Genomic DNA, 459,122 nt, shown 5'->3' with positions numbered 1-459,122 from the left:
GCGGCGCCGCCTTCACCCCGGACGAGATCGACCACTTCGAGGTCCTGACCTTCTCCGGCAAGAAGCTGGTCCAGGTCGAGGCGTGACCTTCCGGTGCCCCGCGTCCCCCGCGTTTCGGGGGGCGCGGGGCACCGCCTGTTCCCCCGGGGGGCTACCGTCGCGTACGGTGGACGGCTGCCCAGCACGTCAGAAGGGGGCCCGGGTGGCCGCTCAGGTTGTTCAGCAGGAAACGCTCGACTCCGCTCACGATTCCGTCCGCGAGCGGGAGATCGGCGTCGAACAGGAACATCTGGACCGGGTGTACCGGCGTCTCGAGGAGAAGATCCACGAGGCGGAGTTCCTGATGAACGACGCCGCCAAGCGCGGCCAGGTCGGCACCCCCGGCGCACTCGCCGAGCGGGACGCCCAGGTCTTCCGCGCGGGCATCCATCTGAACCGGCTGAACAACGAGTTCGAGGACTTCCTCTTCGGCCGTATCGACCTCCTCCTCGGCAAGGACGGCAAGAAGGGTCCGGACGGCGCGTACACCGCCGTCGAACCCGCCGAGGGCGCGGTACGTCCCGACAACACCGCCGACATCGCCGAGACCCTGCACATCGGCCGCATCGGCGTCCTGGACGCCGAGTACGCGCCGCTGGTCATCGACTGGCGGGCCCCCGCCGCCGCCCCCTTCTACCGCTCGACCCCGGTCGACCCCGGCCGGGTCGTCCGCCGCCGGGTCATCCGCTCCAAGGGCCGCAAGGTGCTCGGCGTCGAGGACGACCTGATGCGCCCCGAACTGAAGGCGCGCCTCGACGGCCACGAGCTGCCCGTCATCGGTGACGGCGCCCTGATGGCCGCGCTCGGCCAGGCCCGCAGCCACTCCATGCGCGACATCGTCGCCTCCATCCAGGCCGAGCAGGACCTGGTGATCCGCGCCCCCGCCGCCTCCGTGACCTACGTCGAGGGCGGGCCCGGCACCGGCAAGACGGCCGTCGCCCTGCACCGCGCCGCCTACCTCCTCTACCAGGACCGGCGCCGCTACGCGGGCGGCATCCTGATCGTCTCCCCGACCCCGCTGCTGGTCGCGTACACCGAGGGCGTCCTGCCCTCGCTCGGCGAGGAGGGCCAGGTCGCCATCCGCGCCATCGGCTCCCTCGTCGACGGCGCGGAGGCCACCCTGTACGACTCCCCGGCCGTGGCCCGCGCCAAGGGCTCGTACCGCATGCTCAAGGTGCTGCGGAAGGCCGCCCGGGGCGCGCTGGAGCGGAGCGACGCGCCCACCCGGTTGCGTGTCGTCGCCTTCGGCCGGCGGCTGGAGCTGGAGGTGGGGGATCTGGACCGCGTCCGCCGCAACGCGCTCGGCGGCACGGCCCCCGTCAACCTGCTGCGCCCCCGCGCCCGCAAGCTCCTCCTCGACGCCCTGTGGGACCGGTCGGGCGCCGCGGGACGGCACACGGACCCCGAACTCGCCGCCGAGCTCCGCTCCTCCTTCGACGAGGACATCACCAGCGAGGACGACTTCATCGCCTTCCTCGACGCCTGGTGGCCCGAGCTGACGCCGCGCGCGGTTCTCACCGCCATGGCCGACGAGCGCCGCCTCGGCCGCTGGGCCCGGCGCATCCTCAACCCCGGTGAGGTCCGCCGGGTCGCCCGCTCCCTCAGGCGGGACGGCCTGTCGGTCCACGACGTCGCCATGCTCGACGAGCTCCAGGCGATCCTCGGCATGCCCGCCCGCCCCCGCAAGAAGCGCGAACTCGACCCGCTCGACCAGCTCACGGGCCTGGAGGAGCTGATGCCGGTGCGCGAGGAGAGCCAGCGCGAGCGCGCCGAGCGGCTGGCCCAGGAACGCACCGAGTACGCGCACGTCATCGTCGACGAGGCGCAGGACCTGACCCCGATGCAGTGGCGCATGGTGGGCCGCCGCGGCCGTCACGCCACCTGGACGGTGGTCGGCGACCCCGCCCAGTCCTCCTGGTCGGACCCCGACGAGGCGGCCGAGGCGCGGGACGAGGCGCTCGGTACCCGGCCCCGCCGCCGCTTCACCCTCACCGTCAACTACCGCAACCCGGCCGAGATCGCCGAACTGGCGGCGAAGGTGCTGGCGCTGGCGATGCCGGGCTCCGAGTCGCCCACCGCGGTCCGCTCCACCGGCGTCGAGCCCCGCTTCGTCACCGCCCAGCGCGACACCCTGGCCCGCACGGTCCGCGCGGAGGCGGCGCGGCTGCTGGACCTCGTCGACGGGACGGTGGGTGTCGTCGTCGCCATGAACCGCCGCGAGGAGGCCGCCCGCTGGCTGGCCGGCCTCGGCGACCGCGTCGTGGCCCTGGGCAGCCTGGAGGCGAAGGGCCTGGAGTACGACGCGACGGTCGTCGTCTCCCCGGCGGAGATCGCGGACGAGTCCCCGGCGGGCCTGCGCGTGCTGTACGTGGCCCTCACCCGCGCGACCCAGCAGCTGACGGTCGTGTCGGCGGACAGGGACGACCCGGACGCGACGGGAGTACCGGACCTGCTGCGGGACTGAGGGGGGCGAACCACCCGCACCCGCCGACGCTCCGTCAACTCCCGGAACGCCGGGGCGCCTGTTAGCCTGGGTGATGGCACCGGCTCGATCCAAGCCCCCGGGCCCAACCTTCGTCGCTCAGAGCGACCACTTGCCGCGAGGCGAGCATGGCGGGTCGGTGCCACTTGAACGACAGCGGTACGCGAAGAGGTCCACGTCCTGTGACGTGGACCTCTTTTCGTTGAGAACAAAACGTTCTCAATCTCACCGGGCTAACGCCTACTCGGTGGTAGGTGCGACGATCGGACGGCAAAACGCACAAACGCAGTAGCGAAAGCAGAGGAAGTCGGCCATGGCAACGGCGCCCAGCGTCTCCTACTCGATGACGGTCCGCCTGGAGGTGCCCGCGAGCGGAACCGCGGTCTCCCAGCTCACCACGGCCGTCGAGTCCAACGGAGGCTCGGTGACCGGCCTCGACGTGACCGCCTCGGGGCACGAGAAGCTCCGCATCGACGTCACCATCGCGGCCACCTCCACCGCGCACGCCGACGAGATCGTCGAGCAGCTGCGCCACATCGAGGGCGTCACGCTGGGCAAGGTCTCCGACCGTACGTTCCTGATGCACCTCGGCGGCAAGATCGAGATGGCGTCGAAGCACCCCATCCGCAACCGTGACGACCTGTCCATGGTCTACACGCCCGGTGTGGCCCGCGTCTGCATGGCGATCGCCGAGAACCCCGAGGACGCCCGCCGCCTCACCATCAAGCGCAACTCCGTTGCGGTCGTGACGGACGGCTCCGCCGTGCTGGGCCTCGGCAACATCGGCCCCAAGGCCGCGCTGCCCGTGATGGAGGGCAAGGCGGCCCTCTTCAAGCGGTTCGCCGGCATCGACGCCTGGCCGATCTGCCTCGACACCCAGGACACCGACGCGATCGTCGAGATCGTCAAGGCGATCGCCCCCGGCTTCGCCGGCATCAACCTGGAGGACATCTCCGCGCCCCGCTGCTTCGAGATCGAGGCCCGGCTGCGCGAGGCCCTCGACATCCCCGTCTTCCACGACGACCAGCACGGCACGGCGATCGTGGTGCTCGCCGCCCTCACCAACGCGCTGCGCGTGGCGGGCAAGGGAATCGGCGACATCCGCGTCGTCATGTCCGGCGCCGGCGCGGCCGGTACGGCCATCCTCAAGCTGCTCATCGCCGCCGGTGTGAAGAACGCCGTCGTCGCCGACATCCACGGGGTCGTGCACTGCGACCGCGAGGACCTGGTCGACGCCGCCGCCGACTCCCCGCTGCGCTGGATCGCCGACAACACCAACCCCGAGGGCCTCACCGGCACGCTCAAGGAGGCTGTGCGCGGCGCGGACGTCTTCATCGGCGTCTCCGCCCCGAACGTCCTCGACGGCGACGACGTGGCCGCCATGGCCGACAACGCGATCGTGTTCGCGCTCGCGAACCCGGACCCCGAGGTCGACCCCGCGGTGGCCCGTCAGACGGCGGCCGTCGTGGCCACCGGCCGCTCCGACTTCCCGAACCAGATCAACAACGTGCTGGTCTTCCCGGGTGTCTTCCGCGGTCTGCTCGACGCCCAGTCCCGCACCGTCAACACGGAGATGATGCTCGCCGCCGCGAAGGCCCTCGCGGACGTCGTCACCGAGGACGAGCTGAACCCGAACTACATCATCCCGAGCGTCTTCAACGACAAGGTCGCGGGAGCGGTCGCCGGGGCGGTCCGCGAGGCCGCGAAGGCGGCCGGCGCGACGGTCTGACCCGGGGCCGCGGGCGGCCCCGCGGCTGCTCCGGCCGACTGTGACGGTCACCACGATGGGCCCGGATCCCGGCGCGTCGCTGGGGTCCGGGCCGTACGTATGCCTAGGGTGGCGGCCAGTCCGCCGCCGTGGCGGGCCCGAGCGGGACCTGCGTGGACATGGCGCTTTTCGTGTGACTCCCATGGGTGTTCGTGTGACTCCCATGGGTGCCGGATTGGCTTTCCCGCCGCAGGTGAGTGCAGGATGCGTCCCTGGGCGCGAGGGTCTGACGACGGACCCGGGTCCGCCTCAACGGCAAGAAGAACACGGGAGTAACAACATGAACCGCAGTGAGCTGGTGGCCGCGCTGGCCGACCGCGCCGAGGTGACCCGCAAGGACGCCGACGCCGTGCTGGCCGCGTTCGCCGACGTCGTCGGTGACATCGTCTCCAAGGGCGACGAGAAGGTCACCATCCCCGGTTTCCTGACCTTCGAGCGCACCCACCGTGCCGCTCGCACCGCGCGCAACCCGCAGACCGGCGACCCGATCCAGATCCCGGCCGGCTACAGCGTGAAGGTCTCCGCGGGCAGCAAGCTCAAGGAAGCCGCCAAGGGCAAGTGACCCCGCCGCCCGTGTGCCGCACGGCGGCGTACGAGGCCCGGTAACGCCAGTGGGGCGGTCTCCCGACACAGGGAGACCGCCCCACAGGCGTTTCTCGGGCAGCGGCTCAGCCCGACGTGCGGCGCGTCAGCCGAGGGCCTTGCCCGGCAGTTCCACCTTCGCGCCGAGCTCCATGAGCTTCTCCATGAAGTTCTCGTAGCCGCGGTTGATCAGGTCGATGCCGTGGACGCGGGACGTGCCCTGGGCCGCGAGGGCGGCGATCAGGTAGGAGAAGCCGCCGCGGAGGTCGGGGATGACCAGGTCGGCGCCCTGGAGCTTCGTCGGGCCCGACACGACCGCCGAGTGCAGGAAGTTCCGCTGGCCGAAGCGGCAGTCGGAGCCGCCGAGGCACTCGCGGTAGAGCTGGATGTGCGCGCCCATCTGGTTCAGCGCGGACGTGAAGCCCAGCCGGGACTCGTACACCGTCTCGTGGATGATCGACAGTCCCGTGGCCTGCGTCAGGGCCACCACCAGCGGCTGCTGCCAGTCGGTCTGGAAACCGGGGTGGACGTCCGTCTCCAGGGCGATCGACTTCAGCTGCCCGCCGGGGTGCCAGAAGCGGATGCCCTCGTCGTCGATCTCGAACGCGCCACCCACCTTCCGGTAGGTGTTCAGGAACGTCATCATCGAGCGCTGCTGGGCGCCCCGGACGTAGATGTCACCCTCCGTGGCCAGCGCGGCGGACGCCCAGGAGGCGGCCTCCAGACGGTCCGGGAGGGCCTTGTGGGTGTAGCCGCCGAGCGAGTCCACACCGGTGATGCGGATCGTGCGGTCGGTGTCCATCGCGATGATGGAGCCCATCTTCTGCAGGACGCAGATGAGGTCCTCGATCTCCGGCTCGATCGCCGCGTTCGACAGCTCCGTCACGCCCTCCGCGAGGACGGCCGTGAGCAGCACCTGCTCGGTCGCGCCGACCGACGGGTACGGCAGCCGGATCTTCGTGCCGCGCAGCCGCCGCGGCGCCTCCAGGTACTGGCCGTCCTCCCGCTTCTCGATCTTCGCGCCGAACTGCCGCAGCACCTCGAAGTGGAAGTCGATCGGCCGGCCGCCGATGTCGCAGCCGCCGAGACCGGGGATGAAGGCGTGGCCGAGCCGGTGCAGCAGCGGACCGCAGAACAGGATCGGGATGCGGGAGGAGCCCGCGTGGGCGTCGATGTCGGCGACGTTCGCGCTCTCCACGTTCGTCGGGTCCATCACCAGCTCACCCGGTTCGTCCCCCGGGCGGACCGTTACGCCATGCAGCTGCAGCAGCCCGCGCACCACCCGCACGTCGCGGATGTCGGGGACGTTGCGCAGCCGGCTCGGACCGCTGCCGAGCAGCGCGGCGACCATGGCCTTCGGTACGAGGTTCTTCGCACCGCGGACACGGATCTCGCCACTGAGCGGGGTGCCGCCGTGTACAAGCAGTACGTCGTCAGAGCCGTTGACGGTCATGAATCTCGCGTTCCGTGATGTAGGGCAGAGGGCTTTACGGCGTGGGGGACCGACCGGTTTCCCGTTGTGCGGGAGCCGTTTCGGCGTGGGCCGGAAGGGCTAGCGTAAACGCCGCCCACCCCCCTTCCGTAAGCCCGAGTGCTTCTCAGCCACGTCATGGGTTCGCCACAACACGAACCGTCCACGGCCGGGCACATGGGGTCACCGGACCGGCCGTGCGCGGGGTCCGCACCGGTGCGCCCTGAGCTGCGCGCACCCCGCTGAGGGGATTGGCTCCCCGCGCGGGGGCAGGATGCGGGATCATGTCTGGCATGACCGAGGTGTCCTCGCTCACAGGGCGGCTGCTCGTGGCCACGCCCGCCCTGGCGGACCCGAACTTCGACCGCGCTGTGGTGCTGCTCCTCGACCACGACGAGGAGGGCTCACTCGGGGTGGTCCTCAACCGCCCCACCCCGGTGGACGTCGGAGACATCCTGGAGGGCTGGGCGGAACTCGCCGGCGAACCCGGGGTCGTCTTCCAGGGCGGACCGGTGTCCCTGGACTCGGCGCTCGGCGTCGCGGTGATACCGGGCGGCGGCCCCGTCGACCGGGCCCCGCTCGGCTGGCGGCGTGTGCACGGCGCGATCGGGCTCGTCGACCTGGAGGCCCCGCCGGAGCTCCTCGCCTCCGCGCTCGGCTCCCTGCGCATCTTCGCCGGGTACGCGGGCTGGGGCCCCGGCCAGTTGGAGGACGAACTGGTCGAGGGCGCGTGGTACGTCGTCGAGTCGGAACCCGGCGACGTGTCGTCCCCCTCGCCCGAACGGCTCTGGCGGGAGGTCCTGCGCCGCCAGCGCAGCGAACTCGCGATGGTGGCCACGTACCCGGACGACCCTTCGCTCAACTGATGCGTGCGAGCCCCAGTACCCTTGGCGGCATGAGCACTCTTGAGCCCGAGCGCGGTACTGGTACGGGGACCCTCGTCGAGCCGACGCCGCAGGTGTCGCACGGCGACGGTGACCACGAGCGCTTCGCCCACTACGTCCAGAAGGACAAGATCATGGCGAGCGCGCTCGACGGCACGCCCGTCGTGGCGTTGTGCGGCAAGGTGTGGGTACCGGGTCGCGACCCGAAGAAGTACCCCGTGTGCCCCATGTGCAAGGAGATCTTCGACTCCCTCGGCGCGGGTGGCGGGGACGACGAGGGCGGCGGCAAGAAGTAACGGCCGGACGTTTGTGACCGCGGTGCCCGGGAGCGGGTACCGCGGTCTTTGCTGCGCCGCCGCGCTGCTGCGCCGGGCGCCCAGCGACTCGGGGGTGTGCGTTCGTTGGCGGATGCGGGTCGGTTGTGGTTTCTCGCGCAGTTCCCCGCGCCCCTGAAGGCAGGCGCCGTCTCTCGGTCACAACTGGTCGAGACCTCTTGTGGTCATGTTCATGACTCCATAGCCTCCGGTGAGTTGTAGAGAGCAAAACGCCTGTTGCAGAGGATGCAACACTCCGCTCCCCCTCCGGAGGACCACGCGCCATGAAGCTCGCCCCCCGACTGCTCGCCCCCGTCGCGGCCCTCGCCCTCGCCGGACTGACCGCCTGCGCCCCCGGGACGTCCGACAACTCCTCGGCCACGAAGGACGACAGAACCGGCACCCTGCGCGTCTGGCTCTTCAGGGAGGTGAGCAACGCGCCGAAGGAGAAGGTCGTCGACAAGGTCGTCGCCGCCTTCGAGAAGGCGCACGAGGGGGCGAAGGCCAAGGTCGAGTACATCCCCGTCGAGACCCGCGCCGAACGTGTGAAGGCCGCCTTCAACGACCCGAAGAGCGCCCCCGACGTCATCGAGTACGGCAACACGGACACGGCCGGCTACGTCAAGGACGGCGGACTCGCCGACGTCACCACCGACTTCAACGGCTGGTCCGACTCCAAGGACTCCGACCCCACCGCCAGGACGTCCGTCACCGTCGACGGCAAGGTCTACGGCGCGCCTTTCTTCGTCGGCGTCCGCGCCCTGTACTACCGCACGGACGTCTTCGAGGAACTCGGCCTGGAACCCCCGAAGACCCTGGACGAGCTGACGACCGCCGCCCAGCGGATCCGCGCGGCCGAGCCCGACCTGTACGGGCTCGTCGTCGGCGGCGCGTACACCTACGGCGCCATGCCGTTCGTCTGGGCCCACGGCGGCGAGATAGCCGAGGGCAAGGGCGGCTCGTACGCCTCCACCATCGACAGCGCGGCCGCCCAGAAGGGCATCGAGGCGTACACCTCGCTGTTCGGCGACGACAACTGCCCCGCCGCCAAGTGCGCCGGCATGGGCGGCAACGACACGGTCACCGCGTTCGCCGCGGGCAAGGCCGGTATGGCCATCGGCGGTGACTTCAGTCACGCCGCCGTGGAGGCCGGGAAGGTCAAGGGCAAGTACGCGGTCGTCCCCCTGCCGGGGGTGAAATCCGGTTCTGTGGCGCCGGCGTTCGCGGGCGGCAACAACATCGGCGTACTGAAGAGCACCACGCGCCGCACGCTCGCCGTCGACCTCATGAAACGGCTGGCGTCCAAGAGGACCCAGGGTGAACTCTTCGACGCGATGGGCTTCCTGCCGACGTACACCGACGTACGGGCCGAGGCGGCGAAGAAGGAGCCGTTCATCGAGCCGTTCGTGAAGACCCTGTCCTCGGGGACCCGGTTCGTGCCGGTCTCCCCGGCGTGGGCCCGGATCGACGCGTCGCTCGTGCTGCCGACGATGTTCCAGGAAATCATCAGCGGCAAGAAGGACGTGAAGGACGCGTCCGAGGACGCGGCGGAGCGGATGAACGACGCCTTCAGCTCCGTCGGGTGACGCCCGTGCCCCCCGGTTCGGGCGGGGGCCCCGCCCGGTGGACGCCCTGGATCTACCTCGCGCCCGCGCTCGTCGTCCTCGGCGGGCTGCTCGTCTACCCCGTCTACCAGCTCGGCCTGATCTCGCTGCTGGAGTACACCCAGGCGCAGGTCAGCGGCGGTGAACCGACCTCCTTCCGGGGGTTCGGGAACTACGCCGAACTGCTCGGCGACACCCAGTTCTGGCGGGTGCTGCTGGCCACCGTCGTCTTCGCGGCGGCCTGTGTGGTGTCCACGCTGGCCGTCGGCTGCGCGCTGGCCGTGCTGCTGACCCGGGTGCGGGCCGTTCCGCGGCTGGCGCTGATGCTGGCCGCGCTGGGCGCGTGGGCGACCCCGGCGGTCACCGGCTCCACGGTGTGGCTGATGCTCTTCGACCCCGACTTCGGGCCCGTCAACCGGGTGCTCGGGCTGGGCGACCACTCATGGACGTACGGGCGGTACAGCGCCTTCCTCCTCGTCCTGCTGGAAGTCGTCTGGTGCTCCTTCCCGTTCGTGATGGTGACGGTCTACGCGGGCATCCGGGCCGTTCCGTCGGAGGTCCTGGAGGCGGCGGCCCTCGACGGTGCCTCGCAGTGGCGGATCTGGCGGTCGGTGCTCGCGCCGATGCTCCGCCCGATCCTCGTCGTCGTCACCATTCAGTCGATCATCTGGGACTTCAAGGTCTTCACCCAGATCTATGTGATGACGGGCGGCGGCGGTATCGCCGGCCAGAACCTCGTCCTGAACGTGTACGCCTACCAAAAGGCATTCGCCGCCTCCGAGTACGGCCTCGGCTCGGCGATCGGCGTGGTGATGCTGGTGATTCTGCTGGCGATCACCCTGGTGTATTTGCGACTGCTCCGCGGACGGGGGGAGGAGCTGTGAATTCGACGGGTTTCCGGCGACGGCCCTGGCGGCTTGCCGCGGAGGCATCCGCCCTGGTCATCGCGGTCGCGGTGGCGTTCCCGCTGTATTGGATGGCGGTGAGCGCCGTCAAACCGGCGGGGGAGATCGAGTCGCCCGGGGCCCGGCCCTGGACGCTCGCGCCGACACTCGATTCCTTCCGCCGGGTCCTCGGGCAGCAGGAATTCGGCCGCTACTTCCTCAACAGCTGTGTCGTCGCCGGGGCCGTGGTTCTCGCCTCCGCGCTGATCGCGTTTCTCGCGGCGACGGCGGTGACGCGATTCCGCTTCCGTTTCCGGACGACCTTGCTGATCATGTTCCTGATCGCCCAGATGGTGCCCGTGGAGGCGCTCACCATCCCCTTGTTCTTCCTGATGCGGGACGCCGGCCAACTCAACACCCTGGGCGCGCTGATCCTGCCCCACATCGCCTTCTCCCTGCCCTTCGCGATCTGGATGCTGCGGGGCTTTGTGAAGGCCGTGCCGGAGTCCCTGGAGGAGGCCGCCCAGCTCGACGGGGCGAGCCGTTCCCGATTCCTGTGGCAGATCCTTTTCCCGCTCGTCCTCCCGGGGCTGGTCGCCACCAGCGTCTTCTCGTTCATCTCGGCCTGGAACGACTTCCTGTTCGCCAAGTCCTTCATCATCAGCGACACCTCCCGCTCGACGCTGCCGATGGCCCTGCTCGTCTTCTACAAGCCGGAAGAGCCCGACTGGGGCGGTGTGATGGCCGCGTCCACGCTGATGACGATTCCGGTGCTCGTCTTCTTCGTACTCGTACAACGACGGCTGGTCTCCGGACTGGGCGGAGCGGTCAAGGAGTGACGTGACTGATCTCGACGGAACGGAACTGATTCCGGCGCCCGGCCGTGTCTGCCGGAACCGGCCCGGCCGCGGCCGCCTGGACGAGGAGACGCGGCTGTTGGCCGGCCCGGGCACCGAGGGCGTCGCGCGCTGGCTGCGGGCGACGGTGGGCGCGGCTACCGGGTACGCCCTCCCGGACGGGGGCGGGTCCGCGTCCAGGCTCGTGCTGGGCGTCGAGCCCGGTCTGCCGCCCGAGGGCTACCGCCTGGTGGTCGACGGCACCGACCACCTGATCCAGGGCGGCAGCGCGGCAGGCGTCTTCTGGGGCGCGCAGACCTTCCGGCAACTGCTCGGTCCCGACGCCCACCGGCGGGCCCCCGTACGGCCGGGCCGGGGCTGGGACCTCCCCGGGGTCACCGTCGAGGACGCTCCCCGCTTCGCCTGGCGCGGCCTCATGCTCGACGTGGCCCGGCACTTCCTGCCCAAGGACCAGGTGCTGCGCTATCTGGATCTCATGGCCGCGCACAAACTCAACGTCCTGCACCTCCACTTGACGGACGACCAGGGCTGGCGCGTCGAGATCGAGCGATACCCGAGGCTGACGGAGGTCGGATCATGGCGGGCCCGCACGAAATTCGGCCATAGGGCGTCCCCCTTGTGGGAGGAGAAGCCGCACGGCGGTCACTACACGCACGACGACATCCGCGAGATCGTCGCCTACGCCGCCGAGCGGCATATCACCGTGGTCCCCGAGATCGACCTCCCGGGACACAGCCAGGCCGCGATCGCCGCGTATCCGGAACTGGGCAACACCGATGTCATCGACACGACCTCCCTCACCGTCTGGGACACCTGGGGCATCAACGAAAACGTACTCGCCCCCACTGACAACACCCTGCGCTTCTACGAGGGGGTCCTGGAGGAAGTCCTGGAACTCTTTCCGTCGGCCTTCGTGCACCTTGGCGGCGACGAGTGCGTCAAGGACCAGTGGAAGCGGTCGGCCACCGCGCAGGAACGCATCCGCGAGTGCGGGCTCACGGACGAGGACGGCCTGCAGTCGTGGTTCGTGCGGCATTTCGACAACTGGCTGACGGCGCGCGGGCGTCGCCTGATCGGATGGGACGAGATCCTTCAGGGCGGCCTCGCGCCGGGTGCGGCCGTGTCGTCCTGGCGGGGCTACGCGGGCGGCGTCACGGCGGCCCGAGCGGGCCACGACGTGGTCATGTGCCCCGAGCAGCACGTGTACCTGGACCACCGTCAGCACGACGGCCCCGACGAGCCGGTGCCGATCGGCTACGTGCGCACCCTGGAGGACGTCTTCCGCTTCGAGCCGGTTCCACCGGAGTTGACGCCCCAGGAGGCGCGGCACGTGCTGGGCACCCAGGCCAACGTGTGGACCGAGGTGATGGAGGACCCCGCGCGCGTGGACTACCAGGCGTTCCCGCGGCTCGCGGCCTTCGCCGAGGTGGCCTGGAGCCGGCTGCCCGCGCCCGCCGAGCGGGACTTCGCCGACTTCGAGCGGCGGATGACCGTCCACTATCGCCGACTTGACGCACTGGGGGTCGGTTATCGGCCGCCCGGCGGCCCCCGTCCGTGGCAGCGGCGACCCGGCGTGCTCGGACGCCCGATCGAGGGGACGCCCCCGAATGTGTGAGACGGCCGCGCCCCCGTACGTCCGCGAGCGGGTGGGCCGAGGCGGCACCGTCACCAGGGACAAGACGCGCCAGAAGCAGCCAAGCGCGTCAATATGCACGCACGGGAGATGTCGTACCAAAACGGACTATCCCCGGTGTGAGGTGGGCGAATGCCTCCTAGCGGACCCCCGCGTTCGGGCCTCGCGAGAATGTGCCAGAGTTGCCACGTCCGCCCTGTCAGCACGTACCGTACGGCAACACAGGCGGACCAGGTGGGGCAGCGGGAAGGGGCAGCCGGTTTGACCACGCACGCACCGCAGGCGGCGCAGGCCGTGACCCTGCCCGGCTCGCTCGACGAGGCCGTGGCGGCCCTCGCCGCCATGCCCTGGGCGGTCCCGGTGGCGGGCGGCACGGACCTCATGACCGCGGTCAACTCCGGGCAGCTCCGGCCCGCCGCGCTGGTCGGGCTGGGCAGGATCAGCGAGATCCGCGGCTGGCAGTACCAGGACGGGCACGCCCTGCTCGGCGCCGGACTGACGCACGCCCGGATGGGGCGCCCGGATTTCGCGGCGCTCATCCCGGCGCTCGCCGCCGCCGCGCGCGCCGCCGGCCCGCCGCAGATCCGCAACGCGGGCACCCTCGGCGGCAACATCGCGACGGCCGCCCCCACGGGGGACGCGCTGCCGGTGCTGGCCGCCCTGGAGGCCACGCTGATCATCGCGGGCCCGGGCGGGGCCCGCCGGGAGATGCCGGTCTCCCACCTGCTGGCCGGCATGGAGATGCTGCGCCCCGGCGAACTGATCGGGTACGTGCGCGTGCCGCTGCTGCACGCCCCCCAGGTCTTCCTCAAGGCCACGGGGCGGACCGGTCCCGGCCGCGCCGCCGCCTCGGTCGCCCTCGTCCTCGACCCCGCCCGGCGCGGGGTGCGGTGCGCGGTCGGCGCCATAGCGCCGATGCCGCTGCGCCCTCTGGACGCCGAGGCGTGGGTCGCCGGACTGATCGACTGGGACGGCGAGCGCACCCTGGTCCCCGAGGCGTTGCAGGCGTTCGGCGAGTACGTCGCCGCCGCCTGCATCCCGGACCCGGCCCCCGAGGTCGACGGCTCCGTGCCACCGCTTCCGCCCGCCGTACTGCACCTGCGGCGCACCGTCGCCGCGCTGGCCCGACGAGCACTGGGGAGGGCGCTGTCGTGACCGACGACCAGCACGGAGAGGGCACCCCGCGGCAGGGGGGCCAGAGCGGCTGGGAGCGACTGCCGCAGGGCGACTACGACGACGGCGCCACCACCTTCGTTCAGCTCCCCGAGGGCGGCATCGACGCGCTGCTCGCCGCCGACAGCCCGCTCGCCGCGCCCGGCCACGGCTATGTGCCGCCGCCGATAGCGGCCAACCCGGCCGGCACCGCCGGGACCGACCCGTCCGGCACGGGTTCCTGGGCCATGCCGGCCGAGGGCGCCCAGTGGCACGACCCGAACGCCGGGCAGCAGCAGCCCCCGGCGCAGGACGGGTTCACGTACAACCCCGGGTCCACCGGGCAGTGGACGTTCGAGGAGCCGGCCGCACAGGAAGGCACCGCACCCGGTCACGACGTGACCGGCGAGTGGTCGATTCCGGTCGCCGGGGGTGACCTTCCGGACGAATCGGGCGAGTTCAGTACCTCGGCCCTGGTCGAGCAGTGGGGCGGCACCCCGCCCGCGACCCTGCCCGGCGGTGCCCCCGCACCCTGGGCGACCGAGCAGATCGGCACCGCCTGGACCGCGCCGCCGCCCGCGGCACGGGTCGAGGAGCGCGCCACCGAGGACCGCCCCGCCGACGAGCGCGCCACCGACGGCCGCGCCACCGACGACCGCGCCATCGAGGAACCCCCGGCCGACGCGCCGGCCGCGGCTCCCACGGAGTCCGCCGACGCCCCCGCGGGCCCCTCCGGCGCTCCCACCGAGGCACCGGCTCCCGAGGCCGTCGAGGAGGCCCCCGAAGCCGCCCAGGAGCCCGCCGGAGACGCCGAGTCGGCCGACGGGGCCGAGGGCGACCCCGAGGGCCCCCAGGAGGCGGAGACGCCCGCCGAGGCGCCCGACGCCGAGATCCCGGGCGCCGAGGAAGAGGGCGCCGCGGAACCGGCCGCCGAACCCACCCCGCCCCCGCACGACGACCACCCCCTCGCCTCGTACGTCCTGCGCGTCAACGGCGCCGACCGGCCCGTCACCGACGCCTGGATCGGCGAGTCGCTGCTCTACGTGCTGCGCGAGCGGCTCGGCCTCGCGGGCGCCAAGGACGGCTGCTCCCAGGGCGAGTGCGGCGCCTGCAACGTCCAGGTCGACGGCCGGCTCGTGGCCTCCTGCCTGGTGCCCGCCGTCACCGCCGCGAGCAGCGAGGTGCGCACCGTCGAGGGTCTCGCCGTCGACGGGCAGCCCTCCGACGTGCAGCGGGCGCTCGCCCGGTGCGGCGCCGTCCAGTGCGGCTTCTGCGTGCCCGGCATGGCGATGACCGTGCACGACCTCCTGGAGGGCAACCCGGCCCCCACCGAGCTGGAGGCCCGCCAGGCGCTCTGCGGCAACCTCTGCCGCTGCTCCGGCTACCGCGGTGTGCTCGCCGCCGTGCGCGAGGTCGTCGCCGAACGCGAGGCCCACGCCACCGGCGAGAACGAGACCGGCGCCGACACCGAAGAGGCCCGCATCCCGCACCAGGCGGGCCCCGGCGCGGGTGGCGTCAACCCGGCGGCGTACGAGGCCCAGGGGGCACCGCCCGCCGCCCCGCACGACCCCGGCCAGTCCTACGGCGGCCAGGGGCTGTCCTTCGGCGACCCGGGCGACACGTACGGCGGTCAGGGGCAGTCGTTCGGCGGCCAGGACGGCACGTACGGGGGCCAGGACCAGACCTTCGGCGGCCAGGACGGCACGTACGGCGGTCAGGGCCAGTCGTTCGGGGGTCACGACGACTCCTACGGCGGTCAGGGCCAGACCTTCGGCGGCCAGGACGGCACATACGGGGGCCAGGGGCAGTCGTTCGGCGACCCGGGCGACACGTACGGCGGTCAGGGGCAGTCGTTCGGGGGTCATGACGACACCTACGGCGGTCAGGGCCGGTCGTTCGATGATCAGGACCAGTCGTTCGGCCAGGACGGAGGCCAGGCGTGAGCAACGAAGCAGCCACCGCGACGCCCGCGGTCGCCGGGAGCGCCGGAAGCGCCGGCGAGGCCGCGCCCGCCCCGGAGCCACTGCCGCACGGGCTCGGCGCGTCCCTTCCGTCCGCCGACGCCCGCGCGAAGTCCGAGGGCACCTTCCCGTACGCGGCCGACCTGTGGGCCGAGGGCCTGCTGTGGGCCGCCGTCCTGCGCTCACCGCACCCGCACGCGCGCATCGTGTCCATCGACACCTCCCACGCGCGCGAGATGCCCGGCGTCCGGGCCGTCGTCACCCACGAGGACGTGCCCGGTACCCCGCTGCACGGGCGCGGCAAGATCGACCGGCCGGTGTTCGCCTCCGACGTCGTACGCCACCACGGCGAGCCCATCGCCGCCGTCGCCGCCGACCACCCGGACACCGCGCGGATGGCCGCCGCCGCCGTCATCGTCGAGTACGAGGTGCTCGAACCGGTTATCGACCCCGAGCAGGCGTTCGAAGCCGAGCCCTTGCACCCCGACGGCAATCTGATCCGGCACATCCCGCTGCGCCACGGCGACCCCAACGCCTCCGGTGAGGTGGTCGTCGAGGGGCAGTACCGCATCGGCCGCCAGGACCCGGCCCCCATCGGCGCCGAGGCCGGCCTCGCCGTGCCCCGCCCCGACGGCGGTGTCGAGCTGTACCTCGGCTCCACCGACCCGCACACCGACCGCGACACCGCCGCCGCCGTCTACGGCCTGGCCCCCGACCGCGTCAAGATCGTCGTCACCGGTGTGCCCGGCGCCACCGCCGACCGCGAGGACCAGGGCTTCCAGCTCCCGCTCGGCCTGCTGGCGCTGAAGACCGGCTGCCCGGTCAAACTGACCGCCACGCGCGAGGAGTCCTTCCTCGGCCACGCGCACCGGCACCCGACGCTCCTGCGCTACCGCCACCACGCGGACGCCGAGGGCAGGCTGGTCAAGGTCGAGGCCCAGATCCTGCTGGACGCGGGCGCGTACGCGGACACCTCCTCCGAGGCCCTGGCGGCGGCCGTGTCGTTCGCCTGCGGCCCGTATGTGATCCCCAACGCCTTCATCGAGGGCTGGGCGGTGCGCACCAACAACCCGCCCTCCGGCCATGTGCGCGGCGAGGGCGCCATGCAGGTCTGCGCCGCGTACGAGGCGCAGATGGACAAGCTCGCCAAGAAGCTGGGCCTCGACCCGGCCGAGCTGCGCATGCGCAACGTGATGTCCACGGGTGACGTGCTGCCCACCGGACAGTCCGTGACCTGCCCGGCCCCCGTCGCCGAACTCCTCGAGGCGGTGCGGGAGTTCCCGCTCCCGGCGCTGCCGAAGGACACCCCCGAGGAGGAGTGGCTGCTGCCGGGCGGCCCCGAGGGCGCGGGCGAGCCGGGCGCGGTCCGCCGCGGCGTCGGCTACGGCCTCGGCATGGTCCACATGCTCGGCGCGGAGGGCGCGGACGAGGTCTCCACGGCCACCGTGAAGGTCCACGACGGCATCGCGACCGTGCTGTGCGCGGCCGTCGACACCGGCCAGGGCTTCTCCACCCTCGCCCGGCAGATCGTCCAGGAGACCCTCGGCATCGACGAGGTGCACATCGCCCAGGTCGACACCGACCAGCCCCCCGCGGGCGCCGGCTGCCGGGGCCGCCACACCTGGGTGTCGGGCGGCGCGGTGGAACGCGCGGCGAAGATGGTCCGCACCCAGCTGCTCCAGCCCCTCGCCCACAAGTTCGGCATGTCCACGGAGCTGCTCCAGATCACCGACGGCAAGATCACGTCGTACGACGGTGTCCTGTCGACGACGGTCGCGGAGGCGCTGGACGGCAAGGAACTGTGGGCCACCGCCCAGTGCCGCCCGCACCCGACCGAGCCGCTGGACGGCGCGGGTCAGGGCGACGCGTTCGTGGGCATGGCCTTCTGCGCGATCCGCGCGGTCGTGGACGTCGACATCGAACTCGGCTCCGTACGGGTCGTGGAGCTGGCGGTCGCCCAGGACGTCGGCCGGATCCTCAACCCCGCGCAGCTCAACGCCCGGATCGAGGCGGGCGTCACCCAGGGCGTCGGCATCGCGCTGACGGAGAACCTGCGCACCCCGCGCGGTCTGATCCGCCACCCCGACCTGACCGGGTACTCCCTGCCCACCGCCCTCGACGCCCCCGACATCCAGATCGTCAAGCTGGTGGAGGAGCGGGACGTGGTGGCCCCCTTCGGCGCGAAGGCGGCCAGCGCCGTACCGGTGGTCACCTCCCCGGCGGCCATCGCCTCGGCGGTACGCGCCGCGACGGGCCGCCCCGTGAACCGCCTGCCGATCCGCCCGCAGGCGGCGGTGGTGACGGGGGCCTGACGGGTCCCCGCACGGCCCCCGGACCGGCCTGACCGGTCCACTGGCCCTACCCCGGCCGGGTGTTCGCGTGTACGGCGGGCGTTGTCAGTGGGGCGGCGTATGGTTCTGGGAGTGGGACGGCAACGGCCGCTGTGCGGCGCGGTGTTGTCCCCTGCCGGGGGTTGGCACGCGAGCCATGTGCTGGGGGAGCCGAGAGCACGATGACGATGGGGACCATGGGCCTGACGGACCTGAACGACCTGAAGGGCCTGACCGTGACCGCCGGACCGGCGACACTGTCGGGACTGGCGCTGGACCTGCCCGCCCTGCTGCTGGACGAGGAGTTCGGCCAGAGCAAGGTGTGGCGCTTCGAGGACTTCGACTTCCCGGCGACGCTCACGCACGAGCCGACCCGTCGTTTCCTGCGCGACATGGGCCTGCCCGAGGAGCACGCCCTCTTCCACCTCGACACGGACATCCCGCTGCCGACCCTCGCCGAGTACTACGCGCACGAGCGCCCCGGGTTCCCGGCCGACCGGCTCCCCGCCGAGGCCGCCCGCCTGATCCGCCTCGGCCACTTCGTCGAGGGCAACAGCGTCGTCCTCGACGGCACGACGGGCGCGGCCCTCAACTGGAGCGAGCCCGAGTCCACGCTCTGCCCCCTCAACGCCGACATCTCCACCCTCGCCTTCACCCTCTGGCTGCTCCAGCGGGAGAAGCGGGAGAAGACGCCCACGGGCTGCTGGGTGGAGAGACTGCGCAACGAGGCCTGCGCGGACGGCTGACCGACCCGACCGCTGCCCCGGCGAGCGGGCGACCTCACCCTGTCCTTACGGACCCGGTCGGCTGCGGACCGAGGTTGTCGAACCACCGGAAGGTGAACGACACGTCGAAGGGCCCCACCGCGAACGGTGGGGCCCTTCGACACCATGCCTGCGCGAGGCGCCGGAGGCCGTGGCGGGATTCGAACCCACGTAACTCGCTTTGCAGGCGAGCCCCTGAACCACTCGGGCACACGGCCGGGTTGGGGCAATCATGGTGCTTCGGTAGAACTTCGGGTGATTGCTCCGAACTCGATGTGTCGACCGTAGGCGGGGGAGGGGGCGGGGCTCAAGGGGTGCGTGGGGGCTGCAACGGGACTGCCATACGCCGTTCATGAAAGGGCGTGGCGTGGGGTGCCCGGGGTGCGTGGGGGAGAAGGGGCGGGGGCGTACGACCAAGGTCGCATCGGGTGTGGGACTCCGGACAGGGGTCAATGTCAGCGATGCCCCTTACTCTGGCGGGCATGGGTGCTCTGAGGCCGCGTGGCACGGGCGTTGCGCAGGATGGTGGACCGGTTGTCGCCGGCGAGCGCGCGGAGGGGGTGTTGGGACGTTCCCACCGGGCGCTCAGCGTCGGCATCGTCTCCGTCGTGCTGCTGATCGCGTTCGAGGCGATGGCGGTCGGGACGGCGATGCCCGTCGTGGCGCGGGATCTGGACGGGGTCTCCGCGTACGGCTTCGTGTTCTCCGCCTACTTCACCACCAGCCTCTTCGGGATGGTGCTGTCCGGGCAGTGGTCCGACCTTCGGGGGCCGCTCGGGCCGCTCACCACCGGGATCGCGGCCTTCGCCGCCGGGTTGCTGGTGTCCGGCACCGCGGGCGCCATGTGGCTGTTCATCCTCGGCCGTGCCGTCCAGGGACTCGGCGGCGGCCTGGTCATCGTCGCGCTGTACGTGGTGGTGGGGCGGGCCTACCCGGAGCGGCTGCGGCCGTCCATCATGGCCGGGTTCGCCGCGAGCTGGATCATCCCGTCCGTCGTCGGCCCCCTCGCCGCCGGCGCGGTCACCGAACAGCTGGGCTGGCGCTGGGTCTTCGTGGGCATCCCCGTCCTGGTCGTCCTGCCGCTGGGGCTGGCACTGCCCCAGATACGGCGCCGGGCGTCGGGCCCGGTCGGCGGCACAGCGACCGGGGCCCCCGCCTTCGACCGCCGCCGTATCCGGCTCGCCCTCGGTATCTCGGTGGGTGCCGGGCTCCTCCAGTACGCCGCCCAGGACCTGCGGTGGCTGTCGGTCGTGCCGGCGGCCGTCGGGGTGGGGCTGCTGGTGCCGGCGGTGCTCGGGCTGCTGCCCAGGGGGACGTACCGGGCGGTGCGGGGACTGCCGTCGGTGGTGCTGCTGCGCGGGGTGGCCGCCGGGTCGTTCATCGCGGCCGAGTCGTTCGTACCGCTGATGCTGGTCACCCAGCGAGGGCTGTCGCCGACGCTCGCCGGGTTCTCGCTCGCCGCGGGCGGCGGGGCGTGGGCGCTGGGGTCGTGGGTGCAGGCGCGGGCGCGCGTGGAGCCGTACCGGGAGCGGCTGATGACGACCGGGATGATGGTGGTCGCGGCGGCGATCGCCGCGGTGCCGAGTGTGCTGATCGAGACGGTGCCGGTGTGGACCGTGGCCGTCGCGTGGACTTTCGGGTGCTTCGGGATGGGCCTCGTCATCTCCTCCACCAGCGTCCTGCTGCTCAAGCTCTCCGCCCCCGAGGAGGCAGGCACCAACTCCGCCTCGCTCCAGATCTCCGACGGCCTGTCCAACGCGCTGCTGCTCGCGGCCGGCGGCGCCGCCTTCGCCGCGCTCGGCGGCGGCGCGGCCGGCCACACGGCCACCACCGCCTCCGGCACCGGCTCCCACCCGGCCGCGTTCGTCGCCGTGTTCCTGCCGATGGCGGCCGTGGCCCTCCTGGGCGCCTGGGTGACGACACGGCTGCGGGAGCGGTGAGGGAACAGGGGGAGGAGGAGGTGAGGAGGGCGAGGGGCGGACCGCTGCCCGTAAAGCGGTGGGGCCGGCGTCCGCTCTCCCTCTAACCTCACCCCCATGACCGAGATCACCCACCGCCTCGACCCCGCCCTCCAACGGGCCCTCGCCGACCAAGGGCCTGTCGTTTGGATCACGCCTGGGCCGCGGGGCTTGGCACGCACGCCTGCCGCGTTGTCGTCGGTTGCCAACGCTCCGCGTTGACGCCCTCCTCCGCCTTGCAGCCGCACGCACCAAGCCCCGCTCACCGGCAGCCGTCAAGGTGCCGCAACCCGAAGCCGGCATGATCCAAACGACAGACCCTCGCCGACGCGCAGGAGCGGGGGCCGGAGGACGTGGTGGGGGAGGCCGTGGAGGCATATGTGCGGGCGCAGGGGGCGCTCGTGCGGGGGCATGCCGAGCGGCTCGCCTCCGCGCACGCCGAGTTGTTGCGGAGGCTGGGGGAATGAGCCGTCATCTGACCGTCGCCGAGGTCACCGCCGTCGCCGAGGTCGCCTTCGGGGGGCGGGCGCCCGAGCAGCGGGAGCCCGGGCTGCTGGAGTCGGCCGTGCACCGGCCGCGCGCCCGGATGTTCGGCACCGCCGCCTACACCGACCTCCACGACCAGGCGGCCGCGCTGCTGCACGCCATTGCCACCAACCACCCCCTGGTCGACGGGAACAAGCGCACGGCCTGGCTCGCCGCGGCCACGTTCCTCGCCGTCAACGGCGTCGACCTCGCGGACGTCGACCAGGACCGGGCGTACGACCTGGTCATCGATGTCGCCTCCGGGGACGAGAGCGACGTCGCGGTGATCGCGGGGCGGCTGAGGTCGCTGTGAGGTGGATCCCATCGCCGGGGGTCGGGGTGTCGTACGCGCGTTGACCCGGTCGCGCCGCCGGTAGGGTGGCCCGGTTGTCATACGTAGCCGAGCCGGCCGAGCCGCCGTGGCAGGGCCGCTCGTCGCTACCCCGCCGAGCCGCCCGACCACAGATCACAGACCGGAGACCGTGACTACCTCCCGCCCGTCGACCACCGCCACCCTCAACGGAGGCCCCTCCGGGCCCGCTTCGATGACCGCCACCTCGAACCACCACCTCTCGCCCGCCTTCCCCGGCCGCGCCCCCTGGGGTACCGCCAGCAAGCTGCGTGCCTGGCAGCAGGGGGCGATGGAGAAGTACATCCAGGAGCAGCCGCGGGACTTCCTCGCGGTCGCGACCCCCGGCGCCGGGAAGACCACCTTCGCGCTGACCCTCGCGTCCTGGCTGCTGCACCACCACGTGGTGCAGCAGGTGACCGTCGTGGCGCCGACCGAGCACCTGAAGAAGCAGTGGGCGGAGGCGGCGGCCCGGATAGGGATCAAGCTGGACCCGGAGTACAGCGCGGGACCGCTCGGCAGGGAGTACGACGGGGTCGCCGTCACCTACGCCGGTGTCGGCGTGCGCCCCATGCTGCACCGCAACCGCAGCGAGCAGCGCAAGACCCTCGTCATCCTCGACGAGATCCACCACGCCGGTGACAGCAAGTCCTGGGGCGAGGCGTGTCTGGAGGCGTTCGAACCGGCCACGCGGCGGCTCGCCCTCACCGGTACGCCCTTCCGGTCCGACACCAACCCCATCCCGTTCGTGACGTACGAGGAGGGGCAGGACGGCATCCGGCGCTCCTCCGCCGACTACACCTACGGCTACGGCAACGCGCTCGCCGACAACGTCGTGCGGCCCGTCATCTTCCTCTCCTACAGCGGCAACATGCGCTGGCGCACCAAGGCCGGCGACGAGATCGCCGCGCGGCTCGGCGAGCCCATGACCAAGGACGCCATCAGCCAGGCATGGCGCACCGCGCTCGATCCGCGCGGCGACTGGATGCCGAGCGTGCTGCGCGCCGCCGACCAGCGGCTCACCGAGGTCAGGAAGGCCATCCCGGACGCGGGTGCCCTCGTCATCGCCTCCGACCAGGACTCGGCGCGCGCCTACGCCAAGCTCATCCGGGAGATCACCGGCCACTCGGCGACCCTCGTGCTGTCCGACGACGCCGGCGCCTCGGACCGCATCGACGAGTTCAGCCACAACACCGACCGGTGGATGGTCGCGGTGCGGATGGTGTCCGAGGGCGTCGACGTGCCGCGGCTCGCGGTCGGGGTGTACGCCACCACCATCTCCACCCCTCTCTTCTTCGCGCAGGCCGTCGGCCGCTTCGTGCGGTCCCGGCGGCGCGGCGAGACCGCGTCCGTGTTCCTGCCGACCGTGCCCGACCTGCTCGGCTTCGCCAACGAGATGGAGCGCGAACGGGACCACGTCCTCGACAAGCCCAAGAAGGGCGGCGAGGAGGACCCGTACGCCGAGGAGGAGAAGCTCCTCGCCGAGGCGGAGCGGCAGCAGGACGAGGACACCGGCGAGCAGGACATGCTGCCGTTCGAGGCGCTGGAGTCGGACGCGGTCTTCGACCGGGTCATGTACAACGGCGCCGAGTTCGGTATGCAGGCCCACCCGGGGAGCGAGGAGGAGCAGGACTACCTCGGGATCCCGGGGCTCCTCGAACCCGACCAGGTGCAGCTGCTGCTCCAGAAGCGGCAGGCCCGGCAGATCGCGCACAGCCGCAAGAAGCCGGACGCGGAGGCCGACCTCGTCGAGCTTCCGGCCGACCGGCGGCCCGTCGTCACCCACAAGGAACTCCTCGAACTGCGCAAGCAGCTCAACAGCATGGTCGGCGCCTACTCCCACCAGAGCGGCAAGCCGCACGGCGTCATCCACACCGAGGTACGGCGTGTGTGCGGCGGACCGCCGAGCGCCGAGGCCACGGCGGGGCAGCTGCGGCAGCGCATCGCCAAGGTCCAGGAGTGGGCCACCCGCATGAAGTGACGGCTGCCCGTGTGAGGGCGGCGGCGTGGGCGGGGTGACGGCTGTCCGTACGGCGCGTGGGAGTTCCCGCGCGCCGGGCGGCGCGCTGTGTGTGCCCTGTGCGGCGCGCCCCTACATTTCGCGACAAATCAAAGTAGTCCGTACCGGTCCTTGACCGGATTCTGGACGGAGTCTTCCGCTCAGCGAACCGGCTCGTCTACTGTCCCGCTACGCAAACGCCCCGTGGCAGCGCCGCCGCGGAGCGCAGCCGTGAAGCGACTCCGCCCGGAAGCCAACCGGGTCCAGCCGATCGGCGGCCTCTGTAGCGCGTCGCCGACGGGACCGGTGACGCATCCCTCGCGAAGGGGGCCGCCGCCCTCACCACGAAGGAGTGGGCGTCGTGACCGCGGAGACCTCTCAGACGCTGGATCGGGGACTGCGTGTCCTCAAACTTCTCGCCGACACCGACCACGGGCTGACCGTCACCGAACTGTCCACCAAGCTCGGGGTCAACCGGACCGTTGTGTACCGCCTGCTCGCCACGCTGGAGCAGCACTCTCTCGTACGGCGTGACCTGGGTGGACGTGCCCGGGTCGGGCTGGGTGTGCTCCGCCTGGGCCGCCAGGTGCATCCGCTGGTACGGGAGGCCGCGCTGCCGGCGCTGCGGTCCCTGGCGGAGGACATAGGCGCCACCGCGCACCTCACCCTCGTCGACGGCACCGAGGCGCTGGCCGTGGCTGTCGTCGAGCCGACGTGGACGGATTATCACGTCGCCTATCGGGCCGGATTCCGGCACGCGCTGGACCGGGGTGCCGCCGGACGCGCGATCCTGTCGGCCCGCCAGCAGCCGGGGGACTGGCCCGGCTACGCGCTCACCCACGGTGAGCTGGAGGCGGGGGCGAGCGGGGCCGCGGCGCCGTTGCTCGGTGTGACCGGGGTCGAGGGCAGCGTCGGCGTCGTCATGCTGGCCGACGCCGTGCCGGAGCGGGTGGGGCCGCGCGTGATGGACGCGGCCCGAGAGGTGGCCGACGCGCTCCGCTGAGCCGGGCTCCCTCTCCGTCCTACGGTCGGCGCCCGCCCTCCAGCGTGTCCAGCCACTCCAGGACCAGCTCGGCGAAGGTCTCCGGCTGTTCCATGACGGCGTAGTGGGCCGTGCCCTCGATGGACGTGGCCCGGCCGGGGCCGGCGACCGTGGTGGTGAGGCGTTCGGCCATGGCGATGAGGTCGGGGGCGTCGAGGGCGCCGTTGATCGCGAGGACCGGGACGGTGACGGCGGCGGCCCGGGCCCAGGTGTCCGTCACCGGGACGTGCCAGTCCGTCTCGCCCAGGGTGTGCTTGGCGACGGTGTCGCGGTTCATCTCCCGCACCCGGCGCACGATCTCGGCGTCCACGTCGTCCGCCGTGCGGTACGGGCCGATGACCGCCTCGGCGGACACGTCCAGCCAGGTCTCGATGTCCCCGGACATCAGCGCGCCGTAGTAGCGGGTGACCGAGTCCTTGGTCCAGGGGTCCGTGAACTCGGGCTCACTGGTGCCGACGTTGCTGACGACGACGCCCCGGACGAGATCCGGGTGCTCCAGCGCGGTGTCGACCGCGATGCCCCCGCCCATCGACATGCCGACCAGCACGGCCGGGCCGGTGTCGAGGTGGCGCAGCAGCGCGGCGAGGTCGTCGGTGAACCGGAACGGCTTGCTCGCGTTGGCGGACGCCCCGTGGCCCCGCGCGTCCGGTGTGATCACCCGGTGGTGGGCCGAGAGCGGCGGGACCAGGTCGCGCCACATCCGGCGATCGGTGAAGCCGCCGTGCAACAGGACCAGAGGGAGGCCCGTGCCGGTGTCTCCATAGGCGAGGGGGCCGTCGTCGGACGCGAACGTGAGGACCTGCGATCCATCTGTCATGACAACTAAGGTGTCATCTTGCGGGTGGAATGGCAACCCAGGTGTCATCCTGGTCGGGTGACGCAGAACGAGAGCGACAGCGCGAGCGACAACGAGGGCGACAACGACACCGGGCAAGCCGCCCACGGCACCGACAGGGACCGGCCGCTCCCGCCCGAGGTCCTGGCCGGCCGGCTGTACGAGGTGTTCGCCGTCCTCGGTCCCCTGTACCGCAGGGTGACCAGGGCCGTGGAGCTGAAGGCGCCGACCGTGGGACTCTCCATCGGCGTCCGGGCCGTACTGGAGCTGCTGCGGGCCAAGGGGCCCCTGACCGTTCCGCAGATGGGGCGCACCCTGGCGGTGAGCCGGCAGTTCGTGCAGCGGATGGTCAACGAGGCGGCGGACGGCGACCTCGTCGAGGCCGTCCCCAATCCGGCCCACCAGCGCTCCTCCCTGATCCGGCTGACGGACGCGGGGCGCGCCGCCATCGACGACCTCATCGCCCGCGAGAGCCGGCTGATGGCGCGGGTCGGGGGTGACATCACCGGCGCGGACATCGACACCTGTGTGCATGTGCTCACGCAGATGCTCGCGGTCTTCGAGGAGGCGGACGGGAAGGCGGTTGGGGCGGCGGACGGGACGGCGGGCGCCGGAACGGCGGGCGGGAAGTCGGGCGGGAAGGCGAGTGGGAAGTCGGGCGGGAAGACGGACGGGAAGTCGGACGGGAAGACGGACGGGAAGGCGGGCGGGAAGTGAGTTCCGGCACCCGGGCACGGTCCGCCGCCCACCGCCCCGTGGCCGGAACCGCGCGTCGCGTTAGATTGACCCCGTGCTCTCTCGCCTCTCCCGTCTTTCGCGTCCCGCCGCCGTAGCCGTCTGTGCCGTGCCCGTCGTGGGACTCCTCACGACGGTCGCGTTCGCGCCGCTGCCGTTCACCATCGCGCAGCCGGGCATGACGGCGAACGTCCTCGGCGAGAACAAGGGCGAGCCGGTGATCACCATCTCCGGCACGGAGACCCGGCGGACCAGCGGCGAACTGCGGATGACGACCATCGTGGCGACGGGCCCCGACGCCGAGGTCGGCCTCGGTGACGTGCTCGACAACTGGTTCCGCACCGACCGGGCCGTCATGCCGCGCGACGCGGTCTACCCGAGCGGCGAGTCCGTGAAGGAGATCGAGGAGTACAACGCGGCCGAGATGAAGGAGTCCCAGGACACGGCCACGGAGGCGGCCCTCGCCTACCTCGGTGAGGACGCCGGCGACGTCAAGGTCACCTTGCGGCTCGCCGACGTCGGCGGCCCCAGCGCCGGTCTGCTCTTCTCCCTCGGCATCGTCGACAAGCTCGACGGCGACGGCAGCGGCGGCGACCTCACCGGCGGCCGTGTCATCGCCGGTACGGGGACGATCGACGGCTCCGGCAAGGTCGGCGCCGTCGGCGGAGTGCCCCTGAAGACCCAGGCCGCCCGGCGCGACGGCGCCACGGTCTTCCTGGTCCCCAAGGCCGAGTGCGCCGACGCGAAGGCCGAGCTGCCGAAGGGGCTCAGACTCGTCCCGGTGACCACCCTGAAGAACGCGGTCAGCTCCCTGGTGGCCCTGAAGACGGGCAAGGGTGCCGTCCCGAGCTGCTGACCCGCACCCGGGCGGGATCCACCGTCGCGGTCGTACGACCGGGCCCGGTGCGCCGCACACCGGGCCCGGCCTGGGGTGTCCGTCGCCGTACTGGAGGGGGCGGTACGCCTCGTACTCGCTGCGGGCGGCCAGCCCGTAGGGCAGGCCGTACGCGAATCCGACCTGTGGGACCTGGGCAATCCGCGCCGGGCCCGTCCGACTGGGCACCACCGGCACCGGCGGAGTCGCCCTGGGCGCGTTCCAGTTCTCCGCGGACGGCGACACCCTGGTCGGGGTGGGCGGCGACCGCGTGCTCCGGCTGTGGGACGGGAGCGACCCGCGAGAACCCAGGTTCGTGTCGAAGCGGCCCACGGGACACACCAAGGCCGTGTACTCCGTCGCCGTGCGCGACGACGGCGTGGCCGCCACCAGCGGCTACGACGACACCGTCCGCCTGTGGGACCTCACCGGCCCGGCGGGCCCGCCACTTCCCCCGCCTCGACTACGCCCCGCCCTGTCCGCGCCGCGCGTGACGAATCCCTCCGCCACCATCCACTCCAGCGCCACCCGGTGCGGATCCTCCCCGCCCACGTCCACCCGGGCGTTCAGCCTCCGGGCCACGTCGTTGTCGAGCTTCGCCGTGACGGGGGCCAGGACGTCGGCGATGCGCGGCCACTTCCTCAGGGTCGCGGAGTTGATCTCGGGGGCCGCGTTGTAGTGCGGGAAGAATTGCCGGTCGTCCTCCATCACCGCGAGCCGCATCGACGCGATGCGCCCGTCGGTGGTGAAGACCTCCCCGTACGCGCAACTCCCCTTCGCCGCCTGGGTGTAGATGATCCCGGTGTCCATCTGGGTGATGTTCCGGGCGGGCAGACTCATGCCGTACGCCTTCTGCAGGCCCGGCAGCCCGTCCGCGCGGTTGGCGAACTCGCCCTCCACGCAGAGGGTGACGGCGTCGGGGTCCCGCGCCGCGAGGGCGGCCACCTCGGAGAGGTTCCTCGTGCGGTACCGGGCGGAGTTGGCACGGTTGACGGCGAGGGCGTACGTGTTGTCCAGGGCGGAGGGCGGCAGCCAGGTCACCCCGTTCCTCAGGTCGGCGTCGCGCACCGTCTCCCACTGCCGGCGCGCATCGGCGATGGGGGCGCTGTTGCCCTGGTACGTGATCCAGGCGGTGCCCGTGTACTCGTACATGGCGTCCGCCTCCCCGCTCCGGACCGCCTCCCGGGCGCCGAAGGACCCCTGGATGCCGGTGCGGTCGATCACCTCCGCGCCGGCCGCCTGGAAGGCGATGCCCGTCATCGCGCCGAGGATCAGGTTCTCGGTGAAGTCCTTGGACGTCACGGTCAGCTCGGCGCCCTCCAGGGGCCGTCCCCGCCCGATGGACCCCGGCCGTACGTCGTCCGCCATGGGGGAGCCGCTGGTCAGGCCACAGCCGGTGACGGCCAGCAGCCCGCAGAGCAGCAGGGCCGTACGCGGCGGCGACACGACCGGCCTCATGGGCCCGCCTCCAGGCCCCGCGGCCGCAGCAGCACCTCCGCGAGCGAGGCGAGCCAGTCCAGCAGCAGGGCCAGCGCCACCGTGAGGACCGAGCCCAGGACGAGGACGGGCATGCGCTGGTTGGTGATGCCGGTGGTGATCAGTACGCCGAGGCCGCCGCCCCCGCCGAACGCGGCGAGGGTGGCCGTGCCGACGTTCAGGACGAGGGCCGTGCGGACGCCCGCCAGGATCAGCGGCACGGCCAGCGGGAGTTCGACACGGGTGAGGACCTCCGCCGGTGACATGCCGATGCCCCGGGCGGCTTCGAGGAGCGTCGGGTCGTTCGCCCGCAGGCCGGCGACCGTGTTCGACAGGACCGGCAGGACGGCGTACGCGATCATGCCGGTCAGCGCCGCCGTCCGTCCGATGCCGAGCCAGATCACCAGCAGCGCCAGCAGCCCGATGGCGGGGGTGGCCTGCCCGGCGTTGGCGACGGCTCGTACGACGGGTGCGGCCGCGCGGAACCTCGGCCGGGTCAGCAGGACGCCCAGCGGGATCGCGAGGACCAGCACGAAGAACGTGGAGACGGCGGTCAGCGCGACGTGCTGCCGCAGGGCCAGCCACACCTGCCCGTTCGCCAGCGCGTTCGCGGAGATCGCGTCCAGCTCCGCCTGCCGGAACCAGAGCCAGGTGCCGAGGAGGACGACCACGAGGAGGCTCGGGAGCAGGGTGAGCTTCTGCCAGGTGAGCTTGAGGAGGCGGGCCTCGTGCGGGGGAGGGGCCCCGTCGGACGATCCGTCCGGCGATCCCTGCGGTGGCGCGGACGGGTGGGGCGACGCGGGTGCGACGGGGGTTCCGGCGGCGGTGGACGAGCCGTCCGCCTCCCTGGCCGCGTCCGGCGGCGCGCTCACCCCGGGCTCCCCACGGCGTCGTCCTCCGGTTCCCCGGCGAGGTCACCGTCCGGCCCCTCGGTGACCCGGCCCTCCGGCCCGGTGGGCCCGGTGGGCTCGGTGCGGGTCGCCTCCAGCTCGCGCTGGTGCTCCCGCGCGTGCCTGCGGTCGGACTCCAGCAGCGCGCGCACGGAGTCGAGCAGGCCCTCCAGGCGGACGGCACCCGCGTACACGCCGTTCGGGCCGGTGACCGCGACCCGGCCCGCGCTATCGGTCAGGACGGCCGCCAGGGCCTCCCGGAGCGTGGCGTCCCTGGTCACCGTCCCGTCGACCGGTGTCCCGGCCTCGGTGAGCGGCCCCTCGGCGTGCGTCAGGTCGTCGCGCCGCAGCCACCGGATGGGCCGTCCGCGCCGGTCCAGCAGCAGCACCTCGTCGGTGGCGCTCGCCCGCAGCCGGCCGCGGATCTGCTGGATCGGCTCGCCCTGGTGTGCCGTCGGACAGCCGGTGACCGGCATGTCCCGCAGGCGGGTGAGGTCGAGCCGTCTCAGCGCGGCCCCGGTGCCGGTGAAACCGGAGACGAACGCGTCGGCGGGATGGGCCAGGATCGCCTCCGGGGTGTCGAACTGGGCGATGCGCGACCGCTCCCTGAGGACCGCGATCCGGTCACCGAGCCGGATCGCCTCGTCGAAGTCGTGGGTGACGAACACGATGGTCCTGCGCAGCTCGCGCTGGAGCCGCAGCAGCTCCTCCTGGAGGTGGTCGCGGGTGATCGGGTCCACCGCGCCGAACGGCTCGTCCATGAGCAGCACGGGCGGATCGGCGGCCAGCGCCCGGGCGACGCCCACCCGCTGCCGCTGGCCCCCGGAGAGCCCTCGCGGATACCGGTCGCGGAACTCGCCGGGGTCGAGCCCGACCAGCTCCAGCATCTCCGCCACCCGGGCCCTGACCCGTGGCCCGGACCAGCCGGCCATGCGCGGCACGAGGGCGATGTTCTGGCCGACCGTCATGTGCGGGAAGAGCCCCGACGACTGGATGGCATAGCCGATCCCGCGGCGCAGCGTGACCGGATCAAGTCCGGTGACGTCCTCACCGTTGATCCGGACGGAACCACTGGACGGCTCGATCAACCTGTTGATCATCTTGAGCGTCGTCGACTTGCCGCACCCCGACGGCCCCACGAACACCACGGTCTCACCGGCGTCGATCCGCATCGTGACGCCGTCGACGGAAGGGTGACGGCTGCCCGGGTAGTGCTTGGTGAGGTTGATCAGCTCAATGGTCGCGCCGGTGTCAGCCACGGATCCCCCTCGGGATCGTCAGCCGCCCGAGCAGCACATACCCGGCGTCGAACAGCAGCGCGAGGACGACGATGCCGAGCGTGCCCGCGAGCACCTGGTTGAGCGCGTTGGCGCTGCCCAGGGAGGCGATACCGCGGAAGATCTCGTTGCCGAGGCCCGGCCCGGAGGCGTACGCGGCGATCGCGGCGACGCCCATCAGCAACTGCGTGGAGACCCGGACACCGGCGAGGATCGGCGGCCAGGCGAGCGGCAGCTCCACCCGCAGCAGCCGGCGGACCGGGGACATCCCGACGCCCTTCGCCGCCTCCACCAGCTCCGGATCGACCCCGCGCAGCCCGACGATCGCGTTCCGCACCACCGGCAGCAGCCCGTACAGCGTCAGCGCGATCACCGTGGGGGCCACGCCCAGCCCCACCACCGGGACCAGCAGGCCGATCATCGCGAGGGAGGGAACGGTGAGCACGGCGGAGGTCGTGGCGGTGGCGAGGCCGGCGGCCCACTCACGCCGATGGGCGGCGACCGCGACCGCCACCCCGACGACCGTCGCCGCGACCACGCACTGGAGGACGGCACTGGCGTGCTGGTAGGCGTCGAACAGCAGCCTCTCGCGGTAGCTGCCCACGTAGTCCCAGAAACTCACCGTACGCACCCCCAGGTCGGCTACGTCGTCGTCTCCCGGTCCTCCGCCGCCTGCTCCACCAACGGGATGATCCGCAGCGGAACGGGGTTCTCCATGACGATCGCCGTGGCGGCCCGGACGATGCCATCAAAACCGACGACCCGGTCGATCACCCGCTGGAGATCCGCGTTCGAACGGGCCACCAGCCGGCACAGCATGTCGCCGCTGCCGGTCGTCGTGTGCAGCTCCAGCACCTCCGGCACGGTCGCCAAGTGCGCCCGTACGTCCGCGCCTTGACCCTGCCGGATCTCCAGCGTCGCGAACGCCGTCACCGGATAGCCGAGCGCCGCCGGGTCCACCTGGGGGCCGAAACCCCGGATGACTCCATTCGACTGAAGCCGGTCCAGCCGCGCCTGCACCGTGCCCCGCGCGACCCCCAGCCGCCGCGACATCTCCAACACCCCGATGCGCGGCTCGCGCGCCAGCAGCACGATCAGCCGCCCGTCCAGATGATCGATCGCCATGAGCACTCCCGAGGTGAGCATCCTGTACAGAACCAGGCCGAGTATGGGGTCTCCACTGTGCAGATTGTCCAGCCAGAACGCGAACTATTGCGCACCTTGCGGGAGTGGAGAGAGCCTGCGGCCATGGCAGCCACCTCTGCGCACACGCACCCCGTCCCTGACACCGCACGGCAGGCAGACCCCTTCCCGGTCAAGGGAATGGACGCTGTCGTCTTCGCCGTGGGCAACGCCAAACAGGCCGCCCACTACTACTCGACCGCCTTCGGCATGCGGCTCGTCGCCTACTCCGGCCCCGAGACCGGCAACCGCGAGACGGCGAGCTACGTCCTGGAGAACGGCTCGGCCCGGTTCGTCCTCACCTCGGTCGTCAAGGCGACCACCACCTGGGGCCACTTCCTCGCCGAGCACGTCGCCGAACACGGCGACGGCGTCATCGACCTCGCCATCGAGGTCCCGGACGCCCGCCGCGCCTACGAGTACGCCATCGAGCACGGCGCCCGCTCCGTCGCCGAGCCCTACGAGGTGAAGGACGAGCACGGCACGGTCGTCCTCGCCGCGATCGCCACGTACGGCACGACCCGGCACACCCTGGTCGAGCGCACCGGCTACGACGGCCCCTACCTGCCCGGTTACGTCGCCGCCGACCCGATCGTCGAGCCGCCCGCCCAGCGCACGTTCCAGGCCATCGACCACTGCGTCGGCAACGTCGAACTCGGCCGCATGAACGAGTGGGTGGAGTTCTACAACCGCGTCATGGGCTTCACGAACATGAAGGAGTTCGTGGGGGACGACATCGCCACCGAGTACAGCGCGCTGATGTCGAAGGTGGTGGCGGACGGCACCCTCAAGGTCAAGTTCCCCATCAACGAGCCCGCCATCGCCAAGAAGAAGTCCCAGATCGACGAGTACCTGGAGTTCTACGGCGGCGCGGGCGTCCAGCACATCGCCCTCAACACGAACGACATCGTGCGGACCGTACGGACGATGCGGGCGGCCGGGGTGGAGTTCCTCAACACACCCGACTCGTACTACGACACGCTCGGCGAGTGGGTCGGCGACACGCGGGTCCCCATCGAGACCCTGCGCGAGCTGAAGATCCTCGCGGACCGGGACGAGGACGGGTACCTGCTGCAGATCTTCACGAAGCCGGTGCAGGACCGGCCGACGGTGTTCTTCGAGATCATCGAGCGGCACGGGTCCATGGGCTTCGGGAAGGGCAACTTCAAGGCGCTGTTCGAGGCGATCGAGAGGGAGCAGGAGAAGCGCGGCAATCTGTAGGCCGGGCGCCTCATAGCTCGGGGGCCACTGTGGTCGTGCGGGTGAGGGTGGTTCGTGGTTTCTCGCGCAGTTCCCCGCGCCCCTGAAGGGAGCGGGCCTGCGGCCCGCCCCTTTATGAAAAGCACGGCGCGCAGCCCCGGTCGCTTTTCAGGGGCGCGGGGAACTGCGCGAGCAACCCCACCCCACCCGGACCCGCCTAGAGATACGGATTGATCCGCCGCGACTCCTCCCCGTGCCGCCGCGCCGACGCCGTCAAGCCCAGCGCCCGCTCGATCTCCGCCCGATGGTGCACGTACGTCGCCGATCGCACCTCACCACCCCGCGCCGGATCCGTCGCCCGCCGCGCGTACTCCAGCGCCTCCTCGTCCGCCCCCGCCCGGTGCAGCGCCCACCCCAGCGCGTCGGCGACCCGCAGCGCCGGCTGCCGGCGCCACTCCGCGCGCAGCAGCCGCATCGCCTTCTCCGGGTCGCCGTGGTCGGACTCCAGCGCGCCCAGCACGAGCGCCTCGTTCACCCCGGCCGCGGCGGACCGCCCGACCAGGTCCCGTACCGCCCCGTACTGCTTCGCCGCCGCCCCCGCCCGCCCCAGCGACTCGTACAGCTCGCCCAGCTCCAGGGCCACTCGGGCCGACGGCCGCCGCGCGAGCGCCGCACGGTACGCCCGTACCCCCTCGGCCGGCCTGCCCAGCGCCGCCAGCACCCGCCCGCGGCCCGCGAGGGCGTCCGCGGCGCCGGCGTCGGCGCGGGTCGCCGCCGTGAAGTAGCGCAACGCGCCGGCCGGTTCGCCCCGCTCCCAGGCGTACTCCCCGGCCCGCGTCCACAGCGCGGCCTCCTCGGCCGGCGTGCCCGCGGACGCCGCCGCGTCGGCCAGCGCGGCGGCCGCGTCCTCACGTCGGCCCTGGTCCCAGTAGACGCGGGCGACCCACACCTGCGCCGCCGGGACCCGGTCGGCCTTCAGCAGCCGCTCCACGGAGCCGCGCACGGCCTTGTAGCGGCCGAGGCCGTCGTACGCGTCGAGGAGCAGCGCGTACGACGTCCAGCGCCCCGGCGACTCCGTCACTGCCCGCTCGCCCCACCTCCGCCCCGCGGGGAAGTCGCGCCGGGCGTTGGCGAGCGCGGTCATGCCGTCGAGCGCGTCGGCGTTGCCGCGCGGGCGCAGCCGCAGCGAGGCGCGCAGGGCCCTCTCCGCCTTCGGGTAGTCGGAGACGCGGCCCGTCCGCCGCGCCCGCTCCACGTACGCCGCGCCCAGCACCGCCCACGCCCCGCTGTCGCGGGGCCGTGCCCGCACCCGCGCCTCCCGGTCGGCGACCAGCACCGCCAGCTCGTCCGACCCGACCGCCACCCCGGCCGCCAGCACCCCGGCCCGCGCCCGCGCCCGCACCTGCGCCACCGTCGGCGCTCGTGCTCCCGCGTGCGCCTCGGCGCCCGGCGCACCCGCCACCCGCGCCCCCCGCCCCGCACCCGCGCCGTTCCGTTCGGCCGCCCCACCGCCGCCCCGCTCCGGCACGACCATCAGGGCCCCGCCCCCGAGCACCAGACAGCCCACGACGACCCAGGCGAGCCCCCGCCTCCGCCACCACGTCACCCGGTCGGCCCTCCCGCCACGCCACCGCGCCGCCCAGCGCGCGTCTCCGTCCGACCACCGTGCCGCCCGTTCCTCGTTCTCAGCACCGCTCATGTTGATCACTGTGCGTCCATGCGACGGTCACATCCCGTACCCGGCGGCCGGCGGCGACGGCCTTCACACCGATGGCCGTGAGTGCGAACCTGTGATCATGAGCCGTATCGAAGCCCCGCGCGACGAAGCGACCGGCAACCTCGTCGACCGACTGCTCGACGGCCTGCCGCCTGAGGCCGTGCTCACCGACCCGGACGTCACGGCGTCGTACGCGAACGACATGGCGAGCTTCTGCGAGGCCGGCGCCCCGGCGGTCGTGGTGCTCCCGCGGACGGTCGAACAGGTGCAGCACGTGATGCGTACCGCCACCGAGCTGCGCGTCCCCGTGGTCCCGCAGGGCGCCCGTACGGGCCTGTCGGGCGGGGCCAACGCCTGCGAGGGCTGCGTCGTGCTGTCCCTCACCAAGATGGACCGGATCCTGGAGATCAACCCCGTGGACCGGATCGCCGTCGTCGAGCCGGGCGTCATCAACGCCGTCCTCTCCCGCGCGGTCGACGAACACGGGCTGTCCTACCCGCCGGACCCCTCCAGCTGGGAGATGTGCACCATCGGCGGCAACATCGGCACGGCCTCCGGCGGCCTGTGCTGCGTGAAGTACGGCGTCACCGCCGAGTACGTCCTCGGCCTGGACGTCGTGCTCGCCGACGGGCGGCTGATGTCGACCGGCAGGCGCACCGCCAAAGGCGTCGCCGGCTACGACCTCACGCGGCTCTTCGTCGGCTCGGAGGGCTCGCTCGGCATCGTCGTCCGCGCGGTCCTCGCCCTCAAGCCGCGGCCGCCCCGGCAGCTGGTGCTGGCCGCGGAGTTCGCGTCGGCGGCCGCCGCGTGCGACGCGGTGTGCCGGATCATGGCCGGCGGGCACGTCCCCTCGCTGCTCGAACTGATGGACCGTACGACGGTGAAGGCCGTCAACGACCTCGGCAACATGGGCCTGCCGGAGACCACCGAGGCGCTGCTGCTCGCCGCCTTCGACACCCCCGAACCCGCGGCCGACCTCGCGGCGGTGGCGGAGCTGTGCGAGGCAGCGGGCGCCACCCAGGTCGTCCCGGCGGACGACACCGCCGAGTCCGAACTGCTGCTCCAGGCACGGCGGATGTCCCTGACCGCGCTGGAGGCCGTCAAGGGCACGACGATGATCGACGACGTGTGCGTGCCGCGCTCCCGGCTCGGCAACATGCTCGACGGCGTGGAGCGGATCGCCGAGAAGTACGACCTGACCATCGGGGTCTGCGCACACGCCGGCGACGGCAACACGCACCCCACCGTCTGCTTCGACGCGACGGACCCCGACGAGTCCCGCCGCGCCCGCGAGTCCTTCGACGAGATCATGGCCCTCGGCCTGGAACTCGGCGGCACCATCACCGGCGAGCACGGCGTGGGCATCCTGAAGAAGGAGTGGCTGGCGCGGGAGATCGGCCCCGTGGGCATGGAGATGCAGCGGGCGGTGAAGGCCGTCTTCGACCCGCTGGGCATCCTCAACCCGGGCAAGCTGTTCTGAGACGGCCGCCTCACCGGGCGAGCAGGTCGGCCAGCCCGTCGTCGATCCGCAGCATCTCGAACTCCGAGCCCGGCGGCACGATCCGCAGCGTGCGCTCCAGCCAGGCCGACACGGCGGCGGCCGGCGCCTCCAACAGGGCCTCCCCGCCCGGGGAGCTGAGGGCCATCAGCACCACACCCCGCCCCGCCACCTTCGTCGGCCACACCCGCACGTCCCCGCTCCCGCACGGCCGGAACACCCCCTCCACCAGCAGCTCCCGCGCGAACGTCCAGTGCACCGGGCGGTCGGAGTTGCTGTGGAAGGTGATGTGGACGGCGTACGGGTCGTCGCTGCGGTAACCCAGCTTGGCCGGTACGGGGATGGTGTGCTCGGGCGACAGGACGAGCCGCAGCTCCAGCTCGCGTTCCACGACGGTGTGCCTCATGGTGGTTCCTTCCTCTCCGGTAGGGGGCCCGGATGCGGGCCCGTACGAGTGAGAGGGGCGCGGGGCCTTCCGCATTACGCGGGTCCGCGAAACTTTTCCGACGACCGCCCGACGACCGGGTGCGAGGAGCGCGCCGACGGGCGTGCGGACGCCCCGCGCGGAGCCCGGCCCTAGCAGATCGCGTGCTCGAAAGGGGCGGGTCCGGCGGCAGCGGTCATGGGACTTGCCCCCGTCTGGTAGATGTGGATGCCCCCTCATCAACCCCCGAGCAGATACGGGACGACGGACATGAGCGCCCCAACCCCGGCCCCCGGCGACGACAGGCCCCGCGAAGGGTATTACCCGGACCCGTCCATTCCTGGATATGTCCGGTACTGGAACGGTGCCGCCTGGGTGCCGGGTACGAGCCGTCCGGCGCCCACCGACGGCGAACCGCTCGCCCCGCCACCCGGCTCCCCGGCCGCCGTGGAGGAGACGGGCCCGCACTTCTTCGACGAGGACCCCGCCCCGGCCGGCGAGCCGGGCGCCTCGGCCGGCCGTCCGTCCGCCGACTCCCTGCACGGCAACCGCCCCGAACCCGCCTCCGCGTGGGGCGCCGACCGGTCCCGCCAGACCGGCTTCGGCGGCGACAAGGACCGCCGGGTCTCCTGGGGTTCACCCCGGCCGGCCGCCCCGGCCGCCCAGGGCCCCGACCCGCGGGTCTCGCTCGTGGCGGACACCGGCGACCCGGCGGGCGAGTCCGGGCGCACGGCGAGCACCGACGGCACGGCGACGATCCCGCCCGCCGACGACGACACCGGCGCCCCCGAGGGCACGGTGGTCTTCCGGCGCCCCGACTCAGGCGCGGCCGGGGGCGCGGAGCCGTCGCGGAACGACGGCACCATGACGTTCCGCAGGAACGCCCCCGGCGTGGGACAGCAGGGAGCCGGCGCGGCCCCCGGTGTCTTCGGCGCGCCGCTGACCAGCGCCCAGGCCGCCGCCCAGCAGGCGCTGGGCCTTTCCCCGCAGGCCTCACCGCAGGCCTCTCCGCAGGCCTCACCGCAGCCGGCGTCCGCGGCGGCACCGGCCGCCCCGCCGACCCCGGTCCCCGCGCCGCCGGTCGCGCCCTTCGGACCGCAGCAGGGCCCGCAGGCCGCCCACGCCCCGCAGGCGCCCGCCGCGTCCTCGCCGGCCGCCGGCACCGCCACCCCCCTCACCCCGACCACCCCGGCGCCCCGGCAGCCGCAGCAACCGTCGGTCGGCGGCTCCTTCGCGCAGACGCCGCAGGTCCCGCAGGGCGGGCAGCCCGCCGCGGGCCTGCCCCAGCAGCCCACCGCGCCAGGCCAGTCGGCCGACACCCCCATGGCCGTCGGGGCCGGCGGCGGACAGCCCTCCTGGGCCCAGCAGGTGCACCGGCTGGCCGGCGGGGAGGACGAGCAGCCGGTCGCCCCCTGGAAGCCGGTGGTGGAGGACCCGTTCCAGGCGGCGGCCCGACGGCAGGCCGAGGCCAGACCCGCCGGGCTCGGCAGGCGACTGGCGGCCCGGCTCCTGGACAGCGCGATCGTCGGTTCCGTCACGGCCGTGGTAGCCGTCCCGTTCGGCACCAAGGCGCTCGACCACATCGACGCGAAGATCGACGCGGCCCGGCTCTCCGGCGAGAAGGTCACCGTCTGGCTGATCGACGGCACGACCTCGGTGTACCTGGGCATCATCCTGGGCGTCCTGTTCGTGGTCAGCGCCCTCTACGAGGTGCTGCCCACCGCCAGATGGGGCCGCACCCTCGGCAAGAAGCTGCTCGGCCTGGAGGTCCGGGACATCGAGGGTCACGAGCCCCCGTCGCTCGGCGGGTCCCTGCGCCGCTGGCTCGCCCACACCGTCCCCGGCCTGCTCGGTATCGGGGTCATCGGCGTTCTGTGGTGCGTCATCGACAAGCCGTGGCGCCAGTGCTGGCACGACAAGGCGGCCCGTACGTTCGTCGCCGGCGGGTAGCCGTACCCCGGACGGCCCTGTGCCGGATGCGGAGCCGGGGGGTTCGCGGTCGACTCGGGCCATGAGCAGTGAACCGCCGCCCCCCGGTCCCGGCCCGTCCCCGGACGACGACCCGTTCAGGAAGCAGCCCCCGCCGGACCAGGGCGGGGGCTCCCCGTACGGCACACCGCCCGGACAGCAGCCGCCGTACGGCAGCCAGCCCCCTCCGTTCGGCAACGAGCCGCCGCCCTACGGAGGCGGCGGACCCCACGGGGGCGGCGGCCCGTACGGCGGCGACCCCTACGGGGGAGGCCCCTTCTCCACCGACCCGCTCATGGGGATGCCCCCGCTCGCCGACAGCGGCAAGCGGGTGCTCGCGCGCCTCATCGACATGATCCTCGTGGGCATCGTGGTGGGACTGCTGGCCTGGGCCTTCAGGATCAGCCAGTACACCGTCGACACGGACGACATCCAGTTCAGCAGGTCCGTGGGGCAGGAAGTGCTCGCCGCGGTCCTCTACATCGCGTACGACACCGTTCTCACGGTCAGGAACGGCCAGACCTTCGGCAAGCGGCTGATGAAGCTGCGGGTGGCGAACCTCAACGACGGGTCCACGCCCTCGACGCAGACCGCGCTGCTGCGCGCGGCGGTGCTGTGGCTCCCCTTCGCCTTCTGCTGTGCCTGTGTCTGGACGGCGGTCGCGGGCGGCTGGAGCTTCTTCGACAAGCCCTACAAGCAGGGTCTGCACGACAAGGCGGCCAAGACGGTGGTGGTCAGCACCGGTTGAGGCGGCGTGAGGCGGCGTGACCGCGGGCGGAAGCGGGACCGGCGGGGCGGCATACCGCCGACGCGTACGGAACGGCGGGTCCGTGGAGCACGGGCCCGCCGTCACGTTTCTGCGCGGTGTTCCGGCCGGTCGCCGAGAAGGTTCAGGAACCCGTCCGCTCGTGCACCGGTTCCCGCTCCCGTACCGGCTCGGGCGCCGCGACGGCCGGGACGTGCGCCGGGGGCCGCGCCTGCACGCGCCGGGTGGCGGCGGTGGCGGCTGTGGCGGCCCTGGCCGAGGCCGGCTTGGACTGCGGCACGGTCAGGGAGACGAGCAGGCCCAGGGCGAGGGCGGAGAGGGCGATCACCGCGATCCCCACGCCGGAAGTCGTCTGTGACAGCAGCAGCATGGCGAGGGTGGACAGGATCACGGTGCAGGAGCCGTAGGCGAGCTGTGCGGTCGTCGGACGAGGCATGGCAATCGTGTCCTCGGGTGGGGGTCCCCCCGTGCCTCTCGCTGAGGGGAGGTTACGGATACGAATCAAAGGTGAAGCAGTGCTGTCGGCTTGGCTTCCGCCGACGTCCGGCACTCCGCCAATCGACTCTATTCGCCAGGGTGCCCGAGGGGAACGACGGGTAAGCGTGACCTGACCCACGGGGGCGGGGGCACGGGGGGCGCACCGAGTCATGGAGTCCGGGAAGCGGACGCATATGCGCGCCGGTCGACGGCCGTACATAACGTCCGCATAACGAACAAGCGCTTCCCCTGGACGTCGTTAGCGCCTTGACCTGTGCAAGTCAAGATCTGTTTTTTCTTTCGAAACTCCAGTCGAATGTCGTCACTTGACTACACGCGTATACCGCGCGCGGACTTCCTCCACGACCAGGACATCTTCTCCGCGCGGACGGGCGCGGGGGAGGACCTCAAGTGACCAGTAGACCCTGGACGTTCAGGGCGGCGGCGATCAGCGTCGCCATGGCGACGGCCGCGGCCACCTTCTCGACCTACGCGATGGCGCAGGACGGGGACGGCAAGTCGGCGGCCGCCGCGAACCGTCATGACCCGGCGGACCACGCCGCGCATGACGACCACGACCTCGAAGGCCCCCTGAGCAGGACGCAGGCGGCGCAGCGCGAGGAAGCTCTGAAGCAAGTCATATCCGGCGACGCCACGGTCAAGAACCGCAATGGCTCGAAGGTCGTGAAGCTCAAGAGCAAGAAGGGCCAGAGCAAGTACGTCGAGCTCGGCCGCGAGAAGACCGACAAGATCTTCACCATCCTGGTCGAGTTCGGCGACAAGATCGACAGCCAGTACGGCGGCACGCCCGGCCCGCTGCACAACAAGATCGCCAAGCCGAACCGGAAGAAGGACAACTCCACGGCCTGGAAGGCGGACTACAACCGCAAGCACTTCCAGGACATGTACTTCGGCACCGGCAAGAAGACCGAGTCGATGAAGAAGTACTACGAGAAGCAGTCCTCGGGCCGCTACTCGGTCGAGGGCACGGTCTCGGACTGGGTCAAGGTGCCCTACAACGAGGCCCGCTACGGCAACAACAAGTGCGGGGACACGAACTGCCCCAGCGTGTGGAACGTCGTCAGTGACGGTCTGACCTCCTGGGTCGCCCAGCAGAAGGCGGCCGGGCGCACCGACGCGCAGATCAAGGCCGACGTCGCCAAGTACGACCAGTGGGACCGCTACGACTTCGACGCCGACGGCAACTTCAACGAGCCCGACGGCTACGTCGACCACTTCCAGATCGTGCACGCCGGTGAGGACGAGTCCGCCGGCGGCGGCGCGCAGGGCGAGGACGCCATCTGGGCCCACCGCTGGTACGCGTTCGGCACCGACGCCGGTTCGACCGGCCCCGCGGACAACAAGCTCGGTGGCGCCAAGATCGGTGACACGGGCATCTGGGTCGGCGACTACACCATCCAGCCGGAGAACGGCGGCCTCGGTGTCTTCGCCCACGAGTACGGCCACGACCTCGGTCTGCCGGACCACTACGACACCACCGGCAACGGCGACAACTCCACGGGTTTCTGGACCCTGATGTCGTCCGGTTCCTGGCTCGGCACCGGCAAGAACGAGATCGGTGACCTGCCCGGCGACATGACCGCCTGGGACAAGCTCCAGCTGGGCTGGCTCAACTTCGACACCGCCAAGGCCGGCAAGCAGTCCACGCACAAGCTCGGCCTCGCCGCGTACAACACGTGGGACAAGCAGGCCCTCGTGGTCGAGCTGCCGGAGAAGCCGGTGACCACCGAGATCGTGCAGCCCTCGCAGGGTGCCACGCAGTGGTGGAGCGGCAGCGGCAACAACCTGAAGAACACGCTGTCCCGGTCGGTCGACCTCACGGGCAAGTCGTCGGCGTCCCTGACCCTCGACGGCTGGTGGGACATCGAGCGCAACTACGACTACCTCTACGCCGAGGTGTCGACGGACGGCGGCGCCAACTGGACGCCGCTGGAGGGCACCGCGAACGGCGAGGCCATCACCCGTGACGGAAGCGACAAGCCCGCGCTGACCGGTTCGGTCACCGAGTACCAGAAGCTCGTCTACCCGCTGAACGCCTACGCGGGCAAGAAGGTCGACCTGCGCTTCCGCTACCAGACGGACGGCGGCCTCGCCCTCAAGGGCTTCGCGGCCGACCAGATCGCGGTCACGGCGGACGGCTCGACCGTCTTCTCCGACAACGCGGAGAGCGCCGACGCCGCCTGGACGGCGAACGGCTTCACCCGCAAGGGCGCGAACTACACGCTGGACTACGCCCAGTACTACATCGCGGAGAACCGCCAGTACGTCTCGTACGACAAGACCCTCAAGGTCGGCCCGTACAACTTCGGCTTCTCGACCACGCGTCCGGACTGGGTGGAGCACTACCCGTACCAGAACGGTCTGCTGATCTGGAAGTGGGACACCTCGCAGGCGGACAACAACACCAGCGTCCACCCGGGTGTCGGTCTGGTCCTCCCGGTCGACTCCCACCCGAAGGCGCTCAAGTGGGCCGACGGCACGGTGATGCGCAACCGCATCCAGTCCTACGACTCGCCGTTCAGCCTGTACCGCACCGACGGCCTGAAGCTGCACAAGGCCGACGTGCTCACCAAGATCCCGTCGTCGAAGGGTGTGTCGACGTTCAACGACCACACCAACACCTACTACGACGTGACGAACCCGACGGGCGGTGTCAAGATCACTGACACCAACACCAAGATCAAGATCGTCAAGGAGGCCAAGGACGGCTCCACGATCTCGCTCCTGGTCGGCCCCGCGGTGAAGTAACCAGTATTTCCGCAGGTCAGACCATGTCCGGCCGCGACCCCCTTGGCGGGTCGCGGCCGGACGTGTTTAGGTGCGTGCTGTGGCCTTCTTATTGACACTGACGCGTACGGGGGTGTGACCTGCATGGCCGCAGGAGGTTTCTGCAAACTGCCGGACGGCAATGTCGTCGTCGCCCTGAACCTGCCGGCACCGGCACCCCGGGACCCCGTCCCGGCCGTTCCGAGCGCCCGGGCGGAGGCGTCCGGACGGGCCCTGCCGACCTCGGTCGGGAGCGCGCTGACCGTGACCTGGGCGGCACCGACCCCGAACGCGGCCGTACCGTCCGTGAGTGGGGGTGCACCCAACGTGACCGGGTCCGTATGGGCCGTGAGCGGTTCCGCGCCGACGGTGACCGGGTCCGCATCCGCCGTGACCGGCCGGCCCGCCCCGACCGCCCCGGCGGACGACGGCTCGGTCCGGGTGCTGGTGCTGGCCGCGAACCGGGCCCGTGCCCTCACCCGGCTGCGCAACCTGGGGCTGCGCGCGATCTACCTCCGGGGCAACGCGGCGCCCCCGACGCCGGACGAGATCACGGCGGTGCTGCACCACCCCGACGGGCTGATATGGCGCACGTCGGCGGTCTGCCCCACGTCCACGACCCCGGAACTCTGGCACCCCATCCGCGCCCTGCTGAGGAGGCCGCGGACGCACGCCTGAGGCCGGCCGGGCGCCCGCCGGGAGCGGAGGCGCGCCCGGGGCGGGCGGCGCTCAGACCACCGGCTTGCCCGTGAGCTCCACGCCCGCCTCGCGCAGCTCCTCCAGCGCCCGCTCGGTCGTCTCCTCGGCGACGCCCGCGGTCAGGTCCAGCAGGACCTGGGTGCGGAAGCCCGCTCTCGCGGCGTCCAGCGCGGTGGCCCGGACGCAGTGGTCGGTGGCGATGCCGACGACGTCGACCTCGTCGATGTCGCGGGCGCGCAGCCACTCGGCCAGGGAGACGCCGTTCTCGTCGGCGCCCTCGAAACCGCTGTACGCGGCGGCGTACGCCCCCTTGTCGAAGACGGCGTCCACCGCGCCGGAGGCGATCGCGGGGGCGAAGTTCGGGTGGAAGCCGACGCCCTCGGTGCCGGCGACACAGTGCGCAGGCCAGGAGTGGACGTAGTCGGGGTTGTCGGCGAAGTGGCCGCCGGGAGCGATGTGGTGGTCACGGGTGGCCACCACATGCCGGTAGCCGGGGCCGGCCGCCTGGCCGATCAGCTCGGTGATGGCGGCGGCCACATCGGCACCGCCGGCCACCGCGAGGCTGCCCCCCTCGCAGAAGTCGTTCTGCACGTCAACGACGATCAAGGCGCGGCGCATGGTGTCGGTGTCCTTCGACTCTTCGACGCTGGGTCGGTGTGGGGTGGGTTTCCTGACGCGGGGAGCGAGCGGGCCCGGCCGATCTCTGCTGGACTACGAACTTCCGAGCCTAGAGACTTCCGGAGGTGTTCGGGAGGGGGCATCCGGCGCTCGCCCGAAGCGCGGACCGGGGCACAGGCCGAGCACGCGGGCGCTGACCGGCTCACACCCGGGTACATCGGGCGCCCCCGCACCCGCCCGCTCCCGGCGTGCGCCCGCTCTCAGACGTACTCCGTCGGGAGGACCGGCTCGCCGCGCGACAGCTGGGTCGCGGACAGCGGCAGCCGCGCGCGGGCCGCCGCGTGGCGGTCGCGTACGACGTCGAGGGGCTCGCGGGCGATCACCCGGCCCTCCCGGATCAGCGGAACCAGGAGCTGGTGCTCCTCCAGCTCCGGCGGAACCGCCCCGGTGCCGACGACCTCGGCCTCGGCGACCCCGTGCTCGTCCATGCGCCGGGCCGCCCACTTGCGGCCCCCGACGGACGTCTTGCCGCCGCTGGACTTCTTCGCCACCGGCACCAGCGGGGCCGTGGGGTCGGCGGACTCCGCCCGCGCCACCAGCTTGTAGACCATCGAGGCGGTCGGGTGCCCGGAGCCGGTCACCAGCTGTGTGCCCACCCCGTACGCGTCCACGGGTGCCGCCGCCAGCGAGGCGATCGCGTACTCGTCCAGGTCGGAGGTGACGATGATCCGCGTGCCGGTCGCCCCCAGCTCGTCCAGCTGCTGCCGCACCCGGTGCGCCACCAGCAGCAGGTCACCGGAGTCGATGCGGACCGCGCCCAGCTCCGGACCGGCGACCTCCACGGCCGTCCGCACGGCCTCGGACACGTCGTACGTGTCGACGAGCAGCGTGGTGTCGCGGCCCAGGGAGTCCACCTGGGCCTGGAAGGCGTCCCGCTCGCGGTCGTGCAGCAGGGTGAAGGCGTGCGCGGAGGTGCCGACCGTCGGGATGCCGTAGCGGAAGCCCGCCGCCAGGTCGGAGGTGGAGGAGAAGCCGCCGACGTACGCCGCGCGCGAGGAGGCCACCGCCGCCAGCTCGTGGGTGCGCCGGGCGCCCATCTCGATCAGCGGGCGCTCCCCGGCGGCGCTGGACATCCGGGAGGCGGCGGCCGCGATCGCCGAGTCGTGGTTGAGGATGGACAGGATCACGGTCTCCAGGAGCACGCACTCCGCGAAGGTGCCCTCGACCCGCATGATCGGCGAGCCGGGGAAGTACACCTCGCCCTCCTGGTAACCCCAGAGGTCACCGCTGAAGCGGTAGCCCGCCAGCCAGTCGAGGGTCTCGGCGTCGACGACGGAGCGCTCGCGCAGGAAGCCGAGGACGCCGGGGTCGAAGCGGAAGTTCTCCACCGCGTCCAGCACCCGGCCCGTCCCGGCCACCACGCCGTACCGCCGCCCCTCCGGCAGCCGCCGCGTGAAGACCTCGAACACCGACCGCCGCTCGGCCGTACCGGCCTTCAGCGCGGCCTGCAGCATCGTGAGTTCGTACTGGTCCGTGAAGAGCGCGGTCGAGGGGACATCCACCGGCAAACCAAGGTCCGCTGTGTTCATGGCAGGGGATCGTACTCCCATCTCGTCAGTCTGACGATTTCTGGGTCCGTTTCTGACGGACCATCCGTCGCACGGGTCCCCGTTTGTGCGGGGACCCCCCTGTGGTGGCAGCATGGGCCGTGTGACGGCAGCCGCACCCATGGAGATCGAGAAGACCGAGTCGGCGGAGGAGGTCTTCGCCGTACCCGAGCCCGACGTGCCGTGGGTGACGATCGTCCACAACGACCCGGTGAACCTCATGAGCTATGTGACCTACGTCTTCCAGGCCTATTTCGGGTACTCGAAGGACAAGGCGACCAAACTCATGCTCGACGTCCACCACAAGGGTCGCGCGGTCGTCTCCAGCGGGACCCGCGAGGAGATGGAGCGCGACGTACAGGCCATGCACGGCTACGGCCTGTGGGCCACGCTCCAGCAGGACCGGAAGTAGCCACGGGCGGCAGCCGCAGGCCGGACGACCCGGCCTGACACAACAGGACCGGAGTGAACGACCAACCCGATGCCAGGAACCTTCGAACCGCTTCCCGGCGGCGGCGCGGCCGTCGCCCTCGACGAGGTCGAGATCTCCATCATCCGCTCGCTCGCGGTCCAGCTGCTGGAGCTGATCGGCCCGGGCCCCGCCGAGGACGCCCCCGACGACCCGCTCGCCGAACTGTTCGCCGAGGGGCCGAGCGAGCCCCCCAAGGACCCCGTGCTCAGGCGTCTCTTCCCGGACGCCTACAGCGACCCCGAGGGCACCCCGACGGCCGACGAGGCCGAGGAGCAGCGGGCGTACTCCTCCGAGTTCCGGCGCTTCACCGAGAACGACCTGCGGGCCGGCAAGCGCGACAACGCCCTCGCGGTGATCCACTCGCTGGACGGGCTGTCGGCGGCCGGTGAGGGCGGCGCCGTCCTCGAGCTGTCGGCGGACGAGTCCCGGCGGTGGCTCGGCTGCCTCAACGACCTGCGCCTCGCCATCGGGGCCCGGCTCGACGTCGTCGACGAGGAGGACACCGACCTCCTCTACCGGCTGCCGGACGAGGACCCGCGCAAGCCGATGGTGATGGCGTACCTGTGGCTGGGCGGACTCCAGGAGACGCTGATCGCCACGCTGATGCCGTGAGCGCCCCGCCGCCGGACGCGTGAGCGGCCCAGTGGCGGGGCGGAGGGCGCCGGTGATGCGGAACTCCGGGTTCCCTCCGGAGCCCCTCCGGGTTGGGTTCGTGTTCGCTCAGAGGACACTCAAATCCGGATAACGATCGTGTCACCACAGCGGTGAGGGATGCCCTCAGGGGTGTTCTTTGTCTGCTTCTTCCTGTGTTGTGCGCCACAGAACACCGCGCCGATCACGATTGCGGCCGTGATAAATCTTCACGACCGCCCGGAGGACACCACCCTTGTCCGCCGGGTGCGCCACCAGCCGACGACCGTCGGCCAGGCACGAGCGAACAGCTCAGCTCCATCACATCCGGGGGGATCGGAACCCGATCCGGGGTCGACGAACGGCTCGGATCGGCCCAGCGTGGAGAAAGGCGCACTACACATGACCTCCGCTCAGGTCGACAACAACGGCAATGACGCCGTGCCCGGCGCGGCATCCGAAGAGGGATACGAGCGCGGGCTCGGCAGCCGCCAGGTCCAGATGATCGCGATCGGCGGCGCCATCGGCGTAGGGCTCTTCCTCAACGCCGGTGCGAACATCGCCAAGGCCGGACCGAGCCTCATCCTGATGTACGCCGTCGCCGGCGTCATCATCTTCTTCATCATGCGGGCGCTCGGCGAGCTGCTCCTGTACCGCCCGGTCTCGGGCTCCTTCGCGGAGTACTCCCGGGAGTTCCTCGGCCCGTTCTTCGGCTATTTCACCGGCTGGACGTACTGGCTGCTGTGGGTCGTCACCGGCATGGCGGAACTGACCGCCGCCGCGATCTACATCAACTACTGGTTCCCGGAGATCCCGCGGTGGGTCTCGGCCCTGGTCTTCCTGGTCGTCCTGTTCGTGGCCAACCTGATCTCGGTGAAGCTGTTCGGCGAGATCGAGTTCTGGTTCTCGATGATCAAGGTGACCGCGATCATCGGCATGATCGTGATCGGCCTCGGTGTCCTCACCTTCGGCTTCAGCGCCGCCGGCGACACCGCCGCCGTCTCCAACCTGTGGGCCTTCGACGGTTTCTTCCCCAAGGGCGTCGGCTCCTCCCTGATGACCCTCCAGGGCGTGATGTTCGCCTACCTCGCCGTCGAGCTGGTCGGCGTCACCGCCGGTGAGTCCGAGAACCCGGAGAAGACCCTCCCCAAGGCGATCAACACCCTGCCCTGGCGTATCGCCCTCTTCTACGTCGGCGCCCTCACCGTCATCCTGTGCGTGGTGAAGTGGACCGAGTTCGCGCCGGGCGTGAGCCCGTTCGTCGCCGCCTTCGCGAAGATCGGCATCCCGGCGGGCGCCGCGATCGTCAACTTCGTGGTCCTGACCGCGGCCCTGTCCTCGTGCAACTCCGGCATGTACTCCACGGGCCGCATGCTGCGCACCCTGGCCGACAGCGGCGAGGCGCCCGGGGCGTTCAACAAGCTGTCCGCCTCCAGGACGCCCGCGCTCGCCATCGGCGTCTCGGTGCTCTTCATGGGCATCGGCGTGGTCCTGAACTACGTCGTCCCGGAGAAGGCGTTCGAGTACGTCGTCTCCGTCGCCACCGGCGCCGGCATCTGGACCTGGCTCATGATCCTGATCAGCCACGTCCGCTACCGCCGCGCGGTCGACGCGGGCCGCCTGCCCGCCTCCTCCTTCCCCGCCCCCGGCGGCGCGACGGGCAGCTGGATCGCCATCGTCTTCCTCCTCTTCGTCACCGGCCTCATCGCCTACGACCACGAGGCCCGCGTCAGCCTCTACGTCATGGCCGGCTGGGCGGCCGCCCTCGGCGTCGGCTGGCTGGTGCTGAAGTCCCGCAACCCCGAGGTCACGGCCCACCGCGACCCGGACCCGGAGAAGGTCGGCTGACGCTCCGCCCGGGAGGCCGACCGGCCTCCTGACCGGCATGTGGGCCGCCGCGTACCAGCCTTCGATACGCGGCGGCCCTCTGCTTATCCTGACGGGCATGCTGACCATCACCCAGGCCCTCGTCGACCAGATCGTCGCCCACGCGCGCAAGGACCACCCGGACGAGGCGTGCGGCGTCGTCGCGGGCCCGGCCGGCTCGGACCGTCCCGAGCGCTTCATCCCGATGCTGAACGCGGCCATGTCGCCCACGTTCTACGAGTTCGACTCGGGCGACCTGCTGAGGCTCTACCGCGAGATGGACGACCGCGACGAGGAGCCGGTGGTCATCTACCACTCCCACACGGCCACCGAGGCATACCCCTCCCGCACCGACATCTCCTACGCCAACGAGCCGGGCGCCCACTACGTCCTCGTCTCCACCGCGGACACCGACGGACTCGGTGACTTCCAGTTCCGCTCGTACCGCATCGTCGAGGGTGAGGTGACGGAGGAGGAAGTCCGAATCGTGGAGGCGTACTGAAAGCTTTCGACGTTACCGTGGCCGGGCAGGCCCCCCACCCCAACTGCCCTCTACGGAGACGGTGTTGACACAGCCGATGGCACGGACGCGACGACTGAACGGACAGCGGCCCACCCTGGAGGACGTCGCACGCGGCTCGGGGGTGTCCAAGTCCACCGTGTCACGGGTGATCAACGGCGAGGGCAAGGTGCGCGCGGAGGTCGTCGAACGCGTCCGGGAGGTCGTCGCCGAACTGGGCTACGTACCGAACTCCGCCGCCCGGCAACTGGTCACCCGCCGCAACAACGCCATCGCGGTCGTCGCCAGCCAACCGCAGAACCGCCTCTTCGTCGACCCCTTCTTCGACCTCCACTTACGCGGCATCCGCAAGGAACTGGTGGCCCACGGCGCCCAGCCGGTCCTGCTGTTCCTGGAGGAAGAGGAGGAGTACCCGCGCGTCGGCGACTTCCTCGGCGGCGGCCATGTCGACGGCGCCCTGCTCTTCTCACTGCGCGCCTGCGACCCGCTGCCCGGCATGATCGAGCGGCTCGGCCTGCCCGCCGTCTTCGGCGGCCGCCCGCTGGTCCGCGGCGGCGAGACCGTACGCGAGTGCGTGTACGTCGACGCCGACAACCGGGGCGGCGCCCGTGAGGCCGTCCGCCATCTGGTCTCCCTCGGCCGTGAGCGCATCGCCACCGTCACCGGCCCCTACGACCAGGAGGCATCGGCGGTGGACCGCCTCGACGGCTACCGGGACGTCCTGCTCGACGGCGCCGACCCCGAACTGATCGAACGCGCCGACTACACCCGGCAGGGCGGCGCCGAGGCCATGGCCGCGCTCCTGGACCGGCGCCCCGACCTCGACGCCGTCTTCGTCGCCTCCGACCTCATGGCCTCCGGCGCCCTCCAGGTCCTGCGCGAGCGCGGACTGCGGGTCCCGGGCGACATCGCCGTGGTCGGCTTCGACGACCTCGCCCCGATCGCCGAGCACACCGACCCGCCGCTGACCACCGTGCACCAGGACATCGAGGGCATGGGCCGGCTGATGGCCCGCCTGCTGTTCAGCCGCACGGAGGAACCGGCCGCACCGGAGCCGGGCACACGGGAACCGGGCACATGGGAGCCGGCCGCCCTGTCGTCCGTGGTCACCCCCACCCGGCTGGTGCCACGGCGCTCGACCTGAACGGTCCGGCTGAGCTGTGCGGTCTCACTCCATGGCCCGAATCCGTCCGGCATATGGGATCACATTCCGGGACCCGGACCGGGAATCGATACGATGAGCCCATGGTTCTTGACGACGTGAGCGAGAAGACGCCGGGCGCACTGCTCGTGGCGCGGCTGCACGTCGACCTGTGCAGGCTTGCCAGCGCCATCTGTTGACGCCGACCTGCCGCCGTACGGCCGTGAGCCGCGGCGCCCTCACCCGTGTGACCCCGCACTCCGCGCTGCCGCGCGCCCACCGACCTGACCACTCCCGACAGGAGCCGCACACCATGGCCATCGAGGTCCGCATCCCCACCATCCTCCGCCAGTACACCGACGGCCAGAAGGCGGTGGAGGGAGCCGGTGACACCCTCGCCGACCTGTTCGCCGACCTCGAGACCCGCCACACGGGCATCCAGGCCCGCATCGTGGACGGCGGTGAGCTGCGCCGCTTCGTCAACGTCTACCTCAACGACGAGGACGTGCGCTTCCTGGAGGGCATCAACACCAAGCTCTCCGACGGCGACAACGTCACGATCCTGCCGGCCGTGGCCGGCGGCATGGCCTGAGGGCCGCTGACCACCCATGCGCTACGACTCCCCGCTGGCCGCGGTGGGCAACACCCCTCTGGTGTGCCTGCCGCGGCTCTCGCCGTCCGAGGACGTCCGGATCTGGGCCAAGCTGGAGGACCGCAACCCCACCGGCTCCGTCAAGGACCGCCCCGCCCTGCACATGATCGAACAGGCGGAGAAGGACGGCCGTCTGACCCCCGGCTGCACGATCCTGGAGCCCACCTCGGGCAACACGGGCATCTCCCTGGCGATGGCGGCCAAGCTCAAGGGCTACCGCATCGTGTGCGTCATGCCCGAGAACACCTCCCAGGAGCGGCGTGACCTGCTCGCCATGTGGGGTGCGGAGATCATCTCCTCCCCGGCCGCCGGCGGCTCCAACACGGCCGTACGCGTCGCCAAGGAGCTCTCCGCCGAGCACCCCGACTGGGTGATGCTCTACCAGTACGGCAACCCGGACAACGCGGGCGCCCACTACGCGACGACCGGCCCGGAGATCCTCGCGGACCTCCCCTCGATCACGCACTTCGTGGCGGGCCTCGGCACCACCGGCACGCTGATGGGCGTGGGCCGCTTCCTGCGCGAGCACAAGCCGGACGTCAAGATCGTCGCCGCCGAGCCGCGCTACGACGACCTCGTCTACGGCCTGCGCAACCTCGACGAGGGGTTCGTGCCGGAGCTGTACGACGCGTCCGTCCTCACCACCCGCTTCTCCGTCGGCTCCGCCGACGCGGTGACCCGCACGAGAGAGCTGCTCCAGCAGGAGGGCATCTTCGCCGGCGTCTCCACGGGAGCGGCGCTGCACGCGGCGATCGGGGTCGGCAGGAAGGCGGTGAAGGCGGGGGAGACCGCGGACATCGTGTTCGTGGTGGCCGACGGAGGCTGGAAGTACCTGTCGACGGGCGTCTACACCGCCGCGACGACGGAGGAGGCCATCGAGACGTTGCAGGGACAGCTCTGGGCCTAGCGCAGGGCACCCAGTAGCTCGGGGTGCGCTGGTCGTCCGGCGGGTGCGGGTGGGTGGGGGTCTCTCGCAGTTCCCCGCGCCCCCGGAGAAGGAGAAGCAGGGACCTGCGGCCCCTGCTTTTCCGATGACGGGCGGGTCGCGTGGGCGCGATCGGCGCGTCATCGGGACAGGTGCCGCACCTGGTCCCACAGGACCGGATCCACCACGCCCGCCTTCCGGCGGAAGTCCCGTACCGGTACGTCCCTCAGCTCCTCCGTCTCCAGGAAGCTGGGGCGGCCCCGCGCGTCGCCGACGGCGCCCGGGGGCAGCGGAATCACGCCGACCCGGGCGTCCCGGTACTTGCTGGTGATCTTGACGACCCGTGCCCGGTCTCCTCGTACCGCGAGCACGAGACAGGGCCGGTCCTTGCCCCCCGGCCCGTCCTCGAAGGGCACGCTCGCCCACCAGATCTCCGACGGCCGGGGCCGCGGCAGCGGCGCCCGCGCGCCGGCCCGCTCACCCGGCCGTCCCGGCGGTCGCGTACGCCCCCTCGGTCCGCTCGTCCGCCGGTCCCGCCGGCCCGGTGGGCGGGACCGGCCCCACCCGTCGACCAGCGTCGCGACGAGCGCCAGCGACACCACCGCCGCGAGCGCCAACCACCAGGACATGTCCATGGGCACGACCGTACCCGCGCACCCCCGCCGACGCCCGCCCTGTCACACTCCCCCACGCCCCCCTGCGCCACCTCACCCCGGCTCACGCGCGGCCCGACGGCCCCACCACCAGCCGAACCGGTGACACCACAGGTGAGTTCGCCCACAACGGCCCCTGGCGGAGGAGCGACCCGTCCTTTTGCGCCTTACGCTCGACGGACCGCACCACCTCGTCGCACCCCCGTCCGTCCCCCGCAAGCCCGCTGACCGCACCCGGTGGTCGGCGCGACCCGCCCGTACGTCACGACCGACTGACACGACTGACACGACTGACCAACACGACTGTCACGACTTCACGCCAGCGCGGAGGTTCCAGCTCTCATGAAGCTCACCGTCGTCGGCTGCTCGGGGTCGTTCCCGTCCGCGGAATCGGCCTGTTCGAGCTACCTCGTAGAGGCCGACGGCTTCCGGCTGCTCCTCGACATGGGCAACGGTGCCCTGGGCGAGCTGCAGCGCCACTGCGGTCTCTACGACCTCGACGCGATCTTTCTCAGCCATCTGCACGCCGACCACTGCATCGACATGTGCGCGTACTTCGTCGCACGCTACTACCGGCACGACGGAGGCCGCTGCGACCCCATCCCGGTCTACGGCCCCGAGGGCACCGAGCAGCGCCTGACCACGGCGTACGCCGACACCCCGTCCGCCTCCTCCATGAGCGAGGTCTTCGACTTCCACACGGTCAAGCCGAGCACCTTCGACATCGGCCCCTTCACCGTCCACACCGAACGGGTCGCCCACCCCGTGGAGGCGTACGGCATCCGCATCGAACACGACGGCCGGATCCTCACGTACTCCGGGGACACCGGTGTCACCGACACCCTGGACGAACTGGCCCGCGACGCCGATCTCTTCCTGTGCGAGGCCGCGTTCACCCACGGCAAGGAGAACATCCCGGACCTGCACCTCAACGGCCGTGAGGCCGGTGAGACGGCCGCCCGCGCCGGCGCCCGCCGCCTCCTGCTCACCCACATCCCGCCGTGGACGGACCCCCGGGTCAACCTCGACGACGCCCGCGCGGTGTACGACGGCCCCGTGGAGCTCGCCGTACCCCGGAAGTCGTACGAGATCTGACACCCTCACGTACGCACGAGAAGGCCCCCGGAGGATCGCGCTGATCCCCGGGGGCCTTCCTGTACCGGCCGCTTGGCCCGCCGCTACTCGGCCGTCGTCATTTGGCCTCCGCCTTCCGCAGCTCGGCCAGCTCCTCGTCGGACTCCCGGCCCGGCGTCGGCAGGTTGAAGCGGATGATCGCGAACCGGAAGACCACGTAGTACACGACACCGAAGCACAGACCCACCAGGAGCAGCAGCCACGGCTTGGTGGCGATGCCGAGGTTGAGCGCGAAGTCGATCGCGCCGGCCGAGAACCCGAAGCCGTCCTTCATGCCGAACGCCCAGGTCAGGGCGAGGGAGAGACCGGTGAGGACGGCGTGCAGCGCGTACAGCACCGGGGCGATGAACATGAACGTGAACTCGATCGGCTCGGTCACGCCGGTGACGAACGAGGTCAGCGCGAGGGAGAACATCATGCCGCCGACGACCTTGCGGCGCTCGGGACGGGCCGTGTGGTAGATCGCGAGGCAGACGGCCGGCAGACCGAACATCATGATCGGGAAGAAGCCGGTCATGAACTGCCCGGCGGTCGGGTCCCCGGCGATGAACCGCGCGATGTCACCGTTCTTGCCCTCGTACGAGCCGGCCTGGAGCCAGGGGAAGGCGTTGAGCAGGTGGTGCATGCCGACCGGGATCAGCGCGCGGTTGGCGACACCGAAGATGCCCGCGCCGACGGCGCCCGAACCGACCAGCCACTCACCGAAGTTGTGCAGACCCGTGCCGAGGACCGGCCAGACGTAGCCGAAGACGATGCCGATGAACAGGCCCGCGAAGGCGGCCAGGATGGGCACCAGACGGCGGCCGCCGAAGAAGCCGGCCCAGTCGGGCAGCTTGGTGCGGTAGAAGCGCTGGTAGAGCAGGGCCACGACCAGGCCCATGACCACACCGCCGAGGACACCGGCGTCGACCGCCTTGTCCACCATGACGACCTTCTTGTCGACGACGGTGGCCACCTGCGGCAGGTTCGGGTCGGTGAAGGTGGCGAGGACCTTCTGGAAGACGAGGTAGCCGACGACCGCGGCGAGCGCGGTCGAGCCGTCCGACTTCTTCGCGAAGCCGATCGCGATGCCGACGGCGAACAGCAGCGCCATGTTGTCGAGGATGGCGCCGCCGCCCGCGGACATGAAGCTCGCGAACTTGGTGATGAAGCCGGGGAACGACTCGCGCCCGAGCATGTCCTCGTTGCCGAGCCGCACCAGCAGCGCGGCGGCCGGCAGGACGGCGACCGGCAGCATCAGGCTGCGCCCGATGCGCTGCAGGACAGCCATGGTGCGGGAGCCCCGGCTCGGGCCCTTGTTGTCTGCGGCCGCGGGAGCGGCGCTGGCCGTGGTCACAACTTCCTCCAGTAGGCAGGGCGCCGCCCGGGGACGGGAGTGTGGGGGAGGGCAGCACGGGAGAGGTCTACACCAGTCAGTGGTGTAGACCTGTTGTAGCACGCTGGGGGTGGGCCTAGGAACCCGCGATTCCCGTTTTACGCCTTCGTGATGTCACGCGGCTTTCGTGCCGCGGCCGCCCGCCGCTCCCCGCTTGGCGAGGACCCGCAGGGTGGTGTAGACCAGTCGCGAACGATCCCGCACGGCAAAGCGGCTCAGATCAGGTATATCAGGGAGAATCGCCATGGCCAGTAAGGCTGAGAAGATCGTCGCCGGGCTCGGCGGCCTCGACAACATCGAAGAGATCGAGGGCTGCATCACCCGGCTGCGCACCGAGGTCAACGACCCCTCCCTCGTGGACGAGGCCGCCCTCAAGGCCGCCGGCGCCCACGGCGTCGTCAAGATGGGCACCGCCGTCCAGGTCGTCATCGGCACCGACGCCGACCCGATCGCCGCGGAGATCGAGGACATGATGTGATCCACCGCTGATCCGGGACCCGCCCACGCCGGTCCCCCTCAGCCCACGCGCAGGGGCCCTCCGTATGCGGGAGCGGCCCCTTCCGCCACTGCGGCTAGGCTCGTCGCCATGTCTCGAATCGACGGCCGCACGCCCGAACAGCTCCGCCCTGTCACCATCGAACGCGGCTGGAGCAAGCACGCCGAGGGCTCCGTCCTCATCTCCTTCGGCGACACCAAGGTCTTCTGCACCGCCTCCGTCACCGAAGGCGTCCCGCGCTGGCGCAAGGGCAGCGGCGAGGGCTGGGTCACCGCCGAGTACTCCATGCTGCCCCGCTCCACCAACACCCGCGGCGACCGCGAGTCCGTACGCGGCAAGATCGGCGGCCGTACCCACGAGATCTCCCGCCTCATCGGCCGCTCCCTGCGCGCCGTCATCGACTACAAGGCGCTCGGCGAGAACACCATCGTCCTCGACTGCGACGTCCTCCAGGCCGACGGCGGCACCCGCACGGCCGCGATCACCGGCGCGTACGTGGCACTGGCCGACGCCGTCGCCTGGGCCCAGCGCAAGAAGCTCGTCAAGGCCGGCCGCCGGCCGCTGACCGGCACCGTCAGCGCCGTCTCCGTGGGCATCGTCGGCGGCGTCCCGCTGCTCGACCTCTGCTACGAGGAGGACGTCAGGGCGGACACCGACATGAACGTCGTCTGCACCGGCGACGGCCGCTTCGTCGAGGTCCAGGGCACCGCCGAGGCCGAACCCTTCGCCCGCGACGAGCTCAACGCGCTGCTCGACCTGGCCGTCGCCGGCTGCACGGACCTGGCCGCCCTCCAGGGCAAGGCGCTCGACTCGGTCCTCTGAAGGTAAAGGGCACCCCAAGAAGACCGGCCGTCGGTCGCAACCACGGCGCATCCGGCGGCGTCCCTAGGAGTACGGGCGCACGGCACACCACCGTGCGCCCGGCCATACCGGCGCAAGCCGTATCCGCACCACCACCGGAGGCCGTCAGGCCTGCAACCAGTAGGAGGACCGTTCCATGGCCGCGAGCCGCCGACGTCGTATGACCGCCATCGCCGGAGCCGTTGCAGCCGTCGCGCTGACCGCCGGCCTCACCACCGGCTGCGACGCCGTGAACAAGGCCCTGGACTGCGTCCAGACCGCCGAGGCCATCGCCAACAGCGTGTCCGACCTCCAGCAGGCCGTCGAGAACGCCTCCAACGACCCGTCGCAGCTGGAGGAGTCGCTCAACTCCATCGACGAGAACCTCAAGGAGATCGGCGACAAGACCGACAACGCCGACGTCAACAAGGCCGTCGACGACCTCCAGAAGGCCGTGGAGAACGTCCAGACCTCCGTCAACAACGGCGACGCGACGCCCGACATCAGCGGCATCACGAACGCGGCGAGCGAACTGACGAAGGTCTGCACCTCGTAGACGGACCGGATGCCGTCGCAGGCGGAACGGATGCCGTCGGCTGCGGGCCGGTGACGGCGACCGGCGTCCGCCGACTGGTGACGAGCGACCGGTGGGCGTGGACGGGGCGGGGGCCGGGATACTGAGGGGCATGACCCGCCTGATCCTCGCCACCCGCAACGCCGGAAAGATCACCGAGCTGAAGGCGATCCTCGCCGACGCAGGTCTGCCCCACGACCTCGTCGGCGCGGACGCCTACCCGGACATCCCCGACGTCAAGGAGACCGGCGTCACCTTCGCCGAGAACGCCCTGCTGAAGGCACACGCCCTCGCACAGGCCACCGGCCTCCCGGCCGTCGCCGACGACTCCGGCCTCTGCGTGGACGTCCTGGGCGGCGCCCCCGGCATCTTCTCCGCCCGCTGGGCCGGCCGGCACGGCGACGACCGCGCCAACCTCGAACTCCTCCTCGCCCAGCTGTCGGACATCGCCGAGGAGCACCGCGGCGCCCACTTCGCCTGCGCCGCCGCCCTCGCCCTGCCGGACGGCACGGAACGCGTCGTGGAAGGCCGGCTGAGGGGCGTCCTGCGCCACACCCCGACCGGCACGAACGGCTTCGGCTACGACCCGATCCTCCAGCCGGAGAACGACACCCGCACCTGCGCCGAACTGACCCCCGACGAAAAGAACGCGATCAGCCACCGAGGCAAGGCGTTCAGGGCGCTGATCCCGGTGCTGAGGGAGCTGCTGGGCTGACGCGACGGCAAAGACCCCGCACCTTTGAATCAAAGGTGCGGGGTCCCTTGTACCTGTGCGCCCGGTCGGATTCGAACCGACAAACACGACCACCTAAAGATCGCCGCTCGGCCGTTGGCGTACGGGCGCCTGTGCCGGGGCCTACTCTACTTGGCTACGGCTTCTGTCGTCGGCCCCCTCTGCACCACGTGCTGGTGACCGCATGGCAGTTGGGGCACAGCAGTCGCAGATTCTCGCGCCGGTCGTCGCTCCAGTCCCCGCTGATGTGGTCGACCTCCAGGGTCATGGGCCTGCCGAACCACTCGGGTCCGACGCCGCACTCTGCGCACTTCTCGGGCTCGCCCACCTCGGCGAGCGCCCTACGCAGCAGGTGCGTTCTCGTCCGGCGGGTGTTGTCATGTCGGACCAGGATGTCCTCTGCGCGCCTGACGGGAGTGGTCCCCGGCCCGCCGCGCTGATGTGCCTGTCCCAGGAAGTGGGAGGTGTCGACGGCCTCCTCGGCCACCCAGCAGCGGAACGCGGCGCGCGCCTTGGAGCTGTAGGGCTCCATCCCCAGGGCGCGAAGCGCATCCGCGACGGAGGAGGCCCCCTCGACCGCTCCGTGCAGTTGGTCGGGGGCCGGTCTGGCGGGCGCCGCCGCTCGGCCCTGGCGGGGCATGTGTGACACGTCGATCCCGAAGTGGTCGAAACGCCGGAAGAGATGGCGGCGCAGCTGCCCATACGGCCGGGTACCGAAGAAGGCGATGACTTCCTCGATGTCGGAACACCGCGCCGCTGCTTCCGCCAACCGCTCCCGGGTGTACCTCGTCCCGGCGCTCATGAGTCCCGGCCTTTGCCACGTCCCCGGTAACTGTCCGTCGTCGAGTGGCAGTTCGGGCACAGGAACCGCAGGTTCTCGAGGCGGTTGTCGCGCCAGTCGCCGTTGATGTGGTCAACCTCCAAGGGGAGCGGCCGCCCTCGCCACACTGCCTCCGTCCCGCACATGGCGCATTGCTCCGGTACGCCTGTGGCCGCCATGGCCCACTTGAGCCGGTCACTGGGGACACGTCGGGCCTGAGCCCTCTCCTGCTCGACGAGCAAGCCTTCTGGCGTTCGGGGGCGCCGGGCCTTTCCGCGCTGTGTCGGCATGCGGAAGTGCGAGGTGTCGATGCCGTACGCCTTGATCCGGCGGCTGATGTGCGTGTGCTGGCCGCCCACGACCTCGACCTCGAGCCGGCGCAGTACCTCGCACATGTTCGTCGAAGCCGACACCGCGGTCTGCAGGACCTCCCGGGTCCATCGAGTTCCCTCCGGCTCGAAGTGCGAGGTCTCGACCCCCAGCTTCCTCATCCGCTCCCGGATGTAGCTCCGGCGTGAGCTCTTCGGGTCCACTCCCAGCTTCGTCAACGCCTCCGACAGCGTGCGAGATGTTCGGGCGGCCTCCTCCAGCCGCTCCTTCGGGTATGCGCTGGTCCCCATCGATCCCCTCCGTCCGGCCACCTGTTCGTGGCCTCGTACGGAGTAACGAACCGCTCATCGGGCAGTCACGACCGATATGCGGAACGGCTCGTACCGGGGGTTTCGGTGCGAGCCGTTCTCGGGCGGTCGGGTCGGGTCAGATGCCCAGGTCCTTGATGATCTTCGCCACGTGGCCGGTGGCCTTGACGTTGTAGAGGGCTCGTTCCACCTTGCCCTCCTCGTCGACGACGACCGTCGAGCGGATGACGCCGGTGACGACCTTGCCGTAGAGCTTCTTCTCGCCGAAGGCGCCGTAGGACTCCAGGACCGTCTTGTCGGGGTCGCCGAGGAGGGTGACCTTGAGGGACTCCTTCTCGCGGAACTTGGCCAGCTTCTCCGGCTTGTCGGGGGAGATGCCGATGACGTCGTACCCGGCGCCGGCCAGCAGGTCCAGGTTGTCGGTGAAGTCGCATGCCTGCTTCGTGCAGCCGGGGGTCAGGGCGGCCGGGTAGAAGTAGACGATGACCTTGCGGCCCTTGTGGTCGGACAGGGACACCTCGTTGCCGTCGGCGTCCGGGAGGGTGAAGGCGGGGGCCACGTCCCCGGGCTGGAGTCGCTCGCTCATCGGACCAGCGTAACGGCGGGGCCTGGCGCCGCGGGTCCCGGTGGAGCTGACAGACTGTCCAAGGACAGTTGATGACGGACAGCGGGAGGCAGCGCGGTGGCGGACACCTCGGACACCAGAACCCCGGCCGAGATCGAGGCGGACATCAAGCGCCGCCGCGACACCCTCGCCGAGACGCTCGACGAGATCGGCGTCCGGGTGCACCCGAAGACCATCGTCGGCGACGCCCGGGCGAAGGTCGTCTCCAACATCGACCACACCCTCGGCAGGGCCTACGTCTCGGTCAACCGGGTGGTCAGCGATGTGAGGGGCCGACTCGTCGACGAGGACGGGGCGCCCCGGCTGGAGCGCATCGTCCCGGTCGCCCTCGTCGTCGTCGGGGTCGTGGGGCTGCTCGCCCTCGGCACTCGACGCCGCAGGGGCTGACGAAGACAGGTAGGTTCGGGGTCGTGAGCGAGAAGAGCCAACACGACAAGTTGCCCATCAGGATGCTGCACGACCGGGTGCTCGTGCGGCAGGACACCGCCGAGGGCGAGCGGCGTTCGGGCGGCGGCATCCTGATCCCCGCGACGGCGGCGGTCGGCCGGCGGCTCGCCTGGGCCGAGGTGGTCGCGGTCGGGCAGAACGTCCGGACGGTCGAGCCGGGCGACCGGGTCCTCTTCGATCCCGAGGACCGGGCCGAGGTCGAGGTCAGGGGTGTCGCGTACGTCCTGATGCGCGAGCGCGACCTGCACGCCGTGGCCGCGGACCGGTTCGAGGGCTCGGAGGACTCCACGGGTCTGTACCTGTAGCCCAACCGGTAGCACGACCGGTAGAGCAGCGATCGCTCGCGGGTGCCCGCGGGCGCATACGGGAGGGGGCTGGTGACCACGGTCACCAGCCCCCTCCCTCTGCTATCGGCCCCGGCGGCCCGCCGTCATGGGATCGTCCCCTCCGACGTGCCGCCCCCGGGGGCGCCGCCGCCGCCGTCGGCCGTGCCTCCGCCGCTGTCGGTGGCCCCGCCCCCGGTGGCGGCCCCGCCGTCCGCGGTGCCTCCGCCCCCGGTGGCCGCGCCGCCGTCGGCGGTTCCGCCCCCGGTCGTGGCTCCGCCGCCGGTGGTCGGTCCGCCGCCGGTCGTCGACGTGTCGCCGCCGCCCGTGGTGGCGCCCCCGTCGGTGGGCTCGCCCGTGGTGCCGCCGTCGGTCTGGCCCGCGGTCTCCTCGCCGCCCGTGGTGCCGCCGTCCTCCTCGTCACCGGTGGCTCCCGGCTCGTCCGGCGGGGTGCTCGGGGGCACCACGACCACGTCCGCGCCCTCCTGCAGCTCCAGGTCGAAGTCCTTGACCTTCTTGCCCTTCAGGGCCGCCTTGGTGAACTGCGCCCAGATCTCCGTGGGCGCCCCACCGCCGTTGATGCGCTGGAGTCCCATCGCGCCGTACAGCGGCTTGTGGGCGCCCGTCTTGGGGTCCTGGCCCATCACGGAGACGACGGTGGCGAGGTCCGGGGTGTAGCCGGCGAACCAGGCCGCCTTGTCCTCCTCGGCCGTACCCGTCTTGCCGGCGGCCGGGTGGCCGGACGCCTGCGCGGCGGTGGCCGTACCGCCCTGGACCACGCTCCGCAGGACGGAGGTGGTGGTGTCGGCGGCCTGACGGCTGACGGCCTGCTGGGGGTCCGTCGAGGGGAGCTTGATCTCCTGGCCGTCCTTGCTGATCCGCTCGATCATCGTGTACGTGCCGTGACGGCCGTGGTTGGCGAGGGTGGCGTACGCCTCCGCCATGTCGAGGACGCTCGCGGTCGCCGTGCCCAGCGCGATGGACGGGTACGGGTTCATGTCGGGGGTGTTCTTCGGCAGGCCCAGGTCGATCGCGGTCTTCTCGACCTTCGCGGGGCCGACGTCCACGGCCATCTGCGCGTACACCGAGTTCACCGACTTGTCGGTGGCCTGGCGGACCGTGATGTTGCCGTAGTCGACGTAGTCCTCGTTCTCGGGGGCGTACGGCTCGCCGGGCCAGCCGACCACCGGGCGCTCGCTGGAGCCGTCGTAGATCGTGTTCGGGGTGATGGCCTGGCCGGACTGGTTGTTGGAGTTGTTCTCCACGGCCGCGGTGAACACGAACGGCTTGAACGTCGAACCGACCTGGAAGTCTCGCCGGGTGGCGTTGTTGACGTACTGCTTGGTGTAGTCGATGCCGCCGTACATCGCGATGACCTTGCCGGTCTTCGGGTCGATGGAGACACCGCCGGCGCGGACGTAGTTGTCGACCTTGCGGTTCTTCTTGTCGAGCTTGTCCATCAGGTTGTCGTCGACGGCCTTGATGAACGCGTTCTGCATCTTGGGCTGGATGGTGGTGGTGATGCGGTAGCCACCGCCGTTCTCCAGCGCCTCCTCGTCGATGATCTTGTGCTCGACGAGGTACGACTTGATGGCCTCGACGAGGTAGCCGCGCTGCCCGGAGAAGGCGGTGGACGTGGTGGTCTGCTTCGGCATGTCGAACTTCATGCCGGTGCGCTCGGACTGCTTGAGCCAGCCCTCCTTGACCATGCCGTCGAGGACGTAGTTCCAGCGGGCGACGGCCGCGGCCTTGTTCTCCGGGTGGGCGACGACGTCGTACATGCTCGGCGCGTTGACGAGCGCGGCGAGGTAGGCGCCCTGCTGGGCGGTGAGTTCGTCGGCGTCGACGCCGTAGTACGCCTGGGCGGCGGCCTGGATGCCGTAGGCGTTGCGGCCGAAGAAGCTGGTGTTGAGGTAGCCCTCCAGGATCTCGTCCTTGGTGACCTCGCGGTCCAGCTTGATCGCGATGAAGAACTCCTTCACCTTGCGGGTGACGGTCTGGTCCTGGGCCAGGTAGTAGTTCTTCACGTACTGCTGGGTGATCGTCGAGCCGGACTGCTTGCCCTTGCCGCTCGCGGTGTTCCAGGCTGCGCGGATCATCGCCTTGGGGTCGATGGCCGGCTCGGAGTAGAAGTCGCGGTCCTCGGCGGCCAGTACGGCGTGCTGGGCGGCCTTGGAGACCTTCGACAGGGGGACGTTCTCGCGGTTGACCTCGCCGTCGCGGGCGATCTGGGTGCCGTCCGCGTACAGGTAGACGTTGCTCTGCTTGGTCGCGAGCTCCTGCGGCTTCGGGATGTGGACCAGGTTGTAGCCCAGCACGAAGGCGCCGATGATCAGCATGGTCACGATCACGAAGCTGCCGAGCACCATGCGCCAGGTCGGGAACAGCCGCCGCCATCCGGTCCGCTTGGGCCGCTTAGGCTTCTTGCCCTTGCCGCCGCCGGCGGGGGTGACATCGGGCACGTCGGCGGGTGCGACAGCGGGAACCACGGCGGTCGCCGCGCCCCCACCGGCCCCCGCGCCGGCCGCGCCTACCGCGCCGGCGGCTCCGGCTGCCGCGAGGCCGCTCGTGACGCCGGCCTTCCCGGCACGCATCCCGCCGGCCGCCGCGCCACCGGTCGCGGCCGAAGCCGTGCCACCGGCTGCCGCCGCCCCGGCCGCCCCCGCCGCCCCGGCGGCCGCCGCGCCGCCGGGCCTGCCGGGCCGCTTGCCGCCGGGCTTCGCGCCCGCGCGCGTGACACCCAGGGTCATGGTCATCTCGGCGTCACCGGCCGCCGCCCGGCCCGATGTGCCGCCGCCCGTGGAGCCGGGCTTGCCGCCGGGCTTCGTCGAGCCGGACTTCTCGGGGCGGGTGATGCTCAGCGGCATGGTCAGCTCGGCGTCGCTCTCCGGAGCACCCGCCCCGCCGGAGGCTCGCCCGGCCGCACCACCGGACGCCGTCCCGGCGCTCGGCGAAGGCGACTTGCCCCCACCGGGCGTGCCGTTCCGCTGCCCGGCCTCACGCCCCTGAGCCCCCGAACCGGAACCCCCGTCGGAGGAGCGCCCCGAGGGGCCGCCCTTCGCGGGGCCGGACGGCCCACCGGTCTGCCGACCGGTCGCGTCACCCGCGGCCGAGGCCGGACGGCCGGACGTCGCATCGGTCGCCGCCGAGCGCTCGCCGCCGGACGCGGAGATCGGCCGACCGCCGGTGCCAGTACCGGTACCGGGCCTGCCGGCGGCCGGAGCTGCCGAGCCGGCGCCGGACCTGTCGCCGCCCGCCGCAGCCCCAGCCCCGTCGCGGCTCGCCGCACCGGGCCGTCCGCCCGATGCCGAGGCCGACCCCGACTGTCCGCCCGATGCCGAGGCCGCACCGGGCCGTCCGCCCGCGACCGAGTCCGTGGCCGAACCTGAGGCCGAACCTGAGGCCGAGCCCGAGCGTCCGCCCGAAGCCGTGCCCGAAGCCGACCGTCCGCCCGAGGCCGCCCCCGGTTCCGGCCGTCCGCCGGACGTCCGGTCGGATGCCCCGCCGGTCGGCCGGTCAGCCGCACCGTCGGCCGGCTGGTTCGGCCGTCCGCCGGAGCGGCGGTCCGCACCGTCGGCCGGGGCCGAGCCCTGGCGGTCGCCGGGCGACGAGCCGGGCCCGGTGCCGGTCGTCGGGGGCTCCGGGGGCGTGCCCGGGCGCGGCTGGGCGGGGTCCCGGGGCGTGCCCGGCGTCCGGCGCTCCGGGTCTCTCGGTGCCCAGCCCGGGCCGTTCCGCTTCGGCTGCGGCTCGTCGCTCATCGTGCTGCCGTGCTCCTGTTTCCGCGTCGTACGTTCATTTCCGTACGGACTCGTACGCTTTGCGCCCGCTCCGGGCAAGTTCTGCACCCCGGAGTGAAGACTCTCGTACCGGCCGATCCGTTCCCGGATCCCGGCACGCGCCTCGTACGCCCCGGGAGCACCACCGCCCGGCCCGAAAACGCCTGGCACACCGCTCCGGCCGCGGACTAGGCTTTCGCGCTTCGGCCCGGATCGGCCTCGGCCTCGGTCCTTCGCCTAACTCTTCGCAGCGGATGGGGGTTTCCTCGTGGGCACTGGGCGGTTGTACGCCGCCGTCGCCGCCGGTGGCTTCAGGCGGTACGCGACGTATCGGGTGGCCACCGCGGCTGGGGTGTTCACCAACACCGTCTTCGGCTTCATCCTCGCATACACCTACATCGCCCTCTGGCAGGAGAAGCCCCACCTCGGTGGCTACGACCAGGCGCAGGCGCTCACCTATGTGTGGGTGGGCCAGGCGATGTTCGCGGTCATGGTGCTGGGAAGCGCCGGTTTCGAGGAGGAGCTGATCGAGCGGATCCGCACGGGTGACATCGCGGTCGACCTGTACCGGCCCGCCGACCTCCAGATGTGGTGGCTCGCCGCCGACCTGGGCCGGGCCCTGTTCCAGCTGCTCGGACGCGGTGCCGTGCCCATGCTGTGCGGTGCCCTCTTCTTCGATCTCGCGCTGCCGTCCAGTGCCCTGCCGTGGCTCGCCTGCCTCGTCGCGGTCGCCCTCGGGGCCCTGGTGAGCTTCGCGATCCGATACATCGTGGCCCTGTGGGCGTTCTGGCTCCTCGACGGTGCCGGAGCGATGCAGATCACCTGGCTCACGGGTGTCTTCTTCTCCGGGATGCTGCTGCCGCTGAACGTCTTCCCCGGCGTCCTCGGTGACCTCGCCCGCCTCCTGCCCTGGTCCGCGCTGCTCCAGGCGCCCGCCGACGTGCTGCTGGGGGAGGCCGACCCGTGGGGCACGTTCGCGTTCCAGGCGGGCTGGGCGGTCGTGCTGCTGGCGGTGGGGCGGCTGATCCAGTCGGCGGCGACGCGGAAGGTGGTGGTCCAGGGTGGCTGACGTCGACGAGCGCCCGATGACGAGGGTCACGGAGGCGGCGGAGGACCCGTTCGGCGCGTACGGCCCGTACCAGCGTCTGCGGGACGGGCTGCGGGCCTACCGCATGATCGCCGCCATGTGGATCCGCTCCACCATGGCCTACCGTGCCTCCTTCGCGATGACGGTCTTCGGCAACTTCGCCGCCACCGCCTTCGACTTCGTCGCGATCCTGCTGATGTTCTCCCAGGTCGACGAGTTGGGAGGCTTCACCCTGCCCGAGATCGCCCTGCTGTACGGCACCTCCGCGGTCGCCTTCGGTCTCGCGGACCTGATGATCGGCTCCATGGACCGGCTCGGGCGCCGGGTCCGCGACGGCACGCTGGACACCCTGCTCGTCCGGCCCGCCCCGGTGCTCGCCCAGGTCGCCGCCGACAAGTTCGCGCTGCGGCGCCTCGGCCGGGTCACCCAGGGCGCCCTGGTCCTCGGCTACGCCCTGGTCACGCTGGACATCGCCTGGACGCCGCTGAAGGTGCTGATGCTGCCGATGATGGTGGTCAGCGGCGGCTTCGTCTTCGCGGCGGTGTTCGTCGGCGGTGCGGCCTTCCAGTTCGTCGCGCAGGACGCCTCCGAGGTGCAGAACGCCTTCACGTACGGCGGCGCCACGCTCCTTCAGTACCCGCCGGCGCTCTTCGCCAAGGACCTGCTGCGCGGTGTGACGTTCGTCCTGCCGCTGGCCTTCGTCAACTGGCTGCCCGGGCTGTACGTCCTGGGCCGCCCCTACCCGCTCGACGTGCCGCACTGGCTGGCGTTCGCGCCGCCGCTGGTGGCGGCGGTCTGCTGCGCGCTCGCGGGCGCGGCGTGGCGGGCGGGACTGCGTTCGTACCGGAGCACGGGGAGTTAGGGACACATGGACGAGCGGTTCATCGAACTCGACCGGGTCGAGAAGGTCTTCGACGTCCGGAAGAAGACCGGGTTCCTGCGGCGGGAGCGGCGTGAGGTGCGGGCCGTGGACTCGATCTCCTTCACCGTGGCGCGCGGCGAGATGGTCGGCTACATCGGCCCGAACGGCGCGGGGAAGTCGACGACGATCAAGATGCTGACGGGGATCCTCACCCCGAGCGGCGGCCGGGTGCGGGTGGCGGGCATCGACCCGTCCCGGGAACGGACGCGTCTGGCCCGCCGGATCGGTGTCGTCTTCGGGCAGCGCACGACCCTCTGGTGGGATCTGCCGCTGATCGACTCCTACCGGCTGATGCACCGTATGTACCGCGTCCCCGACGCCCGTTACCGCGAGAACCTCGACCGCTGCGTCGAACTCCTCGAACTGGGCGACCTGCTGGACGTGCCCGTGCGGCAGCTCTCCCTCGGCCAGCGCATGCGCGGTGACATCGCGGCCGCGCTGCTGCACGACCCCGAGGTGCTGTACCTGGACGAGCCGACGATCGGGCTCGACGTCATCAGCAAGGCGAAGGTCCGCGAGTTCCTGAAGGACCTCAACACCGACCGCGGTACGACCGTGCTGCTCACCACGCACGACCTGCAGGACATCGAGCAGTTGTGCCGCCGGGTGATGGTCATCGACCACGGCCGGCTGATGTACGACGGCCCGCTGACGGGGCTGCACGAGGTGGGGGAGAGCGAGCGGATCCTCGTCGTCGACCTGGAGCGGGAGCTGCCCCCGATCGAGGCGCCGCCCGCCCGTGTCGTACGGGTGGAGGGGCCCCGGCAGTGGCTGGCGTTCCCGGCGTCGGAGTCGGCGGCGCCGCTGGTGGCGCGGGTCGCGTCGGAGTACCCGCTGGTGGACCTGTCGGTGCGGGAGCCGGACATCGAGGCGGTGATCGCCCAGATGTACGCGCAGCAGGCGGAGCGGGTGGGGGAGACGGGGCAGTCGGTCTCGTAGCCGGGGGCCGGGGTTCCTCGTAGGCTGAGGCGTATGACGGACGATCTCCCGGACCTGCCGGCCGCCGCGGACCTCCGTGCCTCCGACGCCGACCGTGAACGGGTCGCCGAGCAGTTGCGGGACGCCCTCGCGGAGGGGCGGCTCGACATGGAGGAGTTCGGGGAGCGGCTGGACGCCACCTACAAGGCGCGCACCTACGGTGAGTTGGCGCCGATCACCCGTGATCTGCCGGGTGCCGGGACGGTGGCGCCGCCGTCGGTCTCCCTGGTGAAGGGGCCTGCGGAGAGCGGCGGTTGGGCCGAGCGGATCGTCGACGGGCCGGGTTCGTCGACGTGGGGTGTGGCGGTCATGTCCGGCTTCGAGCGCAAGGGCCGCTGGACGGTGCCCGAGCGGTTCGACTGCTTCGCGTTCTGGGGCGGCGGTGAACTGGACCTGAGGGACGCGTACTTCGCCGGGCGCGAGGTCACCATCAACTGTGTGGCCGTCATGGGCGGCGTCAACGTGATCGTGCCGCCCGGCGTCGAGGTCGTCGTCCGGGGCATCGGCATCATGGGCGGCTTCGACCACCGCGAGGAGGGCGAGCCGGGCGAGCCCGGCGCCCCTCGCGTGATCATCACGGGTTTCGCCTTCTGGGGCGGTGTCGGCGTCGAACGCAAGCTCCCCAAGGCCGAGCGGCAGCGGCTGAAGGAGGCCCGGCGCCACGAACGGCTGGAACGCCGCCGGGCCCGCCGCGAACTGGGCAGGGGCCACTGAGGCGGCCCGGCCGCCCATGGCCCCGGCGGTCCGTCCGCCCTACAGGTCGGCCGGGACGGCGCCCTTCAGCGCCTTCAGGTCGAAGACCTGCCCCATCCGCTCGTAGCCCTTGTCGCTCGGGTGGAGGTGGTCGCCCGAGTCGTAGTCGGAGCGGAGCCTTCGGGGGTCGTACGGGTCGCGGAGCGCCTTGTCGAAGTCGACGACCGCGTCGTAGACCTTGCCGGAGCGGATGTGGGCGTTGATGGCCTGGCGTACGGTGTCCCGCTGCTCGGTGTAGCCGCGGTGGCCGTGGAACGGCATCAGCGTGGCGCCGACGACGCGCAGACCGCGGGCGTGGGCCTGGCCGACGAGTTGGCGGAGGCCGGCGACGATCGCCTCGGGGTCGGCCTGGCCGGGGTTCTTGAGGATGTCGTTGACGCCGAGGTCGATGACGACGGCCTTGACGCCCGCCCGGCCGAGCACGTCCCGGGGGAAGCGGGACAGGCCGCTGGGGTTGTCGGCGGGGCGGCCCCGGCCGTTGGCGAGGACCTGGTTGCCGCTGATGCCCTGGTTGACGACGGTGTAGCGGGGCACGTCGGAGCCGGCGGCGGCCCGCAGCCGGTCGGACAGGACGTCCGTCCAGCGGCGGTTCTCGCCGACGGTCGAGGTGATCCCGTCGGTCAGGGAGTCGCCGAGCACGACGACGGTGCCCTCGGACTCCCTGCTCAGCACGTCCAGCGCGGTGACGTACCGCCAGTGCATGGTCTGCGTGGTGTACGGCGTACCGGTGACGTCCGCCGCCTGGTCGCCCTCGGCGGTGTACGAGATCTGCCGGGCGTGCGCGTGAAAGGTCGTGGGCCCGGACGGGGTGGGCGAGTAGGTGGTGATCAGGACGTCGCTGTCGTGCGGGATAGCGATCCGTACGGCATCGCTGACCACCTGCTGACCTGCGGCGATGACGACGGTCGTGCGTCCGCCGAAGGTGAGCCGGCGCATGGTGCCGGCCGCCGCGGCCGGGCTGTTCACCGCGGCGGCGACCGCGAGCGAGGCGTGGGTGAGGGTCAGCGGCTGCTGGCCGTAGAGATTGGACAGCGTGACGCGGGCACTCGTACCGGCGGCGGAGGCGTGCACGACGTTGCGCACCGAGCGGCCCGCGAGGCCGGTTGTCTCGGTGCCCGGCTCCGACCCGCTCGGCGAGGCCGACCAGGCGCCCACCCATGCCCCGGTGGAGGCGGGGGCGGCGGGATTGCGTGGGGCGGCGGCGAAGGTCTCCTGGCGGCGGCTGCCGTCGTCGATGCCGGCGCCGACGTAGATGGCGGCCGAGATCGTGAGGATCAGGGCGGCCATGGCCGCCAGCAGCGCGCCGTGCCTTGTGGGGGAATCCCCCACCCCCCCGGCGTGACGCTCGGTCATGCGGTGTGTGGCTCCTCGAACAGTGGAGCCCGAGGCTCCGTGGTGATCACCCCATGATGCGGCATGGGATGGGGGCGGTCAGTGAGAACCCCCATCGGTTCCCCCGCTCGGACAGACGCGGGGAACTCCTGTCGCGTTCCAGGAGTAGAGCGTGCAGTAGGTCACCAAGGGACCGAGAAAGGGACAATGTGCACGGGGGACAGGAACGGATGGAGTGAATGGACCCTAGGAAACCGGAAGAGAACGGCATCCCGGGCCGGCGTTCCCCTCTCGGCGCCTCCGCCGACCGGGTGACGGACACCACGCCGGGCGCGCGGGCGGCGGTGGACGCCGCGGGCGGATCCGGCGCGCCTCGTGTGTCGCATCGCACGATGACCGCGTTCAGCCCCGCCGACGAGGAGAAGCAGCGGGGCGTCCGGCGGATGAAGCTGACGGCCGCCGGTCTGCTGCTGTTCGTGGCGGTGGTGTACGTCCTGGCGAAGTGGGCCTCGAACGAGGGCGCCGGCGCGTGGGCCGACTTTGTCGCGGCGGCCGCGGAGGCGGGCATGGTGGGTGCGCTGGCGGACTGGTTCGCCGTGACCGCCCTGTTCCGGCACCCCCTCGGACTGCCCATCCCGCACACCGCGATCATCCCCCGGAAGAAGGACCAACTGGGCGTCACGCTCGGTGAGTTCGTCGGGGAGAACTTCCTGTCCGAGGACGTCGTACGGCAGCGGCTGCGCGCCGTCGGCATCGGCAGCCGGCTCGGCGCGTGGCTCGCGGAGCCGCAGAACGCCGACCGGGTGACGGCGGAGTTGGCGACCGCGTTGCGCGGCGCCCTCACCGTGCTGCGCGACACCGACGTCCAGGCCGTGGTCGGCGAGGCCGTCACCCGGCGGGCCAACAGCCAGGAGATCGGGCCCGGTATAGGGAAGATGCTGGAGCGGATCGTCGCCGACGGCGGCCATCGTCGGGCCGTGGACCTGATCTGCGCCCGCGCCCAGAACTGGCTGATCCTCCACGACGACCAGGTGATGGACGCGATCGAGGGCGGCGCCCCCGGCTGGACGCCCCGCTTCGTCGACCGGCGGATCGGCGAGCGCGTCTACAAGGAACTGCTCCGTTTCGTCTCGGAGATGCGCGACTCGCCCTCGCACCCGGCGCGTGGCGCCCTGGACCGCTTCCTCACGGACTTCGCCAGGGACCTCCAGTCCGACACCGACACCCGTGCGCGCGTGGAACGTCTGAAGGGCGAGGTGCTCGACCGGGGCGAGGTCCAGGACCTCATCGCCTCCGCGTGGACCGCCGTCCGCTCCATGGTGGTCTCCGCGGCCGAGGACGAGCGCAGCGAACTGCGGCTGCGGGTACGGGCGTCGCTGCTGTCCCTGGGCACGCGCATGGCCACCGAGCCGTCGGCGCAGGCCAAGGTCGACAAGTGGGTCGAGGGCGCGGCCGTGCACGTCGTCACCACCTACCGCAAGGAGATCACCTCCCTGATCACCGACACGGTCGCGGCGTGGGACCCCGAGCACACGACGCGGAAGATCGAGGCCAACATCGGCCGTGACCTGCAGTTCATCCGTATCAACGGCACGGTGGTGGGTTCACTGGCCGGGCTGTTGATCTACACGGTGTCGCGGGCGCTGGGGGCGTGACCCCGCCGGACGGCGGCACCCCGCCCCGCTGGCCGCAGGACCGCTGCCGGCCACCGGGGCGGGGGTGCTCCGGGTCCGCTGTGTGACGTCCGACTCCAGGGCGTAGTCCTTGCTCCGACGGGCACTCGAACGCGGTTCGCTCGAGGAGGAGGGAGCCGCGCAGATGGCCCTAACCGAACGGAAGTCACCCCAGGGGTCCGGCACCATCACCACCGCCGTACCCGCACGCCTGGACCGCCTTCCCTGGTCACGCTGGCACTGGATGGTGGTGATCGGACTCGGTACGGTGTGGATCCTCGACGGCCTGGAGGTCACCGTCGTCGGCAACATCGCCGGCCGGCTCTCCGAGCAGGGCAGCGGTCTGCCGATCAGCTCCGCGCAGGTCACCGGCACGGCGGCGGCCCTGTACGTCGCGGGTGCCTGCGCGGGCGCCCTCTTCTTCGGCCGTCTCACCGACCGCTTCGGCCGCAAGAAGCTGTTCATGGTGACGCTGGCGGTCTATCTCGGCGCCACCGCGCTGACGGCCGTCTCGTTCTCCTCCTGGTGGTTCTTCCTCTTCCGCTTCCTCACCGGCTTCGGCATCGGCGGGGAGTACGCGGCCATCAACTCCGCGATCGACGAACTGATCCCGTCCAAGTACCGGGGCCGCGTCGACATCGTCATCAACGGCAGCTTCTGGCTCGGCGCGATCGGCGGGTCGCTGCTGTCGATCGTCGCCCTGAACACGGACCTCTTCGCGGCGAACGTCGGCTGGCGCCTGACGTTCGCGCTCGGTGTGGTGCTCGGCCTGGTGATCCTGCTGGTCCGCCGGAACGTGCCGGAGAGCCCCCGCTGGCTGCTGATCCACGGCAGGGAGCAGGAGGCGGAACAACTGGTGGCGGACATCGAGGGACAGGTCGAGGCCGAGAAGGGGCGCCCCCTGCCCGCGGCCACCCAGGAGATGACGATCCACCAGCGCAAGAGCGTCGGCTTCGGCACCATCGCCCGGACCGTGTTCTCCCGCTACCGCCGCCGGGCCGTCCTCGGCTTCTCCCTCTTCATCGGGCAGGCGTTCCTCTACAACGCGATCACCTTCGGCTTCGGCGCGATCCTCACCACGTTCTACGACGTCCCGACGTCCGACACCGGCTACTACTTCGCGTTCATCGCCGCCGGCAACTTCCTCGGTCCGCTGCTCCTCGGCAAGTTGTTCGACACGGTCGGCCGCCGGGTGATGATCTCGTCGACGTATCTGCTGTCCGGTGTGCTCCTGTTCGGCACGGCCTGGCTGTTCGACCGGGGCGCGCTGGACGCGGTCACGCTCACGGTGTGCTGGTGCGTGGTGCTGTTCTTCGCGTCGGCCGGGGCGAGCAGCGCGTACCTCACGGTCTCCGAGGTCTTCCCCATGGAGACACGGGCCATGGCCATCGCGTTCTTCTACGCGATCGGCACGGCGGCGGGCGGCATCAGCGGACCGCTCGTCTTCGCGGACCTGACGGAGTCCGGCGTCGTCTCCGACACGGTGCTCGCGTTCCAGATCGGGGCGGGGCTGATGTGCGTGGCCGGGCTGGTGGCGGTGTTCCTCGCGGTGCGGGCGGAGCGGAAATCTTTGGAGGAGGTGGCGCGGCCGCTGTCCGCGGCCGGGTGAGGCGGCCGGGGCGCCCAGTAGCTCGGGGTGCGCGGTTCGTCGGCGAGTGCGGGTGAGTGGGGGTTGTTCGCGCAGTTCCCCGCGCCCCTGGAAAAGCTGGGGCCTGCGGCCCCATGCCTCTCCGATGAAGGGCGGGCCGCAGGCCCGTTCCCTTCAGGGGCGCGGGGAACTGCGCGAGAAACCACCCACGACCCGCACTCGCCGACGAACCGCGCACCCCCGAGCCATGAGGCGCCCCCGGCTCACCCGTAGAAGTACTGCGCCGACTTGCGCTCGAAGTACGACGAGTACACCAGCCCGATCGCCGGCGTCCCCCGGTACGTGCCGACGTACTGCTGCGCGCTGTCCACCACGACCGGCCGGGCCATGCACGCCCACTTGTTGCGCTGCTCGGCCTCCGCCCACCGTACGGCCGCCGGATCCACCCGCTCGCTGACCAGGACGGGAAACGCGGCAACCCCGTTCTGCAGCCCGGCCGGCAGCCCGCCCTTCGTCTTCTTCGCGTACGCCAGCACCTGATCGGTGAACGTCGCGATCGTCGGGATGGTGATCTCCGGGACGGCCGCCGCCACGGTGAACAGGTGGAGCTTCGTCCCCATCCACTTCCACCTGAAGTCCGCCCGCCGCCCGACGAGTACGGGCACACCGGCCCAGTCCTCCCACCAGGTACGGCATTCGTCGGCGGCGAGACGGGCCCCCACGGAGGCGAGGTAGGACTGCGAGGCGGACTGCTGTGGATGCATGGCCGGATCATGCCCCGCCCTGGCCGGATCGCGAAAGGCGGGGTGAGGCCAAGGTCGGGCGACGACAGGCTCTAAGCGCCGGTCGTGGAACCGGGGCGCACGATCATCAGCACTGTCACGGTGGCCCAGAGCAGATTGAACAGGCCGGTGAACATGGCGAGTCGGGCCGTGGACTGCACGGTCACCCCCGACGTCACGGTGGCCTCACCGCCGGCCCCGGCCCCGGCCCCGGCCCCGGCCCCGGCCCCGGCCCCGACTCCGGTTCCGGCCTGCGGCCCGCTCGCCCCCACCCCGTCGAGGATCTCCTCCTGGCGCGGCAGCACCAGCGCGAGCAGCACCATCGCCGCGAGCGCCGTCAGCAGCATCGACACGATCAGCCAGGCGTCGCCGAGCACCCCCATGCTCATCGCCGTGACGAAGCCGAGCACGGGCACCGCGATGCCGACACCGCCGTACACCCGGCAGATCCGGTGCAGCAGTCGCAGCGACGACACCGCCCGCGCGCTGCCGGGCTCGGCCAGCGCCGTGCGGGCGGCCGGCGGGAACATGCTGGCCGCGACGGTGACGGGCCCGACGGCGACGATCGCGGCGAGGACATGGAGGGAGAGCAGGAACTTGGTCACGCAGGGGACGGTAGGGCGCGCGAGGATCAGGGAGTAGTGGCGAGATTGCCATAGCCCAACGGATTCCTGCCAGGGAGGTCGGCGGCCGCCGCCGACGAGTGCCTCGACTGCGAGAGGTTCGCTGTCCTCGCTTGGCGAGAACTCGGAGCCCCCCTACGCTCCCGCCATGCACACCGTGGCCGTACTGGCGCTCGACCAGGTCATCCCGTTCGACCTCTCCGCCCCGATCGACACCTTCGGCTGGGCCCGGCTGCCGGACGGCAGGGAGGCGTACCGGGTGCGGGTGTGCTCGCCGACAGGGGAGGCGGAGGTGCCGGCGGGGCCGTTCACCCTGCGGGCGCCGTACGGGCTGGAGGTGCTGGCGGAGGCCGACACGATCATCCTGCCGGGGACGGCGGACCCCACCGCCCCGCTCCCGCCGGGCGTGACGGAGGCGCTGCACGCGGCGGCGGCCGGCGGGACGCGCATCGCCTCGGTCTGCGTCGGCGCGTTCATCTTCGCGGCCACGGGCCTACTGGACGGGCTGCGCGCCACCACCCACTGGATCGCGGCCCCCGATCTGGCCGCCCGGCACCCGGAGGTGACCGTCGACCCGAACGTCCTCTACGTCGACAACGGCCAGTTCCTGACGTCGGCGGGCGCCGCCGCCGCGCTGGACATGTGTCTGCACATGATCAGGAAGGACTACGGCTCGGCGGTCGCCGCGTTCGCCGCGCGGATGTGCGTCATGCCCCTGGAACGCGAGGGGGGCCAGGCCCAGTTCATCGTCCAGGACCTCCCGCCGGCCCCCGGCGGCGCGACCCTGGAGCCGCTGCTGCGCTGGCTGGAGGCGAACGTGCAGCGGGATCTCACCCTGGACGACATCGCTGCCCACGCGGGCACCAGCGCCCGTACGCTGAACCGCCGCTTCCGGGAGCAGACGGGCACGACACCCCTGCAGTGGCTGCACCGGGCGCGGGTCCGCCGGGCCCAGTACCTCCTGGAGTCCACCGACCACACGGTCGACCGCATCGCCGCCCAGGCGGGCTTCGGCTCCCCGACCGCCTTCCGGGACCGCTTCAAGAGGGTGGTCGGCACGAGTCCGTACGCGTACCGGCGAGCGTTTCGGGGGGAGTGACTGCTTCGGGGGCCTGAGGCTGGAGAGTGACCGCTACGGGGCCTGAGGCTGGAGAGTGACCGCTACGGGGGGCCTGAGGCCGGGGGAGGGGGCGCTAGGGGCGGACGGAGGGCGGTGCGGCCACCGGCGTCCCCGCCGACCGCGGGTCAGCCCCGGCGGTCGGCCACCACCCAGGACGCCAGGGCCATCGCCCCGGCCACCCCGAACACCGCCGGCCAGGCGCCCACCTTCTTCGCCAGCGGATGCGACCCGGCGAACGCGGCGACGTACCCGGCGGTCAGGGCGCCCGCCGCCCTGCCCCCGGCCGCCCGCTGCCACTGCTGGGCCGCGGCCGCCCCGGCGACGGCCAGTACGGCCCCGCCCAGCTGCCGCTTCTTGGTCCAGCGGGCCACCCCGTACCCGCCGATGAGCCCGCTCGCGGCCACCGCCGCCGCAGGAACCTTCGCCATCGCCCGCCTCCTGGCCACTGTCGGTGAACAGCGGCTCCGTTGTCCGTTGTCGTCCCGACGAGGCTAACCCTTCTAGCACCCCGCTCGCCGAATGTGAGTCGAGGCTTGTCAACTTTCCTCTCCGGAGTTATATAAGAAGGCGTAGGAATCACCGGGCATCGCATCCAGCGCCTGATGAGAGGAGTGACCCGTGATGCTCATGCGTACCGACCCGTTCCGTGAGTTCGACCGGCTCGCGCAGCAGGTGTTCGGCTCCAACGACCGACCCGCCGTCATGCCGATGGACGCCTACCGGGCCGGCGACGACTTCATCGTCCACTTCGACCTCCCGGGCGTGGACCCGGAGACCATCGACCTGGACGTCGAGCGCAACGTCCTGAACGTCCGCGCCGAGCGCCGCTCCCCGGCTCCCGAGGGAGCCGAACTGGTCGCCGCCGAGCGCCAGACGGGCACCTTCACCCGCCAGCTCTTCCTCGGTGACACCCTCGACGCCGACCGCGTCGACGCCTCCTACGAGGCCGGCGTTCTCACGCTGCGCATCCCGATCGCGGAGAAGGCCAAGCCGCGCAAGATCCAGATCAGCGGCGGCAGCGAGCGGCGCCAGATCGACCGCTGACCCGCCGCCAGATCGCCCCCCGTCCACGCGGGGCGTCCGGCGCCTGCCGTACCGAGAGGCGCCGGACGCCCCGGGGGTTGAGTCGAGAAGAAGATCCCGCTGGGCGCCCTGCAGAAGGAGTGGCTGCTGACGAAGGGCGAGGCGGCGACGGCGTAACCCGTCTTACCGCTCCTGAGATGTGAAGGGCGCTCTCGGCCGTGGTGTGAACCGCCCGGATGGTGGGGCATCCGGGCGGTCCCCACCCAGAGCCCCCGTGCGTCGCCGACTTCGAGCTGGCGGCCGGAGCGAGTGGGGATCGGGCCAGTCCCTCACCGGCTCCCGAGGCGTTCACTACTGTGAGGCCATGCGTCAGCACGCCACCCGGACGAAACGTTGACCCGCCCCACCCCCGAGACGGTGGAGGAGCAGGCGTCCACGGTCCGCACCCTCCTCCACTACCTCCACCTGCCCCTCGGCTCCAAGCACTACGTACGAGGCATCCTCCCCGCCCCCGAAGGCCGCCCCGCGCTCCGCTTCGCGACGGGCCGCCGCAAGGCCACGCCCCCCGACTTCCGCCTCTACGAGATCCCGCTGACCCAGGCCGGAGGGCCCGCAACCCCGCATCCCGACACCGCGCATCCCGTAACCCGGAACGCCCCGCATCCCGTAACCAGGAACGCCCCGCATCCCGTAACCCCGGATCCCGTAACCCCGGATCCCGTAACCCCACACCACATGCTCGCGCTTCTCCGAGCGGCCCACCGAGGCACCCGCCTCTACTCGTCGAGCCGCATCGAGGAGGCGATGGGCATGACGGTGATCCACCTGGACCCGTCGGAAGACCAGACGGCGAAGGAACCCGCCCCCCACCGCCAACTGTCCCTCCTCACGGCCCTGACCTGCCCCGCGACGGACGACCTGCCCTTCCTGCCCCTGGTCGGCTTCCTCCCCACCGCCCCCGGCACCGTCCGCCTCTACCTGGCCCCGCCCTCGGCGCCGGGCATCGTGGCAGCGGACGTACGCCTCTCCGGCCCCCTGACGGCGATCGAGGCGGTGCTCCCGTCCGTGCTCAGCGAGAAGGAGCGCCGACGGAAGGACAAGCAGGACCCGCACTGCTGGCGTCGAGTGGACTTGAGGGACTGGTAGGGGAGTGGCCCGCTGACAGAGGCCCGGACGGGTCAGACAGGCGGTCGCTCGGTGTGGCGGGCAGCGGGGCGGAGGTCGGCGATGACCCGGAACCGTTCGAGGACGGCCGGCGTGGTGTCGTCCACGGTGAACCCGGGGTCCCCCATGGCGGCACGCATCTCCTCGCCGTGCCAGAACCGCTCGTGGGCCTCACGCCACTGGGCCACGGTGATGTGCCCTTCCCCTTCGTCCACCGCGTGGGCGAGGTCCACGTCCGCCAGCGGGACGACACGCACACCGGTGACCTCGATGACGGCGACGGGCCGCTCGTCCGAGTCCACGACCACGGAACGGTCCCCGACAGCCGGCAAGAGCTCCCCCTCGTGCTCGTAGGCGACCACGAGACCGGTGGTGGAGGTCTTGGCCCCGTCGAGGATGGCGGCGACGAGCCGATCCCGCAGCGGACCGGGAAAGGCGAACTCGGCGGTGGGCATGGAGTCGAGGTCCAAGTGCGCCCCGGCATCCACTCCCGTCACGGCACCACCCTCGCTGGTCGTGTCAGCCTCGGTGGTCGTGTCAGCCTCGGTCGTCGTGTCAGCTTCGGGGGTCGTGTCAGCCATGGTGGTCGTGTCAGCCTCGCTCGTCGCGGCGCGCTCGGACGCGCTGCGAAGGACGCAGAACTCATTGCCCTCGGGATCGGCGAGGACGGCCCAGCCGGCCCCGTCCGCCTTCCGGTGATCGGCGACGAACGTGGCGCCGAGGCCGAGGAGCCGCTGGATCTCCGCTTCCCGCGAGGTCGTGGGCCGCAGGCACAGATGGAGCCGGTTCTTGACGGTCTTGGGCTCCGGCACCTGGTTGAAGTAGAGGATCGGGCCGTCGGCCAGCATCACTTGGGTCTCGTGGTCGCCCGGCCGTACATCGGGATGTACCGGGCAACCGGTCACCGCGCTCCAGAACCGAGCCAATTCGTAGGCGTCCGCGCAGTCGATCGCCACGTTCTCCAGTACCGAGGTCATGCGGGTGAGCCTGGCGGAGCGGGGCCGCGAGCCGCCACCGAATTCAGGGCGGGGCCTGACGCAGTCGCAGGGATGGGTACCGCGCCCCCGCGGACTGAGTAGGAGCACTCACGCCCGGGTGCCGGGGCCGTACGACGATGAGGATCACGTCATCGAAGTACACGTCCGGGAGACCCGCATGCTCAGCCGCCTAGCCGACGTCCTGGTACCGGCCGTAGGACGCCTCACGGTGACCGCCGACGCGGACGCCGTGCTGGCGCCGGGCAGCATCATCGCCGCGAACCACACCTCGCTCGCCGACCCGGCCGTCGTCCTGGCCGCACTGCACCGCCTGGACGTCCACCCGGTGGTGATGGCGGCGGCGGGCCTGTGGCGCATCCCGCTGCTGGGCCGTGCTCTGGCCCGCGAAGGCCACATACCGGTCCACCGCAACGACCCACGAGCGGCCCAGGCCCTGGACCTGGCAGCCGCCGCGCTACGGGAAGGCCGCCTGATCCTCATCTACGCCGAGGGCGGCATCCCGACCCGCAAGGACGCGTCCGAAGCGGCCCCGGCCCCCTTCCGCACGGGCCTCTCCCGCCTGGCCCGACGCACCGGCGCCCCGGTCATCCCGGTAGGCCAGGCAGGAGCCCGCCGCATCACGTCAGGCACCCCGGCCAAACAACTGGCGGGCCTGGCCACGGCCCCCGTCCGCCGCCCCGACCTCCACGTCCACGTGGGCACTCCGCTGAGGCTGACCGGCGAACACCCCGCGAGCACGGAGCAGGCGCACGGCGCGGTAACGGCGGCTTGGCGCACGGCGGCGGGGAGGTTGGGGGAGGCAGCGGCGTTGGTGGCGTAGCTTCGCCGGACCCGCCGTCGTCACGAGAAGAGGAGGGTCGGCTCGGTGAGGATGTCACGCCTCAGCTCGCTCATGCAGGTCAGAGTGATGCCGCCGAAGCGGGCGTGGGCATAGTTCGGACCGAGGGCGGTCACCGCGTCCCGTACCGCCGTCTCGGAAGAGTTTCGATCTTCAGAAAAGTGGCCAGCTCAGGCCAGGTGTCGAAGTCGTAGGTGACACCGTCCAGCCTCCACTCTTCGCGGAGTTCTGTTGAAAGCGGACCTGTCACGGACCGAGCGCCGTGAGCAGCTCCGCGGTCTTGGCCAGGCGGTGATCGACGTCATCACGGACTTCCTTCACTGGCTCCGGGCCCACGGCTGCGACGGGGACGAAGTTCTCGACCGTGCACAGTTGTACTTCGAGGCGGAGCAGTCCGGTAGCGGCCCGGGCCGTCCCTCTTCGGGGACTTCACTCGGTGTGAGTCCGCTATCGCGGACCGAAAGGACGTCGGGAATAGGACACTGGAGCCATGCGCGCAGTACACCCATCCAGTCCCGACGTCTCGGCTCGGATGAGCCGGCAGACAAACCGGGACACCCGTGTCGAAGTGGCGGTTCGGCAGCTCCTCCATGCCTCCGGATACCGCTACCGGATCCACTATCCGGTGCCGGGCATGCGCAGGCGGAAGATCGACATCGCGTTCACGGGTGCCAGGGTGGCTGTCCTCATCGACGGCTGCTTCTGGCACGGCTGCCCGGAACACGCCACCAGTCCCAAGTCGAACGCGGAATGGTGGCGCCGAAAGCTTGATCGCAACATCGAGCGGGACAAGGAGACGAATGCGCAGCTGCTGGCCGAAGGGTGGACGGTCCTGCGCTTTTGGGAACACGAGCCGCCGGACGTTGTCATGCGTCTGGTGGCCGCAGCTGTCGAGCGGGAGAAGACCGGCGGGCGTAAACCACGGCAATAGGGGGCCGATGAGTGAGCTGCGATTCGTCGATGTATGTGCGGGAGCAGGTGGATTGGCCTTGGGCCTGGAACAGGCTGGCTTCAACCTGTACTGCTCCTGGACAAGAAGCCAGTGGCCTGCGAAACACTGCGCATGAACCGACCGGCATGGCACGTACTGGAAACGGATCTGTTGGAATCCCCCCTTCTCGGCACCAGGTGATCTACGGCGTCGATCTGCTGTCGGCCGGCTTCCCCGCGTGAAGTCCATTGCGGCCGTCGCGTGCACTGAGACCGAGGCGGAGCTGCGTTTGCTGGAGGCAACCGTCTATCTGGCGCACGCAGTCCAGCCCCAGGCCCTGCTCATCGAGAACGTCCCGGGGCTGGTGGGCGCGCCCGACTTCGAGCCGATACGCGACTTCATCGGCGCGAAACTCGATCATCTCAGCTATCGGTTTCAGTGGTTCGTCCTGAACGCAGCCGACTTCGGGGAGCCACAAGAGCGGAAGCAAGGGGCGCTCGTCGCACTCAAGAAGTATTACTTCGACGCGTTCCGTCCACCGGAGCCGACAGCGCGCGAGCACTGGTCCGTCGGTCGCGTACTACGCCGGTCAATGGCCATGGGCGGTTGGCGCGATGCCGACCTGTGGGCGGACCAGGCTCTCAGCGTGGCACCTACTCTGGTGGGTGGGTCGGACAGGAGGGGAAACGCGGATCTAAGGCCGACGGGGACGAGGAAGGCATGGGCCCGGATGGGTGTCCATGGCGGCACCGTACCCGGCCCGGACTTCGTCTGGGCCTCTGAGACGGGACGCCACGGCATGGTGAGGATCACAACGGACCAGGCGCCGCTCCTGCGGGATTTCCAGCCTTTTTGGGGATTCGTCGGGAAGAAGACGGCTCGTTATCGTCAGATAGGGCACGCCTCACCGCCGCCTGTGGGCAGGGCGCTCGGTCTCGCGAGCCGAGCCGCACTGAGGGCGCCCTTGCCTCCCTGTCGCCGGCTACACTTCAGCCCCATGAGCAGCCCGGCAACACAAGCGCACCATCTCGATGGTGTCCGCATCTTGGACCTCTTCGCAGGCCCTGGTGGACTCGATGTGGCAGCACACTTCCTGGGCTTCAAGAGCATCGGGATCGAGTGGGACAGGGACGCGTGCGAGACGCGCTACGCGGCGGGGCTGCCGACGATTCACGCCGATGTGAGCGTCATGCGCGAAACCCGCTTCGAGGAGATACCGAAATCGGTCGACGTGCTTGCTGGGGGCCCACCCTGTCAGTCTTTCTCCGTCGCGGGCAAGGGCGCGGGACGGCGAGCGCTGGAGAGGGTGAAGGACTTCATCCACCGCCTTGTGGACGGGGAGGACGAAGCCAAGATCGACGAGGACCTGCACGCCCTTGGCGACTCACGCACCGCCTTAGTCCTGGAGCCTCTCCGCTGGCTTATCAAGGCGATTGAGACAGAGGACCGTGACCCGTACAAGGTGATCGTTCTGGAGCAGGTACCTGCGGTCCTGCCCCTCTGGGAGGTCTACGCGAAGCTTCTGCGTGGCGGCGAAGGGCGGCTGCAGGGCATCAAATACGAGGCGGAATGCTGGGAGTTGAAGACCGAGCAGTTCGGAGTCCCGCAAACGCGCACCCGTGCCGTGCTCGTCGCTCGGCTCCCGGGTCATGGGGCCATCGAACCGCTCGAGGCGACTCACCTCCCCTTCGACCTGCATCGGGGGAAGCGCGACGCCGGTGAGGCGGAGATGCTACCGACCGATTCCCCAGTACTCGGAACCAAGCAGCGCTGGATCTCCATGGCAGAGGCCCTCGACGCGGCGAGTAGGCTGAAGGATTCCCCCGTGGATGTGTCCAGGCTCCGGACGAGAGGCGAAGTGAAGTTCTTCGTCGTGTCGAACTACGGCTCCGGAGGCGACCCGAAGAACCGAGGTAGGCGCCTGTCCTCCGAGCCCGCCTTCACGGTGACTGGGAAGGTCTCGCGAAACAAGATCTACAAGGGTCTCGCGGAATACGAGGCCGGCCGATCCGACCGTTTCACCGTTCCGGAGTCCGGAGTTCTCCAGACTTTCCCGCACAACTTCCCGTGGTCCGGGAAGGCCCAGGCCCAGCAAGTCGGCAATGCCGTACCCCCACGGTTGGGCATGCACGTACTCAGCGTGGCATTGCGCGGGAAAGCCCCTTCGGATGAGGAGTTGGCAGCCGCGAGCACTTGGCCGAGCGTATCCAAGACCACCACGGACGAACTGCGTCACCTCGGGTGCGGTGATCAGAGTCACTGTCCTCCGGAGTCACACAAGGTCACTCGCTATCGCCGGAAGTCCGACCTCTGACCTGCGCATCCGCGAACAGTTCCTCGAAGTGACCGACCAGTCTCTCGACCGCCTCCTCCGGAGCCCGCACTTCCTCTGGGCCTTCGGGCAAATTGTTCCGAGGCGATGGAAGGGATGATTCAGCACCCTCGATCCAGTCGCGCAGCGGCTCCCCATCACGTTCCGCGTCCGGAGCGATGACGTCGTACATCAAGGTCGCCGCAGCAGCGTTGACCGCGGGCGTCAGGGCGTTCACTTCTCGCCCGGTACGCACGATCCCCCGCTCCATCAGCCTGACGAGAGCCAGCGCGGTAGGGCGATGGTCGATGACATCGAGTCGAAGAGCAGAGTTGAGCATGTCCTGGTTGCTGCAGGCCATGACGACGGGGCGGTAGTCCGGGCCGTCGCGGAAGAGTTCTGCCGCCCACCAGAGCCGGGCGAACGCCTGCTTGTAATGCGGACCGAGAAACTTGTCGCGGGCCACGCGCCCGCGCGAACCATCCGCCTTCGGTTCGGGCAGGTGGCGCCACACGACGTAGTCCGGCGCCACACCGAGGGCCAGATACGTCCAAAGCCGCTTCTCAGCCGCTTCACGACGGGTGAGTCGCAGGGTCTCGTGCAGGCGCGGTGCCAGCCAAGCGTCCGCGGCCGTGGGGCGCTCGTCCCGGAACCTGTCCAACGCGTGGTCGATCAGATCCCGAACCCGGTGCAGCCGGAGGCGCACGTCGTCACCCGGGAGAGGCTCGGCAACCTTGTTCAGCGCGATGGAGGGGACGTCCTCGCGTCCCTCGAGCAGCCCTGTGGAGATGTACTCGGCGGCCTGGACATCGGAGATCAGGGCAAGCCGTTCCGGCAAGTGCTCGGGGCGGGAAGTCACGCGTGGATCTCCTGGTCGAGTCGTTCGATGTCGCGGACAGTGGCGGCCAACGCCTTGGGGACCTCGGCGCGACGTGCGGCCGCGTACTGGATACGCGGCTGTAGATCGGCCCAACTCCCCTCTCCTGTACGTCGTATGTGGACCTCTCGGAGAGCGTCCTCCTCCGACCGTCCGGGGACGATGTCCGGGAGCATCTCTCGAAGCACCGCACCTCGCCAGTCGGGCGGGAAGAGCGGAGTACCGTCGTCCTCGATCTCCAGCTCGCCGATGGCGGTGTGGAAGACCGCGGTCCATACGTCGGCGCACATCTGGGCCAGCAGGATCTCGCCGACCACGCTCTCCACCTTTGATCCCTGGCCTTCCACGAGAGCTATGAGGCCCTCAAAGTCCGAATTCAAGCGGACGGTGGGCATTCGCCCCGAGGTGTCCACGATCCAGGGGGCGTCTCGGAAACTCCGCAACCACTCCGCGCCCCGGGCGAAACTCACTGTGCTGACGTCGAGTTGGCGATCACGAAGCGGGGCGTCGGCCGTTGCATCGATCATCCAGTCCCGGTCGGTGGAGGCGATGACCCGACCAGCTATCCCCTCGACTGTGGCCACCACGTGCACAGCGAGGGTCGCGCGGTCCAGGTGGTCGTCCCGGTCGAACTCGATTTCCCCGGTCCAATTCCTGCCGCCCTCCGCATCGGGTTCCAACCGGGCAACGGTGCGTGCGTTGGTGGCCCCCTCCGTCAGAACGGCTACAACCACGATGTCGGACCAGTGGCTCTTCGTCTCGATCTCACGGGCCGGGATGGTTGCCGTCAGGGCGAGCCGTGCAGTCTGCCAGTCGTCGCGCTCGGCCCTGCCGAGTGCGACGACCTGCTCGACAACCGAGTACCCCTTGGTGTCCAACTGCTCGCGGGTGTCGCCGGGACCGCGCAGCCGCACGGCCGTGATCCGTGCCGTAACCGGGCCGGTCAGTCGGGGGTACGGGTAGGCCTTCACGCGGCGCCTCCCTTGTTCTCGTGGAGTTCGACAACGAGACCGGTCAGCGCGGCCCGCACCGGATGCGTGGACACATCGGTGACACCGCGAAAGACGGCACGACGGGTTCCCGGAGCGAAATGCAGGACGCCGTCGGTCAGTTCGCAGTTACTGACAGCCACGAGCTCGGCCCACTTGACCACTGGACGAGGGCCGGATCGCACCTCCAGCTTGGCGACGGGGCTCATGCGCCAGGCTATCTCCCCAGGCGACACCTTGACCTCGGCGGTGATGTGCCATGCGCCGGAGGGGGCGACCACGGCATCCAAATCGTCCAACTTCGGAGGAGTCACTGCCCCTCTGGCTTTGCTGCTGGGCTTGCCCGAAATCTTGAGCCGTTTGCTCACCTTGCTCGTGCCGCTTGGTTTCTTCTCCTTGGGGAGCGCTACGAGTTCGTGCACGGCCTTGTTGGTCTCAGTCGTCAACGCCGCAATCCGCCGATGGGCCGAGGGCGAGTAGCGCATCCTCAACTCCTCGGTCTGCCCCCACTTGTTGTGCTCCGGTGGCTCGGAGGAGCGTAGAAATTCCTCAGCCTCAGCTGCGAACGGCGCGTCATCTCCCGCTGCCCGGCCCGCCAGCAGGACTGCCTGGAACGGGTTGGTCCCCACAGGGAGGCCGGGAACCCAGCTGGTTTTGACCGTCATGCGATTGCCGCGCATCGCGGTTACCTGGTTGATCTTGCCATCGGCGTCCGTGGCCTCGGTGACGAGGAGCACTGCCCGATGCTCGCCAGCCGTACCCGCGAGACCGTCCCTCTCGGGGACCTTCAACGGCACTGTTGTGAGGGCCACTTGGCCTGCCTCGGTGAGGCGGTCCACCGTGGTGCCGCTCAGGAAGGCCTGAAGAGCACGCGAGCGGGCGGGTTGATGCACGTGTGGCTCGACCCGCTCCTCCTCCAGGTATTTCACCCCGTTGCGCAGCGTCCGCACCGATGCCTCCAGCAACGGCCGGCGGTCGCCGCCCGCCGTCATCGCGGCCCAGAAGTTACGTCCGAGCGCGCGAACCAACCGCTGGTGCATGCGCTCCAGGCTGTCCTCGTCGTCACCTACGTCGCCTTCCTGATCCTGCCCCGCCGGAGCGAGGCTGGCCACGTCATGTGCTCCGACGATCAAGAAAGACGTACCAGGATCATCGCCCTCGCGGGTGAGGTGCAGGTTCTCGACCGTCTCTGCGTCAGCCCACCAGGAACGGACGACCTCTGCATTGTCTGCCTCGGCATCCGGTCGACCCAGCCAAGCGGGACCGGCAAACCTCTTGCCGTCCACCTCCCGCCAGGGCAGATCGAGTCGACCGATGAGCCGCCGCTGGGTGCGTCCCTCATGCGGTTCGGACAGCGTGGAGTTCATGAGGACGAGTCCCAGACGGCTCGTCGCCCAGAGCGTGGCCTTCCCGAGGCCGTATGAGCCGCCGGCCGCCACATCCGACTTGCGGCTTTCGAGTTGGCGCCGCACCACGGCGGCGAATCGGCCGTCCTCGTAGTCGTCACCGGTCAGCCCGTTGGCGTTGTAGTCGTCGACGCGAAGAAGGACCAGCCGATCCCGCTCGAACATCTCCCGCAGACCGGCGCTGATGACGCGTCCGACCTTCTGGTCCTGCGCGGCGGCTGCCTCGTAGTGCGGGTGGAGATCGTGCCAGCGGATCGCCGTGCGGAACCGGGCCAGAGTGTCACCGGTCAGTTCGTGCAGGGTGTAACAGACCCTGACCGGGTGGTCGTTTCTCCTGTCGCGCTCGTCCAGACTGTTCTGGGTCGCCTCACGGGCAAGGACCTCCAGATCGGCCTCGAAGGCGAAGGCCGCCGCGTTGCCGAACTCTCGGCCACCATCGTCATGACCAGGGCGGTGGTACCACACGACTGACGTCTCCGCAGGTCCCTCATGCCGTTCCGGACCAACTGTGGAGTGCGGCGCGGTTTCGGTCCCAGCTCCAAGGACCTCCCTCACCCTGACCAAAAGGTCAGGGTGAGGGATTGAACGGTCGTCGAGCCAGGCCTCGACTACTGCTCGCGTTACCCCTAGCCGGTGTGTCAGTTCGCCTTCTTCCATGCCCTTTTCTTGCATGCGCTCGGCCAACCACCGACCGAACTCCGCCCCCTTCGAGGCCACCGTTACCTCTCTCTCGTCGGAACTGCTCTCTGTCTCAGGTACGCCGACGCTTCGGTTCGGAAGCAACTCACCGGCCCCAGCGTCCTCTCGTCTCTCCGCGCACTTGCGAAGCGCTGTCCTCTCAGCGGCCTCTTGAGCGATCTTTCGAGCAGCCTTCAGCCGACGGCGCTCCGAGTCAGGATCGTCGGGGTCCAGTCCCATTTGGATCCTCAACTCATGCAGTGCACGTTTCTCAAGCTGTCGAATACGTTCCCGGGAGACTCTGAAGTGCTTACCGATTTCTTCCAGTGTCCAGGGTTCGCCATCGATGAATCCGTACCGCAATAGAAGAATCGTTCGAGTTCTCTCGGTGAATGCACTCGCATCGAACAGCTGGAAGAGTTCCTCGCGCTCGAATTCTGACCACAGTGCCTGTTCAGGTCCTGGTACCCGCCAAAACCCATCGACGACCAATTCCCCGAGAGACGAATCTTCACCGACAGGTTGCTCAAGCGACAGAAGCACCCGGCGCCCCAACCGCAGGCACTCCGTCACCTTTTCGGGGCTGAGGTCACATGCCAGAGCGAGATCTTCAACGTTGGGGATTCTGCCCTGGGCGAGAAATTCTCGCTCCCTTTTTCGCACCTTCTCCACATCGGTCCAGATGTGGACTGGGAGTCGAATAGCTGCTCCTTCGTCGGCCACGGCGCGAGTGATGCGTTGCCGAATCCACCAGGTGGCATAGGTAGAAAACTTGCACCCCATGGAAACATCAAATTTTTCCACGGCACGGATGAGTCCAATCATGCCGTGCTGTGCAAGATCATCGTACATGGGGCTTCCTTGCCTGTGCCCCAGTCCGTTGAGGATCTTATGAACGAGACGCTGGTTGTGGATGATCATTGCGGATAGGGCCCTGTGCGCTTCGCTGTCTCGCGGAAGCGTCGCCGGGTAGCCATCGGGCAACGGCTCCGACGATCTTCTGTCTCCTCGGAACAGGAGGCAGAGCCCCACTTCCTCTTCGGCGCTCAGCAGACGCCAATGCGGGTTTACTCGCCTCCTGTCGGCCTTGAGAAGTTTCCGAGCGGTACGACGGGCCGCTTCCATGTCGCCGACACGCACCGTCCCTCGAAGGGACTCGAGGTCCGGGACTTCCTCTTCCTCCTCAGGGGCCAGGTCGTCGAGCACTTCGGCGGGGTCAGCCGCGTCTTCCGGGGGCACACTCTGTGTGAAGTGCTGTTCCTCTTCGACGGGTTCGTCTTCCACTTCCGCCGCTGTCATGGCGTCGCAGAAGGCCTGGGTCTCCTGCGGGTCGAGTCGCGCAGCCCTCATCACCTGATCCAGAGCCGTGCGGCGGTCGACCCCTTCGGCTGCGAAGCGACGTATGAGGCCGACGAGCAGATCCCAACCAGCCTTATCCGCCCGCCGGCTGGATGCGCTGTCCTGCTCCGTGGTCATCACGCCCCCGCGCCCGCACTCTGCCTCTGTCCCCGCGTAGTCCATCACTCAGCGGGCCGCCGCTGCCAGCACTTCCTCGCACGACCTGTGCTGCCCTGACGATCCATCACTCGGTAGTTTAAAGACGTGTTGGCGTGACGATGGGGAGAGTTGATGCGGATCATTCCGAGCGAGATCTCGAGCAGCACCACGAGCCAGGCCGAGCGCAGTGTGTTCGCGGCGCTCAAGGCGATCCCCGATGACCAGAGCGTCGCGCTGCACACGGTTCATCTGCCCAAGCACCACAAGAAGCGTGTCGGCGAGATCGACTTCGTCGTCATCATGCCCGACATCCTGCTCTTCATCGAGGTCAAGGGCGGTCGGGTCCTTCACCGTGACGGGAAGTGGTACTACGGTCCTCCTGGTCGCGAGGATGGTCCGAAGGAGAGCCCTTTTTCGCAGGCCAGCGGGGGTATGCACGAGTTCGAGCGGGAGATCGGAGCTCTGGTCGGTGACTTGAGGGACCACGGTGTCCCCAGTGGATACCTGGTGATCACCACAGACGTCGACGTCCGACGCACGACCGAGTTCGAGCCGCAACAGTATCTCGGCTCCACCGCGTACGACGGCGGGCGTGGTCTGGCGCAGGGCATCGAACGAGCCACTCGCTTCTGGCTGACGCGAAACAGGTGGGCCCGCACCCCGGTACCTGCCTCCCTGCGCAAGAAGATGCTCGAGGCCATCCGACCGGACTTTGACCTCGTACCCAATCTGCAGTCCCGACTGACGCATCTCGACGTAGCCTTCGAACGTCTCACCAACGAACAGTTCGACAGGCTGGATGAGCTGGAGTCCAACCCTCGCCTCATCTGGACCGGTGGCGCAGGCACGGGCAAGACGTTCCTCGCCGCCGAGGCGGCCCGGCGTAAGTCCGCCCACGGCAGCGTTCTGTTCACCTGCGCGAGCACCACACTGGCCACTCATGTGGGCCGCATCCTCACCGACGACGCGATCACCGTGTTGCCGTTCGACCGTCTCGACGAGGTTCAGGGCCGTGTCTTCGACCAACTGATCGTGGACGAGGCGCAGGACCTGATGACCTTCGAAAGTCTCGATGCCCTGGAGGCTCTGGTCCCGGGTGGCCTCGCCGAGGGCCGATGGATCTTCATGCTGGACCAGAACAACCAGGTACTGGCCCCGGACGCCTACGATCCCGACGCCTGGGAGTACCTGCGCCCTCTGGGCTCCGTGTACGGACCGATGAAGCGCAACTGCCGCAACACCGTACAGATCGTCGACCAGGTCCGCCTCTACACGGGCGCTGACCTGGGCGTCGCCTCCGCAGGTGAGGGGGAGCCGGTCCGCTTCGCTGAGGTGCACGACGCTCAGGAGGAGGCCACCGTTCTCGACGCCTATGTGAACGAACTCGTGCGGGAGGGCGTCTCGCCGCGGGACATCACGCTGCTGTCCGCCAACGGGGACTGGGGAACGAGCTCGGCGCGTCTGTCACAGCGAGCCTCCAAGATCGAGCGTTTCGCCGATGTGGTCGGGACTGACCGCGCCAAGCACCGGCTCACCTGGTCGTCCGTCTCCGACTTCAAGGGCCACGAGAATCATGTCGTCTGTCTGATCGACCTCGAACCCGAACACCTCGAGGGCCGCCTCGATGCGCTCTATGTCGCCTGGACCAGGGCCCGGGCCCAGCTCTGGGTCGCTTGCCGCCCCGGCACCCGCCGAATACTGAAGGACTTGGGCATTGCCGTACTGCAGCGGGAGGGGCGCCTCAAGTGAACGACTCCGAGTCACAGCTCTCCGAGTACCGTGCCGACTTCGTGGCATACCTTCGCCAGCAGTTGGTCGGTCCGGCCCTTGCCGAGGACGAAACTCTCGTCGATCCGCCTGACCGGCGCTACCTGATGGGCACCTTGTATCCGCGTGGCGCCTCCTTGCTGGAGCACTCGCAGGACGACGGTGAGCAGGATTTCCACGAAACAGAGGCCGGAAATGGAGAGGAGGACAGCTTCGCCGACGATCCCGTGGCCGAAGCGAATGCATGGCTTCCTTCGTCGCTGGGCTTCTCCTTCTTCACCAACGCCCCCCGTCTGGAGGTGACGTGTGGGGCCTCCCGCTACGTGACGTACCGCGAGGGCGGACGTCGTAGTTGGCGAAGGCAACCGCGACTCTCCACGACAAAGACCGTCACTGCCGATCAGCGGGACCCAATCCCTGTTCTGGATGGACACGGGCGTCTCCACGTGCGGTGGCGCCCGTTCGGCGTCGGGCATCTCGTCACGTGTGTTCTGGCCAACGCGCACGACGAAGAGGAGAGCACATACAAGAACCGGGATCTGATGCTCTTTCAGGCCGAGCTTCAGGTAGCGACGCTGGGCGGTAAGGTGCTCGAGTACCCGAGCACCCGTCTCACCAGCCGCGACGAGGAGGAGCAGGAGCTTCGAGTTCAGTACAGGCACATCGTTACCAGGGCCGTGGGGCACGGATGTGCGGTCGAGTGGGACACCGATTCCGACCCGGTCACCACTGTGCGGGCGCAGGTCATGCCTCAGCAGGTGGTCGAGCACATCAAGCCCGACGGGCCCAAGGACCTTCCGGTGCTCAATCTGGCGCACCTGTCAAAGCCAGGACTTGTGGTGGAGGACCTTCGAACCGAATTGCAGGCATTCGTCCTGGGCTATCGCAATTGGTTCGACACCCAGCGGTCGCAGGCGAAGGACTTGCCGCAGTGGGCCGCCGCGCCTGCCGCACGAATCCTCCACCGGATCAAGACCACACTCGACCGCATGACGTCGGGGGTGGAGGCCCTCACCGCGCCAACCCCCGCGGGAGACAAGGCACGCGAAGCCTTCCGCCTGGCCAACCGGGCCATGGCGCTGCAAATGCTGCACAGCCGCTCAGAGCTGGCGGGCAGCCGTCGTCGCAGGAACAGCGAAGTACTCGAACTGTCCGAGCCCGATGACGACTATGCGTGGCACCCGTTTCAGCTCGCCTACTTCCTGCTCGTGGTCGAGGGCCTGATGAATCCTGAGCACGAGGACCGCAAGACGGTCGACCTCATCTGGTTCCCCACAGGAGGAGGCAAGACGGAGGCTTACCTGCTCACCGCCTGCTTCGAGATCCTCTGGCGCCGGCTGCGGTTCGGTGCGGCGGGGGGCGGCACCGCGGTTCTGAGCCGATACACGTTGAGTCTGCTCACCACGCAGCAGTTCCAGCGCACCGCGACGGCTATCTGTGCCCTTGAGTACATCCGGAAGGGACTCGACGGGCCGCTGTCTCACGACCTGGGGCAGGAGTCCATCTCCATCGGACTCTGGGTGGGCAAGGAGACGACGCCGAACAAGATCTCTGCCGCGCAGGACGAGCTCGGTGTCCTGAAGCAGATGAACGAACCCGATGATCGCTTCCTGCTGGAACGTTGTCCGTGGTGCGGCACCGAGATCGTCCCGGAACGGCAGGGGCAGGAAAGGGACTTCGGTATCCGGGCAGATGGCGTCACCACCTCATTCTTCTGTCCGCGCGACACCTGCGTCTTCCACGACCAACTCCCGGTGTCCGTCGTGGACGAACAGATCTACAAGGAGCCTCCGACCTTCGTGCTCGGGACCGTGGACAAGTTCGCACGTCTGGCGTGGGAGCCGGAGGCCGGGAACCTCTTCGGTAAAGATGGCAGGCGTGCGCCGTCGCTGGTGATTCAGGACGAGTTGCACCTGCTGGCCGGCCCGCTGGGAACAACGGTCGGTCTGTACGAATCGGCCGTCCTTGAGCTGTGCGCGTGGGACGGCACCGTGCCGAAGGTCATCGCGTCGACCGCGACGATCCGGCGCTCACAGGACCAGATCCGCAGCCTCTACGGTCGCCCAGCGCAGCTCTTCCCTCCAGCGGGGATCGAAGCCGGTCGCTCCTACTTCGCGTCACCCGACAAGGACAGGCCCGGACGGCTGTACGTGGGCGTCATGGCACAGGGGCATACCGCCTCTACCTCGACCGTTCACGTGGGTGCCGCCGTGTTGCAGGCACCCAAGGAGATCTGTGACGACGACACCCTCCGCGACGCGTATTGGACTGCGGTCGCCTATCACAACAGCCTGCGGGAACTCGGACGAACCGTCACGATCGCGAGAGACGACATCCCCGCGCGTCTCGAGCATCTGACGAAGGACGATACTCGACGGCGCAAGCTGAACGATGACGCGGTGGTCGAGCTGACCAGCAACATTCCGCGTGCCGCTCAGCCACGACTGCTCGAGCGCCTGGGCAAGAGCTTCAAGGACCGCGGCAGTGTCTCCTTTCTCGCCACGACCAACATGCTCTCCGTGGGCGTCGATGTTCCGCGGCTCGGTCTCATGCTCATGAACGGGCAACCCAAGACGACATCGGAGTACATCCAGGCGACCAGCCGCGTCGGTCGCCGTCATGTACCGGGCCTGATCGTCACGCTCTTTCGCTCGACCAAACCACGCGACCGGTCCCATTACGAGTCGTTCGGTGTTTACCACCGCTCGCTCTATCGCCATGTCGAACCCACCAGCGTCACACCATGGTCCATGCCCTCGCGTAAGCGCGCCCTGCACGCCGTGCTCACCATCCTGGTGCGACACGGAATCGGCCTGAACGCCGAGAACAAGGCCGGGGACATCCTCGATCGCACAGCCGAAGTCGCCCGAATCCGTGACCTCGTATTGGACCACGTGCGGCGGGCCGATCCGACGGAGGCGGATGCCGCGGCCGAGCAGTTGGACTCGCTGATCGAAGCCTGGCAGCAGGAGGCTGAGATCGCGCGTAACGAGGGCAGTCGCCTCTACTACCAGCCTCAGGGACGGTTGCACACATCACTCCTCACCGACTTCGGCAAACAAAGCGGCTTGTGGGAGACACCTCAGTCGATGCGCAACGTCGACCGTGAATGCCTCGTCGCAGTGAAAGGAACGTGAGAGCAGTGAAGGATATTCGTCGCAAAATCCGCCGGGCCCAAACCATCGTCCCATTCGGCGTCGGCGGGATCCTCGACCTCCGGGGCGAATCGTTCGTAGCAGCCGATGTCCGAAGCTGGGCGCGCAACGCCGAGCCGGTGGATTCACCACGGCTCGCGAAGAAACTGGGGGTTGAGGGCTTCCGCTCAGCCCCCGTCATCCCCTCCGGGAAGGCCGCCTACGCGACCCGTGTCGGCCCCTCATACGTCCGCTTTCCTAAGTGGCTGTTCTGCCCTCAATGCAGGGAAATGCAGTTCTGGCGCCTGGCTCGAGAGCGTGAGCTACGGGACAAGCAACCGACCTGCGGCCGTTGCACAGGAAAGCCTCAGCTTGCCCCGATGCGCTTCATCCAGGTATGTAGGGCAGGCCATATGGCCGACCTCGACTGGCGTCGATGGGCTCACTCCAAGAGCGAAGAGCATGCTCAACGCCAATGTCAGGTTCAACGACTTCGGTTCGTCGCCAGTCCCGAGTCCTCCGGGCTGGAAGCCCTGCGCGTTGTCTGTGTGGTTTGCCGGGCTGGACGCAATCTGGCAGGGATCAGCCAGAAGAACATTCTCAAGCAGATGCGTTTGCAGTGTCCGGGTACTCACCCTTGGCAATCTGAGACTGATGAGGCGGATTTCTGCGAGGAAACACCGCAGGCGGTGCAGCGCGGTGCCTCCAACGTGTACTTCCCGATTACGCACTCGGCGCTCGACATCCCCGCACCTACTGGTCTGCCCGAGGATGATGAGCTGGGTCAGAGGGTGGTCAATAGCTCTCTATGGCCGGACTTCGTAAGCGCGGTTGGCACACCGATGTCCGATGCTTACAGAGATGTGATTGCCGACCAGTGCCAGGTTTCGAAGGAATTCGTGGAAAATTTGCGACGCCGCCATGTCGCCGAGACTGCGCCAATGCCATCTGTGTCCGCTTCGGACGACGACCTCAGTATCGCCGAATGGGCGGCCTTTTCCGCCCCGGAATCTGTCACCGATTCAAAGACGTTCTCCGTACGCCGGACCCACCTCGGGATCGACCACAACGACCCTGGATCCATGCAGGAGCTGGCGGCGAGTATCTCAGCGGTCGTCGTCGCGGACCGTGTACGCGAAGTGCGTGCGCTCGAGGGATTCACGCGGTACCAACCGAACGCCGGCGACGGTGAAGATGGTGATGGCGGGCGCGTCGTATCGGTCAACACACAGGCCCGGGCCCAATGGCTGCCTGCCATAGAAACCTATGGTGAAGGAATCTTCATCGCCGTGGACGAGGAACGCGTGAGTGCCTGGGAGAGGATTCCATCAGTACGTGACTGGACACGGCGCATCGAGGGTAACCTGGGCGCCTCGTTCAAGGCTGACCGATTGAGAGGAAAATCGGGTCCGGTACTTCTCCCGCGATTCGTGATGCTGCACACGTTGGCCCATCAGTTCATCCGCCAACTGTCGTACGACAGCGGGTACAACGCAGCCTCGCTACGGGAACGCGTTTACGCCCGAAGTCATGCGTTGGGCAGCGAACATCCGCCCCAAGCAGGGGTGTTCATCTACACAGCCGCTGGGGACGCAGAGGGGACGCTGGGTGGACTCGTCCGACAGGGACAACCACCGAACCTCGCTGAGACTCTGATCCGGCTGCTTGAATCGGCGCAGTGGTGCTCGCAGGATCCTCTGTGCGCCGATTCGACCGGTAGGTCTCTGGCCAACCTCAACCGTGCTGCCTGCCATGCCTGTACGCTCCTTCCTGAAACGTGCTGCGAGATCGACAACTCCCTCTTGGACAGAACACTGTTGATTGGTGACGGCGAGGTCCCGGGATTCTTTCGGGGAGTTGTGCAGGCCGCGCTTCAGGAATCGGCCGGAGCCATCGACCTACCATGAAGATCCCTTCCCTCCTGGACCTCGGGATCGAGCAACAGGCAGTGATCGACCTTCCGTTCTACGGAAACCACGTCATCACTGGGGCACCTGGCTCCGGAAAGACAGTTATGGCCGTCTACCGTGCCTGGGCACTGGCGACCGCCGGTCGCGATGTCGTCCTCTTCACGCGCTCCAATCTGCTGCATCAGTACCTCGCTCAAAGAGCTCCGCATCTCACGGAAGCACTGAACGTCACCACCTACCATCTGTGGATCAGGAATTTCTGGCGCCAGCGTTTTCAGGCCGATCCGCCACAGACCGACGAGGATGGTTGGAGCTACGACTGGATCGAGATGCAGCGGGATTGCATCCGGCAAAGGGCCGCGTCGCCCGCGCATCTGGTGATCGACGAGGGGCAGAATCTGCCAGTCGGCTTCTATCAGTTGTGCCGCATTCTTCGTGTGGGTGTCACCGTTTTCGCAGACGAGAACCAACGGATCGACGACGACGAGAGCACCGTTGGTGAGATATGTCGATTCCTCGCCGTTCACGCTGATCCGATCGTGCTGCGAGAGAACCATCGAAACAGTCGACAGATCGCGATGCTGGCGTCCGAGTTCCGCAAGGAAGCCCGGGACGAGATGCCTCTGCCGACACGGGGCGGTAGTACTCCCGCTGTCTTGAAAGTGCTCTCCTCGAGGCACTTTCTTGGGGTAGTTTCCCAGTATTTCAAGGCGCATCCGGAGCGAAGTATCGGCATCATCTGCAGGTCGACCCATTTACTGCGGAGCATCCAAAGCGAACTCACGATTCTCGGGCTTGCCAAGTACACCCAGGCCTATGTTCACGACGATCGTTACCGGAACGCCGTCAGCTTCTCGACGCGACCCGTACGGCTGGTGACCACGGCCAGCATGAAGGGCTTGGAATTCGACAGCGTCTTCGTGCCGGACTTGGACGCGTACACAGAGGACCCGACCAGTGCGGAGGCGCGCCTTCGCTTCTTCGTGCTGTGTACTCGCGCCCGCCAGGATCTCTACTTCGCTCACCGCGGCACCGAAGAGCCCGCCATCCTGTCGAGTATCCCGGAATCCTTGTTGGTCCGGCGCACCGGTTGACCTTGCAGCGCTGGCATTCCAACTGGTGCGCAGGAGTAGAACCACGCCTGCGCACCAGCATTGGTGGTCATGCGCGCTGCTGCATTCACAATCGTTCGTCTACGACGTAGCAGACCTCTGTAAACCCAGGCTCACAACTTTCTCGCTGCACAACTCTCAGTGACTTGAGGGTGAGGCCCGGCAGTCCTGGGCCTGGACGCCCAGGCGCCCCACCATGTGTCTACGTGGCGACAAGCACTCTGATGGTGCCGAGGACTGGCATGGCTGCGGCGGCAAGGAACGCGATGGCGAGCCAAGGCCGATCCACCTCGGGCTTCTGCCATCAGGCACGGCATCCGTGGCACGCCCCGTAGGTCTGGCCCGACCCGCACCAACAAACTGACCCCTTCTGCGGTGGCCACTCCACCGCCAGCCCCCGGGCCGCCAGGGTCGTCGCGTACTGGGGGAGGAGGGTCGCGTCGTCGGGGGAGGCGCCCTCCGACGCGGCGAAGGCCTCGTACGACGGGACCGTGCCCGTCACGATGCCCAGGTTCGGGGTGCCCGATGTCGCCAGTTCTCGCAGGGAGGACTCTATGGTCGCCAGGTGGGCCTCGTGCGACGGGTACTCCGCCAGGAGGCCCGGGTACGCCGTCACCAGTTCCGAGAGTTCCGGGGCCGGCCAGTGCAGGACCGCCACCGGGAACGGGCGGGACAGGGCCTCCCTGTACGTGCCCAACTCCGCGCGCAGGCGGGAGATCTCCGCCTGGAGTTCCGCCGGGTTGTCCGAGCCGAGGGACCAGACCCGTTTCGGGTCGTGCAGCTCGTCCAGGGAGACCGACGACGAGTTCTGGGTGTCCGCCAGGGCGTCCCAGTCGTCGTGGGGCGCCCCCAGCATGCGGCGGACCCGGTGGCGGCCGAAGAGGAGGGGGCGGGTCGCGTACGGGGGCTCCGTCACGTCCGTCAGCAGGAGCCGCGCGGCGGCCGTGAACGTGTCCTGGGCCGCCTCCAGCTCGTCGTGCGCCTCCAGCGCCTCCGCCACGATCACCCACGGCGCCGGGTCCCGCGGAGCGGCTGAGCGGATGCCGTCGATGATCGCCCTCGCCTCGGCCTCGTGGCCGTACTCCCACAGGTTCGACGCCTTCAGGGCCCGTACGAGGTGGGGGTTCTCCAGGGGTGTGGTCGAGGCGAGCAGGCGGTCGTAGAGGGCGGTCGCCGCGGGGCGGTCGCCGGCGAGTTCGCGGTGGGCGGCGGCCTGGACAAGGAGGTGTTCCGCGTCCTCCGGGTAGAGGTCCGCGGTTCGCTCCAGGCGGGCCGCTTCGGCGGGGTGGTCGACGTTCTCGGCAGGCGTGTCGGGGCGCATGGACGACACCGTACTGCCCGGGGAAGGCCCACGGGGTGGTGGTGCGCGGGACTTCCGGCCGGTTGCGGGTGGGGTGCGTGCCGGGGCGTGGCTCTCGCCGTGCCGAGCGGGTGCGACTCTCGCCGCTCCGCACCGCCTCCGGTTCCCGCTCCGGCTCGCACCGCCTCCGGTTCTCGCTCCGGCTCGCACCACCCCGCTCCTCTAGATCGTCACCCCGTCGATCTGCAGCGTCTGTACCGCGCCCGCAGCGAACGGGACCGCCACCGACTTGCCGTTCAGGCGGGTGTCGGAGTAGGCGCGGTAGCGGTCGGTGCCACCCGAGGTGTGGGTGTTCCAGCGGGGGACCAGGCCGTTCGTGCCGCCCGTCACCGTCGTGAAGCGGGAGAGGTCGAACGTCAGGGTCTGGGCGGACGAGGCGGTGTTGATCGCGACGATCACCAGGCGGCGGGCCGCCGCGTCGTACGCCGCCGCCGTGTAGCTGGAGCCCGCGTCCAGGATCGTCATCCCCGGGCGGATGTGACGGCTGAACTGCGCCATCACGTAGTACTTCGTCTCGATCGCGCCCGGCTGGAGCGTGGTCGCGTCGTACTTGATCATGCCCCAGCCCGCCGTCGGGTCCATCACCTGCCAGTAGACCCAGGCCGTGGGGTGCAGCCAGCGGAAGTCGTAGCAGAGGTTGCGGGCGAGGGTCCAACCCGTGCCGTCGCTGTCGCCCGTCTCCGAGTTCCACAGCTTCTTGCCCGACGTCGTCACGACGTCCGTGTAGAGGAGGTCGCGGCGGCCGTTCGCTCCCTGGTAGCCGTGTACGTTCACCTGGCTGACCAGGCCCTTGGTGGTCGCGTTGAAGGAGTTCCAGGTGGAGCGGGCCGTGTCGTAGTTCGTCTCGTCGGACGCGGAGACACGCACCGACTGCAGGCCCCGCTTGTCCAACTCGCTGCGCATGTACGGCAGTACGGCGGCCTGCACCGCCGGGTCCATGTGGCAGCCCTCCTGGGTGCCGGTGGCCGTCCACCACGTGGACGCCGGCTCGTTGAAGGGGTCGACCGTCGCGAAGTTCACCCCCCAGTTGTTCTTCGCGCGCAGCGCCACCGCCGCGAGGTGGGAGGCGTGCTGGCGGTAGTTCCAGGTCTGGAGGTTGTTGCCGCCGCCCGAGGCGCCCGACGGGTTGTGGTTGGCGCACATCCACCACATCGGGGAGTTCGCGAACAGTTCGGTGGTCGCGCCGCGGGCCACCGCCTTGGTCAGCGCCGCCCGCTGGTTCGCGTCCGCCGTCCAGTTCCAGGCCGAGGACGCCGGGTCCTCGTTGTTCCAGTCCTGCCAGTAGCCCTCGATCTGCTTGAAGCGGGGGATGTTCGGCGACGTCACCATCGACTCGCCGTTGACCGTGTTCCAGCTGCAGGCGCCCAGGTTGTAGCGGGCGATGTTCATGCCCAGGCCGGGCAGTGCCGTGCCGTTGTACGTCGTCGTCTTCGTCGTGAACCACAGGTCGGCGAAGTCGTCCCGGGCGCCGAACACGTTCGCCCACCAGGCGAGCGAGGTGCCCCAGCCCTCCCATGTGCCGAACTTGGTCGCCGGGTTGATCGCGACGGTCGCGTCCGCGTGCGCGGTGCCCGTACCGAGGGCGGTGCCCGCGATCGCGCCCCCGGCCGCGGCCAGCAGGGCCCTGCGGCCGACCACCAGGGAGGACGAGGACGAGGACGAGGACGGGGCGGACCGTTCGGGGTGCGGGGCGTTTCTGGGGTTCTGCGGGACGGGTGAGGAAGCGGTCATGTCAGCTCCGGGTTGCGGGTGCCGGGGCGGGGAGACCCCGGGGGAGGTGGAGAGACTCGGAAGGGCCAGGGCGGCCAGGACGGTCGGAAGAGTCCGGTCGGAAGAGTCAGCAGGGCCTGGACGGCCAGGAGGGACAGGAGGGCCATCGGAAGAGTCAGGGGTGAACCATGCGGTTGTCGAGAGTTCTGACAGCGCTTTCTGCGATTTCTTTCAATGGTTGTGAGAAGGGGAGATAAAAGCGGGGCTGGTCACTTCCCGGGGGCCGCCCTATCGTTCCGGCCGTGAGGACACCCCGGGTCGTCCACCACGGCAGCCGGCGCCGCCGCGCCGCGTACGTCCGTGCGCTCCGGGCCGCCGCCGAGCTCGCGGTCACCCTCGGCCTCGTCCTCCTCCTCTTCGTCGCGTACCAGCTGTGGTGGACGAACCGGCAGGCCCAGGAGGGCGCCCGGCGCCAGGTCGAGGCCCTGGAGCGGGAGTGGGCCGCCGGGCCGGACGACGAGCCGGCGCCCCACACCGCCGCGCCCCCGCCGCCCGCCACGGCTGAACCCCCGCCGCCCGCCTCGGCCCCCGTACGACCGTCCGCCCCCGGGCCTGCCCCCTCCGCCCCGCCGCGCCCCGCCCAGGTCTACGCCGTCCTCGCCATCCCCCGCCTCGGCCTGCGCGTACCCGTCGCAGAAGGGGTCGGGCGGGCCGGTGTGCTCGACAAGGGCTACGTCGGCCACTACCCGCGGACCGCGCAGCCCGGGCGGCCCGGCAACCTCGCGCTCGCCGGGCACCGCACCACCCACGGCGAGCCCTTCCGGCACCTCGACCGGCTGGACCGGGGCGACGAGGTCAGGGTCGAGACCCGGGACGCCCGCTACACCTACGTCGTCGACCGGACGCTCCCGCGGACCACGCCCGGCGACGTGGGCGTCCTGCGGGCCGTGCCGCGCAGCGGTGTGCTGCCGTCGTACGGGTACGACACACCCGGCCACTACCTGACGCTCACCACGTGCACCCCCGTCTACACGTCCACCTACCGCCTCGTGGTGTGGGGCAAGCTCCGGTCCGTACGGTTCAGATGACGGCGGGCGCCTTACCCGACGTGCGCCTTACCCGACGTGCGCCTCGCCCCACGTGCGCCTTACCCGACGTGCGCCTCGCCCCACGTGCGCCTTACCCGACGTGCGCCTCGCCCGGCGGGCGCCTTACCCGACGTGCTCCTCACCCGGCGGGCGCCTTACCCGGCGTGCTCCTCGCCCGACGTGCTCCTCACCCAGGTGGCGGCGGGCGCCGGTCACGGCGCTGCCCCGCGCGGCTGCGCTGTGTTGCCGACCTCCGCACCCGGTGCGACGGTGTTCGAGGCGCCACGCCGAGGCAACGGACCGTCACGGGACCGTGCAGTCGCGGGCGAGGGCGCCGCGCGTCGAGGTGCGGCCCGGCCGCACCCCCACGATCTGCGCCTTCGCGGCACCACACCAGCGCTTCCGTGAGCAGACGCGCGTCCACGATCCCTCGGGGGCAGTGCACAGAAAGCGGGAAAACCAATGGCGAACGGCCCCATGGACAGGCGTGGCCACAACGGGCAGCCCCATCGCACCAACGGCTCCGCCGCCCCCCAGGGCGCGGAGTACACCGGCAGGTACGTCGTCCTGCTCGAACCGGGCAACCAGGAGAGCGGACTGAACGCACTGCGTGCCTCCGCCGACATCGCCTCCGTCGAACGCGTCCGCGGAAGCGAGGCGGGCAACGTCTCCGAACTGCTGGAGCGCCCCGACGTCTCCGTGCACTTCGAGGAGCTCGCGGCCGCCGTGGTCGAGGTGCGGCCCGAGCAGCGCCACGCGCTGGTCACCGCGGCCGAGGCCGACCCGGCGATCATCGCCGCCGAGCCGGAGCGCATGGTGTACGCCATGCCGATCACGGCTCCGACCCAGGCGCCGACGGAGTTCTTCCCGGCCTACCGCAGCGACGAGGAGGTCGTCGACCGCCACACGCGGGCCGAGATCGCCGCCGCCCAGGGCCCGGCCGTGGACGAGCAGACCTTCACCTGGGGCCTCCAGGCCATCCGGGCGAACCTGTCCCACCTCACCGGTCGCGGGGTGAAGGTCGCCGTCCTCGACACCGGCGTCGACATCACCCACCCGGACCTGGCCGGGTGCATCGAGGACACCATGTCCTTCGTGGCCGGCGAGGCGGTCGCCGACGGCAACGGCCACGGCACCCACTGCATCGGCACCGTCGCCGGCCCGGCCAAGCCCCAGCACGGCCCGCGCTACGGCGTCGCCTGCGACGCCCGGATCCTCGCCGGCAAGGTCCTCAGCAACCGGGGCAGCGGCGCGGACGGCCAGATCCTGGCGGGCATCGCCTGGGCCATCGCCCGCGGCGCGCGGGTGATCTCCATGTCGCTCGGTGCGCCGGTCCGGCCGGGCGAGCTGTTCCCGCAGACGTACGAGATCCTGGCCCGGCGCGCCCTGGAGCGCGGGACGGTGATCGTCGCCGCGGCCGGCAACGAGAGCAACCGGCCCCCGGTCATCGAGCCCGTCGGCCGCCCCGCCAACTGCCCCTCGATCCTCGCGGTGGCCTCCCTCGACCGGGCGCTCACCCCCTCCTTCTTCTCCAACGGCGGCATCAACGGCCAGGGCGGCGAGATCAACATCGCCGCGCCCGGCAGGGACGTGCGCTCGGCGGCGCCCGGGGGCGGCTACCAGAACCTGAGCGGCACGAGCATGGCCACGCCGCACGTGGCGGGCGTCCTCGCCCTGCTCAGCGAGGCGAACCCCCAGGTGTCCGCGGCCGACCTCGTGGCCCGGCTCAAGGCCGGCGCGTTCCCGCTGGCGCAGCCCGTCCGGGACGTCGGCCACGGTCTGCTCCAGGCCCCGTGAGCGAGTCCGCCGCTTCCGCGCCGGTCGGGGTCGTCCTCGCGGTCGACCCCGACCGGTTCGGGGAGGTCGTCGAGGCCCTGCGGCGGGCCGGGCTGACCGTCACGGGCGAACAGCCCGTCGTCGGCACGCTCTCCGGCACCACCCCGGAGGACCGGATCCCCGCCCTGGAGGCCGTCGACGGTGTCGAGGCCCTCGACCGGGAACGCACCGTCCGGCTGCCCCCACCGGACGCCCCGGCCCAGTGAGGCGGACCCCACGCCCCGGAACCGGCAGCGGTGTCCGGGGCGTCCTGTATAAACGGGAGGGAGTCGTCGTCGTGTCGAAGGGGGAGTGAGCCGTGGTCCGGGCCCTGGCGGCGCTGCGTCCCCTCGCCGTCGTGCTCCTCGTCCTCTTCGAGCTGTCCGTGCTCGACGCCGGCACCCTCTCCGCCGCCGTCGCCTTCGCGGCCACCGCCGCGGCCGGATCGGCCTTCGCCGCCTGCGCGGTCATCGCCTCGCGCTGCGCCCCCGTCGTCCCGCGTACGCGCGTCCGGACGGCGATCAGGGACCGGGAGCGCCGTACGGCGTTCCTCGCCCAACGCGATCCCGACGCCCGCGGCCGTACGCGCCCCCGGGCGCCCGGACGTGCCCTCCTGACGGTCACCGCGTAGGGCACGCCACCTCCTTCTTCCGGACGCGCTTCCTCTCCAGCTTCTGTCGTTCGCGCTTCCACGAACCACCGCCGTGCCCCTCACGCGGGCCGTCGCGCCGAGTTCCCCGTCATCGGACACCCCGGTCACCGGGCTGTTCCGGACCACTCCTGGCACGACGAGACCCCTGGAGGGCTCCCACCCATGTCCGTGTTCGCCGACCTTGTCGCGCGTCTCGCCGATCTGCTCGACCCGCTGTTCCACGCCTCCGCCACGGCCGTCGCGATCGTCCTGTTCACCGCGCTCGTACGACTGCTGGTGCACCCCCTGTCGAGGGCGGCCGCGCGCGGGCAGCGGGCCCGGGTCGCGTTGCAGCCGAAGATCGCGGAGCTGCGGAAGAAGCACGCGAAGAACCCGGAGAAGCTGCAGAAGGCGGTGCTGGAACTGCACGCCGCGGAGAAGGTGTCACCGCTGTCCGGGTGCCTGCCCAGCCTCTTTCAGCTCCCCGCGTTCTTCCTGCTCTACCACCTGTTCTCCAACACGCGGATCGGCGGCGAGGCCAACGAACTCCTGACCCACCGGCTCTTCGCGGCACCGCTCGGCGACCGCTTCGCCGACGCGCTGGGAGCGGGCGGCCTCCTCGGCGCGCAGGGCCTCGTCTACGTGGGGCTGTTCCTGATCGTCACCGGGGTCGCGCTGTTCAACTTCCGCCGTACGAAGCGGATGATGGCGGCGGGGACGGCCGGGATGCCGGCCGCGGCCGACGACCAGGTGCCTGGACTCGCGACGAGCATGGGTGCCGTCAGCAAGGTCATGCCGTTCATGTCCTTCTTCACGCTCCTCACCGTGGCGGTGGTACCGCTGGCGGCCGCGCTGTACGTGGTGACCAGCACGACCTGGAGCGCCATCGAGCGGGCGGCCCTGTATCCCGTGACCCCCGCCGCCCCGGCCCCCACGGGCAGGTAGCGAAACCGTACGCCCGAGTAGCGGTCCACTCCGTGAACCGGGTATTGCGGAGTGGATGGTGACCTTGGACGATCGACCAGTCCTCCGATGGCTGCACCCATCGGTCGGGCGGTCGGCGATCGAGGGAGAGAGTGACCATGAAGCTGCTGCGAGTCGGTACGGCGGGCGCGGAACGGCCCGCGCTGCTCGACGCCGAGGGGGTCCTGCGGGACCTCTCGGCGCTCGTGCCGGACATCGACGGCGAGCTGCTCGCGGACGAGGCGGCGCTCGGCCGGATCCGCGAGGCCGCCGAGGCCGGAGACCTTCCGGAACTGGACGCGGCGGGGCTGCGGGTGGGGCCGCCGCTCGCCCGGATCGGCAAGATCGTCTGCATCGGGCTCAACTACCACGACCACGCCCGCGAGACGGGGTCCGAGCCGCCCGCCGAGCCGGTCGTCTTCTTCAAGGCCGCGGACACCGTCGTCGGGCCGTACGACACGGTGCTGGTGCCCCGGGGGTCGGCCAAGACGGACTGGGAGGTGGAGCTCGCGGTCGTCATCGGCCGTACGGCGCGCTATGTCGAGTCCCGGGAGGACGCGCTCACGCATGTCGCCGGGTACGCCGTCTCCCACGACGTCTCCGAGCGGGAGTTCCAGCTGGAGCGCGGCGGGACCTGGGACAAGGGCAAGAACTGTGAGACGTTCAATCCGCTGGGACCGTGGCTGGTCACGGCGGACGAGGTGCCGGATCCGCAGAAGCTGGGGCTCCGGCTGTGGGTCAACGGTGAGCTGAAGCAGGACGGGACGACCGCCGAGCAGATCTTCTCGGTGAGCGAGGTCGTGCGGTACGTCAGCCAGTTCATGACGCTCTACCCCGGTGACGTCATCAACACCGGGACACCGGCGGGCGTGGCCCTCGGGGAGCCCGATCCCAAGCCGTTCCTGAAGGCCGGGGACGTGGTGGAGCTGGAGATCGAGGGGCTGGGGCGGCAGCGGCAGGAGTTCGGGCAGGCGTAGGCACGGCGAGCAGGATGCCGGACGCCTGAGGGGCGGGGGTGCCGCGGTTGGTCGGCGGCCGCGGGATGTCGTCGCGGCCGGTCGCGTGGTTCCCCGCGCCCCTTCGGGTCAGCTGTCGCCGGACTCGCGCTCCAAGTGCCGTTCCAGTGCCTCCACCACCATGCGATGGTCCTCCAGTTGGGGCAGGCCCGACACCGTCACCGTGCCGATGACGCCCGCGCCCTCGACCGTCAGGGGGAAGGAGCCGCCGTGGGCCGCGTACCGGTCGGGGTCCAGGCGGGACGCGTCCTCGAACGTCGTGCCCTTGGCGCGGAAGCGGGCGCCGACGAGGTAGGAGGAGGCGCCGTAGCGTTCCACGACCCGGCGTTTGCGGTCGATCCAGGCGTCGTTGTCCGGGGTCGAGCCGGGAAGCGCGGCGTGGAAGAGCTGCTGGTGGCCGCGGCGGATGTCGATGGCGACCGGGGCCTCGCACTCACGGGCCGTCTCCACCAGCAGGGAGCCCAGCGCCCACGCGTCCTCGAAGGTGAAGCGGGGCAGGACCAGGCGGCGTTCCTGCGCCTCCAGTTCCTCGATGCCCGGCGTCTCGCCGCCCGGGGTCCGGGTGCCCGGGCCGGCCGGGCTCGGCCTCCCGGTGCTCGGGGTGTGCGTCATGCGAGCCTCACCGCCACTCCCTCGGCCGCCGACCTGCGCGCCGCCTCCAGGACGTCCAGCGCGGCGGCCGCCTCATGGGCGGTGACCGGGTTCTCGCCGGTGCCGCGCAGGGCGGCGGCCACGGCCGCGTAGTACGCGGGGTAGTCGCCGGGGACCGTGGGGACCGGGGTGCCGCCGCCGGTGGCGGGGGACTCGCCGGCGCCGACACGGCCCCACAGCTCCTCGGGCTCCACGCCCCAGGGGGCGCCCGGCGTGGGGCGTGCGCCGTCGCGGAGGTCGGCCTCCTGCGGGTCCAGGCCGTACTTCACATAGCCGGCCTCGGAGCCCAGCACCCGGAAGCGGGGGCCGAGCTGGGGAGTGACGGCGGAGGCGTAGAAGTGGGAGCGGACGCCGCTCGCGTGGGTGACCGCGATGAACGTGTCGTCGTCCGCCTCGGCGCCGGGGCGGCGCAGATCGGACTCGGCGTAGACGAGGGTGGCCGGGCCGAAGAGGGTGAGGGCCTGGTCGACGACATGGCTGCCCAGGTCGTAGAGGAGACCTCCGATCTCTGCGGGGTCGCCGGACTCGCGCCAGCCGCCCTTGAGCTGGGGGCGCCAGCGCTCGAAGCGGGACTCGAAGCGGCGGACCTCGCCCAGTTCGCCGTCTGCGAGCAGCTTGCGGAGGGTCAGGAAGTCGTTGTCCCAGCGGCGGTTCTGGAAGACGGACAGGAGCAGGCCGCGGGCGTCGGCCAGGGCGGCCAGTTCACGCGCCTCGGCCGCCGTGCCGGCGATCGGCTTGTCGACGACGACCGCGAGGCCCGCTTCCAGGGCGGCGGTCGCGAGGGGGACGTGCGTCCTGTTGGGGGACGCGACGACGACCAGGTCCAGCTCGTCCGCCCGGTTCCACAGCTCGTCCGCGGAGGCCGCGAGCCGTACGCCGGGGAACTCGGCGCGGGCCTGCGCCTGCCGCTCCGGGTTCGAGGTGACGACCGTGTCGAGGACGAGGCCCTCGGTCGCGGCGATCAGCGGGGCGTGGAAGACGGAGCCGGCGAGGCCGTAGCCGACCAGGGCCACGCGCAGGGGGGCGGCGGGGGCCGCACCGGGCGCGTCCGGGGCCGAGGGGGCCGTACCGGCGGAGTCCGTGCCGTTCGTGGTGCCTGTCATGCGTCCACTTAAGCAACGCTGTTGCCAAAGTGCAAGCACGGGGGACAATGGGGGGTGTGAACGGCAATGGGAACGGCACCGGCAACCGGAACGGGCGCGCCGCGGGGGCGTCGGGGGTGAATCTCCTGGCGCTGCGCAGCCACAACGGGGCGCTCGTGCTGGACCTGCTGCGGATCGCGGGGGCGGCCGGGATAAGCCGGCTCGAACTGGCCGACCGGACCGGGCTCACCCCGCAGGCCGTCAGCAAGATCGTCGCCCGCCTCCGCGCCGACGGACTCGTCACGGAGGCGGGCTACCGGGCCTCCACCGGCGGCAAGCCGCGCACCGTCCTGCGGCTCGTCCCCGACGCCGGCCACGCGGTGGGGCTCCATCTGGACCGCGACGCGCTGACTGCCGTGGTCTGCGACCTCACCGGCACGGTGGTCGGCGAGCGGCGCGCCCCGCTGCACCTGGGGGCCGGCGCGGACGCCGTCGTCGAGAACGCGGCGCTGGAGGTGGAGGAACTGCTCGCCGAGCGGGACGCCCCCCTCCTCGGTGTCGGTGTGGCCCTGCCTGGTCCCCTCGACCATCTGCACGGCGTGCTCCACCGGGTCACCGGGTTCCCGGAGTGGGAGGGCTTCCCGCTGCGGGCGGCCCTGGCCCGGCGGCTGCGCACCCCCGTGGTCGTCGACAAGGACACCAACGCGGCGGCGCTGCGGCTGGCCGTGGCCCTCGGCACCCACGGGTCCTTCGCGTACATCCACCTCGGCACGGGCCTCGGTGCCGGGCTCGTCATCGGCGGTGCCGTCCACCGGGGGGCGCGGACCCGGGCCGGGGAGTTCGGGCACCAGGTCGTCCAGCTGGACGGGCCGCTGTGCGGCTGCGGGAACCGCGGGTGCATCGAGGCGCTGTGCCTCGCGGCCGTCGCGCGGGGGGACGTGGACGAGGCCGCGCGCGTGCTGGGGACGGGGGCCGCGAACCTCGTAGGGCTCCTCGACATCGAGCTGGTGCTGCTCGGCGGGCGCACGGTCGAGGAGCGGCCCGACGTGTTCGTACGGGGGGTGGGGGCCGTGCTGGACGAGTGGGCCCGGCTCCAGGGGGAGGAGCCGTACGTACCTGTGCGGGTCGCCTCCGGCGGGTCGCTGGGGGTGGCGGAGGGCGCGGCCCAGCTGCTGCTGGCGCCGCTGTTCGGACGGGCGGACGGGTAGGTCCGCCGGGGGGACGGGTAGGTCGGCCGGGCGGACGGGTGGGTGGGCAGGGCTGGCGGGTGGCTGCGCCGGGCCGGCGGGCAGGCGCCTTGCGAGGGTGCGGTGCTGAAGAGCCGGCCGGACGGAGCCCGCCCGTGCCGCCGCCTCCGCTGATCGAGCGGACTTGCCTCCCTCTCCCCGGTGGCCCAGGGCGTGGCTCCCCGCCTGCCCCGGAGGCGCTGGCATGGTCATGTGTTCATGCGACTGTGTACTTGTCTGACCCTGGTGTTCGCCGTCGGAGCCGGCCTCGGCGGTGGGCCGGGAGCGGCGGTCGCTGCCGTGAGGGAGGCCGTCGGCTGCACGGGGGCCGACAGCGAGGAGTTCCCGATCCGAACCCGTATCGACGGGGGGCCGGCCTCCTATGTCGCCGGCGGCGGCTTCGGGACCTGGGCGGTGGAGCTCACCAACACCACCGACCGGTCCTGCGCCGCCATCCACCCGGTGGTCGTACTGGTCGACGACGGGCGGGCGTTGAAGCGGTCGCAGCCGCAACTGGAGTACTTCGAGGACGCCGACGGGACCACGTCCCGGCCGGTCACCTTCGAGGAGACCGACGCGGACGAACTGGTCGGAGTGCTCGACGAGGACGGCGACGGCTTCACCGTGCCCGCCGGCCGCACCCTCACCGTCAAGGTCCGCCTCTCCATCACCTCCGACGCGGCCGTGCCGAACGACGTCGTGGCCAACGCGGCCGTCGTCCAGCGGCGCGGCGCCGACGGCGAGTGGGTCGGGCAGTCGAACGACTACCGGTTCCGCATCACCGACGAGCACGAGCACGAGGACGAGCACGAGCACGAGAAGGAGAAGGAGGACGCGCACGAGAAGGAGAAGGAGGACGAGAGCGAGGGCCGGGGCGAGGGCCGGGACCGGCGGCAGGACGGGGGCGAGTCCCCGGGGGCGCGCGAGAGGGAGCGGCCCGACGGCGACCGCGTCAGCGCGGAGCCCGACCCGGCGCCGGACGCGGGGCCGTACCCCGGGGAACTGGCCGACAGCGGCGCCGGCCACGTCCTGCTGCCGTACGCGGCCGGGGTGTTGGCGCTCGCCGTCGGAGGGGTACTGGCGGCAGGGGTGCGCAGACGTCGGCGGTGAGCGGGCGGGGCGGTCTCAGCGGCCAAGATCGCCCTCCTCTTTTCTGCCACGCCGCCCTAGGGTTGGGAGCCGATCCGCACGTACGGCAGGAGATCGCACATGGCAGAGCGCAAGCCCATCGAGTCGTGGCTCACCGACATGGACGGGGTGCTCATCCACGAGGGCGTGCCGATCCCCGGCGCCGACGCCTTCATCAAGAAGCTGCGCGAATCCGGCCGCCCGTTCCTGGTGCTCACCAACAACTCGATCTACACCCCGCGCGATCTGCACGCCCGGCTCTCCCGCATGGGCCTCGACGTCCCCGTCGACCACATCTGGACCTCGGCCCTCGCCACCGCCCAGTTCCTGGACGACCAGCGGCCCGGCGGCACCGCGTACGTCATCGGCGAGGCCGGTCTGACCACCGCCCTGCACGACATCGGGTACGTCCTCACCGACCACGACCCCGACTACGTGGTCCTCGGCGAGACCCGCACCTACTCCTTCGAGGCCATGACCAAGGCGGTACGGCTGATCAACGCCGGTGCCCGCTTCATCGCCACCAACCCGGACGAGACCGGCCCCTCCACCGAGGGCCCGCTGCCCGCGACCGGCGCCGTGGCCGCGCTGATCACCAAGGCGACCGGCCAGCAGCCGTACTTCGCGGGCAAGCCGAACCCGCTGATGATGCGCACCGGCCTCAACGCGATCGGCGCCCACTCCGAGACCAGCGCCATGATCGGCGACCGTATGGACACGGACGTCCTCGCCGGCATGGAGGCCGGGATGCAGACCTTCCTGGTGCTCACCGGTCTGACCACCCCCGACCAGGTGGAGAAGTTCCCCTACCGGCCGTCGAAGATCGTGAACTCCATCGCGGACCTGGTCGACCGCATCTGACCGGCGGTAAACCCACGGGCACCCGTACGGAGCAGTCACGGGCCCTCCCCGGATGCGGCGCGGCCCCCGGCGGGGGAGGCTCAGGAGTCTGGAGGTTCACCATGGGCTCACTGCGACTCACTCTCTGTGCGGGGGCGGTGGTCGCTGCCGCGCTGACCGCGTCGGCACCCCCGGTCCACGCGGCCGGCTCCGGGGACGTCTCGGTGGTGCCGGCCGAGCCGGCGCCCGGCACCGACATCCAGGTGCGGGCCGAGGGCTGCGGGGGCAAGTCGGGCACCGCCGCCTCGGAGGCGTTCGTCGCGGACGTGCAGCTGACCGTACTGGGCGGCAGGAGGCCCGGCACCCTCTCCGGCGAGACCCGCGTCAGGTCCTCACTGAAAGCCGGGACGTACGGTGTGCGGGTCTCCTGTGACGGCCAGGAGGACAAGGTCAAGGGCACGATCGAGGTCGGCGACGGCAAGCAGGCCCCCGCCGGCCCCTCGGCCCGGCCCACCGGTCGCCCGTCGGCGCCCGCCTCCCCGGTCGCCCCCGTCCGCGCGGGCGGCGGCGGAGCGGCCGCACTGCTGGCGGCGGAGCCGGTGGCCTCCGCCGACGCGGCCGCCTCGGCGGACGGCGTCGGCTCCATGGACGCCCGCAACGCCGGGCCAGGCGCCCGGCAGGCGGTGGTCGGCCTGGTCCTCGCCGGTGTCGCGGCCGCGGTGGTGGTGGTGCGCGGCGCCCGCCGGGGCCGGGGCACGGAGTAAGGGGTCGCCGTGTCCGGTCAGGACCACTCCGACACCGGCGAGCGGGGCGGCGGTACGAGCGCCGGCCGGTTCACCACCGGCGTCGCCTGGGCCGTGCTGCTGCTGGGCCTGTGGCTCTGGGGCCGCGAGGTCACCGACGTACGGCACGGCATATCGGCGCCGACCACGGGTGACGTGGCCGCCGTCGGCCGGCCCGCGCAGGCCGAACTGCCGCCCGCCGTGGAGCCGTTGCGGGGCGCGCGCCCGCAGCGCCTCGACATCCCCGCCATGGGGGTGCAGGCCCCGGTCGTGGCGCGCGGCCTCGACGTCGACGGGGCGATCGACCCGCCCTCCTACGACCAGCCGGGCGTCGTCGGCTGGTACGCCGCCGGCACCCGGCCCGGCGCCACCGGGACCGCGCTGTTCGTGGGACACGTCGACACCGAGACCCGCCCCGCCGTCTTCTACAAGCTCAGCGCCCTCAAGCTCGGCGAGCTGATCCGGGTGGCCCGGGACGACGGCACGGTCGCCGAGTTCACCGTGGACGACGTACAGGTCATCGGCCGCGACGACTTCGACGCCGGACAGGCGTACGGCGTACGGCAGTCGGGCCGCGCCGAACTCCGCCTGGTCACCTGCGGCGGGACCTTCGACCAGAAGAGCCGCACCTACACGGCGAACGTCGTCGTCTCCGCGTACCTCAGCGGCACCCGCCCCTGAACCCGTGCGACGGGGGCCCGTGCGACGGGGCCCGGCGCGTCCTGCCCGGCCGCGGTCGGCGACCCGCTCCCCCGGGAGCCGCCGACCGGGCCGGTCCTCGACCGCGCGCCCGGGCCGCGGGAGTAACCCGGCGCCGCGTGGGAGGGAGAAGCGACTGTAGAACGGATGGACGGGATGGGCCAGAGGTGAGGTGACGTGAGGTCAGATACCGGCGCACGGTCATCCGGGCAGCTCGCGCCCCCGTTCGCACGCGGTTTCCGTCCGACGTGGTCAGGAGACGGCAGCACTCGGTCAAGGCGGCGGCAACCTCGTGGGCGCGGCGGGAAATATGCCAGGATTGGGGCTTTACGACACGGTGCACCCAAGGGGGAGTTGGATGTACGCCAGTAGGGGGGCCGGAGTCCGGGCGTCCGCGGCGGTGGCGGGGGCCACGCTGCTGCTCGCAGGCTGTTTCGGGGGAGACGGCGACAGCGAGGACGACAAGACCAAGGGCTCCGGGATCACCCAGCAGCCAAGCGGAACGGACCCGTTCTGGGTCAACCCGGAGGGGAACGCGGCGGCTCAGGTGGCCGCCTACGAGAAGGCGGGCAAGGACGAGAACGCCGAGCTGATCCGCAGGATCGCCGAGCAGCCCACGGGTGAGTGGATCGGCCCCGAGAGCCCGGAACGGGAGGCCAGGGGCTTCACGGAGGCGGCGAGGAAGGCCGACCGGGACGCCCTCCTCGTCCTCTACAACATCCCGCACCGCGACTGCGGTCAGTACTCGGGCGGCGGCGCTGCCGACGGTGACGCGTACCGGGCGTGGATCGACGGCGTGGCCCGCGGCATCGGGGACCGCCCCGCCACGGTCGTCCTCGAACCCGACGCGGTCCTCCACGTGGTGGACGGCTGCACCCCGGGCGAGTTCCACGAGGAGCGGTACGACCTGCTGAAGGGCGCGATCGAGAAGCTCGGCGCGCTGAAGAACACGAAGGTGTACCTGGACGCCGGGAACGCGGGGTGGAGCGAGGCCGACAAGATCGCCGAACCGCTGAAGTGGGCCGGCGTCGACAAGGCCGACGGCTTCGCCGTCAACGTCTCGAACTTCTACACCACCGAGGACTCCATCGAGTACGGCAGGCAGCTGTCCGCGAAGGTCGGCGGCAAGCCGTTCGTCATCGACACCAGCCGCAACGGCAACGGCCCCTACACCGGGGGCGACAAGGACGAACAGTGGTGCAACCCGCCGGGGCGGGCGCTGGGGGAGACGCCGACGACGAAGACGGCGGATCCGCTGGTGGACGCGTACCTGTGGGTCAAGCGGCCGGGGGAGTCGGACGGGGAGTGCAAGGGCGGGCCGAAGGCGGGGGAGTGGTGGCCGGAGTACGCACTGGCGCTGGCCAGGGCGTCTGACTGAACGCCGGGCGCCTCATAGCTCGGGGGTGCGCGGTTCGTGGGCGGGTGCGGGTGGTGTGTGGTTTCTCGCGCAGTTCCCCGCGCCCCTGAAAAGCGGCCGGGGCTGCGCCCCGTGCTTTTCATGAAGGGGCGGGCCGTAGGCCCGTTCCCTTCAGGGGCGCGGGGAACTGCGCGACCAGCCCCCACGCACCCGCGCCCGAACCACAGAACCCGGCGGAGCCCTACCGCACCTTCACCCACCGCGCCTTGCTCGGTGTCCCCGCCGCGTCCGTCACGAACAGCATGTACCACCCGGACTGCACGAGATTCCGGTTCTTCGGCACGGTCACCGTGACGCTGTCGCCGGACGTCGTGAAGTCCGCCGCGATGGACTTCTGGTCGACATCGGTGACATGCGTCGACGCACTCGGCCGGATCAGCCGCGCCGACTTGATGGACGACGCGTGCCGCGTCCCGAACGTCGCCTTCCCGCCGCGCGCCACCGTCTTCGGCCCGCCCGACAGCGTCGGCCGCCCGTCCCGGTACAGGTACGGCGGCGTGTAGATCTCGATGCGCTGCTCGAACTCCCCCGGCTTGGTGTTGGCCTTGTCGGCGTACAGGGAGTCCGACCCGAAGAAGACCACCCGCCCGTCGGGCAGCAGGATCGACCCGGAGTGGTAGTTGCGGCCGACCAGCGGATCGGCGACCCGCCGCATCTCGCCGGTGCGCGCGTCGTAGATCCGGGACTGGAGGATGTTGGAGTCGCCGCGGCCCCGGTAGTCCTCCGAACCGCCGGAGATGAGGACCGTGTCGTCCGGCAGGATCGAGGACTGCGGATACCGGGTGCCCTTGGCGAGCCGCGGTCCGTCCACGAAGCGCGGGCTGTCGTCCAGCAGGTCGACGATCCGGGTCCGCCGGCTGGACAGCTCCGACTCACCGACCCCGCCGCCGCCGATCACCATGTACTTCTCCTTCTGCGCCGGCGGCAGAAGGACGGTCCCGGCGGTCTCCAGCAGTGTGCCGTCGCTCATGCCGGGGATCTTGGTGAACGTGTTCGTCCTCAGGTCCCACACACCCGGCTGCCGGCCCACGTCGTCCGGGCCGTACCCGGCGTTCGCGCCCGAGTAGAACAGCTTGCCGTTCTGCATCAGGGAGATCGCCGGATACGTCGGGAACTGCCGGACCTCCTTGGTGTACGTCCACTTCCTGGTCTCCGGGTCGTAGATCTCGTTCTTGCCGGGGACCAGCTGGCCGATCTCGTCCAGCCCGGAGAGGCTGAGGACCGTGCCGTCGGTGAGCGTCGTCAGCGTCGGGTACCAGCGGGCCTCGTTCATCGGGTCGACCTTGATGTACCGCTCGGCGACCGGGTCGAACTCGTAGGCGTCCCTGATGCCCTGGAAGTCCTTCTTGTCGAGGGCGAGCTTCTGCGCGATGCCGTAGGTGTTGCGGGCGTCCGCGCCCTTGAGGCCCGCGATCCGGTAGTTGTCCTCGGTGCCGGTCTCGTACCGCTTGCCGCTGCGCTCGGCCTCGACGTAGGCGCGGGCGATGCCCGGCTTGTTGCCGGTGAACTTCCCGGTGTCCGGGTCGAAGGTCTTGGTGGCCTTCTTGATCTCGACCTCGTCCTTCAGGACGAACGTCCTGCCGTTCTCCTTGCCGACGAACTTCGTCCCCGGCCTCAGCTCCACCTTCTTGTCGGGGTTCTCGTTGTGGATGATCATCAGGCCGCCGGCCTTGGTGACATCGCCCTTGAGCTTCTCGTAGCGCTTGGTGCCGCCCGCGATCAGCAGCCGGCCGCTGGACAACTGGGTGTGCCCGGTGCAGAACAGGTCGGCCGGCGTCGGCACACGCTTGATGGTCTGCTTGACCGGGTCCCAGACGCGGGTGTCGAACTTCTTGTCGTCGAAGTTGTCCTGGTCGTTGCCCGAACCCGCGATCAACAGCACCTTGCCGGTGTGCAGGAGCGCGGCGTGGATCGTGTTCTGCCGGTACTCCTTCGGGAACTCCACGATCTGCCAGTGCCCGTTGGCGGCCTTGTACTCAGGTCTGTTGATCTTGTACTGGTGGTACTGCTCGGTGCCGAAGCGGTACACCCACGGCCCGTTCATCCCGGCCAGCGCGAGGACCACCGCCCCGCCGATCGCGAGGCGACGGGCGCGGCGGTGGCCTGCACGGTCCTTCATTCCTTACGTCCCCCAAGTCCGCCCAGGGCGATCTGCATGGTCTGGTCGCTACCCCCGCCGCCCGATCCGGACGCGGCCCAGCTCGGCTTGTGCTGGGGAGCGTGCGGCGCGTGCGGGGCGTGCGGTGCGTGGGGCGGCGCGTGCGGCGTGGGAGCCGCCTCGGGCGGAGCCACCATCGACCCCTGCAGATCGGCCGCGGCGGCGGCCTTCTTCCTGTCCTGGCGCAGCATGTGACGCCAGACGACGATGGGCAGGGCGGTGATCAGCAGGGCGAACGTGGCCCAGATGATCATCGCCGGGTGCGCGTGCCCGTAGACGAGGCCGGCGACGATCGAGCCACCGAAGATCGCGATGAAGTACCAGTGGTACCGGAAGGTGCCGAACCACCGGTCGGGGCTGGCCGAGTCGCCCTTGGGCGTGACGACGAACTTGCTCTTGCGGCGCAGCGCCGAGTCGATCAGCGCCTTGGCGTACAGCGGCGCGGACAGCGCGGACATCACCATGCCGGCCACACCGCCGGAGCCCTCGGGCTCGTGCGGGGAGACGTTGTGCCTGCGGTTCCAGACGTAGAGACCTATCTGGAGCGCCGAGGCGTTCCCGTAGAGCATCAGCCACACCGTCGGGTCGATGTTCACGCCCGACGCGCCGAGGCCCAGGAAGAGGGCGCAACTCAGCGCGGCGAGGATCCAGTTGAGGGCGGACATCGGGTAGAAGATGATCATCATGGTGTAGTTGAAGAGCTTGGTCGGCGGCAGCGAGTACCAGCCCTTCCAGTACTGCTTGAGGATCGTCTCGTACGTCCCGCGCGACCAGCGCATCTGCTGGGTGAAGAAGTCCGTCCAGGCACTGGGCCCCTCGCCCACCGCGAGGACGTCCGGCGTGTACACCGAGCGCCACTTGCGGCCCGTCACCGGGTTCTTGTGGCGGTGGATCTCGAAGCCGGTCGCCATGTCCTCGGTGATCGAGTCGTAGAGCCCGCCGATCTGCTTGAGGGCCTTGATGCGGACGGCGTTCGAGGTGCCGACGAACATCGGGGCGCCGTAGCGGTTGCCGGCGCGCTGGATCAGCGCGTGGAAGAGGAACTGCTGCGACTCGGCGGCCTTGGTGACGAAGTTGTCGTAGTTGCCGTACACCTGGGGGCCGATGACGAAGCCGACGTCCGGGTCGCGGAAGAAGCCGAGCATCCGCTCCAGGTAGTTGGGCAGCGGTACGTGGTCGGTGTCGACGGAGGCGAAGTAGTCGTAGTCGTCGCCGTGGGCGTCGAGCCAGGCGTTGTAGTTGCCGTGCTTGGTCTTGGCGCGGTGCGGGCCTTTGGGCTGGTTCCACTTCGCGATGCCCTTGCGGGAGAAGTGGTGCACGCCGAGGCGCGCGCAGACGGCCTTCACCTCCGGGTCGTCGCCCTCGTCCAGGAGCCACACGTGCAGCAGGCCGCGGTGGCGGAGCCGGACCGCGGCCTCCAGGGTCTTCGTCACCATCTCCAGCGGCTCCTTGCCGGGCACGAAGGAGGTGAGGAAGGCGACCCTGGTGCCGACCTCGGGCACCACCGGGACCGGGTCGCGGGCGACCAGGGTGGCGTGCGCGTTGGACAGCACGTTCATGCAGCGGAAGAACTCGATCAACCCGATCGAGACCAGCATGACCATGTCCAGGGCGGGCAGGAACTCGTGCGCGACGTAGTCGCGCTTGGTCCAGTGCTCGGGCTGGAGCAGCCAGGTGAGCAGGACCAGGGAGAGCAGCGGGGCGGCGGCCAGCATCAGGGCGACCCTCAGGCGGTGCGGCTCCTGGGAGATCAGGGAGCGGTACTGCACCGTGTAGGGCTTGCTCGGATCGGGCTGAGTGAGGGGCCCCGCGAGGCGGCTGTAGTGCTCGTAGTCGTATCTGGGAAGTGTCTTCCTCAGCTTTCGGAAGGTGCCGGTGCGGTGCGACGGAACCTTCGGTTGTGTCGTGTCGGACGGGTCGGAGTTATGCCGGGCGCCCGTCGGCGTCATGAGTCATTCCCCCCGCACACACGTTCGTGTGTGTTCGTCGGTCTTCCGCCCGCTTCGGTCCCCCTCGACCGTTACGGACGCATCAGTGGCGGATCGCCGCCACCATGTGATCTACACCATGGAGACTCAGGACGGCGACCTTCCGGTTCCTTTGCCGCCCTCCTGGGCATCCGTTCGAGAGAGCGCGCATCCTGGCGACGCCGGGAGGCTATGATCCCCATCCCCGGGCGCAAATCGCCCACGGCCTCCCAACTGCCGTGTATCCGCAGCCTCTTACGGCCCAGGGTTCTATGGCGTTCATCTTGATCGCAAGACGCGAAACGCGGTGTTTACCGGTCATACGCGGTGTTTGGGGCATTGGTGGAGGATCGGTGAAACAGGGGCGCTCCACGGGGGCGCGGGGTATGCGAAGAGGCCCCTCGCCGTAGCGAGGGGCCTCTTCGGTGGTGCGCCGCCAGGGACTCGAACCCCGGACCCGCTGATTAAGAGTCAGCTGCTCTAACCAACTGAGCTAGCGGCGCGTGCGGTGAAAGTTTACCGGAGGGGCGGGGGTGCTTCCGACCACCGCGCGGGGCGCGTGCGCCGGGTCGCCGTGCGGGGCGTGTGCCGGGTCACCGCCGGTCGTCATGCGCGGGAGACGTGTAGTTGCGCGCGCTGTTCCGCGCGCCCCCACGGCGCACCGAGCGCCCCCTGTTTTCCGGAGGCGCGGGGGAACCGCCGGGCGGAATCGCGCGGTACGCGGTGTACATCATTTGGACCGTCAGCATGCGACAGCACGTGACACTTGGAAAACTTGACGTCGTGCAGAATCGTGGAATTCTCCGCCCCGCCCGCGAGGGGAACGGCATGAACGCTCCGGCATTCGAGGAAATCGATCCGGGGGCCGCCTGTGAATGCCCCGGCTGTGTTCACTGGCGGCGGGTGATGCCGTACTCGACCATGTACGACCATCCGGGCCACCCCGCCGCCAGGACGGCACGGCGCGCTCTGGTCGTGGCCACGGCGGCTGGTGCCGCGCTCGGCGCCGGGCATGCCGTACCGGCGGTCGCCGCAGCCCACGCCCCCACCTTCCCGGGAGGTGTTCCCGCAGGTGAGGACCCTGAGACCCCCCAGGGGAAGAAGGCGCCGCTGCACGGCCCGGCGGGGCGGCCGGCCGACGGGGAGAAGCCGTCCGGTGAGGTGCGGACGCCGCCGATCACCCGGGCGGAGATCATCCGGCGGGCCAGGACCTGGGTCGCCGCCGAGGTGCCGTACAGCATGACCGAGTACTGGTCGGACGGTTACCGGCAGGACTGTTCCGGATTCGTCTCCATGGCCTGGCATCTGCCCGGAAACGAATGGACGGGCAGCCTGGACAAGTTCGCCGACCGTATTTCCAAGGATCAGCTCCAGCCCGGCGACATGCTTCTCTTCCACAATCCGAGCGATCCGCAGAAGGGCTCGCACGTGGTCGTCTTCGGCGGCTGGACGGACTACACGCACACCTCCTACATCGCCTACGAGTCGACCCGCCCCCACGCCCGCCGCCAGGTCACCCCGTACGGCTACTGGACCGACCCGACCCGCTATGTGCCGTACCGTTACAAGGGCCTGGTCGACGACGGCACGGACGCCCCGGACGAGGGGACGGACGGCCCCGCCGACACCCCGGACTCCTCGGGGAGCGGTGGTACGAAGGGGTCGGCGGGGCCGTCGAGCGGCAACCGGTACCCGGGGGCCGCCTACTTCGGGCCCGGCGCCGACAACCGGTACGTCACCCGGCTGGGGCAGATGCTGGTGGAGCGCGGCGGGGCCCGCTTCTACACCGACGGGCCGGGGCCGCGCTGGTCGGAGGCGGACCGCAGGGCCACCGCGGCGTTCCAGCGGGCGCAGGGCTGGTCCGGGCCGGACGCGGACGGGCTGCCGGGGCCGTTGACCTGGTCATACCTGGTGACCGGGAAGGGCCGGGACATCCCCCCGGCGGGGAGCCCGGGGCCACGGGGCAGACCCGCCGCGCCCCGGCCGCCGGTCACGGCCAAGCCGCCACTCACCCCCCGGCCGCCCGCCGGCTCCGGGACGCCCGCCTCGCACGGCGTGCCCGGCTACCCGGGGCGGGGCGCGTTCCGGCCCGGCGCGTACAACGCGCACGTCACGCTGCTCGGTGAGCGGCTGGTCGAGATCGGGTTCGGCAAGTACTACACCTCGGGTCCGGGGCCGCGCTGGGGTGAGGCGGACCGGCGGAACGTGGAGGCGTTCCAGCGGTCCCAGGGCTGGCGCGGCGGCGCCGCGGACGGCTACCCGGGCCCGGAGACCTGGCGCCGCCTGTTCTCCTGACCCCCGGCCGCGCGCCCGCGGTCCCGCAACCACACCCCGGCTGCGCGCGCCCGCTCCCCGTCCGGCCCCGCAGTCCCGCTCCACGCCCGGCCCCCCAAGTCCCGCAGCTCCCCGCCCGGCCCCGCGTTCTCGGCAGCCGGGACCGCGTCCACCGGCCACCGGGCCCGCTCCACACCCGTACCAGGCCCCGGCCACGGCCCCCGCCCGGCGCCCGGCCCGGCCCGGCCCTGACCCCCGCCATCCCGGCCTCGACATCGACCGCTCGCCGGTCCCGACACCGGCCGCTCGCCCGCCCCGCTCACCGCCGCTCGCCCGGCGCTCGACCGCACGCCCGCACGCCCGCACCACCCCCCGACCCTCATCAGCTCTCACCACGGTTCTTCCTGCGCGGAGGCATGGAGGCACGTATGAGTACGACCACCTCACCCACACCGGAGCCGGAAGGGGTCGCGCGGCCCGCGCGGCTCATCCAGAACGAGACGACCACCGAGATCCCCGTCCACCTTCTGTTCCGGGACGACCCGGCCCCGGTGTCCGTGCCGGTCACCCCCGCGGTCGTGGGCCGGCGGCGGGGCACCGGCGAGCAGCCGAGGGTGCGGCGGGGCCCCGCCTCGGTGAAGCCGCGGCCCGCCGTCGCCGTCGACCCCGACCTGGTCGAGCGGCCCGCGCGGGTGCTGCCCGGCGTGGTGGGTGTGCTGGGCGGGGCCTGCGGGGCGGCCGGATGTGTGCTGACGTCGTGGTGGGCCGGTGTGCTGCCGGACCTGGTCGTACGGGCGTTGGGGCTGCCCGCCGCGGACGCGGGCGGTCTCGGTCCCGCGCAGTGGGCCGCGTACGCCGGTGCCGGTGCCCTGACGCTGTTCGGGTTCGGCGGGCTGGCGCGCGGGAGGACCGGGCGGGCCTGGGTGCTGAACCTGTTCGGGCGGTACCGGGGGACCGTCCGCCGCACGGGGCTGCTCTGGGTGAACCCGCTCGTGCTGCGCCGCCGGGTCGACGTACGGCTGCGGCACTGGCGGAGCGAGCCGGTGCCGGCCGTCGACGCGAACGGCGTCGCGCTGCGGGCCGTCGTCCTGGTCGCCTGGCGGCTGAAGGACACCGCGCGGGCGGTGCTGGGCATCGAGGACCACGAGCGGTACCTGCGTGAGTGCGTGGAGGCGGCGCTCTCCCGTGTGCTCTCCCAACTCCCCGCCGACGTACCGCCGAACGCCCTGGTCAGGGACTCGACCCTGCGCAACACGGAGGCGGTCGGCGAGGCGCTGACCCGGCTGCTGGTCGCGGACACGGCACCGGTCGGCCTGGAGGTGTTCTCCGTGCAGCCGATCCGGATCGAGTACGCGCCCGAGGTCGCCGCGGTGATGCAGCGCCGGCGGATCGCGGCGCTCGACGCCCAGCACCGCGACACCGTGCTCACCTCGGTCGTCGACTCCGTCGAGGACACGGTGACCCGGCTGACGATGCGCGGACTGGTCGAACTCGACGACTACGAGCGCAAGGCGCTGGTGAAGGACCTGACGGTGGCGTTCTACACAGGGCGGCGCGAGGCGACCCCGTGACCCCGTGGACACCGCGCCGGGCAGGGCCATGTCGTTGATATGGACACAGCCAACCCCCGCTCCTACTCTGATGCTTGGTCTAGACCTGGAACATCCCCACAACTCCAGGGAGCGGCAGCATGCGTCCAAGGACCTTCACTCGAAAACGCGCCAAGTGGTACGCCGTCGGCGTCGGTCTCGCCACCACCGGGGCCCTCGTCCTCTCCGGCGGCGGCGCCTCCGGCCACGGCTACACCGATCTCCCCGTCAGCCGGCAGAAGCTCTGTCAGAACGGCACCGTCACGAACTGCGGCGACATCCAGTGGGAGCCGCAGAGCGTGGAGGGCCCGAAGGGCTTCCCGGGCTCAGGGCCGGCTGACGGTCAGATCTGTTCCGCCGGGCACAGCCGGTTCGGGCAGCTCAACTCGCCCACCAGGCCGGGCGGCGGCGCCTGGCCCACGACCAGGGTGACGGGCGGCCAGAACTACACGTTCCGCTGGCAGTTCACCGCCATGCACGCCACCACCGACTTCAAGTACTACGTCACCAAGCCGGGCTGGAACCAGAACCACGCCCTGGCCCGCTCCGACCTCAACCTCACCCCGTTCTTCACCGTCCCCTACAACGGTCAGCGACCCCCGTCCACGCTCTCCCACACCGGACGCCTGCCGTCCGGGCTGAGCGGCCACCACGTGATCCTCGCGGTGTGGACGATCGCCGACACCGGCAACGCGTTCTACGCCTGCTCGGACGTCACCTTCTGACCGGCAGCGCACCGGCCCCGCGAGTTCTGAGCATCGCTTGAGCTGCGCGGGGCCCCCGCACGGGTAGTTTCCCCACGCCGCCGACCAGGGCGGTCACCGAACGCGGGGGGATCACCATGGATCTGTTTCTGTACATCGTTCCCGGCATCATCATGGCCGCCGTCGCCTTCGTGGCCTACCGCGTACTGCGCCGCTGGTCGCAGATCCGGCGGGCCTGGAACAGCGGGCTGACGGCGGAGGGCCGCTGTCTGAAGGCGTTCACCACGGTCAGCAAGGCCATGGGGCAGAGCAGCACCGTGCACACCACGATCCACCACGTGTACGAGTTCACCACCCGGGACGGCCGCCCCATCCGCTTCGAGGAGGAGGACGGCCCGATGACCACCGTCGAGGGCGACTTCGTCACCGTGTACTACACCGAGGGCCCGACCGTGGTGGCCACGGCCCACGAGCCGGGCCGGGTGAAGCAGGCGGCGGCCAGCCTCGGCATCCTCGCCTTCCTCGGCGTGATCTTCGTCTTCTGCGTCGGCTTCATGGTCACCTTCCACCAGATGTCCGCCGACACCACCTTCCCGAGCCCGTGACCGACAAGCGCCTCCCCAACTGACGGACAGTCAACTACGTTGCGTGCGCATGGAGTCCATCAGGCGCACGGTCGCACAGCTCGTCGCCGACCGGTGGGGCGACCACCGGCCGGGGCTGTGGTTCGAGGACGAGGTGCTCACCCATCACGAGGTCGCCGCCGGTGCCGCCGCCCGCGCGGCACTCCTGGCGGACCTGCTGCCGCCCGGCGCCGAGCCGCACCTCGGGGTCCTCCTCGACAACACCCCCGAGTACCCCCTGTGGCTGAGCGCCGCCGCCCTCGCGGGTGCCGCCGTCGCCGGGATCAACCCCACCCGGCGGGGCCCCGAACTGGCCCGCGACATCCTCCACACCGAGTGCCGGGTCCTCGTCACGGAACGCGCCCACCTGCCGCTCCTCGACGGCCTGCACCTGCCCGGCGTACGGATCCTCGTGACGGACACCGAGGAGTACGCCGCCCTGCTGGCCCCCTACGGAGGCGCCGAAGCCGACCCCTCCCGGGCCACCCCCTCCCACCGTCTCCTCCTCTACTTCACCTCCGGCTCCACCGGCGCGCCCAAGGCCGCGCTCTGCTCGCAGGGCCGGCTCGCGGCGGCCGGCCGGGCCCTCGTCGACCGCTTCGACGTGGCGCGGGACGACGTGCACTACGTCTGCATGCCGATGTTCCACGGCAACGCCGTGATCGCCGACTGGGCACCCGCCCTGGTCGCCGGTGCGGGTGTCGCGCTGCGCCGCAGGTTCTCCGCCTCGCGCTTCCTGGACGACGTACGGGCGTACGGCGCCACGTACTTCACCTACGTCGGCCGGGCCGTGAGCTACGTCCTCGCCACCGAGCCCCGCCCCGACGACCGCGACAACCCCCTGCGCACGGGCTTCGGCACGGAGGCGGGGGCCGTGGACGCGGCGGCCTTCGAGCGGCGGTTCGGGGTGCGGCTCGTCGAGGGGTACGGCTCCTCCGAGGGCGGGGCCGCGATCCAGCGGACGCCGGGGACGCCGCCGGGCGCGATCGGCCGGGCGGCACCCGGCGACGACCTCGCCGTGATCGACCCCGAGACGCGAAAGGAGTGCCCGCCGGCCGTCTTCGCCGAGGACGGGCGCCTGCTCAACGGAAGCGACGCGATAGGGGAGTTGGTGAACCGCGGCCCCAACCCGTTCGAGGGCTACTGGCGCAACCCCGAGGCGGACGCGGCCCGCCGTCACGACGGCTGGTACTGGACCGGCGACCTGTTCTACCGCGACACCGGCGGCTTCCTCTACTTCGCGGGCCGCACCGACGACCGCCTCCGCGTCGACAGCGAGAACCTCGCCGCCGCCGTCATCGAGAACATCCTCGCCCGCTACGAGGGCGCCGACGCCGTCGCCGTGTACGCCGTTCCCGACCCGGTCGCCGGGGACCAGGTCATGGCGACCGTCGCGGGCACCTTCGACCCGTACGGCTTCACCGAGTTCCTCTTCGCCCAGCCCGACCTCGGCACCAAGATGACCCCCCGCTTCGTCCGTGTCGTCCCCCGGATGCCCGTCACCGCCACCAACAAGATCCAGCGGGCCGCCCTGCGCCGTGAGGGCTTCCGCTGCCACGACCCCGTCTGGTGGCGGCCCCCTGGCATGTGGGCGTACCGCAGGTTCACGGCGGTGGACCTCGCGGCGCTGGTCGTCGAGTACCGCGCCCGGGGCCGGGAGGAACTGCTGACCAGGTAGAGGGGTGACCGGACCCGCGGACCGGCGTCCGGGCGGGCCCCTGCGGGGGGTAGGGCTGGACCCACCCCCCGAACGCCCCCTGCCCGTATGTCCGTCGGCGGGCGCAGCCGCCTACCGTGACCCCATGATCCGAACGGTCGTACGGGACGCGCCGGGCGCGGTGGCGTACCTGCTGAGCGGTGTGCTGGTGGGTGCGCCCCTGCTGCTGGTGCTCCTCGTCCTCGGCACCCTCGGCCTCGCCCTGGCCCCTCTCCTCGTGGGCCTTCCGCTGCTGGCCCTGCTCGCCCTGTCCGGCGTCCCCGTCGGCGCCCTGGAGCGCCGCCGCCTGCTCCTCGCCCGCACACCCCCGCCGCCCGCCCCGCACGCCACGCCGGCCGAACCGGGGCTCGCCGCGTGGGCCCGGCTGCGGTGCACCGAGCGGGCGACCTGGCGGGAGCTGGCGTACACCCTGCTCCTCGGGTTCGCGCTGTGGCCGCTGGACGCGTTGGCGCTGTGCGCGGCGGTGGCCGTCCCCGGCGCGATGATCGGGGCGCCCGTGCAGCTGGCGTTCTCGGGCGGTGACACCCGTATCGTCAAGCTCTGGCTGATCGACACGCAGGGCCAGGCCCTGCTGTGCGCGGCCGCCGGACTCGTCCTGCTCGTCGCGCTGCTGTGGCCGCTCACCCTGTACGCCCGGGCCCGGGCCGCCGTGGCCCGGCTGCTGCTCGCGCCCGGCGAGGCGGAGGGGGAGCGGCGGCTGGCGGAGGTGACCCGGTCGCGGGCCCGGCTGGTCGCCGCGTTCGAGGCGGAGCGGCGCCGCATCGAACGCGATCTGCACGACGGCGCCCAGCAGCGACTGGTGTCCCTGAGCATGACGCTGGGCCTGGCCCGGCTGGACGCCCCGCCGGAGCTGGCCGGCCGGCTCGCCGCCGCCCACCGGGAGGCCGACCAGGTCCTGGGGGAGCTGCGGGAGTTGATCCACGGCATCCACCCGCAGGTCCTCGCCGACTACGGGCTGCCGGACGCCCTCGCCGACGCGGCCGACCGCTCCGCCGTGCCCGTCACGGTCGACGCCGACCTGCCGCGGTTCGCCGAGCCGGTGGAGTCCGCCGCGTACTTCGCGGTCCGCGAGGCGCTCGCCAACGTGGGCAGGCACAGCGGCGCCCGGCAGGCGTGGATCACCGGCCGCTACGCGGGCGGACGGCTGCGGGTGGAGGTGCGCGACGACGGGCACGGCGGCGCCGACCCCGCGGCCGGCACTGGTCTCACGGGGCTCGCCGACCGGCTGGCCGTCCTCGATGGGACACTGACCGTCCACAGCCCGGCCGGCGGTCCGACCGTCCTGTCCCTGGAGATCCCGTGCCCCACGCGCTGAAGATCGTGCTCGCGGAGGACAGCGTGCTGCTCCGTGAGGGGCTCGTCGGGGTGCTGGCCCGCTTCGGCCACGAGGTCGTCGCGGCGGTCGGCGACGCGGAGGCCCTCAAGCGGGCGGTGGTGTCGTTCGGGCCCGGCCTCGTCGTCACCGACGTCCGGATGCCGCCCGGGCAGAGCGACGAGGGCCTGCGCGCCGCCCTCGAACTGCGTGCCGCGAACCCGTCGCTGCCCGTCCTCGTCCTCAGCCAGTACGTGCAGCGCGCCTACGCCGCCGAACTGCTCGACACCGGGGACGGCACCGGCGTGGGCTATCTCCTCAAGGACCGCATCGGGCAGGTCGAGCAGTTCGCGGAGGCGGTCGAACGGGTCGCGGCCGGCGGCACGGTCGTCGACCCCGAGGTCGTACGACAGCTGCTGCGCAGACGGCGTGATCCCCTGGCCGCGCTGACCCCGCGCGAGCGCGAGGTGCTGGCCCTGGTCGCCGAGGGCAAGTCCAACGCCGCCGTCGCCCGCGACCTGGTCGTCACCGAGGCCGCCGTCGGCAAACACATCGGCAACATCCTCGCCAAGCTCGCCCTGCCCCCGGCCGAGGACACCCACCGCCGGGTGCTGGCCGTGCTGGCGTACCTCCGGGGCTGAGTCCCGCACGGCGGAAGGGGGTGTGGGTGGCGAAGCCCCCACCGCGCGCGGCGAAGCCGCGCAGGAACGACGATGGCGAGGCATGTTCGCGCTTTCTGCGAACGTGCCTCGCCATCGTCATGGTGCGCCGCCAGGGACTCGAACCCCGGACCCGCTGATTAAGAGTCAGCTGCTCTAACCAACTGAGCTAGCGGCGCAGACTCTGTCGCTTTTCGCTTTCGCGGCTGGCGACAGAGAAAATACTACCTGGTCCTGAGGGGTGCCCTCGACCACGTAAACGTGACGTGGATCTCCGGCTCGCGCGGGCGACCGCTAGATCGCCAGCGACAGCAGGACCGGTGCCGCCCCCCGGTTCAGGGTGTGCGCCGCACGGCGGAGCCGGTGCGCGTGCTCCAGGGGCAGTGACAGGGCCAGGCAGCCGACCGAGGAGCCCGCCGTGATGGGGACGGCCGCGCAGACCGTGCCCGGCGCGTACTCCTGGAGGTCGAGGACCGGGACCGTCGGCGACTGTGCGTCGAGTTTGCTCAGCAGCACCCTCTCGTTGGTGATCGTGCGGGACGTGAGCCGGGCCGGCCGGTGCCGGGACAGGTGGTCCCGCCGGGCGTTGAGGTCGAGCTGGCCCAGCAGGCTCTTGCCTATGGCGGTGGCGTGGGCCGCGGAACGGAAGTCCACCCACTGGTGCACGGCGGGTGTGCCCGGCCCCTCGGCGCAGCCGGTGACCTTGATCTCCCCGTCCTCGTAGCGGCTGATGTAGACGGCGGCGCCCACCGAGTCGCGCAGTCGGTCCAGGGTGCGCTGGAGCTGCTCGCTCAGGGCCTGGTCATGGCCCTGGGCGGAGCCCAGCCTGGCGAGTGCGACTCCGGTGACATAGGCGCCGTCGGCGGTCTGCTCCACGTAGCCCTCGCGGCGCAGCATCAGCAGGAGCGCGGTCAACCGCTCACTGCCGACGCCGGTCCGGCGGGCGATCTCGGCGTCGGTGACGCCACCTGCGTGCCGCGCCACTGTCTCCAGGACGCGCAGCGCGTCCTGGGCCGAGTGGTTCGGCGCGGTCGGCTCGTGCTTGAGCGCCACGGTTTCCCCCTGCGCTTCTCGGGCCGTTTTTCGGACAGCTTGCCGTGTCCCACGATACGGCCCAAGGGGCTTACGCGCAGGGGTTGTTCGGCAACAAATCCTGGGGGCCCCGGGCCTCTCAACTGGTGGATCAGCACTCTGGCATATGCCTGAGTCATGGCCCGGCGGCCCCACCTCGGATGTTCCGCCGTGTTCGACCGCTCACGGCACGTAATCAGAGGACTGCGCCGAGGAACTCCCGTGTGCGTTCGTGCTCGGGTTCGCCGAAGATCTTCTCGGGGCTGCCCGACTCGATGACCTGGCCGGAATCGAACATCAGAACCTGATCCGAAATGTCCCGGGCGAAGTTCATCTCGTGGGTCACGCAGAGCATCGTGATGTCCGTGGTGCGGGCGATGTCCCGGAGCAGATCGAGCACACCCGCGACCAGTTCGGGGTCGAGCGCGGACGTCACCTCGTCCAGGAGCAGTACCTGCGGGCGCATCGCCAGGGCGCGGGCGATGGCCACCCGCTGCTGCTGGCCGCCGGAGAGCTGGGTCGGGTAGGAGTCGCACTTGTCGGCGAGCCCGACCATCTCCAGCAGCTCCCGGGCGCGCGCCTCGGCCTCGTCCTTCGACAGGCCGAGGACGGTGACCGGCGCCTCGGTGATGTTGCGCAGCACCTTCATGTTGGGGAACAGGTTGAACTGCTGGAACACCATCCCGATGTTCTTGCGGACCTCGCGGCACTGCTTGTCGCTCGCCGGGAACAGCCGCTGCCCGCCGACGGTGATCGTGCCCTCGTCGGGCTTGGTCAGGGTCATCAGCAGCCGCAGGATCGTCGTCTTGCCGGAGCCGGACGGGCCGATCAGGGTCACGTGCTTGCCGGCGTCGACGGAGAAGTCGAGCCGGTCCAGGACCGTATTGCTGCCGAATCGTTTGGTCACGTTCTCGAAGCGGATCAGCTCGGCGTGGTCCGCGGCACGGTCGGCGCGGGAGCCGGCTTCCTTCAGCAGTGGGGTGTCAGCGGACAAGGCGACGCTCCAGGGTTCGCAGGAGGGCGGAGGCGAGATAGGAGACGACGATGAACGCCACTCCGATGACGGTCAGGGGCTCGGTGAAGCGGAAGGTCTCCTGGGCGTAGAGCCGCGCCTCGCCGAGCATCTCCGGGACGGTGATCACCATGAGGATCGGGGTGTCCTTGAGCATCGAGATCACGTAGTTGCCCAGCGCGGGCACCACCCTGCGGACCGCCTGCGGCAGGATCACCACCGTCCAGGTGCGCCGCGGCGGCAGGTTCAGCGCCGTGGCCGCCTCCCACTGGCCGGCGGGCACCGCCTCGATGCCGGCGCGGTAGACCTGCATCGTGTACGTCGAGTAGTGCAGCCCGATCGCGACGACGCCGGTGGTCAGCGCCGAGAACGTCAGGCCCCACTCGGGCAGCACGTAGAAGAGGAAGAACAGCTGCACCAGCAGCGGGGTGTTCCGGACGAACTCCGTGAAGACACCCACCGGCCAGCTGACCCACCGGGTCGGCGTGCGCGCCAGCAGCGCCCACACCAGCCCGAGCGCGAACGACACCACCGAGCCCAGCGCCAGCGCCTGGAGGGTGACGATCAGGCCGTCCCGGAAGTGCGGGAGGAAGTCGACGACCGCGTTCCAGTCCCAGTTCATCACGCACCACCTCCGGCGCCCGCCGTCTCGGGTACGCGCGCGGGTGCCGCGTCCGCCTTCTTCGCCGGGGCCCTGCCGACGCCGGCCTTCAGCCGCCGCTCCAGCGCCCGCATGGCGCGGGTGAGCAGGAAGGCGATCACGAAGTAGATGAGCAGGATGTACGTGTAGATCTCCACGCTCTCCTGGAGCGCCAGCCGCACCAGGCTGCCGCTGAAGGCGAGGTCGCCCATGCCCATGATCGACACCAGTGCCGTGCCCTTGAGCAGCTCGACCAGCAGGTTGGCGAAGGGCGGGATCATCTCCGGCACCGCCTGGGGCAGCAGGATCAGCCGCATCCGCTGCCACGGGGAGAAGCTGAGCGCGATCCCGCCCTCACGCTGTGCCGGGTCCACGGAGTTCAGGGCGCCGCGCACGATCTCGGCACCGTACGCCCCGTAGGTCAGCCCGAGGGCGAGGACGGCCGCCCACATCGGCACGAGCTGCCAGCCGAAGGCCAGCGGCAGCACGAAGTACACCCAGAAGATCATGATCAGCGCGGAGGTACCGCGGAACACCTCGGTGTAGACGCCCGCGAGGAAGCGGACGATCCACCGGCGGTCGACACGCGCGATCCCCACGGCGAAGGAGACGACCGTGGCCAGCAGCCCGCCGAACACCAGCAGTTGGACGGTGACCCAGACACCGCGCAGGACGAGTTCCCACAGGCCCGACGTCATGCGCGACAGAGCTCCCGCATCGTGAGGTCGGTCATCTCGACCTTCGTGAACCCGAACGGCCGCAGGACCCTGAGCAGCTCACCGCTCTCCTTCATCTTCCGCAGCTCGGCGTTGAAGGCGTCCCGCAGCCTCGTCTCGGTGCGCCGGAACGCGAAGCCCGCGCCGTCCACCCGCGGTTTGCCGTCCACGCGCGCGGCGAAGGGCTTGGTGGCCTCCGTCCTGCGGGACTTCTTGACGACCTCACGGGTGGTCAGGGACGTCCCCGCGAACACGTCGACCCGGCCCGCCTCGACGGCGTTCATGCCCGCGACCTGGTCGGGGACGATCACGATCTCGCTCTCCGGGTAGCCCGCCTCGACCGCGTGCTCGATCTGCGCGTACCCGGAGCCGGTGGCGAACCTGGCCTTGGCGCGGATCACGTCCGCGTAGTCGTTCAGGCCCTTCGGGTTGCCCTTGCGGACCACGAACGCGTCGAGCATCTGGTGGTCCGGCTCGGAGAAGATGACCTGCCCGCAGCGCTCGGGGTTGATGTACATCCCGGCGGACACCACGTCGAACTGCTGGGAGTTCAGGCCGGGTATGAGCGAGCCGAACTCGGTGGGCACGGGCTGGACGCGTTCCACGCCCAGCCGCCGGAAGATGATCCTGGCCACTTCCGGCCCCTCGCCGGTCAGTTCGCCGTTCGTGTCGATGTAGCCGAACGGGATCTCCCCGGCGATACCGAGCCGCGCCACGCCCTGCGCCCGCAGCCGGTCCAGCAGGTCACCCCCCTTCACACCGGAGGCGGAGGCGACCCGGCCGCACCCGGCGGCGCCCAGCGCGCCCGCGGTCGCGAGCGCGGACGCGCCGGTGAGCAGCGCCCGGCGGCTGGGATCACGTGGGGTGCGGGTTCTTCCGGAAGTCTTCGTTGCTGGAGCCATGGGCGCGCGGCTACCCGACCCCATGCGATGTATTCGGGCCACTCGTGGCGCCTTCACGACCCCCGCACACACCGTGCGGGGGCCTCGGACACACCGTGTTGGGGCCTCGGACACACCGTGTTGGGGCCTCGGACACCGGCACGCGCGACGGCTCGGGGCGGGCGTCACCCGGCCGCCGCGGGTGCCCGGTGGCCTACACCTGCACGATCGGTTCCCTGGTGAACAGGGCGCCCAGTTCCGGGGCGTTCACCCGCCGGTCGGCCAGGCGCAGGGCCTCCCAGACGCTGACCTGGGTGGCGGTGAGGACCGGCTTGCCCAGCTCCTTCTCCAGGTCGGGAAGGTGGGAGGCGGTGCGGAGGGCCGTGTCGGGCAGGAGGAGCGCCTGGGCATCGGGGTGGTCGGCGTCCCGGGCGAGGGCGAGGAGGTCGTCGACGGTCCAGGCCCCCACCTCCGCCGCCGTGGCGATGCCGCGCGCGGAGACGACCTCCAGGCCGCCCGCCGTCAGGAAGTCGACGAAGAGCCGGGTCAGGTCGTCCGGGTAGGTCGCGGCGACGGCCACCCGGGCCGCGCGCACCTCCCGCGCCGCGTGGACGAACGCGAAGGACGTGGAGGAGGCGGGCAGTCCCGCCGTACGGGCGAGGGCGCGGATCTGCTCGTGGGCGCCCTCGTAACCGTGGACGAAGCTGCCGCTGGTGGACGCCCAGACGACGGCCTCCGCGCCGGACAGCCGCAGGGCCTCGCAGCCCGCCGCCAGCCGCTCGGGCGCGCCCGACTCCCGCAGGGCGTCCGTCCCGTACGGGGCCTCCCCGATGTCGATGCGCGCGAGGTCGACCCGGATGTCACTGCCCAGGAGCTGCTCTATGCGCGGATAGTCGTCCTCGGCGGAGTGGCCCGGGTGGAGGAGTCCGAGAGCGGTCATGCCCAACCTTCCTGTTCTTCCGGCGGCACCGGCGGTGGCGGTACGGGCCCCGCACCGGACGTCTGCCTGGCCGACTCGTCGAGCAGAGCCTGGTACGGACCCACCGCCCGGGTACCCAGGTGACGCAGTGCCGCCCCTCATCGTCACCTGGTTGGCCGAGACACCGGGGATCAGCCTGGGCCCCCCGGCTCAGACCGGCGTGTGAACGGCTTCCCCGCGAGACCGAACCGAACGCCGCCCTCGCCCTGCATGCGTTGGCCGTGATCCGGGGCCATGAGCATGGGGACCCACTCGACCAGGGCGTGAGGCAGGTCGAGTGCGGCAGCATACGGAGCCACCGCGGCCGCTGTGCCTGTGGGTTGAGACTTCGAACAGTGGTGGAGACTGGACAGATGCGACCTCACGCCCCTGGCGGACTCCTGTTCGTAGCGCTCGGTCTCATCCTCGTCGCCGCCGGCTACGTCTGGAGGGGACGTGTCCTGCGTCCCCTCTCGGCGAAACGGGCCCAGGCAGCCGTGATCCGGGATCGTTCCAGAAACCTGCTGCGCTGCGCGGACATGGCAATCGCCGGAGCGCGTCGACGGGCCGCCGCACACGGCGAACCGGCCATCGTCACGGTCGGAGACGTGACCAGGGTGGCGCGCCAGCACTACGGGTACCTCTTCGTGAAGCGCGAGGAAGCAGCTGCCGCCCTCCGCCAGCGCTATGAGGCTGCCGACTGCCGGGTCGACTGCATGACCGACGCTTTCAACTGATTCTCCCCGGCAAGTGCTCACCTGCCGTCGGCAGCTGCTTCGACCAGCTTCACGAGGGGCGCCAGGATCTGTGGCAGGTCGCTCTCGGAAGTGAGCACCGATTGGTCCTGCCAGGTGCGCTCGGTTCGGGAGTCGATGAAGAGCAGTGAAGTCGCACCCGACTCCCATAGGAACACCATCCCCCTGCGCTCGTCTGATTCCAGCGTGAGGCTCACTGCCGCGGCCTTCGGCCGCCCTCGGGACGGGGTTCCGGGGACGGGTCGCTTCACCGCAGAGCTGATCCCACGTGAGCGAAGCTCGTGTTCGTGTGCGGCATGCCAGTCCATGAGCCACTGAGCGATCCCTGACACCGCGCCCCCACTTGGGCCTCGAACGGGCCGTCGGACTTGATCGTAGGCCCGGCGATCGCCAGATCCCACGGCACGGGGTGCGGGGCCGGCGCCAGGCGGCGAACGGCCGCAGCCCTTCCTCCGGAACGGAGCGCGAGGGGGAGGCGACGGAACGTGATCAAGTGCGTGTTGACGTCGGCGGGTTCGGGTGCGAGCGTGGGCCGTCAGTGCACGTCACACGCATCCCACCAGGCCGGTCGGGCCGCGTCCCCGCGCTCTCCGGGCCAGGCTCCGGCCCCACGACGGACGGTGTCCCCCGCTATGACCGCGACGCGCAGACCGACGCTCCTCGTCCTCGACGCCGAGCCGCGCCCCCGCCTCGGGCGCCTCACCGGACGGGCGACGATCGAGTACACCGACGCCGCGACGCTCCCCGAGCGGCTGCCGCACGCCGATGTCCTGCTCGTGTGGGACTTCACCTCCCGTGCGGTCCAGGACGCCTGGCCGGGAGACGGCCCCCGCCCCCGCTGGGTGCACACGGCCAGCGCCGGCGTCGACCACCTGCTGTGCCCCGAACTCGCCGCCGACGACACGGTGGTGACCAACGCCCGCGGTGTCTTCGACGAGCCCATCGCCGAGTACGTCGCCGCGCTCGTCCTGAGCATGGCGAAGGATTTGCCGCGCAGCTGGGAGCTCCAGGGCCGCCGGGAGTGGCGGCACCGCGAGACCGTGCGGGTCGCGGGAAGCCGTGCCTGTGTGGTCGGGTCGGGGCCCATCGGGCGGGCGATCGTACGGTCCCTGAAGGCGATCGGCGTGCACAGCGCCCTCGTCGGCCGGGTGGCGCGCGCCGGCGTCCACGGCCCCCAGGACCTCGACCGGCTGCTGGCCCGCGCCGACTGGGTGATCGCGGCGGCGCCGCTGACCGAGGAGACCCGCGGCATGTTCGACGCCCGCCGCTTCGGCGTCATGCAGCCCTCCGCCCGCTTCGTCAACGTCGGCCGCGGACAGCTGGTGGTCGAGGACGCGCTCGTCGACGCCCTGCGCAAACGGTGGATCGCGGGCGCCGCGCTGGATGTCTTCGAGCGGGAACCGCTGGCCGCGGACGACCCGCTGTGGGACGTGCCCGGCCTGATCGTCTCGCCCCACATGAGCGGCGACACGGTGGGCTGGCGCGACGAACTGGCGGCGCAGTTCGTGGCGTCGTACGAGCTGTGGGAGGCGGGGAGACCACTGCCGAATGTGGTCGACAAGGGGAGGGGGTATGTGCGGGGGGCTTGAACGGGGGCGCCTGATAGCTCCGGGGTCACTGTTGTAGGGCGACCGCGGGTGGTGTGTGGTTTCTCGCGCGGTTCCCCGCGCCCCTGAAGGGACCGGGCCTGCGGCCCGCCCCTTCACCCTGAAAAGCACGGACGCAGCCCCGGGCGCTTTTCAGGGGCGCGGGGAACTGCGCGAACGGCCACCACGCACCCGCACCCGCCGGAACCACACGCACCCCCGAGCTACTACGCACCCCCGGAATAACCGGAGACCCCCTCCTGTTAACCCCCGGCGTAGCCACCGAGAACCGCCGCGCAACCGCAGGAGGCCCCGCCGTGACCGCAGACGAGATCCGAGGCACGACACACGGCACCGCCCCGGTCCCGCTCTCCGTCCTCGATCTGGTCACGGTCGGCGTCGGCCGCACCGCCACCGACGCCCTGCGCACGAGCGTCACCCTCGCCCGCCAGGCGGAGGACCGCGGCTACCACCGCTACTGGGTCGCGGAACACCACTCCATGCCCGGCGTGGCCTCCTCCTCCCCGGCCGTGATCCTCGCCCACCTCGCGGCCCACACCACCCGCATCCGCCTCGGCTCCGGCGGCGTGATGCTCCCCAACCACGCCCCCCTGGTCATCGCGGAGCAGTTCGGCACCCTGGAGGCCATGGCCCCCGGCCGCGTCGACCTCGGCCTCGGCCGCGCCCCCGGCACGGACGGCGCCACCGCCGCCGCCCTGCGCCGCTCCGCCCGGCTCCACGAGGGCGCCGACGACTTCCCCGAGCAGCTCGCGGAGCTGACCCGGTTCCTGGACGACGACTTCCCCGACGGCCACCCCTACCGCCGTATCCACGCGGTCCCGGGCCCGGTGCAGGGCACCTCGCCCGGCGGTGTGCAGTCCCCGCACCGCCCCCCGATCTGGCTGCTGGGCTCCTCCGGATTCAGTGCCCGCCTGGCCGCCGAACTCGGCCTGCCCTTCGCCTTCGCGCACCACTTCTCCGCGCGGAACACCATCCCGGCCCTCGACCTGTACCGCGAGTCGTTCCGCCCCTCCGCCGTGCTCGACGCCCCGTACGCGCTGATCGGGGTCTCGGCCCTCGCCGCCGACGAGGAGAAGGAGGCCCGCCGCCAGGTCAGGGCCGCCGCCCTGAACATGGTCCGGCTGCGCACCGGCCGGCCCGGCCTCGTCCCGACCCCGGAGGAGGCGGAGGCGTACCGGTTCAGCGCGGTCGAACAGGACTTCATCGACTCCTGGAACGCCGACGTGATCCACGGCACCGTCGACGAGGTCCGCACCCGCCTCGACGACCTCCAGAAGCGCACCGGCGCGGACGAGCTGATGCTCACCACCCACGCCCACAGCCCCGACCTGCGCCTGCGCTCCTACGAACTGATCGCGGACGCCTACGACCTGCCGCGCGTCCCCTCCGCCGAAGGTGCTCGGTAGGCGGCCACGGCCTCGGGGGCCGTACCGCAGGTGCTCGGTAGGCGGCCTCAGCCCTGGGGGCAGGCCGCGGTGCCCAGCAGTTCGCCGATCCGTTCGGGCGACACCGCGCGGGAGTACAGCCAGCCCTGCCCGGTGTCGCAGCCGAGCCTGCGCAGCCGGGACGCCTGCGCGTCGGTCTCCACGCCCTCCGCGGTGACGGTCAGCCCGAGCCGGTGGGCGAGCTGGACGAGGGCCTCGACGATGATCTCGTCGGCGGGGTTGGGCACCCCGTCGTCCCCGGCCCCGCCCTCCTGCGGCGTCTCGTACTGGAAGCCCCGCACGAACGCCCCGTCCAGCTTCAGCACCGACACCGGCAGCCGGCTCAGGTAGGCGAGGTTGGAGTAGCCCGTGCCGAAGTCGTCGATGGCGATACGGACCCCCATGTCGCTGAGGGCCTTCAGGGCCTGCAACGGGCGGCCCGCGGAGCCCATCAGCGCGGACTCGGTGAGTTCGAGCTGGAGCAGGTGCGGGGCGAGGCCCGTCTCGGAGAGGATCTCGGCGACGTCGGCGACGAGGTCGGAGTCCCAGACCTGGCGCACGGCGACATTGACGCTGACGAAGATGGGCGCCCGGCCGGGGTGGTCGAGCTGCCAGCGGCGGGCCTGCCGGCAGGCCGTCGCGAGGATCCAGCGGCCGAGCTGGACGATCGAACCGTCCTCCTCCGCCAGTGAGATGAACCGATTCGGCGTCAACAGGCCGAACTGCGGGTGATGCCAGCGCACCAGCGCCTCCACCCCGCGCACCTCGCCCTGCGCCATCCCCACCAGCGGCTGGTACTCCAGGACGAACTCGCCCCGTCCGACGGCCGCGCGCAGTGTGGACGACAGTGCCTGACGGGTCATCCGGTGGGCGTTGCGCTCCGGATCGAACAGTGTCCAGCGGGACTTGCCGTCGGCCTTCGCCCAGTACAGCGTCGTGTCCGCGGCCTGCATCAGCCCGGTCGCCGTGGTGCTCGCCGACTGCCGCTCCACCACCCCGATCGACGCCGACACCGACAGCCGCTGCCCGGCGAGGTCGAACGGTGCCTGGAGGGTCCTGAGCACGGACTCGGCCAGATCGGCGAGTTGCTCGGTGCCGGTGGAGTCCTCGACCAGCAGGGCGAACTCGTCACCGCCGAGCCGCGCCACCAGCGGGGTCGCGGCCGCGGTGCCCGCCGACCGGGCGTAGGCCGCCGACTCGGCGCACCGGGTGAGCCGTTCGGCGACGGCCGAGAGCAGCCGGTCGCCGACACGGTGGCCGAGGGTGTCGTTGACCGCCTTGAATCCGTCGAGGTCCAGATAGACCAGGCCGATCCGGCCGGTGCCGGACTCCTCGTAGGCGTCCCGCTCCAGGGCGGCGGCCAGCCGTTCGAAGAAGAGGGTGCGATTGGGCAGCCGGGTCACGGGATCGTGCAGCTGCAAGTGCTGGAGTCTGGCCTGAAGTTGACGGTTGGCGCTGATGTCGGTCACCGAGAGCAGGACCGCGCCCTCCTCCTCGGGCAGCGGCGCCACCGACACCTGGACCCACAGGGAGGTCCCGTCGGGCCGTTTGAGCCGGCGTGTGCAGCGCAGCCGCGCCTGCCGTCCGCGCAGCACCTCGCGGTACGCGTGCCAGGTGCGGGTGTCCGCGGCCAGGTCGACCAACTCGGCCGCGACGCGCCCCGCCAGCGGTCCGGCCCCGTTGCCGAGGAGCGTCTCCATCGCCGTGTTCGCGGTGACGACCCGTCCCTCCCGGTCGACGACGGCCATGGCCAGCGGCGCCGCGGAGAAGGCGGAAGGGGTGCTCTCGACCACCGCCTGCGCCGTCGCGTCCGACGTGTCCGCCGCGCCCGCCGGACCCGACGCGGTCGACGCGTCCGGCGCTTCCGTGTGACGCTCCGTAGTCGCTGACCGGACGAGATCTGCCGCGGGCGCCGGCCCTTGGGACGTTCCGCTCACCGTTCGCTCCCGCAGTCCACTCGTTTTTCGTACGGATCTCGATTGTGTAGTCGGAGCGGCCGAACTAAGTGCGAAGGGCGCTCTGGCCGTGTCCGTGCAGGAAAGTGTGCCGATCATAGAGGTTGCCCTCGGGGCCTTCTAGCCACTCTCCAGTCTCCCTGAACAACGACCTGATCTGACAGATCGTTTCTGCCCCGAGCTGAACGGCTTCCCGGAACCGTCGACCGCTTGTGACGTTCCGTGAGTGCACGGGGTGTCGGCCCGAGGGGACTGCACGACCGTCGCTCACCCGTCTGGTGCAGACAAACAGGGCAAAGTACTACTAATTCGGAAAATCTGGACGCGGCGTCCCCAGACTCGCGTTCGGAGGTCCTCGTGCAGCGTCCGCACCTTTGGAAGGGACCTCTCGGGCCGGGCCTCCTCGACGGCCGTGTGCCCACACTGCGCGGCACGGCGGCCATGCTGACCTCGCTGACCGCCCTCGCCGCGACCTCCCTGATCGCGGCTCCCTCGGTCGCCGTCCCCCTGTCCGAGGCGTGCGTCCTGCGCAGGACGCAGGCGCATCACTCGGAGGGCCTCGACACCTGGAACTCCGCCTACCCGCGCCCCACGCGCGACCTCGACGCCGTACTGGTGTTCCTGTCCTTCCCGGACTCCGCTCCCGTCACCAGCCCGGCCCAGCTGACCGCCGATCACTTCCCGGAGACCAGCCAGTTCTTCGCCCGCGCGTCGTACGGAAAGTTCGCCCTCCGTCCGCATCCGCACCGTGAATGGCTGCGGATGCCGCGGCCCTCCACGTCGTACGCCATACAGCGGGACTGGAACGCGCCGCACCGGGCCGCCTATCTGAGGGACGCGCTCGCGACCGCCGACCCGCACATCGATTTCTCCCGCTACGACATCGTGTACTTCATCGCCGACCCGCACGCGCCCGGCGTCGACTCGGACGCGACGAAGGTGGTGAACCTGGACGCTCCGCTGGAGGTCGACGGGACGGGTCTGCGCCGCGTCGTCACGGTGTTCGAGAAGCATCCGCCGGACCGCCTCGTCCTCGCCCATGAGACCGGTCATGTCTTCGACCTGCCCGACCTCTACCGCCGCCCGGTCGACGGCAAGGGCGACTGGGACACCCATGTCGGTGACTGGGACCTCATGGGCAGCCAGTTCGCCCTCGCCCCCGACTTCTTCGCCTGGCACAAGTGGAAGCTGGGGTGGCTCGAACCGCACCAGGTGGCGTGTGTGCGGGGGGCCGGTGTCACCCGTGTGACGTTGGAGGCGGTGGGGGCGGGTCCGGCGCGTACTGCCGAGGGCACGGCGCAGGCCGGGACCGCCGCGGCTGGGTCCGCCGCGGCGGGAGGGGGCGCGGCGGGAGGGGGCGCGGCGGGAGGGGGTGCGGCGGGAGGGAGTGCGGCGGGAGGGGGTGCGGGTGGTAGGGGTGCGGTCGGCGACGGTTCGGGGCCCGCCTCGGACGTCGGTGGTGCGGCCTCGGGGGCGGGTGGCGCGGCGTCCGGGGCCCGCGGTTCCTCCGAGGTGCTCGCGTCGGCCGGCGCGCAGGCGTTCGGTGCCGGCCGGGGTGCGAAGCTGGCGGTCGTCCGTACGGGCTCCGACACCGCCCTCGGCATCGAGGTGCGCGGAGCGGTCGGCAACGACTCCACCGTCTGCGCGGAGGGCGTCCTCGTCTACCGCGTCCGCAGCGGCGCGGAGTCCGGCAACGGCCCCATCGAGGTCCTCGACGCCCACCCGCTCACCGGCGCCTGCTGGAACGAGTCGGTCTATCCGCCCCTCGCCGACGCGCCGGTGCGGGTGGGTGAGACCTTCACGGTGCCGGGGGAGGGCGTCCGCGTCGAGGTGGAGGGCCGTACGCCGTCCGGGGAGTGGACGGTGAAGATCACGACGATGGGCACGCAGGCGGGGTGAGGAGAGGCGGGGTGGGGGCCGGGGGAGGGAAGGCGGTAACGAAGAAGCCCCTCGCTGTCGCGAGGGGCTTCTTCGTGTCGTGCGCCGCCAGGGACTCGAACCCCGGACCCGCTGATTAAGAGTCAGCTGCTCTAACCAACTGAGCTAGCGGCGCCTGCTGACGTCGTAGACCTTAGCACCCTGATCGGCGGGAGGAAAAATCGATATCCGCAGGGTCGCGGAGGTGCTCGCCCGGGCCGCGCGCACGGCCGCCCAGAGCAGAACCTCGGGCCCCGGAAGCCATGGCTGCCGTGTGTCGGGGGCGACGACCCAGCGGGAACCAGGCCGGGCGACGGGGAGGGCCGGGACGGTGGCCGTGTCGCCGGCGGCGTGGCGGGGGAGGGCCGGGACGGTGACCGTGTCGCCGGTGCCGTGGCAGAGGAGCGGCGGGACGGCGCCCGTGCGGCCGGGGGAGCTCCACTCCTCCCACTCCAGCAGGGTGGGCAGCCGGTGGGCGGTGCCTGGGCAGGCGAAGAGGAGCATCCGCCCGCGGTACACGGCGACCGGGCCGGAGCCCGGTCCCTCGGTCCACAGCCGGTCGAGCATCCGCCGCCCGAAGAGCGCGGGGGCGCTGACCACGTCGAACACCGTCCCGCAGGGCAGCACCAGCGGCGTGGCCGGCTGCTCCTCCCGCGGGGCCGCCGAGGGGCGCCGCCGATACGTTCCTGCCGAGGCCAGCCATGCGGCTCCCTCCGCCGTCACGCCCGTGACGTCGACCCGGTCCTGTGGATACCTGCCCGCATCAGCTCCAGCGCTCATACCCCCTGGTCTACCGCCCGTCACCGCCCGATTCCCCAGGGTTGCGGGAATTTCGTACGCGAGGGAGGCAAGTGGGGTATCTTGCCCGCCCGGCATATGCCAGGAGGTGTTTCGGGGCTCGGCGGAAGGGTGAGGCCAGCGGCGCGGCGCCGAGGGGCCCGGTCGTCCGAGCGTCCGGTGGTCCGACGTCTGGCCGGCCGGACGTCCGGCGGGTGGCCTGGTGTCCGGGTGTCCGGCTGGAGGTGTCCGGGTGCCGGGTTTCCGGTCAGAGCGTGGTCCGGGTGGCGGGCTTCCGGTCAGAGCGTGTCCGGCCCGCTCACGTCCCGCCCCCGCTGCAGATCCCGCCCGAAGTCGACCATCTTCTTCGCGTAGTCCTCGGTCCACTCCGCCCGCTCCGCGATGTCCGCCGCGGTCAGACGGTCGAACCGCCGCGGATCGGCCAACTGGGCCGCCGCGATCGCCTGGAACTCCACGGCCCGGTCGGCCGCCGCCCGGAACGCCTGCGCCAGCTCCGTCGCCCGCGACAGCAACGCCCGCGGATCGTCGATCGACTCGAGATCGAAGAAGTGCTCGGGGTCTCCGGCCGCCTCCGCCGGCTCGAAGAGCAGGGGCGCGGGGCGTAGCCGCGGTTCGTGCCGACGCGGCGTGGGCTCCGCCATGTCTTCTCCTCCTCGTACGACGGTGCACGGGGCCTGTCCCCGGGGGTGTCCCCCGGAAGGGCCACCGTCCATTGTCACGTGGCCGCGCAAGTAGGCATAGAAACGAGCCGACCCCGCCCGCGCGCCCCCGTGCCTATGGCTTCCGCCCACGTGGTGTTCCTCCAGCTCGGCCGGCACCCGGTCAGGGGTGGTACGCCACGCGGTGTTCCCCCAGCTCGGCCAGCACCGCGTGGTTCGCCTCCCAGCCGTCGGGGAACTTGACCGTCACGCCGAGTTGGACCGGCTCGGTGGACGGGTGGTCGTCCAAGAGGTCGGTCACTCCCGCGCGGCAGACGACGATGCAGGCGTGCCGGTGGCGGGAGGCGAGGACGCACAGGCGTCCGGTCTCCAGGTGGAAGGCCGTCGCGTCGGGGCGGCCGGAGAGCGGGTGCAGGACCACGGTGACGTCGTACTCCCGGCCCTGGAGCCGGTTCGCGGTGTCGACCACCACGTCGGACACCCCCAGCTCGGCCAGCGCGGAGCGCACCGCGGCGGCCTGGTCGCGGTGGGCCGTGCCGACGGCGATCCGCTCGGCGGTCAGCGGCACCGGCTCCTCGGCCCGCTCGGACGTCGCCGCCCCGCCCCGGTCCAGCAGCCGCCGTACGACCAGCGCGACCGCCCGTACCGCCTCGGGGTCGGTCCGGGGCGTGTGGCGGGCCGGCAGCTCCAGCAGCCCCCACCCCGACTCGGCGGCCTCGTCGATGACCCGGTCCGGGCCGGAGCCGTCGGACGGCACCGCGAAGGCGAGCCTCCGGTCCCCGTGCCCCGTCCCGCTGCGGAACGGCGTGAACGGGTAGAACGCGTCGGAGACGAGCGGCGCGGCCGACGCCGGGAGCCGCCACGACACCGGCAGCCGGTGCTGGGGCAGCTCGGGGTTGTGCGCCAGCAGGGTCGTCACCGCCGAGGCCGACGGGTCGTACGACAGCCCCGCCCACTGCTCGCTGCCCACGATCGAGAACGGGTCCAGCTGCCCGGGGTCGCCCACGAACAGCGCCCGCTCGAACAGCCCCGCCACGGCCAGCAGCGCGTCCGACCGCATCTGGTACGCCTCGTCGACGATCGCGTGCCGCCACGGCTCGACGCCCTTGACGTGGGCCCACTTCGCGGCCGTGGAGATCACCACGTCGAGGCCCGCCAGCTCGGCCGCCTTCGTGGACTTCTTCACGTTCGGCAGGGCGTCGAGCGCCTTGTCGTACGGGTCGGAGTCACTGCTGTGCAGCCGGCCCACCGGCAGCTCGGGGTCCTTCTCCGCGAGCCGGATCACCAGATCGTCCACCTGCGCGTTCGTCTGCGCGATGATCATCAGCGGGCGTCCGGCGGAGGCCAGCTCCAGCGCGGCGCGGACGACGAGCGTGGACTTGCCGGCACCGGGCGGCGAATCGACCACGACCCCGCGGTGCGTGCCGTGCAGGGTGTCGCGCAGGATCGCCTCGGTGGCCCGGCCGGCCGCGGCCCCCGGGTCGAGCACCGCCTCGGCGCTGGTCACAGGACGTCCTCCTCGGTCACCGGGTCCGGCAGCGGTACGGCGGCGGACTCACCCCGCGGCCCGCCGTGCGTCCACGGGGTGTCCTCGGGCTCGGGCAGCTTCGCCCCGCCCCGCTGGTCGTGCTCGAACAGCGTGAAGCAGAGCCGGTCGCCCTTCTCCGGGACCGACCCCACCTCGGGCTCCTTGCCCCGCCCCATCTTGTCCATGATCCGCAGCACGAGCAGCACCCCGCCGCCGTCGCCGCCGTCCTGGGGATCCTCCTCGGCCGCCACGAACTCGGCGGTCTGCGGCTTCCCGCCCAGCGAGCGGTACACCTTCACGCGCTCCCCGAGATGCGGCCGGTCCTGCGTCCGCACGGTGACCAGCGGCCGGGGGCTCGGCCGCCTGCCCTCGCTGTACGCCATCACGACATCCGTGACCTCACCGGCGAACGCCTCCCCGGACAGCCGCCGCCCCGCCATGACCAGCGGGTCGTCGAGGGCCTCCTGGGCGTCGAGCCGGGCCTGCTCCCGCTCCCGCGCGGCCAGTTTGTTCGCGGCGGTGACCGCGTCGTCGATACGGGGCTGCGGGGGCTCCCCGGCGACGATCCGGTCCCGGTGACCGGTGAACGACCAGCGGTCCCGGGTCCACCGGTCGGCCGCGTGGGCGCCCTCCGGCAGGGCGCGCAGCAGATCGAGGCCGTGCCACACGAGGTCCCAGGTGGGCCGGGTGCGGCTCTCGACGAGGGCGCGGATCTCCCGCTCGGCGGCGGTCAGCGCGCCGAGGCGCGCGTCGGCCTCCAGCCCGTCCTCCGCGGCGGCCAGCGCCAGCCGCGCCCGGTCGTACCGCTCGATGGCCGGGGCCAGCAGCTTGTTGTCGAACGCCGGGTCGGTCGCGGGACCGGCGGGCGGGCACAGCAACTGGCCCTCGGCGTCCCGCGCCAGCTCGGCCCGCCGCGCCGCCGCCTCGCCCGACTCGCCCTCCGGCGGGTCGATCCAGGCGAGCAGCGACGCGAGGTGCTGGTCCTCGACGCCGGACTGCCCGGTCGCCCAGTGCCGCGACAGCAGATCGGTCAGGGCGAGCAGCAGCGAGGAGCCGGGCACCCGGGCCCGCTCCCCGAAGTGCGTGAGCCACCGCCCGAGCAGCGGCACCCGCGGTGGCGCCGGGTAGGGCGCCTCCGGGTCCTGCTCGGCGGTGCGCCGGAACCGCGTGGAACGCCCGAGGAGCCGGACGAAGTCGATACCGGTGCGGCTCGGCACGATCAGCTGCGGGGCGTCCGCGCACAGCTCGACCTCGACCTTGACCCGCTTGCCGGTCTCCGGGTCGGTCTCGCTGCGCTCGGCCGCCTCCACGACGTCCGCGAACGCGTCCACGTAGGGCAGCACGACGTCCGCCAGCTCGGCCAGGAACGCGAACCGCAGGTCGCGGTCGCGGGGCTGGGGGACGACCAGCAGCCGGGGCGCGTCCCGGTCGGTGCCGACGAGGGCGCCGAGCGGGGCCCCGGCCTCACCGGCGGTGGTGAGCGGCACGAACACGAGGGGCCGTGCGGACAGATGCCGGTGCAGCACCGTGGCGGCGGGCTGGGCGCGGCCCGAGCTGATGGCTTCGAGCCGGGCGAGGGTGGCGATCAGCGACACACGGCCTCCTCGGCGACCGGGCCGGGCACACCGGCCGCCGCCAGGGCCTCCGCGCGCAGCTCCGCCGCCCGGCGCAGCGCCGCCACCGTCGGGTCGTCGGGGTCGCCCGCGAGGCCGTGGGCCGCCGCCAGGACGTCCTCCACGGTGGTGAGCCCGCCCAACTCGGCCCGCGCCGCGCGTCCCAGGGAGGTCACCGCGCCGTCCGCGCGGGAACGGGCCCGGCAGTGGAAGGCCAGCTCACAGGCGGCGAGGCACTCGGGGGCGTAGGTGGCGGAGAGGGACTCGACGGCGGCCGTCAGCTCGTCACGCGGGAGGTCGGGGGCGAAGCAGGTGCCCTCGGGGAGGGAACCGGCGATGTCCTCGATCCGGGTGAGCCGGGTCAACTGGCGGCGGGTGACCGCCCGTTGCTTGCGGACGTCCACCGCGGCGGCCGTGGGCAGGTTGGTGAAGTCCTTGGGGCACACCAGCAGCACCCGGTGGCGGACCGCGGGCGCGGGGTCGAGCCGGGCGGCCACCTCCTCCAGAGCCAGGACGTAGACCGCGGACTGGCGGGCGGCCGCGCCCACCTTCGCCGGGTCCGCCGAACCGTCCAGCATCGGGAAGGACTTGATCTCGACGACCGTCCAACTGCCGTCCGGGTGGACCACCACCGCGTCCGGTTCCAGGAAGGCGGGGGAGCCGGCGACGTCCAGCGCGACCATGGGGTGGTCGAGCAGTGCCCAGCCGCCCGCGTCGGTGGCCTCCTTCAGGGCCAGTGCCGTACGGGCGGCGCGACCCTCGGGGCCGACGGCGGCGAGGTCCGGGACGGACGCGCCGGCCGGTGGCTCGGCGCCCGGGTCCAGCTTCTCGTGCACGAGTCTCAGCAGCTCCGCGCCGCCGTCCGCCTTCACCCGGGCCTCGAAGGCGTTGCCCCGCATGAAGGCGAACTGGGACTGGCCGAAGGCGGAGGGCGAGCCGAGCGCGTCCGCCAGCACCGCCTTGTTCACCCCGGCGCCGTCCAGCAGGGCACGGCGCTCGCAGCCCGGGTTGGCCGCGAGCGCGGCGAGGGCGCGCGCGTCCAGCGCCTTCGGTGGGACCTCGGGGCCGCGCAGCTCAGCGAGCTGCTGCCGCAGCGCCGTCCCCTGCTTCCGAGGGGGCGGCACCCGGCTCGGGTTCGGTGATCCGCTGCCGTGGAATTCGCTCACCCGGCGAAGTCTGGCATCCGGCACTGACAATCGGGGACAGGGCGCCGTGAGAGGCCACCGTGACGGGGGTGACGGCGTCGTCCGCCGGCCCCTCCCGGCGCGGTCCGCCGTCGCCCTCGCCCCGGACCACGGGGCCGCCGTCCACGGGGCCGGCGTCGGCGCGGTCGCCGCCGGTCGCCGTGGGGCCGAGCGCGGCCCGGCACCGGTCCGCGGTCCGCAGCACCAGCGGCGTCAGCAGCAGCCCCACGCCCATCACGGCGGCGCCCGCCGCCGCGTCGAGGAAGTAGTGGTTCGCGGTGCCCATCACCACGAGCGTGGTGATCAGGGGGTACCCGACGGCCGCGACCCGCACCAGGCGCGAGCCTCCGCCGAAGCGCCACAGGATCACCCCGCACCACAGCGCCCAGCCGACGTGCAGGCTCGGCATCGCCGCGTACTGGTTCGTCATGCCGCCCAGGCCCCGGGGCGCGCTGGCCTCGCCGCCCCACCAGCCCCAGGAGCTGTAGTGCGCCATCGTGTCGACGAAGCCGTACCCCGGGTCGAGCAGCCGCGGCGGGCAGGTCGGGAGCAGGGTGAAGCCGATCAGGCCGATGAACGTGGAGGTCATCAGCCAGGTGCGGGCCGCGCGGTAACGCACGGCGTGGGACCGGAAGAGCCACACGAGGAGCACCGGAGTGACCAGGTAGTGCAGGGACGCGTACCAGAAGTCGGCGGGTATCCCTATCCAGGGCTCCCGGGTGAACAGGCGGTTCAGCGGATGCTCGGCGTTCAGGCTCAGCGCCTTCTCGAACCGCAGGATCGCCAGGCCGTGCTCGACCGCGCTCGACGTGTCACCCCGGGCGAGCAGCCGGCCCGCCGAGTACGCCCCGTACACCAGCAGGATCAGCGGCAGCTCGGTCCACCAGCGGAGCCGCGTGCGTGTGCCTGGCACTGCCTCGGTAACCGGTGCATCGGCCCTCTCGGTGACCGGTGCTTCGGCCGCCTCGGTCTGCGGCATCCGATCGCCCTCCCCCATCTGCGTCCACTGTGTTCATCCGTGCGCCGTGCGCGGGACGTCGTCCCGTGCGCAGGACGCTGTCCAAGACGCTGAGATCGCCCCACGGGTTGCCCCCCGGCAGTGTGAGCGATGATGGACGCATCCGCCTCTTCATTCTCCCTTCCCCCAGAGGACACCCGGAAAGGTTTCGGTTTCTCATGGCACCGCGCATCCTGCTGGCCCGACACGGACAGACGGAATGGTCCCGGCTCGGGAAGCACACCGGCAGGACGGACGTGCCCCTCCTGGAGGAGGGCCGACGCGGCGCCAAGCTGCTCGGGGAGCGTCTCCACCGGGCACCCCTGGACGGGCTGCCCGGTGCCGAGGTCCGTACGAGTCCCCTCTCACGCGCGCGTGAGACCTGCGAACTGGCCGGGTTCGGCGAGCGGGCCACCGCGTGGGACACGCTCATGGAGGTCGACTACGGGGCGTACGAGGGGCTCACCCCCGCCGACATCCAGGCCGTACGGCCCGGCTGGCTCATGTGGCGCGACGGCGTCCCGGACGGGGAGACGCTCCAGCAGCTCACCGCGCGCGCGGACGAGGTGGTGGAGTGGGCGCGCGCCGGGGAACGGGACGTGCTGGTCTTCGCCCACGGTCACATCCTGCGGTCCATAGCCGCCCGCTGGCTCGGCCAGGGCATCGACTTCGCCGCCCGCGTCCGCCTCAACCCGACGTCCCTGTCGGTCCTCGGCTGGGCCTACGGCGACCCGGCGATCGAGTCGTGGAACGACACGGGGCACCTGGCCGGCTAGGCGGTACGCGCGACCCCCGCGTGCCGTTCGAGGAACGCCGACACGCCTGCGGCCCGGCGGTGCGGCAGCAGTACGCGGGCCGTGCCCGCCAGCATCTGCTGGACCCGGGAGGACTGGACCTCGTCCAGCAGGTCGAGGACCCGCATCCCGGCCGCCGCGGCCTCGTCGGGCCGCCCCCCGCGCGCGAGGTCGTCGGCCAGCTCGGCGGTGTAGAGCGCGATGTTGCGGGTGAAGTGCGGGTTCTGCAGCTGTGCGGCACGCCGCGCGTGCCGGGCCGCCCGGGGCCAGTCGCCGAGCGTGGACCAGCACTGCGCCTCCAGTGCCTCCAGCTCGGCCTCCCCGTAGAAGGTCATCCACTCCGGGTCGGCGTCGGACGTCCCCCGCCCGAACAGGGCGTGCGCGCGGGCCAGCGCCTGTTCGCAGCCGGTGCGGTCGGCGAGCCCCGCCCAGCCGCCCGCCTCCCGCAGCGCCAGCAGGGACATCAGCCGCGGGGAACCGAGGGGCCGCGCCACGCGCTGCGCGGCCTGCGCGGCCCGTACCGCCTCGCGCGGGCGGCCCGCGTCCCGCGCGAGGAACGCCGTGTTGCAGAACGCGTGCGCCTCCAGGGCCGGGTCGCCCGACATCCTGGCCGTGGCGAGCGCCTCCGCGTAGTGGGAGCGGGCGTCGTCGAAGCGCCCCGAGTCATGGGCCAGCCAGCCCACCGAGATCGCCAGTTCACCGGCCCCCGAGTACAGCCGGTCGGCGCTGGCCTGCCGTGTGGTCCCCGCGTCGAGCAGCGCGTACGCGGCCCGCAGCGGCGCCGAGGCCCTGCGGTAGAGCCCGTCGGCGCCGTGCCGGTCGTCGAGCAGCCGGATCTTGCGTACGGCCGCTTCGAGGGCCCCCGCCTCCGACGCACCCGCGCGGAGCGTGGCCCGGCCCGTGGCCGAGGCCGTGCCGCCGAGGGCGAAGGGGCCCAAGGAGGCGGCCGCCATCGCGGCGGTACCCCCGGTCATGAACGCGCGACGCTGCACGTCGCTCTCCTCGTGGTCCTGGTACGTGTGGTGCGTGTCCCGCCGGCCGCGCGCACAGCCCGTGTCGCCCCGCGGGTCCTGCATGTCGTACGTCTCTTGCGTGTCATACGGCTCGTATGCCCCTTCCGTCTCACCCCTCGCGTCGAGCGAGGAGCGCGAGCAGCTCTTGGTGCGAGGGGAGGGCGCCACCTCGGTGGAGCGCGCCCCCCGACCGCGTACCTCCGCGCGGGGCGCGAATCCCAGGTCGGTCAGGGTCCGGCCCGGGAACATATGCAGGAACACCCGTTCGTACGCGTAGTTGGGGCAACGGATCTCCCCTGACTCGACCCGTCCGACATAGCGCGCGTCACAGCTGACCCGCTCACCGATCTCACGCGCGGCCCGCCGTACCGCCGCGGCGAACTCACCCGGCGAACGCTGCCCGCGCAGCTGCCGAAAGGCGAGGTTCGGCCGCTGTGGCCGGGGAGACTGGGATGAGGTCACCGAAGACGACGCCATGGTCGGGCCCTCTCTCGCGAACCGTCGAACCGTGCCGGAATCAGGGGAGTTGTCCGCGGCGAGTTGCCCCCGTCCTGGACGGTTGGTTCCTCTGTGTCCGGCGGGGCAAGAACGTACCCGCCCCGCGGATGCCGCGACGCGGGGTTTGGCTACAAACCGGATATCTCATCCTTGATCTGCCATGAACTGCCATCCTTTGCGGCACGGTTGCGCCGTAGCCGTTGACGGGGCCCGCGCGTTGGGCAGCCTGGACCGGGAGCGCCCGAACTCCCGATGCCGTCTGCCGGAGGAGGGGGTTGTACGTGTTGGAGGCCCGGATGGAGAACGTCGAACCCCGTACACCGATGTCGCGGTCGGGCTCCCCGTGCGACCTCGTGACCGTGCCCGCGCGGCAGGGGCTGGAGGCCGTCGACATCCTCCGGCGCGGTGCGCTCGACGTGGTCGGGCCCGTCATGACCGTGGGCCCGGTCCTGCACGACGACACCTGCGACACCCTCGGGTTCCTCGTCCCGCCGGGCACGGCCGACGCGTGGGACGTGCCGGGCAGCACCTGCACGCAGAGCGACGGTCGGGGGGCGGTGCTCGCCCCCGCCGACGGCGCGGACTGGCTGCTGCCGCCCGGGGAGGCGGACCTGGCGACGGATCCGGCGGTGCTGCGGGCGGCGCTGGGGGAGGCGGCGCGGTTGATCGAGGCCGCGGACAACTGCCGCTGAGCGGCACGGTTCGTCCGGGCCGTCACGGGCGTCCCGGACGGGCGGGGAGCACCCTGCCCGGCGCCGCCGTCGATAATGGGCCGTATGGGCAGGTCGAAGAAGGGGCGGGGGCGGGCAGCCGACGTCGTCGTGGAGGCGGTGGACGGCGGACTCGCCGAGTTGGTGCCGGATCCGGACCGGGCGAGGGCCTGGACCCTGCTCGTGGACGGTGCGCCGCAGTCGCACGTCGACCTCGACGATCCCGCGTACCTGTCGTTCGAGTACCAGCGGCGACTCGGCCATGTCATCGACCTCGTCGCCCCGCCCGGACGGCCCGTGCACGCCGTCCACCTCGGCGGGGGCGCCTTCACGCTCGCGCGGTACGTCGCCGCCACCCGGCCCCGGTCCACCCAGCAGATCGTCGAGCGGGACGCGGCGCTCGTCCGGCTCGTACGGCGAGAGCTGCCGCTGGACCCGAACGCGCGCGTGCGGGTGCGGTCGGCGGACGCGCGCGAGGGCCTGGCCAAGGTGCCGGACGGCTGGGCGGATCTGGTGATCGCGGACGTGTTCAGCGGGGCGCGCACCCCGGCCCATCTGACGTCGACGGAGTTCCTCGCGGACGTACGGCGGGTCGTCAAGCCCGGCGGGTGCTACGCCGCCAACGTCGCCGACGGTCCTCCGCTCGCCCATCTGCGCGGCCAGATCGCCACCGCCGCCGCGGTCTTCCCCGAACTCGCCCTGATCGCCGACCCGGCCGTGCTCCGGGGCAAACGATTCGGCAACGCGGTCCTCGTGGCCGCCGGCGGGCCGCTGCCGCTCGCCGAACTCACCCGCCGTGCCGCCTCCGACCCGCACCCAGGCCGTGTCGAACACGGCAGGACGCTCACCGACTTCACCGGCGGGGCGGTGCCCGTGAGCGACGCGGCGGCCGTCGCCTCGCCCGCGCCGCCGCCGTCGGTGTTCCGCTGAACCGACCGGCACGGCACGGCACTCGGGGGTCAGAAGTTCTGCACGTCCACGCGGGGCGCGCTGTCGTGCCAGGTGCAGAACACCGACACCCGGTCCGCACCCGCGGCGAAGTCGACCCGGATCCAGGTCTCCGTCTTCCACACCTGCATCGACCAGCCCGCGCCGGGCGTCGCCGAGACGAGGGTCGCGTACGTCTTCGTCAGCGAGAGGACCACCCGGCCGCCCTCGGTGTCGTACGCCTCGACCTGACCGGAGTCGGCGGACGACCCGTCACCCCGACTCGGGTCGACCCGCGGGGACTTCGCCGGGGCCGGTGAGGTCCCGCCGGTGCCGCTGCCCGCCGAACCGCCCTTCCGCTCCGTCCGGTCTGTCCGATCCGTTCGGGCGGCGCTCGGGGAGGGATCCGGGCGGGCCGTGTCGGAGACCCGGGAGGACTCGTTCCGGCTCTTGTCGTCCTCCCCGTCCTTCCCCTCGGCGGCCGTGATGGGCAGGGCGCGGGGCGGGTCGTAGCCGGTGCCGGCCATCACCGTGTGCACACCCCACCACGACAGCGTGACCGCCGCGCCCGTGGCGAGCAGCCAGGCCAGTACGTGTAGGAGTCCTCTGCGCATCGCGGCCATCCTGCACCAGGAGTCCCACCCGTGTCGTGGGGTCCGGGGTCCGCACAGCCCGTGGAGGGCCTGTGGCGGCCCTGTGCGCGGGGGTGTGGACAAGTTGTCCACAGGCCCCGACCGGGCTCGCTCCGATGGCGTACGGTGCGGCGCATGGCAAGTGTGCTCGTGGTCGAGGACGACCAGTTCGTACGCTCGGCGCTGATCAGGCATCTGACGGACGCCGCACACACCGTGCGCAGCGTCGGTACGGCCCTGGAGGCGCTGCGCGAGGTCGCCCACCACCGTTTCGACCTGGTCATCCTCGACCTGGGGCTGCCCGACCTGGACGGCTCCGAGGCACTGAAGATGCTGCGCGGGATCACCGACGTGCCGGTGATCGTCGCCACCGCGCGGGACGACGAGACGGAGATCGTCCGCCTGCTCAACGCGGGCGCGGACGACTATCTGACCAAGCCGTTCTCCGTCGAGCACCTGTCCGCCCGGATGGCCGCGGTCCTGCGCCGTGCGCGCGGCCCCCTGGGGGAGCCGCCCCCCTCCGCGGTCATCCGCGTCGGCGGTCTCGCCATCGACCCGCTGCGCCGCCAGGCCGAACTGGACGGCGTACGACTCGACCTGACTCGGCGTGAGTTCGACCTCCTCGCCTTCCTCGCCGGCCGGCCCGGTGTCGTCGTCCCCCGCAGGGAGCTCCTCGCCGAGGTGTGGCAGCAGTCGTACGGGGACGACCAGACCATCGACGTCCATCTGTCCTGGCTGCGGAGGAAGTTGGGGGAGACGGCGGCGCGGCCCCGCTATCTGCACACCCTGCGGGGCGTCGGGGTGAAGCTGGAGCCGCCGGGGCCGGCGGTGCTGCCATGAGGTGGGCGCTGGTCAAGGTGTGCGTCGCGGTGACGACGATGGTCGTGGTCGCCTTCGCGGTGCCGCTCGGACTCGTCGTCAAGGAGATGGCCCGCGACCGTGCCTTCTCGGGCGCCGAGCGGGAGGCGGCGGCGATCGCCCCGGCCCTGTCCATCACCGGCGACCGCGAGCAGTTGGAGCGGGTCGTCGCCTCGGCGGGCGCGGACGACGGGCTCGCGGTCCACATCCCGGCGGGCGGTGACGGGACCGCCGCGCTCGACCTCGGCCGGCAGCGCGCCTCCGACCAGGACATCGCCACCGTGCGCGAGCTGGGCCGGGCGTCCACCACCGAGGTGGCGGGCGGGTCCACCCTGCTCCAGCCCACCGCGCTCAGCTCGGGCGAGATAGCGGTCGTCGAGGTGTTCGTCCCCGAGGCCGAGGTGAGCAACGGCGTGGCCACCGCGTGGGCGGTGCTCGCCGGGGTGGGCATCGCCCTCGTGGTCGGCTCCGTGGCGGTGGCCGACCGGCTCGGGGTGCGGATGGTCCGCCCCGCCCGGCGGCTGGTGGACAGCGCCCACGACCTGGGCGAGGGGCAGCTGGGCGCGCGGGTGCCCGAGGAGGGGCCGAAGGAGCTGCGGCTGGCGGCGGTGGCGTTCAACGCGATGGCCGACCAGGTGGTCCAGCTCCTGGCGAACGAACGGGAGCTGGCGGCCGATCTGTCGCACCGGCTGCGGACGCCGCTGACCGTGCTGCGGCTCAACGTGGCCTCGCTCGGCGACGGGCCCGCCGCCGAGCAGACCAGGGCGGCGGTGGAGCAACTGGAGCGCGAGGTCGACACGATCATCCGTACGGCGCGGGAGGCCAAGCCGCAGACCGCGGCGGCGGGGCCGGGCGCCGGGTGCGACGCGGCGGAGGTGGTCCGGGAGCGGATGGCGTTCTGGTCGGCGCTCGCGGAGGACGAGGGCCGCAAGTGGCGGGTGGCCGGGGTCGAGCGGCCCGTGCGCATACCCGTCGCCCGGGCCGACCTCGCCGCCGCGCTCGACGCCCTCCTCGGCAATGTCTTCCGGCACACGGCGGAGGGCACCGCCTTCGCCGTCGACGTGCACAACGGCGAGGACGCCGTGATCGTGCTCGTCTCCGACGCGGGCCCCGGCATAGCCGACCCCGAGGCGGCCATGGCGCGCGGCCGCGGCTCGGGGCACGACGGCTCGACCGGACTCGGCCTCGACATCGTGCGCCGCCTCGCCGAGGAGACGGGCGGCGACGTACGCGTCGGCTCCTCCGTGCTGGGCGGCGCCGAGGTCAGGATCTGGATCCAGCTGGGCGGCCGGGACGGCAGGGGGACGGCGCGGAAGGGGCACCGGGGGGCGATGCGGCGACGCCGTCAGAGCGGGTTGGCGTCCGTCTTCAAGTAGCCGACGCGCTCGTGCGCGGTGCCGGTCGCCGGGGAGCGGGGCACGGCCACCGCACGGCTCGGGTCAGCCGGGTCGCCACGGCCGCGTACATGATGCCCACGGCGAGGGAGGCGAGAAGGGCGAGGGCGGGGAAGTCGTCCTGGAGGTGGGGGTAGACCTGGAAGTGGGTCAGATAGATGTAGAGCGAACTGCCCGCCAGGAGGCCGGCCAAGCGGTTCAGAGGGGCGAGGCTGGGCAGGGTCGGGACCCAGATCAGCAGGGCCAGGCCGGCGATCACCACGGCCGTGCGCAGCTGTTGGTCCGGCTCGAAGAGGCCGGGCGTGGCGAGCAGCAGGACCACGGTCAGGAGCAGGCGCCGCCGGGCCGTGCCGGCGCGGGCCGCCGCCCAGCCCAGGGCGAAGAGCCAGAAGACGACCGTGGGGCCGAGGTGGAAGCGGGCCGGTGCCAGGTCGGCGATGTCGTAACGGCCGAGGAGCCCGACGGCCAGCAGGGCGATCGGGACGCCGAAGGCGTGGCGGCGCTCCAGACGGTCGACCAGGGGGAGGGCCAGCAACAGGGCCAGGGCGACGAGGAAGTAGAGCAGTGCCTCGACGAACCAGTAGTGCCACTCGTGGCGTTCCGTTCCCTGGTCGAGAAGGCTGTTGAGGAGGAAGGCGTTCGCGGGGTCGTAGAGGCCGGTCAGGAGGACCGCCCCGGTGATCCACACCGCGCTCGGCAGGGCGATCCGGGCGATGCTGCGCCACAGGTGCCGCAGCCGCGCCCGGTGTTCGGCGTCGGTGAGGTGGAAGCGGGCGAAGTTGTGCCCGGCGACCCCGATGAGGATGTGGGCGGCGCCCTGGAGGGTGAAGAGCTGGATGTGCGAGCCGACGATCAGGACGATGCCGACGGCGCGCAGGGCGATGCCGGTCTCCACGGTGCGGCGCAGGCCGGCGCGGGTGACGGCCGGCCGCGTCCCGGTCCCGGCGGGGTCCGGGGGTGTTGCCGTCGGTGCCAGGTCGCGGAGAGGGCGGGTGTGCCAGTCGGACGGCAGGGCGCCGAGTACCTCCTCCAGACGCAGGGACATCTCGACGTAGCAGAGGGAATCGCCGCCCAGGCCGACGAAGGTGCTGTCGTCGGTGACGTCGGCGCGGTCGAGTATCTCGGCGTAGAGGGCGCGGAGCCGAGCGGTGGGGGACGGGTCGTGGGCCAGGCGGCGGTCGGCTGAGGGGGGTTCGGCGGCGGGGGTGTGCTCAGGGGCCGCGGCGCTCACCGCGCCGCTGGTGTGCCCGTCGGCCGGTGCGCGCGGAGGCATCGCCGGAGCGGAGGCCGGTGCGGTCGGGCGGGTCAGGTGGCGGACCGCCGTGTAGTCCGGCTTGCCGGTCGGCAGCCGGGGGAGGTCCGCCTCGGGAAGCGCGCGGAGGCGTACCGCTCGGGGCGGGAGGCCGCACGCGGCCGCCGCCAGGCGCCGGAGGCGGGGCTCGTCGGCGGCGGTTCCGGCGGCGGCGACGGCCAACTCGTCGCCGTCACCCGCGCAGTACGCCTTCACGCCGTGCCGTTCCAGCGCGGCCTCGACGCGCTGCGGGTCGATGCGCAGGCCGAGGATCTTCGCGAAGCGGCTGCGGCGGCCGACGATCTCGTACAGGCCGTCGGGAGCCCGCCGGGCCAGGTCGCCGGTGTGGAGTTCGGTGAGGACGCGGCCGAGGGAGAGGTCGGCCGGGCTCTCGGCGTAGCCGAGCATCACATTGGGGCCCGAGTACACCAACTCGCCCACGAGGGGGCGCCCGCCCTCGCCGGTGGCCGGGCCGTGGTCGAAGGCGGCGCCGGCAGCGAGTCGGTCAGCGGCGGCGACTCCGTGGCCGGGGGCGAGTCCATGCCTGTCGCGTGCGTGGTCGTCGCATTCGCATTCGCATTCGCGTTCGCGTTCGCGTTCGTGCTCGTCGCGTGCGTGGTCGTCGCGTTCGCGTTCACGTTCGTCGTGTTCGTGGTCGTCGAGCGGGCGCAGGTGGAAGGAGCCGCCGGGGATCGGGATGCCGACGGCCTCCGGCCGGGTGGCCGCGAGATGGGGCGGCAGGTAGGCCATACGGGCCGTGGCCTCGGTCTGGCCGTACATGACGAAGAGGTCCCAGCCGCGGCGGCGCCCCAACTCGGCGTAGCGGGCGACCCGCTCGGGCGCGAGCCGGCCGCCGGCCTGGGTGATCCGCCGCAGTCGCGGCAGCTCCATCCGGTCGAAGCCGATCCGGTCGAGCAGATCGAAGGTGTACGGCACCCCGGCGAGCGACGTGGCGCCGGTGGCGCGGAACTCGGCCCAGAAGGCGTCCTCCGTGACCGACCGCTCGGTGAGGAGCAGCCCGGCACCGCGCAGCAGATGGCTGTGGATGACGGACAGGCCGTAGCAGTAGTGCATCGGGAGGGTGGTGGCCGCCCGGTCGGTGTCGGTGATGCCGAGGTAGGTGGCGATGGACTCGGCGTTGGCCTGCACGTTCTCGTGCGAGAGCCGTACGAGCTTGGGGGAACCCGTCGAGCCGGAGGTGCTCAGCAGGAGGGCGAGATCCGGGTGGAGGGTGTGGGCGGTGCCGGGGCGGTGCTCGTCGATCGTCCAGGTGCCGTCGGTGCCCGTGCGGGCCACCACGTCGGGCGCGTACGCGGCGGTGAGGGACGCGATGCCGTCGTCGCTGTCGCCGGGGACGAGCAGCACGGGATGACCGACGGAGAGGGCGGCCAGATACGTGACCAGCGCGTCGGCGCGGTTGGCCCCGGCCACCAGCACGAGCCGCCGTACGGGCCCGAGTCGCTCGGCGGCGGCGGCCACGCGCTCGGCGAGGGCGCGGTAGGTGACCGTGCCGGTGGGGGTGTGGAGCGCGACACGGTCGCCGTACGCGGCGAGGTCGCGGGCGAAGGGCACCGAGTGCGGTCGGCCCTGGGACCTCGGGAGCAGGACCGGGGCGGCCGGGGCGGTGCGGACGGGCAGGACGACGGAGGGGGCCCGGAGGGGGCCGGAGGAGTGGATCACGGGGCGCGGCCTTTCGGAGCAGCGTCCGCGGGTAGCACACGCCCCTTGACGCTTAGGCAAGCTTTACCTTATTCATAGCATGTTCACAGTTGGCTAAAAAGCGTCAGTTCGCCACCACCGACCAAGGTCACGGCCCTGGTACATCGGTGAGCCGCGCAGGAAAGGCACACATATGCGACGCCCTCTGGGTGGCCGGATCTTCGCGTTCGTCGCGGCCGGTCTGCTGCTTCCCGCCCTCGCCGCCTGCGGTTCCGGCGGCGACAAGGACGGCGGCGGGGCGGGTGAGGCGGGCGACGCGACCCTCGTCATCTACACCGGTCGCAACGAGAAGCTGGTCAAGCCGATCCTGGACAAGCTGGAGAAGGCCGTGGGCGCCGATGTCGAGGTGCGCTACGGCGACAGCGCCGAACTCGCGGCGCAGATCCTGGAGGAGGGCGACCGCACCAAGGCCGGGCTGTTCTTCTCCCAGGACGCCGGGGCGCTCGGCGCGCTCTCCCGGGAGGGCATGCTCGCGAAGCTGCCGCAGGCCACCCTCGACAAGGTCGACAAGGCGTACCGCGGCGGCGAGGGCGACTGGGTGGGCCTGTCGGGGCGTGTCCGCGTCATCGCGTACAACCCCGACGAGGTGAGCGCGGACGAGGTGCCGGACAGCGTCCACGACGTGGTGAAGCCCGAGTGGAAGGGCAAGGTCGGCTTCGCGCCCACCAACGCCTCCTTCCAGGCGTTCGTCACCGGGATGCGCGTCCTGGAGGGCGACGACGCGGCCCGGAAGTGGCTGGAGGACCTCAAGGCCAACGGGGCCAAGACGTTCAGCAACAACCTCGCCACGCTCGACGCCGTGGAGGCCGGCGAGGTCTCGCTGGGTCTCGTCAACCACTACTACTGGTACGAGCGGGTCGCCGAGAAGGGCGAGGACGGCGTCGACGCCAAGCTGCACTTCCTGCCCGGCAAGGACCCCGGCTCGCTCATCAACGTGGCCGGCGCCGGCGTCCTCGCCGCGAACGAGGACCAGGCCGCCACGGCGCGCAAGGCCGTGGACTACCTGCTGTCCAAGGAGGCGCAGACGTACTTCGCGGACACGACGAAGGAGTACCCGCTGGCCGCGGGCGTCACCAGCTCCGTCGAAGGGCTGCCGCCGTTCGAGTCGCTCCAGTCGCCCGACATCGACCTCGGCAAGCTGGAGTCCCTCCAGGAGACGCTGGCGATGCTCCAGGACGTCGGGCTGGTCTGACCGGCCGTGAAACCGTCGCCGACCGCCCGGCACGCGCCGTCCGCCCCGCACGCGCCGTCCGCCCCGCACGCGCGGGCCACCCCCCGGCTGGGGCAGACGCCGGCCGGTTTCGCCGGACGCGGGGCGGAGCGCAGGCCGCCCCTGGTCCTGCTCGTCCCCGCCTGTGTGGCCGGCCTCTTCGCCCTGCTCCCGCTCGGCTACCTCGCGGTCCGCGCGCTCGAACGCGGCCCCGCCTTCGCCTGGGAGGTCGTCGCCGACGAGCGGACGCTGGACCTCCTCGGGCGCAGCCTGGGCCTGACCGCCGTGGTCGTCGCGGCCTGCGTGGTCCTCGGGGTCTCGCTGGCCTGGCTGACGGTGCGTACGGCGCTGCCCGGCGCCCGCTTCTGGTCGGTCGCCGCGACGTTGCCACTGGCCGTGCCCAGCTATGTGGCGGCCTTCGCGTGGCTGTCCGCCGAACCGGGCCTCGCCGGGTTCGGCGGAGCAGCGCTCTCGCTGACCCTGGTGAGCTTCCCCTATGTACTGCTGCCGGTCGCGGCGGCGCTCAGGGGCATCGACCCGGCGCAGGAGGAGGCCGCGCGCTCCCTCGGGCACGGTCCGCTGCGTACGTTCCTCCGGGTCACGCTGCCGCAGCTGCGTCCGGCGGCGGCGGGCGGGGCGCTGCTGGTGGCGCTGTACGTGCTCTCCGACTTCGGCGCCGTCTCGCTCATGCGGTACGACACCTTCACCCGGGCCATCCACACCTCGTACCGGGCCTCCTTCGACCGCACCCCCGCCGCCGCGCTCAGCGTCGTGCTGGTGCTCATGACGGTGGCCCTGGTCGCCGCCGAGGCGCGGACGCGCGGCCGTGCCGGGCACGCCAGGACCGGCGGCGGCACCGCCCGCCCGGCGGAGCCCGTGGCGCTCGGCCGGTGGAAGCCGCTCGCCCTGCTGTGGTGCGGCGCGGTGGCCGCCGTGGCCGTCACCTTCCCGCTCGGCACCCTCTGCTACTGGCTCGCCGTCGGCTCCTCCGCCACCTGGGACCTCGGCGGCCTCACCGAGACGGCCTGGGCCACGCTCGGCGTCGCCGCGGCGGGCGCCGCCCTCACCACGCTCCTCGCCCTGCCCGTCGGCGTGATCGCCGCCCGGCACCGGGGGCGCGGGGCACGGCTGCTGGAGCAGTCCGCCTACGCCGGGCACGCCCTCCCCGGCATCACGGTCGCCCTGTCGCTGGTCTTCTTCGCCGTCCGCTACGCCTACCCGCTCTACCAGCGACTCCCGCTGCTGGTGTGCGCCTACGCCGTCCTCTTCCTGCCGGTCGCGGTGGCCGCCACCCGCGCCGCCGTGCTCCAGGCCCCGCCCGTCCTGGAGGACGTGGCCCGCTCCCTCGGCCGCCGGCCCTGGCAGGTGCTCCGCGAGATCACCGTCCCGCTGGCCGCGCCGGGCGTCGCCGCCGGAGCCGCGCTGACCTTCGTCGTTTGCATGAAGGAACTCCCGGCGACCCTGCTCCTGCGCCCCACCGGCATGGACACACTCGCCACCCGCCTGTGGACCGAGACCGGCGCGGGCTCCTTCGCGGCGGCCGCCCCGTACGCCGCCGCGCTCATCCTGTTGGCCGCCGTGCCTTCGTACCTGCTGGGGAGGCACCGATCATGAACGAGTCCCACGCGAGCGAGCCGGGCACGGACGTTCCGGACCCGCACCCGTCCACCACCGCCGAACCGCACACGATCGAACAAGAACCGTCACGACCTCGGGGGGACGGGTCTCACGCAAACGAGCCGCACGCAAACACGCCGCAGTCGGACGACCCGCACGGCAACGCGCTCCACGTCGAGGGCCTCACGAAGTCCTACGCGGCCGGTCACGACCCGGTCCTGCGCGATCTGCGGCTCACCGTCCCGGCGGGTGCCCTGGCGGCCGTCCTCGGCCCCTCCGGAGGCGGCAAGACGACCCTGCTCAGGATCGTCGCCGGGTTCCTGCGGGCCGACGCGGGCACCGTCCGGCTCGGCGGACGGACCTTGGCCGGACCCGGCGTCCATGTGCCGCCGGAGCGGCGCCGCATCGGGATCGTGCCCCAGGAGGGCGCCCTCTTCCCGCACTTGAGCGTGGCCCGGAACGTGGCCTTCGGGCTGACCGGGCTGACCCGGGGCGAACGGCGGCACCGCACCGGCGAACTCCTGGAACTCGTCGGCCTCGCCGGATACGGCGACCGGATGCCGCACGAGCTCTCCGGCGGCCAGCAGCAGCGCGTGGCCCTCGCCCGGGCCCTCGCGCCCCGGCCCCAGCTCGTGCTGCTGGACGAGCCGTTCAACGCCCTCGACAGCGCGCTCAGGGCGGGCGTACGGGCCGATGTCCGGGCCGCGCTGCGGGCGACCGGGGCCACGGCCCTTCTCGTCACCCACGATCAGCAGGAGGCCCTCTCCACGGCCGACCTCGTCGCCGTGGTGCGGGACGGCCGGGTCGCGCAGTGCGCCACCCCGCAGGACCTCTACCGCCGCCCGGCCGATGCCTGGGTCGCGGGCTTCGTCGGCGACGCGGTGCTGCTCCCCGCCACGGTCGGCGGTGACGGCACGGCCCGGACGCCGCTCGGCGCCGTCCCCCTCGCCGCTCCGCCCGAGGGGCCGGCCACGGGCACCGTGCTGCTCCGCCCCGAACAGCTCCGGCTCACCGCTCCGGCCGCCGAGGGGGCCGTACGGGGCACGGTCACCGACGTGTGCTTCTACGGCCACGACGCCATGGTCACCGTCGCCGTGGACGGCCACGACACCCCGGTGGGCGTCCGCGTCGCGGGCCCGCTGCCGGTACGGCCGGGAGAGGTGACCGGCGTCCGGGTCACGGGCGAGGCGACGCTGCACACGGAGCGCTGAACGGACCACCTGTGTGACGGGTCTTGTGCGGTCCCCGTACCCCCGATGCATGTATACGCCATCTTGCGGGATGGCCCACCTGTGTGACGGTCACGTTTCGACGATCAGGGATTACGTTTCAACAAAGGGAGACAGGAAGGCTTGACGCGCGACCTGGCATAGGGCTGTTATGGCGACCACCGTGTTCGGTCAAGTTGGTTTCTGGTCGATTTCGATCACTAGCCGACGAGGGCCTCTGTGATGACCGAACCATTGTCCCCAGGGAGCCGTTCATGCACCTCACACCTTCCGGTCTCTCCGTGCCCGGCACGAGCCGCCGCACCCTGCTGCGCGGCATAGGCGGAGCCGCGGCGCTCGGCGCGGGCGTCCCGCTGCTCAGCGCCTGCGGCGGCAGCGGCGGCTCGGCCACTGACTCGAAGACCGTCTCGCTCGGCTCCAACGCCTCGGACGCGGTGCCGAAGAAGGCGTTCGCGGAGATCTACGCCGACTTCGCCAAGAAGTCCGGCATCAAGGTCGACGTGAACACCAAGGACCACAACACGTTCCAGGAGCAGATCAACTCCTACCTGCAGGGCACGCCGGACGACGTGTTCCACTGGTTCGCGGGCTACCGGATGCAGTTCTTCGCGGCGAAGGGGCTGGCCAGCCCGATCGACGACGTCTGGAAGAAGATCGCCGGGAACTTCCCCGAGGCGATGAAGAAGCTGAGCCAGGGCGAGGACGGCAAGTTCTACTTCGTGCCGCTGTACACGTACCCCTGGGCGGTCTTCTACCGCAAGAGCGTCTTCCAGGAGAAGGGCTACGAGGTCCCCACCACGTGGGACCAGCTCGTCGCGCTGTGCAAGAAGATGAAGAAGGACGGCCTGGTCCCGATCGCCTTCGGTGACAAGGACGCCTGGCCGGCGATGGGCACGTTCGACCAGATCAACTTCCGTGCCAACGGCTACGACTTCCACGTCGAGCTGATGGCGGGCAAGGCCTCCTGGACGGACGCCAAGGTCCGCAAGACGTTCGACCTGTGGTCCGAGCTGCTGCCGTACCACCAGGAGGGCGCTGTCGGCCGTACCTGGCAGGACGCGGCGCAGACGCTGGTGTCGAAGAAGGCGGGCATGTACCTGCTGGGCTCCTTCGTGGGCCAGCAGTTCACCAACAAGGCCGACCTGGACGACCTGGACTTCTTCGCCTTCCCGGAGATCGACCCGGCGTACGGCCAGGACACCGTCGAGGCCCCCACCGACGGCTTCATGATGAGCAAGAGCCCGAAGAACAAGGCCGGCGCGGTCAAGCTCCTGGAGTTCCTCGGCACCCCCGAGGCGGAGCAGATCTACCTCAAGGCCGACCCGAACGTGGTGGCCGCCTCCACCAAGGCCGACACCTCCTCGTACACGCCGCTGCAGAAGAAGGCGTACGAGATGATCTCCGGGGCCAAGAGCCTGACGCAGTTCATGGACCGCGACAGCCGCCCGGACTTCACCTCCACGGTGATGCAGCCGTCGCTGCAGAAGTTCATCCGTGACCCCAAGGGCATCGACAGCCTGCTCTCGTCGATCGAGCGCCAGAAGAAGACGATCTTCGCGTCCTGACGGCCGACCGTCCCGACGGCCGCCCCACGACCGCCTCCGCGGTCACGTAGGCGGCCGTCGGGGCGGCTGTCCCCAGGACTGTCCGCCCCCAAGACCGTCCTCACGACTGGATGACCGACAGACATGACGACCTCACCCACCAAGAGCCCGGAAGCGCCCGCGTCGCCTCCGGGCTCCACCCCTGCCGAGAAGACGGCGGCCACCAAGGTGCCCCAGGGGCACAAGCGTCTCCTGACCCGCCGTGACCGCGTCACGCTGGGTCTGATGGCGGGCCTGCCGACGATCCTCCACGTCGCCCTGGTCTGGGTGACCGCTCTCGCCTCGATCCTGCTGGCCTTCACCACCTGGGACGGCATCGGCTTCGACGCCATCAAGTGGGTCGGGCTGCACAACTTCGAGGAGTTGTTCACCAACAACCCGCAGTTCTGGCCCGCGGTCGAGCACAACATCGTGTGGTTCGTGGTGCTGATCCTGATCCCGACACCGCTGGGGCTGTTCCTCGCGGTGCAGCTGGACAAGCAGATCCGCTTCAGCCGCGTCTACCAGACCGCGTTCTTCCTGCCCGTCGTGATGTCGCTCGCGGTCATCGGCTTCGTGTGGCAGCTGATCTACAACCCCGACACGGGTCTGATCAACAGCATCATCGGCGCCAACAAGCCCGGCCACTACATCGACTGGATCGGCGACCCGGACCTCAACCTCTGGGCGATCCTCATCGCCGCGTCCTGGCGCCACACCGGCTACATGATGATCCTCTACCTGGCCGGTCTGAAGAGCGTCGACCCGTCCCTGCGGGAGGCGTCCGCCCTCGACGGCGCCAACGAGTGGCAGACGTTCAAGAACGTCATCTTCCCGACCCTGCGCCCCACCAACACCGTCGTGCTGGTCGTCACCATCATCGAGGCCCTGCGCGCCTTCGACCTCGTCTTCGTCTTCAACAAGGGCGCCGAGGGCACCGAACTGCTGTCGATCCTGGTCACCAACAACATCATCGGTGAGTCCAGCCGTATCGGATACGGCTCGGCCATCGCCGTCGTCCTGCTGGTGATCTCCCTCGCCGTGATCATCCCCTACCTGATCGCGACCTTCCGGAAGGAGCGGCGCGCATGAGCACCACCGTCGCGACCGACGCTGTGAAGCAGCGCACTCCCGTCCGCCCCGCCCGGGTCCTGCTGCACGTCTTCCTCGCCGGTGCGGCGCTCGCCTGGCTCGCGCCCCTGCTGTGGGCGCTCTACGCGGCGATGCGCCCGTACGGCGAGACCAGCGAGAAGGGCTACGTCTCGTGGCCCGACAAGCTGAGCCTCGACAACTTCACGAACGCGTTCACCCAGTCGGACATGACGCACTACTTCGTGAACACGCTGATCATCGCCGTGCCCGCGGTGCTGCTGACGCTGTTCCTGTCGTCGATGGTCGCGTTCTACGTCAGCCGCTTCGACTTCCGCGTCAACCTGTTCCTGCTGCTGGTGTTCACGGCCGGCAACCTGCTCCCGCAGCAGGTCATCATCACCCCGCTGTACCGCCTGTACCTGCTGATCGACCTGCCCGGCATCACGGTCAGCGGCAAGCTCTACGACTCGGCGCTCGGCCTGGTCCTGATCCACGTGGCGTTCCAGTCCGGCTTCTGCGCCTTCGTGCTGAGCAACTACATGCGGTCCCTGCCGCACGAGCTGACCGAGGCCGCGCTCGTCGACGGCGCCTCCGTGTGGCGCCTGTACTGGCAGATCGTGCTGCCCCTGTGCAAGCCCGCGATGGCCGCCCTGGCGACACTGCTGTCCATCTGGATCTACAACGACTTCTTCTGGGCGCTGGTGCTGATCTCCACCGGTGAGAACATGCCGATCACCTCGGCGCTGAACAACCTCTCCGGCCAGTACTTCACCGACCCCAACCTGGTCGCCGCCGGTGCCCTGCTCACCGCCATCCCGACGCTGGTCGTGTACTTCGCGCTCCAGCGCCAGTTCGTCAGCGGTCTGACGCTCGGCGCCAACAAGGGCTGACACCGGCCCCGTTCGAAAGAGAACCAACCGTACCCATGAGCACCCTGAACGTCCCCGGCATCGCGTACGGCGGCGACTACAACCCCGAGCAGTGGCCCGAGGAGGTCTGGCACGAGGACGTACGCCTCATGCGCGAGGCCGGCGTCACCATGGTGAGCGTCAACATCTTCTCGTGGGCGTTCCTGGAGCCCCGCGAGGGCGAGTACGACTTCTCCCGCCTGGACCGCATCCTCGCCCTGCTCCACGAGAACGGCATCGCGGCCGACCTCGCCACCCCGACGGCGGCGCCCCCGGCGTGGTTCTTCCGCGCCCACCCCGAGGCGCTCCCGGTGGACAAGGACGGCCGCACCCTGTCGTACGGCAGCCGCCAGACGTTCTGCCCGTCGAGCCCCGCCTACCGCGAGGCGGCCCTGCGGATGGCCGGCGAACTCGGCCGCCGCTACGCCGACCACCCGGCGGTGGTCATGTGGCACGTCCACAACGAGTACGGCTGCCACAACGGCGAGTGCTACTGCGACACCAGCGCGGCGGCGTTCCGCGTCTGGCTGCGGGAGAAGTACGACGACGACCTGGCGGCGCTCAACGACGCCTGGGGCACGACGTTCTGGAGCCAGTGGTACTACGACTGGGACGAGATCATCCCGCCCCGCGCCACCGGTGCCGTCCCCAACCCGACGCACCAGCTGGACTGGCGCCGCTTCTGCAGCGACGCGCTGCTGTCCCTGCTGAAGGCGGAGCGGGAGGTGCTGCGGGCCGCGGCCCCCGAGGTGCCCGCCACCACCAACTTCATGGTGATGTACAACTTCGACAAACTGGACTACTGGCGCTGGGCCCCCGAGCTGGACATCGTCTCCAACGACCACTACCTCCAGTCCACCGACCCCGAGTCGGAGATCGACATCGCGCTCAGCGGCGACCTGGTCCGCTCGCTCGCGGGCGGCCGCCCGTGGCTGCTGATGGAGCACTCCACCGGCGCGGTCAACTGGCAGCCGGTCAACCGCGCGAAGACGGCGGGCGAACTGCGCCGCAACGCGCTCTCCCACGTGGCGCGCGGCGCCGACGGCATCGCCTACTTCCAGTGGCGGGCCGCGAAGGCGGGCGCCGAGCAGTGGCACTCGGCGATGCTCCCGCACGCGGGCACCGAAAGCCGGATCTGGCGGGACGTCGTCGCGCTGGGCGCGGACCTGAAGGCGCTGGCGGAGGTGCGCGGCAGCACGGGCACGGCCGAGGTGGCCGTCGTCTGGGACTGGGACGCCTGGTGGGCCGTCGAGCTGCCCTCCCAGCCGAGCGGTGAGCTGCGCTTCCAGGACCTGGTGCGGGCCTGGTACGAGCCGCTGTGGCGCTCCGGCGTGGCGGTGGACTTCGTCCGCCCCGACGCGGACCTCTCGGCGTACAAGCTGGTCCTCGCGCCGAGCCTGTACCTCGTGGACGACGAGGGCGCGGCGAACCTCACCGGTTTCGCCGAGCGGGGCGGCACGCTGGCCGTTGGCTTCCACAGCGGGACGGTCGACGAGAACTGCCACATCCGCCTCGGCGGCTACCCGGGGGCGTTCCGCGAGGCGCTGGGCGTCCACACGGACGAGGTGTTCCCGCTGCTGCCGGACGAGTCGGTCGAGCTGGCCGGCCTCGGGGAGGGCGCGCGGGGTGTCCTGTGGTCCGAGCGGGTCGCCCTGCGGGGCGCCGAGCCGGTCGCCACGTACGCCTCCGGGCCGCTGGCCGGGGTCCCGGCGGTGACCCGCCACACGCACGGCACGGGCACGACCTGGTACGTGGCGACCCGCCCCGACGGGACGACCCTGGCGTCCCTGCTGGACCGCATCCGCGAGGAGGCGGGCGTACGCCCGGTCCGCACGACCCCGGCGTCCGTCGAGACGGCCCTGCGCCGCGGCCCGGAGGCGGACTACGTCTTCCTGATCAACCACGGGGAGGCGGAGGCGGAGATCGGGGTGGCCCCGAACGCCGTCGACCTCCTGACGGGCAACCCCGTCCCCACCGGCTCACTGAAGCTGGCGGCGGGGGATGTGGCGGTGGTGCGGGAACCGCGCTGACGGTAGCGACCCGCCCGGGGCGCCCGTACGAGCACTGACTGGCGGAGTCGGTGCCCGTACGGGCGCCCGGCGTGCTCGTCGCCGCGACCGCCGAGCTGCAGGGCCTGACGATGCTCCACTACGACCACGACTTCGAGACGATTGCCTCGGTCACCGGTCAGCCGACGCAGTGGCTCGCGGCGCCGGGCGGTCTCTGAAAGCCCTGGTGAAACGTGACAACCCCGAGGGGCGCGGTGCTCCCCTAATCGCACCGCGCCCCTGGCCCCCGCTCCCCCCGGAGGGCTTCCCCGGCCCTCCGCGTGGTCCGGTGGCTCGTGGCCCCCGGAGGTCGGTGTTACGGCGTGGGCGCGGCCAGGGGCGGGAGGGCGCCCGTCTTCGCGGCCTTGGCGTACCACAGCGCGCTGGACTTGGGGGTGCGGGTGAGCGTCGCGTAGTCGACGTAGACCGCGCCGAAGCGCTTGCCGTAGCCGTAGGCCCACTCGAAGTTGTCCATCAGAGACCACAGGTAGTAGCCGCGCACGTCCGCGCCCTCGGCGATGGCGCGGCGCACGGCGCGCAGATGGCCGTGGAGGTAGGCGATGCGCTCGGGGTCGTGGACGCGGCCGTCGGAGTCCATCTTGTCGTCGTAGGCCGCGCCGTTCTCCGTGATGTACAGCGGCAGCCCGGGCGCCTCCCGGGTGTACCGCATGATCAGCTCGTGCAGCCCGGTCGGGTCGATGGTCCAGCCCATCTCCGTCCGCTCGCCCGGCGTCTGGTGGAACAGCACGTCGTCCGCGCCCGGCCACGGCGAGTGCTCGCTCTCGCCGTGCCCGTCCGCCCGCGGCGCCGCCATGTCCGCCGACGCCGCGCCCACCAGCGTGGGCGTGTAGTAGTTCAACCCCAGCGCGTCCAGCGGCTGGTGGGCCGTCGCCACGTCCCCGTCCCGCACGAACGACCAGTCCGTCAGCTCCGACGTCGCGGCGAACAGCGACTCCGGGTACGCCCCGTGCAGCATCGGCCCGTGGAAGACCCCGTTCGCCAGGTCGTCGATCTTCCGGACCGCCGCCAGGTCCTCCGGGGTGCGGGAGAGCGGCCGGACGACCGACGAGTTCAGGCTCACCGCCACCGAGTTGCGCGCCGGCATCACCGAACGCAGCGCCACCGCGCCGAGACCGTGCGCCAGGTTCAGATGGTGGGCCGCGCGCAGCGACGCCACCGGGTCCGTACGGCCCGGCGCGTGCACCCCGGAGGCGTAGCCCAGGAACGCGCTGCACCACGGCTCGTTCAGTGTGATCCACTGCTCGACGCGGTCACCCAGCGCCTCGCCCACGATCCGCGCGTACTCGGCGAAGCGGTACGCGGTCTCGCGCTCCGGCCAGCCGCCCGCGTCCTCCAGCTCCTGGGGCAGGTCCCAGTGGTAGAGCGTGACGGCGGGCTTGATGTTCTTGGCCAGCAGCTCGTCGACCAGCCGGCGGTAGAAGTCCAGGCCCCGCTGGATCGCCGGGCCCCGGCCCGTCGGCTGCACCCGCGACCAGGAGATCGAGAAGCGGTACGAGCTGAGGCCCAGGTCCGCCATCAGCGCCACGTCGTCGCGGTAGCGGTGGTAGTGGTCGACAGCGATGTCACCGGTCTCGCCACCGGCCGTCTTGCCCGGGGTGTGGCTGAAGGTGTCCCAGATGGAGGGCGTGCGGCCGTCCTCCCGCACCGCCCCCTCGATCTGGTACGCGGACGTCGCCGCGCCCCAGAGGAAGGCGGGAGGAAAGGTCACTGGCGTCGTGGGCTCAGGCATGGAAGCGCTCCCATTGGTGGTCGATCAGACCGACGATTCGGGTGGGGGGAAGGAGGAACAGGGGGGAGGAGGGGGCCGGGGCGGCGGTGACCCGGCCCCACGGTACGAAGGGATCAGGCGGGCGACGCGGGGGTCAGCCCTTCACCGCGCCCTGCATGATGCCCCCGACGATCTGCTTGCCGAAGATCGCGAAGACCAGGAGCAGCGGCAGTGTGCTGAGCAGCGCGCCCGCCATGATCAGGGCCTGGTCGGGGGTGTAGCCCCGGCCGAGACCGGCCACCGCGACCTGCACGGTCGGGTTGCCCAGCTGGGTGAGCACGAGGAACGGCCAGAGGAAGTCGTTCCAGGTCTGCACGAACATCAGCATGCCGAGCACGGCCATCGCGGGCCGCGCGGCGGGGAACACCACGTGCCAGACGACCCGCCAGCTGCTCGCGCCGTCGACGCGGGCCGCCTCGATGATCTCGTCGGGCAGCGCCTGGAGCAGGTACTGCCGCATGAAGAACACACCGAACGCGCTGACCAGCGACGGCAGGATCACCGCCTGGAGCTGGTCGGTCCAGTCGAGCTTGGCGACCATCATGTACAGCGGGATCACCTGGAGCTGCGGCGGCACCATCATCGTGCCGATCACGATCAGCATCAGCGCGCCACGGCCCCGGAACTTCAGCTTGGCGAAGGCGAACCCGGCGATCGTCGACAGGAAGACGATGGTCAGCGAGGAGACGCCCGCCACGATCGTGGTGTTGAGGAACGCCTCGCCCAGATTGGCGTCCTCCCAGGCCACTTCGATCTTGTCGAAGAGGTTCGCGCCGAACCAGAACGGCGGCGGGGTCTCCGCCAGCCGCGCGTTGTCCCGGGAGGCGGCGACCGCCGTCCAGAACAACGGGAAGAGCGACACGACGGTGAACGCGATGAGGATGACGTACGCGAGGGGGCCGGCGTGGTGCTGACCGCCCGCGCGGGCCGCCTTCGGGCCGCGCCTGCGCCTGCCGTTGTCCGGCGGCTCGGGCACCGCGTCGGCGGGGGGCTTGGTGATTGTCGTCGTCACGGCCGGTCTCCTTAACTACTGGCGCGCAGCCGGCGCGAGATGACGTAGTTGATGATTCCGACCACGATGAGGATCAGGAACATCGTCCAGGCGATCGCCGAGGCACGGCCCAGGTGCTGGTTCACCCAGCCCTGCTCGTACAGGTACAGGCCGAGCGTCTGGAACTGGTGCTGGGACCCGCCGGACGCGCCCTTGTTGGCGTCGAACAGCAGGGGTTCGGCGAACAGCTGCGAGGCGCCGATGGTCGAGACGACGCAGGTGAAGAGGATCGTCGGGCGCAGCGAGGGCAGCGTCACATGGAGGAACTGCCTCCAGCGGTTCGCGCCGTCGAGGGCCGCCGACTCGTACAGGTCCTGGGGGATCGCCTGCATCGCGGCCAGGTAGATCAGCGCGTTGTAGCCGGTCCAGCGCCAGATGACGATGGTCGACACGGCGATCTTGGAGTACCAGGTGCCGTTCTGCCAGTCGATCTGGTCGATGCCGAACAGCCCCAGGAACCAGTTGATCATGCCGTAGTCACGGCCGAAGAGCAGCACGAAGACCAGGGTGGCGGCGGCGATCGACGTGGCGTACGGGGCGAGCATGATGACCCGGTAGAAGGTCGAGGCACGGAGCTTGTAGTTGAGGATGTGCGCGATGCCCAGCGCCATCATCAGCTGCGGGACGGTCGAGATGATCCCGATGATCAGCGTGTTCTTCGCGGCGTTCCAGAAGAACTCGTCGTCGAAGATGCGGGTGAAGTTGCGCAGCCCCACCCAGCTCATGTCGGTGGGGGCGGTCAGTTCCACCGCGTGCAGCGAGGCCCAGCCGGTGTAGAGCAGCGGGAACAGGCCGAACGCGACGAACAGCAGGAAGAAGGGCGAGACGAAGGCGTACGGGCTCCAGCGCACGTCCCGCTGCCAGCGGCGGGACAGCCGGGCCCGGCGTCGTTCCTCGGTCGCGGACTCCGCGGGCGGGCGGGCCGGGGCCGCGCCCCCCTTGACGGGGGGCGCGGCGGCGTCGTGCCGTGTGGGCATACCGGTCACTTGTCCAGTGCGTTGTCGATGGTCTTGACGGCGTTCTTCCACGCGTCCGCGGCCGACTTGCCCTGGGTCACGAGGATCACGCCGTTGTCGGTCAGGCCCTGCTGGATGATCTGGTCCTTCGGGCCGATGGTCTGGACGGGGATGTTCTTGGCGGCCTCGGCGAAGATCGTGCCGATCGGCGCGTCACCGGTCATGTCGTTCTTCGCGTCCTTGACCGCGGCCGAGTCGTAGGCGGCCGGGGTGCTGGGGAAGCTGCCCTGTACGGCGAAGAGCTTCGCCTGCTGCTCGGGAGCGGTCAACCAGGCGGCCAGCTTCGCGGCCTCCTCGGCGTTCTTGCCGTTCTTCGGCACGGACAGGAACGATCCGCCCCAGTTGCCGGACTTCGGCGCCTGGGCGATGTCCCACTTGCCGGCCGCGTCGGGCTTCGACTTGCCCTTGATGTAGCCGAGCATCCACGGCGGGCAGGACATCGCGGCGAACTTGCTGTTGGCGATCGTGGTGTCCCAGGCGGGCTGGAACTGCGTCTGGTTGCCGACCAGCCCGTCCTTGGCGGCCTTGGCCGTGAGGTCGAAGGCGTCCTTGACGGCCGGGTTCGTCTTGTAGATGACCTCGCCGGAGGAGTCGTAGAACCGGTCCTTCTCACTGCTGAGGATGGCCTGCAGCAGACCGCCGGGGGAGTCCAGGAACGTGGTGCCCTTGGGCGCCTTCGCCTTGTACTTGTTGCCGGCCTCGACGAGCTTGTCCCAGCTGCCCGCCCACAGCTTGCCGACCTCCGCGCGGTCGGTGGGCAGGCCGGCCTTCTCGAAGAGGTCCTTGCGGTAGCAGATGGCCATCGGGCCGACGTCGGTGCCCAGGGCGACGGTCTGGCCGTCGGAGGTGGTGCCCTGCTGCCACTTCCAGGGCAGGTAGTCGTCCTTCTTGCCGTACTTCGACAGGTCGAGCAGCTTGTCCGACTGGGTGCCGACGATCTCGGCGATGTTGCCGACCTCGACCATCTGGATGTCCTGCAGACCGCTGCCGGTGGTCAGGTGGTTCAGGAGAGCGGGGTAGTAGTTCTCGTTCCGCTCCACCACGGTCTGCTGGATGTCGATGTCCGGGTGGAGCTTCTCGTACTCCTTGTACAGGCCGGACTCCTCGAAGCCCGCGGTGCCGAACAGCCCCAGGGTGATCTTGGTCTTGCCGCCACCACTACCCGACGACGTGTCGTCCTCGTCCTTGCCGTCGTCGGCACAGCCGGCGAGCAGCCCGGCGCCCAGCGCGGCGACGGCCGCGACGACCACCGTCTTGCGCGTAGTGCGGGCGATTCGGGTGCCCCCGCCCGACCGCAGCCGGGAGTGGGGGAGGGTACGTGCTCGCATTGCGTCCTCCTGATGCCCTGACGTGCCGACCCCCCGGCCAACTGCGTTGTTGGGCCCGTCTTTTCACTGCTGCGGCTCGGGCGGGGAACGTGCGGGATGTGTAAGTGCCAGGTACTGTGGGAGCGCTCCCACAAGTGATGTGTTGAAGAGTCGTCGGTTCGTGCGGGGGTGTCAAGACGGTGGGCGCGGAGAGATGTCTTCGGTTATCGGGCTGTTAACTAAGCCGGGGACCGAGGGCCCGGCCTGACCGGAACCGGCGGCCGGCGGGACCGAAGGGCTTTCAGAGGTCGGCGGGACGGGGGAGGCGCACAGGTCGGCGGGACGGGGAGGCGAGCGGGTCGGCGGCGGGCCCGTGTCCGTCCGGAACGGGACCCCGGGTTCAGGATGAGGGGTCGCCGCGCGTCGTAGAAGGAGCGGGACTGTTAGATTCCACGCCAGCGCGGTGTGAACGGGAGGCGACCATGGTGGCAGGCCACGGAGCACGGGGCCGAAGCGGCCGGCGGCCGACCCTGGAAGAGGTCGCCGCCCGGGCCGGTGTCGGCCGCGGCACGGTGTCCCGGGTGATCAACGGCTCGCCACGGGTCAGCGAGGCGACCCGGGCGGCGGTCGAGGCGGCCGTCGCGGAGCTGGGCTACGTCCCGAACACGGCGGCCCGCGCCCTCGCCGCGAACCGCACCGACGCGATCGCGATGGTCGTGCCCGAGCCGGAGACCCGCTTCTTCTCCGAGCCGTACTTCTCCGACATCCTCAAGGGCGTGGGCGCCCAGCTCTCCGACACGGAGATGCAGCTCCTGCTGATCTTCGCGGGCAGCGACCGGGAGCGCCAGAGGCTCGCCCAGTACCTGGCGGCCCACCGGGTCGACGGGGTGCTGCTGGTCTCCGTGCACGCCGACGACCCGTTGCCCGATCTGCTGTCGCAGCTGGAGATCCCGGCGGTGATCAGCGGTCCCCGCTCCGAGCACGAGACGCTGCCCTCGGTCGACTCCGACAACTACGGCGGCGGCCGCTCGGCGGTGGAGCACCTGATCGAACGCGGCCGTTCCCGGATAGCCACGATCACCGGCCGCCTCGACGTCTACGGCGCCCAGCGCCGTATCGACGGCTACCGGGAGGCCCTGGAGGACGCGGGGCGCGAGGTGGACGAGCGGCTGATCGTCCCCGGTGACTTCACGGAGGAGGGCGGCCGCCGGGCGATGTGGGAGCTGCTGGAGCGCTGCCCCGACCTGGACGCGGTCTTCGCCGAGTCCGACGTCATGGCGGCCGGCGCCCGCCAGGTCCTGCGCGAGGCCGGGCGCCGCATACCGGACGACATCGCCATGGTGGGCTACGACGACTCCGCCATCGCCCGCCACATGGACCCGCCCCTGACCAGCGTGCGCCAGCCGATCGAGGAGATGGGCCGCGCCATGATCGATCTGCTCCTCGACGAGATCGCCGACCGCCGTCCGGCGATCTCCCGGGGTCTGGAACGCCGTCAGGTGGTCCTCCCCACCGAACTGGTGGCACGGGCGTCGTCCTGACACGGGCCGGAGTGCCGTCGGGGACGCGGCGCCCGGCTTTCGCGCACGGGGGCGTGCACGGGGCTACAGCCCCGTGCCGCCGGGGCGGATACTGATGGAGCCGGTGCCGGCCGAGCTGGTCGGGAGCTCCGCCTCGTCTGTGCCGCCCCGCTGCTCGCATGGTGCGCTACGAGCGCTTCGGCCTCGGGCGCGCCTGGGTCCACGAGTACGGCAGCGCGGCGGTGGAGCGGGAACCGGAGTGGTTGCTGTCGTACTCGCCCTACCATCACGTCCACCCCGGAGTGCGGTATCCGGCGGTGCCGCTGTCGGCGTTCGACAACGACACCCAGGTCGACCCGCTGCACCCGCGCGAGATGTGCGCGGCCCTCCAGGACGCGGCGGTCGACGGCGCCGGGATCGTCCTGCGCCGCGAGGACCTGGGCCATGGGGCGCGCTCGCGCAGCGAGGCGGCCGGTTACGCGGCCGACGTGCTGACCTTCCTCGGCGCCGCCACAGGACTGCGGCCGTAGGGCCCACCCAGGACTGCGGCCGTAGGGCCCACCCTGCGGGGGCGGGCCCTACGGCCGTGTGGTCGTGTCCGTGGGTCAGTTGAACGCCTCGGGCACCCACAGCCGGGCCGCCGCGTCACGGGCGACGAGGAAGCCGGCGATGGCGAGGATCCATCCGGTGGCGCCGGTCGCCCGCTTGGAGATCCAGTTGTTCATGCGCTCCAGCGTGGGTTCGACGGCCGAGCGCAGCAGCACCCGCCCGGCCAGCAGCAGCACGGCGGGCACCACCATGATCAGGCAGTATCCGGCCAGCAGGGTGGTGATCTCGACGGTGTTCAGACCGGAGGTCGTCAGCATGCTGATGGCGCCGAGGTACGGCAGCATCGTCGCCGCCTCGGCGAGCCCGGCCAGCAGGGCGAGCCCTGCCATCCAGCCGGCGGAGGAGTTCGAGCTGACGCGGTCGCGCCACTTGCCGGTGCTGTTCTTGCCCTTCTTCTCCTGGCGCTTGGGGTCGAAGCGGAAGCTCAGCAGGAACAGGCCGATGCCGACGCCGAGTTGGATCCACAGCCCGGTCCTGGCGTCCAGGGCCTCGCCCGCGACGGAGAACAGGTTGCCGGCCCCGTAGACGATGGCGATACCCACACCGAAGTAGAAGACGGTGATGGTCACGAGGTAGACCAGCACCTTGCCGACGTTGAAGCGTCCTGGGGCCAGCAGCAGCCACACGGGGATGAACAGGGTGCCCATGCTGGTGCTGTCGAGCAGGGCCAGACCGGCCAGCGACAGCAATAACGCGGTGCTCAAAGGGGTTCTCCTCGGTCTTTCCGATCGTCCATCAGCCGGTCCAGGTAGCCGCTCAGCAACTGCCGTACGCGGTCGGGTCTCAGCAGTTCGGGCTCGACGGCTCGCTGGACGGTCAGACCGTCGGCGAAGGCGAGCAGCGCGAAGGACTCGGCCCGCGGGTCGAGCCCGGCGGGCAGCTGCCCGAGCCGCTGCGCGAGGGCCAGCGCCTCCGCGCACCGGTCACGGATCTCCCGCGACGCGGCGGAGTGCACCTCCCGCAGCGCCGGGTGGTAGGCGGCCCGCGCGAGGAAGGCCAGCCAGATCCTGGCCTCGGTCCCGGAGCCCTCCTCGGCGCCCGTGAGCACGCCGAGGGAGATCAGCAGCCGCTGCCTGACGTCGTGCGGATCGCACGCCTGAAGCAGGGTCGCGACACGGGCGTTCATCGCCTCGCCGACATACTGCGCGGCGAAGACCAGCAATTCGTCCTTGGTCCGGAAGTACGTCTGCACCAGGCCCGTGGTGGCGCCGAGTTCCCGCGCGATGCGCGGGATGCTGGCGGCCTCCAGGCCCTCCGACTCGACCACGCGCAACAGCGCCTGAGCCACCTGCCGACGTCGTTCCACAGGGTCTGCGTAACGTGGCACAGCGTTAGATTAAGGTCTTAATCTAACGAGGGTCAACGAGGCCCCCACTCGTCCCGCCGTCCGGGACGTGGCGATGGGCCGGATCAACTCGCTTGCATACAGTGGAGGTTGAGGCGTGATCGTGCCGTGCTCCGCAGCGCCCCGGCGTGGTCCCCGTCTCCGGGACGAGGGGTCAGCCGTCCTTGCGGGCTGCGACCTTGACCAGGGGCCGCACGCACAGCTCCCGGGCCTCGCGCGGGGAACGGGAGCCGGTGAGCGGGTAGGTCGATGCTCCCGTCGGCACGGCCCCGCTCCAGCACCGAGTCGGAGCGCAGTCGTGTGTACGCCTCCAGGCCCGTGCCCTCGTCCGGCCGGGGTCGACACCCTGCCCTGGCAGACCGTGCGCCTACGGGGCCAGGCGGCCGGCAGACGCGCCCACTGGCTGCTGATCCACCAGCCGACGGCCCCGTCCCGCCGCCCGGAGTCCTACCTGTGCGCCGGACACTCCACCACGGTCACGGAGTTCAACGCCGCTGTGAGGTGAACGGCCGCCCGGGCCTGTCCGAACGGGCGGCCATCCTCACCTGCCGCTGGACGCCGCTCACCGCCGCTTCCGCCTCTTGTGTCCGCGCCCGGCGGCCGTCTCACCGGCACCGTGCTCGCCGAGCGACTCGGCCGGCCGCACTCCAAGGTGTACGAGCTGGAAAGCGGCGGGCAGACCGCGACCAACGACGACCTGCGGGGCCTGGGCGGACGCCGTCGGGCAACCGGACACCTTCGACGAACACGCTGCCCGGCTCCAGGGCTTCGAGTCGTCCATCAGGGCCTGGCGTCGCCGGCTCGCCGCCGGCCACCTGCCGGTTCAGGACAGCTGGAACCTCGAAGTGGACCGCTCCGGTGTCATCCACGCGCGTGGGAGGAGTCCGTCGTACCCGGCTTGCTCGAGACGGCCGACTACGCGCGGCACGTGTTCCTGCGGTACGCCGATCTCCGGGGGTACACCCACCGGGAATCCGCGGTCTACGGGGCAGACGCGCAGAGCGTGAACCCGCTCTGACGCCAGGACCGTAGGACGCAGATCACATGATCGCGTTCCCATGCTGTTCCCGGAAGCAACACAAAGTCGAGCCCCGACCTGTTGTCCCAGGTCGGGGCTCGATCACCAAGGGTGAGTGACGGGACTCGAACCCGCGACATCCTGGACCACAACCAGGTGCTCTACCAGCTGAGCTACACCCACCATGACCGGCGGTTCATCCGAAGGTTTCCCCGACCGGCCGAGAAAAAGTGTACAGGGTCTTCAGGGGTGCCCGCGCACACGTTTCCCCGCGGCGCTCCCGGGGCCCGCCAAGGCCCCCGGAACAGGGCTATCCCGCGGGCAGGACGTGCTTCGCGGCGATCGTGCGGGCGGTGTCGGAGTCGGGGCCGGGCTGCGGGACGAAGATCGCCTCGCGGTAGTAGCGGAGTTCGGCGATGGATTCGCGGATGTCCGCCAGGGCGCGGTGGTTGCCGTTCTTCTCCGGGCTGTTGAAGTACACCCTCGGGTACCAGCGCCGGGCCAGCTCCTTGACCGAGGAGACGTCCACGATCCGGTAGTGGAGGTAGTCCTCCAGCGTCGGCATGTCCCGCAGCAGGAAGCCGCGGTCCGTCCCCACCGAGTTGCCGCACAGCGGCGCCTTGCCCGGCTCCTTCACGTGTTCGCGTACATACGCGAGGACCTGCTCCTCGGCGTCCGCCAGGGTCGTGCCGCCGGGCAGTGCGTCGAGCAGACCGGACGCGGTGTGCATCTGCCGCACCACCTCCGGCATGGTCTCCAGCGCCGAGTCCGGCGGGCGGATGACGATGTCGACACCGTCACCGAGCACGTTCAGCTCGGAGTCGGTGACGAGGGCGGCCACCTCGATGAGCGCGTCGTCGGACAGCGAGAGGCCGGTCATCTCGCAGTCGATCCACACCATGCGATCGTTCATGTGTCTCACCTTACGGCCCGTGACAGCCGTACGGCCCGGTCCTGCACCGGGGTGATCCAGTGCGGGACCGGGCCGTCACGGCCTGGCCGTCATGCGCCGGCTAGTGCGCGCTGCGCTGCCCCGGCAGCCGGCCGGTGGCGTACAGCTCCGGCTTGGCGCCGTCCGCCGAGAGGGACGCCGACGGCGCCAGCGCGCTCGCCGCGGCCGTACGACGGGCCTGGAGCGGCACCCCGTGGGCGTGCTCCGGCGACATCGGGGACGGACCCGGGTGCCCGGCCTGGGCGTCGTGGTCGGCGGGCTTGTCGCCCTGTGGCCGACGGGCGCGGTAGGCCGCGCGGTACGCCGCCGGGGACGAGCCGAGCTGGCGGCGGAAGTGCCCGCGCAGCGCCACCGGCGAACGGAAGCCGCACCGGCCCGCGACCTCGTCCACCGAGTAGTCGGACGTCTCCAGCAGCCGCTGCGCCTGCAGCACCCGCTGGGTGATCAGCCACTGCAGCGGAGCGCTGCCCGTCAGCGACCGGAACCGGCGGTCGAACGTGCGCCGGCTCATGTACGCGCGCGCCGCGAGCGTCTCCACGTCGAACTGCTCGTGGAGGTGCTCCAGTGCCCAGGCGACGACCTCGGCGAGCGGGTCGGCGCCGATCTCCTCCGGTAAAGACCGGTCGAGATAGCGCTCCTGGCCGCCCGACCGGCGCGGCGGGACCACCAGTCGGCGGGCGAGCGCGCCGGCCGCCTCGTTGCCGTGGTCCGTCCGCACGATGTGCAGACAGAGATCGATTCCGGCCGCGGTACCGGCCGATGTCAGTACGTCCCCGTCGTCCACGAAGAGCTCTCGTGGGTCGACGTGGACGGACGGATAGCGCTTGGCCAGCGTCGGCGCGTACATCCAGTGCGTGGTGGCCGGTCTGCCGTCCAGCAGTCCGGCGGCGGCCAGCACGAACGCACCGGTGCACAGCCCCACGATGCGGGCGCCCTCTTCGTGCGCGCGACGCAGGGCGTCGAGCGCTTCCTCCGGCGGCGGTGAGGTGATCGAACGCCATGCGGGCACGACCACCGTGCCCGCCCGCGAGATCGCCTCAAGGCCGTTCGGTGCGGTGAGTTCCAGGCCCCCTGTGGTCCGCAGGGGTCCTTCCTCGCCCGCGCACACCAGTAGGCGGTAGCGCGGTACGCCGGCGTCCTGGCGGTCGATCCCGAACACCGACAGTGGTATGGAACTCTCGAAGATGGGGCCGCCGCTGAACAGCAGCACCGCGACGATCTCCTTGCGGCGTCGCCCGGAAAGCTTCCGGGCCGCGGCATCCGGCGCGGCGGTGGAGTCGTGGCTCATCCTGCTAAGCCCCCCTCGGTGGTCGCGGCTCCTCGGTTGTGTCGCTCCTGCACGTTTCCCCTCGGTCCTGCACGAGTCCCCCGCCGTAAGACAGTCATGATCGAATCTACTGTGTCCCGTGGTGCCGGCGTGACCAGTTCGCCATCCGGCACATTGTCGACATGGCAACTTGGCGTAAAGCATTCGATCACGAAGCGTTGCACTCGTGAGCCGTGCAGGGAAGTGCGCCTCGTCCCCGTGGCTGGTCCACGTAGGGTGCGCGCGACCCCTGGACCCCTTTCAGTGCAGGTCGAACCGGGGGTGGAGGGGTGTTCGACCCCGGGATGCCCAGGGAGCCGAAGTTGGCTGAAAAGATACGGGGGTGTGTGCGGAAACCGGTCAGTCGACCGGCGTACTCGGGCCCTGGTTCCGCCCGCCCCTGTGCGCCCCTGGGCCGGTGCGGCCGTGACGGCCGCGCTGGGGGGAGTGTTCTTCGGCCACGGCGTGTTCGGTTCGCGCCATGCGCGCGGAACGGCTCGTGGGGACCGAGTCGGTGGTACGCGCCGCGTGCGCCTGGGGTGCGTGTGCCCCCTGCGCCGCATGGGACACATGTGCCGCCTGCGCCGCGTGGGCCGCTCCGCGTTCCGACTGGCGCAGCAGGACGCGGCATACCCCGGTCACCGCCGCCAGGCCCAGGGCCGCGCCCGTCGCACCGGCCAGCGAGGTGCCGTACCAGACGAGGACGACCGGCACGAGCACGCAGCTGAACGCCGCCCAGCGGACCACGTCCGTCGCGGTGTCGGGGTGGGCGGGGGAGGGGCCGGGGACGGCGGCGGGGGGAGGGCCGTCGGCCGGAGGGGCCCCGTCCGCCGGGGCGGGGCGGGGGGTGTCGTCGGCGGTGCGCGGGGCGTCGGGGGCGGGGTGGGGGGACTGTCGGGCGGGGCGGGGTGCGGACACGTGCTTGCTCGCTTCTGGCTCCCTCGGGTCTGACTTACCGGGGTTCAACGCGTGTTCGACCCGTCGGTCACTGCCACCACCCCTGTCGGGTGGACCTTCGGGTGCCGCCGGGTGCGCGCCCCGGCCGTACGGTGCCCGGCCGGGAGGCGGGAACCGGCTGTACGTGGCAGCAACCATTGCGTTACGGGCGGGGGGTCGTGCATGCTCCCTGGAACCCCGCGGAGCCGGTGCGCGGAGGAGGCGTGCGGCCGTACCCTTGGGGGTATGGGGTTGGGAAGATGATTCCCGGACACAGCTCCGCCTCACACTGACGTCCCACCCACGAGGATCCACACGCCGAGACACCCATGGCCGGTCACGAATTCTTCGACTCCGCGGACCGCAAGCGGCGTCCCGTCGCCGATCACACGGCGGCCGACCCCCTCGCGGCGGAAGAGGCACGCCCCAGTTGCGATCCCGCCTTCAAGCACGGCGTCGTCGTCGGCTTCGACGGTTCGACGTCCAGTGAGCGGGCCCTCGCCTACGCCATCGGCATGGCCCGCCGTTCGGGCTCGGGCCTGATCATCGTCCACGTCGCCAACCGGCTGCCCACGACCGTGTGGGCGGGCTGCGAGCCGCCGGTCTTCGTCGACGTACCGGACCACCGCACCGAGGTGCTCGGGCTGGAGCTCGCCTGCGCCGACTACCTCGCCGAAGTGCCGTGGATCCTCGTCGAGCGCGGCGGGGACATCTGCCACGAACTCGAAGAGGTGGGGCGGGAGTACGAGGCCGACGCGATCGTCGTCGGGTCCACGCACGGGATCGTCGGGCGGATCTTCGGCTCCGTCGCCGGACGCCTCGCCAAGCGGGCGCAGCGCCCCGTCATCGTCATCCCGTAGCCCTCGTAGCCCTCGTAGCCCTCGTAGCCCGTGGCGCGGGTCCGTCGCTCCGTTGCCCCTTTCCCGGCCCCCCGGCGCTCCCTCTCTTCCCAGCCTCCCCTCTCTTCCCAGCCTCCCGAGCCTTCCCTGCCTTCCCCCACCCTTCGTTCCGCAACTCCCCTTCCGGCCAAGGGCGATGGGCGGAGGACCGTCCGGCTCCCCGCGTGCCGTCGCGTGAACCTACTGGCGCGTAGAGGTGTTTGTGCCCTTGTGAAGGGCATAACCCGATCGCCGCACCACCGCACACGCACGAAGGGAGCCCCGCCGTGGACAACGACGTCTCCGCGGGAAGCATCACCACGACTCTCGGCCAACTCGCTCTCGGACTGACCCTCTTGGCGTTCGGTCTCGGTCACACCCGGGTGATCGACGGCCTCACCGAGGCCGACGCCGGCTCGATCGCCGCCTACGTCGGCGGCGTCGCGCTCTTCGTCGCCGGTCTCCTCGCCTTCCGCGACCGCGACGGATTCACGGGCACGGCCTACGCCGGGCTCGGCGCCCTCTGGTTCACCTGGTCCACGGGCGACCTCGGCTCCGCCGACGCGAGGGGGCTGTTCCTGCTCCTGTTCGCCCTCGTCGCGCTGAGCCTGGCCCTCGGGGCGCCCGGCGGCGCGGCGACGCTCACGCGGGCGACGTACGGGCTGCTGTGTGCGGCGATGCTGCTGCTGGCCGTCGCCTCCTTCGGCGACAGCGGGGTTCTCGCGAAGGCCGGCGGATGGGTGGCCGCGGCGGGCGGTCTGGTGGCCTGGTACGCGGCCACCGCGGCGCTGGCGCACTGGCCCACGGCGCTTCCCAGGCGGACTGCCGGCCGGGGTGTGACGGCCACGGGCTGACCGGCAGCCGGTGTCGGGGAGTTGGGCGGCCCCGGCGACATGGAGCGGACCCCCGCGGGTGCGGTCGCACCACGCGGGGGTCCGTTCGGTCGTTCCGGCAGGGACTGGCGCCCTGGAGCGGTCTGACTACTCCACCGTCACCGACTTGGCCAGGTTCCGGGGCTTGTCGATGTCCCGGCCGAGGGCCAGCGCCGTGTGGTAGGCGAGGAGCTGGAGGGGGATGCCCATGAGGATCGGGTCCAGCTCGTCCTCGTTCTTCGGGACGACGATGGTCCGGTCGGCCTTCTCCTGCTCCTGGTGGGCGACGGCGAGGATCTTGCCGCTGCGGGCCTTGATCTCCTCCAGGGCGGCGCGGTTCTTCTCCAGCAGGTCGTCGTCGGGGACGATCGCGACCGTGGGGAGGGCGGGCTCGATCAGGGCCAGCGGGCCGTGCTTCAGCTCGGAGGCGGGGTACGCCTCCGCGTGGATGTAGGAGACCTCCTTGAGCTTCAGGGACGCCTCGCGGGCGACCGGGTAGCCGCGGACCCGGCCGATGAAGAGCATCGAGCGGGCCTCGGCGTACTCCAGGGCCAGCTTCTTGATCTCCTCCTCCTGGTCCAGCATCTCGGCGATCTGGCCGGGCAGCTTGCGCAGGCCCTCGATGATCCGCTTGCCGTCGCGGACGGAGAGGTCACGGGTGCGGCCCAGGTGAAGGGCGAGGAGCGCGAAGGCCACCGTCGTGTTGGTGAAGCACTTCGTGGAGACCACACAGACCTCGGGGCCGGCGTGGACGTAGATGCCGCCGTCGGCCTCGCGGGCGATCGCCGAGCCGACGACGTTCACCACACCGAGGACGCGGGCGCCCTTGCGCTTCAGCTCCTGGACGGCCGCCAGCACGTCGTAGGTCTCACCGGACTGGGAGACGGCGACGTAGAGGGTGTCGGGGTCCACGACCGCGTTGCGGTAGCGGAACTCGGAGGCCGGCTCGGCGTCGGCGGGGATACGGGCCAACTCCTCGATCATCTGGGCGCCGATCATGCCCGCGTGGTACGAGGTGCCGCAGCCGAGGATCTTCACCCGGCGGATCTGGCGCGCCTCGCGGGCGTCCAGGTTGAGGCCGCCGAGGTGCACGGTGGAGAAGCGGTCGTCGATGCGGCCGCGCAGCACGCGGTCCACGGCGTCGGCCTGCTCGTGGATCTCCTTGTGCATGTACGTGTCGTGGCCGCCCATGTCGTACGAGGCCGCCTCCCACTCCACGGTGGTGGGCTCCGCGGTGGTGCGGGTGCCCTCCGTGGTGTAGGTGCGGAAGTCGTCGGCCTTGAGGGTGGCCATCTCGCCGTCGTCGAGGGTCACTATCTGCCGGGTGTGGGCGACCAGCGCGGCGATGTCCGAGGCGACGAACATCTCCTTCTCGCCGATGCCGAGGACGACCGGGGAGCCGTTGCGGGCGACGACGATACGGTCGTTGAAGTCGGCGTGCATCACGGCGATGCCGTACGTGCCCTCGACGATGCGCAGCGCCTGGCGGACCTTCTCCTCCAGGGTGGTGGCCTGGGAGCGGGCGATGAGGTGGGTGAGGACCTCGGTGTCCGTCTCGGAGAGGAACTCGACGCCGTCCGCCTCCAGCTTGCGGCGCAGTTCGGAGGCGTTGTCGATGATGCCGTTGTGGACGACGGCGACCTTGTTGTCGGCCGACATGTGCGGATGGGCGTTCACATCGGACGGGGCGCCGTGCGTGGCCCAGCGGGTGTGGGCGATACCGGTGGTGCCCTTGAAGCGCGCGGGGACCTTGGCCTCCAGGTCGCGGACCCGGCCCTTGGCCTTGACCATCTTCAGGCCGGCCGTCTTGGGCGAGGTGACCACGATGCCCGCCGAGTCGTAGCCCCGGTACTCCAGGCGCTGCAGGCCCTCCAGGAGCAGCGGCGCGACATCGCGCTTGCCGATGTAACCGACAATTCCGCACATATACAGGTATCCCGTTTCTCGGTCGGTGGGCACCGGGTCCGCGGCCGGTCCGTCAGCCGTAGACGATGCGGCGCAGCTGCCTGAGCGTGAGCTCCGGCGGCGCGACCGCCCGGTATTTCAGGTCCGCCTCGATCCGTTCGAAGATCTCCGCGTTGACCAGGCCCTGGGCCTGGAGCTCGCGGTGGCGGCGACGGACGTAGTCCTCCGTCGTCTCGTCGAAGTAGGCGAGCACGTCCTGGATCACCCGCAGCGCCTCGCCCCGGCTCAGGGGCGTGGACCGCGTCAGATGATCGACAAGTTCGTCGTGCACCCGGTAGATCCTGGGGTAAGGAAGAGCGTTTCGCAAGAATCCTGCCCGATTTCGGGCAGGCCCCTGCGGGGGAGTCTTGGGGGAACGTTGAACGTGTTATGGGCGCCTGTTCGGCGCCCGTCCATCCGGCGGCCCGCATCCCGTCGCCCGAGGCGACGACTTTCGGACGCCATGGACATTCCTCGCATGGGCGTTCCCGAGCCGCTGGCCGAGCGCATGAGCATGGCCGAGCAGCACGAGTACCTGCGCGCCCGTTACTCCCGGCGCACGACAGGGGCACGAGAACGAGGTCGAGTCGGTGGCGTCCTTCGTCAACGTCAAGGACGGCAAGCAGAACGAGACCGTCGCCTGGTCGCGGGTGCGCTACCTCGACTACTCCTTCCTCCGGGTGGACGTGAAGCCCGCGCCCAAGGGACGGCACACCACGCTGACCGTGCGCGGCATCGCCGAGACGGGCGAGCAGGTCGACCACTTCACGGTGGCGCGCAGGGCGAAGTAGCGCCCGCCCGGGACGTGCCGGGCGGTCCTCGGGTGCGCCACACGCGTTCTCGGACGGGTCACATGCGTTTGAGGACCGCCTGCTTGGCCAGCGTGAACTCCTCCTCCGTGAGGACGCCCGACCTGTGCAGCTCGCCCAGTTCCCGCAGGCGGCGCAGCAGGACGTCGTGGTCGTCCCCGTCGGCGGCGGGAGTGAGCTGCTTCGGCCCGGTGTCGCCGGCGCTCGCCGGGTGCGGCAGCCTGGCCTGGACGGCCGCCGCGACCAGGGCCATCAACGGGTCCTTCTTGAAGCCCCAGAGCTCCACGGCGTTGGGGTCGTACTTGGGCGGCGCCTTCGTCGGCGCGTTCCGCACGGTGAAGCGCAGACAGCCGTTCTCCAGGCCCACCGAGGGCTGCCACTCCACGGCCACGATGTCGGCCAGCGCCAGCTTCCGGGGCCCGGCCGCCGCCTTCGCCTCCTCCGTCTTCCAGTTCCACTCCAGACGTACGTGCTCGCCGTCGAAGCTCGCGGTGCCGTCCCCGGCGGAGACCGAGAGCGGGACGACCGGGCCCGGCAGCAGATACGTGCTCACCGCGTCGGCCGGCACCTGGTCCAGCAGCAGCGCGTTGCGTATCTCGTCCACGAGGTACTCGGCGACCCCGTACCGGTCGGCGTCGACGCCCAGCTGGTAGGGGTCGTTGCCGTCGGTGAGCCGGCCGCCCGTCACCTGGAGCAGCGGGTCGCAGCCGTCGCGCAGCCGGAGGCGCAGCCGCCCCGACTTCCTCCCCTGCTCGAACGAGATCCCCGCCAACGCGCTCAGCGGGACCGCGAGTTCGCCGAGTGTCTTACGGAGGAGACTCACGCTCTTGTCGCGGCCCGGTGTGAGCCGCAGGGTGTCGCCGTCGAAGGTCCACGTCCCGTCCCGCTGGAGGATTTCCGCCATGCGGGGATTCTTTCACCGGCCCGAGCGTTATGTGGTCTAGACCTAGCCGGTCATTGCGGGGATGGTGGTGTCGTCCGTTCGGTCGTGGGAGGGAGCACGTCGTGAGACCGCGCCACAGATCGACTCGCCTTCTCGGTGCGCTGCTGCTCGTGGTGTCCGGGATCTTCGCCGTGGGAGCCGCACCCTTGTCCGAGAACGCCGACGTCACCACGGTCCCGCTCGGGCAGGTGATCCCGGCCCCCGCCCGGGTCGAGGCCCACGGATCGCCGTACCGGCTGGACAGCGGTGCGCGCGTCGTCGTGGACGGCGGGCCCGAGGCGCGCCGGGTGGGGGAGTACCTGGCGGGCGTCCTGCGGCCGTCGACCGGTTACCGGCTGCCGGTGACCGACCGCGAGGGCGGCGGCATCCGGCTCCGGCTGGCCGCCGGGGAGACGGCGCTCGGGCCGGAGGGATACCGGCTGCGCAGCGCCCGCTCCGGCGTCACGATCACCGCCCGCACGGCCGCCGGCCTCTTCCACGGCGTGCAGACGCTGCGCCAACTGCTGCCCCCGGCGGTGGAGAAGGACTCCGTGCAGCCGGGGCCCTGGACGGTCGCTGGCGGCACCGTCGAGGACGTGCCGCGCTACGGCTGGCGCGGGGCCATGCTCGATGTGTCCCGGCACTTCTTCACCGTCGACCAGGTCAAGCGGTACATCGACCAGTTGGCGCTCTACAAGTTCAACAAGCTGCATCTGCACCTCTCCGACGACCAGGGCTGGCGCATCGCCGTCGACTCCTGGCCGCGCCTCGCCACGTACGGCGGCTCCACCCAGGTCGGCGGCGGCCCCGGCGGCTTCTACACCAAGGCCGACTACCGGGAGATCGTCCGGTACGCGGCCTCCCGCCACCTGGAGGTCGTCCCCGAGATCGACATGCCCGGCCACACCAACGCCGCCCTCGCCTCCTACGCCGAGCTGAACTGCGACGGCGTCGCGCCGCCGCTCTACACCGGCACGGACGTCGGCTTCAGCTCGCTGTGCGTCGACAAGGAGGTCACGTACGACTTCGTGGACGACGTCGTGCGGGAACTGGCCGCGCTCACCCCCGGCCGGTACCTCCACATCGGCGGTGACGAGGCGCACTCCACCAGCCACGCGGACTACGTGACGTTCATGGAGCGGGTGCAGCCGGTCGTCGCCCGGTACGGCAAGACCGTCGTCGGCTGGCACCAGCTCACCGGCGCGGTCCCGGCGCGGGGCGCCCTCGCCCAGTACTGGGGCCTCGACAGCACCGAGCCGGAGGAGAAGGAGCGGGTCGCGGCCGCCGCGCGCAACGGCACGGGGATCGTTCTCTCGCCGGCCGACCGGATCTACCTCGACATGAAGTACGACAAGGACACACGGCTGGGGCTCGACTGGGCGGGATACGTGGAGGTGCGGCGGTCCTACGACTGGGATCCGGGCGCCTATCTGGCGGGGGCGGGAGTGCCGGAGGCCGCGGTGCGGGGGGTCGAGGCGCCGCTGTGGACGGAGACGATCGTGACGCCGGCCGACATGGACCACATGGTGTTCCCGAGGCTGCCGGGCGTCGCCGAACTGGGCTGGTCACCGGCGGACGCGCTGGGCTGGGAGGGGTATCGCCTGCGGCTGGCTGCGCAGGGGGCTCGGTGGGAGGCGCTCGGGATCGGGTACTACCGGTCGCCCCAGGTGCCGTGGGGTACGCGGTAGAGCTCGGGGGCTTGGGTCTCGTTGGCGGGTGCGGGTGGTGTGGGGTTGCTCGCGCAGTTCCCCGCGCCCCTGAAAGCCCGGGGCGCGACCCATGCCGTAAAAGGGGCGCGGGGAACTGCGCGACCAGCCCCCACTCAGCCGCACCCGCACACACACCAAAGGCTTTCCTGGGGCGCCGGAGGCTAGGCCCTGTCGTCAAATTCCCACCTACCCCGCGACGCCATGCACGCGCTCTCGACGCACCGGGCCCCGACCCGAGTACGTCCAGTACACGGGTCAGGGCCCGGCACGCCGAGAGCACGCACCTGACGCCGCGGGGCCGCCCTTCGGGCGACGGCGGGAATGTGACGACAGGGCCTAGAGGTCCGCTATGGGGTTCTTCAGGGTGCCGACGAGTTGGAGCGCGCCCGTCGGGTCCGACAGGTCGACCATCTGGCGGTTGTCGCGCAGCTGGAGCCGGTTGAGGCAGGACAGCGCGAACTCGGGGGCGAACATGTCGTACTGGGCGAACTTCTCGGCGAGCTCGGGCGTCGCCTCCTGGTAGTCGCGGACCGTCTCCGCGACCGTCCGCCAGAAGTCGTCCTCCTCCAGCACCCCCTCCTCGGCCAGCTGGGCGGCGAGGAAGCGGAAGAAGCAGTCGAAGACGTCCGTGAAGACCGACAGGAGCTTCTTGTCGTCGGGGACGTCCACGCGCACGCGCTCGACCGCCGGCGGGAGCACCGCCTGCGGGTCCATGACCGCGATCTCCTCCGCGATGTCCTTGTAGACCGCCCGCTCCACCACCCCGTCCTTCAGGACGAGGATCACGTTCTCGCCGTGCGGCATGAAGACCAGGTCGTAGGCGTAGAAGCTGTGCAGGAGCGGGGTGAGGTACGCCCGCAGATAGCGGCGCAGCCACTCCGTCGGGGTCAGGCCCGAGCGTTCGATCAGGGCCGCCGCGAAGCCGTGGCCCTCGTGGTCGACATGGACGAGGGAGGCCATCGTCGCCAGCGACTCGCCCTCCTGGAGCCCGGACACGGGGCTCTCGCGCCACAGCGCGGCCAGCATCTTGCGGTACGGGGAGTACCGGTCGGTGGCGGCCTCGTACTCCAGGTGCCGGTAGCCGACGGCGGCCCGCTCGCGGATGATCGACAGGCCCGTCGACTTCAGCACCGGGTCGTTCTCGATCAGTCCGGCCAGCCAGTCGTTGATCGCCGGGGTGGCCTCCATGTACGCCGCCGACAGGCCGCGCATGAAGCCCATGTTGAGGACGGACAGGGCCGTCTTCACGTAGTGCTTCTTCGGGCTGGAGCTGTTGAAGAAGGTCCGGATGGACTGCTGGGCCACGTACTCGTCGTCGCCCTCGCCGAGCAGCACCAGGTGCCGCTGGGCGACCTCGGCGGCGAAGGTGACGGAGAGCTTGTTCCACCACTGCCAGGGGTGGACCGGGATGAACAGGTAGTCGGCCGGGTCGAGTTCCAGCCCGGTGAGGACGGAGGTGAAGCGGTCGACGGTCTCCGCGCCCAGCTCGTCCCGCAGGAACGCCTCGTACTCGATGCCGACGCCCGCCGTGAACACCGCCCGGGAGCGGTGCGCGGCCAGCCAGACCAGACGGACCGGGCTCGCCGTCTCGGGGGCGTACGCCAGGTACTCGTGGACGCCGAAGCCGAGGCGGCCGTTGTTGGCGACGAAGCAGGGGTGCCCCTCCGTCATCCCGGTCTCGATGGCCTGGAAGCCCGCGTCCACCAGCTCGGCTACCGGGACCCGCGGCTTGGTCAGCTTGTAGCAGGTGCCGGAGAGGGTGGAGGAGATCTCCTCCAGGTACACGGGGAGGATCTCGTCGCTCAGCCCCAGGGACCCCTTCAGTTCGATGAAGAAGTCCAGCGCGGCGAGGGGGAGGTCGGCGCCGTCCCGGTGACGGGTGATCGAGTCGGCGTCGACCTGCCAGTGGTCCAGGGCGTAGCGCCTCGCGGCGAACCCGTAGCGGGTCTGGCCGTCGTCGCTGCGGACCTCGAAGCGGCCGTCGGCGGTGGCCTGCGGCGTGATGAGCCGCTCATGGGCGAACTCGGCGAGCGCTTTGCGGATCAGCAGGCGGTTGGCCCGTGCCCAGCGGCGGGGGGACAGGTGCGCCACGGCATCGGACAGGGTCATACGGGGACTCCTCGGGCGGCGAGGCCGCGCTTGTCGAAGAACTGCTCTCGCGTACAGAAACTCAGCAGCGCGCGCTTCTCCGGCTTGTCGATCTCGCGGTCGGGGACGAAACCGACGAACGCGTTGAGCGCGTGCACCGCCGTGTTGGCCACGTCCGGCTCGACGACGACCCGGCGGGTGGCCGGGTCCTCGAAGAGGTGCGCCATCACGGCGGTGATCACGGACCGGGTGAAGCCGTGCACGGGGGTGTCCGTCGGCGGCACCAGGAAGTGCATGCCGACGTCGCCGGGCTCCGGCTCGTACAGGCCGACCAGCTCGCGGTGCGCGGGGTCGTACTTCTCCATGAGGAACGCGGGCTCGCCGTCGAGCAGGCCCAGCAGGGCGTGGTGGTGCGGGTCCGCCGCGATCTCCATGTAGGCGCGCTCGACGTCCGCCGGCCGGGCGTCCTGCATCATCCAGTACGCGGCCTTGGGGTGGGTGACCCAGCCGTGCAGCAGCTCGGCGTCCTTCTGCGGGTCCAGGGGGCGGAAGGTGAAGTGCGTGCCGCTCATACGGCGAACTCCTGGAAGGCGATGGTCTTCTCGACCGGGTAGTACTCGGTGCCCAGCAGCTCGCGGATGATGGACGCGTTGCGGTACGCGCCCATGCCCAGGTCGGGCGAGGTGACGCTGTGCGTGTGGACGCCCGCGTTCTGCAGGAAGATCCCGCGGCCGGTGGTGTCGACGGCGTAGTTGCGGGCCACGTCGAAGCGGCCGTGGCCGTCGAAGACGAGCCGGTCGCGGATCGGGGCGAGGAACGCCGGCGGCCGGTAGTGGTAGCCGGTGGCCAGGACCAGGCCCTCGGTCTCGATCTCGAAGTCCTTGCCCTGCTCGTCCTGGCGGAAGCCGAGCGTGTAGCGGCCGTCCGCGTAGGAGGCGCTGTTCAGGGACGAGTTGGTGAGCAGGCGGGTGGGGACCGGGCGTCCGCCGGCGGTCACGTTCTTCTGGTAGAGCAGATCGAAGATCGAGTCGATCAGATCCCCGTTGATGCCCTTGAACAGGCCCTTCTGCTGCTTCTCCAGCCGGTAGCGGGTCTCCTCGGGCAGCGCGCGGAAGTAGTCGATGTAGTCCGGGGACGTCATCTCCAGCGTCAGCTTGGTGTATTCGAGGGGGAAGAAGCGCGGGGAGCGGGTGACCCAGTTGAGCCGGTAGCCGTGGACGTCGATCTCGGAGAGCAGTTCGTAGAAGATCTCCGCGGCGCTCTGGCCGCTGCCGACGATCGTGATCGACTTCTTCTTCAGCAGCTCCGCCTTGCGGTGCATGTACTGCGCGTTGTGGAAGAAGTCCCCGCCCAGGCCCTCGCACGCCTCGGGCACGTACGGGACGGTGCCGGTGCCGAGGACCAGCCGGCGGGCGCGAAGGACGTCCCCGCCGGCCGTCCGTACGGCGTACACGTCGTCCTCGTACGTCACCTCGGTGACCGTCGTGCCGAAGCGGACGTTGCCGAGCCGGTTCGCGGCCCAGCGGCAGTAGTCGTCGTACTCGACGCGCAACGGGTAGAAGTTCTCGCGGATGTAGAACGAGTACAGCCGGCCGGAGTCCTTCAGGTAGTTGAGGAAGGAGTACGGCGACGTCGGGTCGGCGAGGGTGACCAGGTCCGACATGAACGGGGTCTGGAGGTGGGCGCCGTCGAGGAACATCCCCGAGTGCCACTCGAAGTGCGGCTTCGCGTCCAGGAAGATCCCGTCGAGCTCGGCGATGGGCTCGGTCAGGCAGGCGAGGCCCAGGTTGAAGGGCCCCAGTCCGATGCCGATGAAGTCGTGGACGTGCGCGGCGGGTTCAGGAAGCGACGCGGTCAAGGGATTCTCCCAGGTACTGCTCGGCGTGGCCGGCGATCAGGTCGAGCACGGCGGCGATGTCGGCGACCGTGGTCTCGGGGTTGAGCAGGGTGAACTTCAGGTAGTGGCGACCGCCCACCTTGGTGCCCGCGACGACGGCGTCGCCGGAGGCGAACAGGGCCTTGCGGGCGTACAGGTTGGCGCGGTCGATCTCGGCCGGGTCGGTGACGGCCTCGGGGATGTAGCGGTAGACCAGCGTGGACAGCCGGGGCTCCACGACCACGTCGTAGCGCGGGTCGGCGGCGAGCAGCTTCCAGCCCTCCTCCGCCAGGTCGCACACCTCGTCGAACAGCTCCCCGACACCGTCGGCGCCCATCGTGCGCAGCGTCATCCACAGCTTCAGTGCGTCGAAGCGGCGGGTGGTCTGGAGGGACTTGTCGACCTGGTTGGGGATGCGCTCGGTGACCATGCGGCGCGGGTTGAGGTACTCCGCGTGGTAGGTGGCGTGGCGCAGGGTCGCCCCGTCCCGGACCAGGACGGCGGAGGAACTCACCGGCTGGAAGAAGGACTTGTGGTAGTCGACGGTGACCGAGTCGGCCCGCTCGATCCCGTCGAGCAGCGCCCGGCGCTTGAGGGAGACGAGCAGCCCGCAGCCGTAGGCGGCGTCGACGTGCATCCACGTCCCGTACTGGGCGCACAGCTCGGCTATCTCGGGCAGCGGGTCGATGGACCCGAAGTCGGTGGTGCCGGCGGTGGCGACGACGGCCATGGGGACCAGGCCCTCGGCCTTGCAGCGCTCCAGTTCACGGGCGAGCGCCATGGTCTGCATCCGCTGGTCGCCGTCGACCGGGATCGAGACGACCGCGTCCTGTCCGAGGCCCAGCAGTTTCGCCGACTTCTTCACGCTGAAGTGGCTGACCTCGGAGGCGAAGATCCGCAGTGTGCCGGTGTCCTCGGTCTTGGCCTCCTCGCGGGCGAGGAGCAGGGCCTGGAGGTTGGACTGCGAGCCGCCGGAGGTGAAGACGCCGTCGGCGGCGGGGCCGAAGCCGACGCGCTCGTTGGTCCAGTCGATCAGTTTGCGCTCGATCAGTGTGCCGCCCGCCGACTGGTCCCAGGTGTCGAGCGAGGAGTTGACGGCGGAGAGGACCGCCTCGCCGAGCACGGCCGGGATGACGACCGGGCAGTTGAGGTGGGCGAGGTAGCGGGGGTGGTGGAAGTAGACCGCGTCCCGGAGGTAGACCTCCTCCAGTTCGTCGAGGACGGCGGCCGTGTCGTGCAGCGGCTCGTCGAGGTCGATCCGCTCGATCGCGGGCGCGAGGGCGTCGACGCCGACTCCGGTGAACGGCCGGTCGGTGGTGGCGAGTTTGGCCGCCACCCGCTCCACGCCTTCGGTCACGGTGCGGCGGTACCGCTCCGCGGTCGTGTCATTGAGCAGGTGCGAGCGCATGGGGAGGTCCTCCGAGAGGGGTTTCGACTTAGGTTAGCCTAACCTAAGCCACTTGGGCGAGGTCATGCCTGTCCCGTGACTGTCATCACGTCAGTCACTCGGGCAACACGGGCAGTTGGTCCGACGGGCGCGCTATTCGCCGCGCTCGCGCAGCTGTTCCTCGGTCAGGCCCTCACGCCAGTACCCGACGAAGGTCACGCGCCGCTTGTCGATCCCGCGCTCCCGCACGAGATGCCGGCGCAGTTCCTTGACCCGGCCGGACTCACCGGCGATCCAGGCGTAGGGCGACGCGCCGGGCGGCAGCGGGGCGGCACGGACGGCGTCGAGCCCGGGCGGGGCGCCCTCGCCGCGCACCAGCCAGGTGATCTCGGCGTCCGCCTCGGTGACCAGGTCCTGGATGTCCCCCGCGTGGTGGACCTCCAGCCAGACCCGCGCCGGCATCCCGGCCGGCAGCGACTCCAGGATCGCGGAGGCGGCGGGCAGTGCCGTCTCGTCCCCCCAGATCACCACCAGGTCGGTGTCGGCCGGCGGCCGGAACCGGATCGCCCGGTTGTCGGCGACCGCCGGCCCGAGCAGCACGACCCGGTCCCCGGCCGACGCGCCCGACGCCCACCGTGACGCGGGCCCGGCGGGCACGGCGGCCCCCGGCTCCACCCCGTGCAGCACGAAGTCGATGTCGATCTCGACGGTCTCCCCGTGCGCGTCGGCGCGCAGCCCCCGCAGCGTGTACGAGCGCATCACCGCCCGCACGTCGTCCGGCAGCTCCCGCCACGCCTGCCACCAGCCGTCGCCCAGCTCGTACGGCACGGCCGGGACGTCCTGCCCCGGGTGCGGCAGGAACAGCGACAGCGACTGGTCCCTCCCGTCCGACAGGAAGAACCGCAGGTCGTCCCCCGCGAAGGAGACACGCACGAGAGACGGCCCCAGCCGCTCCGTCCGCACGACCTGAAGAGAGAAGAAACGGAAGGGCGCGGCTACGGCCGTCGTCATGTCGGGGCTCCGGCATCAGGGGCGGGGCGTAGGGGGAGGGGGCGGCCCGGGAAACCCGGGGGCGCGGGGCGTCGACAGGTGCGGCGCCGCCGCGTGTGCGCGACCTGCCACACACGACCCGCGGGCGGGACCGGCGGTCAGCTGACCTTCTTGGCCTTCTCGATCGCCTCGGCCAGCTCCTCCAGAAGCGGCGCGCACTTGTCGTAGGACAGGATCGGCTCGGGGTTGCGCCCGATGACCTGCCCGGCCTTGACCGCGGGCAGCTTCTTCCAGGTCGCCTCCTCGATCGCGTCCGGCTGGATCGCCGACGTGCGGTTGTCCATGATGATGACGTCCGCGTCGTACTTGTCGACGTTCTCCCAGCTGAGGTTCTCGAACCAGCCGCCGCTGGCCTTCAGCGCCTCGGCGCTCGGCTCGACGAAGTTCACGCCGAGGGCCTTGAAGTACTCCAGGTCGATGGAGAGGTTCGAGCCGGACACGTAGAAGATGTCCTGGCTGGCGGAACCGGCCAGGACCTTGATGTCCGGCTTGGCCTTGGCGGCCGCGCGCAGCCGGGCGGCGGCGTCCTCGAACCGCTTCTTCGCCGCGGTGACCTTCTCCGACGTGACGTCCGCGCCCAGCGACTCGGCCAGCTCGTAGACCCGCTGGAGCGGCTCGGTCATCTGACGGTCGTACACGGAGATGCCGACGCTCGGGGCGAGCTTGGCGATCTTGTCCTTGGACGCCTCGGGCACGTACCAGAGGGTGCCCGCGTCGTCGAACATCGTGGTGATGAGGACGTCGGGGGAGAGGGCGGCGTACTTCTCGACGCTGAACTCGTCCCAGATGTTGCCGATGACGGTGACCTTGCTGACGTCGAGGTCGCCGGCCTGCACGTCGGCCTTGCCGTTCTGCAGCTTGGTCGGGCCGAAGACGCCCTTCACGCCGATGCCGTAGTCGTGCAGGGCGGCGGCGACGCCCACGAAGGCGACGATGTTCGCCGGGGTCTTGTCGAGCTTGACGGTCTCGCCGCGGTCGTCCTTGAAGGTCCACGGGCCCGACTTGGCGGCCGCCGTCTCCTTGCCGGAGCCGGCGCCGCTGCTCGCCTTGTCGTCTCCGCAGGCGGCGAGCGCGGCACCGAGGCCGAGTGCGCCACCGGCGGCGAGGATGCCACGGCGGGTGAGGTGAGCGGCTCTGGCGTTGGGCATGAGTATGGCTACTTTCGAACGGGGCGGAGTGCCGCCCGAGGGTGAGTTCGAAGGTAGGTTAGCCTAACCTCACCACTTGTCCAGCGGGTGGGGTGTGCTTGGGGGGAGTACCGCGTCCGGGGCGCGTCAACACACCGGAAGGCCGGATCCGTGAGAACGAATCCGGCCTCCTCGGTACGGCGGTGTCAGCCCACGAGCCCCAACTCGCGGGCGATCAGCATGCGCTGGACCTCGCTCGTGCCCTCGCCGATCTCCAGGATCTTGGAGTCGCGCCACATGCGGGCCACCGGGTACTCGTTCATGAAGCCGTAGCCGCCGTGGATCTGCGTGGCGTCACGGGCGTTGTCGACGGCGACCGTGGACGAGTACAGCTTCGCCAGCGCCGCCTCCTTCTTGAACGGCTCCCCGGCCACGAGCCGCGAGGCCGCGTCCCGCCAGGCGAGGCGGGCCGTGTGGGCCTTCATCTCCATGTCGGCGATCTTGAACTGGATCGCCTGGTTGGAGCCGATCGGCCGGCCGAAGGCGTGGCGCTCCTTGGCGTACTTCACCGACTCGTCGACACAGCCCTGGGCGAGCCCCGTGGCGAGCGCCGAGATGGCGATCCGGCCCTCGTCGAGGATGCGCAGGAACTGCGCGTAGCCGCGGCCCAGTTCGCCGAGGAGGTTCTCGGCCGGGACCCGGACGTCGGAGAAGGACAGCTCACGGGTGTCGGAGGCGTTCCAGCCGACCTTCGAGTACGGGGCCGCCACCGTGAAGCCCGGGGTGCCGGACGGGACGATGATGGAGGAGATCAGCGGCTTGCCCTCCGGGGTGCGGCCGGTCACCGCCGTGACCGTGACGAGGCCCGTGATGTCGGTGCCGGAGTTGGTGATGAAGCACTTGCTGCCGTTGATCACCCACTCGTTGGTCTCCTCGTCCAGCCGGGCCGTCGTACGGGTCGCGCCCGCGTCCGAGCCGCCGTCCGGCTCGGTGAGGCCGAACGCGCCGAGGATCTCCCCGGAGCACAGCCGCGGCAGCCACTCCTCCTTCTGGGCCGGTGTGCCGAACAGATGGATCGGCATGGCGCCCAGGGAGACTCCCGCCTCCAGGGTGATGGCCACGGACGAGTCGACCCGCGCCAGCTCCTCCAGCGCGATGCCGAGCGCCAGGTAGTCGCCGCCCATCCCGCCGTACTCCTCCGGGAACGGCAGCCCGAACAGGCCCATACGGCCCATCTCGCGCACGATCTCGTACGGGAACTCATGGCGCTCGTAGAAGTCGCCGATCTTCGGTGCGACGACCTCGTGCGCGAACTCCTCGACGGTACGGCGGAGTTCTTCCAGTTCGGGAGAGAGGTGGTGGTCCATGAGAAGTCACTGCTCCTTGTGGGAGAGGGCTCGTACGGTGCGGGACGGGCTGGGTCGGCCCAGGTGGTCGGCCATCCACGCGCTGGTGGCGACGAGACGGCCGAGGTCGACGCCGGTGTCGATGCCGAGGCCCCGCAGCATCCACACGAGGTCTTCCGTGGCGAGGTTGCCGGTGGCGCTCTTCGCGTAGGGGCAGCCGCCGAGGCCGCCCGCCGACGCGTCGACCGTGGTGACGCCGTGCCGCAGCGCCGCGAGGGTGTTGGCGAGGGCCTGGCCGTAGGTGTCGTGGAAGTGGACACCGAGGGCCGGGGTCGGCACGCCCGCCTCGTTCAGCGCGGTGAGCAGCGCCTGCACATGGCCCGGGGTGGCGACGCCGATGGTGTCGCCGAGGCTCAGCTCGTCGCAGCCCATGTCGACCAGGGCCCGGCAGACCCGGACGACCTGCGGGATGGGCACCGGGCCCTCCCAGGGGTCGCCGAAGCACATGGAGAGATAGCCCCGGACATGGACCCCGTCGGCCTTCGCCCGGGTCACCACCGGGTCGAACATGGCCAGCGCCTCGTCGACCGTGCGGTTGAGGTTGGCCTTGGCGAAGGACTCGGTGGCGCTGGCGAAGACGGCCACCCGGCGGGCGCCCAGCACCAGGGCCCGGTCGAGACCGCGCTCGTTGGGCACCAGGACCGGCAGGTCCACGGGCAGATGGGCGACCCGCGGGAACAGGTCCTCGGCGTCGGCGAGCTGCGGCACCCACTTGGGGTGCACGAAGCTCGTCGCCTCGATCGTCGTCAGGCCCGCGTCGGCCAGGCGGCGGACGAACTCGGCCTTCACCTCCGTCGGGACGGTCGCCTTCTCGTTCTGCAGCCCGTCACGGGCACCCACCTCGTGGATGCGGACCCGTGGCGGGAGCCCGTCGGCGGCGGGCGGGGGCACGGTCATCGGGAGACCGAGGGCGGCACCCTCCGCGGTCGATTCCGTGCTGTCCGGTGAGGTCATCACGCCACCTCCTCGTCCTGCTCGTGCGGGGCGACGACCGCGAGCACCTGGTCCATGGCGACGGTCGTGCCCGGAGACACGTCCAGCTCGGTGACGGTCCCGGCGTGCGGCGCGGAGATGACGTGCTCCATCTTCATCGCCTCCACCACCAGCAGACTCTGACCGGCGCTCACCTCGTCCCCCACGGCCACCTTCACCACGGTGACCGTGCCGGGCATCGGCGCCGTCAGCGAGTCCGCGCCCGCGTGCGCCGCGCCGGTCAGGGCGGCGGCCACCGGGTCGTGGTCCCGGACGTGCCAGGCGTCACCGTCCCGGCCGAGCCAGTCGCCGGCGTGGTGGAAGGTGTGGCGGACGCCGTCCAGGGTCACGGTGACCCGGTCGCCGGTGACGGTGTGGGTGCCCAGCGGGCGATGGGTGACGGGTTCGAGGCCCGGCACCCGCAGGTCGAAGGCCGGCGGAACGGTCTCACCGCCCAAGCGCCAGCCGTTCGGCACCGAGAACGGGTCCGTCCAGCCCTCGCCGCGCGGCGTCAGCGCGTCGAGCCGCAACGCGGCCGCCGCCTCGTACACGGCCTCGGGCACCCCGTCCGGTACGAGCCCGTCGACCTCCCGCTCGACCAGGCCCGTGTCCAGGTCGCCCGCGACCACCGCCGGATGCGCCAGCAGCCGCCGCAGGAACCCGGCGTTCGTCTGGACGCCCAGGGTGACCGTCCCGGCGAGGGCGGCCCGGAGGCGGCGCAGCGCGGTGGGCCGGTCGGGGCCGTACGCGATGACCTTGGAGAGCATCGGGTCGTACAGCGAGCCGATCTCCGTGCCCTCGGTGAGACCGGAGTCCGTGCGCACGCCGTCGCCCTGCGGCTCGCGCAGCCTCAGGATCGTGCCGCCGGAGGGCAGGAAGCCGCGCGAGGGGTCCTCGGCGCAGATCCGGGCCTCGACGGCGTGGCCCGTCAGCCGGACGTCGTCCTGCGCGAGGCCCAGCCGTTCGCCCGCCGCGACCCGCAGCTGCCACTCCACCAGGTCCACGCCCGTGACCAGCTCGGTCACCGGGTGCTCCACCTGGAGGCGGGTGTTCATCTCCATGAAGTAGTACGACGACGGGTCGCCGCCGGGGACGATGAACTCGACCGTGCCCGCGCCGGAGTAGCCGCATGAGCGGGCCGCCTGGACCGCCGCCTCACCCATCGCGGCACGGGTGGCCTCGTCGAGCAGGACGCTGGGCGCCTCCTCGATGATCTTCTGGTGGCGGCGCTGGAGGGAGCACTCGCGCTCGCCGAGGTGGATCACCTGCCCGTGGTTGTCGGCCAGGACCTGGATCTCGATGTGCCGGGGGCGGTCGATCCACCGCTCCACGAGCAGCGTGTCGTCGCCGAAGGAGGCGCGGGCCTCGCGGCGGGCGGCGGCGATCTCGTCGGCCAGCCGCTCCTCGTCCCGCACCAGCCGCATGCCCTTGCCGCCGCCCCCCGCGCTGGGCTTCAGCAGCACCGGCATCCCGATCTCCCGCGCCGCGTCCGCGAGCTGGGCGTCGGTCAGACCGCTGCCGCTGGAGCCGGGCACCACCGGCACCCCGGCCGCCCGGACCGTCTCCTTGGCGCGGATCTTGTCGCCCATGAGGGAGATGGCGTCGGCGGGCGGCCCGATGAAGACGAGCCCCGCCTGAGCGCACGCCCGCGCGAACCCGGCGTTCTCCGCGAGGAAGCCGTACCCCGGGTGCACCGCCTGCGCGCCCGTGCGGGCCGCCGCCTCCAGCAGGCGCTCGACCGACAGATAGCTCTCCGCCGCCGGCGCCGGACCGATCCGTACCGCGGTGTCGGCCTCGCGTACGTGCCGGGCGTCGGCGTCCGCGTCGGAGTACACCGCGACCGAGCGGACGCCGAGGGCGCGCAGGGTGCGGATGACGCGGACGGCGATCTCGCCGCGGTTGGCCACCAGCACCGTGTCGAACATGCTCACGTTCACAAGCCCCCTCACATCCGGAAGACGCCGAACTGGGGGTCACCCAGCGGCGCGTTGGCGCAGGCGGTCAGGGCGAGGCCCAGGACCTGGCGGGTGTCCAGCGGGTCGATCACGCCGTCGTCCCAGAGGCGGGCGGTGGCGTAGTAGGCGTTCCCCTGGCGCTCGTACTGGGCGCGGATCGGGTCCTTGAAGGACTCCTCGTCCTCTAGGGGCCACTGCTCGCCCCGCGCCTCCAACTGGTCCCGCTTCACCGTCGCCAGCACGGACGCGGCCTGCTCGCCGCCCATCACCGAGATCTTGGCGTTGGGCCACATCCACAGGAAGCGCGGTGAGTAGGCCCGGCCGCACATCGAGTAGTTGCCCGCGCCGTACGAACCGCCGACGACGACGGTCAGCTTGGGGACGCGGGTGCAGGCCACCGCCGTCACCATCTTGGCGCCGTGCTTGGCGATGCCGCCGGCCTCGTAGTCCCGGCCGACCATGAAGCCGGAGATGTTCTGCAGGAACACCAGGGGGATGCCGCGCTGGTCGCACAGCTCGATGAAGTGGGCGCCCTTCTGGGCCGACTCCGAGAACAGGATGCCGTTGTTGGCGACGATCCCCACCGGGTGGCCGTGGATCCGGGCGAAGCCGGTGACCAGGGTCTGCCCGAACTCCGCCTTGAACTCGGCGAAGCGCGAGCCGTCCACCACGCGCGCGACGACCTCCCGGACGTCGTACGGGGTGCGGGAGTCGACCGGCACCGCCCCGTACAGCGTGTACGGGTCCACCTTGGGTTCGACGGCCGGCTCCACCGACCAGGGGAGCGGGCCCCGCGAGGGCAGCGTGGAGACGATCGTCCGCACGATCCGCAGGGCGTGCGCGTCGTCCTCCGCGAGGTGGTCGGTGACCCCGGAGACCCGGGAGTGCACCTCGCCGCCGCCCAGCTCCTCGGCGGTGACGACCTCGCCGGTGGCGGCCTTCACCAGCGGGGGGCCGCCGAGGAAGATCGTCCCCTGGTTGCGGACGATCACGGCCTCGTCGCTCATCGCCGGGACGTACGCGCCCCCGGCCGTGCAGGACCCCAGCACGGCCGCGATCTGCGGAATGCCCGCGCCCGACATCCGGGCCTGGTTGTAGAAGATCCGGCCGAAGTGCTCGCGGTCGGGGAAGACCTCGTCCTGCATGGGCAGGAAGGCGCCGCCGGAGTCGACGAGGTAGAGGCAGGGGAGGCGGTTCTCCAGCGCCACCTCCTGGGCCCTCAGGTGCTTCTTCACCGTCAGCGGGTAGTACGTGCCGCCCTTGACGGTGGCGTCGTTGGCCACGATCACGCACTCACGGCCGCTGACCCGGCCGATCCCGGCGATCACCCCGGCCGCCGGCGCCTGCCCGTCGTACAGGCCGTCGGCGGCGAGGGGGGCCAGCTCCAGGAAGGGCGAGCCCGGGTCCAGGAGGGTGTCGACCCGGTCCCTGGGCAGCAGCTTGCCCCGGGCGGTGTGCCGGGCGCGCGCCTTCTCGCCGCCGCCGAGACGGGCGGCGGCCAGTTTGGCGCGCAGCTCCTCGCCGAGGGCGCGGTGCGCGGCCTCATTGGCCCGAAACGACTCCGCCGCGGGGTCCACCGCGGTCGTGAGCTCCGGTGCCTGGTCCATCGTGCGGTCCCCTCACCTTTGTTAATGAGCGTTAACGCATTTCCTCCAGGTTAACGACCGCTAACCTCCCTGTCTAGAATTGGCTCCATGGCCACCAGAACCGACGCCCCCACCCGCCGCGAGCAGATCCTCAAGGAGGCCGCCCGGCTCTTCGCCGAGCGCGGCTTCCACGGTGTCGGCGTCGACGAGATAGGCGCCGCCGTCGGGATCAGCGGCCCCGGCCTCTACCGCCACTTCGCCGGCAAGGACGCGATGCTCGCCGAGCTGCTGGTCGGTATCAGCGGCCGGCTGCTGACGGGGGCCAAGCGCAGGATCGCCGAGGCGGACGGCTCGACGGCGGGCGGCCGGGGGGCCGCGGGTGCGGCCGGGGTTCGGGCGGACGGGGGCAGGGGGCGGTGGGACGCCGAGGCGGTGCTCGACTCGCTCATCGAGGGGCACATCGACTTCGCCCTCGACGACCGTCCCCTCATCACCCTGCACGACCGCGAGCTGGACCGCCTCCGCGACAGCGACCGCAAGCTGGTGCGCCAGCTCCAGCGGCAGTACGTCGAGCTGTGGGTCGAGGTGCTGCGCGAGGTCTACCCTGCCCTCGCCGAGCCCGCCGCCCGCTCCGCCGTCCACTCGGTGTTCGGCCTGCTGAACTCGACCCCCCACCTGGGCCGCCCGGGTTCCCTGCCGGGCCGTGCGGCCACGGCGGAACTCCTCCACCGGATGGCGCGGGGGGCCTTCGCGGCGGCCGGCGCCGCCGGGTGAACCGACCGGCGACGGCTCACGTGTGCCCTCACGGAGGAGGGCCGGGCCGGGCGCCCGGCGTGACGAGCGTTACGCCCCCACCTCTCTGGACGGCTCTTCGTACTCGCCGGTACGGTTGAGTCTGAGCAAGCGCTTAGCCAAGCGGAGTCCGGGCGTCGGCCCCGGACGACGACGGCTTGCAGCCATGTGGGTGAGAGTGGCGCCGGTTCGGGCGCAGAAAGGGGTCGGCCGTGCGCCGTACGGTGTTCAACGAGGATCACGAGGCGTTCCGGGAGACCCTGCGTGCCTTCATCGAGGCCGAGGTCGTCCCCGTGTACGACGAGTGGCTGGCCGCGGGCCAGGCGCCGCGCGACTTCTACTACAAGCTCGCCGAGCTGGGTGTCTTCGGCATCCGCGTGGACGAGGAGTACGGCGGCGCCGGCATCGACTCGTACAAGTTCGAGGCCGTCCTCTACGAGGAGACCGCCCGCGCCGGCATCACCTTCGGCGGCTCCGGCGTGCACGTGCTGCTCGGCCTGCCGTACATCAAGATGCTCGCCAACGACGAGCAGAAGAAGCGGTACCTGCCCAAGTTCGTCTCCGGCGAGGAGATGTGGGCGATCGCGATGACCGAGCCGGGCACCGGCTCCGACCTCGCGGGCATGCGCACCACCGCCAAGCTCAGCGAGGACGGCACGCACTACGTCCTCAACGGCGCCAAGACCTTCATCACCGGCGGTGTGCACGCCGACCGCATGATCGTGTGCGCCCGTACGGCCGCCCCGACCAAGGAGGACCGCCGCCACGGCATCTCCCTGTTCGTCGTGGACACCAAGGCCGAGGGCTACTCGGTCGGCCGCAAGCTCGACAAGCTCGGCCTGAAGACCTCCGACACCGCCGAGCTGGCGTTCGTCGACGTCAAGGTCCCCGTCGAGGACCTCCTCGGCGAGGAGAACAAGGGCTTCTACTACCTCGGCCACAACCTCGCCTCCGAGCGCTGGGGCATCGCCTACGGCGCCTACGCGCAGGCCAAGGCCGCGATCCGGTTCGCCAAGCAGTACGTGCAGGAGCGCGTCGTCTTCGGCCAGCCCGTCGCCGCCTTCCAGAACACCAAGTTCGAGCTGGCCGCCTGCCAGGCCGAGGTGGACGCCGCCGAGGCCGTCGTCGACCGCGCCACGGAGGCCCTCGACGCCGGTGAGCTGACCCCGGCAGAGGCCGCCAGCGCCAAGCTGTTCACCACCGAGGTCGCGCACCGTGTGATCGACCGCTGCCTCCAGCTGCACGGCGGCTACGGCTTCATGAACGAGTACCCGATCGCCCGCCTGTACGCGGACAACCGCGTCAACCGCATCTACGGCGGCACCAGCGAGATCATGAAGTCGATCATCGCGAAGGACATGGGTCTGTAAGGTCCCGGAAATTACCGTCCAGTACAACTGACCTCATGAGTCAGGCACCACTTCTGGATCTCCTCGATCTCCTCGACCTGGAGCAGATCGAGGAGAACATCTTCCGCGGCCCGTCCCGGCCCGCCATCGTCCCGCGCGTCTTCGGCGGGCAGGTCGCGGCACAGGCGCTCGTCGCCGCGGGGCGGACGGTCCCCGAGGACCGGCTGCCCCACTCCCTCCACGCCTACTTCCTGCGCACCGGCGACCCGGGCGCGCCCATCGTCTACACGGTCGACCGGATGAACGACGGCCGTTCCTTCACCGCGCGCCGTGTCGTCGCCGTCCAGCACGGGCAGCCGATCTTCGCCCTGTCGGCGTCGTTCCAGCGGTGGGAGGAGGGCCTCGAACACCAGGCGCCGATGCCGTCCGCGCCCGACCCGGAGACCCTGCCCACCGCCGAGGAACGGCTCCCGGGGTACGGCCTCGACCCGGTCGTCGTCGAGAAGATGCTGGAGGCACGGGCCGCCGTCGACCTGCGCTACGTCGACGACCCGCCCTACGGCCGCTACGGCGAGCCCCGCGAACCCCGCTCCCAGGTGTGGTTCCGCGCGGGCGGCAAGCTGGACGACGACCCCCTGCTGCACGTCGTGCTCGCGACCTACGTCTCCGACATGACGCTGCTCGACTCCATCCTCCTCGCGCACGGCCGCGGCGGCTGGGCCGTGGGCGACGTCGTCGGGGCCTCGCTCGACCACGCCATGTGGTTCCACCGGCCGTTCCGCGCCGACGAGTGGCTCCTCTACGACCAGGAGTCGCCGTCCGCGTCGGCCGGGCGCGGCCTCGGCCAGGGCCGCATCTACACCCGCGACGGCCGGCTCGCGATCTCCGTGATCCAGGAGGGCGTCGTCCGCGTCCCGCGACCGAGGACGCCCTGAGACCGCCGCCGGCGGGGCCTAGCCCTGGGCCAGCCCCGCTTGGTCCAGCAGGTACGCCGTCATCGGGTCGTAGTAGCGCGGGCTGACCACGTGGTCGTCGAGGGGGACCGCGACCTGGAGCGTGCCCTCGGACTCGCCGAGGAAGAGGGCCGGGTCGTTGGAGTCCGCGTAGCCGACGGAGTCGATGCCGAGCTGGCCCGCGCAGCCCGCCCAGCCGTGGTCGGCGACCACCAGGTCGGGCAGCGGCCGGCCGGCACCCTCCAGCCCCCGCAGGATCGCCCGCATCGGCTCGGGCGAGTGGGTGTGCCAGAGCGTGGCGCCGTGCTCCAGGACGGCGACGTCCGCGAACTGCATCACGTACCCCTCGTCCGTCTGGAGTCCGTCCGGGATGACGACGATCTCGCAGCCCGCCGCGCGCAGCGCCCGCGCCGTCTCGTGGTGCACATGCAGCAGGCCGCCGGGGTGACCGGTGGCGAACAGGACGCGCTGTCCGCCCTCCGCCGCCTTGCGGAGCCGGGCCGCCATGCGCTCCAGCGCGTCGACCGTCAGGTCCGGGTCGATGGTGTCCTGGCCGTAGCGGTACCCGGGGTCGTCGTTCACGCCGACGCGCTCGGCCATCACGGCCAGTACGTCCTGCTCGTCGCTCCAGCGGTCGCCGAGCTCCAGGCCGAGCCAGTAGTGGCGGTTGCCGTTGGCCAGTTCGCGGTAGTGGGAGAGGTTGTTCTCGCGCGGCGTGGCGACGTCGCCCGCGATACGTGTCCGTACGAGGTGTTCGACGAGCTCGGCGCGGCTGGGGGTCCCGGGTATCGGCATGCGTCCATTGTGAGGCAGACAACTGCGTCAGTCGCGGGCGTACCGTCCGCTGCGACCCGCGTCACTCCCCGTCGGCCCGCGCCGCTCCCCGGGTCTCCCACCCCACCGGTTCACTCCTGGCGCAGCGCGAACCACAACTCCATCCGTACGTCCGGGTCGTCCAGGTCCGCCCCCAGCAACGCGGCGCAGCGACCCACGCGTTGGCGGACCGTGTTGCGGTGTACGGCCAGCGCGACGGCCGTACGGTCCCAACTGCCGTGCAGCGACAGCCAGGTGCGCAACGTCTCCACGAGTGCCGGGGAGTCGTCGAGCGGGGCCAGCAGCGCGCGGGCGTGGGCGGTGGCGTCCTCGGCCCGGACGAGATCGGCGAGCGCGGTACGGGCCCCGTGCCGCACCAGCGCCGTGCGGGTGGCCCGCGCCCGGGCCAGCGCGCGGGCGGCCTGCGCGTCCGCCGCCGGCCACGCGTCCGGGGCCGCCGGGGCGCTCACCCCGCAGGTCCAGCCCGGCTGGGCGGTGACCTCGCGGCCGGCCGGGACCAGGACGCGTACGACGTCGCCGTGGGCGTCGACCAGGGCGGAGCCGAGGGCCGCGCCGAGCGCGCCGGCCATGAGGGGGTCGGGTGACCGTGCCTCGTCGGTGGGGCGCGCGTGTACGACCAGCCAGGGGCCGGCTCCACCCAGCAGGGGTGCGATGTCCTGCCGGGCCGCGCCGAGCAGCAGCCGTACGAGGGCGGACACGCGGGCCGCGCCGGTGCCGCTCCCGCTCCGCTGCTCACCGGTGAGGAGGGAGAGGAGCACGGCGGCGACGGAGGTGATCGTGTGGGTGCCGGGGTCGCGGTGGGGGGTGGCCACGGCGAGGGCGAAGCGAGGGGGTGAGCCGAGGGCGTAGGCCGTGAGGTGGGTGCCGGCGACCGTGTCCGTGGCGGAGGTGGGGGTGAGGGCGCGCGGGGAGGGCTCGGGGGGTTGCCGTGACGGGGCGGCTGCGGGTGCGTCGTGGCTGGTCACGCGGTTCCCCGCGCCCCTTGGGGGGTGGGGGTGCACCACCGCTGTCAGTGCGGCCAGGGCTCGGGTGATCGCCTGCCCCGGGTCGCGGCCGAAGGCCGCCAGTTCCGTGCCCTCCGGGCCGTAGAGGACCGCGCGGCCTTCGACGCGGCGGGCCAGTTGGCGCAGGACCGCTCGGACCGGGTCCGGGCGGGACGCCGCCGCCGCGAGGCTCTGCTGGGCCTCCGTGACGCGGCGGAGCTCGGCGTGCCTCGCCTGGGCCATCAGTTGCCAGACCGCTCGGGCGACCCCGGAGAAGGTCGTGCGGGGCGGGACCTCGATCAGCGGCAGCCCGTAGGTGTCGCAGGCGGCCACCAGGGCCCTCGGGACCGTGTCGTGGACCGGCGCCAGGCCGAAGCCGAGGGCCGCGCCGCCCGCCGCGACGATCCGGGAGACGTAGTCGTCGAAGTAGGTGCCGGACCCGGCGGACTCCGGGGTGTCCGCCCCCGTCGCGGCCTGCGGGATGTGCACGCCCGCCGTCAGCAGCAGCTCACCGCCGAGCAGGTACGGGTAGGGGTCGGACAGCTCCGAGGTGTGCGCCCCGTGGACCACCGTGCCGCTGCCGGTCGGGCCCGCGATCTGCCGCAGTCCCAGGTCCTCGCGGGCGAGGAGGGCGGCGAGGGGCACGGGAGGGGTGGGCGGCACGGCCGGGACCGCCGCGTCCGACATGATGTGCGTTCCCTCCATCCGGAACGGCTCCAGTGGATGAAACGTACACTTCGCAGCCGCTTCCCGGCCACCTACTGTCGAGGCACGCACCCGCGCGCACCCGCGCGGTCAGCCCCGCCCCCACGTACCGGCATCCCCCTCCTGGAGAGCACGCACCATGAGCAGCAACGAGAACCCGGCAGCCGACGGCCGGCCCCGCGGACCCGTCGACTCCTCCCGCGTCCCCCGGTACGCGGGCCCGGCGACCTTCGCCCGGCTGCCGCGTCTGGACGAGGTCGGCGGACGCGCCGACGTCGCGGTCGTGGGCGTGCCGTTCGACTCGGGTGTCTCGTACCGGCCGGGCGCCCGCTTCGGCGGCAACGCCATCCGCGAGGCGTCCCGGCTGCTGCGCCCCTACAACCCGGCCCAGGACGCCTCGCCGTTCGCCCTCGCCCAGGTCGCGGACGCCGGTGACATCGCCGCCAACCCGTTCAACATCAACGAGGCCGTGGAGACCGTCGAGGCGGCCGCCGACGAGCTGCTCGACAGCGGGGCCCGGCTGATGACCCTCGGCGGCGACCACACCATCGCGCTGCCGCTGCTCCGCTCCGTCGCCAAGAAGCACGGCCCGGTCGCGCTGCTCCACTTCGACGCGCACCTCGACACCTGGGACACGTACTTCGGCGCCGAGTACACCCACGGCACCCCGTTCCGGCGGGCCGTGGAGGAGGGCATCCTCGACACCTCGGCCCTCTCCCATGTGGGCACCCGCGGCCCGCTGTACGGCAAGCAGGACCTCACCGACGACGAGAAGATGGGCTTCGGCATCGTCACGTCCGCCGACATCTACCGCCGCGGCGCCGACGAGGTCGCCGACCAGCTGCGCCAGCGCATCGGCGACCGCCCGCTGTACATCTCCATCGACATCGACTGCCTCGACCCGGCGCACGCCCCCGGCACCGGCACCCCGGAGGCGGGCGGCATGACCTCGCGGGAACTGCTGGAGATCCTGCGCGGTCTGGCCTCCTGCAACCTGGTCTCCGCCGACGTCGTCGAGGTGGCGCCCGCGTACGATCACGCCGAGATCACCGCGGTGGCCGCCTCGCACACGGCGTACGAACTCACCACGATCATGTCCCGCCAGATCGCCGAGGCCCGCCGGGGGGACGCGGCCCGGTGATCCGGGACAGGGACCACGAGGAGAAGGCAGCGCAGTGACCCACGACCACGACCTGGTACTCCGCCCGACGGCCGCCCAGCGGGAGGCCGCGCTGAACCCTCCGGCCGGCCGCACCGGCGGGGACCTGGTCGTGGAGACGCTGGCCGGGCTCGGCGCGACGACGGTGTTCGGACTGCCCGGCCAGCACGCCCTCGGCGTGTTCGACGCGCTGCGCCGCTCCGACCTGCGATACGTCGGCCTGCGGGTGGAGAACAACGCGGGCTTCGCGGCGGACGCGTACGGCCGGATCACGGGTGAGGCCGCCCCGCTGCTGCTGTCGACCGGCCCCGGCGCGCTGACCTCGCTGGCCGCGCTCCAGGAGGCCGCCGCGGCCTCCGCTCCCGTCCTCGCCATCAGCAGCCAGGTCCCGACGGCGGGCCTGGGCGGCGGCCGCCACGGCTATCTGCACGAACTCCCCGACCAGGCGGCCTCGTTCCGGGGCGTCGTGAAGTCCGTCCACACCGTCCGTACGCAGTCGCAGATCCCGTCCGCGATCGCCGCCGCCTGGGAGTCGGCGCTGACCGCCCCGCACGGCCCGGTGTGGGTGGAGATCCCGCAGGACGTACTGCTCGCGAAGACGGCGATCCCGGTGGTGACGGGCGGCGACGCCTTCCCCGAGGAACTGCCCCCGCGCCCCGAACTGACGGCCCTGGCGGCGCATCTGCTGTCGATCGCCGAACGCCCGGCGATCATCGCGGGCGGGGGAGTCGTACGGGCGGACGCGGCGGGCAAGCTGCGGCAGCTGGCGGAGCGGCTGTCGGCGCCGGTCGTGACCACGTTCGGCGGCAAGGGCGCCTTCCCGTGGACGCATCCGCTGTCGCTCCAGTCCTGGCTGGAGGACCGGCACACCACCGACTTCCTGGAGGACGCGGACGTCCTGCTGGTCGTCGGCTCGGGCCTCGGTGAACTCTCCTCGAACTACCACACGTTCAAGCCCCGCGGCCGGGTCGTCCAGATCGAGGCGGACCTCGGCAAGCTGGAGTCGAACCACCCCGCGCTGGGCATCCACGCGGACGCGCGGCTGGCGTTGCAGGCCCTGCTGGAGACGATCGAGGAGCCCCGCGAGGACCCGTCGGCGCCCGAGCGGGTGCGGGAGGTCCTGGCGAAGGTCCGCGCACGCCTCGACGGCCAGGAACTCACCCTGGAACAGGACCTGTTGGCATCCATCCGCCGGGCCCTGCCGTCCCGGGCGCCCTCCTTCTGGGACATGACGATCCTCGCGTACTGGGCGTGGTCGGCGTTCGACCCGCGGGGCGCCAACACGATGCACTCCGCGCAGGGTTCCGGCGGCCTCGGGTACGCCTTCCCGGCGGCCCTCGGCGCGGCCGTCGCCGACCCCACGTCCCCCGTCCTCGCCGTCTCGGGCGACGGCGGCGCGCTGTACTCCGTCGCCGAGCTGGCGACGGCCCGCCAGTACGACCTGAACGTCACCTGGCTGATCGTCGACGACGGCGGCTACGGCATCCTCCGCGAGTACATGACGGACGCGTTCGGCGAGACGACGGGCACGGAGCTGACCCGGCCGGACTTCGTGGCGCTGGCGGAGTCGTTCGGCGTACCGGGCGTACGGACGAGCCCCGAGACCCTCGCGGAGGACCTGGCGAAGGCCCTCGCCGCGCCGGGGCCTTCGGTGGTGGTGCTCCCGGCGGTGCTGCGGATGTTCGCGCCGACGCACGTACCCGGGTAGGTGCCGGGCCGCCTTCCAGCTCGGTCGGCGGGGCCGGAGGGTGCGGGTGAGCGGGGGCTGATCGCGCAGTGCCCCGTGACCTTCGTGGTCCGACGGTTACCCCTCGGCTCTCGGGGCCCCGGCCCCGCGCACGGACAGGCCGCCCGGAGTCCTTGTTCCGGGCGGCCCGTCGGTGTGGCTCGGCCGGTCAGCGCAGGAAGCTGCCGAACAGGGCGTTCGTGTACGGGGCCGAGAGGTCCTTCGGGCCGAAGGCGAGGGCGGACTTCGTGGTGAGGCCCGACGCGGTGCCGCGCAGGAGCCAGACGGCGCCGTTGGAGGCGTTCTCGGCGCTGGACGCGGCGGCCAGGTCGCGGTGGCCGTCGCCGTCGACGTCGAGCAGCGCGGTCGTCGCACCGAACTGGTCGTTCGCCTCGGCCGCTCCGGGGACGCCGGCCGTGTCCTGGTGGAAGACCTGGGCGCCGGTGCCGGTGAGGCCGGCGGCGCTGCCGTGGAGCAGGGCGACCGAGCCGGCGTCGGCGATGGTGCCGACGTCCTCGCCCTCGATGCCGAGCGCGACGTCCGCGAAACCGTCGCCCGTCACGTCCGCGACGGACACGGCGGAGCCGAGGCGGTCGTCCTCCTCCTGGGCCCCCGGGAAGCCCGGCAGGTCCTGGTCGAAGGCGTGGGTGTTCGCGTCGGTGAGGCCCGCGGCGGAGCCGTAGGCGATACGGCCCTTCTGGGACCAGTCGTCGGCGCCGACCACCAGGTCGTCGTAGCCGTCGCCGTTCACGTCGCCGACGCCCGTGCCCGCGTCGCCGCCCGTGGTGTCGCCGGGCGCCTGACCGCGGGTGAAGCCGGTGGCGCCGCCGCCCATGAGCAGACGGTTCCCCCAGGTGCCGTCGCCGGTGTAGACCCACTGGACGAGGTCGTCGCGGCCGTCGCCGTTGAAGTCGCCGACCTCGCCGGACACCACCGGGCCGGTGATCGAGGAGGGGCCGTCCTCGCAGCCGCCGCCGGTGGCGCAGGAGGCGTCCTCCTCGGAGTAGCCCCACCACAGCGACTTGTCGAGGAGCGGCAGGACGGCGGTGGGCTTGCCGTCGCGCTTGATCGGGCCCTTCCACAGCGCGGCCGGGGCGCCCGACGGGTCGTCGCCGCTGACCCGCTGCGCGGAGAACAGCGCCAGGTCGGTCTTGCCGTCGCCGTCGAAGTCACCCGCCTGCGGCGCGGCCCCGTACGCGATGCCCGTGCCGCCGGTCAGGCCGGACGCGGAACCCCACAGGATCACCGAGCCCTCCTTGCCGCCCGCGATCACCAGGTCGCCGTAGCCGTCGCGGTCCAGGTCGGCCTTGGCGAACGAGGCGCCGAACAGCTGGTTCTGGGTGGCGGCCCCGGGGATGCCGGTGGTCGAGCGGCTGACGATCTTCTTGTTCGCCGTCGACAGACCCTGCGCCGAGCCGTACGTCACGGCCACGTACCCGGCCTTCGTCTTGCCGGACACCGTGGCGTTCGGCGCGCCGACGACCAGGTCGGCGTAGCCGTCCCCGTTGAAGTCGTCGGCGGCCGGGACGGAGGCCGGGGCGGCCGACGCGGAGCCGGAGCCGGTCAACACCACCGAGGCGGCCAGGGGTACGGCCAGGAGGGCGCTGCTGATCCTGCGTCGGGTGGCTCGGGGGGCTCGGGACATGGGCGGTGCCTTTCGAGTCGGTCATGAGAGCTGCTGCTCAGGGAGTGCGACTCGAACAGGGGGGCGGGGGTTGTACGTGGGAGTGGGGTTGCGCGAGGGTTGGCCGCTTTTCGGTCAGATCCGCAGACGCTCCGCCAGTCCCGCGAAGTAGCCGCGGTGCACGGCGGTCAGATCGACCTCGTCCGGGTCCAGCAGCCACAGCAGGTGGGCGCCCTCGATGAACGCGGCCACCTCCGTCGCCAGGACCGTCGGATCCAGGTCGGCGCGGGCCGAGCCGTCCGCCGCCGCCCGCGTGAACAGGGCGTTCAGCTGGGCCCGCAGGGCCCGGCCCCGGTCGCGGAACCAGGTGTGCAGGGCGGAGCCCGGCTCCAGGTTCTCGGCGGTCAGGGTGGTGTGCAGGGCGGCGAGTTCGCGTTCGGCGGCGGCGGTGTGCTCGGCGTCCCGGACGAACCAGTCGAAGGCCTGGTCGAGGGTGGGCTCGGCGTCCGGGGGGACCGAAAGTCGCTCCAGGGCGCGCCGGTCCGCCTCCTCCAGGACGGCCTGGACGAGACCGTCCTTGCTGCCGAAGTGGTGGATCAGGGCGGAGGGGGTGGCGCCGGCCCGCTCGGCGATGGCGGCCACACCCGTGCCGCGCACACCCTGCTGCGCGAACAGCTTGATCGCCGCGTCGACCATCGCGCGCCGCCGTGCCACGCCCCGCTTCTGTACCTGCCCCTTGACTCCGGCCATGGGGATCAGGGTGCCGGGCGGAGGGCGGGGGCGTCCAACTCGAAAAACGGGTGCGTGGCCTGCGCCGAGTCATTATCTTGAATGATCATGCAGGAAAATGACTTCCGGACTGAGGGTGGGGTCGAGAACGTGGCGGAGACCGAGGGCATGGCGGAGACCGAGGGCATGGCGGAGAACACCTACGAGTACCTGACCGGCCGGGAGCGGACCGTGTCCACCGACGGCGTCGAGCTGTGGGCCGAGGAGTTCGGCAGCCCCGGCGACCCCGCCGTGCTGCTGATCATGGGGGCCCAGGCGCAGGGCGTGCAGTGGAACGACGGCCTGGTACGGCGCCTGGTCGACGGAGGGCGCCGGGTCATCCGGTACGACCACCGCGACACCGGGCGCTCCTCCACCGTCGACTACGCCGCCCGGCCGTACACGGTCGCCGACATGGCGTCCGACGCGCTCGCCGTCCTGGACGCGTTCGGGGTGGAGCGCGCGCACCTCGTGGGCGCCTCACTGGGCGGGATCATCGCGCAGCGGATCGCCGTCACGGACCCCGGGCGGGTGCTGACCCTGACGAGCCTGTCGTCCCAGCCCCTCGGTACGGACACGGCCGCCGTGGTCCTGCGCGCCATGGAGGGCACGCCCCCGGCGCCCGACGACCTTCCGCCGCCCGCGCCGGAGTTGCTGGCCGCGCTCGCCTCCGCCTTCCCCGGCCCGGACACCGGTCCCGAGGAGTACCTCGCCCTCCGGCTGCCGCTGTGGCGGGTGCTGCACGGCCCGGTGCTGCCGTTCCCCGAGGAGGAGTACCGGGCGATGGAGCGGCGGGTGTACGAGCGGGCCCGCGACCTGCTCGCCGGGTTGAACCACACGCTCGCCGGGGCCGCCGGCGGCGATTCCACGGCTGACCTCGCCTCCGTCACCGCGCCGACGCTCGTGCTGCACGGCACCGAGGACCCGATGTTCCCGCCCCCGCACGCCGAGGCCACCGCCGCCGCGATCCCGGGCGCCCGCCTGGTGATGGTCGAGGGCATGGGCCACACCCTGCCCCCGGCGCTGGACGCCCGCCTCGCCGACGAGATCCTGCGCCACACGGCCTGAACGCGAGCCGCTTGGCTACGGCGGCCCGGGCACGAGCGGCCCGGCGACGAGCGGGCCGGGCACGAGTGGCCCGGGCGCAAACGGCGTCGGCGCGAGTGACGTGGCCCCGCGTGGCCCGGGTACGGGGAGGCCCTGGTGCGGGGAGGCCCGGGCACGGTCGGCCCAGCCCCCCGGATCAGCCGGTCGTCGCCGCCGAGCGGGCGCGGAACGTGCGGCGGTACGTGTCCGGCGGCACTCCGACCGTGCGGTTGAAGTGCCGCCGGAGGGTCGTCGCCGTACCCATGCCGGTGGCCTCCGCGATCGCGTCCACCCCGTCGTCGGTGGCCTCCAGCAACTCCTGGGCCCGCCGGATGCGTTGGGTCAGCAGCCACTGCAACGGAGTGGTGCCGGTCGCCGCCCGGAAGTGGCGGCCCAGATGGCGGGCGCTCATGTTCGCCCTGCGGGCCAGGTCCTCCACGGTCAGCGGCTGGTCGAGGCGTTGCAGCACCCAGGGGAGCAGCGCGCCGAGCGGATGGTCGTCACGCGCGGGCACCGGGGCCGTGACGAACTGGGCCTGGCCGCCCGCCCGGTGGGGCGGTACGACCAGCCGCCGGGCCGCGGTGTTGGCGACCGCCGAACCGTGGTCCAGGCGCACCAGATGCAGACAGAGGTCCAGCGCGGCGGCCTTGCCCGCGGACGTGAGCACGCTGCCGTTGTCCACGTACAGCACGTCCGGGTCGACCTCCACCGCCGGGTGGCGGGCGGCCAGGACGTCCGTGTGGGCCCAGTGCGTGGTCGCCCGTCTGCCGTCCAGCAGGCCGGCGGCGGCCAGCACGAACGCGCCCGTGCACAGCGAGGCCACCCGCGCGCCCGCCTCGTGGGCCGCGCGCACCGCGTCGACCAGGGCGGCGGGCGGCGCCACGTCGACGTCGGCCCAGCCGGGGACGATGACCGTGTCCGCGTGAGGGAGCCGGTCCAGCCCGTGGTCGGGTTCCATCCGGAACCGGCCGACCCGCACCGCGTCCGGCCCGCAGACCGAGACGTCGTACCAGGGGCCGGGGACGCCGTCCGGGACGGACGCGAAGATCTCGTACGCCACGGACAGTTCGAAGTGCAGCATGCCCTCGGTGACGGCCAGCGCGACGGAAACCATGTCCGGAATTGTACGGGGCATGTCGTTCCGGACACTCACCAGCGGGCCGCCGCCCTCGCCAGGATGGTCACGACGGAACGACGGAACGACGGAACGACGGAACGACGGAACGACGGAACGACGGAACGACGGAACGACGGCACACATCACGACGGATCGGCCGATCGACGTGATGACCGAACCCCGGTGCCACGCGGGGCTTTTCGCGTACGGCGACGGCGATGGCGATGGCGACGAACGGTGGGAGAGACGATGGGTACGGCGACGGGGTCGGGGCGGCGCACGGTGGCGGTCTTCGGGGCGTACGGGCACACCGGGCGCTTCGTGGTGGCGGAGCTGCGGGCGCGCGGCTTCCGCCCGGTGGCGGTGGGGCGGGACGCAGGCAAGCTGCGGGCGTTCGCGGCCGCCGAGCCCGGACCGGAACCCGGGCAGGCCCTCGACGCCCGGACGGCCTCCGTCGACGACGCGCCCTCGCTCGACCGCGCGCTGGCGGGCGCGGACGCGGTGATCAACTGCGCCGGGCGCTTCGCGGTGACCGCCGCTCCGGTGATCGAGGCGGCCCTGCGCGCCGGGATCCCGTACGTGGACGTGGCCGCCGAGATCGAGGCCAACGCCGACACCTTCGCCCACTTCACCGAACGGGCCATTGCCGCCGGGGCCGTGATCGTCCCGGCGATGGCCTTCTACGGCGGCCTCGGCGACCTGCTCGTCACGGCGGCGATGGGGGACTGGACGGCGGCCGACGAGGCGCACATCGCGTACGGGCTGAGCGGCTGGCACCCCACGGCCGGGACCCGCGCGGCGGGTGCCGTCTCCCGGGAGCGCCGGGACGGCCGCCGGGTGCGCTACGCGAACGGCGGGCTGGAGTACCGGGACGACGCCGCGCCCGGCCTGAAGTGGCCCTTTCCCGAGCCGTTGGGCACCAGGGCCGTCATCGGCGAGTTCAGCATGGCCGACATCGTCACCGTGCCCAGCCATCTGTCCGTCCCCGACGTGACCACGTACATGACCGTCGAGGCCGCCGGTGAACTGGCGGACCCGGACACCCCGGCCCCCACCGCGTCCGACGAGCGGGGGCGGTCCGCGCAGACCTTCCTCGTCGACGCCGTCGTCCGCTCCGGCGGGGCGGAACGGCGGGCCGTGGCGCGCGGCCAGGACATCTACGCCGTCAGCGCGCCCCTCGCGGTGGAGGCGGTGGACCGCGTCCTCACGGGGCGGACCCGCGCGAAGGGTGTCGTCTCCGCCGGGGCGGCCTTCGACGCGACCGACTTCCTGCGTGCGCTGTCGGCCCATCTCACCGTCGAACTGGTCCGGTGAGCGGCCGCGCGCGGCGCCCCGACAGCCCCCGGCGACGCGACGGGCTCCCGGCCGTTCGTCGGCCGGGAGCCCGCGCGGCACGGCGCCGCCGCTACCAGATCGCCTCGACCCACTCCGGGTGGTCGATGAACGGGTTCCGGTTGCCCTGGTAGTTGGAGTGGATGAGGTCGTTGCGGCGCTCCTCCCACGCGTCCGGCGGGTCCTCGTCGTTCCATGCCTTCAGGACGGAGAGGCGGCCGTGGAAGCGGGTGCCGCCGTTGTCGACGGCGTCGTTGGGCTCCAGGTTGGGCCAGCCGTCGTCCCCTTCGTAGCGGACGGCCATGTAGAGGATCATGCGGGCCACGTCGCCCTTGACCGCGTCGCGCGGCTCGAAGGAGTTCGAGTCGATGAGGCTGCCGCCGCCGTTGGTGAAGGGGCTGCCGCCGTTGTCGAAGTCGAGGTTTCCGCGCCGGGCGTTGACCTGGACGTCCTCGGCCCGCAGGTGGTGCAGGTCGGTGCCGGGGCCGGCTGACGTGCCGAAGTCGCCGTGGGACTGGGCCCACACGTGCTCGCGGTTCCAGTTGCCGGTGTTGCCGCCGTTGAGGGACTTGCTGCGGGAGATGCCGCTGTACAGCAGCTTCACGTTGCTGCTGTTGTTGGGGTCCTGGTCGGTGACCTTCAGCGCGTTCCAGACCGCCGAGTACGAGATGGCCGTCTGGTCGCTGATGATCGTGTGCAGCGAGGACTTCAGGGCCGTGCCGGTCTTGCCGATGGCGTTCGCGTAGTACGTGTCGTCGTACGCCGTCGTCGTCGCCGAGGCGGGGGCGGCGGTGGCCGTCGGCAGGACGAGACCGGCGAGCACGGCCGACGTCGCGAGCGCGACCGTCTTCCAACTGCGTATCCGCGCAGCAGGCATGAGGGGTTGTCCCTTCCCAGAGGGCCGCGTGGCACGGGGGTGGATCGGGGAGCCCCGGTCTACGCGGGTTGACTGTGTGGGTAATCGAGAGATTGGCATGGACGGGTCAGTCCATGTGTAAAGGGCAGGGGGCGGTTCGGTGACGTTTTTGAGAACGAGTCAACTCCTGTTCGCCCAGGGCTTTCTGGGTGCCCCGATCCAAGGGGAGACCCTGATTGACGTGCGACGTCAGGCGTGCTGCGGGTCGGCTGGGGAGGGGGGCGGGGCGGTGGACGGCGGGGTGGGGAGGTCCAGCATGGTCAGGTAGTGGCTGACATGGGTGGCCGCCTGGAGCATGGCGACGCCCCGTGCGGTCAGCTTGCGCTGCCAGTCGCCGAGGGAGGCGGCGAGGGCCTCCGCGCCGCCGGCCGTGCGGATCCGTCGGACCACGGCGGCGATGTGGTCCAGTGGTTGGCCGCCGCGCCGCAGCAGATGGGCCAGCTCGGCGTCGCGGACGTCGTCGCCGCGGAAGACGCGGTACCCGGTGGCCGGGTCGCGCGCCGGGGAGAGGATGCCGGCCTCCTCCCACTTGCGCAGCGTGGCGGGGGTGAGGTCGAGGTGGCGGGCCAACTCGCCGACGGTCCAGGCCCGATGGGCCCCCGGCCCCGTCGCCTCCGGCGCCTCGGTCCGCCCCGGCCCCATCGCCCCCGTCGGCTCGTTCATCCCCGGCCCCGGCCCCGGCCCCGGCCCCGGCCCCGGCCCCGGCCCCGGCCCCGGCCCCGGCCCGGTCGCCTCCGTCGCCCTGCTCGCCCCCGCCCGCTCCGCCGTCAGCCGGCCGAGGGCGTCCCGTACCGCTTCGAGGGTCTCCCGGTCGCGGAGCAGCCGGCTGTGGCCGCGGTCGATGAGGGTCAGGGCGTCGTCGAGCGCGCCGCCGTGCAGTGCGCGCATGATGCGGCCGCCGGCCCCGTGCCCGTACGCCGGGACGAGGGCGAGGAAGGCGCGCAGGGCCGCCGCGTGCACCTCGGTGTAGACGCGGTAGCCGCTGTCCGTGCGCTCGGCGGGCGGGAGGAACCCGTCCCGCTCGTAGTTGCGGACCGCCTGGGCCGACAGGCCGTGCTCACGCGCGAGATCGGATGGTCGCAGGCTCGTCATCGTTTGAGACTTTACGGTCATGGCGAGCAGCTGTGCCTGCGGAATGCGGCACCACGTCTCAACCGGGCCTTCAAAGATACGATCGAGGCCCATGAGTCAGGACATCCGAGACTTCGTGCCCCCGTCGTGCGACCTTCTGGCGCTCGGCGAACCCACCCACCAGGAACCGGCCTTCGCGCGCGTCCGCAACGACCTCTTCGCCGAACTGGTCGAGCACGGCTTCCGCTCCGTCGCCCTGGAGACGGACCGTGTGGCCGCCCTCGCCGTGGACGACTTCGTCCGGGAGGGCACCGGCACCCTCGACCAGGTGATGCGCGAGGGCTTCTCCCACGGCTTCGGCGAACTGGACGGCAACCGCCGGCTGATCGCCTGGATGCGCGCGTACAACGAGAGCCGGGCCCCCGAGCAGCGGCTGGCGTTCCACGGCTTCGACGCCCCGCTGGAGACCATGAGCGCCCCCAGCCCCCGGCCCTACCTCGAACACGTCAGCGCCTATCTGAGCCACAGCCCGGCCCCCGGCCCGGATCTCGACTTCGACGGCCTCGTGGGCGACGACGAACGGTGGAGCCGTACGGAGGCGGTCCTGGACCCCACCCGGTCGGTCGGGGACTCCGCCGACGCCGTACGGCTGCGCGGGATCGCGGACGACATGCTCGCCGCGCTCCACGAACGCGCGCCGGAACTGATCGCGGCGACCTCCCGCGAGGCGTGGTCCCGGGCCAGGATCCACGCCACCGCCCTCATCGGGCTGCTGCGCTACCACCGGGAGGCGGCCCAGCGCGTCGAGGAGGGCGCGCGGGTCGCACGGCTGTGCGTCACCCGGGACATGCTCATGGCCCGCAACCTCCTCGACATCCGGCAGGCCGAGGCCCGGCGCGGCCCGACCCTGGTCTTCTCCCACAACCTCCACCTCCAGCGGAACCCCGGCACCATGCGCATGGGGGAGTCGGAGGTCAACTGGTACGGCGCCGGTGCCGTCGTGGCGTCCCTGACGGGTGAGCGCTACACGTTCGTCGCCGGCAGCCTCGGCCGCAGCGAGGCCATCGCGCTGGGCGAGCCCGACCCGGACACCTACGAGGGCGGTCTGCAACGCCGGGTCACCACCTGGGCCCTGACCCCGGCCGCCGCGATCCCGGCCGCCCGCACCCGTACCGACACCACTCCCCGGCAGGGGTATTTCCCCCTGGATCAGGAGACTTTGGGCGGCGCCGACGCGGTCCTGCACATCGCGGCGGGCTGAGGGCACGGGGCGGGGCGGGCGGCGCCGGGCGGTGGTCCGGCGCCGCGGCCGGGAAGGCAACCTTCAGGGGCGCCCTTTCGTCTTCCTTTCCGGTCCTGCAACCCTGTGTACCACTCGTGACCAGCCGACCGCCCCGACCTGTTCACCGGAGAACCCATGCCGTCCAGTGCGAAGAGACCCTGCCGACTGAACGACACCATGGCCGAATAAGTTGATATCCATAGCCGCGCGGATGTCCTCGCGCATACGCAGCGGAATCTCCTCCGTCGAATGGCGCCGGCCCCGGGTCCTGCTGTGGGCCGCGATCACCCTGACGGCCCTGGGATTCTTCGTCGCGCTGGAGACCGCCGCACGCCACTACGGTCTGCCGGGGCCCCTCACCAACCAGGCACGAGAGGTGATCTTCGCCCCCAAGTCGGGGCCGCTGCTGTACGCCAGCATGGCGTTGACGATGGTGGTGCTCACCTGGCGGCAACGGCTGATCGCGGCCGCCTTCGCGGTCGGAGTCGACATCGTCTTCTTCCTGGTCCGGTGGGCCGTCGGCGCCGACATGATGTTCGGCAACGGCGCGCTGTGGGTGATCATCGGCTGCGCGGTGATCGCCCTCACCCGCCGCACCGGCCGGGAGCGCACCCTGCTCCTCAAGGGCGTCGGGCTGGGGCTGCTGCTCGTGGCCGGCCGCAAGACCGGTGACACGTGGCTGCTCATCACGTCCAGGACCCGCCCGCTGGTGCTCGACCAGTACCTGGCCGCCGCCGACCACGCGCTGGGCAACCCGTCGTGGGTGATGGGCCGGCTGGTCAGGGCCACCGGCCCGGTCGGCACCCACCTCCTCGACTGGATCTACATCCAGCTCGCCGTGGCCGCCGTCGTCGTCGCCCTGTACCAACTGCGCCACGTGGCCGACGAACGCCGCTTCCCGCGCCACCACCTGGTCCGCACCTTCCTGGTGATCGGCCTCCTCGGCCCGGCCATCTACATGGTCTTCCCGGTGGTGGGGCCCGTCTTCGCCTACGGCGCCGGCGCCATGGGGACCGGCGGCGAGCAGTGGGCCGTGGCCAGCCTGTGGCCGCACACCGCCCCGCCGGTCGGCGTCCCCGAGGCGATGCCGTACGACGGGATCACCCCGCGCAACTGCATGCCCAGCCTGCACACGGCGTGGGCCACCGCGATCTTCCTCCACTCCCGCGGCGGCCCCCGGGCCCTGCGGTACGCGGGCACGTTCTGGCTGGTCGCCACGCTCTGCGCGACCCTGGGCTTCGGCTACCACTACGGCGTGGACCTCGTGGCCGGCGTGGTGTTCGCCCTCACCATCGAGACGGCCCTGCGCACCTACGACCGCGGCTGGGACCCCTCGGGACTGCGGCTCGTCGCCCACGGCACGACGGTGTTCGTGGCGCTGCTGGTGTCGTACCGCTGGCTGCCGGAGGAGATGGCCAGGTACCCGTGGGTGGCCGGGCCGCTGCTGCTCACGGCCATGGCGTCCGTGATCCACGGCTATGCGAGGACCGTCGGGCGGTGGGCGCCGAAGGCCGCGCCGCTGCCCCGGCCGGAACCACGGCTCGAACTGGTCTGAGCGGCGCGGGCGGGCCCCTCGGACCCTCAGCCCTTCAGCCGCTCACCCAGTTCGTCGAGGTCGGCCACGAACCACGTCTGACGGTTGCGGTCGCACTCGCGGACGAAGTCCGTCAGGGCCTGACTGGCCGCCGTGTGGCGGGAGATGTCACCGACGACGGCGAGACCCACGCGGTACTGGACGAACTTCTGGACGATGTCGCCGGCCACGCGGGTCCGCAGCCGGAAGAAGGACTCGTCCAGCCGCTCGACGGGGATGGCGACCCATGCGGCGCCCTGGTACCCGGCGTCGCCGATGAGATCCATGACGTCGCTCTCCCCGGCGATCGGCTCGCCCTCGGGGGCGCACAGGAGAACGGGCACGTCGTGGAAGGTCCGCAGGGTGATCGTCATGGGTGTCGAGGCTACGTGCCGACCGGACCGCCGGGCCACACGTTTCCGGCGGCCCGCGCGGGAGGGCCTACGCGCTGTGGACGAGCTGGATCAGGTTGCCGCAGGTGTCGTCCAGGACGGCGGTGGTGACCGGGCCCATCTCCAGGGGCGGCTGGGTGAAGCGCACGCCGAGCCCGGTCAGGCGGTCGTACTCGGCGCGGACGTCGTCCACGGCGAAGGAGGTGGCCGGGATGCCGTCCTCGACCAGGGCCGCCTTGTACGGCCGCACGGCCCGGTGGCCGGAGGGCTCGAGCAGCAGCTCGGTCCCCTCGGGCTCCTCCGGTGAGACCACGGTCAGCCAGCGGTCCGTGCCGCCCATGGGGACGTCGTGCTTCTTCACGAAGCCCAGCACGTCGGTGTAGAAGCGCAGGGCCTTCTCCTGGTCGTCGACGAAGACACTGGTGATGTGGATCCTCATGGGTGCTCCCCGGTCGGTTCGTTCAGGTCGTGGAACTCTCGACATGCTCCCCGCCCCGGAGGACGAGGATCCGGCCCCACGGGGCCCGGCTCCACCGGAACGACACGCATGGCGTACCCCCGGACCGCCGACTGCCGGCCGATCGCCCCCGGCCCCGGCCGTGCCCGGCGATCAGGCGCGCGCTCCCGCCTCCGCCCTGTCCTCGTCGACACGGCCGTCGTAGGTCCGCGTGTACATCGCCGTGTGGTCCTCGGCCAGGAAGGCCGCAGCGGCGGCGTACTCGTCCCGGGCGCGGCGGTCCTCCTCGGTGAGGTCGGGGTGGACGGGGGGCGCCTCGGGGGCGGACCAGAGCTGGACCAGGTGGCGTTCGCCGTGGTCGCCGATGCCGGGCTCGGGGTCGTCGGTGCGGCAGTACAGACGCATACGCACCCAGCCTTCGGAGGCGTCGAGGGCGGGCGGGGCCGGGACCGGTGGCTCGTCGTCGGGCCAGGCGTCCACCGCGTCGCCCTGTTCGAGGGTGGCGAGGCACACGTCGGGGAGGTCGGTGCGCAGGCTGAGTTCCTCGGCCGGCTCCCAGTCGCCGCCGGTCTCCGCGGGCGGCGGGGCGTCGTGGATCTGGACGGTGATCCGGAGGGGGCCGGTGTCGGTGGTGGTGAGGACGACCGCGCTCTCCGCCGTGGCCGGGCCGCAGCGCCAGCCGTAGGGCATCTCCGCCGGGTACGCGTAGTCGTCGGTGAAGCCGATGAGGTAGCCGCTCTCGCCGAGGTCGACGGTGAACGACGATTCACGGACCAGCAAGGGGGCCTCCTGGAGCTTCCCTGATGCACGGTGCCCTCCCCGCTGCGCGGGAAGGGCACCCCGTCTGCCGGGGAGTGCGGGTTGTGGCGGCGCGGGCGGATCCGGCAAGTGCGCGTGGTTCGTGGTTTCTCGCGCGGGCCCCCGTGAAGCGTGCCGGGGGTGGCCGCGACGTCCCCGCGCCCGCCCGGTCAGATGCCGAACGGCGGCGCGTAGTGCACGGTGCCGCTCGGCAGGGGGTGGGCGGGATCGAGGGCGAGGGCCATCAGGGCCTCGTCCGGGACGTCGACGGTCAGGTGGATGCCGTGCAGGGAGGCGCGGCCGAAGCCGAACCGGGGGTAGTACTCGGGGTGGCCGAGGACGATGACGAAGCGCTCGCCCCTCGACGCGGCGGCCCGCAGCGCGGCGCGGACGACCGCCGCACCGGCGCCGGTCTTCTGATGGTCCGGCAGCACCGCCACCGGAGCCAGACACAGGGCCGGGGTGGTGTCGACATGACAGCGGGTCAGCAGCGCGTACCCGACGACCGTGCCGTCCTCCCCGGTGGCGACGACCGACAGGCCGTCGATCCACGCGGCGTCGGCGCGCAGCGCCTCGACCAGGTCGGCCTCCTCGGGCCGGCCGAACGCCGCGAGGTTCACGGCATGGACGGCGGGGATGTCCGCCTCGGTCTCGGCGCGAGTGGTCCACGGCAGGGGCATGGCGGGTCGATGTCCGTTTCGTCGGTGTTCATGGGGGTGTCGCCCCCGGACGCTAGCACCGGGTGCGGACCGGCGCCGGAAATTCCGAACTGACGTACAACTTTCGGCCATCCTTGCGAGTCGAGTGGGGTGAACGTGCCACGCGTGCGTTCACCGCCACTCAAGGGGGAAATCTTCATGACTCACCGGATGTCCCGGACGCGCCGGACGTCCCGCGGAACCCGTGTGCTCGCCACGGGCATAGGGGCCGGACTTCTCATACCGCTGACCATCGGCCTCGCGCCGAACGCCGTCGCCGCACCGCCGCCGGTCACCTGCACCTCGGACAAGGCGGGGCTGGCGGAGAAACTCCAGAAGGACATCGCGGCGGCGGTCGCCAAGCGCAAGGGCACGATGGCGGTGGGGGTCTACGACCGGACCACCAACACCACCTGCACCCTGCGCGGCAGTTCCGCCTACGACTCCGCCAGCGTGGTGAAGGTCACCGTGCTCGCGGCGCTCCTGTGGGACGCCAAGAAGACCGACCGGTACCTCACCGACCGCGAGACCAAGCTCGCCACCGCCATGATCACCAAGTCCGACAACGCGGCCACCAGCACCCTGTGGAAGCAGCTCGGCATGACCAAGATCAAGGGCTTCCTGGCCGTCGCCAGGATGACCCAGACCAAGCCCGGCGCGGACAACTACTGGGGCCTCACCCAGATCACGGTCCGCGACGAGCAGCGCCTGCTCGCCCTGCTCGCCGCGAAGAACACCGTCCTCAGCGACAACGCCCGCGCGTACGTGCTGAAGCTGATGAACCAGGTCGTCTCCTCGCAGCGCTGGGGCACTCCGGCCGGGGCGCCGTCCACGGTGAAGACGCACGTCAAGAACGGCTGGCTGTCGCGGGCCACGCACGGCTGGCGGGTGCACAGCGTCGGCGTGTTCCAGGGCGGCGGCCGTGACTACCGCATCACCGTCCTCACCCACGGCAACCCGGACATGACGTACGGCGTGAACAGCATCCAGGCCGTCGCCAAGGTCATCCACAAGGACCTGGTGCCCGTGACGAGCGCGGCGACCGCGCAGCGTTACGTGCCCACCAGCGAGCCCAAGGAGGCCATTCCGGCGGTGCCGCCCGCGGGCTGACCCCCGCCCACCCGGCCGGCGCGCACCCGCCGGAGCGGCCGGAGGCCGGCGCCCGCCCACCCGCCGTCGACGCCTGACCACCGTCGACGGCGGGCCCGGACGGGCGCCGGCCGCTCGTCAGCCGCTCAGCCGCTCGTCAGCCGCTCAGCCGCTCACCGCTCGTCAGCCGCTGGTGAGGACGACGAGTTGCCGTGTGGCCCGGGTCATCGCCACGTAGCGGTCCACCGCTCCCTCGACGCCCGCGCCGAAGTCCTCCGGGTCGACGAGGACGACCAGGTCGAACTCGAGGCCCTTCGCCAGTTCGGGGGTGAGGGAGCGGACCCGTGGGGTCGCCCGGAACGAGGGATCGCCGATGACACAGGCGATCCCTTCGTCGTGTGCGGCGAGCCACTCGTCGAGGATCGAGTCCCGCCGGGCGGCGGATGCGTGGAGGACGGGGACACCGCCGCCGCGGATGGACGTCGGGACGTTGGCGTCCGGCAGCGCCGCCCGGATGACCGGCTCGGCCTCCGCCATGATCTCCGCCGGTGTCCGGTAGTTGATGCTCAGCGAGGCCAGTTCGACGCGGTCGAGCCCGATCCGCTCCAGCCGCTCCCGCCAGGACTCCGTGAACCCGTGCCGGGCCTGCGCCCGGTCCCCGACGATGGTGAAGCTCCGCGACGGGCAGCGCGGCAGCAGCATCTGCCACTCCGCGTCGGTCAGTTCCTGCGCCTCGTCCACGACGATGTGCGCGAACGGGCCCGCGAGCAGATCCGGGTCGGCGGTGGGCACCTCGGACTCGTCGACCAGGCTGACCCGGGCGTCCTGCCCGCGCAGCATCACCACCAGGCCCTCGCCGTCGTCCAGGTCGGCACCGGAGACCTTCGCGGCCTCGATCAGGTTGTCGACGACCTGCTCCATGCGCTCGCGCTGCGCGGCGAGGACGGCCTCCCGCCGGCGCCTGCGCCGGGCCGTCTCCGGGTCGCCGAGCCGCTGCCGGGCCGCGTCGAGCAGCGGCAGGTCGGACACCGTCCAGGCCCGCGGGTCCCCGGTGCGCCGCAACGTCCGCACCTCGTCGGGGGCGAGCCAGGGCGCGCACCTGCGCAGATAGGCGGGCACCGTCCACAGGTCCGCCACCAGGTCGGCCGCCTCGATCAGCGGCCACGCGCGGTCGAAGGCGGCCAGCAGGTCAGGGTCCCGCGCCAGAGCCCTCCTGACCTGGGCGGGCGAGCTCTCGTCCTCGTGCTTGTCCACCAGGATCATGAGCAGTTCGTCCCACACCTGCTCGCGGGCCTCGTTGTGCGGGGTGCCGGCCTCCGCCGCCGCGAACGCCTCGGCCCAGTCGTCGGCGCTCACCCACACGTCCGACCAGGGGGTCTCGACCAGCAGCCCCTCGGCGGGCGGCTCCTCGTAGAACCGGACGGCCTCCTCGATCGCCTTCACCATGCCGGCGGACGCCTTCAGCCGGGCCGCCTCCGGGTCGGCCTCGGTCCCGGCGTCGGCGCCCTCGGCGACCAGGTCCCGCAGCACGCAGATCTGCACCCCCTCCTCGCCGAGACTGGGCAGGACGTCGGCGACGTACGACAGATAGGGCCGGTGCGGGCCGACGAACAGGATGCCGCCGCGGCGGTGGTCGACGCGGGGGTCGGCGTGCAGGAGGTAGGCGGAGCGGTGCAGGGCGACGACCGTCTTGCCGGTGCCGGGACCGCCGTCGACGACGAGGGCGCCGCGGGAACTCGCGCGGATGACGGCGTCCTGGTCGGCCTGGATGGTGCCGAGGACGTCCCGCATCCGCTCCGAGCGGTTGCCGGCGAGACTGGCGATGAACGCGGACTGGTCGTCGAGCGCGGCGTGCCCCTCCAATCCGTCGGGGGTGAACACCTCGTCCCAGTAGTCGCTGATCCGCCCGTTCGTCCACCGGTACCTGCGGCGGCTCGCCAGCCCCATCGGGCGGGCGTGGGTCGCCCCGAAGAACGGCTCCGCCGCCGGGGAACGCCAGTCGACGAGGAGCCGGCGGCCGGAGCCGTCCGTGAGGCCGAGCCGTCCGACGTAGACCGGTTCGGCGCCGTCCGCGCCGACCATGCGGCCGAGACACAGGTCCAGCCCGAAGCGGCGCAGGGTGCGCAGCCGGGCGGACAGCCGGTGGATCTCCGCGTCGCGGTCCATCGCCTGCCTGCCGGTGCCGCCCGGCGCCCTGCGCTCGGCCGCGAGCCGGCCGGACACCTCGGCGATCGTCTGCTCCAGACACTCCGCGACGGCCGCGAAGTGCCGCTCGTCACCGGCGATCAGCGCCGGGTCGGCCTTGGCGGCGAGGCGCTCGGGAAGGTCGAACGCGCTGGTGGTCAGGGAATTCACTGCGACTGACTCCGATCTGGTGCCCCTGAGGGCCTTGGTGTGGGGGGACGGCTCACGCGGATCCGAGGGGCCCGGTGCCGGCCCCGTCCAGCAGCAGCCGCGCGGCCACGGTCGTGCCGTCGGTGCGGACGCGTGCGGCGACGGCCTTCGCCCGTACGGCCGTCTCGGGGGCCAGAGCCACCTCCAGCGCGGCCGACAGCGACGCGTAGGTGGGGACGGGTCCGTCGTGGGCCGCGCCGATGCCCAGGTCCGCGACCCGGCCCGCCCAGTACGGCTGGTCCACGACCTGGGGTACGACGACCTGGGGCGCCCCGGAGCGGGTGGCCGTCGCGGTGGTGCCCGCGCCGCCGTGGTGCACGACGGCGGCCACGCGGGGGAACAGGGCCTGGTGGCTGACCTCGCCGACGGCGAAGCAGTCGTCCCGGCCGTCGACCGGGCCCAGTCCGGCCCAGCCGCGCCCGATGAGCACCCGGCGGCCCTGCGCCCGGACCGCCTCGACAGCCACCCGGGCGACGTCCGGCGAGCGCATCGCCATGCTCCCGAAGCCCACGTACACCGGGGGCTCGCCCCTCTCCAGCCACGCCGACAGGTCCTCGGGCAGCGGACGCCCGTCCGGCAGGAACCACGCGCCGGTCTGCACGACGTCGAGGTACGTCAGCCCCTCGCACGGCCCGAGCACCGGGTCCGCCGCCAGCCACGGCCGGTCGGTGAAGACGTGGTCACGGACGTTGTCCACCGGGCCGAGACCGATCGCCGCCCGGTGGGTGTTCAGGGCCTCGCCGTACAGGGCGTTCACCCGCTGCGCGTCCAGCTCCCACAGCGCCCGGTTGTCGGTCGGATCCGCCGGGGCCGGCGGGCCGGGGCGCGCCGGCGGGGGGAAGTGCGGCGACGGCAGCCCCAGCGGGTGGAAACCGGCGTACACATAGCGCAGGCCGTGCCTCTCGGCGACGGACCGGGCGCCGGCCGGCATCAGCCCGGTCGCCACCAGCGCGTCACAGCCCTCGGCCGCCGCGCCGACGGTCTCGAAGTGCGCGGCGACCAGCTCGGCCGCCACCCGGAACGCGTCCTCGGTCGTCGGCGGTTTCGCGCCCACCGCCAGCGAACGCACCGACGGCCCGAACGGCACGTGCGGGACGCCGACCCTGGCCAGCAGCTCCGCGAAGTCCTCGTCCGGAGGTGCGCACACCAGCGTCTCGGCACCCAGCTCCCGCAGCCGCACCGCCAGTCCCGCCAGCGGCTCCACGTCCCCGCGAGACCCGTACGACATCAACAGCACACGCATGACACGACCCCCCGTTTTTCCGCCGAACACGGCTTCGGCCGGTGATTGTGCGGGACGGAGGGGGCCTTGCCGCAAGGCCCCCCGTGCGCTATACGTTGAGAGTGGCAAGGAGTACGTGACTCCTTGCCTTCGCTGTTTCCCGGGCCCGAGACGCACGGATGACGGACGGATCCGGCCGATTCACGGGGAGTCCACCTCGACGGCACCGTGCCGCCCTACGGTGACCGCCATGCGCCCGAGAACCCCTCTGACGAACCGCCTGCGGACCGTGCTCGCCGCCGCCACCGCCGGTCTCGCCGCGGCCGCCTGCCTCACCGCCGCCGCGCCGGCCAACGCCTCCTCCACCAGGGCTTGTTCATCCGCCGTGTCCATCGCCGGCTTCTCCGACGCCCTCGACAAGACGACGTACGGGGACGTGTTCACCGGCAACTTCTCCGCCCTCGCCGTGGACACCGACGGCTCCCTCCTCGCCCTCTCCGACCGCTCCTCCCTCTTCACCCTCGACGCCCGCACCCTGCGGCCGGAGAACGTCGTCCCGCTGGCCACACGGACGGGCGCCGCGCTCGACTCCGAGGGCCTCGCCGTCGACCGGGACGGCACCCGGCTGGTCGCCTCGGAGACCGAGCCGTCCGTACGCCGCCACGACCGCGCGGGCCGGCCGCTGGGCAGCCTGCCGGTGCCCGACGCGCTGCGGGTCGCCCCGGCCGGGCGGGCCACCGCCAACCAGACCTTCGAGGGGCTCACCCTCCTGCCCGGCGGCCGCACCCTGCTCGCCACCATGGAGGAGGCGCTCGCCGGCGACACCGCCGACGTCGTCCGCTTCCAGACCTGGCGGCGGCACGGCGGCGGCGCGGACTTCCGGCTCGGCGCCCAGTACGGCTACCGCGCCGACACCGGACTCGGGGTCGTGGAGGCCGCCGGGCTGCCCGGTGGCCGGCTGCTCGTGCTGGAGCGCGGCTTCACCGCGGGCGTCGGCAACACCGTCCGCCTCTACCTCGCCGACACCCGCCGGGCCACCGACACCACCGGCGTCGCCGTCCTCACCGGCGGGGACGACGGCGTACGGCTCGTCGGCAAGACCCTCCTCGCCGACCTCGTGAACTGCCCCAGCCTCGGCGCCACCGCCAGGCAGCCGCAGCCCAACCCGCTGCTCGACAACACCGAGGGCATGACCGTCACCGGGCGGCACCACGGCCGCCTGGACGTGCTGCTCGTCAGCGACGACAACCAGAACACCGCCCAGACGACCCGCTTCTACGCGCTGCGGGTCCGCGTGCCCTGAACCACCGGTCCGTTCCCGGCCGAGGGGCCCCGCCGACGCGTACGGCCGGGCCCCTTCGCATGCGGGGAACCACCGAGTGAACCGTTGCGGCACCCTCGTCCGATGAGGGGGTGTGAGCGACATGAAGCGGGGGAGTCCGGGCGACGCCGCACTGATGCGGGCCGTCGCCGACGGCGACCGTCGCGCCTTCGAGGAACTGTACCGGCACTACGCGCCGTGGCTGAGGCTGCGGCTGCGCGGGCGGTGCGCCGATCCGGTGCTGGTCGACGACGTGGTCCAGGAGACGTTCCTCGACGTGTGGCGGGGAGCGGCCCGCTACCACCGCGAGGGTGACGTGGCGGGCTGGCTGTGGCGGATCGGGTCGCGCCGTCTGGTGGACGCGCTGCGCGGCGACGGCGCCCGCGGCCGGCTGCGGCAGGCGCTGGCCCGGCTGCGCCACCGCGACGAGGCGTCCGCCGAGGAACAGGTGCTGGCCCGGGTACGCCACGGCGACCTGGCGGGTTCGCTCGCCGCGCTCTCGCCGGAACTGCGGGCGGTGCTCCAGGCCACGGTCATCGACGGACTGACGACCCGTGAGGCGGCCGTCCTGCTGGGCATTCCGCCGGGCACGGTCAAGACCCGGGCCATGCGCGCCCGGAAGCAACTGCGGGAGGGCCTGGCATGAGCTGGCACACGGACGACGGGGACCTGCGGGAGTACGCCGCCGGAGTGCTGGCGCCACCCCGGCTGTGGTCCGTCGAGACCCACCTCGCGGCCTGCGCCGACTGCCGGACGGCTCTCGCGTCCCACGTCCCGCCCGCCGAGACCGACGCGGGCTGGGCCCGGCTGGACGCGGAACTGGACGCCCCGCGGCCAGGTCCCGTCGAGTCGCTGCTGGTCCGCTGCGGGGTCGCCGACCACACCGCGCGGCTGCTGGCGGCCACCCCGCTGCTGCGCGGCTCCTGGTTCGGCGCCGTCGCGCTCACCCTGGCCCTCGCGGTCTGCGTGGCGCTCGCCGCGTCCCCGCTGATGCTGCTGGCCACGGCGCCGCTGCTGCCGCTGGCCGGGGTGGCCGTGTCGTTCGGCCCCGGCCTCGACCCGACGTACGACACGGTCGTCGTCGCGCCGATGCACACCTTCCGGCTGCTGATGGTGCGGACGGTGGCCGTGCTGGCGACGACGACGGCACTGAGCGCGCTGGCGAGCCTGGCGCTGCCCTCGCTCGGCCTCGCGGCGCTCGGCTGGCTGCTGCCGGCCCTCGCGCTGACCTCGACCGGGGTCGCGCTGACCGCCCGGCTCGGGCCCGTTCTCGCGCCCGCGCTGGTCGGGGGCGCCTGGACCGCCCTGGTGGCGCTGAGCCGTCTGCTGGCCTCCGGTACGCCGCTGCCCTTCACCGCCGAGGGCCAGGGCGCGGCGGCGGGCGTCGCCGTGGTGGCGACGGCGCTGGTGGTGGCGGCACGCGACCGCTTCGACAGCGGAGCCCTGCCCGGCACTTCCCTCCGGTCCTTCCGAACCCTTCGATCCGCAACCAGGAGGCTGTCATGACACGCCCGACGGACTCGACACCGTCCACGGGCCCGACCCGGCCCACGGTCTCGACACCGCCCACCGTCTCCGCCGCCGGCCTGGCCCTGAGCTATCGCGGCACCAGGGCCGTGGACGATGTGACGCTCCGTCTGACGGAGGGCGTCACGGGCCTGCTCGGCCCGAACGGCGCGGGCAAGACGACGCTGCTGCGGATCCTCGCGACGGCGACCGTGCCGGACAACGGGGCGTTCACGGTGCTCGGCCACGACCCGAGCACCGTCACCGGCCGCCAGGACGCCCGCAGGGTCCTCGGCTATCTGCCGCAGAACCCCGGCTTCCACCCGGACTTCACCGCCTTCGAGTTCGTCGACTACGTGGCGATCCTCAAGGAGCTGACGGACCGGCGGGCCCGGCACGCCGAGGCCCGCCGGGTCCTCGACGCGGTCGGCCTCGCCGAGGTGCGCGGCAAACGGATCCGGAAGCTGTCCGGCGGTATGAAGCAGCGGGTGGCGCTGGCCGCCGCCCTGGTCGGCGACCCCGGCTTCCTGGTCCTGGACGAGCCCACGGTCGGTCTGGACCCGGAGCAGCGGATGCGGTTCCGCGAGCTGATCGCGGAGGCCGGCGAGGGCCGTACGGTGCTGCTGTCCACCCACCAGACCGAGGACGTGGCGATGCTCTGCCACCGGGTCGTGGTCATGGACAAGGGGCGGGTGCGGTTCGACGGCACCCCGGCGGAGCTGACGGCGGTGGCCGACGGCCGGGTGTGGCGCAGCACGGAGCGGCAGCCGGGCGCCCGGGCCGGCTGGCGCACCGGCACCGGCGAGTTCCGCAACGTCGGGGACCCGCCGGAGGGGGCCCGGCTGGTCGAGCCGACACTGGAGGACGGCTATCTGCTGGCCCTCGGGGGCGACCCGGTGGCGGAGGTGGCGGCATGACGGCCCTGACCCGGACGCCGGTCACCGCACCCGCGCCGACGCCGGCCGGGGACGGCCCCCGGGCGGTGCTCGCGCTGGCCCGCGTGGAGGCGCGGCGCCTGCTGCTGCACCCGCTGGTGCTGGTCGCGCTGGTGGGTTACCTGGCGCTGCTGCTGTGGCCGGGCGGTGAGCCGGAGGACGCCTACCCGGTCCTCCAGGACGTCGACCGCGAGACCCAGTTCGGCCAGCTGCTGCTGGGCCTCGCGGTGATGATCGCCGCGAACCTGGGGGTGCTGCGCTCCCACCGGCGGGGCACCGACCGCTCCTTCGGGGTGCTGGTGGTGCAGCCGTGGCGGCGCACCTGCGCGCACGTCCTGTCGGTGCTGCCAACGGTGCTCGTCGGGGCGCTGATCCCGGCCGGGCAGTTCACCGCCGAGGCGCTCAAGCCGGGGGCGGTGGGCCACGGCTCGTTCTTCGAACTGGTGACCGGTCCGCTGCTGGTCCTGCTCCCCGCCGTCCTGGGCGTCCTGCTGGGCCGGGTGGTCAGGTCGTCGTTCGTGGCCCCGCTCGCCGCGGTCGCCGTCATCGCCGCCACCTTCGTCTTCGTGGCCGACTCCGGCAGCCCGGGCTGGCTGCGCGGCATGGCGCCCGTCCTCTTCGACGAGGGCGCCCGGCCGCTGCCTTCCGGCCTGCTGGGGCGGCCCGCGGGCTGGCACGCCCTGTACCTGCTGGCGCTCGCGGTGCTCGTGGCGGCGGGCGCGGTCCTGGTGAGCGGCGGCCGGACCAGGGCCGTACGGGCCACCGCGTGCACGGCGCTCGGCGCGGTCGTGGCCGCCGTCGTGCTCCAGGGCACGGCCCCCTCGGACGCGGTGCGCGAGGCGCGGGAGGTGGCGACCCGCGACCCGGGCGAGGTGCAGGACTGCGAGCGGCGCGGGCCGACGACGTACTGCGCCTTCCCCGAGTTCACGCCCTGGACCGACGAGTGGGCCCGGGTCACGGACCGGGTGCGGTCCCTGGCGGGCGGCCCCGGCGCCGAACAGGCCCTGACCGTAAGGCAGAAGGTCAACGCCCTCGACGGACCGTCAGGTGTGCGGGAGCCGCTGCCCGCCGCGCCCGGCGAGGTGACGGCGAGCACGGCCTGGGGCGGCGAACGCGAACTGGAGTTCGCGGCGAGCGTCGCCCGGGGGCTGGTCGTCGGGCACGAGCGGTACGACGGGGCGTACTGCGACGCGCGGGGCGTACTGATGATGTGGCTGGCGATCCGCGCGACCCGCGACGGTGAGGCCCTGTTCGGCGACACCGGGAACGCCCACAACAGTCCCGGCGTGATCTGGGCACCGGTCTCCGCGCTCAGCCTGCGCGACCGCGAACTCACCGTGCTCGAACGGCTGCTCGACCAGCCGCAGGAGGAGGTGGGACGCGCGGTGCGGGAGCACTGGACGGAGCTGTCCGCCGCCGGGACGACCACCGACCGCGCGGCCGCCCTGCTGGGCGTGCGGGCCCCGGCCGAGACGGCCGCCGACCGGGAATGGATGTGCGCGTGAGGCGGCGGGCGGCGGTGGCGGCTGCCCTGACACGGCCCACGCTGCGGTCGCTGCCGTGGGGACTGCTCGCCGCCGGCTGGGCCCTGGGGGTGGTCGTCGCCGCCGTACCGGCGCTGTTCTCGCTGGACCTGCCCGAGGTCGTGCTGGCCGACGTGGTGCGGGCGGCGGCCCTGTGCGGGGCGGTCGGCGCGGCGTTCACCCTGGACGACCCGGCCCGGCACACCACGGGGGTCGTCCCCGTGCCGCGCCCGCTGCGGCAGACGCTGCGCGTCGCCGCGGTGGGGCTCGCGGGTGCCGTCTGGTGGGCGGCGGTCCTCGGCGCCGTACGGGTCGGCGCGGGCGCCGGGCGGTGGGAGGCGCTGCCCGTCGGCGCCCTCACGGTGGAGGCCGCGGCGCTGTCCGGGCTGGCGCTGGCGCTCGCCGGGGCGGCGGTGCGGTTCAGCGCGGTCCGGCTGCCCGGACCGGCCGTGGCCGCCGCGGTGCCGGCGCTCCCGGTCGCGGCCACCGTGTTCCTCCCCGACGAGCACGCGCTGTTCGTTCCGCCCGGCGACCCCCGCTGGGCGGACGCCCACACGCTCTGGACGGCGATCCTGGCCGCGACGCTCGCCGTGTGGGCGGCGTGCGGCCCGGAACCACGCCGCCGGCCCGCCGGGGTGCCGGGGCGCGGCGGGGTGCCGGGGCGGGACGGCGGAGTGCCGGGGCGCGCCGGCCGCTGACCCGGCGCGGGCGGCCGGTGCGTGAGCCGGGGCCCTCGGGGAGGTGCGGGAGCCGGGGGGCCGTGCCCGGGCCCGGTCCGCCTCAGGCGGGGCGGTCGCAGGCGCAGGCGCTCGACGCGGCGTCCTCCAGGAGGCCGCTCTTCGCCGTCAGATAGGCCAGCTGCGCACGGCTGTTGCTGCCCAGCAGGTCGCCGACCTTCTTCAGATGGCTGGCGACGGTCCGCGTGCTGATGCCGAGCCGGCTCGCGATGGCCGCGTCGGTGTAGCCGTCCACCATGAGCCGCAGCACATGCAGCCGGGTCTCGTCGGTGAGCAGGGGAGGGCGCTGCTGGTCGTGCTCGTACACGACCGGCTTCGCCCGCTCCCAGGCGTACTCGAAGGCAGACACCAGGAAGTGCACCACACCGGGGTCGGTGACCTTCAGGGCGTGGGTGCCGTGGTCCTTGCCCATGTCGGGGATGAAGGCGACGGTACGGTCGCAGATGATCATCCGGTCGAAGACCTCGTCGACCGTGCGGACCTCGACGCCCAGCTCGGTGACCTGCTTGATGTAGTCGAGCGTCGGACCGTGGGCCCGGATGGTGTGCTGGTACAGGGTGCGCTGCTTCACGCCCTGGCGGTGCGCCGCCAGCGTGCGGGGCAGCGCCTTCACGAGGACCTCCTCGGGCCTCCTGCCGCCCGGGTGCGCGGTGAGCAGCTCGTGCTTGGTGGCCGCGATCGCCTCGTCCAGCGCGGCGGTGATCACCGGTGCGGGGGTGAGTCGCTGGGAGGACTCGTGCTCCTCGCGGCGGGCGGTGCGGTACACGCTCTCCGCCTGGGACATCGACGCCTGCACGGACGCCAGGGCCTGCCGCTGCTCCAGGATCAGCCGCTCCAGAGGGTGGGCCAGGGCCGCCGCCGCCACCGAGGGCGGTACGGGAACCAGCGCCTCCGGGTCGTCCACCGCGGCCGCCACGAGACCGAACTCCCTTACGCAGTACGGCGCTTGGGCGACCGGAGCCCTCCCCTCCAGCAGTGCGGTGCGGTAGAACTCAAGTCCCGCGCCGCACACCTCCGCCGGTCTCTCGGCGCCCCCGCGTATGTCCGTATCACCGCACATGCATCGTCCCCCTTCAGGTTTCTGCAGTGCACGATCATGACCCCTTCAATCACTTTCGGCAACCGGGCTTCCCAGGCATGCTCTTCATGTGGACACCGGCGGGGAGCCGGAAGTCCGGGAATTCTTCAGGGGGATCAAAGAAATGAAGTACATGCGCAGACTCGCCGGCGCGCTCGCTCTTGTCGCCGCCGCGGCGCTGACCCTTTCCGCCGCCTCCCAGGCGGCCGACCACACGACGGTCGCGGGCGCCCAGGTGGCCAACGCGCCGGCCGACCCGGGCTGGCCGTAGGCCCCGGCGGACCATCGCCGATCCGGGGGATCGGCTGACTCTTCCCATGTAAAGCCCGCGCAAAACGTGTGCGCCCCCGTGATCCGGGGGTCGTGTCCGGGTGTCCCGGCACGGCCTGGCGGCGGGCGCCCGTGACGCCCTGCCACGGCACGGGCGGGTGTGGGTCCCTGTCACCGACCGCCGACGGGTGACCGTCCGGCCGGATTGCTGTCCCGTGAATTCCGTATGCCAGGTCCAGGTAATCCGGCATGTCGGTTTCGCATTGAACAAACGAAGGAGTTCAAGGAATGACCACCGCAATCGCCGCACCGAAGTGCCTCGTGTGCGACACCGAATTCGAGGTCCAGGAGGACTGGGAAAAGGGTGAAATCACCGAGTGCACCGCCTGCGGGCAGGAGCACGAGGTCGTGGAGAAGGCCGAAAGCGGCGTACGGCTCGACCTCGCGCCCGAGGTGGAAGAGGACTGGGGCGAGTGACGCCCCCCGACGAGGTCCTGCTCTCGGTGACGATGCTGCGGCCCGAGGAGAAGCTCCTCCTCGGCGCCCTGCGGGCCCAAGGGCTCGCCGCGCGGCCGTTGCTGATGGAGGATCTGGCGGGCGTCGTGGCGGGCCACGGTGGCCCGCCCGCGCTCGCCGTGATCCGGAACCTGTCCCACCGGGACGCCGTCAACGTGTCCCGGCGGCTGGAGTACACCGGGGTCACCACCCTCAACCGGTCGTCCGTCATCGAGGCGTGCAACGACAAGGGGCTCCAGTCGCTGCTGTTCGCGCGCCACGGCATTCCGCATCCGGTGACCCGGCATGCCTTCAGCTATGACCAAGTGCGCTCCGCTGTAGCGGAATTGGGCATGCCGGCCGTCGTCAAGCCCGTCAGCGGGTCCTGGGGGCGGGGCGTCACCAAGATGGCCAACGCCGAGTGTGTGGAGGCGTGGGCCGGAGGGCGGGAGTCCGCCGACGCGACCGGGAAGCTGTTTCCCGTCGTCGTGCAGTCGTACATCGACAAGCCGGGACACGATCTGCGGGTCGTGGTGGTCGGGCGCACTCCGGTGGTCGCGATCCAGCGGGTGTCGGACGACTGGCGGACCAACACGCATCTGGGCGCGGAGGTCCGGCGGGTCGAGGTGACCGCCGAGATCGACAAGTTGTGCGGACAGGTGGTGGACGCGCTGGGGCCCGGGTTCTACGGGGTGGACCTCGTGGAGGACCGGAGCACCGGGGAGCTGCTTGTCCTGGAAGTGAACGCCAATCCCGAGTTCGCGAAGTCCTCGGAGCGGCATGGGGTGGATGTGGCGGGGCTGTACGCGACGTATGTCGCGGAGCAGGTGTCCGCGGTCTAGGTGGTCGCCGGGCGCCTTCGAGCTCGGGGGTGCGCGGTTCGTCGGCGGGTGCGGGGTCGTGGTCTCTCGCGCGGTTCCCCGCGCCCCTGAAGGGGCGAGGGGCGGTGACACATGCGGCTCCGCCGCGTGCGCGACCAGCGCCCACCCACCCGCACCCGACACCGCGCCCCACCCACCCCCCCACCCTCCCGACCTGAAGAAAGAGGCACTGCGTCACATGGAACTGTTCGATACCGCGACGGTGCTCACCCGCGTCCTGACCTCGGGCGTCGTGATGAGCATCGAGAAGAGCGACCGGGAACTGCCCGGTCTGGAGCGGCTGCTCACCAAGAAGACCGGCCGGAGCAAGGCCGTGCTGCTCAACAGCCGCACCGGCGCGATCCACGCGGCCCTGGCCGGTCAGGGGATCGGCCACGGCGACAGCGTCGCCCTGCCCGACGTGGACGCGGAGACCTCCGCGTTCCTCGCCTGGCTCGGTGTCACCGTCACCTCGTACGACGAGCCCGCCGCGTACGACTACATCGCGCTGGACCCGGCGAACGCCGACCGGCTCGGCGCGTTGGCCGCGGGGGCCACCGCGCCGGCGCTGGTCGTCGACCTGACCGGCCTCGGCTTCGGTCCCGCCGCCGCCGTCCTCACCGACGACCCGAAACTCTGGGCCCGCGCCGAGCGGCTGAAGATCTTCGGCGCCTACGACCTGCGCACGATGTGGACGCAGGAGGAGGCGGACGCCGACCTCGTGCCCGGGGTGCAGTTCAACTACCGGCTCAGCCCGCTCGTGGCCGCCTGCGCGCGGATGGCCCTGACCCAGGCGGCGCGGCCCGCCGCGACCTCCGGAGCGAAGCAGTCATGATCACCGATTTCCCCAACTCGCCCCTCCCGCTGCCCGATCCGGCCGAACTCGACCAGGAACTGGCCGCCCTCGGCGGCAGCGAGATCATCCCCAAGGCCCTGCGCCGCACGCTCTTCCCGGTCATCACCAAGGAGGACGTGTTCAACCTGATGCTGGCCCAGCGGCAGGCCCCCGAGAAGGTCGTCGCCGACTTCGCCGAGGCCTACCGCGAGTACGTGGGCGCCGCCCACGCGCTGCCCACCGCCAGCGGTACGTCCAGCCTGCACATGGCGCTCGTGGGCGCCGGGGTGCGGCCGGGCGACGAGGTCATCGTGCCGGCGTTCACGTTCATCGCCACCGCGCAGGCCGTCGTCGCGGCGCACGCCGTCCCCGTCTTCGTCGACATCGACCCGGTCACGTACTGCATGGACCCGGCCGCCGCCGCTGCCGCGATCACCGACCGCACCCGGGCGCTCATGCCGGTGCACGTGCACGGTCTGCCCGCTGACGTCCCCGCGCTGCGCGCCCTCGCCGACCGGCACGGCATCGCCCTCGTCGAGGACGCCTCCCACGCCCACTCCGCGAAGATCGGCGGCCAGGTCGCCGGTTCGTTCGGCGACGCGGCCGGGCAGAGCCTGATGGCCGACAAGAACTTCCCGCTCGGCGGCGAGGGCGGCATCGCCTTCTTCGCCACCGAGGAGGCGTACCAGCGGGCCGTCGACTACCTCGCGCGGCACGGCATCGACTACGGGATGTCCTGGGTCGCCGCCGCGTTCGGCTCCAGCCAGCTCAAGCGGCTGCCGTACTACGACGAGATCCGCGCCCGCAACGCCGCCCTGCTGGGCGAGGCCCTCGGCGGGACCGGGCTGTTCACCCCGCCGCACGTCCCGGACGGGCACGTCCACGCGTACAACATGTACCGGATCACCCTGCACCCCGAGGCCGTCGGACTGGCGGACCTGCCCGTGCACGCGGTCAAGGAGGCCGTGCACGAACTGCTCGTCGCCGAGGGCGTCCCGGCACGGGAGTGGCAGAACACGCCGATCCCCTGCCACCTGCCCTTCCAGCACCGCGACGGGTTCGGCAACGGCTACCCGTTCACCCTCAACCCGGGCGCCGTGCGCGACCACCGGCCCGAGGACTTCCCCGTGACCCTCGGCATGCTCGACTCCACCCTCGTCCTCTGCCGCGAGCTGCGCTCCCCGGTCGAGTACGAGCGGATCCTGCGCTACGCCGACGCCTTCCGCAAGGTCGCCCGACGTCCCGACGCCATCCGCAAGCTCGTCGACGAGCGCGCGTACGTGCGGCCGTACGAGAAGGCGGCCCGCCTTGGCTGACAACGACCTCTCACGGGAGAAGATCCGCGTCGCCGTCATCGGCGCCAGCGGCTACACGGGGGGCGAGGTCATCCGGCTGCTCCTGGAGCACCCCCACGTCGAACTCGCCTTCCTGTCCGCCGAGCGGGCCGCCGGCGCCACCATCGGCAGCGTCCACCCCTGGCTGCGCAACCACCCGAGGGCGGCCGGCCTGAAGTTCCGGCCGCTGGATCAGCTGGCGGACATCGACGCCGTCGACGTCGCCTTCGGCTGCCTGCCCACCGGCGCGCTGCCCGAGCGGCTGCCGCTGATCGCGGCCCACGCCAAGCGCGTGCTGAACCTGGGCGGCGACTTCCGGCTGCGGGCCGAGGACGAGGTGCGCGCGCACTACCCGAAGACCGCCGCGCACCCGCCGCTGGAGGACTTCGCGTACTACGTACCGGAGTTGAGCCGCGTCGTGCCGGACGGCAGGTTCGTCAACCTGCCGGGCTGCATGGCCGTCACCTCGATCTACGCCCTGTACCCGCTGTTCGCGGGCGCCGAGCCGCTCGCCACGGACCGGGTCGTCGTCGACGCCAAGACCGGCTCCACCGGCGGCGGCCGGGGCAGCGGCGAGCCGCCGGCCGAGCGCAGCGGCAACTTCCGGGTGCACAAGCTGTACGGGCACCGCCACGCCCCCGAGGTCCGCCAGGCCATCGCCGACTTCACCGGCGCGGCCGTGGACCTGAGGTTCTCCACCCACAGCCTCGACGTGGCGCGCGGCATCCTCGTCACCGCCTACGCCGAACTCCACGACGGCGTCACCCCGTTGGACGTCAAGCGGGCGTACGCCAAGGCGTACGTCGGCAAGCCCTTCGTACGGGTCCGGCCCGCGCCCAAGGCGCCGCAGGACTTCCCGATGCTGAAGGCCGTCGTCGGCTCGAACGTCGCCGAGGTCGCGATCGCGGTGCAGGGCGGCCAGGTCGTCGCGGTCGCCGCGCTCGACAACCTCATCAAGGGCGCCGCCGGACAGGCCGTCCAGGCCATGAACCTCATCCACGGCCTCGACGAGACGGCCGGCCTGCCCACGACGGCGGTGTCCCCATGACGGCACTGACGGAACACGCGACGGCCGTGACCGACCAGCCGACCACCGCGGCCACGTCGACCGTGCCACCGGTCGCCGCGACCGCCCCCCGCTCCACCCGGCCCCTGTACGTCATCAAGGCCGGCAGCGCGACCCTCGACCGGGGCGCGATCCACAAGGAGCTGGCCGACCTGGTCGCCCGGGGCGCCCGGGTGCTGCTCGTCGCGGGCGGCGCCACCGGCATCGAGCGCCACTACACGGCCATCGGGCGGCCCATGCCCCAGCTGCGGCTGACCGGCGGCGACTCGGTGCGCTACTGCCCGCCGGAGGAGATGGCCCACCTGGTCGACGCCTACGAGCGGGTCACCCTGCCCGCCGTGGAGCGGGACCTGAGGGCGCGCGGGCTGACCGTGTTCACCTCGGTCGCCGCGCGCGGCGGACTCGTCACCGGCCGGGCCAACCGCCCCCTGAAGGCGGTCTCCGCCGAGGGCCGGACCGTGGTCGTCCGCGACCACCGGGCCGGAGTGCCCACGGACGTCGACACCGACGGGCTGACGGCGCTGCTGGAGGCGTATGACGTGGTCTGTCTGTCGCCGCCGGTCGCCGACCCGGCCGGCGGGGCCCCGCTGAACGTGGACGCCGACGTCCTCGCCGCCGTCCTCACCGGCGCGCTCGGCGCCGACCACCTGCGGCTGGTCACCGGCACCGCCGGACTGCTGACCGACCCCGCCGACCCGCGCTCCACGCTCCTCGACGCCTATCCCGGCGAGGGCGCCCAGTACGCGGGCGGCAGGATGCGGCAGAAGGTGCGGGCCGCCGAGATCGCCATGCGCGACAGCGGCGCCGACGTCGCCATCACCGGCCCGCACACCATGAGCGAGCCGTCCGGCTGGACCCGCTTCTGGCGGACCAAGGAGCCCGCCGCCGACCTCAGCCTGCTCACCCGCGTGGCCTGCGTGCCCTCCGTCTCCCGCGACGAGGCCGAACTGGCCGCCTACCTCGCCGAGTGGTGCCGGGAGCGCGGCATGGACGCCCATGTCGACGAGGCCGGCAACCTGGTCGCCGCGCGCGGCCACGGCCCCCGCCGGCTGCTGCTCCTCGGTCACCTCGACACGGTCCCGCACCACTGGCCCGCCGAGTGGCGCGAGGGCGAGCTGTGGGCCCGTGGCAGCGTCGACGCCAAGGGCAGCCTGGCGAACTTCCTGGAGGTGCTCGCCCACGCGGACATCCCCGAGGACGGCCGGCTGTGCGTGGTCGGCGCGGTCGAGGAGGAGATCTCCTCCTCCAAGGGCGCCTTCTTCGCCCGCGACCGCTACCCCGCCGACGCCGTCGTCATCGGCGAGCCCAGCGGCTCGGGCACCCTGACCCTCGGCTACTTCGGGCTGTTCAAGCTCCGGATCACGGCCTCCGTGCCGACCGGCCACTCCGCCGGGATGGACGCCGTGTCCGCGCCGGACCACCTCATCGACATGCTCGGCCGCGTCCGGACCGCGGTCCTCGCCGAGGCGCCGGACGCGCTCAGCGCCGTCATCGACGTCCACGTGGACAACGGCCGGGAACGCAGCACCGCCACGGGCGTCCTCAACTTCCGGGTGCCGCCCAGGGCCGATGTGGAGACCCTCCGGGCGATCGCGCTGGGCCACGCCCGCGAGGACGTGCGCGTCGAGGTGCTGCGCGCCACCCCCGGCCACGCCGGCGGCCGCTCCAGCGCCCTGGTCAAGGTCTTCACCCGGGCCTTCGCGCAGGCCGGGATCAGGCCCCGCTTCGTGGTGAAGAAGGGCACGTCCGACATGAACACCCTCGCCACCACCTGGCACGACGTGCCGATGGTCGCGTACGGGCCCGGCGATTCGTCCCTGGACCACACCGACGAGGAGCGCATCGACCCCATGGAGTACCGCACCGCCCGCTCGCTGCTCGCCGACGCGGTCAACCGCTGGTTCGCCCTGACCGAGGGGAGCCGGCGATGACCACGGTCGTGCTCGAACAGCCCCGCCTCGGGGACGACCCGGTCGCCGTCCTCGCCGAGCGTGCCGTCCAGGCCCGCCGGCTGGTCGTCGACATGGCGGCGAGCCCGCGCGGCTGCCACCTCGGCGGCAGCCTCTCCGTCCTCGACATCCTGATCGCCGCCCTGCACCGCGCCTCCGCCGGCGACGGCACCGAGGTCGTCCTCAGCAAGGGCCACGCGGCCGCCGGCCTGTACGCGGCGCTCCACGTCAGCGGGATCCTCCCGGAGAACCCGGCCCCGCTGTACGGCCTCGCCGGCCACCCCTACACCGGCCACCCCGGCCCCAAGGTGCCCGGCGTCCGCTTCCCCACCGGCAGCCTCGGCCACGGCGTCCCGTACGCCGCCGGGTGGGCGCTGTCGCAGCGGCTCTCCGGCGGCAACGGGCTCGGTATCGCCGTCGCCGGTGACGGCGAGCTGCAGGAGGGCCTGGTCTGGGAGACCTGCCAGGTCGCCGCCGCGCAGGAACTGGGCACCTTCGTCCTCGTCGTGGACCGCAACGGCGGCCAGAACGACGGGATGGTGGCCGACATCTCCCCGCTGCCCCGGCTCGCCGAGCGGTTCGCCGCGTTCGGGTTCGACGTCGCCGAGGTCGACGGACACGACCTGGGCGCCCTCACCGCCCTGTTCGCCGAGGACCGCACGGCCGCCCGCAAGCCCCTGGCCGTCATCGCCGACACCGTCAAGGGCAAGGGCGTACGGGCCGTCGAGGGCAGGCCCGGCTGCCACTACGTGACCATCGACGAGGCGCGCGCCGCCAAGTGGAAGCGAGCGATCCGATGACTCTCCACGCCACCGAGGCCCCCACGACCCCCACGCCCCCCACGACCCCCACACCCCCCACCGACGAGCGACCGGCGACCCTGTCCGGGCGCGACGCCTACCGGGACGAGCTGACCAGGCTCGCCGCCTCCGACGACACGATCGTCTGCCTGGAGGCGGACCTGGGCGGCAAGGGACACCCCTTCCAGGCCGCCCACCCGGAGCGCTTCTTCAACCTCGGGATCGCCGAGGGCGCCATGGTGGACATGGCGGCGGGCCTCGCGGCCGGCGGCCACAAGCCGTTCGTGAGCACCTTCGCCCCGTTCGCCGCGCTGCGCGCCGCCGAGAGCCTGAAACTGACGCTCGGCTACCTGGCCGCCGGGGTCACGGTCGTGGCGCCGTACGCCGGGGTCTCCGGGGCCTGGTTCGGGACCACCCACCACTGCCTGGAGGACCTCGCGATCCTGCGCAGCGTGCCGGGCGTGACCATCGCGGCCCCGTACGGCGACGCGGAGATGCGCGCGGTGGTGCGGGAGGCGGTCCGCTCCGGACGCCCGCACTACATCCGTACCGGCCGCAACGCCACGTACGAGTCGCTCCCCCTGACCGGTGAGGAACTTCCCCTCGTCACCTGGGAGTTCCGGGGCGAGCCCGGCGACGTCTGCCTCGTCTCCGTCGGCGAGGAGGGCACCCGGCTCGCCCTCGCCGCCCGGCGGGCCGCCCCCGGCACCGCCCACGCCCACCTGGTCTACCTCGACCACGAGAACCTGGCGCGCGCCGCCGACGAACTGGCCCGCCACCACCGCCGGTTCGTGGTCGTCGAGGAGCACCGGGGCCAGGGCGGCGTGGCGGAGGCGCTGGCGCTGCTGCTGCCGGACCGCCACGTCACGTCCGTCAGCGCGGACCGGAGCTGGCCGGCGCACGGCGGCGACCACGAGGAGGTCATGGCCGCCCTCGGCCTGGACCTGCCGGCCGTGCTCGCCGCGATCGAGAAGGCCGGGGCGCCCGCCCGGACCGACTGAGCCCGCGGGGCCCGAGCTTCGCGCAACCGCACACCACCACACCCGACTTCAGGAGTCCCCGTGCACATCCTCATGATCGAATGCAACCCCAACGGCATGGCCGGCATCGCCAACGCCCTGGACCTCGGCCACGACGTCACCCTCGTCTCCGTCGACCCCGACTTCTACCTCGCGGTCTCCCCGCTCACCGAGGCCGCCTACGCCCACCCCAACTGCCAGGTCGTCAAGAGCGAGAAGGCGTTCTCCATCGAGGAGCTGACGGCGCTGGCCCGCTCGATCCACGCCGAGCGCCCGGTCCACGGCGTCACCACGTACAGCGAGTACCACACCGTGCACACCGCGGCCGTCGCCGAGGCGCTCGGCCTGCCCGGGATGAGCGTCGACGGCGCCCGCAACGCCCGCCACAAGCACCTCACCCGTCTCACCCTCGACGGCAAGGGCATCCGCCAGCCCCGCTTCGCGCACGTCTCCGACCCGGCGAAGGTCGAGGCCGCCGTCCGCGAGATCGGCTTCCCCTGCGTGGTGAAGCCCTCCGACGGCACCGCCAGCCTGCACGTGCTGCACCTGAAGGACGAGGACGACCTGACCGCGTACCTCGCGGAGCTGGCCGACGTCGTCGACTACGGGCGCGGCGTCGTCCGCATCCCCGACATCCTGATCGAGGAGTTCGTCACCGGTGAGCTGATCTCGGTCGAGTCCTGCGTCCTCGGCAAGGGCGAGGTCGTCAACCTCGGCCTGACCGACCGCCCGCTGAGCGGCTTCCCGCACTTCATCGAGATGGGCGCCACCTACTTCACCGGGCACCCGCTCCAGGACGAGCTGTTCGCGATGACCACCAAGGTCCTCGACGAGCTGGGCGTCGACTTCGGCTTCATCCACACCGAGTTCCTGCTCGGCCCGGACGGCCCGGTGCTGTGCGAGGTCAACGGCCGGCTCATCGGCGGCATCGTGCCGAGCCTGATGCAGATCAGCTCCGGTGTCGACGCCTATCTGGAGGTCATCCGCCAGGCCCTCGGCGAGCGCCCCGAGCTGCCCTTCCCCGGCGAGACCATCGCGGGCGGCCACTGGTTCGGCTCCCCGGTCGCCGGCACCGTCGAGTCCATCGGCTTCGACCGGCTCCAGGACCTGCCCGGCTTCCACAGCGCCCTCGCCTACAAGAAGCCCGGCGTGGAGGTCACCAAGCTCTCCAAGAGCAACTTCGACTGGATCGGCCACATCATCTTCACCGGCGCCGACCGCGACGAGGTCAACAAGCGCAACGAGGAGGCCCTGGACGCCATCGACCTGCGGCTGAAGGTCGAGGTGGCCCGATGAGCCAGGCCGTACGCGGCCAGGAGGGGCCGGTCACCCAGCACGGGGTGGCCGTCCCCGCCCTCGACCCCGACGCGCTCTACGACGTCACCACGGAGAACGGCGTCTACACCGCCTTCACCCCAACCGGCGCCCGCCGGGGCGGCGAACTCGAACTGTGGCCCGGCTACACCGAGACCCACGCCCATGTCTCGCTCCCCGCGAACTGGGACGACACGGTCGAGGACCCCCGGATCGTGGCCCTCCAGTACCTGTACCACGGGGTCTCCCACGTGGTGGACATGTTCGGTTTCCCGTTGGTCGCCGACGCCTGGGCGGCCGGCCGGGAGACCTCCCCGTGGCCGTACCCGGAGATCGTGCACTGCGGCTACGCGGTGACGGCGACGACCGACGCGGCCGGCCGCACCGGCCACGGCGTGGAGTTCCCGGCCCCCGTGTACATGCTCGCCGTCGAATCCGACCTCGACCACGCGCTGCGCGCCAACGCCGAACGCGGCGGCACCTTCCTGAAGGTGATGTTCACCGACGGCACCGAGCAGCCGGGCAGCCCCGTCCGCTTCTCCCGCCTGTCGGAGCGGGTGCTGCGCTTCACCGCCCGCATGGCCGCCGAGCGCGGGGTCACGGCGGTCATCGACTGCAACACCCTCCAGGAGACCCGCTGGGCGTACGAGTGCGGCTTCCGCCTCTTCGCGCACACCGTCCGCGACCGCACGCTCGACGCGGCCGACTGGAAGGAGTTCGAGGGGGCGCGCTTCGTGTCCACCCTCGCCGGCCTCCGCCCCATGATCATGACGGGGGAGGAGTTCCTGGCCGAGTACGCCCGCGAGGGCTTCACCGAGACCCAGGACGTCCGCAACCTCGACTTCGTCAAGGGCATCGAGAAGCCGTACGGCATCGAGTACGGCGTCCAGGAGACCCGCACCGCCGCCCTCGCCGACATGCGCCGCAACGCGCTCGCCGCACTCGGCCGGGGCGACCTGCTGGTCGGCACCGACTCCGGCAACACCGGCGCCTACCACGGCTACTCGCTGCTCAGCGAGCTGGACCTGCTGCGCGGCGACGACCCCTCCCTGGACCTGGCGCTGCGCCACCAGGCCACGGTCGGCGGCCGCCGCTACTTCGACGAGCTGAGCGGCGCCCCGACGGGCGTCCACCCGCTGAGCGCGGGCGCCGACGCCACCTACAACCTGCTGCACCCCTCCGCCTCCGACCGCCCGCTCTCGGCCCTGCCCGTGAAGACGGTCGTCCGGGGTGTGGAGATCGACCGCGCGGCCCTGGCCCGCGAGATCGCCGCGCTGCGGGCCGCAGCCCAGGCGCCGACCGAACCGAAGGGAATCGCCGCGTGACCATCGAACGCAGGCGGGCACTGATCGGCGTGAACGCCGGTATCTTCCTCGCCCACATCGGGAACTTCATCTGGTTCCCCGTCCTCGTCGCCTCCCTCGGCGGCACCGACAGCGGCTTCTGGGCCGGTGTCGTGATGTGCATGACGTACGTCGGCCGTCTGGCGGCCACGTTCTTCTACGAGGGGGTCGCCGCCCGCATCGGCATCCGGGGCGCGGTGTTCGCGGGCACCGCGACGGAGGCGGTCGCGCTGTTCCTGATGGGCTTCGGCGACGGGGTCGCCGTCTACTCCGTGCTGGCCTTCCTCATCGGCCTCGGCTCGGGCACGGCCTTCCCCGGCCTGAAGAACATCCTCGTGTCGTACCCCGACGACGAGCGCCCCAAGGCGTTCTCGACGTTCCAGATGTCGGCCCAGGTGGGCCTGTTCGGCGGCGCGCTGGTGGGCGGTCTGCTGGCCGACGTCGACCTGCGCACGCTCTTCTCGGTCGTCTTCGCGATCTTCATCGGCTTCTGCCTGGCGTCCTCGGCGTTCATCCCGAGGGACGGCTTCGGACAGACCGCGGGCAGGCCCGCGGCCGAGCGGGTGCCGCTGCTGAGCACGGCCGTCTTCAAGGGCATCGAGGTCCGCGGCGCCACCCGCTACTTCCTGCTCTCGGCGGTCTTCTGGTTCCTGTCCATCGGCTTCATGGTCGGCATCCCGCTGCACATGGAGGAGTACGCGTCGGGCTGGGCGCCGTCGGCCCCGTTCTGGATCACGGGCCTGAGCGTGCTGGTGCTGCAGTACCCCCTGTTCAAGTTCATGATCAAGCACCTGCGCCCGGGCGCGGTGATGGCGGTGGGACTGGCCGGGATGACGGTGGCGTTCACGGCGTTCGGCGCGGGCCGCACGGTGCCGTGGATCGTCGTGGGCTGCCTCACGGTCGTCCTGGGCGAGATCCTCTTCGTCCCGTCCTTCGACATCTGGGTCGCCCGCAAGGTCCCCGCGGACCGCCTCGCCAAGGCGATGGGCGCGATGCACTTCTTCCGCAGCGCCGGCAACATGGTCGGCTCCCTGCTGGCGGGCGCCCTGTTCGACCTGGCGACGTCCTGGGACGTACCGGGCGGCAACTGGTACGTGGCGGCGGCGATCGCGGCGGCGTGCGCGACGATCTGCCTCGTCAGCCGCGACGACAACCCGGCGGAGAAGCCCACGACCACCCCGGAGGGCGAGCGGGCGGAGGCCGCGGCGTAGCGCCGCCGGGCCGGATCCCCCGAGCCCCGGCCCGGCGGGAGTAGTGCCCTGGGCGGCGAGGGCATCCCAGGTGCCCGTGTATCCGCACGTCAGAGGGGGTGGGATGGTTCCACCCCGCTCGATCGGCCGTTGGCTGTTGCGCCCGGCCGCTGTGACCGCTGATGCTCTTGGTGCCGCACCGACGAGCCCGGACCGACCACCCGGCCTCGTCGCGGCATCAACGTCCACGGACTCATCCACAGGGGGAACACCCATGTCTCCGCGCATCCGAACGAGCGCTCTCACCGCACTGACCGTCGCCGCCCTCGCGGCGGGCGCGCTCCTCACGGCACCGGCCGCGGGCGCCGCGCCGCAGGCCGCCGCACCCACGTTCCTGTCGGCGTCCGAGCTGCCGCCGCACCCGACGTCGTCCTGGACCGCCGGGCCGGTCACCGAGGGCTTCCCGGAGGCGCTCGGCCTCTGCGTGAGCACGGAGGGCGTGCCGTCCTACGACTACCGGCACCGGGAGTTCCGGACCGACCTGGACACCGGCGCCGTGCAGCTGACCGTCGTGACGGGCACGGCCGCCCAGGCCAAGGCCCTGGCGAAGCACTACGACGACCTGATCCGCACCTGCGCCGACCGTCTCGAGCAGTCCTTCCCCGACATCGACGCCGAGGGCCGGGACTACGGGAAGCTGGCGGTCGAGGAGGGCGCCCACGTCCGCGGCCTGAACACCGAGACGTCCGGGGGCGCCAACGACGTCGCCCTGCTGTCCGTCGGACGGGACGGCAGGACCGTCACCGTCGTCAAGTGGGGGCAGCTGGGCGACTTCACGAACGCGCCGGTGGCCGCCTTCAAGAAGACCACGATCACGGCCGTCAACAAGCTGTACTGACCGGCCGGCCGCCGGAGGGGGCCGGGCCCGGGCTCCGGCCCGGTGCCCGGCCCCGAATGTTGCGGCGGGATGAAATCCGCAGCTCCCCGCGTTGGTGTGTTCCGGGTACCTCCGGGGCGATCCCGGACGACGACGAGGAGGGCACCGCGTGGCCGCGCGACAGGGGGAGGACCGGATGGGAGAGCCGGCGACGAAGACGGGGCCGGAGCGGGCGGAGAGCGCCCCCGGGTGGGGGCGCCGGCTGGCCGGGTACGCCTGGCGGTACCCCAAGGACGTCGTCCTCGCCCTCGGCGCGTCCCTCGCCGGCATGGCCCTGATGGCCGTCGTCCCCCTGATCACCAAGGTGATCATCGACGACGTCATCGGGGACAGGAGCCGCGCCATGATGCCCTGGGCCGGCGCCCTCATCGGCTCCGCCGTCCTTGTCTACGTCTGCACCTACATCCGCCGCTACTACGGCGGCCGTCTCGCCCTCGACGTCCAGCACGACCTGCGTACCGAGATGTACGGCACGATCACCCGGCTCGACGGGCGGCGCCAGGACGAGCTGTCCACCGGGCAGGTCGTCGGCCGCGCCACCAGCGATCTCCAGCTGATCCAGGGTCTGCTCTTCATGCTGCCGATGACCATCGGCAACCTCCTGCTGTTCCTGATCTCCCTCGTCGTCATGGCGTGGCTGTCCATCCCGCTCACCCTGGTCGCGCTGGCCGTCGCCCCCGCCCTGTGGTGGATCGCCGTCCGCAGCCGCGCCCGCCTCCACCCCGCCACCTGGTACGCGCAGGCCCAGGCCGCCGCCGTCGCGGGCGTCGTCGACGGCGCCGTCAGCGGCGTACGCGTGGTGAAGGGATTCGGGCAGGAGGAACAGGAGACCGGGAAGCTGCGCGACGTGGGCCGGCGGCTGTTCGCCGGGCGGCTGCGCACCATCCGGTTCAACTCCAGGTACACCCCCGCCCTCCAGGCCGTCCCCGCGCTCGGCCAGGTCGCCATGCTGGCCCTCGGCGGCTGGCTCGCCGTGCGCGGGCACATCACGCTCGGCACGTTCGTCGCCTTCTCGACCTACCTCGCCCAGCTGGTCGGGCCCGTCCGGATGCTCGCCATGGTCCTCACCGTGGGCCAGCAGGCACGCGCCGGCACCGAACGGGTGCTGGAACTGATCGACACCGAGCCGACCCTGACCGACGGGACGAAGACGCTGCCCGCCGACGCGCCCGCGACCGTCGAGTTCGACGACGTGTCGTTCGGCTACGAGGACGGCCGCCCCGTGCTGAACGGGCTCAGCTTCGAGATCCGGCCCGGCGAGACCCTCGCCGTCGTCGGCTCCTCCGGCTCCGGCAAGTCGACCGTCTCGCTGCTGCTGCCGCGCTTCTACGACGTGAGCCGCGGCGCCGTCCTCATCGGCGGCCACGACGTCCGCGAGCTGACCCTCGACTCGCTGCGCGCCGCGATCGGCCTGGTCCCCGAGGACTCCTTCCTCTTCTCCGACACGGTCCGCGACAACATCGCCTACGGCCGCCCCGACGCCACCGACGAGCAGATCGAGGCCGCCGCCCGCGCCGCCCAGGCCGACGGCTTCATCGCCGAGCTGCCCGACGGCTACGCCACCAAGGTCGGCGAACACGGCCTGACCCTCTCCGGCGGCCAGCGCCAGCGCATCGCCCTGGCCCGCGCCATCCTCACCGACCCCCGGCTCCTCGTCCTGGACGACGCGACCTCCGCCGTGGACGCCCGGGTCGAGCACGAGATCCACGAGGCGCTCAAGCAGGTCATGGAGGGCCGGACGACCCTCCTCATCGCCCACCGCCGCTCCACCCTCAACCTCGCCGACCGCATCGCCGTCCTCGACCAGGGCCGCCTCGCCGACATCGGCACCCACGAGGAGCTGGAGCGGCGCTCCGCCCTGTACCGCAGGCTGCTCACCGACCCCGACGAGCTGGGCGGCGTCTCACCCGGCCACCTCCCGCGGACGCCCGCCGCCGAGGACGCCGGGCGGGACTCGATACGGGACGAGCTGGACGCCGAGTTCGACGCCGAACGCGGCATCACGCCCCGGCTGTGGACCGGTGACCGGGAGCCCCGGGACGCCGCCTTCGCCGGCACCCCCGCCACCCCCGAGCTGCTCGCCCAGGTCGAGGCGCTGCCCCCGGCGAACGACACCCCGGACATCGACGAGGCCCGCGCGGTCGCCCCCGAGGACTCCTACGGGCTCAGGCGGCTGCTGCGCGGCTTCGGGCTGCCGCTGCTGCTGAGCCTGGCCCTGGTCGCCGTCGACGCCGGCATGGGCCTGCTGCTGCCGGTCCTGATCCGGCACGGCATCGACGAGGGCGTCTCCCAGGCCGTCCTCGGCGGCGTCTGGGCCGCGTCCCTGCTGGCCCTGCTCTCGGTCCTCGTCCAGTGGGCGGCCCAGGTCGGCGAGACCCGGATGACCGGCCGTACCGGCGAACGCGTCCTGTACTCGCTGCGGCTGAAGATCTTCGCCCAGCTCCAGCGGCTCGGCCTCGACTACTACGAGCGGGAGCTCACGGGCCGGATCATGACCCGGATGACGACCGACGTGGACGCCCTGTCGACGTTCCTCCAGACCGGCCTGGTCACCGCGTTCGTCTCCGTCGTCACCTTCTTCGGCATCATGGTCGCCCTGGTCGTGATCGACGTCCAGCTCGCCCTGGTCGTCTTCGCCACGCTCCCGCCGCTGGTCTTCTGCACGTTCTTCTTCCGCCGCGCGAGCGTGAAGGCGTACGAACTGGCCCGGGAGCGGGTCTCCGCCGTCAACGCCGACCTCCAGGAGTCGGTGGCCGGACTGCGGATCGTGCAGGCGTTCCGGCGCGAGAAGGACGGCGGCGAGCGGTTCGCGGCCGGCAGCGCCGGCTACCGCGAGGCCCGGGTGCACGGCCAGTGGCTGATCTCCGTCTACTTCCCGTTCGTACAGCTCCTGTCGTCGGTCGCGGCCGCCGCCGTGCTGATCGTGGGGGCCCAGCGGGTCGACGCGGGCACCCTGACCACCGGCGCCCTGGTGGCGTACCTGCTCTACATCGACCTGTTCTTCGCCCCGGTCCAGCAGCTCTCCCAGGTCTTCGACGGCTACCAGCAGGCCACCGTCTCCCTGGGCCGCATCCAGGAACTGCTCCGGGAGCCGACGTCCACGAAGTCCGCCGACGAGCCGCTGGAGGTGCCGTCGCTGCGCGGTGACATCGCCTTCGAGGGCGTGGACTTCGCGTACGACTCCGCCGACGGGGCGGAGGAGGCGCTCAGCGGTGTCTCCCTGCGCATCCCGGCCGGGCAGACCGTCGCCTTCGTCGGTGAGACCGGCGCCGGGAAGTCCACCCTCGTCAAGCTGGTCGCCCGCTTCTACGACCCCACCGGCGGCCGGGTCACGGTCGACGGCACGGATCTGCGCGACCTCGACATCGCCTCGTACCGGCACCGGCTGGGCGTCGTCCCGCAGGAGGCGTACCTCTTCCAGGGCACGGTACGGGACGCCATCGCCTACGGCCGGCCCGACGCCACCGACGCCGAGGTGGAGGCCGCCGCGCGGGCCGTCGGCGCCCACGACATGATCGCCACCCTCGACGGCGGCTACCTCCACGAGGTCGCCGAACGCGGCCGCAACCTCTCCGCCGGCCAGCGTCAGCTGATCGCCCTGGCGCGGGCCGAGCTGGTGAACCCCGACATCCTGCTGCTGGACGAGGCGACGGCGGCCCTCGACCTGGCCACCGAGGCCCAGGTCAACCAGGCCACCGACCGGCTCGCCGGCCGCCGCACCACCCTCGTCGTGGCCCACCGCCTCACCACCGCCGCCCGCGCCGACCGTGTCGTCGTCATGGACCACGGCCGGGTCGCCGAGGACGGCACCCACGACGAACTCCTCGCCCTCGACGGGCGGTACGCCCAGCTGTGGCGGACGTTCGTGGGCGAGCCGGCGATGAAGGCGTAGGGGGTCAGGCGGACGTCGGGCGGCCACCGCCGTAATTCCCTCCTCTCGCGCAACCGTTCGGCCCCCGTCGTGCGTCCGAATATCAGTACGCTTCTGCGGTGGGAGGGACAGACGGTGAGCAGGGGTGCGAAGGGCGCGACACGCCGGCTGGTGGCACTCGCGCTGGCCGTGCTGACCCTGGCCGGGCTGCTGGCCCTGGCCGGACCCGCGGGCAACGCGACGGCGGCCTCGTCCTGTGCCGGCCGCAAGGTGCGGACCCTGACCTTCGGCGCCGGGACCGTGCACGTCTACCGCAAGGGCACCCGGTACGTGTGCGCCGTGCTCGTGCCCCGCAAGCAGGTCATGGGCAAGGGCGGGGACAAGGCCCGCAAGGGCACCATCCGCATCCGGGCGTGGGCCGGGCAGTGGGTGCGCAACAAGCAGCACCCGGCGGGTCCGGTCACCGTGCACGCGGGCCGGCGCCCCGTGTGCGTCCAGGCCCGGGTCGGCTCCCAGCGCTACACCTCGGGCTGGATCCTTCGCTGACCATCCGCCCCCGCCACCGGATGACGGCACACAGGGTTTTCCCTATCTCCGCCATCTGTGCCTGAAAGCAGTCCAGTTGGCCCCTTTCTTCCCTGGTGCCCCGGCGGCCGCTCCGATAGCTTCCGGCGCACAGCCGTTCCACAGGGGAGAGAACGCATGCGCAAAGCGCTCAGGTGGGTGCTGTCGCTCGTGGTGCTCATAGGCACTCTGAGCACGGCCGGCGCGGCCACCGCCGCCCAGCCGGACACCACCGACATCAAGGACCGACTGCTCGCGATACCGGGCGTGAGCCTCATCGAGGAGAAGCCCTACCCGGGCTACCGCTTCTTCGTCCTCAACTTCACGCAGCCGGTCGACCACCGCCACCCGTCCAAGGGCACCTTCCAGCAGCGGATCACCGTCCTGCACAAGGACACCAGCCGCCCGACGGTGTTCTACACCGGCGGCTACAACGTCTCCACGACCCCGAGCCGACGCGAGCCCACGCAGATCGTGGACGGCAACCAGGTCTCCATGGAGTACCGCTTCTTCACGCCGTCCCGTCCGGCCCCGGCCGACTGGACCAAGCTGGACATCTGGCAGGCCGCCAGCGACCAGCACCGCATCTTCAAGGCGTTCAAGAAGATCTACGACAAGAAGTGGATCTCCACGGGCGGCTCCAAGGGCGGCATGACCGCCACGTACTACGAGCGCTTCTACCCGAAGGACATGGACGGCGTCGTCGCCTACGTCGCCCCCAACGACGTGGTGAACAAGGAGGACTCGGCGTACGACCGGTTCTTCGCCAAGGTCGGCACCAAGGAGTGCCGCGACCGGCTGAACGCGGTGCAGCGCGAGGCGCTGGTGCGCCGTGAGCCGCTGGAGAAGAAGTACGCGCAGTTCGCCGCCGCCGAGAACCTCACCTTCAAGACCATCGGCAGCCTCGACAAGGCGTACGAGGCCACCGTCCTCGACTACGTGTGGGGCTTCTGGCAGTACAGCCTGCTCGCCGACTGCGACAGCGACACCATCCCGAAGGACGCCAAGGCCGCCACGGACGACGAGATCTGGAACTCGATCGACGCGATCTCCGGCTTCTCCGCCTACGCCGACCAGGGCCTGGAGCCGTACACGCCGTACTACTACCAGGCGGGCACGCAGCTCGGCGCGCCGACCATCAAGTTCCCGCACATCGAGAAGAAGTACATCCGCTACGGCTACCAGCCGCCGCGTAACTTCGTCCCGCGGGACATCAAAATGAAGTTCCAGCCGTACGCCATGCGCGACATCGACACCTGGGTCCGCGACAACGCCCGGCACATGCTCTTCGTGTACGGCGAGAACGACCCGTGGGGCGCCGAGCCGTTCCACCTCGGCAAGAAGGCCCGTGACTCGTACGTCTTCACGGCCCCCGGCGCCAACCACGGCGCCCGGGTCGACGGCCTCGTCGCCTCGGAGAAGGCCCTCGCCACGGCCCGCATCCTGAAGTGGGCGGGTGTCGCCCCGGCCGCGGTCCAGCAGGACGCGAGCAAGGCGAAGCCGCTCGCCAAGTTCGACGGCAAGCTCGACAAGCGCGACGTCGAGCGCGAGATGACGCTGCGTCCGTAACACCACGCGCGACAGGGCCCCGGTGCCGCCCGACGGCGACACCGGGGCTCACCCGTGTCCGGGTCCGGGCGCCCCGCAGGCTCAGGTGGCCTCGGTGTCCAGCGCCACCCAGCCGGCCTTGTTGGAGGGCGCGTAGAGGATGCCGCCGGCGACGAGGGGTTCGGTGTCCAGGCCGGTGTCGAAGCCGCTCTCGTCGTCCAGGTACGGCACGCTGTGCTGGTACAGCAGCTTGCCGGTACGGGCGTCGAAGGCGGCGGCGCCCCGGCTGTTGACGACGTAGACCCGGTCGCCGGCCTGGATCGGCGGCGCGTCGGTCTGGCCCTTGCCGGGGATCGGCACCCGCCACAGCTCCTTGCGCCGGGCCGCGTCGACGGAGACCAGTTCGCCGCCCGTGGCGGTCGACGCCACGTACATGACCCGGCCCGGTGTCACCGACAGCTCGGGCCCGTCCTGTCCGGCGCCCAGGGTCGCTCCGGCCTCTGTGCGGGTCACCTCGGCACCCTTGGCCAGTTCCATGCGGAGCACCCCCTGGCCCGACGGCGCCGAGTACTTGTCCACGGCGGCGCAGTACAACCGCGGCTTGCCGTCCTCCTCCAGCAGTGCCTCCGTGCCGGGCGAGCAGACCGCGGGCAGCTTGAAGGAGTCGAGGCGCCTGCCGCTGTCCTTGTCGAGGACGGTGACATAGTCGTCGCCGACCTCGGTGTCCTTGGTGGTGAACACATAGAACCGGTCGCCCAGCACCCGCTGCCCGACCGTGCCGCTCCTGCTGGGGAAATGGGAGCCCTCGACCCAGGGCTTGGTGCCCGTACGCGCGTCGACGGAGTACACCGTGCCGTCCTCGGTGAGCGAGTACACCCGCTCGCCGTCGCTCATCAGGCGCTCGGCGAGCACCGCCGTGGCATAGCGCCACTTCACGGAGCCGTCGGCGAGCGAGAGCCCCACGAGGCGGTCGCCGACGTTGACGACCGCGATGTCACCCACGACGACCGGGCTGTTCTGGCCGTACGTCGAGACCTTGCTGTTGCGCCACAGCTCCTTGCCGGTGGCCGCGTCGATCCGGACGGCCCAGTCGCCGATGCACACCAGGGACGAGTCGGCGTACACGCAGTCGCTGTTCTGGAGGTTGTACTGCCACTGCCGCCAGCCGTCCGGGCGGCGCTCCGGGCTGTCGTGGTACGCGTAGGAGAAGTTGCCGGAGCCGGACTGGGCCGGGATGTACTCGGCGGAGCCCTTCGGCTGGGTCGTCACGGTGCGCGTGCGAGTCGTGGGACCCGTCCCGGTGTCCTCCCCGCCCTCGCGGAACCCGTACACCAGCCCGCCCGCGATCGTGCTCACCGCCACGACCGCCGCCGCCACGGTCAGCGCCCGGCGGCGGCGCCCGCGCCGGGGCGGGGGTGTGGGGACGCGGCCCAGGTCCGTCGTCACGGAGCCCATGTCCGTGGCGTCGGAGGCGGCGTCGGAGGCCGTGTCCCCGCGCGGGTCCGCGTCCGCCGCCGTGTCGCCCTCCCCGTCCGGGGCCGGGGCCGGGGCCGGGTCCGCGGCCGGCGGGGCCGGAGTCCTCGGGCTGGCGGGCCCCTCCAGGGTGCCCGGGTACGTGTCGGCCAGCAGGGAGAGCAGCTCCGCCGCATCGGGGCGGTCGTCCGGCTCCTTGGCCAGGCAGCGCTCCACCGTCGGCCGCAGCCAGCCCGGCAGGGCGTCCAGCTTCGGCGGCTCGTGCACGATCTGGTACACCATCGTGTACACGTCCGTCGCGTCGAACGGCACCCGCCCGCTCGCCGCGTACGTCAGCATCGAGCCCAGCGAGAAGATGTCGCTGCGCGGCCCGACGTCCTTCTGGGCGCGTATCTGCTCCGGCGACATGAACGGCGGGGTGCCGATCGTGACGCCGGTCCCGGTGAGCCCCGGGGCGGTGAGCGCGGCGTCGTCGGCCGCGCGCACGATGCCGAAGTCGATGACCCGGGGCCCGTCGTCGGCCAGCAGCACATTGCCCGGCTTGAGGTCCCGGTGCACGATCCCGACGCGGTGGATGTCCCGCAGCGCCTCCGCGAGCCCGGTCGCGAGACGGTACAGCTCCTCGTCGGTGAGGGCGGGCCCCTTGGTGACCCGCTCGTCCAGCGGCTGCCCCGGCACGAAGAGCGTCGCCATCCAGGGCGGGTCGGCGTCCGGGTCGGCGTCCACGACGGGTGCGGTGAAGGCCCCGCTGACCTGCCGGGCGGCGGTCACCTCACGCCGGAAGCGGCCGCGGAAGTCGGGCTGGTGGGCGAGGTTGCCGCGGATCACCTTCACGGCGACCTGGCGGCCCGAGGGCGACGTACCGAGGTAGACGTGGCCCATGCCGCCGGAGCCGAGGTGGGAGTCGATGCGGTAGCCGGGGATGTCCGGCAGCTCCTCGTTGCCCCGCGCGCCCTGGGCTTCCTGGGCCATCGTCCCCCCACCGTCGTCGTACGGACCCCAAGCGGATGATATCGATCCGGCACACGGCCGTTCGGAGGGGTGTTCGATCGAGGGGGTCGTCAACAATGGGCGGGGCGCCCGGTGTTCACACGGGGCCGGCGCATCCCACCGGTTTGCTGCCGCCCAACTGCACGTACAGGTCGGTCGAGACGGGGCACTGTGCTCTCTTCTCGACGGCCGCGGTGACCCGGTACTCCGGGTCGTGCCCGCCGTCGCCGTCGCAGGCCGTCTCGCGGACCTCGCCGCGTCCGGCGCCGTAGACGCAGTCCCCGACGATGGTGCGGGGCCCTCCGCCGCCGCCGGGGTCGCCCGGGTGCGGCGGCTGGAGCTTGCGCATGCAGGCGTAGCCCTGCGGCACCGAGCCGTCGCCGTCCTCGTCCGCGCCCGGGGCGGGCCGCGACTCACTGATGTGCAGGACGAAGTCGGTGGTGGCCGGGCACGGCGGCCCCTGTGGGACCGGGCCGTCGTGCCGGGCGACGACCCGCGCGGCGGCGCGCTCGCTGGCGCAGGGCACCTCGGTGAAGCTGGTCGTCCCGAAGGAACTGCACTCGTCGATACCGAGGAACACGGTCCCGTACCCGGCCGGCCGGGTGGGCGCGGTCGTCGTCGCCCGCTCCTCGGGCTCCTCGGCCGAAGTGCCCGGCCAGACCTGGCACCCGGACAGCAGCGCCCCGGCCAGCACCGCGGCCGCCGCGGCGAGCGCGGCCGCCGGACACGTCCCACCGACGCGGCGCACTCCTCGCATGATCACCCCCCGACGTACGCGTCCAGCGTGACCCGGCGGCGCCGAGCCCTGCCCGGCATACCGGGCGCATTGCGTACGTTGCGGGTGGTGCGCGAGGAGCGCGGCGTAGATCCAGTCGGTCAGGACCCGTAGCTCAGCCCGTGCCCGATGGCGTACAGCACCCGCGTCGGGTCGTCGGCCCGCTGCACCGGCACCGGCAGCCGTCCGCGCGGCGCCACCCGACCGGCCAGCACCCGCGCGGCGGCCCGCACCTCGACGTCCGTCCACGAGTACGCGGCCAGGAACCCCTTCACCCCGGGCAGTCGAGCCACGTCGTACGGGTTGCGCAGCGCCACCGCGACCACCGGGACACCGGTGGCGAGGAGCCGCTCGACCAGGGTCCTCTGGGGGCTGCCCGCCGTCACGTTGTACGTCCCCACGACCACCGCGTCCTTGTCGCGCGCCGCCGCGACCGCCTGGTCGATGAGGGCCTGCGTGGGTGCCGTCCCGGTGGGCAGCCGGCTGGTCGTGAAGCCGAGGGAGGCGAGTTCGGCGGCGAGGACGGCCGTCGGCGGGCCCGTGGTGCCCGACGGGGACGCCGGGTCGGCGCCCACCACCAGCACCTTCTTGTGCGTACGCCGGGACAGCGGCAGCAGGGAGCCCTCGTTGACGAGCAGGGTCGTGGTCCGCTCGGCGATCCGGTCGGCGGCGTCGAGATGCCGCCGGACGCCCACCACCCGGTCGACGCCCGCGGCGCTGACGTACGGCTTCTCAAAGAGCCCCAGCTTCGCCTTGAGCCGCAGGATCCGCAGGACCGACCGGTCGAGCCGGGCCTCGGTCAGCTCCCCGGCGCGTACGGCGCCGCGCACCGCGTTCCACGCGACGTCCAGCGAGGGCGGGTTGAGGAGCTGGTCGACGCCGGCCTTCAGCGCCAGCACCGGCACCTGGTCGTCGCCGTACTTCTCCCGTACGCCCTGCATGCCGAGCGAGTCGGTGACCACGACCCCGTCGTAGCCGAGCCGTTCGCGCAGGATACCGGTGAGGATGGGGCGGGAGAGGGTGGCCGGGTCGCCGGACGGGTCGAGGGCCGGGACCATGATGTGCGCGGTCATGATCGAGTCGATGCCGGCCCGGATCGCGGCCTTGAACGGCGGCGCGTCGAGGGTCTCCCACTGCCGCCGGGTGTGCTCGATGACGGGGAAGCCGTAGTGGCTGTCGACGGCCGTGTCCCCGTGCCCCGGGAAGTGCTTGGCGGTCGCCGCGACCCCGGACCCCTGATACCCCTTCACCTGCGCGGCGACCAGCCCGGCGACGGCGGTGGGGTCGGCGCCGAAGGAGCGGACGCCGATGACCGGGTTGGCCGGGTTGACGTTCACGTCGGCGACGGGGGCGTAGTCCTGGCGGATGCCGAGCGCGCGGAGTTCGGCCCCGCCGATCCGCCCCGCCGCGCGGGCGTCGGCCCGCGAGCCTCCCGCGCCGAGGGCCATCGCGCCCGGCAGCAGCGTCGCCGGCTTGCCGACGCGGGCGACGATGCCGTGCTCCTGGTCGGTGGAGATCAGCACGGGCAGCCCGCGCGGCAGGTCGAGGGAGGCCCGCTGGATGCCGTTCGACAGCGCGGCGATCTGGTGGGGGTCCCGGGTGTTGTGCGCCCAGGAGAAGTAGATGATCCCGCCGACCCGGTACTTCGCCAGCAGCTCGGCGGCCGTCCGGACGCCGATCTCCTGGAGGTTGGCGTCGATGTCGGCCTGGTCGGGCGTGGTCGCGGAGTGGCCGTAGACCCGCATGACGAAGAGCTGGCCGACCTTCTCTTCGAGCGTCATACGGGAGAGGAGGCGGCGGAGCGCCTTGTCGTCGGGTGCGGCGGCGCGCGCGGCGGGACCGAACGACAGGGCCGCGGTGACACCCGCCGAGGCGGCGAGGACGGTACGTCTGGAGGGCACGTGCGCTCCTTCCGGAGAAGATCCACTGAAGGAAACTTCCGAGGAGTCACGAATATCCGGGAAGTTTCTTCCGGTCAAGGGACCGCACGGGAACGCGGCGCGGGCCCCGGGGAGGAGGGGCCGTCACCGGCGCTGTCGGAGGGGGCGCGCCGGTGACGGCGGGCTGCCGGCCGCAGGCGGTGGAGAGGGGTTGGTCAGCGATCGCAGCCAGGCGGCGAGGCCGACGGGCCGCGCTGCGGAGACTCACCCGGCAGCGTGGGGGTTGGACGGGGTGGGGTGGGCTCGGGTTCCCCGGGAGGGGTGGGATTTCCGAAGTCGGTGGGGATGGGGGTGGAGGGGCGCGTGAGGGTGCGGGCCGCCGGGCGGCTGCGGGTCCGTCGGGTTCCTCGTCCGGGAAGCCCGGGTGCGTGGGCCGCCGGGTCCGTGTAGCGCCCCCAAGGTGTGTGGAGAGTGTGTGTCAGTCGCGATCTCGATGTGTTAACTCTCAATCAAACATGGTCACTTGTGCGAAGCTGACGATCATCTGGGTTCATGTTCCGGATCGCGGCGGTCGAAGGTTCGACCTGACCGCCGATGCCTACGTTCCTTCTGCACCAGGGATCACGCATGCCCCCCACCCCCCACCCGGCCCCGGTACCGGGCGCGAGACGCGCCGCCCGTATCGCCGTGGCCGCAGGGCTCGTCGCCGCGCTCTCCGTGGCCGGGCCCGTCCCCCTCTCCCTCGCCGCCGACGGCGCCCACGCCACGGTCGCCGACCCCGGCGTCAAGTCCGGCCCCGAGAAGCTCGGTTCGGACGACGCCGCCCTCCTCGCGCAGGCCAAGGCGCACCGCGAGAAGAACGTCACGATGATGATCGCCACCGTGCCGGGGCAGACCGAGAAGGTCGCCGCGGAGCTGGACGCGGTCAAGGGCGGTTCCGTCGGCCGGACCTACGACCAGCTCGGGTACGTGCGGGCCACCGTACCGACCGGCAGGGCGGACGCGGCCGTCGCCGCCGCCGTGAAGCTGTCCTCCGTGCGGGCCATCGACCTCCGTGAAGAGATACCCATGGAGGAACCGGGCCTCGAGAAGGGCGGGACGACCGCCTCCAAGGCCGCTTACCCCGGCCCGGACAAGAACACCCCCGCGAAGAACCCCTACAACCCGTCCTTCGAGACGGGCGCCGTCGACTTCGTGAAGCAGAACCCGAAGGCGGACGGCCGGGGCATCACCATCGGCATCCTCGACACGGGTGTCGACCTCGCCACTCCCGCGTTGCGGAAGACCACGACCGGTGAGCGCAAGATCGTCGACTGGGTGACCGCCACCGACCCGGTCGTCGACGGCGACGGCACCTGGCGCCCGATGACCACCTCGGTCTCCGGGCCGGCCTTCACCTTCGGCGGCAAGAGCTGGAAGGCCCCCGAGGGCGCCTACCGGGTCAGCGTCTTCGCCGAGTCCGTCACCACGATGCCCGCGGCCTCGCCCGGCCGCTCCGACGGTGACGTCAACCGCGACGGCGACACCACCGACGACTGGGGCGTCCTGTACGACCCGGCCGCGGGCACGGTCACCGTCGATGTCGACGACGACGGTGACTTCACCGACGACAAGCCGATGAAGCCGTACAAGGACGGCTTCCAGGTCGGCCGGTTCGGCACCGACGACCCGGCCACGGCCGTCGCCGAGAGCCAGGCCTTCGCCGTGGAGATCCGCAAGGACGTCCCGATGGACCCGCTGGGCGGCGACTGGGTCGGCAAGAAGACCGACTTCGTCAACATCGGTCTCGTCTCCGGTCTGCACGGCACCCACGTGGCCGGTATCACCGCCGGCAACGGCATGTTCGGCGGCAGGATGAACGGCGCCGCCCCCGGCGCCAAGATCGTGTCCTCGCGGGCCTGTGCCTTCGCCGTCGCGTGCACCAACATCGCCGTCACCGAGGGCATGGTCGACCTCGTCGTCAACCGCGGCGTGGACATCGTCCAGATGTCCATCGGCGGTCAGGCGGCGCTCAACGACGGCAACGACGTCTTCTCCGTGCTGTACAACCGCCTGGTCGACACACACGGCATCCAGCTCGTCGTCTCCGCCGGCAACGACGGCCCCGGCGCCAACACCATGGCCAACCTCGGCTCCGGCGACAAGGTCATCTCGGTCGGCGCGAGCATCTCCAAGGAGACCTACGCCGCCAACTACGGCGCCGACGTGGCGGACAAGTACCAGCTGTTCACCTTCTCCTCCCGCGGCCCTCGTGAGGACGGCGGCCTCACCCCCACCCTCGTCGCCCCCGGCGCCGCGGTCAGCACGACTCCGCCCTGGCAGCCCGGCACGTCCCTCCCCGAGGCGGGCTGGAAGCTGCCGCCCGGCTACGCCATGCACAACGGCACGTCGATGGCGTCCCCGCAGGCGGCGGGCGCGACCGCGCTGCTGCTGAGTGCCGCGAAGCGGAAGGGCATCGACCTGCCGCCCGTGAAGCTGCGCACGGCGCTCACCTCGACCGCCAAGCACATCAAGGGAGTTCAGGCGTACGAGGAGGGTGCCGGCCTCATCGACGTCGTCGGAGCCTGGAAAGCGATCAAGGCGGGCGCGACCGCCCACGCGTACACGGTGAAGGCCCCGGTCGACACCGCGCTCGACCAGGCGCTGAAGGCGCCGGGCTTCGGCACGGGCGTCCACGACCGTGAAGGTGGCCTGAAGGCCGGGAAGAAGAAGACGTACGACGTCACCGTCACCCGCACGTCCGGGCCGTCCGGCTCGCTCCCGCACTCCCTGCGGCTGGCGAACAACAAGGAGCGCACCTTCTCGATCGTCGGCCCCCACAGGGTGAGACTGCCGCTGAACAAGCCGGTGACGGTGAAGGTGCAGGCCGCTCCCGAGCACGCGGGCATCAAGAGCGTGATCCTTCAGGTCGACGACCCGAAGACGGTCGGTGTCGACAAGCAGATCCTGAACACCGTCGTGGTCTCCGCGCCGGTCAGGTACACCTTCACCGCCTCGGGTTCGGTGCAGCGCACCAAGTTCAGGTCGTACTTCGTCACCGTCCCCGAGGGTGCGAAGTCGCTACAGGTGACGCTCGGCGGGCTGCGACAGGGCAGCGTGACGGGGATCGGCGCCACCGACCCGCGGGGCATGAAGGCCGGTGACGACGACCCGACGACGACGGATGTCGCCGTGTACACGGACCCGATGCCGGGCGTCTGGGAGATCACGGTCGACTCGCGCCGTACGTCGGCCCTGCTGGACAACCCCTACCGGCTGGAGGTCTCGGCGTTCGCCGCGCGGTTCGACCCGGCACCGGTCACCGTGCCGGAGGTGAAGGCCGGTTCCCCGGTCGACGTCTCCTGGACCACGACCAACACGATGGCGGCGGTCGACGGCACCCTCGAGGGCGGCGTGCTCGGCTCGTCGAAGACCGCGCGGCCGACCATCGAGAACGGCGAGACGCAGAAGAGCACGATCGAGGTGCCCGAGGGCTCCACATCGCTGGACGTCGCCATCGGCGGGGTCTCGGACGCGGCCGCCGACCTCGACCTGACGGTCTACGACGCCCAGGGCAAGGTCGTCGGCCAGTCCGCCGACCCTGACTCCGACGAGTCCGTCTCCCTCGCCGACCCGGTGGCCGGTACGTACACCGTCGAGGTCGTCGCCTACGCCGTACCGTCGGGCTCGACCGCGTACGACTACCGGGACGTCTTCTTCTCCTCCGCGCTCGGCACGGTCGCCGTGGAGGAGCCGGCGCCCATCAGGCTCGGCAGGGGCGACTCGGCGAAGGTGTCGGCGAGCGTCACCGTCGTGAGGCCCGTGGCCGAGGGCCGCGAGGTGGTGGGTGAGGTACGGCTGCTGAACCCGCGCGGCACGACCGTCGGTGTGGGCGACGTGACCGTCGAGAAGGTCACGCGGTAGACCGCACGAAGCGGGAGGGCCGGGCGTCCGGTGCCTCGGCCGCCCGCCCCCGCGGCCGGCCACCGCATGCGCTGACCTGCCGGGTGCCCCCACGGCCGACGGGCCGTGGGGGCACCCCTCGCCCGCGGTCGCCCACGAGGACGTGAACCCCGGGACCGCGAGGTGCCGCGACGTCCACGTACCGGACGCCCCCGCACGGGGCCGGGGCCGGCCGCGACCATGGCCCCATGCCCCTCGTGCACATCCCCGGTTCCAAGTCCATCACCGCCCGCGCCCTCTTCCTCGCGGCCGCCGCCGACGGAGTCACCACGCTCAGCCGCCCCCTCCGGTCCGACGACACCGAGGGCTTCGCCGAAGGGCTGGCCCGGCTCGGCTACCGCGTGGGCCGTACCCCCGACGCCTGGCAGGTCGACGGCCGCCCCCAGGGCCCCGCCGTCACCACCGCCGACGTCTACTGCCGCGACGGCGCCACCACCGCCCGCTTCCTGCCGACCCTGGCCGCCGCAGGCCACGGCACCTACCGCTTCGACGCCTCCGCCCAGATGCGCCGCCGCCCCCTCGCCCCCCTCACCCGGGCCCTGCGCGACCTCGGCGTCGACCTGGTGCACGAGGAGGCCGAGGGACACCACCCGCTGCGGATCACGGCGAACGGCGTCACCGGCGGCGACGTCACCCTCGACGCCGGCCAGTCCTCGCAGTACCTCACCGCCCTGCTGCTGCTCGGCCCGCTCACCCGCGACGGCCTGCGAGTCAGGGTGACCGACCTGGTCTCGGAACCGTACGTCGAGATCACCACGGCGATGATGCGGGCCTTCGGCGCGGACGTCCGCCGCGAGGACGACGGCACCGGCGTCGCCTACGCCGTCTCGCCCGGCGGCTACCGCGCGACGACCTACGCCGTCGAGCCGGACGCCTCCACCGCGAGCTACTTCTTCGCCGCGGCCGCGCTCACCGGCACCGAGGTCACCGTCCCCGGCCTCGGCGCCGGTGCCCTCCAGGGCGATCTGCGCTTCGTGGAGGTCCTGCGGCGGATGGGCGCCCGGGTCGACGTACGGGACGACCGGACGACCGTGTCCGGCACCGGCGAACTGCGCGGCCTCACCGTCAACATGCGGGACATCTCCGACACGATGCCGACCCTCGCCGCGATCGCCCCGTTCGCCTCCGGGCCGGTCCGCATCGAGGACGTCGCCAACACCCGGGTCAAGGAGTGCGACCGGCTGGACGCCTGCGCGGAGAACCTCCGGCGGCTCGGCGTGGAGGTCGCCACCGGGCCCGACTGGATCGAGATCCGCCCGGGGGCGCCCACGGCCGGCGCCGACATCAAGACGTACGGCGACCACCGCATCGTCATGTCCTTCGCGGTGACGGGACTGCGGGTGCCCGGCATCACCTTCGACGACCCGGGCTGCGTACGGAAGACGTTCCCGGACTTCCACGCGGAGTTCGGGGCGGCGTTCGCGGAGCTTCGGCGGGGAATGTCCGGCGGCCCGTCGGCCAACTGAACGCCCGTACAGCAGTGGAGGGCGGACGGGCCACCGCGCCTTGCTACTCTCCCGGCCATGACTGCCACCGAGCCCACCATCGTCGCCACCTCGGGCGGCCACCGCAGGGGGGACCGCATCTGGGTCGGTTTCCACTCCCTCGTGCACCACGCGGTGGAGCTGTCGGGCGTGAACGGCCGTCGTCCGAAGGTCATGTACGTCGGTACGGCCATCGGTGACGCCGAGCACATGACGGCCCGTATGAACGAGGCGGCGCGGGTGGCGGGCTTCGACCTCACCCCGCTCCAGCTCTTCCCGATGCCCAACATCGAGGACGTCGAGGGCGCCGTCCTCGAACAGGACGTCGTCTGGGTCATGGGCGGCTCGGTGGCCAACCTGCTGGCCGTCTGGCGCGTCCACGGCCTCGACACGGTCTTCCGGCGGGCCTGGGAGGCGGGGGTCGTCCTCAGCGGGGTGAGCGCGGGCTCCATCTGCTGGTTCCAGGGCGGTACGACCGACTCCTTCGGCCCCCGACTGCGTCCCGTCACCGACGCGTTGGCCTTCCTCCCGTACGGCAACGGCGTCCACTACGACAGCGACGACGGCCGCCGGCCCCTCGTCCACGACCTCGTCGCGGCCGGCACGCTGCCGGAGACGCACTGCACCGACGACGGGGTGGGCCTCGTGTACCACGGCACGAAGCTGACGGAGGTGGTCTCCGAGGTGCCGGGCAAGGGGGCGTACATCGTGCGGCGGGAGGGCGACGGGGTGGTGGAGGACCGGGTCGAGCCGCGGCTGCTGCCTGAACCGGGCGCCTAGGGGCGCGGGGAACTGCGCGACCAGCCCCCCTCACCCGCTCCGGACCCCCACGCCGACCCGAACTCACCACTCCTGGACCCGCGGCCCCGCCGTTCCCCCCGGCTCCCGTTCCCGTCGTGCCGGACGCTCGAACAGGGACCCCGCGTCGGGGTCCGGGTGGGTGAGCGGCCGGTCGGGGCGGTCGGCCCGCCAGGCCGCCTTGGGCACCCTCGGCCCTCCGCCCGCGGCCATCCGTTCGCGCGCCGGCCGGCCCGCCGCCGTCCTCCCCTTGTTCCACTCCCCGTCCCCCAGCACCAGCAGCGGGTCGAACATCACGACCACGCCGGCCAGTACCAGGAAGATGACCGGGCCGATCAGCATCGGCAGGAGCATCGACGTCGGTGACTCCCCGGTCAGCGGGCCACCGCCCCTGCCGTGCAGATGGACCCCGACCGCCGCCATGCCCGTGTAGTGCATGCCGGACACCGCGACCCCCATGACCAGGCTCGCGCCGAGGCTGGTGAGGAAGCCGCTGATGGACACGGCCGCCCAGAGCGCGGCGGTCGCGGCGACGATCGCGATGACCACCGACAGGGCGACGATCGCGATGTCGTACTCGATGATGCCGTTGAGCTGGATGGCGGCCATGCCGAGGTAGTGCATGGCGGCGACACCGAGCCCGGTGACGCTGCCCGCGGTGCACAGGGTGGCGGTGCTGACGCCCCGGTAGCCGACGGCGAAGACGCCGATGCCGACGACGACGATCGCCACGGCGAGGCTGAGGACGGTCAGGCCGACGTCGTAGTGGATGCGGCTCTCCTTCACCCGGAAGCCGATCATCGCGATGAAGTGCATCGTCCAGATGCCGCACCCGATCGACGCCGCGCCCAGCGCCAGCCAACCGGGTTTCCAGGAACGCTCGTTGTAGAGGGACCTGACCACGCAGCGCAGTCCCAGCGCCGCGCCCAGGCACGCCATGATGTAGGCGGCCACCGGGGTGACCGCGCCGTAGCTGAATCCGTCGACCGTGCCTTGCATATGTCAAATCCCCCCGATGCATGGCCAGTTGAGGTGGCGGGTTGCGGGAGGTAAGTCTGCGATAAAGGCACGCCGAAGCGCTCCGTTTTCCACGAGTTACTGTCGGTAGCAGCTCGCCGGGTGAGCAACTTTGTCTGGCTGGGTGTTGATTCGCGGTCAGAAAGCAGGCGGGACGGCGGGCCCGTGGCCGGACCCCTCCCGTCCACGGGCCCGCGCCGTGTTCAGCCGCCCTGCTCGGCCCGCCCCGGGCTCATGCCGCGTCGTTGAGCAGCCGCCTGAGGTGTTCCCTCCCCGCCGCCAGCAGCTCCGGCAGCGGGGCGGCGGTCTCGTACCACCGCTTCTCGTACTCCCAGCACAGCCAGCCGTCCCACTCCTTGCGGGTCAGCACGTCCAGGCACTCGCCGAGCGGGAGGGCGCCCGCGCCGAGTGGCAGCGGGGTGGTGTCGTCGGTCGAGGCGATGTCCTTGACCTGGACGTAGCCGAGGAAGGGGGAGAGGGCGGCGTACGAGTCGGCGGGCTGTTCGCCGCCGAGCCAGGTGTGCATGACGTCCCACAGCGCGCCGACGCTGTGGTGGCCGACGGGGCCGAGGACGCGGATGGCGTCGGCGCCGGTGCGGTGCGAGTCGTGGGTCTCCAGCAGGACGCGCACCCCGCGGTCGGCCGCGTCCTGTGCCGCCGTGCCCAGCCGCCGGGCCGCGACGGCGTCGGCCTCGTCCGTGCTCTGCCCGCCGTCCGGGTCGCCGCCGGGGAAGACACGGACGAAGGGGGCGCCCAGGTCCCGCGCCAGGTCGAGCAGGTCCCGGATCTCGTCGAGCACCGGCCCGTCGTCCCCCGGCGCCGCGACCTTCGCGTATCCGGCGAGCCCCAGGATCTCCACGCCGGCCGCCTTGAACTCGGCGGCGACCCGGTCCCGTTCGGCGGCCCCGATCCCCGGGTGCACCGGTTCCTCGGGATGGGCCCGCAACTCGACGCCGTGGTAGCCGTGCCCGGCGGCGAGCCGCACGACCTCCGGCACCGGAAGACCGGGCACACCCAGAGTGGAAAACGCAAGCTTCATGTCCTCGGACCCTACTCGTGGTTACTCGTCGTCGTTACGCGTCGTACGCGTCGTTCGTCAGATGTCCCGCTGTTCCAGCGGCTTCGTCGCCGGTCCTTGCAGGACGCGGCCCTCGGGGTCGTAGCGGGAGCCGTGGCAGGGGCACTCCCAGGCGCGTTCGGCGCGGTTGAAGGCGACCAGGCAGCCCATGTGCGTGCAGCGCGCGGACAGGGTGTGCAGGACACCGTCGTCGTCGCGGTGGACCGCGTAGTGGTGGCCGCCGGCCCGGACGATCGCCCCGTCGCCCGGCGCGATCGTGTCGAAGGAGGTGTCGGACGACGGGGAGAGCCGGTCCCCGACGAAGTGCCGGGCGACCTGCGCCTGGTGCTTGAGGAAGCTCGGCGCCTCCCGTACGGCGCTGAGGACGCGGCGCGGGTCGTACAGGTCGCTCCACGGCGCCTTGCCGCCGCTGATCAGGTCGGTGAGGAGCCGCCCCGCCATGACACCGCTGCTCATGCCCCAGCCGCCGAACCCGGCCGCCACCCAGGTGTGCCGGGCGCCCGCGTGGAAGGGGCCGACCAGCGGCACGGAGTCGGTGGAGTCGTTGTCCTGCGTGGCCCACCGGTGGGTGAAGTCGAGTGGCCCGAAACGCTCGACGGCCCACTCGGCGAGCAGTTCGAACCGCTCCTCGACGTTGCCGGTCCCCGGAGTGAAGTGCTCCCCGGTGACGATCAGCAGCCGCCGCCCGTCCCCGTACGGGGCGGTGCGCACGGAACGGGTGCGCTGCTCCCGCGTGATGTACATGCCGTGCGGGTCGGCGTCCGCCGGGATCGGCGCCGTCAGGACCAGCTCGCGGCGCGGCGAGAGCCGGGCGAACAGCAGCGCCCGGTCGAACACCGGGTAGTGCGTGGCCACGACGACGTCCTCGGCGGTCACCGTGTGCCCGGCCTCCGTCGTCAGCCGGCACGGCGAGCCCTCCTTGAGCCGGGTCACCCGCGTCCGCTCGTGGACGACACCGCCCTGCCGCACGAGGTCGTCGACGAGGGCGAGGAGGTACTTGCGCGGATGGAACTGCGCCTGCTGCGCCACCCGTACCGCCCCCGCCACCGGGAACGGCAGCCCCGTCGCCGTCACGAAGGAGGCGGGCAGACCGGCCTCCCGGGCCGCCTCCGCCTCGGCCCTCAGCTCGTCCACGCCACTGTCGTCCTCGGCGTACGTGTACGCCTCCGTCTCCTCCCAGTCGCACGCGATCCCCAGCTCCTCCGCCACGGCGGCGGCGTGCCGGATCGCCTCCGTCTGCGACCGCGCGTACAGGCGCGCGCCCTCCGCGCCCCGGTGGCGCCGCAGCCGGTCGTAGATCAGCGTGTGCAGGGCGCTCACCTTGGCCGTGGTGTGCCCCGTCACCCCAGAGGCGACCCGGTCGGCCTCCAGCAGGGCCACCCTGCGGCCGGTGCGGGCCAGTTCCCACGCCGTGCTGATCCCGGCGATGCCCGCCCCCACCACGGCGACGTCGACGACGAGGTCCCCGTCGAGCGTCGGGTGCGGGCCGGTCTCGGGCGCGGTGTCGATCCAGTACGACTTCTGTGTGCCGTAGGTGTGCATGGCGGCCGGGTTCCCTTCGGGACGGACGGCTGGGCGGGGGCTTCGTCAAGCGTCGGACGTCGAGCGCCGAGCGGCTCGGCGAGACGCGCGAACGGGCGGCTCGGCGAGGCCCGGGGGCGGCTCAGCGGGGCTCGGGTGGGCCGTCGGGCGGGCGACGCCCGCGGTCGGTGTCGCCCCGGCCCCCGGCCCGCTGCCGGTGGCTGGTGTCGCACCAGGGGTAGATCCGGCTGCGGCGGCAGGTGCACAGGGCCACGCGGAAGCGGTCCGACGACACGGTCGTACCGTCCTCCGTGGTGACCTCGACGGGGCCCTCGACCAGCAGCGGGCCGGGGCGCTGGACGGTGATGCGGCGGCGCTCAGCAGGGTCGTTCGGCACGGATGACCACCAGCTCTTCCTTCTCGTCGTCCCCCTCGTCCCCCAGCAGCCCCCGGTCGCGCAACCAGCCGCTCCGCGACCGCAGCACGGGCCCGAAGGCGACGTACCGGCGGTCCACGACCTCGGCCCGCAGCCCCGCCGCCCGCACCTGTGCGAGGGTCCGCTCCGCGTCGCTCAGCGTCGACTGCACGAGCAGCAGCACCCCGCCGGGTGCGAGCAGCGCGGGCGCGTCCCGGCAGATCCGGTCCAGAACAAGCCGCCCGTCCCGGCCCGCGTCCCAGGCCCGCGCGGCACCCCGTACCGCCGCCCGCCCGGTGCCGCCGCCGTCGCCGGGCCGCGGTTCCGGTTCCGGCGCCGGTACGTACGGCGGGTTGGACAGGATCAGGTCGAAGGACCGCCCCGACATCGGGGCCAGCAGATTCCCCCGGACGACACTCAGCGAGAGTCCCGCCAGCACGGCGTTGACCTTGGCGTTGAGCACCGCCCGCCACGAGATGTCCACGGCGGTCACCCGCGCCCCCCGCCGGGCCGCGGCCAGCGCCACGGCGCCCGTCCCCGTACCCACGTCCAGGACCCGGGCCCCCGGCGCGAGCGCTTCCCGTCCCAGCGCGTGCACGAGCAGCTCGGTGTCGTCCTGCGGGGCGTAGACGCCGGGCAGCGCGAGGGGTGGTGAGAGTGGGTTCACGGGCTCGGCCTCCGGGTGTGCGCGGGGAGCGGTCGGTCTGTACGCGTGGGGAGTGGGGGTCCTCCGGGGTGCCTGGGGTGTCAGACAGGCGCCCGTAGCGAGGACCGGCCGGCCCGCCAGGCGTCCAGGAGGCGGTCGGCGAGAACGTCCTCCAGATGGTTCGTGGCGTCCACGCCGAACGCCACGTCGGCGTCCAGGTGCGGCTCCTCCGCCAGCAGCCCGGCGACGACCTCGTGCCGTACGACCTGTTCGTGGACGGCGTCGGCCTCGACGTGCTCGGTGTAGAAGTGCTCGGCGGCCGCCCCGGCCCCCGTCCGCCGCATCGCCTTGGCGAGCCGCCGGGAGGCGGGGGAGGAGGTGATCTCGACGGTCGCGAAGTGGCCCACGAGGGCGCCGCGCAAGGACCGGTGCAGCCCGAACAGGGACATCATGTTCACGAGGGTGAGGGCCTCGGCGCCGGCCGAGTCCACGTAGCGGCCATAGGCCGGGTCGAGCCCCAGGTCCGTCATGAGGTCGGCGAAGAGGCGGGCGTGGACCCGGTCGGCCCGGCCGCCGCCGAACTCGTCGAACTCCACGGCGGCCATCCCGGCCTTCGCCCGCCCCCACAGCCGGGGCAGCACCCAGGCGTGCGGGTCGGCCTCCTTGAGGTGGTAGAGGGAACGCTGGGCCGCGTACTCCCGCAGCTGCCACAGCTCGCCCTCGTCCGCGAGGAACCGGCTGACGCCGGTGCCGTCGACCGGCTCCACGAGCAGCTCGTCCAAGGCGTCGTCGGCGCGTTTGTGCCGGGGGGCGGCGGCGCGCAGGGCCTCCAGGAACGGCCGCTCCAGCGAGGCCCGGAAACGCAGCAGCTCCGGGTCCCACTCGCGGTCGTCGGGGACGTCGGCGAAGCCGCGGTAGTGCAGCTCGTAACAGAGGTACAGCGCGAGCTGCGGATCCTCGCCGAACGGGTCGGCCCCCGCGACCTCCCGCTCGCCGGGCAGCGCCCCGCCGCCCCGCAGATTCTCGATGAGGGCATCCGAGATCCCGCCCCTTGCCGCAGGCAGCGACGGTTCCTCCGACCGAACATCCATGACCGCCGAGTACCCCCAGCCCCGCCCTTACTCCCCCGAAGATCTGACACCCCCCACGCCCCACGCCCCACCCGCAGCGACACGCGTCCTCTGTGGCTGTCGCGGGTGCGGGTGGGTTGTGGCTGCTCGCGCAGGAAAAGCACGGGCGCAGCCCGGTCGCTTTTCGGGGGCGCGGGGAACTGCGCGACCGGCCCCCACGCACCCGCACCCGCCGACGAAGCCCCGGCCACCCCGCCTCGCTCCGCTGCCTCCCAAACGCGCCCCCGCCCCGCTTCGCCGCCTCGCTCCGCGAAAACCGGCCCCGGCCTCCCGCCGCGCCGTTTTCCGGAGCCCGCCTCGGGCTTCCCGCCACCTCCCGAAACCCGCCCCGGCCCCGCACCACCCCCGCGAGACACCCCGACCCCGTGTCGACGCCCCCCCGTGTCGGCACCCTTGCGTCCCCCATGCGAAAGGGGCCCCCGCAGTCGCGGGAGCCCCTTTCCGCGGCTCAGCCCGGCGTGTGCCGAGCGGCGCGAGCGGTCGGCGCCGTTCAGGCGTTCTCGCGCTTGGTGGCGGTGCGTCGCGTGGTGCTCTGGACGCGCTCCTGGGCCTTGCCCTTGAGCTTCTTCGCCTCACCGCGTGCCTGCTGCATCTTGCCCTCGACCTGCTGCTCGCGGTCGCCGGTGACCTTGCCGGTCATCTCCTTGGCCTTGCCCTTGATCTTGTCCATGTTGCCCTTGTCCTTGGCGACCATGGTGTTCCTCCTGAGTGGGGGTGAAGCTTTCCATCTCAACGTAAGCCGGACCCGTCACCCTCGCGCGCTGAAGCGTCACTGTCCGTGACGGGACGGGTGGGTTGCTGATCACCGGCGTACGCCACCGCACCGGACGACCGCCGCGACCGGCCGGTCGACGGCCGACACGACCGCCCACCGCCTCGGATCAACTCGCTTGCCCGCGACGGGCGGTGCTGGAAAGGTTGAGCGCGGGGCCCCAGCGCGCGGCCCCGAACACGCACGCCCTCCGCACGCCCGCCAGCACGCACGCGCCCTCGCGTGCCCTCCCGGTGAGGACCGAAGCCAATGAACACGGCGCCCGCCAGCGGCCGCCGTAGGCGCTGAACCGCCGCCGCACCAGCGGCCTCAGCCCACCCGCTCTCACACGGCGGCCCCACGCCCGACGCCCCGCACTCGCCCGGCGTCGCACGCTCCCGTGCCCGGCCGAGCCTCCGTGACAACGGAGTTCGCCGGGCTCCCGAGACTCCGTGAACCCGTGAGGTCGACACCACCATGGACAACCAGGTCCAGCGCTTCGCCGTCACCAACCTGCGCCGCCGCCCCGTCGTCTTCGAGACCGCAGGCTTCGTCGCGGGCTTCTCCGCCGACACCGACCACCCGTACCTGAACTACGCCACTCCGCTGCCCGGCGCCGAGCCGACCGCACGGGACGTGGCGACCCTGGTCGCGGTCTTCCTGGACCAAGACCGCCTGCCCCGGCTGGAGTTCGCGCCCGGTGCCGCGCCCGGCGTCGAACCGGCCCTCCGTGCGGCGGGGTTCATCACCGAGGCGGTGCACGAGTACCTCGTCTGCACACCGGGCACGCTGCTGCGTTCCCGCTCCGCCGGTACCCCGCGCGTGGAGACCCCGACCACCGACGAGGAGTACGCCGCGCTGGACGCCGCGCTCGCCGAGGCCTTCGGCGGCGCCTTCGCTCCCTCCCCCGAGGGCGCGGCCCGACTCCGCACCACCCAGGAAGCAGGCGGCGCCGTCCGCTACGTCCGGACCCCGCAGGACGGTGCCTCGGCTCTCGGCGACCGCACCTCCACCGGCGCCTCCACCGGAATCTCCACTGGAGGCTGCGCCGGCGGCGCGTCGTGCTCGCCGCCCGCCGAGGGCACCGCGGAACTGTCCGGCGTCGGCACCCGCCCCGCCCACCGGGGCCGCGGCATCGCCACGGCGGTCACAGCCGCGCTCACCGAGGCGATGTTCACCCGTGGCGCGGACTCGGTCTGGCTGGAGTACTCCGGCGAGGGCTCCCGCCGCGTCTACGAACGCGCCGGCTACCGCCCGGGAGGCACCCGCCTCTACCTGACCCTGCCCCCGCGCCGACGCCCCTGACACGCCCGCTTGCCCCCTTCACACCCGCCGCCCTCCCTTCCACCGAGGGCGGCGGCCCACCCCGGCGGGCCACCCCGGCGGCCCACCCCGGCGGGTCACCCCGGCCCCCCGGCGGGTCACCACCCGCCCCCGGCGGGTCACCCCGGTCACCCAGGCGAGTCACCCCGCCGGCCCATCCCGGCAGGGCGCCGGCTCACTCCCCCCGAGGCGCCCCGGTCGACCCGCGGACCATCAGCTCGCCCCGGACGGTGGCGATTCCCCCGTGCGGTGCCTCCTCGCGCCCCATCGCGATCCGCCCGGCGCGGGCCCCCGCCTCCGACAGCGGCAGCCGTACGGTCGTCAGTGCCGGTACCGCGTCGATGCTGAAGGGGAGGTCGTCGAACCCGGCGACCGAGACGTCGTCCGGAATCCTCAGGCCGGAATCGCGGAGCGCCGCGCACGCGCCCAGCGCCACCGTGTCGTTCGCGGCGACGACCGCCGTCAGCGTCGGGTCGCGCCGCAGCAGTTCCAGCGTCGCCTCGTACCCGGAGAGCCGGTCGTAGCGTCCGTAGACGGTCCGTCTGGAGTCGTCCTCGATGTCGGCCGCGGCCAGCGCCGCCCGGTGCCCCTCCAGCCGGTGCCGGGTGGTGGTCCGTTCCTCGGGCCCGGCGATGTACCCGAGTCGCCGATGCCCCAGCCCGATCAGGTGCTCGGTGAGCCGCTGCCCGCCGCCCCGGTTGTCGAAGGTGATCGCTATGGCCTCGGGCGTGGGCGGCCGCCCGCACAACACGACCCGCGTCCCGGCCTCCGCCAGCTTCCGCACCTTGTTGCCGACGGCGGTCAGATGGGCCGGGTCCTCGATGGCCCCACCGGTCAGCACCACGGCCGCGGCGCGCTGCCGCTGCAACAGCGTGAGATACGTCAGTTCGCGCTCAGGGGAGCCGCCCGTGTTGCACACCACGGCCAGCCGCTCCCCGCCCGCGCGCCCGCCCGGCCCGCCGATCTCGTTCTGGATGGCGCTCGCCATGATCCCGAAGAAGGGGTCGGCGATGTCGTTCACCAGGATGCCCACCAGGTCGGAGGTGGCGGCGGCGAGGGCGCTGGCGGGCCCGTTCAGGACGTAGTCCAGTTCGTCGACGGCCTTGAGCACCCGCTCCCGCGTGGACGCGGCCACCGGATAGTTCCCGTTGAGCACCCGGGAGACGGTCGCGGGCGACACCTGCGCACGGGCCGCCACGTCCGCCAGGGTCACTGTCATCGTTTACTCGCCTCCGGTGAGCGTCTCGTCCGAGTCGTCGCGAGCCGTGCGGCTCGTCCGGGGAACCATACGACCGCGATCGCCGTTCGCCCCCTCGAACAACTCGAACCCCCTACGGTCTTGTCCGGACCGCTGCTCAGAGGCTAGCTTCTCACTAGATAGAAAGCGCTTGCTGTCACGCTCACCTCTTCAGGTCCCCGGGCGTACGCGGCGCCGGACGCGTACGCACCAGAACGAACACGTCAGCAACGCAGAACAAGACGAAGGGATCGGCCGTGACACGCAAGACCGTACGGATCGCCATGAACGGCGTGACGGGGCGCATGGGGTACCGCCAGCACCTCGTCCGCTCCCTCCTCGCCCTCCGCGAGCAGGGCGGACTCGACCTCGGCGACGGCACCGTCCTGTGGCCCGAGCCCGTCCTCGTCGGCCGCCGTGAGCACGCGCTGAGGGCGATGGCCGAGCAGCACGGCCTGGAGCACTGGTCCACGGACGTGGACGCGGTCCTCGCCGACGACTCCGTGGACATCTACTTCGACGCCCAGGTCACCTCCGCCCGCGAGGAGGCCCTGAAGAAGGCGATCGCCGCCGGCAAGCACATCTACACGGAGAAGCCCACGGCCACCGGCCTGGAGGGCGCCCTGGAGCTGGCCCGCCTCGCCCACACCGCCGGCATCAAGCACGGCGTCGTCCAGGACAAGCTGTTCCTGCCGGGTCTGCTGAAGCTGAAGCGCCTCATCGACGGCGGCTTCTTCGGCCGCATCCTGTCCATCCGCGGCGAGTTCGGCTACTGGGTCTTCGAGGGCGACTGGCAGGAGGCCCAGCGCCCCTCGTGGAACTACCGCGCGGAGGACGGCGGCGGCATCGTCGTCGACATGTTCCCGCACTGGGAGTACGTGCTGCACGAGCTGTTCGGCCGAGTGAAGTCCGTCCAGGCGCTCACCGCCACCCACATCCCGCAGCGCTGGGACGAGCAGGACAAGCCGTACGACGCCACCGCCGACGACGCCGCCTACGGGATCTTCGAGCTGGACGGCGGCGCGATCGCCCAGATCAACTCCTCCTGGGCCGTCCGCGTCAACCGCGACGAGCTGGTGGAGTTCCAGGTCGACGGCACGGAGGGGTCCGCCGTCGCGGGCCTGCGCAACTGCCGCGTCCAGCACCGCAGCGCCACGCCGAAGCCGGTGTGGAACCCCGACATCCCCGCCACCTACTCCTTCCGCGACCAGTGGCAGGAGGTCCCGGACAACGCCGAGTTCGACAACGGCTTCAAGGCGCAGTGGGAGCTGTTCCTCAAGCACGTGTACGCCGACGCGCCCTACCACTGGGACCTGCTGGCCGGCGCCCGCGGTGTCCAGCTCGCCGAGCTGGGCCTGAAGTCCTCGGTCGAGGGCCGCCGTCTCGACGTACCGGAGATCCAGCTGTGACGATCCGACTCCCCGACGGCGCGGGCGGGCTCAGGACCTACACCCCCCGCCCGGAGCCCCTGGCCCTGGCGACGGGCGCCCCCTTCACCTCCCGCACGGTCTTCTCGGCGGCGCACGTCGTCGCCGACCCCTTCGCCGACGTGTCCCCGGACTCCCCGGCGGCCGTCGACTGGGAGGCGACCCTCGCCTTCCGCCGTCACCTGTGGTCGCACGGGCTCGGCGTCGCCGAGGCCATGGACACCGCCCAGCGCGGCATGGGCCTCGACTGGGCGGGAGCGGCGGAACTGATCCGCCGCAGCGCCAAGGAGGCCAAGGCGGTCGGCGGCCGCATCGCGTGCGGCGTCGGCACCGACCAGCTGACCGCGCCCGCGTCCCTGGACGAGATCCGCGCGGCGTACGAGGAGCAGCTGGCGGTCGTCGAGGAGTCGGGCGCCCAGGCGATCCTGATGGCCTCTCGGGCGCTGGCCGCCGCCGCGCGGGGCCCGGAGGACTATCTGGAGGTCTACGCGCACCTGCTGCGCCAGGCCGCCGAGCCGGTCGTCCTGCACTGGCTCGGCCCGATGTTCGACCCGGCGCTGGAGGGCTACTGGGGCTCGTCCGACCTGGACGCGGCCACGGAGACCTTCCTGGAGGTCATCGCGGCCCACCCGGACAAGGTCGACGGCATCAAGGTCTCGCTCCTGGACGCCCAGCGGGAGATCGACATCCGCCGCAGGCTCCCGAGCGGTGTCCGCTGTTACACGGGTGACGACTTCAACTACCCCGAGCTGATCGCGGGCGACGAGCAGGGCTTCAGCCACGCCCTCCTCGGCATCTTCGACCCGCTGGGCCCGCTGGCGGCCGAAGCGGTGCGCGTCCTCGACACGGGCGACGTGAAGGGCTTCCGGGAACTCCTGGACCCGACCGTCGAACTCTCCCGCCACCTCTTCCAGACCCCGACCCGCTTCTACAAGACGGGCGTGGTGTTCCTGGCGTGGCTCTCGGGCCACCAGGAGCACTTCACCATGGTCGGCGGCCTCCAGTCCGCCCGCTCCCTCCCGCACTTCGCGCGGGCGTACGAACTCGCCGACGGCCTGGGCCTCTTCCCGGACCCGGCGCTGGCGGAGACCCGTATGAAGAACCTCCTGTCGGTGTACGGGGTGGCCCAGTGAGCGCGGGCACCGGACTGGAACGCTTCTCCATCAACCAGATGACGGTGAAGCAGCTGTCGATGCCGGAACTGGTCGCCGGCTGCGTGGAGCTGGGCATTCCCGGCGTGGGCCTGTGGCGCGAGCCGGTGGCGGCCCACGGCCTGGAGGCGACGGCCAAGCTGGTCCGCGACGCGGGCCTGACGGTCACCACCCTGTGCCGGGGCGGCTTCTTCACGGCGATCGACCCGGCGGAGCGGGCGGCGGCCCTCGCCGACAACCGCAAGGCGATCGACGAGGCGGCCACGCTCGGCACGGACACGCTGGTCCTGGTCTCGGGCGGCCTCCCGCAGGGCTCGAAGGACCTCCACGGGGCGCGGGAGCGCATCGCGGACGCCCTGGCCGAACTGGGCCCCTACGCGGCGTCGAACGGGGTGCGGCTGGCCATCGAGCCGCTCCACCCCATGTTCGCCTCGGACCGCTGCGTGGTGTCGACCCTCTCCCAGGCCCTGGACATCGCGGAGCGCTTCCCGGCGGACCAGGTGGGCGTGACCGTGGACACGTACCACATCTGGTGGGACGACACGGCCCCCGCGGCGATCACCCGCGCGGGCGCGGGCGGCCGCATCCACACCTTCCAGCTAGCCGACTGGATCACCCCGCTCCCGGCGGGCGTCCTGACCGGCCGCGGTCAGATCGGCGACGGCGCGATCGACATGCGGGAGTGGAAGGGCTACGTGGAGGCCGCCGGCTACACGGGCCCCATCGAGGTCGAGCTGTTCAACGACGAGCTGTGGGCCGGGGACGGCCACGCACTCCTGTCGGAGACGGCGCGACGGTTCGTGGAGCACGCGGGCTGACGTGGGCGGCCGTTCGGTCCCCGGGGACACGGAGAAGCCCCCGGGGACCGGCGGCACCGCCGCCGGAAACTCGATTCTCGACGGGGGCGCCGCTGTGCGAGGGTCGGCCGGTGACTGACTCCCGCCCTGATCCCGCCCCGCGCCCCCCGCTCGACCTGCTGCGCTGGCAGTTCGACCTGACCTGGTCACTGTTCGAGTACCACCTGGAGAGGCTCGAACCCGACGACTTCCTGTGGGAGCCGGCCGCGCTCTGCTGGACGATGCGCCGGGCCGACGACGGCACCTGGGTGCCGGACTGGGCGGACACCGAGCCGGACCCGGTTCCCGTACCGACTGTCGCCTGGCTGAGCTGGCACATCGGCTGGTGGTGGAGCGTGGCCGCCGACCACGCCCACGGCAGGGCGCCTCGCGAGCGGAGTGCCATCGTCTGGCCGGGCCCGGGCGAGCCGACGGTCGCGTGGCTGCGGGCGCTGCGCACGGACTGGCTGGAGGCGCTGGACCGCCTCACCGTGGCGGACCTGGAAACGACCGCGTCGCTCCCCTGGCAGGACGACCCCCGGCACACGGTGGCGCACATGGTCGCCTGGGTGAACGCGGAGTTGATGAAGAACGTGGCGGAGATCGGCCAACTGCGCCTTCAGCGCGCCGCGGGCTGACGCTCTCCGGGAAGGGAGAGGAACCCGGTCCAGGCGGCGGGGGAGAGGGTGAGGGTGGGGCCGGTGGGGTTCTTGGAGTCCCGGATGTGGATGGTGTGGGGGGTGGTGGCTATCTCGACGCAGTCGCCGTCGCCGCTGCTGCTGTAGCTCGACTTGCGCCAGGAGAGGGCGACCTCTACGCAGTCGTCGCCGTCGCCGCTGCTGTAGCTGCTTTTGAACCAGGACAGTTCGCTGGTGCTCATAGGTCCCCTCGCATCCGCTGCAACAGGCTCACTGAGTCCGGCATAGTGAGTGCCTGTGAACGCATCCTGGCATACCGGCTTTGCAGGATGCTGATCTCCTTCGCGTCGACGACCAGCATCCCGCCACGCTGGCCTTCGCAGTAGGCGAACCAGCGGTTCTCGGGGGTCTCAAGCAACTGGATGGGACCAGCAAGCCCGGCATGTGACTCGCGGAGGAGTGGCATGACCTGGATCTCCACGTTCCGCTGTTCGGCGATCCTCAGCACGTGGTCAAGGAGTTCACGTGTGACTTCGCCTCCTCCCGTCTGCCGCAGAAACAGCTGCTCTTCCAGGATGAAGCTGAACGCCGTGTTCGGCCGCTCCCGCAGCAGCCGCTGTCGTTCCGCCCGAGCCGTCCACTGCGCCTCGATCTCGTCGTCGGTCAGAAGCGGCAGCCGATCCTCGAACAGAGCCCTCGCGTACGCCTCCGACTGCAACAAGCCCGGAATCATGCGGCACTCGTACGTGTACAACGTGATCGCCGTCGCCTCCAGCCGCGCCCACTTCCGGAACCACGCCGCCAAGCCCGGCTGGCGGCCCAGGTGTTGCGCCGCGCGGACCAGCGCGCCCGTGCTGCCCAGGGCGCGGTCCACGCCCTCCACCAGCGTCGTGTCCGGCAGGCGGCGGCCCTGTTCCACGGAGGCCACCATGTGCTTGGAGTAGCCGATGGTGTCGGCCAGTTCCTCACGGCTGATGCCGGCGTGTTCGCGGAGGGCCTGGACCATCGCGCCGAACGTACGGAGACTGTCGGACGCCTCTGGTTCGCCGCCCGCGCCGATCCCCGTCATGTCGCTGCTGTCGGCCCCCATCGGCCACCTCCCGCGCACCTGCCCACCAGACCACACCGCTCAACGCCCATCGTCACGTCACGTCACCGGTACTGTCCAGCGAGTCACCGCGTACGCTGCGTGAGCGTACGCGGGGTTCCGGTGGTCAAAAGGGCCCCGTGGCCGCCAGATTGGACGGCATGACCGCACCGCCCGCTGCTCGGCCCACCGCCCTGGCGCCGACGTTCACGCACCGCTTCGCCTCGACCCCGCTCGGCGCCCGTCTCGCGAGACGCAAGACGGTGGTCACGCTGAACGCCTGGGGCATCCCGTACGGCTCGGACGTCTCGGAGCGCGCGGCCGTGGTCGTCGCGGAGCTCGCGGCGAACGCGGTGACACACGGCCGCGTGCCCGGACGGGACTTCGAGCTGCGGCTGTCCCTGCCCACCGGCTCGCTCCGCATCGAGGTCACCGACACCCGCGCCGAGGGCCGGCCGCCGGGCCCCGGTGCCGTGTCCGCCGCCGGTCCGCTCGACGACTCGGGGCGGGGGATGACGCTCGTCGACGCGCTGGCCGACCGCTGGGAGGTACGGGAGCGGACGCCGCCCGGCAAGACCGTGCTGGTGGAGATCGACGTACCGGGGTGGCTGGGGCTGATGCGGCGGCTGGCGATGGCGAGGCCGCCGAAGAGACGCCGTTAGCGCGCCGCTGTATCCCGTATGCCGTCAGGGCCGGACGTTCCGGTCGGGCCGGTTCAGGACGCGGGTCGGGGCCTCTGCCCGCGGGGGCGGCGGGGGCGGCGGTGGCGGGGGCTGCCGCGGCCCTTGGGGCGGCGGCGGGGGAGAGGCCGACGCCTGCTGCTCGTGGAGCAAGGGCAGCGGGGCGTGGAGGCGCCAGACGCCGGGGAGGTCGAGGCGGCCCTGGCGTTCGGCGAGCAGGATCTGCTGGACCGCCAGCCGGGCGTCCAGGACGCACTCCCCGCTGTGGATGGCGACGAGATGGGCGTCGCGTACGACGCCGACGAGCCCGTTGATGTGGAAGACCAGGTCGAGCCAGATGTCGAGGGTGCCGACCTTGGCGCCGTCCAGGAAGACGTCGACGTACGGGCGGTGCTTGGACGCGATGTCGTGGGCGGCCAGCGCGACGACCTCCTCGCTGCCGGGGACCGCGCGGGTGCGGTGCGCGGCGTCGGTCAGGGCCACGTGCCGCCGCCAGCCGCCGGCCGCCACGTCGAAGACGTCGAGGGAGAGGAAGGAGTCGATGGAGCCCGCCACTTCCTGCTCCACGGCCCGTTCCCCGGCGGGGGTCAGCGGGCGCCCGGTGTCGCCGAGGAGGCGCCGTGCCGCGCCGTTGCCGTGGAGCGGGCCGGTCAGCGCGTCCGCCGGGTCGGGGCAGTCCGGGCCGAGCAGGAAGGAACGGACGGTGAACGGTTGTGCCGGTGCGGTCGCGGTCATGGCGTCACCTCCGCGGAGTTCGGGGGGCGCCGGCCCGTCGGGGCGGCGCGGGCCGTTCAGTTGAGGCGCTGCTCGCCCGTGTCGGGGTGGGGTTCGAGCCGTACGGTGCGGTCCCGGGCACCGCCGTCCCGACGTCGGCGCAGCTCGGACGTCCAGGTGCCGGTGCCCGAGCGCAGGGCCGTGCTCAGGTGGTCGTGGACCCAGCGCGCACTGCGGTGGCGGTGGTTCAGCAGGGAGAACAGGAGGGCGAGGAGCAGCACGGCGGCGAAGGCGGAAGGCCCGACGACCCAGCCGACCGGCACCGCCGTGCCCCCGCCGTCCGTACCGCCGGTCCCGCCCGAGTCGGTGCCGCCGTCGGACCCGATGATCCCGCCCGTGGTGTCACCGGTGTCGCCGTCGGTGTCCCCGGTGGTGCCGCCGCTCGTGGTGTCTCCGGTGTCGCCGGTGGTGCCGCCGCTCGTGGTGTCTCCGGTGTCCCCGGTGGTGCCGCCGCTCGTGGTGTCTCCGGTGTCCCCGGTGGTGCCGCCGCTCGTGGTGTCTCCGGTGTCCCCGGTGGTGCCGCCGCCCGTGGTGTCGCCCGTGTCCCCGGTGGTGTTTCCGTTCGTGCCGCCGCCCGTGGTGTCACCGGTGTCCCCGGTCGTACCGCCGTTGTTCTGGCCGTCGGTCGTCGTACCGGTCGTGCCCGTCGTACCGGTCGTACCGGTGGTACCGGTGGTACCGGTCGTACCGGTCGCGCCCGTCGTGCCCGTCGTCTCCTCCTCCGTGACGGTGAACGACGCGCTGCCGGTGGGGTACTTCGTCGTGTCGCCCACGGCCGCAGGCTTCTTCGTGCAGGTGACGGTCACCTGGTGGGAGCCCGCCTCGGCGGCGTCGGGTACGGCGATGCCGGCGCCGGACGCGCCGGAGGGCTGGAACGGGATGCCGGAACCGTCCCAGGTGACGGCGCTGATGTAACCCGGGGTGACACACACGCCGAACTCGATGTGCACGGAGGTCCCCGGCGGTCCCGAGGCCGGGCTCAGGGTGAGCCCCCCTCCCCCCGTGGCCGCCACCGCGACCGCCCCAGCTGCCGAGAACGCCGTCGGCGCCCACGTGATCGCAACGCTCATCAGCACTGCGGTCAACGTCTGCAGGAGGAACCGTGCGGTGGATGACATGAGGCATCGCCTCTCTCATTCTCCGCCGGTCCGCCCGGCCCCGCAGCCCGTACCGCTCAGGGCTCCGAGCGCCGGTCGGCCGGGGACCGCAGGTGCCGCGTGAGCCGCTGGAGCCGTTCCCAGGCCGACGGGTCCTCGCCGTCGCCGAGGGCGTAGTGCAGGGCAGGGCGGGTCGTCGGGCCGAGTCCGGTGGGGCTCAGGCCGAGCGGTGGCCGGCGGGCCTGGTCGAGGCCGATGGCGTGCACGTCGTCCGGGCCCAGGGTGAAGGCGGCCGGCAGCGGCGGGCCCTCCAGCCGCGGGGCGGTCGCCAGGTCGGCGGGGGCCGCCTGCACGGAGACCAGCATGGTCCGCAGGGAGTGCTTCGTCACCAGCTCCTCCGCCAGGGCCCGCACACGGTCCAGGGGCGGCTCCTCGCCCTCCTCGTACCCGACGGTGAGGACCATGTCCTCCTCCACGCCCTTCGTGGTCCGCGTCACCCGCACCGTCGCGATGGCCGGGCGCTCGGGCCGCCCCACCACGACCAGTTGCGACGGCTCGGGCATCCGCTCCCGGGCCAGGTCCGTCAACTGCCTCGGCGACCAGGGCAGGTTGACGGGCTCGGCGGTGCCCCAGCCGCCGGGGGCCGAACCGGTCAGGATCTCCCAGGCCGCCTCCAGCGCGCCGCCCAGCAGGAGCCGTTCGTCGGGCCGGTGCGCCGTACGGATCGCCACGACCAGCCGTCGGCCGGCCGCCTCCTCCGCGCGGCGCGTGAACGCGGCGGCCACCGTGGCCGTGCCGTCCTCGGACAGCGCGGGCGAGAACGCCCCGTCCTGCCAGCGCAGCACCGCGCCCGACAGCCCGTCGTAGTAGCCGCACTCCGGGTCCTGCACCACCCACCGGTTGGGCACACGGGCGAGCGTCGCCCGGGCCGGGGCGCTCAGACGGACACCGGGCGGGGTGACGATCTGAAGGGACCGCCGGGAGGCCACGGCCGTGCGCATGATCTCCGCGAGCCAGCTGGTCAGCGCCACCACCGGGCGGTCGATGAGGACGACCGCCGCGTTCTCCGTGACGACGTCCACGGCGGGCTGCCCGGAGCCCGCCGACGGTACGGCGGACACGTCGACGGCCTCCGTGTGCGCGGCCCCCGCCGGCCAGGTCGTGCCGCCCAGCAGCGCGTTGAGCCGGCCGCACACCACCCCGGCCAGTCGCTCCGCCTCCGGTACGGCCGTGGAGGCCCGGGCCTCCGTCCACCAGTAGGGCGCCTCGGCGCTCTGCCCGAGCAGACGCTCCGCCTCACCCGGCACCTGCACCAGCAGCGGCGACTCCACGGACACCAGGGGCCGCCCGCCGGGCCCGTGCAGCTGGACGACCGCCCCGTCGGCCGCCGCCGACAGGTCCACGTCGGAGCCGCCCGCGTACAGGCTCGCCATGAGCGCCCACACGTGGGGCATCGTCGGGGTGAGGGCGATGACGTCCTTGGTCACGTGCGGTCGTCCTTCTCGGTGGTCATGGGCGCTCGGCGCCGGTGGTCACGGGCGCTCGGCGTCCTCGCCGGACAGCGCGGTCTGGATCAGCTGGTGGGCGCGGCCCCGGCGGACCAGGGTGCCCCGGCCCGGCGGCTGCGCGGACGGGTACAGGCCGGGGAAGAGCTGTCCCTCGCTCCGCTCGCCGGTCATGAGCAGCGCGGCCGTGCCGGTCTCGCGGAGCGTCTGGAGCAGTGGCTCGTAGACGGCCCGTGAGGCGCCCGCCGTCCGCCGGGTGATCACGAAGTGCAGGCCGATGTCCTGCGCCGACGACACATACGGCAGGAACGGCGCGAGCGGCTGCTGCCCGGCGGTGGTGAGGATGTCGTAGTCGTCGACCAGGATCACGATGCGCGGCCCCTCGAAGGCGGGCTCGTCGGTCACCGCGTCCGGGTCGGCGGTCTCCGGCATCCGCTTCTCCAGCTCGGTCGCGATACCGGACGCCAGCCCGGCCGCGAGCTTCGCGTTGTGCGCGTAACCGCCGCGGTACGGCTCCGGGACCACGCCCCGCAGTCCGCGCCGGGGGTCGAACACGCCGAAGACCAGCTCCTCCTCGGAGTACCGCTCCACCAGCCGGTCCACGATCAGCCTCAGCAGGTTCGTCTTGCCGCACTCGTTGTCCCCGAGGACCAGCAGATGCTGGTCGGAGCCGAACAGGTCCAGCAGGACGGGCGCGAGGGCGTCCTGGTCGACGCCGATCGGGACCCGGCCCGGCTCCGCCACGAGCGACGGCAGCCGGCCGGCGGGCAGCCGCGTCGGCAGCACCCGTACCGGGGCGGCGAGTTCGCCGTGCCAGGTGGAGCGGATCGTGCGGGCCGCGTCCTCCAGCGCCGGACCGAGGTCGCCCGTCGACGGCCGTCCGTCCAGCCGGGGCAGCGCGACCTGCGCGAACAGCTTGCCGTCGGTGAGGACCCGCCCCGGCGTGTCGGGCGACAGGGTCTGGGACAGCTTGCGGTCGACACTCGAATCGCTCGGGTCGTTGAGCCGCAGCTCGACCCGGGTGCCGAACATCGACTGCGTCGCGATCCGCACGTCGTTCCAGCGGAGCATGCCGCCGACGACATGGATGCCGTAGCCGCCGCCCCGCTTCAGGAGGTCCACGACCGTGTCGTCCAGCTCGGCGAACTCGTCGCGCAGTGCCCCGAACCCGTCGATGAGCAGCACGATGTCGGTGGAGCCCAGCTCCCGCAGCTCACCCCGCGCGCGCCGGTGCCGCAGCTGGTCGACGGAGTCGATGCCGTGCTCGCGGAACAGCTCCTCCCGCTCGATGAGCATCGTCCGCACCTCGGCGACCGTCCGTGCCGCCCGCTCCCGGTCGGCCCGCCCGGCGATCCCGCCGACGTGCGGCAGCCCGGCCAGCGCGGACAGACCGCCGCCGACCAGGTCGAGGCCGTAGATCGCGACCTCGGCGGGCGTGTGCGTCGCCGCCAGCGACAGCGCGAGGGTGCGCAGCAGCGTCGTCTTGCCGGACTGCGGGCCGCCGATCACCGCCGCGTGCCCGCCCGCGACCGTCAGATCGAGCACCCAGTGCCCCTGCCACTGCTTCGCCGGGTCGTCCAGCACGCCGAGCGGCACCCGCAACGGCCCCTGCCGCGCCGCGAGTTGCAGGCCCCGCTCGCCGACCTGCACCGGCCCCGCCGCCGCGTCCAGCGTGATCGCCTCCGGCAGCGGCGGCAGCCAGATCCGGCGCACCGGCCGCGCGGCCCCGGCGAGCCGGTCGACCATCACCGACATCACCGTCGGCCCGGTCTCCCGCTTGGTCGCCTTGGGTTCCTCGGGCGCGGCACCGGAAGCGGGTGCGCCGCCGAGCGCGTTGTACGTCGGGTACGGCCACACGAGCGGCGTGTCGTCCTCCTCCCGCGCGGCGAGCGCCGGACCCCGGTACGCGCCGGACACGTACCCCGCCTTGAACCGCTCGTACGTCGAGGTGTCGACCTTGAGGTAGCCGAAGCCCGGCAGCGGCGGCAGATGGAAGGCGTCGGTGGTGTCGAGGACGGTCCGCGACTCGTCGGCGGAGAACGTCCGCAGCCCCAGCCGGTACGACAGATAGGTGTCGAGGCCCTTGAGCTTGCCGCCCTCGATGCGCTGGCTGGACAGCAGCAGATGCACGCCGATGGAGCGGCCGATGCGGCCTATGGAGAGGAACAGGTCGATGAAGTCCGGCTTGGCGGTGAGGAGTTCACCGAACTCGTCGATCACGACGAACAGGTGCGGCAGCGGTTCGAGGTCCGGGCGGCTGCTCGCCCGCAGGGCCGCGTAGTGCCCGATGTCGGCGACGTTCCCCGCGTCCTTGAGGACCTGCTGCCGCCGCTTGACCTCTCCGGCGAGGCTGGAGTGCACACGCTCGACGAGCCCCGCCTGGTTCTCCAGGTTGGTGATCACCCCGGCCACGTGCGGGAGCCCGGTGAACGGGGCGAAGGTCGCACCGCCCTTGTAGTCGACCAGCACGAGCGCCAGGTCCTCGGGCGGATGGGTCGCGGCGAGCGCCAGCACCAGTGTGCGCAGCAGCTCGCTCTTTCCGGACCCGGTCGCGCCCACGCACAGCCCGTGCGGGCCCATGCCCAGCTCGGACGACTCCTTCAGGTCCAGCAGCACCGGCTCATGACGGTCGGTCAGACCGATCGGCACGCGCAGGAACTCCCGCTCGCCGCGCGGCGCCCACAACCGGTCCAGGTCCAGCTCGGCCGGGTCGTCCACGCCCAGCAGCACGGGGAAGTCGACGGGCCCGGTGACCGGGGCCCCCTCGGCCGCCGACTCGGCCGACAGCCTGAGCGGCGCGAGCAGCCGGGCGAGCCCCTCCGCCCCGGCGGCGGTCACGTCGTCGCAGGCCCCCTGCGCGACCGCGTGGCCCTCCCGGAGGTCCTCGACCACGACCTGGTCGCCGCGCACGGTGATCCGCACCGACACCTGGTCCGGCTCGTGCACCTGCCGCTCCAGCAGGTGCAGCACGGTGACGCCCATGTCACTGAGCCCCACCGCCGTGTCCGGCAGCGGCAGTTCGGCGGCCGTCTCCCCGTACTCGTCACTCACCACCAGCATCCGCGACGCCAGCCGCAGGGCGTTCCGGTCGGCCAGCCCCCGGCGCACCTCCGCCGCGTAGGAGGCACGCCGTCCCAGCTCATGGCGGAAGTGCCGGGCCAGCTGCGGCAGACTCGGCGCGATCCGCCGGGCCGCCACCGGCCCGTCGTGCTCCTGCGAGTCCAGCACGTGCGGCAGCCACTTCGCCCACTCCCAGTCCGGCAGCCGCTCCCCGGGCACCCCGAGCGCCACGGCCACGTCGTCCGGCGCGTGCGTCACGGCCACCTGCACGAGGAGCGCCCGCGCCACCCGCAGCACACCCTCCCGGTCGCCGACGACGCTGACGTTGCCCGCGCGGTCCAACGGGACGGTGACCGGGCAGTCGTTGGCGACCGAGTAGCGGGCCAGCAGGGCACGCGCCTCGTTCAGCATGAACGGGTCCGGCGGTGTCATCACACCGCCCTGGTTCTGCCCGATCGCCAGCTCCGCCACCGGCACGTCACCGGTGCCGACCCGCACCCGCAGGAAGTCCGGGTCCCGCCGCCGGCGCTCCCAGAGCCGCGCGGGGTCACGCACGAGGTCGTAGAGGGCCTCCGGGGGCGGATTGAGCACCCGTGCCAGCGTCCGCCGCTCGCGCTCCTCGGCCCCCAGTTCCTCACGCACCTCCTCCAGGTACTCCAGGTACCGCTCCCGCTGGGCACGCCGGGTGCGCTGCGCCTTGCCGCGCTGCGACAGGAAGAGGGCCACGGCGCCGAGCAGCGCGAAGACCAGCACGACCGCGCCGAGCGCCGCGAACTGGCTGCTGCGGATGACGGTCATCATCACGACGGAGCCCATGACACCGGCCATCGGCAGCAACGCCGTCGCCGCCGAGCCCGCCTTGCCCTCCGGGAGGTTGGGCGGCGGCTCGATCGTGCGGGGTTCGGCCGCCCCGAGCGGGCGGGTGCTGCGCGCGGGCCGGTGGACCAACTGCTGGGTCACGGACGGACCCCTTCTTCCCATGGGTGGTCGTACATCGGGGAGCCGTGAGGACGGTCGCGCAGGGCGGTGCGGGACCGGTGGGTCATCGCATCCTCACCGCCCGGGTCATCGCCTCCGCCGCCAGCGTCACGGCCGCGTCCCGCGTGGCCTCGCCCAGCAGGGCGGTGCGGATGGGGCCGCCCTGGGCGAGGTGCCGGTCGTAGGGGACGGTGACGACGTGGACGCCGGACTCCTTCAGGTGGGCGACCGCCGTCTTCCGGTCCAGGGTGACGTCGGGCGAGTTGGCGGTGAGCGCCACGACCGTCGAGGCGAGCGCGGAGTGCGGCAACTGGCCCAGCCAGTCCAGGACCTGCCGGGTGCCGTTGACGCCCTCGGCGGTCATCGGGGCGACGACGACGCGCGCGTGCGCCGTGTCCATCGCCGTACGGGCCACCTCGCCCGGCAGGGTCTCGCAGTCCACCACGGTCACCGCGAAGTAACGCCGCAGCGCGAGGGTCACCGTGCGGTACGTCCGGATGTCGAGGGGGGCGCCCACGCGGCCCTGGCTCGCGGGCAGCAGCCAGCCGCCGTCCGACACGGGCACCAGGTACCCGGTGACGTCGGTGAGCTGCATCGCCGGGTTGAGGATCGCCGCGAGGTCGGCCGCCGCCCAGCGCACCGAGTCGGCGCCCATCCGCACCGGCAGCGTGCCGAGCGCGGCGTCCGCCTCCAGGGTGAGCACCGGGTCGTGCCGGTAGTGGTTGAACGTCCGCCCCAGCAGCGCGGCCACCGTCGACTTGCCGACGCCGCCCCGGATCGACGTCACGGCGATCACCCGCCCCGTCGTCACCGGCTGCTGCAACTCCCGCGCGATCCGCGTCTCCTCCGCCACGTCCTGCGCGGCGGACGACGTCAGCTTCTTGATCGAACGCCCCGTGCGCCGGGCCACGGAGTCCCCGTGCTGCGGCCGGCCCAGCGCGTGCGCCAGCCGGGGATCGATCGTCGGCACCGACTCCGGTGCGTGCACCGGGGCCTGCGGCACACGCGAACCACGCGTCGCGGGCGCGGCCGGGGGAGTGGCGCGGGGTGCGGGACGGGGGTCACCGGGCCGCTCGGGGCTGCCCGGGGACTGCGCGGTCGCCTGGGGGAGACCGAGGCGGGGGTCGACACCATGGGAACCCACGCCGTGGCTGGGCTGCCCCGGCTCCGGATGACCGGGAACCGGCCGTACCGGGACCCCCTGCACCGCCCGCCCCCACCGGCCGTCGCCGCTCTCCTCAGCCGGCTCCGCCGACCGGGAGGGCTCGGGCGCCTCCGCCGGCTCGGCCGGCACCGAACGCACCAGCCTCAGCGTCGGCTCGGCCCGCCGCGGGGCGCCGGTGGGCGACCCCGCCGCGCCCGACGCCGCGTCGGCCCCCGACGGCCCCGGACCGGACGCGGCCCCGGCGCCCGCGCCCGCAGGCGACGAACCCGTACCGTCCTGCCCCAGTTCGCGCAGCACGTCCCGCTGCCAGTCCCCTGCCTGCGCCATGTGCGCCCCCAACTCCTAAGCGAAGGTGTCGAGCAGTCGCCCGTACACGCCGAACACCCCGATGAGCAGCGGGAACAGGGTGATGACGCCGACGGACTCCAGTGTGTCGCCAAGGCGCCGCAGCCGTACCCGTACGTGTTCGGCGGGCTGCACGGCGAGCACCAGCAGCGGCAGGACGGCCAGCAGCACGAGCACGGCGAGCGGGCCGGCCGCGTCACCGGAGCGTTCCACCCAGACCGCGACCAGCCGTACGGCGATCACCGCCGCCGCGCCCAGCAGCACCACGACCTCGGCGACCAGCGGGAACGCCCGGGCGCGCAGCGCGAGGACGACCGTGGTGACCACGGCCAGCAGCACGGTCCACTTGGTCGGCGCGCGCAGCGCGAACACCCCGGCGGCGGTGGCCGACAGGGCCGTCGTCACCGTCGCGAGCACCAGCCCCCGGTGGGTGGCGGTGAGCGCGGCGGCGACCTGGTAGCGGCTCACGGACGCCCCGCCGGAGCGCCGGTCGTCGAGCCCGGAGAGACCGGACGCCATCAGCGCGAGCCGGGGCAGCAGACCCAGCACGACCACGGAGACGACGGCGAGTACGGCGCCCACGCGGGCCTGTTCGTCCATCGGCGCCGGTCCCGACACGAACGCCGCGACGCCCAGCCAGCACACCGCGGTCCCGGCCAGCGCCCCGGCCCCGACCAGCCCGCCGCGCCCGAGCGGGCTGAACAGGCCGAGCAGGGCGAGGGTGACGATCCCGGCCCCGGCGAGCGCCGCGACCCGTGCGGTGCCGGACCAGTCCTGGGCGTCGGCCAGCGTGGCGGCGCCGAGCAGGCCCAGCGCCCCGGCGGTCACGATGAGCGTCGTGGCGAGCCCGTGCTTCCTCAGCCGCCCGAGCACCGCGCCCGCGAGCGCGGCCACCACGGCGACGGCGAGCAGGGCGCCCGCGACGCTCCCGGCCCCGTACTCGGCCCGCGCCAGCCACCCGGCGGCCAGGGCCCAGCCGACCGTGGCGAGCCCGGCGGTGACCCGCCGTGCGGCCGGACGCCAGCGCAGACCGCGTGCGTCGACGTCCTCGGCGGCCTCGTCCGTGACGTCGTGCACGACGGGCGCCGACGGCGCGTCCTCGGCGCGCACCAGACGCAGTACGGCGCCGTCCGGAACCCCGGCCGAATCCAGCGTGTTGTCGTGCGCGAGCGCGCTGCCGTCCGCGGTGACGAGGTGCCGCAACTCCGGCCGCTCGCCGACCCCGTCGTCGAGCAGCCGCATCACCTCGGGCAGCAGCAGCCCGACCGGTTCCCGCGAGGGCAGCACCAGATCCACGCGCCGCCGCTCACCGACCAATGTGACCCGGCTGAGTGCCGTACGCCCGCCGGTCATCTCCTGGCTCAGGGCCCCCGTAGACATCACGCGTTCGAACCTATCACCGGGTAGAAGTGCTGGTGGGAGACGCGGAGGAGGCCCCCGACGGACTCGCCGAGGGCGTCACCGAGGGCGTCACGGAGGGCTGCACCGAACTCCCGTACGGGCTCTTGCCGATGATGCGGTTCGACACGAACGACCACCCCACACATCCCGCGCACAGCACCGCCGCGATGACGATCCCGGCGAAGACCTTCCCGATCCGCTCGTCCACCGAGCGCCGCTGCCGCTGCGCCCCGAACAGCAGGGCGTCGCGCAGCCGTCGACGGCGCACCGACACCGACTCCAGCAACTGGCTGTCGTAATCCTGCGCCGCCACGGCTGCCTTCCCTCACACACTGCTCACTGCTCACTGCTCACGCGACCGCCAGACGGACGTGGGACGCCGGCCCGCGTCAGCCGATCTGGTCCACCGCCGCGCGGGCCTTGGCCAGCGTGGACTGGGCGGTGCCGTCGTTCTGTTCCAGAGTGGTGCGCACCAGGCGGATGATCTCGCGTACCTCGCCCGCCGCCTTCTTCCAGCGCTCTTCCTTGCCGTGGTAGTCGTCGGAGACGCCGTCGGCCTGGAAGTCGGTCATCGCGGCCTTCACCGCGGCGTCGCGGTCGCTGAGCACGCGCTCCAACTGGCCCACGATCGTGCCGAGCGAGGTCTGCACCTCACCCGAGGCACCGGTGTCGTACGAACGGCGGTCCTGGTTCTGACCCATGGTGGATGTCCCCCTGTGGCTCTCGTGACTCTCGTGACTCTCGGGTTCTCGATGACGGGCCGGTGGCCGGTGGCCGTGCCCGGTGGCCGCCGGCTAGCGCGCGCCGAAACGGGCCGCGTCGAAGTTCGCGAGACCCATGTTCTGGTTGGCGTTGTCCTGGGACTCCACGTCACCGGTGCCGAAGGCGTTGTCCATGCCCGACTGACCGCCCAGGATCGCGGCGAGCGAGCTGTTGAGGTCCGCGGTGATCTCGTCCGCGCGGTTCTTGAACGAGTCGAACGCCAGCTTGCCCGCGCCGTTGAACTTGCCCTCCAGCGGCTCGGCCGCGCTGATCAGCAACTGGATCAGCGTCCCCAGGTCGTCGCTCGATCCGAGCGTGCTCTTGCCGAGGTCCGCCAGAGTCGTCGACCCCATGTCGAACTTCACGTCGTGTCCACCCCCGTGTGTCTGGGTCACCTACGTCCCCGCCATGCTCTCCCACAACCCGTTGCACCCGCAACGCACTTGCTCGCGAAGTGACATGATCGGGACATAACTCGAACAGAGCTGTGGCGAGCGGGCGTTCACCCACGGCCCCCGGCGGCGGCCTTCAGATCGCTCAGCCACGCCTCGAGGCCCGCGCCGAGCGCCGCCGTCGCGGTGGGCACGTCCGCCTCGACCTGGGCGCCGGTCCAGGTCTCCTCGGTGCGCACACGGACACCGTCCTCGACCTTCTCGAACGTCCACAGATGGACCCCCTCGTCGATCCGCAGCCCTTCGCCGACCGGGTGGGCGGGCCGGCAGCCGATGGATGAGGGCGCGGGCCGTTGGGCGGGCCGGGAGCCGATGCGCGGTCGTTTCGCGGGCCGGGCCGCTCGGGCGCCGCCCCTGCTACGGCTCCAGCACGACCTTCCCGGCGACCGTGCCGGACTCGGCCAGGCGCAGGGCCTCGGCGATGTCGCCGAGCGGCAGGCGGGCGGCGATCCTGGCGGTGACGTCCCCGCGGAGGTACGCCTCGAAGACCTGGGTGAGGTCGGCCCGCAGCCGTGCCCGGAACACCCTTTCAAGGGCCCCCTTGGCATACCAAAAAAGTTCAAGAAGCCGTGCAACCCTCCCCCAGCCCCGCGGGTCGTACTTGGAGTCAGGACTTCTCGGAGGGGGATCTGGGGGGATCGCGGGGGTTCTGACGGGGAGGGGAAAGCCGAGGGGCCCGGTCCTGGACCGGGCCCCTCGAAACATGTCCGGCGGCGCACCACACGCGCGCCCCTCAGCGGAGTGCGCCGCTCAGAAGAACACGCCGCACCGCAGCAGCACATTCGCGTACGGCCGCGCCTCCCCGGTGCGGACGACGAGCCGCGCGTCCTCCGACAGCTCCTTCAGCCGCTCGTGGGGGACCAGTTCCAGCGCGGTGAAGCGGTCCGCCAGCAGGGCGGCCGCCTCCGGGTTGGCGTCCCGGACCTCGTGCGCGGCGGTCGCGCCCTCGACCACGAGTTCGTCGAGCAGCCCGTCCAGCACCTCGGCGAACGACGGCACCCCCGCCCGGAACGCCAGGTCGACCACCCGCGGCCCCCGCGGCACCGGCATCCCGGCGTCACACACCAGCACCCCGTGCCCGTGCCCCAACTCGGCGAGCGCACCCGCCAGATGACGGTTGAGTATCCCGCCCCGCCTCACCGGCCCTCACCCCCCAGCGCGGCGACCTCCTCCGCCGTCGGGAAGGACACCTGCGCCCCCGCCCTGGTGACGGCCACCGCTCCGACCCGCGCCGCGAACGCGGCGGCCTTCGCCGGTTCCTCGCCCGCACCGAGCTTCCACGCCAGCGCCGCCGTGAACGCGTCCCCGGCCCCCGTGGTGTCCACGGCCTCCACCCGCACGGCCGCCACCCGCGCGGTGCCCCCGGCCGTGGCGACCAGCGCGCCCTCCGCGCCCAGCGTCACCACCACCGAGCGCGGCCCGAGCGCCAGCAGCGCCCGCGCCCAGTCCTCCGGAGACCCCGCCAGCTCGCCCCCGGCGATGACCCGTGCCTCGTGCTCGTTGACGATCAGCGGATCGCAGGCCGCCAGCACCTCCTCGGGCAACTCCCGCGGCGGCGACGGGTTCAGCACGAACCGCGTGCCCTCCGGCAGCCGCCGTACGACCTCCACCACCGTCTCCAGCGGGATCTCCAGCTGCGCCGACACCACCCGGGAGCGCCGGAGCAGCGGGTCGGCGGCCCGGACGTCCTCGGGGGTCAGCCTCCCGTTGGCGCCGGGCGACACGACGATGCTGTTGTCGCCCGACGGGTCCACGGTGATCAGGGCGACCCCGGTGGGCGCCCCGCCGACCAGCACCCCCGCCGTGTCGACCCCCGCCTCGCGCTGCGAGTCCAGCAGCAGCCGGCCGTTGCCGTCGTCGCCGACCCGGGCCAGCAGCGCCGTACGGGCCCCGAGCCGGGCCGCCGCCACCGCCTGGTTGGCGCCCTTGCCGCCCGGGTGCACGGCCAGGTCGGAGCCGAGCACCGTCTCACCGGCCCCCGGCCGCCGCTCGACACCGATCACCAGGTCGGCGTTGGCCGATCCCACGACCAGGAGGTCGTAGTCGTACATGAAGCATCTCCCTGTGCTGGGTTGGAGCCGCCCGCCGGCCGGTCGCGCCGGAGGGCGGAAATGCCGAGGCGGCCGGACGGGTCCCCCCGTCCGGCCACCGCGTCGTGTCAGCCGCCGAACTCGGCCACGTTCTTCGCCGTGACCACCTTCACCGGCACCATCACCGACTTCCTCACCTTCTCGCCCTCGGCGGCCTTCACCGCGTTGCGCACCGCGATCCTGCCGAGTTCGGCGGGCTGCTGCGCGACCGACGCGTACAGCGTGCCGCCCTCGACGGCCTTCAGACCGTCGGCGGTGCCGTCGAAACCGATGACCTGCACGGACTTCCCGGCCTTGGCGCCGAGCGCCTTGATCGCGCCGAGCGCCATCTCGTCGTTCTCCGCGAAGACGCCGTCGACGTCGGGGTTGGCCTGGAGGAGGTTCGTCATCACGTCGAGGCCCTTGGTGCGGTCCCAGTCGGCGGGCTGCTTGGCGAGGACCTTGATGCCCGGGTACGCCTTCAGACCCTCGGCGAAGCCCGCGCCGCGCTCCCGGCTGGCGGAGGTCCCCGCCTGGCCCTGGAGGATGACGATCTCGCCCTTGCCGCCCAGCTTCTCCGCGAGCGCCTTCGCGGCCAGCTTCCCGCCGCTGACGTTGTCGGAGGCGACGAGCGCGGCCGTGTCCGCGCCGTTGACCGCCCGGTCGACGGCCACCAGCGGGATGTCCGCCTTGTTCACGGCCTTCGCCGCCGGGGTCACCGCGTCGGAGTCCACCGGGTTCACGATGATCGTGCCGAGACCCTCACTGGTGAAGTTCTGCAACTGGTTGGCCTGCTGCGAGGCGTCGTTCTGCGCGTCCGTGACGGACAGGTCGACGCCCAGCTTCTTCGCCTCGTCCTGCGCGCCGGCCCGGATCTGCACGAAGAAGGGGTTGTTCAGCGTGGACAGCGACAGCCCGATCTTCTGGCTCTTGGCCGCCGACGAACCGCTGTGCAGGAAGGACGTCGCGCCCACGACCGCCGCCGCGACCACCGCGGCGAGGACGTACGTCAGCGCCTGCCTGCCCCGGCTCCCGGAACTCCCCGTACCGGCCGCCACCGGGGTCGCCCCGGCCTTGCGGCGGACCGTGTCGAGGAGCACCGCCAGCGCGATCACGACACCGATGACGACCTGCTGCCAGAACGCCGACACCGACAGCAGGTTGAGGCCGTTGCGCAGCACCGCCAGGATCAGCGCGCCGATCAGCGTCCCCGACGCCTTGCCCGTGCCGCCGGCCAGCGAGGCGCCGCCGATGACGACCGCCGCGATCGCGTCCAGCTCGTAGCCCTGCGCGGCCTGCGGCTGCGCGGACGACAGCCGGGAGGCCAGCACGATGCCCGCCGCCGCGGCGAACAGGCCCGACAGGGCGTAGATGACGAGCTTCTGCCGCTTCACCCGCAGGCCGGACAGCCGGGCCGCCTCCTCGTTGCCGCCGATCGCGTACATGGCCCGCCCGATGTACGTACGGCCCAGGATGACGGCGGTGATCAGACCCATCACGACCATCACCAGGACGGGCACCGGCAGCCAGCCGCCGAGGTTGTCACCGAGGTGCGACACCGACTCCGGGAACGCGATCGGGCTGCCCTGCGAGATCACCAGCGACAGACCGCGCCCCACCGACAGCATCGCGAGCGTCGCGATGAACGGCGGCAGCTTCCCGTACGAGACGAGGAAGCCGTTGACGAGACCGCACACGATGCCGGTGACGACCGCGAGGAGGACGGCTATCGGGACCGGTACGCCCTCCGACGTGGCGCTCCAGGCCAGCACGGTCGCCGACAGCGCCGCCACCGAACCCACCGACAGGTCGATGCCCGCCGAGACGATCACGAAGGTCACACCGAAGGCGAGGATGGCGGTGACGGCCGCCTGGACGCCGATGTTCAGCAGGTTGTCGGCCGTCAGGAAGTCGCCGGACAGCACCGACATGGCGACGACGAGGACGATGAGGGCGCTCAGCGCGCCGTTGTCGAGCAGGATTCTGCGCAGGCCCGAGGGGCCACTCGCGCCCGTCGTGCTCTTGAGCGTGTCAGCGGCCACCGGTGGCCTCCGTTCCGGTCGTGGTGGTGTGCGGGGTGGTGGTGTTCGGGGTGGACACGGCGAGCGCCATCACCGCGTCCTGGGTGGCCTCGGCGGCGGGCAGTTCGCCCGCGATCCGCCCCTGGGCCATGACGATCACCCGGTCGCTCATTCCGAGCACCTCGGGCAGATCGCTGGAGATCATCAGGACGGCGGCGCCGGCCGCCGTCAGCTCGTTGATCAGCTCGTAGATCTCGACCTTCGCGCCGACGTCGATACCGCGCGTCGGCTCGTCGAGGATCAGCACCTTGGTGTCGGCGAGCAGCCACTTGCCGATGACGACCTTCTGCTGGTTGCCGCCGGACAGCGTCCGCACCGACTGGCCCAGCCCGGCCATCCGCACGCCCAACTGCTCGGCGACCCGTGCCGCGTTCGCCCGCTGCCCCTTGAGGTCGACGAACCCGCCCCTGGTCGCGCCCCGCAGGGTGACCAGACCGAGGTTCTCCTCCACGGACGCGTCCAGCACCAGGCCCTGGCCCTTGCGGTCCTCGGGCACGAGACCGACGCCCGCCGTCATCGCCGCGTTGACGTCATGCCTCGGGACGGGGGCGCCGGAGACCTTCACGGTCCCCTTGTCGTACGGGTCGGCACCGAACACGGCCCGCACGACCTCCGTACGCCCGGCCCCGACGAGTCCGGCGACGCCGACGACCTCCCCGGCCCGCACCTCGAAGCTCACGTCGTGGAACACGCCGTCCCGGGTGAGCCCCTCGACGACCAGCAGCGCCTCCCCGGCGTCCGGCCGCCGACGCGGGTACTGCTGCTCGATCGACCGCCCCACCATGAGCCGTACGAGCTCGTCCTCGGGCGTCGACGCCGGGACCTGCCCGACGCTCTTCCCGTCCCGGATCACCGTCACCCGGTCGCCCAGCGCGGCGATCTCCTCCAGATGGTGCGTGATGAAGACGATCCCGACCCCGTCCGCACGCAGCCTGCGCACGATCGCGAAGAGCTTCTCGACCTCCTCGGTCGTCAGCACGGCCGTAGGCTCGTCCATGATCAGCACGCGCGCGTCCAGGCTGAGCGCCTTCGCGATCTCGACCATCTGGAGCCGAGCGATACCGAGTTCCCGCACGCGCGCGCGGGGCGACACGTCCACGCCGACCCGCTCCAGCAGGACGGCGGCGTCCGCCTCCATCCGCTTGCGGTCGATCATCCCGAAGCGGCGCGGCTGCCGCCCGAGGAAGATGTTCTCGGCGACCGTCAGATCGGGTACGAGGTTGAACTCCTGGTAGATCGTCGCGATCCCGAGGCGCTCGGAGTCCTGCGCGCCCTGGATGCGCACCTCCTCGCCGCCGGCCAGGATCCGCCCGGCGTCGGGCGTGTAGGCACCGGAGAGCATCTTGATCAGCGTGCTCTTGCCGGCGCCGTTCTCACCGAGCAGTACGTGCACCTCGCCCCGGCGCAGATCGAAGTCGACGCCGTCCAGCGCGACCACACCGGGGAAGGACTTCCGTATGCCTTCGATGCGCAGCAACTCGTCCGAATTGCTCACGTCTGGCTCCTGTTCGTTACGGGGGACGGCTCTGGGGAAGCCGGTCGCTCGGGGGGAGCGGTCTCGCCGCACGAGCGGCGTACGACGAGACGGGCGGGGAGGGTGACGGACTGCGGGGGCCGCCCCTCGATGCGGTCGACCAGCGCGCGCACGGCGGCACGCCCCAGCTCGCCCGTGGGCTGGGCGATCGCCGTGATCGGCGGATCGGTGTGCACGAACCAGGGGATGTCGTCGAACGCGGCCAGCGCGATGTCGTCCGGAACCCGCATGCCACGCGCGCGCACCGCGTCCAGCGCGCCGAGCGCCATCAGGTTGTCGGCCGCGAACACGACCTCGGGCGGCGTGGCCAGATCGAGGAACCCCTCGGTGACCCGGCGCCCGCTCTCGGCCTTGAAGTCGCCCTGCCCGATGTACGCCTCGGGCAGTTCCAGCCCGTACGCGCGCAGCGCCGCACGGAACGCCGCCACACGCTCCTGGCCGGTCGTGGTCGCCGCCGGGCCCGCGATGATGGCCAGCCGCCGGTGCCCGAGCCCGTGCAGATGCGCCACGAGATCCCGCACGGCGGTCTGCCCGTCGGCCCGGACCACGGGCACCTCGACCCCCGGGATCCACCGGTCCACGAACACCATCGGCGTCCCCGCCCGCACGGCGTCCAGCATCAGCGGGGAGCCGCCGTCGGTGGGGGAGACGAGCAGCCCGTCGATACGCCGGTCGAGCAGGTTCCGCACATGGTGGTCCTGGAGGTCGGGCCGCTCGTCGGCGTTCCCGATGATCACGCTGTACCCGAGGGCGCGGGCCTCCTCCTCCACGGACCGCGCCAGCTCCGTGAAGTACGGGTTCATCACGTCGCTGATGACCAGGCCGAGGGTGTGGGTCTGGTCGGTGCGCAGGGAGCGGGCGACGGCGTTCGGGCGGTAGCCCAGCGCCGCTACGGCGGCCAGCACCCGCGCGCGGGCGTCGGCACTGACCGACGGATGGTCGTTCAGCACCCGCGACACCGTGGCGACGGAGACCCCCGCCTCGGCAGCGACATCCTTGATGCTCGCCATCGCCGCTCCACCTCCTCGTGGAATCGATTACACCGACGTGTGTAGGGAGGATTGGAATCGATTACACGAACGGAGACAAGGGGGTGGGGATGGCCGAAATTCAATCGTGACCGAGGGGGCGTGACCGGCGTCGCGAGGCGCGAGGGTCCGAGCTCGAAAGCCGAGGGCCGCTCGAAAGCCCTCCTCCGCGGGGCGCCGGCCCGGGAGACCGAACGCGGGCCGGTGGATCAGGCAGCGGTGGAGACCAGGAGGGCGCTCCTGCGCGGTGACAGGGCCGGCTCGGCAACGGGCAGGAGCGCCCCCCTGAAAAGCAACGGTGGTCTCGTCGGCTGATCGCCCGACCCGACGACGCGGCGTCGTCGTGCTCGACCAGGACGCCGGTGCCGGTCAGGCGGGCCGGGAGAGCTGTGCGCGCACCCAGCCGGGGTCGGGGTTGGTGTGGGACCGGCCCGCCACGACGACGGTCGGCACGGTCTCGTTGCCGTCGTTGGCCGCGCGCACCACCGCGGCTCCCGCCGGGTCACTCCAGATGTTCACCCAGTACGCCCGCCGGGCGCCGCTGCCCAGTCGGAGGCGCAGGCGCATGCAGTACGGGCAGCCCGGCCGCCAGAACACGACGGGCCGGCCGTCGACCGCGCTGCGCCGTTGCGCCTCTTGTGCGCCGATGGACTTCGGGAAGATCAGGGGCGAGTTCACGCCGGCGAGCACCAGGAACACCGGCAGGAGTACCGCGGCCGTACCGACGTCCCCCTTGGTGATCTGCGCGGCCGTGACGACCGAGCCGCAGAGCACGAGCAGTATCGGCAGGATCCAGGCGCGCATCATGATGCCGCAGCCTATCGATGAGTCGAACTGCTTCTCGTTTCCCGGAACGCCCTACGCTGCCACCAGCTCGCACCACACGTACTTGCCCGGACTGCCGAACCTGGCGGACGGCATCCATCCCCAGTACTGCGTACACGCCGCGACGAGGCCCAGTCCCCGTCCGCCCTCCTGCTCACCCACCAGCTCCAACCGCTGTGGCGGTTCCGGCGGTTCAGGGTCGGCGTCCCAAGCCCCGATCCACACCATCCCCTCCGGCGACCGCCGCACCCTGAGCGCGGCGGGCCCCTTCGTGTGCAGCACTGCATTGGAGACCAGCTCGGTCGCGAGCAGTTCGGCGGTGTCCACGAGGCCGACGAGGTCGTGCAGGGTGAGGATCAGCCGCAGGGTGCGGCGGCAGACGGTCACGGCTCTGGGGTCGTTGGGGATGTGGAGGGTGTAGTCCCAGGTTTCGGGCATGGCTCATCAACTCCGGGCAGAGGCAGGAGGGTTCGCACACGGTGGCATTGCCGACGCCGTCGTGGCACGACGGAGCGGTGCGCTTCCGTAGGGTGTTCGTCGCGTCACAGACGGTAGATCTAAATTTAGGGACGCTGCAAGCCGATCGCGTAATCTGACGCCGAACGAGTCGCGCCCGCGGGGTGCCTGAGGAGGGCCATTCGATGGTGAAGAGGCGCGAGCCGACGGCGCGTCAGATGCGTCTGGCGACGGAGCTGCGCAGGCTTCGCGAAGCGGCAGGGCTTTCCTCCCGGGAGGCGGCGTCGCTGCTCGGAGTGGCCCCCGCCCAGATCACCCATATCGAGTCCGCGCTCGCGGGGGTGAGCGAGTTGAGGGTCCGCCGTCTCGCGTCCCATTACGCCTGCGCGGACGAAGAGTTCATCGACGCCCTGGTGGCGATGGCCACCGATCGCACGCGAGGCTGGTGGGAGGAGTACCGGGGCTTTCTGCCCACCCCTTTCCTGGACCTCTCCGAACTGGAACACCACGCTCGGTTTCTACGCCACGTGGCGATCCTCTACGTCCCCGGCCTGTTGCAGACCGAGGACTACTCACGTGCGGTCTTCTCGTCCCGAGTGCCGGAACTCACCGGCGAGGAGATCGAGTTGCGCATCCAACACCGAAAGGATCGCCAGCGGTTCACCGTGCCCTACGAGGCGGTGATCCACGAGGCGGCACTCCGGATCAGAGTCAGTGGCCGTGACACCGCAAGGGCCCAACTGGCCCGATTGATCGAACTCTCCGAAGCGGATCACATCTCCGTGCGGGTCATCCCGTTCGATCTGGACGGCTTCGCCAGTGCCGCAGGCACGATGACCTACGTGGGCGGCCCCCTGCCCAAGCTGGACACGGTGGTCCGTGACGCGCTCCATGGATCGGCCTTCATCGATTCCGAAGCCCAGCTCCACACCTATCGAACGAGCTTTCGTAAGGTGGAGGACGCGTCACTCGATCCCGGACAGTCGCGCGAGTTCATCCACAGACTGGCCAAGGAACTGTGAGGAACCCCATGGACCACTGGCGGAAGTCGTCCTACTCGGGCCCCGGCGACGGCAACGAGTGCGTGGAGATAGCCACCACCCCCACCCACATAGCCGTCCGCGACTCCAAGACCCCCGCCGCCCGCACCCTCACCTTCCCCGTCGCCGCCTTCGCCCCCTTCCTCGAAGCCCTGAAGGCGCACCCCCGCCGCTGACCGTTCCCGGGGCACAGCCGGAAACGGCCGAGGCCCGCCGCACCCCCAGGGGGGCCTCGGCGGACCTCGGCGGTCAGCTCAGGGACTCACGCTCGGACGCGCACGGCGTCACTCCTCAGGACGTGAACGGCGTGGACCCGTCCTCCGCCGTGATGCTCCACAGATGGTCGGCGGTCCCGTTGTCGTCCCATTGCAGGGCCGGAGCCCCGGACGACTTGGACATCCCGTCGATCCCCAGCACCAGCCCGCTGTTCTTGTTGACGATCTTGGCGTAGCCGTCACCGGCGTCGACGATCGACCACAGATGGTCGGCGGTCAGCGTGTCCCCCCACTGCAACGCCACCGCGCCGGCGGTCTTGGACGCGTCCTTGACGCCGAGCACCTGACCGCTGTTGGTGTTGAAGATCTTGTAGTAGCCGTTCTCGGCCGGGACGATCTTCCACCAGTGGTTGGCGCTGTCACTGGCGCTCTGCTGCTGTACGGCACCTCCGGCGGCGATCGAGGAACCGGCGATCCCGAGCTCCAGGGTGCTGTTCTTGTTGACGATCTTCACCCGCGGTGTCTCCGGGTACCAGGACTCCAGCTCGGTGACGCCGACGAACTTGCCCGCCTGCGGTGTGAAGACCACCCGGAACTGGGACGTGGTGATCGTCGGGAAGGTCACCTCGTTGGCGTTGTTCGCGGCCGGCGCCGCCGGGCTCTTGGTCTGGCTCGGGACGCTCACCCAGGCCCCGTCCTTGAGGTACTGGACGGTGTAGCTCGCCGGGACGCGGATGTTCGCGCCGTCGTCGTAGGTGTAGAACTTCACCTCGTTGATCTTGCGGGGCGCCCCGAAGTCGACACCGAGGTGGTCGGTGGCGTTCGGCGACCCGGAGTTGGTCCACCGGTCGTCGGGGATCTTGTCGTAGCGGATCCAGCCGTCCGTCGCCCGGAGCGGGGCGTCGAAGGTGGTGGGCTTGCAGGTCTGGCCGCTGTGGCAGTGCGGGCCGTTGGAGACGGTGTTGGTGTAGGAGGCGAACGCCTTCGGGTAGGGCTGGGTGATGGCGCGGCCCAGCCAGTCCTGCTCGGCGGTGAGCGGGTTGGCCGCCACGTTCATCAGCCGCGGGGGCTGCGCCGGGGTGACGGGGGCGGCGACGTTCACGGTGGTGTTGCCGACGGTCGACGACTGGTGGATGCGGACGCCGTCCTGGAAGATCTGCAGCCCGCTGCCCTTGCCGTAGTGCGAGCCGTCCCGGTCCCAGCGGATCGAGTAGGTGTGGCCGTGGTACGGGAGGCTCTCCACCGCGAAGTAGTCCCAGCTCGACGGGACCAGCGGCTTCAGCACCAGCGTGTTGTCCGCCTGCGGCTTGATGCCCAGCAGGCCGGTGAGCACCAGGTCGTTGAAGCTGGAGTGGTTGTAGTGCTCGCTGAAGTTGAACCCGTCGTAGATCCACTCGCCGGTGTCACCGTTGGCGGCCTCGGCGATGTAGGGCTTGCCGTCCTTGTGCTGGAGGTCGGCGAACTGGGCCAGCATCGTCTGGTAGTCGGTCTTGGTGACGAAGCTCTGCGCCGGGTAGTCCTGGAGCAGGTTCGCCATGCCGGTCAGGACCTGGCTGGTCTGGAACGGCCAGCTCGGGCCGTTCCAGTGGCAGCAGTTGGCGTCGTCGCGCTTCTGCACGGCGGGTATCGCCTGGTAGTTGAAGTACGGGTTGGCGGTGATCCGGTCGATCTCCGCGAAGCTCGTGCCCTTGGCGAACTTCAGCGTGTTGGCCCCGGCCTTCATGGGGACCTGCACGGTCACGGACTGCGTCTCGGAGAACTTCTGCCAGGCCCCGGTGGGCGCGTAGCTGACCGTGACCGGGTTCGCGGTGTCGTCGTTCACGATCAGCTTGTGGGTCGACGTGCCGGACGTGCCGTTGGCGTAGTGCACGGTCACGGGGTACGTCCCGGCGCCGGGCGCGTTCACGGTGAAGGTGACGTAGCTGTCGTCGAAGTCGATCTGGCCGACGTACTTGCCGTTGGAGGCGGTGGACCCGCTGAAGATGTTCGCGTGGTTGACGGTGGCCTGCTCGGCCTCGAAGTCGTGCACCCGCTCCAGCGTCGTGGGCCCGAACGGCGCCTTGAACCGCTTGGGGTCGTTCAGGTACTTCCATGCCGACGAGTACTGCGCGTCGGGCAGGTTGAACGCCCAGGGCGCGTAGCCCATCAGCTCCCGCCAGGTCGTCCTGGTCTGCTTCAGGGTGCCGTTGGTGCTGTCCGTGTTGTAGACCTGCATGAAGAAGTTGCGCTGCGGGTCCCACAGCGAGTTCTGCACGGCTGACTTGAGCTGTGCGGCCTTGGCGTCGTAGTCGTTCGCGGTCGCCGTGTCGCCGTTCATGGCGGCGATCTTGCTGATCGCCTGGGCGGCGGCGTACATGTACGCGTTGATGGTGGGCCGGTAGCCGCGCCCGCCGCTGAACCAGTTGCTGCTGTGCATCGACGTCTCGGTGTACTCGGTGGCGTCGGACAGCGGGCTCTGGTGGTACAGGTCGCTGGTGGACTGCGTGCCGTCGACCGTGATGTCGGTGTTGAAATTGGAGTCCCACCGCTTGTACAGCGCGATGAGGTGGGGGAGCGCGGACTTGATCTGCGCGGCGTCCCCGGTGACGAGGTACCGCTGGTACGCGGCACTCGTGATCCACTCGCTGAAGTTCCGTACGCCCGAGTTGCCCGCCCCGCGCAGCCAGAAGTCCAGGTAGTCACCCGCGTAGGCGCGGTTGTGCAGCCAGCGGCCGTCCAGCAGGTGGTAGCCGGTGGCGTCCGGGAGCGCGGTGTACGGGTTCCCGGCGTAGCCGATCGGGACGTCGTACTCGGTCGACACGTACCCGGTGCCCGGCACCGTGTAGCGCAGGGCGCGCTTGAAGGTGCTCCACCGGTAGTAGTAGACGTCGTCGATGTCGTTGTCGGGGGTGTCGAGGAACGGGATGTTGTCCTTGTACCACTGGGGCTCGTCGAGCTGGTTGGCCGCGAGGATCGCGTCCTTGTCCAGCGCGACGGCGCCCGGGTCGTCGGCCGCCTGGGCGGACGTGGCACCCGGTCCGGCGGACAGCAGACTGATGGACAGCACCGAGCCGCACAGGGCGGCGAGGGCGCGGCGGCTGCGTCTGGGGCGGTTGCGCATAGAGGTGTCCTCCATTGGGCACTCATGCGGTGGTTCGACGTTCGAGATCACGAACGCTGTTCGAGGGGTTGGGAGACGGTAGGGACAGCCATGGCCGAAAGTCAATGGTTCGCGTAAGTGGACGCAAAGCACTCAAGGAGAGGTGCGCGGACGGAGCTGTCCACGCGCCGTCCGCCCTGTCGGACCTCGGCGGTAGCGTCGTAGCCATGCCCAATCAAACGGGGACCGGCGAGCGCCGACCGGCCGTGCTCGAAGGCGTCCTGGAGCGCATCACCTACGCCAACGAGGAGAACGGCTACACGGTCGCCCGCGTGGACACCGGCCGCGGCGGCGGAGACCTGCTCACCGTCGTCGGCGCGCTCCTCGGCGCCCAGGTCGGCGAGTCCCTGCGCATGGAGGGCCGCTGGGGCTCCCACCCGCAGTACGGCAAGCAGTTCACCGTGGAGAACTACACGACCGTGCTGCCGGCCACCGTGCAGGGCATCCGCCGCTACCTCGGCTCCGGCCTGGTCAAGGGCATCGGCCCGGTCTTCGCCGACCGCATCACCCAGCACTTCGGTCTGGACACCCTGAAGATCATCGAGGAGGAGCCGAAGCGCCTCATCGAGGTCCCCGGCCTCGGACCCAAACGCACCAGGAAGATCGCCGACGCCTGGGAGGAGCAGAAGGCCATCAAGGAGGTCATGCTCTTCCTCCAGACCGTCGAGGTGTCCACGTCCATCGCCGTGCGCATCTACAAGAAGTACGGCGACGCCTCCATCGGGGTCGTGAAGAACCAGCCCTACCGCCTCGCCGCCGACGTCTGGGGCATCGGCTTCCTCACCGCCGACAAGATCGCCCAGTCCGTCGGCATCCCGCACGACAGCCCGGAGCGCGTCAAGGCGGGCCTGCAGTACGCCCTGTCGCAGTCCACCGACCAGGGCCACTGCTTCCTCCCCGAGGAGCGCCTGATCGCCGACGCGGTCAAGCTCCTCCAGGTCGACACCGGCCTCGTCATCGAGTGCCTGGCCGAACTCGCCCAGCCGGACGAGGAGTCGGGCGAGCCCGGTGTCGTACGGGAGAAGGTCCCCGGCCCCGACCCCGGTTCGGACCCGGTCACCGCCATCTATCTCGTCCCCTTCCACCGCGCCGAACTGTCCCTGTCCGCCCAGCTGTCGCGCCTGCTGCGCACCGACGAGGACCGGATGCCCGGCTTCCGCGACGTGGCGTGGAGCAAGGCGCTGTCCTGGCTCAAGGGCCGTACGGGCGCGGAGCTGGCCCCCGAGCAGGAGGCCGCCGTCCGGCTCGCCCTCACCGAGAAGGTGGCCGTGCTGACCGGCGGCCCCGGCTGCGGCAAGTCCTTCACGGTCCGCTCCATCGTCGAACTGGCCCGCGCCAAGAAGGCCAAGGTCGTCCTCGCCGCCCCCACCGGCCGCGCCGCCAAGCGCCTCGCCGAGCTGACCGGCGCCGAGGCGTCCACGGTCCACCGCCTGCTGGAGCTGAAGCCCGGCGGCGACGCGGCCTACGACAAGGACCGCCCCCTCGACGCGGACCTGGTGGTCGTCGACGAGGCGTCCATGCTGGACCTCCTCCTCGCCAACAAGCTGGTGAAGGCGGTACCCCCGGGCGCCCATCTGCTGTTCGTCGGGGACGTCGACCAGCTGCCCAGCGTCGGCGCCGGCGAGGTCCTGCGCGACATGCTCGCCGACGGCAGTCCCGTCCCGGCGGTCCGCCTCACCAAGGTGTTCCGCCAGGCCCAGCAGTCCGGCGTGGTGACGAACGCGCACCGCATCAACTCCGGACACCACCCGGTCACCGACGGCATGAAGGACTTCTTCCTCTTCGTCGAGGACGACACCGAGGAGGCGGGCCGGCTCACGGTGGACGTGGCGGCCCGTCGCATTCCGGCCAAGTTCGGTCTGGACCCGAGGCGGGACATCCAGGTGCTCGCGCCCATGCACCGGGGCCCGGCCGGCGCCGGCACCCTCAACGGCCTGTTGCAGCAGGCCATCACACCCGCCCGCCCCGACCTGCCCGAGAAGCGGTTCGGCGGCCGGGTCTTCCGCGTCGGCGACAAGGTCACCCAGATCCGCAACAACTACGAGAAGGGCGCCAACGGCGTCTTCAACGGCACCGTCGGCGTGGTCACCGCGCTGGACCCGGTCGACCAGCGCCTGACGGTCCTCACCGACGAGGACGAGGAGGTGCCGTACGACTTCGACGAACTGGACGAACTGGCGCACGCCTACGCGGTGACCATCCACCGCTCCCAGGGCAGCGAGTACCCGGCGGTGGTCGTCCCGGTCACCACCGGCGCCTGGATGATGCTCCAGCGCAATCTGCTCTACACAGCGGTGACCCGGGCGAAGAAACTGGTCGTCCTCGTCGGCTCCCGCAAGGCCATCGGCCAGGCGGTGCGCACGGTGTCCGCCGGCCGCCGGTATACGGCCCTGGACTTCCGGCTCGCGCCCCGGCCCCTGTGACCCCCAGGATCTAAGGGAGGGACCGGTGAGGGACCCTCTCGCGACTCCCCGGCGTCACGTGAGTGAAATTTGATCGATCAAATGAGTCGCAAAGGTCACACAGCCCTTCCAGATGCCGGACGGAGCGGGCAGGATGAGCAAGTTGGCGGCACTCAGTGCCGCCAATAGGCCCGATGGTCGACCCCGAGTGCACTCTCCTGAGCCAATTGGGGGATGGTAGAGACAGTCAGGGCACCTCGAAGATGAGGCACTACGTCGGTGAGGGAAGACGTGAGCGACAACTCTGTAGTACTGCGGTACGGCGACGGCGAGTACACCTACCCGGTGATCGACAGCACCGTCGGCGACAAGGGCTTCGACATCGGGAAGCTCCGGGCCCAGACCGGTCTGGTCACCCTGGACAGCGGTTACGGCAACACCGCCGCCTATAAATCCGCCATTACGTACCTGGACGGCGAGGCGGGCATCCTCCGCTACCGCGGCTACCCGATCGAGCAGCTGGCCGAGCGCTCCACCTTCCTGGAGGTCGCCTACCTGCTGATCAACGGCGAGCTCCCGACGGTCGACGAGCTCTCCAGCTTCAAGAACGAGATCACCCAGCACACGCTGCTGCACGAGGACGTCAAGAACTTCTACCGGGGCTTCCCCCGGGACGCCCACCCGATGGCGATGCTGTCCTCCGTGGTCAGCGCCCTGTCGACGTTCTACCAGGACAGCCACAACCCGTTCGACGAGCGGCAGCGCAACCTCTCCACGATCCGCCTGCTCGCCAAGCTCCCGACGATCGCGGCCTACGCGTACAAGAAGTCGATCGGTCACCCGTTCGTCTACCCGCGCAACGACCTGGGCTACGTCGAGAACTTCCTGCGCATGACCTTCTCGGTCCCCGCGCAGGAGTACGAGCTCGACCCGGTCGTGGTCTCCGCCCTCGACAAGCTCCTCATCCTCCACGCGGACCACGAGCAGAACTGTTCGACCTCCACGGTCCGCCTCGTCGGCTCCTCGCAGGCGAACATGTTCGCCTCGATCTCCGCCGGCATCTCCGCGCTGTGGGGCCCGCTGCACGGCGGCGCCAACCAGTCCGTGCTGGAGATGCTGGAGGGCATCCGCGACGCCGGCGGCGATGTCGACTCCTTCATCCGCAAGGTGAAGAACAAGGAGGACGGCGTCCGTCTGATGGGCTTCGGCCACCGGGTCTACAAGAACTTCGACCCGCGCGCCAAGATCATCAAGGCCGCCGCGCACGATGTCCTCTCCGCGCTCGGCAAGTCCGACGAGCTGCTGGACATCGCCCTGAAGCTGGAGGAGCACGCGCTCTCCGACGACTACTTCGTCTCGCGCAGCCTCTACCCGAACGTGGACTTCTACACGGGTCTGATCTACCGCGCGATGGGCTTCCCGACCGAGATGTTCACGGTCCTGTTCGCCCTCGGCCGCCTGCCGGGCTGGATCGCCCAGTGGCACGAGATGATCAAGGAGCCGGGTTCCCGGATCGGTCGTCCGCGCCAGATCTACACGGGCGTCGTCGAGCGCGACTTCGTTCCGGTCGAGGCCCGGTAAGCCTTTTCCGACACCGCTTCCCGTCCGGGGCGTGTGCGAGCCGGTCGCCCGGTTCCCGCGCCCCTTTCGGTTTCTCCGGTCGCGCGGTTTCTCCGGTCGCGCGGTTTCTCCGGACGCGCGGTTTCTACGGTCGCGCGGTCGTCTGGTCGCGCGGTTCTCCGGACGCGAAAAAGAAGGCGCCCTGCGCCGCTGGTCCCCCCACGGGCCGGCGAGCAGGGCGCCTTCCCATGTCCCGGTGCGGATTCCCCCCACGGGATCCGGCCGGGCGTCTGGTGGACCAGCGCCTGAATCGCTGAGCGGGACGGGGTCCGTCCCGCGTATATGAAGGTGTTGTGCGGTGATGTGCGGTCTGCCGGGACCCGTACGTACGGGAGGGCCGCTCAAAGCTCCCCGGGCACGTGCCCCGGCAACGCAGTTCCGGGAACGTCCCCCAAGACATCCCCAGATGCCAGTCGCGCCCCCCAAGACGCTTCTGACATCGCCAACTTAGACTCACGAACCCCTTCGTTGGTTACGTTCACATCACTGTGATCTGCGTCTCTTGCCTTATGTCCTGAAGATGCGCAAGAGACCCGATACGGCGACCGAGGCCCCAGCGTAAGGAAGATGCGCGAGCCTTGTGAAGAGCTTATGTGAGGCTGCTTCCGGACTCTAGAGGGACTTTTGCCCGGCCGTCACGAGAAGGCCCGGAGCCGCAAGCTGTTCGTGACCACGAAAACGGACGAAAAGGCCATTGCGGCCCCCGCGACCATCGGGTTCAGCAGTCCGGCGGCGGCCAGCGGCAGCGCGGCCACGTTGTAGCCGAAGGCCCAGACGAGATTTCCCTTGATCGTGGCCAGGGTGCGGCGGGACAGCCGGATCGCGTCGGCGGCCACCCGCAGATCGCCGCGGACGAGCGTGAGGTCGCTCGCCTCGATCGCCGCGTCCGTGCCCGTCCCCATGGCGAGCCCCAGATCGGCCGTGGCGAGCGCGGCGGCGTCGTTGACCCCGTCCCCCACCATCGCGACCGTACGGCCCTCGTCCTGGAGCCGCCGTACGACGTCGACCTTGTCCCGAGGCAGGACCTCGGCGATCACCTGCTCGGCGGAGATCCCGACGGCCGCGGCCACGGAGCGGGCCACGCGCGCGTTGTCCCCCGTCAGCAGGACCGGGGTCAGCCCGAGCGCCCGCAGCCGACGGACGGCCTCGGCGCTGGTGTCCTTCACCGCGTCGGCGACGGTGAGGACCCCGATCGCCACGCCGTCGCGGGCCACGACCACCGCCGTGTGCCCCTCGTCCTCCGCGGCCTCCTTGGCGGCCCTGAGCGCCTCGGGGAGGGGGCCGTCGTGGATCCGGCCCACCTCGACCTCGTGGCCCGCCACGCGGCCGTGTACGCCCCTTCCCGGTGTGCTCCGGAAGTCCTCGACGGGCGGCAGGGCGCCGAGGCGCTCCTCGGCGCCCGTGGCGACCGCCCGCGCGACCGGATGCTCGGAGGCGTGTTCGACGGCGCCCGCGAGGCGCAGGACGTCCTCCTCGGGGACGCCCTGGGCGGCGTACACCTTCCGGAGGGTCATCCGGCCGGTGGTGACCGTGCCCGTCTTGTCCAGGACGACGGTGTCGACCCGGCGGGTGGACTCCAGCACCTCGGGGCCCCGGATGAGGATCCCGAGCTGGGCCCCGCGGCCGGTGCCGACCAGGAGCGCCGTCGGTGTGGCGAGGCCCAGCGCGCAGGGGCAGGCGATGATCAGGACCGCGACCGCCGAGGTGAAGGCCGCCGCCGGGTCGTCGGTGACACCGAGCCAGGCGCCGAACGTCGCCACCGCGATCAGCAGGACGACGGGCACGAACACAGCGGAGATCCGGTCGGCGAGCCGCTGCACCTCCGCCTTGCCGTTCTGCGCCTCCTCCACCAGCCGCGCCATCCGCGCCAGCTGGGTGTCCGCGCCCACCCGGGTCGCCTCGACGACGAGCCGGCCGCCGGCGTTCACCGTCGCGCCCGTGACGGCGTCGCCGACGGTCACGTCCACCGGGACGGACTCGCCGGTCAGCAGGGACGCGTCGACGGCCGAGGAACCCTCGACGACGGTGCCGTCGGTGGCGAACTTCTCGCCGGGCCGTACGACGAAACGGTCACCGACCACGAGCCGCTCGACCGGGATCCGGGTCTCCCGGCCCTCGCGCAGTACCGCGACGTCCTTGGCGCCCAGCCGCAGCAGCGCCGTGAGGGCGGCGCCCGCGCGGCGCTTGGAGCGGGCCTCCAGGTAGCGGCCCAGCAGGATGAACGCCACGACCCCGGCGGCCACCTCCAGATAGACGGCCGAGGAGCCCGTCGTGCGGGACACGCCGAACTCGAAGCCGTGCCGCATGCCCGGCATGCCCGCGTGCCCGAGGAACAGGGCCCACAGCGACCAGCCGAAGGCCGCGAGCGTGCCGAGCGAGACCAGGGTGTCCATCGTGGCCGCGCCGTGCCGGAGGTTGGTGAACGCGGCCCGGTGGAAGGGCAGGGCGCCCCACACGACGACGGGCGCGGCGAGCGTCAGGGAGAGCCACTGCCAGTTGTCGAACTGGAGGGCCGGGACCATGGACATGAGCACTACCGGGGCGGCCAGCAGCGCCGAGACGGTGAGCCGCTGCCGCAGGGCGGCGAGCTCGGGATCCTCCACCGGGGTGTCCGCGCCCGACTCCCGGTCCGCCCCGGGGTCCACCGTCGGGGGCGCGGGGGGCGGCGGTTCCTCTGCCGTGTAGCCCGTCTTCACCACCGTGGCGATCAGATCGGCGACCTCGACCCCCGCGGGGTAGGCGATCTTCGCCTTCTCCGTCGCGTAGTTCACCGTGGCGGTGACACCGTCCATGCGGTTGAGCTTCTTCTCGACGCGGGCCGCGCAGGAGGCGCAGGTCATCCCGCCGATCATCAGTTCGACCTCATGGGCCGACTCGCCCGCGGGGGTGACTTCGGTGGTGCTGGTCATGTCCGTGTCCGTGTCCGTGCTCCGGTGAACGTGCGCAGGTGCGGCCCGGGGCGGGGCGGTGCCCCGCCTGGGCGGACGGTTCTCAGACGGTGCCGACCAGTTCGAAACCGGCCTCGTCGACGGCGGCGCGCACGGCCTCCTCGTCGAGCGGCGCGGCCGAGACCACGGTGACCTCGCCGCTGGAGGCGACGGCCTTCACCGAGGAGACACCGTCGATCTCGGAGATCTCGCCGGAGACGGCGCCTTCGCAGTGGCCGCAGCTCATGCCGCTCACCTTGTAGACGGTGGTGACGGAACCGGGAGTGTCGGTCTGGGCGGTCATGTCGTTGCTCCTCATCGGGGTGTGTGGGTACGGGTAACCCTTCAGGTCTCCTACCCTATACCCCTAGGGGGTATGAATCCAAGAGAGGTCGGGCGCTCGGGGTGGGGCGCGGGCGTTCAGGGGGTCGGGGTGGGGGCCGCGGTCGGGGCCGATGCGGAGGCCGAGGCCGCCTGCGCGTCACGGAGGCGGTCGCCCACCAGCGGGTCCAGGTAGCGGAACAGCACGTCCTTCAGCTCCTGGATGTACGCCTCGCGTTCGTCGCCCTCGCTGGCCAGGACCAGTTCGAGGCCCGCCATGTACAGGGCCATGCAGACGTGCGCGATGCGCGTGACGGCGGCGGCCGGCCGGTCGGGCAGGAGCGGTGAGAGCAGGTCCTCGACCCGGGTGATCAGGGTGTTGTGCAGGGCGTCGTGCTCCTCCGCCATCCGGCCGGGGACGTCCGGGCCGTGCATGAGGGTGAAGAACACCGGGTTGTGGCAGTTGAAGTCGATGAACCGGTCGACGGCGCCCGCCACGGCCTGCTCCAGCGGGGTCGCGGGATCGATCGGCGAGAGCGCCTCGCCGTACGCCGCCCGCATCTCGGTCATCAGCCGCTGGCCCAGCTCGATCGCGATCGCTTCCTTGTTCGGGAAGAACTGGTACAGAGTGCCCGGTGAGACACCGGCCTCGCGGGCGATCGCGTTGGTGCTCGCGGCCGCGTACCCGGTCGACGTGAACACCGAGGCCGCGGCTTCGAGGAGTTGGGCGATACGGCGCTCGCCGCGGGCCTGGCGGCGGCGCGGCTGCTCCTGCTCCTGGTGGGTGGGCATGCGGTTGTCCCCAGCTTCTCGGACCTGATTGACAAACACGAGTCGTCGCTCGCATTCTGATGAAACGCGAGCGAGGTCTCGTGTTTGCCAGTTTATGGCGTGGCGCATCCGTCCGCCCGGCTGCGCACGGCACGGATCAGAGTGAAGGGGACACCGCACCATGACCGAAGTCAACAGGCCACCCCGAGCGGGGGGCTGGACCAGACTGGTGACCGCCCGTCCCCGGCTCTCCCTGCTCGTGGCCCTGCTGATCACCGCCCTCGCGGTCGTCGCGGGCGGCGATGTCGCCGACCGTCTGACCAGCGGCGGCTGGGAGGACCCGGCGGCCGAGTCCACCTATGCGACCAAGGCGTTGCAGCGCGAGTTCCCGAACTCCCAGCCGAACCTGCTGCTGCTGGTCGACGCGGGTGACGCGTCGGTCGACGATCCGGAGGTCGCCGCCGAGGCGAAGCGGCTGACCGAGCGGCTCGCCGCCGAGAAGGGCGTCACCGGCGTCGGCTCCTACTGGCAGACCGGCGCCCCCGGCCTCCGCGCCGAGGACGGTCGGGAGGCGCTGATAGCGGCCCGACTGACCGGCGACGAGACCCGTATGAACGAGACGCTGGACCGCATCGCGCCCGAGTTCCGCGGCACGCGCGGCCCGGTCGAGGTCAAGGTCGGCGGTGTCGTCGCCGTGCGCCACGAGATGCAGACCATCATCCAGGAGGACCTCCTGCGGGCCGAGCTGATCGCCCTGCCGGTGACCCTGGTCCTGCTGGTGATGGCCTTCGGCAGCGCGGTCGCCGCCCTGCTGCCCCTCGTCGTCGGCGTCGTCGCCATCCTCGGCACCAACGCGATCCTGCGCGGCCTCACCGAGCTGACCGACGTCTCGATCTTCGCGCTGAACCTCACCACGGCCATGGGCCTCGGCCTCGCCATCGACTACGCGCTGTTCATCGTGCGCCGCTTCCGGGAGGAGCTGTCCGCCGGTGCCGAACCGGTGGCCGCCGTGGCCACCACCCTGCGCACCGCCGGACGCACGGTCCTGTTCTCGGCGCTCACGGTCGCCGTGTCGCTGGCCGCCATGGCGGTCTTCCCCCAGTCCTTCCTGAAGTCCATCGCCTACGCCGGCATCGCGGTCGTCCTGCTCGCCGCGGCGGCGGCCCTGATCGTGCTCCCGGCGGTCCTGGTGCTGCTGGGCGAGCGGGTCAACGCCCTCGACCTGCGCAAGCTGTTCAGGCGCCGCGGGGCCGAGGGGGCTCCCGCGCGGGAGGAGGGCGCTGTCTGGGGCCGTACGGCCACCCTGGTCATGCGGCGCGCCCCGCTCTTCGCCATCGCCACCACCGCCGGTCTGGTCCTCCTGGGGCTCCCCTTCCTCGGAGTGAAGTTCGGCGCGGCCGACGACCGCCAGCTGCCCGCGTCCGCCGAGTCCAGGGTCGTCCAGCAGCACATACGAGAGGACTTCCCGGGCACCCCCGGCGGCGGTCTGGAGATCCTCGCCGAGGGCGGGGCGACCAAGGCGGAGTACGCCGCCTACAAGGAGCGGGTCGCCGCCCTGCCCGATGTGCTCCGGGTGGACGGCCCCGTGGTGGACGGCGACACGGCCTACTTCACCGTCCAGACGAAGGGCGACGCGATCGACGAGGCCGCGCAGGACCTGGTGCACGACATCCGGGAGGCGGACGCCCCGTTCAGGACGTCGGTGACGGGCGGGGGCGCGGTCCTGGTCGACACCAAGGCGGCGATAGCCGGGGGCCTGCCCTGGGCCCTCTCCTTCATCGCCGTGGTCACCCTGCTGCTGGTCTTCCTGCTCACCGGCAGTGTGCTGGTCCCCCTCCAGGCGGTCCTGCTCAACGCGCTCAGCCTCACCGCGATGTTCGGCGCGATGATCTGGGTCTTCCAGGACGGCCACCTCTCCGGTCTGCTGGGCTTCACCAGCTCCGGCTCCATAGAGACGACCCTCCCGGTGCTGATGTTCTGCGTGGCCTTCGGCCTCTCCATGGACTACGGCGTCTTCCTGCTCTCCCGCATCAAGGAGGAGTACGACCACACCGGCGACCACACCGCCGCCGTCCGCTTCGGCCTCCAGCGCACCGGCGGCCTGATCACCGCGGCGGCCGTCATCCTGGCCGTCGTGATGATCGCCATCGGTACCTCACGGGTGACGAACACCAAGATGCTCGGCCTGGGCCTCGCCCTCGCCGTGCTCATGGACGCGATGATCGTGCGCAGCCTCCTGGTCCCGGCCGTCATGCGCCTCACCGGCCACGCCACGTGGTGGGCCCCGGCCCCGCTGCGCCGGTTCCACGAGCGGTTCGGCCTGAGCGAGGGGGAGTCGACCCCGCGCACGCCGACGGCCGCGACGGACAAGCACGACGACCGCGGCGCCGAGAACGACCGCGGCCCCGGCGACGAGCACGGCGCCGAGAACGACCGCGGTGCCGACAAGGAGAAGCAGAGCGACCACGACAAGGTGGAGATCTCTGGCTAGCGTTCACCGCACAGGATCTCCGACAGGTCGGTGGGCCGAGCGACAGCCCGGCTGGCCGGCAGACAGAGGGGCCGGCCGATCTGTCGGTCGGTGAGGGTGAGGGCGAGGGCGTATGCGCGCGGTGGTGTTCGAGCGGTTCGGTGAGCCGGCCGAGGTACGGGACGTGCCGGACCCCGCCCCGGCGGCCCACGGCGTGGTCGTCCGCGTCGAGGCCACCGGCCTGTGCCGCAGCGACTGGCACGCCTGGATGGGCCACGACCCCGACATCACCCCGCCGCACGTCCCCGGCCATGAGCTGGCCGGCGTGGTCGAGGAGGTCGGCGCCGGGGTGACCCGCTGGCGGCCGGGCGACCGGGTCACCGTCCCGTTCGTGTGCGCCTGCGGCGCCTGCGCCGCCTGCGCGGCCGGGGACCAGCAGGTGTGCGAGCGGCAGACCCAGCCGGGGTTCACGCACTGGGGATCGTTCGCCCAGTACGTGGCCCTGGACCACGCCGACGTGAACCTGGTGGCGCTGCCCGACGGACTGGGGTACGGCACGGCGGCCTCCCTGGGCTGCCGGTTCGCCACGGCGTTCCGGGCGGTCGTGGCGCAGGGCCGGGTCGCGGCGGGTGAGTGGGTGGCCGTGCACGGCTGCGGGGGAGTGGGCCTGTCGGCGGTGATGATCGCGGCGGCCTCGGGGGCCCGCGTGGTCGCCGTGGACGTCTCGCCCCAGGCTCTGGAGCTGGCGCGGAAGTTCGGGGCGGCGGCCGGCGTGGACGCCTCGGCGGTGGGGGACACGGCCGAGGCGGTACGGGACCTCACCGGCGGCGGCGCCCATCTCTCGCTGGACGCCCTCGGCTCCCCGGTGACCTGCGCGGCCTCGATCGGCAGCCTCCGGCGCCGGGGCCGCCACGTCCAGGTGGGCCTGCTCCCCTCCCCGACCGGCGCGACCCCCGTCCCCATGGCCCGCGCGATCGCGCTGGAGCTGGAGATCCTCGGCAGCCACGGCATGGCGGCCCACGCCTACCCGCCCATGCTGGACCTGGTCGGCTCGGGCGTCCTGCGCCCCGACCTCCTGGTCACGTCGACGATCCCCCTGGACGCCGCCCCCAAGGCCCTCACCGCGATGGGCACGACCCCGGGCAGCGGAGTGACGGTCATCGAACCGTGGGCGGAGGGGCCGTGACGGTCAGCGGGCACTGACGGTCTCAGCCGGCACCGACGGTCACTGGACCCTGAGGTCGCCCCCGGCGGTCTCCGGGCGGCCGCGGTGCGCGGCCCACTCGGGGGCGAGGATCGACATCCGTACCGCGTCGATCCACTCCCCGTCCTGCCACAGCGTCTGCCGCTCCACGCCCTCGGCCACGAACCCCACCTTCTCGTAGGCGCGCCGGGCCCGGGGATTGTGTGTGTAGACGTACAGCGAGACGCGGTGCATGCCGAGCCGTTCGAAGGCGTGGCCGACCATGAGCCGCACGGCCTCCGTGCCCAGCCCGCGGTCCCGCCCGACGGGGCCGATCAGGATCCGGAGGCAGCAACTGCGGTTGGGCTCGTCCCAGTCGTTGAGTACGACCTCGCCCACCAGCTCACCGCTCGCCCGGTCCACGATGCCGAGATCGAGCCGGTCCGTCTGCTCGCTGCGGTTGCCGTACCAGGTGCGCAACCGCTCCCACTCGTACGGCTCGTCCTGGCTCCCGGTGAGCCGGATGACGTCCGGGTCGTCCAGGATGCGGGCCATCACCGGGGTGTCGTCCGCGGTGAAGGGCCGCAGGACGGCCCGCTCACCGGTGAGCACGGGTTTCTCGGAGAAGCTCATCCCGGAATCCTCGGCAGCGGGGGGAGACCGGGGCAAACGATTAAGCACGCTCGTCAGCCGGCCGCCCGGCGCCGCCGGTTGCCGGGTCTGGAGGCGACCCAGGCGCGCACGGTGTCCGCGTACCAGTAGGGCTTGCCGCCCTCCACATGGTCGGGCGGCGGCAGCAGTCCGTGTTTGCGGTACGAGCGGACGGTGTCGGGCTGCACACGGATGTGCGCCGCGATGTCCTTGTACGACCAGAGGCGTCGGTCGGTCATCTGTGGCACCTCCTCGCGCGCACCGCGGCGGCGGCCGGAAGGACCGTCGGGGGGACCGGGCGCTGCGCTGGCGATCACAAGCCTGTGTTCGCTCAACGACGCACGGTGATCGCCGGGGTGCCGCTGTGTGTCACATGTGACCCAAGCTCCGCGTACACGTGACACCTGTGACAAAGCGGTGTCATTTGTGACCGTGGTGACGAACGAGGGCGACTCTCGAAGCCGCCGCCCACCCCCGCAGGGGGGCGGGGAACCGCGCGACCAACCACGACGTACTCGCGGCCCGCGACGGACGCGCGGTCCCCGGCGCCGCACGGCACCCGGCTGACCCAGCGGCCCGCCTACGCCCCGCAGCCCCCACCCCCTCCCGAGCCGCTACAGACCTACGCCCCGCAGCTCCGCAGGAACGCCCGCGTCCGCTGGGCGATCGGCAGCGGAGCGTCCGGCTCGCACGGATACATGTCCTGCTCGACGATCGCGAACAGATCCACGTCCAGCTTCTGCGCGGCCGCCAGCACGGGCCCCAGCTCGGGCACGCCCTTCGGCGGCTCGCACATCACGCCCTGCGCCACGGCCGGCCCGAACGGCGTCCCCTTGGCCCGGACGTCCGCCAGGATCTCGGGGTCGACCTGCTTGAGGTGCAGATAGCCGATGCGCTCGCCGTACGTCTCGATCAGCTTGACGCTGTCGCCGCCGCAGTACGCGTAGTGCCCGGTGTCCAGGCACAGCGACACCACCGACGAGTCGGTGCCGTCCAGGAAGCGGACGACGTTCTCCTCGCTGTCGATATGGGTGTCTGCGTGCGGGTGGACGACGATCTTCAGGCCGTACCGCTCCCGTACCTCCCGCCCGAGCCGCTCGGTGAGCTGGGTGAGGTGCCGCCACTGCTCGACGGTCAGCTCACTGGGCTCCAGCACCTGACCCGTCTTGTCGTCCCGCCAGAAGGAGGGGATGACGACGAGGTGCTTGGCGCCCATCGCCTGGGCGAGGACCGCGTTGTCGGCGACGTGCGCCCAGGTCTTCTCCCAGACGTCGGGGCCGTGGTGCAGCCCGGTGAACACCGTGCCGGCCGACACCTTCAGGCCACGTCTGGCCGTCTCCTCGGCGAGAACGGCGGGGTCCTTCGGCAGATAGCCGTAGGGGCCCAGCTCGATCCACTCGTAGCCGGCGGCGGCCACCTCGTCGAGGAAGCGCTGCCAGGGGACCTGCCGGGGGTCGTCGGGGAACCACACACCCCAGGAGTCGGGCGCCGAGCCGATCCGGATGCGCGAGAGTGAGGACTGAGGTGACAACGACGTCATGGCGGCCAGCTTCAGGCCGGAACCCAAGGGTGTCAATAGGTAGTCCGAATGTCTGGACAAAACATTGACAGGGTCGCTCTCGCGGAGCTAGACCTTGACGGAACCGGAGCGCGAAGGGAACTCGATGGCGTACGACCTGATCACCATGGGGCGGATCGGTGTGGACCTCTATCCGCTGCAGACGGGGGTCCCGCTGCCGCAGGTGACGTCCTTCGGGAAGTTCCTCGGCGGATCGGCGACGAACGTCGCGGTGGCCGCCGCCCGGCTCGGCCGGCACACCGCCGTCATCACCCGCACGGGCGAGGACCCGTTCGGCGACTACCTCCACCAGGCACTGCGGGACTTCGGCGTCGACGACCGCTGGGTGACACCGGTCCCCGGCCTCGCCACCCCGATCACGTTCTGCGAGGTCTTCCCGCCGGACGACTTCCCGCTGTACTTCTACCGCCGCCCCAAGGCGCCGGACCTGGAGATCGACGCCCACGAGCTGGACCTGAAGGCCATCCGCGCGGCCCGCGTCTTCTGGGTCACCGGCACCGGCCTGAGCGAGGAGCCCAGCCGTACGGCGACGCTCGCGGCCCTCGCCCACCGGGCCAGGGCCGGCACGACGGTCTTCGACCTCGACTGGCGGCCCATGTTCTGGGCCGACCCTGAAGCGGCCCGCCCCTTCTACGAGGAGGCCCTGCGGCACACCACCGTCGCCGTCGGCAACCTGGACGAGGTCGAGGTCGCCACCGGCGTCCGCGAGCCGCACGCCGCCGCCGAGGCCCTGCTGGCCGCCGGGGTGGAACTCGCGGTGGTGAAGCAGGGCCCCAAGGGCGTCCTGGCGGTGCACCGCGACGGCACGACGGCCGAGGTACCGCCGCTGCCGGTGAACGTCCTCAACGGGCTGGGCGCCGGGGACGCCTTCGGCGGCTCCCTCGTCCACGGCCTGCTGAACGGCTGGGAGCTGGAGCGCGTCATGCGGCACGCCAACGCCGCCGGCGCCATCGTCGCCTCCCGCCTGGAGTGCTCCTCCGCGATGCCGACCGCGCAGGAGATCGAGGCGGCGGTCACGGCGGGGGAAGTGCGGTGAGCGTCGACGTCTCCGCCCTGGTCCGCACCCGGGTCCACCACCCCGAGGCGATCGCCGAGGCCGCCGCCCGCCGCGTCCGCCGCCCCCTGATCGGCGACTCCGGACGGCTGATGATCGTCGCCGCCGACCACCCGGCCCGCGGCGCGCTCTCCGTCGGCGACCGCAGGCTCGCCATGGCGAACCGCGCCGACCTCCTCGAACGACTCTGCCTGGCCCTCGGCCGGCCCGGTGTCGACGGGGTGCTCGCGACCGCCGACATCCTCGACGACCTGCTCCTCCTCGGAGCCCTCGACGGCAAGGTCGTCATGGGCTCGATGAACCGCGGCGGACTCGCGGGCGCCTCCTTCGAACTGGACGACCGTTTCACCGGCCACCGCCCCCAGGACATCGAGCGGCTCCGCTTCGACGCCGGCAAGCTGCTGCTGCGCGTCGACTACGACGATCCGGGCTCCCTCGACACCCTGGAGTCCACCGCGCACGCCGTGGACGCCATGGCCGAGCGGCGGCTCCCGGTCTTCGTCGAGCCGTTCATCAGCCGCCGCGACCCGGTCACCGGCAAGGTCAGGAACGACCTCTCCGCCGACGCGGTCACCACGTCGATCGCCATAGCCGCCGGGCTCGGCGGCACCTCGGCGTACACCTGGCTGAAGGTGCCCGTCACCGAGAACCCCGACGACATGGCCCGCGTCATGGAGGCCTCGACCCTGCCCGCCGTCCTCCTCGGCGGCGACGTCGGCGAGGACCAGGAGGGCGCGTACGAGAAGTGGCGGGGCGCCCTGCAGCTGCCCACCGTCCAGGGCCTGGTGGTCGGCCGCTCGTTGCTCTACCCGGCGGACGACGACGTGACCGCCGCCGTGGACACCGCCGTAGGACTGCTGTGAGGGCCGCATGACACACAAGACCGAGCTGTACGTCCCCAAGGGGACGACCGCCCACGGGGCATACGCCCTCGACATCGGCCCCGAGCAGGCAGGCTGGACCCACAGCAGCCTGCGCGTCGTGGAGTTGGAGCCGGGCGGCGAGCACACCTTCACCACCGGGGACAGCGAGTGGATCGTGCTGTCCCTCAACGGCGCCTGTACGGTTCGGGTATCGGAGGAACCGGGTGAACCGGGCGAACCGGACGGCCCCGCAACCGCAGAGTTCGACATCCTGGGCCGCGAGGACGTGTTCGCCGGAGTCTCCGACTTCGTCTACGCGCCCCGCGACGCCCGGGTACAGATCGCCTCCGGCGCGGGAGGCCGCTTCGCTTTGGCAGGAGCGAGGTGCGAGCGACGACTCCCCGCCCGCTACGGCCCCGCGCCGGAGGTTCCCGTCGAAGACCGCGGCAGCGGCAACTGCGCCCGCCAGGTGCGCAACTTCGCCTCCGCCGACGCCTTCGAATGCGACAAGCTCATCACCGTCGAGGTCATCACCCCGGGCGGCAACTGGTCCTCGTACCCGCCGCACAAGCACGACGAGAACCGGCCGGGGGAGGAGACCGAGCTGGAGGAGATCTACTACTTCGAGATCGACGGCCCGAACGGCTTCGGCTACCAGCGCGTGTTCCCCTCCCGCGAGGGCGGTGCCGATCTCCTCGCCGAGGTCCGCTCGGGTGACGCCGTCCTCGTCCCCGACGGCTGGCACGGCCCGTCCATCGCGCAGCCCGGCCACAGCATGTACTACCTGAACGTGATGGCCGGTCCGGGCTCCGAGCGGCAGTGGCGGATCTGCTTCCACCCTGACCACACGGAGGGATACCGATGACCACCCGGACCACGCGGCTCACCGTGGCGCAGGCGCTGGTGCGGTTCCTCGCCGCCCAGTACACCGAGCGCGACGGCGAGCGACAGCGGCTGATCGGCGCGACCTGGGGCATCTTCGGCCACGGCAACGTCGCGGGCCTCGGCCAGGCCCTCGTCGAGTACGCCGACACGATGCCCTACTACCAGGGCCGCAACGAACAGGCCATGGTGCACGCGGCCGTCGGCTACGCCCGCCAGTCGAACCGGCTGTCCACGCACGCCGTGACGACATCGATCGGCCCCGGCGCCACCAACCTCGTCACCGGCGCCGCCCTCGCCACCATCAACCACCTGCCGGTGCTGCTCCTGCCCGGCGACATCTTCGCCACCCGGCCGGCGGACCCGGTCCTCCAGCAGCTCGAAGTGCCGTACGCGGGCGACATCAGCGTCAACGACACGCTGCGCCCGGTGTCCCGGTACTTCGACCGGATCACCCGCCCCGAGGCGCTGATCCCGGCCGCCCTCCAGGCGATGCGGGTCCTCACGGACCCCGTCGACACGGGCGCCGTGACCCTCGCGCTGCCGCAGGACGTGCAGGCGGAGGCGTACGACTGGCCGGAGGACTTCTTCGCCGAACGCACCTGGCACGTACGGCGGCCCGCCCCGGACGCGACCGAACTCGCCGACGCGGTACGGGTGATCCGCGAGGCCCGCCGTCCGCTGATCATCGCCGGCGGCGGTGTCCACCACGCCCGCGCCGAGGAGGTGCTCGCCGAACTCGCCGACGCCACCGGCATCCCCGTCGCCTCCACCCAGGCCGGCAAGGGCTCCCTGCGCCACGACCACCCGCAGGACGTCGGCGGCATCGGCCACACCGGCACCGCGACGGCCAACGAACTCGCCCGCACGGCCGACCTGGTGATCGGCGTCGGCACCCGGTACACGGACTTCACCACCGCCTCCGGCACCCTCTTCGCCGCCGACGGCGTCCGCTTCCTCAACCTCAACATCGCGCCCTTCGACGGCCACAAGCTCTCCGGGCTCCCGCTGATCGCGGACGCGCGGGCCGGTCTGGAGGAGCTGGTCCAGGCGCTGGAACTGCACGGGCACCGGGTCCCGGACGCGTACGTCGCCGAGTACGGCGAGGACAAGCAGCGCTGGGAGCACCGCGTCGACGCCTGCTACGAGGCGGAGGAACCGGACACCCGGCCCACCCAGGCCCAGGTCCTCGGCCTCCTCGACGAGATCGCCGACGAGTCCGACATCCTCATCAACGCGGCCGGCTCCCTCCCCGGTGACCTGCACAAACTGTGGCGGACCCGGTCGCGGGACCAGTACCACCTGGAGTACGGCTACTCCTGCATGGGCTACGAGATCCCGGCCGCGATAGGTGTCCGCATGGCCGCTCCCGGGCGCCCGGTGTGGGCGCTGGTCGGCGACGGCACCTATCTGATGATGCCGACGGAGATCGTGACGGCCGTCCAGGAGAACGTGCCGATCAAGGTGCTGCTGGTGCAGAACCACGGATACGCCTCGATCGGCGGCCTGTCGGAGTCGGTCGGCGGGGAGCGGTTCGGCACCGCCTACCGGCACCGCAACCCGGACGACGGCACGTTCACGGGCGCCCCGCTGCCCGTGGACCTCGCCGCCAACGCGGCCAGCCTCGGCATGCGCGTGCTGCGCGCCAAGACCATCCGCGACCTGCGCGCGGCCCTCGCCGAGGCACGGGCCGCCGACACTCCCACTTGTGTCTACGTGGAGACCCAAACCGCAGACACAGTGTCGGGCCCGCCCCCGGCGCAGGCCTGGTGGGATGTACCTGTGGCCGAGACCGCGACCCGCGAGCCGGCGGTCAAGGCCCGCGAGGAGTACGACCGGCACGTCTCTACCCGACGCCGCCATCTGTAAGAAGGAGTCTTTCGGCATGACGAAGATCGTCAACCACTGGATCGGCGGCAAGACCGTCGAAGGCGCGTCGGGTACGTTCGGTCCGGTCACGGACCCGGCGACCGGCGCGGTCACCACCAAGGTCGCCTTCGCGACCGTCGACGAGGTCGACGCGGCGGTACGCACCGCCAAGGAGGCGTTCGTCACCTGGGGTCAGTCCTCGCTGGCCCAGCGCACCTCGATCCTGTTCAAGTTCCGGGCGCTGCTGGACGCCAACCGGGACGCGATCGCGGAGCTGATCACCGCCGAGCACGGCAAGGTGCACTCGGACGCGCTCGGCGAGGTCGCGCGCGGCCTGGAGATCGTCGACCTGGCGTGCGGGATCACCGTGCAGCTGAAGGGCGAGCTGTCGACGCAGGTCGCCAGCCGCGTGGACGTCTCCTCGATCCGCCAGCCGCTGGGTGTCGTCGCGGGCATCACGCCGTTCAACTTCCCGGCGATGGTCCCGATGTGGATGTTCCCCCTCGCCATCGCGTGCGGCAACACCTTCGTGCTGAAGCCGAGCGAGAAGGACCCGTCGGCCTCCGTCAAGCTCGCCGAGCTGCTGGCCGAGGCCGGGCTGCCCGACGGTGTCTTCAACGTCGTCCACGGCGACAAGGTGGCCGTCGACCGCCTCCTGGAGCACCCGGACGTCAAGGCGGTCTCCTTCGTCGGCTCCACCCCGATCGCCCGCTACATCCACACCACGGCCTCCGCGAACGGCAAGCGCGTCCAGGCCCTCGGCGGCGCCAAGAACCACATGCTGGTCCTGCCCGACGCCGACCTGGACGCGGCGGCGGACGCGGCCGTCTCCGCCGCCTACGGTTCGGCCGGTGAGCGCTGCATGGCGATCTCCGCGGTCGTCGCGGTCGGCGCGATCGGCGACGAGCTGGTGGAGAAGATCCGCGAGCGCGCCGAGAAGATCAAGATCGGCCCCGGCAACGACCCGACGTCCGAGATGGGCCCGCTGATCACCAAGGTCCACCGCGACAAGGTGGCCTCGTACGTGACGGGCGCGGCGGCCGAGGGCTGCGAGGTCGTCCTCGACGGCACGGGCTTCACGGTCGACGGCCACGAGGACGGCCACTGGATCGGCATCTCGCTCCTCGACAAGGTCCCGACCTCCGCCAAGGCGTACCAGGACGAGATCTTCGGCCCCGTCCTGTGCGTCCTGCGGGCCGACACCTACGAGGAGGGCATGGCCCTCATCAACGCCTCGCCGTTCGGCAACGGCACCGCGATCTTCACGCGGGACGGCGGCGCCGCCCGCCGCTTCCAGCTGGAGGTCGAGGCCGGCATGGTCGGCGTGAACGTCCCGATCCCGGTCCCCGTCGGCTACCACTCCTTCGGCGGCTGGAAGGACTCCCTCTTCGGCGACCACCACATCTACGGCAACGACGGCACCCACTTCTACACCCGCGGCAAGGTCGTCACGACCCGCTGGCCCGACCCGGCCGACGGCCCCACCGGCGTCGACCTGGGCTTCCCGCGCAACCACTGAGCCCGTACGGTGCCCCGTCCCCCACCTTCGAGGGAAGGGGCGGGGCACCGCCGTGTCCGGGCCGGGGACCAGCTCCGGCCCGCCGCGTCCGGGCACCCCCGGATCAGCCCTGCTGCCCCAGGTTCTCCCGCAGAGCCTCGGTGACGTCGGCGGTCTCCCCGGCGGGCGGGGCCTCCACCTCGGCCGTGGCGCCGAACTTCTCGAAGTCCATGGTGACGGTCATGGCGCCCATCTCCTGGCGCAGCCGGACCGGCAGGTCGTCGGCGCCGACCCACACGTCCATCGTGACCTTGTCGACGCCCCCGGTCACCGAGTCCAGGACGCTGCCCTCACCGGAGAGGGCGTCCTGGAACCTGCCCATCTGCTCCCTGCCGAGCACGGCCCGGTAGTGGGTGGCGGACCGCCCGTCCACGCGCTCCTCGCCGAGGTCCTCGAAGCCCTTCGCGTACTTCAGGCTCCGCATGGACGCCGCCGGGCTCGCCCCGCTGCCGCCGCTGAAGGCCTGCGCGCCCTTCCCGCCGAACACCACCGACGCATCGACCTTCAGCCACTCCTTGCCCTTGTAGGGACCGGAGGTCAGCGGATCGACGTTGTAGTAGTACGCGCCGTCCACGAAGAGGGCGTGGATGGTCGGGTCGTCCGTCAGGTCCTGCATCCCGGCGGCCCTGGTGTCCATCTCGACGTCGTACGCGTAGCCGTCGCCCCAGGAGTACGTGCCCTCCATGGTGACCGGGCCGTCACCCGTGTCGGCGGTCATCTCGACCTCGGCGGAGCCCAGCTCCTCGGTCCGGTCCGTGGCCCGCGTCAGCGCCGCCAGGATCGCGTCGGACTTGTCGACCGTCTCGGCGGCCCGCCTGACGCCCTCCGCGCCGCCGCACGCCGTTGTCGCCAGGAGCGCCGTCGCCGTGACCCCCACCCAGGCCGCGGTCTGCCGCAGCTTCATGTGCCCCACCCCGAAGATCCCTGCCCCGCCGGACAGATGTGCCAACTGTGAGCGGCGACTCTATCCGGCCCCACCGACAGGCCGGCACCGGATAAACGGCGGGCCCGCCTGGAACCCGGTTTGCCAGGAGTGCTGTCGGTCCGCTTGTCAGATTGCTGTCAGTCCGCTCCGGTCCCCACGCATACCGCGACCGCTGTATGCCGAATTCCTCCCGTACGACCGTGGGATGGCCCACTCCTCCGCCTCGAGGGTGCCGTGGGTCACCCCCGGTGCCCCGTACCGTTGACGCATGGATCTTCGACTGACCGGGCCGCGACTGCGCGGGGCGCTGCGGCGGAGGCCGCGGCGGACCCTTGCCGCCGTGGCCGCCGTCGTCGTGCTCGCCGGGGCCGGTACCTGGACGGCCACCGCCTCGGACGAGGCGGCGCCGGTGAAGCGCACGGACCAGGCCATGGCCATGGGCGAGGGCGTCCGCATCGACACCTCGTACTTCACCTCCGGCGCCACCGGCCGCCGTCCGGCCGTTCTGCTCGGGCACGGCTTCGGCGGCAGCAAGAACGACGTACGACGCCAGGCCGAGGACCTCGCCCGCGACGGGTACGCGGTGCTGACCTGGTCGGCGCGCGGCTTCGGCCACTCGACCGGGAAGATCGGGCTGAACGACCCGAAGGCCGAGGTCGCCGACGTCTCCCGGCTGATCGACTGGCTCGCGAAGCGCCCCGAGGTCCAGCTGGACAAGAAGGGCGACCCGCGCGTGGGCGCCGCCGGCGCCTCCTACGGCGGGGCGATCTCCCTGCTGGCCGCCGGCTACGACGACCGGGTCGACGCCATCGCCCCGGCGATCACGTACTGGAACCTCGCGGACGCCCTGTTCCCGAACGGCGTGTTCAAGAAGCTCTGGGCCGGCCTCTTCTTCAACACCGGCGGCGGCTGCGCCAAGTTCGAGGCCGACCTGTGCGCGATGTACGACAGGGTCGCCGAGTCCGGGGAGCCGGACGCCGAGGCCGTCAAGCTCCTCGAAGCGCGCAGCCCCGAGGCCGTCGGCGACCGCATCAAGGTGCCCACGCTGCTGCTCCAGGGCCAGACCGACTCCCTGTTCCCGCTGGGCCAGGCCGACGCCGCCGCCAAGGCGATCAAGGCGAACGGCGCGCCCGTCGACGTCGACTGGATCTCCGGCGGCCACGACGGCGGCGACATGGAGACCGCCCGCGTCCAGTCCCGCGTCCACGCATGGTTCGACCGCTACCTGAAGGGCGACGAGAGCGCCGGCACCGGCTCCGCGTTCCGCGTCACCCGCACCCTCGGCGCCGGCTCCGGCGACGGCGAGCCCCGCCTCAGCGGCACTACCGCCGACACCTACCCGGGCCTGGACGGCGACCGCCGGTCCATCGCCCTCGCCGGACGCGAGCAGAGCTTCGAGAACCCGGCCGGCGCCAGCCCGCCCGCCCTCTCGGCCCTGCCCGGCATCGGCGGCGCCGCCGGCGGCCTCTCCCAGCTGTCCTCGCTCGGCGTGAACCTGTCGCTGGACTTCCCCGGCCAGTTCGCCGCGTTCCAGTCCAAGCCCGTCAAGGACGACCTCCAGATCACCGGCTCACCCACGGCCACCGTCCATGTGAAGTCCACCAGCGACGACGCCGTCCTCTTCGCCAAGGTCTACGACGTCGGCCCCGGCGGCGCCTCCCAGGTGCTCCCCTCCCAGCTCGTCCAGCCCGTCCGGATCGAGGGCGCCAAGGCCGGCAAGGACGTCAAGCTCACCCTCCCGGCCGTCGACCACGAACTCGACGACGGCCACAGCCTGCGCCTGGTCCTCGCCTCCACCGACCTCGGCTACGCCTCCCCGGCCGCCCCGGCGACGTACACCGTCTCCCTGAAGGGCGACCTGGAGGTGCCGACCCCGCTCGGCGGGGCCGACCGCTCGGACGTCTTGCCCGCCTGGGTCTGGTACCTGCCGATCGGCGGCGTGGTCGTCGCGGCCGCCCTGCTCGTCACGGGCCGCCGCCGCATCACGACGCCCGCACCCGACCCGGCGCTCGCGGAGGTCCCGCTCCAGATCACCGACCTCAGCAAGAAGTACAAGAACGGCGACCGGTACAGCGTCCGCGACCTGTCCTTCCGCGTCGAGAAGGGCCAGGTGCTCGGTCTCCTCGGCCCGAACGGCGCCGGCAAGACCACGACCCTGCGCATGCTGATGGGCCTGATCCAGCCGGACGGCGGCGAGATCCGCGTCTTCGGCCACGCGATCGTGCCGGGCGCGCCCGTGCTGTCCCGCGTCGGCGCCTTCGTCGAGGGCGCCGGCTTCCTGCCGCACCTGTCCGGCCGGGAGAACCTGGAGCTGTACTGGCGGGCCACCGGCCGCCCCGCCGAGGACGCCCACCTGGAGGAGGCGCTGGAGATCGCCGGCCTCGGCGACGCCCTCGCCCGCGCGGTGCGCACCTACTCCCAGGGCATGCGCCAGCGCCTGGCCATCGCCCAGGCCATGCTCGGCCTGCCCGACCTGCTGATCCTCGACGAGCCGACGAACGGACTCGACCCGCCGCAGATCCGCGAGATGCGCGAGGTGATGATCCGTTACGCGGCGGCCGGCCGTACCGTCATCGTCTCCAGCCATCTGCTGGCCGAGGTCGAGCAGACCTGCACCCACCTGGTCGTCATGGACCACGGACAGCTTGTCCAGGCCGGCCCGGTCGCCGAGATCGTCGGCTCCGGCGACACCCTGCTGGTCGGCACCTCCGCCCCCGTGGAGGAGCCCGTCGTCGACAAGATCGCCGCCCTGCCGGGCGTCGACTCGGCCGTACGCACCGACGAGGGGCTGGTCGTCCGCCTCGACGCCGGCGGCAGCGCCCAGCGCCTGATCGCCGAACTGGTCCGGCTGGAGGTTCCCGTCGACGCGGTCGGCCCCCACCGCCGCCTCGAAGACGCCTTCCTCACCCTGATCGGAGAGTCCGCATGAGCACGCTGACCGAGCGTGCCGAGCACGCAGAACCCGGGCGCGGGCACCCCGGACCCACGGCCCCCGTCGAGGTCGCCGACGGCTACCGCGCGGGCCGCACCCTGCCCCTCGGGGTCGAGCTGGTCCGGCAGTTGAAGCGCCGCCGCACGATGGTCATGGGCGGCATCCTGTTCGCCCTGCCGATCATCCTGGTGATCGCCTTCCAGATCGGCGGCACCCCCGGCGAGGGCAACAACCGGGTCAACCTGATGGACACGGCGACGGCGTCCGGCGCGAACTTCGCCGCGGTGAACCTCTTCGCCGCCGCCGGGTTCCTGCTGGTCATCCCGGTCGCGCTGTTCTGCGGCGACACCGTCGCCTCGGAGGCCAGCTGGTCGTCCCTGCGCTACCTCCTCGCCGCGCCCGTGCCCCGCGCCCGGCTGCTGTGGTCCAAGCTCGCCGTGGGCCTCACCCTCAGCCTCGCGGCGCTGGTGCTGCTGCCGGTCGTGGCCCTCGCCATCGGCACGGTCGCCTACGGCTGGGGCCCGCTGGAACTCCCCACGGGCGGCGAACTGTCGTCCGCCGCCGCCGCCCAGGCCCTGGCGGTCACCGTCGGCTACGTCTTCGTGTCCCAACTGGTCACCGCGGGCATGGCGTTCTGGCTCTCCACCCGCACCGACGCCCCACTCGGCGCGGTCGGCGGCGCCGTCGGCCTCACCATCATCGGCAACGTCCTCGACGAGGTGACCGCCCTCGGCGACTGGCGCCACTTCCTGCCCGCCCACTGGCAGTACGCCTGGCTCGACGTGGTCCGCCCGCAGCCCGACTACACGGACATGATCCAGGGCGTCTCGGTCTCGGTAACGTACGCCCTGGTGCTGTTCGCCCTGGCCTTCCGCGGTTTCGGCCGCAAGGACGTGGTCTCGTAGGTCAACGGAGGATCACCCACCGGTCTCGAAGGGCCGTCTCCGTGGCCGCTTCGAGACCCATCCGCAACGCCCTGGAGCGCACAACCGGGCCCCCTCGGCCGTCACAGTCACAACAGCCGCCCATGACAGGGCGACGACGACGTGCCGAGGGGGCCCGATGCACACGTATCGCAGCACAGGGACGACACGACGACTGACCACCGCGCTTCTCGCCCTGGGCACCGCCGGGGCGCTGCTCCTCACCGGCTGCGGCCACAGCGGCGACAACAACTCCTCGTACGACAGCTCGAAGGGCGGCGGCCGCACCGCCGACGGCTTCCCGGCCCCCGCCCCCGACGGCCCCGACGGGCAGAACGGCGAGCAACGGGACGACGAGTCCCGCGACATCGCCCCGTCGCCCGACCACCTCTCCACCTTCGCCCTGGACGTCGACACCGCCTCCTACGGCTACGCCCGCCGCACCCTTCAGGACGGCAGCCTGCCCGACCCGTCGACGGTCCGCCCCGAGGAGTTCGTCAACAGCTTCCGGCAGGACTACGAACGCCCGGACGGGGACGGCTTCTCCGTCACCGTCGACGGCGCCCGCACCGACGACGAGGACTGGTCCCTGGTCCGTGTGGGCCTCGCCACCCGCGCAGCCGACAGCGACCGCGAACGGCCGCCCGCCGCCCTCACGTTCGTCATCGACGTCTCCGGCTCGATGGCCGAGCCCGGCCGCCTCGACCTCGCCAAGGACGCCCTCGGCAGGATGACCGACCGGCTCCGCGACAACGACTCCGTCGCCCTCGTCACCTTCAGCGACACCGCCGAGACCGTCCTGCCGATGACCCGCCTCGACGACAACCGGGCCAGGGTCCACGACGCGGTCGACAGCCTGGAGCCCGCCGACTCCACCAACCTCGGCGCGGGCGTCGAGACCGGCTACGAGACCGCCGTCGAGGGCCTGCGCGAGGGCGCCACCAACCGCGTCGTGCTGCTGTCGGACGCCCTCGCCAACACCGGCGACACCGACGCCGACACCATCCTCGAACGCGTCGCCGGCGAGCGCCGCGACCACGGCATCACCCTGTTCGGCGTGGGCGTCGGCAGCGACTACGGCGACGCCCTCATGGAACGCCTCGCCGACAAGGGCGACGGCCACACCACCTACGTCTCCACCGAGAAGGAGGCGGAGGAGGTCTTCTGCGAGCAACTCCCGCGCCACGTCGACCTCACCGCCCGCGACGCCAAGGCCCAGGTCGCGTTCGACCCGGAGACGGTCGAGGAGTTCCGCCTCGTCGGGTACGACAACCGCCGGGTCGCCGACGAGGACTTCCGTGACGACACCGTGGACGGCGGCGAGGTCGGCCCCGGCCACACCGTCACCGCCCTGTACGCCGTCCGCACCAAGGCGGGCACCGAGGCCGGCCACCTCGCCACGGCCACCGTCCGCTGGCTCGACCCCGACAGCCGCACCCCGCACGAGGAGGCCGAGGGCATCGAGGCGTCGGACCTCCACGGCGACCTGTGGTCCACCGCCCCGCGCGGCCTCCGGATCGCCGCGGCCGCCGCCTACTTCGCCGACGCCCTGCGCCGCGGCGACAGCCGCTGGACCGACCTCCCGGCCGTCCCCACCCTGGGCGAACTGTCCTCCCGGGTCCGCGAACTGAACAGGCACAAGGAGGACAAGCAGCTCAACGACCTGTCCGACGCGATAGAGACGGCCCGCACCCTGATGAGCTAGGCCGGTTCCCCGCACACCGAGGGCAGCGCCCGGACCAGGCCCTCCCCATGGAGCGGGTCCAGGCGGTGGGTGTACGCCGAGCGGACCGCCGCGAGCCGCAGCCGGGGCTCGCAGGAGGCCCCGGCCCGGAGCAGTTCCGTGTCGGCCAGCGCGGTCAGCAACCGCGTGGTGATCCGGTCGAGCACGGGCCGTACCTCCTTCACGAGGTCCGGCCGCTCGGCCGGCCGCTCCTCGGGATGCGCGTCCCACCGGGCGTAAAGGCCCCGCTGCACCAGCTTGTTCGCCTCGATCTGGTCGCGGAACACCGCGGTCACCGCGTCCGGATCGAGGCCGAGCCCGGCCGCCCGCGCGGCCACGTCGTCCAGGATCGCCTTCTCCCGCACCGGATCGTCGATCGGCGTGCTCGTCCCGTACTTGGCCGCCGCGACCTTGTCGGCGACGAGCAGCCGCTCGGCGAACAGATCGGTCAGCACGGTGAGCGACCGGGCTCCGGAGACCGTACGAGGGGGAGCGGCGGGGGCCTGGGCGACGGCCGGCACGGCACCGGTGAGAGCCACTGCGGACGTGAGGCACACGGAGATCAGGACGGACCTGAGGCGGTGGGGGCGCATGATCCACGCCTATCACACCAACCCGACGTGTCCCCGGAGTCAGTCCAAACCATTGAAAAATCCTTACTTACCGGTAAGTTGACTCGTCGGTAATGAAGTCAGGGCCGGCCTCGGGGAGCCGTGATGGGTGTACGCAAGGACTTGAACCAGGCGAAGCGGCGCGCGGACCTCGCCGACCGGGTCAAGGTCGAGGTGGTCAGGGACGCAGGGGGCGTGGTCCGCGAGGCCCGCACCCCCGCCCTCGCCCCCGGCAGGACCGCCGGCAGCACCGCCGACCTGCCCTTCCGCAACGCCACCGAGGCCCCGGACGCCGTGGTCCTGCGCCGCGCCGACGCCCAGGGCACCTTCCACCCGGTCACCGCCGCGGACTTCGCCCGTGAGGTCACCACCACCGCCAAGGGGCTGATAGCGGCCGGCCTCGAACCGGGCGGCCGGGTCGCGATCATGTCGCGCACCCGCTACGAATGGACCGTCCTCGACTTCGCCGTCTGGGCGGCCGGCGGCCAGTCCGTCCCGATCTACGCCACGTCCTCACCGGACCAGATCGAGTGGATCGTCCGCGACTCCGGCTCCCGCTTCGCGATCGTGGAGACCCCCGAGAACGCGGCCGCCGTCACCACCGCCACCGCCCGCCACTCCCGGCCGCCGCAGGTCTGGCAGCTCGACGACGGCGCCCTCGACCTCCTCGCCGACCTCGGCCGGAGCGTCCCCGAGGACGAGGTCACCAAGCGTCGGGCCGCCCTGACCCCGGACACCGCCGCGACCATCTGCTACACCTCCGGCACCACCGGCCGCCCCAAGGGCTGCGTCCTCACCCACGCCAACCTGCACGCGGAGGCCGCCAACACGGTCGAGCTGCTCCACCCGATCTTCAAGGAGATCACCGGCCAGGTCGCCTCGACCCTGCTGTTCCTGCCCCTCGCCCACATCCTGGGCCGCACCATCCAGATCGCCTGCATGCTGGCCCGGATCGAGCTGGGCCACTGCCCGAGCATCAAGCCCGACGAACTGCGGCCCGCACTCAAGAAGTTCCGCCCCACCTTCCTCGTCGGCGTCCCCTACCTCTTCGAGCGGATCCACGCCACCGGCCGCGCCACCGCCGAACGCATCGGCCGCGGCGCCTCCTTCGACCGCGCCCACCGCGTCGCCGTCCGCTTCGCCAAGGCATACCTCGACAAGTTCCTGGGCAGCGGCCCCGGCCCCACCCCCGGGCTGTACGCCGCCTGGGCCCTGTACGACACGCTCGTCTACCGCCGCATCCGCAGCGAGCTGGGCGGCCGCATGCGCTACGCCATCAGCGGCGGCTCCCCGCTCGACCGCGACCTCAACCTCTTCTTCTACGCCGCCGGGGTCATCGTCTACGAGGGCTACGGCCTCACCGAGACCACCGCGGCCGCCACCATCGTCCCGCCCCTGGGACCCCGCCCCGGCACGGTCGGCCGACCCGTCCCCGGCACCGCGATCCGCATCGCCGACGACGGCGAGGTCCTCATCAAGGGCGGCATCGTCTTCGGCGCCTACTGGAACGACCCGGTCGCCACCGACGCCGCCCTCACCGACGACTGGTTCGCCACCGGCGACCTGGGCGCCCTCGACGACGACGGCTACCTCACCATCACCGGCCGCAAGAAGGACATCCTCGTCACCTCCGGCGGCAAGAACGTTTCCCCGGCCGTGCTGGAGGACCGCCTCCGCAGCCGCCCCCCGGTCGGCCAGTGCATCGTCGTCGGCGACAACCGCCCCTTCGTCGCCGCCCTGATCACCCTCGACCCCGAGGACGTCAGCCACTGGCTGCACGTGCGCGGGATGTCCCCGGACACCCCGCTCTCCGAGGTCGTCACCGATCCCCGGATGCGCGCAGAGGTCCAGAAGGCCGTGGACTACGCCAACCAGGCCGTCTCCCGCGCCGAGTCGATCCGTGAGTTCAAGCTGGTCGAGGGCGAGTTCAGCGAGGAGAACGGACTGCTCACCCCGTCCATGAAGATCAAGCGCCACGCCGTCACGGCGGCCTACGCGGCGGCCATCGAGTCGCTCTACGCCAGGAAGTGAGCCACGGGGCCGCACCGGCCCCGCACACGGAAGGGCGGGCCGCCGAGAAACTCGGCGGCCCGCCCTCGCGGTACCGCGGTCGGCCGTGCCGTCGCCGCGTCAGCTGTTGCTGGCGCCGTTGCCCGACAGGACCGGGATGTTGTCCAGGATGTGCGAGAGCGGCTCGTCACCCTTGGCCTGGGTGGAGTTCTCGACACACTGCTGGTTCTGCGGCGCGGACAGGATCGGCACGTCCTGCACGGCGGTGATCGGGATGAGACCGACGACCGAGCCGACGTTCACCTTGGCCGGCAGACCGATGCAGGGCTTGTTCAGCGTGCCCTGCACCAGCGACAGCTGGGGGCTCATGTCGCCGTGCGTCTTCTGGTTGCCGTACTTCTGGACCGAGCCGTTGCCGTTGGCGGTGTTGACGCCCTCGTCGTTCCCGATCGCCAGCGCCGGAGCGGCGGCGGCGGCCGAGAGACCGGCGACGGAGGCGGCGACGGCCGCGGTCGCCCACAGCTTCTTCATGTTCGTATGCCCTTTCGAGGAGCGGACTCCGGTGCGGAGCCGCGTGAGGATCAACACCGCGCTGGACGGCGTGGTTGCGGGGTGTGCCCCGTTCGGCCCAGAGGCATCCGGGGCACCACGTCAGCTCTTGCTGGCGCCGTTGCCCGACAGGACCGGGATGTTGGAGAGGATGTGCGAGAGCGGCTCGTCGCCCTTGGCCTGGGTGGAGTTCTCGACACACTGCTGGTTCTGCGGGGCCGAGAGGATCGGCACGTCCTGCACGGCCGTGATCGGGATGGCGCCGACGACGGAGCCGATGTTGGCCTTGGCCGGCAGGCCGATGCAGGGCTTGTTGAGCGAGCCCTGGATGAGCGCCATCTGCGGGCTCATGTTCCCGTAGGTGGCCTGGTTGCCGTAGATCTGCTCGGAGCCGTTGCCGTTGGCGGTGCTGACCCCGCCGTCGTTGCCGATCGCCAGCGCCTGGGGCGCGACGGCGGCCGAGGCTCCGACGACGGAAGCGGCGATCGTCGCGGCGGCGAAAACCTTCTTGATCACTTGCTGGTCCCTTCTGAAGTAACCCCGTCCACCGGAGCGCCCTGGACAACTGGCCGCGACTGGCTTGGTTCCTCCGAATCACCCTGATGGCCCACGTGAATCACATTGTCATCAAGTCCATGAGCGGGTCGTTTCAAATGAATTCCGGGTCCGGGCAGGCCAACCGGGTGAAGAGTCGCAACCAATGCACGGGACTCGGGTTGAGGTGGACGCAAGATTGTGTGGCGCTGCCATGAAAGGACCGGAGAAATGCTCAAGAAGGCAATGGTCGCGACGGTGTTCGCGGCTTCCGCCGTCGGTGTCTCGGCGGCGGCCGCGCCCCAGGCGCTCGCCATCGGCAACGACGAGGGCGTCAGCACCGCCAACGGGAACGGTGCCGAGCAGTCGTTCGGAAACGCCTCCACGAAGGGCGACCTGAGCCCTCAGGCATCACTCGTCCAGGGCTCGCTCAACAAGCTCTGCGTCGGCCTCCCGGTCAAGGTCAACGTCGGCTCGGTCGTCGGCGCCATCCCGATCACGGCCCTGCAGGACGTGCCGATCCTCTCGGCCCCGCAGAACCAGCAGTGCGCGGAGAACTCCACCCAGGCCAAGGGTGACGAGCCCTTGTCGCACATCCTCGACAACATCCCGGTGCTCTCCGGCAACGGCGCCAGCAGGAGCTGACCGAAGAACTCCGAATGCGGCTCGGGCCGCCCGTGCGACATGTGTACGGGCGGTCCGAGTCCTTCGCGTGTATGCGTCTCCTGGGCCGATCGGGCGACGACCGACACGCCGTTCGTCCCTGATCTGTGGGTCGTTCGGGTGAATTACCCGACGCCCCACGTTCCTCAGTTTCTTCCGGCGTCTATTCCTCGTTTCACAGGCTGCAGGTCATGATGCGGGCCGTCCATGCTGTGCTCGCTCGGTTTCGACCGTCAATTGGGGCATGACCGCAGAGAAGGGAAATGACGTGAAGCTCAAGAAGAGCGCTGCTGTCGTCGCCGGCGCGATCATGGCCGTGGGTGTCGCCAGCCCGGCCATGGCCGACTCCGAGGCCAAGGGTGCCGCTGTCGGTTCGTCGGGTGTCCTGTCGGGCAACGTGGTCCAGGTTCCCATCCACATCCCGATCAACGTCTGCGGCAACACCGTCAACATCGTCGGGCTGCTGAACCCCGCGTTCGGGAACGTCTGCGTCAACGACTGACGTCGTAGCGCATCGCGCCAGCCGCTCGGCTGTGCCACAGGCCGGCCTCGGGATGTCCTCATCGGCTCCGAGGCCGGCTTTTCCCACTTCTTCGAGCAGGAAGAACACGAGATTGCGACAGACCCTGAGCAAGGGAATGGTCGTGGCCGCCGCGACGACGGGTCTTCTGACCCTCTACGGCACTCCGGTGCTCGCGGATTCGAGCGCGCACGGGGCCACTTCGAACTCACCCGGCGTCGCGTCGGGCAATACGGTGCAGGTACCGGTGACGGTCCCGGTGAACGCCTGCGGCAATTCCGTCGACGTCGTCGGCATCGGCAATCCGGCGCTGGGCAACAGCTGCGGCACCAAGGGCGACGTGAAGGCCGACGAGCGCTCCGCGCCCGCGTACGACACCGCGCCGAGCCCCCAGAGTGCCCCGACCGAGCAGCACGACGACTGGGGCCAGAAGGAGTACGCCGAGATCGTCGAGCAGGCCGAGCGCGCCGGACAGTCCGCGTCCGCCCCGGAGGACGACCACGGACAGGACGACGGGTACGGTCAGGACCAGGGCGGATACGGTCAGGTCCAGGGCGGATACGGGCAGGACGAGGGCGGATACGGCGACCACGACGGTCAGAACGACCAGGGTGGTCACGGCGACCAGGGTGGTTACGGCGACGAAGGTGAGCACGGCGGCTACGGGGACACCCCGGGCGGCTACGGCGACGCGCCCGAGGACCACGGCGACAGCCCCGGCTACGGCGACAGCCCCGGTTATGGCGACACGCCGCCGACGGACCGCCCGCCGGTGGACAAGCCGCCGGTCGATAAACCACCGGTGGACAAGCCGCCGGTCGACAAGCCGCCCACGGACAAGCCCCCGACCGACAAGCCCCCGGTCGACAAACCCCCCGTGGACAAGCCGCCGGTCGACAAACCCCCGACCGACACACCGCCCACCCACCAGCCGCCCACCCACCAGCCGCCCACCGACAGGCCGCCGACGCATCATCGGCCGCCCACCCTGCCGCACACCGGCAGTGACACGGAGGTCCTGGTCGGGATGTCGGCCGCGAGCCTGGGGCTGATCCTGGGCGGCGGCATCCTGTACCGCAGGGGCAGGGCGGCCTCGGGCCGCTGAGCCGCACCGGGCGCCGGGCGCGCCGCATGCGCCCGGCACCCATGTCCGTGCCCGTCACAACCCGGCGGTCGAGATCAGGCCGCTCCTCGCCCCCGGCACCGGGGCGGGCCCGCCGGGCGCCCCCGTGCGCAGTCGTCGCCGTACGCCTCGCACGAGGGTGTCCGCCGTGAAGGTCGCGCCGTGCACGAAGCGCATCGCGGGGCCGAAACCGGACGCGGTGGTGAGACCCGCGAAGAACAGGCCGGGGACGGAGGACTCGAAGTCCCGGCCGACCGCGGGGGAGCCGTCCGGGAGGGGCAGCAGAGCGGCACGTACGTCGTCCGCCAGCAGGCCGAGCCGTGCGCAGCTGGCCCGGAACCCCGTGGCGGCGATGACGTGGTCGGTGTCCAGCGAGGTCAGCTCGCCGCCGCGGCCCACCGTCTCCAGCCGTACGGCACCGCCCTTCTCGTACGCCACCACGACCTCCTGGCCGAGCCGTACCTCGACGGCCGGCTCGACCCGGTCGCGCACCCACCAGGCGCCCGCCGGGCCCAGGGCCTCGGCCGCGACCCGCATCCGCCGGGCCTCGGGCAGCCGCCGGTACCAGCCGGGCCGTTCCGCGTAGAACCAGTTGCGCCAGCCGCAGCCCAGACCGCTGTGCGGGGCGCGGAGCGCGTGGCGCCAGGGGCGCGCCAGGGGCGGCGGCACCTCGTTCCAGCGCAGCGCGGCGGCCCGCGCCAGCACCCGGACCCGGGTGTTCTGCTCGGCCAGGAGCGCCGCCGTCTCCAGGGCGGCCTGCCCGGCGCCGATCACCGTGACGTCCTTGCCGCGGAAGCGGCCGAGGTCGTGGTGGTGGCTGCTGTGCGAGACATGCTCGGGGCCCAGCTCGCGGAAGGCGGAGGGGATGGCGACGAAGGGGACGACGCCGATCGCCAGGACCACCGTCCGGGCGCGGACCGTCTCACCGTCGTCCAGCAGGGCCTCGAAGCAGCCGCGGCCGCGCTGAAGACGGGTCACCGTGCGTTCGTCGAGCGGCGGTACGGCGTTGCGGGCGAACCACAGGCCGTACGAGGCGAAGACGCCGACCGGGATCGGACGGCCGTGGCCGGCCTCGACGCCCTGCTCGGCGCAGTACACGTCCAGGCGCCAACGGCGCTCGGGGTCGGACAGGTTGGAGGCCCAGGGCTCGGACTTCAGGAACATGCCGGGCGGCATGTGGTCCCGCCAGGACGCCATGGGGCGGCCGAGCACGCGCAGGCTCAGTCCGGCGGCCGCGGCGTGGGACGCGATGGACAGGCCGTACGGGCCGGCGCCCACCACCAACAGGTCGTACATCAGCGGCTGCTCGCTCTCTCGTTCTCGTCGTGGGTCGGGTCGTGCGGGGCGGGGACGGGCAGGGGCGGCCGGACGGTCCGGGACGCCAGCAGCCGGCCCAGGCTGTGGCGGGTCCACAGCGGCCAGAGCGCCGCGCCGGGCCCGAGGTCGTCCTTGGCGTGCCAGGCCAGTTCGCGGGGTTGGGGGAGCAGTACGGTCAGCGGCGCGTAGTTCTCCACCACGAACGTCCGCCCCGGCACCGGCGCCCCGTTCGGGACCGGCCGGCCGGTGAGGTCGAGGTGCAGGGCGCGTACGACGTCGACGCCGGCGGTGTCGGCGAAGAGCCGGAACTGGGCGCCGGGGCGCGGATTGAAGTCGAGCAGGTGGTACGCGCCGTCGCCGTCGCGGCGGAAGTCGAGGTCGAACACCCCCCGGTAGCCGAGCGCGTCGACCAGCCGCTCGGCGAGGGCCTGGACCCGCGGGTTCGGCGTCCAGCGGCCGACGGTGGTGAGGCCGGCGCCCGGCGGCCACGCCCGCAGCTTGCGTCCGGGGCCGCCGCCCCGCACCGCCCCCGAGCGGTCGGCGTACCCGTGGAAGAACCAGTCGCGGTCGGGGCCCGGCGGCAGGAACGCCTGGAGCAGCAGGCGGCTGCCGGCCCGCGCCGAGCGCCGGTACAGCGCGGCCGCCTCCCCGGCCGTCCGCACCACCACCGTGCTGCGCAGCCCCTCCCCGCCGGGCAGCAGCCAGGGCCGGGACCACTTGGCCACCACGGGCAGGCCCAGGGCGCGGGCGGCGGCTGCCGCCTCGGGCGCGCTGCCGGGGAGCGCGGTCGCCGGGTGCGGGATGCCCAGGCGAGCGCAGAGGCCGGCCAGTTCGGCCTTGTCGGCCACCTGTTCGGCGAGGGCGGCGGGGGCGCCCGGCAGGAGGTAGCCGTACGACAGCTCCTCGCGCAGCCGTGCGGCGGCCACGGCGCTCGCGTCGTCCAGCGGCACCAGCAGGGCGGGCCGGGCCAGCCGCTCGGCCACACGGCGCAGGACGGCGGCGAACTCGTCGAGGGTCGCGCCGGGCGGAGGCGGGGCATGGGTCGCGGCGAGGAAACGTGAGCCGCCCACGGGGCTCTTCGCGCAGTCCGCGACCAGGTGCACCTCCACTCCGGCCCGGCCGAGGGAACGCACGGCCCCGAGGGTTCCGTGGTGGAAGGGATTGGGGTCGGTCCGCAGCAGAACGGCCGGAACACGGGTGTCGAGCGGTGGCACGGACATCTCGTTGGGGCCTCGCACATTTCTTTCGGAACGGGTCACCCGTGCGGGCGCTTCGGACACCCGAAGGCAGGAGCCCCGGTTGGCGGAATTCATATTTGTGTGACTGATTGTCAGTAGGTGGAAATCGGCGGCGGAAAGCAGTGAAGTGAGAAATGCGAAGAGAGGAGCGCGCATGGCTCCACAGCAGGGGCGCGCCCGGCACGGTCGGCCCCGGAAGAGGCGGCTGGCGCTGATCGCGGCCGGTGTGGTGACGTCGGTGGCTCTCGCGTCGGTCCCCGTGTACGCGGTGGGCACCGTCGTGCGGGTGGCCGATCCTCCGGTGCCGGTGGTCCCTGCCGCACCGGCGGCGGTGTCCCCACCGGCCGCGCCCAAGGTCCCGGCCCCCGCCCCGTCCGCCACGGCCCCGTCCGTCACCCCGCCGTCGACCGCACCGGTTCCGGCCACGCCGTCCCAGGCGCCCGTGCCCACCGCCCAGCCGCCCGCGTTCGGCGCCTATCTGCACTACGGCCCCCGCGGAGTCGCCCGGATCGCCGAGCTGAGCCACTGGCTGGGCGGCTCGGAGCTGCGGGTGGCGCACACGTATCTGCCGGGCGACCGCTGGTCCAACATCGAGGGCCTGCCCGGCTTCCTGGATGCCTGGGCGCAGTGGCGGCGGGCGGACGACGACCGGGTGTTCGTCCTCAACGTGCCCATGATGGAGCGCAACGAGGAAGGCGTCCCCGACTGGGAGGTCCGGCAGTTGCTGCGCCGCGCCGCCGCGGGCGCGTTCGACCACCACTTCCGCAGGCTCGCGGAGCGGCTGGTCGAGCTGAAGGTGCCGGACACGGTGATCGTGCTCGGCTGGGAGATGAACGGCATCACGTACACCCATCGCTGCGGGCCGGACCCGGAGAGCTGGAAGAAGTACTGGAACAGGATCGTCACCACGATGCGCGCGGTGCCGGGCCAGAAATTCAAGTTCGACTGGACGCCGAACCGTGGCCGGGACGCCATTCCCTGGACCCAGTGCTACCCGGGGGACGACACGGTCGACATCATCGGAATGGACTCCTACGACCAGCCGCGCGGAATCTCCTTCGACGAGCAGGTGAAGGAGCCGTACGGGCTCCAGGCGCACGTCGATTTCGCGAAGGCGCACAAGAAGCCCATCTCATATGCGGAATGGGGGCTCTTCCGCAACGGCGACAACCCGGAGTACATGCGGCGCATGCTCGCCTGGATGGACGAGCACAAGCCGTTCTACAACACGCTGACCGACTACTGTCCGCACGGCGTGTGGCAGTGCGACAGCAACCCGCTCGCGGCGCAGGTCTACCGGTCGATGCTCTCCGGACGCGTCGAACCGAAGCCGCTGCCGACCCCGACGCCCACCCCCACGCCGAAACCGACACCGACCAAGCCGGCGCCCCCGAAGCCGGTGCACCCGCCGAACTGCTCGCCGCTGGAGCTGGGCGACTGGGTGGAGTACTGGATCGGCGGCAAGCTCTGCGTCCGCACGGACTGGTGGGAACGCTACCGGTGACCCGGAGGCGGCGGGCCGCGGAGCGGAGGGACGCTCACCGCCCGCCGCCACCGCGTTCCCTCCGCTCCGCGTCCCGCCGCCCGCCCCGGGGCTGTCCCCGCTCCGGGGCGGGGCGCTCACCCCGGTCCCCGCGCTCCCGTCGGCCGGCGCGCTCCCGCCAGCCGCGCAGGAGTTCCTTGCCGCGCTCGCGGGCCGCCGCGTCACAGGCGACCGCCGTCAGGATCGGGGCGGTGCGCCGGCGGGCGAGCAGCAGCCGCTGGTTGACAACGGTGTCGGGGCGCCAGCGCAGCTTGTACGGCTCGGCGCCCCGCAGCAGGCTCAGCACCTGCTGGGCCCCGGCGCCGACCTGCGCGGCGCTGGAGTTCAGCAGCATCGTGGCGACGTCCGCCTTGCGTTCCCGCAGCCCGGGGTGGGCGCCGTAGAGGTAGCCGCCCGCCAGCCGCCGGGACAGCAGGGTGACGTCGACGGCCATGACGTCGTCGCCCAGCCGGAACTCGGTCACCACGGCGTCCCCGGAGCGCACCATCGGCCCCACCGAGCGGGCCAGGTGCTCGGAGAAGCGGGGCCGCATGTGCTCGGTGGTCACCTTGCGGCCCTGCCACTGCAGGCGGTGCAGGTCCAGCATGGTCCGCAGGGCCGGGCCCACCTCGTCGTGGCCGACGGCGCGGGGCACGATGCCCAGGTCGCCCAGCTTGCGGATCTTGGCCCGGACGCGCTGGGCGCGGGAGCCGGGCAGCCGCTTCAGCAGTTCGTCCATGGGCTGCGCGGGCAGCTCCAGACAGACCGAGTCGGCCACCTTCCGCCGGGGGCCCCGCCAGTGCTCGTAGATCCGTTCGACGGCGGCGCCGGGCCGGACCTCGCGGAAGTCGATCAGCGCGGTCCGCGCGGCGGCCGACAGTCCCTCGGCGAGCGCGGCCGACGCCTGGTCGGCGTCCTCGTCGTCGACCAGCACATCGGCGAAGTCGGAGATCGGGTGCCCGAGCGGGAGCAGGCACGGCAGCGGACCCGGGACCAGCATCAGCGGCGCGACCGCGCGCAGCTCGGCGCCGTCGCGGACCAGGACGAGCCGCAGCCGCCCCGGCCTGCCGTACGACAGCCACCAGGAGTGCAGCCAGGCGTGGGTCTGGAACGGGGTGGCCGGGCCGCACCGCCGGTACAGCCGGTCCCAGGCTCCGGCCAGCTCGCCGAACTCGCCCTCGTCGGTGCAGAGTTCGGCGCGCAGGGTCCGGACCGCCCCCGCGTACGCCGTGGCGGTCACAGCTGGCCGTGGGCGTCGACGGCGACCGCGGGGCCCGGCACGGAGGCCGCGGGCGGGGTCTGTGGAGTCCGCCGGGGCCGGACCAGCAGGGCGAGCCCGCCGAGCAGCCCGCCGGCGGCGGCGCCCACCAGGCCGGTCACCGCCGCCGACGCCGAGGACGCCTCGGTCGGCCTGGTGGCCCGGGCGAACTGCTGGAGCTCGACGCGTGTCGACCTGCCGGCGTCGTTCGCGTGCCGGGTCAGCGCCCGTGACACGGCGTTGGCCATGTCGGCGGCGACGTCCGGCCGCGAGGAGGTCGCGGACACGGCGACCATCGGGGCGTCCGGCGAGGTCGCCGTCCGCACGTTCTCCTTCAGCGTGGACACCGGCACCCCCGCCCACACCTGGGCGTCGCCGAGCACCGCGAGCTGGGTGGCCACCCGCCCGTATGCCTGGGCGAAGCCGAGCGCGGACTGCGTGTCCGACCCTTCGGCGGGCACGGCGACGACATAGCTGGTGGCGGTGTACACGGGCGGCTTCAGCACGCCGTACGCGCCTCCGGCCATCCCGCCGATGAGGGCGCCGGCGGCGAGCAGCGACCAGGGGGGCAGGGCCCTCAGGCGCGGCAGGGGGGCCACCGCACGGCTGTGGCTGTCGGTCACACGGTCGGACGTACGGTCGGTCATACGGAACTCACTCCCAGGGGCGGGGTCGGCGAGGGCGTGCTGGAGACGGCGGCCGCGTACACCTTCATGAGCTGGGCGGCGCTGCGGGTGATGCAGTAGTGCTGGGCGGCGGCGGGGGCGGCCCGGTCGCGCGGTCCCCCCGCGCGGACGTCCAGCAGGGCGCGTACGAAGGACTCCGCGCCCCCTTGGACGCGGCGGGCGCCGACGGTCGCCTCCGGCGGCAGGTCCTCGATCGCCGGGCAGGAGACGTAGAGCACGGGCAGCCCGGACGCCATGGCCTCGACCACCGCGAGCCCGAACGCCTCCTCGGCGCTGGGCGAGGCGAGCACGTCCATGGCGTTCATCAGGGACGGCAGATCGGCGCCGGGGGAGCCCGCGGCCGGGCGCTCCCCGGTGAGCAGCACCCGGTCGGCGACCCCGGCCCGCTGGGCGGCCCGCCGCAGCGTGCTCTCCTCGGGGCCGCCCCCGACGAGCAGCAGCCAGCAGTCGTCCGGGAGGTGGGCCACCGCCCGGACCAGCACGTCGAACCGCTTGCCCGCGGCGAGCCGTCCGACGCCGCCGACGACGTAGGCGCCCTCCGGCAGCCCGAGCCGCCGCCGGGTCCGCTCGCGCAGGGCCGCGTCGAACCGGAACCCTGCGAGGTCGATGCCGTTGGGGACGACCACGGTCCGCTGACCCGGAACGCCCCAGCGTTCCAGCCGGTCGGCGACGGTCGGCGAGACGGCGACCGTCGCCCGGCCCAGCCGCTCGCTGGCGAGGTACAGCGCGCGGACCCCGGCGGACAGCTTCCGCCCCTCCATCTGCGAGTCGCCGAGGGAGTGCTCGGTGGCGACCACGGCCCGGACCCCGGCCAGCCGGGCGGCGACGCGGCCGTAGACACAGGCCCGGTAGAGATGGGTGTGGACGAGGTCGTACCCGCCCCTGCGGATCACCCGCACCAGCCGGGGCAGGGCCGCGAGGTCCCGGTTGCCGCTCATGCCGAGGTGGGTGACGCGGACGCCGTCCGCCCTGAGGCCGTCGGCGACCGGGCCCGGGTTGGTGAGCGTCACCACGTCGCACTCGACCGGCAGATGGCGCAGCAGCAACCGCAGTTGCTGCTCCGCGCCGCCGACTCCGAGCCCGGTGATGATGTGCAGCGCCTTCACGACGGACTCAGACCCCCTCGACCGGCCGGCGCCGCCACCGGTGCAGCTTCCGCTTCAGCAGCAGCCGCACGGCGGTGTCCTCCTCGCCGATGTGCACCCGGGGCAGGGCGAACGGGCCGTTCAGCGGGCCGGGGTCGATCGCGCAGGCGTAGGTGTACCCGGCGTCCCGCACGGCGTCGGCGGCCCGCTGGTCGACCGTGCCGTACGGATAGCAGAAGCCCTGGACGGGAGCACCGGTCAACTCCGAGAGCAGCGCTCTGCTGTCGGCGGTCTCGGCCCGCAGGGTCGCGTCGTCCGCCTTCGTGAGGTCGACGTGGGTCAGCCCGTGCGAGCCGATCTCGATCCCCTCGGTGGCGGCGGCCCGGCGGATGCCGTCCGCGTCCAGCAGCGGCTTGCGGGGGCCGAGCGGGTCCCAGGCGTTCTCCCCGCCCAGCCGCCCCGGCAGCACGAAGAGGGTCGCGCCGAATCCGTGCGCCCGCAGCCGCGGCAGCGCGGCCCCGACGAAGTCCGTGTACCCGTCGTCGAAGGTCAGCCCCACCAGGCCCCGGCCCTCGCCCCGGGCGCGGGCGGCGAGCAGCGCGGCCACGCCGACCCCGCGCAGCCCCCGGCGGCGCAGCCAGCCGAGCTGGGCGTCGAGGCGGTCCGGGGAGACGGTGACGCGGTACGGGTCGTCGGAGCAGTCGCCCACCGAGTGGTACATGGCCACCCAGAGCGGTGCCGCGGTGGCCGGCCCTGCGGTCGAGAGGGGTGTGCGCTCAGCGGAGACGGGCATGCGGAAGCCTTCGTGTGACGGAACGGAGTGCGGGTGCGACGCCGGAGGCGCCCATGGCCGAGGCCAGCAGGACGAAGACGAGGAGGACCACCGAGCCGCCGACGGCCAGGCCGAGGACGGGCGAGTCGATCAGCCCGGCGCAGTACAGCCCCACCGCGCCCGCGGCCACGGCCGCCCGCACCGGCCGGCTCATCTCCGCCACGACCTGCCGGGTGCGGATCGGCACCGCCCGCCCGCGCATCCCGTACAGCAGGAGCAGCGCGCTGACGGTGATGCCGGTCGCGTTCGCGGCGGCGATCCCGAGGACACCCCACGAGCCGACGGTCGCCGCCCCGATCCAGGACGTCGCGACGAGACCGGCGGCCATCGCGGCCAGCGGGTACCAGGTGGGCCGCCCGGCGGAGAAGTAGGAGCGCACCAGCGCGCTCACCAGGGCGTGGCCGAGCAGCCCGAGCGCGTACACCCGCATCACGGCGGCGGTGGCGGCGGTGTCCTCGCCGGTGAACGCGCCCCGCTGGAAGAGCAGTTCGATGATCTGCGGTGCGCAGGCGACGATCGCCGCCGCGCCCAGCAGCACGACGCACGACACCAGCGCGAGGTCCTTCTCGACCCGGTTGCGGGCCCGCTCGGTGTCGCCCTCGGCCATCGCCTGCGCCACCACCGGGAGGGTGACGGTGCACAGCATCAGCGAGAACGTCATCGGGATCTGCGCGACCTTCTGCGCGTAGTTGAGGTGCGAGATGGCTCCGGCGGGCAGCGTCGAGGCGAGGAAGCGCTCGATGAGGACCTGGGACTGCCGGCACAGCGCGAACAGCAGCACGGTGGCGATGAGCGTGAACTCCACCGAACGGGCCTCCCCGGAGCCGGGGACCGCCGAGGCGTCCGCGCCGTCCGTGACGTCCGCGATGTCCGGCGCCTGGGGGGCTGCCTGCCCCTTCCGTCGCAACTGCCGCAGGAGCGACGGCAACTGGGTGAGGATCATCAACCCGCCGCCCACGGCCACCCCGAAGGCCGCCGCCCGCACTCCCCAGCGCCCGCCGAGCACGAACATCGCCGTGATGATCCCGGTGTTGTACGCCACGTAGATCGCCGCGGGCGCCACGAACCGGCGGTGGGCGCGCAGGGCCGCGCTGCAGTAGCCGGCCAGACCGAAGGTGAGCACACAGGTGCCGGTCAGCCGGGTGCAGTCGACGGCGAGCCGGTGGTTGGGCAGACCGGGGGCGAGCACCTCGACCAGATAGGGCGCGCCGAGGATCAGCAGCACCGCCGCCCCCACGAAGGCCAGCGTCAGCCGGGGGAGCGTCGTGGCGACCAGGGAGCGCACCGGGTCGCCCGCGCCGCCCCGCGCACGCCGGGCCACGGCCACACTGAACGCCGGCACCAGCACGAACGCCATGCCGTCCTCGATCAGCAGGGTCGCCGCGAACTCCGGCACCGTCCAGGCCACCAGGAAGGCGTCCGTCTCGCGGCCGGCCCCGAACAGATACGACAGCGCCTGGTCGCGGCCGAGCCCCAGCAGCGCCGCCGCAGCCGTGAGCGCCGCCGTGACGAGGGTGGCCTTGGCGAGGAACCGCCCGGTGGGCGGCGCGACCTCCGACGGCGTCGGCGTCCGGGCACCCGGGACCACCGGGTCGCGGCCCTTGTCACCGATCGCCTCGCCCACGGGGGAGACGGGCGGGACAGGGGGAGGTGTCAGCGTCATCGCGCTCCGGCCCCTTCCGGTACACGGGCCGTGACGGCCCCGGCCGGCGGAACGGCACCCACGGCGGTCCGGTCCGCCAGCGCCCACCAGGCCACCAGTCCGAAGCACACGGCCGTCAGCACGGTCGTGGGCCCGCCGATGTCGGCGTACACGAAGTCGACCAGCACCCAGGCGATCAGCCCGCAGGCGACCAACCCGCAGTCGAGCCCGCCCCGCCGGCCGCCGGGAGACCGCCGCTCCCGCACCAGTCCGCGCAGCCCGCACACGGCGAGCGCGAGCCAGCTCCCGGCCAGCGTCACCAGCCCGGCGAGCCCCTGCTCACTCAGCACCAGCAGATACATGTTGTGCGGCGACAGCAACTGCTGCTTCTGGTACGCCGTACCGGCGCCCGCGATGTCGCTGCCGGACGACAGCGCCAGCGACGCGTGCCCGTCCCGGTGCTCCGGGAAGCCCTTCAACCCGACGCCGGTCAGCGGCTGTTCGCGCCACATCCCGACGGCCGCCGCCCACATCGTGTACCGGTCGGTGACCGACTGGTCCGGCGCGTCGGCGACCCGGGTGATGCTGCTGATCCGCTCCTGGAGCATCGCGGACCCGATGCCGAGCCCGCCGACGAGGACCACACCCACGGCGGCGACGACCGCGAAGACCCCGGCCGCCCGCCGCAGCCCGGCCAGCACCACCTGGAGCCCGCACGCCACCGCCGTGGCGATCCACGCTCCCCGGCTGAACGACACCGCGAGCGGCAGCACCAGCAGCACCGAGCACACCAGCGCCCAGACCCGCTGCCGCGCCGAGGCCGGCGCCAGCGCCAGGCCCACCGCGCACACCAGCCCCAGCGACACCACGGTCGCCATCCCCATGACGTCCCCGGCACCGAAGGTCCCCACGGCCCGGATGTCCTCACCGGCGTAACTGGCGCCGGTCCCGGTGGCGTACTGGTGCGCACCGACGGCGCCCTGCCACAGCGCCAGCCCCACGAAGGACCACGCCACCGTCCGGAAACCGTCCCGGCCGCGGACGCTCAGCAGCACCGCCGCCGGGACCAGCACGAAGATCTGGAGGTACCGGCCGAGCCCGGCGATCCCGGCCCCCGGGTCACCCGCCCCGGCCGCCGCGAGCGCCAGGCCCGCCACGGGCAACCCGAGCACCACGGCCGCCGTACGCGTCAGGGGGCGCCGCCGGTCGCGCAGCAGCCGTACGGCGCACCACAGCACCAGCAGCCCGGAGACGGCGTCGGCCGGGGTCGCGCCGCCCTCGGCGCCGGCGGTGACCGGCAGCGCGAGCGCGGCCACGACGGCGACCACGGGCAAGACGGGCGCGGCAGCGCGCAGAGACGTCACGGTCAGCTCCCCGTGGGACGGACGAGCGCGGCCGCCGTGCGCAGCAGGATGCAGAAGTCCTGCCACAGCGACCAGTTGTCGATGTACGCGTTGTCGAAGCGGGCCCGGTCCTCGATGGAGGTGTCCCCGCGCAACCCGGTGACCTGGGCGAGCCCGGTGATCCCGGTCCGCATCCGGTGGCGGGCCGCGTATCCCGGGTACATCTGGCCGAACTTCCCCACGAAGTACGGCCGTTCCGGTCGGGGCCCGACCAGGCTCATGTCGCCGCGCAGCACGTTCCACAGCTGGAGCAGCTCGTCCAGCGAACTCCGCCGCAGGAAACGGCAGAACCAGCCCATCTCCCGGTCGTTCGCCACGCTCCACCGGGTCGCCGCCTCATGCGCGTCGACCGGGCGGTGGGTGCGGAACTTCAGCAACGTGAACGGCATCCCGTCCCGCCCGATCCGCTCCTGCCGGAACACCACACCGGGCCCCTCGCTCAGCCGCAGCACCACCGCGCACGCCAGCAGCAGCGGACTCACCATCAGCAGCAGGGCCCCCGACACGGCGATGTCCAGGACCCGCTTGGCGACACTCTCCCGACGCGGCGTCAGCTCCAGTGGGCGACAGGCGAACCCGGCGAGCAGCTCCGTGCCGCCGTTCCCGCCGTACCCGGGGGAGTGGGGGTCCACCTCCCACAGCGCGCACCCGTCGGCCTCCAGCGAACGCAACAGCGGGGCGCGCTCCGTGCGGGAGCCGACGACGAGGACGGCCCGCACGCTGTTCTGCACGACCGCGCGCCGCACCTCCTCGGCCGTGGTCAGCACCGGCAGTCCCTCGCCCCCGGCCGGCTGGTCGGCGACGACACCGACCGGGCGCAGTCCGCACGCCGGGTGCCGCTGGAAGGCGGCGGCCACCCGCTGCGCGGTCGCGGCCGGGCCCAGCACCAGGACCGTGCCCGGCCGCCGGACCAGGGCCCGGCGCCGCAGCCAGTGCACGGCGCCCCGGCCCGCGCACGCCGCCGCCGACTGCAGTGTGCAGCCGAGGGCCAGCTCCTGGGCGGACAGCGCGTGGTCCGGGGAGTACGCGGCGACGCCGGCGCCGAGGGCGCACCAGCCCAGCACGATCCGGGCGCACACCGCGGGCAGCTCGTCCAGCACGGCGGGCACGGCGGGCGGGCGGTACAGGCCCGCCCGGGCGTTCAGCCACGCTACGGCCAGTATCAGGGCGACGACCATCAGCGGCCGCCCGGGAGTGCGGTCGCCGGTGAGCGTGAGGACCGCGACCAGCGCGGCCGTGCCGTCGACGGCGAGCAGCGGCAGCCCCGAGGGGCGCCGGGCGGGCCGCCGGCCGACGGGCAGCGCCAGACCGCCGACGGCCTCGCGCGGCGGCACGACGGACACGGCCGTGCCCGTGAACTCGCGTTGCTGTCCACCGGTGGAGGGGACGGTGCTTTCGGTGCTTTCCGCAGTCACGTCTGGATCGACTCCCTGCACTCGGTGGCTTCCACGCCCCGGCCGTCCGCACCGCCGAGCAGATCGCGGTACACGCCCGCGACGGCCCCGGTCATGTGCCGCACGTCGTGCGTGGTCAGTACGTGATGGCGCCCCTGCCGGCCGAGCGACTCGCGCAGCGGCGCGTCGAGCAGCAGCCCGGTGATCGCCCCGGCGAGCGCGGCCGGATCCTCGACGGGCACCGGCTCCTGCCCCGGCGGCAGGCTCTCGCGGGCCCCGTCCACATCGGTGAGGACGACGGGCCGCCCGCACGCCATCGCCTCCAGCGGCGCCAGCGCCATGCCCTCCCACCGGGACGGCAGTACCACCAGATCGGCGGCCTGGCACCACGCCACGGTGTCCGTGACGTTCCCGGCGAACAGCACACCCTCGGGCGCGAGGGCCCGCAGCCGCTCACCGTCCGGCCCGTCCCCGACGAGCACCAGCCGGGCCCCCGGCACCCGCCGCGACACGGTGTCCCATGCGGCGAGGAGCACGTCCTGCCCCTTCTGCCGGCACAGCCGCCCCACACACACCACCAGCGGCGTGTCGGCCCCGGTTCCGGCGAGCAGCGGAAGCCCGGCCCGTACGGCGGCCGCGTCGGCGGGCCGGAACCGCCCGGTGTCGACCCCGTTGGGGATCACCGACCACCGGGCACGCACCCCGGACCGCTCCCCGGTCGCCCGCTCCGCCTCACTGACGCACACCACCCGCGAGGCCCAACGCGCCCCCGTCCGCTCCCAGCCGAGCGCCAGCGCCCCCATGGCGCCGCCGACCGCCTCGAACGACCACGCGTGCGGCTGGAAGACCGTCGGTACGCACCCCCGCACCGCGAGCCGGCCCGCCAGCCCCGCCTTCGCGCTGTGCGCGTGCACGAGGTGGGGCCGTACGTCGTCCAGGACGCGGCGCAGTCGCCGCACCTCGGAGACGAGCGCCGGGCCCGGCGAGCGGGTCGCCGCCCAGTGCCGTACCTCCGCGCCGAGCGCGCGCAGGGCGGGGGCGAGCGGACCGTCGGGGCAGGCCACCGAGACCCGCAGCCCGTCGGCGAGCTGAGCCCGCACCAGGTCCGTCACGACACGGGCCACCCCGCCGTCGACCGGCTGGGTGAGGTGCAGGACCCGCGACGGAGGGTCGGATGGTGACAGGTGCATGCGGGTTCCTCGCTCATGGGCGGCGCCGGGCGGCGCACGTCACTGCTTGGCGTCGACGGCGACGAAGAGCGCCCCGACCCAGGCCGCGTCCCGCTGCGAAACGATCCGGAAGGCCAACTGGTCACCGCCGCGCCGGATTCCGTCGCCCAGTTCGAGAACATCCGAGTCGTATCCGAGCGTGTTCGAGTACGCCGGCGCACGCCCGATGCCGGCCCTTCCCGGCCCGCTGATCGTGGAGTTCAGTACGTCGCCCCTGGGATTGGCCGCGTCGCCGAGCGCGACGGCCCGTCCCCGGCCGGTCGCAACGGTGAGCGAATCGCCCCCGTGCCCGCGGTCCCCGTCGTAGGCCACCAGGCCCACCTGGCCGCGCGCCCGCTTCGGGAACGCCGGACCGCGCATCAGGAGCCGCTGCTCCCCGCCCTTGGCGACCGTGTCGAAGCCGTCCCACACCGCCAGGTGCCGCAGCGGCTCGGCGGGGTTCTCGTACGCCACCATCAGCGTCCACCCGCCCCACGCGCCGGCCGCCGAGCGGCCCATGGCCACGTTGACCTGCGCCACCGTGTAGAGCCCGGACCCGCTGGACCGCACCAGCCGGGTCACGTCCGCCGACGCCTGGAAGGCGTCCGCGCCGCGCGCCACCCGGTGCCCGACCACCCGGTCCGCGAGCACCTCCTTGTACTCGCCGCCCGGCTCCGCGATCAGCACCCGCCCGTTGTCCTTCGGGGGCTTCTGCTCGCCGACCCGCAGGTTGCCGCCCCAGTACAGCCGCGCGTAGGTCACCCGCGCGCCCGGCGGCAGCCGGACCTCGCCGCGGCTGGAGTTGTAGGTGTTCGGGTCCCGGTCGACGTCGATGTAGAACATGTCGAAGCCGCCGTTGACCGCCGTACGGCCCGCACGCGCGGTCAGGCAGGGGGAGGTAGCCGACGCGGCCGCCGGTCCGGACGGGGTCCGGCAGGTGATGGAGGAGTTGGCCGCGCGGACGATCCCGCCGTGCTGCACCGCCCGGTAGCGCTGGGCGAACGCCAGCCGCTCGGCCTCGGGCGCGGGCGGCGCCGGCGGCGCGGCCGTCGCGGGGGCGCCGACGGCCCAGAGAGCAGTCAGCGCGCAACAGCCCGCCATCGCACGGCGCAGCAGAGGACCCGGGTGAATTCGCATGTCCGGCGGTGCCCTTTCGGGAGCTCGTTCTGGTGCTGGGGGCAAGCCGCGGATCGTCGTGGGAACGGGCGGAACTCAGCGCATCACAGGGGGAAATCGACGCATGGACACGGGCCGCGGCGGCCCCAAGAGGTGCGCAACTCTATCCGGCTATTGGTATTTATCCGGCGAAACGCGCCAAGTGTGTCGGAATGGTGAAGCAGGGCGTTTCATGAGATCACTCCATCGGAGGCACAACCCCGGATGCCGGCCGCGCGTTGACTCTGCGCCGGGCATCCCCGCCCGGCTGTCTTTTGCGTCAACTCCAAGGAGCACCTCTCCATGTCGCGTATCGCGAAGGGCCTGGCCCTGACCTCCGTTGCTGCCGCGGCCGTGGCGGGCACCGCCGGCGTCGCCACCGCCGACAGCGAGGCGAAGGGCGCCGCCGTCCACTCCCCGGGTGTGCTGTCCGGCAACGCCGTCCAGGTTCCGGTCCACATCCCGGTCAACGTGTGCGGTAACACCGTGAACATCGTCGGGCTGCTGAACCCGGCGTTCGGCAACAAGTGCTTCAACGACTGACGTTCGCGCGGTTTCTTCGGCCGGCCGTTCTCCCGTGGGGAGGACGGCCGGTTCGCGTTGGGCCGATTGGAGGCCGCTCGGTTGCGGGCGGGGAGCGCCGATTCCACGGTGACACCAGGAACCGTCGCCCCGAACGGAAGGTCCTCCATGCCTGCCTCGCCCGCGCGGCGCCTCGCCACCTCCGCGGTCTGCGCCGCGCTCCTGCTCGGCGTGACCGCCCCCGCCGCGACAGCGGTCGACGCCGGCTCCGCGCGTGACCGCGCCCGGCCGACGGTGCCCGTCCCCGACGCGGACACGCTGCTGACGCAGGTCAAGGGGTTCGGTGACCTCGGCGGCGTACTGAAACCGGTCACCGATCTGCTGAACGCCGTGCTCACGGCGGACGACGGCCGCCTGACCGCCGACCGGGCGGCGAAGCTGGGCAAGGCGGCCCGGGCCGCGCTCACCGAGGCCAGGGGCGGGGGGAAGGGGAAGGGGAAGGGTACGGGCAACGAGACGGGCACGGGGAAGGGGAAGGGGAAGGGTACGGGCAAGGGCACGGGCGCCGTCCCGGACACGCAGGCTGGTCCGTCGCCGGGCGCCGTCCCGGTCGCGTCGGGCGTCCCGTCGTCCGTACCCGTCCCGGCCGCGCCGGTTCGCCCATCGCCGGTCGCCGTCCCGGCCGCGTCGGCCGCACCCTCGTCCGTCGCCGCCGCAGTCTCCTCACCCGTCGCCTTCCCGGTGGGCGCCGCCCCACTCGCCACCCCCGTCGCCTTCCCGGTGGGCGCCGCCCCCGTCGCCGTCCCGGTGGGCGCCGTCCCGGTCTTCGGCTCGGTGGGTCCGGTGGACGACGCGCTCGTCGTGTTGCGGAAGGCGGTCGACGCCCTGCTCGCGGTGTCCGTCTCCGGGGACGTCGCCAGGGTGGGGCCCGCCGTCAGCGGGGTCCTGACCGGTGTCGTGCGGGTCGTCGCGGCGACTCTGCTCGGCAGCGGCCTTCCCGCACCCACCGGCCGCGTCCCGGGGAGACCGCCCGTCGGCCTGGTCCCCGTGACGCCGCCCGTCTCGCCGGTCCCGTCGAATCCGCCCGCCGGCCCGGTCCTCGTACAGCCGCCCGTCCGTCCCGTCGTCGTGAAGCCACCGGTCGCACTGCCTGTCGAGTGAGACCGGGACGCGGCGCGTGCGGCGGCTCCGTCCCCCCGCCCCGCGCCGGCAGCCGTCGCACCGGCCACCGTCCCCGGTCGGTGCGACGGCTGTTTCGTATGACGTATCGCTCGGCGTCAGATATGACCTGTCCGATACGGGGTTTCCGCCGGCCCGGGCACTCGTTGGGCACGGCGCAGTGCTTCCCGTATCCGAGGAGAGGAACACGATGAAGTCCCTGAAGGCCGCCGCTGTCGTCGCCGGGTCCATGGCCATCGCTGGGGCCGCGACGCCGGCCTTTGCCTACGACGCCGCGGACGTCACGCCCAGCAGCCTCAACGGCGCGGTGAACACCATCCTCAGCCACCCCCTCGAGATCGAGCCGCCGCTCCGGCACCAGTCGAACGCGCTGGACACGGAGAACAAGGACTCCCTGCTCAACGTCGTCAACGGCGTGACGAAGACTCTCAACGCACCCTCGGGTCCCACAAAGCTCCTCGGCGGCCTGCCCCTCCAGGGCGGCTGACGGCTCCTCCGTACGGTCGGGAAGGGCCGGTTCCGCATCCTCGCGGAGCCGGCCCTTCGTGCGGGTGCCGCATCCTCGGTGACCGGGCCCTTCGTGCGGGTGCCGCATCCTCGGTGACCGGGCCCTTCGGGTGGGTGCCGCGCTGTTCGAGCCGTATCCCTCGTTCGTGTGGTCGGCCGCCGCCCATCGCCCGGGCGGGTGAAAACGCGACCGAGGCGTTTGGCAGCCGTGGATAGGGTTCCGCGGTGACCTCAACTTCCGCTGAGACCCGCCCTTTCCGTCCGGCCGAGATCGGCACGCTCGTCGTCATGGCGTGGAGCGGCGAAGCCCCCGACGGGGACATGCCCTACCTGCTCGCCTACACCCTCGGTGACGGCGTGAACGGCCCGGAGGGCTCCTCCGCCGCCGTCGCGGATCTGCTGTCGAGCCTCGGCCTGCCCCTCGGGGAACAGGTCGTCGACGGCGCCGCCCACCCCAGCCTGCCGGTCACCCTGCTCGTCGAGGCCGGCCAGGCCGTCGTCACCATGCCGCAGCTGAACGCCCAGTGCCCCGCCCCGCCGGAGTGGCTCGCCGCCGTCGGCGAACGCGGCTTCGCGTATCTGGTGTTCGCGACCCGCCCCTGGCCGCAGGCCGAACCCGGCAAGCCCGTGGAGCCGGAGGCCCTCGCCGCCTTCGCCGGCGACAGCGAGACCCTCGGCAGTGCGGCACACGTCCTCCTGCCGGCGCGCAGCCTGCGCTACTGATGGCCGACCCGGCACGGCGGTCGGTGCGCACGGCGGGCGGCAGCCGTGCCTTCGCGATCCTGCTGCTGCTCACCGGCGCGGCCGGCCTGCTCGCCTCCTGGGTGATCACCCTCGACAAGTTCAAGCTGCTGGAGGACCCGGACTTCACTCCTGGATGCAGCCTCAACCCGGTCGTGTCCTGCGGCAACATCATGAAGAGCGACCAGGCGTCCGCCTTCGGCTTCCCCAACCCGATGCTCGGCCTGGTGGCCTACGGCATCGTGGTCTGCGTCGGCGTGAGCCTGCTCGCCGGGGCGGAGTTCCCCGGGTGGTACTGGCTCACCTTCGAGGCGGGCACGCTCTTCGGGGTCGGGTTCGTGACCTGGCTGCAGTTCCAGTCGCTGTACCGGATCAACGCGCTGTGCCTGTGGTGCTGCCTGGCCTGGGTCGCCACCATCGTCCTCTTCTGGTACCTGACCTCGCACCTCGTACGCCACGAGTTCCTGCCGGCTCCGGCCTGGCTGCGTGTGTTCCTCGACGAGTTCACATGGGTGCTCGTCGTGGCGCACCTCGGTGTGATCGGCATGCTGATCCTGACCCGCTGGTGGGATTTCTGGACAAGCTGACGCGCTGTCACGCAGGCCGTGCCGATCAAATGCCTCTAGGACTAATGCGGCAGTCGGGCGAATCTTGCGCTGATGGAGATCCCCGGATCGTTGAGCCGGTACGGCGGCGAGCCCCCCGACGGGGCGGGCGGACCGCCGATTCCAGCGCACCAGCCCATTTCTGGAAGGGACCGTACCGAGCATGAAGCCGACCACCCGAGGAACCCTTGCCGCCGTCGTCACCGGTGTGGCGGCCGCTATCGGTGCCTCCGCCGCCCCCGCAGCCGCGGCCGAGACGGTCCCCGTCCCCGTACCGCTCGAAGGCGTCGAGCACTCCCTGAACGTGAAGATGCCCCGGCTGGGCGGCGAACTGCCGCTGCTCAGGCCGGGCGCCCCCGAGGGCCCGCAGTACGTCGAGGGGCGGCTGCTGCCGGCCAGTGCCCTGCCGCAGGTCCCGCTCGGCGCCGCGCTGCCCGGCGTCGTCGCCGACGCCCCGCTGCCCCGGGTCGTCGGCAAGGGCTTCGAGCACGTGGGCGTCGACGCGCCCGCCGCCGACCTGCGGACCCTCACCCCGGGCCTGCACGTCGACACCCCGCTGACCTCCCCGAACCCCCAGATGTTCGGTCTCCCGCTGACGAAGAACCCCGAGCTGGGTCTGCTCGCCCCCGTGCTGCAGACGGCGCCGACCGCGAACCTCGGCCTCGGCTGAGCCCGGGCGCGGACGAGGAGAGGCCCGGCGCCACACGGCCCGGGCCCGGCCACCGGGAGGCCACCGCCATCGAACCGACCAGGAGAGAGTGTTGTTCGCCAGAAGAGTGACGGCGCCCCCGGACCCCGCCCGCACGAGAACCCGGCGCAACGCCCTGCGCGCCCTGGGCGTGTCGGCCCTCGCCCTGGCCGTCGCCCCCGTCGTCGCCGTGTGGCCCCGGCGCCCGGCGCGCCCCGACGAGGTCTCCTTCGACGAGACGTACCGGGGCCGCCGTATCCGGGGCGAGAGGGCCGGCACACACGAGGCGGCCTACCTGGGTGCCCGGGAGCCGGCCCCCGGCGACTGGTCCGTGACCGTCGACGGACGCCCCCTGCACCTCATGCGACGCGCGGACGGCACGTATCTGAGCATGATCGACCACTACCGCTCGTACCCGACGGCCCTCGCCGCGACCCGCGCCGCCGTCGACGAGCTGGGGGACACACAGCGACTGCGCACGACGGGCGCGGAGGGGGCGGCCGGCCATGGTGTACACGCGTAGGGACGTCAGCACCCTCACCCGAGGCGAGCGGCGGCGGTTCGTCGGCGCGCTGCTGGAGCTGAAACAGCGCGGCGAGTACGACGAGTTCGTACGGATGCACATCGACCACTACGTCTCGGACGGCGAGGGCGGTCTGCGCACGGCCCACATGGCGCCGTCCTTCCTGCCGTGGCACCGCAGGTTCCTGCTGGACCTGGAGACGGCGCTGCGCCGCGTGGACGACTCGGTGACCCTGCCGTACTGGGACTGGACCCGCGACCGTACGACGACGTCGGTGCCGTGGACGGAGGACCTGCTCGGCGGCAACGGGCGGCGCTCCGACCACCGGGTGATGACCGGGCCCTTCGCGTTCGGGAACGGCAGGTGGACGATCACGGAGGGGCTCACCGACATCGAGTACCTCACCCGGGACCTCGGCTACCCCCGCAACCCGGTCGACCTGCCCACGGCCCGGGACCTGGAAGGGGTTCTGAGCGACCCCGTCTACGACAAGGCGCCCTGGAACTCCATGTCGCGCGGGGGTTTCCGCAACCGGCTCGAAGGGTGGGGCGCCGGGACGGGCAACACGTCGTGGCTCACCCACAACCGGGTGCACCGGTGGGTCGGCGGGCACATGGTGGGCGGTGCCTCCGTGAACGACCCTGTCTTCTGGCTCCACCACGCCTTCGTGGACCTCCAGTGGACACGCTGGCAGCGGCGTCACCCGGAGGCCCGCTATCTCCCGGCGACGCCGCCGCCCCGCGGGGACGCCCAGCGCGGGCGGGTCGTCGCACGGCACGAGCGGATGCGGCCGTGGCGGCTGACTCCCGCGCAGTTGGAGGACGTGGGGCACATCTATCGGTACGTGTGAGCGGGCGTGTACCGGTGCGGGTGCGCGGGCGCACACGGGTAGGGGTGCGCGCACGGTGAAGAACGGCGAAGAACGCCGCAGCACGACGAAGAACAGCGACAAACAGCGAAGAACAGCGAAGCACGGCGAAGCCCCCGGCGGTCGGACACCGTCGGGGGCTTTGTGTCGCTGTGTCGCTGCTGGGCGTCGCGCCGGTCAGCGGCCGTAGCCGGACGGGGCGTCGTGGTTCTTGCTGTCGTCCTTGTCCTTGTCCTTGCCGTGGTCGCCGCTGTTGTTGATGCAGACGTTGCCGAAGGCCGGGTTCAGGGCACCGACGATGATGTTGACGGTGTTCCCGCACAGGTTGACCGGCACGTGAACAGGGACCTGGACGAGGTTGCCGGACAGGACACCCGGCGAGCCGACGGCCTGGGCCTCGGCGCCCCCGTCCGCCGTGGCCAGGCCGGCGCCGCTGATCACCACGGCGGAGGTGCCGAGGGCGACGACGGCTGCCTTCGCGATGCGAGACATCACGTTCTCCTTCTTGGTCGGTGAGCACGGCCCCATCGGATCGGGCCCGCACGCCCCTTCAACGCGTCCGCGCATCCGGGGTCACGGCGTCCCCCGGGGGATCACCCTTTCCGAACGGGACACGTGGGGGAGACCGCTTTCCGGTGGGCCGAACGGGGCGGAAAATCGGTTCGCCCCAGGAGGGAGGGCGGCTAGCCTCCGGCGGGCGGGCGCACGTGTGAGCGCCGGCACCGATACAGGGAGCGGGCGGCGTGGAGAAGCAGACGGAGCCGAGCGGGCGGGTCGAGGCGAACGAGGTCGTGCTGCGCACCTTCGTGCGGGACGGACGGCTCGTCCGGCTGCCCGCCAAGTGGCAGAAGAAGCTGGTCGTGCTGCGACACGTGGCCGAGCGGACGTTCGAGCCGGGGATCGACTACCCCGAGCGGGACGTCAACGACAGGCTGCGCGCCTGGTGCGAGGACGCACCGGTGGACCATGTGACGCTGCGCCGCTACCTGGTGGACCTGGGGCACCTGCGACGGCAGTTCGGGCACTACTGGGTGCCGGAGGGCGAGCACGAGGGCGAGCGCGAGGGCGAGCGCGGCGTGAAGGCCGGGGCCCGTCAGCCCAGTTGGCGTACAGGGGAACCGGCCAGGTACGCCTGGATGTCCTCGACCGCCTGGTGCAGGTAGGGCCGCTGAGCTGGGTGTTTGCCTGACACCAAAGTCATTGCCCTTGGTCGCTTTCGCCGTCGTTCCCCGCAGTTCCCCGCTCTATCTGGTGCGCTTGTGGTGCGTCGGTCGTGTCCTGGCCCGGTGCATTCGACTCGTCGGCTCCGCCGTACAGATCGGCTCGGAGACGCTCTTTGGCCGCTTCGAGGCGTGGACCGTAGTCGGGCCTGAAGATCTCGCTCAGCGTCTTGTCCAGGGTTCCGGAGATCGCGTAGATCGGCGACCAGACGGCTCGGTCATGGATGACCCCCTCGAGGTCGTCGGACTGGAACATGACTTGGTAGAGCCAGTCCGACAGCACGAACGCTTGATCGCGCGTGAGCTTGATGGTGATCGCTTCCTCGTCCACGCCCTCAACCTAGCTGCCGGGACTGGTGGTGTCGTGGGGCGGCGCTGCCATGAAGGCCAACCCCCTTTCCAACTGTGTTGGTGGCGTCTGGGGCTGGGTGCAAGGCGTTCCTGCGTTCATGGGCGATTGGCCTGTGCGACGAGGACGCCGTGCGGTCCCCTCTGAACGGCCGTGAACGGGGTTGAATGAGACGGAAACTGAGACGGGCCCCGACAGAGCGCCAGCTTCTGGCCGACCCGGAGATGGCCCCGCTTGTGACCTTGTCCGATGCCGTCCAAGGAACCATGCTCGCCTACATGACCATGATGTGTGGCCCCCTCGACAGCGTGCCGCTGGAGGGTCTCTTCCATGGCCTTGATGCTCCTGGCAGACAGCGCATGCTCCACGCCGCAGCCGCGGTGGATGCCGCGCGCTCCACGGGCCAGGTGCCTCGGTGGCTGTGGTTTCCGGACCACAACGAGCGCCCTGACGTCCAGAATGACGGTGCTGTGCCGGAGATCCTGCTCTCTGAGATCTCCCTCTACGACGAGGGCGGCGATTGGCTTGAGGCGGCGATCGATGTCGAGTGGACGCCTGCTGGCCTGCTGAACGTCTGCGCAGCGATGGGCATGGCGTGTTGGTGCCCGGAGGATCACGGGGCCCACTACGCCCCGCTTCTCAACGTGCCTGTCGACGACACCACCTCGCTGGATGAGGCGTTTGAAGTGGCTGCGCACGTCCTGGTGGACTGGCTTAGCGGATCCCGCGACCCAGCCCACTGGAGGGAGCGGGCGAATCTGCCGCAGCGCAGTTCACTTGCTCCCCCGGCCGCGCAGGAACGCTCGGGGTAACGCGCTCCCGGCTGGCCAGGAGGAGAGAGACACCGAACGCGCTCTCAGCTTGGGAAGCTGCGGGCATCGAGAGCACGTTGTAGGCGCTGATCTGCTCAAACGGCCGGTTGGCGGCCTCTGAGGGCTCGGCTGTTTTCACCGTGATTCCCCGCTGTTCCCCGCTCGATCTGGTGCGCTTGTGGTGCAGCGCTGTCGGCCTGGCCTTCTACCAACCGGCACGTCGGCAAGTGCGTCAGAGGTGTTCCTTGGCTGCTCGGACCAGTCGGCTGATGTCGTCACGGGTCCGCACCCTGACATTGTCGAGTTCAGTTCTGTTGTCTGTTTTGGGTAGCGATGTAACGTCTGCGAGCACGGCCTCCGCGGCTCGGCTCAGCGCCTCGTCATCGGTGAGCATCTGCACCCGGAACAGTGCCTCTTGCGCGTTGGAGCGTAGGTCGTAGGCGCGGATCCGCACTGTGTCGGGGTCCTCAGGTGGTGGCTGTTCGTGCTCGCAGAACCAGAGGTGAACCAGGCAGCGGCGGTAGTTGACCAACGCGCCGGCGTAGGCGGAGTAGGCATCGAGTCGTTCCTGCCGGAGCTTCTCGCTGCGGGTGAATTGGTGGCTCCTGTCGGCGGTGCGCTGCTGGAACGCCAGGGTGATCCCTGAACCGAGCAGCGTGCCCAGGACGGCTATGCCGCTGGCGATGATGGTCTCCACATCCCAAGCTGATCACGCATTGCCGTCCTCCATGGGCCGTAACCCGACTCCGATGCCACGCGCTTTCCAACTGTGTTGGTGGCGTGGTGAGCGGTGTACAGGGGCGTTCACCTGCGTTCATGGGTGGCTGAATGCCGGGAGGTGTGCGCGGGCGGGTCTCCCTTGAACGAGCGTGAACGCTGCTGAATGAGACGGAAACTGAGACGGGGCCCGCGCACAACTCGGGTGATGGTTGGTTGCGGTCGGCGCTAGCGTGCGGCGGTGATCAGCAATGAGGGAGTACACCTGGGTGCGGAGGCCGCACGTCGCCTGGCACAGACGGGCCTCTACGAGTTCGAGCCGGGGTTGACGGACGCCGAGTTCATGCGCATCGACACGGGGCGCCACCGCTTCAGGAGTTCGATCCGAGCCCGCTCCTGCCGGTTCGTCGACTGGCGCGGAGGTCGGAGGGAGTCGCTGATGTACGTCCCGTTCTGTGTCGTTGATGTCAGCCGTGGATGTCAGATGCCCTCCGGGGGTGCTGCATGTCGTTGCTGTACAGCGGCGAGGCACCGTCGCTCGTCCTGGGCCCGGACCGTTGTCAGTGCCACTTGCTAGTTTGCCTTGTGGAGTGAGACCGGTCAGAGAACCTTCGAGGTCCGCGGTCAAGGGGGGGTGGGCATAAAGGTCCCCGGAAGCCACCTCGGGACTATGTTGCAGGCCGTAGATCCCCACCCCCCTCATCCTCTGCGGTCAGCGGTCGCCACCTCCACTGAACGGTTGTGCCCGGGAGCCTCCCTCACTCCTCCCCAGGCGGTATAAGGCGATCAGCGCTCTCAGCGTCATCCACGTGTCCGTGAGCGTCAACGGTGATCGGGGTGGCGCGTCCTCGGGCCGTGACCAGCCAAGCAAGAACCTGCTCGGTCAATGGCCCGTTGCTGGGCCCTTCGTCCTTCCAGTACGCGCGCCAGCCGCCACCTGGTACGGCGGCTACCACCTGGTCGGCCTGCTCCAGGTGGGAGAAATCTGGGTAGTCCGTCACGGGGCGGCGGGTGCCGCGTTTGGGATCGACCACGAGTGCCACGCCCGTCGCCTCATCCCAGGCGTCCACATGCGCTGTCCGACCGATCGTCGTCTCCGTGCCGGTGAAGATTGCGAGCCAGCCTGTCCCGTTGAAGTAGCGCATGCGGTCATCGTCCACGACGGAGGGCCGGCCCGGCTGGGAAGTGCCCACTTCGGCGCCCTGGCGGGCCACCAGCTTGGGAAGCTTCGGGCATTCGGGGGTGGTACGGCAGCTGAACTGGGTGAACGTGGGTGAGTGTCCCTGTCGGGCTCGGCAACCGTCCCCGAGAATCCCCGCTGTTCCCCGCTCGTTCCGGTGCGCTAGCGGTGCGCCGACCGCATCCCCGTTCCCGTCTGTTCGGTTCGGTCCTCCTTGCCGGGGTGGGCGCACTACGGTCGGGCACATGAAGGTCCGTCACCATGTACGTGCGGTTCTGCTCGATGGCGGTCAGCTGGTGTTCCTCCGCCGAGGATGGCCGGGCGGCACCTCCTACTGCACGACCGTCGGTGGGGGCGTCGAAGCTGAAGACGCCGACCTTGAAGCGGCTCTACGCCGTGAAGTGATGGAAGAGATCGGTGCCACCATCGGCCCGGCGAGCGAGTTCCTGACCTTGACCGAACCGGGCGACAAGGTCACCGTCGTACAGCACTTCTTTCGCGCTGACGTGCTGGACATGGATCTCAACCGCCGCAGCGGCCCTGAGCTTGATGATCCCGACATAGGCGACTTCTCGCCGGTGCGAGTCGCGTCGGACGCGTCAGCCTTGAGAGCGCTTGAACTCCATCCGCCCGAACTCGCCGTCTACCTACGGGAGCACGCCGAGAATTGGGGGTTTGAGTGGGCGCGATAGGCCTTCGACACGAACCGCCGACCGGAAGCGCCGCGGGACGTCGTGACCATCCTCCGATGGATCGAGCGGAACTCCCTGCCGGTCTCGGGCCTGGGAGGACCCCGCGAGGGCCGACGCCGTCCTCCAGGCCCTTGATACCGGCTCGACGGCAAGCAGGCGGCGGCCTGGTCCCGCGAGCGGCACCGCAGGATCCTGAACGTTGTCATGAAACACGCGATCAGGCGCGGCCTCCTCCGGGACAACCCTCTGCCCAAGGGCAAGGAGGCGACGGCCGTCACCAGGACGAGCAATGCCGTGGACAAGCGCTGCCTCCTCAACGCCGATCAAGCGGCGGCACTCCTCGGCCACATCCGGAAGCGGTTTCGGGGAGGCAAGCGGCTGCACGCGATCTTCGCGACGCTGTACTACTGCGGGCCGCGTCCGGAAGCGGCCGTGGCCATACGCGTGGCTGATGTGAAGCTGCCCGTAGCGATGCCGCCGACCAATGGTGCGAACTGGTGATCCACATCGCGACTCCGGAAGTCGGCAAGCAGTGGACGGACACGGGGGACATCCACGAACGGCGCGACCTCAAGGGGCGGGCCGAAGGTGAGACCCGCACGGTGCCGGGGCACCCGGCACTGACCCACATCCTGGGGCAGCACATCGAGGGCGAGGCACTGAAGCCCGGTGACCTCCTCTTCCAGGGTGAGGACGGTGGCCTCCTCGCGGGATCCGTCATCCGTCGTGCCTGGCGCGGTGCTCGGCAAGCGGTGCTGCCACCGCACGTCTTCGACTCACCGACGGGCAGGCGGGTCTACGGCAACCGCCACACACGCCTCGCCAAGTGGCTCAACGACGGCATACCGCCCGCTCAGGTCGCCGAGTGGGCCGGCAACAGCGTGCCCGTGCTGCTGGCCACCTACGCCAGGTGCATCGACGGGCAGCTGCCTGACCTGAAACGGCGGCTCGAAGCCGCTGCAGACCTGCCGGAACCTGCCGAAGGTCAGTGCGCTGAGTCACACGGCACCCGCCGGAAATCGTCCTGAGCGGCGCCGAGAACTTCGACACGTATTCGACACGGCGACCCGCAGAATCCCGTTGACAGCCGTACCGCCCCGGAATCCCACCCTCGGCCATGGAGGGGGCTCCGGGGCTTCCTGCCGGGTCCCGAGATGGCGTCTGACCAGCAAAAAGCCCTCCCGGAGGAGGGCGGGGTGTGGGCGCCCCCGGCAGGACTCGAACCTGCGGCCAAGCGCTTAGAAGGCGCCTGCTCTATCCACTGAGCTACGGGGGCCGGGTGTGGTGGCCTCTGTCTTGGTGCCCGGGTGTGGGCTGATCCGTGACGTCGCCGGGGACAAGGATAGAGCTCCCGAGTCCTTGTCCCTGTTGCTTCGCCTCCGTGGCTCAATGTGGAGGTTCGGTGAAGCGGTCCTGATAATCGCAGGCAGGTACGAATCGTGCACCTCTTTTGGCGCATCGAGGCGCGGGTGTTGTGCACTCGTTATGCCTGCGCCCCTCTCGTCCCCTCCATCCCGTGTGTCCTGTCGGCGCGCAGACGTACTTATATGCTTCAGAAAGTCCACAAAATTGGGCATTCTTCGCATGTGGTGACCTTGGACGTACGGCCTCAGCTGCTTGACGCGCTCTCCACCTTGCGCGACCGTGTCGCCGCCGCGCGCTTTCCGCTGCCCCTGGCAGGAGCCCCGCGCGCGCGTGCCAACCGCGACGAACTGCTCGCGCAACTCGACGACTACTTGGTGCCCCGCTTGCGGGAGCCCGAAGCGCCATTGCTGGCCGTTGTCGGGGGCTCGACCGGAGCCGGCAAGTCCACCCTCGTCAACTCCCTGGTCGGGCGGAAGGTCAGCCAGGCCGGCGTCCTGCGGCCGACCACCCGGACGCCCGTCCTGGTCTGTCACCCCGAGGACCACCACTGGTTCAGCGGCATGCGCGTACTGCCCAACCTCACGCGCGCGTGGCTGCCCCAGCAGGAACTGGGCCAGGACCTGGGTGACGAATCATTCCCCCCGGACCGGGACGGCGAGCGCGTGCTGCGCATCGAGACCGCCGAGAGCCTCCCACGCGGCCTCGCCCTGCTCGACGCGCCGGACATCGACTCCCTGGTGGCCGAGAACCGCGTCCTCGCCGCGGAACTCATCTGCGCCGCGGACATCTGGGTGATGGTGACCACGGCCGCGCGGTACGCCGACGCCGTGCCGTGGCATCTGCTGCGTACCGCGAAGGAGCACCGGGCCACCCTCGTCACGGTGCTCGACCGGGTCCCCCACCAGGTCGTGTCCGAGGTCTCCCGCCAGTACGCGGCCCTGCTGACCAAGGCGGGCCTCGGCGACGTCCCCCGGTTCACGGTTCCCGAGCTCCCCGAGTCCGCCTGGGGCGGCGGGCTGCTGCCGGCCACCGCCGTCGCGCCGCTGCTGACCTGGCTCACCCAGCAGGCGACCGACCCGGCCGCCCGGCAGCAGGCCATGGCCCGCACGGCCCACGGCGTACTCGACTCGCTGCGCACCCGGATGCCCGAGCTGGCCAGCGCCGCCGCCCAGCAGTACTCCGCCGCGCTCCGGCTCACCTCGGCCGTCGACATGGCGTACGACGGCGAGCACGCGCGCGTGAAGGGGCGCTTGCAGGCCGGGGCCGTACTCGCCGGCGACGCCCTGAAGCGGTGGCGCAGCTATCCGCTCGACTGCACCGCCGGGGAACTGCTCGACGCGCTCGTGGAGAGCCTCGGCACGCTGCTGATGTGCGCCGTCACCGCCGCCGACGAGCGCATCCGCGAGACCTGGCGGCGCGAACCGGCCGCCGTGGCCGCCGGGCTGATGGATCGTCTGTCCACCTCCGGGAACACCGAGCACCGCATCGGGATGACCGTACGGCGCTGGCGGCGTGTCCTGGAGGAGTACGCCGAGGAGGAGGTGCGCGACCTCGACCGGGGCGTCGCGCCCGACCCCGAGACCGTCGCCGCGCTGGTCGCCACGGCCCTGCTGGGCGGTCGCCGGGCCAGGGCGGCCGGTGAGGGGCTCGCCGAGCGGATCGGGGCACACGGCGCGCTCCGGCTACGCGATCGCGGGGGACGGCTGCTCACCGAGTACCTCGAACGGGCGCTCGACACGGAGCGCGACCGCCGCCTCGCCCCCCTCGACGCGCTCGACGTCCACCCCGAGCCGCAGGCCGAGCTCATCGCCGCGCTGTCCGTACTGCAGAAGGAGAGGTGACCGCCGTGACCGCCGTCACTGACCACGCGGACCAGACCGGGGACGGCGTCCCCGCAAAGGCCGACGATCAGGAAAACGGCCTCCCTGGGGGCGACGTTTTCGAGCGGAAGCGTCCCGGGGGTGGCGAGGAGGGGCGTAGTTCAGCGGAGGCTGAGGAGGTGGGGGGTGCCGATGCTGATGAGTCTCCAGGTGCTGATGAGAGTCCCGAGGTTGATGACTCGAATGGTGTCGGTGACACCGGCGATGGCGGTGAGGTTGAGGGTTTGAAGAGCGGCGCCGACGGAGACCGGGCCGGGACACCTCCGGAAGGGTCCGAGAAATCTTCGAGTGGGTCCGAGGAGCCTTCGGATGGGTCCGAGGAGCTTTCGGATGAGTCCGAGGAGCCTTCGGAAGGGTCTGAGAGCGGCTCGGAGACTCCGGAGGGTTCCGAGAGCCAGGAGGGTGAGGCCCCGGGGGAGAAGCGCGTGAAGCGGGAGCGGCGTGGGATCTGGTGGGGCCGGGGGGCTCGGGAGGACCGTGGAGGCCGGGAAGGGCGCGAGAAGGGTGCCCACGCCCGCGTGAAGGACGACGGCGACGACACGGCCGACACGGCTGAGTCCCGCCGTACCGCATCCGCCGAGTCAGCCGGTCGTAGGGACCAGGCCGGTCGTACGGACCGAGCCGACCGTACGGACGCCGCTGGCCGTCGCGGCCTGGCCGACCGCTCCAACCGCTTCGACCGCCCCAACCACACAGAGCGCACCAATCGTACGGACCGCCCCAACCGCACAGAGCGCGCCAGTCGTACCGGCCCCGGCCGTGCCGCGGTCGGCCGTGAGGAACCCGCCGGTGGTCAGGAGGCCGAGGGCTCCTGGGACGACGGGCTCATCGCGCGGAGGGTGTCCGAGACGAGCGGTTCCGAGGAGGTCAACCCGGTGCCGATGGTGGAGACGAAGCCCAGCGGTGCGCAGTCGGTCAGCCCGCTGTCGTACGACACCGCCCTGAGGTCGCGGCTGGACGCGTTGCGGGAGCTGGTCGGGCTGTCGCGGACACGGCTGGACAGCAGGACGCTCGCCGAGGCGGGGCGGGTGCTGGACGAGGCGGCGGCGCGGCGCAAGCTGTCGGGGCAGCACACGGTCGTCGCCATCGCGGGCGCCACCGGCAGCGGCAAGTCGACGCTGTTCAACGCGCTCGCCGGCGTGGCGATCTCGGAGACGGGTGTTCGCAGGCCCACCACGGCCGCGCCCATCGCGTGCAGCTGGAGCGACGGCGCCGCCACCCTGATCGACCGGCTCGGCATTCCGGGACGGCTGCGGCGTCGGCCGGTGCAGAGCGCGGAGGCGGAGGCGCAGTTGGCCGGGCTCGTCCTGGTGGACCTGCCCGACCACGACTCGGCGGCCGTGCAGCACCGGCAGCAGGTGGACCGGATCCTGGGGCTCGTCGACGCGGTCATCTGGGTCGTCGACCCGGAGAAGTACGCCGACGCGGTGCTCCACGAACGGTATCTGCGGCCTTTGGCGGGCCATGCCGAGGTCATGTTCGTGGTGCTCAACCAGGTGGACCGGCTGCCCGGGGAGGCCGCGCACCAAGTGCTCGACGATCTGCGGCGGTTGCTCGACGAGGACGGGATCGCGCTCGGGGAGCACGGCGAACCGGGCGCCGCGGTGCTCGCCCTGTCCGCGCTCACCGGGGACGGAGTGGCGGAACTGCGGGAGGCGCTCGGTCAGTTCGTGGCCGAGCGGGGAGCACCGGGCCGCCGGGTGCAGGCCGATCTGGACGCGGCCGCCGCACGGTTGTGGCCGGTGTACGCCACCGGGCGGCGCACCGGGCTCAGCGAGCGGGCGCGGAACGAGTTCGCCGCCCGGCTCGCCGACGCGGTGGGCGCCACGGCCGCGGGCGAGGCCGCCGAACGGGCCTGGCTGCGCAACGCCAACCGCGCGTGCGGAACACCATGGCTACGGCTGTGGCGCTGGTACCAGGGCCGGAGCGACCTCCCGACCGGACGACACTCCCTGAGGATGCCCGTGGACGAGGAGCCCACCGCGCGGCAGCGCGTCGAGCAGGCCGTGCGGATGCTGTCCGACCGTGCCGCGGCGGGGCTGCCCGCGCCGTGGGCCCAGGCGGTGCGCGAGGCGGCGGCGCGTGGGGCGCTGGGGCTGCCCGAGGCGCTGGACGAGCTGGCGGCACGGGTCGGAGCGCCCACCGGACGGCCGCCGCGACCGGGCTGGTGGCCCGCCGCGGTGCTGGCCCAGGCGTCCATGACCCTGCTTCAGGTCCTTGGCGGCCTGTGGCTGCTGGGGCAGATCGTGGGTGTCATGTCGCCGAACCTGGGGGTGCCGGTGCTGTTGATGGTGATCGGCATCGTCGGCGGTCCGGTCGTGGAGTGGGCGTGCCGGCTGGCGGCACGGGGGCCGGCCCGACGCTACGGCCTCGAAGCCGAGCGGCGGCTCTGGGAGGCCGCCGCCGGATGCGGCCGGGCCCGGGTGCTGGACCCGGTGGCGGCCGAGTTGCTGCGCTATCGGGAGGTGCGGGAGCAGTACGGACGGGTGCTGGGGACGGCGCCGGTGGGGTGAGTCGCCGCCACCGTCTGCACCGTTCACCCGGTCGGGCGGTAGGCGCTGTTCACCCGGTGGGGGTGAACGCGTCGTTCATCTGGCCGGGAAGCAGGCACCGTTCACCCGGTCGGGTGGCCGGGTTTTCCACAACTCGCGGGTAGTACACAGCGCTCGGCGGGCTCGTCCCGACGGCGGCAGTCTGAATCCGCGGCGATCGCAGCGCGACGGTCCCCTCGCACCAAGCGGCGGGGCCGGAGCGGCGCGGTCACCGGAACAGACAGCGGTCGTACGGGACGGGCCCGTACGCGTGTCCGGCCGGCCTCGGCGCCGGCGTGAGGGAGGGTTCGCGAGATGAACGAGACGATGGTGTGCGTGGTGGGGAACGTGGCGACCCAGCCGGTCTGCCGCGAGTTGTCGACGGGCTCCTCGGCCCGGTTCCGGCTGGCGGTGACCGCCCGGTACTGGGACCGGGAGAAGAACGAGTGGACCGACGGCCACACCAACTTCTTCACGGTGTGGGCGCGGCGCACCCTCGCGGCGAACGTGGCCTCGTCGGTGTCGCTGGGCGACCCGGTCGTGGTCCAGGGGCGGTTGAAGGTGCGCACCGAGCAGCGGGACGGACAGAGCTGGGTCTCGGCGGACGTGGACGCGGTCGCGATCGGCCACGATCTGTCGCGGGGCACCTCGGCGTTCCGGCGGACGCCCAGGGGCGAGACTGCGGTCCAGACCCCGTCCCAGCCGGAGCCGAACTGGGAGGCCCCGCCCCCGGGGCACCAGCTCGACACGGAAGCGGAACTACGGCCGGAAGCAGTCGGAGTGACGTGACATCAGAGCTGGCGTGCCCCGCTCGGTGAGCGCCGTCCTGCCCGAACCGTGGCTTATCAGCGGTTGCGTGACGAACACTCCGGACGTAAATCCAGTCGACTTGTCGATAAGCCCTGCCCATGACCTGTGCGGGCGATAACGATTCCGATTCGGATCGGTTGTCCGACCATACGACTGGGAAGAGCGGTGCGCCGCATCCCTAGGATGCCGGGCATAGCTCACGGGGCTTCTGATTCTGCTGGTGGGACCACCCCCCACGTCAACGGGTCCTGCTCGAAGGGAAATTCTGTGGTTTCTTCGTTCTCGGCGCCGTCCTCCGTGTCGTCCGGGTGGTCCGCGTGCAGACGAGGAGCGGCACGTGTGGCCGCCGTGTCGCTCGCGACCGGCCTCGTCGTCGCGGGTGCGATCGTCACCGCGGGCGCGGCCGTCGCCGACGGGGAGGCGGTGCAGAACCCGGGCGGGGCGACGGCCACCATAGGCGGCCTGAAGACGTACGGGACGGCCGTGATCCGTACCGACGGCGGGGAACAGCAACTGCCCGCGGGCTTGTTCGAGATGTTCGTCGACGGTGGCGGCACCCTGCAGACCTACTGCGTCGACGTCCAGAACCCCACGCAGAAGGACGCCAAGTACCGGGAGACCGCCTGGAGTGGCACCTCCCTGGGGCACAACAAGAACGCCGGCAAGATCAACTGGATCCTGCAGAACTCCTACCCGCAGGTGAACGACCTCGCGGCCCTCGCCGGCAAGGCGGGCGCCAAGGGGCTCACCGAACAGGACGCGGCGGCCGGGACCCAGGTGGCGATCTGGCGGTACTCCGACGGGGCAGAGGTGACAGCCCTCGACCCGGAGGCCGAGAAGCTCGCGGACTACCTGGAGAGGAGCGCCCGCAACCTGTCAGAGCCGGCGGCCTCGCTGGCCCTCGACCCGCCGGCGGTCTCCGGGCGGGCGGGCGAACGGCTCGGGCCGGTCAAGGTGCGCACCAACGCCGACGGCGTGACGGTGACCCCGCCGTCGGACGCCACCGCGGCCGGTGTGAAGGTCGTCGACGCGGACGGCAAGGCCGTGACATCGGCGCGTGACGGCAGCGAGCTGTACTTCGAGGTGCCCGAGGACAGCGAGGACGGCTCGGCCGAGCTGGCCGTCGAGGCATCCACCACCGTGCCGGTCGGCCGCGCCTTCGCCTCCGAGACCCGCAGCCAGACCCAGATCCTCGCGGGCTCCAGCGCCTCCACGGTCTCCGCCACGGCCACCGCGACCTGGGCCACCGCGGGGGCGATACCCGCACTGTCCGCCGAGGAGAACTGCGCCGAGGGCGGCCTCGACCTCACCGTGGCCAACCCCGGGGACGAGCCCTTCACCTTCGAGCTCATGGGGATCGAGTACGGCATCGAGGCGGGCGAGACCCGCACGGTGACCATCCCGCTCCAGGAGGACCAGGCGTACGACTTCACGATCAAGGGGGCGAACGGCCTCGCGAAGCAGTTCCGCGGTGTCCTCGACTGCCGCACGGAGACCGAGGCCGACGCGGCCGGGGAGTCCGTGCAGACGCTGAGCGAGCCCAGCCCGGCCACGGTCGGCGGCAGCGCCGTCACCGACTCCGCCGGTGACCTCGCCGAGACCGGAAGCTCCGGCGCGACCCCGGTGATCGGGGGCCTCGCCATCGCCCTCGTGGTGATCGGCGGCGCCGTGATGATCGTCCTGCGCAAGCGGGAGCAGCAGAAGCAGCAGTAGCCGACGAGCAGAGTTCCTTGGCAACTCAACAGCGAGTGACCGCGCGGTGACATCCGCGAGCGACGCGGCCCCGGTACGCCCCTGGCGGCGTCGGGGCCGTGCCGCTCTTGCGGGGGCTCACCATCCGGTTTCCGTCGAGGGCTGGCCGTGCGGCAAGATGGGTGGTACTGCCCACTGCCAGATTTCAAGTTGCCGGACGGTTTCTCTTGGCTGAGTTCATTTACACCATGCGCAAGACGCGCAAGGCGCACGGCGACAAGGTGATCCTTGACGACGTATCGCTGAGCTTCCTGCCCGGCGCGAAGATCGGTGTGGTCGGTCCGAACGGTGCCGGTAAGTCGACCGTCCTCAAGATCATGGCCGGCCTGGAGCAGCCGTCGAACGGCGACGCGTTCCTCTCCCCCGGGTACACGGTCGGCATCCTCCTGCAGGAGCCGCCGCTGAACGAGTCGAAGACGGTCCTGGAGAACGTCCAGGAGGGCGTCGCCGAGATCAAGGGCAAGCTCGACCGGTTCAACGAGATCGCCGAGCAGATGGCCACCGACTACTCCGACGCGCTGCTCGAGGAGATGGGCAAGCTCCAGGAGGAGCTGGACCACGCCGAGGCATGGGACCTCGACGCCCAGCTGGAGCAGGCCATGGACGCCCTCGGCTGCCCTCCCGGCGACTGGGCCGTCACCAAGCTCTCCGGTGGTGAGAAGCGCCGCGTCGCCCTCTGCAAGCTGCTGCTGGAGGCCCCCGACCTGCTGCTGCTCGACGAGCCCACCAACCACCTCGACGCCGAGTCGGTGAACTGGCTGGAGCAGCACCTCGCCCAGTACAAGGGCACCGTCGTGGCCATCACCCACGACCGGTACTTCCTGGACAACGTGGCCGGCTGGATCCTGGAGCTCGACCGCGGCCGCGCCATCGGCTACGAGGGCAACTACTCGACCTACCTGGAGACCAAGCAGTCCCGTCTCAAGGTCGAGGGCCAGAAGGACGCCAAGCGCGCCAAGCGCCTCAAGGAGGAGTTGGAGTGGGTCCGCTCCAACGCCAAGGGGCGGCAGGCCAAGTCCAAGGCGCGTCTGGCCCGCTACGAGGAGATGGCCGCCGAGGCCGACAAGATGCGGAAGCTGGACTTCGAGGAGATCCAGATCCCGCCGGGCCCCCGGCTGGGCAACGTGGTCGTCGAGGTCAACAACCTCAGCAAGGCCTTCGGCGAGAAGGTCCTCATCGACGACCTGTCCTTCACGCTGCCGCGCAACGGCATCGTGGGCGTCATCGGCCCGAACGGCGCCGGCAAGACCACCCTGTTCAAGATGATCCAGGGCCTGGAGACGCCGGACTCCGGTTCGATCAAGGTCGGCGAGACGGTCAAGATCTCCTACGTCGACCAGACCCGCGAGAACATCGACCCCAAGAAGACGCTGTGGGCCGTCGTCTCCGACGAGCTGGACTACATCAACGTCGGCCAGGTCGAGATGCCGTCCCGCGCGTACGTCTCCGCGTTCGGCTTCAAGGGACCGGACCAGCAGAAGCCGGCCGGCATCCTCTCCGGCGGTGAGCGCAACCGTCTGAACCTGGCGCTCACCCTGAAGCAGGGCGGCAACCTGCTGCTCCTCGACGAGCCGACCAACGACCTCGACGTCGAGACCCTGTCCTCCCTGGAGAACGCGCTGCTGGAGTTCCCCGGCTGCGCCGTGGTCGTCTCCCACGACCGCTGGTTCCTGGACCGCGTGGCGACGCACATCCTCGCCTACGAGGGCGACTCCAAGTGGTTCTGGTTCGAGGGCAACTTCGAGTCCTACGAGAAGAACAAGATCGAGCGGCTCGGCCCGGACGCCGCCCGTCCGCACCGCGCCACCTACAAGAAGCTGACTCGGGGCTGATCTTGCGGCACATCTACCGCTGCCCACTGCGCTGGGCGGACATGGACGCGTACGGCCACGTCAACAACGTGGTCTTCCTCCGCTATCTGGAGGAGGCCCGTATCGACTTCCTGTTCCGCCCGGAGAAGGACTTCAAGCAGGGGTCCGTGGTGGCACGCCATGAGATCGACTACCGGCGGCAGCTCGTCCACCGGCACAAGCCGGTGGACATCGAACTGTGGGTCACGGAGATAAGAGCGGCGTCCTTCACGATCACCTACGAGGTCAAGGACCCCGAGCAGGTCTATGTCACGGCTTCCACGGTGATCGTGCCGTTCGACTTCGAGGCCCAGCGGCCCCGCCGGCTCACGGCGGAGGAACGAGAGTTCCTGGAGGAGTACCGGGACGACGAGAAGGAGGGGGCCGTCGCCGCATGACGGTGCTCCACCTCGCCGACGAGGGGGAGGCGGCGGATCTCGCGGCCTTCCTCTCCCGGCTGCTCCATTACGACCGGGGTGCGGCGGTGCGTCTCCAGGCCGCCGGCACCGCACTCGCCGTCTTCGGCAGGCCGCCTTCCTTCGAGGTCCTGGCGATCCGGGCGGCACGGCTGGCGAAACCGTACGAGAACGGGCTGGACGTCACGCTCGACGTGACCGTGTCTGCCGGTGAACTGCTGGAGTCGATCGACGAGTCGGCGGCCACCGCGGCCGTGCCCGCCGCCGTCACCGGCCCGCCCTGGGCCGGGGTGCTGCCCCCGCGTGGCGGCTGGCGCCGAGAGCCGGGGCTGCCCGCCGAGGACACGGTGCGGGCGAGGGTCGCCGAGGCCGTCGCCGAGTTCCGCACCCGGACGCAGGAGCTGGCACCGGAGCGGCGCACCCGCGCCGAACTGGACCGCATAGGACGGGAGATCTGGTCCCGGCCGATCGGTGACACCGCCCTGCCCGTGCGGGCCGCGCACGCGGCCCAGTCGCTGGGCTTCCTGCGGCCCACGCAGGGCCGCACGGCGGAGGAGCAGCAGCCCGCGCTGTTCTCGTCGGGCGCGTGGCTGCGCCTGCGCACGCCGTACGGGTCGATCGCCGTACGGCGCGCGGGACTCGGCGCGCTGGACGTCAGCGTCCGCTGACCACCCCGCTGGGGGCTCAGTCGGGGGTGTTCACCATCGAGGCCGCCGCGTACGTCAGGTAGTTCCACAGGGTGTGCGCGTGTTCCTCGGAGAGGTTCAGTTCGTCGACGGCGACGCGCATGTGCTTCAGCCAGGCGTCGTGCGCGGCCCGGTCGACGGTGAACGGGGCGTGGCGCATCCGCAGGCGGGGGTGGCCACGGTTCTCGCTGTAGGTGGTGGGGCCGCCCCAGTACTGGATCAGGAACAGCACGAGGCGCTCCTCCGCCGGGCCCAGATCCTCCTCCGGGTACATGGGCCGCAGGATCGGGTCCTCGGCGACCCCCTCGTAGAAGCGGCGCACGAGGCGCCGGAAGGTCTCCTCGCCACCGACCTGTTCGTAGAAGGTCTGCTCCTGCAGTGTGCCGCGCCGAATCTCTCTCACGTGTCCCATGGTCTCAGACGGAGGGACGGAGGACTCAAGGCTTAGGACCACGGGGAAATCCGTGGACGGGGCACAGCGGCCGGCACTCGACGGGACCACGACGAGGAGCGGCGGTACGGCGCACGGTCCCGGCGGCGCCTTCCGGGTGGGATCCGGCCGTGGGGAACGGCGGATTCCGGCTCTGGGTGCTGCGGCACTCGCCTCCGGAGGCGTCCGGCAGCACAGTGGAGACATGGGTACGCACGCTGTGGACCACGACGTGGAACGTCTCGCCGCCGAGGCGCGGTCGGCGCTGGTGCGCGAGATCGAGCGCAGCGGGGCCTGGGAGGCCGACCCGGTCTGGCGGGAGGCGTTCGAGACGGTCCCGCGACACCTCTTCGTCCCCTACTACTACGTGGGGGTCGTGGGTGGCTTCGAGCGGCTGTGGGGCGAGGAGCGCGACCCGCGACGGCGGGAGCGATGGGTGCGGGGCGCCTACGCGGACGCGCCGCTGGCGACGCGGGTGCGCGACGGGGAGCTGATCTCCTCCAGCAGCCAGCCCTCCTTGATGGCGAAGATGCTGGCCGAACTGGAGGTGGAGGACGGCCACCGGGTCCTGGAGATCGGCGCGGGCACCGGCTACAACGCCGCTCTGCTCGCGCACCGGCTGGGCGACGACCTGGTCACCACCGTCGACCTGGACGCGGACATCACGGAGGCCGCCCGCACCCATCTGCGTGCCGCCGGGTACCACCCGACCGTCGTCACCGGGGACGGGGCGCGGGGGGTGCCCGAACGGGCCCCGTACGACCGGATCATCGCGACCTGCACGCTCCACTCGATCCCGCGCGCCTGGCTCGCCCAGTGCACCCCCGGTGGACGTGTCCTGACACCGATGGCCACGGGACTGGTCGCGCTGCGGGTCGCGGACGCCGAGCACGCGGAGGGGCGGTTCCTGCACACGGCGGCGTACTTCGTGCCGTTGCGCGGGGACGGGGAGCAGGAAGGGACGCATCCGCATCTGGGCGGGCTGCCGCGACGGGCCCGGGAGGACGACCTCTTCCGGTTCCTGCTGACGCTGACGGCGGGCAGCCTCGACCCGCACGAGGCGTTCTCGGTGTGGGAGCGCGAGGGCATGCCGTCGCGCGAACGCTACGGGATCACCATCAGCGGCGACCGTGCCTGGGCCTGGCTGGACGACCCGGAGGGGCCGTACGCCTGGCCTCTGCCGTGAGCGCCCCGGCGCGGCCGACGGCGGCCGGGCAGTCGATCGGGGTCGGCCGAACCGGTCGGCCGACCCCGATCGTCCCGTCCTGACGGGTCAGCCCCGGCGGATCGTGATCGTCGTCCACGCGCCGACGTGGACCCGGTCCCCGTCCTGGAGCGGGACCGGTACGAAGGGCTGGATGGGCTCCTCGGAGCCGTTGACCGTGGTTCCGTTGGTGGAGTTCTGGTCGACGACCGCCCAGGTGCCGTCCGGCTGTTGCACCAGCACCGCGTGCTGGTGCGAGACGCCCGGGTCCTCCGGCGGCACGGACAGATCGATGTCGGGGGTGTCACCGGTGGAGTGCCGGCGGCGGCCGATGGTGATCTGGTTGCCGGTGAGCGTGCGCTGCTGCTCGGGGGAGTACGCGGGCAGGTTCAGCCCGGCGGCCTCGGGGCCCGAGCGCTGCATCATCGCCATGAAGTACTCGCGGTCCGGACCGATGGTCGCGCTCCAGGTCGCCGGTGCCTGCTGGTACGAGGGACCGGGCGGGGCCTGGGTGACAGCGGGCTGCGGATAGCCGTAGCCGCCGGGGCGCGCTCCCGCACCGCCGGGGCCGCCGTGACCGGAAGGACCGCCCGGGCCGCCGGGACCGCGGGAGTCGCCGGGGCCGCCGCCCGAGGAGGGCGGGGAGATCACCCAGTCGTCGTCGCCCCCGAAGGAGGGACCTCCCGACTGGGGATGCCCACCGGGACGCCCCGGGCCGCCGGGGCCGCCAGGACCGCCCGGCTGCGGGCGCCCGGTCTCCTGCGGGAAGGCAGGGGGAGCCGGGGGACCCGGCTGCTGGAACGCCTGGGGTGCCCCACCGGCACCCGGGCCGCCGCCGGGGCCCTGACCGCCGGGGCCACGGCCGCCGGGACCGCCGGGACCGCCGGGACCACCGGGACCGCCAGGGCCACCGAAGCCTCCAGGGCCGGTCAGACCGGGACCGCCGGGACTGCTCAGACCGGGGCCACCCGGCCCACCCGGCCCACCCGGGGTCGGCCCGGGCGGCGGGGGAACAGGGCGTGAGGGGTCGCCGCCGAAGCCCGACGGGCCCGGACGCGAGGGGTCGCCGCCGAACGCGGAGGGGCCGGGCTGCCCGGGCTGACCCGAGGGCCCGCCACCGAACCCGGAGGGTCCGCCCGGCCGCGCGGGACCACCGGGACCACCATGACCAGAGGAACCACCGGGACCACCGTGACCGCCGGGACCACCATGGCCACCGGGTCCCGAGGGACCGCCGGACATGCCCGGTCCACCCGGTCCACCCTGACCGCCGGGGCCACCGCCCGGTCCGCCCAGGCCCGGCTCGGAGCCGTACGGCGGGCCCGGAGGGATGGGCTCGGCGGGACGGTTCATCTGCGAGGGGCGCGAGCTCTGGTAGTCGTACGCGTCACCGCCGCCATAGGAGGGCGGGGGTGGCTGCTGGAAGCGGAGCGCCGGGTTCCCACCCGGGCCGGAGCCTGGGCCGGAGCCCGGACCGCCGGGACCGGAACCGCCCGGACCGGAACCGCCGGGGCCGGGGGCGGGCGTCGAGGGGCGCGGCGCGGCCGGTGTGTACGTGGTCGCCGTGTTGGTCAGGAAGTTCCAGCGGCACTCCTCGCAGAAGGGCGCGCCGCCCTCGCGGGGCGTACGGCACTGCGGGCAGAGCTCCGGCTCGGCGGCCATGTGCGGGCGTCCGCCGGGACCACCGGGGCCTGCCGCGCCCGGAGACGGGGGAGGTGAGCCGGGCGGCGGGTATCCGTAACCGGCGGCCGGGGGCGGCGGTGGTGGCGGGGGCACGGCACCGGCCATACGGTGACCGCAGACCTCGCACCAGTCGTCGGAACCCGACTGGTGTCCGTTCGGGCAGGTCGGCATGTCGGCGCTTCCCCCTCTCCTTTCCGGCACTCGGGCCGGGTTCTGTGGCCACGACGGGCCGGTACGGCGTTGGTACTGGTACTGGTACTGCTACTGCTCTTCTACTTCTTTACACGAACGGTCTTCGTGGACCGGGTCTCGAGAGTCATCTCGTCGGCCTCCGTGACCTTCGCTTTCAGTCGCACAGTACCTGTCGCCGCGTCGACCACGTCCACCACCTTCGCAAGCAGTTTCGCAGTATCCGCGTTCCCCGACGCACTGGCCAGCTGGACGGCCCGCCCCAGCTTGGCTGTGGCTCCGTCGATATCGCCCGCTTTGCGGGCTTCCAGGCCCTGTTGGATGACCTGCGCCAGTTCGGCCTGGCCTGTGTAGTGGGCGACCTGGGGGTTGATCGAGGTGGAGGCGACCATGTCGTCGGTCCACACGGCCTTCACCAGACCCTGGGCGCCGAGGTTCTGCGCGCTGCCGTCGGGCTGCGGGATGACCAGGGACACCCGGGCGGCGAGCATCTCCTGGCCGAGGGACGCGGGCGGGACCTCGACGCACACGTGGTAGTCGCGGGACTCGTCCCCCCAGGAGCCGGTCGGGTAGTCGCCGGCGCGCGGGCCCGCCTCCGTACGACGGCCCGTCAGGTCGACGACGGTCGGGGCGACTTGCTTCACGAACTTGATCTGCGTGCCGACCGGCGTCCACAGCCGGAGGGCGACGTCCGCGACCTCCTTGCCCATGGTCGCCTCCATGATCCGGGTGAAGTCGGCGGACAGGGCGGCCGGGTCGGCGACGATGTCGGCGGTGCCGAGGAGGGCGGAGGCGATCGCGGTGACCTCCTTGACCTCCCAGTCGGTCCCCACTCCACGCGCGTCACAGGTGAAACGTCCGGCACAGGCGTCCAGCGCGGCCCGCAGGTCCTCGGGCGACTCGTGCTCGTTGCGGCCGTCGGTGAGCAGGATGCCGTGGCGTATCTGGACGTCGGCGGAGGCGAGCAGCCGGTCGGCCAGTCTCAGCCAGGTGCCGATCGCCGTGCCGCCGCCGGCGGTGAGCCTGCGCAGGGCCTGCTTGGCCTGGTCCCGGGTGACCGGGTCGGCGACGGCGAGCCGACCACCGCCGGGGTAGACCTCGCGGGCCACATGGGTGCCGTCGATCACCGCGAAGTGGACCCCGTCGCGCAGGGTGTCGATCGCGGCGGCCGTGGCGTCGCGGGCGTTGCGCATCTTGGTCGGCGGGTAGTCCATCGACCCCGAGCAGTCGACCATGATCGCCACGGCGGCGGAGGGGCCCTGGCCTGGCGAGTACAGGTGCGGCGCCGTGACCGCGCTGCCGACGGTGCCGCCGCCCGTCGCGCTCACGGTCACGATCGCGTTGACCTCGCGCCCGCCGTCCGGCAGGTACTCGTTCTGGTACACGTCCACCGAGAACTGCGGCACGTTCGACTTCGAGAAATTGGCCATGCCTACCCTGATCCCCCTAGCGGCCCCACAGCACGTGGGGTGATGACTGTGCGTGCCTCTGCCCGGACCGGTCCCCTCCGGTCCGTCGGCCGTTCCCGTCCGGCCGCCGAGGCGCCCGCGAGTCCCCGCCCGCGAGCGTCCTCAGGCCGATCCTGCCCCCTGGGGCGGGGCCGGGAACGGCAGGACGGCCACTGTTACGTTGTCGTGGCCACCGCCGTCCAGGGCCCTGCCGACCAGGACCTGTGCGCAGTGCAGCGGTCGCTGGGCCGCGTCGAGGGGGACGGCCTCGGCCATCTCCTCGGCGGCCTCCGCGTAGTTCCACAGTCCGTCGGTGCACACCACCACTACACCCGGCCGGTCCGGTTTGAAGGAAGCGGTGTGCGGCTCCAGTTCGTACGCGTCGGCGCCGAGCCAGCCGGTGATGGCGTGGGCACGCTCGTCGGCGTACGCCTCGGCCTCGTTCATCAGGCCCGCGGCCACCATCTGCGCCGCCCACGAGTCGTCCTCGGTGAGCCGGGCCGAGGGGGCGCCGCGGTCCACCGGAACCCAGTAGGCGCGGCTGTCGCCGACCCAGCCGACCACGAGCAGGGTCGGGGTGACGACCGAGCCGACGATGGTGCACGCCGGCGCGTTCTGGTGCGGGGTGTGCTCCTGGGCCGTCTCGGGATCCTCGGCGAGGGCGTTCACCGCCTTGGACGCGGCGACGATCGCGTCGTGCATCGCCTGCTGCGGGTGGGTGCCGCGCGGCAGGGACTCCAGCAGGGTCTCGTTCGCGGCGCGGGCCGCGGCGAGCGAGGCGTCGTCGGGGCGGGTCGCGGAGGACACGCCGTCGCAGACGATCGCGACGACCGCGGGGGAGCCGTCGGGCAGCGCGGTCGAGGAGACGGCGAACGCGTCCTCGTTGCGGTGGTGGCGCAGCCCCCGGTCGCTGACCGCGGCGACCGCGTCCAACTCCTGCTCCATGTGGTCGCGTTCACGGGGCTGGGCGTGACCGCAGTTCTCGCAGTAGCCGTCCCGGTCGACCTGGCCCGCGCGGCAGGCCACGCACAGCTTCGTACCGGCCGGCGGGGTGGCGAGGTCGGTGGTGCGCGGGTCCGGCGGCTGGGGCGCGGCCAGCGGGTACTCGTCGGGCTCGCTGGGCCGGTCGAACCGTACGCCCCGGCCCGGGCCGGACAGTTCGCCGCCGCCGGAGTCGGTGCCCGGGATGTCGGTGGGGCGGACCACCGGCGGGGGCGTGTCCGCACTCGGTTCGGAGGCGACGGGCCAGGCCACGGACGCGGCCTCGTCCGGCGTGTCACCGGCGGTCCCGTTCATCGTCAGGGTCGGGTGGTCCTCCGGCGGTGCGGCCACCGCCGAGAGGTCATGGCCGCACGCACCGCAGAAGCGGTCGTCCGAGGCGAGGGGCCACTCGCAGATCGGGCACTTCGTCAGCGCGGTCGGCTGGGGCATCTGCGACATGAACTACACCCACGTCCGGGGGCGGTAACGGTTGGCACGTTCCACCAGGTCGATCCTCTCCTCGCCGCCCTGCGCGAGCCGGGCCAGCGTGCGGTACGCCCGCTCCAGTCCGAAGCGGAGGCCACGCTCGTCCAATGCGCTGCCGAGCAGCATCCGTTCACCGCCGGCCGGGGCCACGGCGCCCTGGCTACCGGAGAGTACCCAGTCCAGGGCGCAGCCGAGGACCTCTGTGGACAACTGCTCGCGGCGCACCGCGTCCAGACCGTACCCGCCGAGCGCCTCGACCTGGCCCGCGGCGGCGGTCAGGTCGTCCAGGAACGGCGCGCCGGGCACGGCCCCGGACGCGAGCGTCGTCTCCGTACGGTGTCTCAGCCGCGCCCGGACGGCGGCGACCCGGGCGGCGGTGTAGTGGATGGACGCCTCCGGCACGGACTCCAGGACGAGCACCGCGTTCTGCCGGTCCCCGGCGGTCAGCCGCACCCGGGCGAGCCCGAACGCGGCGCTGACGAAGCTGGGGTCGGTCGTCCACACCAGACGGTAGTACTCGGCGGCGTTGTCGAGCTGCCCGAGGACCTCGGCGCACAGCCCCAGGGCCAGCTTGGGGGCCGGCTCGCCCGGGAAGGCGTCGTAGATCGCGTCGAAGGACAGCGCGGCGTTCTCGTGGTCGCCGGTGGCGAGCGCGGCCACACCCCGGTACCAGACCACCCGCCAGTCGTCGGGGTGGTCCCGCTCCAGGGCGTCCAGCGTGGCCAGGGCGATGGTGAACTCGCCCATCTCCAGCCGGGCCCGCAGCTCCCGCAGCCGCAGCTCCAGCGAGCCGGTGGGCGCCGCGTGCAGCGCGGTGATCAGCTCGGTGGGCGCGGAGGCGATGAGACCGGCCAGGAACCCGGCGTTCGGGTCCCCCGGGTCCACGCGCGGCACCGGCAGTGCGAGGGCCGCGGCGGCGGTGTCCAGGGGCTTGGTGAGCCGCGTGGCGGCCGACCCCTCCGGTCCGCCGGCGAGCAGGCCGGACGCGGCCGGGCCCGAACCCCCGTGGCCGGCGGCCGACTTGGCTTGGCGCGGGATCCTCCCCGACGGCACCGGCCGGGTCCCCAGGCGCGACACGTCCCCGTCCAGCTCGGGGAACAACTCCGTGTCCGTGACCTTCACCTCGGGGCCGAAGAGCGTCGACAGCGCCGGGCGGGCGCGGCCCGTCTGGAGGGACACGACCTCCCGGAGCACGCCCGTGAGCTGCTCCGACATCTCCTGCGCGGAGGCGAAGCGGCGGGCCGGGTCGGGGTCGGTGGCCCGGACCAGCAGCCGGTAGAAGGACTCGTACTGGCGGAAGACCTCGATGGTGTCCGGGTCGGGCAGGGAGTCCACGAAGACGTTCGTGTAGCCCTGGAAGTCGAAGGTCAGCACCGCGAGCGTCCGGGCGACCGTGTACAGGTCGGACGCCACGGACGGGCCGACGTCGGCAACCTCCGGCGCCTGGTAGCCGACCGTGCCGTAGATGGCCGACTCGTCGTCGTCCATCCTGCGCACCGCGCCCATGTCGATCAGCTTCAGCTGGTCCTCGGTCTGGATCGCGTTGTCGACCTTGAAGTCGCAGTACAGCAGGTTGCGGCTGTGCAGATGCCCGAGGGCCTCCAGCGCCTCGATGCCGTACGCGCAGGCCTGCTCGACGGGCAGCGGATCGCGGCGGCCGTCCGCCGTGCGACGGCCGTTGGCGATCTCCTTCAGCGACTTGCCGCCGACGTACTCCATGACGATGTACCCGTCCAGCGAACCCGTGCGCTGGTCCAGGTGCTCGACGAAGTTGTAGATGCGGACGATGTTGGAGTGCTCGATCTCGGCGAGGAAGCGGCGCTCGGAGATCGCGGCGGCCATCGCGTCCTGGTCCCCGGTGTCGAGGAGGCCCTTCAGGACGACCCAGCGGTCCGAAACCGCCCGGTCTATCGCCAGGTAGATCCAGCCCAGACCGCCGTGCGCGAGACAGCCCACGACCTCGTACTGGCCGCGCACGATGTCACCGGCGTGCAGCTTCGGCACGAACGAGTACGGGTGACCGCACTTGGTGCAGAAGCCCTCCGTGCGCCCCGGCCGGTCACCGCGCGCCCGCCCCACCGGCGCACCGCAGTCCGAGCGGGAACAGAACCGCTTGCGCTCCGGGACCTCGGCGGTCTCCAGGACCATCGAACGCGGGTCCGGGCGCGGCACGTCCGGCACCTGCACCAGACCGACACCGAGCCGCGCCCGCCCCGAGGAGCTCGCGGTCTTGCCGGAGCTGCGCACCGACACCGAACGGCCCGTCGAGGTGCCCGACAGCGCGCGGGAGAGCCGGCCCGAGACCGAGCGCCGCGACTGGGAGGAGCGCGCCGACGACCGCGAGGAACGCGCACTGGAACCCGAGGCGCGTGAGCCCCTGCCGCCGGTGATGCCGGTGGCCGGGGAGGAGACCATGCCGCTGGCCGAGACGACCGGCGCCAGACCGCAGGTGTCGCAGTACAGCTCGCCGCCGCCCATGTCCTCGTACGACCCCGAGCAGCCGGGCCGCTGGCACGCCTGCTGCCGGCCCTCTCCGCCCGGCTGCGGACCCTCTTCGCCTGGCTGGCTCATGATTCCTCCCCTGCCCGGTCCTGGGGCTCCGGCCGACCGGGCACCGCAGCGCCCAGCAGCTCCGCCACCGCGTGCTGGTAGCGCAGCACCGCCTGCTCGGCGACGCGCAGATCGCAGGGCGCGCTCCACAGCATGCGGCGCGCCACGTCGTACCGCTCCACCAGCAGTGAGTCCTCCGCGAGGCCGTGCCGGGCGACCTTCGCCTTGTACGCGTCGAGCCGGCCGCGCAGCTCGGCGCGGACCGCGAGCGGCGCGGTCACCGCGGTCAACGACTCTCGCGCCCGCAGCAGTTCGTCGTCCGCCTTCTGCTCCAGGGACTCCAGGAGCGGCGACAGCCGGTGCCACTGCCCGTGTCTGCGGTACTCGGCCGCCAGCGCCAGCTGCTCCTGGAGCACGGTCGGCGGTCCGCTCACCACCGGCACCTCGGTCGCGGCGATCTTCGCCAGCACCTCACCGCGGGCACTGCGCGCCTCGGCGAGCGTACGGTCGGCGCGGCTCAGCACGTCCCGCAGCTTCACCAGCCGTGCCTCCGCGTCCTGGCGCACCGTCAGCACGGCCTCGATCTCGCGCCGAACGTCGTCCAGGGCGCGTGCCTCACGGTCGTACGTCGAGGTGTCGGGTCGGCCGCCGCCCGGGGCCGAACTGCCCGGTGCGGGCACCCAGTAGGCGAGCGGGTCGGAGACGACCTCCTCGCGGAGCCGGGTCAGGGTGCGGGTGATCCGCTCCAGGTCGTCGCCCGCCGGGTGCTCGCCGGGGCGTACGCCCACGGAGTGCGCGAGCTGACGGGTGCGCTGGAGCTCGGCGGCCAGTAAATCGATCCGCGCGGGCAGCGCGGACCACACAGCGTCGGCGGCGACGACCATGTCCAGCGACGACGCGTACAGGTCGTTCATCCGGTCCACCAGTGTGGACAGGGAGAACTGCTCGCTGAGCCGGCCGGCGCCCTGGAGCGTCGGCGCGTTCGCCATGGCGGTGGCGGAGCCCGCCACGGTGACGGCCTCACCGCGCAGCAGTTCGGTCAGCTCCACCAGGTCCTCACGGCTGGACCAGCGGCGGCGCGAACGGATCTCGCGGGCGCTGCGCAGCGCGTCCGAGTACGCGTCGAAATACGCCCACAGCAGGGTGATCGACGCCTCCGTCGACTCCCAGCGCTCCTTGGTGACGCCGGTCAGCTCGGCGCCCTCCAGCAGTCTGCGGCCCGCGTGGTCCTGGAGGGCGAGCAGGGAGGTCTCGATGGCCTCGTGCTCCGCGCCGAGCCGCGCCAGCGCACGGTCCACCTCGTCCCGGTCCATCACCGGCCCGGTGGATCCCGCGACGCCCATCGATCACCTCTCGCTGCTGTCGGTGTCCGTCAACTTGCCTGTTCAGTCCCGGTACTTCTGGTCGGGCGGCGGTCGGGACCCCGCGGAGTCATCGCCGAGGGTGGCGGACAGCCAGTCGTCGTACGACCGCTGCCACCCGTCCTTGAGGTAGTCCTCCAGGACCTGGTTGACCCGGCGTACCAGATCGTCCGCCTCGAGATTCATCGCCACGCCGTAGAACTCGGTGGTGAACGGCGTTCCCACCAGCTTGACCGTGGGGTCCTGCGCCGCCTGGCTGGCGGCGAGCGCCCCGTCGGTCACGACGGCGTCGACCTCGCCGAGCTGGAGCCGCACCAGGCAGTCGAGTTGGTTGGGCGGGTTGACGGAGGTGATGTCGGCGGAGGCGACGAGCCTGCCCGACTCCTGGTCGGCGTGCAGGGTCTCCAGCGCGGTCGAACCGCTGGCCGAGCAGATCTTCTTGTCCGCCAGCGTCTTGTCGTAGCCCTTGACGGGCGAGGACTTGGGGACGAGGACCTGCTGGCCGGTCTTGAAGTACGGCTGGGAGAAGGCGACGTCCTTCATGCGCTCGCAGCTGATCGTCATGGTGCGGACCACCATGTCGACCTGCCCGTCCTGGATCGCCTTGATGCGCTGGTTGGTGGGGATCGCGCGGAAGCGCACCTTCGTCGGGTCGTCGAGGATCTCCTCGGCGATGCGGTGCGCGAGGTCGATGTCGAAGCCCTCCAGCTCGGCCTTGCCCTGGGTGTTGTTCGGGTCGCGGTAGCCCCAGCGGTAGCTGTTCTGGTCGACGCCGATCGTGATGAAGCCGTTGTCCTTGATCTTCTTGATCGTGGCGCCGGACTCGCTCGACGAGGGCCTGAGGCTGCGGTTCTGCGGGTCGCCCTTGACCTTGCAGTCGTCCGCCCGGGTCTGTTCGCCATGGGCGACGCCCTGGCCCGCGGCGCCGGCCGGGCCGCCACCGCGGGTCCCGCTCAGCGGCAGCACCAGGGCGAAGATCACGGTCAGGGCGCAGAGGACCGCCATCGCGCCCACGCCGCCCCAGCCCCTGAGGCCGGCCCGCAGGCGTCGTACCGCTTCCATCGCCCCTCCTGCCACCATGTCCCCTCCCGCGGGCCTCATCGGTACTCCGAGAGCCTGCGCCCGATGCCCAGCACCGCGCCGGCCGCACCGAGCACGGCGAGGACGGCGGCGCCGACGGGCAGCCCGGTCAGCGCGTCCAGACCTCCCCTGGCAGCCTGCTCGAACTCCCGCTTCTCATGCCCGAGCGCCGTGTTCAGGTTCTCGTCGACCTTGTCGAAGCACTCGCCCGTCGGCTTGTCGCCCGCCGCGCAGTCGGTCGTGGCCCTGCCGCCGATCACCTGGTCGAGGGCGCACTGGTACTTGCCCTCCTCGTCGGCCGTACGGGCGCTGCGGTGCCGGTCCTGCCACACCTCCATGTTGGCCAGGGCGGCCTTCACGGGCTCGGCGCCCTTGTCGTCGTCGGCGAGTTTCCCGGCGGTGGCCAGTTGCGAGGCGAGCGCCTTCATGTCCTGGCCGAACCGGTGGTCGAACTTGTCGACGACGACGTCCTCGCTGATCTTCTCGGTCTCCGCGCCCCGGCTGATCAGCGTCAGGTTCTCGTTGCCCCGGGCCTTCAGGGACGCGATGCGGGCGTCGTTCAGCACGGTCAGGGAACGGACGCCGTGGTCGTAGGAGTCGTGGAGACCGGAGCGGGCGAGGGTGTGGCCGGCGACCAGCCACAGCAGGACGATCGCGGAGGCGGCCGTCGCCGCGACCAGGCCGTGGTTCAGCACCCGGTTGGTGTGGAGGTAGTTCCGGCGCTGGGCCCAGACCAGGGCGCCGAGGGCGACGACCCCGAGGGCGATCGCGGCCCACGGGTAGGACGTCGCGTCGGAGTAGTCGTCGCTCAGCCGCCGGTTCTCGTTGTCGTAGATCTTCTTGGCCTTGGGCAGCATCTGGTCCTGCATGACGCTGTTCGCGTACCGCAGGTACGCGCCGCCCAGCGGGTAGCCCAGCCGGTTGTTGGCGCGGGCCCGCTCGATCAGGCCCTTGTACTTCGGCAGCAGGGCGTTCAGTTCGGCGACGCGCTTCTCGGACTCCGAGCCCGGCTCCGAGGCCGAGGCGGCGGTGGCGAGGCCGTCGGCGGCCTCACCGATCTCCCGCTCGTATCTCGCGCGGGACTCCGGCGTCTCCTGGCCGCCCGCGAGGAAGCCGCTGGAGGCCGCCGTGTTGGCGTCGGCGAGGGAGCTGTAGACGCCGGCCGCGGCGGAGCTGAGGGGCTGGCTGCTCGTCAGGACGTCGTCGGCGGCCGTCGCGCGGTCGTTCATCTGCCAGGCGGTGACGGAGCCGAACGCGACGACCAGCAGGGCGAGCACGGCGCCGATGATGCGCAGCCGGCCGGGCTCGGTCGTCGCGGCGGCGCGCAGCTGGTCGAGGCCCTCGGCGAACGCCGTGCGGCGGGGCGGGCCGCCGTCGGGGGCGGGGGACGGCAGGGGGGACCGGGACGCGGATGCGGCCTGGGGCGGCACGGAGGGGCGCGTGCCCGGGCCCGCGGGCGGTGCCGGCGGTGGCGCGCTGCCCTTCGGCGTGTATGTCACCTGACCTCCCCCTGGTCGTCCGTCCCCTCACTTCCGCCCGGTACACGGGCAGAGGTGCACGGCCGCAAGTATCGCCGCCGGGACCGACATCCGCACAGGCCCTGACTCGATCTTGTTCCACGATCGTGTCTTGGATGCTGCGCCGGGCGAAATCCTGCGTGTCGGACGGCTTCCCGCACCACCCCCTGCCCATCAATACGCCTGCAGGGTGGGTTCGGTTCCCGCGCGCTTCGAACGTGCTCGGGGAGAAGGCGCGGGGGTGACTCAGGGGACTTCGAAGTGGGCTCGTACGCGCGCGTGCACCTCGTTCTCCGCGCCCAGCCGGTCCAGGCCCAGCAGCGCGGCGCCCAGGACCGGGGCGGCCGTGACCACTTGGGGGACTGCCTTGGGGGCGGCGGCGGAGAGCAGGTCGCGTACGCGGGCGTCGAGGCGGGGATGGCGGGCGGCGAGGACACCGCCGCCGAGGAGGACCGGGGTCTCCTCGGTCAGCAGGTCCAGCCGGGTCAGCGCCACCGCGGCCATGGACACCACCTCCTCGGCCAGCCGGTCGACCAGGGACCCCGCGACCGGGTCGCCGGCCGCGGCCGTGGCGAAGAGGACCGGGGTCAGTTCGTGGCGGCGGAGGTTGGGGACGCGCCCCAGGTGGAGGGCCTCGATCAGGGCGTACACGGAGTCCAGGCCGAAGTGCGCCGGCAGGGTGCGGGCCAGCGCGGTCGGGCCGCCCCGGCCGTCCTCCGCGCGGGCCGCGTGCCACATCGCCTCCTCGGCGAGGCCCCAACCGCCGCCCCAGTCACCTGAGATACGGCCGAGGGCGGGGAAGCGGGCGGTGCGGCCGTCGGGGCGCATGCCGACGCAGTTGATGCCGGCGCCGCACACCACGGCCACACCGCGCGGTTCGGCCACACCGGCCCGCAGGATCGCGAACGTGTCGTTGCGGACCTCCACGGTGGTGCCCCACGCGCGCGCGTGCAGCGCTGCCGCCAAGCGCTCCTCCTCGACGGGGAAGTCCGCGTTGGCGAGACAGGCCGACACATGGTCGACCGCCGTGACCCCGGCCGCGGCGAACGCCTCCCGCACCACCTCCGCGAGGGCGTCCACGGCCGCGGCCACGCCCACCGTCGGCGGCTGGAACCCACCGCCGCGAGCCGTCGCCAGCACCTCCCCGTGGGTCCCGATCACCGCGACGTCGGTCTTGCTGTTGCCGGCGTCGACGGCGAGCACCCCGGCCCGCCCACGGCCCCCGCCGACGGCTCCCACCCGGGCCCGGGAGCCCGTGCCCGTGCCCCGGCCCGTGCCCGTGCCCCGGCCCGTGCCCGTGCCCCGGCCCGTGCCCGCGCCCCGGCCCGTGCCCGCGCCCCGGCCCGCGCCGCCCCCCGTTCCTCCGCCGGTCATGCCCACGTGAGGTGCTCCCGGTTGTGTGCGATCAGCTGGTCGGTGAGGGTGTCGGCGTACGCGTACTGGCCGATCAGGGGGTGGGCCAGCAGGGCGCGGAGGACCCGGTCGCGGCCGCCGCGCAGGGCCGCGTCGAGGGCCAGGTCCTCGTACGCGGTCACGTTCGCCATCAGACCGGCGAACAACGGGTCCACGGGCGGGACGGGCAGCGGGGCGACGCCCGTCGGCCCCACCGTCGCCTGGACCTCGATCACCGCGTCGTCCGGGAGGAAGGGCAGCGTCCCGGCGTTGTACGCGTTCACCACCTGGTACGGGCTGCCGCCGCCGCCCAGCAGGCCCGCCGCCAGGTCCACCGCGGCCTCCGAGTAGTACGCGCCGCCCCGCTTGGCGAGCAGCGCCGGCTTCTCGTCGAGCGCCGGGTCGGCGTACATCTCCAGCAACCGGCGCTCCATGGCCGCGACTTCGGCGGCCCGCGACGGCTTGGTGCGGAGCTCGCGTACGACCTCGTCGTGGGCGTAGTAGTAGCGCAGGTAGTAGGAGGGGACCACGCCGAGGCGGTCGAGGAGGGGGCGGGGGAGGCGGAGATCGGCGGCGATGGTGTCGCCGTGGCCGGTCAGCAGCTTCGGCAGGACGTCCTCGCCCGAGGGCCCGCCGAGCCGCACACCGGTCTCCCAGGTGAGGTGGTTCAGGCCCACGTGGTCGAGGTGGACGTCGGCCGGGGCGACGCCCAGGTGTCCGGCGAACTTCCGCTGGAGTCCGATCGCCACGTTGCACAGCCCGACCGCCCGGTGCCCGGCGCGCAGCAGAGCACGGGTCACGATGCCCACGGGGTTGGTGAAGTCGATGATCCAGGCGCCGGGGTTGGTCCGGCGGACCCGTTCGGCGATGTCCAGGACGACCGGGACCGTGCGCAGCGCCTTGGCGAGGCCGCCGGCGCCGGTGGTCTCCTGGCCGACGCAGCCGCACTCCAGCGGCCAGGTCTCGTCCTGTTTCCGGGCGGCCTGCCCGCCGACCCTGAGCTGGAGCAGCACGGCGTCGGCGCCCTCGACGCCCCGGTCCAGGTCGGCGGTCGTCACGATCCGGCCGCCGTGGCCCTGGCGGGCGAAGATCCGGCGGGCGAGTCCGCCCACCAGTTCCAGGCGCTCCTCGGCCGGGTCGACGAGCACCAGCTCCTCGATCGGCAGGGTCTCCCGGAGCCGGGCGAACCCGTCCACGAGTTCGGGTGTGTAGGTCGACCCTCCGCCGACCACAGTGAGCTTCATACGCGTATCAACCCTTCACTCCGGTCAGGGTGACGCCCTCGACGAACGCCTTCTGGGCGAAGAAGAACACGAGGATCACGGGGGCCATGACCAGGACGGTCGCGGCCATGGTCAGGTTCCAGTCGGTGTGGTGCGCGCCCTTGAAGGACTCCAGGCCGTACGACAGGGTCCAGGCGGCCGGGTTCTCCGAGGCGTAGATCTGCGGGCCGAAGTAGTCGTTCCAGGCATAGAAGAACTGGAAGAGGGCCACGGCCGCGATGCCCGGCTTCGCCATGGGCAGGACGACCCGCAGCAGGGTCCGCAGCTCGCCGCAGCCGTCCACGCGGGCCGCGTCGAGGTACTCGTTCGGGATCGTCGTCAGGAACTGCCGCAGCAGGAAGATGGAGAACGCGTCGCCGAACGCCATGGGGACGATCAGCGGCCAGAGCGAGCCCGACAGGTCCAGCTGCTTGGCCCAGAACAGGTACATCGGGATGACGACCACCTGCGGCGGCAGCATCATCATCGAGATGACCAGCATCAGCGTCAGACCGCGGCCCCGGAAGCGGAACTTGGCGAGCGCGTACGCCACCGGCACGGACGACACGACGGTGAGGACGGTGCCGACGCCCGCGTAGACCAGGGTGTTGCGCCACCAGGTCAGGAAGCCGGGCGTGTCGAGGACCTGCCGGTAGTTGCCCCACTCCCAGGTGGCCGGGACGAGATCACGGGTGAGGGCCTGCTGGTCGCTCATCAGCGAGGTCAGGACGACGAACACGAAGGGCAGGGTGAAGAAGAGCGCGGCGGCGACGCCGAGCGCGTGCACGGCGATCCACTCCAGGACCGCCCGGCGGCGGGCCGCGCGCTCGCTCCCGGAGCCGCCGGGGCGTGCCGTGGACGCGTCCGCGCGGACGGGCTTGTCGAGTACCCGGGACATCAGTCGGACGCTCCGATCAGTCCGCCCCGGCGCCGCATCAGCAGCGCGGTGAACGCCATGGACAGCGCGAACAGCACGAACGCGACCACACAGGCGGCGCCGTAGTCGAAGCGCTGGAAGCCGAGGTTGTGGACGAGCTGGGGCAGGGTCAGCGTCGACTTGTCCGGGTAGCCCGGCTCGAACTGCTGCCCGGAGCCGCCGATGATTCCGGAAGCCACTTTCCCGGCCACCAGCGGCTGTGTGTAGTACTGCATGGTCTGGATGACGCCCGTGACCACGGCGAACATCACGATCGGCGAGATGTTCGGCAGCGTCACATACCGGAACCGCTGCCAGGCCGAGGTCCCGTCCAGTTCGGCGGCCTCGTACTGCTCCTTCGGTACGTCGAGCAGGGCGGCCATGAAGATGACCATGAGGTCGCCGACCCCCCACAGCGCGAGCGCGGTGAGCGCCGGCTTGGACCAGGCGGGGTCGGTGAACCAGCCCGGCGTCGGCAGGCCGAGGCCGTCGAGGACGGAGTTGACCGGGCCGGTGCCCGGGTTGAGCAGGAAGACGAAGGCCAGCGTCGCGGCGACCGGCGGGGCGAGGTACGGCAGGTAGAACAGGGTCCGGAAGACACCCGTACCGGTCCTGATCTTGGTGATGAGGAGGCCGACGCCGAGGCCGAACACCACCCGGCACGTCACCATGACCAGCACCAGCCAGAGGGTGTTGCGCAGCGCCGGCCAGAACAGCGGGTAGCCGTGGAAGACGTAGGCCCAGTTGCCCAGGCCGCGGAAGACGGGCGTCCCGAAGCCGTCGTACTTCATGAACGAGAAGTAGACGGTGGACACCAGGGGGTAGGCGAAGAAGACGCCGAACCCGATGAGCCACGGTGACAGGAAGGCCACCGTTCGCAGCGCCGACCTGCGGCGCTTCGCCCGGAGCGTGTGCGTGGACATGGACGGCTACTTCGCCTGCTCGATGTCGCGGTCGATCTGCTCGGCGGTCTTCTCCAGCCCCTTGCGCAGGTCCTTCACCTTCCCGGACTCGTACTGGTAGCCGAAGTCCTGGAGCGTCGTCTGGTACGTCGAGCCGTTGACGGACGCCGGGGGCGTGTTGGAGTCCGGGTGCTGGGCGATGTCCAGGAACGTCCTGAAGCCGGGGTCCGCCTCCAGGACGGGCGACTTCAGGGCGGCGAACGTGGACGGCACGTTGTGGATGGCGTTGGCGAAGGAGACCACCGCCCGGGTGTCCGTCGTCAGGTACCTCACCAGCTCCCAGGCCGCGTTCTGCTTCTTGCTCCGCGGGGCGATGCCGATGATCGTGCCGGAGAGGAAGCCCTTGCCGTACTCGTCGACCTCGTCGTCCGCCACGGGCAGGGGAGCGGTGCCGATCTCGAAGTCCACACCGGCCGACCGGGCCATTCCGAGCCGCCACTCGCCGTCCAGTTGCATGGCCACCTGGCCGGTGTGGAACGGGTGCTTGGCGCCCCACTCGTCACCGAAGGTGTTCCGGTACTTCTCCAGCTTGGCGAATCCGCCCAGCGAGTCCACCAGGCCCTTCTGGAACCTGAACATCTCCGCGAACGCCGGGTCCTTGGCGATGTTCGACGTGCCGTCCGCGTCGAAGTAGGTGTGGTCCCACTGGGCCATGTAGTGGTCCACGACGGTCTCGTAGCCGTGGTAGTTCGGCATGAAGCCCAGCTGCGCGTAACCGTCGCCCTTGGGCTTCGTCAGCTTCCGGGCGTCCTCGGCGAACTCCGACCACGTCTTCGGCGGCGAGGTGATGCCGGCCCTCTCGAACGCGTCCTTGTTGTAGTAGAGCCCGTACGCGTCACCCAGCAGCGGCAGGGCGCACCGGGTGCCCTCGAACTGCGTGTAGTCCAGCATCGGCTTCGGGATGATCTTGTCGAGGTCGAGCTTCGACTTCTCGATGAACGGCTTCAGGTCGAGGAACGCGCCGGACGAACAGAACGTGCCGACGTTGGACGTGGTGAAGGACGACACCACGTCGGGTCCGTTCGAACCGCCTGCCCGCAGCGCCTGGTTGAGCTTGTCGTCGTTGATGTTCCCGACGACCTTCACGGTGATGTTCGGGTGGGCCTTCTCGAACCGGTCCACGTTCTCCTGGATCGCCTTGACCTCTGCGGGAGCGCTCCAGCCGTGCCAGAAGGTGATGGTGGTCCTGGCGTCGGGGTCGTCGTTCGCACCGGCCGCGGACTGCCCGGTGCAGGCGGTGGCGAGCAGGGCGAGGGAGGCGGTGGCGGCGAGAGCAATCGCCGCTTTCTTGGATATTCCGGACATGGAGCAGCCTCCTGAGGAAGGAGTGGGCGAGGGGAAGGGGGAGGGGAGGGTGAGGGAAGGGAGGGGAAGGAGAGAAGGGCCGCGGCGAAGGGGCGCGGCGAAGGAGGGAGTGAAGGAGGGCGGAGTCGGCGGAGTTCGTCGAGACGGCCGTCAGCGGGACGTGTCGAAGACCTCGTCCCGCGTCGTGGTGAGCGCGCTCTCCAGCGCCCCCCGCAGCACGGGGCGTTCGAGCACGTCGCCGAGGACGAGCCGCGGCCGGGACGCGGCCAGTTCTCCCAACTCGGCCTGGACGAGGGCCCGCAGCGGCTCCCCGCCGGAGGTCAGCGCCGAGCCGCTCAGGACGATCAGCTCGGGATCGAGGACGGACACCAGGGAGGCGAGCCCGGTCGCGACGCTCGTGGCGTACGTGGCCAGAAGTCGCCGGTGCGGGCCGGAGTTCACATCGGCGGCCCGAGCCACCAGTTCCGCCGCGACCTCCGCGTACGGCCCGTCCGGCACCGGGGTGACGCCCAGCTCCCGGGCGAGCCGCGGGATGACCTGCGAACCGGCGAGCTCCTGGAAGCCCCCGCTGTTCGCCCTGGTGACCTGGCGGACCAGCGGCACGCCGGGGACGGGCAGGAAGCCGACCTCCCCGGCGCCCCCGGTGAAGCCCCGGTGCAGCCGCCCGCCGAGGACGACCGCGGCGCCGATGCCGCCCTCGTTCCACAGCAGGACGAAGTCGTCGTGGCCCTTGGCCGCACCCAGCCGCTGTTCGGCGAGGGCGACGAGGTTAACGTCGTTCTCGTACTCGACCGGCATCGGCAGCGCGGCGGCGATGTCGTCGAGCAGCGCGGGGGAGTGCCAGCCGGGCAGGTGCGAGGCGTAGCGCAGCCGGCCCGTGGTGGGGTCGAACGCGCCGGGGGTGCCGATGACCAGCCGGCGGACGTCGGACCGTACGAGCCCGGCGGCCTTGACCGCCCCGTCGAGGGCGGCGGTGACCTGGCGTGCGACGGGCTCCGCGGGGCGCCGCCCGGGGGTGGGGACGGCGTGCTCGCCGACCGTGCGCCCGGTGATGTCGGCGACGGCGGCGAGGACGCGCTCGGGGGTGACGTCGAGGCCGGCGGCGTACGCGGCGGTCGGGTCGACCGCGTACAGCTGGGCGTTGGGTCCCGGCCGGCCCGTGCCGGAGCCGCTGTCCCCGGGGCCGTCGGGGCCGGTGCCGGTGGCGATGACGAGCCCGGCGGCCTCCAGCCGGGCGAGGAGCTGCGAGGCGGTCGGCTTGGACAGCCCGGTGAGCTTGCCGATCCGGGTCCGGGACAGCGGGCCGTGCTCCAGCAGCAGGTCGAGCGCGGCGCGGTCGTTCATGGCGCGCAGTACGCGAGGGGTTCCAGCCATGGGAGCGTCACCGCCGAACTGTTAGGAAGGTTTCCTATCGGATGTCAGGAAGATAGGACTAGACCAGGAGGGAGTCAATGCGCGCCAACGGAAAAGCCCCCGGACGACGAAGTCGTCGTCCGGGGGCGGTGCCCGCGACGCGGGGGCTTTCTGCGTCAGGTCACTTCACGTCGACGTAGTCACCGGCGGACGCCTTGGCCGCTGTCGTCGGCGTGCCCGCGAACACGAAGCGGTACGAGCCGTCCTTGGATGCCTTGACCGTGGTGGACAGGGCCCCGCCGGTCGAGGAGGTCAGCGTCTTCACGTCGGTGTAGGCGGTCGCGCCCGCCGCCTTGAACTGGAGCGTCACCTGCTGGTCCCGGTAGCCCGTGTAGCTGTGGGTGGCCCAGTTCGCGCGGGTCAGCGCACCCTTGACGGTCAGGGTCCTGCCCTTGACGACCGGCTCCGGAGCGGCGTTCGTGTGGATTTCGGCGGCGCGCTGGAGCGGGGCCGTGCCGAGGTTGCCCCAGACGTCGAAGCCGTTCTCGAAGCCGATGTGGTCGTCGGAGTCGTCCTCGTCGACGGACGTGTGACCGTAGACGGCGGCGACCTTCCAGGTCGTGGCGTCCGCGGCGCTCCTCAGGTTCTCGCGCGGATCGATGGTGACCTTCGTCGCGCAGGACTGCGTCACCGTGGTGTCCGTCGTCGCGGTGGTGGTGCAGACGGGCCGCTTCGTGGAGCCTTCCAGGGCGTTCGCGGGGCTCGCGAGCCGGCCCCGGTACAGGGCGATGCCCAGGACGTTCTTCTCGTAGTCGATCACGAGGTCGGACGGGCGGGTGTAGCTGTAGGTGACCGGGACGGTCACGTTCTTCGTGATGCCGACGACGATGGGCTTGCCGTTGTTCACCGTGACGGCGCCGAAGCTCAGGTTCGGCGAGTCGGCCAGCGCGGAGGGCGCGGCGAGGCCGGTGAGAGCCAGAGCGCCGGAAACGACGGCACCTATGGCGAGCTTTCGCATGAGTTCCCCACATTCGCGGCGGACCCCCGGGCATTGCGCTCCAGAACAAGGGCCCGCCGTGGGGGTGACACTAAACGATCACCAGTGCGAGGGGAATGCGGGGTGCCCGTGAAGAGGGTGAGGAAACGGCAGGTCAGGCGGATGTGGATGTTCCGGATGGGGTGACGGCGGGCGCAGGCGCCGGGCGCCCCTCGGCCGGCTGTCCGGCGGGGGTGCCCGGCGATGCGAAGGCCCGGACCGTCAGGCGGAGATGCCGTCGATCCGGGCCAGGGCGTCGTCCGCGCCGTACGGCTGGAGGTAGGGCAGCCAGCGCGGGTCCCTGTGACCGGTCCCGATGATGCGCCAGGCCAGGCCGGTGGGCGGAGCGGGTTTGTGGCGGAGCCGCCAGCCGATCTCGACGAGATGACGGTCGGCCTTGACGTGATTGCAACGGCGGCACGACGCCACGACGTTGTCCCAGACGTGCTTGCCCCCGCGACTGCGCGGGATGACGTGGTCGACGCTGGTTGCGACGCCACCGCAGTACATGCACCGGCCCCCGTCGCGCGCGAACAGCGCCCGGCGGGTCAGAGGAACGGGCCCCCGATAGGGAACCCGGACGAATCGCTTGAGCCGGACCACGCTGGGTGCGGGGACTGTGACGGTCGCGCTGTGCATGAAGGCACCGGATTCCTCCAAGGAGACGGCCTTGTTCTCCAGGACGAGGACGAGCGCGCGGCGGAGCGGTACGACGCCGAGCGGCTCGTACGACGCGTTGAGGACCAGGACATGCGGCACGGATGCCTCCTTGTACGCCGGCGGCGCGTGGCTCGCGCCGTGGACGATCCCTAGTCAGTCTCCCCTCAGGCCAGGTGGAAGCGCCACCATGTCCCGGTAACGGGCTGGGAGTGTTTTCGACCACACCGTGATTCATCCCCCGCTGCGTGCGCCCTTCACTCCCTGGTGAGCGCCCCGTCTGCCTCCAACATCGCTACGGCCTCCACACAATGCCCCGTTAGTGTGGTGAGTCTGCTCCTCCGGTGACCTTTCCGTGACCTGAACGATCTTGACCGCCGTACCGGGGGGCGGATAACGCACCTGGAGGTACCCGTCGTGTCGCCCGTTTCGTCCCTGCCCCTCCTACTGGCCGCCGCGTCGCCGTCGCCGTCTCCTTCGGAGACGCCGACGACTCCCGCGGTGCCCACCCTGGAGGACGCTCAGGAGAGCGCGACCAACGCCGCCAGCTGGGTGGAGGAGAACTGGTCCACATGGCTGGCCATCGGTCTGCGCGTGCTGCTGATCGTGGTGATCGCGGCGGTGCTGAGAGTGATGGTCCGGCGGGCGATCACCAAGCTCATCGACCGGATGAACCGCTCCGCGCCGGCCACCGAGGGCTCCACCCTCGGCGGGCTGCTGGTCAACGTCGAGCGCCGCCGCCAGCGCTCCCAGGCCATCGGCTCGGTGCTGCGCTCCGTGGCGTCCTTCCTGATCCTGGGTACGGCCGCCCTGATGGTCCTCGCCACGTTCGAGATCAACCTCGCCCCGCTGCTGGCCTCCGCCGGTGTCGCGGGCGTCGCGATCGGTTTCGGCGCCCGGAACCTGGTCACCGACTTCCTCTCCGGCGTCTTCATGATCCTGGAGGACCAGTACGGCGTCGGTGACACCGTCGACGCGGGCGTCGCCTCGGGCGAGGTCATCGAGGTCGGTCTGCGCGTCACCAAGCTCCGCGGTGACCAGGGCGAGATCTGGTACGTCCGCAACGGCGAGGTCAAGCGCATCGGCAACCTCTCCCAGGGCTGGGCCACCGCCGGCGTCGACGTGACCGTCCGCGCCGACGAGGACCTCGACCGGGTCCGCCGCACGCTCGCGGAGGTCGGCGAGACGATGAGCAAGGAAGAGCCCTGGAACGAGCTGCTGTGGGGCCCGATCGAGGTCCTCGGACTGGACGACGTGCTCCTGGAGTCGATGGTCGTCCGCGTCTCCGCCAAGACCATGCCCGGCAAGTCCCTCACCATCGAGCGCGAGCTGCGTTGGCGCATCAAGAAGGCGTTCGACGCCGCCGACATCCGCATCGTCGGCGGCATACCGGCCCAGCCCGACGGCCCGGCCGACGATCCCGCGGCCGCCGTCTCGCCCCCGTCGGTGTACGCCAACTCGACCTCCCCGCAGTCGGAGCGGGCCACGCCGATCGCCCCGTCGGGGGCGCCGACGAAGTAGGGCGCGCGGGGCGCGCCGCCGTCGCACGGCGGTGCGCCCCGCGCCCGCTCATGCAGGACAGTGGGGGCGCCCGGATCTCTCCGGGCGCCCCCACTGCTGTCCCGCGCCCCAGGAGTACCCCCGTACCCCCTGGGGCCGGGCCCCGCTACGCGTACCGCAGCTCGCCCGGCCGCACCGTGCGGCGCAGCAGGGGCAGGGACGTGGCCGCCGCCAGCAGACATGCGCCGAACGCCACCACGGGGACCAGCAGGGCGCCGAACGGCAGGACCGACGTCCCGGCCATGGCCATGGCGTAGGCGAAGGCGATGCCCGTGCCGCCGGCCCCGGCCAGCAGCAGCGACGGCACCAGGGGCAGGGCCGTCTCCAGAATCAGCGCGCGCCCCAGCACCTCGTACGGCACCCCGGCCGCGACCTGGGCGGCGAGGCCCCGGCGGCGTGTGGCGAGCGACTCGGCGGTGCCGACGGCCAGCGCGGCGACGGTGATGGCGAAGCCGACGACGATCGCGGTGGCGGTCAGGTCCAGACCGGCGATGTAGAAGTCGGCGCGATCGGCCAGGTAGTCGTACTTGGCGATGTCCGCGAGCAGCGTGGCCCGCACCCCGATGAACCCGCTGCCAACGACGGTCCCCATGAGGACGGCCGCGTGGGTACGGGCCGCCGCCCAGGGGTCCTGGCGCAGCCGCTCGGCGGCGATCAGGACCGCCGGGTTCCCCGCGCGGCCGGCGAGCACCTTACCGGTGAGCTTCGCGACTGCGCCCGACAGCAGGACCGCGCCCGCGCCCACCATCAGCAGCACGGCGAACAACGTCAGGGGTCCGGACTTGAAGGTGTTGTCCGGCATGTCCACGTAGGTGGAGGCGACGGCGACCAGCGCCACGAGCACCAGAAGTGCCATCGCCCCCAGGAACACCCACTGCGGACCCCGGCCCGTCCTCGGCCCCACCCGCCGGACCCAGCCCAGCGGGGAGGCCACCACACGGCGCAGCGCCAGTACGCTCACCAGCGCGCCCAGGGCGGGCACCCCCAGCGCCACCAGGGCGATCCCCGCCCACGCCAGGGCGGAAGGGCTTCGCCACTCGCGCAGCAGTGACAGCACGAAGAAGACGGTGACGACCAGCGAGCCGATCAGACAGGCGATCCCGGCCTCCAGCGCCGCGATCCGGCGCACCTGTCCCACCGACGCCCCGGCCAGCCGCAGCCCGGCCAGCCGCCGGTCCCGGTGCACGGCGCCCACACGGGCGCACTGGCCGAGGAACCCGAGCACCGTGACCAGCAGGAGCAGCAGGGTCAGGATCACCCCGGAACGCTGGCCGGGGTTGTTCAGCAGCCCGTCGGCCACCGGGACCTGGTAGCGGCCCTGGAGGGAGGCCAGCACGGCCGCCGCCAGCCCGAAACCCGTCGCCAGTGCGGCCCCCAGTGCCGTCAGGGTCACCCGCCACCACTCCCGGCGGTCCGAGCCCCGCGTCAGCAGGAAGGCGAGGCGGAGATCGTTCGCGAGGGTGCTCAACGCGACACCCCCAGCGGCGCCTCGGCCCCGGAGACCACGACGCCGTCCTCCAGCGTGACCTCGCGGTCGGCGTACGCCGCGGTCTGCGCGTCATGCGTGATCAGCAGCACCGCCGTACCCGACTCCCGGGCCGTGTGCGCCAGCGCCGCCATCACCTGCTCGCTCGCCAGCGAGTCCAGCGCCCCGGTCGGCTCGTCGGCGAACACCACCCTCGGCCCCGTCACCAGGGCCCGCGCCAGCGACACCCGCTGGGCCTGGCCGCCGCTCAGCTCGCCCGGCCGCTGCTCCTCCTGGCCGCGGACGCCGAACCGCTCCAGCCACTCACCGGCACGCGCCCGCGCCTCGCCGCGGGCGGCGCCGGCCAGCAGCAGCGGCAGGGCCACGTTGTCGACGGCGGTCAGCTCCGGGATCAGCTGCCCGAACTGGAAGACGACTCCGAAGTCGGTCCGGCGCAGCTCGCTGAGCCGCTTCTCGGGCAGCTGGTCCAGCCGCTCACCGGCGTACGCGACCGATCCCTCGTCCGGCCGCGCTATGCCCGCCAGACAGTGCAGCAACGTCGACTTGCCGCTGCCGCTGGTCCCCGTGACGGCGAGGATCTCGCCCTCGCGCAGCTCCAGTGAGGCGCCCCGCAGCGCCTGCGTCCTGCCGTGCGCCTTGACGAGGCCACGGGCCGCGAGGAGCGGCACGGTGCCCGGGTTGTTCTCGCTCATGCTGGGTCGACCTCCGCGGTCAGGTGGGTCAGCCGGGCCGCCGTGGTGCTCATCCAGCGGAGGTCGGCGTCGAGATGATTGAGGGCGTAGTCCGCCGAGAGCACGGTCGCGAGGTCGGCCGCCGGCGCCGTCTTCACAGCGGTCAGCTCCCTCATCCGGGCCATGTGGGCGGTGCGCTGCGCCCGGAGATAGGCGACCGGGTCGCCGTCGGCGAGGATCGACACGACGAGCTTGGCGAAGATCTCGTTCGTCACGAACGGCGCCGGCGGCGCGATCTCACCGGCCCACCTGGTCAGCTCGCGCACCCCCTCGTCCGTCGAGCGGTACATGGTCCGCTCCGGGCCGCTGTCCGCCTCGGTGCCGTCGACCTCGGCGAGGCCGTCGCGGACCAGCCGCTGGAGGGTCGTGTAGACCTGGCCGTAGGCCAGCGGGCGGGCTTGCGGGAAGCGTTCGTCGTGCCGTCGCTTGAGGTCGTAGCCATGGCTCGGCCCCCTGGCGAGCAGCCCCAACAGGATGTGACGGGTGCTCATGGAGATCAGTATGCACTGAGTACATGTACTGAGTGAATAGTGGGTCGTGATGATCGCCCGTCCGGGCCGTCCGGCGTGACCCGGGCCACGATGTCCGCCCCGCCACGTCTGCGACGGCGTCCACGGGGTAGGGCTGGAGTACCCCGGACCCGCACATCCACCGTCGTACGACGACAAGGAGGCCCCCGTGGCCGCACCGGTACACCTTCCGACCCAGACCCGCTCCAAACGCGTCCTCGGCGAGCCCCACCGGCTCGTCGAGCCCCATGTCTGCGTGTTCAGCGCGGAGGGCCCCTGCGCCGAGGCGCCGCTCACCAGCGAGCCGCCGCTCCCGGACGCGGCACCCCTCACCAGCGAGCCGCCCCTCGCGGACGCGGCCCCTCTCACCAGCGAACCAACGTCCAGCGGCGCCGCCTCGGGGGTCTAGATGCCACCACGCCCGGCCGACCCGGGAGAACCACCACCGTCCGACGCCCCCGCGGAGCCGTCGGGGACGACCCCGCTGGCGCGCCTCGCCGCGTCCCACGGGGTCGCCACCTCCTACCGCCCCTCACCGGACCGTACGGTCGCCGCCACCGACGGCGCGGTCGTCGCCGCCCTCGCGGCGCTGGACGTGGACGCGAGCACACCCCAGGCCGTCGACGCGGCCCTCGCGGCCCGCGAACGGCAGCTGGCCGCCCGCCTGCTGCCGCCGACGCTGGTGCACTGGGGTGGCGGCGAACCACCCGCCGCCCTGACCGCCCTCCCGGACGGCACCCGGCTGCGTGTGCGCACCGAGCAGGGCGAGACCGTCGACACCGACCGGGCCGGCCTGCGCACCGCCGTCCAGGACCTGCCGGCCGGGGTGCACGCCCTGGGCGCCACCACCCTGGACGGCCGCACCGCCGACGCCCACCTCGTCGTGGCCCCGCCCCGGCTCCCCGCCCCGCCCGGCCGCACCTACGGCCTCCTGGTCCAGCTCTACTCCCTGCTCTCCCGGCGCAGCTGGGGCATGGGCGACCTCGGCGACCTCGCCGAGCTGACCGCCTGGGCCGGCCGCGCCCTCGGCGCCGGATTCGTCCAGGTCAACCCGCTGCACGCGGCCGTACCGGGCGCCCCCACCGACCCCTCCCCCTACCGCCCCTCCTCGCGCCGCTACCCCGACCCCGTCCATCTGCGCGTCGAGGACATCCCGGAGTACCCCTACGCGCTCGCCGACGACGACGCCGACGACGGCGACCTCTTCCGCACGCTCCCGGAGCGGGCCGCACGGCTGCGCGAGTCCGTGCTCGACAAGGGCGAGCTGATCGACCGCGACGCCGTGTGGGAGCTCAAACGGCAGGCGCTGGAACGGCTGCGGGCCGTCCCGCTCGGCCCCGGCCGACTGGCCGCCTACTGGGACTTCCTCGCCGAGGAGGGCGAGGCACTGGAGGACCACTCCACGTGGTGCGCGCTCGCCGAGGTGTACGGCTCCGACTGGCACCGGTGGCCCGTGGGGCTGCGCGACCCGCGCTCCGCCGAGACCGCCAGGGCCCGTGCCGAGCTGATGGACCGCGTCGACTTCCACACCCGGCTCGCCTGGCTCACCGACGCCCAGCTCGGCACCGCCCAGCGTTCCGCGCGCGACGCCGGCATGCCCATCGGCCTGGTGCACGACCTCGCGGTGGGCGTCCACCCCGGCGGGGCCGACGCCTGGGCCCAGCAGCGGTACGTCGCGGCCGGCATGTCCATCGGCGCGCCTCCCGACGCGTTCAACTCCCGCGGCCAGGACTGGGGCCTGCCGCCCTGGCGCCCCGACCGCCTCGCCGAGTCGGGCTACGCGCCCTACCGCCGCCTCCTGCGCGCCCTCCTGCGCCACGCGGGCGCCCTGCGCATCGACCACGTCATGGGCCTGTTCCGCCTCTGGTGGGTCCCGCAGGGCCGGCCGCCCACGGAGGGCACGTACGTCCGCTACGACGCCGACGCGATGCTCGCGATCCTGGTGCTGGAGGCGGCGCGCGCCGGGGCCCTGGTGATCGGCGAGGACCTCGGCACCGTCGAGCCGGGCGTCCGGGAGGCGCTGGACGAGCGGGGGGTGCTGGGCACCTCGGTGCTGTGGTTCGAGCGGGACTGGGAGGGCGGCGGGCGCCCGCTGCCACCCGAGCGGTGGCGGGCGAACTGCCTGGCCACGGCCACCACGCACGACCTCCCGCCGACCGCGTCCCGGCTGACGGGGGACCATGTCGACCTGCGTCACCGGCTCGGCCTGCTGACCCGCCCCCTGGCCGAGGAGCGGGCCGAGGCCGCCGCCGACGCGAGCGAGTGGCTGGCGGTCCTGCGGAGGCTGGGGCTGCTGAACGGGGCGAGCGGGGGCCTGTCGGCGGTCTCCGAGGAGGCCGAGATCCAGGCCGTCCACCGGTTCCTGCTGCGGACCCCGGCCCGGATGATCGGCCTCTGGCTCCCCGACGCGGTCGGGGACCGGCGGCCGCAGAACCTGCCCGGCACGTGGGACCAGTATCCGAACTGGCGCCTGCCGATCGCTGACGCGGGGGGCCGACCGGTGACGTTGGAGGACCTGGCGGCGTCGCCCCGGCTGCGGGCACTGGTGGAGGTGTTGCGGGGCGCCTAGGTCGTCGGCGGGTGCGGGTGGGTGGGGGTTGTTCGCGCGGTTCCACGCGCCCCCGCGGTGAACGCATCCGCCGACGGATCCCCCAGCCCACCCCCGCCCGCGCACTCCTCCGCCTCGTTAGATACGTTGGCCCCGTGGACAAGAAGAACGCCCTGCGCGCCGGCGCCCTGGCCGCCGGTACGACGCTGATGATGCTGCTCATGTCGTCCCCCGCGCTCGCCTTGACGCCCGACGACGGAGACGACCCGGGGCCGGGCCTCAGTGTGATCGAGACGCTGGGCCTCTACGTCGTGGCGCCGATCGCCCTGTTCGCGGTGATCACCGGCCTGGTGATGGTCCTGGACCGGTCGACGGACCGCGAGCCCAAGGCCAAGGCGAAGGCCTGACCGCCCCCCACTGACGGCGTTCCGCCGAGGGCACCCTCCGCACACCTGTGCGCCGAGGGTGCCCTCGTCGTGTTCCGGGGCGTCCCGGCGGCTCAGGACCCGGTGGCCACGACCAGCCGCCGCAGCAGATCGGCAAGCTGCGCCGCCTGTTCCTCGTCCAGATGGGAGAGCGCCTCCGTCTGCACGGCGAGCCCCGCGGCCACCGCCTCGTCGATCAGCCGCAGCCCCTCGTCCGTGAGGGTGACCTGCAAGGCGCGGCGGTCGTGCGGGTCGGGTGACCGGCGCAGCAGGCCCGCCCGTTCGAGTTTGTCGAGGCGGCCGGTCATCCCGCCCGTGGTGAGCATGAGGGTCCCCGAGAGCTGACGGGGCGACAGGGTGTACGGCTCGCCGGACCGGCGCAGCGTCGCGAGCACGTCGAACTCACCGCGCGAGATCCCGAACCGCGCGTACGCCTTCTCCATCCGGTCCCCGAGTGTGCGGGACAGCCGGTAGACGCGTCCGAAGACCGCCATCGCGGTGGTGTCCAGGTCGGGGCGGACGGCCGCCCACTGGTCGACGATCGCGTCGACCGGGTCGCGCGGGGACGTGTCGGGCTCGGGGCGCACTGTCATGCGTCGAGTATCGGACCCAGGTCGGTCGGCCGCAAGAAAGTAGCTTGACGGAAAGTTGCTTAGCGCTAAGCTAATGGCAAGCAAGGTATTCCTCCCCGACCCCGCCGAGCGCGAAGGGCCCGTCCCATGACCGCGAACCGTCTTCCCCTCATAGCCCTGACCGCCCTCGCGCCCATCTCCTGGGGGACGACCTACGCCGTCACCACGGAGTTCCTGCCGGCCGACCGGCCCCTGTTCACGGGGCTGATGCGGGCGCTCCCCGCCGGACTGCTGCTCCTGGCGCTCTCCCGGACGCTGCCGCGCGGCGCCTGGTGGGGGAAGGCGGCGGTGCTGGGCGCGCTGAACATCGGCGCCTTCTTCCCGCTGCTGTTCCTCTCCGCGTACCGGCTGCCGGGCGGAATGGCCGCGGTGGTCGGGTCGGTGGGGCCGCTGTTCGTCGCCGGGCTCGCGGCCCTGCTGCTGGGCGAGCGGCCGACCGCGAGGACCCTGCTCACCGGGATCGCCGCGGCGCTCGGCGTCAGCCTGGTCGTGCTGAAGGCCACCGGGGCGCTCGACACGATCGGTGTCCTCGCGGCGCTCGGCTCGACCGCCTCCATGTCGACCGGCGTGGTCCTCACCAAGCGGTGGGGTCGCCCCGAAGGGGTGGGGCCGCTCGCGCTCACCGGCTGGCAGCTGACCGCCGGCGGTCTGCTCATCGCACCGATCGCCCTGCTCGTCGAGGGCGCGCCGCCCGCCCTGGACGGCCGTGCGATCGGCGGCTACCTCTACCTCGCCCTCGCCAACACCGCCGTCTCCTACTGGCTCTGGTTCCGCGGCATCGGCCGGCTCTCCGCCACCCAGGTCACCTTCCTCGGCCCCCTCTCCCCGCTGACCGCCGCCGTCATCGGCTGGGCCGCCCTCGGCCAGGCCCTCACGCCCCTCCAGCTCCTCGGGATGGTGATCGCGTTCGCCGCGACCGTGTTCGGCCAGCTCCAGCCGCACGGCGCCCGGGGACCGGAGAAGACCGGGGAGCCCGGTGACCGCCCGGCCCGGCCGGCGCGGGAAACCACCCGGACGGCCTGAGACGGCCCCAGCGCACGACAGGGGCGCCCGGTGGAAACCACCGGGCGCCCCTGTTCCCGTACGACCGGCCGCTCGTCGCGCGGCCGGGGGAGCGTGTCCCGCGCCGGACTACTCCGCCGAGGCCGAGGCCGAGGCCGCCGCCGCGTCCGCGGCCTGGGCCTTCAGAGCGCGCTCGACACCCGAGCGGGACTCGGAGACCAGTCGGCGCAGGGCAGCGTTGGGCTCGGCCGAGGTGAGCCAGTCGTCCGTCTTGCGGAGCGTCTCCTCGGAGACCTGGACCGTCGGGTAGAGACCGATGGCGACCTGCTGGGCGATCTCGTGGGAACGGGACTCCCAGATGCCCTTGACGACCTCGAAGTACTTGTCCGTGTACGGCGCGAGCAGCTCACGCTGGTCCGTCTGGACGAAACCGCCGATGACCGCCTCCTGGAGGGCGTTCGGCAGCTTGTCCGACTCGATGACCTGGGACCACGCCTCGGCCTTGGCCTCCGGGGTCGGGCGGGAGGCGCGGGCCGTGGCGGCGTGACGCTCACCGGCCGCGGTCTTGTCGCGCTCGTACTCGGCGGCGATCTCCGCCTCGTCGTAGCGGCCCACCGCCGCGAGCCGCTGGACCAGCGACCAGCGCAGCTCGGTGTCGACGGCCAGCCCCTCGATCGTCTGCGTCCCCTCCAGCAGCGCCTCCAGCAGGTCCAGCTGCTCGGGGGTGCGGGCGGTCGCGGCGAACGCGCGGGCCCAGGCGAGCTGGTGGTCCGAGGCCGGCTCGGCGGCCCGCAGATGGGCGAGGGTGGCGTCCGTCCAGCGGGTCAGCAGCGCCTCACGGCCGGCCGGGTCCGCGTACAGGTCGATCGCCAGCTTCACCTGGCGGTGCAGCGACTGGACGACACCGATGTCCGACTCCTTGCCGATGCCGGACAGCACCAGGGACAGGTAGTCGCGGGCGGCGAGTTCGGCGTCGCGGGTCATGTCCCAGGCCGAGGCCCAGCACAGGGCGCGGGGGAGGGAGGACGCGAAGTCGCCGAGGTGCTCGGTGACGAAGGCGAGGGACCGCTCGTCCAGGCGCACCTTGGCGTACGACAGGTCGTCGTCGTTGAGGAGGACGACCGCCGGGCGGCGCTTGCCCACCAGCTGCGGCACGGCGGTCAGCTCGCCGTCCACGTCCAGCTCGACGCGCTCGTCGCGGACCAGCTTGCCGCTGTCCTCGTCGCGCTCGTACAGGCCGACCGCGATGCGGTGCGGGCGCAGCGTCGGCTCGCCCTTCGCGCCGGCGGGCAGCGCGGGGGCCTCCTGGCGGATCGCGAACGAGGTGATGACACCGTCCTCGTCGGTCTCGATCTCCGGGCGCAGGATGTTGATGCCGGCCGTCTCCAGCCACTGCTTCGACCAGGTCTTCAGATCCCGGCCGGAGGTCTCCTCCAGGGCGCCGAGGAGGTCCGACAGACGCGTGTTGCCGTACGCGTGGCGCTTGAAGTACGCCTGCACACCGCGGAAGAACTCGTCCTCGCCGACGTACGAGACGAGCTGCTTCAGCACCGACGCGCCCTTGGCGTACGTGATGCCGTCGAAGTTGACGAGGACGTCGTCCAGGTCGCGGATCTCCGCCATGATCGGGTGGGTCGACGGCAGCTGGTCCTGCCGGTACGCCCAGGTCTTCATGGAGTTGGCGAAGGACGTCCAGGCGTGCGGCCAGCGCGACTCGGGGTGGGCCGCCTGGCAGGCGATCGACGTGTACGTGGCGAACGACTCGTTCAGCCACAGGTCGTTCCACCACTCCATCGTCACGAGGTCGCCGAACCACATGTGGGCCAGCTCGTGCAGGATGGTCTCGGCGCGCATCTCGTACGCCGCGTCCGTCACCTTCGACCGGAACACGTACTGGTCGCGGATGGTCACCGCGCCCGCGTTCTCCATCGCGCCCGCGTTGAACTCCGGTACGAACAGCTGGTCGTACTTCTCGAACGGGTACGCGTAGTCGAACTTCTCCTGGAACCACTCGAAGCCCTGCCGGGTCACGTCGAAGATGTGGTCGGAGTCGAGGTACTCGGCCAGCGACGGGCGGCAGTAGATGCCCAGCGGCACGCTCTGCCCGTCCTTCTCGTACACGCTGTGCACCGAGTGGTACGGGCCGACGATCAGCGCCGTGATGTACGTGGAGATACGGGGTGTCGGCTCGAAGACCCAGACGTCGTCCTTGGCCTCCGGCGTCGGGGAGTTGGAGATGACGGTCCAGCCGGTCGGCGCCTTCACGGTGAACTGGAAGGTGGCCTTCAGGTCCGGCTGCTCGAAGCTCGCGAACACCCGGCGGGCGTCGGGGACCTCGAACTGGGTGTACAGGTACGCCTGGTCGTCGACCGGGTCGACGAACCGGTGCAGGCCCTCACCCGTGTTGGTGTAGGCGCAGTCCGCCGCGACGCGCAGGATGTTGCGCCCCTCCAGCAGGCCGGGGAGCGTGATCCGGGAGTCCGCGAAGACCTCCGCCGGGTCGAGCGCGTCGCCGTTCAGGGTCACCTCGTGGACCGTGGGGGCCACCAGGTCGATGAAGGTCTCCGTGCCACCCCGGGCGGCGTCGAAGCGCACCGTGGTCACGGACCGGTAGGTGCCGCCCTCCTGCGCGCCGGTGAGGTCGAGTTCGATCTCGTACGAGTCAACGCTGAGCAGCTCCGCCCGCTGCTGAGCCTCTTCGCGGGTCAGGTTTGTGCCAGGCACGCGGTCATCTCCTCGTTATGTGTCGGTTCGGTCATCCTTCCACGGCCCGGGGAGTTGGGCGACGACCAGGTTCACCCGCACCACCGCGTCCGGAAACCGCCGGTCGTCCGGCGCGGCGCGCGCCACGCTGGGGAGCATGACGACCCACACCGCGCGCCCCCTGGACGCCTCCACCCTGAAGCAGCTGCGGACGGCGGACGACGCCGGCCGGCTCCCGACCGCCGTCACCGACACCGAGGGCGGCGCCCCACTGCGCTGCTGTCTGCGGCACAGCCGACCGGGTGAGTCGATCGCCCTCGTCACCTACGCGCCGTTGCGCCGCTGGGCGGCCGCCGGCGGCGTCGACCCGGGCGCCTACGACGAGCAGGGACCCGTCTTCATCCACGCCGAGGGGTGCGCCGGACCGGCCGACGGCGACCGGCTGCCGTTCACCAACAGCCACCGCGTCCTGCGCCGCTACGCCGCCGACGGCCGCATCCTCGGCGGACACCTCGTCGAGCCGCCCGCGGACCTCGGGGCGGCTCTCACCGCGGCCTTCGCGGACCCCGCGGTCGCCCTCGTCCACGTCCGGGCCGTCGAGTACGGCTGCTTCCTGTACGAGGTGCGGCGGCCCTGAGCGCGGCCTCCGTGCCGTGTCGTGCCGTGCTGTGTCAGGCGGGGGCCACGCGCCCGTGCCGGACCTTGCTCGGGCCGGAGCCCGCCCGTGCCGGACCGGCCAGGAACACGCTCGCGCCGGAGCCCGCCCGCGCCGGGCACGCCGACGGGGCGGTCGCTCCCTGTGGAGTGACCGCCCCGTCGGTGTGGAGGCACGGCCGGCGCCCGGCGGCGGGACCGGCACCGGTTTGCCGCCGGTGTCAGCCCTTCAGCTCCGCCGCCACCAGCTCGGCGATCTGGACGGCGTTCAGCGCGGCGCCCTTGCGCAGGTTGTCGTTGGAGACGAACAGGGCGAGGCCGTGCTCGACGGTCTCGTCGGCGCGGATGCGGCCCACGAAGGAGGGGTCCTGGCCGGCGGCCTGGAGGGGGGTCGGGATGTCGGAGAGGGCGACACCCGGCGCGCCGGCGAGCAGCTCCGTCGCGCGCTCCACGGAGATCGGACGCGCGAAGCGGGCGTTGACCTGGAGGGAGTGCCCGGAGAACACGGGGACGCGGACGCACGTGCCGGAGACCTTGAGACCGGGGATCTCCAGGATCTTGCGGGACTCGTGGCGGAGCTTCTGCTCCTCGTCGGTCTCGTGCAGCCCGTCGTCGACGATCGAGCCGGCCAGCGGCAGGACGTTGAAGGCGATGGGCCGCTTGTAGACGCCCGGCTCCGGGAAGTCGACGGCCGAACCGTCGTGCGTGAGCTTGTCCGCGTCCGCCACGACCTTCTGGACCTGGCCGTGCAGCTCGGCGACGCCCGCGAGACCGGAGCCGGAGACCGCCTGGTAGGTGGCGACGACCAGCGCCTCCAGGCCCGCCTCCTCGTGCAGCGGACGCAGGACCGGCATCGCGGCCATCGTCGTGCAGTTCGGGTTGGCGATGATGCCCTTGGGGCGGTCGGCGATCGCGTGCGGGTTCACCTCGGAGACCACGAGGGGCACCTCGGGGTCGCGACGCCAGGCGGAGGAGTTGTCGATGACGACGGCGCCCTGGGAGGCCACCTTCTCGGCCAGCGCGCGGGAGGTCGCGCCACCGGCGGAGAACAGGACGATGTCGAGGCCGGAGTAGTCGGCGGTCGCCGCGTCCTCGACGGTCACCCCGTCGATGACCGAACCGGCCGAGCGGGCGGAGGCGAACAGGCGCAGCTCGTCCGTCGGGAAGTTCCGCTCCTTGAGGATCCTGCGCATGACCGTGCCGACCTGACCGGTGGCTCCGACGATTCCGACCCTCACGGTGACTCCTTTTACGTGGCTTGTCTGTGTCTGCTGCATGACCGAGGCGTTTCCATCATGCGGTGACTCCCGGTCCGCCTGTCCAATCCTTTGCCCTCGGCGCTCGGAGAATGGGACGCGGGGGACCTCGACACCGCATCCGGTTCTTTGGTGTGCACCCCGTCTGAGCTGGAGATATTGGCTCTGCGGTGGCTCGGCGCCGCAAGCTGTTCTGCCTCCCCCCTGCCCGCCCGCACCGTGCACACGCGAAGGTGTGACGTACGCCTCTGCGGGGCGGGGGAGAAGTCGTGGGCGGACGCCGAACGTTTCGGCCCGCCCCGGCGTCGTAGGGGAAACGCGGGAGGGGAGGGGTGGCTGTGCTGCGCAGAAAGGCGCGCCGCGTCCATGAGGTGGACGATCCGCTGCGGGTGGCCGGCGGCCCGTCGGTCACGGGGGGCACGGCCGGCGGGGGTGACCGGGCGGCCGCCGTGACGGGCCCTCCGGCGGTGGGGGACACGGGGACGGATCCGCTGGACGCGGCCCAGGAGCGGCGGGTGCGGGCGGTGCTCGCGCTCGGCGGTGTGCCGCAGTCGGACCTGCCGGACGGGGTGCAGCAGGTACGGCTGCGGCTGCTGGAGCGGGCCGCGAGCGGCCGTGAGGCCCCGCGGGACGTGTCCGCGTGGGCGGCGGTGGTCGCCTCCAACCTGGCGATGGACTGGCACCGCGCCAAGCGCCGCCAGGAGCGCCTCGGTGAGCGCCTGGCCTCGCTGCGCCAGCTGGAGCACCCCTCCGGCGAGGACACCAGCGTGCTGTCGCTCGCCGTCACCCGCGGCCTGGACGAGCTGCCCGACGCCCAGCGCCAGGTCCTCGTCCTCCGTTTCTACGCCGACCTGCCGGTACGGGACATCGCCGACGAGCTCGGCATCCCCCAGGGCACGGTCAAGAGCAGGCTCCACTCAGCGGTCCGCGCCCTGCGCGCCCGCCTGCACGAGGACGAGGTGGTGTGACATGGCCGCCCGGGAAAACAACCGGCACGACACCGAACCCGACGACGCGACGCCCAGGGCCCACGCGACCGGGGACGTCCGGACGGAGGGCGTCCAGGCCGGGGGAGCCGTGTTCGAGGGAGCCGAGGGCGAGAGGGTTGTGTTCGAGGGGGCCGAGTACGGCGGTATGGACGCCTTGATGGCCGCGCTGCTCGACGAGCCGCTGCCGGAGGAGGCGCTCGCGGACGGCGAGTTCATGGCCGCCCGGCGTGCCGCGGCCGCCGATGTGGTGCTGCTGCGGGAGCAGCTGGGGCTGATCGGCGACGCCTTGGCAGGCGCAGACGCCCTGGCCGGGGCCGACGCCACTGCGGGCGCCCGGGAGGCGGAGGCCGGCGGGCCGCCGGGGCGACCCGTGGCCGCGCGGCCGGGGGACGCGGGCGGGGCCGAGACGGTCACCGGGCGGCAGCCCGAGCCCGAGACGGCCTCCGTCGCGCCGGTGAGGCCCCTGCCGACGCGGCCGGACCGCTCCCGGCGGCGCCGCCGGGCCCTGTCCGTCGCCTTCGGCACCCTGGCCGCGGCGGCCGCCGCCACCGTCGTCGTCGGCCTCGGTGCCGTCGTGGTCCAGTCGGGGGGCGGGGGCTCGGACGGCTCCGACAGCGCCACCAGCCAGAAGGGCAGCGGCGTGCACGACGACGCGAAGAGCGAGGCGGGCGGCGGGAACACCCCCGGCAAGCTCAGCCAGGAGGGCTTCGTCACCTGCGCCCGCCTGATCGTGGAGGGCACCGTCGTCTCCGTCGAGTCCGTCCCCGGCGCCGACCGGGACCGCGTCACCCTCGACGTCGACCGCTACTACAAGCCGGACAAGGGTGCGAAGGAGATCGTCTTCCCCATGTACCAGGACGCCACCCCTCGGCTGAAGACGGGCGATCAGGTCCTCGTCGGCATCCCGCGCGACGGCGCCGAACCCGACCTGTGGACCACCGACCCGAGCGAGATCGCCCGTGACCGTGTCTGGATCGAGGCCGCGGTGTCGCAGGCGGAGGGCCGGCCGTGTGAGTGAGGTGCGTCGGCCGGCTCGCGCTCGTGGGCCGGCCGACCCACGAGTCCGGCCCGCGGGCCCACGTGCCGGGATCGGCTCGCGTCCCTGCGCCCGTGCCCCGGCGCCCTGCCCCTACCTCGGGTGGCGCGCACGCATACGGCCCGCCGGGGAGACCGGCGGGCCGTATTCCGGCGGGCCTGAGCGGCGGCGGCACCGCCGGGCACCCCGGATCGGGTTCTCCGATCCCAGGTGCTCCACTGCCTGGGCGCGACTGGTGCGACCGGTGGTCAGGTCACTTCTGGTCGTCCCAGGTCCAGGTCCCCTTCTCGCCGGGGACGATGACCCCGGGCTGGACGCCGCCGCCCTTGTCCGGCTTGGCGGGTACGACGACCTCCGTCACGGCGTCGTCCGCGGCCAGCCGCGTGCCGGCCGGGGCGTCGACGGCGGTGCCGAGGGCGAGGGCCGCGGCGGCGGAACCCAGACCGAGGAGGGCGAGGACGCCGAGTCGCCGGGAGCGCGTCGAGGAATGCACAACCGTTCCTCTTTCGTGAGGGGTTACAGGTGAGGGCCCTGTGAAGGGCCATGACCGATCATGGTTGATCACCGTCCGAAACGCAGGTGCTCACGATGGCCGCTTGCGGCCATGGCACGACAGGGCCACCGCACCCACGATTAGGTCCCGGAAGAGGAATCCGGGTGGGGGCATCCTCAGGAGAGACCCCGGCGGACAGGTCCTGGCGGACAGATCCCGGCGGACAGGTCCCGCCGGAGAGACCCCGGCGGAGCGATCCCGCCGGAGAGACCCCGGCGGAGAGACCCCGGCGGCGACGCTACAGCCAGCCCCGTCGTACCGCCTCCGCGCCCGCCTCGAACCGGCTCTGCGCGTCCAACCGCTTCATCAGGTCGGACATCAGCCGTCTGATCGTACGCACGGAGAGCCCCAGCTTGCGGGCGATCCCCTGGTCGGTCATCCCGTCGGACAGCAGTTTCAGCAGGACCCGGTCGCGTTCGCTCGCCCCGTCCCCCAGCGCCGCCGGGGCCTCCGCGCCCAGCGGCACACCCTGCGCCCAGACCAGCTCGAACAGCTCGGCGAGGGCCTGCACGACGCCCTGGTAGCGGACGACGAGCGCGCCCTGGCGGCTGTCCTCGGCGTTCACCGGCACGACCGCGACCTCACGATCGCAGATGATCATCCGCATCGGAAGGGCGGGCACGGTGCGGACCTGTCCGCCCATGGAGGTCAGCCAGGTCGCGTAGTCGGAGGTGGGCTGGTCGTTGCGGACGCTGTCGAGGTAGACCGAGCGCATCCGTACGCCCCGGTCGAAGGACTCCTGGTCCAGGGGGCGGGCGGACTCCAGTCCGGCCGCGCTCACGGCGCCGCCCGGTGTGAAGGTGCAGACCTCGTGCACCGCGTCCCGCGACAGTTGCTCCAGCCGGGTGCGGACCGCGTCCACCCCGACCAGGTGCTCGGCGCCCCCGGTGTGCCGCAGCCCCAGGGCCGCGTACTCCTTGGCGAACTCGGCGACCACCGCCTGATGCCGGGACAGATGGGCGCGCCGGGAGTCGAGTTCGGCCTCACGGCGGCGCAACTCCGGCCCCAGGATCGTCTCGGGGTTCATCGGCAGGTACGTCGTGTCGGTGACCGGGCTCAGCAGGGAGAGACCGGAGAGCCGGTCCACGGCCGCCCGCACCTCGTCCTCGGTGAGGCCCGTGTGCCGCCCGACGTCGTGGAGGGTCCAGGACGGGTTGGTGAGCAGACTCCGGTAGACGCGAACGGCGTCGGTGTCCGCTTCCAGGAATTCGTCCAGCACAGTCGGCCCTTTCGCCTCCCCACCCCCTCACACCCCAAGGGGAATCTTAGTTCGATCCGTGCCGATTTCGCGCTGGATCGGGGGCCTTGTGGCGAAGGCTACAGGGCAGGCACGACAGTGCCATGGCGCGTTGCGGCCACCCTTCGCCCCTGGTGTTCGAGCGTGGCCCGACCGAAGATCGAGGAGCGCGACGCACCGATGTGCGGCGGCCCGTCCAACGGGGGGACGGGCCGTCGCGCCGACCGCCCCCCGTCGCCAGGGGCGGGTGCCACGTGGGGAGCACCCGCCCCTTCCTCGCATCCGTTGAGTAACGTCTCCTCATGCGCGAGGACTTGCGGGTGGCGGCCTACGCCGTGTGCGTACGGGACGGACAGGTGCTGCTGGCCCGCTGGGTCGCCCGGGACGGCACCAAGCGCTGGACCCTCCCCGGCGGCGGTATGGACCACGGTGAGGACCCCTACGACACCGTCGTCCGCGAGGCCGACGAGGAGACCGGCTACACCGTCGAGCCGACCGCCCTCCTCGGCGTCGACTCCGTCACCGAGGACCGCTCCCGCCGCCTGGGCTCCCGAGCCGCCTTCCACAGCCTCCGCCTCGTCTACGAGGCCCGCGTGACGGGCGGCACCCTCCGCCACGAGACCAACGGCTCGACGGACATGGCCGCGTGGCACCCTTTGGAGGAGGTCCCCGCCCTGGAAAGGGTCCCCCTGGTGGACGTGGGCCTGACCCTGTGGCGCCGGCGCCCGCCGAACGGCCACCTGGAACCGCCGGCCGACCGGTGAAGGGGCGCGGGGAACTGCGCGACGAGCCACGACGAACCGGAAGCCACCCCACCACGCAAGCCGCGCGGCGAGTCCGTGCCCTACCCCGTCACATGAACGAGGAGTGACCACTTCCCCTCGGTTGCCCTTACCTTCGGCAACCCCCGGCGAACACCCAGCGCCCTCGAAGATCCACGTACCGTGATCGGCGCCACCCGTTGCCACCTCGTTAACGTCCAGGTCACCCCGACTGCCAAGCATTCAGGACGAGCGGGAAACCCACTCCGGCCCCCACCGCGGAGCGGCCCCGCGACCACTGCCGACGCGTTCGCACTCGGGGAGACCGCGCCATGTCGCGCATACGCTCAGTCGCTGCCGCCGCCACCCACCCTGACCGCCGTGCCTTCCTCGCCGCCACCGGCGCGGTCGGCCTCTCGGCGGGCATCGGGATCGCCCTGCGGCCGGAGACGGACGCCCACGCCGCCGCCGCTTCGGGGACCGCCACCGAGGTCCCGCTGGCGAACCTCTCCAACCGGGCGGCCCCGGCCGCCCCGCTCGCGCCGTACACCCGGGGCACCACCCTCGCCTCGGTCGCGGCGCCGCGCAACGCCTCCGGCTACCGCCGCCTCGGCGACGGCCCCGCCTGGAAGCGGGTCGTGCGCTCCGACCTCGCGGCCCCCAAGTCGGGCCGGGAGAAGCGCCGTACGGCTCTCGCGTCGTTCGTGCAGTTCACCGATCTGCATGTCGTCGACGTGCAGCACCCGCTGCGCTACGAGTACCTGCGCGCCCAGACCGCGAGCGCCTGGCGTCCGCAGGAGGCCCTGTCCGTGGCCGGGGCGGTCTCGCTCGTCGAGCGGGTCAACTCGCTGCGGGGCGCGCCCGTCACCGGCTCGCCGCTGCACTTCGTCATGACGACCGGCGACAACACCGACAACAACTCCAGGACGGAACTGGACTGGTTCCTGAAGGTGATGAGCGGCGGCCGCGTCACCCCCAACTCCGGTGACCCGCGCCGCTACGAAGGCGTCCAGAACAGCGGCCTCAAGCTCTACTGGCAGCCGGACTCCACCCTCCGCGACGCCGACAAGAAGCTCGGCTTCCCCCACCTCGACGGCTTCCTGGCGGCCGCCATCCGCGAGGTCAACAGCCCCGGCCTGAAAGTCCCCTGGTACTCCACGGTCGGCAACCACGACTCCCTCCCCGGCGGCTGCTACGCCCCCGGCGACTCCTTCTTCGCGGACTTCGCGGTCGGCGGCAAGAAGCTGATGACCCTGGACGAGCAGGTCGGCAAGGCGCTCTGGGACAACGTCAAGAGCGGCGGCGACCCCCGGGGCGCCGACTGGAAGGCCGTGCTCAAGTCCCAGGCGAAGAGGATGCGTTCGGTCACCCCGGACGAGGGCCGGGCGCCCTTCACCCCCCTGGAGTACCTGAAGGCCCACCTCGACCCGGCCCACACCGGCCCCGGCCCGGTCGGCCACGGCTACTCGCAGGCCAACCTCGACGCCCGCACCCAGTACTACGTCTTCCGGATCGCCGACGACGTCATCGGCATCAGCCTCGACTCCACCGACCCCGGCGGCCACTACGAGGGCTCGCTGGGCACGGCGCAGCTGAAGTGGCTGGAGCGGACGTTGAAGGAGGCCGCCAAGGACGGCACGTACGCGGTGGTCTTCAGCCACCACACCAGCAGGACCATGCGCAACCTCCGCAAGGACCCGTCCCGTCCGGGCGAGGCCCGGCACGGCGGCGACGAGGTGCTGGCCCTGCTGGGCCGCCACCGCAACGTCCTCGCCTGGGTGAACGGCCACAGCCACCGCAACCGCGTGACCCCGCACAAGTACGCCGGAGGCGGCTCGTTCTGGGAGATCTCGACCGCGTCCCACATCGACTTCCCCCAGCTCGCGCGCGTGATCGAGCTGGTGGACAACAAGGACGGCACGATCTCCCTGTTCACGACCCTGATCGAGTCGGCCGCCCCGCACGCCACCCGCTTCACCGACCTCAGCCAGACCGGCCTCGCGGCCCTGTACCGGGAGCTGTCGTTCAACGCGCCCGGCCGCCGTGACACCCTCACGGGCACCCCCGGTGACCGCAACGTGGAGCTGGTGCTCCGAAAGGGCTGAAAACCGCTCAACGCCCGTACGCGTGTCAACCCCGGCCGCACGGCCGGGGTCCCCCTCCGTGACCGGACGATCATCTCGGACACAGGGGGAACGATGTCAGTACGTACGGGTCTGGTGGCGGCGACCGCGGTGGTCGCGGCGGTGGCGCTCGCCGCCCCGGTGGCGACGGCCGCGCCCGCCTCCGTGAGAGGCGGCCACGGCGCGACCCGCGAGGCGATGGACGCCAACGTGAAGGACGGCGTCGTCGGCATCGCCCTCCAGGCGAAGGACGCCCACGGCGTGTGGAAGGCGACGGCGGGCGTGGGCGACCTGCGGACCGGCGCGCCGCGCACCGCCCACGACCGTTTCCGGGCCGGCAGCATCACCAAGACCTTCGTGGCGACGGTCCTGCTGCAACTGGAGGCCGAGGGCAGGCTGTCGCTGGACGACACGGTGGACAAGTGGCTGCCCGGCCTGGTCCGCGGCCACGGTCACGACGGCCGCCGGGTGACGGTCCGCCAACTCCTCAACCACACCAGCGGGATCTACAACTACACCAGCGACGAGCAGCTCGGCCGGGAGGTCTTCCTCGCCGAGGGGTTCCTGAAGAACCGCTACCGCACCCACACGCCGCAACAGCTCGTCGGCATAGCGATGAAGCACGAGCCGGACTTCGCCCCCGGCACCGGCTGGAACTACTCCAACACCAACTACCTGCTCGCCGGCCTGGTGATCGAGAAGGTCACCGGCAACCCGTACGGCGACGAGGTCCGCGCCCGCATCATCGAACCCCTCGGCCTGCGCGGCACGAAACTTCCCGGCACGTCCCCCGGCCTGCCGGGGCCGCACAGCCGCGCCTACTCCAAGCTGGCCGAGACCGCGGACGGAAAGACGTACGACGTCACGAAGTTCAACCCGTCCGTGGCCGGCGCGGCGGGTGAACTGGTCTCCAACTCCGCCGACCTGAACCGCTTCTACTCGGCGCTGCTGCGCGGCCGGCTCCTGCCGAGGAAGCAGCTCGACGCGATGAGGACGACGGTCCCCGTCAAGGGGTTCGGCGGCTACGGCCTCGGCCTCATCGAGCGCACGCTCTCCTGCGGCGTCCAGGTGTGGGGTCACAGCGGCGGCATCCACGGCTCCCTCTCCGAGTCCGTCACGACCCCGGACGGCGGCCACTCCCTCAGCTTCAACCTCAACAGCGACTGGGCCGGGGACAGCGAGGCGATCGTGGAGGCGGAGTTCTGCGGCAAGTAGGCGCCTGAGCACGGCATGAGGAAGGGCCGCCGCGAGGTGCGGCGACCCTTCCTCTCCCCTCCTGCGTTCCCGCCCGGGGACGGACGGGTTCCCGGATTACCGGGGAAGCACCACCACATACGCGGCCGGATCGCGGTCGGACGACGCCATCAGCGCGGTGCGGACGACCGCCGCCTGCTGTTCGAGGGCCTCACGCAGCTTCTTCGGAGTGATGTGGACGACGGTGATGCCGAGCCGTTCCAGGGTCTCCCGCTTGCGGGCGTACTCCGACCAGAGCGCGTCGTCCTCCTGGCGCGGGGCCCGGGTGTCCAGCTCCACCGCGACGGCCTGCTCCGGCCAGTACGCGTCGAGACCGCCGAGGTGGGGGCCGCCCGGGAGCCGGAGGTCCACGTTCCAGACCGGGTCGGGCAGGGCGAACTCCCTCACCATCCGGTAGAGCTGGTCCTCCGCGATCGCCCGCCCCTCGGCGAGCAGGGAGTCCACCGCGTCCACCACATGGGGACGGTTCAGCAGCCTCGCCTGCGTCAGCTCGCGGACGACCGCCGCCGGTTCGGTGTGGCCGCCGCGCACCGCCTCGGTCAGCAGCCGGCGTACGGAGTCCACGTCGACCAGCTCCGCCACCGCGTCGGCCAGGGCGCGCGGCACGGGGGCGACGGGCAGGCCGGTCACGTACGACGGGGTCGGCAGGGACGCGGTGCGGATGACGCGGGCGCAGCCGACGGTGCGCAACCGGCGCATCCGCGGCACCAGGACGTCGATGGTGTCCAGGGACAGCAGCGGGGGAGCGGACGAGAAGCCGTGCAGCGTCAGCGCCGCGAGGCCCGTGATCACGGCGTCCGCGTAGCGGGGGGTCGCACGGGGCTCGTCGGCGTTCGGCTGCGCGGGGACGCCGGCGGCCGGCTCACGGAACGGGGTGCGGGCGGCGTACGACAGGACGGCGTGCAGCCGCTCCTCGGAGGTGGGCGGGCCGGGGTGCAGCAGGTAGACGCCGGGGAGGAGCTGCTGCCAGGGACCGCCTTGCCGGCACTGCTCGTTGGTCTCGGCGGGGGTGACACCCTGCGCGCGCAACTGCGCGGCCGTCAGCACGCGGCGGTGCACGTCCGCGAGCCGGCGGAGGGGGCGGGAGGAGAGCGGGGTGTTGTGGTTCATGACGGGGAGGTTCCCGCGCCGGGAGCGGCTCTGAACCCCTGTTACAAGCCCGTCGACAAATACGGACAACTCCGCACTAAAGTACGTGCGTTCGACTGCCGATAGTGGCTGGTCCGCCCCGCGATCGGAAAAGGTTACGGCTCTGACTACCCGAACTTCGTAACGTCGAACCAGGCAAAAGAAATTGACGCGCACCGGCGGCACGTGGTGACGCCGGGTCGCGCACCCGTGCCGACGGCGGGCGCCGGGTGCGCGACACCGGTGAGGACGAGAGAGAGGACTACCCCTCGCCGCCCGCGTCGCACGCCTGGGCCCGCAGGGCCCGTGCCAGGTCGTCGCGGGCCTCCACCACCAGTCGGCGCAGCGCGGGCGCGGCCCCCTCATGGGCGGCGAGCCAGGCGTCCGTCGCCTCCAGGGTCGCCGGGGAGTCCTGCAGCGACGGGAACAGACCCCGGACCACGTCCATCCCGATCTGGATGGACCGCTCGGCCCACACCCGCTCGATCACCTCGAAGTACCGTTCGGCGTACGGCGCCACCAGCTCCCGCTGGGACGGCCGCGCGAACCCCGCGATGGTCGCCTCCACCAGCGCGTTCGACAGCACGTCCGACTCCACCACCGACGCCCACGCCTGCGCCTTCACCGCGGCCGACGGCCGGGCCGCCAGGCACCGCACCTGGTGCCGCTTGCCGGAGGCCGTGTCGTCCCGGGCCAGCTCCGCCGCGAGGATCCCCTCACCGGCCACCCCGTGAGTCGCCAGCGGCTCCAGGAACGCCCACCGCAGCTCCTGGTCGACCTCCAGCCCGTCGACCTTCTCGGTCCCCGCGAGCAGCCCCTGGAGCACCCCGAGGTCGGCCTCGCTCGACGCGACGGCCGCGAAGAACCGCGCCCAGGTCAGCTGGTGCTGGCTGCCCGGCTCGGCGGCCCGCAGCTCCCGCAGGGCGCCCTCCGCCAGCAGCCGGGCGCCGGTCTCCCGCCACTCCGGCGCCGCGTAGAAGGTGAGCGCCGAGTTCGCCCAGGCGTGCAGCATCTGCAGCACGCCGATGTCGGACTCCCGGCCGGCGAACCGCAGCACCAGGTCGACGAAGTCCCGCGCCGGGAGCAGCGCGTCCCGGGTGAGGTTCCACAGCGCCGACCAGCACAGCGCGCGCGCCAGCGGGTCGGAGATGTCACCGAGCCCGGCCCGCAGCGTGTCCAGCGACCCGGCGTCGAAGCGGATCTTGCAGTACGTGAGGTCGTCGTCGTTGACCAGCACCAGCTCCGGCGCCTCGGCCCCGGCCAGTTCGGCCACGACCGTACGCGCCCCGTCGACGTCCGCCTCGGCGCGCGCGTACCGCTCCAGCGTGCCGTCGCCGCCGCGCCGGTACAGCCCGATCGCCACCCGGTGCGGCCGCAGCTCGGGGTGGGACTCGGCCGCCTCCTGCACCACCGCCAGCTCGTCGATCCGGCCCTCGGCGTCGAGCAGCACCTGCGGGGTGAGGGAGTTCACCCCGGCCGTCTCCAGCCAGGCCCGCGACCAGGCGGCCATGTCCCGCCCGCTGGTCTCCTCCAGGACCGACAGCAGGTCACCGAGGCGCGTGTTGCCGTAGGCGTTGCGCTTGAAGTAGCGGCGGGCGCCCTCCAGGAACGCCTCACGGCCCACATAGGCCACCAGTTGCTTCAGGACGGACGCGCCCTTGGCGTAGGTGATGCCGTCGAAGTTGAGCTTGGCGTCCTCCAGGTCGCGGATGTCGGCCGTGACGGGATGGGTGGAGGGCAGTTGGTCGGCGCGGTACGCCCACGCCTTGCGGTTGTTGGCGAAGGTGACCCAGCCGTTGGTGAAACGGGTGGCCTCGACCATGGAGAAGGAGCCCATGAAGTCCGCGAAGGACTCCTTCAGCCACAGGTCGTCCCACCACACCATGGTCACGAGGTCGCCGAACCACATGTGCGCCATCTCGTGCAGGATGACGTTGGCCCGCCGCTCGTACGACGCCCGGGTGACCTTGCCGCGGAAGATGAACTCCTCGCGGAAGGTGACGAGCCCCGGGTTCTCCATCGCGCCCAGGTTGTACTCGGGCACGAACGCCTGGTCGTACTTCCCGAACGGGTACGGGTAGTCGAAGTGGTCGTGGAAGAAGTCCAGGCCCTGCTTGGTGACCGCGAAGACGTCGTCGGAGTCGAAGTAGGGGGCGAGCCCCTTGCGGCACATCGCGCCGAGGGGGATCTCCAGCCGCGTGCCGTCGCCGAGGACCCGCTCGTAGGAGTCCGTGACGTAGTGGTACGGGCCGGCGACCACGGCGGTGATGTACGTCGAGATCGGCTTGGTCTCCGCGAAGCGCCACACCCCGTCGGTGCGCTCTCCGGCGCCGTTGCTCCACACCACCCAGTCCTCGGGTGCCCGCACCTCGAAGCGGAACGGGGCCTTGAGGTCCGGCTGCTCGAAGTTGGCGAAGACCCGGCGGGAGTCGGCCGGCTCGTACTGCGTGTACAGGTAGACCTCGCCGTCCTCGGGGTCGACGAAGCGGTGCATGCCCTCGCCGGTGCGGGAGTAGGCGCACTGGGCGTCGACCACCAGCTCGTTCTCGGCGGCCAGGTCGTCCAGGACGATCCGGGAGCCGTCGAAGACCTCGCGGGGGTCGAGGTCCCTGCCGTTGAGGGAGACCGACGTCACACTCGGCGCGATCAGATCGGCGAAGCTGGTGGCGCCCGGGTCGGCGCACCGGAAGCGGATGGTCGTCACCGAGCGGAAGGTCCGCGGCTCGTCACCCCGGTCGCCGACGGCGGACCGCAGGTCGAGGGAGACCTCGTAGCCGTCGACGGACAGCAGCGCGGCCCGCTCCTGGGCCTCGTCGCGGGACAGATTCTCACCGGGCACGGGCGGCACTCCCTCGGGGGTGGTGTTCAGTATGCGGACAGGGCCGATCCTGCCATGCGCTCCTGACGGCGGGCAGCCGGGAATGAGGCGGGCGGCCGGGAATGACGCGGGTGGCGCCGGTGTTGCGGGTTGTTGCGCTGTAAACCGACACCGCTCTCTTGCTCTCTCCGAGGAGAACCATGTCCGAGCAGACCTCAGGCAAGACCCCCGTCGACTTCTGGTTCGACCCTCTGTGCCCCTGGGCGTGGATGACCTCGCGGTGGGTGCTGGAGGTGGAGAAGGTCCGGGAGATCGAGGTCCGCTGGCATCTGATGAGCCTCGCGGTCCTCAACGAGAACAAGCTCGACGAACTCCCGGAGGAGTACCGCGAGCTGCTGGAGACCAAGGCGTGGGGCCCGGTCCGCGTGGTCATAGCCGCTCAGGAGGAGCACGGCGCCGAGGTGCTCGGCGATCTCTACACGGCGATCGGCACGCGCGTCCACAACCAGGGCGAGGGCATCGGCAAGGAGGTCGTCGCCGCGGCGTTGAAGGACGTCGGGCTGCCCGAGTCCCTCCTGGACCACTGGGACTCCACCCCGTACGAGCCGCAGCTGCGCGCCTCCCACAAGGAGGGCATCGACAAGGTCGGCCAGGACGTCGGCACGCCCGTCATCGCGGTCCCCGGCGCCGACGGCGAGCAGATCGCCTTCTTCGGACCGGTCGTCACCCCCGCGCCCCAGGGCGAGGAGGCCGCGAAGCTCTGGGACGGCACCCTCCTGGTCGCCTCCGTCCCCGGCTTCTACGAGATCAAGCGCACCCGCACCAAGGGCCCCGACTTCAGCAACCTGGTCTGACCACGCAGGCCGGCGCCTGGCTCCGCCGGCGGTCTCGGGCTCACTCCAACTCGTCGGGCAGTCGCTTGGTGAGTTTGAAGTGCTTCTCGTGGCCGTGGGTGCGGAGGTTGAGGCAGATCTTGCCGTCGGGCCGGTTGTTGACGCACTTGAAGTAGTTGGCGGAGACCGGGTTGCCGAGCTGTCTCTGGAGCCAGTCGCGTTCCTTGGCGGTGAGCGGCTCGTGCGGTTCCTCGGAGCGGCACGTCTGGCAGGTCAGTCGTCTCGACGTCGGCATCCTCCAAGAATCGCGTCGAAACCGCCCGTAACGGAAGAGGCTGCGCCGAAAGGCACCCCGAAGCAGGAGGGCCCCCGCGAGTCACGTCCTCGCGGGGGCCCTCCCTTCATCCGCCTGCCCGGTGAACGGTGAGAAGACGATCACGAGCAGGAGACCGGGAACCCCGTCTCAGGGGGTGAGCAGCAGCACGTCCGCGCGGGACTTGGCGGCGGTGTAGCGCCTCGCCACGTCCTGCCAGTTGACGACCTGCCACATCGCCTCGATGAAGTCGACCTTCTGGTTCCTGTACTGCAGATAGAAGGCGTGCTCCCAGGCGTCGAACACCAGGATCGGCGTCGAGCCCTGCCCGACGTTGCCCTGGTGGTCGTAGACCTGCTCGACGATCAGCCGCCCGCTCAGCGGCTCGTACGCGAGCACGCCCCAGCCGGAGCCCTGCGTCGTCGCCGACGCCTTCGACAGCTGCGCCTTGAAGGCGGCGAACGACCCGAACGACTCGGTGATCGCGTCCGCCAGCTCGCCGACGCCGTCCACGGCCAGTGGTTCGCCGCCGCCGTCGCCCGTCATGTTCTGCCAGTAGACGGAGTGCAGGATGTGGCCCGAGAGGTGGAAGGCCAGGTTCTTCTCCAGGCCGTTGACCGCCCCCCACGACTCCTTGTCCCGCGCCTCCGCCAGCTGCTCCAGCGTGTCGTTGGCCCCCTTCACATACGCCGCGTGGTGCTTGTCGTGGTGCAGCTCGATGATCTCCGGGCTGATCACGGGCGCGAGCGCCGCGTAGTCGTACGGCAGTTCAGGCAGCGTGTAGACGGGCATGACGGATCCCCTCCGACTCTTATTGCAAGTTACTTGCAACTGCACGCTAACAGCAAGAGGTGGGTTTCCGGCACGCGAAAGGGCCCCCGCACCGGACGGTCCGTCCTGAGTGCGAGGGCCCCGTGGCGCCGAGGGCGCGTCAGCGGCCGGCGCGCGCCCGCTGCCGGCCGTACCCCACGGCCGCCAGCACCGCCGTCATCCCGCCCGACCAGTACAGCTGCGTCCGGGTCGCCGGCTCCCGGGCCATGAGGACGAACACCGCCGCCATCCCGGCCAGCGCCACCCACGTCAGCCAGGGGAACGCCCACATGCGGACGACGAGGCGCTCGGGGGCCTCGCGTTCGATGCGGCGGCGCAGCAGCAACTGCGAGACGGCGATGAGGATCCACACGACGAGGATCACCGCGCCGATCATGTTCAGCAGCCACGCGAAGACGTCGTCGGGCCGCCAGTAGCTCAGCACGACGCAGAGGAAGCCGAAGACGCTGGAGGCCAGCACCGCGATCCGGGGGACCCCGCCCGAGACCCGGCCGAGGAACCTCGGGCCCTGCCCGCGCTCCACCAGGGAGTAGGCGATGCGCGAGGAGCCGTAGATGTTGGCGTTCATCGCGCTCAGCAGCGCCACGAACACCACCACGTTCATCAGCTGACCGGCGCCGGGGATGCCGATGCGGTCGAGGGCGGCGACGTAGGGGCCCTTCTCGACGACCGCCTCGGAGTCCCACGGGACCAGCGTCACGATGACGGCCATGGAGCCGATGTAGAAGACGGCGATGCGCCACATCGCCGTGCGGACGGCGGTCGCGACGCCCTTCACCGGGTTCTCCGACTCGGCCGCCGCGATCGTCACGGTCTCCAGGCCGCCGTACGCGAAGATCGAGGCGAGCAGGCCGACGACCAGACCGTCCGTGCCGTTGGGCAGCAGACCGCCCTCGCCCGTGAGGTTGGCGAGGCCGGGCGAGTCGCTGCCGGGGAGGACGCCCGCGACGGCCAGGACGCCGAGCACCAGGAACAGGGCGATCGCGCCCACCTTCAGCGCGGCGAACCAGAACTCGAACTCGCCGAAGTTCTTCACGGCCGCCAAATTGGTGCCGAGGAACACCAGCATGAACAGCGCGACCCAGGCCCACTCGGGCGTCCCGGGCACCCACCCGGTCACGATCTTCGCCGCGCCGATGCCCTCCAGGCCGACGGCGGTGCACAGCAGCACCCAGAACGACCAGCCGGCGGTGAAGCCCGCCCAGGGGCCGACGGCGCGTTCGGCGTGCGCCGAGAAGGAGCCCGACGACGGGTACGCGGCGGACATCTCGCCGAGCATCCGCATCACCAGCATCACGAGGAGCCCGGAGAGGGCGTACGCGAGGACGATCGACGGGCCGGCGGCGGCGATCCCCGCGCCGGAGCCGACGAAGAGCCCCGCGCCGATCACCCCGCCGAGGGCGATCATCGACAGGTGGCGCTGCTTGAGGCCGTGGGAGAGGGAAACGTCCTGCTCCTGTGGAGCCTTGACGGTGCTGCTGGGCATGGGCGCGGCTCGTCCAATGCGTGAGAGGGCAAAAACGTCCACAGTCTGGACAGCCCCCTCGTCCGCACGAAGGGGCCGTCCGTTATCCGGACGCGTCCGGCACGCAGAGTGGCTACGCGGCTACGGGAACGGCTACCGGGGTGTAGTGCGCCGCGTCGCCCTCGACGGAGTAGCTCTCCTTCCCCTCGACGCCCACCGGCACGTCACCGGCGACGGTCACCCGGTGCAGCCGGCGCGGCAGACCGTCGTAGTTGTCGATGGCGTAGTGCTGGGTGATGCGGTTGTCGAAGATGACGAGCTGGTTCGGCGACCAGCGGTGGCGCAGCACGTTCTCCGGGCGGGTGACGTACGACTGGAACAGGTCGAGGAGCTTGCGGGACTCACCCGTCGACAGACCGACGATCCGCTGCGCGAACCCGCCGATGAACAGCCCCCGTTCGCCGGTCAGCGGGTGGACGCGCACCACCGGGTGGACCGTGCGGTACTTGATGGACGTGAACTGCGCGCGGGCGGCGGCCTGCTGCTCGTCGAGGGCCTCCTCGGGCACCGCGTAGTCGTAGTCGTTGGTGTGCTCGGCCCACAGGGTGTCGGCGAGGGCGCGCAGCGGCTCGGGCAGGTCGCGGTAGGCAGCCGCCGAGTTCGCGATCAGCGTCTCGCCGCCGTACGGCGGGATCGTGATGCTGCGCAGCGAGGTCGCCTGGGGCGGGTTGAGGACGAAGGTGACGTCGGTGTGCCAGTGGTTGGCGGCGCGGCCCCGCTCGCTGTCGACGGGCAGGACGTTCGGGGTGCCGTCGACGGACGGCACGGTCGGATGCGCGGTGGTGATGTCGCCGAAGTGCCGGACGAACGCCTGCTGGCTCGCGTCGTCGAGGTTCACCACGTCGAACACCAGGGCCTTGTGGACGTTGAGGGCCTCCCGGAGTTCGGTGACCGTTCCGTCGTCGAGCGGCCGGGCGATGTCCACACCGGCCACCTCGGCGCCGATGTTCCCGGTGATCTTGCGGATCTGGAGGTCGGACATGTGCGGGTCCTTTCAGACGAGGGCGGTTTGCCGGGCGGGGCGGACGTACTGGTTGGCGGGTCGCGGCAGGCCGTAGCGCTCCCGCAGGGTCTGGCGCGGCCCGTACGCGCCGCGCAGCAGACGCCGGGCGCGCAGGATCGGGACGACGTGGTCGACGAAGGCGTCCAGGCCGGACGGCAGGACCGCGGGCATGATGTTGAAGCCGTCCGCGGCACCCCGCGTGAACCAGGTCTCGATCTCGTCGGCGACCTGCTCGGGCGTCCCGGCGAAGGTCAGGTGCCCGCGTCCGCCGCCGAGCCGCCCGATCAGCTGCCGCACGGTGAGCCGCTCCCGCCGGGCCAGTTCGACGACGAGCGTGTAGCGGCTCTTGGCGCCCTCGACGGCGCTCTCCGGCGGCAGGTCGTCCGGCAGCCGGGCGTCCAGCTCCAGCGTGCCGGGCTCCAGTTGGAGCAGTGCCTCCAGACGGCCCACCCCGTGCGTGTACACGATGTGGTCCTCCAGCACCTGCTCGTTGGCCAGGGCCTCGGCCTCGGTGGAGCCGAGCACCGGCACGATGCCGGGCAGCACCTTGATGTGGTCGGGGTCGCGTCCGGCCGCCGCGGTACGGGCCTTGAGGTCGGCGTAGAAGCCCTGCGCGTCCTCGATCGTCTGCTGGGCGGTGAACACCGCCTCCGCGTAGCGGGCCGCGAACGCCTTGCCGTCCTCGCTGGACCCGGCCTGCACGAGCAGCGGGTAGCCCTGCGGGGTGCGCGGCACGTTGAGCGCGCCCTCGACGCTGAAGTACCTGCCCTTGTGCCGGGGCGGATGGACCTTCGCGTCGTCGCCCCAGACACCGGCCGCCTTGTCGGCGACGATCGCGTCGTCCTCCCAGCTGTCCCACAGCTTCAGCGCCACGTCGAGGAACTCGGCGGCCCGGGCGTACCGCTCGGCGTGCGCGGGCTCGGCGTCCAGGCCGAAGTTGCGGGCCGCCTCCGCGCCGGCGGTGGTGACGATGTTCCAGCCCGCCCGGCCCCGGCTGATGATGTCGAGGGAGGCGAACTTGCGGGCCAGGTTGTAGGGGGAGTTGTAGGAGGTCGACGCGGTGGCGATCAGACCGATGTGCTCGGTCGCCGTCGCCAGGGCCGTCAGCAGGGTGAGCGGCTCCAGCGCCCCGGCCGGACGCTGGGCGAGGTTCCCCCACAGCTGGGGGCTGTCGGCGAGGAAGAGCGAGTCGAAGGTGCCGCGCTCGGCGGTCCGCGCGAGCCCGACGTAGTGGTCCAGCTCGACATGTGCGTACGGGTCGCTCCCGGGCAGCCGCCACGACGCCTCGTGGTGGCCGGTGTTCATCAGGAACGCGTTCAGGTGAAGCCGTCTGGTGGTCATCGGTGGTCCTTGGAGGTCACTGGTGGTTCGCGGTGGTCACTGATCGGGCTCGGTGTCCGACCGGGGGCCTCCGCGGCGCCTCCCGGGTCCTCGGTCACCCCGAGCGCGGCCAGCAGCCGCTCCCGGTACTCGCCCAGCAGCGGATCGCGGTACGAGCGCGGATGCGGGCGGTCGATGGTCAGGTCGAGGCCGATACGGCCGTGCTCCAGCACCAGCACCCGGTCGGCGAGCACGATCGCCTCGTCGACGTCGTGGGTGACGAGCAGGACGGAGGGGCGGTGGCGCTCCCACAGCTCCCGCAGCAGCGCGTGCATCCTGATCCGGGTCAGCGCGTCCAGCGCGCCGAACGGCTCGTCGGCCAGCAGCAGTTCCGGCTCCCGGACGAGGGAGCGGGCGAGCGCGGCACGCTGGGCCTCACCGCCGGACAGCTCGTTGGGCCAGGCGCGCTCCCGCCCCGTCAGGCCCACCTCGGCCAGGGCGGCCCGTCCCTTCTCCTCGCCCTCGGTGCCCAGCAGCACGTTGTCCAGCACCCGTCGCCACGGCAGCAGCCGGGAGTCCTGGAAGACCACCGACACCCGCTCCGGGGCCGTCAGCCCGCCGCTGCCCGTGACCTCGTGGTCGAGGCCCGCGACCGCCCGCAGGAGGGTGCTCTTGCCGGAGCCGCTGTGCCCGAGCAGGGCCACGAACTGCCCGGCGGGGATGTCGAGGTCGATCCCGTCGAGGACCGCGCGCCCGTCGAACGACCGGGTCAGCCCGCGCAGCCGTACGGCGGTCCGGTCGGCTTCGGCGTGGGTGGGTTCAGCCGTGGCGGTCAGCTGCTCAGTGTGCGTCGCCATGACAGCACCCTCCGTTCGATGAGACGGACCGCGCTGTCGGAGACCAGGCCGAAGATCCCGTAGACGACCAGCCCGACGAGGATGACGTCGCTCTGGCCGTAGTTCTGGGCCTGGAACATCATGTAGCCGAGTCCGTTGGTGGCGTTGATCTGCTCCAGGACGACCAGGCCCAGCCAGGAGCCGGTCACCCCGAGCCGCAGCCCGACGAAGAAGCCGGGCAGCGCGCCGGGGATGACGATCTCCCGGACGAACCGGAACCGCGACAGGCCCTGCACCTCGGCGAGTTCGACGAAGCGGCTGTCGATGCCGGCCAGCGCGGCGTGCGTGTTCAGGTAGATCGGGATGTAGACGACGATGGCGATGATCGCGATCTTGAAGGTCTCGCCGATGCCCAGCCACAGGATGAACAGCGGGATCAGACCGAGGGTCGGGATCGCCCGGTTCAGCTGCACCGTCCCGTCGATCAGCGCCTCGCCGGCCCGGCTGAGCCCCGAGGCCAGGGCGAGCGCGATCCCGGCGGTCAGCCCGATCGCGAACCCGGACGCCGCCCGTCGCAGCGAGGTCAGGATGTCGGTCGGCAGGGTGCCGTCGGTCCACAGGCGGACACCGGTCTCCAGCACGGTCCAGGGGGCCGGGACCGCCGCCGGGTCCAGCTGCCCGGCGGCGGAGGCGGCGGCCCACAGGGCGAGGAAGAGCAAGGGGCCGACGAGCCGGGTGGCGGGCAGCCGCCGCCCGGGGGAGAGCCGGCGCCGCCTGCGCACCTGGGCCGGCGCCTCGACGGAGGCCGGCGGGGCCGCGGCGACGGGTGCGGCGACCTCGCCGACCGTGCCGTTCGCCACGCCCGCCGTACCTGCGGCGCTTGCCGTGCCTGTGGTGCTTGCCGTGCTCGTGGTGCTTGTGGTCATGGCCGTCACCTCCGGTACTCCGCGGGCACGGCCTTCGCCGCGAGCGCCTCGAAGCGGCGGTCGAAGAGCGTGCCGACATCGAACTTCTTCACGAAGCCGCCCTCCGCGAGCAGCTCCGCCGTCTCCTGCTCCCACTTGATCGCCTCGTCCCAACTGGGCGGGAACAGCGGCTTGTTGGCGAGATCACTGATCGACTTCGCCTGGGCGGCGGTCAGGTTCTGCGTCTTGACGTAGAACTCCTCGTTCCAGATGTCCGGGTGCTCGTACTGCCAGACCGCGCCCTTCGCCCAGTACGGGATGTACGCGGCCACCGCCGCGGCCTTCGCCGAGTCGGCCAGCACGGACGCCGGCGCCCACAGCAGGTTGAGCAGGTCCACCACGTCGGTGGTGATGGTGCGGGCGCCCTTCGCCCCGTACTGCTGGAGATAGGCGGGCGCCTGCTGGTTGCCGAGCGGCGCGATGTCCACCTGGCCGGACTGGAGGGCCGTCAGGAACTGGTTGCTGGTCAGCGGGACGAGCTCCACGTCGTCGTAGGCGATCCCCGCCTCCTTCAGCGCCCGCAGCAGGACGACGCCCTGCGCCTGCCCCTGCGAGAAGGCCAGTTTCCTGCCCTTGAATTCCCTGACCGAGGTGATGTCGCTGCCGGGCTTGGTGGCGAACAGATAGTTCGGCTTGCGGGTGATGTTGATCGCGACGATCTTCGCGTCGTAACCCTGGTAATGCGCCTGGATCGGCGGGATTCCCGCGTTGTTGGCGACATCCAGGGAACCGGAGCGGAAGGCGTTGATGACATCGGGACCGGCCCCGATGTTCGCCCAGTTGCTCACCTTGAAAGGCAGCTCGCCCAGTCTCGCGAGTTTCAGCTGCAATTGCTGCTGGTTCTGGAACGAGGCGATCTTCAGACTGGTGCCCGGCGGGACCTTGGTCGCCAGCGGCGCGTCCACCGCCGTCCCTGCGGTCGCCGCACTGCTGTCGGCGCAGCCGCTCAGCCCGACGGCGGCGGCGCCGGCGCCGAGGAGGGAGGTGAGGAACAGACGCCGGTCGAGACCGGGCGGGGCGGACGAAGACATGGGAGGACCCCCTGGGATTCACAGGAAATGCGCGAGGCGAGCGCAAGGCGGGAACGCGCACGGAAATCACGGCGAACGGATGCCGGAAATGGAGAAATCACTGCGGGAGAAGGCCGGAGAAGCGGGCGTCCACGCAGGAGGAAGAACACGCCCGAGGCGCGTCAACGTGTCAGCAACAGAGGGTGCGACAGGTCGTGAGAAGCATGAACATGATGTTCCCGGTCCGGTGTCGGAGCTGTCAACATTCGGAGTTTCTGAATTAATTCACCTGGGCGCCGCGGCCAGCGGATCGCGATAGAGCACGTCCAGGGCCACCGCACCCCCCGCCGTGGCCAGCACGGCGTCCGGGAAGCTGGTCGGCCGGACGTCCGCCGCCCGGTCGTGCGCGACGGCACCGCGCAGCGCGGCGAGGCAGTCCTCGCGGGCGATGGCCCCGATCTCGGTGACGACGACGGTCTCCGGGTTCAGCACGTCGAGCAGCAGCCCCACGGCCCGCCCCACCATCCGCGCCCGTTCCACCAGCAGCCGTACCGCCACCGGGTCGCCGCCCGCCGCCGCGTCCACCACATGCGTCGGGTTCACCCCGGCGATGACGCCGGCCTCCCGTGCCCGCCGGCACAGCGTCCGCTCGCTCAACTCGGCCTGGAGGCAGCCCGTTCGCCCGCAGTCGCAGGGCTCCGTGCCGCCGGGCAGCGGCAGATGGGCGATCGCCCCGGACTGGGAGCGCGGACCGTGGTGCACCTCGTCGTTGGTCGCGAACGCCGCGTCCACCACGTTGCCGACGAACAGATGCAGCACGCTCCGGCTGCCCCGGGCCCGCCCGAAGAGCCGCTCCGCGTCGACCAACGCCCGCGCGTGCCCGTCGACATGGACCGGCAGCTCCGTGCGGGCGCCGAGCACCTCCCGCACCGGCACCTCCCGCCAGCCGAGCAGCGGATGCTCCACGACGGTCCCGGTCTCCCGGTCCACCCAGCCGCCGGCCGCGAACCCGACCCCGAGGGGCCGGCGGCCCGGCAGGGCCGCCGACAGCGCGGCGATGCCGTCGGCGGCGCGTGCCAGCACCACGCCCGGATCGGTGGTGCCGTCGTGCTTCATCTCCCGCCGGACCAGCACCCGTCCGCGCAGATCGAGCAGCGCGACCGTGGTGAAGGGCACCGCCACATGCACCCCGGCCACCGCGAACCGCGAGTCGTCCAGGTCGAGCGGTATGTGCGGGCGCCCCGACCCCTTGGACTGCCGGGGAGGTTCGGCCTCCCGGATGAGGCCCAGCCGCGCCAGCCCGGCGCAGTGGTCGGTCACCGAGGCCGGCGACAGCCCCGTCACCCGCGCGATGGTGCTGCGCGCCACCGGCCCGTGCTCCAGCACGGACCGCAGCACGACGCTGGCACTGGTCCGCCGCCGGTCGCTGTCGGCGGCCCGCGGCACGGGAGAGGAACGGGACGGAAGGGGGGAGCGACGGGGAACGGAAGGGGAAAGAGTGGGTGCTGCCGCGGTACGGGGCATCGCGATCATCCTCGGGTACGGGTCCGACACTGCGCCGTCGTGAGAAGGGAGGCGCGCCGGAGCCGCCTCACCCGGGGCGGCGACAGGTGGCCGTGCTCACGCGTCGCAGGTCGACGTAGCGACGCGACGAGAAGTACCGGGCCTGGGCAACCATGCGCTCGAAGCTAGCAAAACGGCCAACCCCTGCCCAGAAGGCGACCGACGGGCGAGACAGCACCTGTCCATCTCCCCAACCCGATTGGTGAAACCCTACAGATCCCCCGAACCACGCCGACGTGGCCAAAGCCACTCGACCTCAGTGACCGGCGTCACGCCGTACCCGGTGTAACCCAAGGTCATTGTCAAAAGTCCATCAAGCGCTCGCTCCCGCCTTTGTCGACGACTGACGGTGTCCTGTTCATGACCGCTGGGATAGCGTCACCGTGTTCGATGCCATCTACACCCTTCTTCACCCTCAACCCTCGCGGAGTCCCCATGAGTACGGCCGTCGCCCCCGCCCGCACCGGTCAGGTCCTCGCCGACCTGCTCCCCGCCTCCCGCGTACGGGACATCGCGCTGGTCGTCGGCGGTGCCGCCCTCACCGGGCTCGCCGCGCAGATCGCCGTGCCCGTGCCGGGCTCGCCGGTCCCGGTCACCGGCCAGACCTTCGCCGCGCTGCTCGTGGGCACCGCCCTCGGCGCCGGCCGCGGTGTGGCGTCCCTCGCCCTGTACGCGGTGGCCGGTCTCCTCGGCGTCCCGTGGTTCGCGAACGGCACCTCCGGCGTCGGCGTCTCCTTCGGCTACATCCTCGGCATGATCCTCGCCTCCGCCGCCGTGGGCGCCCTCGCCCGCCGGGGCGCCGACCGCTCCGTGCTCCGCATGGCCGGCACGATGCTCGTCGGCGAGGCCATCATCTACGCGGTCGGCGTCCCCTACCTCGCCGCCACCGCCGACATCACCCTCGCCTCCGCCGTCGCGATCGGCCTCACCCCGTTCCTGATCGGCGACGCGCTCAAGGCCGCGCTGGCGATGGGCGCGCTGCCGACCGCGTGGAAGCTGCTCGGCAAGTGACGCGGTGACTCCCGTGCGGGCGTCGCCCAAGCAATGACGCTCCCGGGGGTGCCGCTCAGGCAATGACGCTCCCGGGGGTGCCGCTCAGGCAATGACGCTCCCGGGGGTGCCGCTCAGGCAGTGACGCTCCCGGGGGTGTCGCTCAGGCAGTGACGTCCCCACCCCCGAAGAGGCTCGCCGGGTCGTACTCCGACTTCACCGCGGCGAGCCTCTTCAGCGTCTCCGGGTCGTACAGCCCCTCCCTGCGGTCGCCCGCCCCGAACGCGAAGTTGACCGCCCGCCCGAGCGTCCGGGGGCGCAGCAGCGCCAACGCCGGGTCGATGATCGTCCGGGCCGTCTCCCGCCCGGCCATCGCCACCAGCCGTACCAGGAACCGCCCGTCCCGGTACGGCACCGCGTCGGGCTCGTCCCGCCCGAGTGCCCCGCCCAGATGGTTGACCTGCACGACGCACATCGCGTCGGCCCCCGGCCCGGTACGCTCCAGCACCCGCGCCACCGCGTCGACGTCCAGCCCGCTCAGCACCGCGCTGTCCCCGTAGTGGGTGTGCGGCACATCCGGGTCGTTGTGGATGGTGTGGCTCTCGCCGTACGGCATCTCCCGCAGTGTGTCCGCGAACGCGGGCCCCGACCCCCGCAGCGGCGCGACCAGTCGGTCCCCGTCGGAGCCGGTGTACGCCACTCGGACCGACAGCACGTACCGCCCCCGCAACCGCTCCGGCAGCCCCGGCGCGTCCGGGTACGTCACCGCCGCGAACGACGACGTCAGCGTGGGCGGCACAGTGCGCGTCCAGCGTTCGTACGCCCGCAACACCACCGCCGGGTCCACCTCGCGCCCGTCGAAGGAGAGCGAGCCGCCGTAGAGCCGGGCCACCGGTACGAGCCCGATCTCCATCCCGGTGACGATCCCGAGACCGTGGCCGCCGCCGAGCAGCGCCCAGTACAGCTCGGGCTCCGACTCCCGGGTGACCTGCCGCGCCCGGCCGTCCGCGGTCACCACGTCGAGGGTGCGCACATGATCCGCCGCGTACCCGAACTCCCGGCCCAGGATGCCCAGTCCGCCGCCCAGGGTGTAGCCGACGGCGCCCACCCCCGGCGACGAGCCGTTGAGCGGGGCGAGGCCGTACGGCTCCGCCGCCGCCACGACGCTCCCCCAGCGGACGCCCGCCCCGACACGGGCGGTTCGCGCCACCGGGTCCACGGTCACGCCGTCCATCCGCCGTGTCGTGACCAGCACACCGCCCTCGAAACGCGCCCTGCGTCCCGTGTCCGGTCGCCTGCACCGCCACGGGCAGCCCGGCGCCGGCCGAGTACGTCACCGCCGCCACCACGTCGGCGGCCGACGCCGCACCGACGACCACGTCCGGCCGCCGGGCGAACCCGGTCTGGAAACCGGCGACCTCCTCCTCGTACCCGGCCTCACCGGGCATGAGGACCAGCCGGTCCGCCGCCGCCTTCAACTCCTGCACGTTCACGGGTCTCCTCCGCCGTCGAGACCGACGCGACCCCCTCGTGGGCCGCGTCGCGGATCGCTCCTGCGGCGGCGACTCTGCCCGGATTACATGACACCTCCCGTCAACTTTTCCAGGTGCCCCCACGGCCGCATCGTGGCGGCACTCTCGTACGGCGAGCACCCGCCCGGCGATCCGGGCGACGCGCTCAGCGGGTCCGCCACCGGCCCGTCACGCCTGCCCGCGGGCGCTCCGGTGGTTCCACCACAGGCCCGCCGCACCCGCCGAGATGAGCGCGGCGCCGACCATGCCGAACGGCAGGACCCGGTCGGCCGGACCGGTCTGCGGCAGCTCGTCGGGCCGGTCCTCCTTGCCGCCCCCGCCTCCGCCGCCTCCGTCCCCGCCGCCGTCACCGCCGCCCGGCGTGACCGGACTGTTGTCGGTGCCGAGGAGCAGCGGTGTGGCCGGCTCGTTGGGCGACGGGTTCGTCGTACCGAACGGCACCGGACCCTGCTGCCAGAACGTCTTGGAGCCGTCGGCGTTCTGCACCGGCAGACAGATGTCGCCCTTCTGCTTCAGATCGAAGGTCGCGTCGATCGCATAAGTCTTCGACTTTCCGGCCGCCAGATCGTCGATCGCACAGGCGAAACCGCTGTTCGCCCCGTCGGGAAGATCGCCCTTCGCGATTTTCGTGCAGCCTTCGACATTCTTGACCGTCAGCCCGTCGAAACCGACCACGAGCAGACGGATTTTCCCGCTCGCCTTGCTTCCCTCGTTCTTTACGACCCCGGTGATCTCCGTTTCCTTCGAAGTGTTGTCGACTTTGATCTCTTTGGACAGCAGCGTCGACAGCTTCACACCTGCCGGGCCCGCGTCCATGGCTTTTCCGCCGTGACCGCTCAATCCCCCCTCGTCATCCGCCGAGGCCGTGAAGCCGAGGATCATCACCGACGACAACGACGCGGTGAGCAGCGATCCCGCGACGGCGGCCCTGGTCTTCCCACGACGAGAACTCATGTTCCATCCCCCTTGCGTCCCCCTGGCCGTGCCTGAATTAACGGCCATTGAAGAGGTACCACAAGATTTCTCGCCACTATGCTGGAGCGGCGAGAAGTGTGACCAATGCGCGACTTTTTGGTTCGGCTGTTGCGGATGTGGGCACATGTCGGTCGAAGGGGGGCCTGGGGGTGCCGGGAATAACGAGGGGCGGAGTGCCGGGGCTTGTGGTGGCCGGCCGTTATACGCTGGTCGAAAGCATCGGCCAGGGTGGAATGGGGCGGGTGTGGCGGGCCGCCGACGACATTCTCGACCGGCAGGTCGCGGTCAAGGAAATGCGGATCGACGGCCTCGATCCGGAGGACACCCGCACCCGCCGCGAGCGAACCCTGCGGGAGGCCAGGGCCACGGCCCGTATCGACCACCCCCACGTCGTCCGCGTCTACGACGTCGTCGACGAGGGCGAGCGGCTCTGGATCGTCATGGAACTGGTCGACGGCCGTTCCCTGGAACGCCTGGTGTACGAGGACGGCCCCCTCGACGTACGTGAGACGGCCCGGATCGGTCTCGAACTCGTCGACGCGCTGGGCCAGGTGCACGCGCAGGGCGTTCTGCACCGGGACATCAAACCGGCCAACGTCCTCGTCCGGCGCACCGGCGACCGCCGCGCCGTCCTCACCGACTTCGGCATCGCCGCCATCCAGGACGCGGAAGCCCTCACCATGGCCGGCATGCTCGTCGGTTCCCCCGACTACATGGCGCCCGAGCGGGTCTCCGGCCGCCCCCAGGGACCGCCCTCCGACCTGTGGTCCCTGGGCGCCACCCTCTGCGCCGCCCTGGGCGGCCGCTCCCCGTTCTCCCGCGGCACCACCCTCGCCACCCTGCACGCCGTCCTCTACGAGGAGCCGGAACTCCCGGCCGAGGCGGGCGAGTTGCGCGAGCTCCTCGCCGCGCTCCTGGAAAAGGACCCGGCCGTACGCCCCTGCCTGCCCGAACTGACTGCGGCCCTCCACCCCCTCGCCACGCCCCCACTCACCCCCGCCCCGGAAACGACCGCCCTGAAGCCCCGGGCCACGAACGGCAACGCCCCGACCCCCCAAGACCCCACGCCGTCCCCCACTGCCCCAGGGCCCACCGGCACAGACGGCCCCGCCCCCCGGCCGGACACCCCCGACCCCCGCATCCCGGCTCCGCCCCGTCCCGTTCCGCGAGCCGTGGGAGCAGATGCCCCCGATCCCCGGGCGGCCGGTGTGGACAGCCGGGCAGCGGTCGCTGGGGGCGTCGTGGAGCCCCCGGTCACCCCCGCGGAGCCCCCGCGCGAGCCCACGCTCGTCGCGCCGCCCACCCCCGCGCAGCCGACACCGACCGTGCGGAACGCCCCCGCGACGCCACCGGAGACGGACCCCGACCCTCGGACGTCTTCCGGCGCGCCACCACCTGAGACGGATCCCGACCCTCGGACGTCTTCCGGCTCACCACCACCGGACACCGACACCGACACCGACCCCGACCCTCAGACCCCCTCCGGCGCACCGTCACCGAACACCCCCGAACTCCCCACCCGGCCCAGGCCCACACCCCCGGGGGACCTCCTCGGCCCCCCGACCCCGGCCGACCCCGCCGAACCCCGGCGGAACAGGCGCCGCACGATGCTGATCGCGGCCGCCGGGGTGGCCGTGGCCGGAGTGCTCGCGGCGGTACTGGTCCCGACGCTCGGCGCGTCCTCCGACGACAAGAAGAAGGCGTCCCCCTCGACCTCCACCTCAGGCTCGACCTTGTCGAGTCCGTTTCCCACCGTCGCCGGCACCTCCCGGCCCCCGACCCTGCCGCCGGGCGCCCGCACCGAGGCCGGTGTCTTCGCCTGGGTCCCGCCCGACGGCTTCTCCCGCGAGGTGCACGCCGGCGCCGAGGTCCACTACACCTCACCCGACGCCCGGCAGGAGATCGTCGGCAAGGCGTCCCTGGCCCGCGGCGACCTGCTGGACCAGTGGGAGAAGAAGGAGGAGAGCACCAGCAAGGGCCCCGGCTACCAACGGATCCGGCTGGAGGAGACCGAGTTCCGCGGCAAACCGGCCGTCGTCTGGGAGTACACGGTCACCGCCCAGGAACTCCCCTGGCACGTCCGCTCCCTGGGCTTCAACACCGGCGGCAAGTCGTACCAGCTCACCACCTGGTACCACCCCGACATCGAGGACCGGGCCCTCCCCGTCTACAAAAAAGTCGAGAAGAGCTTCACCCCGTTGTGAAGCACTTCCCGACGAACCGCGAAGGCGGAACCACCGCCCAGGAAACCGCTCAGCCCACCTTGTCGGTGACCTCCGCCGTGGCGCCCGCCTTCGGCCCGCTGAACTTCTCCTTGACCAGGGAGATACCGACGACGACGGCCGCGACCAGCAGCGAGAGCAGCAGGATCTCCCGGTTGCCGTGCTCGGTGTCGGTGAGCATGTAGGCGAGGACGAAGAGGATCAGCCCGATGGTGGCCCACGTCAGATACGGGTACAGCCACATCTTCACGACGAGCTTCTCCGGGGCCTCACGCTCGATGATCCTGCGCATCCGCAGCTGGGAGAAGCAGATCACCAGCCACACGAACAGGGCGACCGCGCCGGAGGAGTTCACGAGGAAGAGGAACACGCCCTCGGGGAAGAAGTAGTTGAAGATCACCGCGACGAACCCGAAGACCACCGAGGCCAGGATCGCCGTCATCGGCACACCCCGCGACGTCGTCCGCCCGAACGCCCGCGGCGCGTCCCCGCGCTCACCCAGGGAGAACGCCATCCGGGAGGCCGTGTAGAGGCCCGAGTTGAGGCAGGACAGCACCGACGTCAACACGATGAAGTTCATGATCTGACCCGCGTGGGCGATACCGAGCGAGTCCAGCGCCGCGACGTAGGAGCCCTTCTCCTTGATGGAGGGGTCGTTCCACGGCAGCAGCGCGACCACGACGAAGATCGAGCCGAGGTAGAAGACGCCGATACGCCAGATGATGCTGTTCGTCGACTTCGTGACGGCCTTCTGCGGGTTCTCCGTCTCGCCGGCGGCCAGCGTGGCGATCTCACTGCCCATGAACGAGAAGACGACCAGCAGGACGCCGATGAGGATGGCGCCGGGCCCGTTCGGCAGGAACCCGCCGTGATCGGTCAGGTTCGCCAGCCCGGCCTTCTCGGCCTCCACACCCGGCAGCACGCCGAACACGGCCAGCCCGCCCACGACGATGAACGCGGCGATCGCGACGACCTTGATACCGGCGAACCAGAACTCGAACTCGCCGTAGGAGGCCACCGAGACCAGGTTGGTTGCGGTCAGCACCACCATCACGATCAGGGCCCAGCCCCACTGCGGTACGGCCGGGATCCAGCCCTCCAGGATGACCGCGCCCGCGGTCGCCTCCACGGCCAGGACGACGACCCAGAAGAACCAGTACAGCCAGCCGATCGAGAACCCGGCCCAGCGCCCGAGGGCGCGGTCGGCGTGTGCGGAGAACGACCCGGAGGTGGGGTTCGCCGCGGACATCTCGCCGAGCATCCGCATGACCAGCACGACCATCGTGCCGACCAGGGCGTAGGAGAGCAGGATGCCGGGACCGGCGGTCGCGATGCCGGAGCTCGACCCGACGAAGAGGCCGGCCCCGATCACACCTCCGATCGCGATCATCGAAAGGTGGCGGTTCTTGAGACCGGCGTGGAGGCCGGGGGAGGGGGGAGAGGAGGAGCCTGGTGTGCCGGTGTCGGTCGGCAGAGTCGGCTGCGACGTCATGGGGGGGAGTTTCCTTTGCGCCGTTGCGGGGACTTCCGTGCGTCTGCCCACGCATTCCCCGGTGACTCTCGCCAGAGCGGGACACGAGAGGCGGCCGGGGGTGCCGCGTGAGCCTCCGTAAAGATCGGTCCAGTGAATCGGAGGTGAAAGGAATCCTGAACCTTTGAATCCAGATCGTTACTTGAGGTTTACTTGAGGTTCCGTGGTGTGACTCACGCTTTTCGGCCGCCGGGCCCCCATCGAGCCCCGACGAAACAGGCGTGTCACACTCGGACCATGCGCGTCTACCTCGGCTCCGATCACGCCGGATACGAACTCAAGAACCACCTCGTCGAGTGGCTGAAGGCCGCCGGGCACGAGGCCGTCGACTGCGGTCCCCACATCTACGACGCCCAGGACGACTACCCGCCGTTCTGCCTCCGCGCGGCGGAGCGCACGGCCGCCGACCCCGACTCCCTGGGCATCGTCATCGGCGGATCCGGCAACGGGGAGCAGATCGCCGCGAACAAGGTGGCCGGCGTGCGGGCCGCGCTCGCGTGGAGCGTCGAGACGGCCGCGCTGGGGCGTGAGCACAACAACGCGAACGTCGTCGCCGTCGGCGCGCGGATGCACTCCCAGGACGACGCGACCAAGTTCGTCGAGACGTTCCTCAACACGCCGTTCTCCGGTGACGAGCGCCACATCCGCCGCATCGACATGCTCGCGACATACGAGACAACGGGCGACCTCCCCCCGATCCCGGCCCACCACCCCCAGCCGTAGGCAGGGCGCCTGACAACCCGGGGGCGCGGGTGCGTCGGCGACCGCGGCTCCGTCGTGGCCGTTCGCGCAGTTCCCCGCGCCCCTGAAGGCGTGGGCCTGCGGCCCACCCTTCATGAAAAGCACGGGGCGCAGCCCCGGTCGCTTTTCAGGGGCGCGGGGAACTGCGCGACAAGCCCCCACCCACCCGCACCCCCCAACGCCCCCCGCGCCCCCACCCATGAGGCGCCCCGCCCCACCCCCGGAGGGCCCCGTGCCGGAAGGCCACACGATTCACCGCCTGGCCGAGGACTACCTCACCCACTTCGGCAACGGCACGGCCACCCACGTCACCAGCCCCCAGGGCAAGTTCGCCGACGCCGCCGCCCTCCTCGACGGCACCCCCCTCACCGCCGCCGAGGCCCACGGCAAGCACCTCTTCCTGCACTTCGGCGCCCCTGACGCGGAGGACTGGGTCCACATCCACCTCGGCCTCTTCGGCAAGGTCGACTTCGGCCCCGCGCCGGCGCCCCCGCCGACCGACACGGTCCGCCTCCGCCTGCGCAACGACACCTCGTACGTGGATCTCCGCGGCCCCACCACCTGCGCCCTGATCACGGACGCAGAGAAGCGGGCCGTCCACGCCCGCCTCGGCCCGGACCCCCTCCGCCCGGACGCCGACCCGGCCCTCGCGTACGCCCGGATCTCCCGCAGCCGTACGACGATCGCCGCGCTCCTCATGGACCAGAAGATCATCGCGGGCGTCGGCAACGTCTACCGCGCGGAGGTCCTGTTCCGGCACGCCATCGACCCGTACCGCGCCGGCAAGGACATCACCCCCGCCGAGTGGGACGCGATCTGGGCCGACCTCGTCGCCCTCATGCGCGAGGGCGTCCGCAACAACCGCATCGACACCGTCCGCCCGGAACACACCCCCGAGGCCATGGGCCGCCCGCCCCGCGTCGACGACCACGGCGGCGAGGTGTACGTGTACCGCAGGGCCCACCTGCCCTGCCACATCTGTGGCGGCGAGATCCGCACCGCCGGTCTCGCCGCCCGCAACCTCTTCTGGTGCCCCACCTGCCAGCGCGGCTGACACCCCGGTGGGCACCCCGCGTCAGAACGGGTGCGGCAACCAGGGCGCCACGGTCGACGAGAGGAATCCCACGGACGCCTCCGCGAGCGCCCCCTGCCGCAGCTCCCGCACCCGCCCGGCCGCACCCAGCGACGCGAGGCTCACCCCACCCAGATAGGCAGCCCCCAACTCCCGTACCGACAGCGAGAGATCGGCGGCCTCCTCGGTCCGCTCGCAGCTCGCCCCCGCCGCGCCGCCGACGAGCCGCCAACGCCCCGCGTTCCACGGGCAGAAGGCGTCCTCGACCTCCAACACCAGGTTCACCGGCGTCTGGTACGTCCGCGCCCGCAGCGCCGCCCCGACATCCACCAGCCGTACATGCAGATCGTCCTGCACCCGCAGCCCGCACCGCCGGACGTCCGAGACCATGTGCAGCCACGGCTCGTCCACGGGCCGCCGGTGCGCCACGACCGACGACGTCAGGTCGATGTCGAAGAGAAAACGCCACAACGCGGCGTGCGCGGCCGGATCCACCGCCTCCAGCGCGCTCAGCCGCACCACCCCCGCCGCCCCGCCCGGCCCCCAGTCCGGCTTGACCCGGAACCGCGCGTACCCGACGAGCCCCTCGCCCCCGTCCCGCTCCGCCACCACGCACTGCAACGGCGAGCCGCCCGCCCGGTGCCGGTCCGTGTCGAGCAGCTCCGCCTGCTCCCAGCCCGGCCGCCGCACCAGCATCCCCGGCCGCTCCGGCACCCGGCGCGCGTACACCGCCTCACAGGCGTCGAGGGCTTCGGCCGGGTCGGCGTACCGCAGCCGCACCTCCTCGGTGCCGGGCGGCACCGACAGCCTGACCCGTGTGGTGTCGACCTCGGCACCGAGCCGGTGCGTGGCGACGCCGTACCCGAACCGCCCGTAGATCGCCGGCTCCGACGCGACCAGCACCGCCAGCGGCTCGCCCCACGAGCGGACGTCCGCCAACTGCCGCCGCATCATGGCGGTCAGGACGCCGCGCCGCCGGTGCGTGGCCGCGACGCTCACCATCGTGACGCCCGCCGCCGGGACGGCCGCGCCGCCGGGAACCGTGACGCGGAAGTCGAACGCCCCGGCCGTACCGACGCATTGGCCGCCGTCCCAGGCGCCGAGCGCACGGCCGTAGTCGATGAGCGACTCGTCGAGATCGCGTTCCTCGTCCGGTGACGGCATCCCCCCGAAGGCCCGCAGGAGGTTCGCGTACCAGACATTCCAGTCGTCCTTGCCCAGCACCCGCAGCTCAGTCGTCATGTGCCATGCGTAGCAGTGCGATTCGTTACGAGCGAGTGAATTTCCCCATGCCGCGCGGGGACATCTGGGATCCTTCACAGGTGCCGCACGGGGCCGCAGGACGGCTCGCGTGTGAGATCTGTGTGAGATTCGTCGTGAACCGGCCCTCGGAAGGGGGACAAGTAGGACCTCCTGTGCACAGGGGCTGGTCCGATGGATAAGGTCCCGAACAATGGCAGCAGGACGAGAGCGGCGCGCGGCGGCCGATACGTTCACGGCCCGGATGAAGAAGCTGGTTCACCGGGTCCGTACCGGCGTGCGCAAATCCGCCGTGGACTACTTCCGCGGCGACGGCTCCGACTGGGTCGCCCTGGCCGCTCTGCTGCTGATGATCCCGGTCATCGCGACGCTCACGATGATCGACCCGGTCTGGTTCTCGCCCGCCGCGCTGGTCCTGCCCATCGTCGCGGGCGGTCTCCTGCTGCGTCCCGCCAGCCTGCTCGGCCTGTACGCGGCCGCCGCCACCGCGCTGATCGTCGAGTCCGTGCAGCTCGGCCCCTACACCGAGGGTCCGGCCAGAGTGACGCCCGGCATCGTGCTCGTGGTCGCCGCCTGCGGTTTCTTCGGCCTGCTCATCGCCCAGTTCCGCAGCCGCGTCGGCGTCCCCTGGCGGCGCGGCGGCACCATGCTCTTCGACCTCCGCGAACGCATCCGGGTGCAGAGCAAGTTGCCCCAGCTGCCCGCCGGCTGGCACCGCGAGATGGCGCTGCGCCCCGCGGGCGGCCAGTCGTTCTCCGGTGACTTCGTCGTCGCGGCCCGTACGAACGGCGGCCGCACCCTCGAAGTCGTCCTCACCGACGTCTCCGGCAAGGGCATGGACGCCGGCTCCCGCGCCCTGCTTCTGTCCGGTGCCTTCGGCGGCCTGCTGGGATCGCTCCCACCGCACGCCTTCCTCCCCGCCGCGAACGGCTACCTCCTGCGCCAGGACTGGGACGAAGGCTTCGCGACCTCCATCCATCTCGTCCTCGACCTCGACTCCGGCGACTACGAACTCTTCTCCGCGGGCCACCCGCCCGGTCTCCAGCTCAGCGCCGGCACCGGCCGCTGGGAGGAGAAGGCCGCCGAGGGCCCGCTCCTCGGCGTCTACGACGGTGCCCAGTTCGACCCCGTGAAGGGCTCGCTGCGCCCCGGTGACGTCCTCATGCTGTTCACCGACGGCCTCGTCGAGACCGCCGACCGCGACATAGTCGAGGGCATCGACCGCCTCACCGGCGAGGCCGACCGCTACGTCCCGGGCGGCTTCCACGGCGCCGCCTGGCATCTCATCGAGGCGGTGGCCAAGGACGTGAACGACGACCGGGCCCTGCTCCTGATCTGCCGAGAGGGCCCCACGGCCCCGAAGTGACGACGGTGCCCTTCGGCCCCCAAGAGGCGACCGTGCCGACAAGAGACGACCGTGCCGAAGTGACGCCGGGCCCCACGGCCCCGACCCGCGGTGACGCCGGCCCCCCACGGCTCGCGCGCGGCAGGGCGCTTCCCGAGGGGGGCGAAGGCCGAGGAACCGACCCTCACCAGGACCCCGCCCGAGGGGGGCGAAGGCCGAGGAACCGACCCTCACCAGGATCCCGCCCGAGGATCCCGCCCGCCCGACACACCACAGGAGCCCACCCCATGCCCCTCTCCCTCGCGGACGTCGAAGCCCTCGCCCGCGGCGCGCACGCCGCCCAGACCGACAAGGCGGGCCGCCCCTACACCGAGCACCTCCAGGCGGTCGCCCACGGCGTGGCCGCCCGCGGCGGCGACGAGGACCAGATCGCCGCTGCCTGGCTGCACGACGCCGTCGAGGACGAGGCCCTCACCGAGGAATGGCTCGCCGAGGCACCCCTGAGCGCCCGTACGAAGAGCATCGTGCTGGCCCTCACCAAGCGCCCCGGAGAGCCCCCGGAGGCGTACGCCGCGCGCATCCTCGCCACCCCGGGCGCCCTCCTCGTCAAGCAGTCCGACCTCGCCCACAACGCGAACCCGGCCCGGCTGGCCGTCCTGGACGAGTTCACCCGAGCCCGGCTGACCCACAAGTACGCCCACATGCGAAACCTCCTCGGCCTGCCGGACGAACCGGCGACCGAGGAGGCCACGGACGACAACCAGGGATGAGACTCAGCCGCGGGCGCCGGCCTTCCCGCGCTCGCGGGCCAGCTCGGTCGCGTCCCGCTTGAAGGCCCACTCCATCTTCGGCTCCATCGCGAACCGGAACATCCGCTGCACCGGCGGCGAGCACAGCACGGTGATGACGGCGGCCGCGAAGAACGTGACGAACAGCTCGCCGAGCGGCTGGTAGATCCAGGCGTTGAGGTCGTACCAGTCCCAGAAGCGCGAGCCCTTCGCGAGGAACCCGTGCAGCAGGTAGCCGTACAGGGTGCCCGCGCCGAGCACGGTGAACCACATCTTCCGCCGGGGCACCCAGGCGAAGAAGCACGTGGTCAGCACCATGGAGCAGCCGAACAGCGCGAAGGTCATCACGACACCGGCCCACCACGGCGCACCCAGTTCCTGGGCGCTGTCCCGGTGGTAGAACCAGGCCGAGTTCATGTCCGGGCCCAGCCAGTACGCCATCGCCAGCGCGCTCGCCAGCACCGGTACGGACAGGATCCGCACCTCACGGCGGCGCATGAACTGGAAGTGCGCCGGCTTCATGAACAGACCCACCACGAAAAACGGCAGGAACTGCAGGACGCGCTGGAGATCGAGGTCGTCACCGATGTCCGGCGACACGGAGGCGAGCGCCGCGATGGTGAGCGCGAGCGGCACCGGCCAGCGCACCACCTTCCACAGCGGCGTCGTCAGCCGCCAGACGAACAGCGCGATCAGGAACCAGGTGAGGTACCAGGGGTCGAGCGGACTGATCGGGTGCGACGGGTCGTCGTCGGCGTACCGTTTGAAGACCGAGTACGCGACCTCGAACAGCACGTACGGCACGGCTATGCCGGTGACCAGCCGTCGCAGCCGGTCGGGACGCATGTCGAAACTGCGCGAGAAGTAGCCGGAGATGATGATGAACGCCGGCATGTGGAAGGTGTAGACGACCATGTACAGGGCCTCGGCGGCACGGCTGTGGTCGGTCAGCGGCTCCCAGGCGTGGCCCATCGCGACAAGCACGATGGCCAGGTACTTGGCGTTGTCGAAGAACGCGTCACGTTGTCTGGCCGGTCTGGTGCCCGGCGAGGCGGCGCTCGTGGCCGGGTGGGGGGACGAGGACTTCAGCGAGCGTGGACTCGGCACTCCGTCCGCCGGCGACTGGGCCGGGGGGAGCGGCGCGCTGGTATGGCCATGCGGTCGCAGCGAGTTCGTCACAGACCCTCCCGCCGGCAACTCCGCGGGCTGGTCCGAGCACTCGCTGCGCAAGGGGGGGACGAGGCAGCGGTGAACATCTGAGGCACCCTAGCGTTGTGTGTGCGAATCAGTAAAACCGTCGACGGTAATCCTGTATTGGTGATCGTGTGCCCTCTCCGGGTACCCGGCATTCGGTGAAGTGAGCCTCAGTCAGAACGTCACTGTCTGTGCACCGAGGGGCATGACACCCGCACCTTCTGTCCGCATATGTCCGGACTAAACAGTGCATAACATGCTCGGGCGACTCCGGCGGAATGTCCGGTTAATTACCCTTCCCCGCAGGGCTCTTGATGTGTCTGTGGCAACAATTCGAATTACCTGCGAACGGGATGTGTGTGCACGGAAACGATCACCGTGAATTCACTCCCGGCGTCCTCTCGCCGCTCCCGGACGGGACCACGGATCCGCCTCACTGTGGCCGACGTTGCCTCACCCGCCGCATAGGACGGCCTGGTTGGTGGCACGATGGTTCTGGCGGGGTGCGCGTGGGGTCGGCGCCCCGGGCCGGGAGTGCGGACCGACCGAGGGTGTGATCTGTGTGGCCATATCGCTGTCAGTGGTTCTCTTGCTGGGGATCATCCTCATCGTGCTGATGCGAGGCGGGACGATCAAGGCCGGCCCGGCCGTGGTCGCCATTCTCTTCGGCTTCTTCCTCGCCTCCACCGGCATGGCCGACGACATCCAACGCTTCCTGAACTCGATAGCGGAAACGATCAACTCGATCCAGTTCTAGCGACACCGACGCGACACGACGCGACACGACGGGACGCGCGGCCCTCACCGGCGGCGCCCCGCCCGTCGGGAGTCCTCCGGGTCCGGCACCCGGGACCACGAAAAGACCTCCGGCCCGACTCCGAGGAAGTCCCTCGAAGCCGGGCCGGAGGCCATCGGAGCGGGCGACGGGAATCGAACCCGCGTAGCTAGTTTGGAAGACTAGGGCTCTACCATTGAGCTACGCCCGCACAGGTCGCGCCGCAGGTCGGGAGACCGCGGCACAGAAGGCATCGTAGCGGGTCGGGCGACCTCGCCGCACACCCCTTCCGGTCCACCCGCGCGCCCGCCCGCGCACGCGCCCGCGCACTGGGCGAATTCGGCGGCCCCGCAGGCCCCGGGCATGTACCCTACGTGTCGCACCAGACGGGGTGTGGCGCAGCTTGGTAGCGCGTCCGCTTTGGGAGCGGAAGGCCGTGGGTTCAAATCCCGCCACCCCGACCACCAGCCGGAACCCGCCGGGCCGACCGGCCGGGACCTGCCAGGGCACGACCCGCGGGGCACCCGGTGTCTCAAGATCACCTTTTGGGGCGTGTACCGCCTGCGGTTACTATGCAAGCTGCGCGCCCGTGTGTCTGCACTCTCACGTCTCTCAAGGGCCGCGAATCCGCTGAGGCTCTGCCGGATCCGGCAGGGGGCCCAGCAGAACCCCCAAGAAGTCAGCCACAAGGAGACCGAACCGTGAAGAGCGCCGTGGAGACCCTGAACCCGACTCGGGTTCGGCTCACTGTCGAGGTGCCCTTCGAGGAGCTCAAGGACAGCCTCGACGCGGCGTACAAGAAGATCAACCAGCAGGTCACGGTGAAGGGCTTCCGCAAGGGCAAGATCCCGGCCCGGATCATCGACCAGCGGTTCGGTCGCGGCGCCGTGCTGGAGGAGGCTGTCAACGACGCGCTTCCGAAGCTCTACACCGAGGCGGTCAACGAGGCCGAGCTCAACGTCCTCGGCCAGCCCGAGGTCGACATCACGGAGCTGAAGGACGGCGAGACGCTGAACTTCACCGCCGAGGTCGACGTCCGCCCGACCATCGAGATCCCCGACTTCTCGGGCATCGAGGTCGAGGTCGACGCCGTCGAGGTCACCGACGAGGACATCGACAAGGCGGTGGAGCAGCTCCGCGAGCGCTTCGCCTCCACCTCCCCGGTCGAGCGGGCCGCCGAGGACGGCGACGTCGTCACGATCGACCTCCAGGCCAAGGTCGACGGCGAGGTCCTGGAGGACGGCGTCGCCGAGGGCGTCTCCTACACCATCGGCTCGGGCGAGCTGCTCGACGGCATCGACGACGCCGTGAAGGGCCTGGAGGCAGGCGCGGAGGCCACCTTCACCTCCGAGCTGAAGGGCGGCTCGGCGGCGGGCAAGGAGGCCGAGGTCACCGTCAAGGTCACCCAGGTCGCCGCCCGTGAGCTGCCGGAGCTGGACGACGAGTTCGCCCAGCTCGCCTCCGAGTTCGACACCCTCGAGGAGCTGCGCGCGGACAGCCGCAAGCGCCTGGAGAACATGAAGCAGTACGACCAGGCCACGCAGGCCCAGGAGCGCGTCCTGGAGAAGCTGCTGGAGCTGGTCGAGGTGCCCGTCCCCGAGAAGCTGCTCGAGGACGAGATCAACACCCGCAAGCACAACCTGGAGCACCACCAGCTCGGCCAGATGGGCCTCGACCTCGAGAAGTACCTCGAGATCCAGGGCAAGACGGTCGAGGAGTTCGACGCCGAGACCAAGGAAGCGGCCGTCAAGGGCATCAAGACCCAGTTCGTCCTCGACGAGCTGGTCGCCAAGGAGAAGCTCAACGTCAACCAGGAGGAGCTCACCGAGCACCTCATGCGGCGTGCGGCCTCCTCCGGCATGTCCCCCGACCAGTTCGCCCAGGCCGTCGTCCAGAACAACCAGGTCCAGCTCCTGGTCGGCGAGGTCGCCCGCGGCAAGGCCCTGGCCCTGGTCGTCGAGGCGTCCACGGTGAAGGACACCAACGGCGAGCTCGTCGACCTCGACGACGAGGACGAGGACGAGACCGCGGAGGGCTCCGCCGAGACCACGGAGGAGACCCCGGCCGCCGCCGAGGGCTCCGCCGAGGAGAAGAACGAGGGCTGAGCCTCGTCTCACCTCTGATCCGTACGAGGAGGCCCCGGAGCACAAGCTCCGGGGCCTCCTCGCATACGGCAGGGCAGCCCGCGCCCCTGGGTGGGCCGGGGGCGACGCGGGGCCCCTCCGCCCAGCGGAGCGCATGCGCTGACAGCGAACAGTTCCCTTTGCGGGATTCCCCGGCGGAGCCTCCGCGTTAGGGTCCATGAATACGGGGCCGGAGCACTCGGCGAAACCGCCGGAGGCCCCCGCAGGGAAACGTGAGACGGCCCGGCGCCGTCGTAAGACGAGCAGGTGGATACGTGACGAATCTGATGCCCTCCGCCGCCGGCGAACCTTCCATCGGCGGTGGCCTCGGCGACCATGTCTACAACCGGCTGCTCAACGAGCGGATCATCTTCCTCGGCCAGCCGGTCGACGACGACATCGCGAACAAGATCACCGCGCAGCTGCTGCTCCTTGCCGCCGACCCGGACAAGGACATTTACCTGTACATCAACAGCCCGGGCGGTTCGATCACGGCCGGCATGGCGATCTACGACACCATGCAGTACATCAAGAACGACGTGGTGACCATCGCCATGGGCCTCGCGGCCTCGATGGGCCAGTTCCTGCTCAGCGCGGGCACCCCCGGCAAGCGCTTCGCGCTGCCGAACGCCGAGATCCTGATCCACCAGCCCTCGGCCGGCCTCGCCGGCTCGGCCTCGGACATCAAGATCCACGCCGAGCGGCTGCTGCACACCAAGAAGCGCATGGCCGAGCTCACGTCGCAGCACACCGGCCAGTCGGTCGAGCAGATCACCCGCGACTCGGACCGCGACCGCTGGTTCGACGCCTTCGAGGCCAAGGAGTACGGCCTCATCGACGACGTCATCGCCACGGCCGCCGGCATGCCGGGCGGCGGCGGCACCGGGGCCGGGCAGGCGTAACGGCACCCGCCGAGCCGCGCGCCGCCGTGCGTGAGCCCGACCGCGTCCGACCGCCGCAGAAGCCCGTACGAGGGCCTGCGGCGGAAGGACCGGCTCCGGACCCCGCGCGGGCCGTACGGCGGCCGTACGACGGCCGTCACGGACGTACGACGGCGCGCAGCCCGGCGGCAGTCGACCCGCACCCCCAGACAGCCCCAGCCGACCGCCTCAGCCCCTCTCAGGCTTCCAGGAGACCCACAGTGAACGACTTCCCCGGCCGCGGCCTCTACGACCGTGCGAGCTCCCAGTACACCGGCCCCACGGCCGAGTCCCGCTATGTGATCCCGCGCTTCGTCGAGCGCACCTCCCAGGGCATCCGCGAGTACGACCCGTACGCGAAGCTCTTCGAGGAGCGGGTGATCTTCCTCGGCGTCCAGATCGACGACGCCTCCGCCAACGACGTCATGGCGCAGCTGCTGTGCCTGGAGTCGATGGACCCCGACCGTGACATCTCGGTCTACATCAACAGCCCCGGCGGCTCCTTCACGGCGCTCACCGCGATCTACGACACGATGCAGTTCGTGAAGCCGGACATCCAGACGGTCTGCATGGGCCAGGCGGCCTCCGCCGCGGCCATCCTGCTGGCCGCCGGTACGCCCGGCAAGCGCATGGCCCTGCCGAACGCGCGCGTGCTGATCCACCAGCCGTACAGTGAGACGGGCCGTGGCCAGGTCTCCGACCTGGAGATCGCCGCCAACGAGATCCTCCGGATGCGTTCGCAGCTGGAGGAGATGCTGGCCAAGCACTCCACCACGCCGATCGAGAAGATCCGCGAGGACATCGAGCGCGACAAGATCCTCACGGCCGAGGACGCGCTGTCGTACGGCCTGATCGACCAGATCATCTCCACGCGGAAGATGAACAACAGCAGCGTCCGCTGACGGCGGAAACGCTGTATTGTTCGCCGCCCCTTGGCATGGTTGGCACCGTTTGACCCAGTGCACGACAAGGTGCACGTCAAAGCGAACCGTGCCAAGGGGGGCCCGAACGGGGGGCCCGGCAAGGTACCGTCGACATAAGGCAGCACCAGGAGCCGCTGGATTCCAATCGTCCAGGCGTCTCCCAGGCGAAGGGGAAGCACACCGTGGCACGCATCGGTGACGGCGGCGATCTGCTCAAGTGCTCGTTCTGCGGCAAGAGCCAGAAGCAGGTCAAGAAGCTCATCGCAGGGCCCGGTGTGTACATCTGCGACGAGTGCATCGACCTCTGCAACGAGATCATCGAGGAAGAGCTCGCGGAGACCAGTGAGGTCCGCTGGGAGGAACTCCCGAAGCCGCGCGAGATCTACGAGTTCCTCGAGGGGTACGTGGTCGGCCAGGAGGCCGCCAAGAAGGCCCTGTCGGTCGCGGTGTACAACCACTACAAGCGCGTCCAGGCCGGCGAGAACGGCGGCGGCCAAGGCCGCGACGACGCGATCGAGTTGGCCAAGTCCAACATCCTGCTGCTGGGCCCCACGGGCTCCGGCAAGACCCTCCTCGCCCAGACGCTGGCCCGCATGCTGAACGTCCCGTTCGCGATCGCCGACGCCACGGCGCTCACGGAGGCGGGCTATGTGGGCGAGGACGTCGAGAACATCCTGCTGAAGCTCATCCAGGCCGCCGACTACGACGTCAAGAAGGCCGAGACCGGGATCATCTACATCGATGAGATCGACAAGGTCGCGCGGAAGAGTGAAAACCCCTCGATCACGCGGGATGTGAGCGGCGAGGGTGTGCAGCAGGCCCTGCTCAAGATCCTCGAGGGCACCACGGCCTCGGTCCCGCCGCAGGGCGGCCGCAAGCACCCGCACCAGGAGTTCATCCAGATCGACACGACGAACGTCCTGTTCATCGTGGGCGGTGCCTTCGCCGGCCTGGAGAAGATCATCGAGTCGCGGGCGGGTGCCAAGGGCATCGGCTTCGGTGCGACGATCCGCTCGAAGCGGGAGCTGGAGTCCAAGGACCAGTTCGAGGACGTCATGCCCGAGGATCTGGTCAAGTTCGGCATGATCCCCGAGTTCATCGGCCGTCTCCCGGTCATCACGTCGGTCCACAACCTCGACCGGGAAGCCCTCCTCCAGATCCTGGTGGAGCCCCGCAACGCCCTGGTGAAGCAGTACCAGCGCCTCTTCGAACTCGACGGTGTGGAGCTGGACTTCGAGCGCGAGGCCCTGGAGGCCATCGCCGACCAGGCCATCCTCCGCCAGACGGGCGCGCGCGGCCTGCGCGCCATCATGGAGGAGGTCCTGATGTCGGTGATGTACGAGGTCCCGTCCCGCAAGGACGTGGCCCGCGTGGTCATCACAGCGGACGTGGTCCACTCCAACGTCAACCCGACCCTGATCCCGAGGGACGCCCGCGGCCGGGGCTCGGGCGAGCAGAAGACGGCGTAACCGCCGGTCACTTACAGAAGAGGGCACCCGAGGCATTGCCTTGGGTGCCCTCTTGCGTTGATCTACGACGAGATCCGGCCAGGCGCCATGAATTCGCCGGCGTCAGCGTGGTCGCGGCGGCGGGGATCATGCCCGTGGTCACGGCGGGTACGGCGCATGCTGACGCGTTCGATTGCGTCGAGTACCTCAAGAGCAAGGGTTACCGAGTGGGCCCGGTTGTGACGGAGGCGTGTGGTAAGGATCTGATCTTTGGCCCCAGCCCTGCCTGCATAGCCGATCTCGTAGGTGTTCGTGTGACGGTTCGGCACGCTACGGAAGCTTGCACTCGGGCCTGAGGAAGACGGCGGAGGGGCGCCCCGCACGCTTACGGAACGCCCCTCCGTGAACACCCGTCAGGCCTTGACGCGCACCTCGTCGCGGAGCTTCGCGGTGGTGTCCGCGGCGGTGGACTGGTCCGTCGCCTTCTCGGCCATGATGCTGGCGAGGTCCATCGGCATCACGATGCCGACCGTGCTGTAGTCGCCCCACACACAGAACGACAGGTTCATCTCGCTCGGTCCGCCGCTCGTGTTGCCGTCGGTGGGCTCCATCTTGGCGTCCTGGCACTTGAGGACGGCACCCTCGGCGGAGTCGTACGACTTCGGGTCACCCACCATGGTGACCTTGACGTCGTCGTCGTCCTTCCCCGACTCGGACTGCATGTGGTCCAGCATGGCGTCGACGACCGCCTCGGGGTCCTCGATCTCCCCGTACACGCCGCTGAAGTGCAGCTGCTTCTGCGCCATCGGGTTGTTCTCGTTGCCGGCCACGTACGAGGCGCTGACGTCCTTGGGGTTCTTCACACCCCACTTCTCGGCGTCCTTGACGTCGCTGTCGGACAGCGCGCCGCCGCCGCTGTCCTTCTTCTTGTACTCGCCCAGCACCGACGCCGGCGTCGTCAGCTTGTGCGGGCCGTCGTCCGCGATGTCCGCGCTGCCGCTTCCGCCGAAGACGAGGTACGCGCCGACCGCGACCGCCGCGACCACGGCGACCGCGCCCAGGATGATGCCGACCTTCTTGCCGGCACCGCCGCCGGCCGCCGGGGGCTGGGGCACGGTCGGGTAGCCCGGCTGCTGGCCGTAGGGGGCCTGGCCGTAGGGCGGGGTCTGGGGCGGAACACCCTGGGGGGCCTGCTGCGGGTACCCGTAGCCCGGCTGCTGCGGGGGCGCCTGCTGCGGGTAGCCGTAGCCGGGCTGGGGGGCGGCCTGCGGCTGCTGCTGGCCGTAGGGGCCCGGCTGACCGTACGGCCCGGGCTGCTGGGGCTGCCCGCCGTACGGGCCCGGCTGGTTGTGACTCATGTTCTGGGTTCCCCTCCAGATGCTTATGTGTTCCTGACATCCTGGCGCAAACACGATGGGTCCCACGCACCGGGGGTCACACCGTTACGGAAGAATCCGGTTTCGGGACGACCCCGTGACACCCCTAAACTGACCGGGTGACCGAGAACGCTCAGCAGCAGCCTCCAGCGCCCGCCACCGATCTGCCGACCCAGTACGCGCCGGCCGATGTAGAGGGGACGCTGTACGAGCGCTGGGTAGAGAAGGGTTACTTCGCGGCCGACGCCGAGAGCGACAAGCCCGCGTACACCATCGTCATCCCCCCGCCGAACGTCACCGGCAGCCTGCACCTCGGGCACGCCTTCCAGCACACCCTCATGGACGCCCTGACCCGCCGCAAGCGCATGCAGGGCTACGAGGCGTTGTGGCTCCCCGGCATGGACCACGCCGGTATCGCCACGCAGAACAAGGTCGAGCAGCAGCTCGCCGAAGAGGGCAAGTCCCGCCACGACCTGGGCCGCGAGGAGTTCGTCGAGCGCGTCTGGCAGTGGAAGGAGGAGTACGGCGGCAAGATCCTCGGCCAGATGCGCCGGCTCGGGGACGGGGTCGACTGGGACCGTGAGCGGTTCACGATGGACGAGGGCCTGTCCAAGGCCGTCCAGACCATCTTCAAGCGGCTCTACGACGACGAGCTGATCTACCGCGCCGAGCGCATCATCAACTGGTGCCCGCGCTGTCTGACGGCCATCTCCGACATCGAGGTCGAGCACCAGGAGGACGCCGGCGAGCTGGTCTCCATCCGCTACGGCGAGGGCGAGGACTCCCTCGTCGTCGCCACCACGCGCGCGGAGACGATGCTCGGTGACACCGCCGTCGCCGTCCACCCGGACGACGAGCGCTACCAGCACCTCATCGGCAAGCTGATCAAGCTGCCGCTCACCGACCGCAGCATCCCGGTCGTCGCCGACACCCACGTCGACCCGGAGTTCGGCACCGGCGCCGTCAAGGTCACCCCGGCCCACGACCCGAACGACTTCGCGATCGGCCAGCGCCATGACCTGCCCTCCATGACGATCATGGACGAGCACGGCGTCATCACCGTCCACGGCCCCTTCCTCGGCCAGGACCGCTTCGAGGCCCGCTCCGCCGTCGTCGGCGCGCTGCGCTCGCAGGGCCGGATCGTCGCCGAGAAGCGCCCCTACGTCCACTCCGTCGGCCACTGCTCCCGCTGCAGGACCACGGTCGAACCCCGTCTGTCCATGCAGTGGTGGGTCAAGGTCGCGCCCCTGGCCAAGGCCGCCGGCGACGCGGTCCGGGACGGCCGGGTCAAGATCCACCCCGAGGACATGTCGAAGCGCTACTTCGACTGGGTGGACAACATGTTCGACTGGTGCATCTCCCGCCAGCTCTGGTGGGGCCACCGCATCCCGGTCTGGTACGGCCCGAACGGCGAGACCGTCTGCGTCGGCCCCGACGAGGAGCCGCCCACCGGCGAGGGCTGGACCCAGGACACCGACGTCCTGGACACCTGGTTCTCCTCCGGCCTGTGGCCCTTCTCCACGCTCGGCTGGCCCGAACAGACGGAGGACTTGCGGAAGTTCTACTCCACCGACGTCCTGCTCACCGGCCACGACATCATCTTCTTCTGGGTCGCCCGGATGATGATGTTCGGCCTCTACGCGATGGACGGCGAGGTCCCCTTCAAGACCATCGCGCTGACCGGCCTGGTCCGCGACGAGCGCGGCAAGAAGATGTCGAAGTCCTTCGGTAACGTCGTCGACCCGCTCGACTGGATGGACAAGTACGGCTCCGACGCGCTCCGTTTCACCCTCGCGCGCGGCGCCAACCCGGGCACGGACGTCCCGATCGGCGAGGACTGGGTCCAGGCGTCCCGCAACTTCGCCAACAAGATCTGGAACGCCACCCGCTTCGCGCTGATGAACGGCGCGACGGTCGAGGGTCCGCTGCCGGACGCCTCGAAGCTCTCGGCGACCGACCGCTGGATCCTCGCCCGTCTGAACGAGACGGTCGAGCAGGTCGACGCGTACTACGAGGACTTCCAGTTCGCCAAGCTCAGCGAGGCGCTCTACCACTTCGCGTGGGACGAGGTCTTCGACTGGTACGTGGAGCTGTCCAAAACCACGTTTCAGGCGGGCGGTGAGCCGGCCGAGGTCAGCAAGCGGGTCCTGGGTGAGGTCCTCGACGTCACCCTGCGCCTGCTCCACCCGGTCGTCCCGTTCGTCACGGACACCCTGTGGACGACGCTGACCGGCGGCGAGTCCCTGGTCATCGCCGACTGGCCCCAGGACAGCGGCTTCCGCGACGACGCCGCCGAGCGGGAGATCGAGCTGGTCCAGCAGGTCGTCACCGAGGTCCGCCGCTTCCGCGCCGACCAGGGTCTCCAGCCCGGCCAGCGCGTCCCGGCCCGCCTCACCCTCGACGGCACGGCGCTCGCCGCGCACGAGGCCGCCATCCGCCAGCTGCTGCGCCTCCAGCCCGAGGGCGACGGCTTCTCGGCGACGGCGACCCTGCCGGTGGCCGGGGCCGAGGTCGCCCTCGACCTCTCCGGTGTGATCGACGTCGCCGCCGAGCGCAAGCGGCTCGCGAAGGACCTCGCCGCCGCCGAGAAGGAGAAGGCCCAGGCCACGGCCAAGCTGGGCAACGAGGCGTTCCTCGCGAAGGCCCCGGACCAGGTGGTCGACAAGATCCGCGGCCGCCTCGCCAAGGCGGACGAGGACATCGCCCGCATCACCGCCCAGCTGGACCGCCTCCCGCAGGCATAACCGCTGGTAGGCCCGCGAAGGCCCCGGTTGCTGTGCAGGCACCGGGGCCTTCCGCTGTGCAGCGCGACCTGAAGCCGCCGGACAGGAAAGGGGCGCGGGGAACCGCGCGACCGGCCGTCCACGACCCGCTGCCGCCCAGCAGCGGGTGCCCCCGAGCTCACAGGCGCCCGGTCCGTAGACTGGGCCCCGTGAGCGAACGCAGTGACCAGGAGCCCGAGCCGATCGACCCCTTCGAGGAGATCATCGCCGCGGAGACGGACCGTGACCCGGACCTCGCGGTGATCGAGGCCGGCAGCCGCACCCTGCGTGCGCAGGGCGGCGCCCCCCAGGCCGACGTACCGTCGCGGCCGGCCGACCCGGAGGTCGACAAGGCACTGCGCGAGGTCGAGGCCGACCTCGCGACCCGCTGGGGCGAGACCAAGCTGGAGCCGTCGGTCCAGCGGATCGCCGCACTGATGGACGTGCTCGGCGAACCGCAGCGTTCGTACCCCTCGATCCACATCACCGGCACCAACGGCAAGACCTCCACCGCTCGCATGGTCGAGGCCCTGCTCGGCGCCTTCGAACTGCGCACCGGCCGCTACACCTCCCCGCACGTCCAGTCGATCACCGAGCGCATCAGCCTGGACGGCGCCCCGATCTCAGCCGAGCGGTTCGTCGAGACGTACCAGGACATCAAGCCGTACGTCGAGATGGTCGACGGCTCCCAGGAGTACCGGCTGTCCTTCTTCGAGGTGCTCACCGGCATGGCGTACGCGGCCTTCGCCGACGCGCCGGTCGACGTGGCCGTCGTGGAGGTCGGGATGGGCGGCTCCTGGGACGCCACGAACGTCATCGACGGGGACGTCGCCGTCATCACCCCCATCGACCTGGACCACACCGACCGGCTGGGCACGACGCCCGCCGAGATCGCCGTGGAGAAGTCCGGGATCATCAAGCAGGACGCGACCGTGATCCTCGCGCAGCAGCCGGTCGACGCGGCGCAGGTGATGCTGAAGAAGGCCGTGGAGGTCGACGCGACCGTGGCCCGGGAGGGCCTGGAGTTCGGGGTCGTCTCACGGCAGGTCGCCGTCGGCGGGCAGATGCTCACCCTGCGCGGCCTCGGCGGCGAGTACCCCGAGGTCTACCTCCCGCTGCACGGCCCCTACCAGGCGCACAACGCGGCGGTCGCCCTCGCCGCCGTCGAGGCGTTCTTCGGCGTCGGCTCGCAGCGGCCGGAGCCGCTGGACGCGGAGACGGTCCGCAAGGCGTTCGCGTCGGTGTCGTCGCCGGGCCGGCTGGAGGTCGTACGGCGGTCCCCGACGGTCGTGCTGGACGCGGCGCACAATCCGGCGGGCGCGCGGGCCACGGCCGAGGCGGTCGGTGAGGCGTTCGACTTCAGTCGGCTCATCGGGGTCGTGGGCGCCAGCGGCGACAAGAACGTACGGGGCGTCCTGGAGGCGTTCGAGCCGATCTTCGCCGAGGTCGTGATCACCCAGAACTCCAGTCACCGCGCGATGGACGCCGACGAGCTGGCGGCGGTCGCGGTGGAGGTCTTCGGCGACGAGCGCGTCCAGGTCGAGCCGCGGCTGCCGGACGCCCTGGAGGCGGCGATCACGCTCGCCGAGGAGGAGGGCGAGTTCGCGGGCGCCGGTGTCCTCGTCACCGGTTCCGTCATCACCGTCGGCGAGGCCCGGCTGCTGCTGGGGAAGGGCTGATCTCACCCATGCGTACCCTGTGTGCTTCCACCCTGATCGGCGAGTTCTTCGTGATCGGCTTCGCCGGGCTGGTCGCCATGAAGGACCCGGACCTGGCCATGTCGACGGTCTGGACGGTCAGCGGTGTCGCCATGTTCCTCTGCGTCGTGCTGTGCGGGCTGGTCACCCGGCCCGGTGGTGTGCAGCTGGGCTGGGCGCTGCAGATCGCCCTGATCCTGTCCGGCTTCTTCGTGCCGACCATGTTCTTCATGGGCGCGGTGTTCGCGGCCCTGTGGTGGGCGTCCGTCCACTTCGGCCGCAAGGTCGACGAGGCGAAGGCCCGTTTCGCGGCCCAGGCGTCCTCCACCGAGGCCGGGGCGGGGGCGTCCTGACGCTGCGTGACACCCGGTCGGGCGCGCCCTGTAGCCTCTGAGCTCCGCACACTTGTGAAATGAAGGAGTCACCACCGTGAGCCAGCGCACCCTCGTCCTCCTCAAGCCCGACGCCGTCCGGCGTGGCCTGACCGGCGAGATCATCAGCCGAATCGAGCGGAAGGCCGGCTGGCGGATCACCGCGCTGGAACTGCGGGCCCTGGACCAGGAGACCCTGGAGCAGCACTACGGCGAGCACAAGGGCAAGCCGTTCTACGAGCCGCTGGTGGAGTTCATGTCCTCCGGTCCGGTCGTGGCGCTGATCGTCGAGGGCGACCGCGTCATCGAGGGTGTGCGGGCGCTCGCCGGTCCGACCGACCCGATCGCCGCGGCGCCCGGGTCCATCCGTGGTGACTACGGCGTCATCGTCCGTGAGAACCTCATCCACGCGTCGGACTCCGAGGAGTCGGCCGAGCGCGAGGTCAAGATCTTCTTCCCCGGTCGGGCGTAGTACCCTTCGCGGCGGCGGGGGCGGTGACGTCCGCTCGCCCCCACCGTTCCTTGTGCCGCCGCGGTTTCCGGCCACCACCCACACGGCCTACTCCCCGCCCGACCTGCCACATCGCCGAAAACACCGCCGTACAACGGCATGTGCGTGGCGATCGGGGGAACGCGCACCCCCGATGGCTCGTCTCCAGGGGCGAGGCGGCGCATCGCATGCCCACAATGGCGAAGACCCTCGCGCAGTGTTCGTGCGGGCGAGACTACGATGTAAGCCTTCACGTCACAGCACCCACTTCGCCGACCCGGAAAAGCCCTGAAACGCCCTCAAAAGCCCTCAGTGCTCTACCAGGGAAGGCCAGACGAATCCTGATGGGGAACTCAATGTCGTTCATCGGCCGTGACATGGCTGTCGACCTCGGGACCGCCAACACGCTGGTGTACGTCAGGGGTCGCGGGATCGTACTGAACGAGCCGTCCGTCGTCGCGATCAACACCAACACCGGTGGCATTCTCGCGGTCGGCGCGGAGGCGAAGAAGATGATCGGACGGACGCCCGGCAACATCGTTGCCGTACGTCCGCTGAAGGACGGTGTGATCGCCGACTTCGAGATCACCGAGCGGATGCTCCGCTACTTCATCCTGAAGATCCACAAGCGGCGCTATCTCGCCCGGCCCCGTGTCGTCGTCTGCGTGCCGTCCGGCATCACCGGTGTCGAGCGGCGCGCCGTCATCGAGGCGTCCTCCCAGGCCGGCGCGCGTCAGGTGCACATCATCGAGGAGCCCATGGCCGCGGCCATCGGCTCCGGCCTGCCGGTCCACGAGGCCACGGGCAACATGGTGGTGGACATCGGCGGCGGCACCACGGAGGTCGCGGTCATCTCCCTCGGCGGCATCGTCACCGCCCAGTCCATCCGCGTCGCGGGCGACGAGTTGGACAATGCGATCATCCAGCACATCAAGAAGGAGTACAGCCTCCTCCTCGGTGAGCGGACAGCCGAACAGATCAAGATCACGATCGGTTCGGCGTACGACCTCGACGCTGACGAGCACACCGAAATCCGCGGCCGGGACCTGGTGTCCGGGCTGCCCAAGACCGTCGTCATCTCCGCCGCGGAAGTGCGGAAGGCGATCGAGGAACCCGTCAACGCCATCGTGGATGCCGTGAAGACGACCCTCGACAAATGTCCGCCGGAACTCTCCGGCGACATCATGGACCGCGGCATCGTCCTCACCGGCGGTGGTGCCCTGCTTCGCGGACTGGACGAGCGGCTGCGCCGTGAGACCGGTATGCCGATCCATATCGCCGAGGACCCGTTGGACAGCGTGGCGCTCGGTTCCGGCAAGTGCGTCGAGGAGTTCGAGGCGTTGCAGCAGGTGCTCGACGCCCAGCCCCGCAGATGACGTGACACTTCGATTCCGCCGTACGAGACGATCTCCTCTCGTACGGCGGATCGTTGATATTGAGGCATAAGCTCCACAAAGCGCCCCTCCGGTTCCCCTTCCGGGATTCCCAGGGGCTACCCGAATTCCCCAATTCCTGTCGAATTCCTATGAGGAAGGCACGGCCGCCGCACGTGAGGGACACACGAGAGAGCCGGCTGCTCCTGGTGCTGCTGATCGCCGTAGCGTTCGCGCTGATCACGGTGGACATCCGCGGCGGGGAGGACTCACCGGTCGACGGTGCCCGACGTGCCGCGGCCACCGTCTTCGGCCCGATCGAGGACGGGGTGTCGACCGCCGTCGACCCGATCGGCAACGCCATAAGCGCGGTCCGCGACTCCGGGTCCCGCCACGACCGCCTCGCCGCCCTGGAGCAGGAGAACGCCAAGCTGAAGGCGTCGCTCGGCAGCGACGACCGCAACCGCAGCAGGGTGCGCCAGCTCGACAAGATGCTGAAGAGCGCCGCCAACGGCCGGTACGGCATCAAGGGCGCCGAGGTCATCGCCATAGGAGCGGCCCAGGGTTTCTCCTGGACCGTCACCATCGACATCGGCACCGACGACGGCATCACCCGCGACATGACCGTCCTCAACGGCGACGGACTCGTCGGCCGCGTCACCACCGTCGGCCCGAACACCGCGACGGTCCTCCTCGCCAACGACCCCGACTTCACCGTCGGCACCCGGATGGAGGCCACCGACGAACTCGGTTTCGCCTCCGGCCAGGGCGACCGCCCGCTGCGCGTCGAACTTCTCAACGGCAAGGCCAAGGTGAAGGCGGGCGACCGTCTCGTCACCTTCGGCTCCCAGGCCGACAAGCCGTTCGTGCCCGGCGTCCCCGTCGGCGTCGTCTCCCGCGTCGACCCCTCCGGCGGCGACCTCACCCGCACCGTCTACGTCAAGCCGTACGTGGCCTTCACCCAGCTCGACATCGTCGGCGTCGTCGTCCAGCCGCCCCGCAAGGACCCCCGCGACACGGTGCTCCCGGACAAGCCGAAGCCCACCCCGAGGCCGACCGTGACGGTCACGGTGACCCCCGGCGCGGGCGAACCCGGCGACCGTGCCGACGAGCAGCAAGAGCAGTAGACGTAGGACAGTAGGAGCTGACCCCTTCATGCGTTTCAACCGGATGCTGCTCTCCACCACCCTGGTGATCGTCGCCCTGGTGATCCAGGTGAGCGTCCTCGCCAGACTCCACCTGCCGGGCGCCGTACCCGACCTGGTGCTCCTCACCGTCCTCGGCCTCGCCCTGGTGTACGGCCATGTCGGCGGCGCCCTCATCGGGTTCGGCGCCGGACTGCTGTCCGACCTCGCCCCGCCCGCCGATCACGCCGCCGGACGGTACGCCCTGGTCCTCTGCGTCATCGGCTACCTCGCGGGCCTCGCCAAGCCCGAGACGGGCCGCCTGAAGTCGGCCACCGGGCCGATGGTCGCGGTGGTCGTCGCCGCGCTCGGCACGACACTGCTGTACGCCGGTGTGGGCGCCCTCGTCGGCGACGACGCGGCCCGCCATGTCGGCCTGCCCAGCCTGCTGTTCACGGCCGCCCTCTACGACCTGCTGCTCGCGCCCTTCGTCGTCCCCGGCATCATGGCGCTCGCCCGGCGCGCCGACAACGACCCGCTCGCCGAGACCAACAACGCGGCCAAGGCCGCCGACGTCTCCGCCGGCTGGCTCTCCTCCGGCACCGGTCTGCGCATCGGCAGCCAGCGCGGGGGCCTGCGCATGAAGGCGGCCCGCTCACGGGCGGCCCGGGCGGGCCGCATCAAGGGGGTCAAGCGGCTGTGAGGGCACGTCAGACGACACGGCAGGCGGCCGCGGAGGCCGTCGGCCACCGCCTCGCGCATCCGACGGGAACCGATCACGGGCGAGCGGTGTACTCCATGTACCGGCATCACTGGTCCACGTACTGAGAGGGGGAGGCAGTGACCAACATCCCGGAGACCGGGCGGACGCCACGGGTCCAGATCCGGCTCGTCATCATCCAGATCCTCGTCTTCTCCCTCCTCGGCACCCTCGGCGGCCGCCTCTGGTACCTCCAGATCCGCGAGGGCGACGCCTACGCCAAGGAGGCGTCCGGCAACCACGTCCAGCAGGTCGTCCAGCCCGCCGTGCGGGGCTCCATCCTGGACGCGCGCGGAGTGCCCATCGCGGACAACGAGACACGGCTCGTCGTCTCCGCCTCCCGCACCGACCTGCTGAAGATGGACGACGACGGCAAGGGCGTCCTGACCAAGCTCGCCGGCGTCCTGGGCATGAAGCCCAAGGAGGTCATGGACAAGGTCCGGCTGTGCGACTCCAAGACCCCCCAGCCCTGCTGGAACGGCTCGCCCTACCAGCCCATCCCCATCACCGACGAGGCCACCGCCAAGCAGGCCCTCCAGATCCGCGAGCGCTCCGAGGACTTCCCCGGCATCACCGCCGAACCCCAGGCCGTCCGGCGGTACGCCAGCCCCGGCGGCGCCAACACCGCCCAGGTCCTCGGCTACCTCTCGCCGGTCACCGACGAGGAGATCACCAAGGCGCAGGACACCGACTCGCCGTATCTGCGCTCCGACATGGTGGGCCGCTCCGGCCTGGAGCGGCAGTACGACAAGGAGCTGCGCGGCAAGGCCGGCGTCACCCGCTACGAGGTGGACAACCTCGGCCGGGTCATCGGCGAGGCCGAGGCCGACCCCACGAGGCCCGGCGCCAACCTGGTGACCAGCATCGACGCCCGGGTCCAGCGCATCGCCGAGTACGAACTCAACGAGGCGATGAAGGAAGCCCGCAAGCAGATGGACCGGAACACCGGCACCCACTACAAGGCCGACTCCGGTGCCGTCGTCGTCATGGAGGCCAAGACCGGCCGCGTCGTCGCCATGGCCTCCAACCCGGACTACGACCCGAACGCCTGGGTCGGCGGCATCTCCGCCAAGGACTACGCCAGGCTCACCGGCAAGAAGTCCAACTACCCGCTGCTGAACCGCGCGATCCAGGGCCAGTCCGCCCCCGGCTCCGTCTTCAAGGTGGTCCCGACGGCCGCCGCGGTGAACGCGGGCTACTCCTTCGACGGCCCCTACGAATGCTCCAGTTCGTACTCCATCGGCGGCCAGGTCTTCAAGAACTTCGAGTCCAAGGGCTACGGCGCGATCAGCCTCGGCCGCGCCCTCGAGGTCTCCTGCGACACCGTCTTCTACCGCCTCGCCCACGAGGAGTGGAAGCGCGACGGCGGCACCAAGCCGAAGAAGAAGACCAACGACTGGTTCTACAAGACCGCCCACCAGTTCGGCCTCGGCGCCGAGACGGGCATCGACCTGCCCAACGAGGTCACCGGCCGCATCCCGGACCGCAAGTGGAAGCAGGACTACTGGAAGGCCAACAAGGACGCCTGGTGCAAGTACGGCAAGAAGGGCGGCTCGTACGCCGAGCAGATCGCGTACGAGAACTGCCTCGAAGGCAACCGCATGCGCGCCGGTGACTCCGTCAACTACTCCATCGGCCAGGGCGACACCCTCGTCACGCCCATCCAGATGGCCACCATCTACGCCGCCATCTCCAACGGCGGCACCCTGTACGACCCCACCGTCGGCAAGGCCATCATCAGCGCCGACGGCAAGCACG

Annotated in this window: 387 protein-coding genes, 9 tRNA genes and 14 pseudogenes (2 of these 410 only partly in view); 215 read left to right on the top strand and 195 right to left on the bottom strand. The window is 71.7% G+C overall.

Features of this window, described 5'->3' with window-relative positions:
• The 4 genes from ACZ4Z2_RS02550 to ACZ4Z2_RS02535 all read left to right on the top strand — a co-directional run.
• Positions 1-86, top strand: partial view of a zf-HC2 domain-containing protein gene (locus ACZ4Z2_RS02550; protein ID WP_468071511.1) — the final stretch only. Its footprint begins 706 nt before the window's first position; only the last 86 of its 792 coding nucleotides appear in the window; its start codon lies beyond the left edge, outside the window; it ends in the stop codon at positions 84-86.
• Between the two features lie 116 nt (positions 87-202).
• On the top strand, positions 203-2,503 hold the full coding sequence (locus ACZ4Z2_RS02545; protein ID WP_468071509.1) for a HelD family protein: 2,301 nt from the start codon (positions 203-205) through the stop codon (positions 2,501-2,503).
• A 331-nt stretch (positions 2,504-2,834) separates the two neighbouring features.
• Positions 2,835-4,250, top strand: coding sequence for an NAD-dependent malic enzyme (locus ACZ4Z2_RS02540; RefSeq protein WP_468071507.1), 1,416 nt, complete (start codon positions 2,835-2,837; stop codon positions 4,248-4,250).
• A 319-nt stretch (positions 4,251-4,569) separates the two neighbouring features.
• Positions 4,570-4,851, top strand: a complete 282-nt coding sequence (locus ACZ4Z2_RS02535) for an HU family DNA-binding protein (protein WP_055512725.1) — start codon at positions 4,570-4,572, stop codon at positions 4,849-4,851.
• Positions 4,852-4,977: 126 nt separating this feature from the next.
• Here ACZ4Z2_RS02535 and murA read toward each other — a convergent pair whose 3' ends face one another.
• Positions 4,978-6,324 carry a UDP-N-acetylglucosamine 1-carboxyvinyltransferase gene (gene murA, locus ACZ4Z2_RS02530; RefSeq protein WP_468071505.1) on the bottom strand — a complete coding sequence of 449 codons (1,347 nt, stop codon included), beginning with the start codon at positions 6,322-6,324 and terminating at the stop codon, positions 4,978-4,980.
• 311 nt (positions 6,325-6,635) lie between these two features.
• Here murA and ACZ4Z2_RS02525 point away from each other — a divergent pair, with 311 nt between their 5' ends.
• The 10 genes from ACZ4Z2_RS02525 (at position 6,636) to ACZ4Z2_RS02480 (ending at position 18,707) form a co-directional block, all read left to right on the top strand.
• Positions 6,636-7,208, top strand: a complete 573-nt coding sequence (locus ACZ4Z2_RS02525; protein WP_055512729.1) for a YqgE/AlgH family protein — start codon at positions 6,636-6,638, stop codon at positions 7,206-7,208.
• A 29-nt stretch (positions 7,209-7,237) separates the two neighbouring features.
• On the top strand, positions 7,238-7,522 hold the full coding sequence (locus ACZ4Z2_RS02520; RefSeq protein ID WP_079054731.1) for a DUF3039 domain-containing protein: 285 nt from the start codon (positions 7,238-7,240) through the stop codon (positions 7,520-7,522).
• Positions 7,523-7,824: 302 nt separating this feature from the next.
• A complete protein-coding gene (locus tag ACZ4Z2_RS02515) occupies positions 7,825-9,126 on the top strand; it encodes an extracellular solute-binding protein (protein WP_468071503.1) in 1,302 nt (433 codons plus the stop codon).
• Positions 9,123-10,028, top strand: a complete 906-nt coding sequence (locus ACZ4Z2_RS02510) for a carbohydrate ABC transporter permease (protein ID WP_468071501.1) — start codon at positions 9,123-9,125, stop codon at positions 10,026-10,028. The genes ACZ4Z2_RS02515 and ACZ4Z2_RS02510 overlap by 4 nt, the downstream gene beginning before the upstream one ends.
• Positions 10,025-10,867 (top strand): carbohydrate ABC transporter permease, encoded by an 843-nt coding sequence (locus tag ACZ4Z2_RS02505; RefSeq protein WP_468071499.1) that lies wholly within the window; start codon positions 10,025-10,027, stop codon positions 10,865-10,867. Before ACZ4Z2_RS02510 ends, ACZ4Z2_RS02505 begins: the two co-directional genes overlap by 4 nt.
• A 1-nt stretch (position 10,868) precedes the next feature.
• The gene (locus tag ACZ4Z2_RS02500) at positions 10,869-12,500 is read left to right on the top strand and encodes a beta-N-acetylhexosaminidase (protein WP_468071497.1); all 1,632 of its coding nucleotides are present in this window, start codon (positions 10,869-10,871) and stop codon (positions 12,498-12,500) included.
• Between the two features lie 279 nt (positions 12,501-12,779).
• Positions 12,780-13,673 (top strand): FAD binding domain-containing protein, encoded by an 894-nt coding sequence (locus ACZ4Z2_RS02495; protein WP_468071495.1) that lies wholly within the window; start codon positions 12,780-12,782, stop codon positions 13,671-13,673.
• Entirely contained in the window at positions 13,670-15,613 is a 1,944-nt protein-coding gene (locus ACZ4Z2_RS02490; RefSeq protein WP_468071493.1) for a (2Fe-2S)-binding protein, read from the top strand. Before ACZ4Z2_RS02495 ends, ACZ4Z2_RS02490 begins: the two co-directional genes overlap by 4 nt.
• Positions 15,610-17,943 carry a xanthine dehydrogenase family protein molybdopterin-binding subunit gene (locus ACZ4Z2_RS02485; protein ID WP_468071491.1) on the top strand — a complete coding sequence of 778 codons (2,334 nt, stop codon included), beginning with the start codon at positions 15,610-15,612 and terminating at the stop codon, positions 17,941-17,943. Before ACZ4Z2_RS02490 ends, ACZ4Z2_RS02485 begins: the two co-directional genes overlap by 4 nt.
• A 200-nt stretch (positions 17,944-18,143) precedes the next feature.
• Positions 18,144-18,707: an SUKH-4 family immunity protein gene (locus ACZ4Z2_RS02480; RefSeq protein ID WP_468071490.1), complete on the top strand. Its 564-nt coding sequence runs from the start codon at positions 18,144-18,146 to the stop codon at positions 18,705-18,707.
• A 164-nt stretch (positions 18,708-18,871) separates the two neighbouring features.
• Here ACZ4Z2_RS02480 and ACZ4Z2_RS02475 read toward each other — a convergent pair.
• Positions 18,872-18,943: transfer RNA gene (locus tag ACZ4Z2_RS02475), tRNA-Cys, on the bottom strand.
• A 264-nt stretch (positions 18,944-19,207) separates the two neighbouring features.
• On the opposite strand from ACZ4Z2_RS02475, the gene ACZ4Z2_RS02470 reads away from it, so the two are divergent.
• The 4 genes from ACZ4Z2_RS02470 (at position 19,208) to ACZ4Z2_RS02455 (ending at position 24,559) form a co-directional block, all read left to right on the top strand.
• Positions 19,208-20,665 carry an MFS transporter gene (locus ACZ4Z2_RS02470; RefSeq protein ID WP_468071488.1) on the top strand — a complete coding sequence of 486 codons (1,458 nt, stop codon included), beginning with the start codon at positions 19,208-19,210 and terminating at the stop codon, positions 20,663-20,665.
• Positions 20,666-21,146: 481 nt separating this feature from the next.
• Positions 21,147-21,521 carry a type II toxin-antitoxin system death-on-curing family toxin gene (locus tag ACZ4Z2_RS02465; RefSeq protein ID WP_468071486.1) on the top strand — a complete coding sequence of 125 codons (375 nt, stop codon included), beginning with the start codon at positions 21,147-21,149 and terminating at the stop codon, positions 21,519-21,521.
• A gap of 232 nt (positions 21,522-21,753) precedes the next feature.
• The gene (locus tag ACZ4Z2_RS02460; RefSeq protein WP_468071690.1) at positions 21,754-23,538 is read left to right on the top strand and encodes a DEAD/DEAH box helicase; all 1,785 of its coding nucleotides are present in this window, start codon (positions 21,754-21,756) and stop codon (positions 23,536-23,538) included.
• A gap of 379 nt (positions 23,539-23,917) precedes the next feature.
• Positions 23,918-24,559 carry an IclR family transcriptional regulator gene (locus ACZ4Z2_RS02455; protein WP_468071484.1) on the top strand — a complete coding sequence of 214 codons (642 nt, stop codon included), beginning with the start codon at positions 23,918-23,920 and terminating at the stop codon, positions 24,557-24,559.
• Positions 24,560-24,578: 19 nt separating this feature from the next.
• Here ACZ4Z2_RS02455 and ACZ4Z2_RS02450 read toward each other — a convergent pair whose 3' ends face one another.
• Positions 24,579-25,415 (bottom strand): alpha/beta fold hydrolase, encoded by an 837-nt coding sequence (locus ACZ4Z2_RS02450; RefSeq protein ID WP_468071483.1) that lies wholly within the window; start codon positions 25,413-25,415, stop codon positions 24,579-24,581.
• Between the two features lie 162 nt (positions 25,416-25,577).
• Between ACZ4Z2_RS02450 and ACZ4Z2_RS02445 the strand changes: the two are divergent.
• The 3 genes and pseudogenes from ACZ4Z2_RS02445 to ACZ4Z2_RS02435 all read left to right on the top strand — a co-directional run.
• Positions 25,578-26,006 (top strand): annotated as a pseudogene (locus tag ACZ4Z2_RS02445) (MarR family winged helix-turn-helix transcriptional regulator); the annotation flags it as partial.
• A 217-nt stretch (positions 26,007-26,223) separates the two neighbouring features.
• Entirely contained in the window at positions 26,224-27,024 is an 801-nt protein-coding gene (locus tag ACZ4Z2_RS02440) for a S16 family serine protease (protein WP_468071482.1), read from the top strand.
• A 274-nt stretch (positions 27,025-27,298) separates the two neighbouring features.
• A pseudogene (locus tag ACZ4Z2_RS02435) lies at positions 27,299-27,424 on the top strand (hypothetical protein); the annotation flags it as partial.
• Positions 27,425-27,438: 14 nt separating this feature from the next.
• Here ACZ4Z2_RS02435 and ACZ4Z2_RS02430 read toward each other — a convergent pair.
• From ACZ4Z2_RS02430 to ACZ4Z2_RS02410, 5 genes are read right to left on the bottom strand one after another with little or no spacing between them, the layout of a single operon-like run.
• Complete coding sequence (locus ACZ4Z2_RS02430; protein ID WP_468071480.1) at positions 27,439-28,500, bottom strand: glycine betaine ABC transporter substrate-binding protein; 1,062 nt, start codon at positions 28,498-28,500, stop codon at positions 27,439-27,441.
• Positions 28,497-29,390, bottom strand: a complete 894-nt coding sequence (locus ACZ4Z2_RS02425; protein WP_468071478.1) for an ABC transporter permease — start codon at positions 29,388-29,390, stop codon at positions 28,497-28,499. The genes ACZ4Z2_RS02430 and ACZ4Z2_RS02425 overlap by 4 nt, the downstream gene beginning before the upstream one ends.
• On the bottom strand, positions 29,387-30,667 hold the full coding sequence (locus ACZ4Z2_RS02420) for an ABC transporter ATP-binding protein (RefSeq protein WP_468071476.1): 1,281 nt from the start codon (positions 30,665-30,667) through the stop codon (positions 29,387-29,389). Before ACZ4Z2_RS02420 ends, ACZ4Z2_RS02425 begins: the two co-directional genes overlap by 4 nt.
• On the bottom strand, positions 30,660-31,307 hold the full coding sequence (locus ACZ4Z2_RS02415) for an ABC transporter permease (RefSeq protein WP_468071474.1): 648 nt from the start codon (positions 31,305-31,307) through the stop codon (positions 30,660-30,662). The genes ACZ4Z2_RS02420 and ACZ4Z2_RS02415 overlap by 8 nt, the downstream gene beginning before the upstream one ends.
• A gap of 20 nt (positions 31,308-31,327) precedes the next feature.
• Positions 31,328-31,810 carry an Lrp/AsnC family transcriptional regulator gene (locus tag ACZ4Z2_RS02410; protein ID WP_468071472.1) on the bottom strand — a complete coding sequence of 161 codons (483 nt, stop codon included), beginning with the start codon at positions 31,808-31,810 and terminating at the stop codon, positions 31,328-31,330.
• A gap of 123 nt (positions 31,811-31,933) precedes the next feature.
• On the opposite strand from ACZ4Z2_RS02410, the gene hppD reads away from it, so the two are divergent.
• The gene (gene hppD, locus ACZ4Z2_RS02405; RefSeq protein ID WP_468071470.1) at positions 31,934-33,088 is read left to right on the top strand and encodes a 4-hydroxyphenylpyruvate dioxygenase; all 1,155 of its coding nucleotides are present in this window, start codon (positions 31,934-31,936) and stop codon (positions 33,086-33,088) included.
• A 196-nt stretch (positions 33,089-33,284) separates the two neighbouring features.
• On the opposite strand, the gene ACZ4Z2_RS02400 is transcribed toward hppD, so the two are convergent.
• On the bottom strand, positions 33,285-34,766 hold the full coding sequence (locus ACZ4Z2_RS02400; RefSeq protein ID WP_468071468.1) for a tetratricopeptide repeat protein: 1,482 nt from the start codon (positions 34,764-34,766) through the stop codon (positions 33,285-33,287).
• A gap of 91 nt (positions 34,767-34,857) precedes the next feature.
• On the opposite strand from ACZ4Z2_RS02400, the gene ACZ4Z2_RS02395 reads away from it, so the two are divergent.
• Positions 34,858-36,264 carry an FAD-binding oxidoreductase gene (locus ACZ4Z2_RS02395; RefSeq protein WP_468071466.1) on the top strand — a complete coding sequence of 469 codons (1,407 nt, stop codon included), beginning with the start codon at positions 34,858-34,860 and terminating at the stop codon, positions 36,262-36,264.
• Between the two features lie 10 nt (positions 36,265-36,274).
• On the opposite strand, the gene ACZ4Z2_RS02390 is transcribed toward ACZ4Z2_RS02395, so the two are convergent.
• Positions 36,275-36,688: an SsgA family sporulation/cell division regulator gene (locus tag ACZ4Z2_RS02390; RefSeq protein WP_468071464.1), complete on the bottom strand. Its 414-nt coding sequence runs from the start codon at positions 36,686-36,688 to the stop codon at positions 36,275-36,277.
• Positions 36,689-36,976: 288 nt separating this feature from the next.
• On the opposite strand from ACZ4Z2_RS02390, the gene ACZ4Z2_RS02385 reads away from it, so the two are divergent.
• Both ACZ4Z2_RS02385 and ACZ4Z2_RS02380 read left to right on the top strand, forming a co-directional pair.
• On the top strand, positions 36,977-38,656 hold the full coding sequence (locus ACZ4Z2_RS02385) for an RDD family protein (protein ID WP_468071462.1): 1,680 nt from the start codon (positions 36,977-36,979) through the stop codon (positions 38,654-38,656).
• 61 nt (positions 38,657-38,717) lie between these two features.
• Complete coding sequence (locus ACZ4Z2_RS02380; RefSeq protein WP_468071460.1) at positions 38,718-39,422, top strand: RDD family protein; 705 nt, start codon at positions 38,718-38,720, stop codon at positions 39,420-39,422.
• Positions 39,423-39,564: 142 nt separating this feature from the next.
• Here the strand turns inward: ACZ4Z2_RS02380 and ACZ4Z2_RS02375 are convergent, their stop codons facing one another.
• Positions 39,565-39,876, bottom strand: a complete 312-nt coding sequence (locus ACZ4Z2_RS02375; protein ID WP_468071458.1) for a hypothetical protein — start codon at positions 39,874-39,876, stop codon at positions 39,565-39,567.
• A 452-nt stretch (positions 39,877-40,328) separates the two neighbouring features.
• On the opposite strand from ACZ4Z2_RS02375, the gene ACZ4Z2_RS02370 reads away from it, so the two are divergent.
• Together ACZ4Z2_RS02370 and ACZ4Z2_RS02365 are read left to right on the top strand one after the other, a co-directional pair.
• Positions 40,329-42,686, top strand: a complete 2,358-nt coding sequence (locus tag ACZ4Z2_RS02370) for an immune inhibitor A domain-containing protein (protein ID WP_468071456.1) — start codon at positions 40,329-40,331, stop codon at positions 42,684-42,686.
• Between the two features lie 408 nt (positions 42,687-43,094).
• Positions 43,095-43,382: a hypothetical protein gene (locus ACZ4Z2_RS02365; protein WP_468071688.1), complete on the top strand. Its 288-nt coding sequence runs from the start codon at positions 43,095-43,097 to the stop codon at positions 43,380-43,382.
• 51 nt (positions 43,383-43,433) lie between these two features.
• Here ACZ4Z2_RS02365 and ACZ4Z2_RS02360 read toward each other — a convergent pair whose 3' ends face one another.
• On the bottom strand, positions 43,434-44,021 hold the full coding sequence (locus tag ACZ4Z2_RS02360; protein WP_468071455.1) for an isochorismatase family protein: 588 nt from the start codon (positions 44,019-44,021) through the stop codon (positions 43,434-43,436).
• Between the two features lie 260 nt (positions 44,022-44,281).
• Positions 44,282-45,610, bottom strand: a complete 1,329-nt coding sequence (locus ACZ4Z2_RS02355; protein WP_468071453.1) for a nicotinate phosphoribosyltransferase — start codon at positions 45,608-45,610, stop codon at positions 44,282-44,284.
• A gap of 112 nt (positions 45,611-45,722) precedes the next feature.
• On the opposite strand from ACZ4Z2_RS02355, the gene clpS reads away from it, so the two are divergent.
• The 8 genes from clpS to ACZ4Z2_RS02315 all read left to right on the top strand — a co-directional run bounded on the left by clpS (position 45,723) and on the right by ACZ4Z2_RS02315 (position 51,816).
• Positions 45,723-46,040, top strand: coding sequence for an ATP-dependent Clp protease adapter ClpS (gene clpS / locus ACZ4Z2_RS02350; protein WP_055520955.1), 318 nt, complete (start codon positions 45,723-45,725; stop codon positions 46,038-46,040).
• A 69-nt stretch (positions 46,041-46,109) separates the two neighbouring features.
• A complete protein-coding gene (locus tag ACZ4Z2_RS02345; RefSeq protein ID WP_468071451.1) occupies positions 46,110-46,712 on the top strand; it encodes a DUF2017 domain-containing protein in 603 nt (200 codons plus the stop codon).
• 420 nt (positions 46,713-47,132) lie between these two features.
• Positions 47,133-48,578 carry an amino acid permease gene (locus tag ACZ4Z2_RS02340; protein WP_468071449.1) on the top strand — a complete coding sequence of 482 codons (1,446 nt, stop codon included), beginning with the start codon at positions 47,133-47,135 and terminating at the stop codon, positions 48,576-48,578.
• Positions 48,579-48,675: 97 nt separating this feature from the next.
• Entirely contained in the window at positions 48,676-49,098 is a 423-nt protein-coding gene (locus ACZ4Z2_RS02335) for a M67 family metallopeptidase (RefSeq protein WP_468071447.1), read from the top strand.
• Between the two features lie 76 nt (positions 49,099-49,174).
• Complete coding sequence (locus ACZ4Z2_RS02330) at positions 49,175-50,260, top strand: LacI family DNA-binding transcriptional regulator (protein WP_468071445.1); 1,086 nt, start codon at positions 49,175-49,177, stop codon at positions 50,258-50,260.
• A 101-nt stretch (positions 50,261-50,361) separates the two neighbouring features.
• The gene (locus tag ACZ4Z2_RS02325; RefSeq protein WP_309474684.1) at positions 50,362-50,457 is read left to right on the top strand and encodes a putative leader peptide; all 96 of its coding nucleotides are present in this window, start codon (positions 50,362-50,364) and stop codon (positions 50,455-50,457) included.
• A 113-nt stretch (positions 50,458-50,570) separates the two neighbouring features.
• Positions 50,571-50,849, top strand: a complete 279-nt coding sequence (locus ACZ4Z2_RS02320; RefSeq protein ID WP_055541406.1) for a MoaD/ThiS family protein — start codon at positions 50,571-50,573, stop codon at positions 50,847-50,849.
• A 16-nt stretch (positions 50,850-50,865) separates the two neighbouring features.
• Positions 50,866-51,816 carry a PLP-dependent cysteine synthase family protein gene (locus tag ACZ4Z2_RS02315; RefSeq protein WP_468071443.1) on the top strand — a complete coding sequence of 317 codons (951 nt, stop codon included), beginning with the start codon at positions 50,866-50,868 and terminating at the stop codon, positions 51,814-51,816.
• Between the two features lie 158 nt (positions 51,817-51,974).
• Here the strand turns inward: ACZ4Z2_RS02315 and ACZ4Z2_RS02310 are convergent, their stop codons facing one another.
• Positions 51,975-52,469 (bottom strand): type II toxin-antitoxin system PemK/MazF family toxin, encoded by a 495-nt coding sequence (locus tag ACZ4Z2_RS02310; protein ID WP_468071441.1) that lies wholly within the window; start codon positions 52,467-52,469, stop codon positions 51,975-51,977.
• Positions 52,470-52,829: 360 nt separating this feature from the next.
• Here ACZ4Z2_RS02310 and ACZ4Z2_RS02305 point away from each other — a divergent pair, with 360 nt between their 5' ends.
• Positions 52,830-53,582, top strand: a complete 753-nt coding sequence (locus ACZ4Z2_RS02305) for an MBL fold metallo-hydrolase (protein ID WP_468071439.1) — start codon at positions 52,830-52,832, stop codon at positions 53,580-53,582.
• Between the two features lie 97 nt (positions 53,583-53,679).
• Here ACZ4Z2_RS02305 and ACZ4Z2_RS02300 read toward each other — a convergent pair whose 3' ends face one another.
• Positions 53,680-54,957 (bottom strand): PTS transporter subunit EIIC, encoded by a 1,278-nt coding sequence (locus tag ACZ4Z2_RS02300; protein WP_468071438.1) that lies wholly within the window; start codon positions 54,955-54,957, stop codon positions 53,680-53,682.
• Between the two features lie 283 nt (positions 54,958-55,240).
• Here ACZ4Z2_RS02300 and ACZ4Z2_RS02295 point away from each other — a divergent pair, with 283 nt between their 5' ends.
• From ACZ4Z2_RS02295 to rdgB, 4 genes are all read left to right on the top strand, one after another.
• The gene (locus ACZ4Z2_RS02295; protein WP_468071436.1) at positions 55,241-55,474 is read left to right on the top strand and encodes a PTS sugar transporter subunit IIB; all 234 of its coding nucleotides are present in this window, start codon (positions 55,241-55,243) and stop codon (positions 55,472-55,474) included.
• Between the two features lie 108 nt (positions 55,475-55,582).
• Positions 55,583-56,314 (top strand): ribonuclease PH, encoded by a 732-nt coding sequence (rph, locus tag ACZ4Z2_RS02290; RefSeq protein ID WP_468071434.1) that lies wholly within the window; start codon positions 55,583-55,585, stop codon positions 56,312-56,314.
• A gap of 175 nt (positions 56,315-56,489) precedes the next feature.
• A complete protein-coding gene (locus ACZ4Z2_RS02285; protein WP_468071432.1) occupies positions 56,490-56,888 on the top strand; it encodes a hypothetical protein in 399 nt (132 codons plus the stop codon).
• Between the two features lie 130 nt (positions 56,889-57,018).
• Positions 57,019-57,621 carry an RdgB/HAM1 family non-canonical purine NTP pyrophosphatase gene (gene rdgB / locus ACZ4Z2_RS02280; RefSeq protein ID WP_468071430.1) on the top strand — a complete coding sequence of 201 codons (603 nt, stop codon included), beginning with the start codon at positions 57,019-57,021 and terminating at the stop codon, positions 57,619-57,621.
• A 56-nt stretch (positions 57,622-57,677) separates the two neighbouring features.
• Here the strand turns inward: rdgB and ACZ4Z2_RS02275 are convergent.
• The 4 genes from ACZ4Z2_RS02275 to bcp form a co-directional block, all read right to left on the bottom strand.
• Positions 57,678-57,750, bottom strand: a tRNA-Leu gene (locus tag ACZ4Z2_RS02275).
• A gap of 25 nt (positions 57,751-57,775) precedes the next feature.
• Positions 57,776-58,441 (bottom strand): HNH endonuclease, encoded by a 666-nt coding sequence (locus ACZ4Z2_RS02270; RefSeq protein ID WP_468071428.1) that lies wholly within the window; start codon positions 58,439-58,441, stop codon positions 57,776-57,778.
• Complete coding sequence (locus ACZ4Z2_RS02265) at positions 58,438-59,079, bottom strand: HNH endonuclease signature motif containing protein (protein WP_468071426.1); 642 nt, start codon at positions 59,077-59,079, stop codon at positions 58,438-58,440. The genes ACZ4Z2_RS02270 and ACZ4Z2_RS02265 overlap by 4 nt, the downstream gene beginning before the upstream one ends.
• A 136-nt stretch (positions 59,080-59,215) precedes the next feature.
• Complete coding sequence (gene bcp, locus ACZ4Z2_RS02260; protein WP_468071424.1) at positions 59,216-59,683, bottom strand: thioredoxin-dependent thiol peroxidase; 468 nt, start codon at positions 59,681-59,683, stop codon at positions 59,216-59,218.
• Between the two features lie 96 nt (positions 59,684-59,779).
• Here bcp and ACZ4Z2_RS02255 point away from each other — a divergent pair, with 96 nt between their 5' ends.
• Positions 59,780-60,109, top strand: coding sequence for a DUF3618 domain-containing protein (locus tag ACZ4Z2_RS02255; protein ID WP_468071422.1), 330 nt, complete (start codon positions 59,780-59,782; stop codon positions 60,107-60,109).
• Between the two features lie 62 nt (positions 60,110-60,171).
• Positions 60,172-60,474, top strand: coding sequence for a GroES family chaperonin (locus tag ACZ4Z2_RS02250; protein WP_055513294.1), 303 nt, complete (start codon positions 60,172-60,174; stop codon positions 60,472-60,474).
• 125 nt (positions 60,475-60,599) lie between these two features.
• Here the strand turns inward: ACZ4Z2_RS02250 and ACZ4Z2_RS02245 are convergent, their stop codons facing one another.
• Entirely contained in the window at positions 60,600-63,359 is a 2,760-nt protein-coding gene (locus tag ACZ4Z2_RS02245; protein ID WP_468071421.1) for a transglycosylase domain-containing protein, read from the bottom strand.
• Between the two features lie 1,177 nt (positions 63,360-64,536).
• Between ACZ4Z2_RS02245 and ACZ4Z2_RS02240 the strand changes: the two genes are divergently transcribed.
• From ACZ4Z2_RS02240 to ACZ4Z2_RS02225, 4 genes are read left to right on the top strand one after another with little or no spacing between them, the layout of a single operon-like run.
• On the top strand, positions 64,537-65,337 hold the full coding sequence (locus tag ACZ4Z2_RS02240; protein ID WP_468071420.1) for an ABC transporter permease: 801 nt from the start codon (positions 64,537-64,539) through the stop codon (positions 65,335-65,337).
• Between the two features lie 16 nt (positions 65,338-65,353).
• Positions 65,354-66,217 (top strand): ABC transporter permease, encoded by an 864-nt coding sequence (locus ACZ4Z2_RS02235; RefSeq protein ID WP_468071686.1) that lies wholly within the window; start codon positions 65,354-65,356, stop codon positions 66,215-66,217.
• Positions 66,218-66,223: 6 nt separating this feature from the next.
• Entirely contained in the window at positions 66,224-67,216 is a 993-nt protein-coding gene (locus ACZ4Z2_RS02230) for an ABC transporter ATP-binding protein (protein ID WP_468071418.1), read from the top strand.
• Between the two features lie 33 nt (positions 67,217-67,249).
• A complete protein-coding gene (locus ACZ4Z2_RS02225; protein ID WP_468071417.1) occupies positions 67,250-67,969 on the top strand; it encodes a DUF1707 SHOCT-like domain-containing protein in 720 nt (239 codons plus the stop codon).
• Between the two features lie 39 nt (positions 67,970-68,008).
• On the opposite strand, the gene ACZ4Z2_RS02220 is transcribed toward ACZ4Z2_RS02225, so the two are convergent.
• The gene (locus ACZ4Z2_RS02220) at positions 68,009-69,361 is read right to left on the bottom strand and encodes an SGNH/GDSL hydrolase family protein (protein ID WP_468071415.1); all 1,353 of its coding nucleotides are present in this window, start codon (positions 69,359-69,361) and stop codon (positions 68,009-68,011) included.
• A 371-nt stretch (positions 69,362-69,732) separates the two neighbouring features.
• Between ACZ4Z2_RS02220 and ACZ4Z2_RS02215 the strand changes: the two genes are divergently transcribed.
• Positions 69,733-70,995, top strand: a complete 1,263-nt coding sequence (locus ACZ4Z2_RS02215) for a DUF445 domain-containing protein (protein WP_468071413.1) — start codon at positions 69,733-69,735, stop codon at positions 70,993-70,995.
• 163 nt (positions 70,996-71,158) lie between these two features.
• Positions 71,159-72,622 carry an MFS transporter gene (locus ACZ4Z2_RS02210; RefSeq protein ID WP_468071412.1) on the top strand — a complete coding sequence of 488 codons (1,464 nt, stop codon included), beginning with the start codon at positions 71,159-71,161 and terminating at the stop codon, positions 72,620-72,622.
• 242 nt (positions 72,623-72,864) lie between these two features.
• Here the strand turns inward: ACZ4Z2_RS02210 and ACZ4Z2_RS02205 are convergent, their stop codons facing one another.
• Positions 72,865-73,365 (bottom strand): levansucrase, encoded by a 501-nt coding sequence (locus ACZ4Z2_RS02205; protein WP_468071410.1) that lies wholly within the window; start codon positions 73,363-73,365, stop codon positions 72,865-72,867.
• Positions 73,366-73,436: 71 nt separating this feature from the next.
• The gene (locus tag ACZ4Z2_RS02200; RefSeq protein ID WP_468071408.1) at positions 73,437-73,988 is read right to left on the bottom strand and encodes a protease; all 552 of its coding nucleotides are present in this window, start codon (positions 73,986-73,988) and stop codon (positions 73,437-73,439) included.
• 166 nt (positions 73,989-74,154) lie between these two features.
• Here ACZ4Z2_RS02200 and ACZ4Z2_RS02195 point away from each other — a divergent pair, with 166 nt between their 5' ends.
• A complete protein-coding gene (locus tag ACZ4Z2_RS02195) occupies positions 74,155-75,105 on the top strand; it encodes a GlxA family transcriptional regulator (RefSeq protein ID WP_468071406.1) in 951 nt (316 codons plus the stop codon).
• Positions 75,106-75,251: 146 nt separating this feature from the next.
• Here ACZ4Z2_RS02195 and ACZ4Z2_RS02190 read toward each other — a convergent pair whose 3' ends face one another.
• Positions 75,252-75,554, bottom strand: coding sequence for a hypothetical protein (locus ACZ4Z2_RS02190; protein ID WP_468071405.1), 303 nt, complete (start codon positions 75,552-75,554; stop codon positions 75,252-75,254).
• Positions 75,555-75,747: 193 nt separating this feature from the next.
• Here ACZ4Z2_RS02190 and ACZ4Z2_RS02185 point away from each other — a divergent pair, with 193 nt between their 5' ends.
• The gene (locus ACZ4Z2_RS02185) at positions 75,748-76,170 is read left to right on the top strand and encodes an Hsp20/alpha crystallin family protein (protein ID WP_468071684.1); all 423 of its coding nucleotides are present in this window, start codon (positions 75,748-75,750) and stop codon (positions 76,168-76,170) included.
• A 372-nt stretch (positions 76,171-76,542) separates the two neighbouring features.
• Entirely contained in the window at positions 76,543-77,295 is a 753-nt protein-coding gene (locus ACZ4Z2_RS02180; RefSeq protein ID WP_468071403.1) for a hypothetical protein, read from the top strand.
• Positions 77,296-77,327: 32 nt separating this feature from the next.
• Here ACZ4Z2_RS02180 and ACZ4Z2_RS02175 read toward each other — a convergent pair whose 3' ends face one another.
• Positions 77,328-77,768: an ASCH domain-containing protein gene (locus tag ACZ4Z2_RS02175; RefSeq protein ID WP_468071682.1), complete on the bottom strand. Its 441-nt coding sequence runs from the start codon at positions 77,766-77,768 to the stop codon at positions 77,328-77,330.
• A 147-nt stretch (positions 77,769-77,915) separates the two neighbouring features.
• Positions 77,916-78,290, bottom strand: a pseudogene (locus ACZ4Z2_RS02170) (VOC family protein); the annotation flags it as partial.
• Between the two features lie 178 nt (positions 78,291-78,468).
• Here ACZ4Z2_RS02170 and ACZ4Z2_RS02165 point away from each other — a divergent pair.
• The 4 genes and pseudogenes from ACZ4Z2_RS02165 (at position 78,469) to ACZ4Z2_RS02150 (ending at position 82,394) form a co-directional block, all read left to right on the top strand.
• Positions 78,469-79,131: a lysophospholipid acyltransferase family protein gene (locus ACZ4Z2_RS02165; protein WP_468071401.1), complete on the top strand. Its 663-nt coding sequence runs from the start codon at positions 78,469-78,471 to the stop codon at positions 79,129-79,131.
• A gap of 303 nt (positions 79,132-79,434) precedes the next feature.
• Positions 79,435-79,539: pseudogene (locus tag ACZ4Z2_RS02160) on the top strand (ATP-binding protein); the annotation flags it as partial.
• 100 nt (positions 79,540-79,639) lie between these two features.
• Positions 79,640-80,080 carry a very short patch repair endonuclease gene (locus ACZ4Z2_RS02155; RefSeq protein WP_468071399.1) on the top strand — a complete coding sequence of 147 codons (441 nt, stop codon included), beginning with the start codon at positions 79,640-79,642 and terminating at the stop codon, positions 80,078-80,080.
• Between the two features lie 238 nt (positions 80,081-80,318).
• Positions 80,319-82,394 (top strand): DNA cytosine methyltransferase, encoded by a 2,076-nt coding sequence (locus tag ACZ4Z2_RS02150; protein ID WP_468071397.1) that lies wholly within the window; start codon positions 80,319-80,321, stop codon positions 82,392-82,394.
• On the opposite strand, the gene ACZ4Z2_RS02145 is transcribed toward ACZ4Z2_RS02150, so the two are convergent.
• From ACZ4Z2_RS02145 to ACZ4Z2_RS02130, 4 genes and pseudogenes are all read right to left on the bottom strand, one after another.
• Positions 82,363-83,250: a DUF6339 family protein gene (locus ACZ4Z2_RS02145; RefSeq protein WP_468071395.1), complete on the bottom strand. Its 888-nt coding sequence runs from the start codon at positions 83,248-83,250 to the stop codon at positions 82,363-82,365. The genes ACZ4Z2_RS02150 and ACZ4Z2_RS02145 overlap by 32 nt on opposite strands.
• Entirely contained in the window at positions 83,247-84,239 is a 993-nt protein-coding gene (locus tag ACZ4Z2_RS02140) for a hypothetical protein (protein WP_468071393.1), read from the bottom strand. Before ACZ4Z2_RS02140 ends, ACZ4Z2_RS02145 begins: the two co-directional genes overlap by 4 nt.
• Positions 84,236-86,335 (bottom strand): transcriptional regulator, encoded by a 2,100-nt coding sequence (locus ACZ4Z2_RS02135; RefSeq protein ID WP_468071680.1) that lies wholly within the window; start codon positions 86,333-86,335, stop codon positions 84,236-84,238. The genes ACZ4Z2_RS02140 and ACZ4Z2_RS02135 overlap by 4 nt, the downstream gene beginning before the upstream one ends.
• A 258-nt stretch (positions 86,336-86,593) precedes the next feature.
• A pseudogene (locus tag ACZ4Z2_RS02130) lies at positions 86,594-87,262 on the bottom strand (sigma-70 family RNA polymerase sigma factor); the annotation flags it as partial.
• Positions 87,263-87,970: 708 nt separating this feature from the next.
• Between ACZ4Z2_RS02130 and ACZ4Z2_RS02125 the strand changes: the two are divergent.
• Genes ACZ4Z2_RS02125 through ACZ4Z2_RS02110 form a run of 4 tightly spaced genes read left to right on the top strand, consistent with a single transcriptional unit; the run spans position 87,971 to position 95,743 of the window.
• Positions 87,971-89,587, top strand: a complete 1,617-nt coding sequence (locus tag ACZ4Z2_RS02125) for a nuclease-related domain-containing DEAD/DEAH box helicase (protein WP_468071391.1) — start codon at positions 87,971-87,973, stop codon at positions 89,585-89,587.
• A complete protein-coding gene (locus tag ACZ4Z2_RS02120; RefSeq protein WP_468071389.1) occupies positions 89,584-92,742 on the top strand; it encodes a helicase-related protein in 3,159 nt (1,052 codons plus the stop codon). The genes ACZ4Z2_RS02125 and ACZ4Z2_RS02120 overlap by 4 nt, the downstream gene beginning before the upstream one ends.
• A gap of 5 nt (positions 92,743-92,747) precedes the next feature.
• Entirely contained in the window at positions 92,748-94,646 is a 1,899-nt protein-coding gene (gene drmB / locus ACZ4Z2_RS02115; protein ID WP_468071387.1) for a DrmB family protein, read from the top strand.
• On the top strand, positions 94,643-95,743 hold the full coding sequence (locus ACZ4Z2_RS02110) for an AAA family ATPase (protein WP_468071385.1): 1,101 nt from the start codon (positions 94,643-94,645) through the stop codon (positions 95,741-95,743). The genes drmB and ACZ4Z2_RS02110 overlap by 4 nt, the downstream gene beginning before the upstream one ends.
• Before the next feature lie 322 nt (positions 95,744-96,065).
• Here the strand turns inward: ACZ4Z2_RS02110 and ACZ4Z2_RS02105 are convergent, their stop codons facing one another.
• Positions 96,066-97,082 carry an SEC-C metal-binding domain-containing protein gene (locus ACZ4Z2_RS02105; protein WP_468071383.1) on the bottom strand — a complete coding sequence of 339 codons (1,017 nt, stop codon included), beginning with the start codon at positions 97,080-97,082 and terminating at the stop codon, positions 96,066-96,068.
• A gap of 201 nt (positions 97,083-97,283) precedes the next feature.
• Positions 97,284-98,759: a glycoside hydrolase gene (locus tag ACZ4Z2_RS02100; RefSeq protein WP_468071678.1), complete on the bottom strand. Its 1,476-nt coding sequence runs from the start codon at positions 98,757-98,759 to the stop codon at positions 97,284-97,286.
• A gap of 374 nt (positions 98,760-99,133) precedes the next feature.
• On the opposite strand from ACZ4Z2_RS02100, the gene ACZ4Z2_RS02095 reads away from it, so the two are divergent.
• The 6 genes from ACZ4Z2_RS02095 (at position 99,134) to ACZ4Z2_RS02070 (ending at position 104,305) form a co-directional block, all read left to right on the top strand.
• A complete protein-coding gene (locus tag ACZ4Z2_RS02095) occupies positions 99,134-99,919 on the top strand; it encodes a class E sortase (RefSeq protein ID WP_468071381.1) in 786 nt (261 codons plus the stop codon).
• 477 nt (positions 99,920-100,396) lie between these two features.
• Positions 100,397-101,716 (top strand): S8 family peptidase, encoded by a 1,320-nt coding sequence (locus ACZ4Z2_RS02090; RefSeq protein WP_468071379.1) that lies wholly within the window; start codon positions 100,397-100,399, stop codon positions 101,714-101,716.
• A complete protein-coding gene (locus ACZ4Z2_RS02085) occupies positions 101,713-101,961 on the top strand; it encodes a hypothetical protein (RefSeq protein WP_468071377.1) in 249 nt (82 codons plus the stop codon). Before ACZ4Z2_RS02090 ends, ACZ4Z2_RS02085 begins: the two co-directional genes overlap by 4 nt.
• Positions 101,962-102,053: 92 nt before the next feature.
• Positions 102,054-102,365: a DUF6412 domain-containing protein gene (locus ACZ4Z2_RS02080; RefSeq protein ID WP_468071375.1), complete on the top strand. Its 312-nt coding sequence runs from the start codon at positions 102,054-102,056 to the stop codon at positions 102,363-102,365.
• A 183-nt stretch (positions 102,366-102,548) separates the two neighbouring features.
• Positions 102,549-103,310: a YidC/Oxa1 family membrane protein insertase gene (locus ACZ4Z2_RS02075; protein ID WP_468071374.1), complete on the top strand. Its 762-nt coding sequence runs from the start codon at positions 102,549-102,551 to the stop codon at positions 103,308-103,310.
• A 137-nt stretch (positions 103,311-103,447) separates the two neighbouring features.
• Positions 103,448-104,305, top strand: coding sequence for a fumarylacetoacetate hydrolase family protein (locus tag ACZ4Z2_RS02070; protein WP_468071372.1), 858 nt, complete (start codon positions 103,448-103,450; stop codon positions 104,303-104,305).
• Positions 104,306-104,413: 108 nt separating this feature from the next.
• On the opposite strand, the gene ACZ4Z2_RS02065 is transcribed toward ACZ4Z2_RS02070, so the two are convergent.
• Positions 104,414-104,956, bottom strand: a complete 543-nt coding sequence (locus tag ACZ4Z2_RS02065; RefSeq protein ID WP_468071370.1) for a heme-degrading domain-containing protein — start codon at positions 104,954-104,956, stop codon at positions 104,414-104,416.
• The gene (locus tag ACZ4Z2_RS02060) at positions 104,953-106,098 is read right to left on the bottom strand and encodes a Gfo/Idh/MocA family oxidoreductase (protein ID WP_468071368.1); all 1,146 of its coding nucleotides are present in this window, start codon (positions 106,096-106,098) and stop codon (positions 104,953-104,955) included. The genes ACZ4Z2_RS02065 and ACZ4Z2_RS02060 overlap by 4 nt, the downstream gene beginning before the upstream one ends.
• A gap of 47 nt (positions 106,099-106,145) precedes the next feature.
• Here ACZ4Z2_RS02060 and ACZ4Z2_RS02055 point away from each other — a divergent pair, with 47 nt between their 5' ends.
• The 6 genes from ACZ4Z2_RS02055 (at position 106,146) to ACZ4Z2_RS02030 (ending at position 112,130) form a co-directional block, all read left to right on the top strand.
• Positions 106,146-107,285, top strand: coding sequence for an ROK family transcriptional regulator (locus ACZ4Z2_RS02055; RefSeq protein WP_468071367.1), 1,140 nt, complete (start codon positions 106,146-106,148; stop codon positions 107,283-107,285).
• A gap of 237 nt (positions 107,286-107,522) precedes the next feature.
• Entirely contained in the window at positions 107,523-108,413 is an 891-nt protein-coding gene (locus ACZ4Z2_RS02050) for a cell wall protein (protein WP_468071365.1), read from the top strand.
• 99 nt (positions 108,414-108,512) lie between these two features.
• Positions 108,513-109,292 carry an HAD-IIA family hydrolase gene (locus ACZ4Z2_RS02045; protein WP_468071363.1) on the top strand — a complete coding sequence of 260 codons (780 nt, stop codon included), beginning with the start codon at positions 108,513-108,515 and terminating at the stop codon, positions 109,290-109,292.
• A gap of 101 nt (positions 109,293-109,393) precedes the next feature.
• Complete coding sequence (locus ACZ4Z2_RS02040; protein ID WP_468071361.1) at positions 109,394-110,035, top strand: hypothetical protein; 642 nt, start codon at positions 109,394-109,396, stop codon at positions 110,033-110,035.
• A 9-nt stretch (positions 110,036-110,044) separates the two neighbouring features.
• Positions 110,045-110,734 (top strand): class F sortase, encoded by a 690-nt coding sequence (locus tag ACZ4Z2_RS02035; RefSeq protein ID WP_468071359.1) that lies wholly within the window; start codon positions 110,045-110,047, stop codon positions 110,732-110,734.
• 376 nt (positions 110,735-111,110) lie between these two features.
• The gene (locus tag ACZ4Z2_RS02030) at positions 111,111-112,130 is read left to right on the top strand and encodes a glycoside hydrolase family 6 protein (RefSeq protein WP_468071357.1); all 1,020 of its coding nucleotides are present in this window, start codon (positions 111,111-111,113) and stop codon (positions 112,128-112,130) included.
• A 220-nt stretch (positions 112,131-112,350) separates the two neighbouring features.
• Here the strand turns inward: ACZ4Z2_RS02030 and glxA are convergent, their stop codons facing one another.
• From glxA to ACZ4Z2_RS02015, 3 genes are all read right to left on the bottom strand, one after another.
• On the bottom strand, positions 112,351-114,288 hold the full coding sequence (gene glxA / locus ACZ4Z2_RS02025; protein ID WP_468071355.1) for a radical copper oxidase GlxA: 1,938 nt from the start codon (positions 114,286-114,288) through the stop codon (positions 112,351-112,353).
• Positions 114,285-116,276, bottom strand: coding sequence for a glycosyltransferase family 2 protein (locus tag ACZ4Z2_RS02020; RefSeq protein ID WP_468071353.1), 1,992 nt, complete (start codon positions 116,274-116,276; stop codon positions 114,285-114,287). Before ACZ4Z2_RS02020 ends, glxA begins: the two co-directional genes overlap by 4 nt.
• 444 nt (positions 116,277-116,720) lie before the next feature.
• Positions 116,721-116,797, bottom strand: a tRNA-Lys gene (locus ACZ4Z2_RS02015).
• 325 nt (positions 116,798-117,122) lie between these two features.
• Between ACZ4Z2_RS02015 and ACZ4Z2_RS02010 the strand changes: the two genes are divergently transcribed.
• The 7 genes from ACZ4Z2_RS02010 to ACZ4Z2_RS01980 all read left to right on the top strand — a co-directional run bounded on the left by ACZ4Z2_RS02010 (position 117,123) and on the right by ACZ4Z2_RS01980 (position 125,154).
• On the top strand, positions 117,123-118,589 hold the full coding sequence (locus ACZ4Z2_RS02010) for a peptidoglycan-binding protein (RefSeq protein ID WP_468071351.1): 1,467 nt from the start codon (positions 117,123-117,125) through the stop codon (positions 118,587-118,589).
• 407 nt (positions 118,590-118,996) lie between these two features.
• Positions 118,997-120,139, top strand: a complete 1,143-nt coding sequence (locus tag ACZ4Z2_RS02005; protein WP_468071350.1) for an SPFH domain-containing protein — start codon at positions 118,997-118,999, stop codon at positions 120,137-120,139.
• Positions 120,140-120,258: 119 nt separating this feature from the next.
• A complete protein-coding gene (locus tag ACZ4Z2_RS02000) occupies positions 120,259-120,882 on the top strand; it encodes a lytic polysaccharide monooxygenase auxiliary activity family 9 protein (protein ID WP_468071348.1) in 624 nt (207 codons plus the stop codon).
• A gap of 116 nt (positions 120,883-120,998) precedes the next feature.
• The gene (locus tag ACZ4Z2_RS01995) at positions 120,999-121,466 is read left to right on the top strand and encodes a DUF3592 domain-containing protein (RefSeq protein WP_468071346.1); all 468 of its coding nucleotides are present in this window, start codon (positions 120,999-121,001) and stop codon (positions 121,464-121,466) included.
• Positions 121,467-121,515: 49 nt separating this feature from the next.
• Positions 121,516-123,162, top strand: a complete 1,647-nt coding sequence (locus ACZ4Z2_RS01990) for a long-chain-fatty-acid--CoA ligase (protein WP_468071344.1) — start codon at positions 121,516-121,518, stop codon at positions 123,160-123,162.
• A gap of 124 nt (positions 123,163-123,286) precedes the next feature.
• The gene (locus ACZ4Z2_RS01985) at positions 123,287-124,516 is read left to right on the top strand and encodes a sensor histidine kinase (protein ID WP_468071342.1); all 1,230 of its coding nucleotides are present in this window, start codon (positions 123,287-123,289) and stop codon (positions 124,514-124,516) included.
• Positions 124,501-125,154, top strand: coding sequence for a LuxR C-terminal-related transcriptional regulator (locus tag ACZ4Z2_RS01980; protein WP_468071341.1), 654 nt, complete (start codon positions 124,501-124,503; stop codon positions 125,152-125,154). The genes ACZ4Z2_RS01985 and ACZ4Z2_RS01980 overlap by 16 nt, the downstream gene beginning before the upstream one ends.
• 120 nt (positions 125,155-125,274) lie before the next feature.
• On the opposite strand, the gene ACZ4Z2_RS01975 is transcribed toward ACZ4Z2_RS01980, so the two are convergent.
• From ACZ4Z2_RS01975 to ACZ4Z2_RS01935, 9 genes and pseudogenes are all read right to left on the bottom strand, one after another.
• Positions 125,275-125,351 (bottom strand) — tRNA-Lys (locus tag ACZ4Z2_RS01975).
• Positions 125,352-125,466: 115 nt separating this feature from the next.
• The gene (locus ACZ4Z2_RS01970) at positions 125,467-126,225 is read right to left on the bottom strand and encodes an IclR family transcriptional regulator (protein WP_468071339.1); all 759 of its coding nucleotides are present in this window, start codon (positions 126,223-126,225) and stop codon (positions 125,467-125,469) included.
• 214 nt (positions 126,226-126,439) lie between these two features.
• On the bottom strand, positions 126,440-127,216 hold the full coding sequence (gene ehuA / locus ACZ4Z2_RS01965) for an ectoine/hydroxyectoine ABC transporter ATP-binding protein EhuA (RefSeq protein ID WP_468071676.1): 777 nt from the start codon (positions 127,214-127,216) through the stop codon (positions 126,440-126,442).
• A 10-nt stretch (positions 127,217-127,226) separates the two neighbouring features.
• On the bottom strand, positions 127,227-127,877 hold the full coding sequence (ehuD, locus tag ACZ4Z2_RS01960; protein WP_468071337.1) for an ectoine/hydroxyectoine ABC transporter permease subunit EhuD: 651 nt from the start codon (positions 127,875-127,877) through the stop codon (positions 127,227-127,229).
• A complete protein-coding gene (gene ehuC / locus ACZ4Z2_RS01955) occupies positions 127,877-128,593 on the bottom strand; it encodes an ectoine/hydroxyectoine ABC transporter permease subunit EhuC (protein WP_468071335.1) in 717 nt (238 codons plus the stop codon). Before ehuC ends, ehuD begins: the two co-directional genes overlap by 1 nt.
• The gene (gene ehuB / locus ACZ4Z2_RS01950; RefSeq protein WP_468071333.1) at positions 128,590-129,513 is read right to left on the bottom strand and encodes an ectoine/hydroxyectoine ABC transporter substrate-binding protein EhuB; all 924 of its coding nucleotides are present in this window, start codon (positions 129,511-129,513) and stop codon (positions 128,590-128,592) included. Before ehuB ends, ehuC begins: the two co-directional genes overlap by 4 nt.
• Before the next feature lie 193 nt (positions 129,514-129,706).
• The gene (locus ACZ4Z2_RS01945) at positions 129,707-130,432 is read right to left on the bottom strand and encodes a maleate cis-trans isomerase family protein (protein ID WP_468071331.1); all 726 of its coding nucleotides are present in this window, start codon (positions 130,430-130,432) and stop codon (positions 129,707-129,709) included.
• A pseudogene (locus tag ACZ4Z2_RS01940) lies at positions 130,429-130,603 on the bottom strand (maleate cis-trans isomerase family protein); the annotation flags it as partial. The gene ACZ4Z2_RS01945 and the pseudogene ACZ4Z2_RS01940, both read right to left, overlap by 4 nt.
• Positions 130,604-130,683: 80 nt before the next feature.
• Positions 130,684-130,770: pseudogene (locus ACZ4Z2_RS01935) on the bottom strand (IS5/IS1182 family transposase); the annotation flags it as partial.
• Between the two features lie 288 nt (positions 130,771-131,058).
• On the opposite strand from ACZ4Z2_RS01935, the gene ACZ4Z2_RS01930 reads away from it, so the two are divergent.
• Positions 131,059-131,187, top strand: coding sequence for a hypothetical protein (locus tag ACZ4Z2_RS01930; protein WP_468071329.1), 129 nt, complete (start codon positions 131,059-131,061; stop codon positions 131,185-131,187).
• Positions 131,188-131,204: 17 nt separating this feature from the next.
• Here the strand turns inward: ACZ4Z2_RS01930 and ACZ4Z2_RS01925 are convergent, their stop codons facing one another.
• A complete protein-coding gene (locus tag ACZ4Z2_RS01925; RefSeq protein ID WP_468071327.1) occupies positions 131,205-131,402 on the bottom strand; it encodes a hypothetical protein in 198 nt (65 codons plus the stop codon).
• A 435-nt stretch (positions 131,403-131,837) separates the two neighbouring features.
• On the opposite strand from ACZ4Z2_RS01925, the gene ACZ4Z2_RS01920 reads away from it, so the two are divergent.
• Together ACZ4Z2_RS01920 and ACZ4Z2_RS01915 are read left to right on the top strand one after the other, a co-directional pair.
• Positions 131,838-132,794 (top strand): D-2-hydroxyacid dehydrogenase, encoded by a 957-nt coding sequence (locus tag ACZ4Z2_RS01920; protein WP_468071325.1) that lies wholly within the window; start codon positions 131,838-131,840, stop codon positions 132,792-132,794.
• Positions 132,795-133,108: 314 nt separating this feature from the next.
• Entirely contained in the window at positions 133,109-134,218 is a 1,110-nt protein-coding gene (locus ACZ4Z2_RS01915; protein WP_468071323.1) for an LLM class flavin-dependent oxidoreductase, read from the top strand.
• Between the two features lie 47 nt (positions 134,219-134,265).
• On the opposite strand, the gene ACZ4Z2_RS01910 is transcribed toward ACZ4Z2_RS01915, so the two are convergent.
• Complete coding sequence (locus tag ACZ4Z2_RS01910; protein ID WP_468071321.1) at positions 134,266-136,173, bottom strand: putative bifunctional diguanylate cyclase/phosphodiesterase; 1,908 nt, start codon at positions 136,171-136,173, stop codon at positions 134,266-134,268.
• A gap of 375 nt (positions 136,174-136,548) precedes the next feature.
• Between ACZ4Z2_RS01910 and ACZ4Z2_RS01905 the strand changes: the two genes are divergently transcribed.
• Entirely contained in the window at positions 136,549-138,090 is a 1,542-nt protein-coding gene (locus ACZ4Z2_RS01905) for a M6 family metalloprotease domain-containing protein (protein WP_468071319.1), read from the top strand.
• Positions 138,091-138,170: 80 nt separating this feature from the next.
• Here the strand turns inward: ACZ4Z2_RS01905 and ACZ4Z2_RS01900 are convergent.
• From ACZ4Z2_RS01900 to ACZ4Z2_RS01870, 7 genes are all read right to left on the bottom strand, one after another.
• Positions 138,171-138,244 (bottom strand) — tRNA-Lys (locus ACZ4Z2_RS01900).
• Complete coding sequence (locus tag ACZ4Z2_RS01895) at positions 138,235-138,888, bottom strand: hypothetical protein (protein ID WP_468071317.1); 654 nt, start codon at positions 138,886-138,888, stop codon at positions 138,235-138,237. The genes ACZ4Z2_RS01900 and ACZ4Z2_RS01895 overlap by 10 nt, the downstream gene beginning before the upstream one ends.
• Before the next feature lie 296 nt (positions 138,889-139,184).
• Positions 139,185-139,547 carry a hypothetical protein gene (locus ACZ4Z2_RS01890; protein WP_468071315.1) on the bottom strand — a complete coding sequence of 121 codons (363 nt, stop codon included), beginning with the start codon at positions 139,545-139,547 and terminating at the stop codon, positions 139,185-139,187.
• A 181-nt stretch (positions 139,548-139,728) separates the two neighbouring features.
• On the bottom strand, positions 139,729-141,072 hold the full coding sequence (locus ACZ4Z2_RS01885; RefSeq protein WP_468071314.1) for an AAA domain-containing protein: 1,344 nt from the start codon (positions 141,070-141,072) through the stop codon (positions 139,729-139,731).
• Positions 141,069-142,688, bottom strand: coding sequence for a hypothetical protein (locus tag ACZ4Z2_RS01880; RefSeq protein WP_468071312.1), 1,620 nt, complete (start codon positions 142,686-142,688; stop codon positions 141,069-141,071). The genes ACZ4Z2_RS01885 and ACZ4Z2_RS01880 overlap by 4 nt, the downstream gene beginning before the upstream one ends.
• Positions 142,679-143,830 carry a hypothetical protein gene (locus tag ACZ4Z2_RS01875; RefSeq protein WP_468071674.1) on the bottom strand — a complete coding sequence of 384 codons (1,152 nt, stop codon included), beginning with the start codon at positions 143,828-143,830 and terminating at the stop codon, positions 142,679-142,681. The genes ACZ4Z2_RS01880 and ACZ4Z2_RS01875 overlap by 10 nt, the downstream gene beginning before the upstream one ends.
• Complete coding sequence (locus tag ACZ4Z2_RS01870) at positions 143,781-144,869, bottom strand: phosphatase PAP2 family protein (RefSeq protein ID WP_468071310.1); 1,089 nt, start codon at positions 144,867-144,869, stop codon at positions 143,781-143,783. Before ACZ4Z2_RS01870 ends, ACZ4Z2_RS01875 begins: the two co-directional genes overlap by 50 nt.
• 197 nt (positions 144,870-145,066) lie before the next feature.
• On the opposite strand from ACZ4Z2_RS01870, the gene ACZ4Z2_RS01865 reads away from it, so the two are divergent.
• The gene (locus tag ACZ4Z2_RS01865; RefSeq protein ID WP_468071308.1) at positions 145,067-145,663 is read left to right on the top strand and encodes a histidine phosphatase family protein; all 597 of its coding nucleotides are present in this window, start codon (positions 145,067-145,069) and stop codon (positions 145,661-145,663) included.
• On the opposite strand, the gene ACZ4Z2_RS01860 is transcribed toward ACZ4Z2_RS01865, so the two are convergent.
• Positions 145,660-147,171, bottom strand: coding sequence for a hypothetical protein (locus tag ACZ4Z2_RS01860; protein WP_468071306.1), 1,512 nt, complete (start codon positions 147,169-147,171; stop codon positions 145,660-145,662). The genes ACZ4Z2_RS01865 and ACZ4Z2_RS01860 overlap by 4 nt on opposite strands.
• Before the next feature lie 317 nt (positions 147,172-147,488).
• On the opposite strand from ACZ4Z2_RS01860, the gene ACZ4Z2_RS01855 reads away from it, so the two are divergent.
• Both ACZ4Z2_RS01855 and ACZ4Z2_RS01850 read left to right on the top strand, forming a co-directional pair.
• Positions 147,489-147,884, top strand: a complete 396-nt coding sequence (locus tag ACZ4Z2_RS01855) for a hypothetical protein (protein WP_468071672.1) — start codon at positions 147,489-147,491, stop codon at positions 147,882-147,884.
• Positions 147,885-147,968: 84 nt separating this feature from the next.
• Complete coding sequence (locus tag ACZ4Z2_RS01850) at positions 147,969-148,832, top strand: spermidine synthase (RefSeq protein ID WP_468071304.1); 864 nt, start codon at positions 147,969-147,971, stop codon at positions 148,830-148,832.
• Between the two features lie 29 nt (positions 148,833-148,861).
• Here the strand turns inward: ACZ4Z2_RS01850 and ACZ4Z2_RS01845 are convergent, their stop codons facing one another.
• Positions 148,862-149,452 (bottom strand): hypothetical protein, encoded by a 591-nt coding sequence (locus ACZ4Z2_RS01845; protein ID WP_468071302.1) that lies wholly within the window; start codon positions 149,450-149,452, stop codon positions 148,862-148,864.
• Between the two features lie 144 nt (positions 149,453-149,596).
• Between ACZ4Z2_RS01845 and ACZ4Z2_RS01840 the strand changes: the two genes are divergently transcribed.
• Entirely contained in the window at positions 149,597-150,301 is a 705-nt protein-coding gene (locus ACZ4Z2_RS01840) for a response regulator transcription factor (RefSeq protein WP_468071301.1), read from the top strand.
• Positions 150,298-151,695 carry a sensor histidine kinase gene (locus tag ACZ4Z2_RS01835; RefSeq protein WP_468071299.1) on the top strand — a complete coding sequence of 466 codons (1,398 nt, stop codon included), beginning with the start codon at positions 150,298-150,300 and terminating at the stop codon, positions 151,693-151,695. Before ACZ4Z2_RS01840 ends, ACZ4Z2_RS01835 begins: the two co-directional genes overlap by 4 nt.
• Here the strand turns inward: ACZ4Z2_RS01835 and ACZ4Z2_RS01830 are convergent.
• Positions 151,688-154,609, bottom strand: coding sequence for an AMP-binding protein (locus ACZ4Z2_RS01830; protein ID WP_468071670.1), 2,922 nt, complete (start codon positions 154,607-154,609; stop codon positions 151,688-151,690). The two genes, ACZ4Z2_RS01835 and ACZ4Z2_RS01830, sit on opposite strands and share 8 nt — an antisense overlap.
• Before the next feature lie 247 nt (positions 154,610-154,856).
• Here ACZ4Z2_RS01830 and ACZ4Z2_RS01825 point away from each other — a divergent pair, with 247 nt between their 5' ends.
• The 8 genes and pseudogenes from ACZ4Z2_RS01825 to ACZ4Z2_RS01790 form a co-directional block, all read left to right on the top strand.
• Positions 154,857-155,915, top strand: coding sequence for an iron ABC transporter substrate-binding protein (locus tag ACZ4Z2_RS01825; protein ID WP_468071297.1), 1,059 nt, complete (start codon positions 154,857-154,859; stop codon positions 155,913-155,915).
• A 6-nt stretch (positions 155,916-155,921) separates the two neighbouring features.
• Positions 155,922-157,547, top strand: a complete 1,626-nt coding sequence (locus ACZ4Z2_RS01820; RefSeq protein ID WP_468071295.1) for an ABC transporter permease — start codon at positions 155,922-155,924, stop codon at positions 157,545-157,547.
• Positions 157,544-158,761: an ABC transporter ATP-binding protein gene (locus ACZ4Z2_RS01815; RefSeq protein WP_468071293.1), complete on the top strand. Its 1,218-nt coding sequence runs from the start codon at positions 157,544-157,546 to the stop codon at positions 158,759-158,761. The genes ACZ4Z2_RS01820 and ACZ4Z2_RS01815 overlap by 4 nt, the downstream gene beginning before the upstream one ends.
• A 272-nt stretch (positions 158,762-159,033) precedes the next feature.
• Complete coding sequence (locus ACZ4Z2_RS01810; RefSeq protein WP_468071291.1) at positions 159,034-160,344, top strand: ABC transporter substrate-binding protein; 1,311 nt, start codon at positions 159,034-159,036, stop codon at positions 160,342-160,344.
• A 123-nt stretch (positions 160,345-160,467) separates the two neighbouring features.
• Positions 160,468-161,454 (top strand): carbohydrate ABC transporter permease, encoded by a 987-nt coding sequence (locus ACZ4Z2_RS01805; RefSeq protein WP_468071289.1) that lies wholly within the window; start codon positions 160,468-160,470, stop codon positions 161,452-161,454.
• On the top strand, positions 161,451-162,344 hold the full coding sequence (locus ACZ4Z2_RS01800) for a carbohydrate ABC transporter permease (RefSeq protein WP_468071287.1): 894 nt from the start codon (positions 161,451-161,453) through the stop codon (positions 162,342-162,344). The genes ACZ4Z2_RS01805 and ACZ4Z2_RS01800 overlap by 4 nt, the downstream gene beginning before the upstream one ends.
• Positions 162,345-162,379: 35 nt before the next feature.
• Positions 162,380-164,392, top strand: a complete 2,013-nt coding sequence (locus ACZ4Z2_RS01795) for a beta-galactosidase (protein WP_468071285.1) — start codon at positions 162,380-162,382, stop codon at positions 164,390-164,392.
• 62 nt (positions 164,393-164,454) lie between these two features.
• A pseudogene (locus tag ACZ4Z2_RS01790) lies at positions 164,455-164,589 on the top strand (PIN domain nuclease); the annotation flags it as partial.
• 137 nt (positions 164,590-164,726) lie between these two features.
• Here ACZ4Z2_RS01790 and ACZ4Z2_RS01785 read toward each other — a convergent pair.
• The 4 genes from ACZ4Z2_RS01785 to ACZ4Z2_RS01770 form a co-directional block, all read right to left on the bottom strand.
• Positions 164,727-166,160: a GH1 family beta-glucosidase gene (locus ACZ4Z2_RS01785; RefSeq protein ID WP_468071283.1), complete on the bottom strand. Its 1,434-nt coding sequence runs from the start codon at positions 166,158-166,160 to the stop codon at positions 164,727-164,729.
• 133 nt (positions 166,161-166,293) lie between these two features.
• Positions 166,294-167,211: a carbohydrate ABC transporter permease gene (locus tag ACZ4Z2_RS01780; RefSeq protein WP_468071281.1), complete on the bottom strand. Its 918-nt coding sequence runs from the start codon at positions 167,209-167,211 to the stop codon at positions 166,294-166,296.
• 11 nt (positions 167,212-167,222) lie between these two features.
• The gene (locus ACZ4Z2_RS01775) at positions 167,223-168,227 is read right to left on the bottom strand and encodes a carbohydrate ABC transporter permease (protein ID WP_468071279.1); all 1,005 of its coding nucleotides are present in this window, start codon (positions 168,225-168,227) and stop codon (positions 167,223-167,225) included.
• A 5-nt stretch (positions 168,228-168,232) separates the two neighbouring features.
• Positions 168,233-169,594, bottom strand: a complete 1,362-nt coding sequence (locus ACZ4Z2_RS01770) for an ABC transporter substrate-binding protein (RefSeq protein ID WP_468071277.1) — start codon at positions 169,592-169,594, stop codon at positions 168,233-168,235.
• 464 nt (positions 169,595-170,058) lie between these two features.
• Between ACZ4Z2_RS01770 and ACZ4Z2_RS01765 the strand changes: the two genes are divergently transcribed.
• The gene (locus tag ACZ4Z2_RS01765; RefSeq protein WP_468071668.1) at positions 170,059-171,114 is read left to right on the top strand and encodes a LacI family DNA-binding transcriptional regulator; all 1,056 of its coding nucleotides are present in this window, start codon (positions 170,059-170,061) and stop codon (positions 171,112-171,114) included.
• A gap of 158 nt (positions 171,115-171,272) precedes the next feature.
• The gene (locus ACZ4Z2_RS01760; protein ID WP_468071275.1) at positions 171,273-171,623 is read left to right on the top strand and encodes a prolyl oligopeptidase family serine peptidase; all 351 of its coding nucleotides are present in this window, start codon (positions 171,273-171,275) and stop codon (positions 171,621-171,623) included.
• 75 nt (positions 171,624-171,698) lie between these two features.
• On the opposite strand, the gene ACZ4Z2_RS01755 is transcribed toward ACZ4Z2_RS01760, so the two are convergent.
• Both ACZ4Z2_RS01755 and ACZ4Z2_RS01750 read right to left on the bottom strand, forming a co-directional pair.
• Complete coding sequence (locus tag ACZ4Z2_RS01755; RefSeq protein WP_468071273.1) at positions 171,699-172,406, bottom strand: GAP family protein; 708 nt, start codon at positions 172,404-172,406, stop codon at positions 171,699-171,701.
• Positions 172,403-173,008 (bottom strand): TetR/AcrR family transcriptional regulator, encoded by a 606-nt coding sequence (locus ACZ4Z2_RS01750; protein WP_468071271.1) that lies wholly within the window; start codon positions 173,006-173,008, stop codon positions 172,403-172,405. Before ACZ4Z2_RS01750 ends, ACZ4Z2_RS01755 begins: the two co-directional genes overlap by 4 nt.
• A 349-nt stretch (positions 173,009-173,357) precedes the next feature.
• On the opposite strand from ACZ4Z2_RS01750, the pseudogene ACZ4Z2_RS01745 reads away from it, so the two are divergent.
• A pseudogene (locus ACZ4Z2_RS01745) lies at positions 173,358-173,549 on the top strand (IS701 family transposase); the annotation flags it as partial.
• Between the two features lie 626 nt (positions 173,550-174,175).
• Here ACZ4Z2_RS01745 and ACZ4Z2_RS01740 read toward each other — a convergent pair.
• The 4 genes from ACZ4Z2_RS01740 to ACZ4Z2_RS01725 all read right to left on the bottom strand — a co-directional run bounded on the left by ACZ4Z2_RS01740 (position 174,176) and on the right by ACZ4Z2_RS01725 (position 177,070).
• Positions 174,176-174,248, bottom strand: a tRNA-His gene (locus ACZ4Z2_RS01740).
• 127 nt (positions 174,249-174,375) lie between these two features.
• Positions 174,376-174,978: an oligoribonuclease gene (gene orn / locus ACZ4Z2_RS01735; RefSeq protein WP_468071269.1), complete on the bottom strand. Its 603-nt coding sequence runs from the start codon at positions 174,976-174,978 to the stop codon at positions 174,376-174,378.
• Positions 174,979-175,078: 100 nt separating this feature from the next.
• Entirely contained in the window at positions 175,079-176,305 is a 1,227-nt protein-coding gene (locus ACZ4Z2_RS01730; RefSeq protein ID WP_468071267.1) for a helix-turn-helix domain-containing protein, read from the bottom strand.
• A gap of 378 nt (positions 176,306-176,683) precedes the next feature.
• Positions 176,684-177,070 (bottom strand): hypothetical protein, encoded by a 387-nt coding sequence (locus ACZ4Z2_RS01725; RefSeq protein WP_468071666.1) that lies wholly within the window; start codon positions 177,068-177,070, stop codon positions 176,684-176,686.
• A gap of 518 nt (positions 177,071-177,588) precedes the next feature.
• Between ACZ4Z2_RS01725 and ACZ4Z2_RS01720 the strand changes: the two genes are divergently transcribed.
• On the top strand, positions 177,589-178,119 hold the full coding sequence (locus ACZ4Z2_RS01720; protein ID WP_099964700.1) for a universal stress protein: 531 nt from the start codon (positions 177,589-177,591) through the stop codon (positions 178,117-178,119).
• Between the two features lie 305 nt (positions 178,120-178,424).
• Entirely contained in the window at positions 178,425-178,991 is a 567-nt protein-coding gene (locus ACZ4Z2_RS01715; protein WP_468071265.1) for a GPR1/FUN34/YaaH family transporter, read from the top strand.
• A gap of 126 nt (positions 178,992-179,117) precedes the next feature.
• On the opposite strand, the gene glmS is transcribed toward ACZ4Z2_RS01715, so the two are convergent.
• Both glmS and ACZ4Z2_RS01705 read right to left on the bottom strand, forming a co-directional pair.
• Entirely contained in the window at positions 179,118-180,935 is a 1,818-nt protein-coding gene (glmS, locus tag ACZ4Z2_RS01710) for a glutamine--fructose-6-phosphate transaminase (isomerizing) (RefSeq protein ID WP_468071263.1), read from the bottom strand.
• Between the two features lie 52 nt (positions 180,936-180,987).
• Positions 180,988-181,245, bottom strand: a complete 258-nt coding sequence (locus ACZ4Z2_RS01705) for a hypothetical protein (protein ID WP_468071261.1) — start codon at positions 181,243-181,245, stop codon at positions 180,988-180,990.
• 259 nt (positions 181,246-181,504) lie between these two features.
• Here ACZ4Z2_RS01705 and ACZ4Z2_RS01700 point away from each other — a divergent pair.
• Positions 181,505-181,744 (top strand): annotated as a pseudogene (locus tag ACZ4Z2_RS01700) (phosphoesterase); the annotation flags it as partial.
• Between the two features lie 58 nt (positions 181,745-181,802).
• Here ACZ4Z2_RS01700 and ACZ4Z2_RS01695 read toward each other — a convergent pair.
• Positions 181,803-182,666, bottom strand: coding sequence for a DUF4429 domain-containing protein (locus ACZ4Z2_RS01695; RefSeq protein WP_468071259.1), 864 nt, complete (start codon positions 182,664-182,666; stop codon positions 181,803-181,805).
• 101 nt (positions 182,667-182,767) lie between these two features.
• Between ACZ4Z2_RS01695 and ACZ4Z2_RS01690 the strand changes: the two genes are divergently transcribed.
• A complete protein-coding gene (locus ACZ4Z2_RS01690; protein ID WP_468071257.1) occupies positions 182,768-184,372 on the top strand; it encodes a beta-N-acetylhexosaminidase in 1,605 nt (534 codons plus the stop codon).
• 357 nt (positions 184,373-184,729) lie between these two features.
• Here the strand turns inward: ACZ4Z2_RS01690 and ACZ4Z2_RS01685 are convergent, their stop codons facing one another.
• From ACZ4Z2_RS01685 to ACZ4Z2_RS01640, 10 genes are all read right to left on the bottom strand, one after another.
• On the bottom strand, positions 184,730-186,502 hold the full coding sequence (locus tag ACZ4Z2_RS01685) for an IucA/IucC family protein (protein WP_468071255.1): 1,773 nt from the start codon (positions 186,500-186,502) through the stop codon (positions 184,730-184,732).
• On the bottom strand, positions 186,499-187,053 hold the full coding sequence (locus ACZ4Z2_RS01680; protein WP_468071253.1) for a GNAT family N-acetyltransferase: 555 nt from the start codon (positions 187,051-187,053) through the stop codon (positions 186,499-186,501). Before ACZ4Z2_RS01680 ends, ACZ4Z2_RS01685 begins: the two co-directional genes overlap by 4 nt.
• Positions 187,050-188,339, bottom strand: a complete 1,290-nt coding sequence (locus ACZ4Z2_RS01675; RefSeq protein WP_468071251.1) for a lysine N(6)-hydroxylase/L-ornithine N(5)-oxygenase family protein — start codon at positions 188,337-188,339, stop codon at positions 187,050-187,052. Before ACZ4Z2_RS01675 ends, ACZ4Z2_RS01680 begins: the two co-directional genes overlap by 4 nt.
• Positions 188,320-189,765: a lysine decarboxylase DesA gene (gene desA, locus ACZ4Z2_RS01670; protein WP_468071249.1), complete on the bottom strand. Its 1,446-nt coding sequence runs from the start codon at positions 189,763-189,765 to the stop codon at positions 188,320-188,322. The genes ACZ4Z2_RS01675 and desA overlap by 20 nt, the downstream gene beginning before the upstream one ends.
• A gap of 132 nt (positions 189,766-189,897) precedes the next feature.
• Positions 189,898-190,755 (bottom strand): siderophore-interacting protein, encoded by an 858-nt coding sequence (locus tag ACZ4Z2_RS01665; RefSeq protein WP_468071247.1) that lies wholly within the window; start codon positions 190,753-190,755, stop codon positions 189,898-189,900.
• Between the two features lie 137 nt (positions 190,756-190,892).
• Positions 190,893-191,942: an ABC transporter substrate-binding protein gene (locus ACZ4Z2_RS01660; protein ID WP_468071245.1), complete on the bottom strand. Its 1,050-nt coding sequence runs from the start codon at positions 191,940-191,942 to the stop codon at positions 190,893-190,895.
• Positions 191,943-192,127: 185 nt separating this feature from the next.
• Entirely contained in the window at positions 192,128-193,288 is a 1,161-nt protein-coding gene (locus ACZ4Z2_RS01655; protein WP_055539597.1) for an acyl-CoA dehydrogenase family protein, read from the bottom strand.
• A gap of 6 nt (positions 193,289-193,294) precedes the next feature.
• A complete protein-coding gene (locus tag ACZ4Z2_RS01650) occupies positions 193,295-194,224 on the bottom strand; it encodes a hydroxymethylglutaryl-CoA lyase (RefSeq protein WP_468071665.1) in 930 nt (309 codons plus the stop codon).
• A gap of 56 nt (positions 194,225-194,280) precedes the next feature.
• Positions 194,281-196,224, bottom strand: coding sequence for an acetyl/propionyl/methylcrotonyl-CoA carboxylase subunit alpha (locus ACZ4Z2_RS01645; RefSeq protein WP_468071663.1), 1,944 nt, complete (start codon positions 196,222-196,224; stop codon positions 194,281-194,283).
• Between the two features lie 20 nt (positions 196,225-196,244).
• On the bottom strand, positions 196,245-197,861 hold the full coding sequence (locus ACZ4Z2_RS01640) for a carboxyl transferase domain-containing protein (protein ID WP_468071243.1): 1,617 nt from the start codon (positions 197,859-197,861) through the stop codon (positions 196,245-196,247).
• A gap of 87 nt (positions 197,862-197,948) precedes the next feature.
• Between ACZ4Z2_RS01640 and ACZ4Z2_RS01635 the strand changes: the two genes are divergently transcribed.
• The 3 genes from ACZ4Z2_RS01635 (at position 197,949) to ACZ4Z2_RS01625 (ending at position 200,916) form a co-directional block, all read left to right on the top strand.
• A complete protein-coding gene (locus tag ACZ4Z2_RS01635; protein WP_468071241.1) occupies positions 197,949-198,614 on the top strand; it encodes a TetR/AcrR family transcriptional regulator in 666 nt (221 codons plus the stop codon).
• A gap of 230 nt (positions 198,615-198,844) precedes the next feature.
• Complete coding sequence (locus ACZ4Z2_RS01630) at positions 198,845-200,002, top strand: acyl-CoA dehydrogenase family protein (RefSeq protein ID WP_099964685.1); 1,158 nt, start codon at positions 198,845-198,847, stop codon at positions 200,000-200,002.
• A gap of 35 nt (positions 200,003-200,037) precedes the next feature.
• A complete protein-coding gene (locus ACZ4Z2_RS01625; protein WP_468071239.1) occupies positions 200,038-200,916 on the top strand; it encodes an acyl-CoA thioesterase in 879 nt (292 codons plus the stop codon).
• 18 nt (positions 200,917-200,934) lie between these two features.
• Here ACZ4Z2_RS01625 and ACZ4Z2_RS01620 read toward each other — a convergent pair whose 3' ends face one another.
• Together ACZ4Z2_RS01620 and ACZ4Z2_RS01615 are read right to left on the bottom strand one after the other, a co-directional pair.
• Positions 200,935-201,729: a phosphatase gene (locus ACZ4Z2_RS01620; RefSeq protein WP_468071237.1), complete on the bottom strand. Its 795-nt coding sequence runs from the start codon at positions 201,727-201,729 to the stop codon at positions 200,935-200,937.
• Positions 201,730-201,839: 110 nt separating this feature from the next.
• Positions 201,840-203,438, bottom strand: a complete 1,599-nt coding sequence (locus ACZ4Z2_RS01615) for a helix-turn-helix domain-containing protein (protein WP_468071235.1) — start codon at positions 203,436-203,438, stop codon at positions 201,840-201,842.
• A 157-nt stretch (positions 203,439-203,595) separates the two neighbouring features.
• Here ACZ4Z2_RS01615 and speB point away from each other — a divergent pair, with 157 nt between their 5' ends.
• Positions 203,596-204,597 carry an agmatinase gene (gene speB, locus ACZ4Z2_RS01610; protein ID WP_468071234.1) on the top strand — a complete coding sequence of 334 codons (1,002 nt, stop codon included), beginning with the start codon at positions 203,596-203,598 and terminating at the stop codon, positions 204,595-204,597.
• A gap of 34 nt (positions 204,598-204,631) precedes the next feature.
• On the top strand, positions 204,632-206,323 hold the full coding sequence (locus ACZ4Z2_RS01605; protein ID WP_468071232.1) for a thiamine pyrophosphate-binding protein: 1,692 nt from the start codon (positions 204,632-204,634) through the stop codon (positions 206,321-206,323).
• A gap of 187 nt (positions 206,324-206,510) precedes the next feature.
• Here ACZ4Z2_RS01605 and ACZ4Z2_RS01600 read toward each other — a convergent pair whose 3' ends face one another.
• Both ACZ4Z2_RS01600 and ACZ4Z2_RS01595 read right to left on the bottom strand, forming a co-directional pair.
• Positions 206,511-207,986, bottom strand: a complete 1,476-nt coding sequence (locus ACZ4Z2_RS01600) for an FG-GAP-like repeat-containing protein (protein ID WP_468071230.1) — start codon at positions 207,984-207,986, stop codon at positions 206,511-206,513.
• A gap of 114 nt (positions 207,987-208,100) precedes the next feature.
• Positions 208,101-208,715, bottom strand: coding sequence for a TetR/AcrR family transcriptional regulator (locus ACZ4Z2_RS01595; protein WP_468071228.1), 615 nt, complete (start codon positions 208,713-208,715; stop codon positions 208,101-208,103).
• 87 nt (positions 208,716-208,802) lie between these two features.
• Between ACZ4Z2_RS01595 and ACZ4Z2_RS01590 the strand changes: the two genes are divergently transcribed.
• The gene (locus ACZ4Z2_RS01590) at positions 208,803-209,801 is read left to right on the top strand and encodes an alpha/beta fold hydrolase (RefSeq protein ID WP_468071226.1); all 999 of its coding nucleotides are present in this window, start codon (positions 208,803-208,805) and stop codon (positions 209,799-209,801) included.
• A 175-nt stretch (positions 209,802-209,976) separates the two neighbouring features.
• Here ACZ4Z2_RS01590 and ACZ4Z2_RS01585 read toward each other — a convergent pair whose 3' ends face one another.
• The gene (locus ACZ4Z2_RS01585) at positions 209,977-210,933 is read right to left on the bottom strand and encodes a helix-turn-helix domain-containing protein (protein WP_468071225.1); all 957 of its coding nucleotides are present in this window, start codon (positions 210,931-210,933) and stop codon (positions 209,977-209,979) included.
• Positions 210,934-211,185: 252 nt separating this feature from the next.
• Between ACZ4Z2_RS01585 and ACZ4Z2_RS01580 the strand changes: the two genes are divergently transcribed.
• Positions 211,186-212,250 carry a saccharopine dehydrogenase family protein gene (locus tag ACZ4Z2_RS01580; protein ID WP_468071223.1) on the top strand — a complete coding sequence of 355 codons (1,065 nt, stop codon included), beginning with the start codon at positions 211,186-211,188 and terminating at the stop codon, positions 212,248-212,250.
• Between the two features lie 91 nt (positions 212,251-212,341).
• Here the strand turns inward: ACZ4Z2_RS01580 and ACZ4Z2_RS01575 are convergent, their stop codons facing one another.
• A complete protein-coding gene (locus ACZ4Z2_RS01575; protein WP_468071221.1) occupies positions 212,342-213,145 on the bottom strand; it encodes an endonuclease I family protein in 804 nt (267 codons plus the stop codon).
• A gap of 228 nt (positions 213,146-213,373) precedes the next feature.
• Positions 213,374-214,276, bottom strand: coding sequence for a TioE family transcriptional regulator (locus tag ACZ4Z2_RS01570; protein WP_468071219.1), 903 nt, complete (start codon positions 214,274-214,276; stop codon positions 213,374-213,376).
• Between the two features lie 91 nt (positions 214,277-214,367).
• On the opposite strand from ACZ4Z2_RS01570, the gene ACZ4Z2_RS01565 reads away from it, so the two are divergent.
• Positions 214,368-215,516 carry an erythromycin esterase family protein gene (locus ACZ4Z2_RS01565; RefSeq protein ID WP_468071217.1) on the top strand — a complete coding sequence of 383 codons (1,149 nt, stop codon included), beginning with the start codon at positions 214,368-214,370 and terminating at the stop codon, positions 215,514-215,516.
• A 232-nt stretch (positions 215,517-215,748) separates the two neighbouring features.
• Positions 215,749-217,092, top strand: coding sequence for a phosphatase PAP2 family protein (locus tag ACZ4Z2_RS01560; RefSeq protein ID WP_468071215.1), 1,344 nt, complete (start codon positions 215,749-215,751; stop codon positions 217,090-217,092).
• 26 nt (positions 217,093-217,118) lie between these two features.
• Here ACZ4Z2_RS01560 and ACZ4Z2_RS01555 read toward each other — a convergent pair whose 3' ends face one another.
• The 4 genes from ACZ4Z2_RS01555 to ACZ4Z2_RS01540 all read right to left on the bottom strand — a co-directional run bounded on the left by ACZ4Z2_RS01555 (position 217,119) and on the right by ACZ4Z2_RS01540 (position 219,437).
• A complete protein-coding gene (locus tag ACZ4Z2_RS01555; protein WP_468071213.1) occupies positions 217,119-217,484 on the bottom strand; it encodes a DUF4180 domain-containing protein in 366 nt (121 codons plus the stop codon).
• Between the two features lie 67 nt (positions 217,485-217,551).
• Positions 217,552-217,941 carry a VOC family protein gene (locus ACZ4Z2_RS01550; protein WP_468071212.1) on the bottom strand — a complete coding sequence of 130 codons (390 nt, stop codon included), beginning with the start codon at positions 217,939-217,941 and terminating at the stop codon, positions 217,552-217,554.
• A gap of 171 nt (positions 217,942-218,112) precedes the next feature.
• The gene (locus ACZ4Z2_RS01545) at positions 218,113-218,739 is read right to left on the bottom strand and encodes a hypothetical protein (protein ID WP_468071210.1); all 627 of its coding nucleotides are present in this window, start codon (positions 218,737-218,739) and stop codon (positions 218,113-218,115) included.
• 188 nt (positions 218,740-218,927) lie between these two features.
• On the bottom strand, positions 218,928-219,437 hold the full coding sequence (locus tag ACZ4Z2_RS01540; protein WP_468071208.1) for a GNAT family N-acetyltransferase: 510 nt from the start codon (positions 219,435-219,437) through the stop codon (positions 218,928-218,930).
• A gap of 177 nt (positions 219,438-219,614) precedes the next feature.
• Here ACZ4Z2_RS01540 and ACZ4Z2_RS01535 point away from each other — a divergent pair, with 177 nt between their 5' ends.
• Positions 219,615-220,565, top strand: a complete 951-nt coding sequence (locus ACZ4Z2_RS01535; RefSeq protein ID WP_468071206.1) for a serine hydrolase — start codon at positions 219,615-219,617, stop codon at positions 220,563-220,565.
• A 162-nt stretch (positions 220,566-220,727) separates the two neighbouring features.
• Here the strand turns inward: ACZ4Z2_RS01535 and helR are convergent, their stop codons facing one another.
• Complete coding sequence (gene helR / locus ACZ4Z2_RS01530; protein WP_468071204.1) at positions 220,728-222,899, bottom strand: RNA polymerase recycling motor ATPase HelR; 2,172 nt, start codon at positions 222,897-222,899, stop codon at positions 220,728-220,730.
• A 52-nt stretch (positions 222,900-222,951) separates the two neighbouring features.
• A complete protein-coding gene (locus ACZ4Z2_RS01525) occupies positions 222,952-224,181 on the bottom strand; it encodes a glycosyltransferase (protein ID WP_468071202.1) in 1,230 nt (409 codons plus the stop codon).
• A 229-nt stretch (positions 224,182-224,410) separates the two neighbouring features.
• Here ACZ4Z2_RS01525 and ACZ4Z2_RS01520 point away from each other — a divergent pair, with 229 nt between their 5' ends.
• From ACZ4Z2_RS01520 to ACZ4Z2_RS01495, 6 genes are all read left to right on the top strand, one after another.
• Positions 224,411-225,463 carry an esterase-like activity of phytase family protein gene (locus tag ACZ4Z2_RS01520; RefSeq protein ID WP_468071200.1) on the top strand — a complete coding sequence of 351 codons (1,053 nt, stop codon included), beginning with the start codon at positions 224,411-224,413 and terminating at the stop codon, positions 225,461-225,463.
• Positions 225,464-225,584: 121 nt separating this feature from the next.
• The gene (locus ACZ4Z2_RS01515) at positions 225,585-226,127 is read left to right on the top strand and encodes an RNA polymerase sigma factor (RefSeq protein WP_468071661.1); all 543 of its coding nucleotides are present in this window, start codon (positions 225,585-225,587) and stop codon (positions 226,125-226,127) included.
• On the top strand, positions 226,124-226,987 hold the full coding sequence (locus ACZ4Z2_RS01510) for a cupin domain-containing protein (RefSeq protein ID WP_468071198.1): 864 nt from the start codon (positions 226,124-226,126) through the stop codon (positions 226,985-226,987). Before ACZ4Z2_RS01515 ends, ACZ4Z2_RS01510 begins: the two co-directional genes overlap by 4 nt.
• Entirely contained in the window at positions 226,984-227,904 is a 921-nt protein-coding gene (locus tag ACZ4Z2_RS01505) for an ABC transporter ATP-binding protein (RefSeq protein ID WP_468071196.1), read from the top strand. The genes ACZ4Z2_RS01510 and ACZ4Z2_RS01505 overlap by 4 nt, the downstream gene beginning before the upstream one ends.
• Entirely contained in the window at positions 227,901-229,427 is a 1,527-nt protein-coding gene (locus ACZ4Z2_RS01500; protein ID WP_468071194.1) for an ABC transporter permease, read from the top strand. Before ACZ4Z2_RS01505 ends, ACZ4Z2_RS01500 begins: the two co-directional genes overlap by 4 nt.
• Positions 229,424-230,143, top strand: a complete 720-nt coding sequence (locus ACZ4Z2_RS01495) for an ABC transporter (protein ID WP_468071192.1) — start codon at positions 229,424-229,426, stop codon at positions 230,141-230,143. Before ACZ4Z2_RS01500 ends, ACZ4Z2_RS01495 begins: the two co-directional genes overlap by 4 nt.
• Before the next feature lie 82 nt (positions 230,144-230,225).
• On the opposite strand, the gene ACZ4Z2_RS01490 is transcribed toward ACZ4Z2_RS01495, so the two are convergent.
• Positions 230,226-231,242: a LuxR C-terminal-related transcriptional regulator gene (locus ACZ4Z2_RS01490; protein ID WP_468071190.1), complete on the bottom strand. Its 1,017-nt coding sequence runs from the start codon at positions 231,240-231,242 to the stop codon at positions 230,226-230,228.
• A gap of 151 nt (positions 231,243-231,393) precedes the next feature.
• Here ACZ4Z2_RS01490 and ACZ4Z2_RS01485 point away from each other — a divergent pair, with 151 nt between their 5' ends.
• The 16 genes from ACZ4Z2_RS01485 (at position 231,394) to ACZ4Z2_RS01410 (ending at position 250,676) form a co-directional block, all read left to right on the top strand.
• Positions 231,394-231,531 (top strand): hypothetical protein, encoded by a 138-nt coding sequence (locus ACZ4Z2_RS01485; protein ID WP_468071188.1) that lies wholly within the window; start codon positions 231,394-231,396, stop codon positions 231,529-231,531.
• 287 nt (positions 231,532-231,818) lie between these two features.
• Positions 231,819-232,007 carry a lysine biosynthesis protein LysW gene (locus ACZ4Z2_RS01480; RefSeq protein WP_468071186.1) on the top strand — a complete coding sequence of 63 codons (189 nt, stop codon included), beginning with the start codon at positions 231,819-231,821 and terminating at the stop codon, positions 232,005-232,007.
• Positions 232,004-232,867, top strand: a complete 864-nt coding sequence (locus ACZ4Z2_RS01475) for a RimK family alpha-L-glutamate ligase (RefSeq protein WP_468071184.1) — start codon at positions 232,004-232,006, stop codon at positions 232,865-232,867. The genes ACZ4Z2_RS01480 and ACZ4Z2_RS01475 overlap by 4 nt, the downstream gene beginning before the upstream one ends.
• A 217-nt stretch (positions 232,868-233,084) precedes the next feature.
• Entirely contained in the window at positions 233,085-233,720 is a 636-nt protein-coding gene (locus tag ACZ4Z2_RS01470) for a DegT/DnrJ/EryC1/StrS family aminotransferase (RefSeq protein WP_468071182.1), read from the top strand.
• The gene (locus ACZ4Z2_RS01465; RefSeq protein ID WP_468071180.1) at positions 233,717-235,036 is read left to right on the top strand and encodes a DegT/DnrJ/EryC1/StrS family aminotransferase; all 1,320 of its coding nucleotides are present in this window, start codon (positions 233,717-233,719) and stop codon (positions 235,034-235,036) included. The genes ACZ4Z2_RS01470 and ACZ4Z2_RS01465 overlap by 4 nt, the downstream gene beginning before the upstream one ends.
• A complete protein-coding gene (gene argC, locus ACZ4Z2_RS01460; protein WP_468071178.1) occupies positions 235,029-236,102 on the top strand; it encodes an N-acetyl-gamma-glutamyl-phosphate reductase in 1,074 nt (357 codons plus the stop codon). The genes ACZ4Z2_RS01465 and argC overlap by 8 nt, the downstream gene beginning before the upstream one ends.
• Entirely contained in the window at positions 236,099-238,051 is a 1,953-nt protein-coding gene (locus tag ACZ4Z2_RS01455) for a M20/M25/M40 family metallo-hydrolase (protein WP_468071177.1), read from the top strand. Before argC ends, ACZ4Z2_RS01455 begins: the two co-directional genes overlap by 4 nt.
• The gene (locus tag ACZ4Z2_RS01450; RefSeq protein ID WP_468071175.1) at positions 238,048-238,869 is read left to right on the top strand and encodes a thiamine pyrophosphate-dependent enzyme; all 822 of its coding nucleotides are present in this window, start codon (positions 238,048-238,050) and stop codon (positions 238,867-238,869) included. Before ACZ4Z2_RS01455 ends, ACZ4Z2_RS01450 begins: the two co-directional genes overlap by 4 nt.
• Entirely contained in the window at positions 238,866-239,870 is a 1,005-nt protein-coding gene (locus ACZ4Z2_RS01445; protein ID WP_468071173.1) for a transketolase family protein, read from the top strand. Before ACZ4Z2_RS01450 ends, ACZ4Z2_RS01445 begins: the two co-directional genes overlap by 4 nt.
• Before the next feature lie 60 nt (positions 239,871-239,930).
• On the top strand, positions 239,931-241,184 hold the full coding sequence (locus tag ACZ4Z2_RS01440; protein WP_468071171.1) for an ATP-grasp domain-containing protein: 1,254 nt from the start codon (positions 239,931-239,933) through the stop codon (positions 241,182-241,184).
• A complete protein-coding gene (locus ACZ4Z2_RS01435; RefSeq protein WP_468071169.1) occupies positions 241,181-242,527 on the top strand; it encodes an amidohydrolase family protein in 1,347 nt (448 codons plus the stop codon). The genes ACZ4Z2_RS01440 and ACZ4Z2_RS01435 overlap by 4 nt, the downstream gene beginning before the upstream one ends.
• Positions 242,524-243,756, top strand: a complete 1,233-nt coding sequence (locus tag ACZ4Z2_RS01430; RefSeq protein WP_468071167.1) for an MFS transporter — start codon at positions 242,524-242,526, stop codon at positions 243,754-243,756. Before ACZ4Z2_RS01435 ends, ACZ4Z2_RS01430 begins: the two co-directional genes overlap by 4 nt.
• 253 nt (positions 243,757-244,009) lie before the next feature.
• Positions 244,010-244,633, top strand: coding sequence for a hypothetical protein (locus tag ACZ4Z2_RS01425; protein WP_468071165.1), 624 nt, complete (start codon positions 244,010-244,012; stop codon positions 244,631-244,633).
• A gap of 175 nt (positions 244,634-244,808) precedes the next feature.
• A complete protein-coding gene (locus ACZ4Z2_RS01420; protein ID WP_468071659.1) occupies positions 244,809-248,564 on the top strand; it encodes an ABC transporter ATP-binding protein in 3,756 nt (1,251 codons plus the stop codon).
• A gap of 114 nt (positions 248,565-248,678) precedes the next feature.
• The gene (locus ACZ4Z2_RS01415) at positions 248,679-249,089 is read left to right on the top strand and encodes a hypothetical protein (protein ID WP_468071163.1); all 411 of its coding nucleotides are present in this window, start codon (positions 248,679-248,681) and stop codon (positions 249,087-249,089) included.
• Between the two features lie 156 nt (positions 249,090-249,245).
• Positions 249,246-250,676: a S28 family serine protease gene (locus ACZ4Z2_RS01410; protein WP_468071161.1), complete on the top strand. Its 1,431-nt coding sequence runs from the start codon at positions 249,246-249,248 to the stop codon at positions 250,674-250,676.
• A gap of 81 nt (positions 250,677-250,757) precedes the next feature.
• Here ACZ4Z2_RS01410 and ACZ4Z2_RS01405 read toward each other — a convergent pair whose 3' ends face one another.
• The 3 genes from ACZ4Z2_RS01405 to ACZ4Z2_RS01395 all read right to left on the bottom strand — a co-directional run bounded on the left by ACZ4Z2_RS01405 (position 250,758) and on the right by ACZ4Z2_RS01395 (position 255,794).
• A complete protein-coding gene (locus ACZ4Z2_RS01405) occupies positions 250,758-253,100 on the bottom strand; it encodes a protein kinase domain-containing protein (RefSeq protein ID WP_468071159.1) in 2,343 nt (780 codons plus the stop codon).
• Between the two features lie 115 nt (positions 253,101-253,215).
• A complete protein-coding gene (locus tag ACZ4Z2_RS01400) occupies positions 253,216-253,875 on the bottom strand; it encodes a hypothetical protein (protein ID WP_468071157.1) in 660 nt (219 codons plus the stop codon).
• A 119-nt stretch (positions 253,876-253,994) separates the two neighbouring features.
• Positions 253,995-255,794, bottom strand: coding sequence for a glycoside hydrolase family 3 protein (locus tag ACZ4Z2_RS01395; RefSeq protein ID WP_468071156.1), 1,800 nt, complete (start codon positions 255,792-255,794; stop codon positions 253,995-253,997).
• A gap of 606 nt (positions 255,795-256,400) precedes the next feature.
• Here ACZ4Z2_RS01395 and ACZ4Z2_RS01390 point away from each other — a divergent pair.
• The 3 genes from ACZ4Z2_RS01390 (at position 256,401) to ACZ4Z2_RS01380 (ending at position 261,979) form a co-directional block, all read left to right on the top strand.
• Complete coding sequence (locus ACZ4Z2_RS01390; RefSeq protein ID WP_468071154.1) at positions 256,401-259,676, top strand: S8 family serine peptidase; 3,276 nt, start codon at positions 256,401-256,403, stop codon at positions 259,674-259,676.
• 227 nt (positions 259,677-259,903) lie between these two features.
• A complete protein-coding gene (gene aroA, locus ACZ4Z2_RS01385) occupies positions 259,904-261,181 on the top strand; it encodes a 3-phosphoshikimate 1-carboxyvinyltransferase (protein ID WP_468071153.1) in 1,278 nt (425 codons plus the stop codon).
• Positions 261,182-261,238: 57 nt separating this feature from the next.
• The gene (locus tag ACZ4Z2_RS01380) at positions 261,239-261,979 is read left to right on the top strand and encodes a Type 1 glutamine amidotransferase-like domain-containing protein (protein WP_468071151.1); all 741 of its coding nucleotides are present in this window, start codon (positions 261,239-261,241) and stop codon (positions 261,977-261,979) included.
• A 63-nt stretch (positions 261,980-262,042) separates the two neighbouring features.
• Here the strand turns inward: ACZ4Z2_RS01380 and ACZ4Z2_RS01375 are convergent, their stop codons facing one another.
• The 7 genes from ACZ4Z2_RS01375 to ACZ4Z2_RS01345 all read right to left on the bottom strand — a co-directional run bounded on the left by ACZ4Z2_RS01375 (position 262,043) and on the right by ACZ4Z2_RS01345 (position 268,498).
• Complete coding sequence (locus ACZ4Z2_RS01375) at positions 262,043-262,996, bottom strand: MHYT domain-containing protein (protein WP_468071149.1); 954 nt, start codon at positions 262,994-262,996, stop codon at positions 262,043-262,045.
• Between the two features lie 250 nt (positions 262,997-263,246).
• Positions 263,247-264,053 carry a sugar phosphate isomerase/epimerase family protein gene (locus tag ACZ4Z2_RS01370; RefSeq protein ID WP_468071147.1) on the bottom strand — a complete coding sequence of 269 codons (807 nt, stop codon included), beginning with the start codon at positions 264,051-264,053 and terminating at the stop codon, positions 263,247-263,249.
• A gap of 57 nt (positions 264,054-264,110) precedes the next feature.
• The gene (locus tag ACZ4Z2_RS01365; RefSeq protein ID WP_468071145.1) at positions 264,111-265,634 is read right to left on the bottom strand and encodes an FAD-dependent oxidoreductase; all 1,524 of its coding nucleotides are present in this window, start codon (positions 265,632-265,634) and stop codon (positions 264,111-264,113) included.
• Between the two features lie 121 nt (positions 265,635-265,755).
• The gene (locus ACZ4Z2_RS01360) at positions 265,756-266,010 is read right to left on the bottom strand and encodes a CDGSH iron-sulfur domain-containing protein (RefSeq protein WP_468071143.1); all 255 of its coding nucleotides are present in this window, start codon (positions 266,008-266,010) and stop codon (positions 265,756-265,758) included.
• On the bottom strand, positions 265,991-266,695 hold the full coding sequence (locus ACZ4Z2_RS01355) for a HemK2/MTQ2 family protein methyltransferase (protein ID WP_468071141.1): 705 nt from the start codon (positions 266,693-266,695) through the stop codon (positions 265,991-265,993). Before ACZ4Z2_RS01355 ends, ACZ4Z2_RS01360 begins: the two co-directional genes overlap by 20 nt.
• Before the next feature lie 80 nt (positions 266,696-266,775).
• Complete coding sequence (locus ACZ4Z2_RS01350) at positions 266,776-267,765, bottom strand: iron-containing redox enzyme family protein (RefSeq protein WP_468071139.1); 990 nt, start codon at positions 267,763-267,765, stop codon at positions 266,776-266,778.
• 529 nt (positions 267,766-268,294) lie between these two features.
• Positions 268,295-268,498 carry a CsbD family protein gene (locus ACZ4Z2_RS01345; RefSeq protein WP_468071137.1) on the bottom strand — a complete coding sequence of 68 codons (204 nt, stop codon included), beginning with the start codon at positions 268,496-268,498 and terminating at the stop codon, positions 268,295-268,297.
• 534 nt (positions 268,499-269,032) lie between these two features.
• Here ACZ4Z2_RS01345 and ACZ4Z2_RS01340 point away from each other — a divergent pair.
• The gene (locus ACZ4Z2_RS01340; protein WP_468071136.1) at positions 269,033-269,860 is read left to right on the top strand and encodes a GNAT family N-acetyltransferase; all 828 of its coding nucleotides are present in this window, start codon (positions 269,033-269,035) and stop codon (positions 269,858-269,860) included.
• A gap of 193 nt (positions 269,861-270,053) precedes the next feature.
• On the opposite strand, the gene ACZ4Z2_RS01335 is transcribed toward ACZ4Z2_RS01340, so the two are convergent.
• Positions 270,054-271,097: a LacI family DNA-binding transcriptional regulator gene (locus ACZ4Z2_RS01335; RefSeq protein ID WP_468071135.1), complete on the bottom strand. Its 1,044-nt coding sequence runs from the start codon at positions 271,095-271,097 to the stop codon at positions 270,054-270,056.
• A 275-nt stretch (positions 271,098-271,372) separates the two neighbouring features.
• Here ACZ4Z2_RS01335 and ACZ4Z2_RS01330 point away from each other — a divergent pair, with 275 nt between their 5' ends.
• From ACZ4Z2_RS01330 to ACZ4Z2_RS01315, 4 genes are all read left to right on the top strand, one after another.
• Complete coding sequence (locus tag ACZ4Z2_RS01330; protein WP_468071133.1) at positions 271,373-272,524, top strand: Gfo/Idh/MocA family protein; 1,152 nt, start codon at positions 271,373-271,375, stop codon at positions 272,522-272,524.
• Positions 272,521-273,675 carry a dihydrodipicolinate synthase family protein gene (locus ACZ4Z2_RS01325; protein WP_468071131.1) on the top strand — a complete coding sequence of 385 codons (1,155 nt, stop codon included), beginning with the start codon at positions 272,521-272,523 and terminating at the stop codon, positions 273,673-273,675. Before ACZ4Z2_RS01330 ends, ACZ4Z2_RS01325 begins: the two co-directional genes overlap by 4 nt.
• Positions 273,676-273,713: 38 nt before the next feature.
• A complete protein-coding gene (locus ACZ4Z2_RS01320) occupies positions 273,714-274,511 on the top strand; it encodes a sugar phosphate isomerase/epimerase family protein (RefSeq protein WP_468071657.1) in 798 nt (265 codons plus the stop codon).
• A 110-nt stretch (positions 274,512-274,621) separates the two neighbouring features.
• On the top strand, positions 274,622-275,167 hold the full coding sequence (locus ACZ4Z2_RS01315) for a DinB family protein (RefSeq protein ID WP_468071129.1): 546 nt from the start codon (positions 274,622-274,624) through the stop codon (positions 275,165-275,167).
• Here ACZ4Z2_RS01315 and ACZ4Z2_RS01310 read toward each other — a convergent pair.
• Both ACZ4Z2_RS01310 and ACZ4Z2_RS01305 read right to left on the bottom strand, forming a co-directional pair.
• Positions 275,149-275,409: a DUF397 domain-containing protein gene (locus ACZ4Z2_RS01310; protein ID WP_468071127.1), complete on the bottom strand. Its 261-nt coding sequence runs from the start codon at positions 275,407-275,409 to the stop codon at positions 275,149-275,151. The two genes, ACZ4Z2_RS01315 and ACZ4Z2_RS01310, sit on opposite strands and share 19 nt — an antisense overlap.
• Positions 275,406-276,257: a helix-turn-helix domain-containing protein gene (locus ACZ4Z2_RS01305; RefSeq protein ID WP_468071125.1), complete on the bottom strand. Its 852-nt coding sequence runs from the start codon at positions 276,255-276,257 to the stop codon at positions 275,406-275,408. Before ACZ4Z2_RS01305 ends, ACZ4Z2_RS01310 begins: the two co-directional genes overlap by 4 nt.
• A 158-nt stretch (positions 276,258-276,415) precedes the next feature.
• Between ACZ4Z2_RS01305 and ACZ4Z2_RS01300 the strand changes: the two genes are divergently transcribed.
• Positions 276,416-276,916, top strand: coding sequence for an ATP-binding protein (locus tag ACZ4Z2_RS01300; protein ID WP_468071123.1), 501 nt, complete (start codon positions 276,416-276,418; stop codon positions 276,914-276,916).
• Between the two features lie 24 nt (positions 276,917-276,940).
• Here ACZ4Z2_RS01300 and ACZ4Z2_RS01295 read toward each other — a convergent pair whose 3' ends face one another.
• The 18 genes and pseudogenes from ACZ4Z2_RS01295 to ACZ4Z2_RS01210 all read right to left on the bottom strand — a co-directional run bounded on the left by ACZ4Z2_RS01295 (position 276,941) and on the right by ACZ4Z2_RS01210 (position 296,448).
• A complete protein-coding gene (locus ACZ4Z2_RS01295; protein WP_468071121.1) occupies positions 276,941-277,669 on the bottom strand; it encodes a hypothetical protein in 729 nt (242 codons plus the stop codon).
• 56 nt (positions 277,670-277,725) lie between these two features.
• Entirely contained in the window at positions 277,726-278,778 is a 1,053-nt protein-coding gene (locus tag ACZ4Z2_RS01290; protein WP_468071120.1) for a hypothetical protein, read from the bottom strand.
• Between the two features lie 104 nt (positions 278,779-278,882).
• Positions 278,883-280,292 carry a DUF6177 family protein gene (locus tag ACZ4Z2_RS01285; RefSeq protein WP_468071118.1) on the bottom strand — a complete coding sequence of 470 codons (1,410 nt, stop codon included), beginning with the start codon at positions 280,290-280,292 and terminating at the stop codon, positions 278,883-278,885.
• A gap of 45 nt (positions 280,293-280,337) precedes the next feature.
• On the bottom strand, positions 280,338-284,330 hold the full coding sequence (gene eccCa / locus ACZ4Z2_RS01280) for a type VII secretion protein EccCa (protein WP_468071116.1): 3,993 nt from the start codon (positions 284,328-284,330) through the stop codon (positions 280,338-280,340).
• Positions 284,331-284,412: 82 nt separating this feature from the next.
• Positions 284,413-285,840, bottom strand: a complete 1,428-nt coding sequence (locus ACZ4Z2_RS01275) for a hypothetical protein (protein WP_468071114.1) — start codon at positions 285,838-285,840, stop codon at positions 284,413-284,415.
• Between the two features lie 15 nt (positions 285,841-285,855).
• On the bottom strand, positions 285,856-287,238 hold the full coding sequence (gene eccD / locus ACZ4Z2_RS01270; RefSeq protein ID WP_468071655.1) for a type VII secretion integral membrane protein EccD: 1,383 nt from the start codon (positions 287,236-287,238) through the stop codon (positions 285,856-285,858).
• 16 nt (positions 287,239-287,254) lie between these two features.
• Positions 287,255-287,572, bottom strand: a complete 318-nt coding sequence (locus ACZ4Z2_RS01265) for a hypothetical protein (protein WP_468071112.1) — start codon at positions 287,570-287,572, stop codon at positions 287,255-287,257.
• Positions 287,573-287,648: 76 nt separating this feature from the next.
• Complete coding sequence (locus ACZ4Z2_RS01260) at positions 287,649-287,960, bottom strand: pore-forming ESAT-6 family protein (protein WP_055521555.1); 312 nt, start codon at positions 287,958-287,960, stop codon at positions 287,649-287,651.
• Between the two features lie 93 nt (positions 287,961-288,053).
• The gene (locus tag ACZ4Z2_RS01255; RefSeq protein WP_048821142.1) at positions 288,054-288,386 is read right to left on the bottom strand and encodes a hypothetical protein; all 333 of its coding nucleotides are present in this window, start codon (positions 288,384-288,386) and stop codon (positions 288,054-288,056) included.
• Positions 288,387-288,523: 137 nt separating this feature from the next.
• Positions 288,524-288,724: pseudogene (locus ACZ4Z2_RS01250) on the bottom strand (SRPBCC family protein); the annotation flags it as partial.
• A gap of 106 nt (positions 288,725-288,830) precedes the next feature.
• Positions 288,831-288,998 (bottom strand): annotated as a pseudogene (locus ACZ4Z2_RS01245) (zinc-binding dehydrogenase); the annotation flags it as partial.
• A gap of 225 nt (positions 288,999-289,223) precedes the next feature.
• On the bottom strand, positions 289,224-289,613 hold the full coding sequence (rbsD, locus tag ACZ4Z2_RS01240; protein ID WP_468071109.1) for a D-ribose pyranase: 390 nt from the start codon (positions 289,611-289,613) through the stop codon (positions 289,224-289,226).
• Complete coding sequence (locus tag ACZ4Z2_RS01235) at positions 289,610-290,524, bottom strand: ribokinase (protein ID WP_468071107.1); 915 nt, start codon at positions 290,522-290,524, stop codon at positions 289,610-289,612. Before ACZ4Z2_RS01235 ends, rbsD begins: the two co-directional genes overlap by 4 nt.
• Before the next feature lie 107 nt (positions 290,525-290,631).
• The gene (locus tag ACZ4Z2_RS01230) at positions 290,632-292,584 is read right to left on the bottom strand and encodes an ABC transporter permease/substrate-binding protein (RefSeq protein ID WP_468071105.1); all 1,953 of its coding nucleotides are present in this window, start codon (positions 292,582-292,584) and stop codon (positions 290,632-290,634) included.
• Complete coding sequence (locus ACZ4Z2_RS01225) at positions 292,574-294,118, bottom strand: sugar ABC transporter ATP-binding protein (RefSeq protein ID WP_468071103.1); 1,545 nt, start codon at positions 294,116-294,118, stop codon at positions 292,574-292,576. The genes ACZ4Z2_RS01230 and ACZ4Z2_RS01225 overlap by 11 nt, the downstream gene beginning before the upstream one ends.
• The gene (locus ACZ4Z2_RS01220; RefSeq protein WP_468071101.1) at positions 294,115-295,167 is read right to left on the bottom strand and encodes a LacI family DNA-binding transcriptional regulator; all 1,053 of its coding nucleotides are present in this window, start codon (positions 295,165-295,167) and stop codon (positions 294,115-294,117) included. The genes ACZ4Z2_RS01225 and ACZ4Z2_RS01220 overlap by 4 nt, the downstream gene beginning before the upstream one ends.
• Before the next feature lie 387 nt (positions 295,168-295,554).
• Positions 295,555-295,992 carry a glutaredoxin domain-containing protein gene (locus tag ACZ4Z2_RS01215; protein WP_468071099.1) on the bottom strand — a complete coding sequence of 146 codons (438 nt, stop codon included), beginning with the start codon at positions 295,990-295,992 and terminating at the stop codon, positions 295,555-295,557.
• Positions 295,993-296,043: 51 nt separating this feature from the next.
• Positions 296,044-296,448, bottom strand: a complete 405-nt coding sequence (locus ACZ4Z2_RS01210; protein ID WP_468071098.1) for an ATP-binding protein — start codon at positions 296,446-296,448, stop codon at positions 296,044-296,046.
• 203 nt (positions 296,449-296,651) lie between these two features.
• Here ACZ4Z2_RS01210 and ACZ4Z2_RS01205 point away from each other — a divergent pair, with 203 nt between their 5' ends.
• Both ACZ4Z2_RS01205 and ACZ4Z2_RS01200 read left to right on the top strand, forming a co-directional pair.
• Positions 296,652-297,488 carry a helix-turn-helix domain-containing protein gene (locus ACZ4Z2_RS01205; protein ID WP_468071096.1) on the top strand — a complete coding sequence of 279 codons (837 nt, stop codon included), beginning with the start codon at positions 296,652-296,654 and terminating at the stop codon, positions 297,486-297,488.
• Between the two features lie 8 nt (positions 297,489-297,496).
• Complete coding sequence (locus ACZ4Z2_RS01200) at positions 297,497-297,682, top strand: DUF397 domain-containing protein (RefSeq protein ID WP_468071094.1); 186 nt, start codon at positions 297,497-297,499, stop codon at positions 297,680-297,682.
• Positions 297,683-297,797: 115 nt separating this feature from the next.
• Here ACZ4Z2_RS01200 and ACZ4Z2_RS01195 read toward each other — a convergent pair whose 3' ends face one another.
• The gene (locus ACZ4Z2_RS01195; protein WP_468071092.1) at positions 297,798-300,836 is read right to left on the bottom strand and encodes an MGH1-like glycoside hydrolase domain-containing protein; all 3,039 of its coding nucleotides are present in this window, start codon (positions 300,834-300,836) and stop codon (positions 297,798-297,800) included.
• A gap of 191 nt (positions 300,837-301,027) precedes the next feature.
• Between ACZ4Z2_RS01195 and recD2 the strand changes: the two genes are divergently transcribed.
• Positions 301,028-303,283 (top strand): SF1B family DNA helicase RecD2, encoded by a 2,256-nt coding sequence (gene recD2, locus ACZ4Z2_RS01190; protein WP_468071091.1) that lies wholly within the window; start codon positions 301,028-301,030, stop codon positions 303,281-303,283.
• 270 nt (positions 303,284-303,553) lie between these two features.
• On the top strand, positions 303,554-304,843 hold the full coding sequence (locus ACZ4Z2_RS01185; RefSeq protein WP_468071089.1) for a citrate synthase: 1,290 nt from the start codon (positions 303,554-303,556) through the stop codon (positions 304,841-304,843).
• Positions 304,844-305,517: 674 nt separating this feature from the next.
• Here the strand turns inward: ACZ4Z2_RS01185 and ACZ4Z2_RS01180 are convergent.
• The 3 genes from ACZ4Z2_RS01180 to ACZ4Z2_RS01170 all read right to left on the bottom strand — a co-directional run bounded on the left by ACZ4Z2_RS01180 (position 305,518) and on the right by ACZ4Z2_RS01170 (position 308,922).
• Positions 305,518-307,791 (bottom strand): heavy metal translocating P-type ATPase, encoded by a 2,274-nt coding sequence (locus tag ACZ4Z2_RS01180; RefSeq protein WP_468071087.1) that lies wholly within the window; start codon positions 307,789-307,791, stop codon positions 305,518-305,520.
• 82 nt (positions 307,792-307,873) lie between these two features.
• Positions 307,874-308,113 (bottom strand): heavy-metal-associated domain-containing protein, encoded by a 240-nt coding sequence (locus ACZ4Z2_RS01175; protein WP_468071085.1) that lies wholly within the window; start codon positions 308,111-308,113, stop codon positions 307,874-307,876.
• 116 nt (positions 308,114-308,229) lie between these two features.
• Positions 308,230-308,922 (bottom strand): TetR/AcrR family transcriptional regulator, encoded by a 693-nt coding sequence (locus ACZ4Z2_RS01170; RefSeq protein WP_468071083.1) that lies wholly within the window; start codon positions 308,920-308,922, stop codon positions 308,230-308,232.
• Positions 308,923-309,082: 160 nt separating this feature from the next.
• Between ACZ4Z2_RS01170 and ACZ4Z2_RS01165 the strand changes: the two genes are divergently transcribed.
• Both ACZ4Z2_RS01165 and ACZ4Z2_RS01160 read left to right on the top strand, forming a co-directional pair.
• Positions 309,083-311,392 carry an MMPL family transporter gene (locus ACZ4Z2_RS01165; RefSeq protein ID WP_468071081.1) on the top strand — a complete coding sequence of 770 codons (2,310 nt, stop codon included), beginning with the start codon at positions 309,083-309,085 and terminating at the stop codon, positions 311,390-311,392.
• A 112-nt stretch (positions 311,393-311,504) separates the two neighbouring features.
• Positions 311,505-312,557 (top strand): zinc-dependent alcohol dehydrogenase family protein, encoded by a 1,053-nt coding sequence (locus ACZ4Z2_RS01160; protein ID WP_468071079.1) that lies wholly within the window; start codon positions 311,505-311,507, stop codon positions 312,555-312,557.
• Between the two features lie 39 nt (positions 312,558-312,596).
• On the opposite strand, the gene ACZ4Z2_RS01155 is transcribed toward ACZ4Z2_RS01160, so the two are convergent.
• The 3 genes from ACZ4Z2_RS01155 to ACZ4Z2_RS01145 form a co-directional block, all read right to left on the bottom strand.
• Complete coding sequence (locus ACZ4Z2_RS01155) at positions 312,597-313,187, bottom strand: GNAT family N-acetyltransferase (RefSeq protein WP_468071077.1); 591 nt, start codon at positions 313,185-313,187, stop codon at positions 312,597-312,599.
• Between the two features lie 53 nt (positions 313,188-313,240).
• Entirely contained in the window at positions 313,241-313,444 is a 204-nt protein-coding gene (locus ACZ4Z2_RS01150) for a helix-turn-helix transcriptional regulator (RefSeq protein ID WP_468071076.1), read from the bottom strand.
• Positions 313,445-313,827: 383 nt separating this feature from the next.
• A complete protein-coding gene (locus tag ACZ4Z2_RS01145) occupies positions 313,828-314,745 on the bottom strand; it encodes a sugar phosphate isomerase/epimerase family protein (protein WP_468071074.1) in 918 nt (305 codons plus the stop codon).
• A gap of 124 nt (positions 314,746-314,869) precedes the next feature.
• Here ACZ4Z2_RS01145 and iolC point away from each other — a divergent pair, with 124 nt between their 5' ends.
• From iolC to mmsA, 5 genes are read left to right on the top strand one after another with little or no spacing between them, the layout of a single operon-like run.
• Positions 314,870-315,820 (top strand): 5-dehydro-2-deoxygluconokinase, encoded by a 951-nt coding sequence (gene iolC, locus ACZ4Z2_RS01140; RefSeq protein WP_468071654.1) that lies wholly within the window; start codon positions 314,870-314,872, stop codon positions 315,818-315,820.
• Positions 315,817-316,701 carry a Cgl0159 family (beta/alpha)8-fold protein gene (locus tag ACZ4Z2_RS01135; RefSeq protein ID WP_468071072.1) on the top strand — a complete coding sequence of 295 codons (885 nt, stop codon included), beginning with the start codon at positions 315,817-315,819 and terminating at the stop codon, positions 316,699-316,701. The genes iolC and ACZ4Z2_RS01135 overlap by 4 nt, the downstream gene beginning before the upstream one ends.
• Positions 316,702-316,708: 7 nt before the next feature.
• The gene (gene iolB / locus ACZ4Z2_RS01130) at positions 316,709-317,566 is read left to right on the top strand and encodes a 5-deoxy-glucuronate isomerase (RefSeq protein WP_468071070.1); all 858 of its coding nucleotides are present in this window, start codon (positions 316,709-316,711) and stop codon (positions 317,564-317,566) included.
• The gene (gene iolD / locus ACZ4Z2_RS01125; protein ID WP_468071068.1) at positions 317,563-319,452 is read left to right on the top strand and encodes a 3D-(3,5/4)-trihydroxycyclohexane-1,2-dione acylhydrolase (decyclizing); all 1,890 of its coding nucleotides are present in this window, start codon (positions 317,563-317,565) and stop codon (positions 319,450-319,452) included. Before iolB ends, iolD begins: the two co-directional genes overlap by 4 nt.
• A 16-nt stretch (positions 319,453-319,468) precedes the next feature.
• A complete protein-coding gene (mmsA, locus tag ACZ4Z2_RS01120; RefSeq protein WP_468071066.1) occupies positions 319,469-320,971 on the top strand; it encodes a CoA-acylating methylmalonate-semialdehyde dehydrogenase in 1,503 nt (500 codons plus the stop codon).
• A 103-nt stretch (positions 320,972-321,074) separates the two neighbouring features.
• Here the strand turns inward: mmsA and ACZ4Z2_RS01115 are convergent, their stop codons facing one another.
• On the bottom strand, positions 321,075-321,914 hold the full coding sequence (locus tag ACZ4Z2_RS01115; protein ID WP_468071064.1) for an SCO4651 family lipoprotein: 840 nt from the start codon (positions 321,912-321,914) through the stop codon (positions 321,075-321,077).
• Between the two features lie 289 nt (positions 321,915-322,203).
• Between ACZ4Z2_RS01115 and ACZ4Z2_RS01110 the strand changes: the two genes are divergently transcribed.
• From ACZ4Z2_RS01110 to ACZ4Z2_RS01100, 3 genes are all read left to right on the top strand, one after another.
• Entirely contained in the window at positions 322,204-324,864 is a 2,661-nt protein-coding gene (locus ACZ4Z2_RS01110) for an alpha/beta fold hydrolase (protein WP_468071062.1), read from the top strand.
• Positions 324,861-325,772 carry an ABC transporter permease gene (locus tag ACZ4Z2_RS01105; protein WP_468071060.1) on the top strand — a complete coding sequence of 304 codons (912 nt, stop codon included), beginning with the start codon at positions 324,861-324,863 and terminating at the stop codon, positions 325,770-325,772. The genes ACZ4Z2_RS01110 and ACZ4Z2_RS01105 overlap by 4 nt, the downstream gene beginning before the upstream one ends.
• Positions 325,773-325,929: 157 nt before the next feature.
• The gene (locus ACZ4Z2_RS01100; protein ID WP_468071058.1) at positions 325,930-327,495 is read left to right on the top strand and encodes a vWA domain-containing protein; all 1,566 of its coding nucleotides are present in this window, start codon (positions 325,930-325,932) and stop codon (positions 327,493-327,495) included.
• Here the strand turns inward: ACZ4Z2_RS01100 and ACZ4Z2_RS01095 are convergent.
• Positions 327,492-328,106 carry a chorismate mutase gene (locus tag ACZ4Z2_RS01095; protein WP_468071056.1) on the bottom strand — a complete coding sequence of 205 codons (615 nt, stop codon included), beginning with the start codon at positions 328,104-328,106 and terminating at the stop codon, positions 327,492-327,494. The two genes, ACZ4Z2_RS01100 and ACZ4Z2_RS01095, sit on opposite strands and share 4 nt — an antisense overlap.
• A gap of 123 nt (positions 328,107-328,229) precedes the next feature.
• On the opposite strand from ACZ4Z2_RS01095, the gene ACZ4Z2_RS01090 reads away from it, so the two are divergent.
• Entirely contained in the window at positions 328,230-330,155 is a 1,926-nt protein-coding gene (locus ACZ4Z2_RS01090) for an AMP-dependent synthetase/ligase (RefSeq protein WP_468071054.1), read from the top strand.
• Between the two features lie 99 nt (positions 330,156-330,254).
• Here ACZ4Z2_RS01090 and ACZ4Z2_RS01085 read toward each other — a convergent pair whose 3' ends face one another.
• Together ACZ4Z2_RS01085 and ACZ4Z2_RS01080 are read right to left on the bottom strand one after the other, a co-directional pair.
• Positions 330,255-330,665: a rodlin gene (locus tag ACZ4Z2_RS01085; RefSeq protein ID WP_468071052.1), complete on the bottom strand. Its 411-nt coding sequence runs from the start codon at positions 330,663-330,665 to the stop codon at positions 330,255-330,257.
• 120 nt (positions 330,666-330,785) lie between these two features.
• On the bottom strand, positions 330,786-331,199 hold the full coding sequence (locus tag ACZ4Z2_RS01080; RefSeq protein ID WP_468071050.1) for a rodlin: 414 nt from the start codon (positions 331,197-331,199) through the stop codon (positions 330,786-330,788).
• A gap of 249 nt (positions 331,200-331,448) precedes the next feature.
• Here ACZ4Z2_RS01080 and ACZ4Z2_RS01075 point away from each other — a divergent pair, with 249 nt between their 5' ends.
• The 3 genes from ACZ4Z2_RS01075 (at position 331,449) to ACZ4Z2_RS01065 (ending at position 333,505) form a co-directional block, all read left to right on the top strand.
• A complete protein-coding gene (locus ACZ4Z2_RS01075) occupies positions 331,449-331,862 on the top strand; it encodes a rodlin (protein WP_468071048.1) in 414 nt (137 codons plus the stop codon).
• A gap of 262 nt (positions 331,863-332,124) precedes the next feature.
• Complete coding sequence (locus ACZ4Z2_RS01070) at positions 332,125-332,382, top strand: chaplin (protein WP_468071046.1); 258 nt, start codon at positions 332,125-332,127, stop codon at positions 332,380-332,382.
• Between the two features lie 112 nt (positions 332,383-332,494).
• Positions 332,495-333,505, top strand: coding sequence for a chaplin (locus ACZ4Z2_RS01065; RefSeq protein WP_468071044.1), 1,011 nt, complete (start codon positions 332,495-332,497; stop codon positions 333,503-333,505).
• A 54-nt stretch (positions 333,506-333,559) separates the two neighbouring features.
• Here ACZ4Z2_RS01065 and ACZ4Z2_RS01060 read toward each other — a convergent pair whose 3' ends face one another.
• Positions 333,560-334,819, bottom strand: a complete 1,260-nt coding sequence (locus tag ACZ4Z2_RS01060) for an FAD-dependent oxidoreductase (protein WP_468071042.1) — start codon at positions 334,817-334,819, stop codon at positions 333,560-333,562.
• Positions 334,819-336,060 (bottom strand): carboxylate--amine ligase, encoded by a 1,242-nt coding sequence (locus ACZ4Z2_RS01055; RefSeq protein WP_468071040.1) that lies wholly within the window; start codon positions 336,058-336,060, stop codon positions 334,819-334,821. Before ACZ4Z2_RS01055 ends, ACZ4Z2_RS01060 begins: the two co-directional genes overlap by 1 nt.
• A gap of 172 nt (positions 336,061-336,232) precedes the next feature.
• Here ACZ4Z2_RS01055 and ACZ4Z2_RS01050 point away from each other — a divergent pair, with 172 nt between their 5' ends.
• Positions 336,233-337,582, top strand: coding sequence for a glycoside hydrolase family 26 protein (locus ACZ4Z2_RS01050; RefSeq protein WP_468071039.1), 1,350 nt, complete (start codon positions 336,233-336,235; stop codon positions 337,580-337,582).
• A gap of 34 nt (positions 337,583-337,616) precedes the next feature.
• Here the strand turns inward: ACZ4Z2_RS01050 and ACZ4Z2_RS01045 are convergent, their stop codons facing one another.
• From ACZ4Z2_RS01045 to ACZ4Z2_RS01005, 9 genes are read right to left on the bottom strand one after another with little or no spacing between them, the layout of a single operon-like run.
• The gene (locus ACZ4Z2_RS01045; RefSeq protein ID WP_468071037.1) at positions 337,617-338,840 is read right to left on the bottom strand and encodes a GNAT family N-acetyltransferase; all 1,224 of its coding nucleotides are present in this window, start codon (positions 338,838-338,840) and stop codon (positions 337,617-337,619) included.
• A complete protein-coding gene (locus ACZ4Z2_RS01040; protein WP_468071035.1) occupies positions 338,837-339,505 on the bottom strand; it encodes a YveK family protein in 669 nt (222 codons plus the stop codon). Before ACZ4Z2_RS01040 ends, ACZ4Z2_RS01045 begins: the two co-directional genes overlap by 4 nt.
• The gene (locus ACZ4Z2_RS01035) at positions 339,502-340,650 is read right to left on the bottom strand and encodes a glycosyltransferase (RefSeq protein ID WP_468071033.1); all 1,149 of its coding nucleotides are present in this window, start codon (positions 340,648-340,650) and stop codon (positions 339,502-339,504) included. Before ACZ4Z2_RS01035 ends, ACZ4Z2_RS01040 begins: the two co-directional genes overlap by 4 nt.
• Before the next feature lie 7 nt (positions 340,651-340,657).
• Positions 340,658-341,350, bottom strand: coding sequence for a polysaccharide deacetylase family protein (locus tag ACZ4Z2_RS01030; protein WP_468071652.1), 693 nt, complete (start codon positions 341,348-341,350; stop codon positions 340,658-340,660).
• Positions 341,351-341,405: 55 nt separating this feature from the next.
• Positions 341,406-343,124 carry a lipid II flippase MurJ gene (locus ACZ4Z2_RS01025; protein WP_468071031.1) on the bottom strand — a complete coding sequence of 573 codons (1,719 nt, stop codon included), beginning with the start codon at positions 343,122-343,124 and terminating at the stop codon, positions 341,406-341,408.
• Positions 343,121-344,458: an O-antigen ligase family protein gene (locus ACZ4Z2_RS01020; RefSeq protein WP_468071650.1), complete on the bottom strand. Its 1,338-nt coding sequence runs from the start codon at positions 344,456-344,458 to the stop codon at positions 343,121-343,123. The genes ACZ4Z2_RS01025 and ACZ4Z2_RS01020 overlap by 4 nt, the downstream gene beginning before the upstream one ends.
• A gap of 11 nt (positions 344,459-344,469) precedes the next feature.
• Entirely contained in the window at positions 344,470-345,921 is a 1,452-nt protein-coding gene (locus tag ACZ4Z2_RS01015; protein WP_468071029.1) for a sugar transferase, read from the bottom strand.
• The gene (locus ACZ4Z2_RS01010) at positions 345,918-347,090 is read right to left on the bottom strand and encodes a glycosyltransferase family 4 protein (protein ID WP_468071027.1); all 1,173 of its coding nucleotides are present in this window, start codon (positions 347,088-347,090) and stop codon (positions 345,918-345,920) included. The genes ACZ4Z2_RS01015 and ACZ4Z2_RS01010 overlap by 4 nt, the downstream gene beginning before the upstream one ends.
• Before the next feature lie 39 nt (positions 347,091-347,129).
• The gene (locus ACZ4Z2_RS01005) at positions 347,130-348,245 is read right to left on the bottom strand and encodes a DUF3344 domain-containing protein (RefSeq protein WP_468071025.1); all 1,116 of its coding nucleotides are present in this window, start codon (positions 348,243-348,245) and stop codon (positions 347,130-347,132) included.
• A gap of 321 nt (positions 348,246-348,566) precedes the next feature.
• On the opposite strand from ACZ4Z2_RS01005, the gene ACZ4Z2_RS01000 reads away from it, so the two are divergent.
• From ACZ4Z2_RS01000 to ACZ4Z2_RS00965, 8 genes are all read left to right on the top strand, one after another.
• Complete coding sequence (locus ACZ4Z2_RS01000) at positions 348,567-348,806, top strand: chaplin (protein ID WP_468071023.1); 240 nt, start codon at positions 348,567-348,569, stop codon at positions 348,804-348,806.
• Positions 348,807-348,953: 147 nt separating this feature from the next.
• Entirely contained in the window at positions 348,954-349,946 is a 993-nt protein-coding gene (locus ACZ4Z2_RS00995) for a hypothetical protein (RefSeq protein WP_468071021.1), read from the top strand.
• Between the two features lie 208 nt (positions 349,947-350,154).
• Positions 350,155-350,451, top strand: a complete 297-nt coding sequence (locus ACZ4Z2_RS00990) for a hypothetical protein (RefSeq protein WP_468071019.1) — start codon at positions 350,155-350,157, stop codon at positions 350,449-350,451.
• A gap of 245 nt (positions 350,452-350,696) precedes the next feature.
• Positions 350,697-351,194, top strand: coding sequence for a DUF5949 family protein (locus ACZ4Z2_RS00985; RefSeq protein ID WP_468071017.1), 498 nt, complete (start codon positions 350,697-350,699; stop codon positions 351,192-351,194).
• The gene (locus tag ACZ4Z2_RS00980) at positions 351,194-351,799 is read left to right on the top strand and encodes a vitamin K epoxide reductase family protein (RefSeq protein ID WP_468071015.1); all 606 of its coding nucleotides are present in this window, start codon (positions 351,194-351,196) and stop codon (positions 351,797-351,799) included. Before ACZ4Z2_RS00985 ends, ACZ4Z2_RS00980 begins: the two co-directional genes overlap by 1 nt.
• Before the next feature lie 181 nt (positions 351,800-351,980).
• A complete protein-coding gene (locus ACZ4Z2_RS00975; RefSeq protein WP_468071014.1) occupies positions 351,981-352,487 on the top strand; it encodes a hypothetical protein in 507 nt (168 codons plus the stop codon).
• 88 nt (positions 352,488-352,575) lie between these two features.
• Positions 352,576-353,028, top strand: coding sequence for a tyrosinase family oxidase copper chaperone (locus ACZ4Z2_RS00970; protein ID WP_468071012.1), 453 nt, complete (start codon positions 352,576-352,578; stop codon positions 353,026-353,028).
• A complete protein-coding gene (locus ACZ4Z2_RS00965; RefSeq protein ID WP_468071010.1) occupies positions 353,012-353,878 on the top strand; it encodes a tyrosinase family protein in 867 nt (288 codons plus the stop codon). Before ACZ4Z2_RS00970 ends, ACZ4Z2_RS00965 begins: the two co-directional genes overlap by 17 nt.
• A 195-nt stretch (positions 353,879-354,073) precedes the next feature.
• On the opposite strand, the gene ACZ4Z2_RS00960 is transcribed toward ACZ4Z2_RS00965, so the two are convergent.
• Positions 354,074-354,388 (bottom strand): chaplin, encoded by a 315-nt coding sequence (locus ACZ4Z2_RS00960; RefSeq protein WP_468071008.1) that lies wholly within the window; start codon positions 354,386-354,388, stop codon positions 354,074-354,076.
• 293 nt (positions 354,389-354,681) lie between these two features.
• On the opposite strand from ACZ4Z2_RS00960, the pseudogene ACZ4Z2_RS00955 reads away from it, so the two are divergent.
• A pseudogene (locus tag ACZ4Z2_RS00955) lies at positions 354,682-354,933 on the top strand (DUF2087 domain-containing protein); the annotation flags it as partial.
• A gap of 160 nt (positions 354,934-355,093) precedes the next feature.
• Here ACZ4Z2_RS00955 and ACZ4Z2_RS00950 read toward each other — a convergent pair.
• Positions 355,094-355,447: a hypothetical protein gene (locus ACZ4Z2_RS00950; protein WP_468071006.1), complete on the bottom strand. Its 354-nt coding sequence runs from the start codon at positions 355,445-355,447 to the stop codon at positions 355,094-355,096.
• Positions 355,448-355,731: 284 nt separating this feature from the next.
• On the opposite strand from ACZ4Z2_RS00950, the gene ACZ4Z2_RS00945 reads away from it, so the two are divergent.
• The gene (locus ACZ4Z2_RS00945) at positions 355,732-356,277 is read left to right on the top strand and encodes a hypothetical protein (protein WP_468071004.1); all 546 of its coding nucleotides are present in this window, start codon (positions 355,732-355,734) and stop codon (positions 356,275-356,277) included.
• Positions 356,278-356,509: 232 nt separating this feature from the next.
• Here ACZ4Z2_RS00945 and ACZ4Z2_RS00940 read toward each other — a convergent pair whose 3' ends face one another.
• Entirely contained in the window at positions 356,510-356,974 is a 465-nt protein-coding gene (locus ACZ4Z2_RS00940; RefSeq protein ID WP_468071002.1) for a hypothetical protein, read from the bottom strand.
• A 778-nt stretch (positions 356,975-357,752) separates the two neighbouring features.
• Positions 357,753-358,139 (bottom strand): hypothetical protein, encoded by a 387-nt coding sequence (locus tag ACZ4Z2_RS00935; RefSeq protein WP_389427290.1) that lies wholly within the window; start codon positions 358,137-358,139, stop codon positions 357,753-357,755.
• A gap of 280 nt (positions 358,140-358,419) precedes the next feature.
• Between ACZ4Z2_RS00935 and ACZ4Z2_RS00930 the strand changes: the two genes are divergently transcribed.
• The 3 genes from ACZ4Z2_RS00930 to ACZ4Z2_RS00920 all read left to right on the top strand — a co-directional run bounded on the left by ACZ4Z2_RS00930 (position 358,420) and on the right by ACZ4Z2_RS00920 (position 359,894).
• Positions 358,420-358,866 carry an NUDIX domain-containing protein gene (locus tag ACZ4Z2_RS00930; RefSeq protein ID WP_468071000.1) on the top strand — a complete coding sequence of 149 codons (447 nt, stop codon included), beginning with the start codon at positions 358,420-358,422 and terminating at the stop codon, positions 358,864-358,866.
• A gap of 204 nt (positions 358,867-359,070) precedes the next feature.
• Positions 359,071-359,367: a hypothetical protein gene (locus ACZ4Z2_RS00925; protein ID WP_468070998.1), complete on the top strand. Its 297-nt coding sequence runs from the start codon at positions 359,071-359,073 to the stop codon at positions 359,365-359,367.
• Positions 359,364-359,894 (top strand): hypothetical protein, encoded by a 531-nt coding sequence (locus tag ACZ4Z2_RS00920; protein ID WP_468070996.1) that lies wholly within the window; start codon positions 359,364-359,366, stop codon positions 359,892-359,894. The genes ACZ4Z2_RS00925 and ACZ4Z2_RS00920 overlap by 4 nt, the downstream gene beginning before the upstream one ends.
• A 175-nt stretch (positions 359,895-360,069) precedes the next feature.
• Here the strand turns inward: ACZ4Z2_RS00920 and ACZ4Z2_RS00915 are convergent.
• A tRNA-Arg gene (locus ACZ4Z2_RS00915) sits at positions 360,070-360,142 on the bottom strand.
• 310 nt (positions 360,143-360,452) lie between these two features.
• Here ACZ4Z2_RS00915 and ACZ4Z2_RS00910 point away from each other — a divergent pair.
• From ACZ4Z2_RS00910 to ACZ4Z2_RS00880, 7 genes are all read left to right on the top strand, one after another.
• The gene (locus ACZ4Z2_RS00910) at positions 360,453-362,072 is read left to right on the top strand and encodes a dynamin family protein (protein WP_468070994.1); all 1,620 of its coding nucleotides are present in this window, start codon (positions 360,453-360,455) and stop codon (positions 362,070-362,072) included.
• A gap of 464 nt (positions 362,073-362,536) precedes the next feature.
• Complete coding sequence (locus ACZ4Z2_RS00905; protein WP_468070992.1) at positions 362,537-364,624, top strand: YfjP family GTPase; 2,088 nt, start codon at positions 362,537-362,539, stop codon at positions 364,622-364,624.
• Between the two features lie 333 nt (positions 364,625-364,957).
• Positions 364,958-365,431, top strand: a complete 474-nt coding sequence (locus ACZ4Z2_RS00900) for a single-stranded DNA-binding protein (protein ID WP_468070990.1) — start codon at positions 364,958-364,960, stop codon at positions 365,429-365,431.
• A gap of 288 nt (positions 365,432-365,719) precedes the next feature.
• Entirely contained in the window at positions 365,720-367,165 is a 1,446-nt protein-coding gene (locus ACZ4Z2_RS00895) for a Cys-Gln thioester bond-forming surface protein (protein ID WP_468070988.1), read from the top strand.
• A gap of 206 nt (positions 367,166-367,371) precedes the next feature.
• Positions 367,372-369,036: an energy-dependent translational throttle protein EttA gene (gene ettA, locus ACZ4Z2_RS00890; protein WP_468070986.1), complete on the top strand. Its 1,665-nt coding sequence runs from the start codon at positions 367,372-367,374 to the stop codon at positions 369,034-369,036.
• A 2-nt stretch (positions 369,037-369,038) separates the two neighbouring features.
• Complete coding sequence (locus ACZ4Z2_RS00885) at positions 369,039-369,452, top strand: acyl-CoA thioesterase (RefSeq protein WP_468070984.1); 414 nt, start codon at positions 369,039-369,041, stop codon at positions 369,450-369,452.
• Positions 369,449-370,138 (top strand): DUF8185 domain-containing protein, encoded by a 690-nt coding sequence (locus ACZ4Z2_RS00880; protein ID WP_468070982.1) that lies wholly within the window; start codon positions 369,449-369,451, stop codon positions 370,136-370,138. Before ACZ4Z2_RS00885 ends, ACZ4Z2_RS00880 begins: the two co-directional genes overlap by 4 nt.
• Positions 370,139-370,154: 16 nt before the next feature.
• On the opposite strand, the gene ACZ4Z2_RS00875 is transcribed toward ACZ4Z2_RS00880, so the two are convergent.
• Positions 370,155-370,568: a globin gene (locus tag ACZ4Z2_RS00875; RefSeq protein WP_468070980.1), complete on the bottom strand. Its 414-nt coding sequence runs from the start codon at positions 370,566-370,568 to the stop codon at positions 370,155-370,157.
• Between the two features lie 223 nt (positions 370,569-370,791).
• On the opposite strand from ACZ4Z2_RS00875, the gene ACZ4Z2_RS00870 reads away from it, so the two are divergent.
• Positions 370,792-371,772, top strand: a complete 981-nt coding sequence (locus tag ACZ4Z2_RS00870) for a methyltransferase domain-containing protein (protein WP_468070978.1) — start codon at positions 370,792-370,794, stop codon at positions 371,770-371,772.
• 87 nt (positions 371,773-371,859) lie between these two features.
• On the opposite strand, the gene ACZ4Z2_RS00865 is transcribed toward ACZ4Z2_RS00870, so the two are convergent.
• From ACZ4Z2_RS00865 to ACZ4Z2_RS00795, 15 genes are all read right to left on the bottom strand, one after another.
• Positions 371,860-373,644, bottom strand: a complete 1,785-nt coding sequence (locus tag ACZ4Z2_RS00865; protein WP_468070976.1) for an FHA domain-containing protein — start codon at positions 373,642-373,644, stop codon at positions 371,860-371,862.
• A 101-nt stretch (positions 373,645-373,745) separates the two neighbouring features.
• On the bottom strand, positions 373,746-375,092 hold the full coding sequence (locus tag ACZ4Z2_RS00860) for a vWA domain-containing protein (RefSeq protein ID WP_468070974.1): 1,347 nt from the start codon (positions 375,090-375,092) through the stop codon (positions 373,746-373,748).
• Between the two features lie 141 nt (positions 375,093-375,233).
• Positions 375,234-376,550, bottom strand: coding sequence for a PP2C family serine/threonine-protein phosphatase (locus ACZ4Z2_RS00855; protein WP_468070972.1), 1,317 nt, complete (start codon positions 376,548-376,550; stop codon positions 375,234-375,236).
• 3 nt (positions 376,551-376,553) lie between these two features.
• Complete coding sequence (locus tag ACZ4Z2_RS00850; protein WP_468070970.1) at positions 376,554-379,148, bottom strand: serine/threonine-protein kinase; 2,595 nt, start codon at positions 379,146-379,148, stop codon at positions 376,554-376,556.
• On the bottom strand, positions 379,145-380,470 hold the full coding sequence (locus tag ACZ4Z2_RS00845) for a hypothetical protein (RefSeq protein ID WP_468070968.1): 1,326 nt from the start codon (positions 380,468-380,470) through the stop codon (positions 379,145-379,147). Before ACZ4Z2_RS00845 ends, ACZ4Z2_RS00850 begins: the two co-directional genes overlap by 4 nt.
• Positions 380,471-380,512: 42 nt before the next feature.
• Positions 380,513-381,550 (bottom strand): glutamate ABC transporter substrate-binding protein, encoded by a 1,038-nt coding sequence (locus ACZ4Z2_RS00840; protein WP_468070966.1) that lies wholly within the window; start codon positions 381,548-381,550, stop codon positions 380,513-380,515.
• Positions 381,551-381,585: 35 nt separating this feature from the next.
• Positions 381,586-383,067 carry a hypothetical protein gene (locus ACZ4Z2_RS00835; protein WP_468070964.1) on the bottom strand — a complete coding sequence of 494 codons (1,482 nt, stop codon included), beginning with the start codon at positions 383,065-383,067 and terminating at the stop codon, positions 381,586-381,588.
• Between the two features lie 264 nt (positions 383,068-383,331).
• Positions 383,332-384,288, bottom strand: coding sequence for an N-acetylglucosamine kinase (locus ACZ4Z2_RS00830; protein ID WP_468071648.1), 957 nt, complete (start codon positions 384,286-384,288; stop codon positions 383,332-383,334).
• 167 nt (positions 384,289-384,455) lie between these two features.
• Positions 384,456-385,721 carry a 6-phospho-beta-glucosidase gene (locus tag ACZ4Z2_RS00825; RefSeq protein WP_468070962.1) on the bottom strand — a complete coding sequence of 422 codons (1,266 nt, stop codon included), beginning with the start codon at positions 385,719-385,721 and terminating at the stop codon, positions 384,456-384,458.
• 7 nt (positions 385,722-385,728) lie between these two features.
• Positions 385,729-386,637, bottom strand: a complete 909-nt coding sequence (locus ACZ4Z2_RS00820) for a carbohydrate ABC transporter permease (protein WP_468070960.1) — start codon at positions 386,635-386,637, stop codon at positions 385,729-385,731.
• Complete coding sequence (locus ACZ4Z2_RS00815) at positions 386,637-387,578, bottom strand: carbohydrate ABC transporter permease (RefSeq protein WP_468070958.1); 942 nt, start codon at positions 387,576-387,578, stop codon at positions 386,637-386,639. Before ACZ4Z2_RS00815 ends, ACZ4Z2_RS00820 begins: the two co-directional genes overlap by 1 nt.
• A gap of 6 nt (positions 387,579-387,584) precedes the next feature.
• Positions 387,585-388,922 carry an ABC transporter substrate-binding protein gene (locus ACZ4Z2_RS00810; RefSeq protein ID WP_468070956.1) on the bottom strand — a complete coding sequence of 446 codons (1,338 nt, stop codon included), beginning with the start codon at positions 388,920-388,922 and terminating at the stop codon, positions 387,585-387,587.
• 150 nt (positions 388,923-389,072) lie between these two features.
• Positions 389,073-390,296 carry an ROK family transcriptional regulator gene (locus ACZ4Z2_RS00805; RefSeq protein ID WP_468070954.1) on the bottom strand — a complete coding sequence of 408 codons (1,224 nt, stop codon included), beginning with the start codon at positions 390,294-390,296 and terminating at the stop codon, positions 389,073-389,075.
• 160 nt (positions 390,297-390,456) lie between these two features.
• Positions 390,457-391,293 (bottom strand): hypothetical protein, encoded by an 837-nt coding sequence (locus ACZ4Z2_RS00800; RefSeq protein ID WP_468070952.1) that lies wholly within the window; start codon positions 391,291-391,293, stop codon positions 390,457-390,459.
• A 240-nt stretch (positions 391,294-391,533) separates the two neighbouring features.
• Positions 391,534-392,070 (bottom strand): HNH endonuclease, encoded by a 537-nt coding sequence (locus ACZ4Z2_RS00795; RefSeq protein WP_055538384.1) that lies wholly within the window; start codon positions 392,068-392,070, stop codon positions 391,534-391,536.
• 315 nt (positions 392,071-392,385) lie between these two features.
• On the opposite strand from ACZ4Z2_RS00795, the gene ACZ4Z2_RS00790 reads away from it, so the two are divergent.
• The gene (locus tag ACZ4Z2_RS00790; protein ID WP_468070950.1) at positions 392,386-393,489 is read left to right on the top strand and encodes a mechanosensitive ion channel family protein; all 1,104 of its coding nucleotides are present in this window, start codon (positions 392,386-392,388) and stop codon (positions 393,487-393,489) included.
• Positions 393,490-393,634: 145 nt separating this feature from the next.
• On the opposite strand, the gene ACZ4Z2_RS00785 is transcribed toward ACZ4Z2_RS00790, so the two are convergent.
• From ACZ4Z2_RS00785 to ACZ4Z2_RS00775, 3 genes are read right to left on the bottom strand one after another with little or no spacing between them, the layout of a single operon-like run.
• Positions 393,635-394,996 carry an ABC transporter permease gene (locus ACZ4Z2_RS00785; RefSeq protein WP_468070948.1) on the bottom strand — a complete coding sequence of 454 codons (1,362 nt, stop codon included), beginning with the start codon at positions 394,994-394,996 and terminating at the stop codon, positions 393,635-393,637.
• Complete coding sequence (locus tag ACZ4Z2_RS00780; RefSeq protein ID WP_468070946.1) at positions 394,993-395,706, bottom strand: ABC transporter ATP-binding protein; 714 nt, start codon at positions 395,704-395,706, stop codon at positions 394,993-394,995. Before ACZ4Z2_RS00780 ends, ACZ4Z2_RS00785 begins: the two co-directional genes overlap by 4 nt.
• Positions 395,703-396,236, bottom strand: coding sequence for a PadR family transcriptional regulator (locus tag ACZ4Z2_RS00775; protein ID WP_468070944.1), 534 nt, complete (start codon positions 396,234-396,236; stop codon positions 395,703-395,705). Before ACZ4Z2_RS00775 ends, ACZ4Z2_RS00780 begins: the two co-directional genes overlap by 4 nt.
• A gap of 187 nt (positions 396,237-396,423) precedes the next feature.
• Here ACZ4Z2_RS00775 and ACZ4Z2_RS00770 point away from each other — a divergent pair, with 187 nt between their 5' ends.
• The 3 genes from ACZ4Z2_RS00770 to ACZ4Z2_RS00760 all read left to right on the top strand — a co-directional run bounded on the left by ACZ4Z2_RS00770 (position 396,424) and on the right by ACZ4Z2_RS00760 (position 399,209).
• Positions 396,424-396,663 (top strand): hypothetical protein, encoded by a 240-nt coding sequence (locus ACZ4Z2_RS00770; protein WP_468070942.1) that lies wholly within the window; start codon positions 396,424-396,426, stop codon positions 396,661-396,663.
• Entirely contained in the window at positions 396,664-398,823 is a 2,160-nt protein-coding gene (gene malQ, locus ACZ4Z2_RS00765; protein ID WP_468070940.1) for a 4-alpha-glucanotransferase, read from the top strand.
• Between the two features lie 134 nt (positions 398,824-398,957).
• Positions 398,958-399,209 (top strand): hypothetical protein, encoded by a 252-nt coding sequence (locus ACZ4Z2_RS00760; RefSeq protein ID WP_468070938.1) that lies wholly within the window; start codon positions 398,958-398,960, stop codon positions 399,207-399,209.
• A 92-nt stretch (positions 399,210-399,301) separates the two neighbouring features.
• Here ACZ4Z2_RS00760 and ACZ4Z2_RS00755 read toward each other — a convergent pair whose 3' ends face one another.
• A complete protein-coding gene (locus ACZ4Z2_RS00755; protein ID WP_468070936.1) occupies positions 399,302-399,820 on the bottom strand; it encodes a MarR family winged helix-turn-helix transcriptional regulator in 519 nt (172 codons plus the stop codon).
• 126 nt (positions 399,821-399,946) lie between these two features.
• On the opposite strand from ACZ4Z2_RS00755, the gene ACZ4Z2_RS00750 reads away from it, so the two are divergent.
• On the top strand, positions 399,947-400,882 hold the full coding sequence (locus tag ACZ4Z2_RS00750; protein WP_468070935.1) for an EamA family transporter: 936 nt from the start codon (positions 399,947-399,949) through the stop codon (positions 400,880-400,882).
• 108 nt (positions 400,883-400,990) lie between these two features.
• Here the strand turns inward: ACZ4Z2_RS00750 and pepN (ACZ4Z2_RS00745) are convergent, their stop codons facing one another.
• On the bottom strand, positions 400,991-403,585 hold the full coding sequence (gene pepN, locus ACZ4Z2_RS00745; protein ID WP_468070933.1) for an aminopeptidase N: 2,595 nt from the start codon (positions 403,583-403,585) through the stop codon (positions 400,991-400,993).
• Between the two features lie 136 nt (positions 403,586-403,721).
• Here pepN (ACZ4Z2_RS00745) and ACZ4Z2_RS00740 point away from each other — a divergent pair, with 136 nt between their 5' ends.
• Positions 403,722-404,201, top strand: coding sequence for a DUF1203 domain-containing protein (locus ACZ4Z2_RS00740; protein WP_468070931.1), 480 nt, complete (start codon positions 403,722-403,724; stop codon positions 404,199-404,201).
• Positions 404,202-404,439: 238 nt separating this feature from the next.
• Here the strand turns inward: ACZ4Z2_RS00740 and ACZ4Z2_RS00735 are convergent, their stop codons facing one another.
• Entirely contained in the window at positions 404,440-405,456 is a 1,017-nt protein-coding gene (locus ACZ4Z2_RS00735) for an aspartate-semialdehyde dehydrogenase (RefSeq protein ID WP_468070929.1), read from the bottom strand.
• Positions 405,457-405,923: 467 nt separating this feature from the next.
• Here ACZ4Z2_RS00735 and ACZ4Z2_RS00730 point away from each other — a divergent pair, with 467 nt between their 5' ends.
• Together ACZ4Z2_RS00730 and ACZ4Z2_RS00725 are read left to right on the top strand one after the other, a co-directional pair.
• Positions 405,924-406,442 carry an RNA polymerase sigma factor gene (locus ACZ4Z2_RS00730; protein ID WP_468071646.1) on the top strand — a complete coding sequence of 173 codons (519 nt, stop codon included), beginning with the start codon at positions 405,924-405,926 and terminating at the stop codon, positions 406,440-406,442.
• Position 406,443: 1 nt separating this feature from the next.
• Positions 406,444-407,481 (top strand): hypothetical protein, encoded by a 1,038-nt coding sequence (locus tag ACZ4Z2_RS00725; protein WP_468070927.1) that lies wholly within the window; start codon positions 406,444-406,446, stop codon positions 407,479-407,481.
• Positions 407,482-407,752: 271 nt separating this feature from the next.
• Here the strand turns inward: ACZ4Z2_RS00725 and ACZ4Z2_RS00720 are convergent, their stop codons facing one another.
• Positions 407,753-407,992, bottom strand: a complete 240-nt coding sequence (locus ACZ4Z2_RS00720) for a hypothetical protein (RefSeq protein WP_468070925.1) — start codon at positions 407,990-407,992, stop codon at positions 407,753-407,755.
• Positions 407,993-408,290: 298 nt separating this feature from the next.
• Positions 408,291-409,271 carry a LuxR C-terminal-related transcriptional regulator gene (locus ACZ4Z2_RS00715; RefSeq protein WP_468070923.1) on the bottom strand — a complete coding sequence of 327 codons (981 nt, stop codon included), beginning with the start codon at positions 409,269-409,271 and terminating at the stop codon, positions 408,291-408,293.
• 320 nt (positions 409,272-409,591) lie between these two features.
• Between ACZ4Z2_RS00715 and ACZ4Z2_RS00710 the strand changes: the two genes are divergently transcribed.
• From ACZ4Z2_RS00710 to ACZ4Z2_RS00700, 3 genes are all read left to right on the top strand, one after another.
• Positions 409,592-410,053, top strand: a complete 462-nt coding sequence (locus ACZ4Z2_RS00710) for an NUDIX hydrolase (protein WP_468070921.1) — start codon at positions 409,592-409,594, stop codon at positions 410,051-410,053.
• Positions 410,054-410,382: 329 nt separating this feature from the next.
• On the top strand, positions 410,383-412,155 hold the full coding sequence (locus tag ACZ4Z2_RS00705) for a TIGR03767 family metallophosphoesterase (protein ID WP_468070919.1): 1,773 nt from the start codon (positions 410,383-410,385) through the stop codon (positions 412,153-412,155).
• Between the two features lie 93 nt (positions 412,156-412,248).
• Positions 412,249-413,388, top strand: coding sequence for a serine hydrolase domain-containing protein (locus tag ACZ4Z2_RS00700; RefSeq protein WP_468070917.1), 1,140 nt, complete (start codon positions 412,249-412,251; stop codon positions 413,386-413,388).
• A gap of 96 nt (positions 413,389-413,484) precedes the next feature.
• On the opposite strand, the gene ACZ4Z2_RS00695 is transcribed toward ACZ4Z2_RS00700, so the two are convergent.
• Together ACZ4Z2_RS00695 and pepN (ACZ4Z2_RS00690) are read right to left on the bottom strand one after the other, a co-directional pair.
• Positions 413,485-414,537, bottom strand: coding sequence for a hypothetical protein (locus ACZ4Z2_RS00695; protein WP_468070915.1), 1,053 nt, complete (start codon positions 414,535-414,537; stop codon positions 413,485-413,487).
• Positions 414,538-414,817: 280 nt separating this feature from the next.
• Complete coding sequence (gene pepN, locus ACZ4Z2_RS00690; protein WP_468070913.1) at positions 414,818-417,394, bottom strand: aminopeptidase N; 2,577 nt, start codon at positions 417,392-417,394, stop codon at positions 414,818-414,820.
• A 179-nt stretch (positions 417,395-417,573) separates the two neighbouring features.
• Between pepN (ACZ4Z2_RS00690) and ACZ4Z2_RS00685 the strand changes: the two genes are divergently transcribed.
• On the top strand, positions 417,574-418,227 hold the full coding sequence (locus ACZ4Z2_RS00685; protein WP_468070911.1) for a mycothiol-dependent nitroreductase Rv2466c family protein: 654 nt from the start codon (positions 417,574-417,576) through the stop codon (positions 418,225-418,227).
• Between the two features lie 40 nt (positions 418,228-418,267).
• Here the strand turns inward: ACZ4Z2_RS00685 and ACZ4Z2_RS00680 are convergent, their stop codons facing one another.
• The 9 genes from ACZ4Z2_RS00680 to ACZ4Z2_RS00640 all read right to left on the bottom strand — a co-directional run bounded on the left by ACZ4Z2_RS00680 (position 418,268) and on the right by ACZ4Z2_RS00640 (position 427,533).
• Positions 418,268-418,501, bottom strand: coding sequence for a hypothetical protein (locus ACZ4Z2_RS00680; protein ID WP_468070909.1), 234 nt, complete (start codon positions 418,499-418,501; stop codon positions 418,268-418,270).
• Between the two features lie 168 nt (positions 418,502-418,669).
• The gene (locus ACZ4Z2_RS00675) at positions 418,670-419,311 is read right to left on the bottom strand and encodes a superoxide dismutase (RefSeq protein ID WP_468070907.1); all 642 of its coding nucleotides are present in this window, start codon (positions 419,309-419,311) and stop codon (positions 418,670-418,672) included.
• A gap of 139 nt (positions 419,312-419,450) precedes the next feature.
• Positions 419,451-420,836, bottom strand: a complete 1,386-nt coding sequence (locus ACZ4Z2_RS00670; protein ID WP_468070905.1) for an amino acid permease — start codon at positions 420,834-420,836, stop codon at positions 419,451-419,453.
• A 112-nt stretch (positions 420,837-420,948) separates the two neighbouring features.
• Positions 420,949-421,857 (bottom strand): TauD/TfdA dioxygenase family protein, encoded by a 909-nt coding sequence (locus ACZ4Z2_RS00665; protein ID WP_468070903.1) that lies wholly within the window; start codon positions 421,855-421,857, stop codon positions 420,949-420,951.
• A 12-nt stretch (positions 421,858-421,869) separates the two neighbouring features.
• Positions 421,870-423,219 carry an LLM class flavin-dependent oxidoreductase gene (locus ACZ4Z2_RS00660; RefSeq protein WP_468070901.1) on the bottom strand — a complete coding sequence of 450 codons (1,350 nt, stop codon included), beginning with the start codon at positions 423,217-423,219 and terminating at the stop codon, positions 421,870-421,872.
• Positions 423,216-424,055, bottom strand: a complete 840-nt coding sequence (locus ACZ4Z2_RS00655) for an ABC transporter ATP-binding protein (protein WP_468070899.1) — start codon at positions 424,053-424,055, stop codon at positions 423,216-423,218. Before ACZ4Z2_RS00655 ends, ACZ4Z2_RS00660 begins: the two co-directional genes overlap by 4 nt.
• Positions 424,031-424,960, bottom strand: coding sequence for an ABC transporter permease (locus ACZ4Z2_RS00650; protein WP_468070897.1), 930 nt, complete (start codon positions 424,958-424,960; stop codon positions 424,031-424,033). Before ACZ4Z2_RS00650 ends, ACZ4Z2_RS00655 begins: the two co-directional genes overlap by 25 nt.
• A 5-nt stretch (positions 424,961-424,965) precedes the next feature.
• The gene (locus ACZ4Z2_RS00645) at positions 424,966-426,030 is read right to left on the bottom strand and encodes an ABC transporter substrate-binding protein (RefSeq protein WP_468070895.1); all 1,065 of its coding nucleotides are present in this window, start codon (positions 426,028-426,030) and stop codon (positions 424,966-424,968) included.
• 264 nt (positions 426,031-426,294) lie between these two features.
• A complete protein-coding gene (locus ACZ4Z2_RS00640) occupies positions 426,295-427,533 on the bottom strand; it encodes an ROK family protein (protein WP_468070893.1) in 1,239 nt (412 codons plus the stop codon).
• Positions 427,534-428,007: 474 nt separating this feature from the next.
• Between ACZ4Z2_RS00640 and ACZ4Z2_RS00635 the strand changes: the two genes are divergently transcribed.
• Positions 428,008-428,583, top strand: coding sequence for a biotin transporter BioY (locus ACZ4Z2_RS00635; RefSeq protein WP_468070891.1), 576 nt, complete (start codon positions 428,008-428,010; stop codon positions 428,581-428,583).
• Between the two features lie 142 nt (positions 428,584-428,725).
• On the opposite strand, the pseudogene ACZ4Z2_RS00630 reads toward ACZ4Z2_RS00635, so the two are convergent.
• Positions 428,726-430,010: pseudogene (locus ACZ4Z2_RS00630) on the bottom strand (FAD-binding oxidoreductase).
• A gap of 252 nt (positions 430,011-430,262) precedes the next feature.
• A complete protein-coding gene (locus ACZ4Z2_RS00625) occupies positions 430,263-431,048 on the bottom strand; it encodes a cell wall protein (protein ID WP_468070889.1) in 786 nt (261 codons plus the stop codon).
• Between the two features lie 206 nt (positions 431,049-431,254).
• On the opposite strand from ACZ4Z2_RS00625, the gene ACZ4Z2_RS00620 reads away from it, so the two are divergent.
• Positions 431,255-433,273 (top strand): protein kinase domain-containing protein, encoded by a 2,019-nt coding sequence (locus tag ACZ4Z2_RS00620; protein ID WP_468071644.1) that lies wholly within the window; start codon positions 431,255-431,257, stop codon positions 433,271-433,273.
• Positions 433,274-433,322: 49 nt separating this feature from the next.
• On the opposite strand, the gene ACZ4Z2_RS00615 is transcribed toward ACZ4Z2_RS00620, so the two are convergent.
• Positions 433,323-434,783 carry an amino acid permease gene (locus tag ACZ4Z2_RS00615; RefSeq protein WP_468070887.1) on the bottom strand — a complete coding sequence of 487 codons (1,461 nt, stop codon included), beginning with the start codon at positions 434,781-434,783 and terminating at the stop codon, positions 433,323-433,325.
• 276 nt (positions 434,784-435,059) lie between these two features.
• On the opposite strand from ACZ4Z2_RS00615, the gene ACZ4Z2_RS00610 reads away from it, so the two are divergent.
• Both ACZ4Z2_RS00610 and ACZ4Z2_RS00605 read left to right on the top strand, forming a co-directional pair.
• Positions 435,060-435,545 carry a ribose-5-phosphate isomerase gene (locus ACZ4Z2_RS00610; RefSeq protein ID WP_468070885.1) on the top strand — a complete coding sequence of 162 codons (486 nt, stop codon included), beginning with the start codon at positions 435,060-435,062 and terminating at the stop codon, positions 435,543-435,545.
• A gap of 250 nt (positions 435,546-435,795) precedes the next feature.
• On the top strand, positions 435,796-436,617 hold the full coding sequence (locus ACZ4Z2_RS00605) for an Fpg/Nei family DNA glycosylase (protein ID WP_468070883.1): 822 nt from the start codon (positions 435,796-435,798) through the stop codon (positions 436,615-436,617).
• 21 nt (positions 436,618-436,638) lie between these two features.
• Here ACZ4Z2_RS00605 and ACZ4Z2_RS00600 read toward each other — a convergent pair whose 3' ends face one another.
• On the bottom strand, positions 436,639-437,877 hold the full coding sequence (locus ACZ4Z2_RS00600; protein ID WP_468070881.1) for a GNAT family N-acetyltransferase: 1,239 nt from the start codon (positions 437,875-437,877) through the stop codon (positions 436,639-436,641).
• A gap of 211 nt (positions 437,878-438,088) precedes the next feature.
• Here ACZ4Z2_RS00600 and ACZ4Z2_RS00595 point away from each other — a divergent pair, with 211 nt between their 5' ends.
• Together ACZ4Z2_RS00595 and ACZ4Z2_RS00590 are read left to right on the top strand one after the other, a co-directional pair.
• Complete coding sequence (locus tag ACZ4Z2_RS00595; RefSeq protein WP_468070880.1) at positions 438,089-439,261, top strand: PP2C family protein-serine/threonine phosphatase; 1,173 nt, start codon at positions 438,089-438,091, stop codon at positions 439,259-439,261.
• 266 nt (positions 439,262-439,527) lie between these two features.
• Entirely contained in the window at positions 439,528-440,010 is a 483-nt protein-coding gene (locus ACZ4Z2_RS00590) for an HD domain-containing protein (protein ID WP_468070878.1), read from the top strand.
• Between the two features lie 3 nt (positions 440,011-440,013).
• On the opposite strand, the gene ACZ4Z2_RS00585 is transcribed toward ACZ4Z2_RS00590, so the two are convergent.
• A complete protein-coding gene (locus ACZ4Z2_RS00585; protein WP_468070876.1) occupies positions 440,014-441,207 on the bottom strand; it encodes an acyltransferase family protein in 1,194 nt (397 codons plus the stop codon).
• A gap of 577 nt (positions 441,208-441,784) precedes the next feature.
• Between ACZ4Z2_RS00585 and ACZ4Z2_RS00580 the strand changes: the two genes are divergently transcribed.
• Entirely contained in the window at positions 441,785-441,979 is a 195-nt protein-coding gene (locus ACZ4Z2_RS00580) for a hypothetical protein (RefSeq protein ID WP_055517972.1), read from the top strand.
• A gap of 158 nt (positions 441,980-442,137) precedes the next feature.
• Here ACZ4Z2_RS00580 and ACZ4Z2_RS00575 read toward each other — a convergent pair.
• A tRNA-Gly gene (locus tag ACZ4Z2_RS00575) sits at positions 442,138-442,208 on the bottom strand.
• 176 nt (positions 442,209-442,384) lie between these two features.
• Between ACZ4Z2_RS00575 and ACZ4Z2_RS00570 the strand changes: the two genes are divergently transcribed.
• The 5 genes from ACZ4Z2_RS00570 to clpX all read left to right on the top strand — a co-directional run bounded on the left by ACZ4Z2_RS00570 (position 442,385) and on the right by clpX (position 447,432).
• Positions 442,385-442,461: transfer RNA gene (locus ACZ4Z2_RS00570), tRNA-Pro, on the top strand.
• 237 nt (positions 442,462-442,698) lie between these two features.
• The gene (gene tig, locus ACZ4Z2_RS00565; protein WP_468070874.1) at positions 442,699-444,102 is read left to right on the top strand and encodes a trigger factor; all 1,404 of its coding nucleotides are present in this window, start codon (positions 442,699-442,701) and stop codon (positions 444,100-444,102) included.
• Positions 444,103-444,407: 305 nt separating this feature from the next.
• On the top strand, positions 444,408-445,022 hold the full coding sequence (locus ACZ4Z2_RS00560; RefSeq protein WP_055519442.1) for an ATP-dependent Clp protease proteolytic subunit: 615 nt from the start codon (positions 444,408-444,410) through the stop codon (positions 445,020-445,022).
• Between the two features lie 239 nt (positions 445,023-445,261).
• The gene (locus tag ACZ4Z2_RS00555; RefSeq protein WP_468070872.1) at positions 445,262-445,942 is read left to right on the top strand and encodes an ATP-dependent Clp protease proteolytic subunit; all 681 of its coding nucleotides are present in this window, start codon (positions 445,262-445,264) and stop codon (positions 445,940-445,942) included.
• A 203-nt stretch (positions 445,943-446,145) separates the two neighbouring features.
• Positions 446,146-447,432 carry an ATP-dependent Clp protease ATP-binding subunit ClpX gene (gene clpX / locus ACZ4Z2_RS00550; protein ID WP_107464051.1) on the top strand — a complete coding sequence of 429 codons (1,287 nt, stop codon included), beginning with the start codon at positions 446,146-446,148 and terminating at the stop codon, positions 447,430-447,432.
• Positions 447,433-447,824: 392 nt separating this feature from the next.
• Here the strand turns inward: clpX and ACZ4Z2_RS00545 are convergent, their stop codons facing one another.
• Complete coding sequence (locus ACZ4Z2_RS00545) at positions 447,825-448,769, bottom strand: hypothetical protein (RefSeq protein WP_468070870.1); 945 nt, start codon at positions 448,767-448,769, stop codon at positions 447,825-447,827.
• A gap of 137 nt (positions 448,770-448,906) precedes the next feature.
• On the opposite strand from ACZ4Z2_RS00545, the gene ACZ4Z2_RS00540 reads away from it, so the two are divergent.
• From ACZ4Z2_RS00540 to mrdA, 8 genes are all read left to right on the top strand, one after another.
• Positions 448,907-451,531: a valine--tRNA ligase gene (locus tag ACZ4Z2_RS00540; RefSeq protein WP_468070868.1), complete on the top strand. Its 2,625-nt coding sequence runs from the start codon at positions 448,907-448,909 to the stop codon at positions 451,529-451,531.
• 188 nt (positions 451,532-451,719) lie between these two features.
• A complete protein-coding gene (gene folC / locus ACZ4Z2_RS00535; RefSeq protein WP_468070866.1) occupies positions 451,720-453,228 on the top strand; it encodes a bifunctional tetrahydrofolate synthase/dihydrofolate synthase in 1,509 nt (502 codons plus the stop codon).
• Between the two features lie 8 nt (positions 453,229-453,236).
• Entirely contained in the window at positions 453,237-453,599 is a 363-nt protein-coding gene (locus ACZ4Z2_RS00530) for a DUF4233 domain-containing protein (protein WP_099964522.1), read from the top strand.
• 76 nt (positions 453,600-453,675) lie between these two features.
• Positions 453,676-454,089 carry a nucleoside-diphosphate kinase gene (gene ndk / locus ACZ4Z2_RS00525; protein WP_468070865.1) on the top strand — a complete coding sequence of 138 codons (414 nt, stop codon included), beginning with the start codon at positions 453,676-453,678 and terminating at the stop codon, positions 454,087-454,089.
• A gap of 374 nt (positions 454,090-454,463) precedes the next feature.
• Positions 454,464-455,483: a rod shape-determining protein gene (locus ACZ4Z2_RS00520; RefSeq protein ID WP_004931372.1), complete on the top strand. Its 1,020-nt coding sequence runs from the start codon at positions 454,464-454,466 to the stop codon at positions 455,481-455,483.
• Positions 455,484-455,656: 173 nt separating this feature from the next.
• Positions 455,657-456,607 carry a rod shape-determining protein MreC gene (mreC, locus tag ACZ4Z2_RS00515; protein ID WP_468070864.1) on the top strand — a complete coding sequence of 317 codons (951 nt, stop codon included), beginning with the start codon at positions 455,657-455,659 and terminating at the stop codon, positions 456,605-456,607.
• 28 nt (positions 456,608-456,635) lie between these two features.
• Positions 456,636-457,307 carry a rod shape-determining protein MreD gene (gene mreD / locus ACZ4Z2_RS00510; RefSeq protein ID WP_468070862.1) on the top strand — a complete coding sequence of 224 codons (672 nt, stop codon included), beginning with the start codon at positions 456,636-456,638 and terminating at the stop codon, positions 457,305-457,307.
• Between the two features lie 137 nt (positions 457,308-457,444).
• Positions 457,445-459,122, top strand: the 5' portion of a protein-coding gene (mrdA, locus tag ACZ4Z2_RS00505; protein WP_468070860.1) for a penicillin-binding protein 2. It continues 692 nt past the right edge of the window; only the first 1,678 of its 2,370 coding nucleotides appear in the window; its start codon is at positions 457,445-457,447; the stop codon falls past the right edge of the window.

Source organism: Streptomyces sp. NPDC030183 (assembly GCF_055573455.1).
The sequence above is the reverse complement of the archived record's forward strand: the minus strand, read 5'-3'. Positions and strand labels throughout refer to the sequence as shown.

Coding starts and splice junctions, on each gene's coding strand:
- ACZ4Z2_RS01510 (WP_468071198.1), top strand. CDS start 226,124: ATGAGCTGGCACACGGACGACGGGGACCTGCGGGAGTACGCCGCCGGA.
- ACZ4Z2_RS01570 (WP_468071219.1), bottom strand. CDS start 214,276: ATGACGAGCCTGCGACCATCCGATCTCGCGCGTGAGCACGGCCTGTCG.
- ACZ4Z2_RS02090 (WP_468071379.1), top strand. CDS start 100,397: ATGGACAGGCGTGGCCACAACGGGCAGCCCCATCGCACCAACGGCTCC.
- ACZ4Z2_RS00670 (WP_468070905.1), bottom strand. CDS start 420,836: ATGCCCAGCAGCACCGTCAAGGCTCCACAGGAGCAGGACGTTTCCCTC.
- ACZ4Z2_RS02375 (WP_468071458.1), bottom strand. CDS start 39,876: ATGCCTCGTCCGACGACCGCACAGCTCGCCTACGGCTCCTGCACCGTG.
- ACZ4Z2_RS02000 (WP_468071348.1), top strand. CDS start 120,259: ATGCGTCCAAGGACCTTCACTCGAAAACGCGCCAAGTGGTACGCCGTC.
- ACZ4Z2_RS02515 (WP_468071503.1), top strand. CDS start 7,825: ATGAAGCTCGCCCCCCGACTGCTCGCCCCCGTCGCGGCCCTCGCCCTC.
- ACZ4Z2_RS02070 (WP_468071372.1), top strand. CDS start 103,448: ATGAAGCTGCTGCGAGTCGGTACGGCGGGCGCGGAACGGCCCGCGCTG.
- ACZ4Z2_RS01335 (WP_468071135.1), bottom strand. CDS start 271,097: ATGACAGTGACCCTGGCGGACGTGGCGGCCCGTGCGCAGGTGTCGCCC.
- ACZ4Z2_RS02285 (WP_468071432.1), top strand. CDS start 56,490: ATGGCCGCGAGCCGCCGACGTCGTATGACCGCCATCGCCGGAGCCGTT.
- ACZ4Z2_RS02060 (WP_468071368.1), bottom strand. CDS start 106,098: ATGACAGGCACCACGAACGGCACGGACTCCGCCGGTACGGCCCCCTCG.
- ACZ4Z2_RS00710 (WP_468070921.1), top strand. CDS start 409,592: ATGCGCGAGGACTTGCGGGTGGCGGCCTACGCCGTGTGCGTACGGGAC.
- ACZ4Z2_RS00635 (WP_468070891.1), top strand. CDS start 428,008: ATGAGTACGGCCGTCGCCCCCGCCCGCACCGGTCAGGTCCTCGCCGAC.
- ACZ4Z2_RS02175 (WP_468071682.1), bottom strand. CDS start 77,768: ATGCCCACCGCCGAGTTCGCCTTTCCCGGTCCGCTGCGGGATCGGCTC.
- ACZ4Z2_RS01990 (WP_468071344.1), top strand. CDS start 121,516: ATGGAGTCCATCAGGCGCACGGTCGCACAGCTCGTCGCCGACCGGTGG.
- ACZ4Z2_RS02380 (WP_468071460.1), top strand. CDS start 38,718: ATGAGCAGTGAACCGCCGCCCCCCGGTCCCGGCCCGTCCCCGGACGAC.
- ACZ4Z2_RS01425 (WP_468071165.1), top strand. CDS start 244,010: ATGTCTCCGCGCATCCGAACGAGCGCTCTCACCGCACTGACCGTCGCC.
- ACZ4Z2_RS00860 (WP_468070974.1), bottom strand. CDS start 375,092: ATGGCCAATTTCTCGAAGTCGAACGTGCCGCAGTTCTCGGTGGACGTG.
- ACZ4Z2_RS01115 (WP_468071064.1), bottom strand. CDS start 321,914: ATGAAGCTGCGGCAGACCGCGGCCTGGGTGGGGGTCACGGCGACGGCG.
- ACZ4Z2_RS00625 (WP_468070889.1), bottom strand. CDS start 431,048: ATGAGTTCTCGTCGTGGGAAGACCAGGGCCGCCGTCGCGGGATCGCTG.
- ACZ4Z2_RS01845 (WP_468071302.1), bottom strand. CDS start 149,452: ATGGCCGCGATGCGCAGAGGACTCCTACACGTACTGGCCTGGCTGCTC.
- ACZ4Z2_RS01210 (WP_468071098.1), bottom strand. CDS start 296,448: ATGCCCGAAACCTGGGACTACACCCTCCACATCCCCAACGACCCCAGA.
- speB (WP_468071234.1), top strand. CDS start 203,596: ATGAGCAGCAACGAGAACCCGGCAGCCGACGGCCGGCCCCGCGGACCC.
- ACZ4Z2_RS02040 (WP_468071361.1), top strand. CDS start 109,394: ATGGGCTCACTGCGACTCACTCTCTGTGCGGGGGCGGTGGTCGCTGCC.
- ACZ4Z2_RS01205 (WP_468071096.1), top strand. CDS start 296,652: ATGGTGAAGAGGCGCGAGCCGACGGCGCGTCAGATGCGTCTGGCGACG.
- ACZ4Z2_RS02215 (WP_468071413.1), top strand. CDS start 69,733: ATGACCGCGTTCAGCCCCGCCGACGAGGAGAAGCAGCGGGGCGTCCGG.
- ACZ4Z2_RS01105 (WP_468071060.1), top strand. CDS start 324,861: ATGAGCACGCTGACCGAGCGTGCCGAGCACGCAGAACCCGGGCGCGGG.
- ACZ4Z2_RS02265 (WP_468071426.1), bottom strand. CDS start 59,079: ATGGGGACCAGCGCATACCCGAAGGAGCGGCTGGAGGAGGCCGCCCGA.
- ACZ4Z2_RS01685 (WP_468071255.1), bottom strand. CDS start 186,502: ATGACCCTGTCCGATGCCGTGGCGCACCTGTCCCCCCGCCGCTGGGCA.
- ACZ4Z2_RS00845 (WP_468070968.1), bottom strand. CDS start 380,470: ATGGGCGTCGCGGGATCCACCGGGCCGGTGATGGACCGGGACGAGGTG.
- ACZ4Z2_RS01160 (WP_468071079.1), top strand. CDS start 311,505: ATGCGCGCGGTGGTGTTCGAGCGGTTCGGTGAGCCGGCCGAGGTACGG.
- ACZ4Z2_RS01175 (WP_468071085.1), bottom strand. CDS start 308,113: ATGACCGCCCAGACCGACACTCCCGGTTCCGTCACCACCGTCTACAAG.
- ACZ4Z2_RS01625 (WP_468071239.1), top strand. CDS start 200,038: ATGAGTCAGGCACCACTTCTGGATCTCCTCGATCTCCTCGACCTGGAG.
- ACZ4Z2_RS00865 (WP_468070976.1), bottom strand. CDS start 373,644: ATGCCGACCTGCCCGAACGGACACCAGTCGGGTTCCGACGACTGGTGC.
- ACZ4Z2_RS01000 (WP_468071023.1), top strand. CDS start 348,567: ATGTCGCGTATCGCGAAGGGCCTGGCCCTGACCTCCGTTGCTGCCGCG.
- ACZ4Z2_RS00665 (WP_468070903.1), bottom strand. CDS start 421,857: ATGTCCGACCTCCAGATCCGCAAGATCACCGGGAACATCGGCGCCGAG.
- ACZ4Z2_RS00775 (WP_468070944.1), bottom strand. CDS start 396,236: ATGAGCACCCGTCACATCCTGTTGGGGCTGCTCGCCAGGGGGCCGAGC.
- ACZ4Z2_RS01995 (WP_468071346.1), top strand. CDS start 120,999: ATGGATCTGTTTCTGTACATCGTTCCCGGCATCATCATGGCCGCCGTC.
- ACZ4Z2_RS01680 (WP_468071253.1), bottom strand. CDS start 187,053: ATGAGCGGCACGCACTTCACCTTCCGCCCCCTGGACCCGCAGAAGGAC.
- ACZ4Z2_RS02520 (WP_079054731.1), top strand. CDS start 7,238: ATGAGCACTCTTGAGCCCGAGCGCGGTACTGGTACGGGGACCCTCGTC.
- ACZ4Z2_RS00875 (WP_468070980.1), bottom strand. CDS start 370,568: ATGGGACACGTGAGAGAGATTCGGCGCGGCACACTGCAGGAGCAGACC.
- glxA (WP_468071355.1), bottom strand. CDS start 114,288: ATGAAGGACCGTGCAGGCCACCGCCGCGCCCGTCGCCTCGCGATCGGC.
- ACZ4Z2_RS02230 (WP_468071418.1), top strand. CDS start 66,224: ATGGACGAGCGGTTCATCGAACTCGACCGGGTCGAGAAGGTCTTCGAC.
- ACZ4Z2_RS01805 (WP_468071289.1), top strand. CDS start 160,468: ATGACGACCTCACCCACCAAGAGCCCGGAAGCGCCCGCGTCGCCTCCG.
- ACZ4Z2_RS01445 (WP_468071173.1), top strand. CDS start 238,866: ATGACTCTCCACGCCACCGAGGCCCCCACGACCCCCACGCCCCCCACG.
- ACZ4Z2_RS00805 (WP_468070954.1), bottom strand. CDS start 390,296: ATGGCTGGAACCCCTCGCGTACTGCGCGCCATGAACGACCGCGCCGCG.
- ACZ4Z2_RS02105 (WP_468071383.1), bottom strand. CDS start 97,082: ATGCGCCCCGACACGCCTGCCGAGAACGTCGACCACCCCGCCGAAGCG.
- ACZ4Z2_RS01565 (WP_468071217.1), top strand. CDS start 214,368: ATGAGTCAGGACATCCGAGACTTCGTGCCCCCGTCGTGCGACCTTCTG.
- ACZ4Z2_RS00810 (WP_468070956.1), bottom strand. CDS start 388,922: ATGTCCGGAATATCCAAGAAAGCGGCGATTGCTCTCGCCGCCACCGCC.
- ACZ4Z2_RS01595 (WP_468071228.1), bottom strand. CDS start 208,715: ATGGCCGGAGTCAAGGGGCAGGTACAGAAGCGGGGCGTGGCACGGCGG.
- ACZ4Z2_RS01095 (WP_468071056.1), bottom strand. CDS start 328,106: ATGCGCCCCCACCGCCTCAGGTCCGTCCTGATCTCCGTGTGCCTCACG.
- ACZ4Z2_RS01040 (WP_468071035.1), bottom strand. CDS start 339,505: ATGACCGACCGTACGTCCGACCGTGTGACCGACAGCCACAGCCGTGCG.
- ACZ4Z2_RS02535 (WP_055512725.1), top strand. CDS start 4,570: ATGAACCGCAGTGAGCTGGTGGCCGCGCTGGCCGACCGCGCCGAGGTG.
- ACZ4Z2_RS00995 (WP_468071021.1), top strand. CDS start 348,954: ATGCCTGCCTCGCCCGCGCGGCGCCTCGCCACCTCCGCGGTCTGCGCC.
- rph (WP_468071434.1), top strand. CDS start 55,583: ATGTCTCGAATCGACGGCCGCACGCCCGAACAGCTCCGCCCTGTCACC.
- ACZ4Z2_RS01365 (WP_468071145.1), bottom strand. CDS start 265,634: ATGCACACCTACGGCACACAGAAGTCGTACTGGATCGACACCGCGCCC.
- ACZ4Z2_RS02325 (WP_309474684.1), top strand. CDS start 50,362: ATGGTTCTTGACGACGTGAGCGAGAAGACGCCGGGCGCACTGCTCGTG.
- ACZ4Z2_RS01760 (WP_468071275.1), top strand. CDS start 171,273: ATGGTGCGCTACGAGCGCTTCGGCCTCGGGCGCGCCTGGGTCCACGAG.
- ACZ4Z2_RS01650 (WP_468071665.1), bottom strand. CDS start 194,224: ATGACCGTGCCCCCGCCCGCCGCCGACGGGCTCCCGCCACGGGTCCGC.
- ACZ4Z2_RS01260 (WP_055521555.1), bottom strand. CDS start 287,960: ATGGGTCAGAACCAGGACCGCCGTTCGTACGACACCGGTGCCTCGGGT.
- ACZ4Z2_RS01150 (WP_468071076.1), bottom strand. CDS start 313,444: ATGACCGACCGACGCCTCTGGTCGTACAAGGACATCGCGGCGCACATC.
- ACZ4Z2_RS01835 (WP_468071299.1), top strand. CDS start 150,298: ATGAGGTGGGCGCTGGTCAAGGTGTGCGTCGCGGTGACGACGATGGTC.
- ACZ4Z2_RS01500 (WP_468071194.1), top strand. CDS start 227,901: ATGACGGCCCTGACCCGGACGCCGGTCACCGCACCCGCGCCGACGCCG.
- ACZ4Z2_RS02330 (WP_468071445.1), top strand. CDS start 49,175: ATGGCACGGACGCGACGACTGAACGGACAGCGGCCCACCCTGGAGGAC.
- bcp (WP_468071424.1), bottom strand. CDS start 59,683: ATGAGCGAGCGACTCCAGCCCGGGGACGTGGCCCCCGCCTTCACCCTC.
- ACZ4Z2_RS01320 (WP_468071657.1), top strand. CDS start 273,714: ATGACGGTGAAGCAGCTGTCGATGCCGGAACTGGTCGCCGGCTGCGTG.
- ACZ4Z2_RS01815 (WP_468071293.1), top strand. CDS start 157,544: ATGAACGAGTCCCACGCGAGCGAGCCGGGCACGGACGTTCCGGACCCG.
- ACZ4Z2_RS01375 (WP_468071149.1), bottom strand. CDS start 262,996: ATGCAAGGCACGGTCGACGGATTCAGCTACGGCGCGGTCACCCCGGTG.
- mmsA (WP_468071066.1), top strand. CDS start 319,469: ATGACGAAGATCGTCAACCACTGGATCGGCGGCAAGACCGTCGAAGGC.
- iolC (WP_468071654.1), top strand. CDS start 314,870: ATGGCGTACGACCTGATCACCATGGGGCGGATCGGTGTGGACCTCTAT.
- ACZ4Z2_RS02525 (WP_055512729.1), top strand. CDS start 6,636: ATGACCGAGGTGTCCTCGCTCACAGGGCGGCTGCTCGTGGCCACGCCC.
- ACZ4Z2_RS01060 (WP_468071042.1), bottom strand. CDS start 334,819: ATGTACGACCTGTTGGTGGTGGGCGCCGGCCCGTACGGCCTGTCCATC.
- ACZ4Z2_RS01075 (WP_468071048.1), top strand. CDS start 331,449: ATGCTCAAGAAGGCAATGGTCGCGACGGTGTTCGCGGCTTCCGCCGTC.
- ACZ4Z2_RS02390 (WP_468071464.1), bottom strand. CDS start 36,688: ATGAGGCACACCGTCGTGGAACGCGAGCTGGAGCTGCGGCTCGTCCTG.
- ACZ4Z2_RS01070 (WP_468071046.1), top strand. CDS start 332,125: ATGACCGCAGAGAAGGGAAATGACGTGAAGCTCAAGAAGAGCGCTGCT.
- ACZ4Z2_RS01645 (WP_468071663.1), bottom strand. CDS start 196,224: ATGTTCGACACGGTGCTGGTGGCCAACCGCGGCGAGATCGCCGTCCGC.
- ACZ4Z2_RS00990 (WP_468071019.1), top strand. CDS start 350,155: ATGAAGTCCCTGAAGGCCGCCGCTGTCGTCGCCGGGTCCATGGCCATC.
- ACZ4Z2_RS01770 (WP_468071277.1), bottom strand. CDS start 169,594: ATGCGAGCACGTACCCTCCCCCACTCCCGGCTGCGGTCGGGCGGGGGC.
- ACZ4Z2_RS00900 (WP_468070990.1), top strand. CDS start 364,958: ATGAACGAGACGATGGTGTGCGTGGTGGGGAACGTGGCGACCCAGCCG.
- ACZ4Z2_RS00870 (WP_468070978.1), top strand. CDS start 370,792: ATGGGTACGCACGCTGTGGACCACGACGTGGAACGTCTCGCCGCCGAG.
- ACZ4Z2_RS00930 (WP_468071000.1), top strand. CDS start 358,420: ATGAAGGTCCGTCACCATGTACGTGCGGTTCTGCTCGATGGCGGTCAG.
- ACZ4Z2_RS01890 (WP_468071315.1), bottom strand. CDS start 139,547: ATGGCGGAGCCCACGCCGCGTCGGCACGAACCGCGGCTACGCCCCGCG.
- ACZ4Z2_RS00880 (WP_468070982.1), top strand. CDS start 369,449: ATGACGGTGCTCCACCTCGCCGACGAGGGGGAGGCGGCGGATCTCGCG.
- ACZ4Z2_RS01165 (WP_468071081.1), top strand. CDS start 309,083: ATGACCGAAGTCAACAGGCCACCCCGAGCGGGGGGCTGGACCAGACTG.
- ACZ4Z2_RS01055 (WP_468071040.1), bottom strand. CDS start 336,060: ATGTCCGTGCCACCGCTCGACACCCGTGTTCCGGCCGTTCTGCTGCGG.
- ACZ4Z2_RS02020 (WP_468071353.1), bottom strand. CDS start 116,276: ATGACGCCGACGGGCGCCCGGCATAACTCCGACCCGTCCGACACGACA.
- ACZ4Z2_RS02190 (WP_468071405.1), bottom strand. CDS start 75,554: ATGGCGAAGGTTCCTGCGGCGGCGGTGGCCGCGAGCGGGCTCATCGGC.
- ACZ4Z2_RS00655 (WP_468070899.1), bottom strand. CDS start 424,055: ATGGCGACGCACACTGAGCAGCTGACCGCCACGGCTGAACCCACCCAC.
- ACZ4Z2_RS00960 (WP_468071008.1), bottom strand. CDS start 354,388: ATGTCTCGCATCGCGAAGGCAGCCGTCGTCGCCCTCGGCACCTCCGCC.
- ACZ4Z2_RS02065 (WP_468071370.1), bottom strand. CDS start 104,956: ATGACGCACACCCCGAGCACCGGGAGGCCGAGCCCGGCCGGCCCGGGC.
- ACZ4Z2_RS00925 (WP_468070998.1), top strand. CDS start 359,071: ATGAAACACGCGATCAGGCGCGGCCTCCTCCGGGACAACCCTCTGCCC.
- ACZ4Z2_RS01350 (WP_468071139.1), bottom strand. CDS start 267,765: ATGGATGTTCGGTCGGAGGAACCGTCGCTGCCTGCGGCAAGGGGCGGG.
- ACZ4Z2_RS00650 (WP_468070897.1), bottom strand. CDS start 424,960: ATGACCACAAGCACCACGAGCACGGCAAGCACCACAGGCACGGCAAGC.
- murA (WP_468071505.1), bottom strand. CDS start 6,324: ATGACCGTCAACGGCTCTGACGACGTACTGCTTGTACACGGCGGCACC.
- ACZ4Z2_RS00855 (WP_468070972.1), bottom strand. CDS start 376,550: ATGTCGCAGATGCCCCAGCCGACCGCGCTGACGAAGTGCCCGATCTGC.
- ACZ4Z2_RS01410 (WP_468071161.1), top strand. CDS start 249,246: ATGCGCAAAGCGCTCAGGTGGGTGCTGTCGCTCGTGGTGCTCATAGGC.
- ACZ4Z2_RS00545 (WP_468070870.1), bottom strand. CDS start 448,769: ATGAGTCACAACCAGCCGGGCCCGTACGGCGGGCAGCCCCAGCAGCCC.
- ACZ4Z2_RS02075 (WP_468071374.1), top strand. CDS start 102,549: ATGTCCGTGTTCGCCGACCTTGTCGCGCGTCTCGCCGATCTGCTCGAC.
- ACZ4Z2_RS01870 (WP_468071310.1), bottom strand. CDS start 144,869: ATGCCGCAGACCGAGGCGGCCGAAGCACCGGTCACCGAGAGGGCCGAT.
- ACZ4Z2_RS01855 (WP_468071672.1), top strand. CDS start 147,489: ATGGAGAACGTCGAACCCCGTACACCGATGTCGCGGTCGGGCTCCCCG.
- ACZ4Z2_RS01575 (WP_468071221.1), bottom strand. CDS start 213,145: ATGCCTGCTGCGCGGATACGCAGTTGGAAGACGGTCGCGCTCGCGACG.
- ACZ4Z2_RS01465 (WP_468071180.1), top strand. CDS start 233,717: ATGATCACCGATTTCCCCAACTCGCCCCTCCCGCTGCCCGATCCGGCC.
- ACZ4Z2_RS02295 (WP_468071436.1), top strand. CDS start 55,241: ATGGCCAGTAAGGCTGAGAAGATCGTCGCCGGGCTCGGCGGCCTCGAC.
- ACZ4Z2_RS02205 (WP_468071410.1), bottom strand. CDS start 73,365: ATGCATCCACAGCAGTCCGCCTCGCAGTCCTACCTCGCCTCCGTGGGG.
- ACZ4Z2_RS01490 (WP_468071190.1), bottom strand. CDS start 231,242: ATGTGCGGTGATACGGACATACGCGGGGGCGCCGAGAGACCGGCGGAG.
- ACZ4Z2_RS01920 (WP_468071325.1), top strand. CDS start 131,838: ATGACCGCGACGCGCAGACCGACGCTCCTCGTCCTCGACGCCGAGCCG.
- ACZ4Z2_RS01985 (WP_468071342.1), top strand. CDS start 123,287: ATGATCCGAACGGTCGTACGGGACGCGCCGGGCGCGGTGGCGTACCTG.
- ACZ4Z2_RS01520 (WP_468071200.1), top strand. CDS start 224,411: ATGCGCCCGAGAACCCCTCTGACGAACCGCCTGCGGACCGTGCTCGCC.
- ACZ4Z2_RS02480 (WP_468071490.1), top strand. CDS start 18,144: ATGACGATGGGGACCATGGGCCTGACGGACCTGAACGACCTGAAGGGC.
- ACZ4Z2_RS01660 (WP_468071245.1), bottom strand. CDS start 191,942: ATGCCCAACGCCAGAGCCGCTCACCTCACCCGCCGTGGCATCCTCGCC.
- ACZ4Z2_RS01840 (WP_468071301.1), top strand. CDS start 149,597: ATGGCAAGTGTGCTCGTGGTCGAGGACGACCAGTTCGTACGCTCGGCG.
- ACZ4Z2_RS01620 (WP_468071237.1), bottom strand. CDS start 201,729: ATGCCGATACCCGGGACCCCCAGCCGCGCCGAGCTCGTCGAACACCTC.
- ACZ4Z2_RS01850 (WP_468071304.1), top strand. CDS start 147,969: ATGGGCAGGTCGAAGAAGGGGCGGGGGCGGGCAGCCGACGTCGTCGTG.
- ACZ4Z2_RS02360 (WP_468071455.1), bottom strand. CDS start 44,021: ATGCGCCGCGCCTTGATCGTCGTTGACGTGCAGAACGACTTCTGCGAG.
- rdgB (WP_468071430.1), top strand. CDS start 57,019: ATGACCCGCCTGATCCTCGCCACCCGCAACGCCGGAAAGATCACCGAG.
- ACZ4Z2_RS01515 (WP_468071661.1), top strand. CDS start 225,585: ATGAAGCGGGGGAGTCCGGGCGACGCCGCACTGATGCGGGCCGTCGCC.
- ACZ4Z2_RS00850 (WP_468070970.1), bottom strand. CDS start 379,148: ATGAGCCAGCCAGGCGAAGAGGGTCCGCAGCCGGGCGGAGAGGGCCGG.
- ACZ4Z2_RS02470 (WP_468071488.1), top strand. CDS start 19,208: ATGGGTGCTCTGAGGCCGCGTGGCACGGGCGTTGCGCAGGATGGTGGA.
- ACZ4Z2_RS01100 (WP_468071058.1), top strand. CDS start 325,930: ATGCACACGTATCGCAGCACAGGGACGACACGACGACTGACCACCGCG.
- ACZ4Z2_RS00825 (WP_468070962.1), bottom strand. CDS start 385,721: ATGAAGCTCACTGTGGTCGGCGGAGGGTCGACCTACACACCCGAACTC.
- ACZ4Z2_RS01345 (WP_468071137.1), bottom strand. CDS start 268,498: ATGGTCGCCAAGGACAAGGGCAACATGGACAAGATCAAGGGCAAGGCC.
- ACZ4Z2_RS00755 (WP_468070936.1), bottom strand. CDS start 399,820: ATGACAGTGCGCCCCGAGCCCGACACGTCCCCGCGCGACCCGGTCGAC.
- ACZ4Z2_RS02185 (WP_468071684.1), top strand. CDS start 75,748: ATGCTCATGCGTACCGACCCGTTCCGTGAGTTCGACCGGCTCGCGCAG.
- ACZ4Z2_RS02125 (WP_468071391.1), top strand. CDS start 87,971: ATGCGGATCATTCCGAGCGAGATCTCGAGCAGCACCACGAGCCAGGCC.
- ACZ4Z2_RS02355 (WP_468071453.1), bottom strand. CDS start 45,610: ATGAACACAGCGGACCTTGGTTTGCCGGTGGATGTCCCCTCGACCGCG.
- ACZ4Z2_RS01145 (WP_468071074.1), bottom strand. CDS start 314,745: ATGACGTCGTTGTCACCTCAGTCCTCACTCTCGCGCATCCGGATCGGC.
- ACZ4Z2_RS01635 (WP_468071241.1), top strand. CDS start 197,949: ATGGCCACCAGAACCGACGCCCCCACCCGCCGCGAGCAGATCCTCAAG.
- ACZ4Z2_RS01640 (WP_468071243.1), bottom strand. CDS start 197,861: ATGGACCAGGCACCGGAGCTCACGACCGCGGTGGACCCCGCGGCGGAG.
- ACZ4Z2_RS01050 (WP_468071039.1), top strand. CDS start 336,233: ATGGCTCCACAGCAGGGGCGCGCCCGGCACGGTCGGCCCCGGAAGAGG.
- ehuB (WP_468071333.1), bottom strand. CDS start 129,513: ATGGCTCCAGCAACGAAGACTTCCGGAAGAACCCGCACCCCACGTGAT.
- ACZ4Z2_RS00700 (WP_468070917.1), top strand. CDS start 412,249: ATGTCAGTACGTACGGGTCTGGTGGCGGCGACCGCGGTGGTCGCGGCG.
- ACZ4Z2_RS01800 (WP_468071287.1), top strand. CDS start 161,451: ATGAGCACCACCGTCGCGACCGACGCTGTGAAGCAGCGCACTCCCGTC.
- ACZ4Z2_RS01435 (WP_468071169.1), top strand. CDS start 241,181: ATGAGCCAGGCCGTACGCGGCCAGGAGGGGCCGGTCACCCAGCACGGG.
- ACZ4Z2_RS00590 (WP_468070878.1), top strand. CDS start 439,528: ATGCCCCTCTCCCTCGCGGACGTCGAAGCCCTCGCCCGCGGCGCGCAC.
- ACZ4Z2_RS01785 (WP_468071283.1), bottom strand. CDS start 166,160: ATGCCTGAGCCCACGACGCCAGTGACCTTTCCTCCCGCCTTCCTCTGG.
- ACZ4Z2_RS00675 (WP_468070907.1), bottom strand. CDS start 419,311: ATGCCCGTCTACACGCTGCCTGAACTGCCGTACGACTACGCGGCGCTC.
- ACZ4Z2_RS01235 (WP_468071107.1), bottom strand. CDS start 290,524: ATGTACGACTACGACCTCCTGGTCGTGGGATCGGCCAACGCCGACCTG.
- ACZ4Z2_RS00965 (WP_468071010.1), top strand. CDS start 353,012: ATGGTGTACACGCGTAGGGACGTCAGCACCCTCACCCGAGGCGAGCGG.
- ACZ4Z2_RS02320 (WP_055541406.1), top strand. CDS start 50,571: ATGGCCATCGAGGTCCGCATCCCCACCATCCTCCGCCAGTACACCGAC.
- ACZ4Z2_RS02010 (WP_468071351.1), top strand. CDS start 117,123: ATGAACGCTCCGGCATTCGAGGAAATCGATCCGGGGGCCGCCTGTGAA.
- mreD (WP_468070862.1), top strand. CDS start 456,636: ATGCGTTTCAACCGGATGCTGCTCTCCACCACCCTGGTGATCGTCGCC.
- ACZ4Z2_RS01450 (WP_468071175.1), top strand. CDS start 238,048: ATGACCACGGTCGTGCTCGAACAGCCCCGCCTCGGGGACGACCCGGTC.
- ACZ4Z2_RS00640 (WP_468070893.1), bottom strand. CDS start 427,533: ATGCCCCGTACCGCGGCAGCACCCACTCTTTCCCCTTCCGTTCCCCGT.
- ACZ4Z2_RS00820 (WP_468070960.1), bottom strand. CDS start 386,637: ATGTCCCGGGTACTCGACAAGCCCGTCCGCGCGGACGCGTCCACGGCA.
- ACZ4Z2_RS01540 (WP_468071208.1), bottom strand. CDS start 219,437: ATGCCCCTGCCGTGGACCACTCGCGCCGAGACCGAGGCGGACATCCCC.
- ACZ4Z2_RS00645 (WP_468070895.1), bottom strand. CDS start 426,030: ATGTCTTCGTCCGCCCCGCCCGGTCTCGACCGGCGTCTGTTCCTCACC.
- ACZ4Z2_RS02465 (WP_468071486.1), top strand. CDS start 21,147: ATGAGCCGTCATCTGACCGTCGCCGAGGTCACCGCCGTCGCCGAGGTC.
- ACZ4Z2_RS02050 (WP_468071365.1), top strand. CDS start 107,523: ATGCGACTGTGTACTTGTCTGACCCTGGTGTTCGCCGTCGGAGCCGGC.
- ACZ4Z2_RS01615 (WP_468071235.1), bottom strand. CDS start 203,438: ATGTCGGACGCGGCGGTCCCGGCCGTGCCGCCCACCCCTCCCGTGCCC.
- ACZ4Z2_RS02270 (WP_468071428.1), bottom strand. CDS start 58,441: ATGAGCGCCGGGACGAGGTACACCCGGGAGCGGTTGGCGGAAGCAGCG.
- ACZ4Z2_RS00685 (WP_468070911.1), top strand. CDS start 417,574: ATGTCCGAGCAGACCTCAGGCAAGACCCCCGTCGACTTCTGGTTCGAC.
- ACZ4Z2_RS00815 (WP_468070958.1), bottom strand. CDS start 387,578: ATGTCCACGCACACGCTCCGGGCGAAGCGCCGCAGGTCGGCGCTGCGA.
- ACZ4Z2_RS00695 (WP_468070915.1), bottom strand. CDS start 414,537: ATGAACCACAACACCCCGCTCTCCTCCCGCCCCCTCCGCCGGCTCGCG.
- ACZ4Z2_RS01405 (WP_468071159.1), bottom strand. CDS start 253,100: ATGGCCCAGGAAGCCCAGGGCGCGCGGGGCAACGAGGAGCTGCCGGAC.
- ACZ4Z2_RS00660 (WP_468070901.1), bottom strand. CDS start 423,219: ATGACCACCAGACGGCTTCACCTGAACGCGTTCCTGATGAACACCGGC.
- ACZ4Z2_RS02430 (WP_468071480.1), bottom strand. CDS start 28,500: ATGAGGCCGGTCGTGTCGCCGCCGCGTACGGCCCTGCTGCTCTGCGGG.
- ACZ4Z2_RS02385 (WP_468071462.1), top strand. CDS start 36,977: ATGAGCGCCCCAACCCCGGCCCCCGGCGACGACAGGCCCCGCGAAGGG.
- eccD (WP_468071655.1), bottom strand. CDS start 287,238: ATGTCTACGGGGGCCCTGAGCCAGGAGATGACCGGCGGGCGTACGGCA.
- ACZ4Z2_RS00560 (WP_055519442.1), top strand. CDS start 444,408: ATGCCCTCCGCCGCCGGCGAACCTTCCATCGGCGGTGGCCTCGGCGAC.
- ACZ4Z2_RS01945 (WP_468071331.1), bottom strand. CDS start 130,432: ATGACCGCTCTCGGACTCCTCCACCCGGGCCACTCCGCCGAGGACGAC.
- ACZ4Z2_RS01665 (WP_468071247.1), bottom strand. CDS start 190,755: ATGACGACGGCCGTAGCCGCGCCCTTCCGTTTCTTCTCTCTTCAGGTC.
- ACZ4Z2_RS02045 (WP_468071363.1), top strand. CDS start 108,513: ATGGCAGAGCGCAAGCCCATCGAGTCGTGGCTCACCGACATGGACGGG.
- ACZ4Z2_RS01525 (WP_468071202.1), bottom strand. CDS start 224,181: ATGCGTGTGCTGTTGATGTCGTACGGGTCTCGCGGGGACGTGGAGCCG.
- ACZ4Z2_RS01170 (WP_468071083.1), bottom strand. CDS start 308,922: ATGCCCACCCACCAGGAGCAGGAGCAGCCGCGCCGCCGCCAGGCCCGC.
- ACZ4Z2_RS01220 (WP_468071101.1), bottom strand. CDS start 295,167: ATGGCGAGCATCAAGGATGTCGCTGCCGAGGCGGGGGTCTCCGTCGCC.
- ACZ4Z2_RS00530 (WP_099964522.1), top strand. CDS start 453,237: ATGCGTACCCTGTGTGCTTCCACCCTGATCGGCGAGTTCTTCGTGATC.
- ACZ4Z2_RS02165 (WP_468071401.1), top strand. CDS start 78,469: ATGCTCAGCCGCCTAGCCGACGTCCTGGTACCGGCCGTAGGACGCCTC.
- ACZ4Z2_RS01195 (WP_468071092.1), bottom strand. CDS start 300,836: ATGGAGGACACCTCTATGCGCAACCGCCCCAGACGCAGCCGCCGCGCC.
- ACZ4Z2_RS02220 (WP_468071415.1), bottom strand. CDS start 69,361: ATGACCGAGCGTCACGCCGGGGGGGTGGGGGATTCCCCCACAAGGCAC.
- ACZ4Z2_RS02450 (WP_468071483.1), bottom strand. CDS start 25,415: ATGACAGATGGATCGCAGGTCCTCACGTTCGCGTCCGACGACGGCCCC.
- ACZ4Z2_RS01275 (WP_468071114.1), bottom strand. CDS start 285,840: ATGGCGCAGGCAGGGGACTGGCAGCGGGACGTGCTGCGCGAACTGGGG.
- ACZ4Z2_RS02340 (WP_468071449.1), top strand. CDS start 47,133: ATGACCTCCGCTCAGGTCGACAACAACGGCAATGACGCCGTGCCCGGC.
- ACZ4Z2_RS01585 (WP_468071225.1), bottom strand. CDS start 210,933: ATGGTTTCCGTCGCGCTGGCCGTCACCGAGGGCATGCTGCACTTCGAA.
- ACZ4Z2_RS01110 (WP_468071062.1), top strand. CDS start 322,204: ATGGATCTTCGACTGACCGGGCCGCGACTGCGCGGGGCGCTGCGGCGG.
- ACZ4Z2_RS01535 (WP_468071206.1), top strand. CDS start 219,615: ATGACTCACCGGATGTCCCGGACGCGCCGGACGTCCCGCGGAACCCGT.
- ACZ4Z2_RS01555 (WP_468071213.1), bottom strand. CDS start 217,484: ATGACGATCACCCTGCGGACCTTCCACGACGTGCCCGTTCTCCTGTGC.
- ACZ4Z2_RS01550 (WP_468071212.1), bottom strand. CDS start 217,941: ATGAGGATCCACATCACCAGTGTCTTCGTCGACGACCAGGAGAAGGCC.
- ACZ4Z2_RS01025 (WP_468071031.1), bottom strand. CDS start 343,124: ATGACGCTGACACCTCCCCCTGTCCCGCCCGTCTCCCCCGTGGGCGAG.
- ACZ4Z2_RS02305 (WP_468071439.1), top strand. CDS start 52,830: ATGAAGCTCACCGTCGTCGGCTGCTCGGGGTCGTTCCCGTCCGCGGAA.
- ACZ4Z2_RS01400 (WP_468071157.1), bottom strand. CDS start 253,875: ATGCGAGGAGTGCGCCGCGTCGGTGGGACGTGTCCGGCGGCCGCGCTC.
- ACZ4Z2_RS02460 (WP_468071690.1), top strand. CDS start 21,754: ATGACCGCCACCTCGAACCACCACCTCTCGCCCGCCTTCCCCGGCCGC.
- ACZ4Z2_RS01695 (WP_468071259.1), bottom strand. CDS start 182,666: ATGGCGGAAATCCTCCAGCGGGACGGGACGTGGACCTTCGACGGCGAC.
- ACZ4Z2_RS02195 (WP_468071406.1), top strand. CDS start 74,155: ATGCACACCGTGGCCGTACTGGCGCTCGACCAGGTCATCCCGTTCGAC.
- hppD (WP_468071470.1), top strand. CDS start 31,934: ATGGCAGCCACCTCTGCGCACACGCACCCCGTCCCTGACACCGCACGG.
- ACZ4Z2_RS00750 (WP_468070935.1), top strand. CDS start 399,947: ATGACCGCGAACCGTCTTCCCCTCATAGCCCTGACCGCCCTCGCGCCC.
- ACZ4Z2_RS01810 (WP_468071291.1), top strand. CDS start 159,034: ATGCACCTCACACCTTCCGGTCTCTCCGTGCCCGGCACGAGCCGCCGC.
- ACZ4Z2_RS01010 (WP_468071027.1), bottom strand. CDS start 347,090: ATGCACCTGTCACCATCCGACCCTCCGTCGCGGGTCCTGCACCTCACC.
- ACZ4Z2_RS01090 (WP_468071054.1), top strand. CDS start 328,230: ATGGGTGTACGCAAGGACTTGAACCAGGCGAAGCGGCGCGCGGACCTC.
- ACZ4Z2_RS01215 (WP_468071099.1), bottom strand. CDS start 295,992: ATGATGCGCGCCTGGATCCTGCCGATACTGCTCGTGCTCTGCGGCTCG.
- ACZ4Z2_RS00800 (WP_468070952.1), bottom strand. CDS start 391,293: ATGCGAAAGCTCGCCATAGGTGCCGTCGTTTCCGGCGCTCTGGCTCTC.
- ACZ4Z2_RS02400 (WP_468071468.1), bottom strand. CDS start 34,766: ATGAGCGGTGCTGAGAACGAGGAACGGGCGGCACGGTGGTCGGACGGA.
- ACZ4Z2_RS01730 (WP_468071267.1), bottom strand. CDS start 176,305: ATGAGCCACGACTCCACCGCCGCGCCGGATGCCGCGGCCCGGAAGCTT.
- ACZ4Z2_RS00935 (WP_389427290.1), bottom strand. CDS start 358,139: ATGCGCTACTTCAACGGGACAGGCTGGCTCGCAATCTTCACCGGCACG.
- ACZ4Z2_RS02055 (WP_468071367.1), top strand. CDS start 106,146: ATGGGGGGTGTGAACGGCAATGGGAACGGCACCGGCAACCGGAACGGG.
- ACZ4Z2_RS01155 (WP_468071077.1), bottom strand. CDS start 313,187: ATGAGCTTCTCCGAGAAACCCGTGCTCACCGGTGAGCGGGCCGTCCTG.
- ACZ4Z2_RS02345 (WP_468071451.1), top strand. CDS start 46,110: ATGCCAGGAACCTTCGAACCGCTTCCCGGCGGCGGCGCGGCCGTCGCC.
- ACZ4Z2_RS00615 (WP_468070887.1), bottom strand. CDS start 434,783: ATGACGTCGCAGCCGACTCTGCCGACCGACACCGGCACACCAGGCTCC.
- ACZ4Z2_RS01290 (WP_468071120.1), bottom strand. CDS start 278,778: ATGAGCGTTGCGATCACGTGGGCGCCGACGGCGTTCTCGGCAGCTGGG.
- ACZ4Z2_RS00680 (WP_468070909.1), bottom strand. CDS start 418,501: ATGCCGACGTCGAGACGACTGACCTGCCAGACGTGCCGCTCCGAGGAA.
- ACZ4Z2_RS01600 (WP_468071230.1), bottom strand. CDS start 207,986: ATGTCCCGAGCCCCCCGAGCCACCCGACGCAGGATCAGCAGCGCCCTC.
- ACZ4Z2_RS01580 (WP_468071223.1), top strand. CDS start 211,186: ATGGGTACGGCGACGGGGTCGGGGCGGCGCACGGTGGCGGTCTTCGGG.
- glmS (WP_468071263.1), bottom strand. CDS start 180,935: ATGTGCGGAATTGTCGGTTACATCGGCAAGCGCGATGTCGCGCCGCTG.
- ACZ4Z2_RS02250 (WP_055513294.1), top strand. CDS start 60,172: ATGCTGCACGACCGGGTGCTCGTGCGGCAGGACACCGCCGAGGGCGAG.
- ACZ4Z2_RS01485 (WP_468071188.1), top strand. CDS start 231,394: ATGCGCAGACTCGCCGGCGCGCTCGCTCTTGTCGCCGCCGCGGCGCTG.
- ACZ4Z2_RS01720 (WP_099964700.1), top strand. CDS start 177,589: ATGGCCGGTCACGAATTCTTCGACTCCGCGGACCGCAAGCGGCGTCCC.
- ACZ4Z2_RS02235 (WP_468071686.1), top strand. CDS start 65,354: ATGACGAGGGTCACGGAGGCGGCGGAGGACCCGTTCGGCGCGTACGGC.
- ACZ4Z2_RS01295 (WP_468071121.1), bottom strand. CDS start 277,669: ATGACCGCGACCGCACCGGCACAACCGTTCACCGTCCGTTCCTTCCTG.
- ACZ4Z2_RS01340 (WP_468071136.1), top strand. CDS start 269,033: ATGGACAACCAGGTCCAGCGCTTCGCCGTCACCAACCTGCGCCGCCGC.
- ACZ4Z2_RS02005 (WP_468071350.1), top strand. CDS start 118,997: ATGAGTACGACCACCTCACCCACACCGGAGCCGGAAGGGGTCGCGCGG.
- ACZ4Z2_RS02315 (WP_468071443.1), top strand. CDS start 50,866: ATGCGCTACGACTCCCCGCTGGCCGCGGTGGGCAACACCCCTCTGGTG.
- ACZ4Z2_RS00705 (WP_468070919.1), top strand. CDS start 410,383: ATGTCGCGCATACGCTCAGTCGCTGCCGCCGCCACCCACCCTGACCGC.
- ACZ4Z2_RS02335 (WP_468071447.1), top strand. CDS start 48,676: ATGCTGACCATCACCCAGGCCCTCGTCGACCAGATCGTCGCCCACGCG.
- ACZ4Z2_RS01420 (WP_468071659.1), top strand. CDS start 244,809: ATGGGAGAGCCGGCGACGAAGACGGGGCCGGAGCGGGCGGAGAGCGCC.
- ACZ4Z2_RS00600 (WP_468070881.1), bottom strand. CDS start 437,877: ATGACGACTGAGCTGCGGGTGCTGGGCAAGGACGACTGGAATGTCTGG.
- ACZ4Z2_RS01775 (WP_468071279.1), bottom strand. CDS start 168,227: ATGCCCACACGGCACGACGCCGCCGCGCCCCCCGTCAAGGGGGGCGCG.
- ACZ4Z2_RS02410 (WP_468071472.1), bottom strand. CDS start 31,810: ATGGCGATCGATCATCTGGACGGGCGGCTGATCGTGCTGCTGGCGCGC.
- ACZ4Z2_RS00610 (WP_468070885.1), top strand. CDS start 435,060: ATGCGCGTCTACCTCGGCTCCGATCACGCCGGATACGAACTCAAGAAC.
- ACZ4Z2_RS00975 (WP_468071014.1), top strand. CDS start 351,981: ATGAAGCCGACCACCCGAGGAACCCTTGCCGCCGTCGTCACCGGTGTG.
- ACZ4Z2_RS00780 (WP_468070946.1), bottom strand. CDS start 395,706: ATGAGCGAGAACAACCCGGGCACCGTGCCGCTCCTCGCGGCCCGTGGC.
- ACZ4Z2_RS01030 (WP_468071652.1), bottom strand. CDS start 341,350: ATGTACCACTCGGTGGGCGACTGCTCCGACGACCCGTACCGCGTCACC.
- ACZ4Z2_RS01390 (WP_468071154.1), top strand. CDS start 256,401: ATGCCCCCCACCCCCCACCCGGCCCCGGTACCGGGCGCGAGACGCGCC.
- ehuC (WP_468071335.1), bottom strand. CDS start 128,593: ATGACGTCGGGCCTGTGGGAACTCGTCCTGCGCGGTGTCTGGGTCACC.
- ACZ4Z2_RS01370 (WP_468071147.1), bottom strand. CDS start 264,053: ATGAAGCTTGCGTTTTCCACTCTGGGTGTGCCCGGTCTTCCGGTGCCG.
- ACZ4Z2_RS00840 (WP_468070966.1), bottom strand. CDS start 381,550: ATGGAAGCGGTACGACGCCTGCGGGCCGGCCTCAGGGGCTGGGGCGGC.
- orn (WP_468071269.1), bottom strand. CDS start 174,978: ATGAACGATCGCATGGTGTGGATCGACTGCGAGATGACCGGCCTCTCG.
- ACZ4Z2_RS01480 (WP_468071186.1), top strand. CDS start 231,819: ATGACCACCGCAATCGCCGCACCGAAGTGCCTCGTGTGCGACACCGAA.
- ACZ4Z2_RS01085 (WP_468071052.1), bottom strand. CDS start 330,665: ATGAAGAAGCTGTGGGCGACCGCGGCCGTCGCCGCCTCCGTCGCCGGT.
- ACZ4Z2_RS01795 (WP_468071285.1), top strand. CDS start 162,380: ATGAGCACCCTGAACGTCCCCGGCATCGCGTACGGCGGCGACTACAAC.
- ACZ4Z2_RS02110 (WP_468071385.1), top strand. CDS start 94,643: ATGAAGATCCCTTCCCTCCTGGACCTCGGGATCGAGCAACAGGCAGTG.
- desA (WP_468071249.1), bottom strand. CDS start 189,765: ATGCGCTCGCACCTGCTCAATGACACGACCGCGGAGCGGTACCGCCGC.
- ACZ4Z2_RS01380 (WP_468071151.1), top strand. CDS start 261,239: ATGACTGCCACCGAGCCCACCATCGTCGCCACCTCGGGCGGCCACCGC.
- ehuD (WP_468071337.1), bottom strand. CDS start 127,877: ATGAACTGGGACTGGAACGCGGTCGTCGACTTCCTCCCGCACTTCCGG.
- ACZ4Z2_RS01505 (WP_468071196.1), top strand. CDS start 226,984: ATGACACGCCCGACGGACTCGACACCGTCCACGGGCCCGACCCGGCCC.
- ACZ4Z2_RS00945 (WP_468071004.1), top strand. CDS start 355,732: ATGCTCGCCTACATGACCATGATGTGTGGCCCCCTCGACAGCGTGCCG.
- ACZ4Z2_RS01865 (WP_468071308.1), top strand. CDS start 145,067: ATGGCACCGCGCATCCTGCTGGCCCGACACGGACAGACGGAATGGTCC.
- ACZ4Z2_RS01860 (WP_468071306.1), bottom strand. CDS start 147,171: ATGGCGTCGTCTTCGGTGACCTCATCCCAGTCTCCCCGGCCACAGCGG.
- clpS (WP_055520955.1), top strand. CDS start 45,723: ATGGGCCGTGTGACGGCAGCCGCACCCATGGAGATCGAGAAGACCGAG.
- ACZ4Z2_RS02540 (WP_468071507.1), top strand. CDS start 2,835: ATGGCAACGGCGCCCAGCGTCTCCTACTCGATGACGGTCCGCCTGGAG.
- ACZ4Z2_RS01310 (WP_468071127.1), bottom strand. CDS start 275,409: ATGAGCACCAGCGAACTGTCCTGGTTCAAAAGCAGCTACAGCAGCGGC.
- ACZ4Z2_RS01005 (WP_468071025.1), bottom strand. CDS start 348,245: ATGCGAATTCACCCGGGTCCTCTGCTGCGCCGTGCGATGGCGGGCTGT.
- ACZ4Z2_RS01655 (WP_055539597.1), bottom strand. CDS start 193,288: ATGGACCACCACCTCTCTCCCGAACTGGAAGAACTCCGCCGTACCGTC.
- ACZ4Z2_RS02210 (WP_468071412.1), top strand. CDS start 71,159: ATGGCCCTAACCGAACGGAAGTCACCCCAGGGGTCCGGCACCATCACC.
- ACZ4Z2_RS01300 (WP_468071123.1), top strand. CDS start 276,416: ATGACCGCACCGCCCGCTGCTCGGCCCACCGCCCTGGCGCCGACGTTC.
- recD2 (WP_468071091.1), top strand. CDS start 301,028: ATGCCCAATCAAACGGGGACCGGCGAGCGCCGACCGGCCGTGCTCGAA.
- ACZ4Z2_RS00740 (WP_468070931.1), top strand. CDS start 403,722: ATGACGACCCACACCGCGCGCCCCCTGGACGCCTCCACCCTGAAGCAG.
- ACZ4Z2_RS00595 (WP_468070880.1), top strand. CDS start 438,089: ATGGCAGCAGGACGAGAGCGGCGCGCGGCGGCCGATACGTTCACGGCC.
- ACZ4Z2_RS00520 (WP_004931372.1), top strand. CDS start 454,464: ATGTCGTTCATCGGCCGTGACATGGCTGTCGACCTCGGGACCGCCAAC.
- ACZ4Z2_RS01305 (WP_468071125.1), bottom strand. CDS start 276,257: ATGGGGGCCGACAGCAGCGACATGACGGGGATCGGCGCGGGCGGCGAA.
- ACZ4Z2_RS01455 (WP_468071177.1), top strand. CDS start 236,099: ATGACGGCACTGACGGAACACGCGACGGCCGTGACCGACCAGCCGACC.
- ACZ4Z2_RS02310 (WP_468071441.1), bottom strand. CDS start 52,469: ATGGACATGTCCTGGTGGTTGGCGCTCGCGGCGGTGGTGTCGCTGGCG.
- ACZ4Z2_RS01895 (WP_468071317.1), bottom strand. CDS start 138,888: ATGAGCGCTGGAGCTGATGCGGGCAGGTATCCACAGGACCGGGTCGAC.
- ACZ4Z2_RS02245 (WP_468071421.1), bottom strand. CDS start 63,359: ATGCCGCTGAGCATCACCCGCCCCGAGAAGTCCGGCTCGACGAAGCCC.
- ACZ4Z2_RS01590 (WP_468071226.1), top strand. CDS start 208,803: ATGCAGGAAAATGACTTCCGGACTGAGGGTGGGGTCGAGAACGTGGCG.
- ACZ4Z2_RS01200 (WP_468071094.1), top strand. CDS start 297,497: ATGGACCACTGGCGGAAGTCGTCCTACTCGGGCCCCGGCGACGGCAAC.
- ACZ4Z2_RS01560 (WP_468071215.1), top strand. CDS start 215,749: ATGTCCTCGCGCATACGCAGCGGAATCTCCTCCGTCGAATGGCGCCGG.
- ACZ4Z2_RS02135 (WP_468071680.1), bottom strand. CDS start 86,335: ATGCAAGAAAAGGGCATGGAAGAAGGCGAACTGACACACCGGCTAGGG.
- iolD (WP_468071068.1), top strand. CDS start 317,563: ATGACCACCCGGACCACGCGGCTCACCGTGGCGCAGGCGCTGGTGCGG.
- ACZ4Z2_RS02225 (WP_468071417.1), top strand. CDS start 67,250: ATGACGGACGATCTCCCGGACCTGCCGGCCGCCGCGGACCTCCGTGCC.
- ACZ4Z2_RS01825 (WP_468071297.1), top strand. CDS start 154,857: ATGCGACGCCCTCTGGGTGGCCGGATCTTCGCGTTCGTCGCGGCCGGT.
- ACZ4Z2_RS00980 (WP_468071015.1), top strand. CDS start 351,194: ATGGCCGACCCGGCACGGCGGTCGGTGCGCACGGCGGGCGGCAGCCGT.
- ACZ4Z2_RS02030 (WP_468071357.1), top strand. CDS start 111,111: ATGTACGCCAGTAGGGGGGCCGGAGTCCGGGCGTCCGCGGCGGTGGCG.
- ACZ4Z2_RS02155 (WP_468071399.1), top strand. CDS start 79,640: ATGCGCGCAGTACACCCATCCAGTCCCGACGTCTCGGCTCGGATGAGC.
- aroA (WP_468071153.1), top strand. CDS start 259,904: ATGCCCCTCGTGCACATCCCCGGTTCCAAGTCCATCACCGCCCGCGCC.
- ACZ4Z2_RS01180 (WP_468071087.1), bottom strand. CDS start 307,791: ATGACCAGCACCACCGAAGTCACCCCCGCGGGCGAGTCGGCCCATGAG.
- iolB (WP_468071070.1), top strand. CDS start 316,709: ATGACACACAAGACCGAGCTGTACGTCCCCAAGGGGACGACCGCCCAC.
- ACZ4Z2_RS00725 (WP_468070927.1), top strand. CDS start 406,444: ATGGCCGCCCGGGAAAACAACCGGCACGACACCGAACCCGACGACGCG.
- malQ (WP_468070940.1), top strand. CDS start 396,664: ATGCCACCACGCCCGGCCGACCCGGGAGAACCACCACCGTCCGACGCC.
- ACZ4Z2_RS01470 (WP_468071182.1), top strand. CDS start 233,085: ATGGAACTGTTCGATACCGCGACGGTGCTCACCCGCGTCCTGACCTCG.